The sequence below is a fragment of the Xanthobacter autotrophicus genome, from assembly GCF_005871085.1.
GTDB lineage: Bacteria > Pseudomonadota > Alphaproteobacteria > Rhizobiales > Xanthobacteraceae > Xanthobacter > Xanthobacter autotrophicus.
This window is the reverse complement of record NZ_VAUP01000028.1, coordinates 1-461373: the sequence shown is the minus strand read 5'-3', so window position 1 is coordinate 461373 and position 461373 is coordinate 1. Positions and strand designations below refer to the sequence as shown.

The window sequence follows — 461373 nt, the reverse complement described above, 5'->3', positions numbered from 1 at the left end:
CCGCCTCGTGGTTGCCGCTGATGCACACCGCCTTGCGGCTGGCCTGGCGCTCGATCAGCGCGTCGATGACCGCCGCCGACTTCGGGCCGCGATCCACATAATCACCCAGATAAACCTCGATGCACTCGGCACCCGGATGGGCGCGCACATCCTCGTCGATGGCCGCCTGCAACCGTCGCAGCAGATCCAGATGACCGTGGATGTCCCCGACGGCATAAACCCGCTTGTGTGGAGGAATGCGCGGCGTCGGCGGCTCAATCGAAGGCTCGGTCATGGTCTTGGAGCGGAGCTTCAGCATTACCATGGTTGCGGCTTGACCTCTGCCACTGTGAGACCCCCATGGGGCATGATCACGCCAAAAGTCTAGCACATGCCCTCGCGCACTGCGAAGACTCTTTGTTGCAGCGCGGTAACGAGGGATATTCACACAGTAATCACCCGTGGGAGGGCACCCGGCTGCCGACAGGCCACAGTGGGGCACCTCGACCAGAAAGGGGAATCCGGCTCTATGCTGGCGGCGGCCGGCCGGATGTGCGCTGCGTCCAAGGGGCGGACCCGGGGCGTTGAGGGCATTTCGCTTCGGGGGAGAGCGGTGATGGCATTCGATCTGACGGCGCTCGCCGTGCTCCTGGAAGCCCTGCTCGGCTATCCGGCGGGCGTGGTGCGACGTATCGGCCATCCGGTGATCTGGATCGGCCGGCTGATCGTGCTCCTGGACCACGGCCTCAACCGCCCGGGCCTGACCGCCGCGACGCGCAAGGGCCTCGGCGTGGTGGCGGTGGGAGTGATCCTCGCCGCAGCGGCTGTACCGGCGGCAATTCTTGAGGCGCTGCTGCGCCCCCTGCCGTTCGGCCTGCTGGTACTCGGCCTGATCGGCTCAACGCTGATCGCCCAGCGCTCCCTGCACTGGCACGTGGCGCGGGTGGCCGAGGCGCTGGAAAGCGGCAGCCTGGAAGCGGCGCGCACGGCGGTGAGCCATATCGTCGGCCGCGACCCACAGACCCTGGATGAGGCCGGCGTCGCCCGCGCCGCCATCGAGAGCCTCGCCGAGAACTTCTCCGACGGCGTGGTGGCGCCGACCCTGTGGATGTGCGTGGGCGGGCTGGCGGGGGGCGCCGCCTACAAGGCGCTCAACACCGCCGACAGCATGATCGGCCATCTCACCGAGCGCCACGCCGCCTTCGGCTGGGCCGCCGCCCGCGCCGACGACTATGTGAACCTGCCCGCCTCGCGCCTCGCCGGCATGCTGCTGATCGCGGCCGCCGCCATCACCCCGGGCGCCGATGCCCGCGCCGCCCACGCGGCCATGTTGCGGGACGCGCCGCGCCACCGCTCCCCCAATGCCGGCTGGTCTGAAGCCGCCATGGCCGGCGCGCTGGAGCTGAAGCTGAACGGGCCAAAGGTCTATGCCGGCGTCTTCACCGAGGACGCCTATATGGGCAATGGCCGGCGCGAGGTGACCGCCAAGGACGTGCGTGCCGCGCTGCGGCTCTATCGGCGGGCCGATGCGCTGATGGTGCTGCTGGTGCTCGCGGGCGCAGCGCTCCCCTTCATTTGGCGAGGCTGAGCAGCCTGTCGAGGTCGAGATGAGCGGCAAGGTGGGCGGCGAGGCGGTCCAGCGTCTCCTCCACCCCCTGCTCATAGGCCGCCTGTGACGGCGCCCCGCCCAGCGACGAGAGCAAGCCACTGCGGAAGGCGTCGGACGCGAACAGCCCATGCACATAGGTGCCGCTCACCCGGCCCGACGTAGACCGGGCGCCATCCGGATGCCCGTCGGAGAGCACGGCGAAGGGCCGCTGCGCATCGGTGCCGGCGGTGACGCCCATATGCATCTCGTAACCGGCAAAAGGCTCCCCCTGCGCCACGCCCTCCACCTCCACCAATCGCTTGTCCGGCGACAGCACGGTGTGGACCTTGAGCAGGCCGAGGCCCCGGGCGATCTTCGCATCGCCCTCGATGCCCTCGGGATCGGCGATGGTCTCACCGAGCATCTGGTAGCCGCCGCACAGGCCCATCACATGGCCGCCGCGCCGGGCGAAGGCGAGGATGTCATGATGCAGCCCCTGCGCCCGAAGCGCCGCGAGATCCGCGATGGTGGCCTTCGAGCCGATGAGCAGAACCAGGTCCGTATCCACCGGCAGCGTCTCGTGAGGGCGGATGCGGCGCACCTCCACGGAGGGCTCGGCATCCAGCGGATCGAGGTCGTCGAAATTGGAGATGTGGGGCAGGATGGGCACGCAGATCTTGATCCGCGCCCCCGGCTTGGGCGCGGGCGGGGCTGAGAGCGCCAGCGCGTCCTCGGCCGGCAGGTGGATTGCATCGGCAAAATGCGGCACCAGCCCCAGCGCCGCCCAGCCGGTCTGGCGGGCGATCAGGTCCATGCCGGCGGAAAACAGGCTCGGGTCGCCCCGGAAGCGGTTAACGATGAAGCCGGCGATGAGCGCGGCGTCGGCGGCATCGATCACCGTTTTCGTCCCCACCAGCGAGGCGATGACCCCGCCACGGTCGATGTCACCGATGACCACCACCGGCACGTCGGCGGTGCGGGCAAAGCCCATGTTGGCGATGTCGCCGGCGCGCAAATTGACCTCGGAGGCGCTGCCCGCCCCCTCTACCAGCACCAGGTCGGCCTCGGCCTTCAGCAGGTCGAAGCTTTCCAGTACGAAGGGCAGCAGCGACGGCTTCATGCCCTGGTAGGCCGCTGCCTTGGCGGTGGCGTGGACGCGGCCCTGCACCACCACCTGCGCGCCGGTCTCGCCCTGCGGCTTCAGCAGCACCGGGTTCATGTGGACGCTGAGGGGCACCCGCGCTGCCCGCGCCTGCAGCGCCTGCGCCCGGCCAATCTCGCCGCCGTCGGCGGTGACTGCGGCATTGTTGGACATGTTCTGCGGCTTGAAGGGGCGCACCTTCAGCCCGCGCAGGGTGAAGGCCCGCGCCAGACCTGCGACGAGGAGCGACTTGCCCACGTCCGACCCGGTGCCCTGGAACATCAGCGCGCGCGCCATGGGCTCAGAACTCGATCCCGGCCTGGGCCTTCACCCCGGCCGAAAAATGGTGCTTCACCAGCCCCATCTCGGTGACGAGGTCCGCCGCCGCCACCAGCTCCGGCTTGGCGTTGCGGCCCGTCACCACCACGTGCAGGCCGGGGCGGCGGGCGGCGAGGGTGGACACCACCTCGCCAAGATCGAGATACTCGTAGCGCAAGGCAATGTTCAGCTCGTCGAGAACGAGGAGGGCGATGGTCTCGTCCGCCATCAGCTCGCGCACCTTGGCGAAGGCGCGGGCGGCGGCGGCCCGGTCGCGGGCGAGATCCTGCGTCTCCCAGGTGAAGCCCTCTCCCATGGTGTGCCAAACCACGCGATCGCCGAATGCGGCAAAGGCCTCCTGCTCCCCGGTCTGCCATGCGCCCTTGATGAATTGGACCACGCCCACCCGCCCGCCGCGCCCGAGCATGCGCAGGGCGAGGCCGAAGGCGGCCGTGCTCTTGCCCTTGCCGGGGCCGGTATGGACGATGAGCAGGCCCTTCTCGATGGTCTTTTCCGCCACCTCCCTGTCCTGCACCGCCTTGCGCTTTTCCATCTTGGCGCGATGGCGGGCGGCTTCGGCGTCATCGACGGCGGGGGACGAAACGGGCTCGCTCACGGCATGTCTTCCTTCACGATCAGGGGCAGGCCGGCCACCACCAGCACCACCCGGCCCGCGCGGGCGGCGAGGCGCTGGTTGAGCAGGCCGGCAGCGTCGCGGAAGCGCCGGGCCAGCGCATTGTCCGGCACGATGCCGAAGCCCACCTCATTGGCGACGCAGACGGTGAGGCCGGGGCGCGCAGCCAAAACCTGCTCCAGCGCCGCGCCCTCGGCGTCGAGGTCGTGCTCGGCCAGCAGGTGATTGGTGAGCCAGAGTGTCAGGCAATCCACAAGCACAGGCTGCTCGGGCGGCAGCGCGCGGAGGCATCCTGCCAGGTCGAGGGGCGCCTCATGGGTCTGCCACCCCTCCCCGCGTCGATCGCGGTGCAGGGCGATGCGCGCCTCCATCTCGCCGTCGCGGGCCTCGGCGGTGGCGATATAGGCCCAGGGCGCCGGCTGGCGGCGGACCTCGGCCTCGGCGAAGCGGCTCTTGCCGGAGCGCGCGCCGCCGAGGACCAGGACAAGCCCGCCGCTCAAGCGACCAACCGGGCGAAGCGCAGCCGCGACGGCCCGGCGAGGGCGCAGGGCGGCATCTGGAACGGGATGCGCGAGGCGGTAAAATCGGGACGGTTGACGCAGGCGGGCGCGCAGGCGGAGTCCGGAGGGCGGCTGTGGCGCGTCATGGCGGGTCCTTTCAACCGTCCCTCCGAGGGTCCGTTAGAGATGTCCGACGAGGGCGACCAACGCGGGCGCCGCTCTTCGGGCGATGCGTCTCCGGCAGGCCACCTCACTCGTCTCCTGGCTCGCGGTTCATCGCGAAGCCTGCGCCTTCCCGGATGGCTCCAGTGGCATGTTGCAGGCCCGCTCACCGCCGACGAAGCGGGGGAAGCTGCGGGCTTTGGGAGATGCCTCCTGCACCGCATTCCCTCTTGGTCCGTCCGAAAGCGGACACCGACGACCCAGCGACTATAGGGCGACCGTGCCGCTCCGCAACTGCGGCCCGGCGGAAAATGCCGGCCAGCCGAAAGCACCCTTCTGCTCGCGCGGTGGAGGACACCGCTTGCCAGGATGCCGGGGTAAACAGCGCCCGGCTCTTCCCCCAGCCTCGGCTTCGAAAGACACTCAGGTACCGCTGGGATCGGTCGATGCTCACGCCCCCAAGCGTCGGCCGGTCGCCGATGAATGGTGTCAAAATACCACTTAAAGTGATTTGCGAGAACTTCAGAAACCGCATACATAGTATTGAAACTAAATGGTTATTTTTCAAAACTTCATGTAGCGGATCCGGCAGAGGCGTCCCGCCCCCGCCTTGTCCCCTACCCTTTCGCCTTCGCCACCAGGGCGGAGGTGGAGCGTCCTTCCACCAGCGGGATCAGGGCGACGCGGCCGCCGCGCGCCTTCACCACGTCGCCGCCGACCACCTGGTCCTCGCGGTAATCTGCACCCTTCACCAGCACGTCCGGGCCGAGCGTCGTGATGATCTCCAGCGGGGTGTCCTCCTCGAACAGCACCACCAGATCCACGCAGCGCAGCGCGCCGATGACGCGGGCGCGGGCCGCCTCGTCCTGGACCGGACGGGTCGGTCCCTTCAGGCGCTGCACCGAGGCATCGGTGTTCAGCGCCACCACCAGCCGGTCACCCTCCCGCGCCGCCGCCTCCAGGATGGCGACATGGCCGGGATGGACCAGATCGAAGCAGCCATTGGTGAAGACCACCCGCGCGCCCGCCGCCTGCCAGCCGGCGATGACGGCGGCGGCCCGGGCACGGTCCACCAGCGCGCCGGGTGCCGCGCCCTCGGGCACGCTGGCATCAAGGGCCGCGTTCAGCTCCGCCCGCGTGACCACCGCCGTGCCGATCTTGCCCACCGCCACGGCGGCGGCAGCATTGGCGAAATGTACGCTGGTCTCCAGCGAATGCCCGGAGGCGAGGGAGACCGCCAGCGCCGCCAGCGCCGTGTCCCCGGCGCCCGACACGTCGAACACCTCGCGGGCCTGGGCCGGCACGTGCAGCACCTGCCCGCCCCGCCGCCACAGCGTCATGCCCTTCTCGGCGCGGGTCACCAGCACGTCACCGCCGAACTGGCGCGAGGCCGCCTCGGCCGCCAGCACCGCCTCGGCGTCGGTGGTATCGGGCAGGCCGGTGGCGGCGGCCAGCTCCAGCCGGTTGGGGGTGACCAGGCTCGCGCCGCGATAGGCCTCGAAGGTGCGGCGCTTGGGATCCACGATCACCGGCACGCCTTTGGCCTGGGCCGCCGCGATGGCGGCGCCGATGACCACATCCGAGAGCACGCCCTTGGCATAGTCGGAGAGCACCACCACCGCGCTGCGCCCCACCGCCGCCTCCACCGTGGCCACGAGACGCGCGACGGTGTCCTCGGCCGGCGGGGTGAGGATCTCGGCGTCGATGCGGACGATCTGCTGGCGCCCGCTCATCACCCGCGTCTTGGTGATGGTGGGCCGGCCGGCGTCCGCCACGAGACTCGAGAGGTCGATGTCGCGATAGGCGCAAAGCGCACCCTTAAGCGCCTCGGCTTCCGGGTCGGCGCCCGTGAGCCCCACCAGGATGACCTGCGCGCCCAGCGCTGCCGCATTGGCGGCCACGTTTGCCGCGCCACCCGGAACGATGCGCTCGGCGCCGTGCACCAGCACCGGCACGGGTGCCTCCGGCGAGATGCGCGAAACGGAACCGACGATATAGCGATCCACCATCACGTCGCCGATGACGGCGATAGGACCCACCGCGCCTTTACCCGCCATGATGCTCTGTCCTCACGCCGCGTTGCGCGGCTTCAGATGGCCGTTCACATAGGACGCGACCCCATCCTCCAGCGAGGTGAAAGGACGCGTGAAGCCCGCCGTGCGCAGCTTCGAGACGTCGGCCTGGGTGAAATACTGGTAGGCCTTCTGCAGGCTTTCCGGCATGTCCACGTAGGCGATGCGCGGCTCGTCCCCCAGCGCCGAGAACACCGCCTTCGCCAGATCGGCGAACGAGCGCGCCTCGCCGGTGCCCACATTGAAGATGCCGGACACGTCCGGGCTCTCCAGCAGCCAGCGCACCACCTCCACGCAGTCGCCCACATGGACGAAGTCGCGCAATTGGCCGCCGTCCTCGTAGCGCGGATCGTGGGACTTGAAGAGGGTGACATCCTCCCCGGCCGCTGCGGCGGGGTAGATCTTGTGAACCACCGAGCGCATGTCGCCCTTGTGGCCCTCGCCGGGGCCGTAAACGTTGAAGAATCGCAGGCCGGCAAACTGCGGCGGGCGCGGCCGGCCCTCGGCCACGTCCGCCATGATGCGCCGATCCACGAACAGCTTCGACCAGCCGTAGGGGTTCAGCGGCGCCAGGGCGGAAAGGTCCGCCGCCTCCTCCGAATCCCGGAAGCCGGAGGTGCCGTCGCCGTAGGTCGCGGCGGAGGAGGCATAGACGAGGCCGAGCGCCTTCTGCGCGCACAGCTCCCACAGGTCCAGCGTCGCGCGGATGTTGCGGGCGACGATCTTGTCCGCGTCGCGCTCGGTGGTGGCGGAGATGGCGCCCATGTGCACCACGGCGGCAAGCCGGCCGCCCTCCTTCTCGACGAAGGCATTCACCGTCTCCGGCCGGATCACGTCATGCAGCGCGATGTCGGAGATGTTGCGCCACTTGGGGCCGTCCTCCAGCCAGTCGGCCACCACCACGCGATAGCCATCCTCGGCGGCGGCGCGGGCAATGTTGGAGCCGATGAAGCCCGCCCCGCCCGTGACGAGGAGGAGGTCGCGGCTCAGCGCCACCGATCGGGTCATGTGGAACATCCCATCTTCAGGTCGGGCGCTGGGTGTGCCACGCCAGCTCACCCTTTGTCCATGTTCGGCCCCGCTCAGGCCCTGAGCGCCACCAGCGCCCGCCAGACCGCGGCGGCGGAAATGTCGGCAAGACAAGGCGGCCCCTCGGTCACCTCGGGCGCGATGCGGCAGCGCGCCTTTTCACAGGGGGCGCAGTCGCGGGTCGCCTTCAGCTCCACCGCGCGGGGGCCGTAGAGACCGGTGAGGCGCGGGTCGGTGGGACCGTAGAGGCCGACCGTCGGCACCCCATAGGCCGCCGCCAGATGGCCAAGGCCGGTATCCGCGCTCACCACCCCGGCTGCACCGGCGATCACCGGGGCAAGGGTTTCCAGCGTCTGCGGCGGCAGGAGGTGCACGTTGGACAAGCCCTCCGCTATGGCCTCGGCGCGGTCGCGCTCGGTCGCCCCATGGGCGAACAGGCGGATGTCGAGGCCGGCCGCGCCGGCCTGTTCCGCCAACGCCCTCCAGCCGGCGCGGGTCCAGGTCTTGGTGGGCCAGGTGGTGCCGTGGAGGAAGACCAGATAGGGCGCGCCGGCCTGGCGTGTTGCTTCAAGCCCGCGCGGCGCCTGAGCGAAGCCCTCTCGGCGCAGGTCGAAGACCGGAGCCGTCGGTGAAAGCCCCGCATCCGCCGGCCGGCCGTCAAGGCTGTAGCCCAGCGCTGCGGCGAAGAGCTTGCGGATGCGCACCGCCATATGCTCCACCTCCGGCACATGATGGCGCCGGTGATAGGTGAGCGCGGCAAGCCCTTCCCGCGCGCTGGCGCGATCGAAGCCGTGGCGCTGCCCCCGGGCGAGCGCCGCCACCGCAGCGCTTTTCATCAGACCCTGGGCATCGATGACCATATCGTAGCGCTCGGCACCCAGCGCGGCGCGGATGCGCCCGGCCTCGCCGGAGCGCAGTGCCTTGAGCGGCTTGCGCAGCATGCGCCGGAGCGGGACCACGATGGTGTTCCGCACCGCCGGATGCAGGCGCGCCACCGGGGCGAACGCCTCCTCCACTGCCCAATCAAGCTGAAGGCCGGGGTGCGCGGCCATGGCGTCCGTCAGCGCCGGGAACGTGTGCACCACGTCACCCAGCGACGACAGCTTCACCAGCAGCACCTTCATCGGCGCATCTGCTCGGCGGCGGCAAGAACCTCCTCGGGGGCGATGGATTCGAGGCAGGCCAGGGTTCCCAGCGGGCATTCCCGCTTGTGGCAGGGCCGGCAGGGCAGCTCGCGCGCCATCACACGGGCAAACGGCGAGGCCGGCGGCGTCATCTTCTCGGAGGAAGCACCATAGAGCACCACCAGCCGGCGATCGAAGGCGCCGGCGACGTGCATCAGGCCGGAATCGTTGGAGATCACCACATCCGCGCCGGCGAGAATGGCGGCGGCCTCGACCAAAGTGGTGCGGCCCACCAGATTGTCCACCGGCACACCGGCGCCGGCCGCGATGGCGTCGGCCGCCTCCTGGTCCTTGGGCGAGCCAAGGATGCGTATGCGATAGCCGGCGGCAACGGCCAGCGCAGCGAGGGCGGCGAACTTGGCCGCCGGCCAGCGCTTGGCGGGGCCATATTCGGCGCCGGGGCACAGCACCATCACCGGGCCCTCGCCGGACAGCGGGAATTTGGCGGAGGCCACGTCCACAGCACCGTCGGGCAGCATCAGGCGCGGGCGCGGCGGGCGGGCGGTGGAGCCCGCCGGCAGGCCCAGCGCCACGAAGCGATCGAGGGTACGGGCGGTCTTCCGGTCGGGATCGGGGCGGGCGTCGGTGAGCAGAAGGCTGCGCAGCTCCGCCTTGTAGCCGACGCGCTCGGGAATGCCGGCGGCGAGGGGCACGATGGCGGCCTTGAAGGCGCGAGGGAGGATGATGGCCTTGCCGTAACCCTCGTTGCGCAGCGCGCGCCCAGCGCGCCAGCGGGCCATGAGGCCAAGCTCACCATGGCCGAGGCCGAGGGGAATGGCGCGGCGGACACCGGGGATCATACGGGCGATGGGAACGGCAGCGGGCGGCGCCAGCACGTCGATCGGACGGCCGGGCTCACGCAAGCGCAGCACCTCGACGAGGCTCGCCGCCATGACCATGTCGCCGACCCAGGAGGGGCCGACAACCAGCAGGGGCGAAACGGAACCAAGGGCACGCATACGAACGCTCGCGGGGTGGAACGCCCGCGTCATTGCAAGGCGGACCCGCCGCGTCAAGCGTCAAGCGACGCACGCGGCGGGTAAGCAGGTTTGGAGACAGGCTTGGCGGACGGTCCGGCCGGGCCGGACCGACGCGCGCCTCAGGCGGCCGGACGGAAGGTCTTCTCGACGGAAGACTTCAGCGGCTCGGACGATTCCGAAGCCACCTTCTGGGCGAGGGCGGACAGGTCCTTCGCCTGCGAGGTGAGCACCTCGAACTGCTTGCGGGCGTGGCCGGTGGACAGCTCCACGGCCTCGGCGACGGTCTTGCTGGCGATCAGCGAATTGAAATAGTCGAACGTGGCGTTCACATTCGACTGAAACGCCTCGATCACCTTGGCGTTGTACTGGGCCACGCCCTTGCTGGCGGCGGTGCAGGTGTCTTCCAGCGCCGCATTCACGTGCTCGGCGGTGTCCTTGAGCTTCGCATAATTCTCGCGGCAGGTGGCAAGGCCCTTCTCGGCGATCTCGCGGACCGCGGGCGGCACTTCCAGTGCGGGAGCGGTTTTGCTCGAAAACGCCTTCTGAGCGGCTTCGACCTGGTCCTGATAGGCCTTGATGAAGGTGTCGTTCATGTCATCCTCGGTGATACGGGCAGCTTGGTCCGTGTGCCGAGGTACAATCCCGAGCCTGCGAGGAAGACGCCAGCTAAACGCCAACATCAGACCTTCGAACAAGAGCGGTAATGGCTGAAGAACCCCGACGTTGAGAGTGTATCCTAACAAAGTGTGCAGCGCAAAAAGAAATTTTGCGCCGCACACGTCAAAGTGCAGGATTTTTCAGCCACTTAATAAATCCAAGCGACTGATAAACACCCTCAGTTACCGTCAGTGCGACTGGTTCGGATCAGTCACCGTGGAGGCGGCGTGTTCGGCGGCCGCCTTGGCATCGCGCACCGCCTTCTCGCTGGCGGCCTTGAAGTCCTGCGCCGCTGCCTGGGCGCTTTCGGTGGCGGCGGCGGCCAGCGTCTTCAGGCGCTCGGCGAGGGTGCGGGCGTGCTCGTCGAGGCTGCGGACGGTGGTCTCGCCCAGCGACTTGGCCTCGACGCTGAAGGTCTTGGCCTGTTCGGCCACCGATTTCATCTGGTTGGTAAGGAATTCGGCCTGCAGGCTCATCATTTCCTGCGGGCTCTTGGCGGCCACGAGGCGATGCAGGAAGTCGAAGCTGGCTTCCACATTGGCTTCCATCAGGCCGATCGCCTTCTGGCGCAGGTCCTTGATGCCAGTGCGCACGTCCTCGAAATGCCCCTCGGTGTCGCCGACCTGCTCGCGCGCGTTCTGGAACAGGGTTTCAAACGCCTGGCGAGCCTGGGCCACATTCTTCTCGGCAATCGCCCGCATCTCGGCGGGCAGCTCCAGATCCGGACCGAACTTCGTCGTCATGGCCGTTTCTCCTCCAGGGTTTTCGGGCGGCGCACCTGAACCGCACCGGGTCAATTCTAATATGGCTCAACTGCGCTTCGCCAATATGAATGCCGAAAAAGCGCGCCAATTGCACTCACGTTAATCAATCGTCATGACTATGGGCAGTGCTCCGCCTTGCAGAATCGGCCCGCACACGGCGGAATGGACCTTCGGCAGCCCATGACGCAGATCAGCGCACGTTCATTTCCCGGAGTGGATCTCGCTCTCGCGCCGCTGCGGCGTCGGGATCTGCCGTCATTCCTGGTCGCCGTGCCGTCCGCCCACGTGCTGGAGGCGACAGCGGCCTGCGCCGCCCTTGGACTTACCGCCGGTGCGCCGGCCCCCCGGATGGTCGCAACGGTGGCGCGGGAATTGTCCCGCCTGACGCTGGCCCGCTTCGGCTACGCCCGGCTGCGCCTGCCCGGGAGCTTCGTTCCCCGCCTGTTCCGCTACGCGCCGCTGACCCTTCCCACCGGCCCCGCGGTGCTGTTCGCCGATCCCGCGGCATTCGCCCCCGCGGCCGGCGCGAACGCCGAGCCGCCCTGCGTCCCCGCCATTCCCCTGGCGCTCCAGCCTTTGTTCGCCCAGCCGGTGCGCATTACTTTCGAAACCGACGCCGATGGCCGTATCCGCGCGCTGTCGCCGGTGTTCGCCCAGGCCCTCGGGTCCCGGGCCGACCGTTTCATGGGCACGACCTTCACGGCATTGGAGGACGAGGGCGTCATCCAGTCCGGCGCCGCCGTGGCCGATGCGCTCGCTGGCGGCAGCTTCAGCGATGTAAAGGCCCATGTGCCCGCCGCCTTGCCGGAGGAAACGGCGCTCGACCTGTCCCTCGGCGGCGCGCCGGTGTTCGACGCCGCACGCCGGCGCCAGGGCATCCGTGGCTTCGGCGTGCTGAGCGCCGCCGCCGCCCCACCCGTCGTGGACATCCGACCGGCGCCTCTCGCCCCCGCGCCGTCAGCCTTGCCACCCGCCACAGCGTCGAGTGGTTTCGGGGAGAATGTGGTGCCGCTGCGCTCCGGCACCCTGTCACCGCAGGAGCGCTCGGCCTTCCGCGAGATCGCCCGCACCCTTGCCGCCGCCATCGAGGACTGGCCCAAACCCCGTCCCGACCTGCCCCATCCCGACCTGCCCCGTCCCGACCTGCCCCGTCCCGCGCCGGAAATCCCGGATGAGGGCGCCCCGACCCCGCTCCAGGGCGACGGGCTGGCGCCTGCGACCTTCGACATGGGCGAGGGCGCCGAACCCACGGCCCCGGTCGCGCCGGACCGTGCGGTCGCCGACGACCTCGACCTTCTCGACCACCTGCCCCTGGGGCTGCTGGTGCAGCAGGACGGCGCGGCGGCCTTTGCCAACCGGACCCTTCTGACCCTGACCGGATGGGAAGACCTTGCCAGCATCGCGGCCGCCGGCGGGCTCGATACCCTGCTGGTGCGCGACGGCGCCAGCCTGCATCTCGCCACCGCCGCAGGCACCCGCCTGCCGGTGGAAGTGCGCCTGGTGGCGGCGCCCTTCCTCGGCCGGCCAGCGCTGGTCCATGTCATCCGCCCCCTCAGCGAGGTGGAAGGCCGCGAGGCCCGTGCCATTACCCGCCGCGATGCGCTCGACATGGTGCCGTGGCCGGTCTTCCTGCTGGAGCCGGAAGGCACGATCCGACATGCCAACCGGGCGGCCGCCGAGCGGCTCGGCTTTTCCGCCATGGATCTTGCCGGAGAGCCCTTCGTCGTCGCCGTGGCGCCCGAGGACCGCGCTCAGGTCGTGGCCGCCCTCGACCGGGTGGCGGCGGGCGCGGCCGGCGCGCAGATCACGCTTTTCCTGCGCGACCGGGCCGGAACCCCGGCTCCGGCCCATGCCGGTATCGCCCGCGCCGGCGCCGACGACCAGATGCTGTGCGTGGTGGTTGATCCCGATCCGCCAGCCGTCCCCGCGGCAGCCGCCAAGGCACCAGATCTTCTGCCCCGCTTCGCCGGCCGCCTGCGGCAGTCCCTCGCGGCGCCTTTGGCCCGCTTGACCGGCGCACCGACGCCCACCACCCTGTCCGGGCCGGAGCGCGAGGCGTTCGCCGCCGTCGCCTCGACCCTCGCCGACCTCGAAGCCCTCGACATCCACGACGCCCTTGCAGCCACGGCCCAGGATGCGCCCACCGAACGGTGCGATCTGGCCCAGTTGGTGACCGAGGCTTCGACCGCGCTGGCGCCCGCGGCCCGGCGCCGGGGCATCGCGCTGCGGCTCGACGCGCCGGGCCCGGTGATGGTGGCCACCCGGCGCCCGCAGGTGACCCGGCTGGCGCGGCTGATGCTGGAAGAGGCGCTGGCGGCAACGCCGGCGGGGACCAGCATCGCCATCTCCGTTTTTGATGATGGTCCGGCCGGCGCCTGTCTTCAGGTCAGCGACGGGGGCACGGCGCTGGACGAGGTGGCGCTGGCCACGGCCCTTGATCCGCTCGCGCCCGGTCCCGCCGCAACGGACCGCTTCACCGCAACGGGTCGACCGCTCCGGCTGGCGCGCCTCGCGCGGGAAGCCGAGACCCTCGGCGGGACGTTCGAGGTGACACCAGAACCGGCCCGCGGCATGATCGCCCGTCTGCGTTTTTCGCAGGGGTAAGACGGGCGGGGATCAGACTCGGCTTGGCCCGGAACGCGGACCACCGGTATCATGCCACTGACCGTTGAGGTGGCATGCAACCGTCGGGGCCGGTTTTCAAGAATAGAATTACTCTATTTTGAGCCCCGAAGACTGTCGATACGCGGGTTGGCACACCATGTCGCAATTCTACGGAGTTGACGGGAGCTGCCTTTTGCTGCGAAAAATGTAATAGAAACAAGTTTTTAGAAGCACTCCAATTTCAGCCTTTCCGAGCTTGGCCATGATCGTTTGTTCATGCAACGTCTTTTCAGACCGTCAAGTGCTCGACGCCCTTGCCGGATCGCAGGGATTGCGCACCCCCGGCGAGGTTTATCGCTGTCTTGGCTGCTCTCCCCAGTGCGGGCGCTGCGCCCGCACCATCCGTGCCCTGATGGATCAGGCGCAGGCGCATAATTGCGGGTCCTGCGCGGATGACTGTCCGGTCGCAGCCATCACCGGCATGGTGGCGGCGGAGTAGCGGCTTCCCCTCACAATCTCGAGCTCGGCTGTTTTCCGCTGCGGAATGAACCGCGCGGGTACTCCTTCACCGCTATTGCCTCGAAATTAGAATTGGTCTAACGCTTAATCCAAACAAGATGCCATTCAGGCCTCAGGAGCAAAATATGAAGGGTGATGCAAAGGTTATCGAGTACCTCAATCGGGGACTGCGCTCGGAGCTGACCGCCATCAACCAGTACTGGCTCCACTACCGCATGCTCGACAATTGGGGCTACAAGGCGCTCGCGAAGAAGTGGCGCGCCGAGTCCATCGAGGAAATGGTGCATGCGGACAAGTTCACTGACCGCATCCTGTTCCTCGACGGCTTCCCGAACATGCAGGTGCTCGATCCGCTGCGGATCGGTCAGGACGTGAAGGAAATCCTCGATTGCGACCTCGCCGCCGAACTGGATGCGCGGGCGCTCTATCAGGAAGCCGCCACCTACTGCCATTCGGTGAAAGACTACCCGAGCCGCGACCTCTTCGAGGAACTGATGGCGGACGAGGAAGGCCACATCGATTTCCTCGAGACCCAGCTGGACCTCGTCTCCAAGCTCGGCCTCCAGCTCTATGCCCAGCACCATATCGGTGAACTGGAAGACTGAGTCGCCAGCGCCACGGCGCGCGATAGGAACCAATCGAAAGCCCGGCCACGCGCCGGGCTTTTTCGTTTTGCCCTCGGCTTGCGGCATCGGGCAGCGCTCCTTCTGCTCGGCGAGCGAAGTCGGTGACGCAGGTTTCTGGAGCCATCCCCGATCGCCGACATCGAGATGATTGAAGGCGCAGCGGATCCCACGGCAGGTCGGCGATGCATCAGGTTATAATTGGAATGATTTGAAAGAAGAGTTAGATGCTTTCCAATGTTTTCCTTTCACTTTCTTCTTCGTTGACGGAGCGCAAAGCGAAAGGTTAGCCACAATCCCATCGTGTTCCCGTGGCCTCGCGACGGCCGATGCACAGAGGGATTTCAATGGCCACGTTTCGTCCGTTGCGCCGCATGTTTTCACGCGGTCTCTTCGCGCGCAGTCTTCTGGCTGGCGGCGCGCTTCTTCTGGCAAGCCCGGTCCTGGCACCGAACGCCGCCCGCGCCCAGCAGGTGGTGAACGTCTACACCACCCGCGAGCCCGGCCTCGCCGCGCCCCTGTTCGAGGCCTTCACCAAGGCCACCGGGATCGAGGTGAAGAGCGTCTACATCAAGGATGGCCTCGCCGAGCGCGTGAAGGCGGAGGGCGCCAGCTCGCCGGCCGACGTGCTGATGACCGTGGATGTGGGCAATCTCCTGGACGTGGTGGATGCCGGCGTCACCCAGCCCATCACCTCGCCCGCGCTCAACGCCGCCATTCCCGCCAACCTGCGCGATCCCGACGGCAACTGGTTCGCGCTCTCCCTGCGCGCCCGGCTGGTCTACACCGCGAAGGATGTGGTGAAGCTCACCGCCATCACCTACGAGGATCTGGCCGACCCCAAGTGGAAGGGCAAGATCTGCATCCGCTCGGGCCAGCACCCCTACAATGTCGGTCTGGTCGCGGCCTATCTCGTCCACCACGGCGAGGCGAAGACGGAAGCCTGGCTGCGCGGCGTGAAGGCCAACCTCGCCCGCAAGGCGGCCGGAGGCGACCGTGAAGGCGCCCGCGACATCCTCGGCGGCATCTGCGACCTCGCCGTAGGTAATTCCTATTATGTGGGCCTCATGCGCTCCGGCAAGGGTGGCCCCGACCAGAAGAAGTGGGGCGACGGCATCGGCGTGCTCCTGCCCACCTTCGAGGGCGGCGGCACCCATGTGAACGTGTCCGGCGCCGCCGTGGCCAAGAACGCGCCGCACAAGGCCGAGGCGGTGAAGCTTCTGGAATTCGCGGTCTCGCCCGCCATGCAGGCGGTCTATGCCCAGCAGAATCTGGAATATCCGGTACTTGCCACCGCCACCATCGATCCGGTGATCGCTGACCTCGGCCCGCTGAAGGTGGACACCATCTCGCTGGTGGATATTGCCAAGAACCGCAAGCGCGCCAGCGAGCTCATCGACAAGGTCGGCTTCGACAACTGACGCAACCGGACTGAAAAGCGGGGCTGAAGTGGCCGACGCCGTCCTCACCCCCGAACCGCGCCCGGCCCGCTTCGCCCTGCCGGCGCGGTTCTCCCCGCTGCTTGTGGCGGCGGGGCTGGTCGCCCTGGTGGTCCTCTTGCCGCTCATCGCCCTTGCGGCGATCGCGGCGGAGGGCTCAGGGGACATGTGGCCCCACCTCATCGCCACGGTGCTGCCCTATGCGCTGATGGAGACGGGGCTACTGCTGCTCGGTGTCGGCCTGGTGACGCTCGTGGTGGCGGTGCCGTGCGCGTGGCTGGTGGCCACCTGCGCCTTTCCCGGCCGCAGGCTGTTCGAATGGGCTCTTCTGCTGCCCCTCGCCGTGCCGGGCTATATCGTCGCCTTTTCCTATCTTGATGTGCTGCACCCGCTGGGCCCGGTGCAGGAGGCCCTGCGCGCCGTCCTCGGCATCGCCAACCCGCGCGACCTGCGCCTTCCGGATGTGCGCTCCACCGGCGGCTGCATCCTGGTGCTGTCGGCGGTGCTTTACCCCTATGTCTACCTCTCGGCGCGGGCGAGCTTCGTGCTCCAGTCGGCGGCGGCGCTGGAAGTGGCCCGCACGCTGGGCGCGAGCCGCTGGCGCGCCTTCCTGAAGGTAGGCCTGCCGCTGGCCCGGCCTGCCATCGTCGCCGGCCTCACCCTGGTGCTGCTGGAGACGCTGGGGGACATCGGCGCCTCCGAATTCCTCGGGGTGCGCACGCTCACGGTCTCCATCTACACCACCTGGGTGAACCGCTCGAACCTGCCCGGCGCGGCGCAGATCGCCCTGGTGATGCTCACCCTCGTCCTCGTCCTGATCCTGGTGGAACGGGCGGCACGGCGAGCCAAGCGCTTCGTCGCAACCGGATCGGCCCGTCCGCAGGCCCCGACCCGACTCACCGGCCTTGCCGGCCTTGGCGCGGCGCTGTTCTGCGCGGTTCCGGTGATGCTGGGGTTCGTGGTGCCCTTCGTGCACCTTTCCGTTTCCGCCGTGCGGCGGATGGCCGAGACCGGCTTTCCCGAGCGCATCTTCGGCGAGGCGGCCGCCACAGCGCTCATCGCCCTGGCCGCCACCACCCTCGCCTTGTCACTCGGCCTCGTGGTGACGCTGGCCCAGCGCCTCACCCGCGCGCCGCTAGCCTCCGGCTTTGCCCGCGTGGCAAGCCTGGGCTATGCGGTGCCCGGCACGGTGCTGGCCGTGGGCCTGCTGAGCCCGCTCGCCGGCTTCGACAACGCGCTGGACCACGCCCTGCGCCAGACCTTCGGCATCTCCACGGGGTTGCTGATCTCCGGCTCGGGGGCGGCGCTGGTGCTGGCGCTGGCCATCCGCTTCCTCGCCATCCCCATCGGCGGCATTGAGGCGGGCTACGCCAAATTGTCCCTGCATCTGGACATGGCAGCGCGCAGCCTTGGCTCGTCCAGGCCGCGCACGGTGCGCCGCATCCATCTGCCGCTGCTCCGCCCGGCGCTGGCCACCGCCGCGCTCCTCGTGTTCGTGGACGCCATGAAGGAACTGCCGGCCACCCTGCTGCTGCGCCCCCTCGGGCTGGAGACGCTGGCCACCCACGTCTATGGCGAGGCCGCGCGCGGCACCTATGAGGATGGGGCGCTGGCCGCCCTCGTCATTCTCATCGTCGGGCTGGGCCCGGTGATTCTGCTGGCGCGCATGTCCGCCTCGGCCCTGCGGTCCTCGGCGGGGCGGGCGCGCAGTACCAGCCCCGCCTCGCCCGAGGGAACCTCGCCGTCCGGGGCAGACTGACGCAGCGGCAAAGCCGGCATCAATGGCGGTGCGCGTCGGCCGCGCCCGACCCAGCCGGAGCCATCAAAGCGACACAGAGGGCTTGGATGGTTCGCCCTCGTATCGAGGTCGGAGGTGCCGTATGCGGGCGGCGCCCTTCGCCATCGGAGCCATCAAGATCTTCATGTTGCGCTTTGGACATAATGCCCGCCGTGCCGGCGTGGTGGCGGCGATCGTATTCGGCGCCGTCACGGCTGTGCTGCTGGCGGCCATGGCCGCTCTGCCGCTGGTGGTGCCCAGCGCCGAGCTGCGCCGCATCGCCGTGAGCGCGCTCGCCGGCTCGACCGGACAGAAGGTGGCGATCCTCGGCGAACCCGCCCTGCGCCTCTTCCCCTCCCCACGCCTGGTGCTGGGCAAGGTCTCTTTTCCCCTCCCCTCAGGCCAATCGCTTGACGCCGAAAACGTGGTGACGCGATTCGACATCTGGCACCTCCTCGCCGGCCGGGTGGAGGTGGACGACGTCATCGTTGAGCACCCCACCCTTGTCCTGACCGGAGAAGGGCTGACGCCGGCCCTCGCCGTGGCACCCGTGTTCGCCGCCGCCCATTGGCCGGGGCTGCGGATTGTCGACGGCACCATCGCCTGGCGCTCCGAAGGCGGGCTGACGCGGGAACTGGTCAGCGGCCTGACCGCCGCCCTCGACCGGGTGGCCGATGGGCGCGGCCTCGCGCTCGCCGCTTTCTTCGACTGGCGCGACGAACGTGTCACCGTCACTCTCACGCTGGACGACGCGGCGGGCTTCATCGACGGTACGCCCGCAGCGGCCCGCATGGTGCTTGCCTCCAACGGCTCTGAGGCCCGCTTCCAGGGCCGTGCGGCGCTCGGCTCCAAGCCCGTCGTCACCGGCACCTTGTCGGCGGAAGCGGATTCGCTGCGCGGGCTCCTCGATTGGGCCGGGATCGAGCCGCCCACCCGGGGCGGCCTCGGCCCATTCGACCTGTCCACCCAGCTCACGCTGGAGGACGGCGCCCTTTCCCTGACCGACGCGTCGGTGGAACTGGACGGCAACCGCGGCGACGGCGCCTTCCTGCTGAAGCTGGTCCAGGGTCGTCCGGTGCTTCAGGGCACGGTCGCCGCCGATCGGATCACGCTGACACCCTATGGCGGTATCCACCTGACCGCCGACGATGGCCGGAACTGGGGCCGCACCCCCATCGACCTTTCGGTTCTGGACGGTTTCGATCTCGACCTGCGCCTGTCCGCCGGCCGCGTGGTGGCGGGGGAGACCACCCTGAACACCGTGGCGGCCAGCGCCGTGCTCACCGGCGGCCGGCTGGTGATGGTGCTGGGCGAAGCCACCGGCTGGGGCGGGCTGCTGCGCGCATCCCTGAGCCTTGCGCCGGGCGCGCCGGATCCGGCCCGGTCCTATGGGCGCGCCACCGGGGCCGAGGTGCGGCTGGAGGCGGAGGCCACCGACGTGGACCTCGGGCGGACGCTGGAGGACATCGCCGGCATGCGCCGCATCGAAGGCACCGGCACGCTCCAGGTGGAGGTGTCCGGCGCTGGCGGCAATGTGGTGGAGATCGCCCGCACCCTCACGGGCAACGCTTCCATCTCCGCCGGCAGCGGCTATCTGGCGGGGCTCGACGTGGCTCAGGTGCTCCAGCGCATCGAACGCCGGCCGCTGTCCGCCACCAGCGACGCCCGCGGCGGGCGCACCGCCTTCACCGATTTGTCCGGCCGCATCGCCATCGCCGATGGGGTGGGTACGGTGGAAGAGATGCAGCTTCAGGGCAAGCAGGTGCGCCTGGGTATGGAGGGCAGCATCTCCATTGCTGAGCGATCCCTCGACCTTGCCGGCCACGCCTCGCTGGTCTTGTCAGGGGGGAAGACAGCCGGCGGCAAGCCGACCGGCGGCGTGGACCTGCCCTTCAGCGTGCGCGGCCCCTGGGACACCCCCATGGTGATGGCCGATCCCCTGAGCCTCATCGAGCGCTCGGGCGCCGCTCTGCCGCTGCTTGAGGCGGTGAAGGGTCGCGCCGGCACCGCTGCCGCCGAACCGGCCATGGACGGCGTTACCGGCCGCAAGGCGGCTCCGACACCGCCCGCCAACTGAGCGACAAGCCGACGCGCTGCGATTGAGCCGTCCACAAGCCGAGCACCACAGGTGCCTGGCCCCGCCGAAGCTGTGCCGTCGACGGAAGGCGGCTCACAGGCCACCCGTCGACGCACCAGCCGAGTGGTGTGATTGCCGAAAGCCGCCTCAGCCCTTGAGGCTGGCTTCCATGGCGGCGCCAAGGCCCTTGAAAGACAAGGGCAGCGCGATGGGACGCCGCGAACCGTCCTCGAACACCAGGTCGCCGGTGCCCGAGCTGGCCTTCAGCGCCGCGAGCTGGTCCTTGCCCAGCTCGGTGGAGGCGACGCAGAACTGACCGCAGCGCTTGAAGGTGAGCACCACGTCGGTGACGCCCGCCACCTTCAGGGCGACATTCGTGGGCAGCCACACGCCGGGCGGGGTCAGCACGATAAGGCGGACCGGACCGTCCTTCTCCGCCCGCACGGCGATATGGGCGAGGATGCCCTGGCCGCCGGTGGGCTGAAGGGTCTGCACCGCCTCGCACACGCGCTTCTCCCCCTCGCCCTGGCACCGCACCGTCCAGTCGTCGTGGACCGAGCGGGTCACGGTGGGCGGGGCGTCGGTGGAGGGCGCGGCGGCGGTCTGGGCGGCGGCTGGCGCGGCAATCGCGACGGCCGACACGACCAGCGCGGAAATCCCGGACAGGCGGAAGGCGGGGAGCAGATCGAAAAGCGCCATCTGTTTCGTCCTTTGCGTCGCGTCCTCTCGCCGGCCTGTGGCGCGGGGCGTTGGGGGAGATATCCGACGCAGGGCGCAGGAGGCAACGGGAATCGTGCCTGCCCGTGGGTTATCCGGCCCCGGCATGGCCCCGGCGCACCGCCACCGCCTCCAGCACCCGCTCCGGCGTCGCCGGCGCATCGAGGCGGATGGGCCCTTCCCCGGCAAGGCCCGCGATGGCGTCGCGGATGGCGAGCCAGACCGAGATGGCGAGCATCAGAGGCGGCTCGCCCACCGCCTTGGAGCGCAACACCGTCTCCTCCCGGTTGGGCCGGTCGAGCAGGTGGACGCGGAAATCCGGCGGCACGTCCCGCGAGCCGGGGATCTTGTAGGTGGAGGGGCCACGGGTGGCGAGGCGACCCGCAGCGTCCCATTTCAGCTCCTCGCAGGTGAGCCAGCCGAGGCCCTGCACGAAGGCGCCTTCCACCTGTCCGAGATCGATGGCCGGGTTCAGGGAGCGCCCGCAATCCTGCACGATCTCGGCCCGCAGTACCCGCACATCGCCGGTGAGCGTATCCACCGCCACCTCGGTCGCCGCTGCGCCATAGGTATAATAATAGAAGGGCCGGCCCTGCGCGGTGGCAAGGTCGAAGTGGATCTTCGGCGTCCTGTAGAAGCCGGCGGCGGAGAGCTGCACCCGCTCCTGCCACGCCAGTCTGGCGGCCTCGCTAAAGGAGAGGCTCTGGTTGCCTGCGCTGACCCGCCCGTCGGCGAACACCACCTCCTCCGCCGGCACGCCGAAACGGGCGCCGGCCACCCCGGCCATACGGCCCCGGATCTCCCTCGCCGCGATCAGCGCCGCCATGCCGTTGAGGTCGGAGCCGGAGGAGGCCGCCGTGGGCGAGGTGTTGGGCACCTTGGCGGTGCTGGTGGCGGAGACCCGCACATGATCGAGCGGAATACCGAAGGCATCCGCCACCACCTGCGCCACCTTCACGAACAGGCCCTGCCCCATCTCGGTGCCGCCGTGGTTCAGATGCACCGAGCCGTCGGTATAGACATGCACCAGCGCGCCGGCCTGGTTCAGCGTGGTCAGGTTGAACGACACCCCGAACTTGATGGGCATGGTGGCGAGGCCCTTGCGGATTATGGGGCTCGTCGCGTTGAAGGTCGCGATGTCGCGCCGCCACGCGGCAAGGTCCGCCGCGCCGTCGAGGTGCGCCACCACTTCGGCGATGATGTTGTCCTCCACCTCCTGCCCGTAGGGGGTGAGGTTGCGCGGCGCGTCGCCATAGAAATTCGCCGCCCGCACCTCCTCGATGGGGCGGCCCAGATGGCGGGCGACGGTCTCCATGACCGCCTCGATGGCCAGCATGCCCTGCGGCGCACCGAAGCCGCGGAAGGCGGTGTTGGAGACGGTGTTGGTCTTCACCAGCAGTCCGCGATAACGCGCCGCCGGGATGAAATAGCAATTGTCCGCATGGCACAGGGCGCGCGAGACCACCGCCGGGGAGAGGTCCGCCACATTGCCGCAATCGGCGGCCAGTTCCAGGTCGAGGCCGGCGAGGCGGCCCTCACCGTCGAAGCCAGCGTCCCAGCGGATGCGGAAGGGGTGGCGCTTGCCGGTGGCCTCCATGTCCACGTCGCGGGGCAGGCGCAGCTTCACCGGCTTGCGGGCGTGATGGGCCAAAAGCGCGGCGATGGCGGCGATGATGGTGGCCTGGCTCTCCTTGCCGCCGAACGCCCCGCCCATGCGCCGCACCTCCACGGTCACGGCGGCGAACGGCAGGCCGAGCACATGGGCGACCCCATGCTGGGCCTCCGTGGGGTGCTGGGTGGAGGAATAGACCTGCATGTCGCGGTCCTCCCCCGGCACGGCGATGGCGATCTGGCCTTCCAGATAGAAATGATCCTGCCCGCCGCAGCGCACCTCCCCGGCGATGCGATGGGGCGCGTCGGCGAGCGCCCCATCCACATCTCCCCGGCCCACCATCTGGTCGGGCGCCACGCGCGCGCCGGCGGCGATGGCTTCGTCGAGGTCGAGGAGCGCGGGCAGCTTTTCGTATTCGATCTTCACCAAGGCGGCGGCGGCGCGGGCTTCATCCAGCGTCGGCGCGGCCACCGCCGCCACCGGATGGCCCACATATTCGACCACGCCCTGCGCCAGCGCCGGCTCTCCCGAACGGATGGGGGCGATGTCGTTGACGCCGGGCACGTCCCCCGCCGCCACCGCCACCACGCCCGGCAGCGCACGGGCGGCGGAAAGGTCCATGGAGACGATGCGCGCGTGGGGATGCGGGCTCAGCACCAGCGCGCCGTGGAGCAGGCCGGGGGGCTCCGGCATGTCGTCGAGATAGAGCGCGCGCCCGCTGACATGGGCGCTTGCACTCTCATGCCGAGCGGGGACGTGGACCACGCGGCTCATAAGGCATGGACCTCCAGCACCACGTCCGGCCGCGTGGTGGCAAGATGCAGCCGCCGTACGAGATTGGCCGCCGCCGCCCGGCGATAGGCTGCGCTGGCGCGATGATCGGAGAGCGGGGCGAAATCGGAGGCGAGCGCTGCCTCGATGCCCTCCGGCGCTGCCTCGCCCCAAGGACCGCCGATGAGGGCGGCTTCCAGCGTTCGCGCCCGCTTCGCCCGCTCGGCCATGCCGCCGAAGGCCGCTTGGAGCGACACCAGCGCTCCGTCGGCGATCCGCACCCGGAAGGCGGCGAGCACAGTGGAGATGTCCTGGTCGTGGCGCTTCGAGAGCTTCCAGACGTAGAGCTGCTCGCCCTCGGTGAGATAAGGCAGGCGCAGCGCCGCGATCACCTGGTCCGGCGCCAGCGCTGTGGCACGATAGCCGGTGAGGAAGTCGTCCACCTTCATCCAGCGGGAACCTGCCGGCCCGGCGAGTTCCACCTGCGCATCGAGGGCGAGCAGCACCGGCAGCGTGTCGCCTACCGGCGAGGCGGTGCCGAGATTGCCGCCGAACGTGCCCAGCGCCCGGATCTGCCGCGAGCCGATGCGCCGGATGAGCGCGCCGAAGGCCGGAAAGGCCGCCTCCACTGCCGGAAGGGCGTCCGCATAGGTCACCGCCGCACCAAGCACGAGGGCGTCCGGCGCGTGCGCGATGCGCTTCAACTCGACCACGCGGCGGGTGGAAATGGCGAGGGGAAAGCCCCGCCGCTGCTTGGAGGCAATAAGGCCGAGGTCGGTCGCCCCCGCGATCAGCACCGCCTCGGGATGGGTGGCGCGCAGGGCGACGAGATCGGCCAGATTGTCCGGGAACAGGTGCAGCTCGCCCAAAGCCCCATGGGCCGTGCTCGGGCGCGGCGTGGCCACGGCCGGTTCGCTCGGCCGGGGTGCGGCGCACAAAGCGCGTGCGGCATCGACGATGGGGCGATAGCCGGTGCAGCGGCACAGGTTTCCCGCCAGCGCTTCGTGAATGGCGGCGTCATCCGGCGCGCCGTCCTGCTGGAGCACATAAAGCGACATGACGATGCCCGGCGTGCAGAAGCCGCACTGGGTGCCGTCGCTTTCCGCCAGAACCTGCTGCACCGGGTGCAGCCCATCCCCGGTCGCCAGCCCCTCCACCGTCTTCACCAGCGCACCGTCGAGCTGCGACAGCAGCATGAGACAGGCATTGGCTGCCTGCCAGCGCACGCCCTCCCCTTGCGCGCGGCCGATGGCGATGGTGCAGGCGCCGCAATCGCCCTCGGCGCAGCCTTCCTTGGTGCCGGTGAGGTGGGCGCGGGTGCGCAGATAATCGAGCACGGTCATGGAGGGGGCGGCCGCCGCCTCCCGCACGCTTTCGCCGTTCAGCACGAAGGCGATGGCCACCCGGTCAGCCTCCCGCGCCGGTGGAGGAGCGGAACGCCCAGGCCACCATCCGGCGCTCAAAGGCGGCGAAGATGGCGTACATGAGGATGCCCTCCACGGCGAGCGCCAGCAGGCCGGCGAACACCAGCGGCATCTGGAAGTTGGAGCCCGCCTGCACCATGAGATGGCCCACCCCCGCATTGGCGCCGATGGTCTCCGACACCACCGCGCCGACGAAGGCGAGGGTGATGCCCACCTTCAGCGCCCCGAACAGATAGGGGCCGGTGCGCGGGATGCCCACCTTGCGCATGATGTCGAGCTTGGAGGCGCCCAGCGCCCGCAGCACGTCCTCCAGTTCCGGCTCGGTGGTGGCAAGGCCGGTGGCCACGTTCACCACGATGGGGAAGAAGGAGATGAGGAAGGCGGTGAGGATGGCCGGGATCTCGCCGATGCCGAACCACATGATGAGGATGGGCACCACCGCCACCTTGGGCACCGAGTTGAACCCGATCATCACCGGATAAAGCCCGCGATAGATGGTGCGCGACCAGCCCACCACCATGCCCAGCGCAATGCCGAACACCACGGCGATGGCAAAGCCGGCCATGGTGGTCCACAAGGTGACGAATGAATTTTTCAGCAGCGGCCACCAATATTTGCCCATGGCGGCAAATATATCCGTCGGCGCGGGCAGGATGAAGGTGTCGATCCTGAACAGGCGGCAGGCCGCCTCCCAGATCACGAAAAGGCCCACCGTGAAGGCGACGGGGGCGATATCCTCGGCAGAGAGCTTCATTTTCATCTCACGCCGCCTGCCGGGCTTCGGCGATCTTGCCGCGCAGCTCGTGCACCAGCTGGGTGAAGTCCGACGTGTAGCAGACATCGAGGTCCCGCGGCCTCGGGAAGTCCACGGCGCGGGTCTCGACGATGCGGCCGGGGCGCGCGCTCATCACATGGATGGTGTCGGCCAGAAAGCCGGCCTCCCGCAGATCGTGGGTCACCAGGATCACCGTGAAGCCGAGCTTCTGCCAGAGGTCGCGCAGCACGCACCACAATTCCTCGCGGGTGAAGGCGTCCAGCGCCGCGAACGGCTCGTCCAGCATCAGCAGCGCCGGCTCATGGATGAGCGCGCGGCACAGGGAAGCGCGCTGCTGCATGCCGCCGGACATCTCCCACGGAAACCGGTCCGCGAAGGCGCCGAGGCCCACCACGTTGAGCAGCGCCATGGCCTTGTCCTGGAACGCGGCCTTGTCCCGCGAGAAGCGCTGGCGGTAGGGCGGCACGATCTCCAGCGGCAGCATCACATTGGCGAGCACGGTGCGCCACGGCAGCAGGTTGGCGTTCTGGAACGCCATGCCGGCAAGCTTCACCGGGCCGGTCACCGGCTTGCCCTCCACCGCCACAGTGCCGGAGGTGGGGCGGATGAGGCCCGTCACCAGCTTCATGAGCGTGGACTTGCCGCAGCCGGACGGCCCCACCACGGCGGCGAACTCGCCCCGCCGCACATGGAGCGTGGTGCCGGCCAGCGCCGTCACCGGACCGGTTCGGCCGGGATAGGTGAGGGTCACGTTGTCGAGGGCGATCACGACGGGCCTTTCGGATCTGGAGCGGCCTGTACAGCCGCCATCGTCAACTGGCGCGGGGCAGGATCTCGGCGAGCGGCGGGATGACACTTATGCCCGGCAACGCGGCCACCCGCTCCACCCAGGCGAGCACCGCCGGCCACCGTGCGAGGTCGAAGTCCGCTTCCTCGGCGCGATGGGTGTAGGCGAACAGGGCAAGGTCGGCGATGGTCGCCCCCTCCCCCGCGAGCCATGGCTGGCCCGCAAGGTGCTGCTCCATGACATCGAGCGCGGCGGCGCCGCGGGTGGCGCAGTCGGCCAGCCGCGCCTCGTGAAGATGGGGCTGCCGCAGCCACGATTTCAGATAGCGCGCCACCGCGATATAGGGCTCGTGGCTGTATTGCTCGAAGAACAGCCACTCGTGCACGCGGGTGCGGCGAAGGCCGGACTGCGGCAGCCACGGCGTGCCTTCGGCGAAGTGCAGCAGAATGGCGTTGCTTTCCCGCAGCGCCGTCCCGTCATCGAGCACCACGACGGGAACCTTGCCGATGGGATTGAGAGCGAGGAAGTCCGGCGAGCGGGTGCCGGCGGCGCCGCTCACAGTCTCCACCCACTCGAAGGCGTGCCCGGTGAGGCTGAGAATCTGCGCCGCCTTCCAGCAATTGCCCGACCCGTTCATCCCGTAGATGCGCATCGCCGATCCCGATCGCCCCCCTACAGCTTGAGGCCTACAGCTTGCGGTCCGCCACCGGCGGCAGGTATTCGCCGGTGAAGATGTCCGATGCCGTGGGCTTGGCCTTGAAATCATAGGTGATGGCCACCTGGTCGATGGATTTGGCGAGCCGCGCCGGATCCACGTCGCCCACGCCGTTGGCTTTCACCCAGGCGGTGACGATGTTGTCGCGCAGGGCCATTTCCAGGCGCGCCAGCTCGATGGCCTCGTCCGCCGTCTCGTTGCGCTTCATCACCGAGGCGATGGCGGCCTTGGGATCGCGGGCGGTCTCGATGATGCCCTTGATGGTAGCCCTCACGAAGCCCTTCACCACCTCGGGATGGGCCTTGGCATAGTCGGGGTTCACCATGATGGCGTTGCCGTAGAGCACCAGCCCGTACTTGGACATGAGCAGCACCACGATGTCCTCGGCGGGAACGCCCTTCTGCCGCAGGTTGAAGAACGAGGAGAAGGAGAAGCCGGTGATGGCGTCCACCTGTCCTGCCGCCAGCATGGGCTCGCGCACCGGGAAGCCCACATTCTCGATCTTCACCTTGTCGGCGTCGATGCCATTCTCCTTCACGAAGGCCTTCCACTGGGCGAAGGCGCCGTCGGGCGCGGGGGCGCCCAGGGTCTTGCCTTCCAGGTCCTTGGGCTTGGCGATGCCGGTCTTCTTGAGGGTGACGATGGAGAAGGGCGGCTCGTCATAGACCATGAGCACGGCCTTCACGGCCTTGTCCGGATTCTGGTCGCGGAACTTCATCAGCGAGTTGATATCGAAGAAGCCGATGGGATAGGTGCCCGCCGCCACCCGCGCGATGCCGGCCACCGAGCCCGGCCCCGAATCGATGGTGACGTTGAGGCCCTCAGCCTTGTAGTAGCCCTTGTCCAGCGCCACGAAATAGGGTGCGGACGGCCCCTCGAACTTCCAGTCGAGGGCGAATTTCACGTCGGTCTCGGCCACGGCCGGCGCCACCACCAGAAGGGTGAGCGCGGCGGCCAGAAGAGTACGCAACGGCGTCATGCAAGGCTCCTCCCGGGGATCCCGGTCCTGTGGCGTTGTCGGCACCTTTTCCACCGCGCCCGCCCCGGGCGATGCGGCCTGTCCCGCAAGCCTGCCGCCGGAGCAGCAACCCGCGTGCCAAGAACCCGCCGAACCGCCGCGCGACAGCCCCGCCCCGCACCGGCGGGCTCGCCTCGCGGAAGGTCGGCGGACCGGCCTGCGGGCCAAGGACCCGGCGTGCCCATGCATTGAGCATCCTGTCGCCGTGCTGCGCAATGATCCTGCGCATTGCGGCACGCTGGACAAGTGGCCCCGCCTCCTCCATCCCGGACGGCGGAGATCCGGAAGGAGCGGGCGGGGAGGCCACCGACCATGCGGGCAAAGCGCGTGCTGATGGCGTGGGAGCAGGGCGCCGGCTTCGGCCACACGACGCAGCTTGCGCGCCTCGGCCACCGGCTCATGGCCGCGGGCCACGAAGTGGTGGCGGCGGCGCGCTATCCGCAATTGTCAGCGCCCCTCGTCGAGGCCGGCATCCGGGTGATCCAGTCGCCGATCTGGCCGCCCCCGGTGCAGCGGCCGGAAGACGCCTTGCCGGCTTCCGCCACCTTGTGCGACAGCCTCGGGCGCGCCGGCATGCGCGATGTCGCCAGCGTGCGGACGGCCGTGAAGGGCTGGCGCGTTATCCTCGATGCCGAGCAACCCGACCTGATGGTGTGCGACTACGCCCCCCTCGCCGCCCCGGCCGGGCGGGAGCGCTGCGCCATCATGCAGGCCGGCACCGCCTATTGCCTGCCGCCCTCGGATCTGGAGGCGATGCCGGCGCTCCACGATTTCGCGCCGCCCATGCACCACGACCGCGACCTGCTGGCGAACGTCAACGCCGCCCTCGCCGATGAGGGCATGGCGCCGCTGGACCGGATCGGCGCGCTGTTCGCGGGGGACGACGTGTTCGTGCGCACCTTCCCGCTGATCGATCCCTATGCCGATCTGCGGGAACGGCAGGCGGAAGGGCCGATTCTCGGCGAAACGATCGGGCCGGCACAGCCTGACGCGAGCAGCATCTTCGCCTATCTCCACCCCCAGGTTGCCGCCCGGCCCGATGTGATGGAGGCCCTGCGCGCCCTCGGGCCGCAGTTGGAGATCCATGTTCCCGGCGCGGAGCCGGGCCTGATGGAGCCGCTGCGCACGGCGGGCGTGCGCGTGCACGCGCGGCCGGTGCCCATCGCGGGGGTTCTCGCCCGCAGCCGGCTGGTGCTGCACCAGGGCAGCGCAGGCATCGCCACCGAGGCGCTCCTCGCCGGCGTGCCCCAGGTGACGCTCTGCGTCCACGGCGAGCATTACCTGAACGGCGAGTGCCTCGCCGCCGCCGGCCTCAGCCTCAACCTGCCGCTGTTCGACCCCAGGGTGCGGGTCGCGGTGGAGACCATCCGGTCCATGCACGAGAACGAGGATGCCCTTCTCATGGCCGCAGCCGCGGGGCGCATGCACCGGGCGATGCTGGCGGAAGACCCCCTCGACGTCCTGACCCGGCGTTGCCTCGCGCTGCTCTGAAAGCCGACCGGCGGCGCCTGTCGCCACGGGGCTCGGACGGCGCGCCCAGACGCGGTGCAAGCAACGCGAGGAACGAAGCCGGAGTTCGGGCGGCGGAAGTTTGCGGCGAGCGTTTAAGCGTGTGCGCCCTCGCCCCCTCCCCCGCTTGGGGGAGAGGATTATCGGTCTGGATGATTCCGTCAGGCCGTCGACCCACACCGGACCGAGGAACGGTCGGCGGCGCGGGGCCGCCAGCTCAGAAGTTGCTGCCGGGACGCGGACGGCCAAAGCCGCCCATACCGGCCACACCGCCAGGATTGCCCTGTGGCAGCTGCGGAACCACCGGTGCCACCGCGAAATAACCGCCACCACCGCCACCGCCGCAATTGTAGCTGTAAGGCGGGCACGGCGTCTGCGGAACGAGAGGCACCAGTACGTTCGCCTGGTTCTGCTGCGCCGCCTGCTGGGCGATAAGGTCCGCCTCGCCCTGAAGGTCGGTGTTCACGAAGCGGCAGGAAGCGGCGGCGAGATCCATGGTGGTCTGGCCCTGCACCGGGATGGAGCAGGGATGGCTGGAGCCGCGGTCGAGGCCGGTCACGTCCGGCGTCGGTTCGGGCCGGCCGCCGTTCTGGCCAGTGCGGCTGCGGGTCTGGGCGATGATGCCGTCGATCTGGCCCTGCGGCACCCGGGTCGGCCCGGTAATGCCGGCGCGGTTGACCGTGACCATGAAGCCGGGCCGGCGCACCACCACCGTCTCACCCGAGGGCCCGACGATGGTCAGCGTGCCGAACTGCAGGATGGCCTGGGTCTCGCCATCGCGATGGAGGATCGCTGCGACGCCGCCACGAATGCCGATGGTGGCCACTGGGGTCTTCACCTCCGCCCCGTCCGAATGGCTGGCATTGCCGCCCACGAAGCGCACGGCGCCCTTGGTGAGGGAAATGGCCATGGACCCCTTCTTGGCGTTGGGATCGTAGACGAATTCGTCGATCAGCAGGTTGGAATTGGGGCCGATGTTCAGGGTGGTCTTGTCCACGAACAGGACCTGGACGCTGCCGGTGCTGCTGGTCTCGATGCGCTCGCGATGGACGATGTTGGAGCCAAGCTCCAGCGTGCGCGTTCCCGAGCCGGTGGAGCGCGGGTTGACCGCGGCGGCGGTGCCCACCGACGGGCTCTGGGCGAGCGCCGGGCCGGTGGCGGCGATGAGGGCGAGGGAGGCGACGGACGCCAGAAGCCGCGCAGGGGTGCTGATGGGCATGTGCGGCGCTCCTCAGAACCGGACGTTCGGGCCGACGGTGACGCTGAAATTGTCGAACCCGTAGTTCGGCAGCGTCGACTGCGACCAGCTGTACTGGACCTGCGTCAGCAGGCCCCACTGTTCATGGACCGGCACGTCGAGGGCGAGGCCCACGCGATACTGGTTGTCCACCTGGGTGATGAAGCTGTTGATGAACGGGTTCGGCGCATCATAGCTGTAGCGCGAATAGCCGACGCTCGGGATCGCCACCCACCGCCGCACGCCCCACAGGCCCTGGAACTCCACCGGCGCGGCGAGGTCGAAGGCGAAATTATCGTAGGAATACCAGGGCAGGTCGCCGCTGGCATTGTTGTAGGCAAGGCGCGCGCGCCAGCCGGAGGCGTCCGTAATCCGGCCCGACAGATTGGCGCCGAGCGTCCACATGTCGCCGCTCTGCAGGCTGGCCGTGGGATAGTCCCGCGAGTTCTGGTACTCGCGCTGGCGCACCTCGGCGAACGGCTCGACGGCGAAATACATGCTGAACGGCGCATAGAGCGACACGCCCGCGCCATAGGTGCCCAGATAGCTGTCGCCGCCCAGCGCGATGCCACCGGCAATCACATAGGCGCGGATGGAAGAGCCGGGCAGTTGGTCCGGCAGCAGGGCGAAGCGCGGGCCGGTGTTGAATTCGGCATAGCCGAGATTGAGGTTCTCCAGCTGGAATTGCTGGGAATAATAAAGGTTCGCGTTGCTTTCCCAGACATCGCCGCGCTGGTTGCCGAAGTCATAGACGTGGCGGACGGTGGCGAGTGCGAAGGCGTTGCCGTCCGCCTGCTTGGTGGCGCCGGGCGGCAGCAGGGCGGTGAGGTCCTGCCCGAGCACCAGGCGGCTCGAAGGCCCGTAATTGGCGTTGGACTGGTAGCGCACGCCCACCTGGGCATAGACGGTGATCTGGTTGGGATCGAGCCGCCGGGAAATCTCCACCAGATAGGCGGCGATATTGTCCCGCTCGGCGCTGGTCAGCACCGGGGCCTCAGCGATGGGCTCGAAATAGGCGCGGGCGGATTCGTAGGCGCCGAGCCGGTAATAGAGGCGCGCCAGTTCCAGCTTCACCCGCACCAGATTGGGGTTGTAGAAGAGGATGCGCTCGTAGACGCCGATGGCGGCCTCATAGTCGCCCACCTCGATGGCGCGACGCGCCAGCCGGAAGGCGAGTTCCACGTCCGACGGGCGCTTCAGCGACTGCTGGAACAGGGTGTTGAATTCGGGATCCGCATTGGCGACCGCCGTCTGCTGCGCGAGCGCCTGCTGCACGCCGATGCCCGGTGCATCGCTCAGCGTCACGGTGCCGATGGCCAGGGCGCCCACCGCAAGGGCCCCCATCGCGCGCCTCAGACCCGTCGCCCCCGCGACCGGTCGCTTCCTGATTTCCACATGTGTACGCAATACCAGCATGCCTGATCTCTCCGGCGTTTGCTGGCAAGGCCCCGCCCCTTGCCTTAGGTGCTCCTTAACACTTCACCTCGGGAAAAGGGATTCGCGACCGATCGAAAACGCCCGGAATACTGAACATTTCCTCACAGGAAGAGCATTTTTGTCACAGGCACACGCGCCATGCGTCACCTTGCTACCGCTTTATCTCCGTGCGGTACGGTTCGGCCCGGTTGCAGGCCGAACCGCGCCGACGCCCGCCGCCCCGTGTGAGGCGGCCCGCACAGGCTGCGCTCAGCGCACCACGCAACCGCGAGGATAGCCCGGACGGGTGCAGTAGATCACCCGGCGCGGGGCCACCACGACGGCGCCAGCCGCGGGCGCCGGACGCACCACCACGGCCCCGGTGGGACGCGCGACGCAGCCCTTCGGATAGCCGACGGTCTTGCAGTAGACCACCGCCTCGCTGCTGCCGGCGCTCGCCATGAGCCCGGCGCCTGCCACCGCCCCGAGAAGGGCGAGTCGGACCGCATGTGTCCTGAATGTCGTCATTAAAACCTCCCATCGCCGCCCGGCTTCGAGCCCCCGGAGAGCGGCACATCTTGCCAAGGCTGTTGTGCCAAGGCCGTTTTGCCAGAACAGCCCGGCAACCCGCCACAGCCCTCCCGCTTCGGGGACGGCACCCGGTGGCGGGGCTCGCCGGCATTGGGCATTGCTCCCACAGAAAAGCAATGAGCGACCGCCGGTTCCGTCCCACTGAGACCACGCAAGCCACACCGAACGCGCCAGCCGCGCACTCTACCATTGCATGAATGCAATAAAATCGAACTTCTTATCCGCCGTTCATTGCCTAAATTAGCTCCAACGCCGGACACCACCGGCCAGGAGATCGCCACCATGACCAGCAAGGGCATCCACCACGTCACCGCCATCGCCGGCTCGGCCCGGCGCAACCTCGATTTCTACACCGCCACCCTCGGGCTTCGGCTGGTGAAGAAGACCGTCAATTTCGACGATCCCGGCACCTACCATTTCTACTTCGGCGACGACGCCGGCCGCCCCGGCTCCATCCTCACCTTCTTCCCGTGGGAGCACGCGGACGAGGGCCGCGCCGGCGTCGGCGAGACCCAGGAGACGGCGTTCCGCATCCCGGAGGCCTCCATCGGCTACTGGACCGGACGGCTGATCGCCCGTGGCCTTGCCCCGGAGCTGCCGGAGAAGCGCTTCGGCGCCTCGGTGATCAGCTTCAAGGATCCGGACGGCATGCGCCTCGCCCTTGTCGGGGTGCCCGGCATCGACGCGGAGCCCGCCTGGACCGGCGGCGAGGTACCGGCGGAGCATGCCATTCGTGGCCTGCATTCGGTTACCCTGCTGCTCAAGGAGGCCGGCCCCACCGCCGCCATCCTCACCGACGTGTTCGGCTTCGCCGAGACCGGCCGCGAGGGCACCCGCATCCGCTTCACCGCGGCCGGGGCGGAGGGCGACGGCCAGATCGGCACCATCGTGGACATTCGCGAGGCCGGCGGCTTCCTGTCGGGCCGGCAGGGGCGCGGCAGCGTGCACCACATCGCCTTCCGCGCCGCCGACGATGCCGCCCAGGCCGGAATGGTCGAGCGCCTCACCGCCCACCACGGCGCGCGCGTCACCGGCCAGCGGGACCGCAACTACTTCCGCTCGGTCTATTTCCGCGAGCCGGGCGGCGTGCTGTTCGAGATCGCCACCGACGATCCCGGCTTCGCGGTGGACGAGGCCCCCGAAAGCCTCGGCGAGGCCCTGAAGCTGCCGGCCCAGTACGAGGCCCATCGCGCCGAGATCGAGGCGACCCTGCCCGCCGTCGCCTGACCCAATCCTTCCCCCGGTCGCCCTGCGCGGCCGGGGGCCTGCCCCTTCATGAACGGCGGCTGCCGTGCCGATCGCATCGGACCAGCCGCGAGGATATTCCCATGGCTTCGACCCTTACCCGGGACGCGCCCGCCCTCGCCTTCACCCATCGCTTCGAGCCCGCCACGGATGCGGCGGCAGCGCCGCTGCTGCTGCTCCACGGCACCGGCGGCGATGAAACCGACCTATTGCCCCTCGGCCGCATGATCGCCCCCGGCGCGGCCCTGCTGTCGCCGCGCGGGCAGGTGAGCGAGGGCGGCATGCCGCGCTTCTTCCGCCGCCTTGCCGAAGGCGTGTTCGACGAAGCCGACGTGGTGCGCCGCGCCTATGATCTGGCCGACTTCATTGCCGCCGCCCGCTCTGCCTACGGCCTTGCCGCGCCGGTGGCGGTGGGCTTCTCCAACGGCGCCAACATCGCCGCCGCCGTGATGCTGCTGCGGCCCGAGGCCCTTGCCGGCGCGGTGCTGCTGCGGGCCATGGTGCCGCTGTCCAATCCGCCGGCCGGCGACATGCCCGGAACGCCGGTGCTGCTGCTCTCCGGCGCCATGGACCCCATCGTGCCCGCCGAGAATGCGGCCCGGCTCAAAGCCCTGCTTTCCGCCCACGGCGCGCAGGTGGAGCACCGGACTTTGCCCGCGAGCCACGGCCTCACCTCCGCCGACCTGACCGCCGCCCGGGATTTCATCGCCCGGATCGGCCGGTGAAGCGGGAAAACGCGTCAGCGCGGCCTTCTGGAGCAGATGCCGTGAGCGCTTGCGACCGGAAAACACCCTGAACCGGCTGAAGGCATCAGCCCAAGGCCGGAACAGGCATAAACTACTTCGCGCTCGTTCCCCGGGCCGGCGACGCCTTGGCCTGTGAGGCCGTGGAGGCCAAGCCCTGCGGCGCACCAGCAGGCGCCGCCATGGCCGCCACGATGGCCGGTGCCAGCAGTTCGGCGAGGCAGGCGTAGCCCTTGTCGTTGGAGTGGAAGCGGTCCCAGGCCAGCGTGGCGCGCAGGCCCGCCGGGTCCTGCGCCGCCCATTGCTTCATCATCAGATAGCGCGGCAGCAACGGTACGCCACGCTCGGACGCGGCCGTGCCCACGGCGGCGACAAAGCTCTCGTAGCGGTCGAGATCGAGTATGGCCGGGTAATATTGCTGGTCGATCACCAGCACTGCCGCGCCCGCCGCCGCGACAGCGTCGAGCCCCTTGCCCACCAGTTGCTGCAGCCGCGCCGGATCGCCGCCGAAGATCACGTCATTGGTGCCCACCTGCCACAGCACCAGGTCCGGCGCCGGCGCGGCCTTCAGGAACAGCTCGAGCCGACCCAGCGTGGCGGGCGCGCTCTCGCCGTTGACGCCGGCATTGGTGATCTCGACCTTCCCCTCCCCCAGCGCCGCGCCCAGCCGGAGCGCCAGCTGGCTCGGATAGTTGGCGGCCGTGCTGGAGGCCCCCGCCCCGGCGGTGGTGGACGAGCCAATGGCCAGGATGCGCAGCGGCCGACCCTCGGCACGAATTTTGGCAGCTTGCGCCAGCACCAGCGGCGGTGCGGGCCGCACATCGTCCGGACAGGCGATGGCGGCGGCCGACAGAACGGTGGAGAGCATCAGCAGGCCGAGCAGGAAAGCGCCGCAGCGGCGCACGATGCCCAGCCGAGAAGAACGGAACGAAGGTCTGGGACGGGTCATGGACCGGACAGTGCTGAGAAACAGAACAGCAGAGTGCGTCGGGTCGGCAGCGGAGCGCAAGGTCCGGTCACCGGGATGACATGCGGACCGCAATGCACCGTGGGACCCGACGCTGAAACGCACAGCGGGTCCGGGATTGGTGCAGGAGATCCGGGGAGCATCGTCGCAGAATTGGCGGGAGCGATGGGGGTCGAGCCCGCGACCTCCGGCGTGACAGGCCGGATGATGATGAGCATTCATAAGGCGTTGTGACACTTGTTGGCAGGCCAAGCCGTACCTTAATTGCCAAAAGTGTCACAGATGCGCACCGGCCGGAAGATCTCTCGGCCGGGACGGTGCGCTCCCATGGCAGGGGTGGCGACACACCACCCCGCCCACGGGGCCGGAACCACTCGGCCGCCGCGAGTCGCTTGCCTCTGAATCAGGCCTTCCGGATGCCCGGCGGTTGCCAGGTGCCCTTCCCGGCCGGGAGGATGGAGGGGGGAGCTTCCTTGGGCCAATAGAGTCGCATCACAAGGTAGATCGGGCCGTCCGGCGCGGGCAGCCAGTTGCTTTCCTTGTCCGGACCAGGGGACTTGTTCTGGATGTAGAGGGTGATCGACCCGTCGGCGTTGCGCTTGAGGTTGGGCAACATCGGCGAGTTGACGAGGTAGCGGTCGATCGGGTTCTTGATGAGCAGCTGGTTCACGCCGTCGTACATGGTCACCGACCAGAAAGCGTTGACCGGCGGCAGGCCGTCGGCCGGGAAGGTCAGGGTGTAATTGTGCTTGGAGCCGTCGAGGGTCTGGCCGTCGGCGTCCAGGCGGGTCATCGGGTAGGTGGCCTCCACGGCGTCATTGCCATAGATGCCGGCCTGGGCCCCCACCGCCCGCAGCAGCCAGTCCTGCTTGAAGAAGTCGGCATCGCCGGCGATGGAGCCGACCCGCCAGCCGTTGAAATTCGTGCCGAAGGCCGCCACCGCCTCGGTCACCTTGCGCTGGCCCTCCTTGAGGCCCAGCAGCACCTCGGCCTTGTCTTCCAGCGAGAGCGTCTTGAAATCGAAGCTCTTGCCGGGCCCCACGCCGATGGTGGCCAGTTGCGCGCGGATCTCGCGCTCTTCCGGCAGGGCCGGGGCGAACTGCAGCGCGAAATCGAGGAACTCGAAGAATTCCGTGCGCGCGAGGTCCTTGGTGAACTTGGGGAAGTCCGGCACCGGCGCGGCCGGCGGCGCCGCCTTGCCGAGGAAGGTGGAGAGCGGCCGCAACTGGTAGCCCGCCTGCACCTTCTTCACGTTGTCGATGTCGGCGGCATCGAACAATTGGGTGCGGAAGATGGTCAGGGCGAAATCGGTGGTGGCACGGAAGACCTTGCGGATGCCGGGCGGCGTCTCGCCGGTCCAGCGCGGCCCGACCACCAGGAAGTCGCCGGCGTCGTTGCCGGTGGAGCGGCTGCCGATATAGCCGTAGTTGAAGGTATTCCCGTCCACGAGCTGGACCGAATAATAGCGCTTGGGATCCACCGCCGGTACAGAGATGACCACCGGCTCGGCCCGCAGGTCCAGCCAGGCCAGCGAATAGGGCGTGTCGCTGTTGGGGGTGGGAACCGAGGTGTCCTGATAGGTGAAGACGCGGGCTTCGTTGTAGATCTCGTTGAACGGGGCCTTGAACTGGCCCGAGTTCCGGTCGACCACGTATTCGTACATCACCCCATAGTTCATCACCATGGGCAGGCCGTAGATGAAGGCGGCCTCGGCGATGTCCTTCGCCTTGAAGAAGCCGGGGCGATCGGGGGGCGACGCCGCCCACGACAGGCCGGGAACGAGGGCCGGCGCGGACAGCCCGCCGGCGGCGAGGATCTTCAGGAAATGACGCTTGGAAAGCATGGGTGACCTTCTCTTATTGGGAAGGATGTCGTCACTCTAGGCAACGGCGGGACCTTAGCTTGGCCACAGCCATTCGTCCCGTCCGAATTTGACCTAAAAGTTCCAGACGATCATACCTCTATCCAAAGAGCACTTCCTCATTGGCAGCTCGGCTCCTGGCATTCCGCTACGTCACATGCAGATCGCCCACTCAAGCCGCAGATCAATGGACACGGGCCCTCGAACCAGAGCGTTCGCGCATTGCCTTCATCGCCTCGCGTAGCCGCAAGGCGGCGGGGCATCGCCTTGATGCGCAGAGCAAAGCGGCGGTCATACGGGACGGCCAACTCCGGGCAGCAACCTGAACCTGAAAAAGCCCGCCATGCGACGCCGATGCAAACAACCCCCAAGACCAGCATTATCTGACTTTCCGACCTGCATACGCGTAGCCTCATGGAGTCAGTAGCTACCCGTATACGGCTTGCGTAATTGATAGAAAAGACCGATCCTTTGAATCCAATAACCGCTCCGCACACTGATGCGTATCAATGAAAAACAGAACGCCGCGATTTAAAAATCGCTACCATATAGCCAATTTAGGGAATGGATACTGTCCATGAGACCGATTATTTCGCTCGCGCGCGCCTCGCTGACCGTTGCGCTAGCCGTGTCGCTCTCGAGCACAGGGCATGCCCAGTCTCAGCCCAAACCGGCGACCGAGGCAACCAAGGCCGCGAACCGCGAGATGCAGCAGCGGCTCAATTTCAACGACCGGGACGATTTCGATAACGCCACGCGTGGCCTGATCGCCAAGCCGGATACGCTGACCATCAAGGGAGACAAGGGCAATGTCGTCTGGGATCTGGAAGCGTACAAGGCTTTCATCAGCGTCGACAAGCCAGCGCCGGATACCGTAAATCCGAGTCTTTGGCGCAATGCACTGCTGAACATGCAATACGGACTGTTCAAGGTCCACGACAAGATTTTCCAAGTGCGCGGCTACGACCTGTCTAATATTACCTTTGTGCGCGGCGATACCGGATGGATCGTTTTTGATCCTCTCATCTCCGCCGAAACCGCCAGGGCGGCCTACGACCTCGTTTCAAAAAACCTCGGCGTCTTTCCGATCGTGGCCGTGGTCTACAGCCACTCGCATGTGGACCATTACGGTGGCGTGCGCGGCATCGTCGACGAGAAGGATGTCGAGGCGAACAAGGTGCCGATCCTCGCGCCGGAGCATTTCACCGAACATGCCGTCAGCGAGAACGTGATCGCCGGCAACGCCATGAGCCGGCGCGCGATCTACATGTATGGCGCGCTGCTGCCGCGGAACGCGCAAGGCGGCGTCAATGGCGGCCTGGGACAAACCACCTCAGCCGGCACGACCACGCTCATCGAGCCCACGCGCATGATCAAGAAGACCGGCGAGGAAGCCACCATCGATGGCGTGACGATGGTGTTCCAGATGACACCCGGCACCGAGGCGCCGGCAGAAATGAACACCTACTTCCCGCAGTTCCGCGCCATGTGGATGGCGGAGAACGCGACCAACACGATGCACAACATCCTCACCCTGCGCGGCGCGCAGGTGCGCGATGCACTCAAATGGGCGAACCACCTCAACGAGACGATCGACCTTTATGGAGCCGGCACCGACGTCAAGTTCCAGAGCCACCACTGGCCGATCTGGGGCAACACGAACATTATCGATTATTGGAAGAAGCAGCGTGACATGTACAAGTACATTCACGATCAGTCGGTGAACCTGATGAACAAGGGTTACACCGGCGTGGAAATCTCCAACATGGTCAAGCTGCCGCCGGAGCTGGACAGAGCCTGGTTCAACCGCGGCTATTACGGCACCCTCAAGCACAACACGCGGGCTGTCTATCAGCGCTACATGGGCTTTTATGACGGCAACCCGACCACGCTCGACCAGTTGCCGCCGGAGGAAGCGGCCAAAAAATATGTCGAGTACATGGGGGGCGCGGCGGCCATCCTGCAAAAGGCCAAAGCGGACTTCGACAAGGGTGAGTACCGCTGGGTGGCGGAAGCACTCAAGCAGGTGGTATTTGCCGATCCGAGCAACAGGGACGGCAAGGAATTGCTCGCCGACACCTATGAGCAGATGGGCTATCAGGCCGAGTCCGGTCCATGGCGCTCGGTCTATCTGCAAGGCGCATACGAGCTGCGCAATGGTGTCCCGGATGCCGGCGGCATCAACACCGCAAGCCCCGACACCATCCGGGCCATGCCGCCCGAGATGACGTTCGATTATTTTGCCGTGCGGCTGAACGGCGAAAAGGCCGCGGGCAAGAAGATAATCCTCAACATCGACTTCAGCGATCTCAAGAAGCCGTATTCTCTGGTCATTGAAAATGGCGTGCTCAACTATGCGGCCAGATCGGCCCCGGATGCCGATGCCCAGGTCACCTTGACCAAGGCAACGCTCGACAGCATCCAGCTCGGCGAAATCACTCCCGAGCAGGCCATAACCACCGGCAACATGAAGGTTGAGGGCCGCCGCGAAGCCTTCGTGGAATTCGTCGGGATGCTCGACAAGTTTCCGTTCTGGTTCCACATCGTCACGCCGTAGCATGCAGAAGGCGAAACCCGGACATGCGCTCGATTCTTCACCGCATAACGGCGACGGCGCTGCTTCTCCTGACTGCGGGAATGGCGACGTCGCCGTCCATCGCCTGCGGCTTCGACGGCATCCTGGGTGACGGCTTCAGCGCCGAGCATCCCAGGTCCATCGCGGTGGCCTTTGCGATCAGCGATGCCGTTGCGGCGGGCATCGTCGATAAAACGGCGGTTGCCCCGATCGTTCCCGGCTCGTCAGGCTATTGGCGCGCGGTCGGCCGCATTAGCGCCTTCCACAGGTTGTTCGCCGCGGCGAGTATCGCTGACGGCGATGCCCCAGCCATCTCGCTTCTGTTCATCGATTCGAAGCTTTGGGCGAGATTCAGTCCGGAGCCGCAGGGCTACGCACTTCAGGTACATGCACCGGGAGCTTCTCCCGGTGATGTGGTCATCGTCACGAGCGAAGCCATTCTTGCCGCAGTGCTTGATGGCACCATGGCCGCCAAGAGGGCGCTCGACCTCGGGCTCATCGCTATCGACGGCGAGCCCAACCGGACAGCGGCAACACGCGACCTCCTCGTCAGTGCCGCCGACCGAGTGAAGGGTGTTGCGGTCACGGGTGCGCCGGCGACACTGGTCCGAGCCTTCGGGCCGGCGCATTAGGGCTTCAAACCAGGGTCTGTTTTGGGTCGTACTGGACGTTGAGCGACGCTGCTGGGGGCGTGCGTTAGTGGCGTATTCCACCATCCCCTCCCCTAACACCCCGACGAAGTGGACGGCGCGGCGCCTCCCCTCAACGGCTCCAGCCGGGTGGACACCTGCTTGAGCAGTTCCGCCGTTTCCCGCTCCACAGTCCCCTGCTGCGCCCGGATGTCGTTGCGGATGGGCTATCGTGGCCTTGCCGCCTGCATGGCCGCCATCTGGGGTTCCCAACTCTCTCCGATCGATGCGCGCAGCCTCACCCCCTCCCAGAGGCTGGCGGACGCCTCTGGCAGCTATTTTGAGCTGGGCTGCGCTTGGACCGGCCGCGCGGCCGCCGCGACCGTCAGCAGATGGTCTGAAGCGATTTTGGATACCTGTCTCGGCGGGCGGGGCCTTGAGATCCATAAGGCGGCTCCGATCGTTCGGACGCGCCATGTGCTGCCCACGGACAAGGGCGGGCGGGGCTCCCGCGCCCCGATACCAAGGACAGGTTGGGAAAGGATTTTGCCGCGGTGCGGGAGGCCGTCGCTGGCGGCGCCAGGGCGGAATCCGTGTCGACGAAGATGGCGAACGCCCTGTCGGCTTCGACCCGCCTGCAGAAGGTCTACACCCCCGTCCTCGTCGCAACGGTGCGGCAGGTGGACGAGGCGCGCGGGGCCGGGTGCGCGAAGATCAGGGAACAAAAGGGTGAGAAATGCGTCACTGCACCGGCTGGATAAGTATCACAGCCTGCCAGGAAACCGTCTCAAGATATTGGGATGATTGGCGGGAGTGACGGGGCTCGAACCCGCGACCTCCGGCGTGACAGGCCGGCGCTCTAACCAACTGAGCTACACCCCCCCGAACCGGCGCCGGACGAACCGTGCCGCCGAAGAGAGCGGCGTGGTACGGCAGCCCTCCGCGCAAGTCAAGCAACACGCGCATATTTTGCGGAGCACTTGTCCACAGGCAGCGCGAAGATCCAGTCCCGGCAAAGCTTTGCACCAGCCACGCCATCCGCGCCTTCGCACGCGGAGAGACACAAAATGCCGCCGATGCGAATCTCCCGACGCCCGCCGGAACGCCGACGACGCCCGCGAGCACCCTCGTTCAAGGCGGAGAAGGCGGTCGCAGACTACGGACGTGGGGGAATGAAGGGAAAACGGCGGGCCTGGTGGGCGGTGACGGGCTCGAACCGCCGACCCTCTCGGTGTAAACGAGATGCTCTACCAACTGAGCTAACCGCCCAGGCCGGGACCGTGCAGGCGCTATAATCCCATGCTCCGCAGGCGGCAAGGGCGGCGGCGGAGCATGACAGGGGCAAGCACGAGCAGAATCGGGATGCGAGGGCGCAGGACCGCCACCGCAGGCGAATGGCGGGTGCCGCCAATCGATGGAGCCAGTTCGTGGTTCGCAGGCAATCGGGCTGCGAAACGCGCGGGCGGCCCAGCCGCCCTTGATGCCCACCGGTCCGGCGCGCTCCACTGCCGGCCGCGAAGATGTGTGGCTGCATCACTGATCCGGCCGGCGCACAGAACCGGCAGGACAACGGCTGCCCGACCCTCGAGCCGGAGTGCTGCAACCGGGTGAAGCCCGGCCTCAAATGCTCGGGCGCGCGCGCTGCCTTGCCGGCCCATCGCATGGTCCGCACCCGAGCCGGTGTCGGATTGGCACTGAAAATCCAAAGTCTTCCCGCCCCCATGCCCCGCCGGGGCGGTGCCTGAGGCAACCGACGCGCGGCTCGGGGACGCTCCGCCCGCATGAGACGGGCCGGGAGCGTCCGGGAAGTCTTTGGAGGGGCCCGAAGAGCCCGGGACCCGATCAGCCGTTGACGGCTTCCTTGAGGCCCTTGCCGGGGGTGAACTTCGGAGCCTTGGAAGCGTTGATCTTCACGGGCTTGCCGGTGCGGGGATTGCGGCCTTCGCGAGCGGCGCGCGTCACCACGGAGAAGCTGCCGAAGCCGATCAGCTTGACTTCCTCGCCTTCCTGCAGCGCCTTGGCGATGATGTCGAAGGTGGCGTCCACAGCCGCTGCCGCAGCCGTCTTCGTCAGCTTCGCCTCTTCGGCCACCGCGGCGATCAGTTCGTTCTTGGTGGTCATCTGACCTTTCCTTCCGTTGTCAGAACGCGAATCGTGCAGGCTCAAGCCCTCACGAACGGCGCGAGCATCACGGAAAATAAGGCTTTTGCAAGCGCGATCGGCGTCAAACCCGCACCAATGCACGATTTCCCACTGTGCGCCTGCGAACAACCGGGGGAAAACCAACCGCGTCAGCGGCGCACAAGCGAGCGTTAAGCCTTTGAAAAGGTTGAGGGCGTGCGCCGCTCTCCCGGTTTGACGGGGAGAAGCGGCAACACGCCCTCGCTTTTCGCTGGAAAACGCTTCAATCCGGCTGGTTTGCGGACAATCCGGCCGGGTTTGTCGTCAGTGGGCGACCACGCCTGAGGTCTCTTCGCCCGGCACCGGGGCGTTCACCGGGCGCTCTTCCCAGGTGATCGGCACCAGCGGGCGAACCAGCGCGTTGGCGAGCACCTCGTCCATGCGCGAGACCGGGATGATATCCAGCGCGTTCTTCACGTTGGCCGGGATATCCGCCAGGTCCTTGGCGTTCTCCTCCGGGATCAGCACCGTCTTGATGCCGCCGCGCAGGGCCGCAAGGAGCTTTTCCTTGAGGCCGCCGATGGGCAGCACCCGGCCGCGCAGGGTGATCTCACCGGTCATGGCCAGATCCCGGCGCACCGGAATGCCTGTCATCACCGACACGATCGCCGTCGCCATGCCGACACCGGCGGACGGACCGTCCTTCGGGGTCGCGCCTTCCGGCACGTGCACGTGAATGTCGCGCCGCTCGAACAAAGGCGGCTCGATGCCGAAATCAACCGCCCGCGAGCGCACGTAGGACGCCGCCGCGGAGATGGATTCCTTCATCACGTCGCGCAGGTTGCCGGTGACCGTCATCTTGCCCTTGCCGGGCATCATGAGGCCCTCGATGGTCAGCAGCTCGCCGCCCACCTCGGTCCAGGCAAGGCCGGTGACGACGCCCACCTGATCCTCGGTTTCCACTTCGCCGTACCGGTAGCGCGGCACGCCGAGGAAGTCCTCGAGGTTCTTGGCGGTCACCTTCACCGACTTCTTCTTCGACAGCACCAGCTCCTTGACCGCCTTGCGGGCCAGCGTGGAGATCTCGCGCTCGAGATTACGCACACCCGCCTCCCGCGTGTAGCGGCGGACGAGGGTGAGCAGCGCCTCGTTGTCGATGGCGAACTCCTTCACCGTCAGGCCATGCTTGCCGAGGGAGTTGGGGATCAGGTGCTTGCGCGCGATCTCCACCTTCTCGTCCTCGGTGTAGCCGGCGATGCGGATCACCTCCATGCGGTCCAGAAGGGCCGGCGGGATGTTCAGCGTGTTCGCCGTGGTCACGAACATGACGTTCGAGAGGTCGTAATCCACCTCAAGATAGTGGTCGTTGAAGGTGTGGTTCTGCTCGGGGTCCAGGACCTCCAGCAGGGCCGAGGACGGATCGCCGCGGAAATCGGCGCCCATCTTGTCGATCTCGTCCAGCAGGAAGAGCGGGTTGGACTTCTTCGCCTTGCGCATGGACTGGATGATCTTGCCGGGCATGGACCCGATGTAGGTCCGCCGGTGACCGCGAATCTCCGCTTCGTCCCGCACGCCACCCAGGGCCACGCGCACGAACTCACGGCCCGTCGCCTTGGCGATGGACTTGCCGAGCGAGGTCTTGCCCACGCCGGGAGGGCCGACCAGGCACAGGATGGGCCCGGTGAGCTTGTTGGCGCGGCTCTGCACGGCCAGATACTCGACGATTCGCTCCTTGACCTTGTCGAGGCCGTGGTGGTCGCTGTCGAGGATCTGCTGGGCGAAGGGCAGGTCCTTCTTGACCTTGCTCTTCACGCTCCACGGGATCGAGAGCAGCCAATCCAGGTAGTTGCGCACCACGGTGGCTTCCGCCGACATGGGCGACATCTGGCGCAGCTTCTTCAACTCGTGGGCGGCCTTTTCACGGGCTTCCTTGGTGAGCTTGGTCCGCTTGATGCGGTCTTCCAGCTCCTGCAGGTCGTCCTTGCCGTCCTCGTCGCCGAGCTCCTTCTGGATCGCCTTCATCTGCTCGTTGAGGTAGTACTCGCGCTGGGTCTTCTCCATCTGCCGCTTGACGCGGGTGCGGATGCGCTTTTCAACCTGCAGGACGGAGATTTCGCTCTCCATCAGGCCGAGCACCTTCTCCAAGCGATCGGCCACCTTGAGCATCTCCAGGACGCCCTGCTTCTCCGGGATCTTCACAGCGAGGTGCGAGGCGACGGTGTCGGCGAGCTTGGAATGGTCGTCGATCTGGCTGACGACACCCACCACCTCGGGCGACACCTTCTTGTTGAGCTTCACATAATTCTCGAACTCGGTGACCACCGAGCGCGCGAGCGCCTCGGCTTCCACCTGGTCGCCGGCCTCGTCGTCGAGGGTGATGGCCTCGGCTTCGTAGAGATCGGTGCGCTCGGTGTAGCGGGTCACCTGGGCGCGGCTGACGCCCTCCACCAGCACCTTCACGGTGCCGTCGGGCAGCTTCAGCAGCTGGAGGACGGTCGCGAGCGTGCCCACGGAGAAGATGGCTTCGGCGGCGGGATCGTCGTCCGAGGCGTTCTCCTGGGTGGCGAGGAGGATGTAGGTATCACCGCGCATGACCTCTTCGAGGGCGCGGATAGACTTCTCGCGCCCCACGAAGAGGGGAACAATCATATGGGGAAATACCACGATGTCCCGAAGAGGCAGGACCGGGTAGGTCTGGGACATCCCGGCAACGAGCGGCGGGCGCGGCTTCTGGCTCGTCATGACGCAATCCTTTCAAGAAGTACACGCGCGGGAAAAGCGCACAACTGGGCGCTGCCGCGCGTGCACGCGGCCGGAGACGGGCGTGGATTTTCAATGCTGAAGCGGCGTGAGCCGCAGGAGGCACGAGGTCCGACCCCCGAGACCGGAACTGTCGAAAAGTAGATGGACACGCAACCTGCCCGTTTCAAGGGCACCCCGTTAACCGGGTTCGGGCGAGGGCGGAACCGGGCCTGAGCCTGTTCCGTCATCCCCCCTGTCTGGCCCGGCTTCCGGACCACGCCCCGGCCCGCCCCCGTGCCGTGAGGCCGGGAGCGCGGCATGGGGCGGACGCCGTCACGCACTGGCGCCGGCGTCGCCGACACGGTCCGCGTAAATATAAAGCGGACGCGCACTCTGCTCGACGACCTCCCGCGAGATCACCACTTCTTCCACCCCTTCAAGGCCAGGGAGGTCGAACATGGTGTCGAGGAGGATGCTCTCCATGATGGACCGCAGGCCACGGGCGCCAGTCTTGCGCTCGATCGCCTTGCGGGCGATGGCGCCGAGGGCCTCCTCGTGGATGCTCAGGTCCACATTCTCCATCTCGAACAAGCGCTGGTACTGCTTCACCAACGCGTTCTTCGGCTCGGAGAGGATCTTCTTCAGGGCCTCCTCGTCGAGGTCACCCAGCGTCGCCAGAACCGGCAGACGGCCGATGAACTCGGGGATAAGGCCGTACTTCAGCAGGTCCTCGGGCTCCACCTCGCGGAAGACCTCGCCGGGGCGGCGATCCTCGGGCGGGGCCACCTTGGCCTGGAAGCCGATGGAGGTGGACCCCTTCGAGCGCGAGGAGATGATCTTGTCGAGGCCGGCGAAGGCGCCGCCGCAGATGAACAGAATGTTGGTGGTATCCACCTGCAGGAATTCCTGCTGGGGATGCTTGCGGCCACCCTGGGGGGGAACCGAGGCCACCGTGCCTTCCATGATCTTCAGCAGCGCCTGCTGCACGCCCTCGCCCGACACGTCGCGGGTGATGGAGGGATTGTCGGATTTGCGACTGATCTTGTCGATCTCGTCGATGTAGACGATGCCGCGCTGTGCCCGCTCGACGTTATAGTCGGCTGACTGGAGCAGCTTGAGAATGATGTTCTCCACGTCCTCGCCCACGTAGCCGGCTTCGGTCAGCGTGGTGGCGTCGGCCATGGTGAAGGGCACGTCGAGAATGCGCGCCAGGGTCTGCGCGAGCAGCGTCTTGCCGGAGCCGGTAGGCCCGATCAGCAGGATATTGGACTTCGCGAGTTCCACGTCGCCGTGCTTGGAGGCGTGGTTGAGGCGCTTGTAGTGGTTGTGCACCGCCACCGACAGGACCTTCTTCGCGTGATCCTGGCCGATGACATAGTCATCGAGGACCTTGCGGATCTCCTTCGGGGTGGGGATGCCATCCCGCGACTTCACCAGAGAGGACTTCGACTCTTCCCGGATGATGTCCATGCACAACTCGACGCATTCGTCGCAGATGAACACAGTCGGTCCGGCGATGAGCTTTCTGACCTCGTGCTGGCTCTTGCCGCAGAACGAGCAATAAAGCGTGTTCTTGCTGTCGCTGCCGCCGGTCTTGCTCATCTTCGTCTCCTACCATCTACCGAACCGGACGCGAAACGCACCCGTCTCGTTAGCGTCACATATGGGGATTGGACCAAGCAAAAATCTAGCCAATCCCGAAACGGTGATCGGTTCATGCGAACCAACCACCCCGAGACGACACGATCAAGGCGGGGAAGCGACATTCCCCAGGCGACACAGTGCCGGAAAGCAACCAACCGGACCCGCCGCGCCCTTATCGCGCCGTCGACCGCATCGTGATCCCGGGGGTCCTGCCGAAATGTGAAGACCCCTGAACGCAGCGGCCCCCGCCTTTTGGGCGAGGGCCGGTTACGCGGCATCCGATGCCGGCTTAACGACATGCAAGCGCGATCTTGCACCGCACGCAAGGGGGGCATTTCGAGAACCCCCTGCGTCGGCCCGGATCACGCCGCCTTCGACGTCTCGTCGGTGGGGCGCTGGTCGATCACGGAATCGATGAGGCCGAAGTCCAGCGCCGCCTTGGCGGTCATGAAGTTGTCGCGCTCCAGGGCGTCCTCGATCTTCTCCATCGAGCGCCCGGTGTGCTTCACATAGATTTCATTCAGTCGGCGCTTGAGATTCAGGATCTCCTGCGCGTGAAGCATGATGTCCGTCACCTGGCCCTGGAAGCCGCCCGACGGCTGATGGACCATGATTCGGGCGTTGGGCAGGGCGAAGCGCATGCCCTTCTCGCCGGCGGTCAGCAGCAGCGAGCCCATGGAGGCGGCCTGGCCGATGCAGAGCGTGGACACCGCAGGCTTGATGAACTGCATGGTGTCGTAGATGGCGAGGCCCGATGTCACCACTCCCCCGGGGGAGTTGATGTACATCGAGATTTCCTTCTTCGGATTGTCCGCTTCCAGGAACAGCAGCTGCGCCACCACGAGGGTGGACATGCCGTCCTCGACCGGGCCGGTGAGGAAAATGATGCGCTCCTTCAGGAGGCGGGAAAAGATGTCGTAGGACCGCTCCCCGCGGTTGGTCTGCTCGACCACCATGGGGATGAGATAATTCATATAAGTATCGACAGGATCACGCATCGTCAGTCCTCGGGGCGCGGGCGAAGGCACGCCCCGGAGGGCGTGCCGCGCAATATCGTCGCAGGACGAAGGCGGACTTTGGCCCTCAGGCCGCCTTCTCGTCTTCCTCTTCCTCCTTGTAGAGCTCTTCCTTGGTGACCGTCTTCTCGGTCACGTTGGCGAGCTCCAGGAGGAAATCAACGACCTTTTCCTCGAACAGGGGGGCGCGCACGGAGGCCAGGGCTTCAGGGTTGCGGCGATAATATTCCCACACCTGCTGCTCCTGACCGGGGAACTGGCGAGCCCGCTCCACGACCGCCCGCGTCACCTCGTCCTCGGAGACCTGGATATTGTTGCGCTCACCGATTTCCGCAAGCACCAGGCCGAGGCGCACGCGGCGCTCGGCGATCTTGCGGTAGTCGGCGCGGGCCTCCTCCTCGGTGGTCCCCTCGTCGGCGAAGGTGCGGTTCTGGGCGGCAAGGTCTTCCTGCACCCGGCTCCACACGCCGAAGAATTCCTGCTCCACGAGGCCTTCCGGCACCACGAACTGGTGGGTGGCGTCGAGCGCGTCGAGCAGGGCGCGCTTCACCTTCTGACGGGCGGCGCCGGCGTGCTCGCTGACGATGCGCGCACGCACCATTTCCTTGAGCTTCTCCAGGCTTTCCTGGCCCAGGGTCTTGGCGAACTCGTCGTCAAGGGCGAGGGGGCCGGGGGCGGCCACGGACTTCACCGTCACCTCGAAGGTGGCGGCCTTGCCGGCCAGTTCCTTGGCCGCATAACCTTCCGGGAAGGTCACATTGAGGGTGCGGTTGTCGCCGGCATAGACGCCGAGGAGCTGTTCCTCGAAGCCGGGGATGAAGCTGTTGGAGCCGAGCAGGACGTCGATGTCCTGGCCCTCGCCGCCGGGGAACTTCTCGCCGTCCACATAGCCGGTGAAGTCGATGGTGACGCGGTCGCCGTTCTCGGCATAGCCGCCTTCACGGGTGACGAAGGGGCGGTTGGCGTCGGCGATGCGCTGGATGGTCTCGTCGACCTCCGCGTCGGCCACGTCCACCACGAGCTTCTCCACCGAGATGTCCTTGAAGTTGCCCAGCTCGATCTTGGGCAGGATCTCGATCTCGAGGTCGTAGGCCAGATCCTTGCCGCCATCCAGCAGGCCCTGGGCCTGGGGGTCTTCCTCGGGCAGCTTGACCTTGGGCTGGAGGGCCAGCTTGAAGCCGTGTTCCTCGACGATCTTGCCGTTGGTCTCGTTGACCGTCTGCTCGATCACCTCGGACATGACGGTCTTGCCATAGACCCGCTTGAGGTGCGCCACGGGCACCTTGCCGGGGCGGAAGCCGTTGAGCTTCACCTGGCCCTTGAGCTCGGCCAGCTTGGCATTGGCCTTGGCGTCGAGGTCGGCGGCGGACACCACCACACGGAACGCGCGCTTGAGGCCATCGGCCTGGGTCTCGGTCACCTGCATCGTCTTGCCTTCACATCCTGTCGCGCATGGCGCGGAAAACGTTCAAAACCGGTTTCGGCGCCGCAGATCCCCCGGCATCCCGCCAAAGGCCGCACGGCACGTCCCACACCTCATGGCGCACGAACCTCGCAGCGCCCGGCGAACCGGAAACATGGTGCGGGCGGAGGGTTTCGAACCCCCACGACTTGCGTCACGGGAACCTAAATCCCGCGCGTCTACCAGTTCCGCCACGCCCGCAAGTCCGCTACGTCCGCGAGACCCCACATCCGCAGGGCGCACGCGCCGCCGGATGCGCCCTCGAGAGCACCGGACAGCAGACCCCGAAGCACTCCGCCACGGAAACGCTCCATCACGGAAACGTCCAATCGGAGACGCGCGATCCGGGACGCGCACCATAGAGGTTCGACCGCACGCGCACGGCTGTGCACGTATGGATCGGGTCGCGGCTTATATCATGACGGCGCGCGCATGCAGCAACAAAATGGCACCCTCCTGCCCGTTGCTGCAGCTGCCCGGCGCCGCATCCGCGCGCGCTGGCGACCTGCCCGCAAGCCTTTGGCCCGCATCAGCCGGGCCGGCCAAGGCAGAGATTGCCGCCCCGGGCGCGCAAATGAGCGGTGGAAAGCCGCTTGCCCTTTTTTCGGCCACGTATGAAGGTCCACGCACCCTGCCAGGAGACGCCGCGTGACGACGCCGATTCCCTCCCGACGCACCGTCCTCAAGGGTGCTGCAGCCCTCTCCCTGTCCGGCGCGGCGGGCGCCCTCGTCCCGGCGCTCGCGCAATCGCCGGCCGCCGTGCCGCCGCCGGTTCCCCAGGCGAGCCCGCCGGCAACGCTCACCGCCGCCGAAGGCAGCCTGCCGGAGCTGGCCGGGCCGGGGCCGCTCGCCTTGTTCAACGGCGGCCTCCCCGGCCCGGTGCTGCGGGTGAAGAAGGGTGGCGCGCTGAATGTCTCCCTCGCCAACGGCCTGAAGGAAAGCGTCGCCCTCACATGGCAGGGCGTGCGCCTCCCGGCGGGTTCACCCGCGCTCGCGGCCGTGGCGCCCGGCAAAAGCGCCAGCCTGAGCCTGATCCCCACGGATGCCGGAACCTATTGGTATCATGCCACCTCACCCAGCCTCGCCCGCCGCGCCCTGGCCGGCGCCTTGGTGGTGGAGGAGGCGGGCCCGCCGGCCTATGCGGCGGACCACCTGCTGTTCATCCAGTCCTTCCCGCCGGAAAGCGGGATGCCCATTTTCCCGGTCAACGGCGCCATCTCGCCCACCTTTCAGGGTCCGGCGAGCGGGCGGGCGCGGCTGCGCCTCGTGAACGCGACGCCACTGTTCCTGCGCCTGAAGATCCGCGGGCCGGCGAGCTATGCCATCGCGGTGGACGGCCAGCCGGTATCCGAGCCCTTCGAACTGAAGGACGGTAGCATCCAGATCGCCCCCGGCGGCCGGGTGGATGTGGCCACGACGCTGGACGACGCCGACGCCACCATCATCGAGATCGAGACCACCCAGGACCCCATCCGGCTAGCCGTGGTGACACCGGTGGGCGCCGGTGGCACGCCGCCTGCCGGCCCGCCGGCGCCGTTGCCGCCCAACGACCTGCCGGCCGAGATTCCCCTGAAGGATGCCCTGCGCATCGAGCTGCCCATCGGCGACAAGCCGGGGGCGGGCGCGGCTTCCCTCGGCACGGTGAAGGCGGGCAAGAGCGTGGTGCTGACGCTGGTGAACAGCCTCGACGCGCCGGTGTCGGTCTATATCGCCGGCCATCCCGTGCGCCTGCTGGACAATGTCTATGACGGCTGGCGGCCCTGGTGGCACGACACCGTTCCGGTGCCGTCGAAATCCACGGTGCGGGTGGCGTTCCGCGCCGCCCAGCCGGGCACGTGGTCCATCGTCGGCCAGCGCGGCGGCGACGGCGAGGTCGTCGTTTCCAAGACCTATGAGGTAACGGCCTGAGGCCCAAAAACCTCCAAAGAGCGAGGAGGACGGCCGAAAGCCGTCGGGTTCACCGCACCCCGAACAGCTCGTACAGCCGACGGTAGACCTCGCGTAGCGCCTCCGGCAGGTCGTCGGCCACGAGGCCCGGCCCGGCGGCGCGGGCGGCCTCGCCATGCAGCCACACAGCGGCTGCCGCCGCCTCGAACGGCGGCATGGCCTGCGCCAGAAGCCCTCCCGCCATGCCGGCCAACACGTCTCCGGCACCGGCGGTGGCGAGATAGGCCGGCGCATTCTCGGCGATGGCGGCGCGGCCGTCGGGGGCCGCGACCACCGTATCCGCCCCCTTCAGCACCACCACTGCGCCCAGCCGCGCCGCCGCCGCCCGAGCGCGCGCCAGCTTGGAGGGCGCTTCCAGCACCGCCCGATCCCCGGCGAACAGGCGGGCGAACTCGCCCTCGTGGGGGGTGATGATGAGGCCCGCCGTGCGCGCGGCAACGTCCGCCAGCGCCCAGGGCACGCCGGCGTAGGAGGTGAGCGCGTCCGCATCCAGCACCAGGCGTCGGCCCGGCGCGGCGATGTCGATCTTCGCCCGCGTCGCCGCCCCCAGGCCGAGGCCCGGCCCCAGCACCACCGTACCGAGCCGCCGGTCGGCGAGCAGGGCGGCGAGATCGTCGTCGCAGGCCATGGGACGGGGCATGATGGCGGCATAGGAGGCAGCGTGCAGCGGCAGGGCATCCGGCGGCAGGGCTACCGTCACCAGCCCCGCCCCGGCCCGCAATGCTCCACGCGCGGACAGACGGGCGGCACCGCAGGTCCAGGCGCCGCCACTCACCACCACCGCATGGCCGCGATCATATTTGTGGCCCAGGGCCGACGGCAGCGGGAACACCGGGCGCCACAGATCGGGCATGTTCACGGAGGTGGCAGGCCTGATCACATCCAGCACCGCGTCGGGAATCCCGATGTCGGCCACCCGTACCCGCCCGCACAGGCTGCGCCCCGGCTCCAGCAGGTGGCCGGGCTTGCGGCGGAAGAAGGTGATCGTTTCCTGCGCCTGCGCCGCCGCGCCGCGCACCTTGCCCGTGGCGCCATCAAGGCCGGAGGGCAGGTCCACGGCGACGATCGGACGGCCCGAGGCCGCCATGCGCGTCACCAGCGCCTTGGCCGCCCCGTCGAGATCGCGGGCAAGGCCGGCACCGAACAGGGCGTCGACGATCACCCCAGCCTCGGTGAGGTCGAGGACAGCCGGCTCCTCCACCGTCCCGCGCCAGCGTTCGGCGGCGCGCCTGGCATCTCCGGTCAGGCGGGCGCGTTCGCCCAGCAAGGCGACGCGGACCCGGAAGCCGCGCTGGGTCAGCACCCGCGCCGCGACGAAGCCGTCACCGCCATTGTTGCCGGGCCCGCACAAGACGACGACGCGAGTCGGCAGCGGAAAGCGCGCCACCACATCGGCCACGGCGGTCCCGGCCCGCTCCATCAGCGTGAAGGATGGCGTGCCCATTTCGGCGGCGAGTCGATCCGCCTGGCCCATTTCCTGTGGATCGAGAAGTGCGTGCACGTGCTGCCTTGCCCCTCTTATGCCCAGTTGATACTCAGCAAACGCATGCAATGAAGATTTAGAATGCCTATTTTGAAGTCATAACGCCTATTTCATGAGCAAAACTGCTTTCACCTAAGGTACTGGTCCGCATAGGCACTTGGGCGTATGGATGGCACATATCCTGCTTAAATTCTGCCGGCTCGACCAGCGGCGGTGGACGGGTCAGGGGAGACGGAGCGGATGAAGAAGATTGAGGCAATCATTAAGCCCTTCAAGCTCGATGAAGTGAAAGAGGCCCTCCAGGACGTGGGACTGCAAGGCATCACCGTCACCGAGGCCAAGGGCTTCGGCCGGCAGAAGGGCCATACGGAGCTGTATCGCGGCGCGGAATATGTGGTCGATTTCCTGCCGAAGGTGAAAATCGAGGTCGTGCTCTCCGACGATATGGTAGACCGGGCCGTCGACGCCATTCGCCGCGCGGCCCAGACCGGACGGATCGGAGACGGAAAGATCTTCGTTTCGTCCATCGAGGAGGCGATCCGCATCCGCACCGGCGAATCCGGCCTCGACGCGATTTGACGCGTCCAATAAAAACCTGCGTGCCAGCAGAAAGGTAATACCCCCATGACCACCAAGACGGCCAAGGACGTCCTCGACCTGATCAAGAGCGAGGACGTGAAATACGTCGATCTGCGCTTCACCGATCCGCGCGGCAAGTGGCAGCACGTTACCTTCGACATTTCCATGGTCGACGATGAGTTCCTGACCGAAGGCACCGCCTTCGACGGCTCGTCCATCGCCGGCTGGAAGGCCATCAACGAATCCGACATGCTGCTGATGCCGGATCCGGCCACCACCTGCATCGACCCCTTCTTCGCGGAGACCACGCTCTCCATCGTCTGCGACGTGCTGGAGCCGACCACCAACCAGCCCTACGGCCGCGACCCCCGCTCCATCGCCCGCAAGGCCGAGGCCTATGCCAAGTCCACCGGCATCGGCGACGCCGTCTATTTCGGCCCCGAGGCCGAGTTCTTCATCTTCGACGACGTGCGCTTCAAGGCGGACCCGTACAACACGGGCTTCAAGCTCGACTCGGTCGAGCTGCCCACCAACGGCGACACCGAATATGAGGGCGGCAACCTCGGCCACCGGGTAAAGACCAAGGGCGGCTACTTCCCCGTGCCCCCGATCGATTCAGCGCAGGACATGCGCTCCGAGATGCTCGCCGCCATGGCCAAGATGGGCGCCAAGGTGGAGAAGCACCACCACGAGGTGGCCTCCGCCCAGCATGAGCTCGGCCTCAAGTTCGGCTCGCTCGTGACCATGGCCGACCACCTGCAGGTCTATAAGTACTGCATCCACCAGGTGGCCAACATCTACGGCAAGACCGCGACCTTCATGCCGAAGCCGGTGTTCGGCGACAACGGCTCGGGCATGCACGTCCACCAGTCCATCTGGAAGGACGGCAAGCCGCTCTTCGCCGGCGACAAGTATGCGGACCTGTCCGACTACTGCCTGTGGTACATCGGCGGCATCATCAAGCATGCCAAGTCGCTGAACGCCTTCACCAACCCGCTGACCAACTCCTATAAGCGGCTGGTCCCGGGCTATGAGGCTCCGGTGCTGCTGGCCTATTCGGCCCGCAACCGCTCGGCGTCCTGCCGCATCCCCTACACCAACAACCCGAAGGCCAAGCGCGTCGAGGTCCGCTTCCCCGATCCCGGCGCGAATCCCTACCTCGCCTTCGCGGCCCTGTTCATGGCCGGCATGGACGGCATCCTGAACCGGATCGACCCCGGCCAGGCCATGGACAAGGACCTGTACGACCTGCCCCCCGCCGAGCTGAAGCAGATCCCCACGGTCTGCGGCTCGCTGCGCGAGGCCCTGGATTCGCTCGCCGCCGACCACGAGTATCTGCTCAAGGGCGACGTGTTCCAGAAGGACTTCATCGAGTCCTACATCGAGCTGAAGATGACCGAGGTGATGCGCTTCGAAATGACGCCGCACCCGGTCGAGTTCGAGATGTACTACTCGGTCTGATGATCCCGCCGGTCCGGCCCTGGGTCGGACCGGTCTTTTCCCGGCCGGCTTTTTGGGCCATTTTAACAGGTACGGTCTTCATGACCTTCCTCCAGGGCGCCTCTCGGGGCGCCCTTTCTTTTTCGCGAAGGCCCTGGGCGCCTCTCGGGGCGCCCCTTCTTTTTCGCGAAGGCCCTGGGCGCCTCCCCCCGGGGGGCTTTCGTGTCCGAGGCGTGGGTCCCCCGGATGCGCTCCGGTGCCTCAGTGGGACAGCATGATCCCGGCGATCAGCAGAATTTCGCCCACCAGCACCCCGACGAACACCGAGCGGCGGAAGGCGAGGAAACCGGCGACGCCACCCGCCACCGCCCCCAGCCGAAGCATCAGCGGCACGGCGGCGAGCGCGCCGGCAGGCGCGAACAGCAGCCGCGCCACCACAGCGGCCAGAAGCGCCGTGGCCACCGCCTTCACCCAGTGGAAGACGGGACTGCCCTCCTCCAGCCTCCGCCCGGCGAGAACCGCCAGCGAGCGCCAGATCTCGGTGGGCAGGAAGCCCACCAGCACCACGATCAGCAGTGCTGCACCCTCGCTCATGGCTGCGCCCGTCATGACGGCCTCCGCCGGCGCTCCAGCAGCCGGCCGGCCACATAGGCGAAGGTGCCGCCGCCGATGCCGGCGATCATCAGGTCGAGGCCGCCCTCCAATCGCAGCGTCGCCGGCATGAGAAGGAAGCCCGCCGCCAGCGCCAGCCAGTCGGTCGGCCCTGTGGCGTTGCGCACCATAAGCACGGTGAAGGACAGCGGGGTCAGCAGCAGCAGGCCCGCGGCCAGCGGCGTCGGCAACTCGCCCGCCACGAGGAAGCCGGCGAGCGTGCCCATCATGCTGATGGAAACCAGCATGTTGCCAAGCCCGAGGGTGAAGGGCAGCCGCGCCTCCCCCGGCAGATGGGGCAACATCCGCAGCCCCTCGAGCCACACGGTCATGGCCACGTAATGGGCGCTCACCAACTCCCAGAACAGGCTGCGGCGCGGACCACGGATATAGGGCGCCACCGACACCACCATGGGCAGCAGCCGAATGGAGGAAATAGCCACCGCCAGCGCGACGGCCGGCAGGGCGGTGCCCGCCGCGATTCCGCCGATGAGGATCAGTTGCGCCGGCAGCGCCCACACCAGGAGCGTGGAGACGAGCCCCGCCCCGATGGGAAAGCCCACGCTCTGGAGCACCGCGCCAAAGCCGAGATAGCTCGCGAACAGCACGATGGCAGGCACCGACAGGCCGGCCTTCAGGCCCTTCAGGAACCAGACGGCCGGCGCATGATGCGCGGGATGGAAGTCAGGCGGGGCGGACACGCGGGGCTCGTTCCGGACACGGTTTCTTTGGCCGGACGCAAGCGCGCCGGCCAGTGATTACTGCCATAGCACATGCTTGTGGCGTGGGAAGGCGCCTTCACGCAGGCGAACCTCGGCGGCCATGCAGCCGTGGGGTAGCTGTGCATCACCCAGACCGGAAATGGCGGCGCATGCCAGAGCCGCGACGCCATCCCGACCATCGCGCATTGCCCCCGCGGGCTGGGGGCGCCATCTTGTGCCCAGCGTTTCGAATCGGTCGCCCTGCCGTGCTTATCGTTGACATTCCGTACCGCGACCCGTTCGCCGCCCTCCATGCCTTCGCCGATGCGCCCTATTGCGCTTTCCTCGACAGCGCAGCGGAGGGCGATGCGCGGGCGCGCTGGTCCTATCTGGGGGCCGATCCGTTCCAGGTCATCACCAGCGCGGCCGACGGCGTGCGCGTGGACGGGCGGCTCGTACCTGGAAATCCGTTCGACGTGCTGGCTGTCGCCCTGGCGGCCAATGCGGTGCCGGCCGAACCCTCCCCGGTGCCGTTTCGCGGTGGGGCCATGGGCTATCTGGGCTATGAGCTGGGCCGCCACCTGGAGCGCCTGCCCGCCCCCCGCCCGGCGACCCCGGCAATTCCCGAACTGGTGCTGGGCCTTTACGATACGGTGCTCGCCTTCGACCGGCTGGAGCGCCGCGCCTACATCGTCTCCACCGGCCGGCCGGAGCATGGTGCCGCCGCCAAGGAGCGAGCAAAGGCGCGGGCCGACGCCGTCCGCCGCCGGCTGGACAGCGCCCCCGCCACCGCGCCGGCGCCCGACTTTTCCCTCACCGGCCGCTTCGTGCCGGAACAGCCGCGCACGCAGGTGGAAGCCTCCATCGCGCGGGTGATCGAATACATCCGCGCCGGCGACATCTTCCAGGCCAACCTCACCCAGCAGATGCGCGCGGCGCGGCCGCGGGGCCTCAGCGACCTTGCTCTCTATGCCCGCCTGCGCGCGCTCTCGCCCTCCCCCTTCGCTGCCTTCCTGCGCGCGGGGCCGGACCTTGCCGTTCTCAGTGCCTCTCCGGAGCGCTTCCTGTCCCTCGATCCCGACGGACGGGTGGAGACGCGGCCCATCAAGGGCACCCGCCCCCGCAGCCTGGACCCGCAGGAGGACGCGCGGCTTGCCGCCGCCCTCCTCGCCTCGCCCAAGGACCGGGCGGAAAACCTGATGATCGTGGACCTGCTGCGCAACGATCTCTCGCGGGTCTGCAAGGTGGGCAGCGTGAAGGTGCCGGCCCTGTGCGCTCTGGAGACCTTCGCCAGCGTTCATCACCTGGTGTCGGTGGTGGAGGGCCGGCTGAAGGACGGCCTCGGCCCGGTGGACCTGCTCACCGCCTGCTTTCCCGGCGGCTCCATCACCGGCGCGCCGAAGATCCGGGCCATGGAGATCATCCACGAGCTGGAGCCGGTGCCGCGCGGGGTCTATTGCGGCTCGGTGTGCTGGATCGGCTTCGACGGGGCGATGGATTCCTCCATCGTCATCCGCACCATCACCCGCGCCGACGATACGCTGCTGGCCCAGGCGGGGGGCGGCATCGTGGCCGATTCCGATCCGGTAGACGAATATGAGGAGAGCCTGGTGAAGCTCTCGCCCATGCTGCGGGCCTTGTCGGGGGACGCATCATGAAGCTCTGGCTCGGCACAGGCCTCGTCGCGCAGGAAGATGCGCACCTCTCGCCGTTCGACCGGGGCTTCACCCTCGGTGACGGCCTGTTCGAGACCATGCGGGTGCGCCAAGGCGCCGTGCTGCGGCTTAAGGCCCACCTCGCCCGCCTCGCCACCGGGGCCGGCGTGCTCAGCCTGCCCCTTCCCGCGCTCGATCTTGCCGCCGCCCTTGCCGCGACGGCCGAGGCGAACGCCCTAACGGAAGGCGCGCTGCGCCTCACCCTCAGCCGGGGCACCGGCCCGCGCGGCGTGCTGCCCCCGGCCGAGCCCAACCCGACCCTCGTCATCACCGCCGCTCCCCTGCCCGCTCCGGCGCCGCCCGCGCGCCTCGTGATCGCGCAGGGCACCCGCCGCAATGATCGCTCGCCGCTGGCGCAGGTGAAGTCGCTGAACTATCTCGACAATATCCTCGCCCGCCAGGAGGCGGCGCGGCGCGGCGCGGACGATGCGGTGCTGCTCAATACGCGCGAGCGGGTGGCGGAGACCTCCATCGCCAATCTGTTTGCAGTGATCGGCGGCGATCTCCTCACCCCGCCCCTGTCCGAAGGCGTGCTGCCCGGCATCATGCGCGCGGCGGTGCTGGCCGAGGGCGCGGGCGAACGGCCTCTGACACCGGACGACCTCAGCCGGGCAGAAGAAATCTTCCTCACCTCGGCGCTGGGCATCCGCTCCGTCGCGGCGCTGGAGGGGCACGAGGTGACTGGACGCGCGGTCGCAGAAAAGCTGCGCGCGCGCATTCCGGGGGCCTGAGTGGCGCCGGTCCTGAGCACCGAGCGGCTGGTGCTGCGCCCGTGGCGGCCGGCAGACCGCGACGGCCTGTGGCGCATGCAGTCCAACCCCGCCACCATGGAATTCCTGATGCCGGTGCCCGACCGCGCTGCCAGCGACGCGGTGGCGGACCGGGCGGAAGCGCACTTCGCCCGCCACGGCTTCGGCCTGTGGGTGGTGGAGGCGCCCGGCGTGACGGACTTCGCCGGCTATGCCGGCCTCGTGCACGTGCCCTATGACGAGCACTTCACCCCGGCGGTGGAGATCGGCTGGCGGTTCGATCCCGCATTCTGGGGCCATGGCTACGCCACCGAGGCGGCGCGGGCGGCCCTCGGCTTCGGCTTCCAGACTCTCGGGCTGGAGGAGATCGTCGCCATCACCGTCCCCGCCAACCGGCGCTCGCGTGCTGTGATGGAACGCCTCGGCATGGTGTGGGACGCGGATGGGGATTTCGACCTGCCCACCATTCCCCTGGGCCATCCCCTACGGCGGCAGGTGCTCTACCGGCTCAGAGCCAAATACTTCTCGGCCTAAACCCCCGTTGCGACCGGGCGCGCCGGAAACCCTCCCCCGCACGCGGGAGAGGGGGCCGATAGCACTGAACCTGCCGCCTCAGGCGCCCGCCCCCGCCACTGCCTGCTCGATGAGATCGGCAGCACGCTTCACCCCGCCGCCTTCCGCCATCTCGTCGGCAATGCGCCGGGCGGCAAGGCGATAATCCGGCACGGTGAGCACCGCCCTCAAGGCATTGGCGAGGCGAACGCGGCTGGCGCGGCCGGCCGGCACCACCTCAGCCACGCCGGCATAAGCGAGGCGGGCGGCGGTGGCCGGCTGCTCGAAGGCGATGGGCATGGCCACCAGCGGCACCCCTTCGGCCAGCGCGTCCAGCACCGTGTTCATTCCGCAATGGAGCACGGCGGCGGCGCAGCGCTTCAGTACCTCCTGCTGCGGCACGAAGGAGCGCACCTCGGCGAGGCCCGAGAGCTGGGCCGCCTCCTCGTCCGACAGCATGCCGCCATGGGCGATGAGCAGCCGCGCCCCCACGTCCCGCGCCGCGAACGCCACCTTGTGGAACAGGTCGATCCGCCCACCCTGCAGGGTGCCGAGAGAGCAGAACAGGAGCGGCATGCCCTCCACGTGGGGCAGGGCCAGATCCATGCGCGGCACGACGGCGCCGTCGCGCCAGGGCGAGCCGTAGTGGAAGGTGGCGGGCAGCTCGGAGCGCGGAAAGTCCAGCCCCTTCGGCATCTGCGCCACGGTCAAAAGCGGCGAGAAGCCGCCGTCCGCGAACGGATCGAGCCCAAAGGCCGCGCCGTGGCGCTCCAGCACCCGGCGCATGGGCCGCATCAACAGGTCGGTGATGCGGTAGCCGCCCTTGTTCCACACGAGGCCCTGCTCGCTGGCATCATAGCGCCAGGGCACGAAGGGCGGCGGCACGCCGATCTCCCGGTTCAGCGGCAGCGCGGTGGCGGTGGAGACAACGGGCAGCTTGAGATGGCGGGCCACGAGGGTGCCCGCCGCCTCGGTCTGGTCGGCGATCACCGCGTCCGCGCCGATGGCCTTCAGCACGCCGGGCAGGTCGCGGCACAACATGTCGGTCTGCGCAGCCGTGACCTTCAGGGTACCGAGCAGGCCGAACAGGCCGGTGGGCGCGGCAAGGCGCGCCACATAGGCGTCGAGGGCGCCGGCGGGGTAGTCCTTCTCGCCCACAGGCGCGAACTCGGCGCCCTTGCCGGCTATGAGCCGGGCGGCATCGGCCATGTGTACGAAGGTGACGCGATGGCCCCGCGCGGTAAGCTCCCGGGCGAGCACCAGCAGCGGATTGATATGCCCCGGCAGCGGCGGGGCGACGACGGCGAAATGGGTCATTGAGGACGCGTCCAAAGGTGCGCGGGACGGGGCGGCGGCGCGCCCTTGAACCGCGTGGCGAGGGCCTGCGCGAGGCCACCCGCGAGAAAGCCGGCCTTCTGGGCCGTGGAGGTGGAAACGCGGGAATCCCACGCCTTCGGCCCGCGCCTGCGGACCTCGACGCCGATGGCGCGATAGACGCCGCGTGCCGCGCCCACCGCCGCCGCCGCGCGGAACGGCAGGGCGGCCATGCCGATGAGGGCCTGGTCGTAATAGGGCTCGGCCACGTCGAGCAGCCGCGCCACCGCGCCGGCCACCGCCGCGCGATGCTCCGGCGCGGCGATCCTAGCTTCCGGAACGCCAGCCTCGGCGAGGAAGGAAGCGGGCAGGTAGATGCGGCCGATGGCGGCATCCTCCATCACGTCGCGGGCGATGTTGGTGAGCTGGAAGCCGAGGCCGAGGTCGCTCGCCCGGTCCAGCACCACCTCATCCCGTGCGCCCATGATGAGGGCCATCATGACGCCCACCACGCCGGCCACGTGGTAGCAATAGATCAGCGTGTCATCGAGGCTCTCGTAGCGCCGGCCCTCCACATCCATGCGGAAGCCCTCCAGCAGCTGGAGGGGGTAGCGCTCGGGAATATCGTTGCGCTTCACCACCTCGGCGAAGGCGGCGAAGGCCGGGTGGGTGGAGGGCGCGCCGCGATAGGCGTTGCGGGTCTCCTCATAGAGGCCGTCGAGCCGCTCGGCGGGCGAGGCGGCGCTGGAAACCCGGCCGTGCCCCAGCTCCTGCCCGTCCACCACGTCGTCGCAATGGCGGCACCAGGCATAGAGCATCACCGCGTCTTCCCGCATGCGCGGGCCGAACAGGCGCGCGGCGGCGGCGAAGCTCTTGGACCCCTTCGCGATGGCCTCCTCGCTGGCGCCGAGGACGGCGGGCGCGGGCGCGTTCATCGGGGCGTCACACCGAGGTCCGCGAGGATGAGCCCCGCCGTGGCCTTGGCCGAGCCCACCACCCCCGGCACGCCCGCCCCCGGATGGGTGCCGGCCCCGGCAAAGTACAAGTTCCCGATCTTGGCATCGCGGTTGTGCGGCCGGAACCATGCCGACTGGGTGAGGATGGGTTCCACCGAGAAGGCCGAGCCCTGATGGGCAGACAGCTCATCGCGGAAGCCGAACGGGGTGAGGATGCGCGAGGTGACGAGGCTGTCGCGCAGCCCAGGCAGCAGCCGCTCTTCCAGATGGGCGAGGATGCGGTCGCGATAAAGTGGACCTTCCTTGTCCCAGTCGATGTCCGCCTTGCCCAGGTGCGGTACCGGCGAGAGCACGTAGAAGGCGGTGCAGCCTTCCGGCGCCAGCGACGGGTCGGTCACGGTGGGGGCGTGGAGATAGAGCGAGAAGTCGTCGGGCAGCTTCGGCCCCTTGAAGATCTCGTCCACCAGGCCGCGATAGCGCGGACCGAACAGCACCGTGTGGTGCTGGAGATGGTCCCAGGTGCGCCGCGCCCCGAAATAGACCACGAACAGCGACATGGAATGGCGCGACTTGGCCAGCCGCGCCCCTTCCGAGCGCCCGCGCGCCGCCCCGCGCAACAGGTGGCGATAGGTGTGCACTACATCCGCATTGGAGGCGACGAGATCGAAAGGCAGGGTTTCGCCGCTCTTGAGCTTCACGGCCGTGGCGCGCTGGCCTTCCACCACGATCTCATCCACCGGGCTCGACAGACGGATCTCGCCGCCGAGGTCGGTGAACAGCTTGACCATGCCCCGCACCAACGCGCCGGTTCCCCCGCGCGGAAAGAACACGCCCCATTTGCGCTCCAGCGCATGGATGAGGGCGTAGATGGACGAGGTGGAGAACGGATTGCCCCCCACCAGCAAGGAATGGAACGAGAAGGCCTGCCGCAGGTGATCGTCGCGGATGAAGCGCGAGACCATGGCATAGACCGAGCGCCAGGCTTCCAGCTTCACCAGCTTGGGCGCGGCCTTCATCATGCTGGAGAATTCAAGGAACGGCACCGCGCCGAGCTTGAGATAGCCCTCCTCGAACACCGCCTGCGAATAGGCGAGGAAGCGGCGATAGCCCTCCACGTCCGCCTTGTCGAAGGTGGCGATCTGGGCGTTGAGCGAGGCCTGGTCGTTCACATAGTCGAACTGCCGGCCGTCCGGCCACAGGAGCCGGTAGAAGGGCGAGACCGGCATCAGCTCCACATAGTCGGACAGCTTGCGGCCGGCGGCGGCGAACACCTCTTCAAGGCAGGTGGGATCGGTGATGACGGTGGGGCCGCCATCGAAGGCGAAGCCGTCCTGCTCATAGACATAGGCGCGTCCGCCGGGCTTATCGCGCTGCTCGAACACGGTGGTGCGGATGCCCGCCGCCTGCAGGCGGATGGCGAGGGAGAGCCCGCCGAAGCCGGACCCGATGACGGCGGCACGGCGGATGGTCTTGGTGGCATCGAGCATCATGGGGAACCGGGTGCGGCTTTCGTCTCAACAAGGCAGGAGAGCGCCCTGAACACCGATACGGGCGGGCGGCCCGAAAGGATGCGCGCCTTGTCGGCAAGGGTGAGGCGATCGGCGTAGAAGCGGGCGATCAGGTCTTCCGACAGCCCGTAGAAGCGCTGGAGAATGGCATAGCGCCGCTCCGGATCGGCGGCGCGGAACAGCATGCGATTGAGCAGGCGGAAGAAGCCGCGCCCGTTCCACGCCGCCGCCGCATGGGCGCGCATCGCCGCCGACAAAGCGGGGCCGGAGAGGTCGGCAAGCGCGCTCACGGTGTCGGCGAGCGCCAGCGCGTCGGGCAGGCTATAGCCGGTGGTGGGGTGGAACAGGCCCGCCCGCAGCCCCGCCGGCGCCACGCCCGCAGGTATCTCGCCGAGAAAGGCGTCGATGTCGCCGCCGAGCGCAATCGGCAAGATGCCGTCCTCCTCCCGCACCACATAGTCCACCACCCAGCCCTGCGCCGCGGCATAGGCGGAAATGCGGCCGCGCAACGCATCGGTGGGAAGCTCCGGGCCGTCGGCATAATAGGTGTCTTCCACCAGCAGCGTGTCGTCGTCCAGCGGCAGCACATAGACGAAGCGGTAGCCGCCCAACTGCTCCACCCGCGCATCCATGATGACGGGGCGGGTGAGGCCATGGGGCCGCGACAGGCGCAGTTCCTGCCCCAGGAAGGTCTGGTAGCCGAGGTCGAGATGGCGCGAGGCGCGCGGGCCGCGCCCATCCACCACGGCGCGGGCGTCGATGCGCTCGCCGCCCTCCAGCACCACATGGTCGGCCGCCACATGGGCGACGCGGGCATTGGTGCGGATGGCGGCGCACAGGCGCTCGTTCATCACCTCGGCCATGCGCTCGGAGGAAATGGTGGCGTAGCCGCCTTTGAGCGTGCGGGAAAAGGCGGGAAAATGCACCCCGTGCCCGGCCCAGCGATAGCTCTGGAAGGGGGCCAGAAAGGCGCGCTGGTCGGCGGTGAGATCGCTGTCGTGGCAGGACCAGCTGTGGTTGCCGCCCACGCTTTCGCCGGCTTCCAGCAGCAGCATGTGCAGGCCGGGGCGCTGGGCGGCGAGGCGCGCGGCCATCAGGCAATTGGCAAGTCCGGCGCCGACGAAGACGATGTCCATGCCCTTCGCGCCGCTCCTGCTTTGCCCCCCGCAAGGGCAATAGCCGCCACGCCCGCCCCTGTCACCCCCGGTGCCCGCATGCCGGGCCGGCGTGGTGGTCGCAACGCCGCTCACCGCGGCACGGCGGCCTTGTCGTCGTCGGCGGCGGCATGCAGGCCGGCGGCCTTCTGGGCGAAGAATTGGTTGATGCCCACCACCACCGTCTCGGCGATGCGAACGCGCCCTTCCGGCGAGGTAAGGAGCTTCAGGTCCTCCTTGCTGGACATGTAGCCGATCTCCAGCAGCACGGACGGCACGTCGTGGGCGCGCAGCACCCGGAAGCCGGCGGACTTCAGGGGCGAGCGGTGGAAGCGCACCGTGCTCTTCATGGCGCCCACCAGGGTGCGGGCGAGCAAGGCGGAGAAATTACGCGTCTCGCGCTGGGCAAGGTCCACCAGGATGCCCGCCACCTCGTCGCTTTCGTCGGAGAGGTCCACACCGGCGATAAGGTCGGCCTTGTTCTCCTTTTCCGCCAGATGGGCAGCGTCCGCGTCGCTGGCGGTCTCCGCCAGGGTGTAGACGCTGGCGCCCCGGGCCTGGCCGTCGCCGCGGGCGAGCGCATCGGCGTGGAACGACACGAACAGGTCGGCGCGATGGGCGCGGGCGATGCGCACCCGCTCCCCCAGCGGCACGAAGGTGTCGGTGGAGCGCGTCATGACGACGCGATAGGCCCCGGAGCGCTCCAGCAGATCGCGCACAGCGAGCGCGGTTTCCAGCACCACGTTCTTCTCGGCGAAGGCGGAATAGCCGGTCGTGCCCGAATCGATGCCGCCATGGCCGGGATCGAGCACCACCACGGGCCGCGTGTCCCCGGTCTCCGGCGGCACAATGGGGGTCGCGGGCAAGGCGGTGCGCTGGGCGGCCGAACGCGCCGCCGTGCGGGCGAAGCTGTCGGGATCGGTCTTCACCAGGTCCACCACCAGGCGGGCGGGCTGGTCGTCCACCGGATCGAGCACGAAGGCCTTGTCGATGGCCACCGGCCCGGTCACCTCCAGCACCATGCGCGCCTTGCCCGGCGCGAACACGCCGAACCGGTAGGCGGCCACCAGTCCCCGTTTCAGCTGGTTCGATTCGGGCCGCAGCGCGAAAGCGACCTCCGGCAGATCGAGGATCACCCGGTAGGGCTCGGCAAGGGTGAAGGCGTGAAATTCCACAGCCCGATCGAGATCGATCACGAGGCGCGTGCGCTGGGCGTCGCCCGCAAGGCGGGCATCCCGCGCCGTGGCGGGGCCTCCATCGACCGGTTTTTCCGCCACCGGCTGAGCTTGCGCCGGCGCATCAACCTCCCCGGCGCGCAGCGGCGCGGGGGCCAGAAGAGATGCCGCAAGCATGAGCACGCCCAGAAATGCAGCGGGCAAACCGTTGCGGAGCCTTGTCGCGGCCGGCATCAGGGCACGGCCAGGCCTGCGGTTCGGATCCGGGTGCAGCTCAGGGCGCAGCTCGGGGCGCAGGTCCATGGGCATCCCATCTTGGCTCGATCGCAGGATCGGGACATTGAAGGACGGCAGGCTTAAGGCGGGGTCCGTAAACGCTCCGTTGATGAAGCGTTATAGCCTACGGAAACGAGGAAGAGGACGCATAAACCTTGCCAAGCAGGAAGTTGGGCGGGTAAGAATGGTGGGGTACACAGTTCGCGTTCCGGAACAGGCCCTTCGGCCCCGGCTGCCGCGGCTGCCGCAGGACAGTGTTTCTTCGATCCCGGGCGGGCCGCTGAGCGCGCCGGATGCCCGGAAGTGCGGGAACACTCCCATCGCCGCTGGCGGCTCGACCACTTTCGTGGAGCCCCGTGGTGAGCGCCCGACCGGCGCTCGATGCGACAGCCCCACCGGCCGCCTCAGCCGAAGAGCCGCAAGGGACGATCTGGGGAATCGGGCGAACGTGTGCCGTGGCCGGAACGAGGCGCCCGCCTTTCATCCGGCCTGAACCCTTCATCGAGGAACGGGTAGCCGAGGGCATGGATTTTTCTCCGCACGACAGGCGCGTTCTGCGCGCCCCCGTGTGCCCCGACGTCGAGGGTCGTAGCGACACGCCCCGACGCACCTGTTTCTCCGTTTCATCCTCACGTCATCACATCCGGCGCCCGAGCGGCCCGGCCACCCCGCAATGGGGTGCGCCTGGGCGGCTGTCGCGGACCTTTGCCCGCGGCGCCGTGAAGAGAGAATTCCATGGCCAACAAGATGCTCATCGATGCGACCCACCCGGAGGAAACCCGGGTCGTGGTCGTGCGCGGGAACAGGGTCGAAGAGTTCGACTATGAGTCGGCGTCCCGCAAGCAGTTGCGGGGCAATATCTATCTGGCGAAGGTGACGCGCGTGGAGCCCTCGCTCCAGGCCGCCTTCATCGAATATGGCGGCAACCGCCACGGCTTCCTCGCCTTCAGCGAGATCCACCCTGATTATTACCAGATCCCCGTGGCGGACCGCCTCGCGCTGATCGAGGAGGAGGAACGCGCCGCCCGCCTCGCCGACGACGAGGCCGAGCTGAAGGACCGCCGCCGCGAGCGCGGCCGGGCCCGGCGCTCCAGCTCCGACCGCACCGTGAGCGAGCCCGTCGAGGAAGCCGAGACCATCCCCGCCGAGGGCTCCGGCCAAGACTCTTCCAGCTCCGAACCGTCCAGCTACGAACCTTCCAGCCTCGAGGCACCCTCGGATACCACCCCGTCCAGCGCTTCCGAATTCGGTGAGGCGCACAAGGGTGACACCAGCGAGACCGGCCAGCCCGAGGCTGAAGCCTCCTCCTGGCAGGACGCCCCCGCCTTCGAGAGCGCGCACCCCGAGCACCACGCACCCGAGAGCGTGACCGACCTGCTGTCCGCCGCCGAGGCTGCCGAAGCGTCCTCCGAGGCCCGCGAAACCGAGTCCGAGGCCGCCTATGGCGCGCCCCTGCCCGCCCCGCAGCAGCAGCATGCCGACGCTTACGCCGACCTGCGCCACCAGGAAGCCCCCGAGGGCGAGACCCACCCCGCCCCCATCCTCGACATCGAGGAGACCCCTGCCGAGATCCGTCGCGCCGACCCCCGTCCGGTCGAGGACGACGAGGATGAGGACGAGGACGACGGCGATGTCGACCAGATCGACGAGGAAGAGGAGATCGAGCATCTCGGCGCCGACGACGACGCCATGGAAGAGGTGCCCGAGCGCGCGCCGCAGCGCCGTGCCCGCTCCTACAAGATTCAGGAAGTCATCCGCCGTCGCCAGGTAATGCTGGTGCAGGTGGTGAAGGAAGAGCGCGGCAACAAGGGCGCCGCCCTCACCACCTACCTCTCCCTGGCCGGCCGCTATTCCGTCCTGATGCCCAACACCGCCCGTGGCGGCGGCATCTCCCGCAAGATCACCAATGCCGTGGACCGCAAGCGCCTGAAGGAAGTGGTGCAGGACCTGGAGGTGCCGGAAGGGATGGGCATCATCCTGCGCACCGCCGGCGCCAACCGCACCAAGGTGGAGATCAAGCGCGACTTCGAATACCTCCTGCGGCTGTGGGAGACGGTTCGCGAGCTGACCCTGTCCTCCGCCGCGCCGAACCTGGTCTATGAGGAAGGCTCGCTCATCAAGCGGGCCATCCGCGACCTCTACAACAAGGACATCGACGAAGTTCACGTGGCCGGCGAGGAAGGCTATCGCGAGGCCAAGGACTTCATGCGCATGCTCATGCCGAGCCATGCCAAGTGCGTGCTGCCCTATCGCGAGCCCCAGCCCATCTTCGCCCGCTACGGGGTGGAGCAGCAGCTCGACGCCATGTTCTCCCCCGTGGTGCAGCTGAAGAGCGGCGGCTACATCGTCATCAACCCGACGGAAGCCCTGGTCTCCATCGACGTGAACTCGGGCCGCGCCACCCGCGAGCACCATATCGAGGACACCGCGCTCAAGACCAACGTGGAAGCCGCCGAGGAAATCGCCCGCCAGTTGCGCCTGCGCGATCTCGCCGGCCTCATCGTGGTCGATTTCATCGACATGGAGGAGAAGCGCAACAACCGGGCGGTGGAGCGCAAGCTCAAGGATTGCCTGAAGAACGACCGGGCGCGCATCCAGATCGGCCGCATCTCGCACTTCGGCCTTCTGGAGATGTCGCGTCAGCGCATCCGCACCGGCGTGCTGGAAAGCTCCATCGAGGTGTGCCCGCACTGCGGCGGCACCGGCCACGTCCGCTCGGCGGCCTCCGTGTCGCTCCAGCTGCTGCGCGCGCTGGAAGAGCAGTTGCTGCGCGCCGCCACCCACAACCTCTATGCCCGCACCCGCACCGAGGTGGCGCTCTATGTGCTCAACCAGAAGCGCGCCCACCTGCGCGAGCTGGAAGAGCGCTTCTCCGTCACCCTGGCCATCGTCGCCGACGAGAGCGTGACCGGCCACCAGCCCTTCATCATCGAGAAGGGTGAGCTGGCCGTGCCGCCGGCCCCTGCGCCGCGCCCCAGCTCCGTGGTGCACCCCGATTCCATCCTGCTCGACGAGGATTATGCCGAGGAGGAGGACGAGGAGATCATCGAGGAGACCGCCGAGGCTGAGGCCGAAGCCGGTCCCGAGGCCGAAGGCGAGACCGGCGACCGCGCCGACGACGGCAATCGCAAGCGTCGCCGCCGTCGCCGTCGGCGGCGGGGCGAGAAGGACGAGACCCGCGAGGGCAGCGCCGAGGGCGAGGAGGAGGACGATGCCTCCGCCGAAACCCAGGATGGCGACGAGGGCGAAGGCGAGGAGGACGACCGCTCCGAGGAGGAGCGCGCCGCCGATGCCGAGCGCACTGATGAGGAAAATGCCGAGCGCCGCCGCCGTCGTCGCGGCCGTCGCGGCGGCCGGCGCAACCGCCGGGAACGCGAGGGCGAGGGCGACGCCCCGCTCGCGGCCGGCGAGACTGATGGCGAGGATGGCGACGACACCGATGCCGTCGCCGAAGGTCAGGACAGGGACGGCGATAGCGATGGCGAGGCGGAAGCCGCTCCCGCCTTCGAGGTCCTCATTCCGGTGACCACCGCCGAAGCGTCGGAGGCCCCCGCCGCGGAAATCCCCTCCGTGCCCGTGATTTTCACCCCCGCGCCGGTGCCGGCCGTCGTGGAGAAGTCCGAGCCGGAAGCCGTTGTGCCGGCCAAGCCGCGCCGTCGCTCCACGGTGCGCGAGAAGGCGCCGGTGATCGTCACCGCCGAGACGACGGCGGCGGAACCGGAGGCTAACGCCGCCGGAGTATCCCCTGCCGAGGCCGCGGCCGTTGAAGCGCCTGCGGTCGAAGCGACGTCCCAGGAGGCGCCCGCCGAGCAGGCGCCGGCCCCGGAAGCTGCTGACCAGCAGTCTCCTGCTTTCGAGACCGCCCACCGGGAGACGCCCGCTCCCGAGCCGGCGGCCCCGGCCAGCGAGGAGAGCGCGGCCAGCAAGAAATCCGGCTGGTGGCAGCGCAAGCTGTTCGGCGGCTAAGGCCAATCCTGCTGCTCTGAGGCTTGCTGCCCTAAAGCCTCGTGACCCTTTGAAACGACGCCTCCCGGTCCTCCGGGAGGCGTTTTCGTTTGCCGGCGGTACCGGCCGCGTCGCGAAGCGGCCACGTTTGGCCGCCATAGGCTCTGATCTGCGATTCCTCTCCACGTGCGGTGCCGACTTGCGCATTCCACTCGCGCGGACGTGACAGGGAAGTTGCGCTGCCGGCACCGGCCCCGCACTGTGGGGCCTTCGCACGGGAGTGAAGTCGCGCTATGCGGTGCCGCGCCTGATGGGGCGCCGTGGGAGGGAACCGGCGAAATGCGGTTGATCTTGAGGTTTCTGGGGTTCGTTTTCGCGCTCACCACCGTGGTGCTGCTCGCCGGTGCGGCGGGCGCGACCTATTTCGTGTGGAAGTACTCCCAGGACCTCCCCGACTACTCGCAGCTGCAGAATTACGAGCCGCCGGTGATGACCCGCGTGCACGCAGCCGACGGCGCGCTGGTTGCCGAGTACGCCAAACAGCGCCGGCTCTACATTCCCATCCAGTCCGTGCCCAAGCTGGTGATCGAGGCCTTCCTGTCGGCCGAGGACAAGAATTTCTACGAGCACGGCGGCATCGACCCCACCGGCATTTTCCGCGCCGCGGCCTTCTATTTCCAGAATTACGGCAAGAACGTCCGGCCCCAGGGCGCCTCCACCATCACCCAGCAGGTGGCCAAGAACTTCCTTCTCACCAACGAGGTGTCCATCGACCGCAAGGTCAAGGAAGCGCTGCTCGCCCTGCGCATTGAGCGCACCTATTCCAAGGACCGCATCCTCGAGCTGTATCTCAACGAGATCTATCTCGGCATGGGCGCCTACGGCATCGCCGCAGCGGCGCTGGTGTATTTCGACAAATCGGTGGACGAGCTGAACGTGCAGGAAGTGGCGTATCTGGCCGCCTTGCCCAAGGCCCCCTCCTCCTACAACCCGTTCCGCGACCGCTCCCGCGCCACCGATCGCCGCAACTGGGTGATCGACCGCATGGTGGAGAACGGCTTCATCACCGCGCAGGAAGGCGAGGCGGCCAAGAAGTCGCCGCTGGACGTGACCCCGCGGGCCACCGGTGCGCAGATCTTCGCCGCGGAATATTACGCAGAGGAAGTGCGCCGGCAGATCTATGAGCGCTACGGCGAGCGCAAGCTCTACGAGGGTGGGCTTTCGGTGCGAACGCCGCTCGATCCCAAGCTGCAGGTGCTGGCCAAGAAGACCCTCACCGACGGCCTCGTGCGCTATGACGAGGAGCGCGGCTGGCGCAAGCCCGTCACCCATGTGGACCTCTCCGGCGGGGTGGACTGGGGCGTGAAGCTCGGCGAGGTCAAGGAACTCACCGACATTCCCTGGCGCCTCGCCATCGTGCTGGATGTGGGCAAGGACAATGCGCGCATCGGCCTCCAGCCGCCGCGCACCAAGTCCGGCGCACGCTCCACCGACCGCGAGGTGGGCCTGATCCCGGTGGACGGCGCCAAATGGACCCGCCGCCCCCTGCCGCAGGTGCTGAAGCCCGGCGACGTGATCTATGTGGAGCCGCTGGGCGACCGCACCGGCCAGTGGCGCCTGCGCCAGCTGCCGGGCGTGGAAGGCGCCATGGTGGTCATGGAGCCCACCACCGGCCGCGTGCTCGCCATCTCCGGCGGCTTCTCCTACGACGAAAGCCAGTTCAACCGCGCGACGCAGGCCATGCGCCAGCCCGGCTCCTCGTTCAAGCCGTTCGTCTATTCGGCGGCGCTGGACAACGGCTACACCCCCTCCACCATCGTCATGGACGCGCCGTTCGAGCTGGAGCAGCAGGGCCAGGCCACGTGGCGGCCGGAGAATTATTCCGGCAAGTTCTACGGCCCGCAGACCCTGCGCTTCGGCCTGGAGCAGTCGCGCAACGTGATGACGGTGCGCCTCGCCAACGACGTGGGCATGCCCATCGTCGCCGAATATGCCAAGCGCTTCGGCATCTATGACGACATGCCGCCCTATCTCGCCATGGCGCTCGGCTCGGGCGAGACCACCCTGCTGCGCATGACCGGCGCCTACGCCATGATCGCCAACGGCGGGCGCAAGGTGACGCCCTCGCTCATCGACCGCATCCAGGACCGCTACGGCCACACCATCTTCAAGCACGACGAGCGCGAATGCCGCGGCTGCGAGGCGGACAAATGGGACAACCAGCCTGAGCCCAGCCTCGTGGACCGCCGTCCGGTGGTGCTCGACCCCATGACCGCCTATCAGATCACCTCCATGATGGAGGGCGTGGTCCAGCGCGGCACCGGCACCGCCCTGAAGGAACTGGGCAAGCCCATCGCCGGCAAGACCGGCACCACCAACGAGGAGAAGGACGCCTGGTTCATCGGCTTCACGCCGGAAATCGTGGTTGGCGTCTATCTCGGCTACGACAAGCCCAGGCCCATGGGCAAGGGCTCCACCGGCGGCCTCATCTCGGCGCCCATCGTGCGCGACTTCATGAAGACCGCCATCGCCGACCGCCCGGCCATTCCGTTCCGGGTGCCGGCGGGCATCAAGCTGGTGCGCATCGACCGCAAGAGCGGCCAGCGCGCGGGCGCCGGCGACAGCTCCATCCTGGAGGCCTTCAAGCCCGGCACCGCCCCGCCGGACGGCTATAGCGTGGCCGGCTATTCGGGCACCGATGGCGCTTCGCCCGAGCCCGCCGCCCCCGTGCGCACCGGCGGTGGCCTCTACTGAGACCAATGGCCTCGGTCGCTGGCCGAGGCTGGTGGAACGTGCAGGGATAGGCACGCTTGAGTGTGCCCGCTCAAGCCCCGCGCGGGCTCGAAATGGCCTGGGGTGTCGAGCGCCCGGGCCATTGGCATCCGCCGCGGCCTGCGGCCGGCGCGCCCGTTCGGCCAGACCGGGGCGATTAACCGAGGCACACCGGCTTTCTGTACAACATCTCCGGATTCGATAAGCTGCCCCTGGAGCAGGTCGAGCCGGTGGACCGCGGAGCCGTTTCCAGGACGGCATCCGGTCCCCGGATCGGCCGTCCGGGGCAAGCGGACGTATCGTGCCCCGGGTCGTCCGCCATGCGCCCTGTTGGCGCGGAGCCGCAGCCATGGGCAAGACGATCACCGTTCTTCCGTCGGCCGCCACCAGCCGGGCTGCGGATGCCATGGTGTTCATGGACGAGAACGGCATCGTCACCTTCGTCAATGCGGCGGCCGAGCGGCTCTGGGGCCTGTCCGCCCCGGCCATGATCGGCCGGGATGCCCGCGTGGTCTTTCCGGCGGGGCTCCGCTTCGACCCTGGCCGCCTCTGGATCGTCGAGGACATGGTCGGTACCGACCGGCAGGTGGTGATCGCGCACCCGGACGGCTCGAATGCCTTCGCCCTGGTCCGCGTGGCGCAGGTGCAGCACGCCGGCAAGAGCGGCTATGCAGCGGTGGTGCAGCGCCTGCCCGGACCGGCGGGCGCGGCCGGACATATGGGCATCCTGTCCCTTGTCGCCGAGAAGACCGATCGCGGGGTGGTCGTCACCGATGCCCAGCGCCGAATCGTCTACACCAACCGGGCCTTCCAGGAGATGCTCGGCTATGCCGAAGGCGAAGCCGACGGTCGCCCGCTGTCGGACCTTCTCGCCTCCGGCAAAGGCGCGGCCGAGCTTGCCGCGCGCATCGACCACGGCATCCAGCACCGGGTGCCCTTTCCGGAAGATATCCCGCTGCGTGGCGCATCGGGCAACGAGGTGTGGGTCTCGGCCATCGTCACTCCGGTGCTCAGCCAGGCCACCGGCGCCCTTGAGCACGTGGTCGCCGTGCTGGCCGACATCACCCACACCCGCCTCATGGAGGACCTGCAACGGCAGGTGCTCGCCGCGCTCGCCGCCGACGCGCCGGCCCGCGACATTCTGGAGCTTCTGTGCCGCAAGGTGGAGGGCCTGGCCCCCGGTGTGCTGTGCACGATCCTCGGCGTCACCGCCGACGACCGGCTGACGGTTCTGGCCGCCCCCAGCCTGCCGGCCGCGTTCTCGGACGCGGTGGAGGGCCTGCGCATCGGCCCGAAATGCGGCAGCTGCGGCACCTCGGCGTTCCGTGGCGAGGCGGTGATGGTCGAGGACATCGCCAGCAGCCCCCTGTGGGAGGATTTCCGCCACCTCGTGCTTCCGGCCGGTATCAAGGGCTGCTGGTCGCTTCCTGCGAAGCTGCGCAGCGGCAAGGTGGCCGCCACCTTCGCCTTTTATTTCCCCGGCCCGCCGTTCGCGGCGCCCTGGCTCGAAGGCGTCGTCTCCCTCTGCTCAGACCTGTGCGCGCTGGTTCTGGAGCGCTCGGAAGCGCGCGACCGCATCGCCACCCTCGCCAGCATCGACACGCTGACCGGCCTGTCCAACCGCGGCCGGCTTCTGGAATCCCTGTCCGACCTCATCGCCGAGGCCGGCGAACGGGACGAACCGCTCGCGGTGCTGATGCTCGATGTGGACCATTTCAAGGATGTGAACGACACCCTCGGCCATTCCACCGGCGACGCGCTTCTGGTGGAGATGGCCCGGCGCCTTAAGGCCCAGTTGCGAACCGGCGACGCGGTGGGCCGCACCGGCGGCGACGAATTCGCGGTGCTGGTGCACGATTGCGGAGCGGAAGAGGCCGCACGCATCGCCCGCCGCCTCATCGACTACATGGCTGCCCCCATTCCGGCGCAGAAGCTGCACCTGACCATGTCGGCATCGGTGGGCATCGCCCTTTATCCCCAGCACGGCGCCTCCGCCGAAACGCTGCTCCAGCATGCCGACACCGCCATGCACGAGGCCAAGCGCAAGGACAGGGGCCGATTCCAGTTCTTCACCGAGGACCTGAACAAGAGGGCGGAGGACCGCCTGGTGCTGTCCGTGGCCCTGCGGAAGGCGTTGCAGAACCACGCGCTGCGCCTGGTCTACCAGCCCCAGGTCACGCTTTCCGGCGGCGCGCTGCACGGCGTGGAAGCCCTGGCCCGCTGGTCCGATCCGGTGCATGGCGAGGTTCCCGCGCCGCGCTTCATCGCCCTTGCCGAGGAATACGGCTTCATCGACACCATCGACCGCTGGGCGGTGGAAGAGGTGTGCGCGCAGATGGCCCGCTGGCGTGCCGAGGGGCTCGCGGTGCCCCACGTCTCGGTCAATCTCTCCCCCCTCAGCTTCCGCACCGGCGAGATCGTGGGCGTCATCTCCCAGGCGCTGAAGCAGCACCGGCTGGCCCCCAACGACCTGCGGATCGAGATCACCGAGCGGGTGACCATGGACCAGAATCCGAACTCGTTCGCCATCGCCCGCTCCATCGACGCACTGGGCGTGCGCATCGCCATGGACGATTTCGGCACCGGCTATTCGAGCCTCAGCGCCCTGTCGCACCTGCCCATTGCCGAGTTGAAGATCGACCGCTCCTTCATGCTGAGCATCGAGCAGGACAAGAATGCCCTGGCCCTGGCCACGGCGGTGATCCTCATCGGCCAGAGCCTTGGCATGACGGTGGTGGCGGAAGGCGTGGAAACGGCGGCGCAGGCCGACCTGCTGCGCGGCCTCGGCTGCCACGCCGCGCAAGGCTATCTGTTCGCCCGGCCGTTGGAGGCGGCGGATGTGGCCGGCTGGCTGTCCACCCCGCTCCACCCGGCGGGCCCTGACGGCGCCGGCTCCTGACCGGAGGAGAGCGAGCGCCGCCGGATTTCAAACTGAGACGCCGCCCTACCGCCTCTTCCGTTTACACTCGGGCGCCCCGCCGCTATTTTCCGCGGCCCCCTTCGGTCATGCACCGATCGGCCTCGCGTTGCGGCCGATCGGTGCATGACCTTCCCAGATATGGAGACGGAGTGTCGGCTCGGGCGCTTGGCCCGGCCCCATCCCGATCCCGCCGGAGTATGATGAGCCATGCGCGCGGAACTCGCCGCAAAGGTCGACGAGATCAGAGCTTCCCTGGACCTGTTGCGGTCCCACCTGGACGTGGACCGCTCGCGGCGGCGTCTGGCGGAGCTGAACGCCATCGTCGAGGACCCCAAGCTCTGGGACGACCCCGAGCGGGCGCAGAAGCTCATGCAGGAGCGCACCACGCTGGAGGACGGCCTCGGCGCCATCGACCGCGTGCTGCGCGATCTTGAGGACAACATCGAGCTGATCGAGCTGGGCGAGGCGGAGGGCGACGAAGGCGTCATCACCGAGGCCGCCGCCTCCCTCGACGGCCTGAAGGCGGAGCTGGCCCGGCGCGAGCTGGAAGCCCTGCTCTCCGGCGAGGCCGACGCCAACGACAGCTATCTGGAAGTCCATGCGGGTGCCGGCGGCACCGACAGCCAGGACTGGGCCGAGATGCTGCTGCGCATGTACCGGCGCTGGTGCGAACGGCACGGCTTCAAGGTGGAGCTGATGGACGAGTCCCAGGGCGAGCAGGCCGGGCTGAAGTCCGCCACCATCCAGGTGAAGGGGCACAATGCCTATGGCTGGCTGAAGACCGAGGCCGGCGTACACCGGCTGGTGCGCATCTCCCCGTTCGATTCCAACGCCCGCCGCCAGACCTCGTTCGCCTCGGTGGATGTCTATCCGGTGGTGGACGACCGCATCGTGGTGGACATCAAGGAAGCCGACGTGCGGGTGGACACCATGCGCTCCGGCGGCGCCGGCGGCCAGCACGTGAACAAGACCGAATCGGCGGTGCGCCTCACCCACATTCCCACCGGCGTCGCGGTGGTGAGCGAGGGCGACCGTTCCCAGCACAAGAACCGCGCCACCGCCTGGAACATGCTGCGCGCCAAGCTCTACGACCTGGAGCTGAAGAAGCGCGAGGCCGAGGCCATGGCCGAGCAGGCGGCCAAGACCGACATCGGCTGGGGCCACCAGATCCGCTCCTATGTGCTCCAGCCCTACCAGCTGGTGAAGGACCTGCGCACCGGCGTCACCTCCGGCACCCCGCAGGAGGTGCTGGACGGCGATCTCGACCCGTTCATGCAAGCCGCCCTGGCCCAGCGCGCCTATGGCGGCGGCCCGGACAGCGTGGAGGACGTGGACTGATCCACGCCTGAACCGCCCTCCCCGCTGGCGGCGCGCCTGCCGGCGGCGGCAACGCTTTTGCTGCCGTTTGGGAAGTGCACCGACGCTTCCTGCCCTTGCGACATACGGCCGGCCCCTTGCCGGCACCTTGCCGGCCCCTCGGGCCGTGCGAAAATTCCTTTGAGCTTTCCGCTGCTTGGGTCATCCTGATCGGCTCGTGGAGCCGGATCCGGCCAGATTGGACACTCTGGCCGGCCAATCCGTTTCCCGGCGTCAGGAGAGGACGTGTGCTCTCGTGTCCCGAGCCGGCCGCTCCCGGCCTCGGACAAGGCGGAGCCGTCGCGCATGGCGTATCCGAGGTCGCATCGAACGCCACAACCCACGGTGCCGCGCACCGTGCATCACGCCTTGGGCCTCGCCCTGTGCCTGTCCGCCATCGCGCTCGCGCCGCGCCTCGCCCGCGCCCACGACTGGTATCCGGCCTATTGCTGCTCCGGGCAGGATTGCTACGAGATCGGGCCGGAGGATGTGGAGTTCGTGGGCCAGGGCTATTTCATCAAGGCCACGGGCGAATATTACCCGCGCGACGCGGTGCCCGAGAGCCCGGATGGCAAGTTCCACCGCTGCTCGGTGCAGGGCAAGCGCGAGGGACGCACCCTCTGCCTGTTCGCGCCCACCCCGGCCTTCTAGGGCGTTTTCGAGCGAAGCGGATACCGGTTCGCCTGAAGAAAACGCTCCAGGCGCGCGCCGGTCGGATCACACCGCAAGCGGACAAACGGCCGCCTAGCGATCCGGCGCGGCCTCAAAGGTTGCATCGAGGGTGGCCGTCGTGCCCCGGACATTGATGATCAGCGGCTCTGGACCGATGGCAAAGCCATCCGCCTCGGCGCTCTGCGGGCCGCCGCACAGGCGGCTGGCGCTGGCCTCGGCGCCGGCGGGAAAGGCGATGCGGCCCGTCGCCGGGCCGGCGGTGGTCCAGGCGGCCAGTCGGACCATCCCCGCCTCGCCCGGCGCCCCGCCGAGCTGGACCACGAACATGTCCGGAAACGGCCGCTCCACCCGGAAGCTCGAACTCGCCTTCAGCAGGCGCACCGCCTCCCGCACCGCGCAGGCGGCGGGCTTGGGCTTGTAGTCGTAGGTATAGATGCCGAAATTGTCCTCCAACTCGGCCGGGTGGGTGCCCTGGTCCTTCAACTGGTAGACCCAGGCGCCCTTGACCCAGGGCGTGGCCGCCGCCCAGAACAGGAACTGCGCCAGATTATCCGCCTGCTGCTGGGGCGTGATCACGCAAGGCGTGAGTGGCGCGGTGGGCCAGCCGACCTCCGACACAAAGACGGGAACCGGCGGCGCGCCATCCTGCCCGAGCACGTGTTGCAGCGCCTCCACGCGGTCGATGGCCTCGGTGGCGGTCCGCCTGGAGAGGGTGGGATGGCAATGATTGCTGACGTGGATGGACAACCCCTTCGCGCCACGCATGACGCCGCCGTCGACGACGGCCCTGGTCCACAGCCAGTCCACGTCATAGCCCGACACGCCGACGAGGACCGGCGCGGTGGGAACAACCCTGTTCAGCACCGGGAGCGTCGACCTGACCAGCGCGACATAGTCGCGGGCGGCGCGGGGATCCCCCTCCTTGCCGGCGCCGACGACCCAGGGCGGATTGAACTCCCCGGACAGGTTCCACTCGTTCCAGACCTCGAACATGGGTTCGAAGCGGGCGACGAACTCCGCCGCCTTGGAGCTGAAGCTCGCGAATGCCGCGCGCCCGTCGGCGGTCATGGGCGGAGCGGCCCCTTCGACATGGGGATGGCTGTGGCCAAGGATGAGGAGCGGCCTGACGCCGGCAAGGCCGAGAAAGCGGTATAGCCGCCAGATCTGGGGGGGCGGGCTCGCATTCTGGTGGACGCCGCTGCGCACGAACAGGGGCCAGACCAGATCGTCGCGCACCGAGGTGAAGCCGATGTCGCGCACCAGGTCCGCAGCGCGACGCGGATCATAATTGTAGGCGCCGCCGATGCCGAAATGAACGCCCGCGCCGATGATCATTGGCTCTGGCCGCGGCGTTGCGGCCTGCGCGTCGAAAGTGAGCTGGCGGCGCTCGTTGGCCCCGGCTACGCCGGCGAGGCCCGCCAGCGCCGCGCCCGCAACGGCGGCCGCGCCGAGCGCCCGCCGAACCTTGCCCCACAAGAAGCTGCGCAAAAAGAAGCACCGCCCCTTGCCGCGCCGCCCGGTCGAGGCCCGGTCAACCACGCCGGCAGCCGCCGGCCCTGCCGATGCCCCGGCCACTCCAGGGCGCCCGTCATCTCCTGGGCCGCGTGCCGTGGAACCAGCAGGCACCGCATGCCCCGTTTGGAATTGCATCCCCTTACCCCCAACCGCCGATGACACGGCCCTGGCACCGTGGCCCGCGCGCCCATAACGCAACGGCATGTCACGGCCCCAAGAGCGCCTCATCGCTCCCCCGGCATCATTCTACAGGCCGGGCGTCACGCGTTAAGGACGAATTGCAGTGTTGGGCGGTGGCCCATGCCCTGTCGCGGCAGCGAGGTGTCACTCCGAGCGGCCAGATTCGATGATTTCCAGCTTCAGCGTCTGATCAGCGGAGTAGAAAGCGGACCTGAATTTGGCGAGAGCTGTTCCAAAACAGTCCGTGGAGCTTGCACGCGTGAGGCGGCTGCTTGCCGCCAGCCATCCCGGCCGAGAGACTAATGCCTTTGATTTTGGTGATGAATCTCTTATCTCGCAAATTGCAAAATAATGCCGCAAGCCATTCGCTCCGGCGTCCTCGCACCCTCGCCGCGCCATCAACCGCGCCGCTGCGCGCGGATCAGGCGGCGCGACCATCCCACGCAGCCCCGCCGATGAGGGCATGGATCGCCATGCAGTGCCTCACGAGATTGGGATGGGCGTCGATGAAGGCCTTCAGGGGCGTGGCGATGGGATAGAAATGGATGTTGGCCAGAAAACCGTAGATGGCGGCATCCACGCCGGTGGGCTGCGATCCAAACACGAAGCCTTCGCCGGGCACCAGGTCCGCCAGCACGCCCAGATCGGCGAGCCCGCGCGCATAGGCATCCGGCGGCGCAAAGCGCCCGATGCCCTGGAAATGATAGCGCTGGGCGTTGAACGCCTTGGCCTTTTCCAGCGCCTCCGGCGTGAGGGAGGGATGCTGCTGCATCAGCCCGTCGCGGAACAGGGGCCAGAAGGCCTCGTCCTTCCAGCGGGAATAGGACATGACCCAGTAAAGGTCATCCAGCATGCGGGTGACCAGCAGCGCCATGTTGCGCTCGGCGGGGGTGAGGTGATCGTCGAGGGTCACCCCATATGTGCGCCGCACGTAAGCAAGGATGGTCTCGCTGTCGCCGACGACCATGCCATCATCCTCGATATAGGGCAGCTGGCCGCGCGGCGCCCCCGAGGCGTCGAAGAGGTGGCGATGCTCGAACGGCACGCCCGCCAGCTTCAGCCAGGCGAAAACCTTGAGGCCATAGCCATTGTTGTCCGCGACGCCGAACAGTTCGGGATAGGAATAGAGGGTGAGCATGGGGGTGCCCCGTTTGCCAGATTCCGACGGTTGGCATCCAGTCTGGATTTGGAGGGCTTTACCTCCTCGCCACTTGCTGCGCCAATTCTTTGCGGATCTCTGTTACCCGCTCGCGGCGCGCATGCAAGCTTGCGAGGCGAAGCATCGAGCGATCAGAGGCCGAGTGCTGCCGAACGATGCAGCTGAGGCCCCCCAGCCTTCTCTCCAGATCGCATGCCTGTCGAAACTTTTTCGCAGGATCACGATTTGCGATAAAGCTCATATCTTCTCAGTTCTCTATTTGTTCCTATGGAGGCAACCCATCAAAGATGGGTTGCCAAGTATTTCAGCTGCAGCCGGTGGTGCTGCCGCAGGTGTCGCACTTCAGGCAGGTGCCGTTGCGCACCATGGTGAAGTTCATGCACTCGGGGCAGGCCTCGCCCTCATAGCCCTTGGCGCGCGCCTCGGCGCGGGCCTCGGCCTTGCGGGCGGTGGCCCCCCACGGCAGCGACTTGTCCATCAGGCTTTCCACCGCCGCCTCGATCTCCTGCGCCTGCGGCGCCGGCTCGGGCAGCTCGGCCACGTCGGTCTTCAGCGCGGTGGCGCCGAAGGTCGGGGCACGCAGCACCGTCACATTGTCGGTGCCGGAGCGGGGCTCTGTGGAAACCGGCTGGGCCGCCATGAGGTTCACGGTCTTGCCGCGCACCAAGCCCTTGGAGACGACACGGTTGGCCGGGTTCGGCGCCTTGCCCTCGTCCGCGCCCTTGCCGAGGGCGTCGAAGCTGGTCTCGTGGGGGTCCACGTGGCCGAGGTCGCTGCGGCCGAGATAGGACACCGCCAGCTCGCGGAACACATAGTCCAGCATGGAGGTGGCATACTTGATGGTGTCGTTGCCCTGCACCGGGCCCGCCGGCTCGAAGCGGGTGAAGGTGAAGGCGTCCACATACTCCTCCAGCGGCACGCCGTATTGCAGGCCGAGGGAGATGGCGATGGCGAAGTTGTTGAGGAGCGAGCGAAGCGCCGCGCCCTCCTTGTGCATGTCGATGAAGATCTCGCCGAGGCGGCCGTCATCATATTCGCCGGTGCGCAGGTAGAGCTTGTGGCCGCCCACGATCGCCTTCTGGGTGTAGCCCTTGCGGCGGTCGGGCATCTTCTCCCGCTCGCGCACCCGGTGCTCGACGATGCGCTCCACCACCCGTTCCACGATCTTCTCGGTGACGGTGGCGACCCGCGCCGCGTTGGGCTGGGCCACCAGGGCCTCCACTGCGTCGTCCTCGTCCTCATCGTCCGCCACCAGCTGGGCGTTGAGGGGCTGGGACAGCTTGGAGCCGTCGCGATAGAGCGCGTTGGCCTTCAGCGCGAGACGCCAGGACAGCTGGTAGGCCGCCTTGCAATCCTCGACGCTGGCGTCGTTGGGCATATTGATGGTCTTGGAGATGGCGCCCGAAATGAAGGGCTGCGCCGCCGCCATCATGCGGATGTGGCTCTCCACCGATAGGTAGCGCTTGCCGAGCCGGCCGCACGGCGAGGCGCAGTCGAACACCGGCAGGTGCTGGGCCTTCAGGAAGGGGGCGCCTTCAAGCGTCATGGCGCCGCAGACATGGACGTTGGCCGCGTCGATGTCGAACTTGGAGAACCCGAGGAAGTTCAGGAGGTCGAACTTGGGGTCGGCGAGCTGCGCCGCCGGCACGCCGAGGGCCTGGCTGAGGAATTCCTCGCCGAAGGTCCAGCGGTTGAAGGCGAACTTGATGTCGAACGCGGTCTTCACTGCGGCCTCGGCCTTGGCAATGGCCGCGTCATCGAAGCCCTTGGTGCGCAAGGTGGAATGGTTGATGGCCGGGGCCTGCGCCAGCGAGCCGTGGCCCACCGCATAGGCCTCCATCTCGGCGATCTCGGCTTCCGAGTAGCCAAGGGTGCGCAGCGCCTCGGGCACCGCCCGGTTGATGATCTTGAAGTAGCCGCCGCCAGCCAGCTTCTTGAACTTGACCAAGGCGAAGTCGGGTTCGATTCCGGTGGTGTCGCAGTCCATCACCAGGCCGATGGTGCCGGTGGGGGCGATCACCGAGACCTGGGCATTGCGGAAGCCGTGCTGCTCACCCAGCGCCAGAGCCTTGTCCCAGGCCGCGGTGGCATGGGCGACGAGGCGGGTGTCCGGGCAGGACACCTGGTCGAGGGGCACCGGGGCGATGGACAGGCCCTCATAGCCGTCCTTGAGGCCATGGGCGGCCCGGCGGTGGTTGCGGATCACCCGCAGCATGGACTGGGCGTTGGCGCTGTAGGCCGGGAACGGGCCCAGCTCGGACGCCATCTCGGCCGACGTGGCGTAGCACACGCCGGTCATGATGGCCGACAGGGCGCCGCCGATGGCCCGGCCCTGGGGCGAGTCATAGGGGATGCCGCTCGACATGAGCAGCCCGCCGATATTGGCGTAGCCGAGGCCCAAGGTGCGGTATTCATAGGACAATTCGGCAATGCGGCGGGACGGGAACTGGGCCATCAGCACCGAGATTTCCAGCACCACGGTCCACAGCCGCACCGCGTGCTCGTAGCTCTCCACGTCGAACCGCTTCTCGGCGTCGCGGAACTGCAGGAGGTTCAGCGAGGCGAGGTTGCAGGCGGTGTCGTCGAGGAACATGTATTCCGAGCAGGGGTTGGAGGCCCGGATCTCGCCGCCCGCCGGGCAGGTGTGCCAGTCGTTCACCGTGGTGTGGAACTGGATGCCGGGATCGGCGCAATGCCAAGCGGCGGCACCGATCTTCTCCCACAGCTCGCGAGCCTTGACGGTCTTGGCCACCTTACCGTCGGTGCGGCGGATCAGGTTCCAGTCGGCGTCCGCCTCGACCGCGCGCAGGAAGTCGTCGGTGACGCGCACGGAATTGTTGGAATTCTGGCCGGCCACCGTGATGTAGGCCTCGCCGTCCCAATCGGTGTCGTAGATGGAAACGTCGATGTCCTTGTAGCCCTGGCGGGCATACTGGATCACCCGGCGGATGGCGGCATCCGCCACGCCGGCCTTGCGGGCGGCCTTGATCTCGCGCTTCAGCGCCGGGTTCTTCTCCGGCTCGAAGCAGCTGTCCGCCTCGCCCTCGCAATTCACGCAGGCCTTGAGCACGGCCTTCAGGTGCTTCGCATTGAGCCGCGAGCCGGTGACGAGGGCGGCAACCTTCTGCTCCTCGATCACCTTCCAGTTCACATAGGCTTCGATGTCCGGATGGTCGGCGTCGACCACCACCATCTTGGCGGCGCGGCGGGTGGTGCCGCCGGACTTGATGGCGCCCGCCGCGCGGTCGCCGATCTTGAGGAAGCTCATGAGGCCGGACGAGCGGCCGCCGCCCGACAGCTTCTCACCCTCGCCGCGCAGGGACGAGAAGTTGGAACCGGTGCCGGAGCCATACTTGAACAGGCGCGCCTCGCGCACCCACAGGTCCATGATGCCGCCCTCGTTCACCAGGTCGTCGCTGACCGACTGGATGAAGCAGGCGTGCGGCTGGGGATGCTCATAGGCCGAGGTGGAGGCGAGCAGTTCGCCGCTCACGTGGTCCACATAGAAATGGCCCTGGCCCGGCCCGTCGATGCCATAGGCCCAGAACAGGCCGGTGTTGAACCACTGCGGCGAATTGGGCGCGGCCATCTGCAGGGCGAGCATATAGCGATGCTCGTCATAGAAGGCCTGGGCGTCGGCTTCGGTGTCGAAATAGCCGCCCTTCCAGCCCCAGTAGGTCCAGGTGCCGGCAAGGCGGTCGAACACCTGCTTGGCCGAGGTCTCGCCGATCAGGCGCTCCTTCTCGGGCAGGGCGGCAAGCGCCGCCTCGTCGGGCACCGAGCGCCACAGGAAGGAGGGAACGGTGTTCTCCTCCACGGTCTTGAGGCGCGCGGGCACCCCCGCCTTGCGGAAATACTTCTGCGCGAGGATATCGCTGGCTACCTGGGAGAACTGGGCCGGGACCTCGATGCCCTCCTGGCGGAAGACCACGGAGCCATCGGGGTTCCGGATCTCGCTCACGGTCTCGCGGAACGGGATGTCCGCGTAAGGGGAACGGCCCTCGTGCGTGTAGCGACGTTCAACGCGCATGACCGGTGCTCCTTCGGCTCGGCCCCGTGCGGGCCGACCAGTCTAAAAGATGAATGTGGCAGACGTGACGACATGTCGGGCACGGCGCAGGACGCCGCGCCGTGACGGTTCGCGGAACTGGGGTTCAGCGTGCGCAGCTGGCATCCACGACCGATACATGTGGGACGCCCAGCGCTCAGTGGCCGAACGCTAGTGCGAGTCTGGCCCCTGGGTCAAACCAGATTTTGCCTTGATCTGGGGCCTCGAACCCACCTCCATACTACATATGGTGGCGCCAATCGGGTTATCAAATCCCTAACGAGCCTTTACCCGGCTCGGTTTTAGCGTCTTCGCGACTGGACGACGGACGCGGTGGGGGAAGTAGCGGTCATCACCGTCATCCACAGGCAGGATGCGGGCAGGTGCGGAGCGGCCCGAACGCAACCAAAGCCCACCGCGCCAATGGTGTCATGCGCATCGCACATGCCAACCATGCAGAATGCGGTATCAGCGTGCGTGGCAAAGCGCTGCGCAATAATCTATCAAGCCGCCCAGCCCATTCGCGCGCGGGACACTTTCGCCTCCCCCGCATCGCGATAGATTATTGCCCAACCCTCCGGCGCCGTGGTGCCCGTGAAGACCGGGCACGAAGCGAGGCGATCCGGGACAGTTGGAACAGGTCATGTCATCCACCACCGTCGTCGCGTCCGCCGACGAACACCACGCCGTCAACCCGCGCTCCCGCGTCATCCTGGCGAGCCTCGTCGGCACCACCATCGAGTTCTACGACTTCTACGTCTATGCCACGGCGGCGGTGCTGGTGTTCCCGCACCTGTTCTTCCCGGCGAGCGATCCGACCACGGCGCTGCTGGCCTCGTTCGCGGTGTTCGGCGCGGCCATGGTGGCCCGGCCGCTGGGCGCCATCTTCTTCGGCCACCTCGGCGACAAGAAGGGTCGCAAGATCACGTTGGTGGGCGCCCTTTTGACCATGGGCATCGCCACCTTCCTCATCGGCCTCCTGCCCACCTATGCCACCGCCGGCTGGCTGGCGCCCACCCTGCTGGTGGTGCTGCGCCTCGCCCAGGGCTTTGCCCTCGGCGGCGAATGGAGCGGCGCGGCCCTGGTGGCCACCGAGAACGCCCCCGCCGGCAAGCGCGCGGTCTATGGCACCTTCCCGCAGCTCGGCGCGCCCATCGGCTTCATCATCGCCAACGGCCTGTTCCTCATCATCGCGGCGCTGATGCCGTCTTCCGACCCGTCGCGGCCGTCCGACGCCTTCCTCGCCTGGGGCTGGCGCATTCCGTTCCTGTTCTCGGCGGTGATGGTGATCGTGGGCCTGTGGGTCCGCTTCAGCCTGGTGGAGAGCAAGGCGTTCGAGAACACGGTGAAGCGCGGCGGCATCCAGAAGGTGCCGCTAGTGGCCGCCTTCAAGAGCTACTGGCGCGAGATGATCCTCGGCACCTTCTATATGCTCGCCACCTACGTGCTGTTCTACCTGATGACCACCTTCTCGCTGAGCTATGGCCGCGCCGCCACCACGGCCCCCCTCCCCGGCCTCGGCTACGACTACCGCACCTTCGTGATGATGATGATCTGCGGCGTGGTGTTCTTTGGCATCTTCACCATGGTGTCCGGCCCCTGGGCCGATCGCTGGGGCCGCCGGCGCACCCTCATCTGGATCACCTCGGCCATCGCCCTGTTCGGCCTGCTGTGGGTGCCGCTGCTGTCCGCCGGCACGGTGGGCGTGGTCGCTTGGCTCTTCATCGGCTTCGCGCTGATGGGCCTCACCTTCGGCCCCATGGGCGCGCTGCTGCCGGAGCTGTTCCCGGCCAACGTGCGCTATACCGGCTCGGGCATGGCCTACAATGTGTCGTCCATTCTCGGCGCGGCGGTGGCCCCGTTCATCGCGGTGGCCCTGTGGAGCTATGGCGGCGGCAGCCCATTCTGGGTCGGCGTCTACCTGACCGTGATGGCGCTGTTCACCCTGGTGGCGCTGATTCTCGGCAAGGAAACCCGCGACATCGACATCCACCATTGATGGACAGGGGGCTCAACGCCCCATGTTGATCGGCAGAGGGGGCTCGACGCCCCCTTGCGTCCCCGGCGGAATGGGAGTGAACCTCTTGCGCCCCAAAGGCGTAGGAGGAGCGCCATGAAAACCGCACGGTTGCAAAGCTCCAGATTGCCGGCATCCCCCTCGCTGCTGTGGTTCCGCGACGACCTGCGGCTCTCCGACAACCCGGCGCTCGCTGCCCTGGCCGAAGCCCGCACTCCGCTCGCCGCGCTCTATGTGTTCGACGAGGACAGCCCGGGCATTCGCCCCCTCGGCGGGGCGGCGCGCTGGTGGCTCGCCCAGTCGCTTCGGGCGCTCGCCACCGACCTGAAGGACAGGGGCGTCCCCCTTATCCTGCGCCGGGGTCCGGCCAACCGGGTGGTGCCGGAGGTCGCGGCGCTGCTGGGCGCCGCCACCGTCGCCTTCAATGATCGCGCCGGCGCGGCGGAGACCAAAGTGGACCACGCGGTGGCCGCGCGCCTCCTGTCCGAAGACCGGCGCGTGCTCAGCTTCTGCGCCCATCTGCTGCATCCGCCCGGCAGCGTCGAAGGGGCGTCCGGCGGCATGCCGCGCACCTTCTCGTCGTTCCACCGTGCGGCGCTGAAGGCCCGGCGGCTCGATACCCCCCTGCCCGCGCCGAAGCATCTGGAAGGCGTCGTCCATCCCCCGGAAGGCGAGACGCTGGAGAGCTTCGACCTCGAGCCCACCCGTCCCGACTGGTCCGGCGGCCTGCGCGCCACATGGACCGCCGGCGAAGCGGCGGCCCAGGCGCGACTCGCCGCCTTCATGGACGCGGGACTGACGGGCTATGCCGAGGGCCGCGACCGGCCGGACCAGGACCATGTCTCCCGCCTGTCGCCCCACCTGCGCTTCGGCGAAATCTCGCCCCGCCAGATCCTGAGCGCCGTGCGCCACGCGGCCGATGCCGACGCGGTGCCGCTGGTGGACGCTGACAAGTTCGAGGCTGAACTGTATTGGCGGGAATTCTCCTACCACCTCCTCGCCGAGCGGCCGGACCTGGCCCGAAGCAACATCCAGCGCGGGTTCGACGCCTTCCCCTGGCGCGAATGTCCCGGCGAGCTGAAGGCCTGGCACAGGGGCCTGACTGGCTATCCGCTGGTGGACGCCGGCCTGCGCCAGCTCTGGCAGACCGGATGGATGCACAATCGGGTGCGCATGGTGGTGGCCTCCTTCCTCACCAAGCACCTGCTCATGGATTGGCGCGCAGGCGAGGACTGGTTCTGGGACACGCTGGTGGATGCGGACGGCGCCAACAACGCCGCCTCCTGGCAGTGGGTGGCGGGCTCCGGCATGGATGCAGCCCCCTATTTCCGCATCTTCAATCCGGTGACCCAGGGCGAGAAATTCGACCCCGACGGCACTTATGTGCGCACCTATGTGCCGGAGTTGGCCAAGCTGCCGGCGCCGCTCATCCATAAGCCGTGGACGGCGGACACGGATACGCTGGCCCATGCCGGCATCCGCCTCGGCCAAACCTATCCGCGCCCGCTGGTGGACCACGGCGCCGCAAGGGAGCGAGCGCTGCGCGCGCTTGAATCCACACGAAAATGATGGGGCTTGTCATATTGATACGGCGGGATGCGTTGAGTAACGTGCCACCACATTCATTGAAGGCTTTGATCCGCACATGATCCGTAACGGCCTTGTGGACTCCATCGGCAACACACCCCTCATCCGCCTGAAGCGCGCCTCCGAAGAGACCGGCTGCGAGATCCTCGGCAAGGCTGAGTTCCTCAATCCGGGCCAGTCGGTGAAGGACCGCGCCGCCCTCGGCATCATCAAGGACGCGGTGGCGCGCGGGGCGCTGAAGCCCGGCGGCGTCATCGTGGAAGGCACCGCCGGCAATACCGGCATCGGCCTCGCGCTGGTGGCCGCCCCCCTCGGCTTTCGCACCGTCATCGTCATTCCCGAGACCCAGTCCCAGGAAAAGAAGGACATGCTGAAGCTCGCTGGCGCCACACTGGTGGAAGTGCCGGCCGTGGCCTATGCCAATCCCAATAATTACGTGAAGGTCTCCGGCCGCCTCGCCGAGGCGCTGGCCAAGACCGAGCCGAACGGCGCCATCTGGGCCAACCAGTTCGATAACGTGGCCAACCGGCAGGCCCATATCGAGACCACCGGTCCCGAGATCTGGGAGCAGACCGGCGGCAAGCTGGACGGCTTCATCTGCTCGGTGGGCACGGGCGGCACGCTGGCCGGCATCGCCATCGCGCTGAAGGCACGCAACCCCAACATCCGCATCGGCCTCGCCGATCCCATGGGCGCGGCGCTCTATTCCTACTACACCACCGGCGAGCTGAAGGCCGAGGGCTCCTCCATCACCGAGGGCATCGGCCAGGGGCGGATCACCGCCAACCTCGTGGACGCGCCCATCGACACCGCCTTCCAGATCCCGGACGAGGAAGCCCTGCCCGTGGTGTTCGACCTGCTGGAGCACGAGGGCCTGTGCCTCGGTGGCTCCTCAGGGGTGAACGTGGCGGGCGCCATCCGCCTCGCGAAGGAGATGGGGCCGGGCCACACCATCGTGACCATCCTGTGCGACTACGGCACCCGCTACCAGTCCAAGCTCTTCAACCCCGAGTTCCTGCGCTCCAAGAACCTGCCGGTGCCGGAATGGCTGGAGCGCAAGGTCGAGGTGCCGAACGTGCTGGTCTGATCCGGCTGGCGGGCCTCTTCCGGCGCGCCTTGCGCCGGTCGCTTGACGCGCGCGCCCATCCGCTCAATGAGGGGCCGCGCACCCTTGCCAGTGCGTGAATGGAGCCGAAAGAGACAGCCCATGAGCGAGACCGTCGACACGCCCGCGAGCCCCTTCGTTTCCACGCAATGGCTCGCCGCCAATCTCGGCGCGCCCGACCTCGTGGTGGTGGACGCCTCCTGGCACATGCCCAATTCCGGCCGCAGCGGCGCCAAGGAATATCTGGAGCGGCACATTCCCGGCGCGGTGCATTTCGACATCGACACCATCGCCGACCACTCCACCTCCCTGCCCCACATGCTGCCGGATGCCCACGCCTTCGCGGTGGCGATGGGCGCTCTGGGCATCGGCGACGGGCTGCGCATCGTGATCTATGATTCGGTGGGCCTTTTCTCGGCGCCCCGGGTGTGGTGGACCTTCCGGGCGTTCGGCGCGCAGGACGTGAAGATCCTCGACGGCGGCCTGCCCAAATGGCTCGCCGAGGAGCGCCCGGTGGAAGACGGGGTGGTGCGCCGGTTGCCCGCCATCTTCAATCCGCGCTTCGACCATTCCCTCGTCGCCGACATCGAGCGCGTGGACCAAGCCTTAAAGAGCGGCAGCGCGCAGGTGCTCGACGCCCGCCAGGACACCCGCTTCCGTGGCGAAGCCCCAGAACCGCGCGAAGGCCTGCCCTCCGGCCACATGCCCGGCAGCTTCAACCTGCCCCACGGCCGGCTGGTGAAGGACGGACGGCTGGTGTCGCCGGACGAGATCCGCACGGTGGTGGAGGCCTCCGGCCTCGACCTGTCCCGCCCGGTCATTACCTCGTGCGGCTCCGGCGTGTCGGCGGCCATCCTGTGGGTGGCCCTGGAGTTGATCGGCAAGACCCCGCTCGCGCTCTATGACGGCTCGTGGACCGAGTGGGGCGCCAGCGGCAAGGAAATCGCCGTCGGCTGACGGTGCGGGAAACAGGGAGACGGTCCACATCTTCCCGGCCCGTCTTCCCGGCTCAAGACGAAGAGGGCGTCTGCTGACCGGATTGCGCCCCGATCTGACCGGAGCGCCTCAGCCCATGCTGGCGACGATCGCGACCGGTTCCCGCGGACCGCAATGATAGACCCGCGCCGAAACGACACCTGCTGTCCCGCCCCTGTCCGGTCCGGGGAGCTAAGGGCCGGGTCAGGCCGAAGCAGCGCGGGTACGGGTGAGAACCATGAGCGACCAGCCGCCCACGAGGCGTACGATGGCATCGGGCGCCAGCCCGAAGGCGACCTTGCGCGGGAAGGCGGCGAGCCGCTTCTTCAGCGTCTTGCCGGCCTGGTCGATGGCCCAGGGCGTGTAGAAATGGTCGACCACCTCCAGCCCGCATTCGTCCAGCAGCGAGAGGGCGGTCGCCTTGGTGAAATAATGCAGGTGGCCAATATGGTTGCGGGCATCCTGGATGACCCAGCCACGGGCCACCGCCAACGCATTCATGTCGAGCGGGATGTGCAGCACCTGGTGGGTCGAGATGCGGCCCATGGATCGGGCGAAGGCGAACGGGTCCTCCACGTGCTCGATCACGTCGATGGCCATGCTCACGTCGTAGCGGCGTCCGCCGTCGAACGGGCTGCCCTGGGTGAAGGAGAGGTTGGGCGCCTGCCGCTGCTGGCAAATGGCGAAAGCGTGGGGCGAGATTTCGTAGCCGTCGACCATCGCGTCCGGGTGATGCCGGGCCAGAAGCTCGACGATGCCGCCGGCACCGCATCCGATCTCGCACAGGGAGGTCGGGCGGATGGAATTACGATCCATGATGTTGGAGATATGCGCGAACTTCCACGCACTATCGTCCTGGTGCCAGTCTGAATTGGCAGAAATATAGCGCTCATCCAGGTAACGGCTAAGATTTCCCGCTTCGTTCAGAGTCATGTTCGGCTCTTTCCCACGGTGGCGCCATCATGGCTCGGCTCTCGTCACTCTACCTGCAATTGCAGACGCGGGGGAAGCCCGAAAAGTGGGCGTTTGCCGAGAGTTCCCGCGCTTGCGAGAAGGCTCGAAACTTTCTTTCGCACATGCTAACCTGACCCAGTTGGCACGGTTTCATCCAGGATGGGTCGACGGCCAGCGGCGCAATCCGCAAGGTTGTGTCTTACGATAATACCACTTGAATCCTTAGGCAAGGACTTGACGGGCGCTGTGGCCTGCGCGGGGCCCAGGCGGAAAGCGTCTCCACCCGTCAGTGCAAGGCACGGCGGACCGCAAAAACGGAAGGCGGATGAAACTGACCTATCTCGTCAACGTGCAGATCCTGCGCTTCTTCGCGGCCGCTCTCGTGGTGTTCGCCCATGTGGGCGTGGAAGTCGGCAACGTCGCTGCGCGCACCGGACGCGCATTTGAAGAGATCGGCCTCATCGACTGGGGACTCGGCGTCGACATCTTCTTCGTCATCAGCGGCTTCATCATGTATTACATGATGCACGACCGCTTCGGCGCTCCGGGCGCACCCGCCGATTTCCTGCGCCGGCGTCTCATCCGCATTGTGCCGCTTTACTGGATCTGCACGACGCTGATGCTGGCCTCGCTACTGGCGGCGCCGCAACTCATCAACAACAACGGGCTCGACCTGAAGCACATTGTCGCATCCTACACGTTCATCCCATGGCCGCGCGCCGATGGCGAGCTGTTCCCCATTCTGTCCCTGGGCTGGACGCTGAACTACGAGATGCTGTTCTACGCCCTCTTCGCGGTGGCGCTGCTGCTGCCGCGCCGGGCGGGGCTTGCGGCGCTGGGCGCCATGTTCATCCTCCTCATCGCTGCCGCGCTCCTGGCACCCGACCGATTCTTCCTGCTCAAGTTCTGGGGCAATCCCATCATCGGCGAGTTCCTGCTGGGAACCTGCGTCGCCGCGCTGTTCCTCAATGGCCGGCGGCTATCGGGCGCCGTGGCCCTAGGCCTCGTGGTGGCCGGCATCGCCCTCGCCCTGGCCTTCTTCCAGACTGCAGCCTACGAGCACGTCTGGCGCCTCGTCACCGGCGGCATTCCGGCGGCGCTCATCGTCGCGGCGGCCGTGCTCGGCCCGGCCCTGCGCGAGAACGGGTTGGCGCGGGCGCTGGCGCTCGGGGGCGATGCCTCCTACGCGCTCTATCTGACGCACCCGTTCACCATCAAGCTGTTCGGTGTGGCCGGGGCCAAGGTCGGCCTGCCGCTGGTCGCCATCTATGCCATCGGCTTCGCGCTGACCGTGCTGGTCTCGGTGGGCGTCCACCTGTGGGTGGAAAAGCCCATCGGCCAATGGCTGGTGCGCAAGACCTCGAGCCCCAAGCGCGCCGTCCGAGCCGCCTCCTGACGCCCTCCCCCGGATCGTGGGACTGACGCGGGCGGGATTTCCCGACGGGCGGAGCTTGAGCTAGGCTCCCGGCACAGCCTTCGCCGAGGGGGTCTGGCCGAGGGGGCTTGCTTGCATCGTCGCCGTATCCTTGCCGTCGTTCTCTTCGTCCTGGTCGCGATGCTGCTCGCGCGGCTCGTCGTGGTCACGCGCGATTTGCCCGGGGTCGTGACGGCCGCCCATTTGGAGACTCTGCGCGCCGACCATCCGCGCATGCGCGCCTTCCTCCACCGCATGCCCAAGGGTGGCGATCTGCACACCCATCTCTCGGGTGCGGTCTATGCCGAACGCTTTCTCGCCTGGGCGGTCCACGACGGCCTGTGCTTCCGCCGCGCCGACATGACCCTCGTGCCCCGGCCTGACGGCACCGCCCCCGACCAGCCATGCGGGACAGACCCTGCCGTGGTGCCACTCGCCGACGCCGTGTCCGGCCCGAAGGGGCAGACCACCTACGATCTCATCCTCAATGCGCTGTCCACCCGGTGGTTCCTGCCGACCCTTTCGGTGCCCTCGGGCCACGACCAGTTCTTCGCCACCTTCAGCAAGTTCAACGCCGCCACCGGCGGCTCGGACTGGGACCAGACCGCCCGCCGCATGGCCGAGATGGTGGTGGACCAATTGAAGCAGTACGACGCCTCCAACGTCCAATACGTGGAATTCATGGTCACCTTCTTCGAGGGGGCCGAGCGCGAGCGTATGACGCAGGCCATCGGCGCGGTCGGCGAGCCGGCGGCCATGCTGGCGGCGCTCCAGGGTAGCGGCCTCGACGATGCGGTGACTGCCAAGGCGCGGCAGGTGGCCGCCATCGTCGCCCACATCGAGGCCCTGCGCGACTGCGCGGGTGATGCGACCCGCCCCGGCTGCGGCGTCACCTTCCGCTTCATCGCGCAGGTGAACCGCAACAGCGCACCGGCGTCGGTCTTCGCGCAGACGGCGCTGGCGGCGGCCCTGGTGCGGGCGGCGCCCGACATGGTGGTGGGGCTGAACTATGTGGGGCCGGAAGACTACCGGGTGTCCCTGCGCGATTATCGCACCCACATGAAATGGATCGGCTTCCTCGCCGGCACCGACGTGCCGGTGGCGCTGCATGCGGGCGAGCTGTGGCTGGGGCTGGTGCCGCCCGCGGACCTCGACTTCCACATCCGCGAGGCGGTGGAGATCGCCGGCGCCCGCCGCATCGGCCACGGCACGGCGGTGGGCTTCGAGAACGACATGGACGGCCTGCTCGCCGAGATGCGCCGCCGCGGCGTCACCGTCGAGATCGCCCTGACCTCCAGCGACGTCATCCTCGGGGTGCGCGGCAGAGAGCATCCCGTCGTCACCTACCTCAATGCCGGCGTGCCGGTGACGCTGGCCACCGACGACGCCGGCGTGTCGCGCATCGATCTCACCAACGAGTATTTCCGTGCCGCGCGCGACCATGGGCTGGGCTACGCCCGGCTGAAGGCCATCGCCCACACGGCCCTGACCCACTCCTTCCTCACCGAAGCGGAGAAGGACCGCGAGCGCGCCCGTCTCGACCAGGCGTTCGCCGATTTCGAACAGAGCGTAAGGGAGGAGCAGCCGCCGCTGGCGCAGATCGCGGCGGTGCTGCGCGCGGCCGTTCCCGTGCCCCTGCCGCGCTGAGGCCCACGGATCAGGTGCGGTAGCCTTCCTCGGCCAGCACCTGCCGGACCACTGGCCGTGCCCGCACCCGCTGGTAGTGGGCCAGGACGCGCGGCGGCATCGGGATGCCGGTCTTTTCTGCCCAGAACTCGTTGTAGAATAACGCCGCATCGGCAATGGAGAAGGTCGGGCCAACCGCATAGCCCTCAGCCGGCAGGCGCTTCTCCAGCACGGCGAAAGCCTGCTCGACAATTTCCCGGCCGTGGGAGGTCACGTCGTCCTTCAGCTGCTGTCCGGGCTTCGTGCCGCCCGACGAGATGTAGCGCTCGGAGGTGAAGATGCGGGTGAAGCCCTCGCCATGCAGTTGGATCAGCGCGAATTCCAGCAGATCGACCGCCTGCGCCGCCAGCGCGGGATCCTCGGGCAGGAGCTTTGCGCGCGGGTAGGTTTGCGCCAGCCACAGCGCGATGGATTTGAAGTCGGTCAGGGCGGTGCCATCGTTGAGCACGAGCGTGGGGATCGTCCCTCGCGGATTGATCTTGAGATAGTCCGGCCGCAGGTGATCTCCCGCCGGAATGTTGACGACCCAGACCTCGAACGGCAGTTCCAGCGTTTCGAGCAGGATGTGGATGCCGGTCGAACACGAACCCGGCGTCATGTAGAATTTGAGTGCCATGGCGCGCGCCAAGCAAGAACGCCGCCATGACCGAAACCCGACACCGCGCCGGATCGGTCGGCGGGCCGCAAGCGGCCGGCGCGGCGCGCGCAATCCCTGTTCGGCCATTGATTTCGGTCAAGGCTCATCAGCCGGCTAATCGACAAAATTGAACAAAAGCATCTGCTTCCGGCGCAACGGCGTGACATGCCATTGCAACACGACATTTGGGGGGAGAGAACACGCATGGCGAGCGACGACAAACTCACGCATGAAGCCACCGACGACGCGACCGAACCGGCGCTGATTCCCCTTGCCGTTGAAGCCAGCCTTGCCGACGAACGCCGCGAAGCGGCACAGGAAGCCGAAGTGTCGGCACTGGTGTCCATCGCCGCCGCGCGTCCCGAAGGCACCGGGCTCGATGCCGGGATCGAGGCCATCATCGCGGGCGCGTCCCCCGACGACGCCGTGCGCCTGCGCAAATCGCTAGGATTGCCCAAGCCCGCCGGGCATTCGCGGGTGACCAGCGACGAACTGGCCGATGACTGGCGCCAGGGCGGCTACCCCTTCAAGTACAAGATGCTGCGGAGCGACTACGAACGCGACAAGTTCGTCCTCCAGACCGAGCTTCTGAAGCTCCAGTCCTGGGTGAAGGACGCCCAGCAGCGCGTCATCATCCTGTTCGAGGGGCGCGATGCCGCCGGCAAGGGCGGCGCCATCAAGCGCTTCATGGAGCATCTCAATCCCCGCGGCGCGCGGGTGGTGGCTTTGGAAAAGCCGAGCGATGTGGAGCGCGGCCAGTGGTATTTCCAGCGCTATGTGGAGCATTTGCCCACGCGCGGCGAAATCGTGCTGTTCGACCGCAGCTGGTACAACCGCGCCGGCGTCGAGCGCGTCATGGGCTTCTGCTCGGATGAGGAATATCGCGAGTTCCTGCGCCAGGCACCGGACTTCGAGCGCAACCTGGTGCGCAGCGGCATCCACCTGATCAAGTTCTGGTTCTCCGTGAGCCGCGACGAGCAGAGGCGCCGCTTCAAGGAGCGCAAGGTTCACCCGCTCAAGCAGTGGAAGCTGTCGCCGGTGGACCTCGCCTCCCTCGACAAGTGGGAGGACTACACCCGCGCCAAGGAAGCCATGTTCTTCCACACCGATACGGCGGATTCGCCCTGGACGGTCATCAAGTCCGACGACAAGAAGCGCGCACGCCTGAACGCCATGCGCTACGTGCTGCATTCCCTGCCCTACAAGGACAAGGCCCCGGCGCGGATCGGCACCGTCGACAACCTGCTGGTGGGCCGCGCCAATACCATCCACGAACGGGGCGAATTCAACTTCGCCTCGTCCCGGTAACCGAGCCGGGGGCCGCATGCCATCGGCCTTTTGTCTTCGACCGATGCCGAGAGGGCACGCTCAAGCGTCGCGCGGGCTTGACCAAAGGCCGATGAGTCAAGCTCATCGGCCTTTGGTATCAGCTCCTGCGCCCGCGTAGCGCCCGGCCTACCTTCTGCGCCACCTCGCGCAGCTCGGTGATGCCGAGCGCCCACGCCGCCACCGCATAGACACCGATACCGGCAAGGCACAGCACCGCCCCGCGGACGAGAATGGCGATCACGCCGTTGCCCGGCAGGATCGCCACAAGCCCCATGCGCAGGGCGAGGCCCACCCCGATGGCGACCACCGCCGCAAGGCTGAGCCGCCAGACGCCGGAGAGCATGCCCGGCGCGGCAGAAAGCACCGCCCCCCGCGCCGCCGCCTCCTTCACGAACCGCCGGCGCTGCAGCCAGCCCAGCAGGAAGACATAGGCGAGGATCGCGGTGGAGCTGGCCACCGCCAGACCTTCCGCGCCGAAGCGTTCGCGCAGCACCACATAGAGCGGGATCATGGCGAAGGTCACCGCCGTGCCCACCAGCGTCGGCAGCCATGTGGAGCCGAGCGCGTAAAAGCCGCGGCTGATCACGCTCTGCGCCGCCCAACCGCCGATGCCGAGGGTCAGCAGCGCCAGAATCCGCGAGGTCTCCAGGGCGTCCGCCGCCGTGAAGCGCGACCCGAACATCCCCCAGATCAGATAGACCGCTTCATAGCCGGCTACGATGAGGCACACGCCCGCCGCGAGGATCGCCACCAGCATCAGCCGAATGGCGCGCGAGAGCACGCCATAGGCCTCCACCACATCCCCCGCCGCAACGAGGCGGCTGATGGTGGGATAGGAGGCGACGCCCAGCGCCATGCCGAAGATGCCGATGGGCACCTTCATGAGCGTGCGGCCGTATTGCAGCTGCGCCAGCGCGCCTGCGGCGAGGAAGGAGGCCTGGTTCTTGATGATCCACTCGTCCACCACCACAATCGAGAAGCCGATCATGATCGGCAGCGACAGCAGCAGATAGCGGTGGAGGTCAGGGCTGCGCAGCGACAGCGCCGCGTGCCAGCGCATGTGCGTCTTGAGGCAGCCGAACAATGGCAGGGCGAAGGGGCCGAGGATGGAGCCGGCGAGCACGCCCCAGGCGAAGCCCTCCGCGCCCAGCTCCGGATAATACGCGCCCACGAGGCCGCCGAGGATGATGCAGCCCGAATAGATCAGCGGCGCCAGCGCCGGCAGGGCATGGCGGTCCTGCGCCATCAGCGCCGCCGAGAGCAGGCCGCCGAGGATGTGGAAGAACTGCGCCGGCAGGATGATGCGCATGAGGCGCACCAGTTCGTCCACCTCCGCCGCCTCGGTGAAGCCCGGCGCCACGAGGGTGGCCAGCGGCCGGGCGAAGACCATCATCAGCGCGATGGCGAGCGAGCCGACCACGACAATAAAATTGGCGATGACGCTGAAGGCTTCCCAGCCGCGCCTGGTGTCCCCCGCCTCCAGATATTTGACGAAGATGGGGATGAAGACGATGGACAGCGCGCCAGCCGCCAGCAGGTAATTGAGAAAATCCGGCAGGGTGAAGGAGGCGAAGTAGAGGTCCGCCTGCCGGCTCGCTCCGAGGGTGCGGCCGATGATCTGCTCGCGCACCAGCCCGAGGATGCGGCTGAGGAAGATCGATGCGCCCCAGATCGCCGAGGCGATGCCGATGGTCCGCGCCTGGCTCGAACGCCTGCTGGCTTCCTTGCTCGGCTCTTGGCCCGGTTTCTGGTTCGATCCGTTGGGCGACATCCCGCTCCCGTTCAAGTCCTGCTCCTTATGCGCCGCGACGGACGAACCCTGCCCTTCTCCGCATCCTGGAGCGACTGCGCAAGCCCCGCCTCAGGTGGCGGATGCGGCCGAGCGCCGCCCGATGGCGCCCGGTACCGGCCCAGGTTGCAGGGTGCCGCGCGAACAGCGTGGAGCGGAAACCGCCCGTCACCCCCGCCCGTCCGCCTTCACCCATCCCTCTCGCACGCACCACTTGGCGTGCGAGCGGCGAGTTAGAGGCTCCAACGCCTCACTTCGTCAGTCTGCACGTCATGTCCTTGCCTTCCTCCCAAACGAAAGTGGCCTCGTTTCCCTTGATCCACAGAAGGCGGCCGAAGCTCGCGTCATAGCGCGCGCCGGAGGCGGACAGCGCCAGCGCGCCGGTATCGATGGCGTCACCATATTCGAGCCGGACGCTCGGCTGCTGCGTGTCGAAGAAATAGACCGTCACTTCATTGGCGGGATTGCCTTCGCAGGCAAAGGAGGCGATCGCGGTTGGCTTCTCAAGCATGTAGCGGGCGACGAGATCGCCCTCGCGGCGCAGGTATTCCTGCTTCACGCAGGCTGGCTTGTCCTGCGCTTTCCAGCAGTCGTTACGCCCGGAAATCCAGCCGCGCTGGGTGGCGCGCAGTGTCGCGACGGCCTCCTTGCTGCCGCTGTCCAGCTTTTCCACGATGGCGAGCGCCGCCGCGTAACGGCGCGCGAGCCGTTGGTCGAGCGCCATCAGGGCGGCATCGGCGCAGACGATCTGCTCGGCCTCCGCCGAGGCGGCACGACAGTCGAACGAGGGCTGGTCCTTGGCGGCAGCGGGCGCGCAGGCCAGCAGGAGCAAACCGAGGGCAAAGCCCGGAACGGCCACCGTAGGACACAGGGACTGCATGATCTGTTCTCCCGACTCACCAGGACTTCGACCCCAGACCTGCCTTGCGCTCTGCCTGGGCGCTGCGGCGGATTGGTGACGCCCTAGCGTCACGCCCGATGCGCCGCGAAAGCAAGCCGACCCATGGCGCTCATGCGGGTTCACCTCGGCCCATCGCATGGTATCCAATGGCGCGAGGGGATGAGCCGGCCGGCCCGGCTCTCCGGAGCCGTAGGAGACGCACATGCGAGCGATGGTGACAGCAAAATCTCTCGCCGCAACTCTCGCCGGCGCGCTCCTCGCACTGGGCGCGGCCCATGCCAACGAGGATGTGCAAAAGCGCATCGCCGATCCCTCGGGCCAGGTGCTCCAGACGGTCGATTACGCCAACACGCGCTATTCCCGCCTTGACCAGATCACTGCCGCCAACGTGGGCAAGCTGGCAGTGGCCTGGACCTTCTCCACCGGCGTGCTGCGCGGCCACGAAGGCAGCCCGCTGGTGGTGGACGGGGTGATGTATGTGCACACCCCCTTCCCCAACATCGTCTACGCGCTGGATCTCGATCACGACGGCCGCATCCTGTGGAAGTACGAGCCCAAACAGGACCGCTCCGTCACCGCCATCATGTGCTGCGATCTCATCAATCGCGGCCTCGCCTTTGCCGAGGGCATGGTGTTCCTGCATCAGGCTGACACGACCGTCGTAGCCCTCGACGCCAGGACCGGCGCGGTGCGTTGGAAAGTGGCGAACGGCGATCCGAAGAAGGGCGAATCCAACACCGCCACCGTCATGCCGGTGAAGGACAAGCTGATCGTCGGCATCGCCGGCGCCGAGTTCGGCGCGCGCGGGCACATCAGCGCCTACAACCTCAAGGACGGCACCCTCGCCTGGCGCGCCTACAGCACCGGCCCCGATGCTGACATGCTGCTGGATCCTGAGAAAACCACCGAGTTGGGCAAGCCGGTGGGCGCCGATTCGTCGCTGAAGAGCTGGCAGGGCGACCAATGGAAGATCGGCGGCGGCGCCCCCTGGGGCTGGTTCGCCTACGATCCCGGGCTGAACCTCGTCTATTACGGCAGCGCCAATCCCTCCACCTGGAACCCGTCGCAGCGCCCCGGCGACAACAAATGGTCCGACACCATCTTCGCCCGCGATGCCGACACCGGGGTCGCCCGGTGGGTCTACCAGATGACGCCCCACGACCAGTGGGACTTCGACGGCGTCAACGAGATGATCCTCACCGATCAGCTGGTGGACGGCCGCACGCGCAAGCTGCTCACCCATTTCGACCGAAACGGCTTCGCCTATACCCTCGACCGCACCACCGGCGCGCTTCTGGTGGCGGAAAAGTTTGACCCGACCGTGAACTGGGCCACCGGCATCGACATGGACAAGGTGAGGCCCACCTACGGCCGCCCCATCCTCGACCCAGCCCACGGCACCGAGGCCAAGGGCGAGGACGAGACCTATACCGGCATCTGCCCCGCCGCCCTCGGCGCCAAGAACCAGCAGCCGGCGGCCTATTCCCCGCTGACCGGCCTGTTCTACGTGCCCACCAACCATTTGTGCATGGACTACGAGCCGTTCCATGTGACCTACACGCCGGGCCAGCCCTATGTGGGCGCGACTCTCACCATGTATCCGGCCCCCGGCGGTGACGGGCGGACCGGCAGTTTCATGGCGTGGGACAATGTGAAAGGCCTCGTCGCCTGGTCCGTGCCGGAGCGGTTCTCGGTCTGGTCCGGTGCCCTCGCCACCGCCGGCGGCGTGGTGTTCTACGGGACGCTGGAGGGCTACCTGAAGGCCGTGGACGCGGCCACCGGCAAGGAGCTTTACCGCTTCAAGACGCCGTCCGGCATCGTCGGCAACGTCATGACCTATACCCATCGCGGCCGGCAATATGTGGCGGTGCTATCGGGGATCGGCGGCTGGGCCGGCATCGGCCTCGCCGCGGGCCTCGCCGACCCCGACGCCGGCTCCGGCGCCAAGGACGCCTACGCCGCCCTGAACAGCTACACGGCGTTGGGCGGCCAGCTCACCGTCTTCGCTCTGCCTGACGGGCTGTAAGATCGCGCGCGCCCGCCGGAGCTTGGACCCAGGAAGCGACACCTTCGAACTGCGGCCCTTCTGGCTTGCACTGCCGCGACAGGCAAGCTGAGGCGCGACACGCCGGGGATCGCCATCGACGTGCGGTTCCAGAGGCAAGGCATCGGGAGGCGGCGTCCCGCCATACCACCTTGCGTGTCCATCTGCCGCCGCAGCCATCGGCATCCGGGGCACGGTGATGCGATTTCACAGGACGCCATCGCCCTATCGCGCCCCAGGCTTGCCCCGTCTCCGACCGAGCCCACGACGCCCGTGGTGACACCGGATGAACTGAAAGCGGACTGAGCACCGAAAACATATGGTGCAAATATTCGCGTTGTATGTCATCCCAACAAGCGCGCGCAACTCCATCAATCCCATGGTTGTCTCATGTTCATCGTCCATAGTTGGCGTTAGAGACCACAGACACCAACGGCAGATCAGAGGTAACAATGTACATCTCAGCTTTTGACTGTATCCTGACGCTGCATCAAAGCCCGACGACCCTCTGAGCTGAAGGAAATTTCGGCCGAAATTCAAAAATGAGCGCTTGCCTCCCTTGAGGCTTTCTGCAACATTATATTTCAATAAGAATAATGAAATAATATAAATACTTCAGATAATAACAACTGATCAGATTCAATATAGCGTCCGACTGAACAGCTCCATTGATCGATTATGTTGTGTTTTCGGTGCGCCATGATCGAAATTTCAGCCTATGAGCAATGGATTGCCGAAGGCGGGCCGGGCCGGGCCGGACTTGCGTCGGAATTGTTCGCGAAGTTTTCGGCTCTTCTGCCCATCCTGAAGAACGAACTCCACGAATTGCGGGCAGCGCTTGTTCCGAGCGCGCTCCAGCAATGGAATCTGGTCGACGCGACGCCTTCGCCGGGGGGCAACCTGATACATGTACTACTTGGCGAACTCGCACAAAAGTTGAGCGCCGCGCGCGATGCCGCCAATCGATGTCTGTCGGTCTCATTGCAGGCGTCCAGCGAGGCGACAGACTTAAGCGGGACTGTCCAGCGCGCCATCGACGACGATCTGCGCAGCATTGAGGAAGCGAACCGCCAGATTGAATTGCTTGGCGCCTTGCGGGTCGGACATGAAGCGATGCTTCGCGCCGCCCGGGAACAACTGAAGGGCGGCGAAGGCTTCAAGAACGGGTTTTTGACGGCACTTTCGCTCGGCATCTACAACCCGCTGAAGGCTAACATGGACGCCGCCAACGTGGCGATCGCGCGGATCAATACGGAAGCCGCCATCGCCAACGCGAACGCAATGGCGGCGCGTCTGCATCAGTCGGAAGTCGTTGCATCGCAACACATTCTCCAGCGCATCAACGCACTCCACGGCTTTCTCGTCGACCGCCACAATGATCTCAATGTGGGTGTCGGATTGATCGAAAGCGCGTTACCCCAAATTGTCCGGGCCGACGAAACCACCCGGGAAACCCTTCGCCAAATCTATTGCACACGGGCGCGACCCGCCATGCAGCGCCTCGAGCTCTGGACCACACATCCGCAATGAGGCGACAGACACCGAAAGGCTGAAGGCGATGCCCGACCCATCCGAGGACGTGCCGGCGGACGGCAACGACGGCCATGCCGAACTGGAGGCGCTGGTTTCGCCGAAGGTCGACGAGAAGGGCAACCCGGTGCTCAGCCCGCTGAAGCAGGGCTGGCACTATCTGCAAGTGTATCTGAACTACGGCGTGCGGTTGCCGACTGACGATGCCGACCTGCGTATCGTATTGGCAAACGCCAGTCTCGGTGAGATGCCTTATTACGCCAGCATGAAATCCGGCCTGTCCCTGATCAAGACGGCCTGCAAGGACTTCATGACCGATGGCCTGCCGGACATGCTGGGCGTGGGCAACGACCTGAAGCGCTTCGCGGAGAACGCGGTCAAGGGCGAAGGCGACCTCATGGGTGTCGTCGAGCAGCTGGTGAAGGACGGTGACCTGGACGCCGCCGCAGAGCTGATCAAGGCCATGCGCGATGATGCCCAGGCGGCCGTCGCCCGCACCCTGCGCGTGGAGAAGAGCCTCGGCAAATTCTCCGGCGACCTCGGCGACGCGGCGGGCAAGCTCGAGGTGGCCCAGGGGGAGATCGAGAGCGACCACAGTCTGCAGTCCGCGACCATCGCCGCCCTTCAGGGCGACGAGAAAACGGCTGGCTCGCTGGCCCAGCTGCAAAAGGCGAAAGCAGAACTCGAGGATCAATACGACCACGAGGTGGCTGTGGCCGCGACAACGCCCACTTATGCCTGGGTCGGTCCGCCCATCGGCCTGATCGCTGCGGTTGTCGTGGCCGGCGTCTATGGCGACCGCGCCACCAAGACCCTTCGGGAAGTCGAGCAGCGCAGGAAGGATATCGCCGATAAGAGCTTGGAGCTCGACAAGGCGCTGCGTGTGCGCGACGTGAGCCGCCTCGCCGAACGCACCGTCGCCAATGCCTCCCGCTACACGGCGCTGGCCATCAGCCATGTGCAGGTGGTCAAGACCGCCTGGAACGGGCTCGGATCCGACCTCCAGTCGATTGCCGGCTTTCTCAAGGCATCGGTGCGCACCGGCACGGCTGCAAACAACAGTCCCTTAATTTCCGATCGGGCCCTGACGGCTCTCCTGAACAATGTCGAGAAGAAATGGGCGGCGCTCTACCCCAACTTGGTCATTCTTACCCAGGCGCCCTACATCAAGATCGACCCGAACCCCTCGACCATGGCTGAGCAGGCCAAGGCCATGGACGCAGCAATGACCAAGAAGATCTAGGCGAAGGGGAAGACGGTCATGGCCGAGCAGACGGTCGAGCAGACCGACGCGCAACTATGGACACGCACGGCACGTCCCTGGTCCACGCTCTATGCGGACGCCGCCCTCAAGCGGCTCGGCCTGCCGGCGTTTACGGTGGTCGAGCCCGGTGCCGGCGTCTACCGACACCCGCTGCTGGTCTGGAGCGGGGTTCGCAAGGCCGCCCGAAAGGCGGCGGACGCCCCCTACCTGATGGTCTGCTGCGACGTGCTTGTCCTCGACGAGGACCTGATCGTGGACAGGCCCGCCTTCATCATTGCCCGCCGGATCGAGGTCGGCCCGCGCTCCGGCGTGATCATCGACAGGATCGCGCGGCCCGATCCCAGTCTCCTCCTCCTGACGCAGCAGATCGTCGAGGCGGCAAGCGGCAAGGCATCTGCCCTTTCGATCACCCTCGTCGTCAATGACGCCGAGGGCATGCCCATCGAAATCGGCTATGACCTCACGCCCGCCTCGAACGCAGAATTCTGCATGGCCGTCGTGCTGGAACCGGGAGAAACTGTGTTCAGAGGCCTGCATCCGGGGGATGCGGGCCTTGGCATCATCGGGCTGGGCGAACAGCCGGCGCTGCTGCTGGAAACACAGTTCCAGCTTGCGAGCCTGCGCTTCACCGAGGATCCCGGCCATGCGCGCCAGCTGCTGTTCTGGATCGTCGAACTCCTGTCCGGTAACCAAAGTCTGGCCGAACTCGCGCTGCAGGCCCGCGCGCTCTACGACACGGTGTCGCTTCTTTCCAGTGAGGCAAAGAACGGCGTGCTGGTTCCGGCGCTCGACCATGCGGTCTATGCGGACCAGGCCGACCAGTGCCTCAAGCTGCTGACGGGTCGCGATCAGCGCTTTGCCGACATGAGACAGGCGTCCCGATCGGACAGGCAGTGGCTCGACGACGCGCGGGGGATGCTTGCCGACCGCGCCAACGAGCTCGATCTCAACGACAGGCTCGTGGCACAGGCCCGCCGCACCCGTGATCAGGCCGAGGAAGCCCGCTCCGATATCCTGGGCCAGTTGCTGAATACGCGCCTGACACTGGAGCAGGCGAAAACCACCTTCGACATGGAGATCGAACGCTGGAAGCGTGCGCAGATGCAGGCGGCGGCCGTCGATCTCGTGACCAATTCGCTGTCCCTTCTCTCCAAGGTACCGGCGATCGTGGTCGGTGCCGGCGACGTCGGCGCGATCGGCCAGGTGTTCGTCGGCGACGTCACGCAAATCGCCGGGCAGGCCGGAAAGATGCTCGGTGCCGACCAGAGCGTGACCAAGCTGGTAAAAGGCCAGACGTTCTCGTCCTGGGCCAGCAAGATCGAATCCGCCCGCGGCCCGTTTGCCAAGCTCTCCAAGTCGAACAAGATTGACCAGAACGCCAACCAGTTCGCCTCCTGGGCGCAAGGCAAGGCCGCCCCATCTCTGCCCAAGGGCAACCCGCTGCCGCCGCGCAATCAGGCCGGCGCCAATCCGCCACCGGCCGCGGCGCCCGACCGCGACAAGGCCGATGACATGCGTGACAGGGTCGAAAGCGCGGCCGGCGATGCCAAGGGCATCTTCGACGCCGCCTTGCGCCTGAAGGAAGTCGGCGAGGCCGCGGAGGCCATGGAGCGGAGCAGCGCCGAACTCCTCGACCTCGCCGAAGGCTCGATCGGCGACAGCCTCTCAACCGTCGAGCCTGCCGGCATCGATATTGCGACCGGGGGAGCGCAGCTGTGGCAGAACCTCGCGATCGACGTCGAGAACATGTTCGAGAACCTGGCCGGCGGTGATGTGAAGTCGATCCCCGGCGCGAACGAGTACCGCCTGGCGTTCCGCAAGCTGTTCGTCGCCGGACAGGCCATGAGCGTGGCGCGGCTTGCCCTCGCCAAGGCCAACACCGACCTTGCGGTGGCGCTCCTGCGCAAGCGATCGGCCGCCAAAGCGCTCGATACGATGGAGCAGAGGGTCGGAAAACTCGGCGAGCAGGTGGCCGAGGACGAAACCGTTCAAAACACGCTGTTCGAGCGTGTCGTCGAAGCCAAGCGGGGCGTGTTCCTGGCGATGGAGGCCTATCGCCGGGCGTTCTGCTATTTCTCGCTCATTCCGCTTGAAGCCTTGCCGACGCTACCGAGAATTACCGACAGCGTCGACGATTTCAGCAACAAGGTCCGCCAGATCACAGGCCGGTCCTTTGAACTCGAGGCGGTCGAGCAGATGACCGGAATGCCATCGACGACCACCAATATCGAGATTGTCGTCTCCGATCCCGTTGAACTGAAAGGTGTTGTCGGCAAGCGCAGGGTTGAGGTTACGGTGCCTGACGATTCCCCGGCATTCAAATATTTCGCACGGGTGCGCGTCTCGCGTATCCGTGTCTATGCTGAGGGCGTCACATCGCCCGTTCCGATCCTCGTTCGCATCTCGTCCAACGGCATCTACCGCGACCGCGTGCGGAGTGGCCCCAGTTCCTCGCCCCGCTGGGTCGACTTCTCCGGCAAGAAGTTCAGCCGGGTCTTCGTCTACCGGGATCAGGTTTCACCGCCGCTGGTGGAAGCCGACACGGTCGAGCGTTTCCGCAATGATGTCTTTCGCCCAACGCCCTTCACAACCTGGACTCTTGTTTTCGAGCGCCAGGACGGCGCGGCGATCGATCTGACCGGCCTGACGGCGGTCCGCATGCAGTTTTCGGGCGAATGCTCAGCCTTGTGAAGAGGTTTTCCATGAACGACGCCACCGCAGAGTCACCCGCGGACACGCAGGGCGCAAAAGCCGAGAAATCCAAGGACGATCCCAACAAAATCTCGCAGTGGCGAAGCTTGATGCAGGCCACTTCCTCCCCGATCAAGCTGTTCGCACTAATCGTTCTGGTCTGCAACACCGTTTTCGGAGCAGCGGCTGCAATCTCGTCTCCCGCCAACTTTATGTATACACTGCATGCCTTTCTCGCCGTGGTCGCGTCGTTCGTACTGATGGCCATCTGGAGCCCGCGATCCTTCTACTCCCCCGCAGAACTGAAAACGCTGCTCGAAGTCGAACAGCAGGTGGGTCGATCCGTCTTCCCGGAAAGCAGGCCATGGATGATGACCCTCTCGTTCTTCGTCGGCTTGCTGATCTATGCGATCTACCAGTTCGCGACCCGATAATCTGAACAATAATCGCACTCCAGAACACCATGATCAACCTTGCCTCCAGATCCGATTTCGAGCGCAAATATGTACTCCGCTCGTTCGCTGAGGGGCAGGTCGTCAGGCTTCACGGCAGCCCGTCCTGCAGGCTCAGGTGACGCTTCAGATATTTACGCATCCTGCCCATTATTTACACCGAACATCTTGGTGTAGAGGCCAACGGCATCGGCCGAGACATTGGGCGGCTGCGGGAGAAAGCATAGGAGCGGGGGGAGGTATAGAGCCGGCGGAAAGCTGGTGCCCGTATCGTGCGACCACGCGACCACCATGGGGAACACCAGCACCGGCCCGGCGGCGAGGCACGCATGCAGCGACGCGCGGGAGTTCACCGACCGGCCCTTGAGCGCACACCATGCCGCAGCGACGAGACCCACCCCGATTCACGGCGTCAACACACGGCGATGCCGGCTACCGTCGCCAGGGGCATCAGCGGCTGAAGATACGCGCCCGTGGCCCGGCCGTTCTGAAAGGCGAGGGAGGCAACCAGGTGCTGGACGTTCCAGACGATCACCGGCGTGAACACGATCAGCGCCACCGCCGCGCCGGCATAGGGCCAGGGGTCGCGAGCCAGTGCCGGGGGCTCACGATCAAAAACAGAAGCGTTCCCGCGAACAAGAAGACGCCGTGGTACTTGGACAGCATCGCCAGACCGCAGAGCAGGCCGGCGCGACGCATGCCGGCCGGGCCAGCATACCCCCAAATCTACCCCCGGATTCGCCGGATGCAACCGCACGATCCCGCACCTTGCCGGACGGGTATGTGTCTATAAATCATTGATTTTTCGAAAAAATCAGGACCAAGCCGGATGCAGCTGGACCAAAAAATGGTGCCCAGGGACGGAGTCGAACCGCCGACACTGCGATTTTCAGAAAGCCTTGAATAAAGCTCGGACCGCTTCAGTTCGCCCCGATCCATTTCGCTAACCGGCTAGCACTGTTGGTATTTACGTTCCAGACCTTTTCACGCCTCACCAACGCATTTCGGTCAAGCAACCGCTTTCTCGCACCCATGGCGCACCCCGCACATCCCAATCCGGACAGGAGTGGTCGCACAACAGTTTGTAATGACATTGTCATTGCATCGTGATATATGCAGGGCACTGGAGATATCATCATGACGGCCACCGCCCGCGACACGCTCAATATGCGCATCAAGCCAGAGGACCGCAGCCTGTTCGATTGGGCTGCCAAGGCGCAAGGCAAGACGCGCACGGATTTCATTCTCGAAGCCGCTCGCCGCGCAGCCGAAGATGTACTGCTGGACCGCGCCGTGGTCCATGTCGGGGAGGAAGCCTATGCCGACTTCCTGGCTCGTCTGGATGCGCCGGCCGCCCCCAACGAGCGCCTGAAGCGGACCATGCGGACGAAGGCTCCGTGGGAATGACCCTGGCCGCGCCGGAACCCATCCAACCACATCATGATGTTGCATCCTTTTCCTGCGGCCATCCCAGCCTCGACGAGTGGCTGAAGCGCCGTTCGCTGACCAACCAGAAGGCCGGAGCGTCGCGCACATATGTGGTGACCACGGACAACCGTGTTGTCGCCTACTACGCCCTTGCATCCGGTGCTTTGGCTTGCACAGTCGCGACAGGCAAGCTGAGGCGCAATATGCCCGATCCGATCCCCATGGCGATCCTCGGCCGCCTTGCGATCGACGTGCAGGTCCAGGGACAAGGCCTCGGGCGGGCGCTGTTCCGCGATGCAGCCTTGCGCGTTATTTCCGCCGCCGATGCCATCGGCATCCGAGGGCTCATGGTACATGCGATTTCAGAAGACGCTGCTGCCTTCTACCGCGCCCTCGGGCTTGCCACCTCCCAGTCCGAGCCCACGACGCTCATGGTGACGCTGGATGAGTTGCGGGCTGCCTTGTGAGATATCCGACCGCGTACAGGCACAAGTGGAGGGCTGGATCCTCGGCGTGCACGCGATCTTGCAATTGCAGGCTGCCACCTTCACAGCGCACGATCGGCTGACCCACAACAAGGCGTAGACAATTGATTCAATTACGACAACGCCTATTGCTTGGACTGCTCGTGAACCCGTTCGGCAAGACTGCACGGTCTATTGAGCTGGATGGGCGTGTCCTGCGCATCATTCAGCGTGGCAAGACCGTACAGATGTCTCTGGATAAGATGATTGCACCACCGGTTCTCAAAAAGGAGGCTCTCGGAACGAGTTTGACCATCCCATGCTTCGACTCCTACAACATCGTACTGCGCGGCGCCGGATATGATGATGCGCGTGTTTTTGGGGGTCACATCCGCCAGGCTTGGGTCGCGTTCAACCTGTCCGCGCTGGATCAGGAAGCGAACCGCTTCAACCGCCTTCATACCGTCCTCGCAGGCCTAGCAAGACCCCTCCGCTATCCTGCAGCTTGCAGTCTCGACCACATTCTGCGAGACGCGCGGGCACTCGATGCTTCCCTCCTATCCAAGCTACATCCAGAGGCTATTGGACGAGAGAAAGCGGAGCGAGTCGCGTTAGCTAGAAAGTTCATCGCCGACCCACAGACAGCGAGAGCGAATGCCATCACGATCTTTGTCCCGGCCGAGCTGGACCGTTGGAAGGACCTCTTCGACACCATCGAGAGCAAGCCCCTGACGCCAGAACAGCGCCTTTCGATAGTCGTCGATGAGGACGCAACGCTGGTTCTCGCCGGAGCTGGCTCCGGCAAGACTAGCGTGATCACGGCGAAGGCGGCGTATCTCGTCAAGGCTGGGATCCGTCATCCCGAAGAAATCCTGCTGCTTGCGTTCGCCGATAACGCCGCGGAGGAGATGTCAAAACGGGTTGAAGATCGCTCCGGAGTCCCGATCGCAGCGCGCACATTCCATGCGATTGCTTACCACATCATCGGGATTGTAGAGGGCTCCAAGCCAGCACTGGCCGCTCATGCCAAAGACGATATGGCATTCACCAGAATAATCAAGCAGATCTTGAGTGATCTCGTTCATACGCTCTCGGAAGTGTCCAAAGCAATCATCCAGTGGTTCGCGCATTTCCTGGTCGAGCCGAAGACCGAATGGGACTTCAAGACGAAGCATGCTTTCTACACCCACATGGAGCAGCAGGACCTGCGAACACTGCAGGGCGAAAAGGTCAAAAGCTACGAAGAGTTACAGATTGCCAATTGGCTCTACGAAAACGGCGTCGAATACGAATACGAGCCCGTCTACGAGCACAAAACTCCCAAGACCGGTCGGCGGGACTATCAGCCTGATTTCCGTCTGACCGAAAGTGGTATCTACATCGAGCATTTCGGGGTGCGACGCCAGAAAATGCCCGATGGCAGCGAGCGGCTGTTCACGGCACCATTTGTGGACCGTGAAGAATACCTGGCCAGCATGGCCTGGAAGCGCGAGGTCCACGCCGCGCATGAAACCACGCTGATCGAAACCTATAGCTACGAGCGGCAGGAGGGTCGCCTGCTGGCCGGCCTAGCGGAGAAGCTGGCGCCGCATATCACCTCGGATCCCCGGCCCGCAGGCACAATCTATGACCGTGTCGTCGAGCTGAAGCAGGTTGATACCTTTTCGCAGTTGATGGGGACATTTCTGCGCAAGTTCAAGAGCGGCGGTTACAGCCTTGCCGAATGCGAGTCAAAGTCAGAGCGGATGAAGCTCGGCATGCGTGCCAAGGCCTTCCTCGCCGTATTTACTCCTGTCTTCGAGGAATATCAGAAGCGCCTTGAAGGTAGGATTGATTTCGAGGACATGATCCTCAAGGCCGCGCACTATGCCGAAAATGGCCGCTATATCAGCCCGTTTCGCCACATCTTGATCGATGAGTTCCAGGACATCTCACAGAGCCGTGCCCGGCTAGTCAAAGCACTGAAAGCTCAGCATCCGGACGTGCGGATTTTTGCCGTGGGCGATGACTGGCAATCGATCTTCCGCTTTGCCGGGGCCGACATCCATCTGATGCGTCATTTCGGTGCCGAATTTGGTGGCCGTTTCGATGGTGAGACTGGTGTGCACCGGACGGTCGATCTCGGGCGCACTTTCCGTTCCGTCGATCAGATCGCGTTTGCGGCCAGAGCCTTCATTCTTCGCAATCCGGCCCAGATCCAGAAGCAGATCATTCCGGCGGGAACAGCCACGGAACCGACCATCAAGATCGTGATGGTGCCGAAGGATGAGAATAATGAGAAGCTATGCGAAGTCCTCACCGCGATATCCGGCAAGCTGAACAAGGATACGAAGATCACGAGTGTTTTGTTGCTCGGGCGGTATCGTTTTCTGAGGCCTGACATGCAGGATCTGGAACGGTATTTCCCGAGACTTCACATCAGCTTCAAGACCATCCATGCATCAAAGGGGCTTGAAGCCGATCACGTGATCCTTCTGAACGCCGACAGCGGCCGCACCGGCTTCCCTTCGGAGATCGTCGACGACCCATTGCTTTCCCTAGTTTCGCCGGAGGAAGAGACCTTCCCGAATGCGGAAGAAAGGCGGGTGATGTATGTCGCGATGACCCGGGCCCGCCATACCCTGACCATCCTTGCCTCCAATTCAAGACCGTCAGCCTTCGTCACTGAACTCAAGAAAGATCCTGCCTACGGTATTGCCGCGGCGTCCGGTGCCGAACTGGAAGCCCACGAATGCGGGGAATGCGGGGGACGGCTACTGGACGTGCGATGCCAGGACGATCGCATCCGATACCGCTGTGAGCACGTCCAGCATTGCGGAAATGTGTTGCCTGCTTGCCAATCCTGCGGGACAGCGCTCCCGCGTCGTGTCGACGGCTCAGCCGAGGTCCGGTGCAGCTGCGGTGCCGACTATCCAGGATGTCCCGAATGCAAAGACGGCTGGCTAGTCGAGCGAACCGGACCTTACGGTCGCTTCCTTGGCTGCGTTCAATATCCCACCTGTGTGGGAAAGCGCAGTTCTCCTACACACGTCCCTGAACGGATTGCCGATGCTCTTGAAGGCGACATCGCCGACCTATTCCGTCGCCCCCGAAATGGTGCATAGCGCCACTGCCCGGCAAAGCCCGCCCTCACGAACCCGCCTTTCCACTGGCCTTGGGCGCGGATTCGATCCGTTATGCAGGCTATCAGCGTCGTGGTACGCGGCGCGCGCCGCGTATCACATTTTCAGCACCTCCAGTACCGGATTGGATATTGGTCATGCCGCAGTTCCGGTTGCACGATGCGCTTACCGAAATCTCCGACATAGCGCTCCCATACGTCGGGAGGAGCAGCCCGGCCCCGGAAGCCCCAGCGGTGCGCCTCTGAACCGTCGGCATACTCGATCTCAGGGAAGTTCTCTCGCGTTGCTGGAAGCCATTGATCAGCGACGTACGCGCCAAGAACGACGCCGCGCAACACGGCGAGCACATAATCCGCCTTTTCGGCCCGTGCCTTGTTGATCCGCCAGCAGTACCGAACAAGCTGGAAAATGGCCTTCGCGTCATCGCGCTTGTCGAGCTTCCTGATGTTGATCAGGACCAACCTGTCGGGCGGATCTGTTACAAGCTCAGGCAGGCCGTATTTGATGACGATCTCCCTGGCCGTCATCAGCCCGGTGTCGCCGGAGCCGTGGCCGCTGACGGCATTCGTGAGTTTGGGATAGGCATCGATCAACGCCGCCTCGACCAGGAAGGCCTGATCGTCGTTCAACCCATGCCGGTGAATAACGTGGCGAACCTGAAGGCCCTCGGCTTTGATGGCGCGGATAGTGTCGAGCTTTGGCGGCAGCAGCGCATCGGGCTCGGGCTCGATATCGCCCCGCGCATGTTCGAAGACGCGGTTTCCAGTTCCTTTGCCGACATAGAATGTTTCACCACACCGCGGGTCGATCAACCGGTAAACGTATTTTCCAATTCGATACTGGACGTTTTCGTCGAAGCTGATCGGCTCTTCGATCGGCATTAAACTATTCATTTCTCATTTTGCTCCATTGATCGTCCGCCTTTGAATTCATCTGAATACTCCATCCCCTTTTCAGATGCCTCCAAACCGTACCCTGACAGAGCTACCCCCTGGGTGTCATCGTGCGCGTCATGCGCAAGAAACTCACACCCAAGCTTCTCGATAGCCTCCAGGCCGCGACCACGAAGCGGTACGAAGTGCGTGATGATGTTGTCGTGGGCCTCATGATCCGCGTATCGGTGACGGGCGCCAGGGTCTGGTATCTTGCCACGACCGTGAAGGATCGCGCGCGTCGGATCAAGCTCGGCACCTATCCCATCCTCAGCCTTGCCGACGCCCGCGACAAAGCCCGCGAGGTGCTGCGCCAGATCCAGCTCGGCACCTTCGACGAGGAGCCAGAGATCCGGCTCACCCTTGGCAAGGTTATCCCCCAGTTTATTGAACTCTATGCCAAGCCGCGCAACCGCAGCTGGAAATCCACGCAGAGGGTCCTCGACAAGTTCGCGGCTCTGCACAACGCCCCCATTGACGAGATCAAGCGGGCCGACGTTGTGAGCGTGCTCGACGGGCTCACGACCTCCGGCCTGGGCACTGGAGCGAACCGGGCGCTAGCTGCGATCAAAAAGCTATTCGCCTGGTGCCTCGACCGCGGCACGATCGAAGTGAACCCGGTGGCTGCCCTGAAGGCGCCGGCAAAGGAAGTTGCACGCGACCGCGTCCTGACCGACGATGAAATCGTCGCTTGCTGGCGCGCCGCCGAGGGCGAAGGCTTCCCATTCGAGCCCTTCGCCAAGATGGTCATCCTCACCGGCCAGCGCCGGGGAGAGGTTGCCGGGATGCGCTGGTCCGAACTTGACCTCGACAAGGGCACATGGACCCTCCCGGCGATGCGCACGAAGAATGCCACACAGCATGTCGTGCCCTTGGCCCCTTTGGCCCTCTCGATCCTGAGCGCCCTTCCCCACTTCGCGGGCTCGGACTTCGTGTTCACCACCACGGGGCGCACAGCGATCTCGGGGTTTGGTCGTCTCAAGGCCCGCCTGGAGAAGGCCGCAGGCGCCGACGACTGGCGCATGCACGACATCCGGCGCACCGTCGCCACCAACATGGCCATGATGGGGGTCCAGCCCCATGTCATCGAGGCTGTGCTCAACCATAAAAGCGGCATCGTCTCGGGTGTCGCGGCCGTCTATAATCGCCACGCCTACACGCAGGAGAAGCGTGGAGCACTGATGGGGTGGGCCGAGCATGTCCAAGAGTTGGTCGATTCCGATCGGCGAAATCCAGGAAAAATACTTCCTGTCGCCGCGTGAGGCGATTGCACTTATTGGTCCGGAGACACATGGTAGCGCATGGGAAGACAATCTTCCCTTCGATGACGAGCGAATCAAGATTCCTCTGCGGAATCTTTATAAAGCGTTGGAAAGCGGGAAAGTCGACGCATTTTATCATGCTTTCGACGGTCACGAGCGACAACTCAAGCCCGCCGTAGCCGCAAATGAGTTTTTCAAGATCGATCTCAAACGAAATTGCTGCCTATTTGGACCAATTGAAAGTCACCCATATGAACTTAAAATATCTAAATCCGACCTCGTCGCCTTTCTTTCGAAACATAGACGTCCTTCGATCTCGACAAACGCGAGCGATTTATCAAAATGTTTCGTTTGGCTCTTAAATTTATTCACTAAACATCAAGAAGGGACCATTGGACCGAGCGACAAGCTATTCGAAGCTGCAAGGATAAAATTCCCGAGCCTGTCGCGACGAGCTTTCGATGACGCAAAACGCAGGGCTGTAAACGAATCAAACCGGCCGGATCTTCGACGTGGTGGACGACCGAAGGGGAGCAGGAAAAACCAAACCGGCACGCCAGAATAACCACGGCACCTGTTTTAACAGGAAACTTCCGCCCATCCTCCCCGAAGAGATCGCCGACATTGTGTTGCGATCAAACCACGGGAAGGCGCGATGGACGAACAACCCATATCCAAGGTCTTTCTGACCCGCACCGAGGTAAAAGCCCTCGGAATCCCCGGTAGCAACGTAACCTGGCTGCGCAACGAAGCGCGCGGACGGTTTCCCCGCCGCATTCGCATCGGCGGCACCAGAGTCTGCTGGGACCGCACCGAAATTCTAAACTGGATTGAAGAGCGGCGTGCTGAGCGTGCCCAGCACGTTTACGCAGATTACGCCTGATGGCGCCATAGCGCCTCCTGAAATCCTCCAAATCAAAGGCCCCAACATGCCCACCAGCATGAACGATTGCGCACGCCTTCGCCGGCGGGTCGCACCAGCTGATGCCACAACACCTTCTGTCCAAGGATCCTGATCATGCGAAAGCCGTTTCGACTGATGGAATCTATGCGTTCGCCTGACAGGAAAGCCGCTGCACTAGCATATGCAGAAGCAGGCCACCCCATCATCGCGCTCTACGGCGTGACCGACGGCGTATGCGACTGCGGAGTCCCAGCTTGCTCCCATCCCGGCAAGCATCCGATGACACCCTTTTTCCCGCATGGTTTCAAAGACGCCACGACCGATCCCGATAAGCTCAATCGGATCTTTGACAAGCACCCCAACGTAAATATCGGCCTGGTACCGACCGGCGATGTATTGATCGTCGACATAGACGGTTCAAAAGGCGAGGCCTCCGTTGCGGCTCTGAATCTCCCTGAAACGCTTTCTCAGCGAACAGGCAGGGGGCGCCATTGCGTTTTTACGTGCCAAGGGCTCGATGCCTGGAAAGCGCCAAATCTTGAAGGCGTCGACTTCCGGTACAATGGCAAAGGCTATGTTGTGGTCGCGCCCTCGGGCCACATTTGCGGGAAGCGTTATCGATGGCGGCATGGTCCCGACCTCGCGGCGAAGCTCAATCTACAGGTATTCAAGCCTCGCCGTGCGGTCCAGGTGGATTTCAGCATGTCGAGGAAGAAGGTTGGCGAAGGTGGCCGGAACACGCACCTCGCCAGCATGGCCGGCGTGCTACGCGCCAAGGGCACCCCAGAGAACGCGATCGCCGAGAGTCTCGCGGCAATCAACCAGGAAATGTGCGACCCACCCTTACCCCAGCGCGAGGTAGACAAGATCGCCAAGAGCGTCAGCTCCTACCCGACGCCCTCCGAGAAGGCTTTCGGGGACCTCGCATATGTGAAGGTCGAGGAAGTGCGCTGGCTCTATCGCCCGATCCTGCCGCGTGGCGTGGTGACGGTGCTCGAAGGCGATCCCGGTATCGGGAAGTCCAACTTCACCATGGCCCTCATCGCGGCCCTCACGACGGGGACGAGCGTTCCATGGTCTCCCGACGTCCCGAAGGGCGTTGTGGTGATCCTCAGCGCCGAGGATGATCCCGCACGCGTACTCAAACCACGGCTGATCGCCAACGGGGCAGACGTATCGAAGGGCCGCATCTGGTTCGCGCAGGAGTTGTTCACACTCGACGAGAGTGGTCTCGATCTCCTTCGGCAGAAGATCGCCGAGGCGACACCAGCTCTTGTCGTGATCGATCCGCTCGTCGCCTATATGGGGGCGGGCACGGACGTCCATAAGGCGACCGACATGACGCAATTCTTTGTCGGGCTTGCTCGTATTGCACGTGACAGTGACTGCGCCATCCTCGTCGTGCGCCACCTGCGCAAGAGCCGGCAGGGTGATGCCCTGATGCAGGGACATGGCTCGGTCGCCATCATCGGCAGCGTGCGTTCGGCCCTCGTCATGGCTCGGCATCCGCAAGACGCCGAGGTCCGCGCATTGGGACACTCCAAGTCGAACTACGGCCCGCTCGGCCCGACCATCACCTTCACGCTCACATCGCGTTCGCGAGATGGTGTGCCGGTGGTGAAATGGCTCGGCATCGACAAAAATCTGACCTCGGACCAACTCCTGCAGGCGCCGCCGAACCAAGGACCCGGACGCCCCGCCCGCGAAAGCGAGGATGTTCGGGCATTCCTTGAGGCACTGCTCGCTACAGGTGCGCGCGATTCCCGCGCGGTGCGCTTGGCTGCCGATGCTCGCTCCTTCGCTTGGATCACCGTGCGGCGGGTCGCCAAAGAACTCAATGTTCGCATGGTCCGCAAAGGCACCTCGTCCTTCTGGTCCTTGCCTTCCAAGAAAGGGACCTGACCCGAGTGGTGCTCTAAATTCCTATTTCAGGGGTTTTGAGCACGACCTCGCCCTGTCCGGCCCCCTCCCCCGCATAACCCGCCACAACAAGGCGTAAACCCGTAACCGCGCCCATGTTGCGCAGAAAGATACTCTCTTGTCTCACACCCTCGACACCCAATATCGCGATCGCATCGAGCGTGCCGTTATAGAGGCGATCACGAAGACGTCTTACAATCAAAATGTCGGCGGCGCGGCCCTCCACACCGGAGAAATCATAGACGCCCTCGTGAGCGTGATCGCGCTGGCCATTGCTTTGTCACGCCGCGATGATGCTGAACGCATCATCACTCTCGTAGCCCAGCGCATCGTCGACGACCTAAAGGTTCGGGAGAAGAACTTCCGCCGGCTGCTTGAAAGCGGCAGCGAAGTCCCAGCCGCGTAAGACCTTGATTGATATCCTATGGAGCCGGCGGGACGGTCCCGCCGGCTTTTTCAAATCGAACGCCCTCTGCTAGCGATACCATGTCCAGCGCGAGAAGGACCGGAACGGCAACCTCGGCAGCTTGGCCTACGCCCAAGGAAGCGGGCTCAGAGCCCCAAAAAAGGCATCTGCAGCATTTCGAACCGGCGCCCAACTCACGATCGCGGCGGGTTGAGCCCTTCAACACGACACTGCGACTCAATATCGACCCGTCGAGGTGGCGGGCCCCACTGATTGCCCTGCGATGCCAATGCCTCTCGGCTCGGCCACCTCCCTCCAACGCCGCCTTGGGTGAGCAATGGCCTTCCCACCGTGCCCACAAGGCATCATTTGTCCCGGGAGCGCTCGCTATTCGGACATTTTGTATCCGTCCGCTTGCCGGCTTCAGCTGACGCCCGTGACGTGCCTCCTTCGGCCATCGACTGACATACAAGGTGCTGCGTACGGTCGGCCGAGGTCGGACGCTGCTGGTGCGATTGAATGGTCTTTAACGCTTGGCGGGATGCTCCGCGTCCCCAAGCTGATGGCACCATCCGCCGCGCCTCGGCGGTGATTGTACCCTCCGGGGATGTGCCCTCAATCGCGTACGGCGCTCCCTGACGCCCGAGGTGGCATGCACCGGCGGGGCGGGCACGGCCTGGTGCCCCGGGGCGCCCTACTCGCTGTTGCAGCGCGGCAGCCGGCCGTGCCGCTCGACATGCTCCCAAATGAGCCGACGCTCAACGTACTGGATATAAGGATATAGGACGTCGGAGTCGCGGCGGATAATCACGGGCACGTGGACGCTCACCGACATGGGGGCCGGATCGATGGCGCCAAATTTACCGAAGTAGGTCACCCCACCAGCATGCCCCTTCATGCCTGTGGTGGCAGAGCGATGGAAATCCCCGATTCGACCCCTGAGGCCTTCCCCACCCCACGTCTTGCCGACGTAGATCACCTCACCCTCCTTGGCGATCACGTAAACACCCGGCTCGTTCGGAAGCGCGGCGCGATCGGTCCAGGGGAGGGATGGCGCAAGGAGGATGTTCATAAGAGGCAGACCAAACGTCGTGAATCTCAATTATGACTCATAGTCTATGGTCATGAACAAGCTCTAAAGCTCTCCATCCGCGCATGGACGTGCGGGCGCGGGTCGGCCAAAATGTGCAGAAGGTCAGACGCGACAAAGGCCTGTCGCAGGAGGAACTCGCTCACCGCGCCAATATTCATCAAACCTACCTGAGTGGCGTGGAAGGCGGGAAGCGCAATCCGTCAGTGCTGGTCTTGGCTCGAATTGCCAATGCGCTTGAGATTGATATAATTGATCTATTCCGCACCCATGGTAAGGGTCCGTCGCTCTAGTTTAGGGAACCGGCAACTACCTAAGAGGTATTGAATCTATCCGACCTATTTGCCTGCAAAGTCAGCGAGATACTCGGACGCAGGAATGACGCCGGACAGGAGCAGATGCTCGCGCGCCCGCGTACAGGCAACATAGAGCAATCGACGCTCCGTTTCGTAGATGTCGTCCAGTTCGGCTTCGTCTGCAGCGTCGGTAACACGTTCGTCGAGTGGCAGAACTCCTTCGTCGCATGCCATCACCACAACAGCGCGGAACTCCAACCCCTTGGCCAGGTCCATGGGTGCAGTTGATATTTGCTCGGCACCGTCGAGCCCGGCGATCGCCGCCCGGGCGCGCGCTACAAGCTGGGAGGAGCGGACGAAAAGGCCGATCTCATGGGCCGAAATGCCTTCTCCGAGCCAAGTTGCCACCACCGCGCGAACCGCTTCCGCCTCGGCTTCGATGCTGGACAGGCGTTTGACGTCCGGCAGCGGCCCATCGAAGACGGACACGATCCCGCGCCTCTCGTCCTCCATGCCATCGGTATCGCGCAAGACGGTTGGCAATAGCCTGTCGGCGGCACTGCGGATCTGTTGGGATGTCCGGTAGCAGACCTTGAGCGTGTGCGATCGACCCCTCACCTCGACGCCGAGGCTCGCCCATGAATAGGGATGCTGAAAGATGCGCTGGCCGACGTCGCCGGACAGGAACAGGCCATCCGGCCGGGCTGGCGCAAGCGCGGCGAAAAATCTCAGTTCGGCCGGCGCAAGGTCCTGCGCTTCGTCGATGATGACATGGTCGAACGCCTTGGATGGACGCCGCGCCAGAGCGTCCGCCAGTCCGGTGAAAACGTCCGCCCAGGTCGTATAGCGCTCTGCAGCCAGCGCCTCGCGCGTCGCCGCGAACACGGGCCACAGCCGTGCGCGCTGATTGGGACCAAGCCTGTTCTTGCGTCCCATACGCTGGACGGTGGAATAGGCGTCGAGCGATGTCAGGCCCCAAGCATCGACCACATTGCTCCACTCGGACAGCAGGAAGCGATCCGAAAACCCCTTCAGGTCCGTCGCGGCGGCGGCGGCACGCAGCCGCTCCCGCAGGATGGCGTCGGAGGCGATGCGGGGCCGCACCCCATGTTCAAGCTGATACATCTCCTCGGCGATCCCCCGGAACGACGCGGTGGTGATGCGCGGCACTATGCCTCCCGTCTCGGGTGCAAGCACCAGGAGCTTCTTCGCCAGGGCATCCGCCAGCGGCTGCGAGAAGCTCGTCAGCAGAATACGGGCGCGGGGATTGGCGCGCGCCAGCCGGACTGCACGATGGAGCGCGACGATGGTCTTGCCGGTGCCCGCGGAGCCTGCCACCCGCGCCGGCCCCGAGAAGGTGCGGTCCACCAGTGCGCGCTGCGAGGGATGCAGAAATACGCCCCATTTCTCCCACGGGAAGGCCAGCGCCTGTTCCAGTTCCTCCTGATTGGCGATGAGGCGGATGCGACGCAGCGCATCGGGATGGGCGAATGGAGAGGCAGGTGCCGGCGCGGGCAGCGCCAGGACGCCGGTCGCCGCATATTGCAGCAGCGCCTCGGCAGCCTCGGCCGGCAGGTGCCGGGCGAGGGCGAAGAATCCGTCCTCATTGGCCGCGCGCACGTCCGCCAGCCAATCGGCGGGCACGCCGATGGAGAGCAGTGCCTCGTCGTCGAGCGCGGCGAACAGACGCGGCGCAGCCTGCGGACCCTCGGTCGGTGCAGGAAAGACGAGATCAAGCGTTGCTGGCGCGGCAACGTCCTCCACCCGCTCCCGCACCTCAACGATCTGGATGGCGCCGGTGCGCGGATGCGCCTCGATCCGCCGCCGCTCCGCCCAGGCATAGGCATCGTCGTGATGACCCACATAGGCGAGGAGCAGGCTGTCGCCGGTCTTGTGGATGACGAGGCGGATGTCGCGATTGACGCGGGCGGACCAGAAATTGGCATCCTTGGACTTGTCGATGCGGTGCAGCTTCAGCCCGTTGCCTGCCGGGTCCATCTGCAGGTCGAACACGCTCGCCTTCACCGCCTTCTGGTCCGGGCCGGACAGGCGGGTGAAGGATGAGGTGAAGGTCTCGGCGATGAGGAAGGTCAAAGGCCGATGCTCATTCAAGGTCCGAGGAGGGATGGCCGACAAGAGTGGCCGCGCGCTCGACGACACGCAAGATCAGGCCGGAGTCGAATGCAGACATCAGGGTGCCGTCGCAAAACCGCTCTTGCCGGACGCAAACGGTGATCAGCCGGCCAAGTTGCTCTGGGGTTGCCATCGCGATTGCCGTCTCGTCGTCTTGCAATGCTTTAGCCTCGTCGGACTGTGCCCAGACTGGCCAGTCGAAATCCATCAACACCCAGGAATGCCGATAGGCTGCCTTAACGAAAGCATCGACCACGGGATCGTATTGGATGAATGGCATTTGGAAGACGCCTGGCTCAGTCTGCTCGCCTCCCCTCACTTTGCCAGCGGTGAAACCGGGCTGCCGCAATGGGGGGAGAAAATCGGCCAGTGCCTGAATATCCGCGCGGGTCATGTCGCGAACACCTTCATCACCTCATCCCCGAAGTGGTTGATGACCTTGACCGCGATGCGCCGCCCCGGCGGCCGTGGAAACGGCCGGGACGTATCGGAATAGAGCGTGGCCCAGGCGTCGGCGTCGATCTCGGCCTGCAGGGCCGTCTTCAGGCTCTTGTAGGGATCGTTGTCGCCGAGGAAGTAGGCGTGGCGGACGAAGAAGCTTTCTTCGTTATAGTCGGTGTCGATGAACCAGGCGGCGATGCCGGCGGTGTCGTTGGAGCGGATGGCGCCGGTGTTGGGATCGAACACGTCCACCCCGTTCACCTTCACGCGGATATCCGGCCCGCCGTCGTCGAGGATCTCCACGTCCGGCTCGCCGAACACCACGAACATGTTGCCGCGCCCGGTGTTCTTCAGTTCCTCCGACATGTGCATGTCGGGGTTGATGCGGGCTTTGAGGATCTTCAGGCTGCCCAGGCTAGCGAGTTCCGAGGAATGGGCGTCGAAATTGAAGGCGCAGGCGATCAGCACGTCGAAGCGCGCATCCACCGCCTCGCGGGCGGCGGCGACGATGTCCTGGCGGCCCACCGTGCCGTATTCGGGGCCGATGAGGATCGCGGCGCGGCGCTCGGGGCCGTTCTCGCCCTCGATGAAGGTGCCGCTGGCGCCGATGAAATGGCCCGGCCACGGCGTCAGGCTCTCGAAGGTGATGCGGTCGCCCTTAGCCTGCTGCTTCACCCCCTCGGCCTTCAGATAGTCGATGACGATGGCGGAGAAGTCCTGCCCGCCGAGGTCGGCATCGGCGGGGGCGCGGCGGCCCTCGGCGGCGTCGATCTCGTCGATCAGCTCTTCCTCGCTGGCCGGCAGCACGCGATGGGGCGAGAGGCTTTCCACCGTGAAGGGGCCGGCGACGCGCACGCGGGACGTGTCGGCGTAGGGCTTGTCGTAGAGATATTCCACATCGGCGCGGGCGGCGATGGAGGCGTCGATCTCGCTCTGGCGAGCGATGCGCGCCTCCCACCATTGGGCGTGGGGCGCGGCGGCGGCGGCAGGGGCGCCGGGGGGCAGGTCGCGGGGGATCTGCCATTCCTCGTAAGTCGTGCCGAGCGCGGCATTGAGCGCGGCGCGCAGGGGCTCCAGCACCTGTTGCCACTTCTCCCAGATGTCGTCGATGAGGGGATTGTTGGCGATGGATTTCAGGGTGATGTGCGGCACGCGCTCATAGACGAAGCCCTGGCGGATGTCGTTGTGCGCCGGGGTGTCGGCGGGCGGGCGCTTGGTCAGCGCTGCCTCCTTGGCGCGGCCCTCGCGGCTGTCGGCGAGCAGGTACCAGGGATAGCGCGCCGCCATCAGGCGCGTGCGCGCCAGCGCCAGCGCCACGCGGGAGGTGTCGATGGTGATCCAGCGCCGGCCCCATTGCTCCGCCACATAGGCCGTGGTGCCCGAGCCGCAGGTGGGATCGAGCACGAGGTCGCCGGGATCGGTGGCCATCAGGATGCAGCGTTTTACAACATCTTCGTTGGTCTGAACCACATAGGTTTGCTGCGTCGCGCCCGATGAATCGGCCCAAAGGTTTGTGATTCGACCAACGGGATAGTCGCTATGACGGAGTATATACCTTAAAGTCGAACCACTAGGATGGATCCTATTGGCTCGGAATGCCTTTTGCATCCCGTTTCGATCCGTCTTCCAGCTGTTTGATTTCGGCGGATTCCATGCGCGTCCTTCAAAATCAAACTTAAAATCTTGGTTGCGCCGATACTGCGCTGGTAAAAGCGATATAGACTGATAAACAGAAGCGCCTTTTGGCAGAAGCGAGTGATTGCGGCGCTCTTCGGCCGTTAGCTTGTAACGCTGTCCATCTGGGAGGATGGCATCGCCCCATATACTTTCGCCATCCAAACTTTTCTCGTAAAATAAAGGACGACTCTTTATGTTATTGCGATTTTTTCCGTACCACATGATGTAATCGCTCACGCCTTCGGTGACGTCGGAGCCCATAGGCATCATTTTCTTGCGGAAAGTAATAAGGGAAGCAAAATTTGAATCGCCAAATACCTCATCAAGTATCGCTCTAACACGGTGCATATTCTCATCGCTTATCTGCACGAAAATCGACCCGCTCTCCGTGAGCAAATCCCGCATCACGGTGAGGCGGTCGCGCAGATAGGTGAGGTAGGAGTGGATGCCGTCCTTCCAGGTGTCGCGGAAGGCCTTCACCTGCTCCGGCTCGCGGGAGATGTCGGTCTGCTTGCCGTCCTTCACGTCGCGCGAGAGGGTGGAGACCTGCCAGTTGGAATTGAACTTGATGCCGTAGGGCGGATCGAAATAGATGGCCTGCACCTTGCCGCGCAGGCTCTCGCGCTCCGCAAGGCTCGCCATCACCTGCAGGCTGTCGCCGAGGATCATGCGGTTCGACCAGTGCTGGTCGTGCTGGTAGAATTCCGCCCGCTGGTCCGGCGCGATGCCGTTGAAATCGGAGAACAGGTCGGGCGCGTCGGTGTCCGCCTCCCGCTTTTGGGCCGTGCGGCGCTTGAGGTCGTCGATGATGGCTTTCGGGTGGATCTTCTCCTGGATATAGAGCGGCGGCACGTTCACCACGAGGTCGGACCAGTCCTGCCGGTCCTTGCCCCGCCACACCAGTTGCGCGTCGGCAAGGGTGAGCGTGCCCCTCTCGGCCAGCTCCTGCATCTGCTCCGGCGTGATGGTGATCTTCGCCCCGTTCCAGATCAATTCGGGCTGGCGCGGCTCCTCCTGCGTGCGCGTCTCCCCCTCCCCCAGCGGCCGTGCGCGCGGATAATGCACCGGCGCCATGGGGGCGGAATCCTCCTCCCGCCGGAAAAAGCTCTCCATCTCCGCCGTGGGAATGTTCACCCTCGTGGCCGCCTCATGCTTCAGCGCATCGACGGCCTTGGAGGATTTGGGGGCCTTCGGAGAACGGGCCATCAGGCGGGAACCTTCTTGAGCAGTCGTTCGACCAGCGCGGCGAAGTCTTCGGTCATGGTCGTCCAGTCACGGAATTCGGCGAAGTCCCAGCGGCCGAAGCCGCCGAGGGCGTTGACGCCGGGCACCCACAGGTCGCGCGTCGTCTGCGCCTTGGCCTTGTCGGCCTCGTCGCGCAGGCCCTTCACTTCCAGCACGAGATTGAGCGGCGTGGTGCCGCCATCATCCAGCCGCACGAGGAAATCGGGCACATAGCGCCGCATGGTGCCGCCATCGAGATAGGGGATCTCGAAGCCCAGCGCCTGGTTCTTGGCATAGGCGATCACACGCGGATGGGTCTCCAGCGTGAGGGCCAGTTGTTCCTCCCAGCTGGAATCCAGCACCACATGGCTGATCTGGCACTTGGGCGGCTGCGCGCCGGTCTTCCAGCAGGGCTTCGAGGTGATGAAATTGACGTGGCGGGTGGACCCCTTCGGATTGTAGGGATCAAGCACCGCCATGATCCTCCCCTCGCTGCCGCGGGTGAGGGCGATGTCGATCTTCTCCGCCGCACGGGCCAGTTGGTCCTGATAGAGGATGGCGCCGATGGGCACGCCCTTCGTCACCAGGTAGCCCTCGTCCAGCCAGCGGCGCGCAATGCGCTGGATCTGCGGGAACAGGTGCTGCTTGGGAAAGCCCTCCTCGTCGCGGAAATGCGTGTAGAGCAGGTGCTTGGCGAGGTTGAAGCTGATCTCGGAGGGCCGCAGCCGCTCCAGCACCTGGGGCGTGATGGTGACGCCGGCGCCGACGATGCCCTCCATCACCACCGCCGTCGGGCCGATGTCCAGGATCGTGATCTCCAGCCGGCTGTCCTCGGAAAAGTGCGGCTCCAGCTTTTCCGAGGACAGCTCCCGCCGATAGCCGCTGACGCGGGGAAAGGCGATCTCCAGCCCCGCCCGCTCCTTGATGGCGTGGACACGCGTGACCGGCTTCGGCTTGACCGGCTCGGCCTTTTGCGGAGAGGCGGCAAAATCGAACGGAATGCCCATGATGTCGGCATATTCCACGTCGAACAGGCCGGTCTCGGGGTTCAGGTCGTAGGATTGCCGGCGCAGGGCCCGGCCCACCACCTGCTCGCACAAAAGCTGGGTGCCGAAGGCGCGCACGCCGAGGATGTGGGTGACGGTGTTGGTGTCCCATCCCTCGGTCAGCATGGACACCGAGACCACGCAGCGGATCTGCTCGCCGAGGCGGCCAGGGCGGCCCACCGTGTTCATCACCTCGCGCAGCAGTTCGCCCTCGCTGACGTCGCCGTTGCCCGCGGCGCCGAGGCGGTCGTTCAGCTCGCGCTTGAACTGCTCGATCTCCGGGCCGGCGGCGTCGCGGAACCCCTTGTCCAGCGCCTTGCCGGATTCGATCTCGCGGGAATCGATCAGCAACGTGCGCGGGCGGGGAAGGCGGGCGCCGTGCTCGTCATAATTGCGGAACAGCTCCAGGTGGCCCGCATGAAAGGCCGCGCGCTCGCCCTCGGCGGCATCGCCGCGCTCGAAGCCGGCGATCCATTCGAACACCAGCTTGGAAATGGCCGTGTTCTGGCACACGACGATGAACACCGGCGGCACCCCGATGCCGGCACGCTCCCACCTGTGGTACTCGCCTTCGTAATGGCTGTAGAGCGCGGTCAGCGCAGTCAGCAGCGTCGTCGGCAGATCGAACGGGCTCATCTTGGCGGCGCCGGCGGCGGTCTTCGGCAGGGACTTGCCGATCGACTTCCACAGATCGCGGTAGACCACCGTATCGGTCTGCACGAGATTGTCGGTCACCGGCACGCGGGGCAGCTTGACGATGCCGCTCTCGATGGCATCCATCAGGCTGAAATCGGACACCACCCAGGGGAAGAGATACCCCTCCGGATAGCCCGAGCCGCGCAGGAAGAAAGGCGTGGCGGAGAGGTCGTAAACCGCGCGCACCCCCTTCGACAGCCTGCGATCCAGCGCCTCGATGCCGTTGATCCAGAGCCGCGCCGCCTCTTCGTTCTCGGCCGCCTCCTTCTTGTCCTCCCCCGTGAGCGGACCTTCGGCGTCGCCTCCCACCTTGTGGCGGTAGCAATGGTGCGCCTCGTCGTTGATGACTGTGACGCGGTCGTAATTGAGCAGCTTGCCGCATGCTCTTTCGAGCATCTCGGCGTCGGTCTCGGTGGTTTTCAACGGCTCCGGCGCGTTGCCCTGCAGGAAGCTGCGCGCGACCTTGGGCAAGGCGAGCGTCTCGCGGTGCTGGAACGCGTGGTAGTTGGTGATGACGATTTCCGCACGCCGGATGTCCGGCAGCATCTCCGGCGGCACGATCTCGCGCGTCTCGTAATAATTGTCCGGCTCGCTGGGAAGCAGCACACGCAGGCGGTCGCGGATGGTGATGCCCGGGGCGATGATCAGGAAGGCGCGGGAGAAATCCTTCGAAGCCTTGCGCGCAGCATTGACCGCCTGCCAGGCGATCAGCATGGCCATGACGGTGGTCTTGCCACTGCCGGTCGCCATCTTCATGGCGAGACGAAAAAGCGCGGGATTGGCCTCCTGGTTGTGCTGTTCCAGTTCGTCGCGCAGGCGCCTGGTGGCGGCGCGCTTCGGGGCGACCTCGGTCAGCCAGATGATGGTTTCGGCCGCTTCAATCTGGCAGAAGAAAGGTTGCGGGCCTGAAAACTGCCCATGCCGCCAGTGTTCCAGAAGCCGCTGCGTCGTCCCTGTCACCCCCCAATCGGTAGGGTTGGGCAGCGCGCGCCACGTGTCGACATAACCACGAATCTCGTTGATGAGAGGGTAGTCGCTGTAGGTTTCCAGATCGAGCGAGGCCTGACCGGTCGACGCCTTCTTCCTCGAGGCTGGGACGGGCACGATGTGCCGGGAGGGGCGGCGGCCATGCCTCGGCTCGCCGTCGATCGGCTGGCCATTCTTGTCGAGTGGATGGTGCAATCCCGGCACGCGATATGGCGAGTTAAGAATCGGCCGCTCGTAAAAGCTGGTCAAACTGCGAATCCCCCGCCTGCAACCTGCATCATATCCAAGGCGAGAGCTGCGCCAATGCCTTCAGCGCCGGATCAGAATTTCAATCAAAGGTTGCGTCGACCGATGCCTGCCCGAGTGGCGCACTCAGCCGGAACATGGAGTTACCCCTGACAATCCAGAACCGATCATCTTATTGAACTGATCGTCCAGCGAAGGAGGGACGATCATGTCCACAAAACCGATTGCCGCCACGAAACCGTCAACGAACCCGCCCGAGACGGTGACCTTAAAGGCGATTTGCGCCGAGTTGAAAATTGACCCCCGCCTCGCTCGCGAGAAGCTGCGCATCGCTGCCCGAGAGGCGAAAAAGTTCCCTGAACTCGCCAAAACCCACAAGCCACGATTGGCATGGGAATGGCCGAAGGGCTCGGAGGCGGAGAAGCAGGCGAGAGCTGCGCTCCTCGCGTGACCCGAGCGGTGGTGCTCATAATTCCTACAATAAGGATTTTGACCACCACCACAGGGCGCTACTCATTTGTTGGCGTTCACGATGGCAGGGAAAACGTTGGCACCCTGCCCCGCTGGGTGACACCGCGATTGTTCGTCGCCCTGCATGGGCTTGAAATCCGCGTGACGACAATCGGTCTGGCCTCGCGAACAACATCTTGGGTGTTCAAACCCGCGATCCATGGGCCAAGTCCTACATTCCGGGACATGGTGGTGGTCATAATTCCTAAGTTGACGATTATGATCACCACCAACCTGCGGGTCAGTGGCCCCAGTGTGGTACCTCGCTAGGAGTTTGAGGTGACGAGCTTTCGGCGCTACATCGGGGTCGACTATTCCGGCGCCGAGACGCCCAACGCCAGCATCAAAGGGTTGCGCGTTTATGCAGGCGAAGCCGATTCGGGACCTGTCGAGGTGCTCCCACCCCCGTCACCGCGAAAATATTGGACCCGGCGCGGGGTCGCCGACTGGTTGGTGGAGCAGCTCTCACGCGACATTCCCACCATCGTCGGCATCGATCACGGGTTCTCTTTCCCACTGCGCTATTTCGAGGAGCACCAGCTTCCGACGGACTGGCCCAGCTTTCTCGACGATTTTCACCGGCACTGGCCGACCGACGAGGACAACACCTACGTCGATTTTGTGCGCGACGGCTCGGCCGGCAATGGCGCAGCCCGAAAGGGCAATGCGCGTTGGCGGCGGCTGACAGAGATTCGTGCCGGCAGCGCCAAGTCGGTTTTTCACTTCGACGTCCAGGGCACCGTGGCGAAGTCCACGCATGCCGGGATCCCCTGGCTGCGCTTTATCCGCCAACATATGGGCGACCGCGTGCATTTCTGGCCCTTCGATGGCTGGACCCCGCTTGAAGGCCGATCGGTCATTGCCGAGGTGTACCCGGCCCTCTGGAGCCGAAGTTATGAGCGTGAGGACCGTACCGGTGACCAACACGACGCCTTCAGCATCGCGGCGTGGCTTTCCCGTGCCGATCACGATGGCAGCCTCGGCACATTCCTGAACCCCGAGCTGACACCACCTGACCGGGTACAGGCACAAGTGGAGGGCTGGATCCTCGGCGTGCCCGGCACGATTCGCATCAGCGCCCCGTAGGCGCGGGCACCCGGACCACGAGAGCAAGGTTAGCGGTGCCCGCACCGCTGGGAAGGCGAGAACCTCTGCCGCTATAGACGCGCCCTATCGCGGCCGCTGACGCACCAAACCGGCACATTCCGCATCAGCCCGCTTCGTTCAAGCACGCCGCTCTCGACACCCCGGGGAAACCCAGGCGTCTGATATACTGGTACCGTCCAAGAGAGACGATCTCTAGAGCTTTGATTTCATTGGAAAATGAGTGGTGCCCAGGGACGGAGTCGAACCGCCGACACTGCGATTTTCAGTCGCATGCTCTACCAACTGAGCTACCTGGGCGTCCAACCGGCGGCAGCGCCGTTTGGAGCCGCGAGTGTATAATCAGGAAGTCGGGACCTGTCCAGAGCCGCCGCACCGGACACGCTTGCAGCCGGGCCGACTGTGGAAAACCCACCGGCAGAGTTTCAGAAAGCTGCTGTCCTGCCTCGCTTTGCGCATCGCGCCGCCGAACCGCGTCACTTGTCCGATGAGGCGCGCAAATGTCCGGCCGCGGGTCCGGCAAGCATCACCCGAGCACCAGGCAGGCATCACGCAGCTATCGGATTCGCCGTGTCTTCTCCGCAGGAAGCTGGCACAATGGAAGCTTGAACGGGTGATGTCGCCCCGGATCTGCCGGGTCCTCTGCCCGGGTGCCGGGCGGATGAGCGTACGGGGGAAAGCGTGGCCGAGAGGAAGGTGAAGGGGGCCTTGGAGGTCCAGCTGCCGCACGTTCAGGATCACGAGGACTATGTGACCGGCTCCGGCGCGCCCGCCGCGACGGCCGTGACCCTCGAACAGGCCCTGGGTGTCCAGGTGCGCTCCATCCGGCGGGAACTGGATCTCACGGTGTCGGACCTCGCCGGCGCCGCGGGCATTTCCGTTGGCATGCTCTCCAAGATTGAGAACGGCCAGATCTCGCCTTCCCTCGGCACGCTGCAAGCCATCTCCAAGGCGCTCAACGTGCCTATCACCACCCTGTTCTCGGCCTTCGAGGAGCGGCGCGACTGCTCCTTCGTGCGCGCCCACCAGGGCGTCATCATCGAGCGGCGCGGCACCAAGGTCGGCCACCAATATGAGTTGCTCGGCCATGGGCTCGGCGGTGACATCGTGGTGGAGCCCTATCTCATCACCCTGTCGGAAGAAGCGGCGCCCCATACCGGCTTCCGTCACGCCGGGGTGGAGTTCATCTACATGCTGTCGGGCGAGGTGCTGTATCGCCACGCGGACCGTACCTACCATCTGCGAGCCGGGGACTCGCTGATGTTCGATTCCGGCGCCGCCCACGGCCCGGAAGACCTGATCCAGCGACCCATGACCTACCTGTCCATCATCGTCTACGGCCGCGACCGGCACTGAGAGCCCGCGCGGCGTCGGGCAAAGCGCGAGGTCGGCGGCATGAGGCGCGCCAGAGGCCGCAGCTCCGCCACACCACCCGGTCTGCGCTAAAGTTTCTTCAAGCGAAAATTTTATTCGTTGTCGTTGACGCCCTAGGCCGTTGGGCGTACTTCTTCCACTCAAGGTCGCTCACGCGGCCCGGAATGGAGACAGTGACAGCGCCATGTGCGGCATCGTCGGACTTTTCTTGAAGGACCCCAAGCTCGAAGGCGAGCTCGGGGCCATGCTCGCCTCCATGCTTTGCGTCATGACGGATCGCGGCCCCGACAGCGCGGGCTTCGCCGTCTATGGCAGCGGAGCGAAGGACAAGGTGAAGCTCTCGCTGCGCGCCACGGCGTCCTACGACTTCGAGGCGCTCGCGGCCGGCCTGTCGCTCCCGGCCGCCGGCCTGCCGGGCCTGGTGGTGCGCGGCACCCATGCCATCGTCGAGATTCCCGCCGCGCGGGAAACGGCGGTGCGCGCCTTCCTGGTGGAGCGCCATCCGGAAGTGGCCATCGTCGGCACCGGCGAGCGCATGGAAATCTTCAAGGAGGTGGGCCTGCCCGCGTCCGTGGCCGAGACCTTCGGCCTTCCGAGCATGCGCGGCACCCATGGCATCGGCCACACTCGCATGGCCACCGAGAGCGCGGTGACCACAGCCGGTGCGCACCCCTTCTCCACCGGCGCCGACCAGTGCCTTGTGCACAACGGCTCGCTCTCCAACCACAACGCCCTGCGCCGCGCTCTGAAGCGCGAGGGCATCACCATCGAGACCGACAACGACAGCGAGGTGGCCGCCGGCTATCTCACCTGGCGGATGAAGCAGGGCGCGTCCCTGGGCGAGGCACTGGATGCCGGCCTCAAGGACCTCGACGGCTTCTTCACCTTCGTGGTGGGCACCGAGAACGGCTTCGGCGTGCTGCGTGATCCCATCGCCTGCAAGCCCGCCGTGATGGCCGAGACCGACCAGTATGTGGCCTTCGGCTCGGAATATCGTGCCCTGGTGGACCTGCCGGGCATCGCCAAGGCCCGTGTCTTCGAGCCGGAACCCGCCACCGTCTATTTCTGGGAGCGCGCCCAGTGAACGCCATCTCCCCCGACATCACCTTCGACCTCGCCGATACCGCCCTGCGCGAGCTGAATGCGGCGCTCCACGCCGCCACCGGCGAAAGCAACGCCCGCCGCTGGCGGGTGCTGAACCCCAATGGCCGCCACGCGGTGGCGGTGGGCATCAATGCCCCCCTCACCGTCGAGATCGAGGGCCACGTGGGCTATTACTGCGCCGGCATGAATGCCGAGGCGTCCGTGATCATCCACGGCAATGCCGGCGTGGGCCTTGCCGAGAACATGATGAGCGGCTTCGTCCATGTGCGCGGCGATGCCAGCCAGGCGGCCGGCGCCACCGGCCACGGCGGCCTGCTGGTGATCGACGGCAATGCCTCGGCCCGCTGCGGCATCTCCATGAAGGGCATCGACATCGTGGTGAAGGGCTCGGTGGGCCACATGAGCGCATTCATGGGCCAGTCCGGCAGCCTGGTGGTGCTCGGCGATGCCGGCGAGGCGCTGGGCGACAGCCTCTATGAGGCGAAGCTGTTCGTGCGCGGCTCCGTCAAGTCGCTGGGCGCCGACTGCATCGAGAAGGAGATGCGCGACGAGCACAAGGTGCTTCTGGCGGAGAAGCTGAAGGCCGCCGGCCTTGAAGGCACCGTCGATGTCGCCGCGTTCAAGCGCTACGGCTCGGCCCGGCAGCTCTACAATTTCCACGTCGACAACGCGTCCGCGTACTGAGGGCCGAGACGATGACCGCTCATTCCAACGTGCCCCGCACCCCGCCTCGCTTCTCGGCCACCTTCGATCCGGCGACATTGGCCGAGATCCGCCGCGCGGCGGCCACCGGCATCTATGACATCCGTGGCGGCGGCACCAAGCGCAAGGTGCCCCACTTCGACGACCTGCTCTTCCTCGGCGCCTCCATGTCGCGCTATCCGCTGGAAGGCTATCGCGAGAAGTGCGGCACCGAGGTGGTGCTCGGCACCCGCTTCGCCAAGAAGCCCATCACCCTGAAGACTCCGGTGACCATCGCTGGCATGAGCTTCGGCGCGCTCTCGGCCCAGGCCAAGGAAGCGCTGGGGCGCGGCGCCACCACGGTGGGGACCTCCACCACCACCGGCGACGGCGGCATGACGCCGGAAGAGCGGGGGCAGTCGCAGACCCTGGTCTACCAGTACCTGCCCTCGCGCTATGGCATGAACCCGGTGGATCTGCGCAAGGCCGACGCCATCGAGATCGTCATCGGCCAGGGCGCCAAGCCCGGCGGCGGCGGCATGCTGCTGGGCCAGAAGATCTCCGATCGCGTCGCCGCCATGCGCAACCTGCCCAAGGGCATCGACCAGCGCTCGGCCTGCCGCCATCCCGACTGGACCGGCCCGGACGATCTTGAGATCAAGATCGAGGAACTGCGCGAGCTCACCGACTGGGAAAAGCCCATCTATGTGAAGGTCGGCGCCTCCCGCCCCTATTACGACATCGCGCTGGCGGTGAAGGCGGGTGCCGACGTGGTGGTGCTCGACGGCATGCAGGGCGGCACAGCGGCGACCCAGGACGTGTTCATCGAGAACGTCGGCATCCCCATCCTCGCCGCCATCCGGCCGGCCGTGCAGGCGCTGCAGGACCTCGGCATGCACCGCAAGGTGCAGCTCATCGTCTCCGGCGGCATCCGCTCCGGCGCGGACGTGGCCAAGGCGCTGGCGCTGGGCGCCGACGCGGTGGCCATCGGCACGGCGGCCCTCGTCGCGCTGGGCGACAACGATCCCCAGTATGAGGACGAATACCAGGCACTCGGCACCACCGCCGGGGCCTATGACGACTGGCACGAGGGGCTCGACCCCGCCGGCATCACCACCCAGGACCCGGTGCTCTCAGCCCGGCTCGATCCGGTGAAGGCCGGCCACCGGCTCGCCAATTATCTTTCGGTGATGACGCTGGAGGCGCAGACCATCGCCCGCGCCTGCGGCAAGAGCCACGTGCACAATCTGGAGCCGGAGGACCTCGTCGCCCTCACGGTGGAGGCCGCCGCCATGGCCGGCGTGCCGCTGGCCGGCACCTCATGGATACCGGGACGCACCGGCGGCTACTGAACCGGGCGTTTCCTGACTTCGGCCGCGCCGCTCGACCGGCGCGGCCTTCATAAAAATCCAGAACATCCAGACCTTCCTGCCAGGGATCGAACCCATGACCAGTACAACCGAAATCGCTCGGGAGGCGGAAGGGCGCGCCTCCGTCTCCGCCAAGGCGAGCCTGGACCTTGCCAAGATCGCCAAAGAGCGCGGCATCACCTATTTCCTCATCTCCTACGTGGACCTGTTCGGCGGCCTGCGGGCCAAGCTGGTGCCCGCCTCCGCCATCGGCCCCATGCAGAAGGAAGGTGCCGGTTTCGCCGGCTTCGCCACCTGGCTCGACATGTCGCCGGCCGACCCGGACCTGTTCGCGGTGCCCGACCCCACCAGCCTCATCCAGCTGCCGTGGAAAGAGGAAATCGGCTGGCTCGCCGCCGACCTCTACATGGGCGGCAAGGAAGTGGAGCAGGCGCCCCGCACCGTTCTGAAGCGCCAGCTCGCCGCCGCCGCGGCGCTGGGCTACGAGGTGAAGACCGGTGTGGAGTGCGAGTACTTCCTGATCACGCCGGACGGCAAGGGCATCTCCGATACGTCCGACACGGCGGAAAAGCCCTGCTACGACCAGTCCGCCCTCATGCGCCGCTATGATGTCATCAAGGACATCTGCGATGCCATGATCAAGCTCGGCTGGGGCGCCTACCAGAACGACCACGAGGACGCCAACGGCCAGTTCGAGATGAACTGGAACTATGACAACGCGCTGCTCACCGCCGACCGTCATGTCTTCTTCAAGTACATGGTGAAGTCGATCGCGGAACAGCATGGCCTGCGCGCCACCTTCATGCCCAAGCCCTTCATCAACCTCACCGGCTCGGGCTGCCATGCCCATGTCTCGCTGTGGTCGAAAGGCAAGAATGCCTTCTCCGATCCCAAGGGCGATCTGGGCGTCTCGCAGCTCGGCTATCATTTCATCGGCGGCCTGATCCACAATGCGGACGCGCTGTGCGCCATCACCAATCCCACGGTGAATTCCTACAAGCGCATCAACGCCCCGCGCACCATCTCGGGGGCCACCTGGGCGCCCAACACGGTGACCTACACCGGCAACAACCGCACCCACATGATCCGCATTCCGGACGCGGGCCGCTTCGAGTTCCGCCTCGCTGACGGCGCGGCCAACCCCTACCTGCTGCAGGCGGGCCTCACGGCGGCGGGCCTCGATGGCATCGAGAACCAGCGCGATCCGGGCAAGCGGCTCGACATCAACATGTACACCGACGGGCACAAGGTGAAGGGCGCCAAGCGCCTGCCGCTGAACATGCTCGACGCCCTGCGCGCGCTGGAGAAGTCCCGCGTGCTGGGCGAGCGCCTGGGCCAGCCCTTCGTCACCGGCTATCTCAAGCTGAAGAACGAGGAATGGAACGCCTATTCCCGCCACCTCACCCAGTGGGAACGGGACAACACGCTCGATATCTGATCCGCTCCGTCCGAACGGCTGACAGGAACCCGGCGCGCGCCCCGCGCCGGGTTTTTTGCGTCTCGGGCGCACGGCACCGGACCACCCGGCATCCGTTCACCGGCGTCAGCATAGGCCGGCCCGATCGCCGACAGCGCCGCGCCGCGCACCTCGCGCCGGACAGCTTGAGGCCCGTCGCCCTCCCTTTGGGCATTCCGTAAGGTTTTTCGGTTGCAGAGGCATTCTGAAAAACAAAGGTGAATCCCTTCACCTCCGGAAACACGCCTTTTTTTGCAGCAATATTTGTCTTCCTTTGCGTCATAAAAAGGTCGACATGGTCCTCCCCCCGCCGAGCCACGACGGACAGGCCGCGAGCGCACGCCGGCCGCGCCCTCACCTCCCCCAGGAAAGTCGCATTACATCAGATAGATGCACCGATTTTTGAGACAAAGCCCGCCGGCTGGGCGCCGCCCCGGCCGCATTATGCCTCTCTGGCATAAGAGTTGCTCAGGAGTGAACTCGGGTCTGAAGCGGGCTGCGCCATGCGCCAGCCGCTGGCGGCCTGCCACACGGCAACAGCGTTCGGGGATCTTCATGACGGATCAATTGGCCGCGCTGACGACCATCTTCACGGAATTCTACTATTTCCTGACGGTCGTCCTCATGTTCTTCATCCATGTGGGCTTCTGCATGTACGAAGTGGGTGCCGCACGGGTGAAGAACGTGCAGCACACCCTGCTCAAGAACACCATGGCGATCCCACTGGTGGGCCTGGCCTTCTTCCTGTTCGGCATGTGGATCTACATCGCCTTCCAGGGCTGGCCCATCTCCACCAGTTCGCTCAGCTTCACCACCGGCTTCGAGCCGTGGTCCACCAAGATCGCGCCCAACCTCACCGACCGCATCTCCGGCGTGTTCTGGGCGGCCTTCGCCCTGTTCGGCATGACGGCGGCGTCCATTGTCTCGGGCGCGCTCATCGAGCGCACCAAGACCTCGGGATTCTTCATCCTGGCCATCTACGTGGGCGCCATCGCCTGGGTCATTCCGGCGGCCTGGGCCTGGGCCGGCAACGGCTGGATGGCGCAGTATCTCGGCTTCCACGACCAGTATTGCTCAGCCATCCTGCACTCGGTGGCGGGCTTTGCCACGCTGGGCGTGCTCATCAACCTCGGCCCGCGCATCGGCAAGTTCGCCGCCGACGGCACGCCGCGCGAGATCCCGGCGCACAATCCCTGGCTCGTCACCATCGGCCTCTTCATGATCTATGTGGGCTTCTGGGGCTTCTACGCTGCCTGCCACATCCCGATCGTGGACGTGGGCACCGCCGGCGCGCCCTACTTCACCGCCACCAACATCTATGGTGTTCCGATCACCCTGTCGGGCGTCACCATGAACTTCCTGCTCGCCCTGTTCGGCGGCATGGTCGCGGCCTACATGATCTCCAACGGCAACGCCTACTGGACCTATTCCGGCGGCCTCACCGGCCTCATCTCGGCCAGCGCCGGCAACGACTTCTATCACCCCATCATCGCCCTCGTGATTGCCGTCGCGGGCACGGTGATGGCGTACAAGCTGCACTATTGGGTGGAGCGGAAGTTCAAGATCGACGACGCGGTGGGCGCCGTCGCGGTGCACGGCTATTGCGGCCTGTTCGGCGGCATCATCGCGGGCTTCGCATTGTGGGGGTATCCCGCCGTGCTGCCCTCGGCGGGGGCGGTGATCGTACTGGGCGAAGGCGTGGGCTGGTTCGGCGTCAATGCCGAAGGCCTGCCCATCATCACGCCCGTGGGCAACATCATCGGCTCGCTGGTGTTCGCCATCGGCTTCGGCTTCATCCCCGGCTACGTCATCTCGAAGCTGCTGGCCATGGCCGGTCTGCTGCGTGTGCCGGCCGCCGCCGAAGTCAACGGCCTGGATGGCAAGCACGTGCCTGCCACCTACCCCCACCATTCCGGCATGGAAGAGGCTTTCGAGAGCATCCAGCGCCGGGAAGCCAAATATCCGGCCAAACCCTGATCGCCAGACACGGAGCAAGCCAATGAATACGGGTATCACCTCCCTCGCGAAACTGCCGGAGATGGCGGAAGTGTATCCCTTCGCCGGATACGAGCCGCTGTTCTCCATCATCGCGCTGGTTTTCTTCGTGGCGTTCATCTTCAAGCAGATCGCCATGGACAAGGCGTTCCACGAGGAGATGATCGACCACACGCCGGAGGCCATCGCCACACCGGCGGAATAGGCGTCCGCCATCCTGGCGGTCTCACCGAACGCACCGGAGCCTGCGGCGGAAGCCCTTTCCGCCCAGTTGATCGCACGGTCCTCCCGCAGGGCCGTGCGATTTGCGTTTCACGAGATCACGCCGAGACCGACAGGGGCGGCGCGAGCCAGGGCAGCGCGCTGGCGAGGCCCGGCAGCACCTCGCTCTCCAGCGTCCGCCGGCAGAAGGCGGCCACCTCCCGTGGCACCCGCCCCAGCTCCTGCCGCCGCGCGATCAGGGTGAGGTTGCGGGAGAAGGCCGGCCCCGGCAGAGGCGCGCAGGAGAAGCGGGCGAAATCCACCCCCGCCTCAAAGAGGCAGAGCGGGGTCGACACCGCCATCCCCTCCCCCGCCGCAACCGTGGCGGTGACGCCATAGGGCGTATCGAATTCCAGCCGGCGCGGCAGGTCGAGCTTCAGGCGCCGCAAATGCCGCTCAACCTCGATCCCGGTCTTGGAGCGCGCCGAGAAGCGCACCAGCGACAGCCGGCGGGCGAGCCGCGCCAGATCCTCCACCCGCGCCGGGGCGGCCTCGCCGGCGGGCAGCAGCAGCACATAGGGCTCGGTGAAGAGGGGGAAGCGCTCCAGCCCTTCGATGTCGGCGAGTTCGTCCACGCCCACCAGCAGGTCGAGCTGGCGCGACAGCAGCGCGCTAGCGTGGGAGGCGGTGAGTCCCGCCAGCAGCGACACCTCCTCCGCCACCCCGGAGAGCCGCCCGGCCAGCGGCGCCGACAAGGCGCGGGAGAGGGAATCCACCAGCCCGGCGCGGATCAGCGGCAGGCGGCCGTGCTCGGTCTCCTTCAGGGCCGGCACGATCTGCCGCGCCTCGGAGAGCAGCGCGCTGGCCTTCTGCCGCAGCACGCCGCCCGCCGCCGTGAGCCCCAGCGGCCGCACGCTGCGATCGAACAGGGCGACGCCCATGCGCCCCTCCAGCTCCGCCACCGCCTGCGACACCGCCGGCTGGGTGAGGCCGAGCCGCCGCGCCGCCCCTGCCATGGCGCCGGCCTCGCAGACCGCGAGGAAGATCTCCAGCGTCTTCAGATCGAAGGGAAAAAGCTCGCGCATGATGCCGATCCGGGCGTCAGGGGATACTATAAGCAGGATTTATATTAACCCTCGTTAGCTGCCGAGATATAGAGGCTTACGAGGGGTCCCCCAAGCGAGTGAACGATGTCCCGCTATTCCGTCCTCAGCCTCATCGCCAACGCGCTCACCGGTCAGACCGGGTGGAAGCCCGCCTGGCGGGATGCCACGCCGAAGCCCGCCTATGACGTGATCATCGTGGGTGGCGGCGGCCATGGCCTCGCCACCGCCTATTACCTTGCCAACGAGCATGGCATCCGCAACGTGGCGGTGCTGGAGAAGGCGCACATCGGCTCCGGCAATGCCGGGCGCAACACCACCATCATCCGCTCCAACTACCTGCTGCCGGGCAACGAGCCGTTCTACGAATGGTCCATGAAATTGTGGGAGGGCCTGGAGCAGGACCTCAACTACAACGCCATGGTCTCCCAGCGCGGCATCATCAATCTGTTCCACTCGGACGGCCAGCGCGACGCCTATGCCCGGCGCGGCAACGCCATGCGCCTTGCCGGCGCGGACTGCGAGTTGCTCGACCGGGCGCAGGTGAAGGCGCTGTGTCCCTTCCTCGATTTCGACAATTCGCGCTTCCCCATCAAGGGCGGGCTGATGCAGGCCCGCGCCGGCACCGCGCGCCATGACGCGGTGGTGTGGGGCTATGCCCGCGCCGCCGACCGGCTCGGCGTGGACATCGTGCAGAATTGCGAGGTCACCGGGTTCATCCGCGAGGGCGATGCGGTGGTAGGGGTGGAGACCACGCGCGGCGCCATCCGTGCCGGCAAGGTGGGCCTTGCGGTGGCCGGCTCCACCTCCCGCCTCACCCGCCTGCTGGACCTGCGCCTGCCCATCGAGAGCCATGCGCTGCAGGCCTTCGTCTCGGAGGGGCTGAAGCCGCTGGTGCCGGGGGTGATCACTTTCGGTATGGGGCATTTCTACGTGAGCCAGTCCGACAAGGGCGGCCTGGTCTTCGGCGGCGACATCGAGGGCTACAATTCCTATGCCCAGCGCGGCAATCTGCCGGTGGTGGAGGACGTGGCCGAGGGCGGCATGGCGGTGATGCCGCTCATCGGCCGGCTGCGCATGTTGCGCGCCTGGGGCGGGCTCGTGGACATGTCCATGGACGGCTCGCCCATCATCGACGTGGGGCCGCTGCCCGGCCTCTACCTCAACACGGCGTGGAACTACGGAGGCTTCAAGGCGACGCCGGCCTCCGGCTGGTGCTTCGCCCACACCATCGCAAAGGATGCGGCCCACGCCTTCAACGCCGCCTTCCGCCTCGACCGCTTCCGCTCCGGCCACATCATCGATGAGAAGGGGGTCGGCGCCCAGCCGAACCTGCACTGACCCATGCGCATCACCTGTCCCTATTGCGGCGCGCGCTCCTCACACGAATTCGCCTATCTGGGCGATGCGGCGCCGACCCGTCCCGATCCCTCGGCCCCCGACGCGGCCGAGGCCTTCCACGCCTACGTTTATGAGCGGGATAATCCCGCCGGACCCATGGACGAGCTTTGGTACCATTCCGCCGGCTGCCGGCGCTGGCTGAAGGTGACGCGGGATACCCGCACCCACGCCATCACCGCAGTGGCCTTCGCCGGAACCGGGGAGGCCGCGCGATGACCCGCCTCGCCCATGGCGGCCTCATCGACCGCGGCCGCACCCTGTCCTTTGCCTTCGACGGCAAGACCTTCAAAGGCCATCCGGGGGATACGCTGGCCTCGGCGCTGCTCGCCAACGGCGTGCGGCTCGTGGGCCGCTCGTTCAAGTATCACCGCCCGCGCGGGGTGGTGACGGCGGGCTCCGAGGAGCCAAACGCGCTGGTGGAGCTGCGCACCGGCGCCCGGCGCGAGCCCAATACCCGCGCCACCACGGTGGAGCTTTACGACGGGCTGGAGGCCGCGAGCCAGAACCGCTGGCCCTCGCTGGAGTTCGATGCGCTGAGCGTCAACCGGCTGGTGTCGCCCTTCCTCGGCGCGGGCTTCTACTACAAGACCTTCATGTGGCCCGCCGCATTCTGGGAGAAGGTCTACGAGCCGGTGATCCGCCGCGCCGCGGGCCTCGGCCGCGCAGCGGACACGCCGGACCCGGACCATTATGAGAAGGCCACCGCCTTCTGCGATGTGCTCGTCATCGGCTCCGGCGCGGCCGGCCTTGCGGCGGCTCTGGCGGCGGCGCGCTCCGGCGCGCGGGTGATCCTCGCGGATGAAGACTTCCGCCTCGGCGGCCGGCTGCTCTCCGAGCGCACGGTGATCAATGGCGGTTCCGCCCTCGATTTCGTGGCGAGTGCGCAGGCCGAGCTTTCGAGCCTTCCGAACGTGCGGCTGATGCCGCGCACCACCGTGTTCGGCGCCTATGACGGCAGCGAATATGGCGCCGTGGAGCGGGTGAGCGATCACCTGCCCGCCCCCCTGCCCTTCCAGGTGCGCCAGCGCCTGTGGCGCATCGTGGCCAAGCGCTGCGTGCTGGCGGCGGGCGCCTTCGACCGGCCCATCGTGTTCCCTGGCAACGACCGGCCGGGGGTCATGTCGGCGCTGGCGCTGGCCACCTATGCCACGCGCTACGGCGCCGGCGCCGGGGCCAATGCCGCCGTGTTCTCCACCAACGACCATGCTGTTGCCGCCGCCCTCGATGCGGCGGAAGCGGGCCTGAAGCTCGACGCCGTCATCGACGTGCGGCCGGCCCTGCCGGACGCGCTGGCGGCACGGGCAAAGGCGCTGGGCGTGCGCCTCATCACCGAGGGCGAGGTGGTGGCGACCTCCGGCAAGTGCCTGACATCCATCACCGTGCGCACCCCGCGCGGCAGCGAGACGCTGGCGGTGGAAGCCCTCGGCGTGTCCGGCGGCGCCACGCCCAATCTCAACCTCACCTGCCATCTGGGTGGCAAGCCGGTGTGGCGCGAGGACATTGCCGCCTTCGTCCCCGGCGCGGTGCCCCCAGGTATGGCGGTGGCGGGGGCGGTGGCAGGCACATTCGGCCTCGCCGACATCCTCGCCGAAGGCACCCGGCTCGGCGCGGCGGCGGCTTCTGACACGGGCTTCGCCGCAGCCCCGGCGCCGGCCCCGCAGGCGGAGAGCACGCCCACCGGTTTCAAGGCGTTCTTCCATGTGAAGGGCCAAGGGACGAAGGGCGGTCCGGCCTTCGTGGACCAGCAGAACGACGTGACTGCCAAGGATGTGGCCCTCGCCCACCGCGAAGGCTTCCGCGCAGTGGAGTTGCTGAAGCGCTACACCACGCTCGGCATGGCCACCGACCAGGGCAAGACCTCCAACATGGCGGGTCTCGCCGTGATGGCGGAGCTGACCGGAAAGGGCATTCCGGCCATCGGTACCACCGTGTTCCGCCCGCCTTATACGCCGGTGGCGCTGGGCGTGCTGGCGGGCCACCATCGCGGTGTGGACTTCAAGCCGGCCCGTCCCACCCCGACCCATGCGTGGGCGCAGGCGCAGGGCGCCGTGTTCGTGGAAACCGGCCTGTGGATGCGCGCCGCCTATTTCCCCAAGGCCGACGAAAAAGACTGGCTGGACAGCGTGAACCGCGAGGTGAAGGCCACGCGGGAGAGCGTGGGCGTCATCGACGTGTCCACCTTCGGCAAGATCGACCTTCAGGGCCCGGATGTGGGCGTGCTGCTGGATCGCGTCTACATCAACATGTTCTCGACGCTGGCCGTGGGCAAGGCACGCTACGGCGTGATGCTGCGCGAGGACGGCCTGGTCATGGACGACGGCACCACCGCCCGCCTCGCCGACGACCATTATGTGATGACCACCACCACGGCCAACGCCGCCAAGGTCTACCAGCACCTGGAATTCTGCCTTCAGGTGCTGTGGCCGGAGCTGGACGTGTGCCTCGCCTCGGTCTCCGAGCAATGGGCGCAGATCGCGGTGTCCGGCCCGCGCTCCCGCGAGGTGCTGGCCAAGATCGTGGACGGCATCGACGTGTCCAATGCCGGCCTGCCCTTCATGGGGGTGGCGCAGGGCAGCGTGATGGGCGGCGTTCAGGCGCGCATCTTCCGCCTCTCCTTCTCCGGTGAGCTGGGCTACGAAATCGCGGTGCCGGCCCGCCACGGTGCGGCATTGATGCAGGCGCTGATGGCGGCGGGCGCGCCCTTCGGCATCACGCCCTATGGGGTGGAGGCGCTGGGCGTGCTGCGCATCGAGAAGGGCCATGTCTCCGGCAACGAGCTGACCGGCCAGACCTGCGCGCGCGATCTCGGCCTCGGCAAGATGGCGTCCACCAAGAAGGACTATATCGGCCGGGTGATGGCGGGGCGGCCCGCCTTCACCGACCCGGACCGCCCCAGCTTCGTCGGCTTCAAGCCGGTGGACCGCAGCGCGCGGCTGCGCGCCGGCGCCCATTTCCTCAAAGTCGGCGCCGCCGCGACCACGCAAAACGACGAGGGCTACATGACCTCGACCGCCTTCTCGCCCACCCTCGGCCACTATATCGGCCTCGGCCTTTTGAAGCGCGGGCCGGAGCGCATGGGCGAGAAGGTGCGCGCCTATGACCCGGTGCGGGGCGGTGACATCGAGGTCGAGGTGTGCTCTCCCGCTTTCATTGACCCGCAAGGGGAGAAGCAGCGTGTCTGACCTGCTGGAACACATCGCCCCCACCCATCTGGTGCCGGAGGGGCACTATGGCCCGCAGGGATCGGCGGGCGTCACCGCGCACGCGGTCGAGACCCCTGCCGCCGCCACGCTGGTGGCCCGCAAGGGTGCGACCGCCCGGCTCATCGTCGCCTGCGCGGCGGCGGGGCTTCCGTTGGCCGACGGGCCGCGCGTCAGCGCCGGGGCGGGGCTGGAGGCGGCAGGAACGGCCCCCGGCCGCTGGCTCGTCCTCGCCGAGGGGGTGAGCGGGGCGGATCTTGTCGCACGGCTCGCCGCCATGGCGCCGGGGCTTGCCGCCATCACCGACCAGAGCGACGCCAACCTCATCCTCGACATTTCCGGCGAGAAGGCCCGCGCCGCGCTGGCCAAGGGCGTCACGGTGGATCTCGACCCCACGGCCTTCGCGGCCGGGGACGCGGCCACCACCACCGTGTCGCATGTGGGCGTCACCTTCTGGCGGCGCGATGCCGACACCTACCGCTTTGCCGTGGGGCGCTCGTTCGCGCCCGCCTTCCTGCGCTGGCTGACGGTGAGCGCTGCGGAATACGGCTTCGCCCTTTCCGGCACCGGACGAGGTTGACCGCAGCGCGGCGCGCGCGACAAGCCTTTCACACCCTTCACACTTCCTCACGCGATCGCCCGCCCCCCGGCGCGCGGCGCGCCAGAAAAAGACGTAACCCAATGACCACGCCGAGCGATCATTTCATTCTCACCTTCTCCTGCCCCAACAAGCCGGGCATCGTGGCGGGGGTGTCCACCTTCCTGTTCGAGAAGGGCTGCAACATCCTCGAGGCCCAGCAGTTCGACGACACGGAAACCGGGCGCTTCTTCATGCGCGTGGTGTTCAACGTGGTGGCGAGCGCGGCCAGCCTGTCCGAGATCCGCGAGGGCTTCACCGCCGTGGCCGAGGGCTTCGCGCTGAACTGGACGCTGCGGCCCAAGGCCGAGAAGCGCCGCGTGCTGCTGCTGGCCTCCAAGTTCGACCACTGCCTCGCCGACCTGCTCTATCGCTGGCGCATCGGCGAGATCGCCATGGACATCACCGGCATCATCTCCAACCACCCCATCGAGACCTATGCCCATCTCGATTTCGACGGCATCCCCTTCCATCACCTGCCGGTGACCAAGGCCACGAAGCTGGAGCAGGAAACAAAGATCTGGGAGATCTTCCAGTCCTCCGGCTCGGAACTGGCCGTGCTCGCGCGCTACATGCAGGTGCTGTCCGACGGGCTGTCCGCCAAGCTTTCGGGCAAGTGCATCAACATTCACCACTCGTTCCTGCCCGGCTTCAAGGGGGCCAAGCCCTATCATCAGGCCCACGCCCGCGGCGTGAAGCTGATGGGCGCCACCTCGCATTATGTGACCTCCGACCTCGACGAGGGGCCGATCATCGAGCAGGACGTGGAGCGCATCTCCCACCAGGATTCCCCCGACGATTTGGTGCGCAAGGGCCGCGACATCGAGCGCCGGGTGCTGGCCCGCGCCATCTCCTGGCACCTGCAGGACCGGGTGCTGCTGAACGGCTCGCGCACCGTGGTGTTCCGCGACTGAGGCGGTCCCGCGCGGCCGGCGGGAAACCACCGGCCGCCCGGGGGCGTTGGGTAGGGGACATCCATCACCAGGGAGAACCCCATGCCCCGCAATGGCATCCTTGTCGCCGCAGCATTCGTACTGGTCCTCGCGCTGGTCGCGGCGAATGTCTTTTCCAATCGCGGCACGCCGGAACCCAGCGAAACCGCGCCCGAGAACATCACCGCCCCCTCCGGCAATCCGCCGCCCTTGACCACTGCGCCCGATGCCGCCCCCGGGCGGACCCTGTCGCCGGCCGACGGCGAGCGCTCGGGGGGTGACCCGCCGCGCTGATAATGCCTATTTTAATAGCAATTGATGCTTCGATAGCGGCCCTGAATCCCTTTGAAAGGATGGATTCAGGGCCTTTTCATTCCTATCAAATAAATGATTTATAATCATAAATTGAAAATTGCATACATATGGCGCGTTTCCTGCTAGGCCTCGCCTGCCGCGCGGTGCGGTCGAACACGGGTTAGAGCATGCAGACCGTCGCCAGCCTCCTTTCCGCCCACAGGTCGGGTGCCCGTTCCGTCGCCGATACGGTGCGCGCCGTCTATGCCCGCATCGCGGTGCAGGACGATCCGGCCCTGTTCATCACCCTGCGCGCGGAAGCCGATGTGCTGGCGGAGGCCGCCGCGCTGGCAGCGAAGGGCGACACCGCCCTGCCGCTCTACGGCATCCCGGTGGCAGTGAAGGACAATATCGACGTGGCCGGCCTGCCCACCACCTGCGCCTGCCCCGCCTTCGCCTACACGCCGGAACACGACGCCACCGCCGTGGCGCGGCTGAAGGCGGCGGGCGCGCTCATCATCGGCAAGACCAATCTGGACCAGTTCGCCACCGGCCTCGTGGGCGTGCGCTCGCCCTATGGCATTCCGCGCAACGCCTTCAATCCCGCGCTGGTGCCGGGCGGCTCGTCTTCCGGCTCGGCATCGGCGGTTTCAGCGGGCATCGTGCCGGTGTCGCTGGGCACCGACACCGCCGGCTCCGGCCGGGTGCCGGCCATGCTGCAGAACATCGTCGGGCTGAAGCCGTCCCTGGGCCTGGTGCCCAATACCGGCCTCGTGCCCGCCTGCAAGACGCTGGACTGCATCTCCATCTTCGCCCTCACCGTGGACGATGCCATGGCGGTGCTGGATGTCATCGCCGGCTTCGACCCGCAGGATGCCTGGTCCCGCGACCTACCGGTCGGCCCCCTCGCCGCCGCGCCGCCGTCCTTCGTGCTCGGCGTGTTGCCCGAAGCGCAGCGCGAATTCTTCGGCGATGCCGACGCCGCGGCCACCTATGAGGCGGCCCTCAAGCGCTTCGCAGCCCTCGGCGCGACGCTGAAGGAGATCGACTTCTCCCCCTTCGCCGAGACCGCCCGCCTGCTTTATGAAGGCCCCTGGGTGGCGGAGCGCTGGATCGTGGCGGAAAAGCTCCTCGCCACCACGCCCGAGGCGCTGCATCCCGTCACCCGCGCCATCACCGAGCCCGGCGGCAAGGCGAGCGCGGCCGACGCCTTCCGCGCCACCTACCGGCTGAAGGAATTGCGGGCGAAGGTGGCCCCGGTGCTCGCCGCCATCGACGGCCTGCTGCTGCCCACCGCGCCCACCGCCTACACGGTGGAGGAGGTGCTGGCCGATCCGGTGCGCCTCAACTCGCGCAATGGCACCTACACCAATTTCGTGAACCTCATGGACCTGTGCGGCATCGCGGTGCCGGCCGCCATCGCGCCCACCGGCGTGCCCTATGGCGTCACCCTGCTGGCCCCTGCCGGCAAGGATGCGCAGATGGCGGCGCTGGGCCGCGCCTTCGTGGCGGCCGGCGATTTGCCGCTGGGCGCAAGCCGGGCCCCCGCCCCGCCCCTCGCGCCCCTGCCCGCGGCGGAGGAGCCGGGCCGGCTGGACGTCCTGGTATTCGGCGCCCACCTCTCCGGCATGGCGCTGAACGGCGACCTCAAGGCCATGGGCGGCCGCTTCGTGCGCACCGCGACCACCGCCCCCACCTATCGCATGAAGCGCCTGCCAGGCGCGGTGGCCCGCCCCGGCGTGGTGCGGGTGAATGCGGACGGTGCGGTTCTGGAAGGCGAGATCTGGTCGCTGCCCTACGAGGGCGTGGGCAAGCTGCTCGCCTCCATTCCCGGCCCCCTCGGGCTTGGGCAGGTGGAACTTGCGGACGGCACGCGCGTGACCGGTTTCCTCGCCGAGGCGGCCGCCCTCGATGGGGCGGAGGACATCACCGCGCACGGCGGCTTCCGTGCCTTCATGGCGGCGACGGAGACCGCCTGAGGATCTGCCCCAAGGCCAAGGCACGAACGCGTGAGACCTGCTGGACAGGGCGACTGATACACTATATCAAGAACGCCGTTGAACCACTTTCCGGCAGGTTCCATGGCCCTTTCCTCCGCCGTCGATGCCGCTGTCGCGCCCCCCGCGCCGAACCCGGTGCATGGGCATGACGAGCAGTCCGGCCACGCCCATGCGGATCATGTCCGTGCGGGCCATTCCCATGCGGATCACGCGCGGCCGACCTCACGCCGGCCGGATGTGCGCATCGGCATCTCGGTGCTGCGCCTCTCCCTTCTCGCCCGCCTCGCCATCGCCGGCACGCTGCTGGCGATGTTGTGGACCGTCGTCTCCCTCGTGGTGGGGAGCGAGCCATGACCGCGCAGATCTCCTTCCGCAACCTGACCCTCGGCTATGAGCGCCACCCCGCGGTCCATCACCTGTCGGGCGATGTGCGGGAAGGAGCGTTGCTCGCCGTTTGCGGTTCCAACGGCGCCGGCAAATCCACCCTGCTGAAGGGCATCTGCGGCGCGCTGAAGCCGCTCGGCGGTTCCATCGACCTGCACGGCGTCTCCCCGCGCGACATCGCCTATCTGCCGCAGGGCGCCGAGATCGACCGCAGCTTCCCCATCAATGTCTACGACATGGTGTCCATGGGCCTGTGGCGGCGCGCCGGCCTGTTCGGCGGCATCGGCCGCGCCGATCGCCAACGCATCTCCGATGCCATCGCGGCGGTGGGCCTGGAGGGCTTCGAGGCGCGCCCCATCGGCACGCTGTCCGGCGGGCAGATGCAGCGCACCCTGTTCGCCCGCCTGCTGCTGCAGGACGCCCGCGTGATCCTTCTGGACGAGCCCTTCACCGCTCTCGACGCCAAGACCGTTGCCGATCTTGTGGATCTGGTGCGGCGCTGGCACGGCGAGAAGCGCACGGTGATCGCGGTGCTGCACGATTTCGACCTGGTCCGCGCGACGTTCCCCGAGACCCTGCTTCTGGCCAAGATCCCGGTGGCCTGGGGACCGACATCGGAAGCGCTGGGGTCCGAGAATCTCCTGAAGGCGCGCCGCATGGGCGAAGCCTGGCGGGAAGACGCCCCGGTCTGTTCCGACGCGGCCTGACCGCGCCCGAACCGCACGTTTATCTCCGTCCTTTTGCTTGGCCGGGAGCCGGGAAAAAGGCTGTCCAACCCCCGGTCCGGTTTCAGCCCCCAACCGGACCCTCGGCCTCCCGGCCAAGCAAAGGGACCATGCCCATCGCGATCGCGGCGAGCCATCGCCGCGCGCCTGACACTTCTGCCCTCCCGGCACGCGCGTGCGATGCCCCGCCACCGCCTCGGCCGTGGCCCCGACAGAGACGAGAATGAACCCTTACGACGTGCTCATCGCTCCGTTCTCGGAGTTCGAATTCATGCGGCGGGCCCTGGCCGGCGTGTTCGCGCTGGCGCTGGGGGCCGGGCCTATGGGCGCCTTCCTCATGCTCCGGCGCATGTCGCTGACCGGGGACGCCATGGCCCACGCCATCCTGCCTGGCGCCGCCATCGGCTTCCTGTTCGCCGGCCTGAACCTCTACGCCATGACGGCCGGCGGACTGGCGGCGGGCCTTCTGGTGGCGGTGGGGGCCGGCGTGGTAGCGCGGGCCACCGGCATGAAGGAAGACGCCTCGCTCGCGGCCTTCTACCTGATCTCGCTGGCGCTGGGCGTGCTCATCGTGTCGCTGAAGGGGTCGAACGTGGACCTGCTGCACGTGCTGTTCGGCACCGTGCTTGGCATCGACGACGCAACGCTGATCCTCATCGCCTCCATCACTACGCTGACGCTGGTGACTTTGGCCTTCATCTGGCGGCCGCTGGTGCTGGAATGTGTGGACCCCACCTTCCTCGCCTCGGTGAGCCGCGCAGGCGGGGTGAGCCACATCGCCTTCTTGGCGCTGGTGGTGATGAACCTGGTGGGCGGCTTCCATGCGCTCGGCACCCTGCTCTCGGTGGGGCTGATGATGCTGCCCGCCGCCACCGCGCGCTTCTTCGTGCGCGACCTCACCGCGCTGGTGACGCTCTCCACGATCATCGCCTTCGCCGCCGGGGCCATCGGCCTCCTGGTCTCCTACCACCTCGGCACGCCGTCCGGCCCTTCCATCATCCTGGTGGCCGGGCTCGCTTATGCCGGTGCCGTGGTTTTCGGCCCCATCGGCGGGCTTGCCGCCCGCCTCGTGCCAGGCCGCCATCTCGAAGCCTGAAGGGAAAACCTGATGCTCAACAGACGTCTTGTCCTCGCGGCCGGCCTTGCGGCCAGCCTCGCCAGCGGCTTCGCCATGGTGGCGGGTCCGGCCTTCGCCCAGGGCGCTGCCACCCCCGCCCAGAAGCTGCCGGTGGTGGCGTCCTTCTCCATCCTCGGGGATTTCGTGAAGCAGGTGGGTGGCGACCGCGTGGCCGTCACCACCATCGTCGGCCCCAATGGCGATGCCCACGTCTACCAGCCCACCCCCGCCGACGCGAAGGCGGTCGCCGCCGCCAAGGTGGTGTTCGTGAACGGCCTCGGCTTCGAGGGCTGGCTCGACCGCCTCATCAAGGCGTCCGGCACCAAGGCGCCCATCGTGGTCGCCACCAAGGGCATCACCCCGCGCACCGGCTTCGTCGACCATGACGAGGACGAGAAGCCGAAGGGCAAGGACAAGGACAAGCACGACCACGCCAAGGAAGAGGGCGGCCACGACCACGGCGGCATCGATCCCCACGCCTGGCAGTCCATCGCCAACGCCAAGGTCTATGTGGCCAACGTGCGCGACGGCCTGATCGCCGCCGATCCGGACGGCCGCGACACCTACACCGCCAACGCGGCTGCCTATACCGCCAAGCTCGACGCCCTGGAGACCGAGGTGAAGGCAGCTCTCGCCCGCATCCCGGCGGAGCAGCGCCGCATCATCACCTCCCACGACGCCTTCGGCTATTTCGGCGAGGCCTATGGCGTGGTGCTGGTGGCGCCCGAGGGCGTCTCCACCGAGAGCGAGGCCTCGGCCAAGGACGTGGCGCGCATCATCCGCCAGATCAAGGCGCAGAAGATCCCGGCCGTGTTCGTGGAGAATATCACCGACCCGCGCCTGATGCAGCGCATCGCCAAGGAAACCAGCGCCAAGGTGGGCGGCACGCTCTATTCCGACGCCCTCTCCGATGACAAAGGCCCGGCGAGCACCTACATCGACATGATGCACTCCAACGTGCGCGAGCTTTCCGCCGCCCTGGCAAGCTGAGCGCCGGAGTTAAAGGTATCCAATCGCGGCGGCCGGAGTGCCTTCCGGCCGCCGCCTGACATCAGGTGAATGCCATGGCTGAAACGCAGGCCGAGAAGATCCCCGTCACCGTGCTCACCGGCTATCTGGGTGCCGGCAAGACGACGCTGCTCAACCGCATCCTCTCGCAGCCCCACGGCAAGAAATTCGCTGTCATCGTCAATGAGTTCGGCGAGATCGGCATCGACAACGACCTCGTGGTGGGCGCCGACGAGGAAGTGTTCGAGATGAACAACGGCTGCATCTGCTGCACCGTGCGGGGCGACCTCATCCGCGTCATCGACGGCCTGCTGCGCCGCAAGGGCGGCTTCGACGGCATCATCGTGGAGACCACCGGCCTTGCCGACCCGGCCCCGGTGGCCCAGACCTTCTTCGTGGACGAGGAAGTACAGGCCAAGACCCGCCTCGACGCCGTGGTCACCGTGGCCGACGCCAAGTGGCTGTCCGACCGGCTGAAGGACGCGCCCGAGGCCAAGAACCAGGTGGCCTTCGCCGACGTGATCCTGCTCAACAAGACCGATCTCGTCACCGGCGCGGAGCTGGACGAGGTGGAAGCCCGCATCCGCGGCATCAACCCCTATGCCAAGCTCTACCGCACCACCAAGTCCGAGATCGACATCGCCAAGGTGCTGAACCAGGGCGCCTTCGACCTCGACCGCATCCTGGAGCTGGAGCCCGCCTTCCTCGAGGACGACGATCACCACCATCATGACCATGAGCACGGGCCGGACTGCGGCTGCGACCATGATCACGGCCATGATCATGCGCACGATCACCATCACCACGGCCTGAAGGCGGTGCACGACGAGGAGGTGCAGTCGGTCGCCTTCTCCACCGAGAAAGAGCTGAACCCGGACAAATTCTTCCCCTGGGTGCAGAATCTGGTGGCCACCGAGGGTCCGAACATCCTGCGCTCCAAGGGCATCCTGTCGTTCGCGGGTGACCCGGACCGCTTCGTGTTCCAGGGCGTGCACATGATCCTCGACGGCGATCACCAGCGCCCGTGGAAGGCCGACGAGAAGCGCGTGAGCCGCATCGTCTTCATCGGTCGCAAGCTCGATCGCCAGGCGCTGGAAGACGGCTTCCTCTCCTGCGCGGCGTGATCGGCCGCACGGTTCCAGAACGCAACAAGGCCCGCGGCATCCCCGCGGGCCTTCTTCATTTCAGCGCACCCTCACGCCATCAGGCCGCGCACCAGCAGGTCGTGATATTCCTGCGCCACCTCCTCGGCGGACTTGCCGCCGTCGGGCTTGAACCAGCGCACCATCCAGCTCAGCAGCGACAGCACCGCGCGGCCGGTCATGGCGGCGCTCACCTCCCGGAACGAACCGTCCGCCACGCCGTCCTGGAGGATCCGCCGCAGCAGGCCCTCATGGGCATCGCGCAGGGCCAACGCATCGTCCTTCAACCCGCTGTTGGCCATGCCGGAGAAGCCCACCAGCATGGTGACGAAGCAATCGTAATTGTCGGCCAGGAAACGGGCGTGCGCCATCATGAACTGCCTAAGGCGCTCCACCGGTGGATCGGCCTCGTTCACGGCCTTGGCGGCGGTCTCATACAGGCCGGTCAGGGTGAAGATGATGATGGCGTCGTAAATCTCCTGCTTGGAGGAGAAGTAATTATAGATGGCGCCCTTCGAATAGTTCATGGCGGCGGCCAGCTCGTTGAGCGAGCTTTCCACATAGCCCTTCTGCGCGAAGAGCTGCGCCGCCTGGCGCAGGATTTCCGCGCGCGGGTCCGCCATGAGCGGCGGCCGGCCCAGCCGCGCGGCGCCCCCCCCAGGCGCCGCGACCTTGGGCGGGCGACCGCGACGGCGGGGCGGCAAGGGCGCGGTCTCCGGTGCGGTCTCTGCCACCGGCACTTTTTTCAGTTCATCCTGCAGCGGTCCGCTCCCTTGACTGACGCCGCATAATTATATACCGACTGGATGGAATGTAAATGGAGCCCGCGCCGCCAGGCCGGGTCCACAGCGGGAGACACGCTCCATGGCCGCCCCTTCGTCCGCCGCCACCTCCAAGCCCGTGTTCGACTGGACCGACCCTTTCGACCTCAACGGCCAGCTCACAGAAGACGAGCGGATGGTGCGCGACACGGCGCGCGACTATGCGCAGGAAAAGCTGCTGCCCCGCGTCACTTCCGCCTATCTGGAGGAGCGGTTCGACCGCGAGATCATGAACGAGATGGGTGAGCTGGGCCTGCTCGGCCCCACCATCCCGGCAGAGTATGGCGGTGCCGGTCTCGGCTATGTGTCCTACGGCCTCGCCGCCCGCGAGGTGGAGCGGGTGGACAGCGGCTACCGCTCGGCCATGAGCGTGCAGTCCTCCCTCGTCATGCACCCCATCTATGCTTACGGCACCGAGGTGCAGCGCCAGAAGTATTTGCCCAAGCTCGCCACCGGCGAGTGGATCGGCTGCTTCGGCCTCACCGAGCCGGATGCCGGCTCCGATCCCGCCGGCATGCGCACCCACGCCGAGAAGATCGACGGCGGCTATCGCCTCAACGGCGCCAAGATGTGGATCACCAATTCCCCCATCGCAGATCTCGCGGTGGTGTGGGCGAAGTCGGCGGCGCACGACAACGCCATCCGCGGCTTCGTGGTGGAGCGCGGCATGAAGGGCTTCTCCACCCCCAAGATCGAGGGCAAGCTCTCGCTGCGCGCCTCCATCACCGGCGAGATCGTGCTGGAGGACGTGGAGATCCCGGAAGAGAACCTGCTGCCCAACGCCACGGGCCTTGCCGGCCCGTTCGGCTGCCTCAACCGGGCGCGCTATGGCATCGGCTGGGGCGCCATGGGCGCGGCGGAAGCCTGCTTCGCCCAGGCGCGGCAATACACGCTGGACCGCAAGCAGTTCGGCAAGCCGCTGGCCGCCACCCAGCTGGTGCAGAAGAAGCTGGCGGACATGGCCACCGACATCGCCTTCGGCCTGCAGGCCTGCCTGCGCGTCGGCCGGCTGTTCGAGGAGGGCCGGCTGCCGCCGGAGACCATCTCCTTCATCAAGCGCAACAATTGCGGCAAGGCGCTGGACATCGCCCGCACCGCCCGCGACATGCACGGCGGCAACGGCATCTCCGCCGAATTCCACGTCATCCGCCACGCGGCGAACCTTGAGACCGTGAACACCTATGAGGGCACGCACGACATCCATGCGCTGATCCTCGGCCGCGGCATCACCGGCATCCAGGCGTTCTTCTGAGGAGGGGGAGGTCTCCCCCTCCAGAACCGCCGTCATGCCCGGGCTTGACCCGAAGTTTGAAATGAAGCGCCGTCGGCCCCTCCCCCGCACGCGGGAGAGGGTTCAGCAGCGTGACCGGGCGGAGCAGCAGTCCTTTCAAACTCAGACATAACCCGGAGCAGGCAACAGCCGACCTCCGGATCAACCTCGGCCATGACGATGGCGTTGAAACGCCGGCCGGTAGAAGCGAGCCCCGCCATGTCCCCTCCCCTCGCCGGCCTTCGCGTCCTTGAACTTGCCCGCATCCTCGCAGGCCCCTGGTGCGGGCAGTTGCTCGCCGATCTCGGCGCCGAGGTGATAAAGGTGGAGCGCCCCGGCGGCGGCGACGACACCCGCACCTGGGGCCCGCCCTTCCTGACCGGCGCGGACGGGGCCGATCTCGGCGCCGCCTATTTCCATGCCACCAATCGCGGCAAGCGCTCGGTGGCGGTGGATTTCGAGAGCCCGCAGGGGCAGGAGACCATCCGCGCGCTGGCCCGCCAGAGCGATGTGGTCATTGAGAATTTCAAGGTCGGTGGGCTGAAGAAATACGGCCTCGACTATGCGAGCCTGAGGGCGGAGAACCCGCGCCTCGTCTATTGCTCGGTCACCGGCTTCGGCCAGGACGGCCCCTATGCGCCGCGCGCCGGCTACGACTTCCTGGTGCAGGGCATGGGCGGCATCATGGACCTCACCGGCGCACCGGACGGGGAGCCGCAGAAGGTGGGGGTGGCGTTTGCCGACATCTTCACCGGCCTCTATGCCACCGTGGGCATCCTCGCCGCCCTGCGCCGGCGGGAAGAGACAGGCACCGGTGGCCATGTGGACATGGCGCTGCTCGACACCCAGGTGGGCGTGCTGGCCAACCAGGCCATGAACTACCTCACCTCCGGCAAGGCGCCCAAGCGCATGGGCAACGCCCATCCCAATATCGTGCCCTATCAGGTCTTCCCCTGCGCCGACGGCTATTTCATCGCCGCCGTGGGCAATGACGGCCAGTTCGCCCGCTTCTGCGCCGTGCTCGGCGCGCCGGAGCTGGCGCGGGAGGCCAACTACGGCACCAATCCCGAACGCGTCGCTCACCGCGCCGCGCTGGTGCCGCAGCTCTCGGCGCTGACCGCCGCCTTCAAGCGCGACGACCTGCTCGCAGCGCTTGAGGCGAAGGGCGTGCCCGCCGGCCCCATCAACACGGTGGCGCAGGTGTTTGACGATCCGCAGGTGAAGGCCCGCGGCCTGCGCGTGGACCTGAACGAGGCGGGCGGCGGCACCATCCCGGCGGTGGCAAGCCCCATCGTTCTCGACGGCGAGCGGCAGGTGGCGAAGACCGCCAGCCCGCGCCTCGGGGCGGACACCGAAGCCGTGCTCAAGGCGCTGGCGGCGCTGGCGAAGGGCTGAGCGCCGGCCCTCAGGCCGTCGCGCCTTCCTTCAGCAGCTTCCAGGTGATGGAATCGATCAGCGCCTCGAACGAGGCGTCGATGATGTTGGGGGAGACGCCAACGGTGGTCCAGCGCTCGCCGGTCTCGTCGGCGCTCTCGATGAGCACGCGGGTCACCGCCTCGGTGCCGCCGTTCAGCACCCGCACCCGGTAGTCGGTGAGGTGCAGGCCGGCGATGAAGGGCTGGTACCTGCCGAGGTCCTTGCGCAGCGCCACGTCGAGGGCGTTCACCGGACCATTGCCTTCAGCGGCGGAGATCAGCACTTCCTCCCCCACCTTCACCTTCACGATGGCCTCGGCCACGGTGCTCATCTCGCCCTTGGAATTGAAGCGCCGCTCCACGTTCACGCTGAAGCGCTCCACGTCGAAGAAGTCCGGCACGCTGCCGAGGATGCGCCGCGCCAAAAGGGCGAAGGAGGCGTCCGCCGCCTCGTAGGCGTAGCCGAGCGCCTCGCGGGTCTTCACCTCGTCCAGCAGGCGGGCGATGCGCGGGTCGGTCTTCTCCACCGGGACACCGAGCCGCTCCAGCTCGGCGAGCACGTTGGACTTGCCGGCCTGGTCGGACACCAGCAGCTTGCGCCGGTTGCCCACCGCCTCCGGGGGCACGTGCTCGTAGGTGGCCGGGTCCTTCAGGATGGCTGAGGCATGGATGCCGGCCTTGGTGGCGAACGCGCTCTCGCCCACGTAGGGGGCGTGGCGATCCGGCGCCCGGTTCAGCATCTCATCCAGCGTGCGGGACACGTTGGCGATGTCGGCCAGCGCGGCGCGCGAGACGCCGATGTCGAAGTGTGCCGAATAGTCCGACTTCAACAGCAATGTCGGGATGATGGAGCACAGGTTCGCATTGCCGCAACGCTCGCCGAGCCCGTTGAGCGTGCCCTGGATCTGCCGCGCCCCGGCCCTTACCGCCGCCAGAGAATTGGCCACCGCCTGCTCGGTGTCGTTATGGGCGTGGATGCCCACATGGTCCCCTGGCACCACCTTCACCAGCTCGGAAACGATGGCCTCCACCTCATGGGGCAAGGTGCCGCCATTGGTGTCGCACAGCACCACCCAGCGGGCGCCGGCCTCGTAGGCCGTGCGGGCGCAGGCGAGGGCGAAGTCCTTGTTTTCCTTGAAGCCGTCGAAGAAGTGCTCGCAATCCACCAGCGCCTCGCGCCCCGCCGCCACGGCGGCCTGGACGCTCTCGCGGATGGAGGCGAGGTTCTCCTCCTTCGTCGTCTCCAGCGCCACCCGCACCTGGTAGGCGGAGGCCTTGGCGACGAAGCAGATGGCATCCGCCTTGGCCGCTATCAGCGCGGCGATGCCGGGATCGTTGGCGGCGGAGCGGCCGGGCCGCTTGGTCATGCCGAAGGCGGTGACCCGCGCCCGCGCCGGATGCTCCTGCGAAAACAGCTGCGTGTCCGTGGGGTTGGCGCCGGGATAGCCGGCCTCCACATAGTCCACCCCAAGCTGGTCGAGCAGCGCCAGCACCCTGAGCTTGTCGGCGACGGTGAAGTCCACCCCGTTGGTCTGCGCCCCGTCGCGCAGGGTGGTGTCGAAGAGGTAGAGGCGCTCGCGGGCGCCGGGCTGGGAGGTGGTCATCGCCCTGTCCCCTCGCCGAGGGTCTTGGCCATGGAGGTGTTGCCCAGCCAGGTGTCGGCCAGCGGCACCATGTTGCGGCGGTGGGCCTCATAGCCGCGGTGCTGGAAGAAGCCGAGGGCGGTATCGCTGGCGTCCACCGTCAGCTTCAGGGTGCCGCGACCCTTGGCCAGCGTCTCGGCGGCATCGCACAGGGCGCGGGCAACGCCGGTGCCGGCGGCGTCCGGCGCCACATAAAGCAAATCGATGTGGGCATTGTCCTTCAGCGACACGAAGCCCACCTGCGCCCCGTCGCGCAGGGCCACCAGGGTGAGCGCACCGGCAAGGCGCGCGGCGAAGGCGTCCTCGTCGTCGGCTGCCGCGCTCCAGGCCTCCTGCTGCTCCTCGTCGTAATCCTCGCCGGTCAGCTCGGCGATGGAGGCGCGGAACAGGGCGGTCAGCACCGGCGCATCGGCCGCCAGATAGGGGCGCAGCGATAGCTTGGCGGCGGTCATCGCGAGACCTCCCAGCTGGTGGTTCCGTCCTTGTTGTCCATCAGCACCACACCCTGCGCGGCCAGCTCCTCGCGGATCTGGTCGGCGCGCTTGAAGTCCTTCGCCTTGCGGGCGGCGAGGCGATCGGCGATGAGGCCGGCGATCACCCCCTCATCCAGAGCGATGGCCTCCTTCTGCCGGGCGCGCCACCCGCTTTCGGTATCACCCAGCAGGCCGAGCAGGTTGGCCGCGCCCTTGAAGCGCCGGCGCAGGGCGGAGGAGGTCTCCTCGTGCTCCGCCACTTCGGCGAGATGGTGCAGGTGGGTGATGACGGACGGCGTATTGAGGTCGTCGGCGAGCCGGTCGGCGGTCTCGATCTCGAAGGGGTTGCCCTCACCGGTCTCGGCCTCCACCTCGCCGATGATGCGGTACCACTTGTCCAGGGTCTTGGCGGCGAAGCCGAGGCCCTGGCGGGTCCAGTTGATGGGCTGGCGATAATGGGTGGAGAGCATGGCGAGGCGCAGCACCTCGCCCGGCCATTCGGCCAGCAGCTCGCGGATGGTGACAAAGTTGCCGAGCGACTTCGACATCTTCTCGCCTTCCAGCATCAGGAAGCCGTTGTGCATCCACATTTGCGCCATCACGCCGGTATGGAACGCGCAGCGCGACTGGGCGATCTCGTTCTCATGGTGCGGGAACACGAGGTCGATGCCGCCGCCATGGATGTCGAAGGTCTCGCCCAGGTGCTTCCAACTCATGGCCGAGCATTCGATATGCCAGCCGGGGCGGCCGGGGGTGGCGATGCCGCAGGGCGAGGGCCATCCGGGAACGCCGGGAACGCTCGGCTTCCACAGCACGAAGTCCATGGGGTCGCGCTTGTAGGGCGCCACATCCACGCGGGCGCCGGCCACCATCTCGTCCAGCGGGCGGCGGGAGAGGCGGCCATAGTCCGGCATGGAGGGCACGTGGAACAGCACATGCTCTTCGGCCACATAGGCGTGGCCCGAGGCGACCAGGCTCTCGATGAGGGTGCGCATCTCGGCGATGTGCTCGGTGGCGCGCGGCTCGACGGTGGGCCGCAGGCAGTTGAGCGCGGCGGTATCCTCGCGGAACCAGCGGTAGGTCTCTTCGGTGAGATCGCGGATGGTTACGCCGCGCTCGGCGGCGCGGGCGTTGATCTTGTCGTCCACGTCGGTGATGTTGCGGACGTATTTGACGTGGTCTTCGCCGTAGAGGCGGCGCAGCAGGCGGAACAGCACGTCGAACACGATCACCGGCCGCGCATTGCCGATATGCGCGTGGTCGTAGACGGTGGGCCCGCACACATACATGCGCACGTTGGCGGGATCGAGCGGACGCAGCGTGTCCTTCGAACGGGTCAAGGTATTGTAGAGCCTGAGCTCCATGGATCGTTCCCCCGAATGGCGCACGTGCGCCGTGCCGGTGCACCGGCCGGGGCGTCCAGATCCTTAAGTCTTAAGGGAGCAGCAAGGGACGGCCACGGCCAGCTTTTCGGCTAACCGCAAATAATCGCCGCGATGGCGCAGGTGATGGCAAACCGACCGTTCATGGCGCGGGACAATGGTTCGGGCGGGGGCGGTCGTCAAGAGCTTTCGCGTCGGTGCGGCAGGACAGCTATGCACCGCCGGCGCGCCAGCCCGCGACCCCTTGCGCCGCCTGGGTCTTTCGCCCGCCGCGCGGCCGGCGCTCCGCACTTCGTTATATGGCCACGCTTGACCATGCGGGGGCCGGGGGCCTATCCCCTGCCCCGCGAGAGCGCCCCGGCGGCGCATGGGTGGAGGCATCTCCGCCCCTCCGCGCCCGGCCCCGGCGAGGGGCAAAGGGTCCGGAACACCGCCGCGGCGCTGATCAAAAAGGCCGTTTCCCGCTCATGCAAAGCATCCGTACGCTGGTCGTCGCAGCAGTGGCGACCCTGTCCCTGACCGCTTTGGCCGAGGCCGACACCCGCATCTTCATCATCGACAATTCCGACGGCTACGGCATCGACCGGTGCCTGGCTGCCGGCGCGCCGTGCGGCGAGCGCATGGCGGTCGCCTGGTGCCAGTCTCACGACTACAGCCGCGCCATCGATTTCGGCCGCGTCGCCGAAACCGCCCTCACCCCTGTGCGCGCCGCGCCGGCCGCCGCCTGCACCGGCCCCCTGTGCCCCGAGGCGGTGGCCATCACCTGCTCGCGCTGAGAGGCGCAGCCGCCGTTATCGGCAGGCCCCGGCGGGTCCGGGGCGGCTCACTTCAGGAAGTCGGCGCACTTGAGCACGTCCGCGCCGCCGCCCCACGGCATGATGGGCACGGTGGAGGTCGAATTCTTCGGGCTGCCGTCGATCAACTTGTCCGAATAGACGAGGTAAACCAGCACGTTGCGCTTGGTATCGCAGCCGCGCACGATCTGCATCCGCTTGAAGAAGAAGGAGCGGCCCTCGCGGAACACCACGTCGCCCTGCTCGAACTTACTCTTAAAGGAGATGGGTCCCACCTGCCGGCACGCCAGCGAGATGTCGGACACCTCTTCCGCCACGCCCACCATGCCCTTCAGCCCGCCCTTCTCCGGCGTGGTGTAGTGGCAGGCGACGCCGTCCACCACCGGATCGTCGATGCCGTAGACCGCGAGCTTGTCGTCCGGGGTCAGGAACTTCCAGACGGTGGACTTCTTGAAGATGAGGTTCGGCTCCTGGGCCATCGCCGGCGCCGACAGGGCCGGCACCAGCAGCGCCGCGAACAGCAAGGCGGCGCAGCGGGCGTGGTTCGCAAGGCGGCTCACGCGGCTCGGACGGTTCGCAACGGTCATGAAAGCTCCCGCGGGTTGTCGCTCCTGATATGGGGAAAGTCCCGCTCAGGAAAAGGTGATCGGCGACTGGAGCCCGATAAAAGCGCTACCCGCGCTCCTGCGCCGGCTCGCGATTGACGCGGAGGCGCGGCCATGACACCCCTGTCGCCCCATCGATACCAGCGGCCCCGGTCTGCGTCCGATGCAGAGGGGGCCGCATAAGCGCCGCGCGGTCCGGACCGCGCGCAGGCAAGACACCAAACGGCTGTCGCAATGGCAGCGCCCGACAAGAAAAGGCCCGAGGAGCACCACATGGACATCAAGCGCCGGCACTTCATTGGCGCCTCCGCCACCGCGCTCGCCACCGGCGCGCTCGCAGCTCCGGCCCTTGCCCAGAGCCAGCCCGAGGTGAAGTGGCGCCTGACCTCCTCCTTCCCCCGCTCGCTCGACACCATCTACGGCACCGCACAGACCTTCGCGCGCTACGTGTCCGAGGCCACCGATGGGCGGTTCCAGATCCAGACCTTCCCGGCGGGGGAGCTGGTGCCGGGCCTGCAGGCGCTGGATGCGGTCTCCACCGGCTCGGTGGAATGCGCGCAGACCGCCACCTATTTCTACACCGGCAAGGACCCGGCGTTGGCCTTCGGCACTGGCGTGCCGTTCGGCTTCAACTCGCGCCAGCAGCATTCCTGGTGGTTCTTCGGCGGCGGCGAGCAGATCATCAACGGCGTGCTGGCCAAGTACAATGTCACCTCCATGCCCATGGGCAATTCGGGGTGCCAGATGGGCGGATTCTTCCGCAAGGAGCTGACCGGCGTAGGTGATCTCAAGGGCCTGAAGTTCCGCATCGGCGGCATCGGCGGCCAGGTTCTGGCCAAGCTCGGCGTGGTGCCGCAGCAGATCGTGCCGGGGGACGTTTATGCCGCCCTCGAACGCGGCACCATCGACGCTGCCGAGTTCGTCGGCCCTTATGACGACGAGAAGCTCGGCCTCGTGAAGGTGGCCAAATATTACTACTACCCCGGCTGGTGGGAGGGCGGGGCCATGATGCACCTCGTCATCAACGACAAGCAGTGGGACGCCCTGCCGAAGCACTACCAGGCCATCGTCCGCAACGCCGCGGAAGCCGCCAACAACTGGATGCTGGCGAAGTACGATTCGGTGAACCCGCCTGCCCTGCGCCGGCTGGTGCAGCAGGGCGTGGAGCTGCGGCCCTTCCCGGCCTCCATCATGGAGGCCGGCCACAAGGCGGCGTTCGAGCTCTACAACGAGATCGCCGCCGTCAATCCCGCCTTCAAGCAGGCGCTGGATTCCATGAACGCCATCCGCGCCGACCAGCTGGTGTGGTGGCAGATCGCCGAATACGCCTACGACACCTTCAACATCCGCAACCGCGGCAAGAGCTGAGGCGCGCGAGGGGGCGGCGGGCACCTGACGGACCGTGATGAAGCCATAGTTTCGTCACCATTCACGTCCGGTGTCAGGCTATAGAGGTCCGGTCGCGGATTGGGCGGCGAAGCGAGAGTCGAGAAGGTGAGGATGGGGTCTGAGCGAGGCAAGGGCGTCGGCGGTACGATCCGCCATGTGGCCCGCAAGATCGTGTTCGGGCTCGTCCTGGCCGGAACGGCGGCAGGTGGCGCCTCGCAGGCGCTGGCCCAGGCCGGCAGCCCGGCGTGCATGCAGCTCGAATCCTCGCTAACGTCTCTCGACCGGGGCGCCAACGGCGCCGCCGCCCAGCAGCAGCAGGCGGCGAAGCTGCGGGGCGACCTCGACCGGCTCACCTCCCAGGCCCGCGGCATGGGCTGCGATGCCCCGCGCGGCTTCTTCATCTTCCAGGGCCCGCCGCGCCCGCCCCAGTGCGACCAGATCGACGACCAGGTGTCGCGCATCCGCTCCCAGCTCGCCGGCGTTGAGCGCGGCGGATCGGACCAGAGCGGCCAGCGCCGGGCGCTGATCCTCGCCCTCGCACAGAACAATTGCGGCCCGCAATACACCGCCGCCGTGCAGGCGTCGCGGCGCCCCGCCGAGCCGCAGAAGCCGCGCAACTTCTTCGAGGCCATCTTCGGCACGCCCCAGAGCGCGCAGGAAGAGGAAAGCACGCCGGACCTCGCCACTATCCCGCTGGACCAGCCGAAGCAGTATTCCTCCCGTACCGTGTGCGTGCGCACCTGCGACGGTTATTTCTTCCCCATGGCGAACTCCACCAACTCCAGCCGCTACGCGCAGGACGACCAGCTGTGCAAGCGGCTGTGCCCGGGCTCGGAGGCGCAGCTCTTCACCTACAGCGGTGACATCAAGTCGGCGGTGAGCATTTCCGGGCAGTCCTACATGTCGCTGCCCAACGCGCTGCGCTATCGCAAGGAGCTGGTGTCGTCCTGCACCTGCAAGCCCGCCGGCCAGTCCTGGGCACAGGCCCTCGCCGGGCTCGAGGACGAGACCACCCTGCGCAAGGGCGACATCCTCGTGACCGAGGAGCAGGCCCGCGAGATGTCGCAGCCGAAGTTCAACGACCCGGCCTCTAACGCCAAGGGCAAGAATGCGCAGCGCCAGCCGGTCACCGACCCGGCAGCGGAAGCCGGCGGCCCCGTGGCCGCCACCGCCGCTGCCCCGCTCGCCCCGGCCTCCGAGCAGCCGGGCCAGCGCAAGGTGCGCATCATCCCGCTGCCGCGCTCCCAGAACGCCCAGAACCAGCAGAGCCCGCAGGGCGCGGGACAAGGTACCGCGCAATAGGCGGCACCTCAGATCGACGCTTGCAGCCTTCGAAGACGCACGAGCACCGTCATGGCCGGGCTTGTCCCGCCATCAACGCGGTTGGGCTTGGACCAGTCTTGAGAGGTGTGTGCGAGTTGAACGACGTGGGTGCCCGGGACAAGCCCGGGCATGACGGTGGGTGATTGCGAGTATGCCTTCTTGAATTTCCAACCGGGATCCGAGCCGCTCCACGCCCCTCGGGCTCGCCCCCGTCAGCATGATTGGCCCGAGCGGATCCGGCCTACGCCACCTCGCCGCCCAGCCGTCCCGCCACCCGCGCGCGGCCCATCAACGGCAGCAAAGCGGCAAGCTCCGGCCCCTTCTCCAGCCCAGTCAGGGCGAGCCGTAGCGGGTGGAAAAGCGTCTTGCCCGAACGCCCGCTCGCCGCTTTCACCGCCTTGATCCAGTTCGCGTAGGTCTGCCCATCCCAAGGCTCCGGCGGCAGCAGGGCCGCCGCTTCGCCGAGGAAGGCGCGATCGGCCTCCGCCACGACGCCGGCGGCGGGCTGGGACACCAGCGCCCACCAATCCGCAGCCTCCGGGAACAGCGTGAGATTGCCCCGCACCGCCAGCCAGAACGGTTCGCCGCCGCCGATACCCGCCGCAGCAAGTCGAGGAGCGACCGTGGCGAAGGGCATCATGTGCAGGGTGCGGGCGGTAAGCTGGGCCAGGTCGTCCGGATCGAAGCGGGCCGGGGCGCGGGAGATGTGGCCAAGGTCCACCATGCCTGCCAGCGCGTCGAGGCTCTCCACCGCCTCCACCGCATGGGAGGTGCCCACCAGGACGGCCGCCGCCGCAACCGCCAATGCCTCGTGCCCGGCCTCGCGCAGCGCCGAGAGCGAGAGGTGGCCGAGCCGCTTCGACAGCCCTTCGCCCGACGGCAGGGTGAGCAGGTTGTGGTGGGCGAAGCGCGGCGCCGGTCCGCCCAACGCCTCGAAAATCTCGATCTGGACCGCCGTATTGGTCACATGGTCCTCGCCCCGCACCACATCAGTGACGCCCATGGCGAGGTCGTCCACCACCGAGGGCAGCGTGTAGAGGAAGCTGCCGTCGGCGCGCACCAGGACCGGATCGGACAGGCTCGCCGTATCCACCTGCTGCGGCCCGCGCACGCCGTCATCCCAGGTCACGACGCGATGGTCGAGGCGGAAGCGCCAGTGCGGGCGGTGGCCCTCGGCCTCCAGCCGGGCACGGTCGGCCTCGGTGAGCGCCAGCGCCGCGCGATCATAGACCGGAGGCAGGCCGCGCGCCCGCTGCAGCCTGCGCTTCAGCTCCAGCTCATCCTCGCTCTCGTAGGCGGGATAGAGCCGCCCGGCCGCCTTCAGGCGCTCGGCAGCGGCCTCATAGTCGGCGATGCGGTCCGACTGGCGGAAGGTGCGGTCGGGGGCGATGCCCAGCCACGCGAGGTCCGTCGCGATGGCGTCGGCATATTCCGCGCGGGAGCGGGCGGTGTCGGTGTCGTCGAAGCGCAGGATGAAGGTGCCGCCGGCGCGCCGGGCGAGCAGCGCGTTGATGAGGGCGGTGCGGGCATTGCCCACATGGATGAGACCCGTGGGCGACGGCGCGAAGCGCAGGACGGGACGGGATGGAGCGGAGCGGGACGACGCGGAGCGGGACATGGGGAGCCCATAGCCCGCCGCGGCCCATCCGTCGATGGGCAGGATAGCTTGGAGGGGAGATCGGCCCTCGGCCTGCGCCTGAAAGAAAGAAGCCCGGCCGTGATGGCCGGGCTTCAATTGGTTCAGCGGAGTTGCTGGTTCAGCGCGGCGGCGGGCAGTCCGGCCCGCGGCAGTCCGGCCGTCCGCCGCCCGGGGACCGCTGCGGCTGAGCCTGGGGCTGGCGCTGCGGCTGAGCCTGAGGCTGCCCCTGGGGTTGGCGTTGCGGCTGGCCCTGCTGCTGCGGCGGACGCTGCTGCTGGTACTGCTGCGGCGGACGCTCCTGGCGCTGCTGCTGAGGCGGACGCTGCTGGTACTGCTCCGGCGGACGTTGCTGGCGCTGTTCCTGCTGGCGTTGCATCTGCTGCTGGCGCTGCTGGATCTGCTCCTGCTGGCGCTGTTGCTGTTGCTGACGCTGCTGACCCTGCTCCTGCTGACGCTGTTGCATCTGCTGCTGGCGCTGCTGGATCTGCTCCTGCTGGCGCTGCTGCTGTTGCTGGCGCTGCTGGATCTGCTGTTGCTGACGCTGCTGCAACTGCTGCTGCTGGATCTGCTGGCGCTGTTGCTGCTGCAACTGCTGGCGCTCCTGCGGCGACGGCGGGCGGTTAGGCAAGCCATTCGGCCCGGGACCGCCGGGACGACCGGGACTACCCTGCTGACCGGGCTGGCCCGGAGGCTGGCCGGGCACACCAGGACGGCCGGGACCACCCGGCTGACCGGGCTGACCGGGCCCACCGGGCTGACCGGGACCACCGGGCTGGCCGGGAGTCGTGCCGGGCTGGCCCGGAGGCTGGCCGGGCACACTGGGACGGCCAGGACCACCCGGCTGACCGGGTTGACCGGGACCACCGGGCTGGCCGGGAGGCGTGCCGGGCTGGCCCGGAGGCGTGCCGGGCTGGCCCGGAGGCTGGCCGGGGACACCGGGACGGCCGGGACCACCCGGCTGACCGGGTTGACCGGGACCACCGGGCTGGCCGGGAGGCGTGCCGGGCTGGCCCGGAGGCTGGCCGGGCACACCAGGACGGCCGGGACCACCCGGCTGGCCAGGCTGACCGGGACCACCGGGCTGACCCGGAGGAGTACCGGGCTGGCCCGGAGGCTGGCCGGGCACACCGGGACGGCCAGGACCACCCGGCTGACCGGGTTGACCGGGACCACCGGGCTGGCCGGGAGGCGTGCCGGGCTGGCCCGGAGGCTGGCCGGGCACACCAGGACGGCCGGGACCAACTGGCTGACCGGGACCGCCAGGATAACCGGGCTCACCCGGACGGCCGGGACCGCCAGGATAGCCGGGGCCGCCCGGTCCACCGGGACGGTTCCAGCCGGGCGGGGGCATGGGGGTGACGGACGGGGGCGGCTGCATGCCGGGAGGGGCGATATAATTGTTGCGCCACCAGCCGGGCTGGCGCGGCCCCGGAGGCGGGGCATACCAGCCGGGACGCGGCCGGGGTGCATAGCCTTCCCAACGGTAGCGGTCGGCATACCAAGGCTGGTTCACATAATAGGGCCGGCCCACATAATACTGGTTCCAGTATTGCGAGGCGGCGAAGGCCACAACAGGCACGCCGATGGCCGCCACGCCCCAGTCGGGAAGCACGGCGGTTCGCCCCTGCACTTCGGAGCCAAGATATTCGCTGTAAACCCAGCCGCGGTAATCCTGCCAGATCACGTCGCACCAGGATTCATCCTCCAGGCAGCCCTCGATTTCGAGCGGCGAGCCTTCGGGAATGACACCCAGGCTGGGGAATTCGGTGTCCGGGCCGGTGCGGATATTCACATTCGCGGTGGAAAAGCCCGGCGCCGCCTCGGCCGCCGACACCATCCCTGCCATCGCCAGGCCCGCGACCCAGCCTGCCAGTCTGAGCACCCTCATGGATCACTCCCATTCGACTCGATAGAGAGTCGATGCACTTAGTTTATCTCCGCCCTCATGGCGTTTCATGTCCCAAGGCGCGGTCATTCCTAAGCGGCAGGAAGGCGCAATTGCGTCACGAGATGGTAAACGGAACGATATCCCGCACGTTCTCGTCGATGCGGATCTCCCGGTCCAGCGGCGGAAAGGCACGCAGATCGCAGTCGCGGCGCGGGCAGATGCGGCAGGAGACACCCAGCTTGGCCACCGGCGCGGCCTTCAGGTCCAGCCCGTCCGCATAGACGATGTCATGGCCGAAGGCGACCTCGCACCCCAGGCCGAAGGCATAGGCCCGCGAGGGCTGGCCGTGGCGCAGGGACGGGCTGACCACGGCGCGGGCGAGACAGATGTAGCGCGCGCCGTCGGGCATCTCGCCCACCTGCACCAGCGTGCGCCCCGGCATCTCGAACGCCTCGTGCACATTCCAGGCGGCGCAGGCCCCGCCGTGGCGGGCGAACTGGAAGCGCGTGGCCGAATGGCGCTTGGTGATATTGCCGGCGCGGTCCACCTTGGCGAAATAGAAGGGTACCCCCTTCGCCCCCGGCCGCTGGAGCGTGGACAGGCGATGGCACACCTGCTCCAGGCTGGCGCCGGTCTCCAGCACCAGGCGGTCGAGGTCGTGCCGCTGCCGCCGGGCGAGGTCGAGGAAGTGGCGGTAGGGCAGCATGAGCGCGCCGGCGAAATAATTGTGAAGCGCCAGCCGGCAGATTTCCGCCGCCGTCTGGCTGCGGAAGGCGCCGGAGGCCACCGTATCCTCCACCAAGGCCCCATGCTCCAGCTGGGCGATGGTGGCGGCGATGCGGAACGCCCGCGACGGTGCCGACAATACCCCCGACAGCACGAGGCGCCGCAAGCGCGGATCGAAGCGGGACAGGGGCGCATCCGGGTCCGGCGGCCCGACCTCCACCTGCACGGAGTGGCGGCGGGCGAGATGGGCGGCGAAGGCAGCGGCGGGGTCCGCACCTTCCAGGATGCCGAGGCTGGAGGCGGCGGCCTCCGCGGCGCGGTCGAGGGGGTCCACGTAATTGTCGATATAGTGGAAGAAGTCGCGCACTTCCTCGTAGGGGATCAGCTTCGCCTCGTCCGCCCCCGGCGCCACGCCGGCGGTGAGCATGTCGTCGAGGGAGGCGCGCCATTCCGCTGTGCGCCGCAGCGCCACGTGCATGCGCAGGAAGGCATGGGCGAAGGCGGGGGAAAGATTGGCCACCGCCTTCATGTCCTGCAGGCCGAGGTCGAGATCCTTGAACAGCGGGTCGGCGGCGGTCTCGCGCAGGTCCGCCACCAGCCGGTCGAGGTCCTCGGCGCCGAAGGAGGTGATGTCCACGGCGAAGGTGCGCGAGATGGCGATCAGGATCGAGGCCGTCAGCGGGCGCTGGTTGCTCTCGATCTGGTTGATGTAGGACGGCGAGACGGTGAGGCGCTGGGCCAGCTCGCTCTGCTTGAGCCCCAGCTTTTCCCGTAGCCGCCGCACCGCATGGCCGGCATAGATCTTCTGACGCATGGACGGCCCCGACTTCGGGATTGCAAATTCTTCACAATAAACAACGTGAATTTTTCACATATTCCCAACGCCCGCAACTCCTGTTAGCCGACAGCAGCCTTGGGGAGCAGAGGCAGCGCAAAGCTTGGGCTTTCGCCGCCTTTGAACCCTCGATAGTCTCGATTTCACAAACACGGTTCCAAGCACCGCACTGGGGAGCGCTCGGCATGAAGGACATCCTCGAAGAGCTCGAAAGCCGGCGTTCCGTCGCCCGACTCGGCGGCGGGGCACGGCGCATCGAGGCCCAGCACGCCCGCGGCAAGCTCACCGCCCGCGAGCGCATCGAGCTGCTGCTGGATCGCGGCACGTTCGAGGAATACGACACCTTCGTGCAGCACCGCTGCGTGGACTTCGGCATGGCCGATCAGAAGGTCCCCGGCGACGGCGTCGTCACCGGCTGGGGCACGGTCAACGGCCGCAAGGTTTTCGTCTTCGCCAAGGACTTCACCGTGTTCGGCGGCTCCCTCTCCGAGGAGCACGCCCGCAAGATCACCAAGATCCAGGACATGGCGCTGAAGACCCGCGCCCCCATCATCGGCCTGTTCGATGCCGGCGGCGCGCGCATCCAGGAAGGCGTCGCGGCGCTGGGCGGCTATGGCGAGGTGTTCAAGCGCAACGTCGTCGCCTCCGGCGTCATCCCGCAGATCTCGCTGATCATGGGCCCGTGCGCCGGCGGCGACGTCTATTCCCCGGCCATGACCGACTTCATCTTCATGGTCCGCGACACCTCCTACATGTTCGTGACCGGCCCGGAGGTGGTGAAGACCGTCACCAACGAGACCGTCACCTCCGAGGAGCTGGGCGGCGCCAAGGTGCACACCACCAAGTCCTCGGTGGCCGACGGCTCCTACGAGAACGACGTGGAGATGCTGCTGGAGACCCGGCGGCTCATCGACTTCCTGCCCTCCAACAACCAGGAGGGCGCCCCCGAGTGGCCGTCCTTCGACGATCCGGGCCGCTACGACCAGAGCCTCGACACCCTGGTCCCGGACAATCCCAACAAGCCCTACGACATCAAGGAGCTGATCCTGAAGGTCGTGGACGAGGGCGACTTCTTCGAGATCCAGGCGGCCTATGCCCGCAATATGGTGACCGGCTTCGGCCGGATCGAGGGCCGCACAGTGGGCTTCGTCGCCAACCAGCCCATGGTACTGGCCGGCGTGCTGGACAGTGACGCCTCCCGCAAGGCGGCCCGCTTCGTGCGCTTCTGCGACGCCTTCGAGATCCCCATCGTGACCTTCGTGGACGTGCCCGGCTTCCTGCCCGGCACGGCGCAGGAATACGGCGGCCTCATCAAGCACGGCGCCAAGCTGCTGTTCGCCTATTCGCAGGCCACGGTGCCTTTGGTCACCGTCATCACCCGCAAGGCCTTCGGCGGCGCCTATGACGTGATGGCGTCCAAGCATGTGGGCGCGGACGTGAACTATGCCTGGCCCACCGCCCAGATCGCGGTGATGGGCGCCAAGGGCGCGGTGGAGATCATCTTCCGCGCCGACATGGGCGACCCCGACAAGATCGCCGCCCAGACCAAGAATTACGAGGAGCGCTTCCTGTCGCCCTTCGTGGCGGCGGAGCGCGGCTATGTGGACGAGGTGATCATGCCCCACTCCACCCGCCGGCGCCTCGCCCGCGCGCTCGCCATGCTGCGCACCAAGAAGCTCGAGCAGCCCTCGCGCAAGCACGACAACATGCCGCTTTGAGGGTGGCCCGCTGAGGCCTGCGTCGGCGACGCCGGTCCTGCGCCGCCCAAGGGGCGGCGCCCCCTCCCACCCTCCCCCGCAAGCGGGAGAGGGCTTTCCCTACCAGCACGCCGCCACCCCCTCTCCCGCTTGCGGGGGAGGGTTGGGATGGGGGCAGAGCGGTTGAGGGAGAGGCACAAGGCTTCTCAAGATTTCAGCGCCTCGAGCGCGGGAGACACTTAAATGTTCTCGAAGATCCTGATCGCGAACCGGGGTGAGATCGCCTGCCGCGTCATCAAGACGGCGCGCAAGATGGGCATCAAGACCGTCGCCGTTTACTCGGATGCCGACAAGGACGCCCTCCACGTGGAGATGGCCGACGAGGCGGTGCATATCGGCCCGCCCCAGGCCGCCCAGTCCTACCTCATTGCCGAGAAGATCGTGGAGGCCTGCAAGCTCACGGGCGCCGAAGCGGTGCATCCCGGCTACGGCTTCCTGTCCGAGCGCGCCTCCTTCCCCAAGCTCCTGGCGGAGCACGGCATCGTCTTCATCGGTCCCAATCCCCACGCCATCGACGCCATGGGCGACAAGATCGAGTCCAAGAAGGCGGCGGCGGCGGCGAATGTCTCCACCGTCCCCGGCTATCTGGGCGTGCTGGAGAACGGCACCGAGGCGGCGAAGATCGCCGACGAGATCGGCTATCCGGTGATGATCAAGGCGTCCGCCGGCGGCGGCGGCAAGGGCATGCGCATCGCCTATTCCCGCGACGAGGTGCAGGACGGCTTCGACCGCGCCAAGTCCGAGGCCAAGTCCTCCTTCGGCGATGACCGCGTGTTCGTGGAAAAGTTCATCGTCGACCCGCGGCACATCGAAATCCAGGTGCTGGGCGACAAGCACGGCAACGTCATCTATCTGGGCGAGCGCGAATGCTCCATCCAGCGCCGCAACCAGAAGGTGGTGGAGGAAGCCCCCTCCCCGCTGCTTGACGAGGCCACCCGCAAGAAGATGGGCGAGCAGGCCGTCGCCCTCGCCAAGGCGGTCGGCTACGACAGCGCCGGCACGGTGGAATTCGTCGCCGGCCAGGACAAGAGCTTCTACTTCCTGGAGATGAACACCCGCCTGCAGGTGGAGCATCCGGTCACCGAGCTGATCACCGGCATCGACCTCGTGGAGCAGATGATCCGCGTCGCCGCCGGCGAGCCCCTCTCCATCACCCAGGACGACGTGAAGCTCACCGGCTGGGCGGTGGAAAGCCGCATCTATGCGGAAGACCCCTACCGCAACTTCCTGCCCTCCACCGGCCGCCTGGTGCGCTATCGCCCGCCGGCGGAAGGCAAGGACGGCCCCATCACCGTGCGCAACGACACCGGCGTCTATGAGGGCGGGGAAATCTCCATCTTCTACGATCCCATGATCGCGAAGCTGGTGACCCACGCCCCCACCCGCGCCATCGCCATCGAAGCGCAGGCGGACGCACTGGATGCCTTCGCCATCGACGGCATCGGCCACAACATTCCGTTCCTGTCGGCGCTCATGTCCCACCCGCGCTGGCGGGACGGCCGCCTCTCCACCGGCTTCATCGCCGAGGAATATCCCGACGGCTTCCACGCCCGCGCGCCGGAAGGCGAGCTGGTGCATACGCTCTCGGCCGTGGCGGCGGTGATCGACCACATCCACAACGCTCGCAAGCGGCACATTTCCGGCCAGACCTCCGGCGTGCCGGTGGCCTTCGCCAAGCGCCGCATCGTCCACCTCTCCGCCGCCGAGGAAACCCTCTCCACCCCGTGCGAGGTGGAAGCGGTGGACGGCGGCTACAAGGTGCAGATCTTCGATGCCGACGGCACGGCCGGCCACACCCACCTGCTGCGCTCCACCTGGAAGCCCGGCGACGTGGTGTGGACAGGCACCATCGACGCCGACCAGGTGGCGGTGCAGGTGCGCACCATCCCCAACGGCTACCTTCTGGCCCATCGCGGCATCGCCACCAAGGCGCGGGTCTACACCGAGCTGTCGGCTTCGCTGGCCGCGCTGATGCCGAAGAAGGAAACCGCCGGCGGCGGCAAGGAACTTTTGTGCCCCATGCCGGGCCTCGTGGTCTCCATCGCCGTCACCCCCGGCCAGGAGGTGAAGAACGGCGAGATCCTCGCCATCGTGGAAGCCATGAAGATGGAAAACGTGCTGCGCGCCGAGCGCGACGGCGTCATCAAGGCAGTCCACGCCAAGGCCGGCGACAGCCTCGCCGTGGATGCGGTGATCCTGGAATTCGCGTGATGGGGACGCGGGAGCGGGCTGTCCCCTCTCCCGCTTGCGGGGGAGGGTTAGGGTGGGGGCCTGCTGGCCACACGCCCTGCCGTGTGAAAGTCTCTCGCTCGCCCGCCCCCTCCCCGGCCCTCCCCCGCAAGCGGGAGAGGGAGATCGTTGGAGCCCATTGATGCGCCTCCTCTCCCACCTCCTGAACCGCTTCGTGGAGAAGGGCCGCCTGACGGTGATCACCGCCGACGGGCAGCGCCATGCCTTCGGCTCGGGGCAGGATGGTCCGTCTGTCACAGTGCGCATGCATGACAGGAAGCTGGAGCGCGACCTGTTCTTCAATCCGGAGCTGGTGGCGGCGGAAGCCTATATGGACGGCCGCCTCTCGTTCGAGGACGGGGCCGGCGCGTTCGAGCTGCTGTCCTTGTTCTCGGTGAACCGCAAGGGGCTGGGTAGCCACCCGGTGCAGCAGGCGCTGCGCAAGGCGTGGCGCTCGGTGCGGCGGTTCCAGCAGGCGAACCCGGTGGCCAAGGCGAAGGAGAACGTCTCCTCCCACTACGACCACCCGGCCGCCTTCTACCGGCTGTGGCTGGACGAGACCATGGCCTACAGCTGCGCCTACTTCCGCGATCCGGAAGAGCCGCTGGCGGAGGCGCAGCGCAACAAGTTCCGCCACATCGCCGCCAAGCTGAAGATCTCCGCCGGCATGCGGGTGGCGGAGATCGGCTCCGGCTGGGGCGGGCTGGCCATCTACATGGCGAAGGAATGCGGGGCACAAGTCACCGCCATCAACGTCTCGCCGGAGCAGCTCGCCGAAAGCCGGCGGCTCGCGGAGGCGGCGGGCGTGGCCGGCTCCATCGACTTCCGCGAGGTGGATTATCGCAACCTGAAGGGCAAGTTCGACCGCGTGGTCTCCATCGGCATGATGGAGCATGTGGGCGTCTCGCATTTCGACGATTACTTCACCACCATCCGCAACCTGCTGGATGAGGGCGGCTTCGCGCTGGTGCACGCCATCGGCCGCATGTCGCCCCCCGGCACCACGGCGCCGTTCATCCGCAAGTATATCTTCCCCGGCGGCTATGTGCCGGCGCTGTCGGAGGTGTTCGCCTCCACCGAGCGCACCCACCTGTGGGTGGACGACTGCGAGGTGCTGCGCCTGCACTATTACTGGACCATCCGCGCGTGGCGGCGGAACTTCATGGCCCGCCGCGCGGAAGTGGACGCCATGATGGGCGAACGCTTCGGCCGCATGTGGGAATTCTACCTCGCCGCCGTGGAACTGGGCTTCCTGCACGGCTCCAACATGGTGTTCCAGTTGCTCCTCTCCGAGAAGCGCGACGACGTGCCGGTGCTGCGCGACTACATGTTCGACGCCGAGCGGTCGCTGGCGGCACGGGAGGGGCGGTGATGGACGCCGGCTTCTCCGATCCCCGGCATGACGCTGCTTCGCAGCGCACTGTTTCTCTCCTGTTCCCTCTCCCGGAGGTCCGCTCATGACCGCCCTGCCCTTCGCGACCAACCTTGCCCCCGTCACCCGCGAGGACTGGCTGAAGCTGGTCGAGGGCGTGCTGAAGGGCGCGCCCTACGACAAGCGCCTCGTCACCCGCACCTATGAGGGCCTCGCCCTCGACGCTTTGCCCGAGCGCAAGCCGCAAGCCCCCATCGTGGCGGGACGGCCGGCCGGCGCGCCGTGGGTCATCAGCGCGCGCGTCGACCAGAGCGACCTTGCCGCCGCCCACGAGCAGGCGCTTGAGGACCTGGACGGCGGCGCCTCCGGCCTCGCGCTGGTCTATGCCTCCTCGCCCTCGGCCTATGGCTTCGGCCTGCCGGACGGCGCCGACCTGAAGGTGGTGCTGAAGGACGTGCTGCTCGACCTCATCGAGACGCGCATCGAGAGCGGCGCCTTCCAGGGCCGCGGCGAGGACCTCGCCTTCGCCGATTATGCCGAGGCTGCGGGCTTCGATCCCAAGGGTCTCGCCGTCTCCTTCGGCCTCAACCCGCTGGGGGATTTCGCCGCTGCGGGCACCCTGCCCATGGCGTGGCCGCTTTTGGCCAAGCGCTTCGCCGAGACCTCCGCCATCCTCGCGGCACGCGGCTTTGCCGGCCCGTTCGCACGGGCGGACGGTGGCGTGTTCCATGCCGCCGGCGCGTCCGACGCGCAGGAGCTTGCGGCGGTGCTCGCCACCGCCGTGGCCTATCTCAAGGCCTATGGCGAGGCGGGCATCGCCCTGTCTGAGGCGGCGGCGCGCATCGAGGTCGCCCTGGTGGCCGACCTGAACCAGACCGCTACCATCGCCAAGTTCCGCGCCATCCGCCTGCTGTGGGGCGCGGTGCTGCGCGAATGCGGCCTGCCGGAAACCGCGCTGAAGGTGCACGCCACCACCGCGTGGCGCTCCCTGACCCGGCGCGACCCTTATGTGAACCTGCTGCGCAACACGGTGGCGGCGTTCGCGGCCGGCGTCGGCGGGGCGGACAGCCTCACCGTGCTGCCCTTCACCCAGGCTCTGGGCCTGCCCGACGCCTTCGCCCGGCGCCTCGCCCGCAACACCCAGGTGATGCTGCTGGAGGAGAGCAACGTCCACCGCGTGGCCGACCCCGGCGCCGGCGCCGGCGCGGTGGAGACCTATACGGATGGGCTCGCCGAAAAGGCGTGGGACCTGTTCCGCACCATCGAGAAGCGCGGCGGCATGGCCGACGTGCTGGAAGACCGCTGGTTCAAGGCCGAGATCACCGAGGTGAAGGCCCGCCGCGACAAGGATGTGGCCACCCGCAAGGCGCCCATCACCGGCACCTCGGAATTCCCCATCCTGGTGCAGCAGGCGCCGGAAGTGCTGGCGCCTTTGCCTGCCACCTTCGAGCCCGTGGCCGATGGAGCGCTGACGCCCCACCGCACGTCAGAGCCGTTCGAGGCCCTGCGCGACAAGTCGGAAGCCGCTGCCAAAGCGCCGGCCGTCTTCCTTGCCACGCTCGGCCCCGTCGCCGCCTTCACGGCGCGGGCGGGCTTCGCAAGGAACTTCTTCGAGGCCGGCGGCATTGCCGCTCCAGTACCGGACGGCTTCGCCGACCGCGACGCGCTGGTGTCTGCCTTCAGTGCCGCAGGCACGCCCTTCGCCTGCCTCGTCTCGTCGGACGAGGTCTATGCGGCCGAGGGGGCAGCCACCGCCGAGGCCCTGAAAGCCGCCGGCGCCAGCACCGTCTGGCTCGCCGGCAAGCCGGCCGAGCTGGAAACGGCGCTCAAGGCGGCGGGCGTTTCCGGCTTCATCTTCGCCGGTTGCGACGTGCTGGAGACGCTGGCGCGGGCGCAGAGCGCGGCGGGACTGGACTGAACCGAAGGACGGGAAGCGAGCCATGTTGCACACAATTGCGGGCCTCACCGCCCTCGCGCTCCTCGCGGCGGCGACGGCAGTTACCCCCGCCCGCGCCGACAACGCCAGGCGCTTCGACGGCAGCTGGGTGGTGCGCACCTCCGCCGAGGAGGGCAAATGCAACAAGAATTTCGACTTCAAGCTGGCCGTGAAGAATGGCAAGGTCACCTACGCGGGCTATTGGCCGGTGAAAGCCGCCGGCGGCATCAGCAAGCTAGGCCTGGTGCGGATGACCTTGACCCACGGGCAGCGCAAAGTCACCGCCACCGGGCTCGCCGAAGGCGATCAGGCCTCGGGTGACTGGTCCTCGCCCCAGCCCAAATGCAACGGCTCCTGGCTTGCCCGGCGCGCCTGAGCCAGAACCCGCCAAAGTCACGTCCCGCCAATGCCACCGCGGCCGATTTCGAGGGAACAGAAGATGAGCCGGATCCCCAACTTCGCCGACATCGATTGGCGCGCGCCGGAGCTGGGCGCCCCCTCCGCGGCCGCCGCCCCCTGGACCACGCCCGAGGGCATCCCGGTGAAGCCGCTCTATGGCCCGGCGGACATCGAGGGCCTCGACTACATCGACACCTATCCCGGCATCGCGCCGTTCCTGCGCGGGCCCTATGCCCCCATGTACGCCACCCAGCCCTGGACCATCCGGCAATATGCCGGCTTCTCCACGGCGGAGGATTCCAACGCCTTCTACCGCCGCAACCTCGCGGCCGGGCAGAAGGGCCTGTCGGTGGCCTTCGACCTCGCCACCCATCGCGGCTATGACTCAGACCACCCGCGCGTCGCCGGCGACGTGGGCATGGCCGGCGTCGCCATCGACAGCATCTACGACATGCGCACCCTGTTCTCCGGCATCCCGCTGGACCAGATGAGCGTGTCCATGACCATGAATGGCGCGGTTCTGCCCATTCTGGCGCTCTATGTGGTGGCGGCGGAAGAACAGGGCGTGGCGTCGGCCAAGCTCTCCGGCACCATCCAGAACGACATTCTCAAAGAATTCATGGTGCGGAATACCTATATCTATCCGCCCGCCCCTTCCATGCGCATTATCTCGGACATCTTCGCCTTCACGTCGAAGGAAATGCCTCGCTTCAACTCCATCTCCATCTCCGGCTACCACATGCAGGAAGCCGGCGCGACGCAGGACCTGGAGCTGGCCTACACGCTGGCGGATGGCGTGGAATATGGCCGCGCCGGCGCCGCCGCGGGCCTGCCCATCGACGTGTTCGCGCCGCGCCTGTCGTTCTTCTGGGCCATCGGCATGAACTTCTTCATGGAGGTGGCCAAGCTGCGCGCCGCCCGCCTCCTGTGGACGCGGCTGATGACCGACCTTGGGGCAAAGAACCCCAAGTCCCTGCCCCTGCGCACCCATTCGCAAACCTCGGGCTGGTCGCTGACCGCGCAGGACGTGTTCAACAACGTCATGCGCACCGCCATCGAGGCCATGGCCGCGACTCAGGGCCAGACCCAGTCCCTGCACACCAATGCGCTGGATGAGGCGCTGGCTTTGCCCACGGACTTCTCTGCCCGCATCGCCCGCAACACCCAGATCCTGCTCCAGCAGGAGAGCGGCACCACTCGCCAGATCGACCTGTGGGGCGGGTCCTATTTCGTGGAGAAGCTCACCGCCGACCTCGCCGCCAAGGCGTGGGCGCACATCCAGGAGGTGGAGGCGCTGGGCGGCATGGCCAAGGCCATCGAGGCCGGCATTCCCAAGCTGCGCATCGAGGAGGCGGCCGCCACCACCCAGGCCCGCATCGACGGCGGGGCGCAGACTGTGGTGGGCGTGAACAAGTTCAAGCCCGAGCGCGACCGCATGATCGACGTACTGAAGGTGGAGAACGCCACCGTGCGCGCCGCCCAGATCGACAAGCTCAAGCGCCTGCGCGCCGAGCGAAGCCAGGCCGAGGTGGACGGCAAGCTCGAAGCCCTCACCAACGGCGCGGCGGGCAATGGCAACCTCCTGGCGCTGGCCATTGACGCGGCCCGGGCCAAGGCCACGGTGGGCGAGATTTCCGACGCGCTGGAGAAGGTGTTCGGCCGCCATCGCGCCGAGATCCGCGCCATCTCCGGCGTCTACAAGCGCGAGGCGACCGCCATGACGGACAAGGTGGGCAAGCTGCAGAAGCTGGTGGAAGCGTTCGAGCAGGCGGAAGGCCGCCGGCCACGCATCCTCGTCGCCAAGGTGGGCCAGGACGGCCACGACCGCGGCCAGAAGGTGATCGCCTCCGCCTTCGCCGACCTCGGCTTCGACGTGGACATCGGCCCCCTCTTCGCCACCCCGGAGGAAGCCGCCCGGCAGGCGGTGGAGAACGACGTGCACGTGGTGGGCATCTCCTCGCTGGCCGCCGGCCACCTGACGCTCGTGCCGGCGCTGAAGGCGGCGCTGGAGGCGGAAGGCCGGGGTGACATCATGGTGGTGGTGGGCGGCGTGGTGCCCCCGCAGGACTATGAGGCCCTGAAGGCCGCCGGCGCCGAGGCCATCTTCCCCCCCGGCACGGTCATCGCCGACGCGGCCAAGGAACTGCTCGGCACCCTGTCCCAGCGGCTCGGGCACACGCTCGAAGCGGCGGAGTGAGTTCAGCCACCGGGCTCGCGCCATTGGGCTCCACCCTGCGGGTACTGGAGCCCGCCCCGCACGTGCTCGCCTTCTACGACGGGCGCGTGCCGGGGGTGCGCCTGCACGGCGCCCAGGAGAACTGGCTGGACGATGGCGCCTATGCCCTCGGCATCGCCTCCTATGCGGTGCTGGATGGCGAGGAGGCGCTGGTCTACGACACCCACGTCTCGTTGGCCCATGCCCGCATCATTCGGGAAACGCTGGAGACGCGGGGCGCCCGGCGCATCCGGGTGGTGCTGAGCCATTGGCACGACGACCATGTGGCAGGTAATGAGGTATTCGCCGATTGCGAGATCATCGCCAACCGGGAAACCGCCGCCCTGCTCGCCGTCCACAGGGCGCGGCTGGAGGCGGGCGCCCCACCCATCTGCCCGCTGATCCTGCCGAACCTTCTGTTTGAACAGCGACTTCAGCTGAACATCGGTTCGGTTCCGGTGATGCTTTTCCACATGGATATCCACAGCCGGGACGGCACGGTCGCCCTGCTTCCGAACGGGTTGCTTCTCGCCGGCGACACCCTGGAAGACCCCATCACCTATGTGGACGAGCCCGACCGCCTCGCCATCCACCTCGAAGGGCTGGAGCGGCTCGCGGCACTGGGCGCCACGCGCATCCTGCCCAACCACGGCACGCCGGAGGTGATCGCCGGCGGCGGCTACGGGCCGGCGCTGATAACGGCCACCCGTCTCTATGTGCAGCAGCTGCTGCGGCTGAAGGCCGAGCCGGAGCTGGCCGGGCTGGACCTGCGGACCTTCGCCAAGGCGGCCTTCGCGACGGGGGCGGTGACGTATTTCGAGCCCTATGAGGCGGTGCACCGGCGCAATGTGGTGGCTGTGGTCGCCTCCAACCCCTGACGGCGCCCCCTCACCCCGCCTTGTGCAGGCTCACGCCGGCCTTGGCCTTGCCCAGCAGCCCTTCCGCCTTGGCCACGATGGCGTCGGCGTCGAGGCCGGCGGCGGCCAGCTGGCGGGCTTGGCTCTCCTGGTCGATGTAGATGTCGGGCAGCACCATGGCGCGCACCTTCACCGTGCCACGGTCGAGCAGGCCCTCGTCGGTGACCAGCTGGAGCACGTGGCTGCCGAAGCCGCCCACCGAGCCCTCTTCCACCGTGATCAGTGCGCCATGGCCGGCGGCGAGCTTCAGCACCAGCTCCCGGTCGAGGGGCTTGGCGAAGCGGGCGTCGGCCACGGTGACGGTGAAGCCGGCCGCCTCCAGCCGCTCGGCGGCGTCCAGGCAGGCGGCAAGGCGGGTGCCGAGGGAAAGCAGGGCAACATCACCCTCCCCGGTTCCGTGCACGATGCGGCCCTTGCCGATGGGCAGGACCTCGCCGCGCTCGGGCCGCTCCACGCCGACGCCCTCGCCGCGTGGGAAGCGCACGGCGCTTGGGCCGTCATCGAAGGCCACCATGGTGGCCATCATGTGCACCAGCTCCGCCTCGTCGGCGGGGGCCATCACGGTCATGCCCGGCAGGCAGGCGAGGAAGGCGATGTCGAAGGCGCCCGCATGGGTCGCCCCGTCCGCCCCCACGAGACCGGCGCGGTCGATGACGAAGCGCACGGGCAGGCCCTGCAGCGCCACATCGTGCACCACCTGGTCATAGGCCCGCTGGAGGAAGGTGGAATAGAGCGCGCAGAACGGCTTGAAGCCTTCCGCCGCGAGCCCGGCGGCGAATGTCACCGCATGCTGCTCGGCGATGCCCACGTCGAAGGTACGCTCGGGATGGACTTGGCCGAACAGGTCCAGCCCCGTGCCCGACGGCATGGCGGCGGTGATGGCGACCACCTTGGGGTCGCGCCGCGCTTGCGAAATCAGGCTCTCGGCGAACACGCGGGTATAGGAGGGGGCGTTGGACTTCGCCTTCACCTGGGCGCCGGTGACCACGTCGAACTTGACCACGCCGTGGTACTTGTCGGCGCTGGCCTCGGCGGGGGCGTAGCCCTTGCCCTTCTGGGTCACCACATGGACCAGGATGGGGCCGGTCTTGGCGTCCCGCACGTTCTTCAGCACCGGCAGCAGGTGGTCCAGATTGTGCCCGTCGATGGGCCCCACATAATAAAAGCCTAGCTCCTCGAAGAGGGTGCCGCCGGTCCAGAAGCCGCGGGCGAATTCCTCGGCCCGCGCCGCGCCGCGCTCCACGAACTTGGGCAGGTGGCCGGCGATCTGCTTGCCGATCTCCCGCAGCGAGCGGTAGGTCTGCCCCGAAATCAGTCGCGCCAGATAGGCCGACATGGCCCCCGTGGGCGGGGCGATGGACATGTCGTTGTCGTTGAGGATGACGATGAGGCGCGAATCCATGGCCCCGGCATTGTTCATGGCCTCATAGGCCATGCCCGCCGACATGGCGCCGTCCCCGATCACGCACACCACGTTGCGCTCTTCCCCAGAGAGATCGCGCGCCACTGCCATGCCGAGGCCGGCAGAGATGGAGGTAGAGGAGTGCGCCGCGCCAAAGGGGTCGTATTCGCTCTCCGAGCGGCGGGTGAAGCCCGAGAGGCCGCCGCCCTGGCGCAGCGTGCGGATGCGGTCGCGCCGGCCGGTGAGGATCTTGTGGGGGTAGCACTGGTGGCCGACATCCCAGATCAGGCGATCGTGGGGGGTGTTGAACACGTGGTGCAGGGCCACCGTAAGCTCGACCACGCCCAGGCCCGCGCCCAGATGCCCGCCGGTCACGGAGACGGCATCGATGGTCTCCGCGCGCAGTTCGGCGGCGAGCTGGGCCAGTCTGTCCTGGGGCAGGCGCCGCACGTCGGCGGCATCGTGGATGGTATCGAGCAGCGGGGTCTTCAGCAAAGTCACGGACAACTCCGTCCGGAACGAACCGGGAAAATGAGCCTTACACACGCGCGCGGTGGCATGCAACGGACAAGGCCGATGGGGAGGGTGTCACCAGGCGACCGCCTCCCGTGGCTCTGCGCAAGTCTGCCAGGGAGTCATACGCGCGGGGATGGCGTTTGGAGCACGTCATCAAAACATCCCGCCATTTTTCCGCTCCGGATGGCGAAGCGGTGCAGATCAAGGCACGCCAGCGCCAGCACGCAGCCCCCGGCCAGCTTGGCGATCTGCGGCAAGGTCGGGCGCGAGCAGCCATATTTCTCAAGCACATAGCGCTCAGACTGCATCTTGGCCCGGTTGACCCGGAAGGTCTGGCCGAACGACGGCGCGCTGGAGCGCCCGCCCGCATGGGTCACCCGCGCCCCTGTCACCACGATGATGGGAATGTGCCGGGCGATGGCCCGCAGCGAGAGGTCGTCGTCCTCGTGATAGAGGAAAATGGCCTCGTCGAAGCCGCCCAGCGCAAAGAAGGCCTCCCGCGCCATCATGAAGGCGGCGCCGTGGACGAAGCGGGTGCAGTAATCCCCAGCGATCTCGTCCGGCGACAGGCGCAGGCGGCGGGGAACCTTCTCCAGGATGGAGCCTTCCTTGCGCATCAGCCGGCCGTTCTCCCCCAGGATGGCCGGCATCAGGATGGCCGGATCGCCATAGCGGCCGGTGGCGGCCAGCAGCGCCGGCAGGGTCTCGCCATCCAGCACCGCATCGGGATTGAGGAACAGGACGTAGGGCGTGGCCGCCCGCCGCGCGCCGGCATTGCAGGCGGTACCGAAGCCGGCATTGGCCGGCATGGCCAGAAAATCCACCGATCGCGACAGGCCGGCCCGCCAGGCGGCGCCATCGGGGCTTGCATTGTCTACGATCACCACCGGGCACTCGGCCGGCACGCTCGCCACCGCCCGGCCGATCACCGCCCCGCTGTTGTAGGTGACGAACACCACGGTCACGGCGGACAAAGGCGAAGCGGTGGACGGATCGGCGGACACGAGACCCTCGCTACCAGAGCGGTTTCGAGCGAAGCGGAGACCGGCTCGCGGGACGAAAACGCGTCAACACAGGTTTCTCGAATGATTGCCGTGAGCCACGGCGAACGGCGATCACGCGAACGGGCGGTTCAAGGCCCGCCCGGTCTTCCTGCCTTCAGGAGGCCGCGAACACAAGCTCCGGCTGCAATGCGGCGCGCAGACGCTTCAGCTCGGGATGGACGGCGACGCCGGACATGGCGGAAAGCACCGCTTCGGGGTTGATCACGCTCATGCACCGGCGCTGGTAGGGGCACAGCGTCTCTGACGGCAACGTGCAGGGCGCGCAGCCGGCCCCCCCATGCACGACCACCGTGGCCGGCCCCATGGGCGCCCAGACACGGATGTCGGTAAAGCCGGAGAACAGCGCGACGGTGGGCATGCCGATGGAGGCGGCAAGATGGGTGGTGCCCGTGTCCACGCCGACAAAGGCGGCGGCGGACTGCATCACGCCCGGAAGGTCGGCAAGGTCAACCTGGCCCACGAGATCCCGCAGCCGGTCCGGCGGCAGTACGGCGGCGATCCGCGCCGCCATCTCGGCCTCCTCGCCCCGGCCGATGACGACGACATCAAGGCTCGTGCGCTCGACGATCGCCGCGGCAAGGCCGACCCAGCCCTCCGCCGTCCACCCCTTGATGCCGAGACGCGTTCCCGGCGCGAGGATCACGCAGTCGCTCAGGTCTCCGGCGGGATGGGGACGGCTGGCGAAGCGCGCCGTCTCCCCGCGCATGTCACGGGCATGCACCAGCGCTTCCACCAGCAGCACCATCCGGGTGGAGGAATGGCTCATCGCGGGCCACGGCTTGCGGCGCATGCAGCGCTCCAGCTCCGGTAGCGCGATGTCGAGGGCGTAGAGATTGACCGGATCGGCGAAGCCGACGCGGACCTTGGCGTCCAGGCCCCAGAGCAGGGCGCGCGCCTCGTCTTCCTGCCTCAGGTCGATGATGATGTCGTGGGCCGGCAGCCCCAACGCTTTGAGCTCACTGACGTCGTCCGCATTGGCGAAGCGCGGCTCCTGCATGCGGGCGCCAAAGAAATCAAAGCTGTAGACCGCGGAGAACAGGCCGGTTGAGCGCGCCAGATCCGCCACGAACGGCGCACACAGAAGCGAGACGGCCGAGGTGGGGAACGCCGCCCGCAACCGCTTCACGGCGGGCAGGGCGGTGACGAAATCGCCGATATGGTCGAGCTTCACCACCAGAATGGACGGGGACGAGCCAAGAGCGCGAAGCGTGTTCGAGGGGCTGGTCCACACCTGCGCCACCGGCGCGCCCAGGGGGCCGACTCGAGGCTTCCTGGGTTTGCCTCCGCGAAGAAGATCACGCAGCTTCATGACAGCAGGTCCGACGCGAACATCACGGGATTGCACGAGTAACGCGAAACGGTCTTGGCGCTGAAAGCGCTACTGCCGGCCAGTATGGTATTCTGTGAACGTGTGCAAATGCCATCACGCAACCTTTTGCTCTCGTACTGCCCCGCCTTAGCTTCTGCCGCGCAGCGAGCCACCTGTCTCGATCTCGCCGCTATATACTTAAAATAGCGGTGTTTTCTTGAGATTATCGGCCGCTTTACGGATAGGTTGCTTCAACCCTGGCGCGATCCTTTCCCAAGCCGCCCTCGGGGCAAAATGGGCTCGGCACGGGTTCTAAACCGTCTCGAAAGGGGCGGCGCTGGCCATCCGTGCGGGTTTTCGCTAGAAGGCGCCCCCATGCGGGAGGTGCCAGCAACGCGCGTCGGCCGGCGCCACGTGTTCTTCGTGGCCGGGTACGATCCCATGACGGTGGAAGGCCACCATCGCATCTTCCTGCGCGAGCTGAAGCGTTTCGGCACGGTCTGGCGGGCGGCGACACGCTGCCGCGACGCCGGCCTGGTCCAGATACCCACCGGCGCGCTCTGGCAGTCCGAGGCGGAGGGCCCGGGCTGGCACACCTCAACCACCTTCGAGATCCTGGCCTGGGACGACCTTGCCCGCGCCGACATGGGGCGGCCGGTGCGCTCCCACCTGCGCGGTTCCGTGCGCGCGATCATCGACATGGTGACCAGCGGCACGCTTTTCGCCTATTTCCGCACCAGCCGGCGTTACGGCTTCTTCTTCCTGTTCACCTATCTGCTGCTTTTCGCCTTCTGGGCGGCGGCGGCGGCAGTGGGCTTCGGGGCAGCGCACGGGTTGGCGCCTCATCTCGGCCCCGTGGCGGCGGGGCTGTGCGGGGTGGTGACCACCCTCGCGACCGGCCTGCTACTGATGCGTTGGCCGGGGCGGCGCTTTCGCCTGAGGCAATCCCTCGACCTCGCGGAATTTTCCGTGAATTTCGCCCATGGCCGCCATCCCGATGTGGATGCGCGGGTCGCGGCCTTCGCCGAGCGGCTGCGCGCCGTGGCGGCGGATGCCGCGCGGGACGGCGTGGACGAGATCGTGATCGCCGGGCACAGCCTGGGCGCCATGCATGCGGTGTCGGCGGTGGCCGCAGCGCTCGATCAGGACCCGGAGTTCGGCACAAAGGTTCGCGTGCGCATCCTCACCCTCGGCAGCACCACGGCGAAGTTCGCGCTGCATCCGGCCGGCGCGCGGCTCCGGGCGGCGGCGCGGCGGGTGGCGGATGCCCCTCAGATCGGCTGGGTGGAGGTGCAGTCGCGGGACGACATCGTCTCCTTCTACAAGCTCAATCCGGTGACCCTCGAGCGCGCAACCTTTGCCGAGCCGCAGCTGGCGGTGGGGGATTTCGCGCAGCGCCCGCTGCTGCGGCATGTGCCGGTGCGCGACATGGTCTCGGCGGCCACCTACCGGCGCTTCTTCTTCGATGTCATGCGGCGCCACTGCCAGTGCTTCCTGGCGAGCGACATCCGCGCCCCGCACGATTTCTACGCCTATGTATGCGGCCCGTTCGCATTCGACGTGCTGGCCGCCCACCTCCATGCCCTTTGTGCCTATATGGCGCCCGACGGCACCCCCCTGCCGACCGTCCGCGACGCGAGCGGGCGCCTGATGGCCCTTCCCGACCATGCCCCTTCCTCACCAAGCGAGCCCTGAATGAGCCTCGTCCTCTTCGCCAAGATCGCCTGGGCGGTCGGCGTCGCCTCCTGGTACGTGCTGCGCATCCCCTTCCAGCGCAAGGCGCGACGCCAGCAGGTGGCCGACGCGCGCCACCGCACCGCCCGCGACATGACGCTGCTCACCATCTCGACCCTCGGGCTCGGGGTAATGCCGGCCATCTACGCCCTCACCTCCTTCCCGCGCTTCGCCTCCTACGTGCCGGCGGTGGCGCAGGTGGTGGCGGGGGTGTTGGTGTTCCTCGCGGCGCTATGGCTGTTCTGGCGCACCCATCGCCAGCTCGGGCGCAACTGGTCGGTGACGCTGGAGATCAAGGACAAGCACAAGCTCATCACCTCCGGCGTCTACGAGCGGGTGCGCCACCCCATGTATTCCGCCTTCTTCCTGTGGGCGCTGGCGCAGGCGCTGCTTTTGCCAAACCTGATCGCCGGCCCGGCGGGGCTTGTGGGCTTCGGCACCCTGTTCTTCTTCCGGGTGGGGCGGGAGGAAAAGATGATGCGCGAAGCCTTCGGCGCCGAATACGAGGCTTATGAGAAGCGCACCAAGCGCGTCATCCCCGGCCTCTATTGAGGGCGCGGAACAGAGCGCGAAAATCGCGCCCGCAGCGATTCGGTCCTGCCCTGTTCGCCCTGCGTGCGCGCGGCGGACGAACAGACGTTCCATTTCGGGACAAGGACGCCCCTACCCGTCCGCGTCCAACGGCGCGGTGCCGGAGGGGCGGCCGTCGGCGTCGCGGGTGATGGTCTCGACGCGGGCTTCCGCTGCCTTCAGCAGCGTATCGCAGCGCATCTTCAGCGCCTCGCCCCGCTCATACATGGCGATGGATTCCTCCAGCGGCACGCTGCCCCGCTCAAGGTTGCCGACGATGGCCTCCAGCTCCGCCAAAGCCTGCTCGAAGCTGAGCTTGTCCACCCCCGCCGCCGGTCCGGTGCTCTGGCCCGACTTGGCGCTTGTTGCCTTCGCTGCTTCGGCCATGGCCGCCTCCGCTGATTCCCTCGGCACACCTTATACCGATCCGGAACCGGCCTACCCATGCCCGCCCGAACGCGGATGCCGCCGCGCTTGGTTCCCCGCCGGGGTGGCCCCGGCGCCCGCCCTTTGGTAGAAGCCGGCCAGAAATCTCAGGAAAACACTGCTCATGTTGCCCGCGGCGTCCGCGCCCCTTCCGCCCCGCGATCCCTCAAGCCTCGAAGATGCGCTGATTGCGTGCTTCGAGACGGCCGGCTTCTCGCGCCACGATCCGCCCATCCTCCATCCGGCGGACGCCTTCCTCGACCTGTCGGGGGAATCCATCCGCCGCCGCATGTATCTGACGGCGGACGCGGACGGGCGGGAATTGTGCCTGCGGCCCGACATCACCATCCCGGTGGCCCGCGCCGTCATCGCCGAGCGCATGCCGCTGCCGGCGCGGGTGAGCTATCTTGGCCCCGTGTTCCGCTTCCGCGGAGAGGGATCGGGCGAGTTCCGGCAGGCGGGCGTGGAATCCTTCGGCCGCACCGACATCGAGGCGGCCGACGCGGAGATGGTCGCCCTCGGCCTCAACGCCTGCGCGCTCTATGGCGTCCCGCAGCCGGAGATCCGGCTCGGCGACGTGGGCCTGTTCGCCGCGCTGCTGGAGGCGCTGCCCCTCGCCCCGGCCCTTCGCCGGCGCTTGCTGAAGGATTTCGGCCAGAGCCGGCTCGATGCCGACCTCGGCCGCCAGAAGGAGCGCCCGAAAGAGAGCGCCTCGGCCCATGCTGGCGTGCTGGCGGCCCTCACCGGCGCCGATCCCGAGGCGGCGCGGGCGCTGATCACCGATCTTCTGTCCATCGCCGGCATCTCCACCGTGGGCGGACGCACCGTGTCCGAGATCGCCGAACGCTTCCTGGAGCAGTCCTCGCTGGAGGCCGGAGCGGGCCTCTCCGGCGAGACCGGGGAGATCCTCTCGCGCTACCTCGCCATCGCCGGCACGCCGGACGAGGCCTCCGCCCGCATGCGGGCGCTGGCGGCGGACGCGGGCATCGATCTTTCCGCCGCGCTCGATACCTTCGACCGGCGCACCGGCTTCCTCACCGCCTATGCGGTGAATCTCGCCGACGTGCGCTTCTCCAGCGCCTTCGGGCGGCCGCTCGACTATTACAGCGGCATGGTGTTCGAGCTGCACGACACCTTGGGGCGCACCGATGGGCCGCTGGTGGCCGGCGGGCGCTACGACAAGCTGCTGTCGCGCCTCGGCGCCGAGACCAGCGTGCCCGGCGTCGGCCTCGCGGTATGGGTGGAACGCCTCGCCGCCCTCGCCCTCCCCCTCGACTCCGCCCCCTTCCCTGCTGCCGTGGAGGGCGCCCGATGACCAGCCCGCTCATTCTCGCCGTACCCTCCAAGGGCCGGCTCCAGGAGAATGTCCACGCCTTCTTCTCCCGCGCCGGCATGCCGCTTACGCAAGCGCGCGGCGCCCGCGACTATCGCGGCACCCTCGGCGGCGTGGACAATGTGGAGGTGGCCTATCTCTCCGCCTCCGAGATTGCGGCGGCCCTGGCCTCCGGCTCGGCCCATATCGGGGTGACCGGCGAGGACCTGGTACGCGAGAACATTCTGGAGGCGGACAGCCGCGTCGCGCTGCTGGAAAAGCTCGGCTTCGGCCACGCCAACGTGGTGGTGGCGGTGCCACAGGCCTGGATCGACGTGCGCACCATGGACGATCTCGACGACGTGGCGAGCCACTTCCATGGCCGCACCGGCCGCCGCATCCGCGTCGCCACCAAATATGTCAACCTGACCCGCGGCTTCTTCGCCCGCTACGGCATTGTGGATTACCGCATCGTCGAAAGCGCGGGCGCGACCGAAGGCACGCCCGCCTCCGGTTCGGCCGAGCTGATCGTGGACATCACCACCACCGGCGCGACGCTGGCCGCCAACGCCCTGAAGGTGGTGGACGACGGGATCATCCTGAAGTCGGAAGCCAATCTCGTGGCCTCGCTCACCGCCAACTGGAGCGGCAGCGCGCTTTCGGCGGCGCAGGCGATGTTCGACCGGCTGGGAGCCGAAAAGCGCGCGCGGACCATGCGCGAGGTGCGCACCCGCTTCGCCAGCTGCGACGCCTCCCTGGTGGAACAGGCGGTGGCCCGCTATCGCTGCGTCGCCCCGTTCGGTGGCCCCACGTCCTCGGGCATGCTGACCCTGCATTGTCCGCCGGACACACTGCACCGGCTCGCCACCTTCCTGCGCGAGCAGGGGGCGAGCATGGTGACGGTCGGTCCCATTGAATATGTGTTCGCCGCGGACAATCCCCTTTTCGAGGCCCTGGAAGCACGGCTTGGCTGAAACCGTGACACCGCCGGCACCCCGCTGCGCCGACGGTGCGGACCGCTATTCGTTGCCGAGGCCGCGATCGCCCTGGTCGATGAATTGCTGATCGATCCGCCGGGGGGCAGGCTCGACCACGATCACCTGCATCGGGGTGAACGGATCCTCGCGCAGTTCGACACCCCGGGCATAGCCGAGTTCCCGGTACCGCATGGCGGGCAGGGTGTAATAGGTGCCGGCATCGGCTTCCGCGTCCGCCTGTGCGCGGGAGGGCTCGTCGGCCCCCATGGCAACGCCTGCGGAGAGGGCGATGGCGGCGGCGACGGTGGTGGCGAGAGCGATGGCTCCAGTGGTGTGATGGCGCATCTTGATCTCCATCGGTTCACAACGGGCGGGGTCCCGTTGCGATAGTCCGTCAACTGGGATGCAACTCCCTCTGAATAAGAGGCTTTTCGCGCAACAGTGTGGGTCGGATTCCGGGTCAATCAGGGCCCCTGCCCGACCGGTGCGGATGACGGTACGGCGGGCCGGGAGCCGGGTGCCGCCGCCCGGTATCAAGGGGCTCGCACTATGTTCGCATCGGTATTCAGGGCCGCCGCCGCTTCACCGCCTTCCCTCGCGGGTCCGGGGGCTTTACTCTCCCCCGCCGATTGAATGCGCCCCTGCGCCGCGTGATCGAGCCGGCTCTGCCTGGACTGAAGAGTCCGGACGGGAAGGGCCGTCTCTGTCGAGGTCGCGTACGCTCCGCCTGAACGGAGCGTGCGTCAGGCCGCAGCGCCCGCGGCGTCGCCCGAGGAGTCCTCCATGCGTGATGCCGAGCCCAAAGCCATCCACCTCGCCGACTACCGCCCGCCGGACTGGCTGGTGGACAAGGTGGAGCTGGACTTCGCGCTCCATCCCTCCCAGAGCCGCGTCACCGCCCGCCTCGCGCTGCGCCGCAACCCGGAAGGAACCACGGGCGCGCCAGTGGTTCTGGAGGGGGACGGCCTGACCCTGGTGCGCCTCGCCATCGACGGCAAGCCGCTGGCCGGCTCCAGCTTCGAGGCGAGCCCCGCGCGCCTCACCCTTGCCCATCCGCCGGCCGACGCCTTCGTGCTGGAGGTGGAGACGCTGGTGGACCCCACCGCCAACACCCAGCTCATGGGCCTCTACCGCACCTCCGGCAATTACTGCACCCAGTGCGAGCCCGAGGGCTTCCGCCGCATCACCTATTATCCCGACCGGCCGGACGTGCTCTCGGTTTTCACCACCCGCATCGAGGCGGACAAGGCGGAGGCGCCGATCCTGCTCGGCAACGGCAATCTGGTGGACAGCGGCGACATCCCCGGCACCGCCCGCCATTTCGCCATCTGGCATGATCCGTGGCCGAAGCCGTCCTATCTGTTCGCTCTGGTGGGCGGCAAGCTCGCCAAGGTGGCCGACAGCTTCACCACCGCCTCGGGCCGCAAGGTGGAGCTGGGCATCTATGTGGAAGAGGGCAAGGAGGCCCGCGCCGGCTACGCCATGGACGCGCTGAAGCGCTCCATGCGCTGGGACGAGGAGGCCTTCGGCCGCGAGTACGACCTCGACGTATTCAACATCGTGGCCGTCTCCGACTTCAACATGGGGGCCATGGAGAACAAGGGCCTCAACGTCTTCAACGACAAATACGTCCTCGCCACCCCCGAGACCGCCACCGACGCCGATTATTCCGGCATCGAGGGAGTCATCGCCCACGAATATTTCCACAACTGGACCGGCAACCGCATCACCTGCCGCGACTGGTTCCAGCTGTGCCTGAAGGAAGGCCTCACCGTCTTCCGCGACCAGGAATTCTCCTCCGACCAGCGCTCGCGCCCGGTGAAGCGCATCGCCGACGTGCGCATGCTCAAGGCGGCCCAGTTCACCGAGGATTCCGGCCCCCTCGCCCACCCGGTCCGGCCGGAAACCTATCGCGAGATCAATAACTTCTACACCGCGACCGTCTATGAGAAGGGCGCGGAGGTGGTGCGCATGCTCAAAACCCTCCTGGGCGAGGAGGGATTTCGAAAGGGCATGGACCTCTATTTCGAGCGCCATGACGGGGACGCGGCCACCATCGAGGATTTCGTCGCGTCCTTCGCCGACGCCACCGGCCGCGACCTCACCCAGTTCGCCCTATGGTATGCCCAGTCGGGCACGCCGCTGCTGAACGTGAGCGGCAGCTATGACAAGGAAGCCGGCACCTTCCGCCTCGATGTGAAGCAGTCGGTGCCGCCCACGCCGGGCCAGGCCGAGAAGAAGCCCATGCTGATCCCGCTGGCCCTCGGCCTCGTGGGGCCGGACGGGCGCGACCTGCCGCTGACGCTCGGCAACACGCCGGTGGAGCACGGCGTGATCGAGGTGAAGGAGGCCGCCCAGAGCTTCCTCTTCACCGGCCTTGAGGCGCGGCCCGTGCCCTCCCTCAACCGGGGCTTTTCCGCCCCCGTGAACCTTGTCAGCGACCTCACCGAGGCGGACCGGGTGTTTCTTGCCGCCCATGACGGCGACCCGTTCAACCGCTTCGATTCGCTCCAGCGCATCGCCCTTGAGCTGCTGAAGACCGGCGCCCGCACCGGCACCCTGCCGGCGCCCGACGCTCTCATCACCGCTGCCGGTGCGGTGGTGGCCGATACGGCGCTTGATGCCGCCTTCAAGGCGCAGGCCCTCGCCCTTCCCGGCGAGAGCGAGGTGGCGCGCGAGCTGGGCAGCGATGTCAATCCCGACGCCGTCTATGCCGCCCGCAAGGCGCTGCGGATCGCGGTGGGCACCGCCCTCGCCGCCGACTTCGCCCGCGTTTACGAGAGCACTGCGTCCGCAGGTGCCTTCTCACCGGATGCAGGCTCGGCCGGGCTGCGGGCGCTGCGCAACCTTGCCCTCGACTATCTGGCGGTCACCGGCGCGCCCGAAGGCATCGCCCGCGCCAAGGCCCAGTTCGAGGCGGCGGACAACATGACCGACCGCTCCTCCGCCCTCGCCGTGCTGGCCCAGCACGACGTGCCGGAGCGCGAAGCCGCCCTCGACGCCTTCTATCGCCGCTTCGAGAGCGATGCCCTCGTCATCGACAAGTGGTTCGTGCTGCAGGCGCAGATCCCGTCCGAGGGGACGCTGGACCGGGTGAAGGGCCTGATGCTGCATCCGGCCTTCTCGCTTTCCAACCCCAACCGGGTACGCTCCCTTATCGGTGCCTTCGCCGCCGCCAACCCCACCCAGTTCAACCGGGCGGACGGGGCGGGGCACGCCTTCGTCGCCGACACGGTGCTCAGCCTCGACGGCAAGAACCCGCAGGTGGCGGCGCGGCTGCTGGCGTCGTTCAAGACGTTTCGCCAGCTGGAGCCGGTGCGGCGCGCCAGCGCCGAGGCCGCCCTGCGCCGCGTGGCGCAGACCCCCGGCCTATCGGCGGATGTCGCCGACATCGCCACCCGCTCGCTGGGCTGAGTTGGGATCGTGAACAGGAGCCGGGACCATAACCCCGGCTCCCTAAACCGTCCTCACTCGGCCGCCAGCTCCAGCATGCGCTCGAAGATGGCGCGGACCTTGGCCTGGGTGTCAGCAAGGTCGGCATCCAGAGTGGCGAAGTCCGGCATCTCGCCGGCGCGGGCCAGAAGCGCCCGGAGCGCCGGGCTCGCATCCGTCGGCACGATATGGGCGTCCACCGCCAGCCGCAGCACCTGTGTGAGGTTCTGGTAGAGCCGGCAGGCGCGCTGCAACACATGCGCATCTTCGGGCTCCAGCAGCCCAAGCCGCGCGGCGGTGGCGAGCACGCGGGCGGTAGCCGTATCCACGATTTCGGGATGCGCATGGGCGTGGGCGAGCACCAGGTACTGGGCGAGGAACTCCACATCCACCTGGCCGCCGGCGGCGTGCTTCAGGTTCCACTTGTCATCCTCGCCCTTCTCGGCAGCGATGGCGCGGCGCATGTCGAGAATGTCGCCCGCGAGCCGGCGTGGATCGCGTGGATGTCCCATGACAGCGCAAATCACCTCCCGCACCTTCGCTCCGAACGCGGACTCGGCCGCAATCACGCGGGCGCGGGTCAGCGCCATGTGCTCCCAGGTCCAGGCCTCCTCCCGCTGGTAGGTGGCGAAGGAGGCAAGGCGCGTCGCCACCGGGCCGGAGCGGCCTGAGGGGCGCAGCCGCAGGTCCACGTCGTAGAGCTTGCCGGCATTGGTGAGGGAGGTCAGCGCGGTGACGAGGCGCTGGGTGAAGCGGGCGAAATATTGCGCGCCGGTGAGCGGGCGCGGGCCGTCGGAGGTGGGATCGGCGTCAGGGTCGAAATCATAGAGCACGATGAGGTCGAGATCGGACCCCGCCGTCATCTCCCGCCCGCCCAGCTTGCCCATGGCGAGCACCGCCGTCTGCGCGCCGCCGATGGTGCCGTGGGCCTCATTGAAGCGGGTCCAGACCCGGCGGTGCAGGGCGCGAATGATCACCTCGGCCAGCGTCGCATAGGCTTCGCCCGCCCGCGCCGCCTCCAGCGTGCCGGAGGCGATGCGTACGCCGATGAGCACATGCTGTTCCTGCCGGAACCGGCGGGCGCGGTCGAACTGCTCCTCGTCGGTGTCCGCGGTGTCGAGCAGGTGATCCAGATGGGCGGACAGGCTCGCCTCGTCCGGCAGCACGTCGAAGAAGGCGGGATCGAGCAGCGCATCGGTGAGGGAGGGCCGGCGCGCCAGCGTCTCGCCCAGGCGCGGCGCGGCGGTGAGGATGGTGGCCAGAAGCCGCACGAGATCCGGATGCCGGTCGAGGGCGGTCAGGAGTTGCGGGCCGGGCAGGTCGCTCAGGAATCGGTCGGCGGCGGCCAGCGCCCCGTCGGGATCGCCGCCCCGGGCCAGCGCCTCCAGCATCAGCGGGACAATGCGGGCAAGATGTGCCCGCGCGGTCTCGCCCCGCAGCGCGCGCGGCCCGCCGGACAGCCAGCGCCGGACCATGCCGCTGGCCGCCGCCGGATCGCGAAAGCCGAGGCGGGAGAGGGCCGCCAACGTCTTCCGGTCGTTCTCGTCCGGCGGGAAGACGAGGTCCGCGTCAAGCACGGCGGGGGGCGCCACGTCCTCGAACAGATTGGCATAATGGGTCTGCACCGCCTGGAGGCGCGTCACCAGCGCCGCTGCGAAGGCGTCGCGGTCGGCATAACCCATGAAGCGTGCGAAGCCCTCCATGGCGGCGCGGCTCTCGGGTAGGGAATGGGTCTGGGCGTCCGCCACCATCTGGATGCGGTGCTCCACCCGGCGCAGGAACACATAGGCCTCTGCCAGCACGTCGCGGACATCCGGCTCGATCCAGCGGTGCGCGGTCAGGGCATCGAGCGCTTCGAGCGTCCGGGAGTTGCGCAGCAGCGGGTCGCGCCCCCCGGCGATGAGCTGCTGGGTCTGGACGAAGAATTCCACCTCGCGAATGCCGCCACGCCCGAGTTTCACATTGTGCCCTTCCACTGCCACCACGTCGTGGCCCCGGAAGGCGTGGATCTCCCGCTTCATGGCGTGCACGTCGGCGATGGCCTGGAAATCCAGCCCGCGCCGCCAGACGAAGGGGGACAGGTCGCCAAGGAAAATCCGCCCCACCACCATGTCGCCGGCCACCGGGCGGGCCTTGATATAGGCGGCGCGCTCCCAGGTGGCGCCCTCGCGCTCGTAATAGTCGAGGGCCGCGGTCGTGGAGAGGGCCACCGCGGTGGAGCCCGGATCGGGCCGCAGGCGCAGGTCCACCCGCAGCACGTAGCCGTCCGCCGTGCGCTCCTGAAGCAGGCGCACGAGGCCCTGCGTGATCTTCACAAAGACGGGGGCGGCGGACACCTCCTCGCCCAGCGGCGCCTTCTCTCGGTCGAACACCACCACGAGATCGACATCGCTGGAATAATTGAGTTCGCGCGCGCCATGCTTGCCCATGGCGATCACCGCGAGGCCGCAGCCGAAGGCCGGATCGGCGGGATCGGGCGGATTGAGGCGGCCGGCGCGCGCCGCTTCGCCCAGCAGGAAGTCGAGGGCCGTGCGCACCGCCGCGTCCGCCACATCGGTCAACGCAGCCGTCACCGTGATCAGGTCGAAGGCGCCGCCCATGTCCGCGAGGGCGATCAGCAGCGCCGCCTCGCTGCGCATGCGACGCAGCGCGCGCATCACTTCAGCCTCGCTGCCGGTGGCAGCGACGGCCGCGCAACCGGCAATAAGGGTGGCAAGGTGGGCGCGGGGATCCCCCGACAGCACCCGCAGCAGCCGGGCCGGCTCCGCGCGCACCAGATCGAGCAGGAAGGGCGAGCCCTCGGCCATGCCGAGGCACACGTCGCGCGCCATGGGGGCGCGTGAAAACAGCCCGTCGAGCACTGCCCGATCCGCTGCGGGCAAACTCTCCGTGGCCTGGGAAAGCTTAATCTTTGCCGTCTCCCGATCGCCGAGGACGGGAGCTTCCCGCATCAGGACGGCAAGAGATGGCCGGTCGGCCGAATCCGGTTCGAGGGGCCCGCGCATGATTTCATCAAAAGCATTAGGACCTTGCGTTAGGCAAGCCCTCTTCGACAATTGCAACGCTCGGGAGCGGTCGAAAGCTGCATGGTAAACAGCAAATTATCGCACCTGCGAACGCCTTAAGGCCGGTAGCGCCCCGGCGTGCTGTGGCGCGCTGTCATTTCGCCGGCAAACGGAGCGTTGCGACCAGCCCCGGCGCACCATCGGTGAAGCTCAGGTTGCCACCATGCAGGCGCGCCACAGCCCCCACCAGCGCGAGGCCGAGTCCGGAGCCGGGACGTGTGCGGCTTGCCTCCAGCCGCACGAAGCGCTCCACCACCCGCTCGCGGTCCACCTCCGGAATGCCGGGCCCGGTGTCGGCGACGGTGAGCACCGCCTCCCCGCCCGCCCGCGCGAGGGTGACGGCGATGCGCCCCCTGCTCCCGTCCAGTGGACGGCCATATTTGATGGCGTTGTCGATGAGGTTGGACACCGCCTGCGCCAAAAGTTCCTTCACCCCATGGATCGGAACCGGCATCACCGAGACCACGAGGTCGAGGCCCTGCTCGTCGGCCAGCGGCTCGTAAAGCTCGGAGACACTCTCGGCGATCTCGCCAAGGTCGAGGTCGCTCATGATGGCTCGAGCTTGGCCGGCCTCGGCGCGGGCGATCATGAGCAAGGCGTCGAAGGTGCGGATGAGGCCATCGCTCTCCTCGATGGTGTCTTCCAGAGCCGCGCGCCAGTCATCTTCCGTCCGGGCACTGCGCAGCGCCTCCTCCGAACGGTTGCGCAGGCGGGTGAGCGGGGTCTTCAGATCATGGGCAATGTTGTCGGAGACCTCCTTGAGGCCCTGCATCAGGCCCTCGATGCGGTCCAGCATGGCGTTCAGCGAATGGGCCAGCCGGTCGAACTCGTCCTGCGTGCCGGTCATGGCGAGGCGGCCGGAGAGGTTGCCGGCCATGATCGTCTCGGCGGTGGCGGTCATGGAATCGATGCGCTTCAAAACCCGCCGCGTCACGAACACGCCGCCGGCCAGGCCCAGCACCACGATGAGCAGCACCGCCCATTGCGCCGGGCGGGCCACGAGGTCGCGCAGGGTGTCGCGCTCCTCGATGTCGCGGCCGACGAGCAGGCGGTAGCCGCCAGGCAGAATCAGCGCCTGCACGAAGGCCACATGGCTCTTCAGGCCGGCATCGTCGGGGCGGTTGTAGGTGGTGAAACGGGTGCCCTCCTTGTCGAGGAGGCCGATGGGCAGGTCAGAGACGTTGGTGGCCAGCACCTCGCCCTGGAAATTGGTGATCATGTAGATGGAGGAGCCTGGCCGGCGCGTCCTGCGGTCGATGACGTAGACGACCCGCTGGATACCGCCGATACGATATTGCTCGGCAAGGAAACGCACCTCCCGGTCGAGGTCTTCCGCCACCTGCCCCTGGATCAACTCGCGCGTGTGCCACGCGGTGTAGACGATGACCGACACCGCGAACACCGCGAACACCAGCAGATAGGCGGCCAAAAGCTTGAACGCCGTGGTGCGCACCAGCCGCGCGAGGTGGGCGAGGAATGTCATGGGAACACGCCAGATCACGCGGCCAACGGCGAGCGGCCCTCGCCACCACACATCACGCGGCACCGGCCCGCACCATGTAGCCGGCGCCCCGCACGGTGTGAATCAGCGGCACGTCGAAGCCCTTGTCGATCTTGGAGCGCAGGCGGGAGACGTGCACGTCGATGACGTTGGTCTGCGGGTCGAAATGATAGTCCCACACGTTTTCCAGCAGCATGGTGCGGGTCACCACCTGGCCTGCGTGGCGCAGCAGATATTCCAGCAGCCGGAACTCCCGCGGCTGGAGCGGAATTTCCTTGCCGCCGCGCGCCACCCGGTGGGCGAGGCGATCCAGCTCCAGGTCGGCCACTTTGTAGACCGTCTCCGCGCCTTGGGTGACGCCGCGTCGGGACAGGGCTTCCACCCGCGCCAGAAGCTCGGTGAAGGCGTAGGGCTTCGGCAGATAATCGTCGCCGCCGGCGCGCAGGCCCTGCACCCGGTCGTCCACCTGGCCGAGGGCCGAGAGGATGAGCACCGGCGTGGTGTGCCCGCGCCCGCGCAGCTCAGTGACGAGGGAGAGTCCGTCGCGCACGGGCAGCATGCGGTCCACCACCATCACGTCGTACTTGCCGTCGAGGGCAAGGGCGAGCCCCACCTCGCCGTCGGCAGCAAGGTCCACCACGTGGCCGGCCTCGCGGAAGGCCTTGCGCAGATATTCGGCGGCGTCGCGGTCGTCCTCGACAAGGAGGAGGCGCATGGCAGTGAGGGGATCCGGATCGAGATTCGCTGTCATCACTCTAGCTCACCTTGCCGGCAGGTCCATGCGGGGGGCCGCCGCGCGCCCCGTCCTTTCGGCCGGGGAAAGGGGGAAGCCTCCAGCCTCACAAAAAAACTCGGCGCGGGAAGCCCTTGCGAGCGTCCCGCGCCATCGGAACCGAAGCGTCATCAGGGGGGCGATGGCGAACCCGCCTCGGGTCCGGAGGACATGCTCCGGCGCCATCCCGCCGCCGGAGCATCAGCTTTCGGCTGAGGATCAGCCCCTGCCGGAGATCAGCCCTTGGCCTTGGCGTCGAGGGTGATGGCGACGAAGCGCACGCCCTCGCCGCTCTTCACCTGGATGAGCACCGCCTTGCGGTTCTCGGCCTTGGCGGCGGCGAGGCCATCGCGCACATCCTTCGGGGTGGAGACGGCCTTGTCGCCCACCTTCAGGATCACGTCGCCGGTCTTGAAGCCGCGCTGGGCTGCAGCGCCGTTGGGATCGACACCGGTCACCACCACGCCCTCGCCGCCAGCGCCCTGCACGCTCTTGGACGGAGCGAGCTGGAGGCCGAGACGCGGCAGGTCTTTGTTGCCACCGGTCGCGTCATCCTCGCTCTGCGGTGCGCCGGAACGCGCGGCCATCTGCTGCTCGGTGGGCAGCTGGTCAAGGGTCAGCGACAGGGTCATGGGCTTGGTCTCGCGGATGAGCGAGAGCTTGATCTCGGTGCCCGGCTTCATCAGACCCACCTTGCGGGTGAGGTCGCGGGCGTCCTTGATGGCGTCTTCGTTCACCTTCACGATCACGTCGCCGGCCTTGAGGCCCGCCTTGGCGCCGGGGGTGTTCGGCTGCACCTGCGCCACCAGGGCGCCCTCGGCGTCCTTGATGCCAAGGCCGGAGGCGAGGTCCTCGGTCACCGGCTGGATCTGCACGCCGATGTAGCCGCGGGCCACCGAGCCCTTGTCGCGCAGCTGGGCCACCACCGTCTTTACGGTCTCGGAGGGAATGGCGAAGGCGATGCCCACGTTGCCGCCCGAGGGGGAGACGATGGCGGTGTTCATGCCGATCACCTCGCCGTTCAGCGAGAAGGTCGGGCCGCCCGAATTGCCCCGGTTGATGGGGGCGTCGATCTGGATGAAGTCGTCATAGGGACCCGAGCCGATGTCGCGGCCACGGGCCGACACGATGCCGGCGGTCACGGTGCCGCCAAGGCCGAAGGGATTGCCCACCGCGATCACCCAGTCACCGACGCGCGGGGCGCCGTCCGCCAGCTTCACCCACGGCAGGTTGTTCGCGTTCTCGATCTTCAGCAGGGCCACGTCGGTGCGCGGATCGGTGCCGATCACCTTGGCGACGTATTCCTTGCCGTCGGTGGTGGTCACGTCCACCTCATCGGCGCCGTCCACCACGTGGTTGTTGGTCACCACGTAGCCGTCAGCCGAGATGATGAAGCCGGAGCCCTGGCCCACGACGGGACGCTCGCCACGGAACTCACCCTTGGGGCCATGGCCGCCGCGCGGGCCCATGCCGGGGCCGCCGGGACCCATCGGGCCCTGGCCGTCGCCGAAGCCGAAGCGCTTCAGGAACTGCTCGATCTGGGGAGGAACATTACCGCCGAGATCGCCACCCATGGCCATCTGCTCGTTGCCGGCATCCTTCTTCACCTTCACCGAGACGACGGCGGGCGAGACCTTCTCGACGATGTCGGCGAAGGAGAAGGTGCCAGCCGGCTGGCTGGTGGTGATCTGGGCCGCGACGGGACCGTTCAGCGGCGGCACGAACTGGCCGGCCACGACGCCGGCGAGCGCGAGACCGACGACGCCGGCCAGGAGAGCCTTGCGGTGGCGCTTCGTCACGGAGGGGGTGTTGTCGGAGCGGGTCATGGGCGAGCGGGTCATGGGCGGTCGCATCTCTCTGTTGTCTGCCTTGTCAGCAGGTTCGAGAGGCAAGCTAGTGCGCCGACCGTTACGGCAGTCTGGCTGCGGAATTAAGGATCCGTAATGTGGCTCACGCGTGCGTGACGCCGGCCCCCGCGCCGCGGGGCACCTCCGCCCCAAACAAAAGGGCGGCCCGGAGGCCGCCCCTGTCGTCTGCGTTCGGCCCGCTCACTCCGCCGCGGCGGGGGGTGGCTCGGCCACCTCGGGCGCCGGGGTGTAGATGAGGCCGCCGCCGTCGCGGAACTTCTGCGCCATCTCCGCCATGCCGGCCGAGGCGAGGTTGTCGGCCTGGGCGCGGGCGATGTCGCCGGCTTCCAGCTTCAGCTCCTGCGAGATCTTCATGGAGCAGAATTTCGGCCCGCACATGGAGCAGAAATGCGCCACCTTGGCGCCCTCGGCGGGGAGTGTCTCGTCGTGGAAGCGCTCCGCCGTCTCCGGGTCCAGCGACAGCGCGAACTGGTCGCGCCAGCGGAACGAGAAACGCGCCCGGGACAGCGCATCGTCGCGGATGCGCGCCGCCGGATGGCCCTTGGCAAGATCGGCCGCATGCGCGGCGATCTTGTAGGAGATGACGCCGGTCTTCACGTCGTCGCGGTCGGGCAGTCCGAGGTGCTCCTTCGGGGTCACGTAGCAGAGCATCGCCGTGCCGAACCAGCCGATCATCGCCGCGCCGATGGCGGAGGAGATGTGGTCGTAGCCGGGGGAGATGTCGGTCACGAGCGGGCCGAGGGTGTAGAACGGCGCCTCGTGGCAGACCTTGAGCTGCTTCTCCACATTCTCGCGAATGAGGTGGAGCGGCACGTGGCCGGGGCCCTCGATCATCACCTGGCAGTCGTACTTCCAGGCAATCTCGGTCAATTCGCCCAGGGTCTCCAGCTCGGCGAACTGGGCGGCGTCGTTGGCGTCGGCGATCGAGCCGGGGCGCAGGCCGTCGCCCAGCGAGAAGGCCACGTCATACTGGGCGAGGATCTCGCAGAGTTCCTCGAAATTCTCGTAGAGGAAGCTCTCCTTGTGATGCGCCAGGCACCACTTGGCCATGATGGAGCCGCCGCGCGAGACGATGCCGGTGACGCGGTTGGCGGTGAGCGGCACATAGGGCAGGCGCACGCCGGCATGGACCGTCATGTAGTCCACGCCCTGCTCGGCCTGCTCGATCACCGTGTCGCGGAAGATCTCCCAGGTCAGGTCCTCGGCGACGCCGTTCACCTTCTCCAGCGCCTGATACATGGGCACGGTGCCGATAGGCACCGGTGAGTTGCGCATGATCCATTCGCGGATGGTGTGAATGTTCTTGCCAGTCGACAGGTCCATCACCGTGTCGGCACCCCAGCGGGTGGCCCACACCAGCTTGTCCACCTCCTCGGCGACGCCCGAGGTGACGGCGGAATTGCCGATGTTCGCGTTGATCTTCACCAGGAAGTTCCGGCCGATGGCCATCGGCTCGGTTTCGGGGTGGTTGATGTTGTTGGGGATGATGGCGCGGCCGCGCGCCACTTCCTGCCGCACGAATTCCGGCGTGATGTCGGTGGGGATTGCCGCGCCGAGGCCCATGGCCTGATGGTGCGGATGGACGCCGCCATTGGCGCGGGCGAGATTCTCGCGCGCCGCCACATATTCCATCTCGGCGGTGATGATGCCGGCCCGCGCATAGGCCATCTGGGTCGGGCGCTTGCCCGCCTTGGCGCGTAGCGGCCGCCGGCCGGTGAGGTCGAACTGGGGCAGGGTCGAGGACTGGCCGTCCTTGAGGCCGTTGTCCTCGGGCTTGACCTGCCGGCCCTCCACCTCCTCCACGTCGCCGCGCTCGCGGATCCACTGGGCGCGCAGCAGCGGCAGGCCCTTGGTGAGGTCGATGACGGCTTGCGGATCGGTATAGGGGCCAGAGGTGTCGTAGACCCGGACCGGCCGTTCCTCCGGCGTGGACAGGGTGATCTCGCGCATGGCAACGCGCACGTCCGGCCGTGTGGCGGAAACGAACACCTTGTGCGAGTGCGGCAGGGCGCCGGTGGTGACCTTGAGGGAGGACGTCGAGGCTTCGTCCAGCATGCGGTTCTCCTTTAAGCTTGCGCTTTCAACGAGAGCCGGGAATCGAGCTAGGAGACGGGTACGATACGGCCGTAACGTGCCGTGCGCACAGGTTCCGATCCCTTCGCCGGTATGACCCGGATCAGGTTCGAAGGGTCAACGCGGCTCCGACAACCCATGTTCTGATGAACACCAAGCCAGCGGACTTGCGAAATCTCAGCCCCTTCCGGGACCCCCCTTGGAACGTTCCGAGTGTGTGTATACGAAAGCCCAATGTCAACGCTGCACCGCAGCATGGGGTGGGCAGCCGGGCAATCAAAGCTCTGGACGAGGGTCCGCAAGCCATTTGCGTGCTGGCTGGCATGTCCTACATCTATGGTTCCAGACCCCGGACGGCGGAGGCGCGCATGCATCAGTATCACGACCTGCTCCGCCGCATCCTGAACGAGGGCGTGCGCAAGGATGACCGCACCGGCACCGGCACCCTCTCGGTTTTCGGGCACCAGATGCGGTTCGACCTGGGCGAGGGCTTTCCTCTCGTCACCACCAAGAAGCTGCACCTGAAATCCATCATTCACGAGCTTCTGTGGTTCCTCGCCGGCGATACCAATGTCCGCTACCTGAAGGACAATGGCGTCTCCATCTGGGACGAGTGGGCCGACGCGAAGGGCGACCTCGGCCCGGTCTACGGCCATCAGTGGCGCTCCTGGCCCACGCCTGAGGGCGGCGTCATCGACCAGATCGCGCAGGTGGTCTCGGACATCCGCCGCAATCCCGATTCGCGCCGCCTCATCGTCACCGCCTGGAACCCAGCGGACGTGTCGAAGATGGCGCTGCCGCCCTGCCACTGCCTGTTCCAGTTCTATGTGCTGGAGGGCAAGCTCTCCTGCCAGCTCTACCAGCGTTCGGCGGACGTGTTCCTGGGCGTGCCGTTCAATATCGCCTCCTACGCGCTGCTCACCCATATGGTGGCGCAGGTGACCGGGCTGGGCGTGGGCGACTTCGTCCATACGCTGGGCGACGCGCACCTTTACGTGAACCATCTGGAGCAGGCCCGCGCGCAGTTGGAGCGCACGCCCCGCGCGCTGCCGCGCCTCGCCTTGAATCCAGCGGTCACCGACCTGTTCGCCTTCCGTTACGAGGATGTGGAAATTGTGAGCTATGATCCCCACCCGGCCATCAAGGCGCCGGTGGCGGTCTGAACCTGGGCGCGGGGGCGCAGGTTCGCCCCTGTTCGCACTCACCGATCCATTTTCGCCGCTCCTTTTTTGGCTCGTGCTTACCGCTCGCTCCATTCCATCCGGTCCAGCCGGGGCAGGCTGATCGGGACAAGCGTCTCCAAACTCGAGAAAGGCCTGTTCGTTCGCTTGCGACGCAACTGGATCGCAGCAGGCTTCAGGGAGGGTCACATGGCGGATGCAGGTAGTCTTCTGGGGCAGCTCATCGGAGCTGCGCTCGGCAACGGCAGCGTACGCGGGGGTGGGGCTGGCGGCGGTAGCGGCCTCGACCAGATCCTCAAGAGCGTGCTCGAAGGCGCGGGACAGGGCGGCCAAGGCGCGCCCGCCGGCCAGAGCGGCGGCCTGCCCGGCGGCCTTGGCGATATTCTTGGACAGGTGCTCGGCGGTGGCATGTCGGGCGGCCGGACCCAGGGCGGAGCCTCCGGCCTGCCGGGTGGTCTCGGCGACATTCTCGGACAGGTGCTTGGCGGTGGCGGGCAGCGCCCCGGCGGAACCGGCGACGGCGGCGGCGCGACGGCCGGCCTTCCCGGCGGGCTGGGAGACATCCTCGGCCAGATCCTCGGTGGCGGCAGCGCTCCGGCAGGCGGCGGAATGTCCGGCGGCAGCACCGGCGGCTCGCTCGGCGATCTCGCCCAGGCCTCCCTCGGCGGCCCGGCCACCACCTCGGCTCCGACCCCTTACCCCACGCCAGCGCCCGCACCCGCCCCCTCCCCTGCTCCGCAGTCGGGTAGCGGCGACCTGGTGAAATATGGCGGCATGGCCGTCATCGGCATGCTGGCCTGGAATGCCTTCCGCAAGTGGCAGTCCCAGTCCGGCGGCGGACGCTCTGCCTTCACTTCCGGCGCGCCAGAGGCCGCAGGCTTCGCCCCGGCCGCAGCGCCCGGCGGGGCGGATGCCTTCTCCGGTGTCCTGCTTTCGGCCATGGCTGCGGCGGCGCAGGCCGACGGGCAGATCGACCAGGAAGAGCTGGAGCGCATCACCGGCGGCCTTTCCCGCTTCGGAACGGCGGCGCCTGAGCGCGAGGCGCTCATCTCCTTCCTCACCACCCCGGTGGATCCGCAGCAGGTGGTGGATGCGGCCACCAGCCCCGAAGCTGCGTTGCAGATCTACGCCGCCTCGGCCATGGCGATCCGTCCCGACAGCGCGGCCGAGAAGCAGTATCTCGCCAGCCTCGCCTTGGCGCTCGGCATCGATCCCGGCCTCAAGGCGCAGGTGGACGCCGACCTGAACGCCTGAGGGCAGAGGTCGCGCTCACGCCATCGTGCACGGCGGGGCCGTAACCGAGCCCCGTTGTCGGTCGTAATGGGAAGCGGGGCGGCCGGCACGGCCGTTCCCTTCGAGGCGGCATCCCCGCCCCATGCGCAGCGAAGGACTCGGCGACCGCCCCATGCCCCTCTTCCACGAACGCTCCGGCACGTTCAGTCCCGAGAAGACGCTGTTCCTCGTCGCCTCCATGCTACCGGCGGTCTGGCTCGCCGGTCTTGCCGCCAACGGCATGCTCGGCGCCCGGCCGTGGACGGAGGCCATCCACTTCACCGGGCTGTGGGCCATCCGCTTCCTCGCCGTGACCCTCGCCATCACACCGCTGCGCAAGCTCCTGTCCTATCCGAAGCTGTATTTCGGGCGCCGTATTTTCGGGCTCGCGGCTCTGTTCTACGCCGCCTTCCATTTGCTGCTGTTCGTCGTGGACCAGGGCGCCGGCCGGGCTCTGAGCGAAATCGTGCTGCGCATCTATCTCACCATCGGCGCGGTGGCGCTGGCTCTGCTCATCGCTCTGGGGGCTACCTCGTTCGACGGCGCCATCCGCCGGCTCGGGACGGAGCGGTGGAACCGGCTGCACATGGCGGTCTATGGCATCGCCGTATTAGGGGCGGTCCATTTCTTCCTGCAATCGAAGCTGGACGTGACCGAGCCGGTGCTGATGGCCGGCCTGTTCGTGTTCCTGTTCGCCTATCGCATCGCGGTGCGCCTCACCGGCGACGTGACGCCCTTGGGCGTCGCCGGCCTTGCGGTGCTGTCCGCGCTGCTGACGGCGGGGGTGGAAATGCTGTGGTATGGCCTCGCAACGCGGGTGGACCCGTGGCTGGTGGCGGAGGCGAACCTCTCCTTCGATCTTGGCCCGCGCCCCGCCTGGTGGGTGCTGGGGGCTGGACTCGCCCTGGCCCTGTTCGCCGCCCAGCGCCGCAATGCGGCGCCTGCCCGCGGGCGGCGGCGCGCAGCTTCGGCGACACAGACGAAGATCGAGGCGTCGTAACCGGGGCTGCCCCGCGAAAAAGGGGGCGGTAGCCCGCCCCCGTCTTCACTTTGATCAGATCGGATCAGGCGTCGGCCCGCTCCGGCACCGGCAAGCCGAGCCACTCTTGGTAGAAGCCCTCGATATCCGGCGAGAAATCGTGGATCACCGGATACCAGGGGGTGGGCGCCTCCACATCATGAAGGGTGCCGCACTCGGGGCAGAAATACTCGCGGATCACCTGCCAGGACGGCGTCGGCGCCATGAGGCGGGGATAGATCTCCTCCATCTTCTGCGGCGTGTCGCGCACGTGGACGCGGGCGTGAAGCTTCCAATTGTCCTTCCAGTCGCAGAAGTCGTGGCCGCATTCGCAGCGCACGGTCCATTTCCTGGAGACCTTCTGCTGCACAATGAAGAGCTTGGGACCGAGCGGCAGGATGATCTTGTCATCCCACGGCATGCGCTCCTGCAGGATCTCCACATAGGTCACGAACCGCTCCGGGTCCTTGGGGGTGGAGAGCATCTGGTGCAGCGTATCGGGATCGATCTTGCCATCCACGAGATCGACGATCTTCGAGCGGGTATAGGCCATGGTGTTTCCTCCACTTGATGTTTGATTTCCAAGGAAAAAATGGGCGGCAGCGACGGCTGTCGCCGCCGCCCAGTGGAGGGATCATTCCTCCACGAACTGCACGGTGTGCACGTCGGGCAGTTCGGAGATGTCCATGGAATAGCGCGAGCCGTAGGTGGGCACGCCGATCTCTTCCTCCGGCAGCGTCCAGCTGTCGGGCAGGTTCCAGAAGGTGCGGAACTCCTTCTCGAAGCGCGGGCCGAGCTTGAAGGAGGCGGCAAACATCTGCCGCACCTGCGTGCCCGCATCCTTGGCGAGGATCTTCTCGCGCTCGCCCTTCATCCATTCGGCGACCGGAACAGACTTGGCGAGGCGATCCTTGCGGATCTGCGCGCGGGCGGCGGCGGTGGCGACCTCGTCCACCCCATACTGGCCATCCGCGCCCTTCCGCACCACGACGCCATAGACCTCGCCGGCGAAGCGCTCCAGCACGTAGCCGCCATTGATGTCGTCGGCCACCGCCTGCGGCTCGCGATCCAGCGGATCGCCGAAGCCGGGGCCGCCGCGCATATAGTTGAGGTAGAGGTCGTAGTCGGAGAACATCTCCTCGGTGGTGATGGCCTGCTTGTCGCGCTTGATCTGGGCGTCAGGCAGCATGGCGTCCCAGGTGGGGTTCTCCGGATCGGTATCGCCGCCCAGCGGGATCTCGGCGCCGGACGCGATCAGTTCCTTCAGGTTGGTCTTGTGGGCGGCGAAGCGATAGCCGGAGGCCGCCGGATAACCGCCCATCAGCCCCCAGTCGGAGGAAATGTGGCCGTTGCCCATGAAGAACATGGTCCAGTCCTTGGCGTTCCAGACCATGCGCAGGCTCTCGAAGCCGCAGCCGCCGCGATACTTGCCAGAGCCGCCCGAGGACGCCTTGATCTGCCGGCCGAGATAGACCAGCGGCTCGGCCAATTCCCAGATCTCCATGTCGCCCATGTCGCCTTCCGGGTTCCAGATGGCGGCGGCGTGGGAGAGGCCGTCCTGCACCGCGGTGGCCCCGGTGCCGTTGGCGGCGCACTCGAACGAGTTCACGGCGTGGATCTCGTCATACTGGTTGAAGCCGCCGCCCTGCAGCCAGTTGGAGGTGTTGGCGTTGCCGGCATTCACCTCCTCCAGATAGCCGCGCCCGAAATAGGAGCGCGACAGGCCGCGCCACAGCGCCGTCCAGGCCGACACCAGGAAGTGCCAGCTGTAGGAGAAGGCGACGCGGCGGTCGTCCGGGTTCATCCAGGTGCCCTTGGGCAGGCGGAACTCGGTGCCGTAGGCGGCGCCGTCGTTGATCATCTCGGAGGGGATGAGGGTCTGGGTCATCATCACCCAGATGCCCGAGGTGAAGCTCACCTGGTGGGCGTTGTAGGTGTGCCAGCCCCAGCGGCTCGATCCCTCGAAATCGAGGCGCCAGGTGCCGTCGCGGCGGATGGTCATCTCGCACGGGGCGTGCATGATGGTGTCGAGCTTGGCGAAGTCGGAGGGTACCCGCACGTCCTCATGGGCGTAGGGCACGTCGACAAAGCCCACCTGCCGGTAGGTGCCGGGGATGGTCATGGCCTTGATGCGGGCCTGGAGGCCCAGCCGGCCGTGCTCCACCGCCTCGTAGGCGAACTTCCAGTAGGCCTCGATGCCCTCTTCCGCCACCACCTCTTCCACCAGCTTGCGGATCATGTGGCACCCGGCGATGCGGGTGCGCTCGTCCAGCATCCAGTAGCGGGTGGTGCGCACCATGCGCTGGCTCTCGTGCAGCCAGTCACGGAACAGGGTGTCGTTGGCGCCCACCTTGCGGCAGGTGATGGAATAGCCGTCGCCGAAGCGCTGCACCTGCCCGGTGGCCATGGAGCCCGGCCCCACCGCGCCGGTGTCGATGACGTGGGTGACGCCGCCCACCCAGCCGATCAGCTCACCTTCCCAGAAGATGGGAACGATGGTGTGGATGTCGCACGGATGGACGTTTCCGATCAGGCTGTCGTTGTTGCAGAAGATATCCTTGTCATGGACGCCCGGATTGGCCTCCCAATTGTTCTCGATCATGTATTTGATGGCGGCACCCATGGTTCCCACATGGATGATGATGCCGGTGGAGGTGAGCAGGCTGTCGCCCGCCGCGTTATAGAGGGTGAAGCACAGTTCGCCCTCCTGCTCCACGATGGGAGAGGCGGCGATCTTCTTGGCAGTCTCGCGGGCATCCACCACGCCGGCCCGCAGGCGCGAGAACAGCTTGTTGTAGAGGATGGGCTCGCGTTCGCGCAGCTCCAGCGTCTTCAGGCCGGCATAGCGGCCGGTGGCCTTGGTGGCGGCCATGAGGCGGTCGCGATGCTCCTTCAGCGTCTCGCCGCCGCGCACGATGCCGCGCGTCGCACCTTCAAGGGTGCTCTGGTCAACAGTCACGTTCATGGGGTCGTTTCCTTTGAGTTCGTTGACTCGGATTGCGTGTTCCGCCCGCCGTCATGCCCGGGCCTGTCCCGGGCATCCACGCCGAGCCGCTCGCGCAATGCTTGGCGCATCGCACCCGGGGGCGAGGCGTGGATGGCCGGGACAAGCCCGGCCATGACGGGCGGAGGGGTCGGGAACGTCGCCCTCACACCTCGCGCAGGTGGAACAGGCGGTGGCCGTCGAGCCAGGTCTCGAAGCCGTCGGGCACCACGAAGGTGGTGGCGTCGGATTCGATCACGGCAGGACCCATCACCCGGTTGCCGGGGCGCAGCGATTCCATGTGGTAGAGCTGCGCATCCACCCACCGCTTCTTGCGATAGAACTTGCGGGTGCCGATCTTGGCGCTCTCGGGCGGGGTCTCGCCCTCCTCCGGCTCCTTGGGGATCTTGGGCTTGGGGATCGGCACCATGCCGCGCATGATGGCGCCGGTGACCGAATAGCCCAGCTCCGGCGAGCGCGCGGATGCGGCATAGACCCGGCCATAGGTGGCGTTGAAGGCGTCCGTCAGTTGGTCCCAGTCGGCGGCGGTGTGGGCCTGCGCCAGCGGGCTCTCGATCTCCAGGTCGTTCAGCTGCCCACGATACTGCATGCGGTAGCCGGGCTGGAGCGTCACCTGATCGGCCGAATAGCCGTTCAGCTTGAATTCTTCGAGCACGTTCTTGGTGAGCTCCTCCCACGCCGCCTGGAGAGTGGCGGCGGCCTTCTCCTTGTCGGCATTAGGGGTTTCCGTCGGCATGTTGATGTCGAGGGACTTGTCGTAGCGATACTCGAAATCCGCCGCCGCGCAGCCGAAGGCGGAGAAGCCCGCCGCCCAGGCCGGCACGATCACGTCCTCGAAGCCCAGACCCTCGGTGTAGCCGTAGGTATGGACCGGGCCGGCGCCGCCATAGGAGAAGCACACGAAGCTTGCCGGCGAATAGCCCTTGCCGGAGATCATGGAGCGCAGGTAGTCGCGCAGGTCGCTGTCCAGCAGTTCGATGACGCCGGCGGCGGCATCCTCCACCGACAGGCCGAGCGGATCGGCGATCTGCGCCTTGATGGCATCCACCGAGCGCTGCCGGTCGAGCTTCACCGCGCCGCCGAGGAAGTTGTCGGGGTTCAGATAGCCGAGCACCATGTGGCAGTCGGAGATGGTGACGGTCTCGATGCCGCTCTCCTTCCAGCACACGCCCACCCGGTAACCGGCCGAATCCGGCCCCAGCTTGATGGCGCGGGTATAGGGATCGAGCCGGATGAATGAGCCGGCGCCGGCGCCCACCGAATCCATCGCCACCAGCGGCAGCGACAGGACGAGGCGCGCCATGTCCGGATCGTTCTTGATGGTCATCTCGCCTTGCGTGATCAGCGCCACGTCGAACGAGGTGCCGCCGATGTCCGAGCAGGCGATGTTCTTGTAGCCCAGCACCTCGCCGAGATACTTCGCGCCGATCACCCCGCCGATGGGGCCTGACACGATGGTGCGCGCCAGCTCCTTGGCCTTCCAGGAGATGGTGCCGCCATGGGTCGCCATCACGCGGAAGTCGAACTTGGTGCCGCGCTCCTTGAAGGCGTTGGAGATCTTCGACAGGGTCTGCCGCGAGGGTTCGGCGGCGTAGCCTTCGAGGATGGTGGTATTGGTGCGGTGAGTCTCCTTGCGCACCGGATAGTAATCGGCGGAGGCGAACACCGGGATCTTCTTGCCGCTCTTCTCCACTTCCTCCAGCACGATATCGCGGACGCGGCGCTCGTTGACCGGGTTCTTGTAGGAATGCAGCAGCGAGATGACGATGCCTTCCGCATCGGCGGCGATCAGGTCGCGGGCGGCTTCCCGCGCCGTGTCCTCGCGCAGGGGGATCACCTGCGTGCCCATCATGTCGGTGCGCTCCACCACACCACGGGTCAGGTGGCGCGGAACGAGCGGGGGATCGTAGCGGTGGGTATTGAGGTGGATGCGGTCCTCATAGGCGTAGCCGAGGTGGCTCTGCACCGCGCGGCCCATGCGGTGGAAATCCTCCATGCCGCGATTGACGATGAGGCCGCATTTCAGCCCCTTGCGCTGGACCACGCGATTGAGCATCGCGGTGCCGGAATAGACGCCGGTCTGAAGCTGGGCCAGCGCCTCGTGGAGCGACATGCCCCAGTTGGCAAGCCCATCTTCAGAAGAGGCGATGAGGCCGAGGGCCTCGTTCTGCGGCGTGGACTGGGCCTTGCCGACGACGAAATCGCCGTCCTGGTCCACGAAGAAAGTGTCCGTCATGGTGCCGCCGGCATCGATGCCGAGCACCTGGACGTTGCGCAGGTGTCCCACAGGAACGTTCACGCCGTTGTCCTCCCATTAATGCCGGCCTCACTTTTCGGTGCCAGCTCGCCATGGGAGTGGCAGGATGCGTGCCAGAGAGGCTCAACTGTAGAAAATCACGGATTTATCTGAATATTGTGCAACGCATCATGTAATATGGAAGAATTAGACTGTCCGGTTTCCGGACACTTGTTGTCCGGGCCCCGCGCGACAGCCGCGAACGACTGGCAGGGCGACCCGCGCGGGCCTTGCTCCTGGCGCGAACTTGCGCTTATCTTGCCGGCCAAGCCGCCGCCGACGGTGAAAACCGGCGGATAGAATGCGGCATTCAGGGAGTGAACCCGCCATCGGGCGCGGCGCCGGCTCATCAGCCGGGCGGACGCGCACGCTGGCCAACGGCTTAGGCGGCGCCTTTCGGGAACGCCGCGCCGCCCGGCCCGGAGGGCAGAGCTGGTGCCATATCGCGAGATTGCCCGTGCCTGGGAGGCGTTTCACCAGGACGGCATCGCCTCATCCGTCGTCCGTCCCGCGGTGCTGGCCTCCTGGCAGCGCTCGCGACAGCACGCCATCACGGCGAACAGGTCCGAAGCCCCCCTCGTGAGCGAGGCGGAGCTGCATCGCCGCCGCCAGCAGAATACCCGCCTCATCGCCGCCGCCCGCCCGGCCATGGACGAGGCGCGGCACCTGCTCTCCGACGCGCGCTCCATGCTGATCCTCACCGACACCGAGGGCACCATCCTCGAAACCGAGGGCGACGCGCGGGCGGTGGATACGGGGCAGGAGGTGAAGCTCCAGCGCGGCGGCCTGTGGTGCGAAGCGCAGATCGGCACCAATGCCATCGGCACCGCGCTCGCCTGCGGCCGGCCGGTGCAGATCCACGCCGCCGAGCATTTCTGCGCCAGCGTGCAGCGCTGGACCTGCGCCGCCGCCCCCGTGCGCCATCCCGGCCATGGCGCGGTGATTGGCGCGGTGGATGTCTCCGGCTCCACCGATACCTTCAACCCGCAGAACCTCGCCCATGCGGTGGCCCTCGCCCAGCAGATCGAGGCGGTGCTGGGCCGGCGCATGGAGATGGAGCACGAGCAAGTGCTACGGCACTTTCTCTCCAAGCGCTCGCTTTGGCTGTCGGAGGAAATCCTCGCCTTCGGTCGCTCCGGCGCCCTCATCTATTCCACCGATCGTGCGCTGAAGGAGGTGGCTCGCCGCAACGGGCGCTTCATTGCCGATGGCCGCCTCGCCGCGCTCAACGACGTGGCACCGGCGGCCTGGGCCGAGCGTGTCGCCGCGCTGCTGCCGGGCGCGAGCGTGGAGATCGTGCGCGAGGACGGCGAGGAGATCGGCGGCGTGGTGGTGCTCCACGCCCCGCGCAAGCCCCGGCCGGTGATGCGCGAGGTGGCGCGGGAGCCTGAAGTGCTGCCGTTCGAGGCCATCATCGGCGACAGCCCGGCCATGCGCGAGGTGCGGGAGAAGGCCCGACGCATGGCCGAGAGCGGCCTTCCCATCCTGCTCGAAGGCGAGACCGGGGTGGGCAAGGAGGTGTTCGCCCGCGCCATCCATGGCGGGCGGGCGCCCTGCGGCCCGTTCGTGCCGCTCAATTGCGGCGGTCTGCCGCGCGATCTCATCGCCAGCGAACTGTTCGGCTACGAGAAGGGCGCCTTCACCGGGGCCGACGCCGCCGGCAAGCAGGGCAAGGTGGAGGCGGCCGACGGCGGCCTGCTCTGCCTCGACGAGATCGGCGAGATGCCGCTGGAGCTTCAATCCTATTTGCTGCGCGTGCTGGAAGACGGCGTGGTCTACCGCGTCGGTGGACATAACGGGCGGCGGGTCAATCTGCGCCTCGTGTCCATGACCAATCGCGACCTTTCCGGCGAGGTGGCGGCCGGGCGCTTCCGCAAGGACCTGTTCTATCGCATCGCCGCGCTGCGCCTGCGCATTCCGCCGCTGCGCGAGCGCGGTGAGGACGTGGCCTTGCTGCTGGACCATTTCGGCCGCAGCGCCGCCGCCCGCGCCGGGCTTGCACCGCCCCGCTTCTCGCCGGCCGCCCACGCGGCGCTCATGGCCTATGGGTGGCCCGGCAATGTGCGCGAGCTGCGCAATGTGGTGGACATGCTGGTGGCCATGGGCGGCACGGGTGGCGAAGAGGGCGCTCTGATCGATATCGCCGACCTGCCCCAGGAGATCCGCGAGGAAACGACAGAGACCGCGCGGGCCACCGACCTCAAGGCGGTGGAGGAAGCCGCCATCCGCGCCGCCGTGGAGGCCTGCGGCGGCAACCTCTCCCGCGCCGCCCGCCGCCTCGGCATCGCCCGCTCCACCCTCTACATGCGCCTGTCGGCGCTGGAGCGCTGAGCCTGACCACCTCACGGGCGCACGGTCTCGGCAGGTACCGGAGGGCGTGCTAGCCTGCGCGCCGACGCAGCTCATCCCGGCAGGATATTATGTCCCAGGCTCTGTTCGACATCCCTCTGAAACGCATCGACGGCACCCCGGCGACGCTCGGTGACTTCGGAGGCAAGGTTCTCCTCGTGGTCAATGTCGCCTCCAAGTGCGGGCTCACCCCGCAATATGCGGCGCTTGAAAAGCTGTATGAGGCGCGCCACGGCGACGGGCTCGAAATCCTCGGCTTCCCGGCCAATGATTTTGGCGCCCAGGAGCCCGGCACCGAGAGCGAGATCGCCAGCTTCTGCAGCCTGACCTATGGCGTCACCTTCCCCCTATTCGAGAAGATCTCGGTGGTCGGCGCCACCCGCCATCCGCTCTATGACGCGCTGGTGGCGGCCCGGCCGGAGACCTCCGACGAGGAAGGCCGGCGCCCCTCCGGCCGGAGCGCGTCTCCTTCCGATGTCTCGTGGAACTTCGAGAAATTCGTGGTGGGGCGCGATGGGCGCGTCATCGCCCGGTTCTCGCCGCGGGTGACGCCCGACGACCCCCGGCTCGTCCAGGCGCTCGACGCAGCGCTGGACGAGCAGGCCTGAGATCGTGACCCGGCGCCCCCTGCGGGCGTCGGGCGCCCCTTCAGCCCGCCACCAGTTCCGCCGCCACCAGATCCTCCAACGCCGCGCCCACGGACTTGAAGAGCGTCACGCTCCCGCTTTCCGTGCGCCCCTCCTTCAGTCCGGCGCACAATTCGTGCAGGTCCGCCCGCACGAGGTCCTTCGACCAGCGGCCCGAGGCCACCGGCTGGAGCAGGTCGCCGGCTTCCGCCAGCGCGCCACCATAGGTGTCCACATAGACGGCGCTTTTTGCCACCAGGTCGTCGTCGCTCTCGCGCATGGCCGGGGTGAAGGCGCCCACCAGGTCCACATGGGTGCCGGGCCTCACATCCCGCCCCAGCACCAGCGGATCCACCGAGGTGGTGGCGCAGGTGACGATGTCCGCCGCCCACACTGCCGCCGACAGGTCCTCCGCCGGCTCGGCCGGAAGCCCCAGCGCCGTGAGCCGCGCCGCCATGTCCTGCGCCCGCGCCAGTGACCGCCCCCACACCAGCACCCGGCCGATGGGCCGCACGAAGCAATGGCCCTGCGCCAGATGGAAGGCGAGATGGCCGGTGCCCACCACGGTCAGCGTCTCGCTGTTCATGCGCGACAGGAAGCTGGAAGCAAGCGCGGAAGTGGCCGCGGTGCGCCGGTTGGTGAGGGCCTCGGCGTCGAGGATCGCCCTCGGCACGCCGGTTGAGCCATCGAACAGCACATAGAGGCCATGCACCGAGCCCATGTTCCGCGCCGCATTGGCGGGGAAGATGTTGACGATCTTCACCCCCAGCGCCGCGCCGCGTCGCCAGGCCGGCATGGCGAGGAGATGGGCCGGTGTGCCTGCCTGTCCCACCTCGTAGGACTGGCGCACGGGTGCCTCCACCTGCGCCTCCGCGAAGGCGGCGCCAAGGGCGGGAACGAGCCGCTCATAGCCCAGCGCGGCCTCCACCTCTTCGGCCTCGTATACCCGAACCATGGCTTCCTCCGGCCTCGCCCTTTGCCCGACCGTAGAGCACGCGGCGCCTTTGCCCGCAACGGCGCGGGAACCAAACAGGGCTCCGGCCACTTGGATCTGCAACAGGAGATCCACCATGCAATACGATTCATTGACGCTGCAAAGCGTGAGACGATTCCTTCCCCGCTTCTTGCCCCATGAAGGTGAAGTCTTTCATGCGCCCCCGCATGACGGCCCATTGCTCGAATGGAGCAGCACCGAAGACGGTGCCGAGCTGCTGGAGTGCAACGGAAAACCTCTCGTCCGCATCGGGTACCGTGACCGGCGCTGGTTCTTCAGCCTGATGGACTCGAACGCGGCGCCCATCCGCTCTGGCTCGCGGGCCGAGGCCCGGCTCCTTGCCGAATGCTATGCGCGTCGGGTTGTCCGCGTGTGATGGATGTCGGTGCGGGACGCGCCTGGCAGGAAGGCCTTTGGTAAAAAATCCTTGCCTGCCGCGCCGCGCGGGTATGCCATCGGCGGGCAGCGCCGGCACCGGGGCGTCAACAAGGATGACAACAACGAGGGTGACAATGGCGCCGCGTGCGAGCTGGAAAGGCTTCCTGACCGTTGGCGCCGTGAGCTGCGGCGTCGCGCTCTATGCGGCGGCGTCGACCTCAGAGCGCATCTCGCTGCACATGGTCAGCCGCAAGAGTGGCCACCGCCTGCGCCGCCAGTTCGTGGACGAGGCGACCGGGCGCCCGGTGGCGCCCGAAGACCAGGTGAAGGGCTATGAGGTAGCCAAGGGCGAATACGTCACCCTGGAAGCAGACGAAGTGGCCGCCGTGGTTCCCGAGAGCGACAAGACCCTCGCCATCACTGCCTTCGTATCCTGCGCCGATATCGACACCGTCTATCTCGACCGCCCCTATTTCCTCGCGCCGGTGGACAAGGCGAGCGCCGAGGCCTTCGCCCTCATCACAGCCGGAATGGCCGCCGCCAAGGTCGCGGCCCTCGGCGAAGCGGTGCTGTTCCGCCGCGTGCGCAAGCTCCTGATCCGGCCGAACGCGGAAGGGGGCGCGCTCATCGCCGACACCCTGAGCTTCGATTACGAGGTGCGCCCCGCGCAGGAGGCCTTCGCCGACGTTCCCGACGTGACCGTGACGGGCGAAATGCTGGACCTCGCCACCCACATTCTTAAGTCCAAGGCCGGCGTCTTCGATCCGGCCGCCTTCGACGACCGTTACGAGAGCGCCCTCGAAGAGCTGGTCCGGGCGAAGATGGAGGGCAAGCCCCTGCCCCGCCCCGTGCCGCGTCGGGAAGAGAAGGTGGTTGACCTGCTAGAAGCCCTGCGCGCCAGCGCGGGCGCGCAGGCCAAGAACAGCAAGGCGAAGCCCACCGGTCGCAAGGCTGCTGCGAAAAAGCCGGCCAAGACAGCAACAGGGCCCACGACAAGGGCCCCGGCAAAGCCGGCCACCCCGCGCAAGGCGGGCTGAAGGGGGGAGCCATGGCCGATCTCGACCTTTATCGCGCCAAGCGGAACTTCAAGACCACGCCCGAGCCAGAAGGACGCAAGGACGGCGCGGCACAGGGGCCGGAAGGCGTGTTCGTGATCCAGAAGCACGCGGCGCGGCGGCTGCATTACGATTTCCGGCTGGAAATGGACGGTGTCCTGAAAAGCTGGGCCGTTACACGGGGCCCAAGCCTCGTCGCCGGTGAAAAGCGGCTCGCGGTCCATGTGGAGGACCATCCCCTCGACTATGGATCCTTTGAGGGCACCATCCCGAAAGGTCAGTATGGCGGCGGCAACGTCATCATCTGGGATCACGGCACCTGGACGCCCGTGGGTGATCCCCACACCTCCTATGCCAAGGGCCATCTGGAATTCACCCTCGACGGGGAAAAACTGACCGGCCGCTGGCATCTGGTACGCATGGCATCCCGCACGGGCGAGATGAAAGACAACTGGCTGCTCATCAAGGCGGACGATGCCGCCGCCCGGCCCGAAGGCGCGCCGGACATCCTCGTAGAACAACCCAATTCCGTCGTTTCAGGTCGCGCCGTGGGCGACCTCTCCCCGGATGACCCACCCCGGCGCAAGGCGGCCGCGGCGCGCGGCGGCGCCACGCGGAAGACCGCGCCCGCCCCAGGCCCCGCCCCCTCCCCTGCCCCCTCCCCTTCCCTCGACCTTGCCTTGCCCAGGGGCGCGAAGGTGGCGCCGCTGCCGGATTTCGTCCCCCCCTCCCTCGCGACCCTCGCACGGCGTGCGCCGGCGGGGCGGCGCTATATCCACGAGATCAAGTTCGACGGCTACCGCATCGAGGCGCGCATCGAGGGCGGCAAGGTGCGCCTGCTCACCCGCACCGGCCTGAACTGGACCGACCGCTTCGGCCCGGACCTCGTCGCGGCGCTGTCCCGGCTTCCCGTGTCCGACGCGCTCATCGACGGCGAGATCGTGGTGGAGGGGGGCAATGGCGCGTCGGATTTCTCCGCCCTCCAGGCCGATCTCAGCGAAGGCCGGGCCGACCGCTTCACCTATTTCGCCTTTGATCTTCTCCATTTGAACGGCAACGATCTGCGCGGCGTCCCCCTCCTCGCCCGCAAGGAACTGCTGGAGCAGTTCATTCCCAAGGGCAACGCACGCCTGCGCTTCAGCGCCCATTTCGAGGACGAGGGCGGGCTGGTTCTGGAGCATGCCTGCCGCCTCAGCCTGGAAGGCGTCGTCTCCAAGCTCAGGGACGCGCCCTACCGCTCCGGCCGCTCGCGCGACTGGATCAAGTCCAAGTGCTCGGAGCGACAGGAATTCGTCATCGGCGGCTTCGTGCCCTCCACCACCGCGCGCAAAGCCATCGGCTCGTTGGTGCTGGGCGTGTTTGAGAAGGGCGGGCTGGTTCATGTGGGGCGCGTCGGCACCGGCTTCACCCACAAGACGGCGGCTGAGCTTCACGCGCTGCTCGCGCCCGACACGGTGGACAAGAGCCCCTTCTCCGGCCGGCTGGAAGCGGAGGCGGCGCACGGCGTCGTCTTCGTCAAGCCGCTCCATGTGGCGGAGGTGGAATTCCGCGCCTGGACTGGCGATGGCCATCTGCGGCACGCAGCCTTTCGCGGCCTGCGCGACGACAAGCCGGCCACCGACGTGGGGCGCGAAGTCGTCGCCACGACCGCCGATCCGGAGCCGCCCCCCGCGCGGCGTGTCCGCCTGACCCATCCCGACCGCGTCTACTGGCCGGATGTAGGCCTGACCAAGGAGGGGCTGGCGGACTATTACGCCGAGGTCTGGCAGCACATGGCCCCCTTCGTGGCCGGCCGCCCGCTGGCGCTGCTGCGCTGTCCCGAAGGCGTCGAGGGGCCGCACTTCTTCCAGAAGCACCCGTGGAAGGGGCTCGACAGGAACATCCTCCAGGTCCCGGACCCGAAGGAAAAGGGCGGGGCCCCCTATCTCGCCATCCGCGACCTCGACGGGCTCACCGCCCTGGTGCAGGGCGCGGCCCTGGAAATCCATCCCTTTGGTTCGACGGTGGCCGACTGGGAGCGGCCCGACACGCTGATCATGGATCTCGACCCCGGCGAGGGCGTCGCCTGGCCCGATGTGATCGCGGGGGCGCAGGAGGTGCGCTCGCGGCTCGAAGCCAAGGGCCTTGCTGCATTTGTGAAGACGTCCGGCGGCAAAGGGCTTCACATCTGCACCCCGCTCAGGCCGAAGGCGGACTGGGCGACGCTGAAGGCCTTCACCAAGAAAATGGCGCAGGCCATGGCCGCAGACAGTCCGGCGCTTTATGTGGCGACCATCGCCAAGGCGAAGCGCAAGGGGCGCATCCTCGTCGATTACTTGCGCAACCAGCGCGGCGCCACCGCCGTGGCGCCCTATTCCACGCGGGCGCGGCCGGGGGCGGCCGTCTCCATGCCCCTGTCATGGGACGAGCTGACGCCGCAGATCGGCCCGCAGCATTTCACCACGCTGAATGCGCCAGCCCGGCTCGCGCATCTGGCGCGCGACCCGTGGGGCGACTTCCGCAAGGCCGCCGTGCCGCTGCCCAAGGTGTGAGCCGCGCGTCGAGAAATCACCCGACGTCGAACGTTACGCCCTGGGCCAGCGGCAGGGTCGAGCCATAATTGATGGTGTTGGTGGCGCGCCGCATATAGGCCTTCCAGCTGTCGGACCCGGCCTCGCGCCCGCCGCCGGTCTCCTTCTCTCCGCCGAAGGCACCGCCGATCTCCGCGCCCGAGGGGCCGATATTCACGTTGGCGATGCCGCAATCCGAGCCGGTGGCGGACAGGAAGCGCTCCGCCTCGCGCAGGTCCGTGGTGAAGATGGAAGAGGCGAGGCCCTGCGGCACGGCATTCTGGAGCCCGATGGCCTCGTCGAGGCTTGAATAGCGTATCACATAGAGGATGGGCGCGAAGGTCTCGGCGGCCACGCAATCGGCCTGGAACGGCATCTCCACCAAGGCGGGGCGCACATAATAGGCGTCAAGCGCATCTTCCGCGCCGAGCCGCTCGCCGCCGGTGACGACACCACCGGCCGCGCGGGCACTGTCCAGCGCCGCCTGCATGGCGGTGTAGGCGCCCTCATCAATGAGCGGCCCCACCAGCGTGCCGGCTTCCCGCGGATCGCCTACCTGCACCGAGCCGTAGGCCTGTTGCAGCCGTGGCACCAGCGCGTCATGGATGCTGTCATGCACGAACAGGCGGCGCAGGCTGGTGCAGCGCTGCCCGGCGGTGCCCATGGCGGCGAAGGCCACCGCCCGTAGGGTCAGGTCGAGATCTGCGGAGGGGCAGACGATGGCGGCATTGTTGCCGCCCAGTTCCAGGATGGCCCGCCCGAAGCGCCGCGCGATGCGGGGCGCCACCGCCCGCCCCATGGCGGTGGAACCGGTGGCCGAGACCACGCTCACGCGCGGGTCGTCCACCAGCGCCTCCCCCGCCTCGCGCCCGCCGAGCAGGAGGGTGGAGAGCCCTTCCGGCACGCCGCCGAAGCGGGCGGCGGCGCGGGCGAAGATGGCGTCCACCGCGAGCGCGGTCAGGGGGGTCTTCTCCGATGGCTTCCACACCACCGCATTGCCACACACCAGGGCCAGAGCCGCGTTCCACGACCACACCGCCACCGGGAAGTTGAAGGCGGAGATGACGCCCACCACCCCCATGGGGTGCCAGGTCTCCATCATGCGGTGGTCGGGCCGCTCGGTGGCGATGGTGAGGCCGTGGAGCTGGCGCGACAGGCCCGTCGCGAAATCGCAGATGTCGATCATCTCCTGCACCTCGCCGGCGCCCTCGGAGGTGATCTTGCCCGCCTCCAGCGTCACCAGCGCGGCAAGGTCGGCCTTGGCGGCGCGCAATTCCTCGCCGAGCAGACGCACCAGCTCGCCCCGGCGCGGCGCCGGCACGCTGCGCCACTGAAGGAAGGCGGCGTGTGCCCGGCCGATGGCGGCCTCCAATGGGTCGGCGCCCGGGGCCTCGGCAAGGTCGGGCGCGGCTCCGGAGCGTGCGCCCCAATGGGCCACCAGCTCGCCAGTGAGGGGGGAATACGCGGCATTGGGGCCCGCGAGGCGATCCTGACAGACACCCAGCCGCTCCAGGACCGCCTTGACCTGCGCCGCGATCTCGCCGGTGCGGGGGAAGCTCGCCATCGCCGTCTCCTCTTTGTGATTCATTCCCTTGTAGCCGCCACGGCGGCGAGCGGGAACCGGGGGCGATGCGCGTCGTTGGTTTGTCCGGAGGGCGCGTCGCCGCGCGCCCGTAACCAGCCCGTGGAGGAGCACATGCCCCACACCAGTCACTCCCAGACGCCAGACGCCCCCGACGCCGCAGCGCAGGGCCTGACGACCACCGAGCGCGAGCAGATCAGCCGCCGCGCCCGTGCCCTTTGGCAGGAGGAAGGCTGTCCCCAGGGCCGCGATCGCGAGCTGTGGGCACAAGCCGAGCTTCAGGTGCTGAAGGGCCGCACGGCGTTTCGTGATGGCCGGTGAGCCGTCAACGTGCAAACGCATCCAGGTTTGAGCCAGTCCGCCGGCATGGGCCACGCGCCGACGCGGCGGTGACGAGGAGACGATGATGCCTGCGAAATCCAAGGCCCAGCAGATGGCTGCGGGCGCAGCCCTCGCGGCCAAGCGTGGCGAACGCAAGACGAGCGAATTGAAGGGCGCCTCCCGGCAGATGGTGAAGACCATGACCGAAACGGAACTGGCCGAGCTTGCCTCCGCAAAGCGCAAGGGCAAGCCCGCGCACGTCTCCCGCGATTGAGGAGCCAGTTTAGGAGCCAAGTCGCAGCCATGGCACAGCGCGCCTTCTGGAAGGGCTGGCTGAAGCTCTCCCTCGTCACCTGCCGCGTGGCCATGACCCCGGCTACGACGGAGCGGGAGAAGGTGCGCTTTCACACCCTGGATCGGGAGACCGGCAGTCGGGTGGTGGCGCGCTATGTGGATGAGGCCACCGGAAAGGCGGTGGATGAGGCCGACGAAGCGCGGGGCTACCAGACCGGGGACGACAGCTACCTGCTCATCGAGGACGAGGACCTCGAACAGATCGCCCTGGAAAGCGCCCGCACTATCGACATCGAGCGCTTTGTACCGCGCGACGGCATCGGTTGGGCCTATCTCGACAAGCCCCATTATCTGGTCCCGGACGATGCGGTGGGGGCGGAAGCCTTTGCCGTCATCCGCTCCGCCATGGCGCAGAGCGGCATGGCGGCGCTCGCCCGCCTAGTGCTCTACCGGCGTGAACGCGGGGTGATGATCGAGCCGCGCGAGCGCGGCCTGGTCCTCTGGACCCTGCGTTACGGCGACGAGGTCCGCGCGTTCGATGGCGCGCCACCGGACGCCCCGAAGCCGGACAAGGCGGCGCTCGCCCTGGTCAAGAAACTGATCGCGGAGCGCACGCAGGTCTGGTCCCCCGACATGGTGGAGGACCCGGTGCAACAGGGCCTGCTCGACCTGATCGCCGCCAAGGCTCGCAGCAAGACCCGCAAGCGCCCTGCCCGCAAGCCCGACGCGGCGCCCTCCGAGGCCGCGCCGGGGAACGTCATCGACATCATGGACGCATTGAAGCGGAGCCTCGCGACCGGAAAAGGACGCAAGAAATAAGGCGCCCGAAGGCGCCTTATTTTACCTGACCGAGGAGTGCCCCAGCCTCAGCCGGCCTTCTTGCCCTCGCCCTCGGCGAGGAAATGCTCCAGCCAGTGGATGTCATATTTGCCTTCTGCGATGTCGCGGGTGCGCACCAGGGTGCGAAACAGCGGCAGCGTGGTGTCGATGCCGTCCACCACGAACTCGTCCAGCGCGCGGCGCAGGCGGCGCAGGCACTCGTCCCGCGTCTTGCCGTGCACGATCAGCTTGCCCACCAGGCTGTCATAGGTGGGCGGGATCACGTAGCCCTGATAGGCGTTGGAATCCACGCGGATACCGAGGCCGCCGGGCACGTGATAATGGGTGATCTTGCCCGGAGAGGGCCGGAAGGTGGTGGGATGCTCCGCATTCACCCGGCACTCGATGGCGTGGCCCTCGATCACCACGTCCTTCTGGGTGAGGGTCAGCGGCTCGCCGGCGGCCACCCGGATCTGCTCATTGATCAGGTCGATGCCGGTGACCATCTCCGTCACCGGATGCTCCACCTGGATGCGGGTGTTCATCTCGATGAAATAAAATTCGCCGTTTTCGTACAGGAACTCGATGGTTCCCACGCCGAGATAGCCCAGGTCGCGCATGGCCTTGGCGCAGGTCTCGCCGATCTGCGCCCGCTGGGCGGCGGTGATCACCGGGGACGGCGCTTCTTCCCACACCTTCTGGTGGCGGCGCTGGAGCGAGCAGTCGCGCTCGCCCAGATGGATGGCGTGGCCCTTGCCGTCGCCCAGCACCTGCACCTCGATGTGGCGCGGGGTGGAGAGATATTTCTCCAGATAGACCGCGTCGTCGCCGAAGGCGGCCTTGGCCTCGGTGCGGGCGGTGGAGAGGGCCTGGGAGAGGTCCTCACTGGTCATCGCCACCTTCATGCCGCGCCCGCCGCCGCCGGCAGCCGCCTTCACGAGCACGGGAAAGCCGATCTCGGCGGCGACGCGCTGGGCCTCCTCATCCGAATGGATGCCGCCATCGGAGCCCGGCACCACGGGGATGCCGAGGGACTGGGCAGTTTTCTTGGCCTCGATCTTGTCGCCCATGATGCGGATGTGCTCCGCCTTGGGGCCGATGAAATAGATGTTGTGATCGGCGAGGATCTCGGCGAACCGGGCATTCTCGGCCAGAAAGCCGTAGCCGGGATGCACCGCGTCCGCCCCCGTGATCTCGCAGGCGGCGAGCAGGGAGGGGATGTTGAGATAGCTCTCGCGGGCGGCCGGCGGGCCAATGCACACGCTCTCGTCGGCGAGGCGCACATGCATGGCGTCGGCATCGGCGGTGGAATGGACCGCGACCGTCGCAATGCCCAGCTCCTTGCAGGCGCGCAGGATGCGCAGCGCGATCTCGCCGCGGTTGGCGATGAGGATTTTTCTGAACATCAGCAGTGCCCGCCTCTAAAGCAGTTGCGCGTTTCGATGAACCGCGGCCCTGCTCCAAGTTTCTGCGTTAACGCGTTTTCGTCATGCGAACCGGAACCCGCCCCGCTCAAAAACGCTTCGGTCTGCGCTGACATGTTTTCGGGAAGCGAACCGGTATCCGCTTCGCTCGAAAGCACGTTTGTCGTTGGCGCGTTTTCTTGACGCGAACCGGGTTCCACTTCGCGTGAAAACGCTTTGGCGCACCAGCTCATTCGATGATGAGCAGCGGCTCGCCATATTCCACCGGCTGGGCATTGCCCACCAGAATGCGCGTCACCGTGCCCGAGCGCGGGGCCGGAATGGCGTTCATGGTCTTCATGGCCTCGACGATCAGCACCGTCTGGCCTTCCTTCACGCTGGCGCCCACCTCGATGAAAGCGGCGGCGCCGGGCTCCGGGGACAGATAGGCGGTGCCCACCATGGGCGAGGGAACCACGCCCGGGTGCTTGGAGAAATCGGCCGGGCCGGCATCGGCGGCGACGGGGGCAGCCACTGCGACGGGGGCAGCCGCGAACGGCGCGGCGGGGGCCTGGGCGTAGGTGACGGGCGCGGGGGCGCGCACCACGCGGATGCGCAGGCCCTCGTGCTCCACCTCGATCTCGGTCAGGTCGCTGCCCGAGAGGAGATCGGCGATCTCCTTGACGATGGCGGTGTCGATGGGGGGGTGATTAGGCTTCATCTTGTTCCTGCTCTTGCCGGCCGGATCTGCAGTCCGGATCGGGCCGCACGAGTATGGGAGTGACTTGGGCGCATGGTACGAAGGCCCGTTTTACGTGGGCGCGTGTGAATGATGCGTCACGGCGCGCGCGGCAGACTGGCGAGGGCGCGAAGCCCCAGCACATAGCTTTGCGGCCCGAAACCGCAGATCACGCCGCGCACCACGGGCGACAGATAGGAGTGGTGCCGGAATTCCTCCCGCGCGAACACGTTGGAAAGGTGCACCTCTATGGTGGGCACCCCCACGGCCGCCACGGCGTCCCGCAACGCCACGGAGGTGTGGGTATAGGCCGCCGCGTTCAGCACGATGCCGCGCGCCCCGCGCGCCTCCTGGATGAAATCCACCAGCGCGCCTTCCGAATTGGTCTGGCGGAAGTGGATTTCCAAGCCGAGCGCTGCGCCTTCGGCACGGCAAAGCGCCTCCACGTCGGCAAGCGTCGCCGCGCCGTAGATGCCGGGCTCGCGGGTGCCGAGGAGGTTCAGGTTAGGTCCGTTCAGGACGTGGACAGTATCGGACATCCGTGACTGATCTGTCGCCGGCTCCATACGGCCGGGTCGCTGCCTTATAGGGGCGCGCGGCCCGCAAGGAAAGAGCAGGCCGCGCGGCGGGCACACGCTCTTGTGAATGCGTGCCCTCTCATAACCTAAGGGAATGCTGGAGCCGACGGCCCCAGCGTGTCTACCCCTGCGTCTCGGGTCTAAACCCTACTTGGCGACCGGCGGGTGCTTGCGCGCCTCGGCGATGGCGGCCTTCAGCTTGTCAAAGCCCACCGCGCCGATCACCACCTGATCGCCGATCACGTAGGACGGCGTGCCGTTCAGCGCCAACGCCTCGGCCATCTTCATGCTCTCGTCGAGGGTCGCGTTCAGCTCGGGCGAGGTGGCCTGCTTCTGGATCAAAGCGGGGTCGATGCCCACCTCCTTCGCCGCCGCCAGCGCCTTGGCCCGGTCGGCCTGGCCGCGGCCGTTCAGCAGGGCCTGGTGGAAGGCCATGTACTTCTCCGGCGCCACCATCCGCACCGCCACCGCCACCTGGGCGGCCTCCACGGAGCCCTGGCCGAGCACCGGGAACTCCTTCAGCACCACGCGCAGGTTGGGATCCTGCTTGATGAGGTCCTGGAGGTCCGAGAGCGCCTTTTTGCAATAGCCGCAATTATAGTCGAAGAATTCCACCAGGGTGACGTCACCCTTGGGATTGCCTGCCACGATGCCGCGCGGGCTGTTCACGAGAAGCTGACGGACCTCGCCCACGGCCTTGCTGCGCTGGCTGGCCTCCTGAACCATCTGGCGGGACTCGAGGACCGAGATGGCTTCCTGCAGCACTTCCGGATTCTGGATCAGATACTCGCGGATGATGCCGCCAAGTTCCTTCTTCTCGGTGTCGGTGAACGCAGCCGCCGGGCGCGCGACCAGGACGACAGCCGAGACGGCGGCCAGCGCCAGCGTGAAAAGCCGGGGGGCGAGGCGCCGGAGGCTGGTGGTGGGCGAGCCCAGATGGGGGGGCATTCAGATCTCCATGGGGTGAAAAGGTATCACTGCTGGTTGGCGGCGCTTTTGGGCGGTTTGAAGTTCACCAGGTCGTCGGCCTGCAACCAGCCGGGCGATCCCTGCGGAAAACGTTGGCGGGCGCGGGCGGCAAGCTCGCGACCGGTCTTGAAATCGCCCTGGGCGAAACTGCTCTGGGCCGCGGCGAGGTCTGCGTTGGCGAGATCGCCGGAGCGGCCGTAGGCCAGGGAGAGGGATCGCCAGGCCGAGGCGGAATTGGGATCGCGCTGGGTGGCCTGCACCAGCTCGCGAATCGCCTCCTGGGTGTAGGAGGGATTACCCGCCTCCACCAGCGCCTGCCCGAGCATGGAGCGGATGAGCGGAGCGCCGTTGGTCATGGCCACCGCCTTGCGCAGCGGGGCAACCGATTCGGCGGCCCGTCCGGCCTCCAGCAGAGCCTGGCCCTTCAGCTCGTAGAAATAAGGGTTGGACGGATCGCGAGCGATGAGCGCGTCGATCTGGGCATTGGCGCCATTCACATTGCCGAAGCGGTAGGCCGAGATCGCCCGCGCATATTGGGCCGCCATGGAGGTGTCGGAGGCTGGATAGCGACGCGCCACCGTCTCCGGCCGCTCCATGAAGCCGATCAGCTTGGCCCGCATCATGTCGTGGCGGGCCTGAAGCGCGGGCGGATCCTTGGTCTCGTAATAGGGGCTGGCCTTGGCCAGTTGCTCCAGCGCGGCGATGCGCTCGCGCGCCATGGGATGGCTCAGGGAATAGGGATCCACCCGCTGGCTGATGAAGAGCTGGTCGTTCTGGAAGCGCTGGAAGGTCTCCAGCATGCCCTTCGCCGACTGGCGGGTGGCATCCAGATACTTTACCGCCGAACGGTCGGCCGCCGCCTCCTCGCCCCGCTGGTAGTTGAGGAGCGAGCGCCGGATCAGTTCCTGGGGCGCCGACATGGCCGCGCCGCCCACATTGCCGAGGTCGCGCCCGTTCATGCCGCCCGCCGCGCCGGCCGCCATGCCGCCCGCCGCCAGCAGCATGGCAACGATGGCCATGGTCTGGGCGCCGGCCAGCTGTTCGCGCATGCGGGCGAGGTGACCGCCGGCGATATGGCCGGTCTCGTGGGCGAGGACGCCGATGATCTGGTTCGGCGTGGTCGAATCCACCAACGCGCCGGTATTGACGAAGATACGCTTGCCGTCGGCCACGAAGGCATTGAACGACCGCTCGGAAATGAGCACCACCTCGACATTCTGCTGGCCGAGGCCCGCCGTCTTGAGGATGGGGCGGGTGTAATCCCTCAGCAGCGCCTCGATCTCCGTGTCGCGGATGGTGGCTGGCCCCTTGCGGGCCTGCTCCTGCGCCACCGCCATCTCGATCGGCAACGCCACGGCGGCCGCAAGGCACAGGCCACGGGCAAGAGCCCGGCCCGATGCGCGAAGGGCCGTCAGCAAAGACAGGGATGAAGAAGGCATGGGCATAATCGCTCGGCTTCGATCCGTTTCCTCGATCCCTCTGGTCCGCTCCACCCCATGCCGGCGGCGACGCGTGCATTCGGGGTGCGGCGACATCGACGTTGCCAGTTCGCCCCCATCCTCGCCCGCCCCTCGCCCCCTAGGCGCCCTCTAGGCACCCCCTTGGCGCCCGCGATGGCGCAGGTTACGAGACAGCCGGACACTGGTGCCCGCCGGACCCATGGTCAATGCGCCGGTCTTCACGTTGAGGCGAACCCGTCTCAGGGACAGTCAGATTAAGGCGGCAGCACGGCAGCGCGGAACTTCCGCTGCGTCGAGGCCCGCCAATGCACGAAAACAAGCTGGAAATCGCAGTATGTCCACGGCGCCCCATCCCCGTTCCATCGTCCTCTCCAGCCGTAGCGCGGTGGAGCCGTTCATCGTCATGGACGTGATGCAGCACGCCGCCCGCATCGAAGCCGGCGGCGGCCACGTCATCCATCTGGAGGTGGGCCAGCCGGCCGCTCCCGCCCCCACCGTGGCGCGGCGCGCGGCAGCGGCGGCGCTGGAGGCCGGGCAGGTGGGCTATACCGCCGCCCTCGGCATCCCGGCCCTGCGCGCCCGCATCGCCCGGCATTACGGAGAAATCCATGGCGTGGCGGTGGATCCCGAGCGCATCGTGGTGACCCATGGGTCGTCCGGCGGCTTCGTGCTCGCCTTCTTGGCGCTGTTCGAGCCCGGCGACCGGGTGGCCATCGCCGCGCCGGGCTATCCGCCCTACCGGCATGTGCTCCACGCGCTGGGCTGCGAGCCGGTGCTGATCGAGACCCGCGCGGAAGACCGCCACGCTTTGACCCCCGAGCGGCTGCTGGAGGCCCATCGCAAGGCGCCGCTCAAGGGTGTGCTGGTGGCAAGCCCCGCCAACCCCACCGGCACCATGATGGACCGCGCCGCCCTCACCGCGCTCCATGCCTGCGCCCGCGACCTGAACCTCGCCTTCATCTCCGACGAGATCTATCACGGGCTCGACTACGCCTTCCCGGCGGTGAGCGCGGTGGAGATCGGCGAGGACGTCACCGTCATCAATTCCTTCTCCAAATATTTCTGCATGACCGGATGGCGCGTGGGCTGGATGGTGGTGCCGCCCGGCGTCTCGCGCACCATGGAGCGGCTTCAGCAGAACCTCTCCATCTCCGTGCCGACCCTGTCCCAGATCGCCGCCGACGCTGCCTTCGAGGGCCGGGCCGAGATGGACCTCGTCAAGGCGACCTATGTGGAAAACCGCCGCATCCTCACGCAAGGACTGCCGGAGGCCGGGCTCAAGCGCTTCCTGCCAGCGGACGGCGCCTTCTATCTCTATGCGGACGTATCCGACTTCACCAACGACAGCGCCGCTTTCGCCCGCCGCATGCTCGACGCGGCCCATGTGGCGACCACGCCGGGGGTGGATTTCGACCCCTTCCACGGCCACCAGTTCCTGCGCATCTCCTATGCGGGTTCGGCGTCCGACATGGCGGAGGCGATGGCGCGGATCGGCGACTTCCTGAAGCGGGGGTGAGACGGCTGCCACACGGTCGCGCCAATTCCTGCTATCATTATGTCCCATGAGCCGGCTGAACGACCAGATCGTCGAGATCACCCCCGATGTGCTGCTGAAGGCCTATGCCTGCGGCATCTTTCCCATGGCGGAAAGCGCCGAGGATCCCGGCCTCTACTGGATCGAGCCGGAGCGGCGCGGCATCATCCCGCTGGATGGCTTCCAGATGTCCTCCCGCCTCGCCCGCACGGTGCGATCCAACAAGTTCGAAGTGCGCGTCGACCACGACTTCGATGGCGTCATTGACGGCTGCTCGGAGCCGCAGGAGGGCCGAGAGAAGACCTGGATCAACGAGCGGATCCGCAAGCTCTACGGCGAATTGTTCCTGCGCGGGCGCTGCCACACGGTGGAAGCCTGGCGCGACGGCAAGCTGGTGGGCGGGCTCTACGGGGTGCGGCTCGGCGGCGCCTTCTTCGGCGAGAGCATGTTCCACCGCGAGACCGACGCCTCGAAGGTCGCCCTCGTCCATCTGGTGGGTCGGCTGATCGCCGGCGGCTTCCGGCTGCTGGATACCCAGTTCGTCACCAGCCACCTGAAGACCTTCGGCGCTATCGAGGTGTCGCGGCGGCATTATCACCGCCTGCTCGATCACGCCCTCCAGGGCGAGGCGGACTTCTACTGCTGGCCGCGCGCCGTGACCGGGGCGGAGGCTTTGCAGCCGATCAGCCACACGTCGTAGATGGGGTGCTCCACCGCGTGGAGGCCGGGGCTGGAGGCGAACATCCATCCAGTGAAGATGCGCTTGGCTTGTCCGGCCAGCGTCACCTCGTTCACCTCGGTGAAGGAGGTCGTGTTCTGCGTCTCGGTGGCCGGCCGGGTGTAGCAGGCGCGCGGCGTCACCTGCAGCGCGCCGAACTGCGCAGTCTCGCCGATGGCCACGTCGAACGAGGTGATGCGGCCGGTGATCTTGTCGAGGCCGGCATAGACCGCAAAGGCGTTGGCGATCTTCTGCGTCGGCGGCTGCACCACCATCACGTCGCCATTCTCGTCCGAGCCCGGAGCGGCCGGCACGACGGCGGTGCCGGGAACCGGGCCGGGCACCGGCTGGACGCCAGGTGGCAAGGCCGGCGCCGGGCCACGCTGGACCGTGCCGGGCGTCACCGGCCGGGGGGCCGGGGCGGCGGACGGCGCGGGCTGACGGGGGGCGGGAATGGTGCCGGGAGGCGCAAGAGGCGTGGATTCGATCTGACCCGGGCGCTGATATTGCACCTGCGCCAGCGCCCCGGATGCCGTGCCGACGAGAATCGCCGCGGCGAGGAGCGGCACGGTCCGGTAAAGGCGCATCAGGACATCAACCCGTAACAAAATCTGAAGGCAGCAGGCATCGGCCGTGCTGCCCTTCTGAAGCGCCGGATTCAGGCGACGGCAAGGCGGTCGGGCAAAGAAGACGACCACGCGAGGACATCTGCCCCGCGATGGCGGCCCTCACTCGCCCGGGGTCCAGGCCTTGTAGTCGCCGGTGACGCGGGGGCGAAGGCCGCCGGCCAGCACCGAACCCTTGGGCCGGTAGGCGCCGGGCGACCCGGTCATGTTACGGCGGTGCGGCTTCTGCCAGGAGTGGGGCGTATAGGCCTCATCCACCGGCGGGGTATCGACGCGATGGTGCATCCAGCCCCACCAGCCGGGCGGGATGGTGGAGGCTTCCGCATAGCCGGGATAGATGACCCAGCGGCGCTCGAAGCCCAGGGTCGGGTCGATCTTGCCGCCCTTGGTGCGGAAATAGCGGTTGCCGAACTCGTCCTCGCCCACGAACTCGCCGAACCGCTTCGTCCACCACATGGTGCCGACGGTCTGCTTGTTCCACCAGGTGAAGATATAAAGCAGGAAGTTCTTCACGGCCCGCGCCTCGTTCGGAATTCGGGCGGAACATGCCATCTGGCCCGCCGCCTGTCCACCTGTCGCCGCCCTGTCTTATGGCATGAACAGCAGCATCACATAGACGCAGAAGACGATGAGATGCACAACGCCGTTCAGCGCGTTGGTCCGCCCGGTGCCGAACGACAGGATGGACAGCACGAAGGTGACCAGCAGCATGGTGCGGTCCTCGGTGTCGAGGCCGAGGACCATCGAGTGGCCGATGAGCACCGATATGAAGGCCATGGCCGGGATGGTGAGCGCCACCGTGGCCAGCGCCGAGCCCAGCGCGATGTTCAAGGAATGCTGGAGGTGGTTGCGGGAGGCGGCCCGCACCGCGGCGATGCCTTCCGGCAGCAGGATCAGGAGCGCGATGAGGGCGCCGGTCACGGCGTCGGGATCGGCCAGCGCGAAATTGCCGAGGAAGTCCTCGAAAGCCGCCGCCACGTGCTTCGACAAGACGACCACCGCCGCAAGGCTCGCGATCAGCATGACCAGTCCGAGCGCAAACGCGTTCGGCGTAGGCGGCGCTTCGCTGTGTCCCTCCGGCTGGTTCTCGAAGTGCTCGCGATAGCGCACCGTCTGCATGTAGAGGAACGCGCCATAGAGCGAGATCGCGACGAAGCTCATGAAGATGAGCTGACGCGGGGAGAAGGTGCCGGTCTCGCCCTCATGGGTCTCGGCAGGCAGAACCAGCAGCATGACTCCCAGCGCGATCATCACCGAGAGGTAGCCGGAGACGCCCTGCTGCTGGATGGTCTGTTCCCGGTGCCTGAGGCTGCCCAGCAGCAGGCACAGGCCGACGATGCCGGTATTGACGATCATCAGCACGGAAAACACCGATTCCCGCGCCAGGGTCGGGTTGTTCTCGCCGTGGAGCATCATCGAGGCCATCACCGAGACCTCGATGATGGTGACGGACATGGTGAGCAGCAGGACACCGTAGGGCTGGCCGAGCCGGCGTGCCACCACGTCCGCATGGGCGACCGACGAGATCGCCGAACCGCACAGCAGCGCGATGGCGAGGACCGCGGCGATGCCCGGCACCAGGCCTTCCGCGCCCGGCGCGAGGTCCGGCCACGCCTTCAGGAACAGCGCGAGCGCGAGGCCCGACCCCGGCACGAGGTAGTTGAGCGCCGTCGGGCCGCTTCCCTTCACGCTGTATTCCTTTCCGCTACGACCGGTCCCGCTGTCCCACATCCGCTACGGCCCCGCAAGGTTTCGCCCCCTGCCGGGCCGTCCGGCGCACCTCAGAGCGCGACCGGCCGCCCGGTCGCCTTGCGCTCGGCAAGGAGGCACAGGTAGACCGAGGCCAGGGTCGCCCCTGCGAGCGCGGTGATCTCCGCATGGTCATAGGGCGGGGAAACCTCCACCACGTCGAAGCCCTTGAGGTTGAGCCCGCCGAGGCGTCGCAGGCACGAGATGGCCTCCCGGGTGGAAAGGCCGCCGCACACCGGCGTGCCGGTGCCCGGCGCGAAGGCCGGGTCCAGTGCGTCGATGTCGAACGTCACATAAACCGGCGCATCGCCCACCCGATCGACGATGTGGTCCGCCAGCGCGATGGGGCCCATTTCGGCGGCGGTCAGCCCGTGGACGATCTCGATGCCGCAGGTCTGGGGCGCATACGTGCGGATGCCCACCTGGATCGAGCGATCCACCCGGATCAGCCCGTCCTTCACGGCGCGGGTGATCATGGTACCGTGATCTACCCGCTCGCCGCCGTCTTCCCAGGTGTCCTGGTGCGCATCGAACTGCACCAGCGCCACCGGCTCGCCGAGATGGGCGGTCAGCGCCCGCAGCATGGGATAGGTGAGGAAATGGTCGCCCCCGAGGGTCACCATGTGGGTGCCCCGGGCATAGTGCGCGCGGGCCTGCGCGGCGATGGCGGCCGGAATCCCGGCGGGCAGGCCATAGTCGAACACGCAATCCCCCCCGTCCGCCACGTCGAGCAGCTCGAACGGGTCGATGCCGAAGGGATAGAACGGATCGCCATCCAGGATGGTGGAAGCGGCGCGGATGGCGCGCGGCCCGAATCGCGTTCCCGGGCGGTTGGAGACCGCCACATCGAGCGGCACGCCCCACACCACCACCTCTGCGCCGCCGCCGTCGCGCGCATAGCGCCGGCGCAGGAAGGAGGTGACGCCGGAATAATTGGGCTCGGTGGACTGGCCGTGGCGAAAGCCCGGGTCCAGCGCCCGATCCACGGGGCGGGGATGTAGCGGATCGGTCGGGGGGGTGGTCGACATGACGTTCCTCGAATGGACGGCGGCCGAATGTACCCGGCGCCAAATCTAGAAAATCATAAGCACTTTCGCTGATCGGATTGCTGCAATCCAATCGGATCCGGCTCCCGGCGTTCACTCCGGCGCGAGGCGTCCGCGATAGACCACCTTGCCCGGAGGGTCACCCTCAGCGGCAGCGGCAGCCCCCAGCTTCGGTTCCTGCGTCACCACCACTTCGGCCGACCCGAGCCGGCTCCTGCCAAGCCCTGCCAGTGCCGGCGCGCGACCGGAGACACCGGCGGTGAACGCGCCGAGCAGCAGCGCCGGCCTTCCAGGCACCAGCAGCCACAGCCGATAGATCTCGCCTTCCGGAGGGGCCGGCGCAAAGCTGCGGACGAAGATCACGCCGCTGTCCGGATCGAGACGGATGGCGATGGCAGGTAAGGGCTCGCTCTGCAGCACGCCCACCCATTGGCCATCCCTTGGCCAGAACCATTCGCGATAGGCGGCGAAGGCCGCGACGCTCGCAAGGAGCGCCAACAGCGTCAGTGTCGCCGCGCGCCATGGAAAGACGCCGCGCCGCCGTTTCAGCAGCCCGACATCGGCCCCGACAGGGTCGTCGCCGCCTGCGGCGGGGTCTGGCAGGGCCGAAACCACGCCGGAAGCGACCACCGCCGCCCAGCCTGGCAGGGGCGGCGCCTCCTCCCCCTTGGCGCCGGCCGCCGGATCGGCGGAGGGCGGCTCGGCGGAGACCGGCTCGACCGGCGTGGGCTGGAGGGTCGCAAGCCCGGCCGGGGACGGCGCAGCCGGAGCGGCATCCGCCCCCGCTGCTGGAGCGTCCGCTGCCGGGACCGGGCCGGATCGCGCATCGGACGACGGGGCGGGCGAAGCAGCCGCCTCCGGACCAACGGCGTGGGGCACGGCTTGGGAGATGATTTCTGAGACGGCCTCGGACGCGAATTGGGAGACGACCTGGAGCTGGGGCACCGCAGCCACCGTCGCATCTGCCATCTCGGCCGGCGCGGGCGGGGTTGGAAGGCTGGCGGGGTCTTGGAGACGATCGGATGCAACGGCCGATGGCACGTCCACGGAAACCTGCACGGAAACCTGCGGATCGGCACCACCCTCGGCAGCGATGGCAGGGGCTTCCTCCGCCAGGTCCTGCGGCCGCCCCGTCATGGCCGGCGCAGCGGCATCCGGAACCGGCTCAGCCGGTTCGGGCGAAGGATGGGACACACCCTGGGCATCGGCGCCCGGCGCGGGGAATCCTGTGCCGCTGGACGGCGCGAACGCGGGCAGCACCTCGTTTGGTGGTGATGCGGGCGCGTCCTGCCCTGCCTCGGCGGGCGGCGCGGGTGCATCACCGGCGGGCGGCGCCTCTGCTTCGATGAAGGCGAAGGTGGGGGGCGGCACCGACAGCGCAGGCGCAGACGGATCCGCGCCGGCCGTGGTCGCGGCGGTTGCTGGGACGTCGACGGCAGGATCGAGGAACGTGAAGGTCGGCGGTGCCGGCACGTCCGTCGATGGTGGCGCCGGCATGGCAAGTTCCGCCCCGCCCGTGGTCTGGGGATCTTCGGCGACGGGTGGCGGATCGGGTTCCAGGAAGATGAAGGCCGGGGGCGGCGTCAGGGGCTCGGGAACCGGGCGCGGGCGCGGCGGCGCGGGGGGCTCCGGTGGCGCCAGCTTGAGTGGGGGCGGCAACCGTTCGACCCGTTCCGGCGTGGCCGTCTGGGGCGACGGCTCCGGCAAGGGGGGGGCCGGCAAGGGAGGCGCCGGCGGCAGGAGGCCGGCTGCGACCGCATCCTGAATGGCGCCGCCGAGGGTCCGCCCCCCAGGCAGCCGAAGCGCGACCGGCACCGGTGGCGCGGCCGGAGGAAGCGGCGGGGCGGGCCGCTTCGGACGCCAGATCCCCTGCCCCGTCGCGCGTCCCGGAAAAGCCAGGCCGAGCATCCGGCGGACGGCAGCCACCGGCCCTTGGGCGCGGGGCGCGGGGGTACGGCCGGGGCGGGCCTCTCCCGCCATCGGCCGCGGCGCGGGCTCGGACGAAGGTGGAACCTTGCGGAGCGCCTTGGGCGACGCGGCTGCCGGCGCAGCCTTGATATCGGCCACGATGACCCGCCAGATCGAGGGGGGCGGCGTCACCGGAACGGCGAGTTCATGCAAGGGCGACAGGCGACGCTCCCACAGCCGCACCAGCCCCGCGAAATGTGGATCGGCAGCGATCCGCGCGCGCACGCTGCGCCGCTCCTCCGCATCGAGGGTGCCGAGCACATATTCCGCCGCCAGGGTGCGGTCGGCCTCGGTCAGGTGCGCCGCGGGGACCGGCGCCGTCATGAGCGTCGCCCCATGCACTCGCCGATCTGGGCCACGCTGCGCGCCATCCAGGCCCCGATGGCGGCCACCGGCGCGTCGAAATAGATGGACAGGGCCTCGCGATTCCAGCCGTCGTAGAAGGCGAGCAACAGCATGCGCCGACGCTCCTCCGGCAGCTTGCCGAGACAGGAGAGCAGCCGAATCAGCGCCGGGCTCCGGCGTTCGGAGGCCAGCGGGTCCTCGCCCCTCTGGGCGGCGTCGAACGGCTCGAAGGCATCGCCCACCGGCCGCTTCCAAGCCATGTCGAGGGCGCAGGAGCGGGCCACGGCCGCCATCCAGCAGACCGGATCTTCCTGCGGGCGCAGGGTGTGGGCCTCGGCCCGGATGCGCCTGTAGGCCTGCCGCAATGCTTCGCCGGCCAGCTCCGGTCGCCGGAGCAGGCGGAGTACGAGCCCGTACAGCTTCGGGCTCGTCAGGCGGTAGAGCTCCTCGAAGGCGTGGAGGTCGCCGGCGGCGACGCGATCGACGAGGGCATGGACCTTGCGGTGGGAGGTCACGGAACACTCGTGCTCGGTGGGGGACCGCGCAGAAGCTACCGGAGCGGCACTGCGGAATGGAAGCCTTGAATGGCACAGCACACGCATACCGCGCGCAAAAAAGCGCGCTGCACCGCAGCATCAGCTACCAGTCTACCTTCTGCCCGCCCTTTTGTCCCTCCCGCCCCGCTCAAGGCGGCGGGCGTCAATGACGGGCGGTCTCGCCGGGGCGCAGTGGCGGACGCCGGCCCGGCACCTCGACGCGCCCTGCGCGGTCCATCTCGCCGGCCGCCTCCACCAGGGCAAGATCGGCCTCCGCATCGGCGAGGGTCGCCCTGGCCGCCTCCTGCTGGACTTTCAGATCCTGCGCCGACCGCTGGAGGTTGTCGCGCCGGTTGCGCGCGGCAAGCGCCAGCGGCGGATAGGCGAAATGCCTGGGATCAGAGATGCCGGAGCGCTCCTCCTCCGCGGTGATGTCGCGATCGAGATCATGGGCCATGCGCTCGAACTCGGCGATCATGGTGTCGATCTGGCCGAGGCGGCGGCGTGCATCGTCGATCTGGAATCGCTTTGCACGGATCAGGGGGTCACGCGACTTCATCGCCACTACTCCGGTACGCATACGGTGACGCGCCCCGCACGCCCGTGTGCGCTCGGAGCTTCCGGGTTCAGAGAATGTCGCGTGCTGGTTGCCCATTCCTTACCTCGAACGCGGCAATGGGATGAAAATCGCGTTCGCGGACGCCACGGCAACCAATCGTTTACCGCCTTCATTAATGATGACGCTACGGTTCGGGTGAAGCGCCTTTGCGTGCGTCACCCGGGCACCGCCCAAGGCTCGGGCGGAAGGGATGGCCGCGCACGTGACCGGGGGCTTGTGGAAAAGACCTTAAGTGCTTGATGAAGAGTCAGTCTTGACTCTCGTGCACAAAGTTTTTTCGACAGACTCTTGTGGAAGAGAATCGAGATCTGTTAACGATTCTACACACGTAACGCGAATCACCCCGATGGCCGAGCAACAGAAGTCGGCAGCCCTGACTTCTGGGTAGTTGCGAGGAAAGGGATAGCCATGCGCGTCTTGCTCATCGAGGACGACAGTGCTACGGCCCGAGGCATCGAATTGATGCTGAAGACCGAGAGCTTCAACGTCTATACGACCAACCTCGGTGAGGAAGGCGTAGATCTCGGTAAGGTCTACGAATACGATATCATCCTTCTCGACTTGAACCTGCCCGACATGTCAGGCTTCGAAGTCCTGCGCGCCCTGCGCGTCGCGAAGGTGAAGACCCCAATTCTCATTCTGTCCGGCCTCGCCAATACGGAAGACAAGGTGAAGGGCTTCGGCTTCGGCGCCGACGACTACCTCACCAAGCCCTTCCACAAGGACGAGATGGTGGCGCGCATCCACGCCATCGTGCGCCGCTCCAAGGGCCACGCCCAGTCGGTGATCCAGACCGGCGACCTGGTGGTGAACCTCGATACCAAGACCGTCGAGGTGGAGAACAACCGGGTCCACCTCACCGGCAAGGAATACCAGATGCTGGAGCTGCTGTCGCTCCGCAAGGGCACGACCCTCACCAAGGAGATGTTCCTCAACCATCTCTACGGCGGCATGGACGAGCCGGAACTCAAGATCATCGACGTGTTCATCTGCAAGCTGCGCAAGAAGCTCGCCAACGCGTCCGCCGGCAAGAACTACATCGAGACCGTGTGGGGCCGCGGCTATGTGCTGCGCGAGCCCATGCTGGGCGCCGAGCGTATCGCGGTCTGACCCCTTTTCCTCGCCGCCAATAAAGAAGCCCCGCATCGCGGGGCTTTTTCTTTTGTGGGCCCGTGCCGCGAGCGGGAAAAAACCTCCCGCCTCGCAGAACAAGGCCTGACGTCCACAGCGCCCCGGTCAGCCGGGCGTGGAGATGGTCACCGTGTCGCCCTCCTGGACGAAGCGGATGGCGATGGCGCAATCGCGGGCCAGCATGCCGGCATAAAAGGGCTGCACCGAATGGGCATCGAGCCCGCCCTCGGGGGCGGTGCCGTCCACCAGAGCCTGGAGCCCCTCCGGAATACGCGCCTTCTCGCCGGTGGAGGCCAGCACGAAGCCGGTGGCATCGCCCTCCCCCGCCGCCGAGATGCGGATGACGCCGCCGCGCGGAATGGTGGTACCGGCCAGCAGCACCAGATTGAGCAACAGCTTGACGCGATTCTTGGGCAGCAGCTCCCGCGGCAGGGACCATTCCACCCGGGTGCGGCCGTCCTCGATCACGGGACGCACCACCTGCTCCGCGTCGCCGAGATCAAGCCGCGCCCCGGCGGAACCGGCCGCTCCGAAGGCAAGGCGGGTGAACTGGAGCCGGGCGGACGCCTGCCGCGCGCTCTTGGCAATGAGGTCGAGGGCGACATCGCGCATGTCCGCGGCATCCTCATCCTCCAGCACCTCGAGGCCGTTGACGATGGCGCCCACCGGGCTGATCACGTCGTGGCACACCCGCGAGCACAACAGCGCCCCGAGATCGAGCGCGGAAACGGCCAGCGTCACGGCGGGGGCGGCGGGCTTTTCGGTTGCGGGCTTTTCGGTGGACATGGCGTCTCCCGGACGGCGACGGCGGGCGGCTCAATGCGGCTCCGCCGGACCGCGCCCGAATCCGTCTGGATCAAAGTCGGTCCAGTTACACCGCCGGCACACGGCGCCACAAGCGCCGCCGACCTGCCCGCCGACCTGCCGCCAGCTTGCCGCCAGCTTGCCGCACCGCACCAACAATGATTCAAGCCTTTCATCGACACGGACAGCGCGCAGGGCTAGAGACTGCGTCCTCGAATCTCGAAAAAGCCCCCCGCCATGATCTTGCCCGTGCCCCGCGCGCCCGCCCCCACTGATGCCGCCATGCTGGCGTGCCTTGCGGAGGTGGCGCTGGCGGCCGGTGTCGTCATCCGCCGCATCGAGGCCGAAGGCATCACCCATCGGCAGAAATCCGACCGGAGCCCGGTCACGGAGGCGGATCACGCGGCTGAAGCCATCATCTTCGCTGCCCTTACCCGCCTCATGCCCGGCGTGCCGGTGGTGGCGGAGGAGGCCACAGCGGCCGGCGCCGAGGTCATCTGCGGCAACCGCTTCGTGCTGGTCGATCCCCTCGACGGCACCCGCGAGTTCATCTCCGGCAATGGCGAGTACACCGTGAATATCGCGGTGGTGGAGGACGGCGCCCCGGTGCTCGGCGTGGTCTATGCGCCGGCCCGCGCCTTGCTGTTCGCCGGGCGGCCGGGCTCTGCGTTCCGGGCCATCCGCGCACCTGGCGACCGCGTCAACGCGCAGGACTGGACCCCCATCGCCTGCCGGAAAGTGCCGGACGGCCCCCTCGTGGTCGCCGAAAGCCGCTCCCACGGTGATCCCGCCACCGACGCCCTCATCGCCCGCCACCAGGTGGCCGAGCGCATTCCGGCGGGATCGGCTCTGAAGTTCGGCCTCATTGCCGAGGGCAAGGCGGATTTCTATCCCCGCCTCGGGCCGGTGATGGAATGGGACAGCGCGGCCGGACACGCCCTCGTCACAGCGGCGGGCGGCAGCGTCACCCGGCCGGACGGTCGCCCCCTGACCTATGGTCACTCCGAGATCGGCTACACGGTCAACGGCTTCGTCGCCTGGGGCGCCGGCGGACCGCAAGACACGGGATCGGCGGATTAACCCACCGATAATTCCGGATCCCGCATGGTGATTTTCAGGTAACGCCCGACTGTCGACGCGCGACCGACGTTCCCGCGTCATACTCCTCGCCATAATTTGAGCGATTCGGGCGGTCGCCATAGACACTCAAGGTGACACCGAGCCGGTTGACGTTGCCCCAGTTGAAGCGGCCCCCATCATCGAAGCCCACTGCGAGATCCCCCATGCGCTTCTCTTCGAGCTTCCTCACGACCGCCCGCGCCCTGCCGCAGACGCTGCGGCGCCAGATGGGGCGTCAGGTCACGCGCCATCTCGGCGGCCTCGTGGTCGCCCTCGCCGCGCTCGGAGCCGCGGTGCCCGCGAGCGCCCAGGGCCAGGGGCCGACGCCGCAGACCTATTCCACCAACGAACTGGTCAGCAAGGGCCACTCCTTCTTCGGCAGCGTCTCGCGCGGGCTGGCGCTCAGCATCGAGAAGGCGGTGGGTCAGTGGGGCCAGCCCAACGGCTACATCCTCGGCCAGGAAGGCTCCGGCGCCTTCGTCGGCGGCCTGCGCTATGGCGAGGGCGTGCTCTATACCCGCAATGCCGGTGATCTGAAGGTCTACTGGCAGGGTCCCTCGGTGGGCTGGGACTTCGGCGGCGACGGCGCCCGCACCATGGTGCTTGTCTATAACCTGCGGAGCGTGGACGACATCTTCCGCCGCTTCGGGGGCATCTCCGGCTCGGCCTATGTGGTGGCGGGCTTCGGCATGACCGCACTGGGGGCCGACGGCATCGTGGTGGTTCCGATCCGCTCAGGCGTGGGCGTGCGCCTCGGCGCCAACCTCGGCTACCTGAAGTTCACCCCCAACCCCACCTGGAACCCCTTCTGAGGGCTTCCGGTTCGGAGCGGCGAGCGCACGCCGTCGACGTTCCGGAATGAAAGGGGTGCGTCGCCGCTGGCACGCTGCGGCGCGTCGTGGCATGAATGAACACAGGTTCCAGGACGGCGCGCTGTGGACGCATTCCACTACCGCCCGCCCGACGGAACGGCAGACGAGGCGTGTGACGGCCCCTCCCACTCGCGACAGCGAAACGGGTTCGCCGGGCCGGCTCCAGGGGAAGGGCGAGTGCGCGCGTGATCGAGCAGATCATGTATTTCACCTTGGGCGTGCTGATTGCGACGCTCATAGCTCTGCTCGTGCTGCCGGCGGTCTGGCACCGGGCGGTCCGGCTCACCACCAAGCGAGTGGAAGCCGCCGTGCCCATCTCGATCTTCGAGGTGCAGGCCGACAAGGACCAGCAGCGCGCCTTCTTCGCCCTCAACCAACGCCGGCTGGAACTCCAGACCGATGCCATGCGCGAAACCATCACCGCGCATGCCGCCACCCTCGAGACCCAGCGCCAGCGTACTTTCGCGCTTGAGACCGAGCTGAAGGCGCTTCAAGCCCAGTACCATCTCGCCACGGCCACCGGCGCCGAACGCGACGTGCTGCTGGGCGAGATCCAGGACCAGCTGGCCGACCGCACCGCGACGGTCGCCCGGCTGGAGGAGGAGCTTGCCGCGCGGACCTCGGCGCTCGCGGCCCTGGAGGCGACCCACCGGACCCTTGAGAGCGACGCGCAGGCCCTGGCCGCGACCCTGGCGACCCGCGAGGCCACGCTGGTGACTGAGCGCGAGCGCATCACCGTGCTGGAGCAGGAGACGACCGACCTGCGCAGCCGCCTCGCCGACACCACGCGCCGGCTGGAAGAGACCGCCGTGGCGCTGGAAGCCGAACGCACGGCCGCCATCGGGGCCAAGTCTGTGGCGGCGGAAGCCGCGACCAGCCTCTCCACCGACCTGGCGGAGGTCCAGGCGGCACTCGCCCTCAAGGCTACAGAAAGCGACGCCCGGCGCGAGGCCGTCGCCACGCTGGAGGCGGAGCGCGACCGGCTGGCTGGGCTGCTCGCCATCGCCGAGCGCGACCTCGACGCCAACCGCGCCGTCGTCCACGCCTTCGAGCAGCGCCGCGCCAGCGAATTTGTCGCCGCCGAGGTGGAAAACCGCCGCCTCGCCGACACGTTGCACATGCTCAAGGCCGACCATGCGCTGATGGAAGAGGCGATCCAGCGCACATCCCGCGATGCCGGCATCCAAACGGAAGTCGAAGCCGCGCCGACGCTCTCGCCCGAGGGGCTCAATGCCCTGCGCGATGGCGTCACGGAGGTGGCGGCCAAGCTCGCGGCCCTGACTGCCAAGCTGGAAGGGTCCGGCTCGTCAGTGCGCAAGCTGGTGGCCGAAGACGCGACGGGGGAACTGGCCGCGCGAATCCGCACCCTGCTGGATCAGGAAACGCTCCCGGACGACGACGCCTCGCACGACGCCGAGTTGGCGCCCGACACTTCCGCCACCGAAGTCGCGGCGGCCAAGCGCAGCGCCTCGAAGCGAGGCCGCGCCGTCGCCGGCTGACCGCCCGCACTGTTCCAACCAAGGTTGAAGACGGCCAGCCTCGGAAGAGCGGCCCGCGTGAGAGTCCACCTCGCCGCAAAGGCGGAGCATGGCTGCGAAGCCGGCGCATGGCGCTCTATCGCGACGCCATCTCCAGCTCGGACAGGCGCGCCCGCATGTCGCGGGACAGATCGGGGAAGCGCGCAGGCTCGACGAAATCGGCCTCACGATAGGGCGGCCCCTTGCGGCCGCCAGTGAAGACCCGGCTGCCTTCCTCGGTCATCACCACGTCGCCGCGCCGGAGCGTCGGGTCGTTCATCACGTCGATCCGGTTCAGACCGCCAATGCGGCTTCCCTCCGTGCAGGTGCAGCCCTCCACCAGGCGCTGGCGATAGACGAAGGCGTTGGGCAGTTCCGAATAGGCCTTCCCGGCACGGGAAACGGCCGCGTCGATACCCTTGGTGCTGTCGGACGAAGTATAGATGGCCATCGTCGCCGCCGGGCAGAAGGCGTTGCACTGGGCGAGCGCGCCACCCTCCTCCCCCGCCTTGCCCTGGAGCGGGAAGTAACGGCCGTCACAAGTGCGCACGCAATAGGCCACGCCCGCCCCCCAGCTTGCACCGGAGGACCCCGAGCCGCGCACACGCGGCGTTATGACGATACGCGGCCGTTCCGGCGTTTCGTGCACATGGGGGCGCAGGCCGCCGAACAGCAACGAGAAGAAGTTTCCAGGAGACGCCCGGGGAGCCCCCTGCGGCGCGAACGGAAAAAGTCCACCCCGGGATTGCGCGCGCGCCTCACCGCCCGAGGTCACGGCCAGAAGCAGAGCTGATGCGAGGAGAAGGGCACACCCTACCGCCCGACGCCCCATTAGGGCCGCGCCATTCCCATGTCGTCCCAAGATCAGCCTCCCACGTCCGCTGCCCCGCTCAACACGGACATCGTCAGCTCCAAGATCCGGCCAAACCATACCGATCCCGCGTCCGTGAAGCGGGCGCGGTCACGGGTCCGGAAAAATGGATCATATGCAGGCAAGGTGTCAGGCGAACGCGGAAACCGTATGCAACGGTCGCGGCACCACTGTGGGATGCTCCTGCGGATGAGTCAGGAACGCCAGCGTCGGTGTCGCCAGCAAAACTGCGGCGAACAGCATAGCCACGAGAGAAATCAGAACTGAACCATGAGCCAAGCCAGGCATGGCAGGACTCCCCTTCTTCCCCAGATCCTCGGCCTTCGGTCCGCCGCGCCGTTGCCGATCTTTAAGATAACGTTAAAAGCTTGCCTGTGGCTCCAGTGTCACAGTTCACGTTCTCGCGAGTATGGTTGCAATGCAGAAAATCTGCACTCTGATACCATCTGAGAGCTACCGACACACCTGCTGCCAGTGTGACTGGCCCTGAGGGCCGATTCGGCGAGTCCAGAAGCAGTTCGGGCGCGGCGGCGGACCCCAGCTTTGGGCATAGACCGGCACGCGCACGTTTGACCGGGGCCGCCACACGCACCGACCATAGGTACACACCCAGCGCACCTGCTGGGGCGCCGCTTCGGGCGGCTGGGCGGCGAGCGCCGGTCCAGGATTCAGAAGGGACGTCGCGTGAGCGCCGCCTGCTGCGAGAAGGACGGCACCGGCGCCCAGGGACAGCGCAATCAGCATGCTCTTCATGGATCACCCCTCATGCCGGCACCCCGGCCCCGATGGATATGGCGTAACTGGAAATACCACGTGGCTCCCGCCGTGCGACCGCCGCGTCCCAACAGGACGCGCCTCAGACAGCCCGGTCGAAAATGCCATCGGCACCGTCTGTGCCCGTCTACCGCTGTCGGCCCGAAACGCAAGAACCGCCGCGCGTCGCTCAGGGCGCACTGAGAGCCGGCGCTGCGCTGCGGCACTGCGGCAACACAGCCGCCTTGCGCGGCGGCGCCCATCCCCCTGATATGGCCCCATGATCGACAAACTCGAATATCTGATCGCTCTTGCCCGGGAACGCCACTTCGGCCGCGCCGCCGAAGCCTGCGGGGTGACACAGCCCACCCTTTCCGCCGGAATCAAGCAACTGGAGGAAACGCTGGGCGTGCTGCTGGTGCAGCGCGGCTCGCGCTTCATGGGCTTCACACCTGAGGGCGAGCGGACGCTGGAATGGGCGCGACGGATCGTGGCCGATTCGCGGGCCATGCGGCAGGACATCGATGCGCTCAAGCGCGGCCTTGCCGGCCCGCTGCGCATCGCCGCCATCCCCACCGCTTTGCCCATGGTGGCGGCGCTGACCACCCCGTTCCGCGCCCGACACCCGGACGTGCGCTTCACGGTGATTTCCCGCACCTCCATCGAGATTTTGAACCATCTCGAAAACCTGGAGATCGACGCCGGCCTCACCTATCTGGACAACGAGCCGCTGGGCCGGGTGAACACCGTGCCGCTCTATCGCGAGCGCTACCGGCTCGTCACCTCGCCCCAATCCCGTTATGGGGAGCGCGATGCCGTGACCTGGGCGGAGGTGGCCGAGCTTCAGCTCGCCCTGCTCACCCCCGACATGCAGAACCGGCGCATTGTGGACAATCTCCTGGCCGCCGCCGGCGCCAGCCACAAGCCGACGCTCGAATCCAATTCCATGATCGTGCTGTTCACCCACGTGCGCACCGGCCTGTGGGCGAGCGTGATGCCGGCCATGCTGGCGGATTCGCTGGGGCTCACCTCGGTGGTGCGGTCCATTCCCATCGTGGAGCCGGACATCTCCCACTCCATCGGCCTGGTGGTGCCCCACCGCGAGCCGACCACGCCCATCACCGCCGCCCTGGTGGCGGAAGCGCGGCGCATCGCGCCCAAGCTGGAGCAGAGTGGCATCGCCGATCCGGCCATTGCTGCAATGCAATAAAACCAACGGGGCCGACCGCGACGGCGCGGCCCCATGCATAGAAAAACACGATCAATATACCAAGAACCATCCCAGACAGACGCGATTGACGCACCGCGGACCGTTTCATTTAGACGAAGCGCCACATCTTACCTCCGACTTTCATAGAGATGTTCTATCGCAACATCCCACAGCTGGCTTGATAAGAGGGCCGGCTGTGACACACTTTCCCATAAGCAAGACGAAGCGGCGGCAATGCGCCCTCACGGCTTTTGGGAAAGCGAGACGTCCATGGCGGTCTATGAGGATTGGAGCACCGAGCGCGCAGCGCAGGTGATCTCGGAGAACCGACATCTCGAAGGGGCCACCATGCCCATCCTGCACGCCCTGCAGGAGACGTTCGGCTTCGTGCCGGACCCGGCGGTGCCCATGATTGCCGAGAGCCTCAACCTCTCGCGCGCCGAGGTCTATGGCGTCCTCACCTTCTATCATGACTTCCGGCGCGAGGCGCCGGGACGCCACGTGGTGAAGCTGTGCGCCGCCGAGGCTTGCCAGTCCGTGGGCGGCAAGGCGCTCGCCCAGTATGCCGAGGAAAAGCTCGGCGTGGACATGGGCTCGACCTCCCCCGACGGCCGGGTGACCCTGGAGCCTATCTATTGCCTGGGCCTGTGCGCCTGCGCCCCGTCCGCTCTGGTGGACGGCCAGTTGGTCGGCCGCCTCGACCGCGATGCCATCGACGAGATCGCCGACTGCTTCGCCAACGGCAAGAGCTTCGGAGACGCCTGATGAAATCCCCCCGCATCTTCGTCCCGAACGACGCCACCGCGGTGGCCTGCGGCGCCGACCGCGTCGCCCGCAAGCTGGAAGCTGGGCTGCTGGCCCGCGGCATCACCGCCGACATCACCCGCAACGGCTCGCGTGGTCTGTTCTGGCTGGAACCCCTTATCGAAGTGGAGACCGAGCGCGGCCGCGTCGGCTACGGCCCGGTGAAGCCCTCCGACGTGGAAGACCTGCTCCACGCCGGCATCCTCCACGGCGCCGACCACCCCCTGTGCGTGGGCGTGGTGGAGGAAATCCCGTACCTGAAGAAGCAGACGCGGCTCACCTTCGCCCGCATCGGCATCATCGATCCGCTCTCACTCACCGACTACAAGGCCCATGGCGGCTATCGCGGCCTGGAGCGGGCCATTACGCTCGGCCCGGCGGCCACGGTGGAAGAGGTCGTGGAAAGCGGACTGCGCGGGCGTGGCGGCGCGGGTTTTCCCACCGGCATCAAGTGGCGCACGGTCGCCGCCACCCCGGCCGACCAGCGCTACATCGTCTGCAATGCGGACGAGGGCGACAGCGGCACTTTCGCCGACCGCCTGATCATGGAGGCAGACCCCTTCTGCCTCATCGAGGGCATGACCATCGCCGGCCTCGCGGTGGGGGCTACCAAGGGCTACGTCTACTCGCGCTCGGAATATCCGCTCGCCTTCGTGGTGATGGAAAAGGCCATCGAGAAAGCACGCGAGGCCGGCCTTCTGGGCGACAACATCCTCGGCTCGGGCCTCACCTTCGACATGGAAATGCGCATGGGCGCCGGCGCCTATGTGTGCGGCGAGGAAACCGCGCTGCTGGAAAGCCTGGAGGGCAAGCGCGGCCTGGTGCGTGCCAAGCCGCCGCTGCCGGCCCACAAGGGCCTGTTCCAGAAGCCCACCGTCATCAACAATCTGGTGTCGCTCGCCACCGTGCCGGGGATCCTGGACAAGGGTGGCAAGTATTACCGCGACTTCGGCATGGGCCGCTCGCGCGGCACCATGCCCATCCAGATCGCCGGCAACATCAAGTTCGGCGGCCTGTTCGAGACCGCCTTCGGCATTCCGCTGGGCGAGCTGGTCTATGACATCGGCGGCGGCACGGCGTCCGGCCGTCCGGTCAAGGCGGTGCAGGCCGGCGGTCCGCTGGGCGCCTATCTGCCCACCCACCAGTTCGACACCCCGTTCGACTACGAGGCCTTCACCGCCAAGGACGCGCTCATCGGCCACGGCGGCCTGGTGGTGTTCGACGACACGGCGGACCTCGCCGACATGGCGAAGTTCGCCATGGAATTCTGCGCCCACGAAAGCTGCGGCAAGTGCACGCCCTGCCGCATCGGCTCCACACGGGGCGTCGAGACCATCGACAAGGTGATCGCCGGCGAGAAGCGCGAGCAGAATCTCGCCCTGCTCACGGACCTTTGCCACACCATGAAGCTTGGTTCCCTGTGCGCGCTGGGTGGCTTCACGCCCTACCCGGTGCTGAGCGCGCTCAATCATTTCCCGGAAGACTTCGGCGTCGCGCCGAAGCTGCCGGCCGCCGCAGAATAATTGGAGGAACACCATGTCCCTCGTTCACGAAATCGACTACGGCACGCCGGCTTCCAAGTCCGAGAAGCTTGTTTCCCTCACCATCGACGGCATGAGCGTCACGGTGCCAGAGGGCACCTCCATCATGCGCGCCGCCATGGAACTGGGAAACCAGATCCCCAAGCTCTGCGCCACCGACATGCTTGAGAGCTTCGGTTCGTGCCGGCTCTGCCTCATCGAGATCGAAGGCCGCAACGGCACTCCAGCCTCGTGCACCACGCCGGTGGCTGAAGGCATCGTGGTGAAGACCCAGACCGAGCGGCTGAAGCAGATCCGCAAGGGGGTGATGGAGCTCTACATCTCCGACCACCCGCTGGACTGCCTCACCTGCTCCGCCAACGGCGACTGCGAATTGCAGGACATGGCCGGCGTGGTGGGCCTGCGCGACGTGCGCTACGGCTATGAGGGCGAGAACCACACCAAGCTCGGCAAGGACGAATCCAACCCGTACTTCACCTACGAGCAGTCGAAGTGCATCGTCTGCAATCGCTGCGTTCGCGCCTGCGAGGAAGTGCAGGGCACGTTTGCGCTCACCATCTCCGGCCGCGGCTTCGGCTCGCGGGTGTCGCCGGGCATGGACGAGCCCTTCCTCACCTCGGAATGCGTCTCCTGCGGCGCCTGCGTGCAGGCCTGCCCCACGGCGACGCTGAACGAGAAGGCCATGTACGACATCGGCACCCCCGAGCATTCGGTGGTGACCACCTGCGCCTATTGCGGCGTGGGCTGCACCTTCAAGGCCGAGATGCGCGGCGACGAGTTGGTGCGCATGGTGCCCTACAAGGACGGCAAGGCGAACCGCGGCCATTCCTGCGTCAAGGGCCGCTTCGCCTATGGCTACGCCGCCCATCAGGACCGCATCCTCAAGCCCATGATCCGCTCTTCCATCCACGAGCCGTGGAAGGAAGTGACCTATGAGGAGGCCATCGCCTACGCTGCCTCCGAGTTCAAGCGGATCCAGGAGAAGTACGGCAAGCGCGCCGTCGGCGGCATCACCTCCTCGCGCTGCACCAACGAAGAGACCTACCTCGTCCAGAAGCTGATCCGTGGCGGCTTCGGCAACAACAACGTGGACACCTGCGCCCGCGTCTGCCACTCGCCCACCGGCTACGGCCTCTCCCAGACCTACGGCACCTCCGCCGGCACCCAGGACTTCGACAGCGTCGAGGAGACGGATGTCGTCCTGATCATCGGCGCCAATCCCACCGACGGCCACCCGGTGTTCGGCTCGCGCCTCAAGAAGCGCTTGCGCGAGGGCGCCAAGCTGATCGTGGTGGACCCGCGCCGCACCGACATCGTGCGCTCGCCCCATATCGAGGCCTCCTACCACCTGCCGCTCAAGCCCGGCACCAACGTGGCCATCGTGACGGCGCTGGCCCATGTAGTCGTCACCGAGGGGCTGGTGAACGAGCAGTTCGTGCGCGAACGCTGCGACTGGGACGAGTTCCAGGACTGGGCCGCCTTCGTCGCCGACGAGCGCCACTCGCCGGAAGCAGTCGAGAAGTACACCGGCGTTGATCCGGCCCTGGTGCGCGGCGCGGCCCGGCTCTATGCCACCGGCGGCAACGGGTCGATCTATTACGGCCTCGGCGTCACCGAGCATTCGCAGGGCTCCACCACGGTGATGGCCATCGCCAACCTCGCCATGGCTACCGGCAACGTGGGCCGCAACGGCGTGGGCGTGAACCCGCTGCGCGGACAGAACAACGTGCAGGGCTCGTGCGACATGGGCTCGTTCCCGCACGAGCTGCCGGGCTACCGTCACGTCTCCGACGACGCCACCCGCTCGACCTTCGAGGCGCTGTGGGGCGTGCCGCTGGACGACGAGCCGGGTCTGCGCATTCCCAACATGTTCGACGCGGCGGTGGACGGCACGTTCAAGGGCCTCTACGTGCAGGGCGAGGACATCCTCCAGTCCGACCCCGACACCAAGCACGTCTCGGCCGGCCTTGCGGGCCTCGAATGCCTGATCGTGCAGGACCTGTTCCTGAACGAGACGGCCAACTACGCCCACATCTTCCTGCCCGGCTGCTCCTTCCTGGAGAAGGACGGCACCTTCACCAATGCCGAGCGCCGCATCCAGCGCATCCGCAAGGTGATGGCGCCCAAGAACGGCTATGCGGACTGGGAGGTCACCCAGCTCCTCGCCAATGCGCTGGGCTTCCCCATGACTTACACCCACCCCTCCCAGATCATGGACGAGATCGCGGCGCTCACCCCCACCTTCACGGGCGTGAACTATGCCAAGCTCGACGAGCTGGGTTCGGTGCAGTGGCCGTGCAACGACGAGGCGCCGGAAGGCACGCCCATCATGCACATCGGCGGCTTCGTGCGCGGCAAGGGCAAGTTCGTCCTCACCGAATACGTGCCCACCGACGAGAAGACCGGGCCGCGCTTCCCGCTGCTGCTCACCACCGGGCGCATCCTCAGCCAGTACAATGTGGGCGCCCAGACCAGGCGCACCGCGAACGTGGCCTGGCATCCGGAGGACGTGCTGGAAATCCACGCCCATGACGCCGAGAACCGCGGCATCCGGGACGGGGATTTCGTGAAGCTGGACAGCCGTGCGGGCTCCACCTCGCTCAAGGCGGTGATCTCGGACCGGGTGGCGCCGGGGGTGGTCTACACCACCTTCCACCATCCGGTGACGCAGGCCAACGTGGTGACCACCGACTATTCCGACTGGGCCACCAACTGCCCGGAATACAAGGTGACCGCCGTGCAGGTCTCGCCCTCCAATGGCCCGACCCAGTGGCAGGAGGATTACGAGAACCTCTCGCGCACCTCCCGCCGCATCGCCGCCGAAGCGGCGGAGTAAGGCAAGCACCAACACTCCCCCTCTCCCGCTTGCGGGGGAGGGATGGGGTGGGGCAAGGTGCACAAGCACTTCAAACCGTCATGGCCGGGTTTGACCCGGCCATGTGGTCAGGCCTGGAACATCTTCCGCGCGGTGTCGCTAACGGATCTGCATGACTACGGCAGAAGCTGACGCCCCTTTCCCGATCGGGAAGAGCACCCCTTCCGGAACCAGCTCTCGGCTCCCATGTGAAATCCTAACATGACCGATACGCCCTCCACCTGCCCGCTGCCTCAGGACAGCACCCTCCCCGCTCCGCCTCCGGCGCGGCGAGTGGAGCGCGTTCAGGTGCGGGACGGCGTGGTGTCCTCCGGCGAACGCGCAGTGCCAGAGGAAGTGCCGGTCGCCCTCACCTTCAACGGCACCACCCATGCGGTGATGATGGCGAGCCCCACGGACATCGCCGACTTCGCCTTGGGTTTCGCCCTCACCGAGGGCATCGTCGCGTCCGCCGCCGAGATCCTCTCCCGCGAGGTGATCGTGGTGGACGAAGGCATCGAGGCCCGCATGTGGATCGCCGAGGAGAAGATGAAGCATCTCTCCGCCCGGCGCCGGGCGCTGGCCGGGCCCACCGGCTGCGGCCTGTGCGGGGTGGAAAGCCTTGCCGAGGCGGTGAAGCCGGCAGCGCTGGTTAAGGCGGACACCCCCTTCTCCCCGGCGACGCTGCTCGACGCCATGGCCACCCTCGGCCCGCTCCAGAGCCTCAACCATGAAACCCGCGCCGTGCACGCGGCTGCCTATTTCGAGCCCGATCGCGGCATCCTCGCTCTCGCCGAGGATGTGGGCCGGCACAATGCCCTCGACAAGCTGGTGGGCAAGGCGGCGGAAGCCGGCTTCGACACCGCGCGCGGCCTTCTGCTGCTGACCAGCCGCGTCTCCATCGAGATGGTGCAGAAGGCGGCCGTGCTGGGCGTTGGCGTCATCGCCGCCGTCTCGGCGCCCACCTCGCTCGCCATCCGCACGGCGGAGGCGGCGGGCATCACCCTGTGTGCCATCGTGCGGCAGGACGGCTTCGAGGTCTTCACCCATCCCGGGCGCATCGCCCTCCCCTCACCGGAACGGCAGAACCATGTCGCATAGCACTGCTGAAAAGCTCGTCTACATGGCGAACCAGATCGCCACCGCCTTCTCGGCGCAGAAGCACGCGGAGGCCGTGGAGGCCACGCGCATCCACATCCAGAAGTTCTGGGACCCGCGCATGCGCTCCAAGATCGCCGAGCACATCGCCCATGGCGGCGAGGGTCTCTCGCCCATCGCCAAGGAGGCGCTGGAAGGCCTTCAGGCGGCCAAGGCCGCCTGAGCCTTGCTTCAGGACGGTCTCTAAACCACGTCCCGAGGGGCCAGGGCGCAGGCCATGCGCCCCTCCTCCACCTGCAGCACCGGATGGGCGATGCCGAAGCGCGCCTTCAGTCCGGCGCAGGTCTCGCTCAGGAAATCATCGTCGAGCGCAGCGCCCGGCCGGACCAGATGAGCGGAGAGGGCAACCGAGGTGGTGGAAAGCCCCCAGATGTGCAGGTCGTGCACCTCACTCACCCCGGGACGGGCGGCAAGGAACGCTTCCACCTGCTCGGGATCGACGCCGGTGGGCACCATGTCCATGGCGAGGTTGACGCTGTCGCGCAGCAGGCCCCAGGTGCCGGCGATGATGGCCACCGCGATCACCAGCGACACCACCGGGTCGAGCCACAGCCAGCCCGAGAGCGCGATCACCCCGGCCGCGGCCACCACCCCCAGCGAGATGGCGCCATCCGCCACCATGTGGATGAAGGCGCCGCGCACGTTGAGATCGCCCTTGCGGCCGGCCATGAACATCAGCGCCGTGCCCATGTTCACCGCGACGCCCACCAGGGCCACCACCATCACGATCCCGGTCTGCACCGGCTCGGGCTGGGACAGGCGCGAGATGGCCTCCAGGATGATGCCGCCGGTGCCCAGCAGCAGGATCATGGCATTGGCCAGAGCGGCGAGGATGGACGAGCGGCCGTAGCCATAGGTGCGCAGCCGCGTCGGCGCCCGCCGCGACAGCCACGCCGCGCCCCAGGCCAGCACCAGGCCGAGCACGTCGGACAGATTGTGCCCGGCATCGGCCAGCAGCGCGAGGGAGCCGGCATAGAGGCCGAAGATCACCTCGACGATGACGAAGCCAAAATTCAGCCCGGCGCCGATGGCGAAGGCACGCAGGGAATCGGGAACGGCATGGCTGTGGCCTGAATGACCATGCGCGCCATGATCGTGGTCGGCATGATCGTGGTCGTGATGCTCCCCGGTCTCCGGCGTCGCCATCCTGTCCTCCCGGTCCATCCGCCGCGCATGTTCCACGCCCGCGCGCGAATGTCACCGGCTGAGATGTCGGCCGGATGTCAGCCCAGGAAGCCGTCCACCGTGCGCACGAACGCCTCGGGCTGCTCGATGGCGGAGAGGTGGCCGCCCGGCAGCCGCGCCAGCCTGGCGCCGGGAATGGCGGCGGCGATGGCCTCGCCCCAGGCCGGCGGCGTGGAGCGGTCGCCATCCGAGACGATCACCAGCGTTTCCACGCGCACGGCCTTCAGCTCGTGGCGGAAATCCATGTCGCGCATGGCGGCGCTGGTGCCCATGTAGCCGGCGGGGCTGGTGCCCGTCACCATGGCCCGGACGGCGGCCACCCGCGCCGGCGCCTTTGCGCGGAAATCCGGGGTGAACCAGCTGTCGATGACGGAATCCGCGATGGGTTCCACGCCGTCGCGACGCACCGCTTTGATGCGCTGGTCCCAGAAGCGGGGCGGGCCGGCATGGGCGGTGGTATTGGACAGCACCAGCCGCGTCAGGCGCTGGGGCGCGTTCAGAGCCAGCCACTGGCCCACCATGCCGCCCAGCGACAGGCCGCAGAAATCAGCCTGCGCAAGGCCCAGCCGGTCGAGGATGGCCAGCACGTCGCGGCCGAGGTCGCCCATGGCATAAACCTGATCTGGCGCCACGCTCGCCCCATGGCCACGGGCGTCGTAGCGGATGACCCGGCGGGTGCGGGCGAACAGCGGTGTCACCTCGTCCCACATACCCAGCGTGCAGCCCAGGGAATGGGACAGGACAAGGGGCGGCGCCCCCTCCGGCCCCGAAACCTCCACCTGGAAACGCTCCCCGGACAGATCGATGAGCGGCACCGCGCACCTCTTCTGGATTCATTATGCCAGAGAAGGTGTAACGCCTTCGCGGGCTGGCGCAAGGGGCGGGACGGTTGGAATCAGCGTCCGAAACAAAAGGGGCGGCACCCTCGCGCCGCCCCCTGTTGCCTCTTCTGTCGCTCACCCGGTCGTCACGCCGCCAGACCGCGTGCCAGCTCCATGGCCTGCCGCTCGAACAGGCGGCGATAGAGGCCGCCCTCGCGCTGCACGAGGGCATCGTGGTCGCCCTCCTCCACGATCCGCCCCCGGTCGAACACCAGCAGGCGATCAAGGGAGCGCACCGTGGACAGCCGGTGGGCGATGACCAGCGTCGTGCGCCCCACCATCAGCCGCTCCATGGCCTCCTGGATCGCGGCTTCCGATTCCGAATCGAGGCTGGAGGTGGCCTCGTCCAGGATCAGGATGCGCGCATCCGCGAGGAAGGCGCGGGCGATGGCTATGCGCTGGCGCTCGCCTCCGGAGAGCTTCACCCCCCGCTCGCCCACCAGCGTGCCGTAGCCACGCGGCATGCGCTCGATGAAGCCCGAGGCATTGGCCAGCTCCGCCGCTCGCCGGATCTCCGCGAAGGAGGCGTCGGGACGGCCATAGGCGATGTTCTCCATCAGCGAGCGGTGGAACAGGACCGGCTCCTGCTGCACTACCGCGATGGCCCGCCGGAGTGAGCCCTGCGTCACCGCGCGCACATCCTGCCCGTCCACGGTCACCCGGCCCGAGGTCACGTCGTGCATGCGCTGGATCAGCTTCACGAACGTGGTCTTGCCGGAGCCGGAATGGCCCACGAGGCCCACCCGCTCGCCGCCATCGATGGTGACGTTCAGGTCCTCGAACAGCGGCGTGTCATGGCCGCGATAGTGGAAGGTGACGTGCTCGAAGGCGATGCGCCCGTCCTCCACGTTGATGGGCACGGCCCCCTTGGCATCGGCGATGGCCACCGGCTGCTGGTGGATCTCCACCAGTTCCTCCAGCTCGTTGAGGGAGCGCTGGAGATTGTGCACATGCATGCCGATGTCGCGCAGGTAAGAGTGCACGACAAGGTAGGTGGTGAGCACATAGGCGATGTCGCCCGCGCTCGCCGCCCCCTGCCGCCACAGCATCAGCGCCGTGCCGATGATGGCGGCCTGGAGCGCCACCAGCGCCATCAGTTGCGCCGTTCCGGCCCAGGTGCCCGCCATCCAGGTGCGACGGGTGCGCCCGTTCCACTTGGCGAGCACGCGGGCAAGCCGCGCCTCCTCCCGCTCTTCGGCGCCGAAGCCCTTCACCACCGCGTTGCAGCCCACGGCATCGGCCAGCACGCCGCCGACGCGGGTATCCCACGCGTTGGAGAGGCGGGCGGCGGGCGCCACGACGTTCAGCGACAGCACCAGCGTCAGCGTCACAAAGGCCACCGCGCCCACCGCCACCACGAGGCCCATCACCGGCCAGTGCAGGCCGAGCAGGATCGCCGAGCCGGCCAGCGCCACCACGGACGGGAACAGCGCCACCAGCAACGTGTCGTGCAGCACATCGAGGGACCACATGCCGCGCGAGATCTTGCGCACGGTGGAGCCGGCGAACGTGCTCGCATGCCAGTCCGCCGAGAAGCGCTGGACCCGGGCGAAGGCGTCCGCCGCCAGGTCCGACATCATGCGCAGGGTGAGTTTGACGATGATGACGTAGGTGAAATGCCGGGCGGTGACCATCACCGCGCCGAGCGCCACGATGGCGAGGAAGGCCGCGCTCGCCGCCTGCCACGCCGCCTCCCGGTCCGCGCCCGCGAGCGCGCCGATCAGCCGGCCGGCGAACAGCGGCACGAACACTTCCGCGAGCGTCGCGATGAGCACGGCGGCGGCGGTGGCGGCGATCACTCCCTTCCGGCGCCGCCAATGGCCGAGGAGGAAGGCGAAGACGGCGCGGAAGGGCACCCCGCGCTTGTGGGTCTGAAAGAGCGACATGACACGTTCCCGGCCGCGCAAGGTCATGCGCAAAGGGCCGGTCCCTGGTTCGGACAAGGAGAGGCGGCGCAAGGCGCGCCGCGTCGGGTGAAGCGGAGGAAGGGCGGGCGTCACTGTCCCCGCCGGCCGGGAGGCCGGCGCGGGGCGGACCACGCGCGCTGGAAGGAGGACCGAGCTAGCGGCGTGGACGCCTGGGAATGACGTCGGTGTGGTGGGTGCGCCGGAAAACGCCGCGCGCAAGCCCCGCGCCGATAACGGCTCCCGACGGAACGCGGGCAAACGGGGAACTGGCAAACGGGGCGCGCGGAAGCCTGCCGTGGGCAAGCCTTGCGTGGGCAAGCCTTGCGTGGGATGGCGCGTCGGACATGAAATGCTGCATGGACACGACCCTCCCCTCTTTACCTGCCGCAACGATAACCCGGACCAAACCGTTCGTCGAGACGGCGCCGGTTCCCCCACACACAGCCATGGCCGATCTGCCGCGGCACGGGGTCTTTCACCGGCGCGCATCAAAGGCTAAGGTCGCGGCGCTTTTTTGAACGCACACGGGCGGAACCATGGCGGACACCGGCATTCCCCACTTCTGCAACGACCTCGGCGTCACCCTGATCGAGGTGGGCAGCAAGGAATTCATGTGCGTGGGCGCCAAGCCGCCGTTCGACCACCCGCACATCTTCATCGACCTCGGCGGCGATACCGAGGCGGTCTGCCCTTATTGCTCCACCCTCTACCGCTACAACCCGGCCCTTGCCGCCGGCGCGGCCAAGCCGGAAGAGTGCGAGTGGCACGACACCCCGGCGGCCACCGCCGCCTGACCGAAAGCTGATCCGCCGGCTCCCCGCGCGGAGCCGGATGCCGCCATGGCCGAGCCTCTAGCCTTGCCTATTCCCTTTCGGCCAAAGCCGGTCCGCGCGGCGCGCAGCGCCGTGGTGGTGGGCGCGGGGATCGGCGGGCTGGCCACCGCCATTGCCCTCGCCCGCGCCGGCCTTGCGGTGCAGGTGGTGGAACAGGCGAAGAAGCTGAAGGAGGTCGGCGCCGGCCTCCAGCTCACCCCCAACGCCACCCGCGTCCTGCGGGAGTTCGGCCTTTTGAAGCGCCTCGAGCAGGTGGCGGTGGCCCCGCGTTCCCTGGACGTGCGCGACGGGCGCAGCGGCGCCACCATCACCCGCGCCCATTACGGACCGGCAGCGACGCGCTACGGCGCGCCCTTCCTCGTGGTGCATCGGGCGGACCTGCAGAACCTGCTGGCCGATGCCGCCCGGGAGGAAGGCGCCATCCTGAGCCTCGGCTCCGACCTGACGGCGGTGGAACCCTCCTTCGGCGGCGTGCGCGCGGTGGTGAAGCAGGGGGACACCCTGCTGGCCCATGGCGCCGACATCCTCGTCGGCGCGGATGGCGTGCGCTCTGCGGTGCGCGCCCATCTCGGCGTCAAGGACCCGCCGGTCTTCGCCCGACGCCTGGCCTTTCGCGCCACCGTGCCGGTGCCGGAGCGCCATCCCCCGGACGTGCGGCTCTATCTCGGCCGCGACGCGCATCTGGTGGTCTATCCGGTGAAGGGCGGCGAGGTGCTCAACCTCGTCGCCATCGTCAAGCAGACCGAGCCGGTGGCCCGCTGGAGCGCGCCCGGCGACAGCGCCGCCGTCCACGCCGCCTTCGCCTCCTGGACCGGCGAGGTGCGCAAGCTCTTGGAAAGCGCCTCCCATTTCCTGTGCTGGGGGCTCTACGACATCGATCCCCTGCCCCGCTGGGGTTCCGGCCGCGTCACGCTCCTGGGCGATGCCGCCCATGCCATGCTGCCCTTCCTCGCCCAGGGCGCGGCGCAGGCCATCGAGGATGCGGCGAGCCTTGCCGGCGCGCTGGCCCGCGAGAATGATGCCGCCACCGCCCTGCGCGCCTATGAAAGCGAGCGGCGCGGCCGCACCGCCCGCATCCAGGGCGAGGCGCGGCGCAACGGCATGATCTACCACCTCTCCGGCGCGCCTCGGATCGCCCGCGACCTGGTGCTGCGCCGCCAGGGCCCGGCCCTGCTGGACCGCTACGGCTGGATCTACGGCGCCTGAAGGCCCGTGGTGTCTCAGTTTGAAAAGAATCGCCAGCGAACCCTGCTCTCCACCCCCGCGCCGGCCGGCTCCCTCTCCCGCTTGCGGGGGAGGGTTGGGGAGGGGGCAGCGCTTTGTGGGGGCAATGCTTTCAGGCCCCCACACCCCGTCGCCGTCCGGCTTGACCGGTCGGCCCATGGTGCGGCCGGGATACAGCGGCGGGATGGGCCCTCCGGTCAAGCCGGAGGGCGACGAGGGTGAGATGGTGAGAAGGGCGGGGAAGTGCCAGCCGCCCCCCACCCTCTGGACCTTCCCCCACCGCCGTGGTATCGGCCCGCCTCTCTCCTGAGGAAGATGTTCTCGTGCAGGACGTGATGGTCACCCGCCTTCAGCGACGACGACAGGACACGGCGCGCCAGACCGCCCGTGCCTTGCTGCCCGCCTGACGACCCGGTCGGTGATCCTTCCGGCTGTCTCGCGGGCCTTTCGTCCTGCCCGCGAAACGAGCCTTCCATGACCGAGCTTCCCCTGTCCATCGCCGTCGAGACGGCGGCCGACGACCACGACATCGACAAGCTGCACGAACGCACCTTCGGCCCCGGGCGGTTCGCCCGCACTGCCTTCCGCATCCGCGAGCAGACGCCCCACGAGCGCGCCCTCTCCTTCACCGCGCGGGTGGGCAACATGCTGGTGGGCTCGGTGCGGCTGACGCGCGTGCGCGTCGGCTCAACGCCGGCGCTGCTGCTCGGCCCGCTCACGGTGGAGCCGCCGTTCCAGTCGGTGGGCATCGGCGCCCGGCTGATGGAGGTGGCGTTGAAGGCAGCGCAGGAAGGCGGCCATCGCCTGGTGGTGCTGGTGGGGGACGAGCCCTATTACGCCCGCTTCGGCTTCAAACGGGTGCCCGTCGGCCGGGTGACGCTTCCCGGTCCGGTTGATCCGGCCCGCCTGCTGGTGGCGGAGCTCGCGGAGGGGGCATTTGCGGATGTGGCCGGCATGGTCACTGCGCGCAGCTAAAGTCGCCTAAAATTAAGTAGATCAACAGACAGGCGTGGTCTGGAGCCACGTGTTGAAAGACGCATGGACCTTCGCGCCTGCGGCACCTGCCACCGCATCCCTGGAAACGAAAACGGCGGGCCTGAGCCCGCCGTTTCCTGAAATCACACAATCCGCGTCAATGAGCGGCAATCACTCCGCCGCCACCACCTCCGGGCGGCCGCGGGCGAGGCGCTCGCGCTTCAGCAGCTCGGCCACCAGGAAGGCGGTCTCGATGGCCTGCTCGGCGTTGAGGCGCGGATCGCAATAGGTGTGGTAGCGATCGCGCAGGTCCTCGTCCGAGATGGCGCGGGCGCCGCCGGTGCATTCGGTGACGTTCTTGCCCGTCATCTCCAGATGCACGCCGCCGGCAAAGGTGCCCTCGGCCGCATGGATGTCGAAGAACGAGCGGATCTCCGACTGGATGCGCTCGAACGGCCGGGTCTTGTAGCCCGACGCCGCCTTGATGGTGTTGCCGTGCATGGGATCGCACGACCACGCCACCACGCGCCCCTCTTTCTCCACCGCGCGGATCAGGCCCGGCAGGTAGTCGCCCACCTTGTCGGCGCCGAAGCGGCAGATGAGGGTGATGCGGCCCGCCTCATTGTCGGGCTGCAGGATGTCCAAGAGGCGGATGAGGCCGTCCCCGGTGATGGAAGGGCCGCACTTGATGCCGATCGGATTGCGGATGCCTCGGAAATACTCGACATGCGCATGGTCCGGCTGGCGGGTGCGGTCGCCGATCCACAGCAGGTGGCCGGAGGTGGCGTACCAGTCGCCGGAGGTGGAATCCACCCGCGTCAGCGCCTGCTCGTAGCCCAGCAGCAGCGCCTCGTGGCTGGTGAAGAAATCCGTGGTCCGCATTTCCGGGTGGCTCTGCGGATTGATCCCGCAGGCGCGCATGAAGTCGAGCGCCTCGGTGATGCGGTTCGCGAGTTCCTGGTAGCGCGAGGACTGCGGTGAGTCCTTCACGAAGCCCAGCATCCACTGGTGGGCGTTCTCGAGATTGGCATAGCCGCCGTTGGCGAAGGCGCGCAGCAGGTTGAGCGTCGCCGCCGACTGGCGGTACGCCTCGATCTGCCGGCGCGGGTCCGGAACGCGCGCCTCGGGGGTGAAGGCGATGTCGTTGACGATGTCTCCACGGTAGCTGGGCAGCGTCACGCCGTTCTCGGTCTCGGTATCCGAGGACCGGGGCTTGGCGAACTGGCCGGCGATGCGGCCCACCTTCACCACCGGCGTGCCGCCGGAGAACGAGAGCACCACCGCCATCTGCAGGAAGACGCGGAAGAAATCGCGGATGTTGTCGGCCGAGTGCTCGTCGAAGCTCTCGGCGCAGTCGCCGCCCTGCAGCAGGAAGGCTTCGCCGCGGGCGACCTTGGCGATCTCCGCCTTCAGGCGGCGCGCCTCGCCGGCGAAAACGAGGGGCGGGTAGGAGGCAAGCTTGGCTTCCACATCGGCGAGTTCTGCCTTGTCCGGATAATTGGGCATCTGCACGCCGGGATAAAATCGCCAGCTATCCGGACGCCAGCCTTCGGCGCGGCGAGACATCTCGGCGCCAGGGACAGGTGCGGATTGCGGGCGGGTCACCATTTCACTCTCCATGTTCTCAAAAACCGGGCCGGCTCGTCCGACACCGGGTCCAACCCTTGCGTTCCTCTTGTGTTCGCGGGGCCGGAAGGCGGGCTTATACACGAACCCGCGCCGCGCCGAAAGGACGCGGCGCAAACACGGTTCGGTGTCCACGGACGGCGCCCCTTCTCCTTCCCGGCGCCATCGCCTATGTGTCCTCCACCCATCCGCCCCCTTGCCGGTTGCCCCTCCCCGCGCACCGCGCCTCACAGCCGTGTCTGTTGCGGGACACGCCCAACGCCAGAGCGTTTCATGTCCCATCCCGAGCGCGCCCCCGCGCCCCGCAACGCGTCCATTCCGGCGAAGGCGACGGCGCCCACCCGGCCGCCCTTCCTCGAATTCGTCGCCCTCATCGCCCTGCTCATCGGCATGACGGCCTTCTCCATCGACAACCTGCTGCCCGCCTTCGGCGCCATCCGGGAAGACTTCGGCCTCGCCAACGCCAATGACGTGCAGGTGATGGTCTATGCCTACCTGCTCGGCATCGGCGCCGCGCAATTCCTCTACGGTCCCATCTCCGACGTGGTGGGGCGCCGGCCGATCCTGTTCGCGGGCCTCGCCATCTATGCGGTGGGCACGCTGCTCGCCCTGTTCACACGGGATTTCAACGTGCTGATCGCCGCCCGCGTCATCCAGGGCGTGGGCGCGGCCTCGGGCCGGGTGCTCGCCATCGCCATCGTGCGCGACCGGTTCGAGGGGCGCGAGATGGCGCGCATCATGTCGCTCGCCATGATGGTGTTCCTCACCGTGCCCATCCTGGCGCCGGCGCTGGGCAGCCTCATCCTGGCCTTCGGCTCCTGGCACCTCATCTTCATCGCCATGCTCACGCTGGCCGTGGCGCTGCTGGTCTGGTTCGGCCTGCGCATGCCGGAGACGCTGCATCCGGAATACCGCATTCCCTTCTCGCTGCGGGCCATCGGCAAGGCGGTGGTGCTCACCCTCACCACCCGCCGCGCGGCGGGCTATGCGGTGGCCATCGGCCTGATGATGGGATCGCTGATGGCCTATGTGGGCTCCGCCTCCCAGGTGTTCCAGACCGATGTCTACAAGCTGGGCAACCTGTTCCCGGTGGCGTTCGCCGCCGTGGCGGGCATCATGGCGGTGGCCTCCTTCACCAACGCGGCCCTGGTGCGGCGGATCGGCATGCGGCGGCTGTCCCACGGCGGCATCTGCGGCTTCATCACCGTGGGCGTCCTGATGGTGGCCGCCAGCCTCGCCTATGGGGGAAAGCCGCCCTTGCTGCTGTTCTGCGGCCTCGTCGGGGCGGGGCAGTTCCTGTTCGCGCTCACGGTGCCGAACTTCAACTCCATGGCCATGGAGCCGCTTGGCGCGGTGGCCGGAACCGCCTCCTCCTTCATCGGCGGCTTCACCACCCTCATGGCGTCCGTGCTCGGCTACTTCGTGGGCCGCGCCTTCGATGGCACGGTGCTGCCGCTGAGCCTGGGCTACATGGTGCTGGGCGCCATCGCGCTGGTGTTCGTGCTGTGGGCCGAGAAGGGCCGGCTGTTCGGACACAATCCATAGACGGCTAATCAGATGGGCGGAAGACTCCCGCCCCGTGCTGGCCGCATGGGTGCTCCGCCCGCCGCAGCGGAATCTGTCGGCGAACTGTCCGCAAGCCGTGGTAGAAGAAACGCTTGCGCCTACACGCTTGCGCGATCTTGCGCCCGCAGTTCGAACGACAACAGGAGCCTCATGCCTCAACTTTCGCCCGAAGGCCAGGCGGCCATCAACGCCATCTCCCAGCGCACCGGCTTCAGCCCGGATGCCGTCACATCCATGCTGTTCTCGGTGATCGCCGGCAACGGCTCGATGGCCCAGTTCAGCCATCCCGAGTTCGGCGGATCCGGCCAGTGGATGCGCGGCGGGATGACCATGGTCTCGGACATGTTCAACAATTACCTGAAGGGCCGCGTGGACGGCCTGTGCAGCGAATTGTCGAACCTCGTCGCCAGCCAGCCCGGCCTCACCCAGAGCGGAAGCTTCCAGTCGCAGAACCAGGGCGGCGGGAATTTCGGCAGCGGCAATTTCGGCAGCGGGCAGTGGCAGTCGAGCGGCGGCGGGATGGGGGGCAACCAGTCCAGCCTGTTCGTGCCGGACGCCTCGGGCAATTTCAACTGGTGGCCGGCCGATCTTGGCCAGCCGGCCAGCACCGGCGCGCAGAACTCGGTGCGCTACGCCTATTTCCCGGGATCGCACCGCCTCGCCATCGACCTCAACGGCCAGGTGACGGTCTATGACAGCCTCGACCACCAGATCGGCGGCTTCTCCCAGCAGCAGGGAGGCTCGGGCTCCCTCACCTTCACCAGCCAGTACGGCACGGTGTTCGTCTCTAACCTGCCCATCGTGAGCGGCGCACCCCAGGCCCAGGCTCAGGCCTACGCCCCGCCGCCGCCGGTCTACGATCCGCCGCCGCAGCAGCAGACCTATGCGCCGCAGCCCCAGACCTTCGGCAATCCCCTGCCGCCGCTGGGCCAGAACGAGGTGATCTCCGCCATTGAGAAGCTGGCCGATCTCCACGCCAAGGGCATCCTGAGCGACCAGGAGTTCAGCACCAAGAAGGCCGAGCTGCTCAGCCGGCTCTGAGCGCCCGCTTGGACATTCAAGAGGGCATAGATGCAATCACAGTCGTCATGGCCGGGCGTGTCCCGGCCATCCCCGCGGATAGGCTGGGAAGAGCTTTCGCAAGCGGTTCCAAGCGGCTCGGCGTGGATGCCCGGGACAAGCCCGGGCATGACGATGGTAAAGCGCTGCGAGGGCCGCACGCGCCCATCGGCGTGAATTTCAACCGGATCTGAGCCCGCGGGTCAGACGCTGCGTGTGGGCGTGCGCAGGGTCACCAGCTCCTCGGCGGAGGTGGGGTGCACGGCGACGGTGCGGTCGAAATCCGCCTTCTTCGCCTTCAGCCCCAGCGCCACGCCGGCGAGCTGGATCATCTCGGAGGCCGCATCGCCCATGATGTGGCAGCCGAGCACCACGTCGCTCTCCTTGTCTACCACCAGCTTCATGAAGGTGCGGGTCTCGCGGCCCGAGAGCGTCGCCTTCAGCGGGCGGAACGAGGTGCTGTAGATGTCGATGGGCCGCCCAAGAGCGCGGGCCGCCTCTTCCGAAAGGCCCACGGTGCCGATCTCCGGCTCGGAGAAGACGGCGGTGGCTACCAGGGAATGATCCACCGTCCAGGGCTTGTTGCCGAACACCGTGTCGGCGAAGGCATGGCCCTCACGGATGGCGACGGGGGTCAGGTTGATGCGGTTGGTCACGTCGCCCACCGCATAGATGGACGGCACGTTGGTGCAGCCGATCTCGTCCACCACCACCGCGCCCACCTCGTCGAGCTTCACCCCGACCGTGTCGAGGCCCAGATGGGCCGTGTTGGGAATGCGGCCGAGGGCCAGCATCACATCATCCACCTCCACCACCGCGCCATCCGAAAGCGTGACGCGCTTGCCGCCGTTGATCACCTCGATGGCGGTGATCGTGCGCCCCGGCGTCAGGTGGATGCCGGCGCGGGTCATCTCGGCTTCCAGATGGTCGCGGATCTCCCCGTCGAAGCCGCGCAGGACCTTGTCGGCGCGATAGACCAGGGTCACGTCGGACCCCAGCGCCCGGAACAGGCCGGCGAACTCCACGGCGATATAGCCGGCGCCCTGCACCAGGATGCGGTCGGGGAAATGGGTGAGGTTGAACGCCTCGTTGGAGGTGATGGCCAGCTCGCAGCCCGGAATCGCCGGGCCCAGCGCCGGGCGGGCGCCGGTGGCGAGAAGGATGTAGCGGGCGTCGATCTCCTCGCCGGTGGACAGGATGCGCACCGTGTTCGGCCCCGCCACCACGGCGCGGGAGGCGACCACCTCCACCCCGGCATTCTCCGCATTGCGGCGGTAGATGGCTTCGAGGCGGGCGATTTCCTTGTCCTTGTTGGCGACGAGGGTCAGCCAGTCGAACTCCGCCTCGCCCACGCGCCAGCCGAAGCCGGCCATGTCCTCAAGATCGTGGGCGAACCGACCGGCATGGACGAACAGCTTCTTGGGCACGCAGCCGCGGATGACACAGGTGCCGCCGACGCGGTATTCCTCCGCCATCATCACCCGGGCGCCGTGCTGGGCCGCGATGCGCGCCGCGCGCACTCCGCCCGAGCCCGCGCCGATGACAAACAGGTCGACTTCTCGCCGTGACATTCCAATCCGTCCTTCGCGCCGCGCAATGGCCGCCACAAAACGGCCGGCGCTCCCATCCGTCAAGGGAAAGCCACGGTCATGCCCCATGCGCCGGGGCCAAGGCCGGGCGGATCGCCCTGCGGCCTGAGCCGGAACAAGCCGCGAAGGGGCGGGACCACATCCCATGCTGAACGACGTGATCCCGCCGCGGCCCCTGCGCGCCGTCACCTCCGAGCCGGGCACGGCGGCCTTTCTCCCGCCCCTTATCCTGCACCTGCCGGGCGCCGGGGGGGCGGTGGTGGTGCTGGTCGCCACCGGCGTCCCCGGCCCGCTGGTGGTGCGCATGGAGGACGGGCGCGGGACGCCCCTCGCCGCCTTCCCGGCGGAGGCGGACACGCCGGTGGCGGCGGATCTACCGGCCGGCACGGCGCGGATCGTCGTTACCGGAACGGGCGTGTCGGAAGGCGCGGTGGGACTCGGCTATTACCCCGTGCGCGGGCAGTTTCCTGCCGGGCGGCTGCTGCTGAAGCTCCACGCCTTCCGAAACGGATCCTTCGTCACCCCCAAAGGCGGCCTCAAGGGCCTTCAGAGCCGCTGGCGGCAGGCGGAGGGCGCGGCGCGCCATCTGGGCTTGAGCCTCATCGCCCTGAGCCAGACCGCGCAGGCCCGCCTGTCCCTGAAGCGGGCGCAGTACCAGCGTTTCCGCGACGCCTTCGTGGAGGACTTCACCGAGGTTCCCGCCGAGGGAGCGGCGCCGGCTGTCGTCTTCCTGTCGGCGGCGGGAGACGGGCGCTCCCCCGAAGAGATCGCCGCCTGCGCGCAGGCCCTGAAGGCGCAGACCGACCGCAGCTTCAGCTGGATCATCGCCGCAAGCGCGGATCGCCTCGCCCGCGAGGGCAATGCGCTGGCGGAGGCGGTGGGCGATACGGCGCAAATCGTGCCCGCACCAGCGGCGAACCACGCCAGCCTCCTCGCCGCAGCCCTCACCGCGAGCGCGGCGCCGGACGACGGCCTCATCTGCGTGCTGGATGTGGAAGGCCGCCCCACGAAGGACGCCGTGGCGCTGATCCGCGCGGCGTTTGCCGCCCATCCCGACTGCCAGCTGCTCTATACGGACGAGGAGCGCTGCGACGCGTCCGGCACGCCGCTCGCGGGCGTGTTCAAGCCGGCCTTCAATCGCCATCTGCTGGAAGCCTCGCCCTATATGGGCTCGCTCATCGTGCTGCGGGCGGGGTTGAGCCGGACGCTGGGGATCGATCCCCGCTTCGCCGCCGCCGCCCCCTATCACCTTGTCGTGCGTACGGTGGCGCAGGCCGGCGCCGGCGCGGTGCGGCACCTGCCGCGCATCGCCTATTCCGGTCCCGAGCACCCGCCGGGATTCGTCGAGCCCGAAACCGCCCGGCTGGCCGCCCAGGCGCTGGAAGGCGTGCTCGGCGTACCTGTGAGCGTGGTGCCGGAGGCCGGCACCCACTTCCTGCGGCCGGATTTCCCACTGCCGGCGGTGCCGCCCAAGGTGTCCATCGTCATCCCCACCCGCGACCGCGCCGGCCTTCTGGGCATGGCGCTCGATTCGCTGATCGGGAAGACGGCCTATCGCAATTTCGAGATCATCATCGTGGACAACGGCTCGGTGGAGCCGGAGACCTTCGCCCTGTTCGCGGAGATGAAGGCCACCTGGCCCGACACGACCATCGTGCGGGACGACGGCGACTTCAATTATCCGCGCATCTGCAACAACGGGGTCGCGGTCGCCACCGGCGAGTTGATCTTGTTCCTCAACAACGACATCGAGGTGGTCGAGGCCGGCTGGCTGGACGAAATGGTGGCGCTTGCGCTTCGGCCCGGCGTCGGCATCGTGGGGGCGAAGCTCCTCTACCCCGACCGCACCATCCAGCATGCGGGGGTGATGGTCGGCCTGTTCGGCTATGCCTCCCACTGGTTCGCCCATGCCCTGCCGGACACGCCCGGCCCCGAAGGCCGGCTGCTGGCGCGGCAGGACGTGTCGGCGGTCACCGGCGCCTGCCAGCTCATCCGCAGGGACGTATGGGAGGCCATCGGCCCGCTGGACGCGGAGCGGTTCCAGGAGGATTGCAACGACATCGACCTGTGCCTGCGCGCCCGCCGCGCCGGCTATGAGGTGGTGACCACGCCTTACGCGCTGCTCATCCACCACGAATCGGCCTCGCGCGGGAAGTCCCGCAACAAGCTCCACCGCGAGCGGCTGAAGGCCCAGCACGAGCGCTTCGATGCCCTGTGGCATGCCCGCACGCTGGTGGACCCCCACTCCAACCCCAACCTCGACCGCAAGAACCTGTTCGCGGCGCTGGCCGACGCGCCGCAGGGCCCGCGCGACGCCCGCACCGACGCGATCTGAGGTTGGGCCTCAAACAAAAAAGGCTCCCGGCCAATGCCGGGAGCCTTTTTTGTTGAGCCCGAACCGGCCCGAAGGCAGGCGTCCGCGCGAGGCCTACAGGTCGACGCCGCGCTTGCGCATTTCCGCGCGCACTCGCTCGATCGCCTGCGCGTTCACCTGCGCGCCCCACGCCTGGATGCCCTGCACCGCCTCCTGGACGATGACCGGACGGTCCTGCACCAGCTTGGCGCCGGTGGGCGAGCGATAGAAGGTGATGGCCTCCTTCAGCTCAGCCTCGGTGAAGTGGCGGGTATAGGAGGTCGCCAGGATGTCGATGATTTCCGCCTGCCGCGCCTCGAACTCCGGCCGCACGATGATGGCGACTTCCCGCAGTTGCTTGGCAAGGTCGGGATTGGTCTGGAGGAAAGACAGCGCCGCACCGTCGACGATGTTGGGAATGATCCCTTCAAAAGCGCGGGCCTCGCCGTTCACCGCCACGAGATCGCGGGCCAACTGGAGATGCGCCGGGCTCACCTTCGCCGCCGGGGCGGGCTGCGCCTGCTGGGCCAGGGCGAAGGGAACCGGGAGGGCCGGCACGGCAAGGGCAGCGGCGAGAACAAGCCGCACGCCGAAGCGGCTGCTGTGGGACATGAACATGGGTCTCTCTCCGGGAAGAGGAATCAGAAGCTGCCGGGCTCCAGCACGGTGATGCCGTCCGCGCCGGCAAGCACGACCCGGCGGGCGAGGCCGAGGAACAGCCCGTGCTCGACCACACCGGCGACTTCCTCCACCGCGCGGGCAAGCGCGGCCGGGTCCGGGATGCGGCCGAGATGGGCGTCGAGGATGAGGTGGCCCTGATCGGTGACGAAAGGATGACCGTCGCCGTCGCGGCGCAGCTTCACCGGGCCTTCGCAGCCGGCCTTGCGCACCGCCTCGGCCACATGGCGCTCGATGGAGGCGACGCCGAAATCCACCACCTCGATGGGGAGCGGGAAGCGGCCGAGCACCGCCACCTTCTTGCTCGAGTCGGCGATCACCACCATCTCGCGCGCGGCGCTGGCGACGATCTTCTCCCGCAGCAGCGCGCCGCCGCCGCCCTTGATCAGGGCAAGGCCGGGGCCGACCTCGTCCGCCCCGTCGATGCACAGGTCGAGCGGCCCGGCCTCGTCGAGCGTCGCGATCGGAACGCCGAGGGAGACCGCCTGCGACAGCGTCTGCTCGGAGGTGGGCACGCCGAGGATGTTAAGGCCGGCATGGACCTTCTCGGCCAGCAGCTCCACGAAATGGCGGGCGGTGGAGCCGGTGCCGAGGCCGAGGCGCATGCCGTCGGTCACGTAGGTCAGGGCGTGAGCGGCCGCGCGGCGCTTCGGGTCTTCGGCATGCACCATGGGAGTTTCCGTTCCGGTACCCCCGCGCGCGGCCAACCGGCGCGGCGTGAGGCATTGGCGTTTCGTTGCTGCGGGACGGGTCGCCCCGCCGCGTTCCGGCTCTAGCCCTGATCCGGCCCGCCGACAAGCGGCGCGGCGCCTCAGCTGGCCGCAAGCGTCCCTGCGGGCACCCTCACCTGGCGGCGGGCGTGCACACCAGGCTCGAATCGGTGCCGCCCTGGGGACGCGCTGTTTCGCGCACATAGCAGATGCTCATCTCCCCGGTGTCGCGATTGACCCGGAAGATGCCGGTCTCGCCCTCGTACCGGGTGGGGGCCAGGGCGTAGCTGCCGGCCTTCTGGGGGCCTGCCCCCTCCCCTTGCGCGAAGCAATGGGTGATGCCCACCGCGCTGCCCTCGGGCCGCTCGAACTGGCACACGTTCATTTCGCCGGTCTGGCGGTTGAGGCCATAGACGCGGTTCGCCTGGGCCGAGGGCGGAGCGGCGAATTCATAAGCCCCCTGCCCCGGCTGGGCTGCCTGCGCCAGCGCCCCGCCGGCACCGGCGAGGGTGCCAAGGCCCGCCAAGGCCAGTGCCGTCAGCGCGCCGCGCGCCAGCGGATTCAGGGTCCGCAGGTGGGTTCGCGATCCTGACGCGGAAACAACAATCGCCTGCATTCAAGCCTCCTTGGGTTTCGGGCCCGCCCAGCTCACGTCCGGTCCCGACCTATTCCGCGCAAGGCTGCGCCATGCCGCCGCAGCCTTGCGATCGACGCGGACGCTCGCGCGAAAAAGCGGCAGGATTTAAGGCAGGGAGTGGGGTCGGCGCCCCCCATCCCTGTCTGTCCCCGAGGAAGAGGCCCGAACATGACTGCCCCATCCGTTTCCATCCGCCCTGTGGTCGCCTTCGACCTGGACGGAACGCTTGTCGATACCGCGCCCGATCTTCTGGACGCCCTCGACATGGTCCTCGCCCCGCACAAGATCCCGCCGGTGAACCGCGACGAGGCGCGCAACATGATCGGCGGCGGCGCGCGCCTACTCATCGTCCGCGCCCTGAAGAGCGAGGGCGTCGCCCTGCCGGACGCGGAAGTGGAGGCGATGACGCAGCGCTTCATCGCCCATTACGCCGACAACATCGCCGTGGGCTCGCGCCCCTTCCCCGGCCTGCTCGACGCCCTCGACCGCCTCTCCGCCAAGGGCGTGAGCCTTGCGGTGTGCACCAACAAGCTGGAGCACCTCGCCCGCCTGCTCCTGGACGCGCTGGACCTCACCGGGCGTTTTTCCGTGATCACTGGCGCCGACACCTATCCCCGCTCCAAGCCCGATCCGCTGCCGCTCCTATCCACCATCACGGCGGCCGGCGGCTCGGCGGCGCGCTCGATCATGGTGGGCGACAGCATCACCGACGTGCTCACCGCCCGCGCCACCGGCGTACCGGTGGTCGCGGTGTCCTTCGGCTATACGGAAACCCCGGCCGCAGAACTCGGCGCGGATGCGTTGATCCATCACTTCGACGAGCTGGAGCGGGCCGTGGATGCCCTTCTGGCGCGCCCGTTGGGATGAGGTCATCCACAGGCTGGAGCGGCCGGCACTTGACAGGGAGGGGTGCGCCGGCCTAAACGGCGCTCCTCGCAAATGGCGCGGGCGATTAGCTCAGCGGGAGAGCACTCCCTTCACACGGGAGGGGTCGCAGGTTCAATCCCTGCATCGCCCACCATTCCTTTTTCCGCACCATTCCAGATACTTGGCCAGAGTGTTGGCTGCGCGCGCTGCGCGTCGGTGCGCCCCGTGCCGCCCCCTCAACGCAAAAAATGCCCCCGCCGCGGGTGCGACGGGGGCAAGTGGGTTTCTCCCCGCGGGAGGGAGAGATGCGGCGCCTGCCATTCGGAAGGCGCCAGCGGCGGTCTTGTCAGGCGGCGCGCATATTGACCTGGGCGTCGGCGAGGCCGGTGAGCTTGGCGTCGGCCGCCTTCTCCTCGTCGAGGGTGCGCTGGAGCACGGTGGCGCAGTCATTGCGGCCGAGCCGCTTGGCCCAGGCAATGAGGGTGCCGTAGCGGGTGATCTCGTAATGCTCCACCGCCTGCGCGGCCGCGGCGAGGGCGGCATCCAGCACCTCGGGATCGGCCACCTCGGACGCCACCTCCTCCGCCTCGGCGATGATGCCGTCGATGGCCGGGCACTTCACCGTCTTGGCCTCAACGCCGTGCAGGCGGAACACCTCCTCCAGGCGCTTCACATGCTCCTCGGTCTCGCCGAGGTGGGACTGGAAGGCCTGGCGCAGGGTCGCGCTCGAGGCCTTCTCCACCATGGTGGGCAGCGCCTTCAGGATGCGCTTTTCCGCATAATAGATGTCGCGCAGCGTGTGCACGAAGAGATCGTCGAGCGAATGGATGTCTTTGGAAAAGAAGCCCATGTCTGTCTCCTGATGTCTCTGGACAGTCGCGGATTTCAGCCGGCGCGGGCCGGCTGAAATCTCAGCGCCGGAAGGCGTCAGCGCGCGCCCGGCTTGCGGCCGGCCTCATTGTTCTGGTCGCGATCCTGCGTGGGGGAGCGCTTTTCCTCCGCCTGGCCGCCCTTGCGGCCGGCTTCGGAGGCCCGATCAGGGTCCCGGTCGAACCCGCCGCCCTGCTGGCCACGGCCATGATCCTGCTGATGCTGCTGGCGGCTTTCCGCAGCCTTGCGGGCCACCTCCTTGGCCTGATCCGTCTCGGGAGTGTTGGAACCGCCCTGCTGACGATTGGTCATGGGAATGTATCCTCTTGTTCAGCCCCTGGTCATGCAACGGAGGGGAGAGAGGATGGTTCCTTCGATTTTTGGGAGCTTACAGCCACGCTCTACTCAAAATGAAAACGCGACCGCCACCGCATTTTTCAATCAAATACGGCGGCGGTCGCGCTTCTAATCACTCGCAAGAGACCGGTATGCCTCAAAAATTCTAGAACGATCTCGGCCGCGCCGGCATCATCCTCAATTGTCGTCGGGGTGGCTCACATCATCGAGCGCGATGTTGGTGCAGGAGATGGCACCGTCGGGCTCGTCGAAGCCGGTCTGGGTGAGGAAGGCGCAGCGGGTGCCCTCGGCCGTGGCGATGAAGGAAACGATGCGCTGGGCGATGCCAGCGACCTGGCTGGAATCGTCCGCCGGACGGAAGGCGGCGTCGGCGGGTGGCTGCGGGCCGGCCTTCTTGGCGCTCTTCAGGTCGGTGACGGTGGGTATGAGCGAGAGGGTGTCGGCAGCATCGTCCGGCGTCACCACCGGCTCAAGAGTCAGGGTGAACTGGTCGAAGCTGCCCTTGCCGAGGCGCGTCGCCTCCGCCTCTCCGGTCACGGTCGCCCTGAAGGCGGGGCCGGACGTGCCGGGCACCACCGCGCCGGCGATCCTGAACTTGCGCGGCCCGGCGGCCGACGCATCGGGCGCCGCGCCGGACAAAAGGCGTGACAACATGGCTTCCGCATAGGATTTCAGCTTCGCCTCAGACACCGTGTTCCCCTCGGCCACCCGGGCACGGGGAATGGTGGCGAGCGCCATCTCGCCGCACAAAGCCGGCAGCATCACGGAAGCCACTTGCGGCACGCGGCGCAGGTCCTCGGCGTGCTTCGCCTCGCTGCCCACGGGCACGGCGATGTCCACGGACACGTCGTCGCCGCCCCGCGCGGCGAGCCGCAGGCGGCTCCAGGCGTCCTTCAGCTTCTGCGTTGCCGTGCCACCCTGCTGCGGCACCACCATCAGGTCGAGGTCCGCCACGGCGGCCGGCGCCTCGGCGGTCGCCGCCAGGTCCTTGGCGCGGAACTGGACGGAGAGCCCGCCATAGACGCGCCCGCACCAGTCTTCCGGATCATGCTGCAGCGCCAGCGCCGGCTCCGAGAAGCCCGCCGGCGGGCGAAACAAGGTGACGGAATCGATGCCGGGGATGCTGGTCGTCTCCTCGAAGATGCGGTGGAGCCCCCGCTCGTTCTCGCTGAAGACGAACCGGTAGGCCTCCGCGCCCTGCCCCACGGTGAGGGTGAGAACCCCGTTGGCCAACGTGCCGGAGAGCGGCAGCGCCGGGCGCGGATCGCCTGCGGGCGCGGCGAGGGTGCCCGTCACCTTGCCGTCGGCCACGTCGATGCTGGCGATGGCCACATGGTAGGGATCGAAGAAGGGCAGCCCCGTCGCCATGTAGCGATCGGCGGCCCGCGCGGTGACGGGCGCAAGCAGCCCGAGGGTGGCGACGAGGGCGAGACGCCCGGCTCGGGACATAAGAAGGTTGCGCATGATTCGCCGCCTCTGTGGCACTGCCGCGTTCGGCCCGCTCTATATCATCGGCAAAGCGGCGGACCCAAGGTGGCGGTTTCCAGGCGGCGGAACCGGCCACGCCCGCGCTTAAAGCCTGTCGCCGGGCATGCTAGGCAGAAGGCCATGAGCGTTCTTAAGCCCCCCGCCCGCCGCACCGCCCGCGTCACCACTCCCGACGGCATCGGCATCGCCGCCGAGGCCTTCGGCGCCGAGCCCTTTGGCACCGGGACTCGGCCGGGCATCGTCTTCATCCACGGCTTTTCCCAGTCGAGCCTGTGCTGGTCGCGGCAGACGGCAAGCCCGTTCCTCTCCGACTTCCAAATGGTCACCTACGATTTCCGCGGCCATGGCGCCTCGGACAAGCCGGAAGACCCCGCCCGCTACAAGGCGGCGGAACTCTGGGCCGGCGAGGTGGACGCGGTGATCCGGGCGTTCGGACTGGAAAGGCCGGTGCTGGTGGGCTGGTCCTATGCCGGGCGCATCATCGGCGATTATGTGGCCACCTACGGCACAAAGGGCATTTCCGGCATCGTGTTCGTGGATGCGGTGACCGCCAACGAACGGCGCTTCTACGGCAGCTGCAACCGCCTCATGCGGCTCATGTGCAGCCCGGACGTGGCGGAGAACATCACCGCCAGCCGCGCCTTCCTGCGCCGCTGCTTCGCCAATCCCATCCCGCAGCCCCTGTTCGAGTTGCTGTTCGGCGTGAACATGCTGGTGCCGCACCACATCCGCGCCGCCCTGTTCGACCGGGTGGCGGATTATGACGCCCTCAACCGCACCCTCGACGTGCCGGCCCTGGTGGTCCAGGGCGCCCTCGACGAGGTGGTGGCCCCGGCCATGGCGGAACATATTACCGAAATCGTGCCGAACGCCCGGCTCGACCTCTATGAGGGCGTCGGCCATGCGCCATTCCTGGAGGCGCCCGAGCGCTTCAACGCGGCGCTGGCCGCCTTCGTGCGGGAGGTAGCCGGCAAGGCTTGAGCGTTGCGGCAAGGCCCCACGGGCGGAAAATCCGCATCACACTCCCGTGCGGCCGGAACCGCCATGCCACAAAGCGGTTGCAGTCATGTCCATTTTACGGCGACAAAATGGACGTCGGAGCACGATCCGCTCCCCGTGTGTCCCCTTCGTTCCTCAGCCGAGACGTAAGACCCATGACGCACTTCAGATCCCTCGCCCTGGCCGCCGTCGCGGCCGCGATCGTGGCGGCGGGGCCGGCGCGAGCCGACGACCGCTACGACATCTTCAACTTCAACAAGCTGTTCAGCGGCGCCAACAGCAATGCCGGCTACGTCGGCACCTCCTCGCCCATCGGCCGGCAGGTGGTGTCCATCGACCCGCGATATGCGCCCGGCACCATCGTCATCCGCACCTCGGAGCGTCGGCTTTATTATGTCACCTCCCGTGGCGAGGCCCTGCGCTACGGCGTCGGCGTCGGCCGCGAGGGCTTCCAGTGGTCGGGCGTGAAGACCGTGAGCGCCAAGAAGGAATGGCCGGGCTGGACGCCGCCCGCGCAGATGCTGCGGCGCCGGCCCGACCTGCCGCGCTACATGCCGGGGGGCATCGAAAATCCGCTGGGCGCGCGGGCCATGTATCTCGGCTCCAGCCTCTATCGCATCCACGGCTCCAACGAGCCGGAGACCATCGGCCAAGCGGTCTCCTCCGGCTGCTTCCGCATGACCAACGATGATGTGGTGGACCTCTACAACCGCGTCCGCGTGGGAACCACGGTGTACGTGCTGCGCTGAGTGGGGCGGCTGGGAGCGAGTATTAATACCATCGGCCTCGGTCGTTGACCGATGCCAAGTGGGTCCGCACGACAACTCGGGTGTTCCCGAGTTGTGAATCTTAAAGCCGGTTCCGGCAACAGCCGGAACCGGGCGCCGAGCGGGCTTGACCAATGGTCCATGAGCCAATCTCATGGACCATTGCTACAAGCTGCTCCAAACGCAAAAAACCCCGGCCACCTTGCGGTGACCGGGGTTTCTTAAATCAGAGCGTCAGCTCACAGAGCGGCGAGGTTCGACGCCTTGCTCTTACCGCGGTTGTCCGCGACGATGTCGAAGGACACCTTCTGCCCGTCGTTCAGGCTGTAGAGGCCGGAGCGCTCCACGTCCGAGATGTGCACGAAGACGTCGGGGCCGCCCTCATCCTGCTGGATGAAGCCGAAACCCTTCTGGGAATTGAAAAACTTAACGGTACCTGTGGCCATGGTGGCCTCCTGTGCGCGCAGGTCGCTCTTCAGCTGTGCCTGCGCCAGTCACCCCCGCGCACGACCAACGTCGCGGCGCAGCGGGGCGTAGTTCTAGACGAGTTCGAATTGGAAGGCTTTTGTGTCGCGGCCCGAAGGAAACGATGAAGCAGGCCGATGACGAACTGTCCGCTCAGCTCGCCCCTCCGCACATCCATGATCATGGAAAGCGGAGGAACGAACACCCAGTGCCGCGGCGGGATCGGAGTACATCCGTCCGTCTCCCGAATGCGTTCGCGCTTTGGAGCGCGCCGCGTCCGGCGGCTTGGGTTGAGTGAGAGATAGGGACCAATAACGGCCTTTCAAGGGCAGCCCTCGAAATAATACGCACCGCCTGCGCTTATTTTCCGCCCGCCGCCGCCCTCACGACAAAACGATCGTCGAAGGTCTTCGCCAGGTCGATGGTCGTGCCCCTTAGATCCGGATCAAACTCAACCCGCATGGCGTGCGCGCTTTTTCATACCACGGACGGGAGTGACACCGGCATGCGAAGAGATCGGCTAAGAACTCTTCACCACTGAGAGATAAGGTGCACGTTCCTCCGGAAACTATTCTTCCGGTACCACGGCGACCGCATCCTTGGAGGCCTCCGTCTTCAGCCACATCAAGGTACGGCAGACGGCGTTCACCCACTTAATGATTCAGTTCGCCGCGACGACATCGCGCGTCATATCGAGCGCGGCGGCGGGGGCAGCGTGTCTGTCCGAACGGGGGGACGATGAACGCGGGAAGAGGCCCGGCCGCGCACCTCTTCACCTTCGCCATGATGGGATGCGAGAATGCCCTTCAGGAAACACCATGGCCCGCATTCTCGCCGCCCTCGCCCTGTTCGCAACGCTCCTCGCCGGCACGCCATGGCTGCTGCCGGTGGCGAAGGAGAGCCTCAAGCTCGTCGCCGCGCGGGACGATCCGGCCACCCTTGCTGACCTGGGCCTTGCCGGCTTCACAGCGGAAGACGCGCGCCGCTCCATCGCGGCGGCGCTGGCCGAGGACGATGCCGCGCTCGCCGCCTCCTTCCTCGCGCTGGCTGATGCGCGCAGCCTCCCCATCTCGCCGGAATTGCGCGCGCAGGTGACGGAGGCCACCGGAGCCCTGTCCGAGGCCCTGCGGTCGGCCAAGGCGTTCGGCCTCGGCTTCGTCACCGGCGAGCCGAGCGATCTGGCGGGCCTCGCCGGCGCGGCCACCAGCGATCTCATGGTGTGGGGCGACATCCGCGATGCCGGCCGCGAGGGCCTGAAGCTGGCGCGCGGCGAGGAGGCGGACGAGCTGATCCTCGGCCTGTCCGCCGTGGGCATCGCCGTCACCGCCGGGACCTATGCCACCGTGGGCGCGAGCCTGCCGGTGCGCATCGGCATCTCGCTGGTGAAGGTGGCCAAGCGCACCGGCCGCCTCTCCGCGGCGCTCGCCCGCAGCCTCACCCGCGCGGTGCGCGAGAGCGTGGACTTTGCCGCCCTGCGCCGGCTCGCGGCGGCGCCCGCAAGCGTGGATGCCGCAGCGGTGAAGGGGGTGGTGCGTACGCAGCGCCTCACCGACCTCACCCGCATGCTGGATGACGCCGCCCGCATCGAGGCCAAGGCCGGCACCCGCGCAGCGCTGGAAGGCCTGAAGGTGGCCGACAGCGGGCGGGATCTCTCCCGCGTCGCCCGCCTCGCCGAGGCCAAGAGGTCACAGACGCTGGCCATCCTCAAGACATTGGGGCGCGGGGCCATCGCCATCACCAGCGCGCTGTTCCACTTGATCTGGTGGGCCTTCGCGACGGCGCTCTACGCCTTCGCCCTCATCTGGTCCTTCAACTCCTTCTGCGTCGCCTGCGCCCGGCGGTGCTGGCGCGGCAAGCGCCCCAGGGCCGTCCGGCATCGGCATGGGACACCCGCCCCGGCACAGGCGGCGGCCCTGCCATCGGTGCCCGTTGCCAACATGGAGGTTGCGGCCGCCCGCGTGCTGGCGGCCATCGAGGCCGCGCGGAACCTCTCCCGCCTCCCGTCGCCGGCGGACCATCTGCCTCAAGACAAGTCACCGGCGGACTTGGCACAACGGGAGCGAGCTTCTAGTTTCCCGCCCCGTCATCCGCCGAGATCCGAGGCGCCCGCCGTGGCGGTGGCCCGCGAAGGTTCCCCATGCCCCATTTCTCTTCCGCAGGCGTCGATATCGCCTATTTCGACATCGGCGCCGGCGATCCGGTCCTCCTGATCCACGGCTTCGCCTCCTCCAAGGAGATCAACTGGGTCGGCCCCTCCTGGACGAAGACCCTCACCGAGGCCGGCTACCGGGCCATCGGCTTCGACCATCGCGGCCATGGGGAGTCGGAAAAGCTGTACGACCCCGCCCTCTACGATACCCGCATCATGGCGGAGGATGCCCAGCGCCTCCTCGCCCATCTCGGGTTGGAGCGGGCAGATGTGGTCGGCTATTCCATGGGCGCGCGCGTGGGAGCGCAGATGGCGCTGCATTTCCCGCAGGCGGTGCGCTCGCTGATCCTGGGCGGGCTCGGCATTCATCTGGTGGACGGGGTGGGCCTGCCCCAGACCGTCGCCGACGCGCTGGAGGCACCGAGCCTGGACGATGTCGGCGATCCCATGGGCCGCATGTTCCGCGCCTTCGCCGACGCCAACAAGGCCGACCTGAAGGCGCTGGCCGCCTGCATCCGCGGCTCGCGGCAGGTGCTAACCCGCGAGGAAGTGGGGCGCATCTTCCAGCCGGTGCTGGTGGCCATCGGCACCCGCGACCTAGTCTCGGGTCCCGGCCAGCCCCTGGTGGATCTCCTGCCGGACGGTACCATGCTGGATATCCCCAACCGCGACCACAACCCTGCCGTGGGCGACAAGGTGTTCAAGGCAGGTGCTCTCGAATTCCTGAAACGCCGGCCCTGAAGCGACCACGGGGAACCTCTCCCCTTCGCGCCGCTTGTGCTAGAACAGGCGCCAAGTTGCATCGTCGAGGAGGCAGGAATGCCCCAATCTCCCATGCCTGCCCCCATTCCCGCGCCCGTCGCGGACGCGTTCGCCCCGAAGCTCACCAAGGCGGGTACGGAACGCTGGCACGACGTGGTCGATCCGGTCTGGGCGCGCCTGCGCAACGAGGCGGAAGAGGCCGCCGAACGCGAGCCGCTGCTCGCCGCGTTCCTCATCGGCGCGGTGCTGGGCCAGCCGAGCTTAGAGGCGGTGATCGGCGAGCGCATCGCCGCCCGCCTCGACCATGCGGACGTGCCGGCCAGCGCCATCCGCGCCGCCTGGCTGGAGGCCGTCGCCCGCGACAAGTCCATCTCCCAGGCCCTGCGCGCTGACATCATGGCGGTGGTAGACCGCGACCCTGCGGCCACCCGGACGCTTGAGCCGGTGCTTTATTTCAAGGGCTTCCACGCCATCCAGACCCACCGCCTGTCCCATTTCCTGTGGGCCAACGGCCAGCGCGACCTCGCCCTCTATCTCCAGAGCCAGGCCTCCTCCGTGTTCGCCGTGGACATCCACCCCCAGGTGCCCATGGGCCGGGGCATCTTCCTCGACCATGCCACCGGCGTCGTCATCGGCGCCACCGCGGTGATCGAGGACGACGTGTCGATCCTGCAGGGGGTGACGCTGGGCGGCACCGGCAAGGAGACCGGCGACCGCCATCCCAAGATCCGCCGCGGCGTGCTGATCGGCGCCGGCGCCAAGGTGCTGGGCAATATCGAGGTGGGCCGCTGCGCCCGCATCGCCGCCGGCTCGGTGGTGCTTAAGCCGGTACCGCGCAACACCACGGTGGCGGGCATTCCGGCCAAGGTGGTGGGCGAAGCCGGCTGCGCCGAACCCTCGCGCTCCATGGACCAGATGTTCGAGGACAATATCTGGTCCGGCGCGGATATCTGAGGGCTGTTGCCCGCCGCGACTTGAACGCGCGCGCCTTGGCCGCCATAACGCGGCCATCCGTTCGCAAGGAGAACACCGTTGGAAAAAACCGAGCTCGAGCGCGTGCAGCGCTATTTGCGGACCCTGTTCGGCAACCCGCAGATCAAGGTGACTGCCCGCACGAAGAAGAAGGACTCGGCCGAGGTCTATCTGGGCGAGGAGTTCATCGGCGTCCTCTACCGGGACGACGAGGACGACGACCTCTCTTACAATTTCCAGATGGCGATCCTGGATTCCGACCTGGAGTGAGATTGAACCGGCGCGGGGCCTGATTGGGGCCTCTCGCCGCTGGAAGGGGCGGAGTGGCCTGCGCTCCCGCCCCTCAGGACCAGCCTGATGGCTCAGCGCGGCTGCGTCGGGGGCTCGGTGTCCGCGATCTCGCGCTCCGGCAGCGCCACCAGGATCAGCACGCCGAGGACGGTCATGGAGAAGCGGAAGGCCGCGGCCTGGCCGTTCCAGTCCTTGGACTGCCACATGGCGAAATACTCGCCGGCGACCACCATGAAGCCGAAGAACCAGACCAGGAAGGCCAGCGCGCCGCCCAGATAGACGAAGCGCTTGGCGCGCTCGAAGCGGGCGGCGGGCGCAGCAAGGCGCGCCAGCATGGCGACGGCGCCGAGGGCGAGGAACAGCCCGCTCACCGCCTCGCCTGCGATTATGGCGGCATAGGCCATGCGCCACCCCCGCTCGTCGGTGATGGCGCGATGCATCAGGGCATTGCCGGGAAAGGTCGTGTCCATGCTCAGCACATGGCGCACGAACGCATAATTGGTCTCGTAATCCACGAGATTGTCGTAGGCGACCAGCAGGCAAAAGGCCGCCAGGGCGGCCGTCATCATCGCCTTCGCCAGACGCAGCTCCATCTCGCCCTCCGCTTCTGCCCGACGCAGTCTTAAAGCGTCAGCAGGCGAAGTGGATACCAGCTCGCTTCAAGAAAACGCGTCAACACCGCGAATCCGAAGCGATTGCCGTAAGCCGCTACGAACTTGGAGCCAATCCGAACGTCGAGCGCCCTGCCCCCGCGCGGCAGCCCACGCCGACAGGGTCGGACGGACGCGCGCGGCGGGACAAGAGCGCAGCCGGCCGAAATCAGCGGCGGCGGAAATTCTGCTGGCGGCGGGCGCCGGGCGGCGGGGCGTTGCCCTCGGCCTTGTGGCGGAAGTTGATGCGGCCGCGATCGAGGTCGTAAGGGGACATCTCCACCACCACGCGGTCACCCTCGATGGTGCGGATACGGTTCTTCTTCATCTTGCCGGCCGCATAGGCCAGAATCTGATGATCGTTATCGAGCCGCACACGGAAGTTGCCATCCGGGAGCACCTCGGTCACCGTTCCTTCGAACTCCAGCAGTTCTTCCTTCGCCATATAGTCGTCTCCAGAGGCCCCGACGAGGGGGCAGAATTACCGGGCTTATCTCACGAAATCACCCGTACGCCCATAGCCGAGGTGCGCGCGGCGACGCATTTTCGCCATCCGCGCGCACCCGTGATCAATTCAATGCGTCTCAGCCGACCGGACGCTTGGCGCCGCCCGGACGGGAGTCCGAGCGCTGGCCGCGGTTCGGAACCGACTGCATGAAGCCGAGGCCGCCGATGTCACCGGCGGGGCGCTGGCCCCGCTCGGTCCTCTGGCCGCGACCCTCGGCCCGGGCCGGCTGGCCCGCGCGATGACCCGCACCCTGTGCGCCGCTGGCATCGGGGCGCCCTTCCGGACGACCGCCGGACGGACGGCCCTCGCCGCGCGGCTGGTGGGCACGCGCCGCCTGGGGCCGGCCTTCTTCCGAACGCGGCGCCCGCGACCGGCCTTCGCCGGACCGCTCGTCACCGTGGCGGGGCCGCTGGCCGCGCGGGTTCTGCCGGCCAGACCGGCCGATATAGTCCGAACGCTCGGAGGTCTCGTCCCGCTCGTCGAGGATGATGGGCTCAAGCTCCGGCACCGCGAAGCGGGTGCCCGCGCCGCGACGGTCGCTGGCGGGAAGCTGCATCTTGATGAGCTTCTCGATGGACCGCAGGAACGCGCGCTCCTCGTGATCGCAGAAGGAGATGGCGATGCCTTCACGGCCGGCGCGCGCGGTGCGGCCGATGCGATGGACGTAGCTCTCCGGCACGTTGGGCAGGTCGAAGTTGATGACGTGGCTCACCCCGGTCACGTCGATGCCGCGGGCGGCGATGTCGGTGGCGATGAGGGTGCGGATCTTGCCTTCGCGGAAGGCAGCGAGCACGCGGTCGCGCTGGTTCTGCGACTTGTTGCCGTGGATCGCCTCGGCGGCGATGCCGGCCTTGGCGAGCACGCGCACCACCTTGTCCGCGCCATGCTTGGTGCGGGAGAAGACGAGGGCGCGGTCGATCTCCTCGGTGGAGAGCACCTCGGCGAGGAGCTGGCCCTTGTTGGCCTTGTCCACCAGGATCACCCGCTGCTCGACCCGGTCGGCGGTCTTGGCGACCGGGGTCACCGCGACGCGCACGGGATCGCGCAGCATGGAGCCCGCGAGCTCGGCGATGGCGTGGGGCATGGTGGCGGAGAAGAACAGGGAATGCCGCTTGTGCGGCAGCCGGCGCACAATGGCGCGGATGGCATGCACGAAGCCCATGTCCAGCATCTGGTCGGCTTCGTCGAGGACGAGAACTTCGACCTGGTCGAGCTTCACCGCGTTGTTCTCGACGAGATCAATGAGGCGGCCGGGGGTCGCGACCAGTACATCCACGCCGCGAGAGAGCGCGCGGATCTGCCGGCCCATGGGCACGCCGCCGATGGCGAGCGACACCGAGATGTTGGCGTGACGGCCGAACCGCTCGAAGTTCTCGACGATCTGGCCGGACAGCTCACGGGTGGGGGAGAGCACCAGCGCCCGCACCGACTTGGGCTCGGGGCGGTGGGGATGGCGGACCAGGCGGTCAAGGATGGGGAGGGCGAAAGCGGCGGTCTTGCCGGTGCCGGTCTGGGCGATGCCGATCAGATCGCGACCCGCGAGAATCTGCGGGATGGCTTCGGCCTGGATGGGGGTGGGAGTGACGTGCTGCGCTTCAGTAAGGGCGCGAACGATAGGCTCGGCGAGGCCGAGGTTCGAAAAAGAGGTCAAGCTCTGACTTTCATATGCGAACGACACCGGCGCACGCATGGGCGCAGCGCGGTTCGCGGGGATATTCGACATCCCGCGTGGCCTGGGGTGTCCAAAGGCAATCGTTGAAGTCGGGCAAAGCCGCTCGCGACGCTTCAAAAGGGGAAGCTCCGGCGGTCTCCGCTACGCGGCCCGAGCGCGCTGCAAGGGGGATTGGGAATCCCTCCGGGGCGCTACGGCAGGGTGTATGACCCATCCCCATGACAATTTCAAGGCGCGAGCAGCTTTTTCGCCCAAGTCCTGCGGCATGACAGGTGCGCCGCGGGGTGACACCGGGACCGCCTCTTGCGCGGGAGGACCGGCCTTCCGATCTCTGCAGCTGGAGGAGACATGATCGACGTTCAGGCCATCATCGCTGCGACCACCGTGTTTGTTCAGAATAACCACGCCCTCGCCGCGCCGATCGTGTTCGGCCTCGCCTTTGGCGAATCGCTCGCTCTCGTGTCGTTCTTCATTCCCGCGACGGTCCTGCTGCTGGCCATCGGCGCGCTGATCGAGGCGAGCGGGCTGCATTTCTTCCCCATCTGGCTTGCCGCCGCCACAGGCGCAGCTCTGGGCGACGCCATCTCCTACTGGCTCGGCTTCCATTACAAGGAACGGGCGAAGACCTTCTGGCCCCTGTCGAAACGGCCGGATCTGGTGGCCCGCGCAGAAGATTTCTTCCATCGCTTCGGCGTCTGGGGCGTGGCCATCGGCCGCTTCTTCGGGCCCGTGCGCGCGGTGGTGCCGCTGGTGGCCGGAGTGCTGGCCATGAGACAGACCCATTTCCAGGTGGCAAACGTCGCGAGCGCGGCGCTCTGGGCGTTCGCCATGCTCGCTCCGGGCGCCGCCGCCTTCAAGCTGTTCGGCTTCTGAAGATCCGTGCGTGCCGCGCGCGGGCCTCACACCTGCGTGCCCGCGCCGAACGCTCGAAGAGCCAGGACGCAGCCCCTCGGGGCGCCGCGGCCACATGCCGCAATGCAGCATAAACCGCAGCTTTCCTGTCGCCCCACCGGCTTACCCCTTTAGCCCCGGACGCATCGCCTCTTGTTTCCCTACGGCATGCTGTATATGAACGGACATATCAAAGGGGACCATTGCCATGTCCAGCTTCATTCTGCGTCGCGGCCTCATAGTCGGCCTTCTGCTTGCCACCGCCAGCCTTGCTCCCGTGCGGGCCGAGGAACCGGCCAAGGCATCGGCTGCCGGCGCTGAGACCACGGTCACCGCCTTCGCCGCCGCCAGCCTCACCAACGCCTTCGAGGACGTGGCCAAGGCCTATGCCGCCAAGGGCGAGAAGACGCAGGTGAAGTTCTCCTTCGCCGCCTCCTCGGCGCTGGCCAAGCAGTTGGAGGCCGGCGCGCCGGCCAATATCTTCGCCTCCGCCGACCTCAAGTGGATGGACTATACCGACGGCAAGGGCCTCACCCTGCCCGCCACCCGCGCGACCGTCCTCGGCAATGCCCTCGTGCTGGTCGCTCCGGCCGACAAGGCCAAGCCAGTGACCATCACCAAGGGCATGGACATCGACGCCCTGCTCGGCGCCAACGGCCGCATCGCCACCGGCCTTGTGGACAGCGTCCCCGTGGGCGTCTACGCCAAGACTGCCTTCACCAATCTCGGCGTGTGGGACAAGGTCGCCCCACGCATCGTCGGCTCCGAGAGTGTGCGCGCGGCCCTTGCCTTGGTGGAACGCGGCGAGGTGCCTTTCGGCGTCGTCTATGCGACTGACGCGGCCGTGGCCAAGAATGTGAAGGTCGTCGCCGTCTTCCCGGCCGACAGCCATCCCCCGGTGGAATATCCCTTCGCCCTCGTGAAGGGTCAGGACACCCCCGCCGCCAAGTCCTTCTTCGCCTTCCTCCAGGGGCCCGAAGCGAAGGAGATCTATAAGAAGTACGGCTTCACGGTGAAGTGAGCCCACTCAGGTCCCCGTTCCCGCCGCGGCCCGTGGCCCAGTGGGAACGGGACTTGCTTCGCGACTTCCGTGGCTTCGGCTTAAGCTCAAGACGCGCCAAGCCCAGAACCGCCATCACTCGGAAGACTGCCCCATGCTCACCCCTGAAGAATGGACGGCCGTCAGGCTCAGCCTGCAGGTCGCCTTCTGGGCCACCATCTGGAGCCTGCCCCCCGCAATCCTTATCGGCTGGGTGCTCGCGCGCTTCAATTTTCCCGGCAAGGGGATCTTCGACGGCATCGTCCATCTGCCCCTGGTGCTGCCCAAGGTGGTGGTCGGCTATCTGCTGCTGATCACCCTTGGCAACCGGGGCTATATCGGCCAATACCTCCACGAGTGGTTCGGCATATCGCTGATCTTCTCCACCGCCGGCGCCACGGTGGCGGCAGCGGTGGTGAGCTTCCCTCTCACCGTCAACGCCATCCGCCTCGCCATCGGCGGCATCGACCAGGGCATCGAGACCGCGGCGCGCACGCTGGGCGCGACCAAGATGGATGCCTTTTTCACAGTCACCCTTCCCTTGATGATGCCCGGCGTGCTGTCCGGCTGCCTGATCTCGCTGGCCTCGGCGCTGGGCGAGTTCGGCGCCACCATCACCTTCGTCTCCAACGTCGAGGGGCAGACGCGGACCATCCCGCTGGCCATCTACAGCGCCACCCACATGCCGGACGGCGACGCCATGGCGTTGCGCCTCACGGTGGTGTCGGTGATTTTGGCGCTGGGCGCGCTCATCCTGGCCGAGATGGCGGACCGGCGCATCAAGATCGCGCTGGGGCAGATATGATCGAGATCGACGTTTCCCTGGCGCGCAACACGGGGTTCTGCCTCGAGGCCCATTTCGCTGCTCCGGACATGGGCATCACCGCTCTCTTCGGAAGGTCGGGATCGGGCAAGACCACCATCATCCAGGCGGTCGCGGGCTCGGTCCGGCCGGATCGCGGGCGCATCGTGGTGGGCGACGAGGTGTTCTTCGACAGCGACAAGGGCATCGACCTGCCCATGGAACGGCGCGGCGCCGGCTACGTATTCCAGGACGCGCGCCTGTTTCCGCACATGACCGTGGACAACAACTTGCGCTATGGCGAGCGCCGGGCCAGACGGGAACGCACCATCGGCTTCGACGCGGTGGTGGAGATGCTTGGCGTTCGCCACCTGTTGAAGCGTCGACCCCACACCTTGTCCGGCGGCGAGAAGCAGCGCGTCGCCATCGGCCGCGCCCTGCTGTCCCAGCCGCGCCTGCTGCTCATGGACGAGCCGCTCGCCTCCCTCGACGAGATGCGCAAGGGGGAGATCCTGCCCTATCTCGAACGCCTGCGGGACGAGCTTCGGTTGCCGATCCTCTATGTGAGCCATTCGGTGGAGGAGGTGCTGCGCCTGTCGGACGCAGTGGCGGCCGTGGCCGACGGCAAGGTTATCGCCTGCGGCCCCCTCGCGGACGTTCTGTCCCAACCCGAACTTTTGCCCGTGCTCGGCCGCTTCGATCTCGGTACGATCTTCGACTGCACCATCACTGCCCATAACGAGGAGTTCGGCCTGTCCACCGTCTCCTTTCCCGACGGCGAGCTTCGGGTGCCGTTGGTGGGCCGGCCGGTGGGCGCGCCGGCGCGTGCACGCGTGCGCTCGCGCGATGTTTCGCTGTCGCTATCGCGGCCCATCGACGTGTCGGTGACAAACCGCCTGTCCGGCACCATCGCCAGAATCACCCGGGCGGAAGGTCCGTTCTCGGATGTGGAGGTAGCGCTGGCCCACGGCAAGCTTCATTCACTGGTGACGCAGGAGAGCGTGCAGCGCCTCGCGCTGGAGCCGGGCATGACGGTATGGGCCATGATCAAGGCCGTCACCGTGGAAAGCCGGCCGGCCGGCTTCAACTCGCCGGGGGCGGAAATCAGATCGCCTTCGCCTGTTTCCCCGCCGCGCCAGCCGTCTGCGGCTCCTCCGGCTCTGCGTGTGATTGCGGGCGGAACTCCGCCGAAAGCGCCTTCGTGAGTTCGTCCACGGCGGCGTTGGTCGCCTTCGCAGCCTGACGCTCCATGGCGCGGTAGAGGGCGATGATGCGCTCGCCGAAGGCGGTCACTTCCGTACCGGCGCCGCGACGGCCGGGAAAGGTCACGATCACCCGCTGCTCGAACATGCGATCGAGCTCATCCACCAGAAGCCAGGCCCGGCGGTAGCTCATGCCGATGGCCTTGGCAGCGGAGAGGATGGAGCGGTGCTCGCGGATCGCCTCCAGCAGCATGATCTTGCCGGGACCGAGGCGGCGACCATCCGGAAAATCCACGCGCAGAAACAGGCGGGTACCGATATTTTTCGTCACTACGTCCCCTCCTCGCGCGCCCGGCGCGGAATGGCGGAGGGTCATTATACCGGAAGCACCCCCGGCCGGGAACGCTTTCCCGAAGGAAAGTTCCACGTCCGGGATCGGTGCCGAGTTTCTGTGCTCCAGCGCCAGGACGACCGGCCGCTCCCCCTGAACCATCGGTTGCGCCTGGTCAGGCTCGCGATCAGGCTCGCACCTGGCGGGGGGCGCCCGCAGCGGGAGACCTGCGGCCGTTTACCATCGACGACAGCACGACGATGGTGGCCACGGTCCCCAGATAGGCGATCAGTTGCATGCCTGTGGGCTCGGCACGATAGCCGACGAGGGTGCGCAGCACCCGTCCCAGGGCGCTGTCGTCGGCGAGCAGCCAGTTGGTGTTCCACAGCGGATCCGACAAGGACTGGATGAAACCCGAATCCTGGAGAATCCCCACCGCCTGCGCGGCAAGGCCGGCGGCAAGCAGGGTGATGATAATGGTTGTGACCTTGAACAAGTGCCTGAGGGGAATGGCGACAAGCCCGCGATAAAGCGCAAGCGAAACCACAGCACCGCAAGCCAGCCCGGCGAGACCGCCAAGCACCACGGCGCCTACGGTCTCGTCACCGGTGGTGGCAATGCCGTAGAGGAACAGCACGATCTCGACACCCTCGCGCAGCACGGCCATGCCCACCACGATGGCGAGCGCCGCGAGCGGCCGGCGCCCTTCCTTCACATCGCTCCCCACATCCTTCATTTCGGCCACCATCTGCCGGCCGTGGCTGGCCATCCACACCACTGTCCACACCAGCATGACAACGGCGATGGAGAGGATCGCGGCGTTGAGGATGTCCTGGCCGGAACCCTCGAAGGTGGAGGCGATTTCGTTGGCAAACAGGGCCAGCAGCGCCGAACCGGACAGGCCACCCAGAATGCCGAGCCCGATCCACAGGCCGCGATGGCGGATGCCCTCGGACGCGGCCAGAACGACCCCGATGACGATGCCCGCCTCCAGCACCTCGCGGAAGACGATCAGCAGCGCGGCAATCATGGCAACCGTTCCTTCCTGGCGAGCGCGCGCTCCGCTTCCGAATTGCGGGCCCTGATGCACGCTAGGACACGACGAAAGACGAAGGGCATCGACGCTTTCAACATTTCTAAAACCGACAGAAGCCGACGTAACGTAAGGAGAAATTCTGCAAATGACTGGAGGCAACCTAGCACTTCTGTCGCCGCACTGTCATCGGGGCCACCATTGTTTTGAATTATTCAAATGCCAAGAACCGAACGCCGCCGGACCTGCACGCAACGTTATCCGCGACAGACGAAACGCCCGGCGCCCCATCATTCCAGATCTTGTAGCGACGCGGGGCGCGAACCTGGAGCATTGAACAGGCGCATGGATTGGCGTAGCGTAAATTAACTACCGTGTGCGGCGTTTTGACTTGCCACCTGCAAGTCTTCGTGACCGATCCCGACAATGGAACAATTCCATTGTCTCGCCGGGCACTTGCCGCGCCTTGGCCGGATCCCTAAGGTCCGGTCCGGAGGGAGCCCGCCCCCCATTTCGAACATTCATTTTCAAGGAGAGAAGGTCGATGCGCGCGCATGTTCTAGGCGCAGTCGTCGCCGCTTTTGCAGCCTTCGTGAGCCCGGCCGTTGCCGAAGCTCCCAAGGATGCCCCCAAGCCGCGCGATGTGATCGTCCATTATGCCGACCTGGCACAGTCCATGTACGGGTCTTCCGCCGCCACGGCCCGGGACATGCAGAAGGTCATTCTCTCCTTCCTCGATGCCCCGAGCGCCGAAACGCTGGCCAAGGCCCGCGACGCCTGGAAGGCCGCCCGTGTCTTCTACATGCAGACCGAAGCCTTCCGCTTCGGCAACAAGGCGGTGGACAAGATCGAAGGTGACGTGAACGCCTGGCCGCTGGATGAAGGCCTCATCGATTACGTGGACAAGAAGAGCTATGGCGAGAAGTCGGATGAAAACCCGCTCTACACCGCCAACGTGATTGGCTCGAAATCCATCCGTATCGGCAAGAAGACCATCGACACCACGAAGATCACGCCGGAGTTGCTGCACAGCCTCAACACCGCAGGCGGCGTGGAAGCGAATGTGGGCTCGGGCTGGCACGCCATCGAATTCCTGCTCTGGGGCCAGAACCTGCATGATCCCAAGATCAACGCCGGCAATCGCCCCTATACGGATTTCGACCTGAAGAATTGCACCAACGCCAATTGCGACCGCCGTGCCGAATTTCTGAGGGTCGCCACGGCAACGCTGGTGGCGGACCTTGATGAGATGACCAACGTGTGGGGACCGAAGGGTATCGCCCGCACCACCCTTCTCAAGAAAAAGGACAAGCCGGCACTCGGCGTCATCTTCACCGGCCTCGGCTCCCTGTCCTACGGCGAACTCGCCGGCGAGCGCATGAAGCTCGGCCTCATCCTGCACGACCCGGAAGAAGCGCACGACTGCTTCTCCAACAACACCCACAACGCGCATTATTACGACGAGGTGGGCATCCGCGACGTCTATTACGGCCGCTACACCAAGCCCGACGGCACCGTCTTTTCCGGTCCCTCGGTGGCCGACCTGATCCGCGCCGCGGACCCCAAGATCGCCGACGAGATCGACCAGAAGTCGGACGCCGCCCTCGCCGCCTTGAAGAAGATCAAGGACACGGCCGATGCCGGCGAGATCTACTACGACGCGATGCTCGCCGAAGGAAACGAGAAGGGCGCGAAGCTGATCCAGGACGGCGTGGATGCCCTCGTCGCCCAGGCCCATGCCATCGAGCGCGGGGTCTCGGTCCTGAAGCTGCAGATCAAGGTGGAAGGCTCGGCCAGCCTCGACGACCCCAAGGCCGTGAAGAAGAAATGAGGCTGAGGTGATGATCTCGCGACGGGCAGTCCTGCTTGGCGCCACGGCGGCGGGGGCGGCGGGTTTCGCCCCCTCCGCCCTCGGGCACATGGCCGTCTCGCGCGACACGCTTCCCCCGAATGCGCCGGTGCGCCACCTTGCCCTCTCCGCTGCGGAGATGGAGGTGGCGCTCCTCGGCCCGGACAAGCCGAAGACGCAGGGCTTCTGCGCCTATAACGGCACGCCCTTCCTCACCTGGCGCGTGCCGCTCGGCACCCGGCTGATGGTGGATTTCGAAAACCGTATGCCGACGCCCACCACCGTGCACTGGCATGGCATCCGCGTACCCAACCTCTCCGACGGCGTCGCCCCCCTCACCCAGGAACCGATCCCCGCCGGCGGTCGCTTCACCTACAACGTACCCCTGCCCGATCCGGGCTTCTATTTCTTCCATCCCCATTGCGATGAGACCGGCCAGGTGGGGCGCGGCCTCGTGGCCCTGCTGCTGGTGGAAGACCCGGCCGAGGCCAGGCTCGGCTTCGACCTGGAACACATCATCGCGGTCAAGGACTGGCGGCTCGACGCGGATGGCCGCTGGATGCCCATGTTCACCGACGAAGGCGCCTCCACCGCCGGCAGTTTCGGCACGGTGCGCGCCACCAACGGCTCGGTGATCCCGCCGCGGATCGAGGCGCCGGCCTATGGCGACGTGCGCCTGCGCACGATCGTGGCCGATTCCACCCGCACCATCGAATTCGGCTGCGACACCAACAACGCCGCCATCATCGCCGTGGATGGGCAGGCCCTCGTCCCGCTCCCCCTCTCCAAGCTGCCGGACGAGGTGTGGCGCATGGGGCCGGCCATGCGGCTCGACGTGCATGTGCGCATGCCCGGTCCCGGCGAAGAGGTGAAGGTCTTCGACTATCGCACCGCCGAGCCCTATCTGCTCACCACCCTGGTGGCGGTGGACAAGGGAAAGAAGAAGACGCCCTTCAAGCCCATCGCGCTGCCCGCCGCCAAGGTGCCGTTGCCGGACGTCAGCCGCGCGAAAAAGCGGGATTTCATCGTGCAGACCGCCGCCGGTGCCACCGCCATCGCGCCGCCCCTGCCGGCGGACGATCCGCTGGCGAAGGCCCTGATCGATTCCTTCTGCGTGGGCGACAAGACCTTCTGGGCCATCAACCGCACGTCCTGGGGCGCGGGTGCCGACCTGCGGCTGCCGCCGCCGCTCGATATCCTGAAAGATGGCGACAGCTACCGGCTCACCATCACCAACGTAACCAAGCACGTCCATCCCATGCACCTGCACGGACACGTCTTTCGCGTCCTGTCCTCGACACGGAAGACGACCATCCCGCCTTATCTCGCCGACACTGTGATGACCGAGCCCAACGAGACGGTGGAAATCGCCTTTCGCGCCAAGAGCGGCGACTGGGTGTTCCATTGCCACATCCTGGAGCACATGGATGCGGGCCTCATGGGCTGGTTCCGGGTGGCATGATGGGACGGTTCGGCCTTGGCGCGGCCCTTGCTTTCGCCCTGTTGGCGACACCTGCGGCGGCGGGCGAGCAGACGCTGGACAAGCTCGACCTCGCCATTGGCAAGGCCCTGTTCAAGCGGCCATGGGTGCCAGCCCCCGCCTCCACCCGCGGCGACGACGGGCTCGGCCCTCTCTTCGACGCCCGCTCCTGCACCACCTGCCACCCGCGCGACGGCCGGGCACCGGCGAAGATCGAGGACGGCACGGCCGGGCGCGGCTTCGTGCTCATGATCGCCCGGCCGGACGGCTCCGGCGATCCGGTCTATGGCCGGCGCTTCCAGATCGACGCCGTGCCGGGCATCCCCCCGGAGGGGATGATTGGCGTGAGCGACACGCCGCTTTCCGACGGCCGTATCGCCCGCGCGCCCCATCCCTTGGAGCTGGGCTACGGCCGGCTTGATCCGGCCAGCGGCCTGTCTCTGCGCGTGGCGCCGGACCTGAAGGGGCGCGGGGCACTGGCGCAGGTCCCCGATGCGGCGATCCTCGCCATCGAAAAGGAGCAGGCGTCAGGCAAGGACGGCGTTTCGGGCCGTGCCCGCCGCGTCACCCGCCCAGACGGCACCACCGCCATCGGCCGGTTCGGCTGGAAGGCGGCCCAGCCCGACCTTGCCAGCCAATCGGCGGAAGCCTTCTTCCTCGATCTGGGCCTGTCCAATCCCTACCATCCGGAGCCGTGGGGCGATTGTACGCCCACGCAGACCGCGTGCCGCAACGCTCCCCACGGCAATGCCAACCGCACCGAGGGCACGGCGGACGACGCCTTGGAGATTGGTCGGCCGCTGCTCGGCCGGGTTGTGGCTTATGTGGCCTCCCTGCCCGCCCCGGCCCCCGAGCCCCTGCCCGAGGCGGAGCGCCGCTCGGGCGCACGCCTGTTCGCCGCCACCGGCTGCGCCGCCTGCCATCGCCCGGCGCTGCCAACCCGCGACGGCGGGCAGGCCCCCATGTTCACCGACCTTCTGCTGCACGAGATGGGCCCTGGCCTCGCCGACACCATGCCGGAGCCCGGCGCCGGCGCGTCCCAATGGCGCACCGCGCCGCTGGCCGGCCTGTCGGAAGCGCTCGCGGACGAGACGGGCTTGCTGCATGACGGGCGGGCGCGCACCATTCAGGAGGCCATCGCCTGGCACGGTGGGGAAGCGGCGGAGGCAGCGCGACGCTTCGGCGCCCTTCCCATGCCGGACAAGGCGGCTTTGGTGCGCTACGTGTCTTCGCTTTAAGGCGTTTTCGAGCGAGACGGATACCGGCTCGCGTAAAGAAAGCGCGTCAACACAAGACGTTGGAGCGATTGCCGTGAGCCATGGCGAACGCAGGACGCTCCAGGTGATGAGAGACGGTCGGATGTTTTACCGCTTTTCAGCCCCCAGCCGCCGCGCCGTTCTCGGCCTCGTGCGTGGCTTGGCGCTCGGCCTTGCACTTGCCCCAGTCGCTGCGCCGGCCCGGGCCGCCAGCCCCGCGCTCGATCCCGTGCCGCTCATCGAGACCTGGCTGTTGCCGCGCTACGATGCCCTCGTCGGCGCCACCAGGGCGCAGGCCAGCGCCTGGGTGACCTTCTGCGCCAAGCCCGAGGCCGCCGGCCTGCCGGCGCTGAAGGAGGCCTATGGCAAGGCGGCGGACGCCTGGAACGCGGTGGAATTCGTCACCTTCGGCCCCATCAGCCTGTCTCTGCGGGCCGATCGCATCTCGTTCTTCCCGGACCGGCGCAATGCCATCACCCGTGGCCTTGCCGAGATCATCGGCGATCCCGATGCCGGCCGGCTGGAGCCCACCCGCTTCGCCCAGTCCAGCGCTGCGGTGCAGGGCCTGCCAGCGCTGGAGCGCCTGCTGTTTGAGGAGGGCGCCGCCGATGCCCTCCTGACCGGCCCGGAAGTCGCGCGGCGCTGCGCCCTCGGTACCGCTATCGCCACCAATCTCGCCGCCATCGCCGGCGAGATCCGCACCGCCTGGGGCGACAAGACCTCGGGCGTGCTCGGCGCCATCGTCTCCGGCAAGGGCGACCCTGCCCTGTTTCCGGATGTGGGTGCCCTGCCCGGCATGATCCTCACCGACCTCTCGGGTGCCTACCAGCGGGTGACCGACACCAAGATCCTGCCCGTGCTCGGCACTGGCCCCAGTGAAGCCAAGCCTAACCTCGCCGACAACTGGCGCTCGGGCCGTTCCGGGCGGGTGGCTGCGAACATGATCAAGAGCGCCGACGCCCTGCTGGTGGCGGTGGGCACGCAGATGCCGAGCCGGCCGCAATATGTGGTCAACAAGGCCGCCACCGGCGCGGACGCCGCCGCCGACAGGCTGCCCACCGACATCGGAGCCGCCGCCGCAACGGCCCAGGGCGCCAGCGCGCTGCAGGCGGCCATCAAGACCTTCAAGGTGGCGCAGGCGAGCGTCTACAAGCCCGTCGCCTCCTATTTCGGCATCTCGCTGGGCTTCAACGCCCTGGACGGGGACTGAGCATGCGTCTGCGTCTCGACCCCGCCGGGCGATTGGACCACGCCGGGCTATTGGACCGGCGCGGCTTCCTCATGGGCGCGGCGGCGCTGGTTGCGGCCGGTCCGCTGGGCGCCTCCAACCTGCGCGCTGATCCTCTTGCCGAGGGATGGCTGGCAACGGCCGGCATGGGCGAGGGCTTCGCCGCCGTGGGCCTCGACGGCGCCTTCGCTGCCACCACGGCAGCGGAAACCGCCACGCGCCTGCACGGCATCGAGGCGAGCCCCACCGGCCCGCTGGCCGTGGCGGTGGGGCGGCGCCCGGGGCAGATCGCCCTCGTCTTCGACCGGCGGAAGGGCGGCGTCGTCGCCACCCTTGCCCCCGGCGCGGGCCGGGCGTTCTCCGGCCACGGCCGCTTCACGGCGGACGGCAGGCTCTTCCTCACCAACGAGATCGAGCGCCCCGGCGAAGGCACCCATGTCATGGGACGGGGCGTGGTGGCCGTGCGCGTCGTGGATGGCGGGTTCGCCATCGTCTCGGAATGGCCGAGCGGCGGCGATGGCCCGCACGATTTGATGCAGTCCGGCGCCGCGCTGGTGGTCGCCAATGGCGGCATCGAGCCCAACACCCCGGAGGCCCGGGACGCGGAAGTCACCGGCTCGGGCATCACCCTTCTTGACCCCGCCTCGGGCGGGGTGCGCGGCGCGGGCCGGCTGCCGCAGGACCTCGCCAGCCTGTCCCTGCGCCACCTCGCCCGCGACGGGAGCGGCGGCACGGTGGTGGCGGCGCAGGACCTGCTGAAGGATGGCGAGGCGCGCCCGCTGCTGTTCCGCATCGCGAGCGACGGGGCGCTTTCGGCCTTCGATGCGCCGGATGCGGAATGGCGGGCTCTCAGGGGTTATGTGGGCTCCGTGGCCTATGATCCCTCCGGCCGCTACGTGGCCTGCGCCTCTCCGCGCGGCAATCGCGTGGCAGTGTGGCAGGCGGACGGGCGCTTCGTGGGGGCCGTCCCCCTCACCGATGGCTGCGGCCTCGCGGCGGGACGGGAAGCCGGCACCTTCGTCGCCGCCTCCGGCTATGGCGAAGTCATCCTCGTTTCGGCAGGTCCCGAGGGCGTCGGCATCGCGGCACGGCGCACCGGCGGACCGCGCTTCGATAATCACATGGTGCGGATCGGCTGAAACCAAAGCCTGCGCGGCAATTGGGCAACCGTCTCGGCGCCAATCGAAGACCGGGGCCGCTGATACGAGTCTTCTGCCCGGCTTGTGAAACCCAAACGCGGGCTTCACCGTTGTCTCTGTGATTCTGCCGCGGGCGGACAAGAGAAGAAGAGGCAAGCCATGAACTGGGTGGTCCTGGTGGGCAGCGTGCGCAAAGGCTCCCTCAACGCGGCGCTCGCCCGCGCCCTCCCCGAACTCGCCCCCGACGGGGTGAAGATCGATCTTTTGCCCTCGGTGGCGGACATGCCCATCTATGACGGCGACATCGAGACCGCGGGCTTCCCCGGCCAGGTCAGCGCCGTGGGCGACCGGGTGAAGGCGGCGGATGCCCTCGTCATCGTGACCCCGGAATATAATTACTCGGTTCCCGGCGGGCTGAAGAACGCGCTGGACTGGCTGTCACGCCTGAAGACCCAGCCGCTGAAGACCAAGCCCACCCTCATCATGTCCGCGTCGCCCAGCACCATGGGCGGCGCGCGGGCTCAGTATCACCTCCGCCAGGTGCTGGTGGCGGTGGATGCCCACGTGATGAACGTGCCCGAGGTGATGGTCGCGCAGGCCCACACCAAGATTACCGACGGCGTGCTCACCGACCAGGGCACGCGCGACTTCGTCGGCAAGCAGCTCGTCGCCTTCCAGGGCTTCGTGAAGAAGGCGCAGGCGGCAACCTGAATCTTTTCAGTTGCCGTCGAATTCCGCGAAGGAGAACGGCGTCTCATAGACCCGCACGGACGACAGCAGCGGCAGCACCGGCTTCACCCGGTCCCAGATCCAGGCGGCGATGATCTCGGCGGTGGGGTTTTCCAGCCCCTCCACATCGTTGAGGCAGTAGTGGTCGAGCTGTTTCAGCAACGGGCCGAAGGCGGCTTCCACGTCGAAGAAATCCACCACGAAGCCCGTCACCGCATCCACCGGCCCTTCCAGCGTGAGGTCCACGCGATAGGAATGGCCGTGCATGCGCCGGCAGCGGTGGGTTTCCGGCACGTTGGGCAGGAAATGGGCGGCCTCGAAGGTGAAGCCCTGGGTGATGCGCGCGCGCCGCGGCACCGGGGTGGCGCTCGAACTCATGGAATACCAATCATCTTGTGGGTCTGGAGGGACAGCCGCCAGCGCGGATGCGAGAGGCAATAGGCCACCGCCGCCTCGGTATTGCGCAGGCGGTCCGGTCCGTCCATGGGCTGAAGGAAGAAATGGGCGAAATCGAGCCCCGCCACGGCCTCGGGGGCAAGCCCCGCCTGCGGGAAGACCAGCTTCAACTCGTGGCCGCGCTGGAGCTTGAGGTCGGTGCCGGCCTTGGGGCTCATGCAGATCCAGTCGATGCCGTCCGGCGCCGCCACGGTGCCGTTGGTCTCCACCGCGATCTCGAAGCCAAGGGCGTGGACCGCGTCCACCAACGCGGCATCAAGCTGGAGCAGCGGCTCGCCGCCGGTGAAGACCACGAAACGGCGCTCGGGCGCGCCGGCACCCCAGGTCGCGCCGATGGCGGCGGCCAGCGTGGCGGCGTCAGCGAAGCGGCCGCCGCCTTCTCCATCCATGCCGACGAAGTCGGTGTCGCAGAAACGGCACTGGGCGTCGGCGCGGTCGTCCTCCCGGCCGGACCACAGATTGCAGCCCGCAAACCGGCAGAACACCGCAGCGCGCCCCGCCTGGGCGCCCTCGCCCTGGAGGGTGAGGAACATTTCTTTGACAGCATAGGCCATGGGCCGAAGCCTTTAGCCCGAAGGCGCGCGGGGGGGAAGCCGCCGCGGCGCCCGGCAGGTCCGCGGTTATTGCGCGGCGGGAGCCGGCGCGGCCGCAACCTCGTCAACCGCGACTGCCGCCTGCTGCGTGGGCTGCTGACGCAGCCGGTCGAGGCCGCTGATACGCACGCCCTCCATGGACATGGTCGAGGGCGCCGGCTTGCCGGCGGAGGCGGCCCCGGTCAAAAGCGAGCCGCGCAGTTGCGGCGCCATTTCCGCGAGCTGGGCGAACTTGCCGTGGTTGAAGCTGTCGAGGGCCTTCACGTCGGTCATGTCGACCACCACCGCGCCGAGGTCCACCAGCTCCGCGTCGTTGGAATATTCGCCGAGCCGCTGCTTCTTGCCAGCGAGGAATTCGGAGATGCCCAGCGCCTTGTCATCGCGCGAGACGATGACGACGAAGGGTTTCGCCGGCTTGCCGAAGCGCTTGAGCTGGCTCTTGAACACGTCCACGTCGATATCGGGAGCGGCGAGGATGATGTTGCCGATCTTGTTCGCCGGCACGGGCTTGCCGGAAATGCGGATCTGCCGCAGTGCCTCAACCGTCACCCAGTTGCCCATGGAGTGGGCCATAATGCTCACCTCGTCCGCGCCGCTGCCGAAAGCGAGGCGGATGGTGTCTTCCAGGTTGTCGCGGGCGGCGGTGGCGCTGTTGTTGTCGTAGACATACGCCTCGGTGGTCGCCCGGGACGCCCAGGTGAACAGCACCGGCACCGCCGGCGCGTCGGCGTCATCCGCCATCTGGGCGAGGCGATAGAGCGCCTCGGAAAACTGCGTGTTGTAGCCGTGGACGAAGATGAACACCTTCTTCTGGCCCGCGGGGCGGCGCGCCAGCTCGCTCTTCATGTCGCGCAGGAAGTCCTGCTGGGTGTCGCGATAGATGGCCTCGTGCACCACCATGTCGGTGGCAGGGTCGCCGGTGCCCTTTTTCGGCCACTCGATCTCGCCCGGCTTGTGGGCGGGGGGAACGGAGAGGTCCACCTTCGCGAAATTGAGGGCGGTCGAGCGCTCGCCGTTGAAGATGACGCCGGGGCGCGGGTCCCGTTCACGGGTCGAGGCGACGAGGATCACATGCTCGCGGGCGCCGGGCGCCTTGGCGGCGGTGGGCGTCAGCGCCTCGGGGCCGGGGCGGTCGGAGCAGCCGGCGAGCAAAGTGAGGCACAAAGCCGTGGCGGCAAGGCGCACCCCAGCGCGCCGCATGCCCACCAGTCCCGGCAGTCCCACGCCGGACACCGGCCCCACCCGCTCGAAAATCCGCACGTCGTCCCCTCCACGCGCACTTGTAGCTGAGTCTTCATGGCACATCAGACCGGAGGATGCGCGGTAATTTGGGGCCAATGCTGAACGCCAGCTTGGCGAGAGGTATCAAGCTGGGGCGTGACGCTAAGTCAGATAGGGCCGCCCGTGAAGACATCGTGCGCAGCAGCACACTCGGTACCCCATTTTCAGCCACGTTACTTGCACTTCGGCAAACTAGCTTTGCGGCTTCGAGTCTCGCTTAAAGGCCGCTGCGGTCCTATCTCCGACCCAACATCACGAACGGAGGCCCGCCCTCCCCGGAGACACCGCCATGGAACTCACCGGTCTTCACCACGTCACCGCCGTCTCGGCGGACGCGCCGTACAACCATCGCTTCTATACCCAGACGCTGGGCATGCGCCTCGTGAAGAAGACGGTGAATCAGGACGATACCTCGGCCTATCACCTGTTCTATGCCGACGGCGAAGCCAGCCCCGGCACGGACCTCACCTTCTTCGACTGGCCGGTACCCCGCGAGCAGCGCGGCAACCACGCGGCGGTGCGCACCTTCCTGCGGGTGCGCGACGACACGGCGCTCGACTATTGGGCCGGCCGCCTCGCCGATTCCGGCGTCGCCCACACCGGCATCGAGACCCGTGACGGCCGCGACATGCTGCCCTTCGAGGACCGGGAGGGCCAGCGCCTGGGCCTGATCGTGGATGGCGGGCGCGGCCCCGGCGTGCCGTGGGCCAAGAGCCCGGTGCCGACCGAGCACCAGATCCGCGGCCTCGGCCCCATCGTGCTGTCGGTGCCGGACCTTGCCCCCACCGCCGTGGTGCTGACTGAGGTGATGGGGATGCGGGAGGTGCGCACCTATGCCAGCGAGGAGGGCCGCGCCATCCATGTGTTCGAGATGGGCGCAGGCGGCCCCGCCGCCGAGGTCCATGTGAAGGTGGAGCCCGGCCTTGCCCCCGCCGTGCAGGGCGCGGGCGCGGTGCATCACGTGGCGTTCCGCGTCACCACCTTCGACGAATACGACGAATGGGCGCGGCGGCTGAAGGACCTGCGCATTCCCAACAGCGGCAAGGTGGACCGTTTCTATTTCCGCTCGCTCTATTTCCGCGAGCCCAACGGTATCCTGTTCGAGCTGGCCACCGACGGTCCGGGCTTCGCCGCGGACGAGGACGCCGCCCACCTGGGCGAGAAGCTGGCCCTGCCGCCGTTCCTGGAAGGCCGGCGTGCCGCCATTGAGGCCGGCCTCAAGCCGCTCTGAACCGACGATCCAAAAGGAAGGGGCCGGTCCTGCCGGCCCCTTCCTGATTCAGCCCCGCTCGTCCAGCGGATGGGTGCGCAGGCGCATGGGATCGTAGAAGGGCGTGCGGACCACATTGGCCTCGAAGCTCTCCTCGCCATCCACCACGCTCACGGCCGTACCGAGGGCGGTCACGTCCGGCCGCAGCGAGACGAGGGCCAGCGACTTCATGAGGTGCCGGCTGTAGGTGGTGGAATTCACTACGCCCACCTCGGCCCCATCCTTGAAGATCTTCGCGCCGGGGGCGATGGCCTTGGCCGCGAGCACTTCCAGCCCGGCCTGGTGGGTGCGCTCGGTGCCCTTGCGGGCGACGAGGGCCGCCTTGCCGCGGAAGTCCGGCTTGGAGAGGTCCACCGACCAGTCCATCAGCACTTCGAACGGGGTGGTGTCCTTGTGGGGCATGTCGAAGGGGAAGAACAGCAGCGCGCCTTCCACCCGCACGATATCCAGGCAATCCCACGACACCGGCATGGCGCCGAACGGCTTGCCCGCCTCAAGGATCTTGTCCCACAGGGCGATGGCATCCTTGGCGGCGCAGAACACCTCATAGCCCCGCTCGGCCGAATAGCCGCCCCGCGCCAGCGACACCGGCACGCCGAAGAGGGTGGTTTTGCCGTGCCCGAAATAGGGCAGGCCCTTCAGGTCAAAGGGGGTGTGGGGCGCGAGGATATCGAGGGCCTTGGGGCCCTGCAGCGACAGGATGTGCACGTCGTTGTCGCGCGAGAAGGTGACGTCGAAGCCTTCGGCGACGAGAGGCAGCGCCTCTTCCAGCGCGCCGCCGCCGTGGGAGAGGCGGAAGGCGCCGTCGCCGTCCACATAGATCAGCACGTCGTCGATGAGCCCGCCGTCATCGCCCACGATGGAGGCGATCGCGGAGCGGCCGGCCGGCACCTTGGTGATGTCGGCGGTGACCAGCTGGTTCAGGAAGGCCAGAGCGTCCTTGCCGCCCACATTGATGATCTTGAGGGCGGACACGTCGAACAGCCCCGCGCGCGTGCGCACCGCCTCCGTCTCCTCATAGGGATCGGTGGCGTAGTGCTGCGGGATCGCCATGTCGTTCCACGATTCCTCGAGCTTCGACCCCAGTTCCCGGTGACGCTCGTTGAGGATCGATTGGCGCCAGATGGGTGCGCTCGTCATCCTGTCCCCCTCTCTCTTTTCAGCTGTCGGACAGCATTGAATGGGAAGGCGACGGGGGTGCGATGCGCCGCACGCCCGCCGCGACGGGGCGCATCCTGTGCGGCGCGACGCTTCAGTGTCAATTGATTTTCCTGGCAAGAAATTATTTGTGCCGGATGTGCAAGATCCAGGCAGGGAAAAGGCCCATAACTGCTTGCTATGGCCAATTTCGACTGAAAATTAAGCAGACCAACGCCCAACGAATGGGCTTGCACAAGCCGCAATCATCGGCACAGTGTTTCTACGGCGTCAAAAAAGTTCACTGAGGGGAACAGACTGCCGCCTTCGCGAGGATCGCAACTGCGGGACGGCCCGGTCCGGGTGCCGGCCCAGGCGGAGCTTGAAATCATGTCCGATGTCAAAATGTGGGGCAAGGAAGAGTTTTGGGGTCTCGGCTTCGAGTGGGACCCCCAATGGCTGCTCACGCCGGCGCAGAAGGAGCTGCAGAAGAAGCTCATTGCCCTGTGCGAGACCACGTTGCGCGCCAATGCCGTGGAAAGCGACGCCAACTACGTCTACCCCCGCAAGAATTTCGAAGCCCTCGCCTCCCTCGGCCTGCTGTCGCTGAACGTTCCGAAGGATCTGGGCGGACTGGGCGAGAATCACCTCTGCGCCGCCATGGTGGTGGAGACCATCGCACGCTACGGCTGCCCCTCCACCGCCATGTGCTACACCATGCATCTGGGCGCCACGGCGGCCGCGCTGCTGCGCCACCACGACAACCCCATCCTCACCGACATCCTCAAGCGGCTGGATAAGGACGTGCTGATCGGCACCCTGTCCTATTCCGACCCCGAGACTGGCTCCCACTTCTGGTATCCCATCTCCTCCAAGGCGGAAGCCTTCGGCGACGGTTGGAAGGTGACCAAGAAGGCGTCCTGGACCACCTCCGGCGGCTTTGCCGACTGGTACATCGTGCAGACCACCAGCCCCGGCTTTGCCGGCGACTATTCGGACCTGTCCTGCTTCCTCGTCACCAAGGACGAGGTGAAGGCCAACCCCTCCGAATGGGATGGCCTGGGCCTGCGCGGCAATCAGTCCGGCCCCATCGTGGTGGAGAACGCCATCCTGCCGAAGGACGCTCTGGTCGGCCCCATCGGCGACGGCGCCAAGTCCAACGACGAGGTGGTGGACCCGTTCTTCCTCACCTGCTCGTCGGCCTGCTGGAACGGCATTTCGCTGGCGGTCATCGACATCGCAAAGCGCCATACCACCCGCAAGACCCACAATGACGTGGGCATGCGCGTCGCCGACTACCCCACCATCCAGGACTATGTGGGCGAAGCGATCATGGACACCAACGCCTGCCGGGCGCTGGACTTCCAGATGGCGCAGGCGCTCGACAGCGTGACCAACAATTGCGACTGGTCCATCCACGCAGACGTGGACGCCCTGCCCCGTTCTGCCCTGCTGCACTGGCTGTGGCAGGTGAAGTTCGAGGCGGCCAAGAACGTCGCCCATGTGGTGGACAAGATGCTCCACGCCACCGGCGGCACCGGCTTCCGCCCTGCGCTCCAGATCGAGCGCTACCTGCGCGACGGCAAGGCCGGCTGGGTGATGGGCCCCACCAACGAGGTGCTGCGCCAATTCGTGGGCAAGGCTTCGCTGCTCGGCTTCGGCTCGCTGGACTACTGGAACAAGTCCATCAACGAGCGGGTGCTCAACAACGAGATCAAGAAGATGGACGACGCCGAGAAGCGGGCCCTGGCCGAAAAGCTCCTCGCCGAGCTCCAGCCCGCCAAGGTGGCGTGACAGAGGTGGCCTGAAAAAAGCGGGAGGGCGGCGCATGCATGCTCCTCCCGCACCCGTCCTGCGGCTTTGCGCCGTCCCTCCGAGCGCCCGCCATCAAGAGGGATTATCATGGATGCAGTGACCCATTTCAGAGAGTTCCGTTCGATGACTGCCATTGATCTCGACGCCCGTCTCGATCCGCGTGAATTGCGCAACGCCCTCGGACGCTTCGCCACCGGCATCGCGGTGGTGATGGCGAAGGATTCCGAAGGGCCCATGGGCGTCACGGTGAATTCCTTTTCCGCCGTGTCGCTGGATCCGCCGCTGATCCTGTTCTGCATGGCCCGCTCGCTCCATTCCCTGGAGCGGCTGGAGAAGGCAAAGGCCTATTCGGTCAACATCCTGCTGGAGCACCAGAAGGAGATTTCCAACCGCTTCGCCCGCGCCGGCGAGGACAAGTTCGCGGACACGCCCTGCGCGGACGGGCGGCTCGGCGAGCCGCGGCTCGAATCCGCCCACGCGGTCTTCGAATGCGTGCCCTACGCCCATTATGACGGCGGCGACCATGTGATCTTCGTCGGCCGCGTGGTGCACATGCACACCGACGGCGAAGGCGATCCCCTGCTCTATTATCGCGGCAGCTACCGGCTGCTCGCGAGCCTCATGCAAGACAGCTGAACCAGAGGGCTGAATGGACGCCTCCCTCCTCCCGCCCGGCCCCTCGCGTGCCGCCGTCGCCGCCCGCCCCCGCGAATGCGTGGTGGTGCGCGGCGGCGACGTGGCCGTGGTCACACTCGGTGCCGGCGACGCCATCGCCATCCGCGACATGGAAGGGCTCCAGCCGGCGCTGGTCTTCGCCATCGATGGCGCGGGGCGGGCGGACGGCAGCGCGCTCGGCCTCGAAGGCCCGGCCGAGGCGCGCCTCGCGGACGTGCTGGATCTGGGGGGAGAGGGGCGCGCGCAGGTTTTTCACGCGCTGGCGGCGCGGGGGATCGCTCCGGAGGCCGTGAGCGGGCACATGGTGCTTGCCGGCGATCATCCGGCGCAAACTCAGGTCGCGCTCACCGCGCGGCGCGATGTTCTGGTGGTGGTGGCAGCGCCCGGCGGCCCCATGGCGCCCGACGGGCAGGACGCGCCCACCGACATCGAAATCACGCTCACCCGTGCGCCCGGCAACGAGCACCCCCTGCCGGAGCCGCTCGCCGAGCCGAAGCTGGATCTGCGGGTGCCAGCTGCGCAGGCCCGCGCCTTCCGGGTGAAGGCGGGCGACTATATCCAGATCATCGACGTGGACGGGCGCCAGTGCTCCGACTTCCTCGCCTTCGACGCGGTGGCGCTGGAGACGGGCGCGGAATTCGGCCTCGACGCCACCACCACCCGCACCCTCATGGGCGCGGCCTATCCGGGGCCAGGGCTGCATTCGAAATATTATGACGAGCGCCAGATCCCGCTGGTGGAGGTGATCCGCGACACGGTGGGCCGGCACGATACCTTCGCGCTGGCCTGCTCCGCCAAATATTACGAGGACATGGGCTATCCGGGCCACGCCAATTGCTCGGACAATTTCAACGCGGTGCTCGCACCCTACGGCATCCGCACGCGCGCCGGCTGGCCGGCCATCAACTTCTTCTACAATACGGCGGTGGACCACACCAACGCGCTCACCATGGATGAGCCCTGGTCGCGGCCCGGCGACTATGTGCTGATGAAGGCGCTCACCGACCTCGTCTGCGCCACCTCGTCCTGCGCCGACGACATCGACCCGGCCAATGGCTGGGTGCCCACCGACATCCATGTGCGCGTCTATGACGGCGCCGAGAGCTTCTCCAAGGGGACCGCATTCCGCATGAATGCCGCAGCCGAGCCGCGCCTGACGCGCGAGAGCGCCTTTCATCCGCGCATGGCGCAGATGACCCGCAGCTTCGTGGAATATCGCGGCTTCTGGCTGCCCACCTGCTTCACCGGCGAGGGACCCATCGCCGAATACTGGGCCTGCCGCGAGACCGCGGCGGTGATGGACCTCTCCCCCCTGCGCAAGTTCGAGGTGACCGGGCCGGACGCCGAGTTGCTGCTCCAGCGCACAGTGACGCGCGACATGCGCAAGCTGGCGGTGGGACAGGTGGTCTACACGGCGCTGACCTACGACCATGGCGGCATGATCGACGACGCCACCATCTTCCGCCTCGCGCCGTCCAACTTCCGGGTGGTGTGCGGGGAAGAATTCACCGGCGCCTGGCTGCGCGATAAGGCGCACGAATGGGGGCTGAACGCCTTCGTGCGATCCTCCACCGACCAGTTGCACAATATCGCGGTGCAGGGGCCGCTCTCCCGGGAGATCCTCGCCGAGGTGATCTGGACCGGCCCGACGCAACCCGCCATCGCCGAGCTGAAATGGTTCCGCTTCGCCGTGGCCCGGCTCGGCGGACCCATGGGGCCGGCACTGGTGGTTTCGCGCACCGGCTACACCGGGGAACTCGGCTACGAGATCTGGTGCCACCCGAAGGATGCGGGCGCCGTGTTCGACGCCGTGTGGGCGGCCGGTGCGCCGAAAGGCATGAAGCCGCTGGGCCTTGCCGCCCTCGACATGCTGCGCATCGAGGCGGGGCTGGTGTTCGCGGGCTATGATTTCTGCGACCAGACCGACCCGTTCGAGGCCGGCATCGGCTTCGCGGTGGCGGAGAAGGAGGAGGATTTCGTGGGCAAGGCAGCGCTCGCCCGGCGCAAGGCCAATCCGGCCCGCAAGATGGTGGGGCTGAGGATTGAAGGCAACGACGCGGTCGGCCACGGCGACCCGCTCTACATGGGCCGCGCGCAGGTGGGCGTCGTCACCAGCGCCACGCATTCGCCCATCCTGAAAAGCCAGATCGCGCTGGCGCGGATCGATGTGGCCCATGCGGCCGTCGGCACGCAGGTGGAAATCGGCAAGCTGGACGGCCTGAAAAAGCGCATCGCGGCCGAGATCGTGCCCTTCCCGCATTTCGACCCACAGAAAACCCGCGTCCGCGCCTGAGCGGAACGGGCCACCGGCAGCGCTTTCGAGCGCTGGATTCATGTATTTGTGGAAAGCACTCCAGACGAATGATCGCCTGGAGCTTCCTGTGTTGGCTCTTCAGGCATGTGATTAACAATTAATCACGTAAATGACTAAAATATCATCTCGATCTAACCTTGGGTCAGATCTATATCTTAATTGACAAAAATTTTTCTTCTCTGGAAACTCCCTCGCATAAAAATGAGGGGAACCACATGAGCATCGCAGCAACCAACGAGGCCGTTGCCGCCCCAGAGGCCGGCACGCTTCAACGCAAGATCAGCTGGACCGGCGCGTTCTGGATCGCGAGCGGAGTGCCCGCGCTCGTGCTCTTCTCCATCGGCGCCATCGGCGCCACGGTGGGCGCGCCGGCCTGGTTCGTCTGGATCCTGTCCATCATCTTCGGCTTCATCCAGGCCTTCTCCTATGCGGAGATCGCCGGCCTGTTCCCGCACAAGTCGGGCGGCGCCTCGGTCTATGGCGCCATCGCATGGGTGCGCTACGGCAAGCTGCTCGCGCCCTTCTCGGTATGGTGCAACTGGCTGGCCTGGTCGCCGGTGCTGTCCATCGGTTCCGGCCTCGCGGCGGGCTATGTGCTCTCCATCCTGTTCCCGGCGGATGCCGCCATCAACACCTGGCAGCTGACCCTCGTGGATCTCGGCTGGCTGAAGACCGGCCTCGCCCTGCGCCTCAACGCCACCTTCTTCCTCGGCGCCGCGCTGCTGCTCGTCGCCTTCGCCATCCAGCATCGCGGCATCAGCCAGACCGCGCGGGTGCAGGTGATCCTCGGTGTGGTGGCGCTGCTGCCGCTGGTGCTCATCGGCCTCGTGCCTCTGATCACCGGCGACGTGCTGGCAGCCCATCTCGGCCCGTTCGCGCCGCTGGCCAAGGACGAGGCCGGCAAGGTCATCGCCGGGTCATGGGACATGGCCGGCATCACCCTGATGGCCGGCGGCCTGTTCATCGCCGCCTGGTCCACCTACGGCTTCGAGACCGCCGTGTGCTACACGCGCGAGTTCAAGGACCCGAAGACCGATACCTTCAAGGCCATCCTTTATTCGGGCCTGCTGTGCATCTTCGTCTTCACCATCGTGCCGATCTCGTTCCAGGGCGTGCTCGGCCTCGGCCAGTTGGTGACGCCGGCGGTAGTGGACGCCTCCGGCACCGTGACGACGCCGGCGGTCTATGACGGCATCCTGTCCGCCGACATCTATTCCGGCATGGGCGTCGCCAGCGCCATGGCGGACATGATCAAGGGCGGTCCCATCGTCCACCACGTGATCGTCGTGATGCTGATCCTCGCCCTGATGCTCGCCATCATCACCTCCATGGCGGGCTCCTCGCGCACTCTCTACCAGGCGTCCGTGGACGGCTGGCTGCCCAAGTACCTCAGCCACGTGAACGAGAACGGCGCGCCCACCAAGGCCATGTGGACCGACCTCGGCTTCAACCTCATCCTGTTGATGATGTCGGACTACGTGTTCATCCTCGCCATCTCCAACGTCTGCTACATCCTGTTCAACTTCCTCAACCTCAACGCCGCCTGGATGCACCGCATCGACCGCCCCAACTGGGATCGCCCCTTCAAGGCGCCCACCTGGCTGATCGGCATGGGCACGGTGCTGGCCTTCGTGAACCTGTTCCTGCTCGGCATGGGTGCGGACATCTGGGGCGCGGGCACGCTGGTGACGGGGCTCGTGGTCTCGGCCGCCATCATCCCGGTCTTCCTGTTCCGTCATTATGTGACGGACAAAGGCCGGTTCCCGGCGGCGATGATGGAAGACATGCACCTGAAGGCGGAAACGGGTGCCGGCACCCGGGCGGGCCTCTTGCCCTATTTCGCCCTCGCCCTGGGGGCCGTGGTGGTCATCGTGGCGCGCATGCTTGCGGTCTACTGAGCGGAGACAAGATGAGCGATCAAGGCATCAAGAGCCGCCCCAGGTACCATCCGATCGCGCCGGACCCGCAGGGGCGGCACCATCTGCTGGTCGTGGACGGACCCGACGTCCCGGTCGAGGCTTTGGCGGAGGGGGTCACCCCCTCCGCCTTCGAGGTGTGGACGGTGGCGCGCAAGAGCGCCGTACCCGCCAGCCCCGCCATGGACGAGCAAGCCGGCGCGGTGCGCGTCTTCCGCGCCGTGCCGCACCTGTTCTCGGCGCTTGAGGAGCGGCTGGCCCGCGAGACCATGGGCCTTCGCCTCTACGCCGCAGGGACGGAGCCGTTCCTGTGGGACGCCTACGGCATCGGCGCGCGCGCCGGCCTCAGCCCGCAGGAAATGGCGTTCGCCCATGTGGGCACACAGGCACGGCGCATCTTCTGCGTCCATTGCCGCACGGTGATGGAAGGCGTCACCACCTCCATCACCACCTGCGCGGGCTGCGGGGCGCCGCTGTTCGTGCGCGATCATTTCTCGCGGCGGCTCGCCGCCTTCATGGCCGTGCAGATCGACGCGGAAGTGCCAGGCGAGGTGCCGCAGGCCGAGGAGCTGTATTCATGACCGCCGGGGCCCCCCTGCAAGTGCGCGTACGCGACATCGTCGAGCTGGCGCCGAGCCTCAAGCGCTTCTCGTTCGAGCCGGCCCATGGCGGACTGTTCCCCACACCGCCCGCCGGAGGGCATGTGATGCTCACCCTGCGCGACGGCGCCCGGGTGATGAAGAACGCCTATTCCCTGGTCTCGCCGCCCATGGAGCGGGCGCGCTACGACATCATCGTGCGCCTCGTCGCCCAGTCGCGTGGCGGCTCGGACTTCCTCCACCGCAAGGTTGCGCCCGGCGATGTGCTGGAGATGGCGCGCCCGGTGAGCCTGTTCCCGCTGGCCTCGAGCGCAAAGAAGCACCTGCTCATCGGCGGCGGCATCGGCATCACGCCGCTCCTGTCCTTCCTTCCGGAGATGAAGGCGCGGGGCGCCCGCTTCGAGCTGCACCAGCTCGCAACCGGGGAGGAGGTCCCCGTGTTCGAGCGCCTGCTCGCGCCTTACGCCACGGGCGAGGAAATCCGCGTCCATGGCGGCGGCCGTGCCGCCTTCGACCTCGCCGGCCTGCTGTCGCGTCAGCCTCTGGGCACCCATGTCTATGTCTGCGGCCCGCACGCCCTGATGGATGCGGTGACGGGCACCGCCGCCGCTTTGGGCTGGCCCAGGGGCAAGATCCACAAGGAGAGCTTCGGCGGCGCCACGGGCGGCCTGCCGTTCCGCGCCGTCCTCAGGCGCTCGGGCATCGAGGTGGAGGTGGGCGAGACCCAGACCCTGCTGGAAGCCATCGAGGCGGCGGGCGTTGCCGCGCCCTGCCTGTGCCGGGGGGGCGCCTGCGGCGAATGCGTCACCCCCGTCATCGAAGGTGAGGTGGACCACCGCGACGACTTCCTCTCCGCAGAGGAGAAGGCCGGCGGCAAAGTGGTGATGACCTGCGTCTCCCGCGCGCGCGGTCCGCGCCTCGTGCTCGATCTGTAGAATCCCGGAGGGAAACGACATGACCGTCCAGTTCAAGCCCGCAGAAACCTTCCGCGATACCTTCACCTACCGGAAGTCGCCGGAGGACATCCTGCGCTTTCCCTTCCCGTTCCCCGAGGACGAATACATGTACTCGGTGAACATCGAGCCCCATGTGCGCGGCGGCCCAACGGCGGCGTTCCAGGCGGCGTTCGACATCGACGAGCACTACATCGCCGAGTGCCGCGAGCGCGAGCGGGTGCTGAAGGAAGACCCCAAGCGCTGCCAGGTGCTGCCGCACATGATGGCGGCGGAGTGGGACAGCCTGGAACTCATCATGGAGAGCCTGGCGCAGGACTATCCCGAGCATTTCTCCCTGACCAAGGCCGGCGACCTGTGGACCTGGGTGAACCGGCCGCTCAACATCCACCAGAGCTTCACCTTCGGCAAGGCCGAGACCCTGCCCTGCGGGCCGTTCGAATACATCACGAGGCAGGCGCAGGGCGACTTCACCCTCCAGGACCAGCGCGACGACAACCTCTTCGTGGATGGTGGCATGGTGACCACCCAGGCCGACTGGTCGCTGGAATTCGACATCGGCATGAGCTTCCACGAATGGCACGGCCCGGTGCCGCTGGCCCACGAGAAAGGCGTGTTCGACCGGGCGTTGAAATACCTGCTGCGCCTGCAATGCGGCCAGCCGGTGCGGCGGCTCAACTGGACCATGACCGTCAATCCGCGCCTCGACACCTCGCCGGAGAATTATCCGGTGTGGGGACCCGACAAGGCGAGCGTCACGCCGGACAACGTCGCCGAAAAAGTGCACCTGCGGGTGGAGCTGCAAACGCTTTATCGCCTGCCGCGCTCCAACGCGATCCTGTTCGGCATCCGCTGCTACCTCACCAGCGTGGCCGATATCGCCCGAGTGCCGAAATGGCGGCGGCGCCTGCACCGGGTGCTGCGGGACCTTCACCCCGACATCGCCGCCTACAAGGGCCTGCCCCGCTTCCGCCAGACCGTTTTGGATTACCTCGCGCCCCTGGACGACGGCGAACCGACCTCCAAGGGCATCGCTCCGGACACGGACGTTCTGGCGGGATGAGAACGGGGGGTCGGCAGGCCTCGGCCCGCCGATCCGTTCCGCAGCCCTCTTCCGATCAGCGCTGAAGCTTTTGCATGGATTGACCTCACGCAACGACACCTTAACCGTGCTAGGTAATGTGCCGTGTCTGTGGAGGAAAAGCCAAAATGCTTCAGAACATGAAGAGCGTTCTCATCGGCATGACGGAAGAAGGCATCGACGAGCCTTCGTCGGCCCTCGCCTATGGACTGTCCCTGGCGCAGAAGGCCGGTGCCCATGCCACTATCCAGGCCGCCTCGCTGAAGGTGGTCATGGGCAACACCTTCGTGAGCAACGTGGCCTCCGGCCTCGTGGCCGCGCATAACCGGCGCCTGCGCCACCTCGCCGATGCAGTGGCGGAAAAGGCGCGGGGCGACGCGGCGGCGGCCGGTGTTGCCGCCTCGGTGGACACGCCGCAGCTGTCCTATCCCCAGTTGGTGGAAACCTTCATCGCCCAGGCCCGCGTCCACGACATTTCCGTGCTGGACGCGGAGACGGCGACGGTGAATGCCGACCGCGGGCTCATCGAGGGCCTGCTGTTCGAGAGCGGGCGCCCCGTGCTTGTCGTACCTCCCGGTTTCGACAGCTTCCGGCACCATCGCGTGCTGGTGGCGTGGGATGCCAGCGCCCGCGCGGTGCGGGCGGTGAACGACGCCATGGACATCCTCAGGGCCGCCGAGGCGGTGGAGGTGCTTGCCATCGGCACGGAAAAGGAGCTGGCGCACGAAGTGCCCGGCGCCGAGCTTGCCCCCCACCTTGTCCGCCATGGCGTGAACGTGAGCGTGAAGAATCTCGTCGCGGGTCCGCAGGGCATCGCCGGCACCCTGCGCGAGCAGGCTGCGCTCATCGGCGCGGACCTCATCGTCATGGGCGCCTTCAACCATTCCCGCGTGCGCGAATGGGTGCTGGGCGGTGTCACCCAGTCGCTGCTGGAGGACTGCAAGGTCCCCCTGTTCCTGTCCTATTGATCGTCCCGCGCCGCTGAAAAGGAGCGCCCGCAGCGCCTCAGGCGACGGGCGCGTTTCAGCCTTGCGATCAAAACGCTTTTTTCTCCAGAAACGCGCGCAGGACGAAGCCGCGCAGGACGTTCCCACGGAGACCTCAGCTCACCGGCTGCCAGCGCCCGTCCGCCGCGCGGCAGGCGGCCCCGCGGGCGATCTGCGGGCGGTTGTCGATGTAGATGGTGTGGGAATAGTCGCGGCAGCTCTGGAAGCCCGACCGATTATAGGGCGGGCCAGCCACCACCGTGCCGTGGGTGCCGTTCTCGCCCTTCCAGCCGATGGGATAGCCGGGCCCGCCGGTTTCCAGCGCGGAGAATTCCGCATCCAGCGCGCGGCGACGGTCCGCCTCGTCGAGGCCATTGCCAATGCCGCCGCTGATGAGGCCCCCGGAGACCGCCCCGCTCATGACCGGCGCCGACGGCAGCGCCGCCTGGGCGGCGATGGACCGGCCCGCCCCGGTCTCCGTCGCACAGCCGCCCAGGGCCGAAGCGAGGGCGGCGATGGAACAGAAGCGGACGCAAACCATACGGGCAGGCATCGGATGGGGTCTCACGCAGGGGACAATGGGGCGACACCAAGGCTCCCCTTTCTCATAAGGGGTCGCGGGCCGGCTGAAAACAGCCTTCGCGGCGCGGCCGCCTCTGGCGCGTCACTGGAGCGCAGCCCCGAGCTGTGGCAGGGCCGTGCCATTCAAGAGGCGGCGGCGGGGGGCGGCGGCGCGGCAGCGGGCAGCACCAGCTCGGTGCGCAGGCCGCCGATGGGCGCGGAACTCAGCTCGAAGCGGCCGCCATAAAGCAGCGCCAGCTCATGCACGATGGACAGGCCGAGGCCCGAGCCGGGCTTTGATTCGTCGAGCCGCCGCCCACGCCGACCCACATCCACCCGCCGCGCCGGGTCCAGGCCCGGCCCGTCGTCGTCGATGATCACGTGGAAGAATACCCGGTCGCCGGGGGATTTCGGCTGGCCGATGCACACCTCCACCTCGACGCGGGACGAGGCCCACTTGCAGGCATTGTCCACGAGATTGCCCACCATCTCCTCCAGGTCCTGCTGCTCCCCGCGGAAATGGACGTCGTCGCGGATGTGAACCTCGATGGCGAGATCCTTGGTGCGGTAGATCTTCTCCATGGTGCGGGCCAGCGCGGTGATGATGGGGGTCACCTCGCACACGCTCGCCACCACGGAGACGCGGGCCGCCATGCGCGCGCGCTCCAGGTGATGGGCCACCTGGTCGCGCATGACCCCGGCCTGGTCGCGCACCCGCACGGCAAGGGGATCGTCCCTGGTGCCGGCCTCGTTCATGAGCACGGAGAGCGGTGTCTTCAGGGCGTGGGCGAGGTTGCCCACATGGGTGCGGGCGCGCTCCACGATCTCCTTGTTGGCGTCGATGAGGGCGTTGACCTCCCGCACCAGCGGCACGATCTCGTCCGGATAGGAGCCGTCCAGCCGGTCCGCCTTGCCGGAGCGCACGTCGGCGAGCACCTTGGAGATGCGCGTCAGCGGCATCAGCCCGAAGCGCACCTGAACCATCACCACCAGAAGGAAGGCGCAGGCGAGCACCACCAGCGTTCCCGCGAGCGCCATGTTGAAAGCGGAAATCTCTTCATCCAGCTCGGATGCCACCGCTGCCACCGAGACCACATAGCGCTCGTTGGCGCCCAGATCCACGTCGCGCTCGGCAAGGCGCAGGGCTTCGCCGCGCGGGCCGCTCACATAGCCCTCGCGCATGAGACCGGGCCTGCCTTTCACCCCCTGCGTGGCGAGCAGCGGCAGCGTGCCCTTCACCAGCGAGCGCGAGGTGCGCCATCGGGGCTCCCCATTGGAGAGAAGGGTGATCTGCCAGTACCAGCCGGAGTTGGGGAAGGCGAACAGGGGATCGCCCAGGGCCACCGGTTCGGGGAGCGCCTCGTCGGTGGCGTTGGCGACCTCGGCCACGATGGTCTTGAGATACACGTCGAGCCGCCGGTCGAAGGCGCGCTCGGCGGCGGTGCGGTAGAGCGAGGACAGCACGAACCCCACCACCAGCAGCACCACCACGGTGATGCCCATCGCCGAAAGCACGAGGCGGAAGGCGAGCGAGCCGGGGGCATATTCGGAAGGCCGCGACGCTTTTTCCATCATCATCGCGCGCGTCAGCGCTGCCCTTCCGGCGCCGCCAGCAGATAGCCGAGGCCGCGCACGGTCTGGATCACGTCGCAATCGAGCTTCTTGCGCAGGCGTCCGACGAACACTTCGATGGTATTGGAATCGCGGTCGAAATCCTGGTCGTAAAGGTGCTCCACCAGCTCCCCGCGGGACACCACGCGCCCGGCATGGTGCATGAGATAGCTGAGCAACCGGTATTCGTGGGAGGTGAGCTTGACCGCATTGCCCTCCACCGTGACCCGGCCGGAGCGGGTGTCGAGCCGCACCGGCCCGCAGGTCATCTCGGCGGAGGCGTGGCCGGAGGCGCGCCGCAGGAGGGCGCGCAGGCGGGCCAGCACCTCCTCCATGTGGAAGGGCTTGGCCACATAATCGTCGGCGCCGGCGTCGAAGCCCTGCACCTTGTCGCTCCAGCGGTCGCGGGCGGTGAGGATGAGCACTGGCGTGACCTTGCCGGCGCGCCGCCAGCTCTCCAGAACCGAGATGCCGTCCAGCTTGGGCAGGCCGATGTCGAGGACGATGGCGTCATAGGGCTCGGTCTCGCCCAGATACTGCCCTTCCTCGCCGTCATAGGCGCGATCCACGGCATAGCCCGCGTCGGACAGGGCCTCGACCAGCTGTCGGTTCAGCTCCGGATCGTCCTCGACCACCAAAAGACGCACAGGTTTCCTCCGGCTTCGGCATCCACCTCTCATACCGTCGGCCTCGGTCGTTGACCGATGCCGAGTAGGTACGCTCAGGCGCCGCGCTGGCTTGTCCAAGGTCCCGTGAGCCAAGCTCAAGGGTCCTTGGTATTAGAGCACGCGCCAGCCGGCCGGCATCCCCCTTTTGGAGGGATAACGTTTTCACCCTCGCCGCCCGGCCGGTCGAGAATGACAGAGGCGCGCGGCGGAGCAAGCGTGAACGGCGCCGCAGGGCCGCGCGCCACCGACATTGAGCCGGCTCAGCGCCAGCCGCACAGGCGACGGCCCACCGCATTGTGAGCCTTGGCCTGGCGGATGGTCTCGTCGCTGTCGGCCGCCGACCAGCGGATGGGCTGGGCGGCGCCGCAATAGACCTTACTTGCGCCGGAACCCGTCGTCGTCACGCAGCCGGCGAGCATCGCCATCGCGCAGATCAGCGCCAGAGCGCGCAGCGCGGGCCGTATCGAGGATGCGCTCGGCATCGCGTTCTCCTTCCTTCATGGCCTGGGAATAGCCCTGCTGCGCGCCCTTGCGGTGGGCGAGGACGAACGCGAGCACGGCCGTCGCAGCGAGCGCCGCGCGTAGTCCCGCCACCCGCGCCAGCGCCGCGACGGCGAGAAGGCCGGCGATGCCCCAGAGCCACCAGGGCACGCCATAGGCGAGGAGGTGGGCAAGGCCGCTCACGACGCCGGCCCCGCCGGCAGGAGATCCAGCGTCGCCGCCCGGCGCGCACCGGCACGGGCGCTCCACCACACATAGGCGAGACCGCCGAGGGTGAGACCGAGGCCCAGCAGCGTCAGACCCGTGAAGACCAGGGCGAGGGTCGCGGACGCCTGCGCATGGGGCGCGATCTGGCGGGCCGCCTCGGACACGGCGGACGCCGCAAGTCCCCCCGCCGCCGCCCCGGCGCCCGCCTGGGGCTTGGGACCGGGACGGGCACTGGCGACGGGCGCCTTGCCGGACGTGGTGGTGCTTCCCGGCGGATCGGCGCGATGCCCCTCCAGTACCGGAATGCCGCTTGCCCGGCCGGCGCCGGTACCCGTCCAAGCACCTGAGGCCCAGGCCTTGCCGGCCTTGCGCACATCCTCCACCCGCCGCCCCCAGCCGCGACCAAACACCGGCCAGGTGCGCAGCGCCTTCAGCATGGCGAGGCGGCGGTCACAGATGTCGTCCACGAGCCGAGCCGGCGCCGTCTCCGCCGCGGTACGGGCGGTGGCCAGCGTCACCGCGCCCATCTCCCCGTCCGCTGGCAGGCCGAGCGCCCGCTGGAGCCATTTGACCGACTGGGCGGGGCCGGAATTCACGGCGCCATCGAACACCACATAATCGATGCCCTCGGGCAATTCGTCGGCGCGGATGGCGTCCCAATACTGGCGGCGGTAGATCTCCTGGAGTTCTCTTTCCTCGATCTCGCGCACCGGGCGCACGACAAGCCCCTTGCCGCGCCGGTAGCCGTCATAGACCCGCTGGATGACGCCCCTCATGGTCGGTCCGCCGGGATCATCGGGATGGTTGGAATAGCCGCCCTCGTGGCGGAGCACGGCATTGAGCGCCGGCGCGAAGCTCGTCCTGGCCATGAAGCACCTCGGGTTGAAAACAAAAAGTGGCCGCCCCCCGCAGGGGACGGCCGGCCGGTTCGGACGCCGAAGCATCGGCGTGGTCAGAACCAAGTAGAGACGTTGCCGAAGATGCGACCGCCAAGAGTGGGCATGTTGCGCACAGAAACCGCGCCGCCCGTCCCCACGTTGATGCCGTAGGCGGTCGGGCCGGACGGGTTGACCACGCACTCCGACAGCCAGATCTGCGCGGTGTTGAGGGTGCCCACCTCGGTCGGCGGCACGAGCCCGCCGGAGAGATAGAGGTCGCCGCGATCGCTCGAGAAAGTCGAGCCGTGCGCCAGCATCTTGGACGTGTTGATGTTCCGCAGCGTGCCGCCCTGATTATACTCGTAGCGGCCGGCCACATCGATGCCGATGACGTTCTCGTGCAGGGTCAGGCCATTGTTGGACCCCGACCCGAACACGCCCGTATCCACGCCCCGGCAATTGAGCGTGACCGCATAGAGCGGCTGTGCGTTCAGCGTGTTGTGGAAGTTGAAGCAGTCCGCGCTGGCGCGGCCGGCGTAGCAGCCTTCCAGCCAGATAAGGCCCCACCAATTGTCGAAGCCGAAGCCGTTCCAGGCGTCCGCCGAGACCGAACTTGCATAGCGCGCCGACACCCGGCGCATGGCGAGGATCTTCGGGCTCGCACCATAGGCCGAGGCGAAGATCTTGACGCGGCTTCCCATGAGATCCCAAGCCGAAGCCTCGTCATTGGAATCCATGAAGAAGTGCTGGGGTGCAGCCCCCCAGTTGATCGCGAACGTATCGGAGGTCAGGTACACCGAAGCCGTGGCGTCGGTCACAGCGGCCCCGTCGAACGGATTGACATAGACGCTCGTGCCGTCCGTGTACCACGATCCCGGACGGGCATTGCAGGCCGCCGCGCTCGCCGCCTTGGTGTACATCACCGCATTGCCGAAGCGGTCGCGCAACGCTTGATTGTAGACCGCACCGGCGGACGACCGGGTGATCTTGTAGGTGTTGGTATAAGTGGCGTCGGCGGCCCAGGTATAATTGTCGATGCAGCCGTATTTGACGATGCCGCCATAGGCCATGAGGCAGACGGGAACCGTGGGCAGCGTGGTCGCCCCCGGCGCGTTGATATAGCCGCCGCTGGCATTGCGATAATAGGTGCCGGCGGACAGCCAGATGGTGGCCGGCTGACCGGCCGCGTTGGCGATCTGGATCGCTTTGTTCACCGTCAGATAGGGCGATCCGATGGTGCCGGCACCGGAGCTGTCGGAGCCGGTGGCGGAAACGTAGATCTGCGTGCCGGCGCGGCAGGACAGATACTCGGTGGACGAAAACGGGCTGTAGCCCGAGATGTAGCCCTGGCGGGTGCCGGCGCCGAGGTCGCAATAGCCCACCTTGGTGATGGGATAGAGACCCGTGCCCCAGCCCAGCACGGAAGGCAGAGCCAGTTCGGACGCCCGCGCGTAGCGGGTGGCTTCCTGGACCGCGATGAAATCGGGATCGTCGGTCAACAACATCATGAAATCCTTCCGTAAAGAGCCCGGCCATTGCCGGAGGTGAGGAAGCCGCCAACGCGGCTTCGCAATCGCCCATAGGCGACACCGCCCACCACCTTTCGGACTGGCGAGCCGGTGCGTCGCCGGAGCGAAGCGAGGGAAGCGAGGGAGAGGGAAAACGAAAGCATGGGGACCTCGCGGTTCGGTGCCCCGTGCGCACAGCCCGGCACGCGCCCGCGCGTGGCCAAGCGCGCGCAGTCGCGGGCAGATCAGCGGTCGGTGAGTGCGTAGATGGACAGGCCGGCGCTGGTGCCCGTGGCCCACACGCGACGCACCTGGCAAGGCGGCAGCGGCTGGAGGCCGGGGAGCGCGAGTACATCCACCGTGTCGGCATCGCCGCCGGCCACGGGGGTGATGCGAATGGAGGCCACGCCGCCGGCCACATCCTCGGGCACGAACACCCACAGGGCCTTGGCATAGGTGGCAAGGTCGGCGCCGTCGGCGGGGGTGATGCGCGCGAGCTGGCGCGCCGGCGACGACAGGGACGACGCAAGCCCCTTCAGGGGATCGCGGGCGGGATCGTAGGGCATGGGGATCTCCGATGGAGGGGAAAGGCAGGCGCGGGCTCAGGCCTCGGGCGCGGAGCACAGCAGCAGGTGGAGGGCGACCCGCACGGTGCCGCCGGTAAAGCTGCCGCCATTGGCGGTGAGGCGTACCGGCGTGGCGGCGTAGAAGGCGGTGGGGCCGATGACCCCCACATTGGCCGACCCCACCGCCGCCCCGAGGCTGCCGCCGAACTTGGAGACTTCGCCGGAAATGCCGCAATCGTAAGAACTTGCGCCAGTCACGGCGGTGAGCGTGCGGGTGGAGACGGCGAGCACGATGGCGCGGTCCGGAATGGCCATGGTGGTGGCGACGAAGGCACCGCTGAGCGCCACGTCCTCCTCCATCACCCGGCCCGCGATGGCGGCGCGATGGGTGCTGGCGGCAAACGGCGAGACGAAGGCGGCGCCGTCGAACAGCGCGAGCCGGCCCTCGTCGCGGATGAAGGCGAGGAAGCCCTGCGCCACCGGCAGGAAGTCGAACGCGCCCTGCTCATAGGCGGCGATGGTGCCGGCGTGCCCCGCGAAGGCGCCGCTCGCGCCGGCCGGCACGAACCAGCGCGCCCCCTCGGCGGGGGTGGCCGGCGGGGCGACGGCGGTGGCGCTTTCCAGCACCAGCTGGACGAAGGCATCGAGGCGGCGGATAGCCTCGTTATGGGTGACATGCTTCTGCGCCTGCGCCGCCGCGATATAGGGCAGCGCCAGGTTCGCCGACTGGTCGGTCATGGGGACCTCGGGGAGGGTTTGGGCAGGAGGCGGGGGCGCCGAGGCGGCTTGAAAAGTCGCCCGCATGGGTCATTGCAACCCTGGCAGGCCACGATCATCGTCATGGCCGGGCTTGTCCCGGCCATCCACGCGGCGAGGCTGGGACTGATTTTCGTAAGCTTGCCCCAGCGGCCCGGCGTGGATGCCCGGGACAAGCCCGGGCATGACGAGGGTGTTTGGCGGTTGTGCCCTTTTGATTTCCAAACGGCCGGCTACGGCACCACCACCGCCGTCACCGCCGCGCCCAGGCCGACGCTGGCGGAGCGCTGGGCGACACGCACGGTGAGGGTGGCCTGCGGCGTGCCGAAATCGGCCAGCTCATCCGCCGCCCCATAGAGCAACTGTGGCGCGCTCACCTCGAAGGCGCGCACCACGCCGGCGCCGGAGAGGATTTCCACCCGGTAGGCCTCGCTCGCCTCGCCCAGGGGCACCTCCAGCGCGTCCCAGCCATCGCCGGCGATGCGGGTGCGGCGGATGAAGGAGAGCACCACGCCCTCCGCCGTGCGCCGCCCGCGCACATGCACCGGCGACAGGGGACGCAGGGCGAGGCCGGAGGCGGTGGCGGTCACCTCCGTGACATCCTCCGATCCCTGGTCGTCCCGCGCCGCGCCCACCCGGTAGATGGAGCTGCGCCCCAGCGCCGAGAGGCCGCTCGCCACGCTCACCAGCGTGCCGTCGATACGGACGAGGCGCGTGCCCGCCGGCCAGATCGAAGCGCCCGCCGCCTCGGTACCGGCGAGGCCGCGCAGCAGGCCGGAGAGGCGGTAGGTGTCGGTGTCGATCAGCTCGGCGCCGGTGAAGGCGATGAGTTCCAGCGCCCGCCCCTCCGCCACCAGAGCCGCGAGATTGGCGCCGGTCAGAACCTCGCTCTCGCGCGCCGGAATGAGGAGGGAGGATTGCAGCAGCACGTCGACGCTGCCGGAGCGGTCGAAGCGCCAGAGCGGCCCCGGCGACAGGTCCGAAATCAGCGTGCCGAAGGTGGCGGAGGCGGTGACCGGAGCCACTACCTCGAAGCTCTCGCCATCCCCCGAGCGCCAGATGGCCAGCGTCCCCGGCCAGGGCGTGGCGGCAGCGGCAAGATGTTGCAGTGGAACGGGTTCCGCCTCCGACAGGGCGGGCAGGTCCAGCACCATCACCTCCGGTGGGCCGGACACGGCGGGCAGCGCCACGCTGCCGCCGGAGGCCGGCGCCAGCGCCGCGTCGAACACCTCCGGCTCGATGCTGCGGGCGGTAACGGCCAGCGCCTCGCCCTCCTCCACCCGGGTGATTTCCAAGAGCCGCGCCCGCCCGTCGAGGGTGAGGCGCACGAGGTCGCCGGGCCCCAGCGCGCGAAGCGAGGGCGGCAGCGAAAAGGTGAACGTCTCGCGCCCCGCCCACAGGTCCTGCAGCCAGATGTCGGCGGCCCGCACCATGGCCGCGTCGGAGGCCACCACGGCGAGGTCCGCATGGCTCACGTGGCGGCTGCCCCCCTTAAGGCGGCGGGAGGACACGGTGGCGCGGCGATAGTCCTTCAGGCTGTCCACGAAGCCGATGGAGACCTGCAAGGGCAGTTCGCTCTCCTGCGCACGGGTGGAGGCGACGAGCGGATCGTCCTCGCTCCGCGCCAGATCGTCGGCGCCGATCTCGCGCACCGTCCCGACGCCATGGGGACGGAAGGCGATGCGGCCCTCCGCCTCGCCGGCCTCGAAGGCGAAGGCGCGGGCCAGAGGCTCCAGAGCATCGCGGCCGGCCATGGGCTGGTCCACCACATAGCCGTCCACCCCACCGGAGAGGGACGCGGCGTCCACATCGTTCACGCCGAAATCGGCGCAGAGCGTCGCCACCAGCCCATCCAGCGGCGCGCCGCCGAGGCGGCCGGTGAGCCAGTGGCCGGTGGCCCAGTTGGCGCCATCCGCCCAGACGCTCTCGGCGAGGGGGAATTGCGGGAAGGGCCGCGCATCCCAGGTCCAGGCGAAGGCCTCCTCCACCATGCGCCCGCCATAGAGCGGCGCCGGCGGATTGTCGGCCGTGTCAGCGTCGGGGGCGAAGGTGCCGAGCACCACCTCCAGAAGGCGGCGCTGGATGAGATCATCCCGCGCGCCGGTGGAGAAGGGCGGCAGGGCGTTCTCCGACGACTTGGCGTCGGGGAAGACGCTCGGCCGGTTGGCGCCCTTGTCCACGGCGGGGCAGCCGGTCTCCATCAGGCGGATGGGCTTGGCGCCGGGCGCGAACGCGGTGGGCGTGGCGAGACGGGTACCGGCGATGCGCTCGTGATGGGCATTCGCCCACCAGGACTTGAGGTCCTTCTGGCGATAGAGCCAGGGCTCGCCATAAGCGCCGTCGGTGATGGGCGTGCGCACCTGCGCGGCGCGGGCGGCCTCATCCGCATAGAACCAGTCGAACCCCTCGCCGGCCGTGAGGTTGGCCTTCAGATAGGCGCGGTCGTGGATGTCGGCGGCGATCGCCGCGTCGAGATGGCCGGCGCCGTCGCGCCAGTCGGCGAGCGGCGGGTAGAAATCGATGCCGATGAAGTCCACCGCCGGCGCGCTCCACACCGCATCCAGCGGAAAGCGCACGTCGCCGTTGGCCCTCACCTGCGCGCCATATTCGGTCCAGTCGGCGGCGTAGGAGACGCGGGTGCCGGAGCCCACCACCGCCTTCACGTCGGCGGCGAGGGAAGCCAGCGCCTCGGCGGCGGGTGAGGCGCCGGTGTCGTCGGTGAGGCGGGTGAGCGCCACCATCTCCGAGCCGATGAGGATGGCCTCCACGCCCCCCGCCACCACCGCCAGATGCGCGTAGTGGAGCACCATGCGCCGCAGGCTCCATTCGGCCGGCCCGTGATAGAGCACGCTGGTGCCATAGCGGGTGAAATCCCCCGGCCCGGCATTGCCGAACAGGGCGGCCACCTGCGTCCGGCACGCGGCGGTTCCGTCCGCCGAACTCGGCCGGCCGGGCGCCGGATCGCACACGATGCGCCCGCGCCAGGGATAGGCCGGCTGGGCGGCAGCGCCGGTCCAGGGATCGGGGCGGGTGTTGGCGGCAGGGATGTCCATCATCAGGAAGGGGTTCAGCGTCACCTTCAGGCCGGCCTCGTTCAGCCGGGCGATGGCCCGCACCACGCTGTCGTCGGAGGGCGTGCCGCCATAGGCCGAGCGCCCCTCAAACTGGGAGACGGCCAGCGCGCTGAACCGCGTCTCGCCGCCCACCGTCCAGTCGATGGAGGTGGACTTGTCGGTGCGTTCGGTGCGCGGGCGCACGGTGCAGGCCCCGGCCCTCAGGTCGTCGCCGAACCAGGCCACCACGAGGGACACCCGCTCCACGTTCGGGCAGGTGCCGGTGAGCTGATCGAGGGCCACCTCGAAATCACTCGCCGCCGTGCTCACATGGCGGTTCTCCCGGCCATAGCGCGACCGCCCATGCAGGTGGCGGACGGTGCGCGTGTCATAGGCGAACTCGCTGGCGCCGGGGATGAGGGTCACCGCCCGCACCTGCCGCTCCAGCGCGCCCACCGCGCGCTCCACTTCCACGGTGATCTGGGGCAGGCGATTGCCGTAGTCGGTCAACTCCAGATTCTCGAACACCACATAGGCGACGCCGCGATAGGACGGCGTCGCGCCCGCCCCCTGCCGCGCCTCGATGAGGGGATCGGGCACCTGCGCCTCGTCGCCGAGATGGAGGCGCACGGTGAGGCGGCGGGTATCCAGCAGCTTGCCGTCGGCCCAGATGCGGCCGATGCGCGAGAGCGGCCCCTCGCACACCGCCACGGCGAAATTGCCGTAATAGGTGTAGGTCGTGGTGGTGGGCTGGGATGAGCCAAGGCTCCCGCCCTTGCCGCCGGTGGACTGGGTGGCGGTGGTGGCCACCTCCTTGAGCCTGGTCGCCCAGATCACCTGCCCGGCCAGGCGCGCGCGGCCATAGACGCGGGGCAGCGGCGTGCCCTCGGTGGAGCCCATCACGTCGAGGTCGGTGAGACGCGGACCTTGCGTGTTGCGGGAGCGGTTGCCGCCGAACAGCGCGCCATCGATCGCCGCGCCGCCGAGGGCGCCCAGCGCCCGCCCGGCGATGGCGCCGACAGGGCCGAACAGCGCGCCGCCGACAAGGCTGCCGGCTGCGCCGAGAAGCAGGGTCGCCATGGGATGTCCTCAGGATCTGGAAGGGGGCGCTAGGCGACTCCCGGAAAGGCGAAGGCGAAGGCGAGGCGGCGGCGCCACCACGGCGCCAGATGCCCCTCGCACACCCGGGCCCCGTCATAGGCATGGATCATGCGCGCGCCGTCCGAGAGGATCGCCGCGTGCTTGGCCGGAAGATGTGCGCGGAAGCGAAACAGCAGCACGTCGCCGGGCTGCGCCGCTTCCACCGGCACGGCGACGAGGCAACGCCCGGCCGCCTGCGCCAGGGTCTCGCGGAGGCCGGCCTCGGCCCAGTCCGGCGCGTAAGGCGGCATGGCCTCCGGCTCGGGGCCGACCAGTTCCCGCCACACCCCGCGCACGAGGCCGAGGCAATCGGCCCCCTGCCCCTTCAGCGAGGCGCGATGGAGGTAGGGCGTGCCGATCCACGATCGCGCCTCTTTGAGGATGGCGGCGCGGGTGAGGGGCGCGGTCATTCCAGCAGGCTCCCGTCGTATCCGCCCTCGCCGGGAATGGCGACGGAGATGACGAAATCGTTGCCGGGCATGTGGGGGAAGCCGCGGAAATTGAGCGCGTTTGCGAAGCGGTCGCGACAGGTCGAAAACTGCTTGTCGCAGCCGGCGGTGAGGGCCATCTCATCGCCCTCCGCCACCGCGAAGGGTGGGCGCTGCCACAGGCGCAGCAGCACCCCTTCGGCGTCCACGAGATGCGCCTTCACCTCGGTGACGAAACCCGCGTTGGCGCCGCTGGAAAACCGTGCGCGACCCCGCGCGAAAGCCGCCGCCGCAAAGGCCGAAAGACCGCTGACGCGCAGGCTCAGCGCGCCTTCGACCGTCTCCACCGTGGCGCTTGCCGCATGGGCCGGGAGGGTGAGATCCACCCCGCAGCGGCCGTCGCCGAGATCGGCATCGCAACTGCTCGAGAGAAGCCGCCCGCGGGTCTGGTTGAGGCCATCGGACAGGCTGCGGATCTCGGCGGTGAAGACGCCGTCCTGGGCCCGCACCTCGCCGATGGTGCCGCGCCTCAAGAGCAGGCACTGGGCGGGGTCCTGCCAGTTCACCAGCAGCAGGTCGATGGTGGCGCCGTCATAGAGGCCGGCGGCGAGATCGTCCTGCGACAGCGCATCGTGGGACAGCGCGCCGGACACCTCGGCGCCGGTCACAGCAAGGCCGGCTGAGTGGGTGCTCTGCGAGCCGGAAATGCCCGACGCCGCCTTGCAGGTGATGCCAGCGACCACGAGGTCGCGGTCATGGTCGGTGAAGCCGGTGACGAGGCCGTCGCGCCGTGTCACGCGCCAGGCATGGCACAGGGTGGTGGCGCCCGACGCGAGATGGTCCGAGAGGGCGGAAGGAAGGGTGCGCATTTCGCCTCACACGCGGATCTCGATGACGGGGATGCGCGGGATGTCGCCCGCGGCGAAGGCGGAGAGATTCACCTCGAGGAAATCGGTGTCGAAACGCACCGGGACATCGAAGGAAAATCCCGCCGACACCACCGCCGACACGGCCGGGGCGAAGGCCGTATAAAAGGTGATTTCGCCGCGTGTCGCATCGATCGAAAAATGCGTTCCTTCAATGCGTTCTACCCCATTCACGGCGACGCGCACGCTGCCCGCGACCGGCTTGGTGATGGCCCGCACATAAGGCGCGTGGAGACCGCCGTAGGTCTTCGTCAGCGCGAAGGTTGCGCGCGCGCCGTCGCCGGTTCCGATCACCTGGTCGACGGGCGTCGCGGCGTGTCCCGGCGGCGCGGAGGAATGGTCGAGACGGTCGCGCCAGCGGAAGCCGTAGAGACGCCCGCGACGCTCCTCGAAAAAGCTCACCACATCGGCCAGCGCGGCGAGGCTCTTCACCCCGTATCCGGCGTCCCAGTGACGACGCGAATCAGCCTGTCGCGTGTTGCGCTCCTCGCGTCCGGATGCGGTGGTCACCACCTCGGTGACGCGCTCTGGACCGCCCGAAGCGCCCAGCGCAACCTCCAGCGGGAACAAAATCTCATGGAAGGCGGCCATATGATGCCCCTATTCCCCAATTCTTAGGCGAAAACAGTAGAGATGGCCTTGACATAGTTGAACGTGACGCCTTGACTTTGCTCTGCCCCGTTGAGCATGGAGCGAAAGCATGGCCACCAAGCCCGCAAAAAAACCGGCCGTCGCCGCCGAGAAGCCCGCCGAAAAGGCACCTGCCCCGAAGGCTGCGGTGAAGGCCGCTCCCAAGGCGGCGGTTGCCAAAAGCACAGCACCCAAGACTGCAGCTGCACCCAAGGCCGCAGCACCGAAGGCCCCCGCGAAAGCCGCGGCGCCCAAGGCCGCCGCCGCCAAGCCCGCTGCCGCCAAGGCCGCTGCGAAGCCCGCCGCTCCCAAGGTTGCCGCTCCCAAGGCTGCTGCCCCGAAGGCCGCTGCGAAGCCCGCCGCCGCCAAGAAGGCCGCAGCGCCCAAGGCCGCGGCTCCCAAGCCGGCGGCTGAGAAGCCTGCCGCCGAGAAGCCCGCGCCGAAGGCCGTCGCGGCCAAGTCGCCGGCGCCCAAGGCTGCATCCGCCAAGACTGCCAAGCCCGCCGCCGAGAAGCCTGCGAAGGCCCCGGCCAAGGCTGCCGCCAAGCCCGCCGCCAAGCCCGCAGAGGTGAAAGCCCCCGCGAAGGCCGCCGCTCCCAAGCCCGCCGCCAAGAAGGCTGCGGCTCCCAAGGCTGCAGCTCCCAAGGCCGAGCCCGCGCCGGCGCCCGCGCCGGAAGCCAAGGCGGCTCCCAAGGCTGCCGCTCCCAAGGCTGCTGCGAAGCCCGCCGCCAAGAAGGCTGCTGCCCCCAAGGCCGCTGCTCCGAAAGCCGCTGCGAAGGCCCCCAAGGCCGCCGCCAAGAAGTGAGCTTCGCTGCCCCGATGGCTGGCACTCGGCGCACTGCCGGAGTGCCCCATCGGAGCGAGACAGGCCTGTCGCCCACGGGCGGCGGATGAACAGGGCCCGCATCCGGTTCGGCAGGACGGATGCGGCTCGTGTTTGCATTTCAAAAGGCGGGCTGGCCTGTCGTCATGGTTCGCCGTCATGACCCGCCTTCATGACGCGCAATCCAGATCGCGCGGTGCCCCAGATCGCGCGGGTTCGAGGCACCGGTTGTTGGCCCGCCTGATGGTGTCGGCCCGCACCGGCGTCGCGATGTTCCGAGCCGGAAGCGCCACGCCCGCCCCCGAGCGATCTGATTGCTTGCTCCCGATCACCGGGCCCCATCACTGGGTCCTCTGATCACTGGACCGGGGCGCGTCGTCCATCCTTACCCCCGTGCCGAGGCGCACCCGTGCAGATGATCGCGCACGTGGCGCAGACCAGGCTCCGCGCACCATCGTGCGCCCTCACGCGCGTCACTCCGCGCCGGCGCTTCCCTGAATTCGCGGGCGATCCAGCAATCGGATCAATGCCGTCTGTTCGGCCGGCATCGCAGCGACAGCCATGGGGCTTTTTTTCAATGCGGACTTGACGTTAAGGCATTGACGCACCTGCGCGCCGGGGATTTTCGCGGCGCCCCGGGCGCGCTATGCTGTCCCTGTCCCGCCTGCAAGCGGCAGGCTCACCTTGGACCCGCACCATGCCCGACGCCGCTTTCTTCCCGCCCTGCCCCACGCCGCGCGTCCTGCGTCCCGCGCCCATCGGCGGACGCGCCGTGCGGGCGATGGGCGCGACAGGCGCTGCCCTCGCCGCGCTCCTGCTGGCGGGGAGCGCGCAGGCCCAGTCGGCGGCCGCGAAGAAGGACGATAGCAGCTGCGCCCAATACGGCGCCGGCTTCCAGAAGGTGCCGGGCGGCACATCCTGCGTGCGCACCGGCGCCACCGTGCGGGTGGAAGGCTTCAGCGGTTCCGCCATCACCAGCGCGCCAAGCCAGTTCGGCGGCACCCCTTCCGGCAGCGGCACCACCGCCACCGAGACCAGCGACCCCTGGAAGAGCGCGCGCTAAAGCCCAACCTCACGCCCCGCGCTGGCCGCGCGCCACCGCCCGCGCCACCAGGCCGGACAGATAGGCCTCGGAGCGGCGGAAGCCGGCCATGTCCGGCGTGGACACATTCACCGTCACCGCCGCGCGTCCCGCCCCTTCCGCCGAGCGCACGCCGAGCCTGCCGTCGGTGCCGCGCGCCAAAGGCAGGATGGCCTCCGCCCCCTTCTCGCCCATCAGGCCGAGGCTGGCGCCGCCGAGGGGAAAATAGGTGGGCGCCGCCACCACGCCGCCGCGCGCGAACGGCATCACCCGCCCCTCCGAGATCACCCCGCCATGGGCGAAGCCGAGCCCGCCGGCCGCCCCTGAAAGCAGGGAGGACAGCCCGCTCTCCAGCGGCTTCAGGGCCGCCGTGAGGGCGAGGTTGGAAAGCCGCGCGGCCAGCTGCTCCAGCACGCTGCCGAGGTCCTTGCCCTGCACGGCGATGCCGGTGAAGGCGGAGGCCAGTGCCGAGGCGAAGCCCTTCGCCGACACCTCCACCTCCCCCAGCGCCGCCTTGGCGGTGCGGGTGTCCACCTCGATGGCGATATCGACGGTTTCGGTCATGACGGAGCCTCAGGAGGGATCGGGGAAGCGCTTCATCAGCGCGGACAGGTCGGGTCGCGACAGGCGGTCCAGCGCGGGCGGCAGCAGGGCCGAGACGGCGGCGGCCAGCTCCCGCGGCGTCATGCGCCAGAAGGCATCGGGGGCAAGCCGCAGCAGGCCGAAGCCGGCGCCCATGGCCGCCGCCCAGGGAAAGGGACGGGCGGCGTCGGGCCCCGGCCTCAGGCCTGCTGCGGCGGCGGAGGGGAAGCCGGCGCCTCCCCGACCGCATCGGCGGCGAAGGTGATGGCGAGCAAGTCGGCGACGATGCGCGCGAAGCCCGCCGCGCCGCCATCGGCGCGCATGCGCTCTACCTCGGCGAGGGTCACGCTCTCGCCCGCCCCGTTGAGGCCGGCTTTGATGATGCACGCCGCATCGCGGGCCGACAGGCGGCCGGTCTCGAACCGCGCGGCCAGCGCCATCAGGTCGTCGGCGCCGAACGCGCTCTCCAGCTCCGCGAGGGCGCCGAGGGTGAGCACGAGGACGCGCACGCGTCCATCCAGCACGGCCGCGATCTCGCCGCGTCGGGCATTGGGCATGGGATGTCCTTTCGGGGAGGGGCCGGCGCCTTGCGGCGCGGTTGGAAACGAAGGGCGGGCATGTCCGCGATCGCCCCGTCATGCCTGGGTCAAGCCCGGGCATGACGGAATGTTGGCAATGCTCGTTTACAGCGCCGCGAACGCCAGTTCCCCGGCGCTTTCCAGCGTCAGGTCGAAGGTGACCTCGCGGTCGTGCTCGGCGGCAATCTCCAGCGCGGTGATCTGGAACGGCCCGGTGATCGTGCCGAAATCCGGGATCACCACCTGGCAGGAGGCCAGCGCGCCGGAGAAGAAGGTCTGCCGCACCAGCGCGTCGGAGGCGGCATCCTTGAACACGCCGGAGCCGGAGACCGACGCCCGCTTCACCCCCGCCCCGTCCAGCAGCTCGCGCCAGCGCCCGGCGCTTTCGGAGTGGGTCACGTCCACGCTCTGGGCGTTGAAGGCGAGCGTGCGCGAGCGCAGGCCCGCCACGGTGGTGAACTGGGTGCCGTCATGTATCTTCAAAAGCAGGTCCTTGCCCTTCTGCGCGGCCATCGTCATCTCCGAAAATCAAAGGGGCTCGAAATCAAAGGGGCTCTGTGACGGCGCGAAACCGCACCAGAGCATGGAAGGTGCGCCCGTCGCTCTCGCGGCGGACTTCGGCGGTGGTGGCGCGCAGGTTGGCGAGCCGGTGGCCGGCGAGGGCCAGCGGCGCGTCATGCAGCGCCTGGGCGACGGCTTCCGCCACCGCATAAGCCTCCGCGCGGCCGCCGGAGCGGGAGAAGACGTGGAGCGTCAGCGCATGCTCGGTGCCCGCTTCGGTGGCGGTGGACCAATCGGCCACCACCGCCTCGCCCAGCGCCACGAAGGGAAAGTCCGCCTCAGCCGGCGGCACGTCATGGATGCGCGGCCCGCCCAAGAGCGCGGTAAGCGCCGCATCGGCAACCAGCGCCGCATGGAGCGCCGCGCGCAGGGCCAGCGCCGGGCTGTCGAAGGGGAGGCTCATGAGCGCCTCCGGGCAAAGGCGAGGCGGATGCGGTCCAGCACCGGATCCCCCGGCCGCCCGAGACCGCCGCGGATGCGCGCCAAAAGCGCCGCATCGGTAACCCGCACCAACGGCCGCTGGGGCGATCCGGCTATGGTGGCGGGCGCGCCGGTCTCGGCGGTGATCTCAGCGGCCAGCTCCCGCGCCGCGCGGCCGGCAGCGTCCGCCTGGGCGGCGGGCAGATGGCGGGCGGCGAGGCGCTGGGCGAGGCCCTGCAAGCCGCTGGTGCCGATGGTCGCCTTCATGTCTCTTCCTCCCGGCAGCGGATGTGGTGGAAGCGGCCGCGCCCGTCCGCGTCCACCACCGCCTCCACATGGAATCTACGGCCGGCATGGAGCAGGCGATCGCCCGCCGCGACGGTGTTGGGCGCGCGCACGGTGAGGCGCAGGAGGCGGCTCGCGCGCGGGCGCTCCTCGGCAAGGCCGTAATCGGTGGCGAGCGGTTCGATGGCGCCCCACAGCACGTCCACGGTGAGGAAGGTGCGCGCGATGCCGCCGGCGCCATCGGGCAGGTCCACGGCGGTCTGGTGCGTCAGGCGGTGACGCAGCGCCCCGACGCTCACAGCCGCACCACGCGATAGGGCGCCAGCAGCGCCCGCGCGGCGGCGGGCAGCGCGGAGGTGTCTCCCGGCCCGTCGCGATGCTCGTAGAAATGGGCCGCCAGCAGGCGCACCGCCTGCACCAGGTCGGCGGGCACGTCGGCGGCGGCGGGGCCATAGCCGGCGGTGAAGGTGATGACGATGCCGCCATGGCGCACCAGCGGCGCGCTCACCCGAGCGGGCTCCACGCGGAACAGGGCGGGGGCGCGATCGACCACCAGCGTCAAAGCGCCGGCGGGCAGCGCCACCGGCGTGCCGTCCGCCGCCGCCACGGTGGCGCTGACGATCTGGCGCACCGGCGACAGCGGCGCCGGGATGATGCCGCGCAGGGGCCAGGCATCGAGGCTGAATCGCCAGGTCTGCTCCATGAGCGCGCGGCCGGTCTCCACCTCCACCCGGCGCCGGGCGGCGGTGACGAGGGCATCGAGGAGGGCGTCCTCGTCTGTATGGTCGATGCGTAGATAGGCCTTCGCCTCGGCGCGCGTGAGCGGCTCGGCGGCGGGGCCGGCGACAAGGTCTGCCATGGGAGGCTCCGGTGGTGCAAATGGGGGCGACGGCGGAAACAGCGATCTCCGCCAGCGCGATACGCTCCCTCTCCCGCCTGCGGGGGTGGGGTGGGGTGGGGGCAGCAGGGCGGGGCCGGGACCCGGCGGCGGGATAACGAGGAAACCGTGCGGAACAGCCCTGCCGTCGCGCATGCGGAGGCGGTCTGCCCCCTCCCTGCCCTCCCCCGCACGCGGGAGAGGGTTCTGCGGCGCGCGGGGACCTATCGCCCCGCGAAAAGCCGCGCGGCCAAGCCCAAGACGCCCCGTCCGACGCGCTGTGACACAAGCGCATCGCCCCGCGCGGAAAGGAAATTCCCGGCCCTGCCCGCCATTGACGCACCGGACGGCGGGCGGCAGAAACGGGAGATGATCGCCGCACGCCTTCCTGTCCTCGCGCTGGTCGCGACCCTCCTTGCGCCAGGCGCGGCACAGGCCATCATGGGCGGCGGGCCGGCGGCGGCAGAGGTGGCGGCGCAGACGGTGCTCATCGTCTCCACCCGCGGCGCCTCCTGCACCGGCGCGGTGCTGGCGCCCGATCTCGTGCTCACCGCCGCCCATTGCGTGGCGCCGGCGGCGGACTATGCGGTGGCCATCATCGGCGACGGACCGCCGAAGCTGGTGCCGGCGAAGCGCATCGCGGTGCATCCGCGCTTCGATGCCGGCCAGTTCCAGACCCGCCGACCGACCCCCGACCTCGCCCTGGTGAAGCTCGCCGAGCCCCTGCCCGGCCGCTTTCGCACCGCCCGGCTCGCCAGCGCCGACGGCCTGCCCGAGAAGGGCACCGCCTTCCTGCTCGCCGGCTACGGCGTCGTCGCCGATGGCCAGAGCAAGAGCGCCGGTACGCTCCGCACGGTGGCGCTGCCCTCCATCGGCACCACCGGCGGCATCATGGTGCGCCTCTCGGCGCCGGAGGGCGCGGCCGGCGCCTGCACCGGCGACAGTGGTGGCCCCGCCTTTCGTGACGGTGCGGTGGCGGGCGTCACCGGCTGGGCCACCGGGCCGGGCGGCAGCCGCGGCTGCGGCGGCGTCACCGGCGTGACTTTGGTGTCGCTCCATCGCGACTGGATCGAGGCCACCGCGAAGAGCCTCGGCAGCCCGCTCGGCAGCGGGAGATAGGGATGGCCCCGGCCGCATCGCCCCGTTTCAGGCGCGCCGGCCGGATCATCGCTGCTGCCCTCGCCTTTAAAGTCGTCGCCGTTCTCGGCGCCGGGCCGGCCTTCAGCCAGACCTCGGGCGAGGCCGCCCCGGACAGGCCGGCATCGACAGCGCCCGCTCCCCCCGATCCCGCAGTTGCCAACCCTGCGCCCGCCGGTCCCGCGCGGGGCGAAACGGTGGACCAGGCCATCTGCCGCCTCATCGATGCGGCGGCAGCGAAGGAGGGCCTGCCGGCCGCCTTCCTCACCCGCCTCATCTGGCGCGAAAGCTCGTTCCGGCCGCATGTGGTGAGCAACAAGGGCGCGCAGGGCATCGCCCAGTTCATGCCCGGCACGGCCAGGGAGCGCGGGCTCGAAAATCCGTTCGATCCGGAGGCGGCGATCCCGGCGTCCGCGGCGCTGCTGGCCGACCTCAACCGCCGCTTCGGCAATCTGGGGCTGGCGGCGGCGGCCTACAATGCCGGTCCCGGGCGCGTCTCCGGCTTCCTCAATGGCGGCGGACTGCCGGAGGAGACGCGCGCCTATGTGCGCATCATCACCGGCCGCCCGGCTGAGGATTGGGCCGCGCTGCGGCGGCAGGGCATCGATAAGGGCGCGGACAAAGCTGCGGACAAGGGCGGCGACAAGGGAAGCGAGGCCCCGGCCCTCCCGCAGGAGGCCTGCCTTGCCACCGTCGCCGCCCTCCGCAAGGGCGCGCCGGCGCCGCTGGCGGGCGAACCGGCCAATCCGCTGTTCGCCCCATGGGGGGTGCAGATCTCCGGCAATTATGTGCGCGACATCGCCCTCGCCTCGTTCCGCCGGGAGGCGACCCGGCATCCCGCCGAGTTCGGAGACCTGACCCCGGTGATCGTGGCGACGCGGGTGGGCGGGCGCGGCCCGCGCACCTTCTATCGCGTGCGCCTGCCGGCCCAGACCAAGGCCGAGGGCATGAAAATCTGCGACCGCCTGCGCAAAGCTGGCGGCGCCTGCCTGGTGCTGCCGAACTGAAGGGGCGGGCGGGGATATCCCTCGTCCGGTCGCAATGCGGCTCCCACCCGACCCTCTCCCGAACCGGGAGGGATCACCGCCGCCATCGCCCCTCCCACCGTCGCCGTCCGGCTTGACCGGACGGCCCATGGCCTCGCCTGGGAAGGCGCAGACGTGACACCGCGGAGGCTGGGACACGCGGAGAGATGGGCCCTCCGGTCAAGCCGGAGGGCGACGGGGGTGAGAAGCGGACCCCACCAGGCACCGCAAGCCAGAGAGGGGCTTTGGCGCCCTGGGACGAAGACCCCTCCCCTCAGCTCGCCGCGAACTTCAGCAGCTTGGCGGCGTCGAAATCCTGCACGCCGCCGCCCACGCGCTTTGTGGTGTAGAACAGCACGTATGGCTTGGCCGAATAGGGATCGCGCAGCACCCGCACCCCGGCGCGGTCCACCACCAGATAGAAGCGGCGGAAGTCGCCGAAGGCGATGGCGTAGGCGTCGGCCGCCACGTCCGGCATGGCTTCGCTTTCGACCACCGGGAAGCCCATCAGGCTCGCGGTCTGGCCCACCCCGGCGGGCGGCGCCCACAGGTAATTGCCGTTCTCGTCCTTGAGCTTGCGCACCGCGCCTTGGGTCTGGCGGTTCATGACGAAGGTGGCGTTCTGCCGGTAGCCGGCCTTCAGCGCATAGACCAGATCCAGCAGCGGATCGGCCGGGGTCGCGGCCGGAAAGGCGCCCGCCGCGCCGGTGGCCACATAGCCCACCTTGTCCCAGGCCCACGCGCTCTCGGCCACCTTGGCGTAGGCGAGGAAGCCCTTGGGCTTGGCCACGCCATCGCCGGTGACGAAGGCCACCCCCTCCTGGCCGGCGAAGGCGGTGTCCACCTCGGTGGCGAGCCACTCCTCCACATTCACCTGCGCGTCGTCCAGCAGCGACTGGGTGGCGGCGGGCATGGCGTAAAGCTCCATGGCCGGGAAGGTCAGCTCCGCCAGCACCGGGCTGTCGGTCTGCGGCCGCGCCGCCGTCTCCGCCGCCCAGCCGGAAACCGGGCCGGAGGTCATGAACGGCTTGCGATAGGTGCCGCCGCCGATGGTCCGCACCGAGGCCAGAGCGCGGATGGGCGAGAGCACCGCAAGGCGCCGCCCGATCTCGGTCTCGGTTTCCGAGGGCACGAGATAGCCGCCGGCATCGCCGGAGTCGGAAGACAGCGCCTTCGCCTCCAGCGCCTTCAGGCCGCCGGCCTCGCCGTGGCGCACATAGGCGGCGAAGGCATCGGTGTGCTCGCGGGTGGCGGCGGGCGCCTCGGTCCGCTCCGGCGCGGCGCCGAGCGCGGGCCGGAGCGCCTTGGTGGCGAGGGCATCGAGCCGCGCCTTGTGGGTGTCGAGGGCGGCATCGATGCGGCCCAGCTGCTCGGTGGTGAGCACGTCGGCGCTGCGCCGCTCCATCTCGGCGAGGCGAGTGTCGTTGACCTGCTTGTAGCTCTCGAAGGCGGCGAGGAAATCGGCCACGGCGGAGCTGGCCTCGGCGCCGGCCACCTTGGTCTCGGGCGCGCCGGCTGCGGTGCGGGCGGTGTCGGCAAAGGCAGTGTCGGCAAAGGCCGTGTGGGGACGGGACATGAAAACCTCTTCTGCGATGAACGAAAAATCAGATGCGGGAGCCCGCGCGCAGGCGGGCCGCGGCGGCGGAAAGCAGCGCCGCGGGGGCGGCGGGCGGGCGGGCGATGCGCGCCCCCGGCTGCATGGGGAAGGTGACGATGGACACCTCCCACAGATCGATGCGCGACAGCCGGCGCAGGCGGGTGCGCGGATCGGTGCGCGCCTCCACCGCCTTGAAGCCGATGGAAAGGCCGTCCAGCGCACCCTCGCCGATCAGCGCCGCGCACTCGCGGGCGCGGACCACGTCGGACGAGAGGCGGCCGCGTACATAGAGGCCGCGCGTGTCTTCGAACGCCTCGGTCCACACCCCGATGGGCTCGGCCGGATCGTGCTGGTAGAGCAGCCGCACGCCGCCCGCGCCCTGCCGGGCAAGGCTCGCGGCAAAGGCGCCGGGCAGCACCAGGTCGCGGCCAAGATCGGCCACGTCGAACAGGCAGGCATAGCCCTCGATGGGAAAGCCGTCCGCCATGGGTCAGCTCCGCTCGGTGGGGGCGGCGGGAGCCTTTTTGCGGCGGCGGCTCTTCTCCAGCCGCTCCAGGGTGGCAACGAACTCGCGGAACACGGCGCCGGCGGCGGGCGGCGGCGGGGCCTTGCCCTGGGTGCCGGTCTTTGCCGGCGCGCCGGTGAGGGCGCGGATGCGCGGCGACGACGCCGTCTCCGGCGCCTTGCGGAAGGGTGAGCGCATGGGGGTCTCCGGGATGGGAGGGGGGAGCGTTTTCGAGCGAAGTGGGTACCGGTTCGCGTGAAGAAAACGCGTCAATGCAATACTTTAGGTCAGGACAGGTCGTCGGCGCGGGCGTTGAAGCGCGCCAGCTCGCGGACGAAATCGTCGATGCGCCGGGTGGCGCGGGAAAGCTCGCCCAGCGCCCGCCACAGCCCGGCGGAGGCGGCGAGCGCCCACAGCAAAAGCGCGAGATGCGCGAGATCCCCCCGCTCGGCGAAGGCGCGGATGAGGGCGTCCATGGGGGTGTCCGGATTGGGGGGATGGATGCGGGGAGGCGTTCCCGTGTAACCGCTGTCATGGCCGGGCTCGTCCCGGCCATCCACGCCCAGCGGCCGGGAACGATCTTAAAGACCGCTCCAAGCGGCACCGCGTGGATGCCCGGGACAAGCCCGGGCATGACGGGGGTTAGGCGATGATATCTTCGTACAGATCACGCCATTCCGGATTCAGATCCAGAATAAGCCGCGCCTTCCAGGCACGCGACCAATGCTTGATCGCCTTCTCCCGCTGAATGGCCAGCAATATTTCACCATGCTCCTCGAAATATACCAATTGGGTCAGGCCATAGCGTTTCGTAAAGCCATCTGCGGTGCCTTGCCGGTGCTCCCATATCCTGCGAACGAGATCGTTCGTCACGCCTACATAAAGCGTGCCGTTCGGCCTGTTCGTCAGAAGGTAGACCCAGCCGCCGCGCATTCGACGAGAATGGGCCAAGGCTCCCAGGCTTCACAAGGCCTTCGCCCCTCACACTCGTCATGGCCCTCCCCCTCACCGCAACCTCCGTCCCCCCTCGCCATAGCCCGTCGCGGCGCGCTTCTCTTCATCGGTGAGGAAGTCGGCGGCGCCGATGCGGGCCCACAATTCGGTACGCTCGGCGGCCAGCGCTTCGGCCTGGTCGAGGTCGGGGACCAGAGACAGGCCGCCGCCATAGGCGGGGCCTAGCCACAGGGAGAGGGCGTCGCACACCCGGCGCACCAGCGGCACCACGCTCTGGCGCCACAGGGCGCGGTTGGCCTCGGCGTAGTTGGCGTAGGTGTTGTCGCCGGGAATGCCCAAAAGCAGCGGCGGCACGCCGATGGCCAGCGCAATCTCGCGGGCGGCGGAATTGCGCGCGGCCTCGAAATCCATGTCCTTGGGCGAGAGCGACAAAGGCCGCCAGTCGAGCCCGCCTTCCAGCAGCAGCGGGCGGCCGGCATTCACCGCGCCCTGGAACGAGGCTTCCAATTCGCCCTTCAGCCGCTCGAACTGCTCGTCGGAGAGCGCGCCGGAGCCGCTATAGACCAGCGCGCCGGAGGGGCGGGCGGCATTGTCGATGAGCGCCTTGTTCCAGGCGCTGGCGGCATTGTGCAGATCGAGGGCCTGGGCCGCCGCCTCCAGCGGGGCGAAGCCATAATGGTCGTCCAGCGGGTTGAAGGCGGTGAGGTGCAGGATGGCCGGCACGTCCTCGCCCGCCACCAGCGTGTCCTGCGAGATGCGCACGGTGCGCGCGCCGAGGGTGTAGTCGTAGGCCTCGGGCCAGCCGTCAGGGCCGGGCACCACCTTCACCCGGTCGGGGCGCAGCAGGTGCAGCTCGCGGATCTCGCCCTCCACCGCCACCGCCTCCACATAGGCGTTGCCGGCCACCATGAGGTAGCTACAGATCGCTTCCATGAGGGAGGACCCGGTGAGGCGCGGGTTGGGCCGGCGCATGAGGTCCAGCAGCGGATGGGCCTCCAGTTCCTCCCGCCCGGCCATGAGCACCAGCGGCAGGGCCGAGGCGGATTCGCCGATGAGCCGCACCGCGCGATAGGCGATGGCATTCTTGGAAAAGCCCTCGCGGGCCAGCGATGCGTAATCGCGCGGGGTCCAGCGCGGCCGTCCGGCGGAGAACAAAGCGATGAGGGGGGCGGCGCGGCTCGCCTTCTCCTCGGGCGGGCGGCGGCGGAAGGGGGCGAGTAGCTCGGCCAGCATGACGGGCTCCGGAAACGAAAAAGGCCGCCCGAAGGGGCGGCCTTGATGCGGGTGGCGGGGGCCTGCGGCGGCGCAATCAGGCGATCCGGCGCGGATAATCGTGGCGCGGCGGCAGCCGGTGATAAAGGCTCGCGATCAGCACCAAGGCGATGGAGCCGGCGAAGACGATGCCGCCCAGCTCGAACGGATCGATGACGGCCACCACCATGAGGATGGGTACCGCCCCCGCCGGCGGATGGGACAGGCGCAGCATCAGCATGGCGAGGATGGCGAGGCCCACGCCGAGGGCCGCGGCCCACCACGCGCCGGGGAACACCACCGCCACCAAAAGGCCGATGGTCGCTGAAACCGCATAGCCGCCGATGACATTGGCCGGCTGGGCGAGCGGCGTCGCCGGATGGCCGAACAGCAGCACCGCGCTGGCGCCGAACGGCGCGATGAGCAGCGGCAGCTGGGTGAAGGCGGCGGCACCGCCCACGAGACCCATGCCGAGCATGCCCCCAGCGCCGGACTTCAGGCCGACGAGGACAGATCCGCAATGGGGCTCATGACGTGCGAAGAAATCTTTCAGATGCTGTCTCATGGCTCCAGATGGGGCAGTAGGGGCCAATGGCATGCAAATGTCTGCACACGTCGTTGTCATGCAGCCTCATTTGTAGGCATGATCATGCATGTATTTTGGATATGCGCAATGGGTGCGGCCGGATGGTCACCGCCGCCATCCGAAGCGCGGGCGGTGAAGAGGGCCAGACGCGCGGGCCGAAAACCACCGTCGCCGTCCGGCTTGACCGGACGGCCCATGCCGAAGCCGGGACACCGGCGCCGAAGGATGACGCCGAAGGGACAAGCGGAGAGATGGACCCTCCGGTCAAGCCGGAGGGCGACGGGGTACGTGAAGCGCACGACGCTCTGGAACACGTAAATCGAGGGCGAAAGCACCGGCGCCATCCGAAGCGCGGTCGCGATTTCGTTCCGCCGGTGGCCGCGTCGGCGTATGATGGCAGAGCGTGATGGCTCCGAAACCCGGGGTCTGGGGGACGCGAAGGGAGGGCGCCATGCTCTATGCCCTGGTTCTCATTGTCACCACCACCTCGTTCCAACCCGCCGTTTCCGGCGCCTATGGCTATGCGCCCGACCCCTACGGCGCCGGGCCGGGGGTGGTCGCCACCACCTCGCAGAAGCTGGTGGGCTATTATCGCACCGAGCGCGGGTGCCTCAGTGCTAGCATCAAGCGCAACCAGAACTGGCCGGATTTCGCGCCGGGCCAGAGCGTCACCGGCCTGTGCGTGCAGGTGGAGATCCCGGTGGGCGCGGAGATCGTCGGCGGCAGTTGAGCCCGCTTACAGCCCCCTAACCCGCGGCGCGCCGGCCTTGGGGCCGAGCGCCAGGGCCGTCACCGCCCACACCAGCGCGTCGAGCCGGTCGGGCGAGCGGCCGGAGGAGAGGCCGTCCGTGCCGAAGTCGCACATCTCATCCTCAAGGGCCGGGAAGGCGCCGGCATGGCGCACCCGGCTCTGCTCGTAGAGCGCGGCCACGGGCTCGGCGCGCAGGAACTTGCCGCGCGTGGCCCGCACCTGCTCCACCGGCACGCCGTCGTCCACCTCGGCGATGACGGCGCGCACCATCTCGCCGCCCTGGTTCACCTCGGCGACGATAAGATCAGCCTCGAAGCGGCGGAACAGGGCCACCGCCTTCGCCGCCCATTGAGCAGGGCGCAAGCCGGCGGCGCTGTCGTCCGCCAGCACATGCACCACGCCCGAGGCGTCGATGCCGGCGCAGACGATGCCGCAGGCATCCGCCCCGGCCCGCGAGGAGGCCGGCGGATCCACCGCCACCACGATGCGCACCAGCGGCGGCGCCTCCGCCTCCCGCAGCGCTTCCAGCGCCGGGCGGGAGAACAGGGCGTCGGCGCGATCCTCGATCAATTCGCCATCCAGTTCCTGCCGGCCGAGGCGCGTGCCGCCATAGCGGGTCAGCACCTGGCCGAGGAAGCTCGGGGCGAGGTGGAAGGCATTGTCGGCGGTGCGCGCCCGCGTCACGGCGGTGGACGGATCGGCCAGAAGCCGCCGCAGCAGAGCGGTGGGGCGCGGCGTGGTGGTCACCATCTGGCGCGGCTGGGCGCCGAGCCGCAGTCCGAATTGCAGCATGTCGAAGGTGGCCTCGGCCCGCTTCCACTTGGCCAGCTCGTCGAGCCAGGCGGCGGCGAATTGCGGGCCCCGCAGGCTTTCGGGGTCCTCCGCCGAAAACCCCTGCGCCACCGCGCCATTGGCCCATTCGAGGCGCCGCCGGGTGGGCTCCCAGCGCGGCCGCTCGGCGCGGGGGTGGACCGCGAGGAGGCCGGAGACCCCCTCCACCATCACCTCGCGCACATCGGCCATGGTCTCGGCCACCAGTGCGATGCGCCCCACCGGGCGCCCGGCGAACGGCGGGCGGCCGAGGGCAAGGCCCCGCACCCATTCGGCGCCGGCCCGCGTCTTGCCGGCGCCGCGCCCGCCCAGCACCAGCCAGGTGGTCCAGGGATCGCCGGAAGGGGCGGTGACGGGCGGCAGTTGATCAGGACGCGCCCAGAGGGCCCAGTCGGCGAGGAGCATTTCGGCCTCGGCCTCGGGCAGTTCATTCAGCAGGCTCTGCGCCTGCCCCGTCCGCGCGCAGGCGATCAAGGCGGCGCGCAAGCTCGCGGCGGAAGGTGTCGAGATCGCGGACGGCGTCATCTTCGGCTTTCACCTTGCGGCTTTTCTGCGCCTCCGCCTCCAGAGCGGAAAGTTCGCGCAGGGTGCGGGCGAGCACGGCGAGGGCGCGGGCGTCCTTCTCCGCATCGGCGGCGGGGCGGGGCGGACCGGCAGGCGCATCGGCCTCGGGCGGGACGGCGGCGGCGAGGCGCTGTTCGATCTCGTCGAGCTGGCGCTCGGCCGCGCGCCACAGCCGGGAGAGGAGATGGCCCCGCACCGGCGCCGCGCTGCGGGTGCCGGGCGCCAGCGTCACCCGCCGGGCCGCCGGCTTCAGGGTGACGGTGCCGTCGGACGCCACTTCCCGGTCGATCCAGTAATAGACCTGCGAGGGCGTCAGGCCGGTGCGGCGGGCGATCTCTTTGAGCGGCGCGCCATCCAGATAGAGCTGGCGCGCAAGCTGTGCCATGGCTGGCACCCGGCGGGGCGGCAACGCTTTGCGCATGGGCATGTCCGAAAAATGGGGGCTGGAAGGCGGCAAAGGCCGGAAGCCGGAAGCCGGAAGCCGGAAGGCGGCAAAGGCCGGAAGCCAAAAGCCGGAAGGGCAGGAACGGCCAGCGGAGGAAGCGGCGACCGGCAACCGCTGTCAGAACGAGGCGGGGGGGCGAAAGCCCGTCAGGCACACGTCTGGAATATGACCAAAACCTACCGGGGCAGCGTGACGCTGTCAAGGACTAAAATCCGTAAAACGGAAAAAAAGCCTCTCACCCCAAGATGGCGATGGACGGCGGCGGCATGTCCTTTTCCAGGTGGATGCGGCTGCGGCCTGCCATCTTGGCGGCGTAGAGCGCGCGGTCGGCCCGGCTGTAGAGGTCGGTGAAGGTGTCTCCCGGGCGGCTTTGGGCGATCCCGGCGGAGAAGGAATAGGAGAAGTCCGGCCGCTCCGGCAGCGGGCGGGCCAGCTGCACCACGGCCAGAATGCGCTCCACGATGAGCCGCGCCGCGTCGGCGGAGGTGGCCGGCAGCGTAAGCACGAATTCCTCCCCGCCGACGCGGGCGAAGCAGTCGGCGCGGCGGATCTGCTGCACCATGCGCAGGGCGAAGTCGCGCAGGATGGTGTCACCGGCCTGATGGCCGAACCGGTCGTTGATGGTCTTGAAATTGTCGAGGTCGATCAGGCAGAAGGCACCGCCCGGCCCGTCCTGCGCCTGCATGTCGGCAACCCGGGCGGTGACGAAGCGGCGGTTGGCCAGGCCCGTCAGCTCATCGGTATAGGAGGCGTAGACGGCGCGGTCCCGGGCCAGCCGCATCTCCCGCTCGTCGGGGCGGAAGGCGGTGACGTCGATAGCATGGGCCAGCATCCAGCCATCGTCGGATACGGTCTGCGTCACCAGCAGCCAGCGGCCGTCGTGAAAGTCGACCTCGAACACCTTCTGGCGCTGCTTGCCGCGCCGCGACCGGTGGGCGACGATCCATTCGTCGATGTCCGAGGTGTTGATGATGGTGCCGCGCCCGGCGTGGTAATTGCGCCGCACCATCTCTTCCCAGGAGATCTCCTCGCCCTCGGCGATGAACATGGCGGCGCGGAAGGCGGCATTGGCATAGCGAAGGCGATCGGACGCATCAAAGAGCGCCACCAAAACCGGTGTGCTCTGCTCCACCCGTCGCAACTGTTCAAGAACGTCGCTCATCGCATCTCATTCTATAGCGCAAGCGATGCGGCGGGGCGCGCGCTTTTCAAGCTTCACCAGCGCATGGACGGCATGTCGCGGTGGGGAAGGCCGCGCCCGCCCCCCGGCGCCATGGCAAGCACCGCCCGCCTGCGCTATGGATGAGCGGCCGGAGCACCGGCGCTGCTGTGGGCCTGATGCCACCATGTTTCCGCCGCCGGCCGTGCTGCCGCTCATCGTTCTTGCCTGTCTCCTCGCGCCGGCCCGCGCGCTGGAGACCGGCCCATCTCACACCGGCATGCCGCAGCCCGGCACACTGCCCGAAATGCCTTCCCCTGCGATGACTTCCCCCGCGATGCCGTCTCCCGCGACGCCCTGGCCCGACACTCCCGCCACGCGCCGCGCCGCGCAGGATTTCATCGACGACCTGAACCGCGCGCTGCTCGCCCAGCCCAGCGCAACCCTGACGCTGGAGCGCTGGTGCGGCGCCCACGGCATCGGCGATCCCGCTTTGGTACGGGCCGAGCGCGAGCGCGCCGGGGAAGGCGCCCCCCCGCAGGAGGTGCGCGACCTGCTCGGCGCCGACGCCCAGACGCCCGTGCGCCATCGCCGGGTGCGGCTCACCTGCGGCGCCATCGTGCTGTCGGAGGCGGACAATTATTACCGGCCGGACCGGCTGACGGCCGAGATGAACGCGGTGCTCGATGCCACCGACATGCCCTTCGGCAAAGTGGTGCGCCCGCTCGACTTCCGCCGCCGCACGCTGGAGGCGCGCCCGCTGTGGCGTCCGGCGGAAGACGCCTCGGGGCCGGGCTCCGCCGGCCCGCTGGTGGTGCCCCGCTTCGTGCTGGCCCATCGCGCCGTGCTGACCCTGCCCGACGGCACCCCCTTCAGCGCGCTCATCGAGCGCTACACCTCCGGCGTGCTGGCGTTTCCCGCGCCGAAGTGAGGGGGGAACGCACCCCATCCCCCCGTCGCCGTCCGGCTTGACCGGACGGCCCATGGCCCGGCCGGGACAACACGGCGGGCGCTTGGAAAGCGGCGAGATGGGCCCTCCGGTCAAGCCGGAGGGCGACGATGGTTAGAATCGGCCCGCCCCCTCCCCCGTACCGAAGCCGGATGTTTCCGGCCCCGCAGGCGGGAGAAGGTTCAGCGCCGGCCCGTCGCCCTCGCCGGCGACAGCAGCGGGGAGGCGCAGGACGCTTCGGAAGGCTCACCTTCAACAGCGCGAAGAAGCCGGCGTCTCAGGCTTCGGTCTGGGCCTCGGCCACCGCGACGGCGGTCATGTTGACGATGCCGCGGGCGGTGATGGATGGGCCGAGGATGTGGGCCGGCTTGGCCGTGCCCATCAGGATCGGACCCACCGGCAGCGCATCGCCCAGCACCTTCAGCATGTTGAAGGCGATGTCGGCGGCGTCGAGGTCGGGCATCACCAGCACGTTGGCGGCGCCCGTGAGGGTCGAGTTGGGGAGCACGCGCTTGCGGATGTCCTCCAGCAGGGCCGAATCGGCCTGCATCTCGCCATCCACCTGCAGGTTCGGTTCGCGCTCGCGGATGATGGAGAGCGCCGCGCGCACCCGCTTGGCCGACAGCGTCTCATGGCTGCCGAAATTGGAGTGCGACAGCAGCGCCACCCGCGGCTCCAGGCCGAAGCGGCGGACATGGGCGGCGGCCAGCACCGTCATCTCCGCGAGGTCGGCAGCGGTGGGCTCGGTCTGGATCTGGGTGTCGCAGATGAAGAAGTTGCCGTGGGAGGTGATGAGCAGCGACAGCGCCGCCAACTCCTTCACCCCCGGCGCGAGGCCGATGATGTCGCGCACCTGCCGCAGGTGGCGGGTGAAGCGGCCCTCGATGCCGCACAGCATGGCATCCGCCTCGCCGCGCTTCACGGCCAGCGCCGCGATCACGGTGGGATGGGTGCGCACGAGGGTGCGGGCGGCATCCGGCGTCACGCCGCGACGTCCGGCGATCTCCACATAGTCGCGCACATAGTCGCGATAGCGCGGATCATCTTCCGGGTTGATGAGATCGAAGTCGTGGCCCGGCCGCACCGAAAGGCCGAAGCGCTTCAGCCGGGTCTCCAGCACGTTGGGACGGGCGACGATGATGGGACGGGCGATGCCCTCCTCCACCACGGCCTGCACGGCGCGCAGCACCCGCTCGTCCTCGCCCTCGGCATAGACCACGCGCTTGATGTTGCGCTTCGCCTGGGCGAACAGCGGCCGCATGATGAAGCCCGAGCGGAACACGAAATGGTCCAGCCGCTCGATATAGGCGTCCATGTCGGCGATGGGTCGGGTGGCGATGCCGGTGTCCATGGCCGCCTTCGCCACCGCCGGCGCGATGCGCAGGATGAGGCGCGGGTCGAACGGCGAGGGAATGAGCGAATCGGCGCCGAAGGCGCGGGTCTCGCCGCCATAGGCGCGGGCGACCACGTCGGACGGGGTCTCGCGGGCCAGCGCCGCGATGGCCTCCACCGCCGCCATCTTCATCTCGGCGTTGATGTCGGTGGCCCCCACGTCCAGCGCCCCGCGGAAGATGTAGGGGAAGCACAGGACGTTGTTGACCTGGTTGGGGAAGTCCGAGCGGCCGGTGCAGATCATGGCATCGGGGCGCGCCTCGCGGGCGAGCTCCGGCATGATCTCGGGAGTGGGGTTGGCCAGCGCGAGGATGAGCGGGTGGTCCGCCATCTTCTTCACCATCTCCGGCTTCAGCACGCCGCCGGCGGAGAGGCCGAGGAAGATGTGCGCGCCCTCGATCACCTCGTCCAGGGTCCGCTTGTCGGTCTTCTGGGCGAACTTCTCCTTGTAGGGGTCCATGAGGGTGTTGCGGCCATCATAGACCACACCCTCGATGTCGCAGACCCAGATGTTCTCCTTCTTGGCGCCCAGGGTGAGGAGCAGGTTGAGGGAGGCCAGAGCCGCCGCGCCGGCGCCCGAGGCGACGATCTTCAGCTCCTCGATCTTGCGGTTGCCCACCTCCATGGCGTTGCGCACAGCGGCGCCGACGATGATGGCGGTGCCGTGCTGGTCGTCATGGAAGACCGGGATCTTCATGCGCTCGCGCAGCTGGGCTTCCACCTCGAAGCACTCGGGGGCCTTGATGTCTTCCAGGTTGATGCCGCCGAAGGTGGGTTCCAGCGCGCTGATGACCTCGACCATGCGGTCGACGGTCTTGGCGTCGATTTCGATGTCGAACACGTCGATGCCGGAGAACTTCTTGAACAGGACGGCCTTGCCCTCCATCACCGGCTTGCCGGCGAGCGGGCCGATGTCGCCGAGGCCGAGCACGGCGGTGCCGTTGGAGATGACGGCGACGAGATTGGCGCGGATGGTCAGTTCGGCCGCCAGAAGCGGATCGGCGGCGATGGCCTCGCAGGCGGCGGCGACGCCGGGGGAATAAGCGAGCGCGAGGTCGCGCTGGTTGCCGAGCGGCTTGGTGGCCTGGATTTCGAGCTTACCGGGCTTCGGCAGGCGATGATAGACGAGCGCCCCGGAACGCAGATCCTCGGAAATGTTGGACGCCATATCCCCTCCCCCTCCTCGAGCCCGCCGGCTCGGCAAAACGGGCTGCAACCTAGCCGCCGCGCACTGCTATGTCACGGGCCGGGATGAAAATTGAGTTATGTTGCGCAGGCATGACGCGACTCGGCCCGACGGCGGAGGGAAGGACGGAACATGAGCAGAAAACTGGTCCTCCGGATCGCAGGCGCCATCGGCCTTCTGGCACTGCTCGCCATCGGCGGCTGGTACGGCTTCCTCGAGTGGTCCCGCACCAAGGTCCGCGCGGAAGTGGACGCTGTGTTCGCCGGCATCCGGGACACCGGGGCGAAGGCCACCTTCACCACCGCCACCTTTGACCCCAAGGAAATGGGTGTCACCGTCACCGGCATTTCCATCACCTCCCCGGACGGGTCCGCGCGGGTGAAGGTGGACCGCATCTCCGCCCGCGGCGGCGAGCGGCCCAACGACCGGCGCGTGGCGGTGGATGCCCTCGACCTCGACGGCGTGGAGATCGCCCTTACCGGCGAGGCCGCCGCCGGCGGCACCATCACCTACACCCTGCCGCAGGTGATGATCGACCGCTACAACGGCCCCATGACCCTGATCGCCGCCGGCGAGGGCAATGGCCCCTTCGGCGCGCTGCGGGTGGCGCTGCGGCAGCTCGCCGCCACCACCGCCGCCAAGGTCACCATCCCCGAGGCCCGCGGCCGCGTCGCCCCGGCCGGCTCCGCGCCCACAGAGGTCACCTATCGCAACCTCGCCGCGGAAGGCGTGAACGCCGGTGCCATCCGCAGCCTGGTGGTGGACACCATCACCGTGGCCTTCACGCCGCCGCCGCTCGCCCAGAGCGCTCAGGACAAGACCGCGCAGGATAAGACCACGCAGGATAAGTCCTCCGCCGACAAGGCCTCGCCCGGCCGCGTCACCGCGCAGGTGGATGGCTTCGTGGCGGCGCAGATCGACACCGCCCCGCTTCTTCTCATGACCCAGCCCGGAGGCCCCTCAGGCAAGGCGGCGGAGGCCTATGGCCAGATCTACGGCAAGGTGGTGACCGGCCCCTACAAGGTAAAGCAGGAGAACGGCCCCACCCACGGCGCCCAATCCGTGCTCATGGAGAACGTGGCCATCCGGCCTGCCGCCTTCGATGCGCAGCGCGTTGCCGCCATGGAGGCCCTGAGCCGCAAGGCGCCCAACCTGTCGCGGGAAGACAGCCGGCGTCTCGCCGAGCTGTCGCGCGATCTCGTCGGCGGCATGGCCTTCACCACGCTGGCCATCACCAACGCCACCACCGAGCAGGAGGGCGAGAAGGGCAAGGTCGCCACCATGCGCCTGGAAGGCCTGACCAACGGCGTCCTGGACGGCGCCACCTTCGAGGGGGTGGAGGGTGTCACCTCCGCAGGCGGCGCGGCGAAGATGGCCCGCTTCGCCGTGCGCCAGCTCGATTTCAACCAGCTCGCCAAGCTCTCCGCAGAGGCGGACGCGCCCTCGCCCTTGTCGGCGCTGGTGTTGTTCAAGGTCTTCTCCGGCGTGGAAATGATGGGCCTCGAAGTGCCCTACGGTGAGGGACCGCAAAGCAAGGAGCCGGTAAAGATCGGCACCTTCGCCCTGTCCTGGGGCGGCTCGCTGGGGGCCCTGCCCTCCTATCTCGACTTCACCCTCGCCGACGTGTCCGGGCCCATCACCGCCGACGACGGCGAGCCCTTCACCTATCTGGTGCAGGCCGGCATCACCCGGGCCACAATCTCCATGGGGCTGAAGGCGGCCTACGACATCAACGACCGCACCCTCACCATCGCCCCGGTGACCACCGAGGTGAAGGACGCCTTCCGGCTGAACCTGGAATCAGCGCTGGTGGATGTGCCCGACGCCGCTTTCACCGACGCCGCCGGCTTCATCTCCGCGCTGCCGGTGGTGACGGCCGGGCCGGTGAAGGTGACGCTGACGGATCTCGGCCTCGCCAAGCTCATCTTCGCTCAGCTCGCCGCAGCCGCCGGCGTGAGCGAGGACGAGTATCGCAACGAGGTGGTGTCCCTGGCGGAAGGCTTTGCCGCAGAACTTGGGACCGTCTCGCCCGATGCCGCCTCGGTGGGAGCGGCGGTGGCGGCCTTCCTGCGCAAGCCTGGCACCCTGACGGTAACCGCGACCCCGAAGGGCCGCGTGCCGCTGCTGGCGCTGATGGGCTCGGACGACCCCTCGGTGGTGTTGGAAGCGTTCAGCTTCTCCGCCACCGCGTCGGCGCCCTGAGGGGAACAAGGGGCGCAGCCCCCTCCCCGAAAGCAAGACCTCTACGAAAGGTCCTTGAGCGGCCGTACTCCCTCTCCCCTCGCGGGAGAGGGGAGAGGGAGCAGGATCCCGACACCGACCTTGGGTGGTTTCGCAGATGTCTCAAAAGCGGGAGAGGGAGGGCACGCCCATCACCTGCCATGGAGACCGACCGGCGTTTCATTTCCCCGTCGGCGGGGTATTGAGGAGCACCACCAGCTTCATGATCTGCTGCTGGATGGCGGCGTTCACCTCCGACGGCTTCTGCTCCTCCACGCGCACCATCTTGAGGCCGAGCGGGCTCTGGTAGAAGGCCACAAGGTCTTTCAGTTCTGCAGGCGTGAAGACCTTCGCATAATAGGCCGCGAAGGTGGCCATGAGGTCCTCGCGGATGCTTGCGGACGCCTTCAGGAGATCGGCGCGGGCCTGCGCCTGGGCAGCGGCTGGCTGCTTCTCCACCGCCTGAGCGATCATGCGATCGATCCGGCTTTCCATTCCGGGGGCGACCGCAAGGTTCACCACCTGGCGTGCCAGTGCGGCCGCACCATCGTCCGCGACCGCCGCGACCGGCGACACTAGGGCCGCGACCGCAAGCCATGACACCACAAGCCCCGAAAACACACACCGCATCGGCGTTCCTCCCCGGGAACCGCCGATGCGTCTTGCGCGCGCCGGTCCTGCGTTCCCGCAGGAAAGGCTACACTTATTTCGCCTGCGGCGCCGGGCGGATGTGCAGCTCGCGCAGTTGCTTGGGCGCCGCCTCGGCGGGGGCGCCCATGAGCAGGTCGATGGCCTGCTGGTTCATGGGGAAGAGCGAGATTTCGCGCAGGTTGGTCACGCCGCACAGCAGCATGACGATGCGGTCCACGCCCGCCGCCATTCCGCCATGGGGCGGCGCGCCATACTGGAACGCGCGGTACATGCCGCCGAAGCGCTCCTCCACCGTCTGCGCGTCATAGCCGGCGATCTCGAACGCCTTCACCATGGCCTCAGGGCGATGGTTGCGGATGCCGCCGGAGGCGATCTCGTAGCCGTTGCAGGCGATGTCGTACTGGAACGCCTTGATGGCCAGCGGGTCCTGGGTGTTCAGCGCGTCCAGGCCGCCCTGGGGCATGGAGAAAGGATTGTGGGAGAAGTCGATCTTCTTCTCCTCCTCCGAATATTCGTAGAAGGGGAAATCGACGATCCAGGCCAGCTCGAAGCGATCCTTGTCGACGAGGTTCAGCTCCTCGCCCACCCGGGTGCGGGCCAGGCCGGCGAACTTCACGAACTTGTCCGGGTCGCCGGCGACGAAGAAGGCGGCATCGCCCGCCTTGAGGCCAAGCTGCGCACGGATGGCCTCGGTGCGCTCGGGGCCGATGTTGTTGGCCAGAGGGCCGGCGCCCTCACCGCCCTCGCGCCACATGATGTAGCCGAGCCCCGGCTGGCCCTCGCCCTGCGCCCAGGAATTCATGCGGTCGCAGAAGGCGCGGGAGCCGCCGCCGGGGGCGGGGATGGCCCACACCTGGTTCTTTTCCACTTCCAGCATGCGGGCGAACACCTTGAAGCCCGACCCGCGGAAATGGTCCGACACGTTCTGCATCACCAGCGGATTGCGCAGGTCCGGCTTGTCGGTGCCGTACTTGCGCAGGGACTCCGCATAGGGAATGCGCGGCCACTTCTGCGTCACCGGCTTGCCCTCGGCGAACTGCTCGAACACGCCGGTGATCACCGGCTCCACCGCCGCGAAGATGTCCTCCTGCTCGACGAAGCTCATCTCCAGGTCGAGCTGGTAGAACTCGCCGGGCAGGCGGTCGGCGCGGGGGTCCTCGTCGCGGAAGCAGGGGGCGATCTGGAAGTAGCGGTCGAACCCGCTCATCATGATCAGCTGTTTGTACTGTTGGGGGGCCTGGGGCAGCGCATAGAACTTGCCGGGGTGCAAGCGGCTCGGCACCAGGAAGTCCCGCGCGCCCTCCGGCGAGGAGGCGGTGAGGATGGGGGTCTGGAACTCGAAGAAGCCCTGCCCCTTCATGCGCGCCCGCATGGCATCAATGATCGCGCCCCGCGTCATGATGTTGCGGTGGAGCTTTTCCCGGCGCAGGTCGAGGAAGCGATAACGAAGGCGCGTCTCCTCCGGATATTCCACATCGCCGAACACCGGCAGGGGCAGCTCGGCCGAGGGGCCCAGCACTTCCAGCTCGGTGGCGTAGACCTCCACCGCGCCGGTGGCGAGGTCGGGGTTCTCGGTGCCCTCGGGGCGCAGGCGCACCTTGCCGTCGATGCGGATCACCCATTCGGCGCGCACCTTCTCAGCGTCCTTGAAGGCGGCGCTGTCGGGGTCCACCACCACCTGGGTCAGGCCGTAATGGTCGCGCAGGTCGATGAAGAGCACGCCGCCGTGGTCGCGGATGCGATGGCACCAGCCGGACAGGCGCACGATCTCGCCCACCTGAGCGGTCGAAAGCGCGCCGCAAGTATGGGAGCGGTAACGGTGCATGGGTCGCCCTTTCAAGGCTGAACAGAGAGGCGCGGGGGCCCGTGGGCCCGGTGTCCGGACGTCCCGCGCGCAGCCAGATGGGCGCGCGCCGGACGCCTGAGGCCCCGTCCGTCCCGGGCGCGGCGTCTCCGCGCGCCACGGCACGCACGTCCGCGTCTGAGGCGGGGCGAAGGTGCATGCGCCCCGCCCCTTGTCAAGCGTGCTGTCCGTTCGGGCAGGTTTCAGACCGTGTTGAAAAACGCTGGGATCGTGCGTTAATGCTGCGGTGCAGCGCATGGCGAGCGGGGGCGAAGCCGGCATGGACACGCCAGCAGGCGGTGAACAAGGACCAGACAAGGCGCGCCGACAGGACCGGAGAAGCTTGGTGCCGCTGGTGGTCTTTGCGGCACTGATGATCCTCTGCATCCTCGTCGCCACCGCCTGGTTCGTCCGGACCGCGCGGCGTGATGGCATCGACGACCGCCGCCGCGAGTTGGCCAATCTCGCCCTGACTCTGGCTGAACAGACCGCGCGGGTGTTCCAAGGCCTGGAGTTTGTCCAGGACGACCTGATCGGTCACATGCGCGAGCAGGAGGTGGAAAGCCGCAGCCAGCTCCACAAGATGATGGGCACCAAGGCCGTCCACATCCTGCTGCGGGCGCGGATATCCGCGTTGCCCCAGGTGGACTGGTTTTCGATCGTCGATGACACCGGGCAGCTCGTAAACGCCTCCCGCACCTGGCCGGTGCCGGACGTCAACATTTCAGAACGTGACGTCTTCCAGGTGCTCTCCGACCCGCAAGGGCCGCGCCTTTTCGTCGGGGAACCGGTCACCAGCCCCAGGACAAGACGCATCGTCATTCCCATCGCCACCCGCTTCACCACCCAGGCCGGCGGCTTTCTGGGCCTTGTGCAGGGCGCGCTGGAGCAGTCGTATCTGGAGCGCTTCTATGGCGCCATACAGCTCGGACCCGACGGCATGATCGCGCTCGTCCGGACCGACGGAGCGCTGCTCGCGCGGCACCCTGGCAGCGCCGGCCTCGCCGATCACAATCCGGCGCTGCGGGCCCGGACCATCGGCGCCGTCTACGCGGCCGTCGCGGACGGTCACCTGCCGGCCGGCGCCCTCGACAAAAAGGGACGCATTGCTGCCTTCCAACCCCTCGCCGGCCTTCCGCTGGCCGTCGTGGTGAGCGACAGCAGGTCGGCGGTAGACGGGGTGCTGTGGCAGCGCGCGCTACCACTCGTCCTCGCCTCGGGGCTCTTGTGCTGCGCCATTGCCCTCATCACCCATGGCGCGGCCCGCCTCATCAGGCGCGAGCGCGCCTTTGCCGCTGTCGAGCACGCCCTGGCGCGGATCGACCCGCTGACCGGCCTCGCCAACCGGCTCGCTTTCACCGAACGCCTTGAAGCGCTGCTTGCGGCCCCCGGGACCCCGGCTTTCTCGCTGCACTGCGTGGATCTCGACGACTTCAAGGCCGTGAACGACACCCTCGGCCATGAGGCCGGCGACCGTCTCCTCAGAGCATTCGCCGCGCGCATCGGCAGCCGGCTGGCTCCGGAAGACATGGCCGCCCGGCTCGGCGGCGACGAATTCGGCATCCTGCGCCTCGGCACCACCAGCGAGCAGGAGGCGATGGCGTTCGCCGATGCGCTCGTCGATGCCGTTGAGGAACCGTTCGTTATCGGCCACCACCGGGTCACCGGTGGATGCAGCGTCGGGCTCGCCCTGTGCCCGGTGAACGGGACCACGGCGGCTCAGCTGCTGCACAATGGCGACCTCGCGCTCTACCGCGCCAAGAGCGATGGGCGGGGAGTCGCGCGGGCCTTCGCCGAGGAGATGGAGACGAGCGCCAGCGTGCGCCGCACGCTGGAGGCGGACCTGCACGCCGCCTGGCGGGAACGCCGCTTCGTCCTTGCCTTTCAGCCCATCTTCGAGGCCCCGACCGGCCGGCTCGCCGGCTTCGAGGCTCTCGCGCGGTGGCCGCATCCCGAGCACGGCCTGGTGCCGCCGGAAGTCTTCATCGCCGTCGCGGAAGAGACCGGCCTCATCCGGCCACTCGGCGCATGGGTGCTGCGGGAGGCCTGTCACACCGCCACGACATGGCCGGCGCACCTGTTCGTGTCGGTGAACCTATCGCCCCACCAGTTCCGCGGCGCCCAGACCGATCAACTGGTGCGGACCGCGCTCGAGGGCTCCGGCCTGTCGCCGCGACGCCTCGAACTGGAAATAACCGAATCAACCCTGCTCAAGCAGGGCCCCATGGTGCGGACCATCCTAGAGCAGTTCGCCGCCGAGGGAATCACCGTCGCCCTCGACGATTTCGGCACCGGCTATTCCTCACTCGCCTATCTGCGCACCCTCAACATCGGCCGCATCAAGGTGGATCGTTCGTTTGTGGACGACGTGGAGCGCTCCCCCCAGAGCCTCGCCATCGTCCGCGCCATCGTCGGCCTCGCGCGCACCCTGTCCCTGCGCTGCACGGCGGAAGGCATTGAAACCGAAGCCCAGCGCCGCATCCTGGCGGAGGAGGGCTGCACCCATCTCCAGGGCTTCTTCCTGGGCCGCCCGGCGACAGCCGAGGACGCCCTCTCCCTGGCCCGCTCGGCAGCCGCCTGACAAAATCGCGCCACATTCCCTTTTCGGGACGGCCCGGCATGGGTATGGTCTGCGGATGGATCCGATCTCCTCGACCGAGGCGCTGGCAGCGGCCTGCGAACGCCTCGCCCGCCACCCTTTCGTCACCGTCGACACGGAATTCCTAAGGGAAACCACGTTCTGGCCGAAGCTCTGCGTGGTGCAGGTCGCCTCGCCGGAGGAGGCCGTTCTCATCGACGCGCTGGCGGACGGGCTCGATCTCGCCCCCTTCTACCGACTCATGGCCAATGAGCGGGTCATGAAGGTGTTCCACGCCGGCCGGCAGGACATCGAGATCATCTGGCACCAGGCCCGACTCATCCCGCACCCGGTGTTCGACACCCAGGTGGCGGCAATGGTGCTGGGATATGGTGACAGCATCTCCTATGACCAGTTGGTGCAGCGCGTCACGGGCCATGCCCTCGACAAGTCGTCGCGCTTCACCGACTGGTCGCGTCGGCCGCTGAGCCAGGCGCAGATCGTCTATGCCGTCGCCGACGTGACCCATCTGCGCGACATCTACATCAAGCTGACCACGGACCTGGAGGCGCGCGGCCGGGCGGAGTGGGTGGGCGAGGAGATGCACGTCCTCACCTCTCCCGCCACCTACGAGCAGCACCCGGACAGCGCCTGGGAACGACTGAAGTCCCGCGTGCGCAAGCCGCGCGAGTTGGCCGTGCTGGTGGAGGTGGCCGCCTGGCGTGAGCGCGAGGCCCAGACCCGCGACCTGCCCCGCGGCCGCGTCATCAAGGACGAGGTGATCGGCGAGATCGCTGTGCAGCAGCCGCAGACGCCGGAAAAGCTGTCCGAGCTGCGCTCCCTGCCCAAGGGCTTCGAGCGTTCGCGCTATGGCGAGGCGGTGCTGGAAGCGGTGCGGCGGGGTGTCGCCCGCGACCCCAAGACCCTGCCCCGCATCGAACGCGACAAGCCCTTGCCCAACGGCGCCAGCGCCACGGTGGAGCTGCTGAAGGTGCTGCTGCGCATGACGGCGGAGCAGAACGCGGTGGCCGCCAAGGTGATCGCCACCACGGAGGACCTGGAGCGCATCGCGGTCAGCGACGAAGCCGACGTGCAGGCGCTGAAGGGCTGGCGTCGCGAGTTGTTCGGCGAGCGCGCGCTGGCGCTGAAGGCTGGCCGACTGGCTCTGGCCGTGGACCACGGCCGGGTGATCGCGGTGGAGAAATAGCTCCTGCACCTCCCCTCACCCGGGACCAGGGTCGTCTGAGTTTAAAGAGTGAGCCGTCAGTCCCCTCGCCCGCTTGCGGGGGAGAGGTGGGGGCGAGGCCGCGTGTCCGTAACGACGGCTCGAAGGAAAAGGCACCGCAGCCCCCTCCCCGCCCTCCCCCGCACGGGGGAGAGGGTTCCCAGTGGGTCCCGCCGGAGCCGCCGACGTTCAACCGGCCTTGTGTCACCCCGGCCGGGAGAAGGTCAGGATCTCGCGCTTGCCGGCATGGTTGGCCGGGCCGACGATGCCTTCCGTCTCCATGCGCTCCATGAGGCTCGCGGCCTTGTTGTAGCCCACCTGAAGCCGCCGCTGGATGTAAGACGTGGACGCCTTGCGGTCGCGCATGACGATGGCAACGGCCTGATCGTAGAGATCGCCCCCCGCCTCGCCGAGGCTGGAGCGGTCGAACACCGCGTCATCCTCGTCGTCCACCTCGGCGTCCTCGTCCAGGATCACGGCATCCAGATAGTCCGGTCCGCCCTGGGCCTTGAGAAAGCCCACCACCTTCTCCACCTCGCCGTCGGACACGAACGGCCCGTGGACGCGGGTGATGCGCCCGCCGCCGGCCATGAACAGCATGTCGCCCTGCCCCAACAGCGTCTCCGCGCCCATCTCGCCGAGGATGGTGCGGCTGTCGATCTTGCTCGTGACCTGGAACGAGATGCGGGTGGGGAAATTGGCCTTGATGGTGCCGGTGATCACATCCACCGAGGGGCGCTGCGTCGCCATCACCAGATGGATGCCCGCCGCGCGGGCCATCTGGGCGAGGCGCTGGATGGCGCCCTCGATCTCCTTGCCCGCCACCATCATCAGGTCGGCCATCTCGTCCACGATGACGACGATGTAGGGCAAGGGGGTGAGGTCCATGTCCTGTTCCTCGAACAGGCTTTCCCCGGTCTCCTTGTCGAAGCCCACCTGCACGCTGCGGGTGATGACCTCGCCCTTCTCCGCCGCCTCCTTCACGCGGGCGTTGAAGCCGTCGATGTTGCGCACCGCGAGGCGGCTCATCTTCTTGTAGCGCTCCTCCATCTCCTTCACCGCCCATTTGAGGGCGATGATCGCCTTCTTGGGGTCGGTGACGACGGGGGTGAGCAGGTGCGGGATGCCCTCGTAGACGGAGAGTTCCAGCATCTTGGGGTCGATCATGATGAGCCGGCAGGCATCCGGCGTGTGCCGGTAGAGCAGGCTCAGGATCATGGTGTTGATGGCCACCGACTTGCCCGAGCCGGTGGTGCCGGCCACCAGCAGGTGGGGCATGCGGGCAAGGTCGGCGATCACCGGCACGCCGCCGATGGTCTTGCCGAGGCACAGGCCGAGCTTGGGATGGGTCTCCACGAATTCGTGGCTGGAGAGAAGCTCGCGCAGCCACACGGTATCACGCCGCCGGTTGGGCAGCTCGATGCCGATGACGTTGCGTCCCTCCACCACCGCCACGCGGGCCGACACGGCGCTCATGGAGCGGGCGATATCCGGCGACAGGCCGATGACGCGGGAGGACTTCACCCCCGGCGCCGGCTCGAACTCGTAGAGGGTGACCACGGGGCCGGGATTGGCGTCGATGACCTCGCCGCGCACACCAAAATCGCGCAGCACCTGCTGGAGCATGGTCGAGGACTGGTCGAGGAATTCCTCGGACATCTCATAGTCCGGCTCCACCACCGGCGGCTCGCGCAGCAGGTCGAGGGGCGGCAGGTCGTAGAAACCGGCGCGGTCGGGCACGTCCTCGTCCGGCGCGATGGCCGGGGCGGCGACAACGGGGGCCGGAAGGGTGGCGTGCGCTTCCGGCGCGGCGATTACAGGGGCCGAGGCTAACGGCGCGAAGCCGAGCGGCGTCACCGCGCCGAGGAAATGGGCGGTGATGCTCTGCTGGTAAGGCCGCCAGAGCGCGGGCCCCGGCTCCGTCAAGATCGGCAGGCCGGAGAGAGTTGAAGCCGCGGCGAGGGGTTCGCCGGCGTCGGCTTCATCAGCGACCTCTGCGTCGTCGGCGAGGAGCAGGTCCTCGTCCTCGTCTTCGTCCTCGTAAGCGTCCCCATCTTCATCGCTGTCGCAGGCGTCGGCCTCTTCGTCCTCGGCCTTGTCTTCAGCAGCGTCGGCGTCCGAGACGAGAAGGAGTTCGCCGACCTCGGCGTCGATGGCGACCTCTTCATCGGCCGCATCGTCTTCGGCCCCGAGGTCGGCGGCCCCGGCATCGTCCTCGACCTCTTCGCCATCAGCGGCGAGGTTCTCCTCGCCCTCCGCCTCCGCAATGAGGTCGGTCGCGTCGATCAACTCGTCGTCGGCGCACCCGTCCCCGGCGTCCGAATCGGCATCTGCCTCGCTCTCGACCAGCGTGTCGGTAAGGGCCACGTCCTCAACGACAGTCGCATCCAGTGCCTCCGCCCGAATCCCGCCTTCGGACGGTGCGAGATCCTGCTCGTCGGCAGGAGCGGGGGGCACGGCGGCGCGGCCGAGGACGAGAAGGCGTGCCAGAGCCTCGAAATGGGGCGGCAGATCAGCGTCGGGCTCCGCGATCCCGATCTCCGGCTCTTCGCCCGACAGGTCGGGCGACGCGTTCCGATCCTGGAACAGCGCCGCGATGGCCTCGTCACCAGCGAGCGTGCCTTGCTCGAACATGTCTTGGTCGGACCTGTTTTGGTCGGAGCTGTCTTGAACCTCGAGCGCATCCTGCATGGGGAAGCATGGCGGCTCTGGCTGAGACGCCTGTATCGCGCATTCCTCCATGGGCGCAGCCGGGGCGCCGTCCCAGGCCCAGCTCACAGCATCATCGGGGGCGATGGGCGTCCCCTCCTCCATAGGCTGCTCCGCCTCGAAGGCTTCGGGCGCAAAGCCAAAGGCTTCGTCCACAGGCTCATGCGGCAGTTCAGCCACGATGGCCGGCGGCGGAGCGCGCGACGGCGCGACCTCCGCAGCTACCGGTGCGGCCATCAAGTCATCGGCCGGGTCCAGCACGAAACGCCAGTTACGGCTCGAAATCTCCGGCGCGGGGGCGGTCTGCGACTCGCCCAGCAGCGAAACATGGTCCGCGACGCCGGCAATACCCGACGGCTCATGCAAGGCCTCCGCCTCGCGCGGACGCAGGAAATGGTCCGGCGTGCGGGTGAAGCGGGTGTTTGCATCGAGGGTGAAGGGCCGCAGCCAGCTCGGAATCAGCTCCAGGTCGATCCAGCTGTGCGTGAGCGAAGCGGCAGGCGTTTCGACCGGCGGATGATACTCCGGCGCGAAGGCACCGAGGGATGGCGTGACGTTGCGGCCGCCCGGGTAGGCGGACGGCGGAGCATCGTCCGCCTCCTCGTAATAGGAAGGAAACTCAAGGGGTCTGGGAGGACGGTTGAAAGAAGACATGCTGATCCGTAGCCCGCAGCACCGGCGCCGTTCCCAAGGCTTAGAGCCCCCGCGTTAAGGGGACGTTTGCACCCCCGCTAAGCGGTTTTATATTACCTTAGCCTGTGGATGGCCGGAATAGTCCTGCGCGAAGGGGAAAGCCCTCGGGACGGCATGCTCCGACGTGCCGGGCACGGCGCCATGACCCATCAGGATGGTGCGGGTTTCGCTCGGGTGCGGCTGCCTGTCGCGGATGACGACGGCGTCACACGATGCGCGCCTCACAGGGCGTCGCGCAGGCCCTTCACGAAGCTCGACAGGCCGGTCAGGCGCCGCCGCTTCAGCCGCTCCGCCTGCAGGATGGCGGTGAGCTTGACGAGGCTGTCGTCCACCTCGTGGTTGATGATGATGTAGTCGTATTCGGTGTAGTGGCTGATCTCGTCGGAGGCCTTGGCCATGCGCTGGTGCACCACCTCTTCCGAATCCTGCGCGCGGGAGCGCAGGCGCTGCTCCAGGTCGGCGGCGGTGGGCGGCAGCAGGAACACCTTCACCAGGTCCTGCTGGGCGGTCTCGCCCAGTTGCTGGGTACCCTGCCAGTCGATGTCGAACAGCACGTCCCGGCCGGCGGACAGAGCGAGTTCCACGGCCGGTCGCGGCGTCCCGTAGAGATTGTCGAACACCACGGCGTGTTCCAGCAGCTCGCCCTCATCCCGCATGCGGTGGAAGGTGGGCACGTCGACGAAATAATAGTCCTTGCCGTCCACCTCGCCCGGCCGGGGCGGGCGCGTGGTGACGGAGACGGACATGGTGATTCGATCGTCGCTCGCCAGCAGCTTGCGCGACAGGGTGGTCTTGCCCGCCCCCGAGGGCGAGGACAGCACCAGCATCAGCCCACGCCGCGCCAGTATGCCTGCGCCCGGTTTCCAGCCCGGCAGCGCGAAGTGCGACGACACGGAAGAGGCGGATTGCGGCATGGGTTGGGGCTTCACTCGAGGTTCTGGATCTGCTCGCGGAACTGGTCCACCAGCAGCTTGAGGTCAAGCCCGATCTGCGTCAGCGCCACGGAATTGGACTTGGAGCACAGGGTGTTTGCCTCGCGGTTGAACTCCTGGGCGAGGAAATCGAGCCGCCGGCCGGCCGGACCGCCGGTGTGCAGCAGATCGCGCGCAGCGGCGATATGGGCACCGAGCCGGTCCAGTTCCTCGCGCACGTCCGCCTTGGTGACGGCGAGCACCGCCTCCTGGTGCAGGCGGTCGGGATCGAGAGTAGCGGCCTCCATCAGCACCCGCACCTGCTCGGCGATGCGGGCCTTGATCGCCTCGACGCCACGCTCCGGCAGGCGCTCGGCACGCACCAGCAAGGCGGCGATGGCATCGAGCCGCTCGGACAGGATGGAGTTGAGCGCCTCGCCCTCGCGAGCACGCATGGTGCCCAGCTCGGCGAGCGCCCTGTCAAAGGCGGAGAGCACGGCGGACATGAGCGCGCGGCGTTCCTCTTCGCTTTCGTCGGCCTCGGCGATCTCCACCATGCCCTTCACTGCCACAAGGGCGTCGAGGGTCGGCGCTGGTGCGCCGAGGCGACGGGCGCTCTCGGACACCGTCCGATACAGCGCCTCCAGCGCCCCCTGGTTGACCCGGACCGTGCCGGTCTCCCCCTCGCGGCTGGCGGCGAGGCTGGCGGATACCGAGCCGCGGGTCAGCACCTGGCCGGTGCGGGTGCGTACGTCCGCCTCCAGCACTTCGAAGCCGGGCGGCAGACGCAGCCGAAGGTCGAGGCCCTTGCCGTTGACCGAGCGCACCTCCCAGCCGAACCGCCACGACCCGTGGGAGCCGGCGACGCGGGCAAAGCCTGTCATGCTGGCGAGGGGGGCCCGGGCCGAAGCCGGAACGCGGTTGGTGGTCACGGCGGCACGCTTCATGTTCGATCCTGCGGCGACGCCGCGCTCAAAGGGTTAAGGCCGTTTCGGCAGACGGGCCCACCGGTCCTGCGTCCCGAAACCGCTTAACACAATAACCTGAGGCCGGGGCAATGTGATCCGGCTTCAGGCCTGCCTTGAAGACATATCCGACCACGATCCCCATGCGATCGGATCAGAGCATGCCCTAGTTGCCCGTGTTCGGCGCCGCCACGGGGGCGGGTACACCCGCAGCCGGAGTGGCAGGCGCGCTGCCCTGCTCGATGGCGCGCCAACGGGCGACATTCTTGTTGTGGTCGGCCAACGTCTCGGCGAAGGCGTGGCCGCCTGTTCCGTCCGCGACGAAGAACAGGTCCTTCGTCCTGGGCGGATTGGCTACCGCCGCCAGCGCGTCGCGCCCCGGATTGCAGATGGGGCCGGGCGGCAGGCCATCGATGGCGTAGGTATTATATGCCGTCGCAGTGGCGATGTCGGTGCGGCTGATCGGCCGGCCCAGCGCGCCGCGCCCGCCGACGATCCCGTAGATGATGGTCGGATCCGACTGGAGCCGCATCTTCTTGTTGATCCGGTTGACGAACACGGCGGCCACCTTGGGCCGCTCGGCGGCAAGGCCGGTTTCCTTCTCCACGATGGAGGCAAGGGTGACCAGTTCCTGAGGGCTCTTGACCGGGATATCGGGCGCGCGCTTGGCCCAGAGGGTAGCCAAGAGCTTGCGTTGCTCGTCAGCCATCTTCTTCAGAACCTCCTCGCGGCTCTGGCCACGGGTGATCTGATAGGTCTCAGGCAGCAACGTCCCCTCGGCCGGCACCGCCGGGGTGCCGGTGAGCAGGTCATTGTCCATCAGGCGCTTGACCACCTGCTGGCTGGTGAGGCCTTCGGGAATGGTGATCTGGTGCACCACCATCTTGCCGGAGGCCAGCGTGTCGATGACGCTCGCCAGCGACTGCCCGGGCTTGAAGACGAATTCACCGGCCTTGAAGCTGGCATCTGGCCGGGCGATGCGCTGTCCGGCCAGGAACAGCAGCGCGTTGCTGATCACGCCCTCGCGCTCAAGGATCTCACCCATGTCACGCACGCCCGATCCGCGCGGGATGTTCACCACTTTCTCGGCGGCGAGCGGCCCGGGGGCATAGAACGCACGCTCGGCATACCAGGCTCCGATCCCGCCGCCCACGGCGAGGAAGAGGAGGAAGGTGAAGATGCCGCTGAGGATGGTCACCGCCGGATGGCGCGCGGCACGCGACGGCTTGCCCTGCCCCCCCTTGCTCTGCACCCCTTTGGCCGGATTGCCCCGGCGGGCGGATCGAGCGGATGCCTTAGGTGCGGGCGCGGCGATGGTGGGCGCGGCGGCATCTGAGGACGGGGCAGCGTTCGCGCCACGATTCCCGGCCGGGAGCAAGGGCGAGGCGGCGGGGTCCGGTACTCCGGCCTTTGCTGATCCGTCGTTGGATTCGGCCATCCAAGGGCTCCCCTGTCGTCGGCGAAGGCGCGCGGTCAAACGTTCGGGCCGGAACGCCGCCGCATGGGAGGCTTGCTAAAGGCACATTCGGGCGCAACGGCGGCATATTGCCGTGCATCTTCCGGTGCGTCGCCAGGGCTGCGCGCCACTGCCCACCGATTGGCCTGATCCATGCTGACCGAGTGTGGAATACGACTGGACGGGTCACAGACTCGGCGAACCAGGCGCCGGCCGGGGCGTAATGCTCCGGCCGGCGGGGCGTCAGGCGTCGAAGCGCTGGAAGATCAGGGAGGCGTTGGTCCCGCCGAACCCGAAGGAATTGGAGAGCACAGCGTCGATCTTGCGGTGCTTCGCCTTGAGCGGCACCAGATCGATGGGGGGCTCCACCGACGGATTGTCGAGATTGAGCGTCGCCGGGGCGATCTGATCACGGATGGCAAGGACCGAGAAGATCGCCTCCACCGCGCCAGCGGCCCCGAGCAGGTGGCCGATGGACGACTTGGTGGACGACATGGAGGTGGTCGCCGCGGCATTGCCGAGCAGCCGCTCCACCGCCTTCAGCTCGATCTCGTCGGCCATGGTGGAGGTGCCATGGGCGTTGATATAATCGATGTCGCCCGCCGTCAGGCCCGCCCGCTTCAGCGCCGCCTGCATGCAGCGGAAGGCGCCGTCGCCGTCCGGCGAGGGGGCGGTGATGTGGAAGGCGTCGCCGGACAGGCCGTAGCCCACCAGCTCGGCATAGATGTGCGCGCCGCGCGCCTTGGCGTGCTCAAGCTCCTCGAGCACCACCACGCCGGCGCCCTCGCCCATCACGAAGCCGTCGCGGTCCTTGTCATAGGGACGCGAAGCACGGGTGGGGTCGTCGTTGAAGGCGGTGCAGAGCGCCTTGCAGGCGGCAAAGCCGGCGAGCGCCAGGCGATTGACGGTTGATTCGGTGCCGCCGGCTACCATCACGTCAGCATCGCCGAGGGCGATGAGCCGCCCGGCATCGCCGATGGCATGGGCGCCGGTGGAGCAGGCCGTGACCACGGCATGGTTCGGCCCCTTCAGCCCGTGGGTGATGGAGACGTAGCCGCCGGCCAGATTGATGAGGCGACCCGGAATGAAGAAGGGCGAAATCCGTCGCGGCCCGCGCTCCTTAAGCAGCAGGGACGATTCGGCGATGCCCTCGATGCCGCCGATGCCCGAGCCGATGAGCACGCCGGTGTTGATCTGGTCCTCATAGGAGGAGGGATGCCATCCGGCGTCATCCAGCGCCTGGGTGGCGGCAGCCATGGCATAGACGATGAACTCGTCCACCTTGCGCTGCTCTTTCGGTTCCATCCACTGGTCGGGATTATAGGTTCCATCGGAACCATCGCCGCGCGGAACATTGGCGGCGATTTTGCAGGCGAGGTCGGCCACTTCGAAATGGCTGACCGCCTTCACGCCGCTCTCGCCGGCGATGAGCCGCCGCCAGGTCGGCTCGACGCCGCAGCCGAGCGGCGTCACCATGCCGAGGCCGGTGACGACAACACGTCTCATGGGAAAAACTCCGGCAGGCGGGCCGACAGCGCGGCTTGCGCGCGACCCGGTGCGACAACGGCCGCGGGCGCCCAGCGCCACGCGACCGTCGAATGAACAGGCGTGAGAATCAAGCCGCGTTCTTTTCCAGGAACTTGATCGCGTCACCCACGGTCAGGATGGTCTCGGCGGCATCGTCCGGGATCTCGCAGTTGAAAGCCTCCTCGAAGGCCATCACGAGTTCCACGGTGTCGAGGCTGTCGGCGCCGAGATCGTCGATGAAGGAGGCGCTCTCCGTGACCTTCTCGGGTTCCACCCCCAGATGCTCCGCGACAATCTTCTTCACCCGCTCGGCGATGTCACTCATAGATGCAACCCTCGTTGTTCGGATAATCCCGTTGCCGTTCGGCGGCTGGTGGAGGGCATAATGCCTTTTTTCCGCCGTGCCCAGCCCCCTCCGCCGCGAGGAACCTACCTCGCGGGCGGCACGTGGATTGCGCCGGACAGCCCCCACCGCCGCGCGCGGATGAGAAGAGCCTCTTGGAGGCGCCTTTTCCCGGCCCAGCAATGCGGCTCGTTAGCACACTCCCCGCAGCAAGGCCAGCCAAGCTCCGCAAAGGCTGGCATGTCGATGACGCGCGGGGCGCCATCGCACATTCTTGCGCCATCCGGGCGAGCCGGTTACTCACCATCCATGTCCGGGACCAACGACCGATCGGAACGCCTCGCCATCGCCCTGCGCGCGAACCTGTCGCGGCGCAAGGCCCAGGCCCGCGCACGCCGCGCGGGCGAAGCGGCACCCGAATCCACCGCGCGCCGTGCGGACAAATCCGAGAGTGCCTCCGCCGCAAGCCATTCGGGCAAGGTGGAGGATACGGGCGCCCTCGATCAGCCGACGGACGGCCAAGACCAAGGTCCGGCGGCCGAAACGCCCCAGAGCGACGCGAATAGCGGTGAAAACCCTGCGCGCGGCGGTAGCACGGCGCTGGCGGCGCGTGCCGCCAAGATTGTGCCGGACGGCGAGCCGGGCTAGAGCTTTTCACTTAAATTCCGCGGTCGGCCGGCTTGGGGGGGCCAGCCGGTAGGAGGCACAGGTAGCGCATGGACAAGATTCGCATCGTCGGCGGAAACGAGCTCAAGGGCACCATTCCTATTTCCGGTGCGAAAAACGCCGCCCTGCCGCTGATGATCGCCAGCCTCCTGACCGAGGAGAAACTGATTCTCGAGAACGTGCCGCGCCTCGCGGACGTGGCTCTGCTGCAGCGCATCCTCGGCAATCACGGCGTGGACATCACCACCAACGGCAAGCGCAACGGCGACGATCCCTATGCCGGCCAGACCCTGGAGATCGACGCCCGGGTGATCGTGGACACCACCGCGCCCTATGACCTGGTCTCGCGCATGCGCGCATCGTTCTGGGTGCTGGGGCCGCTGCTCGCCCGCATCGGCGTGGCCAAGGTGTCTCTGCCCGGCGGCTGCGCCATCGGCACCCGGCCGGTTGATTTCCACCTCGATGCCCTGCGCGCCCTCGGCGCCGAGATCGAGATCGACGCCGGCTATGTGGTGGCGAAGGCACCCCATGGGCTCAAGGGCGCCCGCATCGTGTTCCCCAAGGTGTCCGTGGGCGCGACCCACACCGCCTTGATGGCTGCCACCCTCGCCCGTGGCGACAGCATCATCGAGAATGCCGCCCGTGAGCCGGAGGTGGTGGATCTCGCCGACTGCCTCATCAAGATGGGCGCCCGCATCTCCGGCGCCGGCAGCTCCACCATCCATGTGGAGGGCGTGGCCCGCCTGAAGGCCGCCCGCCACGCTGTGCTGCCCGACCGCATCGAGACCGGCACCTACGCCATGGCCACCGCCATGACCGGCGGCGACGTGATGCTCGCCGGCGCCCGGCCGGACCTGCTGGAAAGCGCGCTGGACGCCCTGCGCCAGGCCGGCGCCGAGATCGACGCCACCAACGAGGGCATCCGGGTGCGTCGCAATGGCGCCGGCATCCTGCCGGTGGATGTGACCACCGCGCCCTATCCCGGCTTCCCGACCGACCTTCAGGCCCAGTTCATGGCGCTCATGACCAAGGCCAAGGGCAATTCCCGCATCACCGAGACCATTTTCGAGAACCGCTTCATGCACGTGCAGGAGCTGGCCCGGCTTGGCGCCCGCATCCACCTCGAAGGCGACAGCGCCGTGGTGGAGGGGGTGGAGCGCCTGACCGGCGCGCCGGTGATGGCCACCGACCTTCGCGCCTCGGTCTCCCTGGTCATCGCCGGCCTGGCGGCTGAGGGCGAAACCATGGTCCAGCGCGTCTACCACCTCGACCGCGGCTTCGAGAAGCTGGAAGAGAAGCTGTCGCGGTGCGGCGCGCAGATCGAGCGCATCAGCGGCTGATCCCCGGCGTGAACGGCCCCTACCTTCAAGGCAGAGAACGCGATATCCGACCAATTTGCGACGCAGGCGGTCGGCGCGTCCTCCAGGCGGCGCGGAGGCCGAGGTGAGCCTGCCGAACATCATCACGCTCATACGCATCCTGCTGGTGCCCGCCGTGGTCTGGTCGATCGCCTCCAGCGAATATGCGCTGGCGTTCTGGCTGTTCCTGGCGGCCGGTATATCCGACGCGCTCGACGGCTTCATCGCCAAGCGCTTCCACATGCAGACCGAGCTGGGCTCCTATCTCGATCCAGTGGCCGACAAGGCGCTGCTCATCTCCATCTATGTGGCGCTCGCTGTCTGCGGCCTCATCCCGCGCTGGGTAGCCATCGCCGTGGTGTCGCGGGACGTGATGATCATCGGAGCGGTGGTGCTGTCTCTGGTCATGGCCAAGCCCGTAGCCATCAGCCCGCTGCTTATCTCCAAGGTGAATACGGCGGTGCAGATCGTGTTCGCCGCCTTCGTGCTCGCCGCCTCCGGCTTCGGTCTCGACCTGCCGGGGCCGTTCCAGGTGGGGCTTGTGATGGTCGGGCTCTTGACGGGCCTTTCCGCCGCTGCCTATCTCGCCGCATGGACGCGCCACGTTGCGAACTGACCCTTGGGCAGTCGAAAGATGGCGAACCGGCGACTGGTGCGCTCACCAACGGCGAGCTGATGGATCGTGAGTTGATCGGCGAACGCGACCCGCGAAACACCGCAGCAGCCGTCAGCCCGGCGGCCGGCGGCCGGGTCCGCGCGCCCGGAGTGCAGCACGATCCCACGCCAAGCCGTCCTCCCGTGGACGCAGAACCGGCGGAAAGCACGCTCCCGGTCCGGTTCCAGATGCGCTTCTGGGTGACCGCGCTCGTCCTCACCGCCATCGCCCTGTGGTTGCTCAGCGGCATCCTGCTGCCGTTCGTCGCGGGCATCGTGCTCGCCTATTTCCTCAATCCCGTGGTGGCGCGCCTGGAGCGCATTGGCGTCGCCCGCACCCTCTCCGCCCTGGTGGTGGTGGGGATCATGCTGCTGCTGGTGGTGCTGTTCTTCCTGCTCGCCCTGCCGCTGCTGTCCTCGCAGATGTTCGAGTTCATCCAGCGGCTGCCCGCCTATGTGGCGCGGCTGCAGGGGCTTTTGACCGAGGAAAACCGCGAGTGGCTGAGCGGCATCGTCGGCGACCGGCTGCCGGACATGCAGCGCTCCATCTCCGATCTCATGACGCAGGGGGTCAGCCACCTGGTGGGCCTGCTCTCCTCCGTGTGGTCCGGGGGGCAGGCGCTGATCGCGCTGTTCGCGCTGCTGGTGGTGACGCCGGTGGTCGTCTTCTACATCCTGTGCGACTGGAACAACATGGTCGCCTATGTGGACCGGCTGGTGCCGCTGCCCCATCGCACGGAAGTGCGGGGCCTCGCCCGTGCCATGGACATGGCAGTGGCCGGCTTCGTGCGCGGGCAGGCCACGGTGTGCCTGCTGCTCGGCACCTTCTATGCGGTGGCGCTGACCATGGCGGGGCTGAACTTCGGCCTGCTCATCGGCATTGTCTCCGGCGTCATCACCTTCATTCCCTATGTGGGCTCGCTCACCGGCTTCGTGCTGGCCATGGGCGTGGCTATCGTCCAGTTTTTTCCCGACTGGGGCATGATCGGCACGGTGCTGGCCATCTTCATCATCGGCCAGACCATCGAGGGCTATGTGCTCTCGCCCAAGCTCGTCGGCGACAGCATCGGGGTCCATCCGGTCTGGCTCATGTTCGCGCTGTTCGCCTTCGGCTACCTGTTCGGCTTCGTTGGCCTGCTGCTCGCGGTGCCGCTCACCGCGGTGACCGGGGTGCTGGTGCGCTTCGCCATCAACCGTTACATGCAGTCAGAGCTCTACCAGGGCACCGCCGACGACGCCCTGCCCCCGCCGGAGACACCCTGAGCATGGCGGAGCGCGACGGACGTCCGCGCCAGCTACCCCTCGACCTGCCGGCTTCCCCCGCGCTGCGGCGCGAGGATTTCCTGGCGGCGCCAGGCAATGCGGCTGCCCTCACCCTCATCGACGCCTTTCCCGAATGGCCGGCCCGGGTGGTGTGCATCGTTGGGCCGGAGGGCGCCGGCAAGAGCCACCTGTCGGCGATCTTCGCCGAGCGCTCCGGCGCACGGATCCTCGACGCCCGCGCCCTGACCCGCGAAGGCGTGCCGGAGGCCCTCGCCACCGGCGCGCTGGTGCTGGAGGACCTGGAGGCCGGCACCTTCAGCGAGGCCGCCCTGTTCCACCTGCTCAACCTTGCCCGCGAGCAGCAGGCCTACCTGCTGATGACGGCGCGCACGCCGCCCTCCAGCTTCAGCCTTGCCACCGCGGACCTCGCCTCGCGGCTGCGCGCCGTACCGGTGTTCGAGATCGCGCCCGCAGACGACGCCCTGTTGGCGGCGGTGCTGGTGAAGCTGTTCGCCGACCGCCAGCTTTCAGTGGATGAAGCCACCGTCCAATACCTGCTCATGCGCATGCAGCGGACCGTGGCTGGGGCGAAACGCATTGTCGACGCGCTGGACACCGCTGCGCTCGCCGCCCGGCGCCCGGTCACCCGCACCCTCGCCGCGCAGGTGTTGAAGGAGCTCGGCGAAGACCCTGGCGAAGCCCCCTCCTTCCCCGACGTCCACGGGGAAGAAGACTGACGCCCGCCAAGCGTCATAGAGTAGTCATCTAACGCGGCCATGGTCCGGCCGAAATGCGAGGGACCGAGCATGGGTATAAACGAGGCTGCAGCACTCGCGGACATGGAGATCCCGGCAAGCACCGCCGAGGTGCTGGAACTGGCGCGGTCTCCGCAGCGCTTCATCAACCGCGAGATTTCCTGGCTGCACTTCAACCGGCGCGTGCTTGAGGAGGCGGAAAACCGCAACCACCCCCTGCTGGAGCAGCTGCGTTTCCTCTCCATCTCCGCCAACAACCTCGACGAGTTCTTCATGGTCCGCGTGGCGGGCCTGAAGGAGCAGGTGCGCGAGGGCGTGCAGACCCGCAGCCCCGACGGCCTTACCCCCTCCGAGCAGCTCACAACCATCCTTGCCAGCGCCGCCCAGCTCATCTCCGACCAGCAGGGCCGCTGGCTGGAACTGCGGCGCGACCTCGCCGGCGTCGGCATCGTGCTGGTGGACGGCTCCGAGGTCACCGCCGACGACCTCGAGGTCCTGGACCGCCACTTCCTCAACCACGTCTTCCCGGTGCTGACCCCGCTGGCCATCGATCCGGCGCACCCGTTCCCGTTCATCCCCAATCTCGGCTTCTCTCTCGCGCTCCAGCTGGTGCGGCAGTCGGACGGGCGGGGCATGAATGCCCTCATCCGAATCCCCGCCAAGGTGGAGCGCTTCATCCGCCTGCCGGATTTCGGCACCGGCGCCCTGCGCTTCATCACCCTTGAGCAGATGATCGGCCTGTTCATCTCCCGCCTGTTCCCCGGCTATGCGGTGAAGGGCCAGGGCGTGTTCCGGGTGGTCCGCGACAGCGACCTTGAAATCGAGGAGGAGGCCGAGGACCTCGTCCGCCTGTTCGAGACCGCGCTGAAGCAGCGCCGCTACGGCGAGGTGATCCGCATGGAAGCGGATGCCGCCATGCCGGCGGAGCTGCGCAATTTTGTCGCCCGCGAGCTTGGGGTGAATGACGACGAGATCTTCGTGGTGGGCGGCGTGCTCGCCCTCAACGAGTTCTCCCAGCTGGTGTCAGTGGACCGGCCGGACCTGAAGTTCCAAGCCTACAACGCCCGATTTCCCGAGCGCATCCGAGACCACGGCGGAGACTGCTTTCTCGCTATTCGCGAGAAGGACATTCTGGTTCACCACCCTTATGAATCCTTTGACGTGGTGGTTCAGTTTCTCCGCCAGGCCGCCCGCGACCCCAATGTCGTCGCCATCAAGCAGACCCTCTACCGCACCTCCTCCGACAGCCCCATCGTGAAGGCGCTGGCCGAGGCGGCGGAGGCCGGCAAGTCGGTGACTGCCCTGGTGGAGCTGAAGGCCCGCTTCGACGAGGAAGCCAACATCCGCTGGGCGCGCGACCTGGAACGCGCTGGCGTGCAGGTGGTATTCGGCTTCATCGAGCTGAAGACCCACGGCAAGCTGTCCATGGCAGTACGCCGTGAGGGTGCCTCGCTTGCCACCTACGTGCATGTGGGCACCGGCAACTATCATCCCATTACCGCGCGCATCTACACGGATCTCAGCTTCTTCACCGCCGATCCGGTGATCGCGCAGGACGTGGCCCGCATCTTCAACTTCATCACCGGCTACGCCACCCCCGGCGAGCTGGATGCCATGGCGGTTTCGCCCACCGGCCTCAAGCCCCGGCTGCTCAACCACATTGCCGACGAGATCGAGTTCGCCAAGGCTGGCCGCCCGGCCGCCATCTGGCTGAAGTGCAACTCGCTGGTGGATCCCGAAATCATCGACGCGTTGTATGAGGCCAGCGCCGCCGGCGTGCAGGTGGATTGCATCATCCGCGGCATCTGCTGCCTGCGTCCCGGCATTCCCGGGCTCTCGGAGAACATCCGGGTGAAGTCCATCGTCGGCCGCTTCCTGGAGCACTCGCGCGTCTATTGCTTCGGCGCCGGCCACGGCCTGCCGAGCCCCAGCGCGGTGGTCTACATCTCCTCGGCGGACCTGATGCCGCGCAACCTCGACCGCCGGGTCGAGACCCTGTGCCCCATCACCAATCCGACGGTGCACGAGCAGGTGCTCGACCAGATCATGGTCGCCAACCTTATCGACAACCAGCAGAGCTGGGACGTCTTGCCCGACGGCTCCTCCGAACGCATAGTCCCGGCGCCGGGCGAGGAGCCGTTCAACGCCCATCAATATTTCATGACAAACCCGAGCTTGTCTGGACGTGGAAAGTCTCTCAAAGATTCTTCGCCGCGTAGCCTCTTCGTCCGTCGCTAACGGCGAGGAGGTGACCCGTGCGCCCGGCCGGCTCTTCACCGGGGCGCCGGTCGCGGTCATCGATATCGGCTCCAATTCGGTCCGGCTCGTGGTTTACGAGGGGCTGAGCCGCGCGCTCACGCCCATCTTCAACGAGAAGGCGCTGTGCGGGCTCGGCCGCGAGGTTCTCTCCACCGGACGCCTGCCGCAGGATGCGGTGGATCGCGCCTTCGCGGCCCTGAAGCGGTTCCGCGCCCTGTGCGATGCCATGGAGGTGGGCGAGGTCCACGCCCTCGCCACCGCCGCCGCGCGCGACGCGGAAAACGGCCCGGCCTTCATCGCCGAGTGCGAGGCCATCTGCGGCCAGAAGATCGAGCTGCTCACCGGCAAGCGCGAAGCGGAACTCGCAGCAGCCGGCGTGGTGGCCGGCGTCTATGCGCCGGACGGCATCGTCGGCGATCTCGGCGGCGGCTCGCTCGAGCTTGTGGACGTGAAGGGCCGCGCCGTCGGTACCGGCGTCACCCTGCCGCTCGGCGGCCTCGCCCTCCAGGATCGCTCGTCCCGCTCGCCGCGCAAGGCGGAGAAGATCGTCCGCGAGACCATTCCAGAGGCCGAGGTCCTGGGGGCGTTAGCCGGCCGCACCTTCTATGCGGTGGGTGGCACGTGGCGGGCGCTGGCGCGCCTTCACATGTACACCAAGGGCTATCCGCTCCACGTGATGCATGGCTACGTCATTCCCGCCCGCGAGGCACTGGACTTCACCCGCATCGTGCATCGGGCCGACGCCGAGGCCCTCGCCCATATCGACGTGGTCTCCGACGCCCGCCGCCCCCTGCTCGCCTATGGCGCGCTGGTGCTGGAAAACATCGTGCGGCAGGGCCGGCCGTCCGAGGTGGTCATCTCCGCCCTCGGCGTGCGCGAGGGCCTGCTGCATTCCCTGATGCCGGAAGAGGAGCGCGTCCGCGACCCGCTCCTGATCGCGGCGGCCGAAATGAATGTGCTGCGCTCCCGCTCGCCCCGCCACGGGGAGGAGTTGGTGGCCTGGACCGACGGCTTCTTCGCTTCGGCGCCGGTGCTGGAAGAGGCGGAGGACGAGAAGCGCCTGCGCCGCGCCGCCTGCCTGCTGGCCGACGTGAGTTGGCGCGCGCACCCGGACTATCGCGGCGAGCAGAGCCTGAACATGATCGCCCATGCGGCGTTCGCCGGCATCGATCATCCTGGCCGGGCCTACATCGCCCTCTCGGTCTATTTCCGGCACATGGGCCTCAATACCGACGAATCCGACACCCGCATCCTGGAACTGCTCACCACCGGCATGCTGGACCGCGCGCGAATCCTCGGCGCGGTTATGCGGGTCGCCTACGTGCTCTCGGCCGCCATGCCCGGGATCCTGCCGCAGATGCCGCTTCAGGTGCGCGGCGACCAGCTGGTGCTGTCGGTGCCGCGCAAGGTGGTCTCGCTGGTAAACGACCGGGTCTATAACCGCCTGCGCCAGCTGGCCCGGCTCATCGGCCGCGAGCCGCTGCTCGAACAGGGCGACTGACCAGCCCCGCCACGGCGCGCCGGCCTGTCGCCTGGAAAAGGGAAACCGGCGTAGCCGGAGCCTCCCCTCCTACAAGCGCTGATCCATCCGTGATCGGTATCACGCCGGCGGCACGGGGCTGTCGCAAGTCCGCCCTAATCCACCTTCACGCTGGAGCCATGAAACAGCTTCTGAATCTGTTTGGCGGAGTTGCCGGCCTCGTGGTCGCGGGCCTCGTGGGCCTTGCGCTGTTCACGCTCGTGGGTGGGCTCATCGTCGTGGCCGGCATCGTGATCACGGCCCTCGTGCTCGGCGGGGGCGTCTATGCCCTCGTCACCGGCCGGGCGCCGGGCATGCGCCGGGGCGGCTTTTCGTCCAGCTTCGGCTCGGTACGGGTGTTCGACCTGCGCACCGGCCGGCCCTTCGGCGCGTCCGATGGCGCCCCAGACGAGAACGGCATGATCGATGTGACCCCGCCCAAGCCTGCCGCACGCTCGCACCGCGACAGCGGCGTCTGAGGACACGCGATTTTCCTTACCGCCGGAAGCAGCTAGGTTGCCGCCCCGCGCGACACCGCGCTGATGGGGGCGGCGCCGGACATGGACGTGGAAATCGGAACAGGCGTTTATCTGGCCCTACTTGTGGTTTGCGTCGCTCTGGCGATGCTGACGGTGGTATCCCACGCCATCGCGCTGGCGATTATCCGCCGGCGCCTCAGCTGGCGCATCCGGGGCAAGAATTATTCCGATCACCTGTTCCGTGAGGCTGTGATCATCAGCTCTACCGTGCTGAGCCTCAGCGCCGCGCACATGTTCGAGATCTGCATCTGGGCCACGGCCTACGTCGCGCTCGGCGCCATACCGAACCCACACGACGCCCTGTATTATTCCATATCGACCTATACGACGGTGGGCGCGGACGGCGTGTCCATCGCCAAGTCCTTCCGCGCCATCGCCGGGTTCGAATCCCTCATCGGCCCGATGATGGTGGCCTGGTCCACCGCATTCCTTGTGGAGTTCGTCGTGCGCATGCGCGGCCCGAACGCCACCTGAACCGGCTCCCCGGCACCGGTATTGGACCGGAGCCGGGAGAGGTGGATGGAAGATGGACCAGTTCATCACCCGTTGGCGTCACACGCTGGTAGGATAGTTCGGGCTCTCGCGGGTGATGGTCACGTCGTGCACGTGGCTTTCGCGCAGGCCGGCAGACGAAATCCGCACGAACCGGGCCTTCTCGCGGAATTCCTTCAGCGTGCTGCCGCCCACATAGCCCATGGCCGCCCGCAGGCCACCGGCCAGCTGGTGCAACACCGCACCCACCGGGCCCTTGTAGGCCACCTGCCCCTCGATGCCTTCCGGCACCAGCTTGAGCGTGTCACGCACTTCCGCCTGGAAATAGCGGTCGGCCGAGCCGCGCGCCATGGCGCCCACCGAGCCCATGCCGCGATACGACTTGTAGGAGCGGCCCTGATAGAGAAACACCTCGCCCGGGCTCTCGTCGGTGCCGGCGAGCAGCGAGCCCACCATGGCCGCGGACGCGCCGGCCGCCAGCGCCTTGGCGAGGTCGCCGGAATATTTGATGCCGCCGTCGGCGATCACCGGGGTGCCGGTGGCATAGGCGGCTTCCACCGCATCCATCACCGCGGTGAGCTGTGGTACGCCAACGCCCGCCACGATGCGGGTGGTGCAGATCGAGCCGGGGCCGATACCCACCTTCACCGCATCCGCACCGGCGTCGATGAGCGCGCGGGCGCCCTCGGCGGTGGCGATGTTGCCGGCGAGGATCTGGGTGCGGTTGGAGAGCTTCTTGATGCGCTCCACCTGGTCCAGCACCTTGCGGGAATGGCCATGGGCGGTATCCACCACCACGAGGTCGACGCCGGCGTCGATCAGGCGTTCGGTGCGCTCGAAGCCGTCGGGGCCGACGGTGGTGGCAGCGGCGACCCGAAGGCGGCCCTGCTCGTCCTTGGCAGCGTGGGGATAGGCCACCGCCTTCTCGATGTCCTTGACGGTGATGAGGCCGACGCAGCGCTCGTCGTTGTCCACCACCAGCAGCTTCTCGATGCGGTACTGGTGCAGGAGGCTCTTGGCCTCCTCCTGATTCACCTGACCCTCACGCACGGTGATGAGCCGGTCCTTGGTCATCAGCTCGGCCACGCGCTGCTCGGGATTGTGGGCAAAGCGCACGTCGCGGTTGGTGAGGATGCCGACCAGCCGCCCGGCGATGGCGCCGGTGCCCCGCTCCACCACCGGAATGCCGGAGATGGAGTAGCGCTTCATCAGGGTGAGAGCGTGGGCGAGGGTCTCGTCGGGATGGATGGTGACCGGGTTCACCACCATGCCCGATTCGTATTTCTTCACCTGCCGCACATGCTCGGCCTGCAGCTCGGGCGAGAGGTTGCGGTGGATGACACCGATGCCGCCGGCCTGCGCCATGGCGATGGCGAGGCGCGATTCGGTCACCGTATCCATGGCCGCGGAGATGATGGGCAGGTTGAGGCTGATGGTCTTGGTGAGCTGGGTGGCAACATCCACCTGGCCCGGCATCACCTCGGAAGCGCCCGGCGTCAGCAGCACGTCGTCGAACGTCAACGCCTCGCGGAACGGCGCGCGGCCGATGGAGTTGGCCGCAGAGGAGGGGACGTTCGAAATCGGGGTGGTCATGGCCAACTCCTTAAGGCGGCGCGGAAGCCGAGCCGCTGGATCGGGGCCGGAACGGGTTGCTGTCACGCACCCCGCTACGAGTTGGCAGTGGCCGATACCATGAGTGCACGACGAATAGAAGACCCGTTGCGAGGCATTCGCTGCAACGCTCCCATGCGTGCAGCGGCGGACGGCCATCCGCGCCCAGCGGCAGGACCGCACGGAAGGCGCGGCAAGCCACCTTCCAGCGCCCCTGCGCCCTGCTTACTGTCCCCTGCCCGGCTTATTCGCCAGCGAGGCGCAGCGGCGAGCGGGCTGCGGCCTCCGCGCGCCTCAGGCGATCCTCTGCGGCCGACACGTAGTCCCGGGTCAGCGGAACCGTCTCCTGCCGGCGAGCGAGCTGGATCTGGAACACGTTCAGGCCCTGGTGGCGGAACGCCATCTCGCTGGACGCCAGATAGAACTCCCACATGCGGCAGAACCGTTCGTCGGTGAGGCGCACGGCCTCCTCCCGGCGGGCGAGGAAGCGCTGGCGCCAGGCCTTCAGCGTTTCGGCATAGTGCAGGCGCAGCAGCTCGACATCGGTGACCACGAGGCCCGCCCGCTCGATATGCGGCAGCACCTCCGACAGGGCCGGGATGTAGCCGCCGGGGAAAATATACTTGGCGATAAAGGGGTTGGTGACGCTCGGCGGATCGGAACGGCCGATGGCGTGCAGCAGCATCACGCCGTCGTCCTTCAAGAGGCTCTTCACCTTGCGGAAGAAGGCCCCGAAATGGTCCACGCCCACGTGCTCGAACATGCCCACCGACACGATGCGGTCGAATGGCCCTTCCACGTCGCGATAATCGCGCAGGGTAAAGTTCACCCGGTCGGCGAGGGCACGCTCGGTCGCGCGGTTGCGCGACAGCGCGAGTTGCTCGTTCGAGAGCGTGACACCCTGAACCTTCGCCCCCGCCATCTCCGCGAGATAAAGCCCGAGCCCTCCCCAGCCGGAGCCGATGTCCAGCACCTCCAGGCCGGCGCGGTTGAGCACGAGCTTGGCCGCGATGTGGCGCTTCTTGGCCAGCTGGGCGTCGTCGAGGCTTTGCCCCTCATGCTCGAAATAGGCGCAGCTGTACTGCCGGTCATGGTCGAGGAAGAGCGAATAAAGCCGCCCGTCGATATCGTAATGGTGAGCCACGTTGCGCTGCGACCGGCCGGGCGGATTGAACTGCCAGATGCGGCGCGACACCCGCCGCAGCAGGTAGAGCAGTTGCGCCGGCACAGTGGGATTGACCGCGAACGGCTGGGCCATGACGAGGTTGAGGAAGTCGGCGATGCTGCCGTTCTCCATCACCAAAGTGCCGTTCATGTAGGCTTCGCCGAGCCTTAGCTCCGGGTCGAGGCAGATGCCGCGCTGGGCCGCAGGGCAGGTGATCCGCACCGCGATGGGCCTCTGCCCCGGCGGCGACTTCCCTAGGGTCATTATCCGACCAGATGCGGTCGTAACCCTCAGGGCGCCATGAACCACAACCCGCCGCAAGACCTTTTCCAGCAACCGCTCCATCGGCCGCCTCCATCACGCTGGTTCCCGAAACCCTTTCTCCCGCTCCAGGCTGAGGGCGCACATGCGCGGGCGGGCGCCTTCAGGCGCGCCGAGACCCGGCATTGGTGAAAACGCTTCGCAGCGGATTTCGATCGTCTGATGTCTCAAGCTGACCGCAAGACCACTGCTGCACGCCGCAAGCTTCCCTTACTGCACATCTGGAGGACCGCAACAGGTTTAATGAAACCACCAAGACTGCGGCGTCGCAATATGGCGATTAGGTTACAAAACACCTCCCACCGTCACGTACGCGCGATCGGGCGGCAGCAACCGTGCGAATGCAAAACGGCGCCCCGGCTGATGCCGGGACGCCGTTGGTCCTGCGTGGAAAGCAGATTGCCCTGCGGACGAGGGCCGGGGACTCAGTCCTCGGTGCCTTCCTCGGCCGCCAGCTCGGCAGCGACTTCGGCGCGCTCGATGGCGAGCTCGGCCTCGATCTCGGCATCCTCGTCGCGGGCGGTACGCACGTCCTCGCCACGGGCCTGGCGCTCGGCCTCTTCGGCGTTGCGGGCGACGTTGACCTTCACGGTCACCTCGACCTCCGGGTGCAGGGTCACCGGCACCACATGCACGCCCAGGGTCTTGATGGGGTGATTGAGGATGACCTGCTGGCGGTCCACCGTGAAGCCGGCGGCGGTGAGGCCATCGGCGATGTCGCGTGTGGAGACCGAGCCGTAGAGCTGGCCGCTCTCGCCGGCCTGGCGGATCATCGCCACGCTCTGGCCGTTGAGCTTTTCGGCCACCGCCTCGGCGTCCTTGCGGCGCTCGAGGTTGCGGGCCTCAAGCTCGATCTTCATGGTGTCGAAGCGGGTCTTGTTCGCCTTGGTGGCGCGCAGGGCCTTGCCGTTCGGCAGCAGGAAGTTACGGGCGTAGCCGTCGCGCACCTTCACCACTTCGCCCATCTGGCCGAGCTTGGCGACGCGCTCAAGAAGAATGACATCCATTTTCGTTTCTCCTGTCTCGTATCGAGTTTGAATCGTGTGAAAATCAGCGATCGTTCGCAGCCGGCGGTCCCTTGCCGGTGGCCATACGGGCGCGAAAATCGAGCATGCCGTCGACGAAGCCGAGCACGGCCATGGCCAGCAACGGCCAGCCCAGCACGGCGGACGTCACCCACAGGGCGCCGAGGATCAGGGTTCGCGCCGGATGACCTTCGGTCACGGCGTGGACCACGGCGAAACCCGCCAGCGCATAAGCACCGGCGAGGGTCACGGCGCCGGCCGAAGCCGAAAGGCCGGCAAGCCCCCCCGCCATGGACAGGGCCAGCACCACGGCGAGCACCAGCGACGTCACCGGTGGCAGCCGGAAGGCCGCCAGGTTGGGCCACGGCCGAGCGAGCGTGCCGGACACACGCGCTGCGCGGGCAGCGAGGTAGAGGCAGACGAGTTGCGAGACCATCGCCATCGCCGCCGCCATGCCGGGCAGGACATGGGCGATCAGCGTGGCCATAGCGAGGGGGTCGTGTCCGTCCACCCCGGCGGGCAGGCCCTGGCTCACCACCAGGACCTGGAAGGCGGCCGTCACAGCCGCGCGATACGTCTCATAATCCGGCGCCATGCCAAACAAGGCGATGGTGACGGAGACGGTGGCAAAGCCAGCCGCCAGCAGCACCAGCCCCCCCACGGGAAACCAGACCAGCCCGCCGCGACCCGCCGGGTCCGCCCGCGCGAGCAGCGCCGCGTAGGACAGGCCAACAGCCGGGCCACCAAGGCCCACCAGATAGGTGATGAGGAAAGTGCCGCCAAAGGCGATCCAGAGCCCGACGCCCCCGGTGATCGCGGCAAGGGCCGCAGCCAGCGGGCTGAAGGCGATGCCGGCGATCATCACCGGCAGGGGCGAAAGATAGAAGAGGGGCACGGCCAGAAGCGCACCCGCCGCGACGCCGGCGGCGAGCAATGCGGACGCCAATCCGGCGGCCAGGCCGATGAGGATAAGAAAAACCATCCGACAAGCTGTCCCGCTGACGCGGTTAGAGGCGGACCTTGGGTCCACCCCAGCAGACGCCCCGGAGACTTCCCCGCGACGCGTCGCCAAAACCAGAGGAAAACGCCCTCCCCGGCGGGGAGGGCGAATGGATCAGCGGATCACGAAGGGCAGAAGGCCCAGGAACCGCGAGCGCTTGATGGCGGTCGAAAGCTCACGCTGCTTCTTGGCGGAGACCGCCGTGATGCGCGAGGGCACGATCTTGCCACGCTCGGAGATGTAGCGCTGCAGGAGCCGCACATCCTTGTAGTCGATCTTCGGCGCGTTGGGACCGGAGAACGGGCAGGTCTTGCGACGACGGAAGAAGGGACGACGCTGGCCACCGCCACCGCCGGCGCCACCGGACTGAGCGAACGCCATCAGACTTCCTCCTCGCCGCCATGGGACTCTTCAGTGGGACGCGGACGGCGCGGACGGTCCTCGCGACCACCGAAGCCGCGGTCGCCACGATCACCGCGATCGCCACGGTCCCCACGCTCGCCGCGATCATCGCGGTCGCGCTTCTGGAGCATGGCGGACTGGCCTTCCTCATGCTCCTCGACGCGGAGGGTGAGGATGCGCAGGACGTCTTCGTCGATGCGCTGCTGGCGCTCCAGTTCCTGGATCGCAGCCGCGGGGGCATCGATGTTCAGGAGCGTGAAGTGCGCCTTGCGGTTCTTGTTGATGCGATAGGTCAGGGACTTCACGCCCCAGTACTCGGTCTTGCCGACCGAGCCGCCATTCGCCTCGATGACACCCTTGAATCGGGTGGTGAGTTCCTCGACCTGCTGCGCCGTAACGTCCTGGCGCGCGAGGAACACGTGCTCGTAAAGCGGCATGTGTTCGTGTGCCTTTCGTTTCACTTCCGTCCACCGGCGCCAAGCCCTTCTTGCCGGAAAGGCGCGAAGCTCGGAAGGCGGGGACACGGGACGACGGGCAGATGCCCTGTTTTTCGACGCCGGGGCAGATAAGCCGAGGCAAAGAAAAACCGTCCGTTCAGCCCCCGGCCGGGTGCGACGGAAGCGGCGCGTATAGCAGATTCTGCGTCGAAGGCAAGTTTCGAGCGCGCCTCTCAGCCGCCAACACGCAGTCCCGGCTCAGAACAGGCCCATGCTGGTGCTGGAATTGCGGGCCGGCGTCACCGGCTTCGCGGACGCGGGCTTGGCAGAGACCGGCTTGGCAGCGGTGCCGCTGGCGCCGGTCGCGGAAGCGGAGGCCGGATTGGCCGGCTTCGGCTTCTTCTTCGGCGCGGGGGTGGCGGAGGCCACCTTCGGCTCCGGCACGCCCTTGTTCATGGCGATCAGCTCGGAGACGGTGACGAACTTGTAGCCCTTGGCCTTGAGGTCATCGAACACCTTGGGCATCGCGTCCACCGTAGTGGGGTGGATGTCGTGGGCAAGCACGATGGCGCCAGGATGGGCATGGGCGACGATCCGGTCATGGATGACCTGCGCGTTGCGGTCCTTCCAGTCCAGCGGATCCACCGACCAGTAGATGAAGGTCGAGCCGAACTTCTCGCGCAGATGGGCGCGTAGCGCGGGGGTCATGGCGCCGTAAGGCGGGCGGACATAGAGCGGCGACTTGCCGGTGATCTGCTCGATGGCGGCGTTGGTATCGCCGATCTGCTTGTCGGCGGCCGCCACCGAAATCTTGGGCAGCTGCGGGTGATCCCAGGAGTGGTTTGCCACCTCGTGGCCCTGCGCGATCATCTGCTTGATGATGGCGGGCGAGGCGGTCGCCCGGCTTCCGAGCACGAAGAAGGTGGCCTTGATGCCGCGCTGCTCCAGCATCTTCAGCAGCCGGGGCGTCGTCTCGGGGTTCGGGCCATCGTCGAAGGTCATGGCGATGTAAGGGCCGTCCACCACCGCGGAAGAATAGGCCACCAGCTTCTGCGGCGAGGTGCCGGTCGGGGCGGGCGTCGCGGCCGGCGCCGACATGCCCGCAGCGGGGGCCGGCGGCTCGGCGGCGGTCTGCGAGGCGGCGAAGGTACCGGTCGGCGTCATCGTGGCGAGCGGCTTGGCGGCGGAAGGCACCGGCTGGAAGGTCTGACCAAGGGCGGAGCCCAGGCCCATCAGGCCCGCGGCGGCAAAAGCGAGAAATCCCAGGGAAGCCTTCACGATGGACCACTTTCCATGTCTGTGCCGGGCGACCATAGCCCGGTTTCGTTCACGCCCTACGCACAAGTTCGCCTAGCCCCTATGCATAAAATGTGAAGCGGAAGAGGCAAACGCCCCTCATTCCGCAAAGTCAAGTTCGGTCGTCTTTCAGTTTGAAATGAAGCGCAGTCGGCCCCCTCTCCCGCTTACGAGGGTGCTGGGGAGGGGGAGGGACTGCGCATCGGCGCCAAGGAAAACCACCCGTTGCCCCTTCCTAACCTCCCCGGCAAGCGGGAGAGGGTTCCATGGTGCCCGGTCCGTCAAGTTCCCTCGCCTTGACTCGCCCACAATCCGGGTGTCTCTGCCCTCCCCAAATTTCATAACCGGAGGGCCACGCATGTCGGATGGGCCGCGTACAGGATCTCAGACCGCCTTTATCTTCCCCGGCCAGGGCAGCCAGGCTGTGGGAATGGGCAAGGCGCTGGCGGACAATTTCCCGGCCGCGAAGGCCGTGTTCGATGAAGTGGACGCCGCCCTCAACGAGAGCCTGACGCAGGTGATGTGGGACGGCCCCATCGACGCGCTGACCCTCACCGCCAATGCCCAGCCAGCGCTCATGGCGGTCTCCCTTGCCGCGCTGCGCGTACTGGAGACCGAGGCGGGGCTCGACCTTGCCCGCGAGGCGGCCTTCGTGGCCGGCCATTCGCTGGGCGAATATTCGGCCCTCGCCGCCGCTGGCGCCCTCACCATCACGGAAGCCGCCCGGCTGCTGCGCATCCGCGGCCGCGCCATGCAGGAGGCGGTGCCGGTGGGCGAAGGCGCCATGGCCGCCCTGCTGGGTCTTGACTACGACCAGGCGGTGGCAGTGGCCGCAGAAGCCGCCGGCGACGACGTGTGCGAGGCCGCCAACGACAACGCACCGGGCCAGGTGGTGGTCTCCGGCACCAAGGCGGCGGTGGAGCGTGCCATCGTCATCGCCAAGGAGAAGGGCGCCATGAAGGCCCTGCTCCTTCCGGTGTCCGCCCCCTTCCATTGCCGCCTCATGGGCCCCGCCGCCGAGGCCATGGAAGTGGCCCTTTCCGGCTCCACCGTCATGACCCCGCGCGTGCCGCTTGTGGCCAATGTGCGCGCCTCCCCAGTGACCGACCCGGCCGAGATCGTCCGCCTGCTGGTGGAGCAGGTGACCGGCACCGTGCGCTGGCGCGAAAGCGTCATCTACATGGCGGGCGCGGGCGTGACGCGCATGGTCGAGATCGGCGCCGGCAAGGTGCTGTGTGGCCTCGTCAAGCGTATCGACAAGTCGGTGTCCACGAGCGCTGTCGGCACGGCGGAAGACGTGGCGGCCTTCATCGCCGCCCGCAATGCTGCCGCCTCGGCGGCCTGAGGCGCGATTTTCCAGACCTGAAGCCCTCTTCCACTCATAAGCCGGATATATCCGGCGTCCGCCCTTGCGAACCGAATGCGGCACCAGCCGTGTTCGGGCCGTGAAGGGTTGGGAGGGCGGAAGGCCTTGACCTAAGGAAACGCGCCGGCCAGTTCTGGCGCTTCCCCCTCCCCGGCCCTCCCCCGCAAGCGGGAGAGGGAGTGGCCGCAACACGCGCTCCCGCCCATCGAAGAACACACCGGCCCTGACGCCGGAGACCCGACAAAGGACTGGGGGCTTACATGTTTGATCTTTCCGGCAAGACCGCGCTCGTCACCGGCGCCACCGGCGGCATCGGCGGCGCGATCGCCAAGGCGCTGCACGCCCAGGGCGCCATCGTCGCCATCTCCGGCACTCGCAAGGAGGCCCTGGACGCCCTCGCCGGCGAGCTGGGCGGCGACCGCGTCCACGTGCTGCCCTGCAATCTCGGCAGCACCGAAGAGGTGGAGAAGCTGGTTCCGGACGCCGAGGCGGCGCTGGGCGGGCACATCGACATTCTCGTCAACAATGCCGGCATCACCCGCGACAACATCTTCATGCGCCTCTCCGACGAAGCATGGGACCAGGTGATCGCGGTGAACCTCACCGCCGCCTTCCGCCTGTCGCGCGCGGCCGTGCGCACCATGATGCGCCGCCGCTCGGGCCGCATCATCTCCATCACCTCCATCGTCGGCGTCACCGGCAATGCGGGCCAGGGCAATTATGCAGCCGCCAAGGCGGGCATGATCGGCATGTCCAAGTCGCTGGCCCAGGAAGTGGCCTCGCGCGGAGTGACGGTGAACTGCGTCGCCCCCGGCTTCATCGCCACCCCCATGACCGACGCCCTCAACGACAAGCAGCGCGAGAGCATCCTGAAGGCCGTGCCGGCCGCCAAGCTCGGCACCCCCGAGGACATCGCCGCCGCCTGCGTCTACCTCGCCTCCAACGAGGCCGCCTACGTCACCGGCCAGACCCTGCACGTGAACGGCGGCATGGCCATGATCTGATCCAGACTACGGCCGGCCGCCGCAGCGCGGGCCGGCCGTTGTCTGTGCCTGTCAAAGGTTGTAAAGTCTTCATGCGTGCGGGGACTGGAGGCACGCATGAAGATCGAGCCTGTGATCCCTGAAATGGGGCTCAAGGGACGTAGTCCGGCAAAGCCGGATGCATCCAACCTGCTCGGACGCATCTGGGGTCGCGTTCTCGATTTCGGACTGATCCTTTGGGTGGTGAGGGTGCCGCTGGCCAGCGTCGTCCTCGGCCTCCTCCTCATGTCCGCCGTGACGCAGGCCCAGGATGTGACGCTGGACGTCGCCATGGCGGGTGCACCCGTAGGCGCGGCCGCCGGCCTGTCCCGCACCATGATCGCCCTGCTCGCCGCCGTGTTCCTATTGTGGGCCATGCCGGTGCACTACGCCGCCCGCCTCCTGATGGAGACGGACCAGGGCATCGCCGACATCAGCACCCGACGCAATGCCGCCGCCGCGGCGCGGGGGGGCAAGCACGACCTGATCTTCTGCCTGATGCTGCGCCTTGTGCCGCGCATTCTCGGCGCGCTCACCTTCGTCGCCTTCGCCATCGGCGCGCGCAACGCCATCGGCAACCTGCCCACCCTCGCCGACCGGCCCGCCATGGCGGCCGCCCATGACCAGCTGGCGCTTCTGTCCTGGGTCATGCTGGCCGGTGCGCCGCTGTTCTATGCCTATACCCTCATGCGCGGGCTGTTCACCGACGTGGGCCCCCTCAAGGCCTTCGATGCGGCACTGGCGCGGCGGCTCGCCGGCGTGTTCGCCGCGCTCGGCATCGAGGCGCGACCGGACGATCCCGAGGCGGAGCTGCACGCCACGGGCCGGCTGATCCTGCTCGCCTATGCGGTGCTGGTGATCGTGGTGCTGGCCGCGAGCCCCCACTGGCTGGCGCGACACCTGCCCCTCGCCTTCGCCGTGCCGCTCATATTCGGCGGCTGGGTGCCTATCCTCGGCTACCTGTCATCGGTGGGGCGGCGCTTCCACGTGCCGATCCTCACCGCCCTCTTCCTGCTCGGCGCCATTGGCGTCTATGTGTTCGGCGACAACCACGCCGTACGCACGCTGACGGCCGTGGAACCGGCATACCGACGCACCGCCATGGAGCCGGCGGTCCAGCTGTGGATGCGCGCCAACGGCTGCGCGGAGGCCCCGGCCACCTGTCCGCGCCCGATCATCGTGGCGGCGGCGGGCGGGGCGAGCCGGGCCGGCTTCTTCACCGCAAGCGTCATCGGCCATTTCCTCGACTTCGAGCGCCACAAGCAGGGCTTCTCCTTCACCCGGGCCGACGGCTCGAAGATCAACCGGGCCGCCCGCGACGATGGCCGCTTCACCCCCGCCATCGAGCAGGCCCTGAACGGCAAGGACATCGCGAGCCACATCTTCGCCATTTCCGGCGTCTCCGGCGGGTCCTACGGGGCTGCCGTGGTGGCGGCGGCGCTGGCGGCCCGCACCGGCTCGGCCGCCCCCTGCCCCGGCAAGGCGCCGGACGGCTGGTTCGGCGGCACGCTCGCCGGCTGGCGCGACTGCCTGGAGAGCATGACGGCGGGCGATTATCTCACCGCCACCTTCTTCGGCCTCGCCTTCCACGACCAGGTTCAGCTGTTCCTGTCCGATCGCGCGGCGCTGCTGGAGCAGTCCTGGGAGGACAATTTCGCCCGGCACATTCTGGCCGCGGGCGCCAAGGCGACCCCCGATTCGGCGGACAGGCTGGCGAAGCATTTCCTCGGTGCGCCGCCTGATCCGGATCGCTGGGTGCCCTTCCTGGTGCTTAACGGCACCTCGGTGGAGACCGGCCAGCGCATCGTCACTACCGACTTAGCGCCCACCTATGCCGCTACCAGCCGTTGCCCCTCGGGAGGCGCCAACGCGGAATGTCCCCTCTTCACCCACGCCATCGATTTCCACGGCATGGTGCGGTCCGATCTCGACGTACGGCTCTCCACCGCCGCCACAAATTCCGCCCGCTTCCCGGTGATCTCGCCGCCGGGCTCCATCTACCAGATGGACAGGGATGTGGTGGATCGCATCGTGGACGGTGGCTATTTCGAGAATTTCGGGGTGGAGAGCGCGCTCGAGCTGGCCGAGGCCATGGTGGAGATCGAGCCGAGGCTCGCCCCCTTCATCCTGGTGATCGCCAATGATCCCGGCAGCGTGCTGACCGAGGAGCGCACTGCCCGCACCAGCAGCGGAGTGGTAGTGCCCGACGCCCCGGACCAGGCCGCCTTTACGGAGGTCACCGGGCCGGTGGGCGCCATCGGAGCAGTGCGAAGCGGCCGGGGACGGCTGGCGGTGGCAACAGCAACCCACTGGCTTGATGCCCGTTTCGGCGATCGCTGCCCCACCAATCTCGTGCAGATCAAGGTGTGGCCCGAGGCGGTGAAGGACGGTCATTGCCCGGTGGGCGAAGCCACGCCGGAGAAGATCCGCGACGTGTCCATGAGCTGGTGGCTCTCCAAGCCGGTGCAGATGAACTTGCACGAGCAGTTGGAAGCCACCGCCGACCGCTGCAACAACGGCACGGCGGTGGAAGCCGTGTGGGCGGCGCTGGCGACACCGTCGCGGGCCTGCATCGGCGACAGCCCGTCGCGCTGATCCCGATGGCCTCGGCCGGCGGCCGGGGCCGGGTTTCCCTCGCCCCAGCACCCCGCAGGAGGCTCGCGGCCGCTGGCGGCGCAGACGGGCGCGGATCTTTCCCGCGCCGCCGATCCCCTTTAGGATTTTCCCGTTTCAGCCTGCTGCCGGCCCGTCCGGCGGCCTTTTTTCAACGACCCGATTTTGGAAGGAGCCGCCATGGCGCGCGCCCAGACCGCCTATCTGTCCCGCAGCGATGTGCCGGCCCGCCCGGCCCTGCAGCAGGCCCTCAACGCCCTCAAGCTGAAGCTGGTCCTGGATGACGGCTACGTGCCGTTCGAATCGTCCGGCTACCTGCCCTGCACCCTCGACGGCGAGGACGCCGGCTTCACCCTGCGCTTCAGCGACGTGGACGCCGGTGCCCCCCGCTCCCCCGTGCTGGCCGAGGCCCTCGGCGGGCGGGACGTGGCCCTGGACTTCAAATGGAGCGGTGACGTGCGCGAGCAGGTGAGCGCCATGGGCGTGTGCGCCGCGCTCGCCGGCAGCTTCGGTGCCCTCGTTCACGATCCGGACAAGGATGTGATTCTCGATGCCGCCAAGCTCCTCGCCCGCGCCAAAGCGGGGCTGGAGGAACTCTGAGCCGCTGCCGGACACGCTCGCGGCCCGCAGCCGACATGAAAAAGGGGCGCCGAAGCACCCCTTTCAAAACCGGCTCGTACCCGCGATCACTTCTTGGCGGGATCGGCCGCAGGCGCAGCGGGCGCAGGCGCAGCCGGAGAAGCCGCGGGAGCGGGCGCGGCCGCGGTCTTCTCGATCTTTGCGTCGGTGCGCAGCTTGGTGACCAGATCCGCCTGGGACTTGCGCACGAGGTACTGTTCCACCTGGTCCGACACCTGCTCATAGGTGGGAACCGGCTTCTGGCGCTTGTCCTCCACCTTGATGACGTGCCAGCCGAACTGGCTCTTCACCGGGTCGGAGACCTGGCCCTTCTCCAGCTTGAAGGCGGCATCGGCGAACTCGGGGACCATCTGGTCCTTGGTGAAATAGCCCAGATCCCCGCCGTCCTCGGCGCTGTCCTTGGAATATTCCTTGGCAAGCTTGGAAAAATCCTCGCCGGCCTTGGCCTTCTTGGCGATTTCCTTGGCCTTGGCCTCGTCGTCCACCAGGATGTGGCGGGCACGAACCTCGCCCTCGGCCGGCGCGGACTTGACGAATTCGTCATAGGTCTTGCGCTTGGCCTCTTCGGAAACCGCCTTCTTGGCCTCCTGGGTCATCAGCGTTTCCATGAGCGCCTTGGTGCGGGCATAGGCGAGGCGCTGCTGGAAATCGGGAGTCTGGTCCAGCTTCTGGGCCTCGGCGGCCTTGGCCAGCAGGGTCATGTCGGTGAGGAAGGACAGGACATATTCCTCCCGCTGCGGGCCCTGGAGCTGGGGCGGCAGGCCGGCGCCGATGTCCTCGAGGGCGATGTTCACTTCGCTCTGGCGGATGGGCGTTCCATTGACGGTCGCGACCACGGTGTCGGGGCCCGGTGCCGCCTGTGCCGCGGCGGGAGGCGCGGCCGGGGCGGTCCCCTGCGCGAGCGCCGCCGAGACGGACGCGACGGAGACGGTCGCGGCGAGCGCGGCGGCGAAAAGACGGGTCTTGGCGGAACGCATCATGGGTCCGGTTTCCTCGGGATGTCTTCGGGCGGGCCGAAGCGGGGCGCAACCTCGCTTAGCTCTCCTCGGCTGACAAGAGGGCATTGTTGGGGCATAGAGCGACGGGAAAAGCGCGTTGCAGGGCTTTCGCTCCCCCGCGCGAGCCTGTATAAGGCGCGCCTTCCATCGGGAATGCTGGCCGTTCAGCGCGCCCCGGGCGAACCGCTCCAAGCGGCTCGCGTCTGGGCTCACCTTCGGCGCGTTCGCGATCACAAGTTCGCCAATTCACAAGTTGGCCAAGTCGGCAGCGCGCCTTGTTCCAGCGACCACGCCGCGCTTGCCACGTTATGTCGTTCAGGAGTTTGGACAATGGCTGTCCCGAAGAGAAAGACCTCGCCGTCCCGCCGTGGCATGCGCCGCTCGGCCGACGCTCTGAAGCAGCCCACCTATGTGGAAGACAAGGATTCGGGCGAGCTGCGCCGTCCCCATCACGTGGACCTGAAGACCGGCATGTATCGCGGTCGCCAGATCCTGAAGCCCAAGGTCGAAGCCTGAGGCTGAACCTTCGGGTGCAACCGTGACCCTGGATCCGGGCCGGTTTTCCGGCCTCGGTGAGGCGAACGGTTCGCACCTGGCGCCGCTTCATGCCGAGGCGGCCCGCGATTCGGGCCCCTCTTGGGCATGCCCGATCCCCTCGTGGATAAGCCCGACACTTGGCCGCCTCGATATTTGGCCGTCGAGTGCCGGGCTTATCCACCTGATCGATGAATTTTGGCCAGCCTACTCGCCATTAGCGACTCACTCGGCGTGATCAGGCCAGCCGGGAAGGTGCGCCTGGGACCGGTTTTCCCGAAATCGGCTCCGTTCCAGCCCTCCGCGGTGCCAACGCGTACCGCGCAATTCGGCTGATGCAGGCGCGCAACGTGTCTCGTTGCATCATGCCGTATTAAGCAACACGCTGGTGTGCAGTATCCGGGCATGCAACATCCCGGTGTGCAAAGCCCTTGTGCAGGCCGTGACTTTCCGTCCCCGATGTGGCACCCATCCGCTGTGCCGCAGCAAGGCTTTCGAGGAGCCGCGCACCCGCGGCATCGCGGCCCGAGGAGCACATATGCTGACGCCCGTTCCGTTGCTGATCGTCCCCCTCGCGATCTACAACATCATCACCTTCCTGATGCCCGGCATTGCGTGGTCCACTGTGCTGACTACGATTTCCATGCTTTCGGGAGCGGAATGGGCCATCAGCATGGCAGAGGCGTTTATCGCGCTCAGCCTGTTCTTCCTATTCTTCGAGATCCTCAAGGCGACTCGGATCACCCACCGGTCCATCATCGATCACATGCTGTCCATGCTGGTGTTCGTGATTGCAATCACGGAGTTTCTGCTGGTGAGGCAAGCGGGAAATTCTGTGTTCGCCATCCTGCTGTGCATCATGCTGCTCGACGTGATCGCCGGCTTCTCAGTCTCAGTCCGGGTCGCCCAGCGCGATTTCTCCGTCGAGCCCCGCGAATAGGCTGCGGCCACACCCGTCACGTCACAAAACGGGCACGACGCAAAAACAGGCATGCCGCGCCTGCAAACACGCGGCACCGCCAGCATAGGCTTAGGGAAATGGCCCTGGCGGCTTCATGAGCCAGCTGTGATGGGCCAGATGTAACGGGCTGCGCCCATGCGCCTGTGACACCGGCAGAGCGGCCCGCTCGGCGGGACGGCCACCGTCCAGCGACCACAGCCCTACAACGGCGCGCGCATGCCGCCGACATGGGGTGCGCTCCTTGGCGCCTTCAGCGGGAGCGCGAAGCAGCCTTGCTTTCGAAATTAATAAAAAAAACAACAAGCCAAGGCCCATCCCGCGAATGAGAACCCGCGGAATGGGCCTTGGTCCTGGCAGACTTACCCTGGGCCGGCGCGGCGGCCGGCCCGAGGATCAGCTTTCGCCTTCCGGCTTGGGATCGCTTTTCGGTTCGCTCTTGGGCACCAGCTGTTCAAGCTTGGCCTGCATGTCCGCCATCTGGCGCTTGAGCGCGTCGAGATCGTCGCTCCGCTCGACGGCGGGGACCGCAGGGGCAGGCGTCGTCTGGGCCGGGGTCGGCGAAGTCGTTCCGGCAGGCTCCTCCCCCTTGGGAAAGGGAAGGAAGATGTGGAAAGCGCGCTCGAACATTTCCATATTTCGGCGCACATGATCATCGAGCCCGATGAAGCTGGTTCCGGTCATCGTCTTGGCGACGTGCTCACGAAACTTTCCCTGATCTTTGGTGAAGCTGTCGATGGACGCTTCCAGGTAACGCGGCACCAGCATCTGCATGCTGTCGCCGTAAAAGCGGATAATCTGGCGCAGAAACGCGATGGGCAGAAGATTCTGGCCCTTGTTTTCCTGCTCGAATATAATTTGCGTCAGCACCGAGTGGGTAATGTCGTCGCCATTCTTGGCGTCGTACACTACAAAATCCTCACCTTCCTTCACCATATTGGCGAGGTCTTCGAGGGTCACGTAGGTGCTCGTCCCCGTGTTGTAGAGACGGCGATTGGCGTATTTCTTGATGGTGACTGGCTCTTGCGACTTTGCCATTGTCCGGTCATCCGTTTTCCTTGGGGTCCGCGGCAGGTTAAGGTGTTTCCTAGAGCAGAGCTACCACTTTGTGTGCGCCGCGCACCGGCCATTTCGCAATGCGCGCCAGTGTCATCGGGCCGTCGCCCAGACGAAGGTTCAATTTGCGTGGGGGGCCTTCCCTTGCAATGAGGTGGGTCATTGACACATGGTCGGCCCCGGCCACGATAGGGGCTGGTATTCCACACGTCACTGGCAGCACCGCACTGGCAACGAGGCGCAAAGCCACCCGCCCGATCTTCCCCCAGGAGAGACACCCATGAAGGACGAGGTCGTCATCGTCAGCGCCGCGCGCACCCCGGTCGGGTCATTCAATGGCGCTCTCGCGCCATTGCCCGCCCATGAGCTCGGCGCCATCGCCATCAAGGCGGCGCTGGAGCGCGCCGGACTTCCCGCCGACACCGTCAGCGAAGTGATTCTCGGCCAGGTGCTCACCGCCGCCCAGGGTCAGAACCCCGCCCGCCAGGCCTCGCTGAAGGCCGGCCTGCCCATCTCCGTCCCGGCCTGGGAAGTGCAGATGGTGTGCGGCTCCGGCCTGCGCTCCGTGGCGCTGGGCGCCCAGGCCATCGTCAACGGCGACAGCGAGATCGTCGTGGCCGGCGGCCAGGAATCCATGAGCCAGTCCACCCACGCGGCCCACGTGCGCAACGGCACCCGCATGGGCGGCCTCGAGTTCGTGGACACCATGATCAAGGACGGCCTGTGGGATGCCTTCAACGGCTACCACATGGGCAACACCGCCGAGAACGTGGCGCGGCAGTTCCAGATCACCCGCCAGGAGCAGGACGAGTTCGCCGTCGCCTCCCAGAACAAGGCTGAGGCGGCCCAGAAGGGCGGCAAGTTCAAGGAGGAGATCGTCCCCGTCACCATCTCCACCCGCAAGGGCGACGTGGTGGTGGACCAGGACGAGTACATCCGCCACGGCTCCACCATCGAAGCCATGGCCAAGCTGAAGCCCGCCTTCGCCAAGGACGGCACCGTGACCGCCGGCAACGCGTCCGGCATCAATGACGGCGCCGCCGCCGTGGTGCTCATGAGCGCTGCCAAGGCCAAGGCCGAAGGCCGCACGCCGCTCGCCCGCATCGTGTCGTGGGCGCAGGCCGGCGTCGATCCGTCGGTCATGGGCACCGGCCCCATCCCCGCCTCCCGCCTCGCGCTGGAGAAGGCCGGCTGGAGCGCCTCCGACCTCGACCTGGTGGAAGCCAACGAGGCCTTCGCCGCGCAGGCCATCGCCGTGAACAAGGACCTCGGCTGGGATACCAGCAAGGTGAACGTGAACGGCGGCGCCATCGCCATCGGCCACCCCATCGGCGCCTCGGGCACCCGCATCCTGGTGACCCTGCTGCACGAGATGCAGAAGCGCGATGCCAAGAAGGGCCTCGCCACCCTGTGCATCGGCGGCGGCATGGGCATCGCCATGTGCCTCGCAAGGGACTGAGAGCCTCGCGCGGGACTGACCTGCCCTGCGGCGCAGCGGAAATAACCCGCCGTCCGGCTCGCCGGACGGCATGGGTTCCGCAACCGGAGCGCGCACAACCGGGCCGCGACCTTCCATCGCGGCCCACTGTTTCCCGACGGAAATACAGACTTGCTAAACCGCCGGAGCGTGGCTCGACCCGCTTCGGATCACGGGTGAAGTGTCGTCAGGTCGAGCCAATAGAGTGAGGAGGGAACCATGGGACGCGTCGCGTTGGTCACGGGCGGCACGCGTGGAATCGGCGAGGCGATCTCGGTGGCGCTGAAAGCCGCCGGCTACAAGGTCGCTGCGAACTTTGCCGGTAACGACGAGGCAGCCAAGGCGTTCACCGAGAAGACCGGCATTCCGGCTTTCAAGTGGGACGTGTCCGATTTCGAATCCTGCAAGGCAGGCATCGCCAAGGTCGAGGCCGAGGTCGGTCCGGTCGAAGTGCTGGTGAACAATGCCGGCATCACCCGCGACGGCCAGTTCCACAAGATGTCGCTGGAGCAGTGGAGCGCGGTGATCAACACCAACCTCAACTCCGCCTTCAACATGACCCGCCCGGTCATCGAGGGCATGCGCGAGCGCAAGTTCGGCCGTATCATCTGCATTTCGTCCATCAACGGGCAGAAGGGCCAGTTCGGCCAGACTAACTATTCCGCCGCCAAGGCCGGCGAAATCGGCTTCGTCAAGGCGCTCGCCCAGGAGAGCGCCCGCGCCGGCATCACCGTGAACGCGATCGCCCCCGGCTATATCGGCACCGAGATGGTGCGCGCCGTGCCAGCCGAGGCGCTGGCCAAGATCGTGGCGACCATCCCGGTGGGCCGTCTCGGCGAGCCGGAGGACATCGCCCGCGCCGTGGTGTTCCTCGCCTCCGACGATGCCGGCTTCATCACCGGCTCGACCATGACGGTGAACGGCGCCCAGTACATCACCTGAGCCCGACGCCGGTTCGAATCACAGCAACAGCGCCATGCCCCGGCTTGTCCGGGGCATGTGCGTTTTCGGGGGTCGTCGCGCGCCCTCACACCACCAGTGTCTGGAGCAGCGCCCGGACCGGATCAGGGATCGGCACCGGCTTCTGGGTGGCGCGGTCCACATAGACGTGGACGAAATGGCCCTGCGCCGCCGCGCGCGGGTCCTCGCCCTGAAACAGGGCAATCTCGTAGCGCACCGACGAGGAGCCTAGCTTCGCCACCCGCATGCCGGCCCGGACCGGGGCTGGATAGGTGAGGCTGCGGAAATAGGTGCAGCGCGTCTCCACCACCAGGCCGATGATGGGGCTGGTCTGCGGGTCCAGCAGGCCGGCGGAGACCAGTTGCTCGTTCACCACCGTGTCGAAGTAGGAATAATAGACCACGTTGTTCACGTGGCCGTAGACATCCACGTCCGCCCAGCGCGTGGTGATGGGCAGCACATGGGTAAAGCCGTCGATCAGAACCGGCTCTTCCCGCCCCCCGCCTTGGCCCGCCTGTCCGCTCATCCGCTCCCCCCTCGCTTGAGCCGCCCCGGCGGCCCGCAGTTCTACCGTCTGAATACGCTCTGCTCAGCCCTCGTCCGTGCCCACCGGCGGCAGCGGCACTTCGCGCGCGCCGAGGGCGTCGGCGAGGCGCATCTTGGCGGAGCCGGGACGCAGCGGCTTCTGCTGGCTCTCGTGGGGCGCCCAGCCGGACAGGAACACGATTTCGAAGGTCGCCCGCACACGCCCGTCGGGATCGGCGAATCGCTCCCCATAGATTTCCGCCGCCCGCAGCAGGGTGGCACGACGCAGGGGCACCCGGCGACGCTCCAGCAGCGCGTTCGCCGCGCCCATGCGGCGCAGGTCCGAAAACAGGGAAAAGGGCGAGCCGTAGCGCACCACAACGCGGTCCACGTCGGTCACCGGCAGGGCAAAGCCCGCACGCTGGAGCAGGGCGCCGAGGTCGCGCACATCCGCAAATGGCGCGACCCGGGGGGACAGGCCGCCGGTGGTCTCGCTTTCGGCGATGGCGAAGGCCTGTCGCAGTTCGGAAAGGCTGCCGCCGCCAAAGAGCGCCGCCATGAAGAGCCCGTCCGGCTTCAGCGTCCGGCGCACCTGGGCAAGAACTCCCGGCAGGTCATTCACGCTCTGCAGCGACAAGACGGACACTACGAGATCAAGCGATCCGGCGGCGAACGGCAAGGCCTCCTCATCCGCCACTACGCCGGGCGCTACGAGGCCCGTCGCCAGCGGCGCGGCGCGGAACAGGCGCCCCACCGCCGCGTGACCGTCGAGCGCGTGGGCCAGCGCATCGGTAGGGGTGCCGAGATCCACCGCCGTCTCGAACTGCCGCTTCACCGCAGCGAGCCGGTCCGCCATGTCCTCCGCCGCCCGCTCCAGCAGGAAGGGCTCGGGACCGAGGCGGGCCGCCCGCTCCAGGCGGCGGCGCAGCAGGGGCCGGTCGAAGACGAGAGGGGGCGCATCGCGCGTGGCATCACTCATGGTCGCCATATAGGACCTCGGGTGGCGCGATGCGAGCGGGTGTGCCGCACGGTGTGCTTCCCGCGGCGAACCTTGCCTTCCGGATTAAAGCTGCCTTTCGCTTTCCCGCCATTGATCGCCCGGGATGGCGCCGCTAAAGCCGAGCCTGAAACGAATGAAGTACCCGCCGTTCGAAGGCGGGCTGCGGGAGAACGCCATGACCTCTGCGACCCAGTCCGACCGGGACATCCTCCTCGCCTTGTTCGATGCGGGACTCGCGGCGGCGCTGCCGGACGGCAAGTTCAAGGATCGCCTGCCCGCCCCGCCGAAGGGCCGCACCATCGTTATCGGCGCCGGCAAGGCCTCGGCCCGCATGGCCCGCGCCTTCGAGGAGGAATGGGGCCGCCCGTGCGAGGGGCTCATCGTCACCCGCTACGGCCATGGCTGCGAGACGCGCCATATCGAGATCGTGGAAGCCTCCCACCCGGTGCCGGACCAGGCCGGGCTCGACGCCGCACGCCGCATCCTGGAGCTGGCGAAGGGCGCGGGGCCGGACGATCTCGTGGTCTGCCTCATGTCAGGGGGCGCCTCCTCGCTCCTCACCATGCCGGCGGAGGGGCTGACCTTGGCCGACAAGCAGGCGCTGAACAGCGCGCTCCTGAAATCCGGCGCGCCCATCGGCGTGATGAACCAGGTGCGCAAGTCCCTCTCCGCCATCAAGGGCGGCCGCCTTGCCGCCGCCATCGCCCCGGCGCGGGCGGTGACCTACCTCATCTCCGACGTGCCGGGCGATGACCCCGGCACCATCGGCTCCGGCCCCACCATTCCCGAGGCCTCCGACCCCCAGCAGGTGCTGGGCCTGATGCGCCAATGGGGCATCGAGGTGACGGACAAGCTGGAGCAGGTCATCCGCGCCAACACCGTCCCCGGCGATGCCATCCCCGGACAGGAAGTGCACATGATCGCCACCCCGCTGATGGCGCTGAAGGCGGCGGAAGCGAAGGCGCGCGAACTGGGCATCACCCCCCTCATCCTCGGCGACGCCATCGAGGGCGAGGCGCGGGAAGCCGCCATCGTCTTCGCCGGCATCGCCAATTGCGCGGCCTCGCACGGGCTGCCGGCGGCGGCCCCCTGCGTGCTGCTGTCCGGCGGCGAGACCACCGTGACCGTGCGCGGCAAGGGCCGGGGCGGACGCAGCGTGGAATTCCTGCTCGCCCTCGCCGTCGCGCTGAAGGGACGGGCCGGCATCTCCGCCGTCTCCTGCGATACGGACGGGGTGGACGGCACCGAGGACAATGCCGGCGCCTGGTTCGATGCCGCCATCCTGGAAGAGGCCGCTGCGCGCGGGCTGAAGCCCGCCGACTTCCTCGCCAACAATGACGGCTATAGCTTCTTCTCCGCCCTCGACCGGCTGGTGATCACCGGGCCGACCTTGACGAACGTCAATGATTTCAGGGCGATCCTCGTGCGATAAACACTGCCCCAGTTTTATTGCGGCAGGGCTGTGGCGAAGGCCTGTCCCTGCGGCGCAGCCGCGCTGCGCTGCGCGCATGGCCTCTATTTTCATAGCAATATCATATACTTATATGATAGATACCGCCTTTCAGGCAGCAGCTTAACCTAATGGTCAAGGTCAACCCCATTGACCTTTGCTGCAGCGCACCTAAATTGCGTTGCGGAGGAACCGGGGGGCTTTCCAAGACGCCAAGTCTGGAGACCACAATGACCGTTGAGGTCACACCGGGGATCATCCGCAAGCTGTGGACCGGAGAGGCCGGAGTTTTCCGGGACCATCTCCTCAGGCTCGATACCGAGAGCCGCCGGTCCAGGTTCGGCTCTGCGGTGTCTGCCGAATTCGTCGAGCGCTACGCGTCGCGGGTGTTCCGCACGGGTGCGATCGTGCATGGCTGCTTTGTGGACGGAGAACTGCGCGCAGCAGCCGAGCTATATCCCATGGGCGATGTTTTGCCCGGAGAGGCGGAAGCCGCCTTCAGCGTGGAGAAGGAATTCCAGAACCACGGCCTCGGCAGCCAACTGCTGGAGCGCGTGATTTTGAGCGCCCGCAACCGCGGGATCCGCACCTTGTGCATGAACTGCCTCGCTCACAACCGGCGGATGCAGCAGATCGCGCGCAAGTTCGACGCAGAATTGAGCTTCGACACCGACGAAGTGGTCGCCGAACTCACCGCCCCCTTCCCCACCGCGCTTTCCCTGGCGCAGGAAGCCGCGGCGGATGCCCAGGGCATGGCCGGCGCCGTGCTGCAGGCCCAGCGCATGGCCACCGGGCGGTTGTTCGACTGGCTGCTGCCGGAACCCGCCCAGGTTGAACCCGAGCTGGAACCGAGCTGATACGAACCCGTCTGCCCCGACTGGACGGAAAAGGCGGCGCCCCCACGGGTGCCGCCTTTTTCAATGGGCGACGCTCTTCGAGAGCAGGTTGATCACCATCACCCCGGCGATGATCAAGCCGAGGCCAATCAGGGCCGGCAGATCGAGCCTCTGGCCATACCAGAGCCAGGCGATGGCGGTCACCAGCACGATCCCCACCCCCGACCAGATGGCATAGGCGATGCCCACGGGCATGGTCTTCAGCGTCAGCGACAGGCAGAAGAAGGCCACCGCATAGCCCACGATCACCAGCACCGAAGGACCGGGCCGGGTGAAGCTCTCCGTAGCCTTGAGGGCGGAGGTGGCGATGACCTCGGCGACGATGGCGATGATGAGATAAAGATAGCCCATGGCAACAGGGTCCCGGCACGGCCGGTGCGCCGCTCCTGAAAGAAGAGGCGGTGGCGGGCGCTCCTGTCAATGCGGCGCTGACGCTCGCCGGCGGACTGGAAAAGGAAGTGCGGGGCCCCGCCGATCGGCTATGGTCGCAGAGCCCCGCGACATTCCAGGTCGCAGCCCGCCAGTTCCCCTGCCCGCCAGACGCACCCTGCCATGACCGCCAGCCCACCCCCTGCCTTCACCCCGCCGGATCCCGCCTTCGAGACCAAGGTCCGCGAGAGCTTCGCGCGCCAGCCCTTCATGGCGACCCTCGGCGCCGCGCTCGGCGCGGTGGTGCCGGGACGGGTGGAAGTGGTGCTGCCTTTTGATGAGGGCGTGACCCAGCAGCACGGCTTCTTCCATGGCGGCGCCATCGGGGCCATCGCCGACACGGCGGGGGGATATGCTGCCTTCACCCTGTTCCCGCCCAACTCCACCGTGCTCACGGTGGAATACAAGATCAACATCATGGCTCCCGGCAAAGGTGAGCGCCTGATCGCGGTGGGCGAGGTGACGCGCTCCGGCCGCACCCTCACCATCGTGCGGGTGGATGTCTACGTGCAGGCCGGAGAGGCGCGCACCCATTGTGCTACCGCCACCCAGACCCTCATCTGCCTTCATGGCAAAAGCGATGCGCGTTCCGAGGGCTGATGCGCTTTCCCACCCCGCTCATTCCGGGCCGCCTCATTCGCCGCTACAAGCGCTTCCTCGCCGACGTGGTGCTGACCGACGGCAGCGAGACCACCGTTCACGTGGCCAATTCCGGGGCCATGCTGGGGCTGGATGCCCCCGGCAGCCGAGTTTGGCTGTCGCGTGCCACCAACCTCGCCCGCAAGCTGCCGCTGAGCTGGGAGCTGGTGGAGGCCGATTTCGGCTCCGGCCCCGAGCTGGTGGGGGTCAACACCATGCACCCCAACCTGCTGGTGGCCGAGGCCATCGCCGCCGGGGCGGTGCCGGCGCTTGCCGGCTACGGACGCCTGCGGCGCGAGGTGAAATACGGGCTTTCAAGCCGCATCGACATTCAGCTGGAGGACGAGGCCAGGCCGCTCTGCCTCGTCGAGGTGAAGAACGTTCACCTCATGCGGACCCCAGGCTACGCCGAATTCCCCGATTGCGTGACCGCGCGCGGCGCCAAGCACCTCGAAGAGCTGGGCGCTGAGGCGGACAAGGGCAACCGCCCCGTCATGGTCTATCTGAGCCAGATCGCCTCGGCGCGCACCATCGGCCTCGCCCGCGACCTTGATCCCGGCTATGGCCGCGCCTTCGACCGGGCACGGGCGCGCGGCGTCGAGGCCATCGGCCTTGTGTGCCGGATCGATCCCGAAGGCATCGAGGTGGCCGGCATCATCCCCATGACCGGCTGACAGCCGCCGACCCTCGCGCCAGGGTGCGCCGCGCATGGACAGGTCCGGCGCGGCGCGGCACACATAGGGGAAAGGCGATTCGCACCTTGGGGGGCCTTAAGATGCCGTTCACCCTTCACCTCTCCCGACGCGGTGTGCTCCGGCTGGGCGCGGCCTTTGCCGGCGCCCTCGTCGCCGATGCGCTGATGCCGGCCCGGGCCGAGAATGACCCGGACGTCACCGCCATCGAGGGGCTCAAGCCGGGCCAGTGGGTGTGGTATCCCGAGCGGGCGCCGGAGGGGTTCGTCGCCATCGTGGTCAATCTCACCGACCAGCGCTGCTTCGTCTATCGCAATGGCGTGCGCATCGGCGTCGCCACCGTCTCCACCGGCAAGGAGGGGCACGAGACGCCCACCGGGGTCTTCACCATCCTGGGCAAGGACGTGGATCACCATTCCTCCATCTACAACGACGCCTCCATGCCCTACACCGAGCGCCTGACCTGGTCGGGGGTGGCGCTGCATGCGGGCGGGCTGCCGGGCTATCCGTCCTCCCACGGCTGCGTTCACCTGCCGCTGGCCTTTTCCAAGCTGGTGTTCGGCGTGACCCATGTGGGCACGCCGGTGATCATCGCCGATGCCCATTCGGCGCCACAGGATGTGCTCCATCCCGGCCTGCTCATGAGCGAAGGGCTGGAGCAGCAGCTTGCGGTCTCCGCCACCGGCCAGGGAGCGCCGCCCGAGGACCAGGCGCAGGTTGCGGCTGCAGCGGGGTCCTCGGTGCCCATTGCGCCCGCCCCGCCGGAACCGGTCTCCATGGTGGTGAGCCGGGCGGACAGCACCATCACCGTGCTGCGCGGTGCCCAGACCACTGTTGAGGGCGCCGTCACCATCCGCGATCCGGCAACGCCGCTGGGCAACGTGGTCTATGTGCTGATGGCCACCGACGGCGCGGCTCCGCGCTGGAGCGCCATTTCCTATGAGGGCGGCAAGCAGCCGCCGGGCGAGGCGCAGCAGGCGCTGGCGCGCATCACCGTGGACCCCGCAATCAACAAGCAGGTGGCCGCGATGGTGACGCCGGGGGCGACCCTCTTTGTCACCGACCTGCCGGCCCATCCGGGCACCCGCAACGGCGGCGGCTTCGTGGTGATAACCCATAAGGCGGAAAGCTGATGATCCGCGCCGTCGCCACCCTTCTCGGCCTACTGGTCGCGGGCGCGCCGGTGCTGGCACAACAGGTGGCGCCTCCGGCGGCGGTTCCCGGCAAACCGGCGGCGCGGCCCGCCGCAGCAGGCCCGCTTCCCGCCAAGGAGTTGTTCGGACGGGTGGCGGGTCCCGCCCCCCTCGCCGCAAGGTCCATCGGCTTTTATTCCAAGGGTTGCCTCGCGGGCGCGCAGGCGCTGGCGGTGAACGGCCCGAACTGGCAGGTCATGCGCCTGTCGCGCAACCGCAATTTCGGCCACCCCGACCTCGTCGCCTTCCTGGAGCGGTTCTCTGCGCAGGTGCCGAAGGTGTCGTCCTGGCAGGGCATCCTGGTGGGCGACATGTCCCAGCCGCGCGGCGGCCCCATGCTCACCGGCCATGCCTCCCACCAGATCGGCCTCGACGCCGACATCTGGCTGACCCCGAGCCCCGGCCGGGAACTCACCCGTGAGGAGCGCGAAAAGCTCTCCGCCTCCATGATGGTGCGCGCCGACCGGCGCGACATCGATCCCGCCAACTGGCGGCCCGACCACTGGAAGGTCGTCCGCGCCGCGGCGCTGGACCCGCGAGTGGAACGCATCTTCGTGAACGCGGCCATCAAGAAGGCCCTGTGCCGGGAGGCGAGCGGCGACCGCTCCTTCCTCGCCAAGGTGCGTCCATATTGGGGCCACGACTACCACATGCACGTCCGCCTCACCTGCCCGCCCGGCAACGCGGAATGCCGCCCACAGGAGGCCCCGCCTACCGGCGAGGGCTGCGGATCGGAGCTGGACTGGTGGTTCACCGACGAGGTGCTGCATCCCAAGCCCGAGCCGGAACCGGCGAAGCCCAAGCCGCCTTTAACCCTTGCCGACCTGCCGGATGCGTGCGCCGCGGTGCTGGGGGCCAAGTGAAGCGACGCGTGAACCCGCCCAGCGTGGGGAAGCAACGATAACGGAGGACGCCATGACCGATCTCACCGACCTCTTCCCCGGCTTCGACTCCCACTATGTGGACACTAAGGCCGGCCGCATTTTCCTGCGGCAGGGCGGCAGCGGATCGCCGCTGCTTTTGCTCCACGGTTTCCCGCAGAGCCATGTGATGTGGCACAAGGTGGCGCCAAAGCTCGCCGAGCAGCACACCCTGATCATCCCCGACCTGCCGGGCTACGGCTGGAGCGCGGCGCCGGAAGAAGGCACGGACCACGCGCCCTATTCCAAGCGCGCCATGGCCTCCGCCATGGTGGAGGTGATGGAGCACCTGGGCTTCGCCCATTTCGCGCTCATGGGCCACGATCGGGGGGCGCGGGCCGGCTACCGGCTCGGCCTCGACCATCCCGGCCGGCTGGATCGGCTGGTGGTGCTCGACATCGTCCCGACCTACGTCATGTGGCACAAGATGGACCGGGCGCGCGCGCTGCAGGTCTATCACTGGTCCATGCTGGCCCAGCCCAAGCCCTTGCCGGAGAAGCTCATCGGCTCGCATCCCGCCTGGTTCCTCGACTGGACCATGGCGAGCTGGACCGGATCCAAGGATCTCTCCCCCTTCGATCCCCGCGCCATGGCCCAGTACCGCGCCGCCATCTCGTCGCCCGACCGGCTCCATGCCATGTGCGAGGACTACCGGGCCGGCGCCACCATCGACCTCGCCCATGACGAGGCGGATCTGGCCGCCGGGCGCACCCTCTCCTGCCCCACCTTCGCCCTGTGGGGCGCGGCGGGCATTCCCACCCGGGGCGTCAGCCCGCTGGACGCCTGGAAGGTCTTCGCGCCCAAGCTGGAGGGCGCGGCGGTGGACTGCGGCCACTTCGTCGCCGAGGAGGCACCGGGGGCGATGCTCGCCGCCGTGCTACCGTTCCTGACGGGGGACTGATACCGGCGGCTAGCGTGCCGCCTGAGTTCCCCACTGCAGTGGCTGGAAATCCCGGTAGCGAAAGCAGGAATTCGCGCGCCCAACGGACCCGCGAATTCTTCCATCCCTCAAACAGTGGATGTGCCGGGAAGACGGTTTTCTATGCTTAACGCAATGACAACGCGTCATCGCATGCGTCAGGACAGCTCCTGAACGCACGACAGCATGGAGAAAGCCGATGATACCGTCTTTGCTGCCGCTGGCGACGTGCGCCGCGGCCCTCGCCACCCTCGCCACCTTCACGACCACCGAGGCCCAGGCGGCCACGCGCTACGGCGTCACTTGCATCCACAACCGGACGCAGCACACCATCAATTTCGACATCAAGATCGGAAAAGACGGGAGTTGGGGCACCTACCGCCTCCAGCCCGGCTGGAACCGGAGCTTTTCGCACAAATACGACAAGCAGAATGAAAACCAGTCGCCCCCGATCTACATCCGGTTCGACTCCGACCTGCGCGGGAAGACCTTCTGGACGCAATACAAGCTCGAGCGACGGGCCGCCACCGGTGAAGCCTGCGCGGAAGGCAAGCCCTACAATTTCAGATATGAGCAGAACAACCGGGACTTCATCGACCTGAAGGCGTCCAGCTGAAGGCCCCTGCTGTTCCGAAATGCCGGCTACCGCCGATCCTGGAAGAAGGTGCGCAGCACCTCGGCGGCCTGGCGCTCGGCGATGCCGCCGTAGACTTCGGGCACGTGGTGGCAGGTGGGCTGGGAGAAAAAGTGCGGTCCGTGCTCCACCCCGCCGCCCTTGGGATCGGACGCGCCATAATAAAGTCGGCGGATACGCGCGAACGACAGGGCCGCCGCGCACATGGCGCAGGGCTCCAGCGTCACATAGAGATCGCAGTTGAGCAGGCGCTCGGATTTCAGCCGCGCGCCGGCCGCGCGCAGCACCAGAATTTCCGCGTGGGCGGTGGGATCATTGAGTTCCCGGGTGCGGTTGCCGTCGCGAGCAATCACCTCGGCGCCACGCACCAGGACGGCACCCACCGGCACCTCGCCGCGCTCTGCGGCGGCCCTCGCCTCGTTCAGCGCCATCTGCATATAGGTTCCGGACATGGTGCCTCTGTCATCGCCGCGCTCGCCGCGCCGCCTCGCCTGTGCTAACTGCCCCTCATGCCGCGCACATCACCGCCCCGCAAGGACAAGAACCGCGTTCCGCGCATCAAGCGCGAACTCACCCCCGCCGCGCCCAAGGAGGCCGAGCGGATCGCCAAGGTCGTCGCCCGCGCCGGCCTCGGCTCGCGCCGCGAGATCGAGGAATGGATCGAGGCCGGCCGCGTGGCCGTCAACGGCGAGGTGCTCACCACCCCCGCCGTCACCGTCACGGCGGAGGACGCCATCACGGTCGATGGCGCGCCCCTGCCCGAGCGCGAACGCACCCGCCTCTTCATTTACCACAAGCCCAAGGGCGTGGTGACCACCAATCGCGACCCGGAAGGCCGCACCACCCTGTTCGAGATCCTGCCCCAGGGCCTGCCGCGCCTCGTGAGTGTCGGGCGTCTCGACCTGAATTCCGAAGGCCTGCTGCTGCTGACCAACGACGGCGGGCTTGCCCGCGTGCTGGAGTTGCCAGAGACCGGCTGGCTGCGCCGTTACCGCGTGCGCGCCAATGGCGAGGTCAACCAGGCCCAGCTCGACAGCCTGCTGAAGGGCATCACCGTCGATGGGGTGGAGTACGGCCCCATTGAGGCCGAGCTTGACCGGGTGCAGGGCGCCAATGCCTGGATCACCGTGTCCCTGCGCGAGGGCAAGAACCGGGAAATCCGCAACGTCTTCGGTGCCCTGGGCCTGCAGGTGAACCGGCTCATCCGCGTCTCCTACGGCCCGTTCCAGCTGGGCGATGTCCCGGAAGGCGGCATCGAGGAGGTGCGCACACGCGTGCTGCGCGACCAGATCGGCAACGACCTCGCCGCCGCCGCGGGAGCCGATTTCACCGGCCTGCTGGTGGAGCGCGAGCTGGAAGAGGCCCCGCCCCGCGTGGCACTGCGCCCCGCCGGCAAGCGCCAGGCAGCGGCCGAGAGCGGCGGCACCCTGAAGGCTCCGGCCCGCCGCGCACGGCAGGACGAGGATTTTGACGCGCCGGAGCAGGATGTCATCCGCCCGGCCGGCCCCCGCACGCGTCGGCGCATGAGCGATGAAAACGCCGTGGAGAGCCGTGGCTCGGTGGCCGATCGCAAGGGCCGCACGGTGAAGGTGGAGCGCGTGGTGGCGCCCAAGGGCGACGCCCCGGAGCGTGGTGGCCGAACCGGCGCCCGGCCCGGTGCCCGCAAGGGCGACCGGGACGAAGCGGGCGCCCGCCCGTTCCGCCGTGGCCCCGCCGAGGGCAAGGAGCGCTTTGCCGAGCGCGGCCCGCCCCGCCCCGGCTTCCGCGACGATGCCCGCGGCCCCCGCCGCGAGCGTGATGATCGCGAGGATTTCCGCCGCCGTCCCACCCGGGAGGGGGAAGATCGCCCCCGCCGCCCGCGTCCGGAGAGCGCCGATGGCGCTCCCCGGCGTAGCCGCGACGAGCGCCCGCAGCAGGGCGAGCGGCCCTTCCGCGCCCGCAGCGAACGGCCGGAAGGTCGTTTCGGCGGCGAGCAGGAGGGCCGGCCCGCCCGCAGCGGCAGCCGCCCCTATGGCGATAAGCCGGCGGGTCGTGCCCGTACGGCTGGTGACAGGCCGGCAGGTGCTGGTCGCGCTTACGGCGAACGCTCATCCGAGGGCGCAGGCCGTGCGTATGGCGACAAGCCGGCCGGGCGTCCTCGTCCTTCCGGTGACAGGCCCACGGGTGGTGCGGGTCGTTCCTACAGCGAACGCTCCTCCGAGGGCGCGGGCCGCGCCTACGGCGACAAGCCGGCGCGGGGCCGTCCTTCCGGCGACCGGCCCACAGGTGGTGCTGGTCGTTCCTACAGCGAACGCTCTTCCGAGGGCGCGGGCCGTGCCTATGGCGACAAGCCGGCGCGGGGCCGTCCTTCCGGCGACCGGCCCGCGGGTGGTGCGGGTCGCTCCTACGGCGAACGCTCGTCCGAGGGCGCGGGCCGTGCCTATGGTGACAAGCCGACGCGGGGCCGTCCCACCGGGGACAGGCCGGCGGGTGGCCCCGGCCGCGCTTACGGCGACAAGCCGGGCGGCGCGCGCAGCTTCGGCGGCAAGCCGGGGGGCAAACCCGGCGCCGGTCGTGGCGGCTTCGGTGGCAAGCCGGGCGGGAAGCCCGGCGGGCGACCGGCGGGCGGTGGCAAGGCCGGCGGCGGCAAGCCGGCGGGTCCGCGCGGCAAGCGCTGATCCAAGGGCGACACCTCCATGCGTATCGTCGGCGGCAGGTTGAAGGGGCGCGCGCTGAAGGGCCCCTCCTCCAGCGCCACCCGGCCCACTTCGGACCGGCTGCGCGAGAGCCTCTTCAACATGCTTGCCCACGCCTATGGCGACCCGTGCGACGGCGCGCGGGTGCTGGACCTGTTCGCTGGCACGGGGGCGCTGGGCATCGAGGCACTCTCGCGCGGCGCCCGCTTCGCCCTGTTCGTGGAAGAGGCGGCGGAGGCGCGCGGGCTCATCCGCGACAATGTGGAGGCGCTGGGCCTCACCGGCGTCACCAAAATATTCCGCCGCGACGCCACCCGCCTCGGCGACATGGGGCCGGGCGAGGCCCATGGCCTCGTCTTCTGCGATCCGCCCTATGGCAAGGGACTCGCCGAACAGGCGCTGGCGAGCGCCGTTGCCGGCGGATGGCTTACCCCCGACGCGCTGGTGGTGGTGGAGGAGCGCACTGGCCTCTTCACCGGGCGGGACGGCTTCCGCGAGATCGAGCGCCGCGCCTATGACGAGAGTGAGCTGATCTTCCTGGAACGGGACTGATCGGCCGCCTTATACCTACCGGCCCCGGTCTTCGACCGGCGCCGAGAGGGTCGCGCTCAGGCGCCGCGCGGGCTTGACCTAAACCCCATGAACCAAGCTAACGGGCTTTTGGCATTACCGCTCGGCGCGGACGATCACGTCCATCAGTTCCTTGACCTTTTGCCGCTGGTCCTCCGCATCGCCGGAGCGGATGGCGTGCTCCACGCAATGGGCCACATGATCCCGCAGCACCTCCTCCTCCACCCGCTTCAGGGCGGCGCGGACGGCGGACACCTGTGTGAGTACATCGATGCAGTAGCGGTCCTCCTCCACCATGCGGGAGACGCCGCGCACCTGGCCTTCGATACGGCTGAGGCGCTTGAGGACTTGCTCTTTCGTCGGACTGCGCATGGCTTGTCATATACCCCCTCAGGGTATATTTAACAAGGCGAGATACCCCCAGGGGGTTATGACACTGCCCTGAACATGAGCCAGCGCAAGGCCGCCTCGCGGAAAATGGCCTTCATCTGGCCCCGACCCTTCCGGAGCCGCCGCCCCATGGCCCAAGATCCCTCGGCCCAAGATCCCTCGGCCCAAGACCACTCGGCACACGATCATTCCCACCCCGCGGACGGCGGCCACGACTGCTGCGGCGGCAAGGCCCCTCCGCCCCTCGACCTCAATGCCCCGCCCAGCGCCGCCCCGATGGCCGCGCTGCCGGAGACGGTGAAGGACCCGGTCTGCGGCATGGACGTGAAGACCGACCCGGAGGCCGCAAAGCCCACCTCGGTCTACAAGGACCAGACGTATTTCTTCTGCTGCAACGGCTGCAAGACCAAGTTCGAGGCCGAGCCGGAGAAGTACCTCGCCCCGGTGAAGGACCCGGTCTGCGGCATGACCGTGGAGCCCGGCCGCGCCAGATATTCGGCGCGCCACGACAAGAAGCCCTATTTCTTCTGCTCCTCCTCCTGCGAGACCAAGTTCAAGGCCGACCCGGGCCGCTATGTTGAAGGCGGCTCCACGGGCTCCGCCCCGCCGCCGCCGCCGGAGAAGGTGCCGGAAGGCACCATCTACACCTGCCCCATGGATCCGGAGATTCGCCAGATCGGTCCCGGCATCTGCCCCATCTGCGGCATGGCGCTGGAGCCGGAGATCGTCACCCTCGACGAGGGGCCGAACGCGGAACTCGCCGACATGACGCGGCGGTTCTGGATCGGCCTCGCGTTGACGCTGCCCGTGTTCGTGCTGGAGATGGGCCAGCACCTGCTCGGCCTGCACCTGCTGCCGCAGCAAACGTCCAACTATGTGCAGTTCCTGCTGGCGACGCCGGTGGTGCTGTGGGTGGGCAAGCCCTTCTTCGAGCGCGGCTGGCTCTCGCTCAAGTCGCGCCATTTCAACATGTTCACCCTCATCGCCCTAGGCACCGGGGTGGCCTATCTCTATTCGCTGCTGGGCACCTTCGCCCCCGGCCTGTTCCCGCATGATTTCCACGCCCATGAAGGCGGCGTGCCGGTCTATTTCGAGGCGGCCGCCGTCATCACCGTGCTGGTGGCGCTGGGCCAGGTGCTGGAGCTCAACGCCCGCGAACAGACCTCCGGCGCCATCAAGGCGCTGCTGTCACTGGCGCCGAAGACCGCCCTGCGCGTCAGGGCCGATGGTACCGACGAAACCATAGACCTCGGCCTCGTCGTCCCCGGCGATGTGCTGCGGGTGCGCCCCGGCGAGAAGGTGCCGGTGGATGGCGTGGTCGCCGAGGGCCGCGCCGTGCTGGACGAAAGCCTCGTCACCGGCGAGAGCCTGCCCGTGAGCAAGGAGGCCGGCGAGAAGGTCATCGGCGGCACGCTGAATTCGTCCGGCGCCTTCACCATGCGCGCCGACAAGGTGGGCCGCGACACCCTGCTCGCCCAGATCGTGCAGATGGTGGCGCAGGCCCAGCGTTCCCGCGCGCCCATCCAGCGGCTCGCGGATCAGGTTTCCGGCTGGTTCGTGCCGCTGGTGCTGGCGGCGGCGGTGGTCGCCTTCGCGGTGTGGATGGTGGTGGGCCCCGAGCCGCGCCTCACCTTCGCGCTCATGGCGGCGGTGTCCGTGCTCATCATCGCCTGCCCGTGCGCGCTCGGCCTTGCTACACCCATGTCGGTGATGGTGGGCGTGGGCCGCGGCGCCCAGCTCGGCGTGCTCGTGAAAAATGCCGAGGCGCTGGAGCGCATGGAGAAGGTTGACGTGGTGGTGGTCGATAAGACCGGTACCCTCACCGTCGGCAAGCCCAAGGTGGTGGCCGTGGATGCCCTCGGCACCCTCGACGATGTGGAGCTGCTGCGCCTGGCCGCCAGCCTTGAGCGGGCGAGCGAGCATCCCCTCGCCGCCGCCATGGTGCAGGAAGCGAACGCGCACAAACTCCAGCTGTCCGAGCCATCGGGCGTGGAAAGCCCGGCCGGCAAGGGCATCACAGGCACGGTGGACGGGCGCTCCGTTGCGGTGGGCCATGCCGCCTTCATGAACGAGAAGGGCATCGCCACCGACAAGCACACCGCTGCCGCCGAAACCTATCGCCGCGAAGGCGCCACCGCCGTGTTCGTCGCCGTGGACGGCAAGGCCGCCGGCCTCATCGCCATCGCCGATCCGGTGAAGGACTCCACCGAGGCAGCCCTGAAATCGCTGACCCGGGATGGGGTGCGGGTGGTCATGCTCACCGGCGACAACCGCACCACCGCGCTCGCCGTGGCCAAGCGCCTCGGCATCACCGAGGTGGAGGCCGAGGTTCTGCCCGGCCACAAGGCCGAGGTGGTCCAGCGCCTGCGCGCCGAGGGCCATGTGGTGGCCATGGCCGGCGACGGGGTGAACGACGCCCCCGCCCTCGCGGTGGCCGACGTGGGCATCGCCATGGGCACCGGCACCGACATCGCCATGGAGAGCGCCGGCATCACCCTGCTGAAGGGCGACCTCTCCGGCATCGCCCATGCGCGCGGCCTGTCGCGGGCGACCATGGCCAATATCCGCCGCAACCTGCTGTTCGCCTTCCTCTACAATGCGGCGGGCGTACCCATCGCGGCGGGCGTGCTCTATCCCAGCCTCGGGCTACTGCTCTCGCCCATGGTGGCGGCGGCGGCCATGGCGCTCTCCTCGGTGAGCGTCATCACCAACGCTTTGCTGCTGCGCGGCTGGCGCCCGCGCTGAGGGGTCGCGCAAGAAGCTCAGGCCGGTTCGGAGGTTTCGGGCCGTCAGCCACCACCTTTACACCCACGCCGAACCCCCCGATCATGGCGGGGGGATCGCACATGGCTGACATTTCCTCCCAGTTCGCACAGGCGCGCGGCGCGCTGCGGGCCTTCCGCTCGGGGCTGTTGGGGCTTGCCCTGCCGCCCACCTGCATCGCCTGCGGCGCGATCACCGGCATGGCCGGGGGCTTGTGCGGCCCCTGCTGGGGCAAGCTCGCCTTCATCAGCCGCCCGTTCTGCGAGCGCACCGGCGCGCCCTTCAGCCATGATCCTGGCGGCGCGCGAATCTCGGCTCAGGCGCTCGATGATCCCCCCGCTTTCGACCGCGCCCGCGCCGCCGTGACCTTCAACGATGTGGCCCGCGACCTCGTCCACAAGCTGAAATATGCCGACCGGCTGGATGTCGCCACACCTCTGGCCCGGCTGATGGTCCAGGCTGGCGCGGATGTGATCGCCTCCGCCGATATTATCGTGCCGGTGCCGCTGCATCCGTTTCGCCTGTGGCGCCGCCGTTTCAACCAGGCGGCGCTGCTCGGCCGGCATCTGGCGGCGACCACCTCCATCCCCCAGCGCACCGACCTCCTCGCCCGGCGCCGATCGACCCCCTCACAGACGGCGCTGGGCCGCGCGGAACGCCGCGCCAACGTGGCGGGCGCCTTCGTCGCATGCGGCACCGCAGCATCCCATCTTGTGGGGCAGCGCGTGTTGCTGGTGGATGACGTGTTCACCACCGGCGCCACGCTGGATTCCTGCGCTCAAGCCCTGCGCCGGGCGGGGGCAATGCACGTGGATGCCCTGACATTTGCGCGGGTTGTCGATTTCGCCTGAAATCCCTAACTATGGTACGACGCTTTCGTGACGGTGCCCCGCCGTCCCGCAACCCATTTGTGACAGCATGAAACCCATCGAGATCTACACCAAGAGCTGGTGCCCCTATTGCCATTCCGCCAAGGAATTGCTGCGCCGCAAAGGCTTGACCTTCACCGAGATCGACGTGACCACCGACAGGGACGGTCAGGACGAGATGACGCGCCGTGCCGGCGGGCGCACCAGCGTGCCGCAGATCTTCATCGGCGAGACCCATGTGGGCGGTTGCGACGACCTCTACGCCCTTGAGGACGCCGGTCGGCTGGACCAGCTGGCGGCCTGAGCTTTTCTTTCCGTGGTGCGCGGACCCGTGCAAGACTAGAAAAAGACCCCATCTGTCTGGGGAGACGCCAACATCGGGCGCGCGCCACGTGCGCATGACGGATCAGGGCGGGTTCAGCATCCAGGAAAGAGCGGGCGTCATGACCTCGGCCGACACATCCGACACCCTCCGCATCGCGCTGGTTCAGCTGCGCAGCGGCCGGGATCCGGCAGCAAATCTCGACGCCACCTCCGCCCTGGTGCGCGAGGCCGCGCGGGACGGTGCACGCTACGTGCAGACGCCCGAGGTCACCAACCTCATGGAACTGGACCGCGACGTCCTGTTCGAGAACCTGCGGGAGGAAGCGGACGACGCCACCCTCAAAGCCCTGCGCCAGCTGGCGAAGGAACTCGGCATTTTCCTCCACATCGGCTCGCTGGCCCTGAAAATCTCCGACAAGAAGGCCGTCAACCGCGCCTTCATGATCGGGCCCGATGGCGAGATCATCGCCCGCTACGACAAGATCCACATGTTCGACGTGGATCTGGGCAATGGCGAAAGCTATCGCGAATCCTCCGCCTATCGCCCAGGCGAGCGGGCGATCCTGGCCAATGTGGGCGCGTTCCGCTTCGGCCTCACCATCTGCTACGACCTGCGCTTTCCGTCCCTCTACCGGGCCCTGGCCGAGGGCGGCGCGAAGGTGCTGACCGTGCCGTCCGCCTTCACCCGGCCTACCGGCGAGGCGCACTGGCACGTGCTGCTGCGGGCACGCGCCATCGAGAACGGCGCCTATGTGCTGGCCGCCGCCCAGGGCGGCAAGCACGAGAATGGGCGAGAGACCTTCGGCCATTCGCTCGTGGTGGACCCCTGGGGCCGGGTGATCGCCGAAGGCGGCGCCGACCCGGGCGTGATCCTCGCCGAGATCGACCTGAAGGAAGTCGCCGCCGCCCGGGCGCGCATCCCCTCCCTCTCCAACGGGCGTCGGTTCGAGATCGCCGAGCCGGGCCAGACCATCGGCCACCTCAGCGTGGTGCGGGCCTCGTCATGATCCGCTACACCCTCAATTGCGCGGCGGGCCACCAGTTCGAGAGCTGGTTTCCCTCCTCCGCGAGCTTTGATGCCCAGCAGGCGCGCGGGCTGGTCACCTGCCCCACCTGCGGCTCGGCGCAGGTTGAGAAGGCGGTGATGGCGCCGTCCGTCGCCCGCACCGACCGCACCCCGCCCCCCGTGACGGAGGACGCCCCGCCGGCGGTCGGCGTCCCGGCGCCCGCTCCCGCGGAAGCTCCGGTGCCAGTGATGAGCCACCCCGACGGCGAGCTACGCGCCCTGCTGCGCGAATTGCGGGAGCAGATCGTGAAGTCGTCCGATTATGTGGGCGACGAGTTCGCCGATCTCGCCCGCAAAATGCACGATGGCGAGATCGAGCACCGCTCCATCTACGGCGAAGCGACGATGGAGGAGGTCAAGGCCCTGCGCGAGGACGACGTGGAGGTGCTGCCCCTGCCCGTACTGCCGGAAGACCGCAACTGAGGCGCGGTCTCGTTCCGAAAATTCGGCCTAGCCGACCCGCTCCGCCACCATGAAATAGTTCACCGACAGATCCTCGATCAGGTGAAAATCCCCGCTGAACGGCTCATAGGCGAGACCCACTTTCTCCCGCGCGGTGAAGCCCGCGGCGGCAAGGGTCGCCTCCAGTTCCTCGGGGGTGATGAATTTTTCCCAGCGATGGGTACCCGGCGGCAGCCAGCGCAGCACATATTCCGCCCCCACGATGGCGAGGGCGAAGCTCTTGGCGGTGCGGTTGAGGGTGGAGAGCACCAGCACGCCGCCGTCCGCCACCAGTTGCCCGGCGGTGCGCACGAACAGGCTCACATCCGCCACATGCTCCACCACCTCCAGCGCCACCACCACGTCGAAGCGGTCGCCGCGGGAGGCCAGTTCCTCGGCCGTGACCGCCTCGTAATCGACGGCAAGTCCGGAGGCCGCCGCATGGGTGCGGGCGATGTCCACATTGCCGGGGGCGGGATCGATGCCGCGCACCTGCCCGCCCATGCGCGCCAAAGGCTCGCTGAGCAGGCCGCCGCCGCAGCCGATGTCGAGGATGGAAAGACCCTTCAGGGGCCGCAGCGCGCGGGCATCCCGGCTGAAATGGCGCACCAGCGCATCGCGCAGGAAGGCGAGCCGCGCCGGGTTCATGGCGTGGAGCGGCGCCATCTTGCCCTTCTCGTCCCACCATTGCGCGCCCAGCGCATCGAAGCGGGCGACCTCGGCCGGATCGACGGTGGCGTTCATCTCGGACATGGGGCCTCCTCGGCAGACGCCGTTTCGCCCCCAGCATTAGGCGGGAGGCGTGGAGGGAGCAAGGCGGCTGTGCGCCGCCCCAGCTCAGCCGCGCACCAGGCCGACGATGTCCTTCACCTCGGCGATGGTCTGGTCGGCGATGACGCGGGCGCGGTCAGCGCCGTCGATCAGGATGGCGTCGATGGCGGCGGGCTCCGCCATCAGCCGCTGCATCTCGGCACCGATGGGGCCGAGCTTCTCCACCGCCAGATCGACCAGCGCCGCCTTGAAGGCGGAGAACTGGGCGGTGCCGTGGTCCTTCAGCACGTCGGCCTTGGTGCGGTCGGAGAGCGCGGCGAAGATGCCCACGAGGTTGTCCGCCTCGGGACGGCCCTTGAGGCCCTCTTCCTCGGTAGGCAGAGGCTCGGGATCGGTCTTCGCCTTGCGCACCTTGCCAGCAATGGTGTCGCGGTCGTCAGTCAGGTTGATGCGGGAGAAGTCGGAAGGGTCCGACTTGGACATCTTCTTGGCCCCGTCGCGCAGGCTCATCACCCGCGTGGCGGGCCCGGCGATCAGCGGCTCGGTAAGGGGGAAGTAGCCGTCGGCGTGGCCGTGCTCGGCGATGGAGGCCGCGAAGTCCGTGTTGAACTTCTGCGCGATGTCGCGCGTCAGTTCCAGGTGCTGCTTCTGGTCCTCGCCCACCGGCACGTGGGTCGCGCGATAGAGCAGGATGTCGGCCGCCATGAGGTCGGGATAGGCGAACAGGCCCACCGAGACGTTCTCGCGGTCCTTGCCGGCCTTCTCCTTGAACTGGGTCATGCGGTTGAGCCAACCCATGCGGGCGACGCAATTGAAGATCCAGGCCAGTTCCGCGTGGCCGGACACCTGGCTCTGGTTGAACACGATGTGCGCCTTGGGATCGATGCCGCAGGCAATGAAAGCGGCGGTGACCTCACGGATGTGGCGCTTCAGCTCGACCGGGTCCTGCCAGACGGTGATGGCGTGGAGGTCCACCACGCAATAGATGCACTCGTGGCTCTCCTGCAGTGCCACGAAGCGCTTGATGGCGCCCAGATAATTGCCGAGATGCAGATTGCCCGTGGGCTGCACACCGGAAAACACGCGATCCGCGACCGCCGCCATGGCGACCTCCAAAAGAGCGGCGCACCGCTCGTAAAAGCCTTGCGGGGGCGGGACGCGGCGGGGGCTTTCGCCCGGCGCAGCCTTGGCCTTCCCGACCCGCTTGGATGAACCCCGGCGGCCGAAAGCGCGGCCATGTGCGGGGAGACGATGGGCCGCGTCATGCCACCTGGTGCCCCGCCGCGCAAGGGGCGTCGGGACGGGGCGCCTCAGGGCTGCGGCGCCAGCTTCGGCACCAGTGCCTTGAGCAGCAGGGCGGCGGCGCCATAGACCATGCCGCCGCTGCCGATCAGCCCGCCCAGCCGAACGGCCGCCGCCATCTGCCCCTCCGGCTCCGGCCACAGCGTCGCGAGCAGTGCGACGCTGCCGCCCATAAGCAGGCTGGCCGCCGCGAGACCCAGTCCGGAGAGCAGCACCGCACGGGAGACCGCGATCGCCCCAGCGCGCACCAGCAGCCCGCCCAGGACCGCGATGGAGGCGAAGGCCGACAGCGCCGCCGCCGCCGCCGCCACGCGCGGACCTGCGACCTGCCCCAGTCCGAAGGCCGCGAGCAGGCAGACGGCGAGGGAGCCGAGGGCGACCCGCTCCGCCGTCTTCACGTGGCCGCAGGTGGAGGCGGTGGCGGACAGGATGCGCTCTAGCCCCTGCGCCGGCAGCGACAGCGCGAGAACCGCCAGAAGCGCACCGGTGAGACGGGCATCCTGCGCATCGAAGCTGCCGCGCTGGAACAGGGTGACGACGATGGGCTCCGCCAGCACGGCAAGCCCGGTGGCCGCCGGCAAAGCGAAGGCGAGGGCGGCCAGCATGGCGCGGCCCGAGGCCTCCGGAGCGTCGCTCGCCCCTCCAGAGAGCGCGCTCTTGCGTAGCAGTGCCGGCACCAGAACCGCGCCGGCGCTCGCGCCCACAAGGCCCAGGGGCAGGTCCATGAGGCGCTGGGCATAGTTCAGCGCCGCCACCGCGCCGGGGCTCGCCGAGACGGCCGCGGCGATGATGATGAGCCGGAACTGGCTGAGGCCCGCGAACAGCAACGCCGGCGCCGCGGCGCGGATAACCCCCAGCGCCTTCCGCCACGGCCAGCCTCCCTGCGCGTGCGCGCGCCCGGGCGCCGCCGCGCAACCGCGCGCGGCCACCATCATGAGACCGAGCTGGGAGACCCCCGCTGCCACGGTGGCGGCGGCGATGGCCACGGCGGCGGTGTCGCTCTCCATCAGCCCGCGCAGCAGCAGCACCGCGATGACGGCGAGCACGGTGAGGTTCGCTACCACCGGGGCCAGCGCCGGCAACAGCACCCGATAGGCGCCGTTGGCAACGCCCCCATAGATGGCGGCCAGCCCCGCGAACGGCAGATAGAGCACTGCCACCCGCCCGCACAGCACCGCCACATCCGCCCGCGCGCCGCCCGGCTCGAAGCCCGGCGCCAGAAGGCGAATGACCTGCGGCATGAACAGCGCGGCAAGGAGCGCAAACGCGAGCAGGGTGCCGAACAAAAGCGCCAGAGTCGCCCCCGCGAGCCGGCGCGGGGCGCCCTCCTCCTCGCCCTCGGCATGGGCGAGGGCCGGGATGAAGGCGAGGTTGAACGCGCCTTCGGACAGCAACCGCCGCGCCAGCAGCGGCAGCGCAAGGGCCGCCACCAGCGCATCGGCGGTCGGCCCGGCGCCGAGCACTGCGGCGGTCGCCGCATCCCGCACGAAGCCGAGGACGCGGGAGGACAGCGTCGCTGCCGAGACGATGGAGGTGCGGGCGAGGAGGGACATGGTGGGTGGGGCTCCACCGCGTCTTATGTCAACGCCTCGCCGACATGTCGATGGCGCCGGCGCTGGCCGTCACGCGCGGTGGGAGGGCTGACAGCGGGAGACACGCCCTTGTTGCCGAGGGCCTTTGGCCCTAGGCAACAAGGGCAGGGACGAGGCAACAGGGGGACACTCTCCCCCCTCTCTTATTCGACGGTCCAGAGGCTGGCGAACTGCAAGGCCGTCTTCCACCGGGACAGGCTGGCCGCTTCATCGCACCCAAAGACCCGGGGCTCGCGCACCATCTGAAACTCGCTGTCGGCCAATCGGGAAAAAACGAAGCAGAAGCTCCGGTATTCGCCAAGCACTTGATTGCGCAGACGGATATCCAGCTTGACCAGACCCGCCTCAAGCGAGCGCCCTTTCCAGTTGGCCGTGCCGTACTCGAATATCTCGGTGTTGATGGAGAAGACCTCCCAGCGATCCTTTCTGCGTTCGGCCAGCCAATCGAAGAACGGCACGAACTGTAGGCCGGGGGAGTCCAGCTTCCCATCGATCCCCAGCTTGACGTCGTTGGCGATCAGGGTGGTTGCAGCCTGGGCCTGGCGGCCATGCTTGGCGCGCAGAGCCGCCTGCATGCCCGCCTTCGTCTTCGCTTCGTCGGCCTCCCGCAACGCGGCGACTGACGCATTTTCCGCCAGCGCGCGGCGCAGCTCGTAGGCCTGCCGGTCGGCGGCCGCCTGCTCGGCGGTCAGACGCTGGCTGGCATCGGCCAGAACGCCCGGATCGACCCACAAGGCGGAGACCTGGAACGGCGTGCCGTCCCGCTTCAGCGCGGCGGCAAGGCCCTTGAGGCCGGCCGCGTCGGCATAGATGGCGGCGCACTGGGCACGCTTGACGCCGGCAAACGCCGTGTCGAGCGAGACGAAATTCAGCTTCGGAGGAGCGCTGATTTCGGCGGCGACCTGAGGCTGCCAATCCCGAAGCACCTTCTGGTGCGCCTCCCGCTGCTCCTCCACGACGACGCAGACGGTGCCCGAAATATTGTTCACGACCAGCAGTCCGAAGCCCTCGCGGGATTGCTGCTCTATTGCCTCCAGGCGACGGCCGGCATCGCCGCTTTGCGCGGCCATGTCGGTACCCGACAAAGTCATCAACGGCGCGTAGGCGCCGATCTCGACCTGCTTGAGCAAGGCAAACACATAGACCTGATCTTCACGGAACAGGGCCGCGCGGCGGATCATGATCACGTCATAAGTTTGCAGGCGATCGGCGACGCACGGCGTCGGTTCGATCAGGATGGCCTCGAGCGCCATGGGCGAGAGGGCGCGCCGGGCGAGGGTCACATCCGGCACATCCACGCTCTTCTGAAACAGGCAGACGGAGGCCGTCTTTTTCTCAAAGACGATATCACCCTTGAGGTTTTTCAGAACGTGAGGCGCGGTGCTTGAAGCGTTATAGGCAAAGATGACGTCGTCCACGCTGCCTTCCAGCAGGAAACGGTTCTTCTCCGTAAGGGCGTTCGCGAGCGCCGCGCCATCCTTCCCGTTGGTCGTGATGCCCGTCGCCGTGCCGCCGGACCCAACGGGCAGCGAGCCCTGAGCCGCGGCGACCGAAGGCGCCGCGAGAAAGGCGTTCCGCAGTCCCGCCTGCCGGATGGCCAGATCGACCTGTGCGCTCAAAGGCTTCAGCTGATCAAGATTGGGCCGGGTCGCCTGTTCGTCGAGCCCCTTCACGAGATCAAGGAAGCGTTCCGTCGTGGACGCGGTCGGGTTCTGGGCGATCTCGGCCAAAAGGAAGCGCTTCTGCCGATCGGCAAGCTCGATGGCATCCACCAGATTGCGCGCGTTCTCCACCCGGCGTACTTCCGCCCGCTGCGCGGCGAAATCCGAAAAGGCACTGTCCTTCTGAACCAGCTGGCTCAGGCTCAGCGTCTGCTTCTCTATGGCGGCCGGGTCGCCATCCCTCACCACACGCCCCAGACCGCTCAAGGCCTCGACATATTTGAGCATGTTGGGGTGCGAGGGATTTGCCTTGAGGAAGTCGGACACCTCGGTGATGAGCTGCTCGGCTGGCGGTGAGACCCGGGCGAGCGCGGCTTCCCGCTGCCGCGCTGCGGCTTCCGCAGCCTGCCGCTTGTCCTCCGCCTTCTTTTCAGCCGCCTGACGCCCCTGCTCGGCCTTGCGTTCCCGTTCGGCGGCGGCGGCGCGGTTCTGCTGGGCGCGCGCTGCGGCGCGATCCTCCTGATCGCGATACTGCTGGTGACGCTGCATCTGGATGGCGTGATCGAGCACCTGATTCATGATGCCGAGCTGCGCCCGCGCGGTTGAAACCGACGCCAGAACAAACATCGCCACGACCACGCACCCGCCCGCCAAGGCCCTGCGACCCGTCATCCCCGCCTCCGCCCAAACCCCGCTCGAGTATTAGGGTTCAAGCTTAAGCTATACAACAGATGCACGGTATGGGGCGGCACTACAACCTATGTCGCAGCGGACCGGCAGCCCCAACGACGGGAGCCTCATCACACTCATCACATGGCTCCTCATCACAAGGCCTCCCGGAACCAGGTCCCCGCCTTCACAAACAAAAATGCCCGCCGAAGCGGGCATTCCTGAATGAAGCGGCATCCTAGCCAACAGAGGCCAAGCGAGCCTTGAGAAGTTCACGCCTTGACGGAACCAGCCTTCAGGCCTGGGGCTGAGGCTCGATGGAGCCGCCCGCACCGCCCTGGCGCGGACGCTTGGTGGTGGGAATGGCCGAGCCACGCGGGTTCGAAGGTTCGATCACGCTTTCCCGGTTCGGCGTCTTGCCGTCCAGAAGGTCGATGATCTCGTCGCCCGAGAGCGTCTCGTATTCCAGCAGACCGCGCGCCAGGGTCTCAAGGTCCTGCTGGTGCTCGGTGAGGATGCGCTTGGCCTCCGCATGGCCCTCGTCCACAAGGCGGCGCACCTCGCGGTCGATGGTCTGGGCGGTGGCCTCGGACACGTTCTGCTGGCGCGACACCGACATGCCGAGGAAGACCTCGTCCTGGTTGTCGCCATAGGCCACTGCACCCAGATCCGCCGAGAAGCCCCAGCGCGTCACCATCATCTTCGCGAGGCGGGTGGCCTGCTCGATGTCGGAGGCTGCGCCGGACGTGACCTTGTCATGGCCGAAGATCAGCTCTTCCGCCACGCGCCCACCCATCATGATGGCAAGGCGAGAGGTCATCTGCTCGTAGGACATGGACAGCTTGTCCCGCTCGGGCAACTGCATGACCATGCCCAGCGCGCGGCCGCGGGGAATGATGGTGGCCTTGTGCACCGGATCGGTGGCCGGCACGTTCAGGGCCACGATGGCATGGCCGCCCTCGTGATAGGCGGTCAGCATCTTCTCTTCCTCGGTCATGACGAGCGAGCGGCGTTCCGCGCCCATCATCACCTTGTCCTTGGAGTCCTCGAACTCGGCCATGGTGACCATGCGCTTGTTGCGCCGGGCCGCCATCAGCGCCGCCTCGTTGCAGAGGTTGGCGAGGTCCGCGCCAGAAAAGCCGGGGGTGCCACGGGCGATGGTCTTGAGGTTCACGTCCGGGGCGACCGGGATCTTGCGGGCGTGCACCTTCAGGATCTGCTCGCGGCCCACCACGTCCGGGTTGGGCACGATGACCTGGCGGTCGAAACGGCCGGGACGCAGCAGCGCAGGGTCGAGCACGTCGGGACGGTTAGTGGCGGCGATGAGGATGATGCCCTCGTTCGCCTCGAAGCCGTCCATCTCCACCAGCAGTTGGTTGAGGGTCTGCTCGCGCTCGTCATTACCACCACCGAGGCCGGCGCCGCGGTGGCGACCCACCGCGTCGATCTCGTCGATGAAGATGATGCAGGGGGCGTTCTTCTTTGCCTGCTCGAACATGTCGCGCACGCGGCTGGCGCCGACACCCACGAACATCTCCACGAAGTCGGAGCCCGAGATGGTAAAGAACGGCACGTTGGCTTCACCGGCGATGGCGCGGGCGAGCAGCGTCTTGCCGGTGCCGGGAGGGCCAACCAGCAGCACGCCACGCGGGATGCGGCCACCGAGGCGCTGGAACTTCTGCGGATCGCGCAGGAAGTCCACGATCTCGGTAAGGTCGCTCTTGGCCTCGTCGATGCCGGCCACGTCGTCGAAGGTGACGCGGCCGTGCGCCTCGGTGAGCAGCTTGGCGCGGCTCTTGCCGAAGCCCATGGCCTTGCCGCCCGCACCCTGCATCTGGCGCGACAGGAAGATCCACACGCCGATCAGGGCCAGGAACGGCAGCCAGGACACGAGCAGGCTCACGAACCACGGCACGTTGTCCGACGGCGGACGCGCGGTGATCTGCACGCCCTTGCCGTAGAGGCGCTGGATCAGCGAGGGGTCGTTGGGCGCATAGGTCTGGAAGCTGCCGGACCGGTCGGAGAAGGTGCCGGTGATGTTGGGCCCCTCAATCACGACCTCGCGCACCTTGCCGGCGTCGACGTCGCTGAGGAGCTGCGAAAAGGAGATCTCGTTCGCGTTGGTGCGCTGCCCCGGGCTGTTGAACAGCGAGAACAGGGCGAGAAGCAGCAGGACGATGATCACCCGAAGGGCGAAATTGCGTAGATTGGCGTTCATAGAACCCTCGTGGGGACAGACAGGGCCAGCCGTTTCGACGCCTTACCGTACGGAAGGAATGCCTCCGAACTGGACCGCCGTCAGTGGGGCCTCCCGCACCGTCCACTGCCTAATCTAGGAGCGAGGCCCCTTTTTGCCAAGGACGACAGGCCCAACGACTGGTGAATTCGGTGCGATGGGGCCGCTTTCTCGTCGAGGCGGCGCGGCCGAGACGTGCAGCGCCTCTCTTCCCAGGCTCACCAGGGCTCCCGCGAGGGTGCGGCGAAATGGTGCAGACGGCGCCGGCGCGGCAGCTTTCAGCGCCTCGAACAGGGCTTCCAGTTTGGCCAGCTCCACCGGGCCTTCCGTCCCCACCTGATGGATGGCGCGGCCCAGCAGGCGCAAAGCGATCTCATCCGGCAGGGCGGCGAAGGCGCGGGCGTCGAGGCAGACGGTATCAGGGCGCCCTTCCGCTCCGAGGCGGCGGATGGCGGCCTCGGCCGCGTCGGTGGCTGCCTCAAGCGCCTGGTCCGCACGCGCGATTCGCCGCGCCAGCACGGCGAGGCGGCGGGCATCGAGCCCCTCCCCCGCCAGAGCCTGCGCCATGGCGCGCAGGCGCGGCCGGGCAAAGCGCAGATCGTTGTTGCTGGGATCACGCACGAACGCAACGCCGGCTGCCTCCAGCGTCGCCACCAGGCGGGCCTTAGGCGTGTCGAGAAAGGGGCGCAGCAGCGCAAGGCCATGGCGCGCCGCATCGCCGCGCATGCCCGAAAGGCCGGAGAAGCCCGAGCCGCGCGCCAGACGGAACAGCACCGTCTCCGCCTGGTCATCGCGGGTGTGGGCGAGGGCGAGGGCGGTGGCTCCGGCCTTGCGCGCGGCATCCGCCAACAGGCCGTAGCGCGCCTCCCGCGCCGCCTCCTGGATGCCGTGGGCGGGCTTCGAGCCACGCCAGACCAGGATGTGGTGGGGCACGCCAATCTTGGAGGCGAAGGCGCCGACGGCCTCGGCCTCCCGTGCGGCTTCCGCCCGCAGGCCGTGGTCCACCGTGGCAGCGATGAGCTGCGGTCCGTCTACACGCCCGGCGCGCCAACGCGCGGCCAAATGAAGCAAAGCGATGGAATCAGGCCCGCCGGAGACGGCGATCAGGATGCGATGATGACGTGGGAAGGCGGCGAACAGGGTGTCGAGCGCACCGTCCTCGAGGGGGCCGCCGGGGCCGGCCGCCTGGGGATCAAACGCCCCGTCGGGCATCGCCGCTCCGCCGCCGCTGCTCATTCGGCCTCAGCAGCCGACGCGCTTTTGTTCCCGCTCCACCGCCTGCCGGATGGAGGACGTGGCGCGCGGATACTTGCGGTCCACCTCCTGCAGGGTGGCGCAGGCGGTTTCCTTCTCGCCGAGGCCGGCGAGGGACTGGCCGAGCCGCAGCAACGCCTCCGGAGCGCGGGGGGAATTGGGATATTTGGTCGAGACCTCCAGGAAGGAGGCCGCCGCGTCCCCGTAATTCTGGCGCAGGAACAGGCTCTCCCCGAGCATGAAGGTGGCGTCGGGAATGATGCGATCGCCGGACGCGGACTGGATGATCTGGCGGAAGGTCTGCTCGGCGCCGGAATAATCCTGGCGCTGGAGCTGGGCCTGGCCGGCGTCGTACAGCTCGCGCACGGAGGCGCCGGGCCCCGGCAGCGCCGCGACCTGCGTCCCGCCGGCCGGACGCCCGCCGGGAATGGCTTCGGCCGGGCGCGGCAGGGCCGTGGCGGCGCTGGCCGGCGAGCCCAAGGGCTGTGGCGCGCCGGGGGCGGCAGGATCTGCGTTGGGATCGAAGGCGTCGGACCGTTTGCCGGGGCCGCCGGGCACGCTTGCCGGACGGCCGGAGGGCGGCGTTGCCGCCGGTGCGAGGGCGGGCGCGGAAGCGGCGGCCGGACCGCGAGCGCCGCCGGCGCCTTCCTCCAGCCGGCGCACCTGGGCTTCAAGCTGCTGGTTGCGATATTGCAGCTGCTCCACCTGCCCGGTGAGCTGGCGCAGGGACGATTCGAGCCGCTCCATGCGGCCCACCAGCTCGGTTTCGTCGCCGCCCGGAAGTGGCTGTGGCGTCGCGGCGGGGGGCTTGAAGATATTGCCGAATAATCCACCGTCCTGCTGGGCGGCGGCGGGCAGCGCGACGGCGCTCAGGGCGAGGGCGAGAACACCGACCAGCGGCAGGCGCATCATCATGGGTCCAAGGGCTTGTGGCGGGAAAAATCGGCCGGGATCAGCCTCCCGGGCGGGCAAGAATAGGGGATGGATCACGTCCAAAGTGTGACTCGGCAAAGGCTTGGCAAGGGCTTTGGCACAGGCTTGGCAAAGGTTTGCGGCGACGCCATCGGGATGTCCCGCACCGTGTCTTGCCGCCGCCCGCCACCGGACGCAAGACACTGCCGCTTCCCCTGCCGGCGCAAAGCGAAAGGGCCGGCGGCCGCAGGCGGCGCCGGCCCTTTTCGATGATACCGCTGCCGCGCTCAGGCGCCGCCGGCGTTCAGCACGGTGACGGCGCGACGGTTCTGCGACCAGCAGGAAATGTCGTTGCAGACCGCCACCGGGCGTTCCTTGCCGTAGGAGATGGTCCGCATGCGGGCCGGGTCGATGCCGCGGGCGGCGAGATAGTCACGCACGCTCTGGGCCCGCTTGGCGCCAAGGGCGATGTTGTATTCCCGGGTGCCGCGCTCGTCCGCATGGCCTTCGATGGTGAAGGTGTAGCGGTTCCACTGCTGCAGCCACTGGGCCTGACGATCCAAAGTGGCCCTCGCCTGGGGCGTGAGGTCGGTCTGGTCGCTTTCGAAGAACACGCGATCGCCCACCGCCACCACGAATTCCTGTGGCGAACCGGGCGGGCCACCCGCACCACCGGCACCGGCGGCGTTCTGGTTGGGATTATTGGCACACGCGGCAAGGGCCAGCGCGAAGCCGAAAAGCGCCGCGAACCGGAACCCGCGAGCTAGCCTGAGGAAACGCATTCCGGTATCTCCCTTCTCAACGCTGGACCGGAGGCTTTCGTCTATCAGCCGGCCGGTTAAGCGAACGTTCCGTGCACGGCCTGAAGCCGCATGTCCTGCCGGAAACCGTGCGACGCGCCGCACTTCCCGCGCGCCATGGTTTCCAAGCCGTTATCCTTGACGCCTCCTCCCGGCGCGCGGCGGCACGCCCGCTCTAGGCGGACGATGCGCATGCGACGGTTCCGAAGAGGGCCGCAGGGCAAGCACCGCTGGCCCGTCGACGGCGTCTTCACTGATGCTGTCTCGTGGCGTCATCATGGCGAGCGCGTGCAGGGCTCAGGGCAGACCGATTGCGTCGGCGGGCGTTGCACAAGTGCCACACGCGCCGCGTCGCTCGCGCCGCCTCAGGCGCGGCCGGCTTCCCAGCGGGCTGCCTGGGCCTCGGCCTTCTTGCGATCGGCGGCGGGCAGTTGGGCGATCACGTCGTCCAGCATGGGATCGCCGAGCCCCCGATGCTTGGCGAGCAGGTGCCAGGCGGCAGCCTGGGCCTTGTCCTGCGTCACGCCACGGCCCACCGCGAGCAGCCGCGCATACCGATTCTGGGCAATGGCGTTGCCGCCCAGGGCAGCCTTGCGGAACATGGCGGCTGCGGCCGCCTCATCCTTCGGCACGCCAATACCGTTGAACTGCATGATGGCAAATTCCACCTGCGCCGTGATGTGGCCGAGCCGAGCCGCCGAGGCCATCATCTTCGCCGATTGGGCGAGATCCTTCTCCACGCCGTTACCCTCCTTGAGGAGCACAGCGAGGGCATATTGGGCGTCCTCGATATCCTTGCCCGCCGCCACCTCGAACCAGCGCGCGGCCTCCGCCGGCTCCTTGGGGATCTGGCGGCCCTGCAGATAAAGCAGGCCGAGATTGTAGGCCGCAGGGCCATTACCCTTTTCCGCCGCCTCGCGGAACAGCTTGGCGGCCTCCAGCTCGTCCTTCTTGAGGCCCTGCCCGGCCAGCGTCAGATTGCCGAGGGACAAAAGCGCCCCCGGCGAGCCGGCGGCAGCAGCCTTGCGATACCATTCGATGGCCTTGTTGAAATCCAGCGGCACGCCATAGCCCGAGCCGTAGAGGTCGCCGAGCAGTGTCATGGCGGCCGGGTCGGTTCCAGCGCGGGCGCGCTTCAGCGCCTCGTTGAAGGCGGAGAGGTAATAGCCGCGCTGGTAGGCCCCATAGGCGAGGTCGCCGCTGCCGCCCGGCGTGTCGAGGCTGGGATAGGCGATCTGCAACCCGAGCAGCGGCGGCCCGCCGCCGGCATCGCGGGCCGGCGCCCCCGGCTTGTTTGCGGGCTTCTCGGCGGGCTTGGCCGCAGGCTTGGCCTGAGGCTTCGCCGGCTTTGCCGCAGGCTTGTCGGACGCGGGCTTGTCGGCAGGCTTGGGCTGCGCCACGGTCTGGGCAAGCACGGGGGCGCCCGCAAGCGCGAGGACCAGCGCGAGACCCACCGCGCAGGGGCGCGCGCTGCCACGCGCCAGCTGCACCAGGCCGCGCCAGACCAGTCCCATCCTCATGGCTGCGCATCCATGCTGGTCAGCCGATCCATGGCCGCCGTCACGGTCGCTGGGCCACCTTCCGCCACAAGCACCTCGGCCAGCGCGACGAAATCGGCGCCGGCGCCAGCCAGAGCCTCGGCCTCGTCGAGGGTGGCGGCGAGGCCCACGCACGGCACTTCGAACACCTCGGCCCACCAGTTCACCAGATCAAGGGTCTCCGCCGATGCCGCAGCCGGCGGCTCCAGCGCGCCGAAGAAGACGTAGTCCGCCCCGCCTTCCCCGGCCTCCATGGCATCGTGACGGGTGGTAATGCCGCCCGCCCCGACGATGGCCTGCGGCTTCAGCGCGCGCAGCGCGGCGTCGAGGCCGCGCAGATCGCTCACATGAACACCGTCGAGGCCGGCGGCGGCGGCGAGAGTGGCCGGCCCGTCCACCAGCACCGCCGCATCGTGGGTCTGGATAGCCTCGGCCACCGCCCGCAGATGGGCGATGTCAGGCGCGCCTTCGGGCATGCGCAGCACCACCGCCGCCACGTCGCCGGCGCGCACGGCCGCCGCCGCTGCATCCGGCCGCAGCGCGGGCGTGAGGGTGAAAACCAGCATGAGTCGGGCGCCGGGCGGCGGCAAGGGAGAAGACATGGATGATCGGTCGGCCAAGAAATCGGCAAATTGGGGGCACGGCTCGCGCGAGCGCGCGCCGATCAGGCTGCGGCGCAATCTGATTGCTACCTGCTCTATCGCAAGTTCGCGGGCGGATCACGCATGGCCTTTGCGGCGGCGACTGGCGAAGGGTGACCCGGCAGGCACAAAAAAGGGCCGGCGTGAGCCGGCCCTTTCTCATCTCATGAGGCAAGGTGCGCTCAGGCGGCCTTGCGCTCTTCCTCCGACGACCACTGGCCGAGCGCGGCGAGCGAGTTCATGTGGGCGCGATGGGTGAACGCGGCCTGGGCCTTCGCCACATTCTCGGCCTTGCCGGCCCACGCCTTCTGCGGCGCGGCCTGGAGGGCGCGGCCGTAGGAATAGGTGAGCTTCCAGGGCAGACCGCCCAGCTTCACCATGGCGTCGAGATGAGCGGTGGCGTCCTCATCCGACTGACCGCCGGACAGGAAGGCGATGCCCGGCACCACGGACGGCACGCAGCTCTTGAGCACGCGCACGGTCTTCTCGGCCACCTCGGCCACGGACGCCTGCTTCGCGGCCTTCTTGCCGGGCACGATCATGTTGGGCTTCAGCACCATGCCCTCGAGGCGGACGCGCTGGTAGTACAGCTCCTCGAAGGTGGTCTTCAGCACCCACTCGGTCACCTGATAGCAGGTGTCGATGTCGTGGCTGCCGTCCATAAGCACTTCCGGCTCCACGATCGGGACGATGCCGGCTTCCTGGCACAGGGCCGCATAGCGGGCCAGCGCATGGGCGTTGGCGCGGATGGAGCCGTAGGAGGGGATCCCCTTGGCGGTGTCGATGTCGATCACCGCGCGCCACTTCGCGAAGCGGGCGCCGAGATCGTAAAATTCCTTGAGGCGGCCAGCGAGGCCGTCGAGGCCCTCGGTGATGGTCTCACCCGGGAAGGCCGGCTGGGGCTTGGCACCCGCGTCCACCTTGATGCCGGGGATGGAGCCGGCCTGCTGGATGAGGCTGACGAGCGGCGTGCCGTCCTTGGCCTTCTGCCGGATGGTCTCCTCGTAGAGGATGACGCCGGAGATATACTTGGTCATGGCTTCCGAACGGAACATCAGCTCACGATAGTCGCGGCGGTTCTCTTCGGTGGATTCGACACCGATGGCGTCGAATCTCTTCTTGATGGTGCCGCTGCTCTCGTCTGCCGCCAGAATGCCCTTGCCGTCGGCCACCATTTTCTGCGCGATCGCGTCGAGCTCAGCCGTCATGTGCCTTCACCTGCCTTATTGCCGCCCCTCGGCGGGCGTGGAGACCAGGGCGCGCCGGCCCCGATCATGAAGGACCCACGCGCACCCCGACCGGCGGGGCGGGCATGGGCCAGCGAGACATCATAGCATTGCAGCGCAGCAAATGAACCCATTGCACCGCAACAAACAAACGCCCGGATGACTTTTTGCCATCCGGGCGTTCCTTTTTCAGCGCCGGAGGGCCTCGACGCCCGGCAAGGCTTTGCCTTCCAGCCATTCCAGGAAGGCGCCGCCGGCCGTGGAGACGTAGGAGAAGTCTCCCGCGACCCCCGCATGGTTGAGCGCGGCCACCGTGTCGCCGCCGCCGGCCACCGACAGCAGCGTGCCGGCGCGGGTGCGCTTGCCCACGTCGCGGGCAACCGCCACGGTCGCGGCGTCGAACGGCGTCATCTCGAAGGCGCCGAACGGCCCGTTCCAGACCACGGTCTTGGCGCCGTCGAGCTTCTGGGCCACCACCGCCACGGTTTCGGGACCGGCGTCGAGGATCATCTCGTCGTCGCCCACCTCGTCCACGCTGACGACGCGGTTCGCGGCATTGGCCTTGAACTCCTTGGCCACCACCGCGTCCACCGGCAGCACGATCTCGCAGCCGGCCGCCTTGGCCTTCTCCAGGATCTCGCGGGCGGTGTCGGCCAGGTCGTGCTCGCACAGCGACTTGCCCACCTTCTTGCCGAGGGCGGCAAGGAAGGTGTTGGCCATGCCGCCGGCGATCACCAGGATGTCCACCTTCCTCACGAGGTTCCCGAGAAGCTCGAGCTTGGAGGACACCTTGGAGCCGCCGACCACGGCGAGCACCGGACGCACCGGGGCCTCAAGGGCCTTGGTGAGCGCGGCAAGCTCGCTTTCCATGGAGCGGCCGGCATAGGCCGGCAGCTTGCGGGCCAGCCCCTCGGTGGAGGCATGGGCACGATGGGCGGCGGAGAAGGCGTCGTTCACATAGATGTCGCCGAGGCTGGCGAGAGCATCCACGAAATCGGCCGCGTTCTTCTCCTCACCCGCGTGGAAGCGGGTGTTCTCCAGCACCAGCACCTCGCCGGCGGCGAGCCGGGAGATGGCGCTGGAGGCTTCCTCGCCCACGCAGTCGGAGGCGAACGCCACCTTGCGGCCGAGCTGGCCTTCCAGCGCCTTCGCCACGGGGGCGAGGGACTGGCTCTCGTCGCGGCCCTTGGGCCGCCCGAAATGCGCCAGCAGCACCACCTTGCCGCCCTTGTCCGTGATGGTGCGGATGGTGGGCAGGATGGCCTTGAGGCGGGTCTCGTCGGTGACCCGGCCGGCTTCCATGGGCACGTTGAGATCAACGCGCACGAGGACCCGCTTGTCGGCGAGGTCCGCGTCGTCGAGGGTTCGGAAGGCGGTCATCTTGGCGCCCCCTTCCCCGCTCAACCGAGCTTGCCCATGGCGACTGCGGTGTCGGCCATGCGGTTGGAGAAGCCCCACTCGTTGTCATACCAGGACAGCACCCGCACCAGCGTGCCTTCCAGGACCTTGGTCTGATCCAGGTGGAGGGTCGAGGAGTGCGGGTCGTGGTTGAAGTCGATGGAGACGTTGGGCTGGTCGGTGGTGCCGAGGATGCCCTTCAGCGGACCGGACGCGGCCGCGGCGAGGACGGCGGCGTTGATCTCTTCCTTGGTGGTGGCACGCTTGGCGATGAACTTGAAGTCCACCACCGAGACGTTGGGGGTCGGCACGCGGATGGAGGTGCCGTCCAGCTTGCCGTTCAGCTCGGGCAGGACGAGGCCCACCGCCTTGGCGGCGCCCGTGGACGTGGGGATCATGGACATGGCCGCCGCGCGGGCGCGGTAGAGGTCCTTGTGCATGGTGTCCAGCGTCGGCTGGTCGCCGGTGTAGGAGTGGATCGTGGTCATGAAGCCCTTCTCGATGCCGACGGCATCATTCAGGACCTTCGCGACGGGGGCGAGACAGTTGGTGGTGCAGGAGGCGTTGGAGACCACGAGGTGCTCGGAGGTGAGCTTGTCGTGGTTCACGCCGTAGACCACGGTCAGGTCGGCGCCCTCGGCCGGGGCGGAGACCAGCACGCGCCGGGCGCCGGCCGCGAGGTGAGCGGCCGCCTTGTCGCGGGCGGTGAAGATGCCGGTGCACTCGAGCGCGATGTCCACGCCCAGATCCTTGTGGGGCAGCTGGGCGGGATCGCGCACTGCGGTCACCTTGATGGGGCCGCGGCCCACGTCGATGGTATCGCCGGCAACCTTGACCTCGCCGGAGAAGCGGCCGTGCACGCTGTCGAAGCGGAAGAGGTGGGCGTTCGTCTCCACCGGGCCGAGGTCGTTGATCGCCACCACCTCGATGTCGGTCCGACCCGATTCGATGATGGCGCGCAGAACGTTACGCCCGATGCGACCGAAACCGTTGATGGCCACCTTGACGCTCATAATGGGTCCTCCTTGAGCCGGCTTGAAGCCCGGCCTCTGCGAAACTGCGTTGCGCACCTGCGGAAGAGCCCGCGGTGCGGCCTGGTCGCGCCCGCCGTGCGCCGATGATCACACCTGCCGGAGCTGGTCGAGGGCCTTGGCCGCGACCTTGTCCGGGGTCAGTCCGAAATGGGCGAATAGGTCCTTTCCAGGCGCCGAGGCGCCGAACGAGGTCATTCCCACAAAGGCGGCATCCGAACCGACGATGGCGTCCCACCCCATGCGGATGGCGGCTTCCACCGCCACCTTGGCCGGAGCGTCCCCGATCACCTTGGCCCGCTCTGCGGCAGGCCTTTCGAGGAAGAGTTCGAACGAAGGGATGGAGACGACGCGGGTGGGCACACCCTGCGCCTCCAGAAGCTTGGCGGCTTCCACCGCAAGCGAAACCTCGGAGCCCGTAGCGAACAGGCTGGCCTGCGCCTTGGCCGAGGCCGCGACGATCTCATAGGCCCCGCCCGCCGAGCGGTTCTCAGGCGTGGCGTCGGTGCGCAGGATCGGCAGGTTCTGCCGCGACAGGATCAGGGCGGAGGGCCGCCCTTCCGCCTCAAGCGCGATCTGCCAGCACTCGGCCGTCTCCACCGTATCGGCGGGGCGCATCACCAGAAGGTTCGGGATGGCGCGCAGGGCGGCGAGGTGCTCCACCGGCTGGTGGGTCGGGCCGTCCTCGCCGAGGCCGATGGAATCGTGGGTCAGCACATGGATGACCCGCTCGCCCATGAGCGCGGCAAGGCGGATGGAGGGGCGGCAATAGTCCGAGAACACCAGGAAGCCGCCGGAGAAGGGAATGAGGCCCTTGTGCAGGGTGATCCCGTTCATGGCCGCGGCCATGCCGTGCTCGCGCACGCCCCAGTGCACGAAGGAGCCGGAGAAATCGTCCGGCGTGATGGCCTTCGCGCCCTTGGCCTTGGTATTGTTGGAGCCGGTAAGGTCGGCCGAGCCGCCCAGCATCTCCGGCACCACGGGGGTGATGAAATCCAGCACCAGCTCGGACGACTTGCGGGTGGCCACCGCGCCGCCGTCCGCCACCGCCTTCTGCTTGACGGCGACGATGGCACCTTCCAGCGCCTTGGGCAGCGTGCCGGCGATGCGGCGCTCGAACTCGGCCCGGTCGGCTTCGGGGGCGGCGGCAAGGCGCGCCTCCCAGGCCGCGCGGGCGGCGGATCCGGCGGCACCGGCGGCGCGCCAGCCGGCGAGCACGTCGGCGGGGATCTCGAAGGGCGCAGCCTCCCAGCCGAGGGCTGCGCGGGTGGCGGCGATCTCGTCGGCGCCCAGCGGCGAGCCGTGCACCTTCTCCGAGCCTGCCTTCTTAGGCGCGCCGAAGCCGATGACGGTGCGGCAGGCGATCAGGGTCGGGCGGTCGGAGGCCTTGGCGGCGGTGAGCGCGGCGAGGATGGCCTCGGGATCGTGGCCATCGATGCGCGTGGTCGCCCAGCCCGACGCGGCGAAGCGCGCCAGTTGGTCGGTGGAGCCGGAGATGGAGGTGGCGCCGTCGATGGAGATGCCGTTGTCATCCCACATGACGATGAGCTTGGAGAGCTTCAGGTGGCCGGCGAGGTCCGCCGCCTCCTGGCTGATGCCCTCCATGAGGTCGCCGTCGGAGCAGAGCACGAAGGTGTGGTGGTCCACTACATCCTTGCCGAAGCGGGCGGCGAGCGCGCGCTCCGCCATGGCCATGCCCACGGCTGTGGCAATGCCCTGGCCCAGCGGGCCGGTGGTGGTCTCAATGCCTTCGGTGACGAAGTTCTCGGGATGGCCGGGGGTGAGCGAACCCAGCTTGCGGAAGCGCTTGATCTCCTCGATCGTCACCTTCTCGTAGCCGGCCAGATGCAGCACCGAATAGAGCAGCATGGAGCCGTGGCCGGCGGACAGCACGAAGCGGTCGCGATCGGGCCAGAAGGGGCGCGTGGGATCGTACTTCAGGACCTTGGTGAACAGGACGGTGGCGATGTCCGCAGCACCCATGGGCAGGCCGGGATGACCGCTATTGGCAGCTTCCACCGCGTCCATGGCAAGGAAGCGGATGGCGTTGGCCATGCGGTCGTGACTCGTGCGGCTCAGCATGAATTCCGTTTCTCCCGCGCCGGGGTCCGGACGCGCCGCCCTGCCAGAGACAACCTCAAGCTGTGGCAGACCCATCAGGGTCATCCGGCCAGTGTTGGCCGCCTTGTACCAAGGCTCGCATGGCTGTCAAACCTGCCCGGTCCTCGAACGTCAAGCGAGGTGGTTCGCAGAGCCCCGCGCTGCATCGTCGCGCCCGCAGCAAAGCTTCCGCATTGCAGCATTCGCAATTACGGAAAGTTGGAGGGGCCGGAGGCTCTCCTTTGACCCATTCATGTTGACAGGTGGGGAAAGTCTGGCGCCAAGCCGTGCGACTCGGCTACACTTTGCCAATGTATGCGCTGAAGCATCGCCCGCCGTTGCAGGATGCCCCCATCGAGGCCGCGACCCGGCGCCTCCATGCGGCCCTCGACGCCCTGAACGACGCGCTGGATCGCCGCCGCGAGGCCGACCGCCATCAGGAGGCGCTGGCGGCCCAGCTGCACGCCATGGGCAACGACCGGGCGCGCCTTGCCGCTGAACTCGATCTGGCCAAGGCCGACGCCGGCCAGGTGGAGGAAGTGGGCCGGGAGATCATCCGCCGCCTGGACGTGGCCATGGGCACGATCCGCGACGTGCTCGCGACCCACGGCGGCTGACGGCATGCCTCATGTCTCGGTCACCATCGCCGGTCGCCAGTACAGGATGGCCTGCGACGAGGGGCAGGAAGAGCACCTCATCCGGCTCGCCCACGACATCGACGGCCGCATCTCCCAGCTGCGCACGGCCTTCGGCGAGATCGGCGACCAGCGCCTCGTGGTTATGGCCGCCATCACCATCGCCGACGAACTGGCGGAGTCGCGCCGGCGCGTAGCTGCGCTGGAAAGCGACATCGAGAGCCAGCGCGACGCCCGCGCCTCCGCCATCGCCCGCATCGAGGCGAGCGAGGAAGAGGTGGCCCGCACCATCGATCAGGTGGCCGAGCGCATCGAGCAGCTTGTGTCCCAGCTCGCGCCCAAGGAGCGCGGCTCGGTGGGCATGGGTTGAGGATCGGAATAGGCTGAAGGGGCGCCTCAGCGCTCGGTTTCTCCGATGGCCTCGGTCGCTCGCGCATCCTGAAGCGTCGCCTGCCGCAACGCGTCGGGGATGCGCTTTGCCCGCCCCTCGGAGACGAAGGCGACGCGCACGGTGGCGGACACCAGTACCTCGCCATCCCGCTTCACCTGCTGCAACAGGGTGATGGAGGCGCCGGCCACCTCCTTGGAGAGGGTCACCACCTCCAGGACATCATCGATGCGGGCGGGCTTGCGGAAGTCGATCTGCATGGAGCGGACGACGAAGTGGAAGCCCGGCGCCTCTGCGGCCGCCTGCTCGAACAGCTCGCCCTGGAACACGCCCAGGAGCCGCATGTAGTCCGAGCGGCCGCGCTCCATGAATCTCAGGTAATTGGCGTGGTAGACGATGCCGGAGAAATCCGTGTCCTCATAATACACGCGCACATGCAGCGCGTGGCCGCCGGGGATGAGCCGGCCGGCAAGGGTGAGGTGCGGATCGGACGGGGAGAAGTTGGGGCGCTCGACCATGTCGCCCTCATAAACGAGACCGCGCCCCTTGTGAACAAAGGGCGCGGCTCAAGATGGTCTGGAACCGTCCCGCGGCGGCAACGCGCCGCAGGATTTTTGATCACTGGCCGGACGGAGCGTCCGGGCCCGGCTCAGCGGGGCGGCTGCGGCGGTCGGCCATGAACTGGTCGAACTCCGACTTGTCCTTGGCCTGACGCAGGCGCTCAAGGAAATCGCGGAAGTCCTTCTGCTCGTCCTCGAGGCGCCGCAGCGTCTCCTGCCGATATTCGTCGAAGGCGCGGTTGCCGCTGGACGGCATGGTCCGGCTCCAGCGCCCGAAGGCGCCGCGTAGGGCGTCGCCGCCCTCTTCCTGCCAGCGGCTGAAGCCGCGCTTGGCACCACATCCCATCCGTCCGCTCCCGATGGTGAAGGCCAGGATCGCGAGGCCCAGCGGCCACCAGGCCATGAAGCCCAGCACCGTCAGCGCGATCCACGCCGGTTTGCCGTAACTGTCGAGCTTGTAAGCGAGCTCCATAGCCGCGTTCCCGGTTAATGTTAATAACATTTACATAGATAGGCAAAGGCCCCCGTTTTGTCAATGGCCCGGCACTTGGGGGGGCGCGGAGCTTAGGGACCGGAGGGGGCGCCGAGACCTTTCAGATAGATGAGGAATGCGGCCTCAAGAAGCTCATCCGGGCCCATGGGCAGTTTGCGCCGGGCGCTGTCGGCCCGGCCGAACAGGGACGCCACCCCGTGGGCCAGCGACCATGTATGGAGCGCCACCATCAAAGCCGGCGGGCGCACCGGGCCGGGAATGTGAGAGACCAAAACTTCCGCCGCCTCGCGCAGCACGCCGAAGGCGCGATTGCCGGCCTGCTGCAGGCCCTCATGGCCTTCCGCCGGCAGGCCAGATTCGAACATGGCCACATATTCCGCCGGTGCCCGGCGGGCGAAGTCGAGATAGGCCCGCCCCACCCGCTCATATGCGACGGCGGGCGAGGGCCGGCCGCTCTGCCACGCGGTGGTGAGGGCATCGGCCAGCCGCTCGAAACCGACGGCGGCCACCGCCGCCAGCAATTCGTCCCGGTCGCGGAAATGGCGGTAGGGTGCGGCGGCGCTCACCCCGGCGCGGCGGGCCGCCTCGGCGAAGGTGACGCCCGCAACGCCCTTCTCCCCGATCAGGTCGAGGGTCGCCTGCATCAGGGCCTCCCGCAGGTTGCCGTGATGGTAGGACCGCGTTTCTCCGTTTCGGGACCAGCTCATGTGAATGTGATGTACATTGACGGCAGGGCCGCGTCGATGGGCATGGCGCTCGCCTACTCGCCCTCGTCGAACAGGGGCATGGGCTTGGCCACCACCGGCTCAGGCAGGCCGAGATGGCGGAAGGCGGTGGCGGTCAGCATCCGCCCGCGCGGCGTGCGCTGGATGAAGCCCTGCTGCACCAGGAACGGCTCCACGATCTCCTCGATGGCATCGCGCGGCTCGGACAGGGCGGCAGCGAGCGTATCCACCCCCACCGGGCCGCCGCCGTAATAATCGGCGATGACGGTGAGATAGCGCCGGTCCATGGCATCGAGGCCGGCGGCGTCCACCTCCAGCGCCAGCAGCGCCCGGTCAGCCACCTTGCGGTCGATGCGCTCGGCTTCGGCCACCAGGGCGAAATCGCGCACCCGCCGCAGCAGCCGGCCGGCGATGCGCGGCGTCCCCCGCGCGCGCCGGGCGATCTCGGTGGCGCCGTCCGGAGCGATGGCGATGCCCAGCACCCGCGCCCCGCGCACCACGATCTTCTCCAGTTCCTCCACCGTGTAGAACTGGAGCCGCACCGGAATGCCGAAGCGATCCCGCAGCGGCGTGGTGAGCAGGCCCGAGCGCGTGGTGGCGCCCACCAGCGTGAACTTGGGCAGGGCGATCTTCACCGAGCGCGCTGCCGGACCCTCGCCGATGACGAGGTCCAGCTCGTAATCCTCCATGGCGGGATAGAGGATTTCCTCCACCGCCGGCGCGAGCCGGTGAATCTCGTCGATGAAGAGCACGTCGCGCTCTTCCAGATTGGTGAGGATGGCGGCGAGGTCCCCCGCCTTGGCGATCACCGGGCCGGAGGTGGAGCGGAAGCCCACCCCCATCTCGCGCGACATGATCTGGGCCAGCGTGGTCTTACCGAGGCCGGGCGGCCCCACGAACAGCACATGGTCCAGCGCCTCGCCGCGGGCGCGGGCCGCCTTGATGAACACTTCCAGATTGGCGCGCGCCTGCGCCTGGCCCACGAACTCCTTCAGGAGCTGGGGGCGCAGCGTCGAATCGGCGGCGTCTTCGCCGCGCTTCTCGCCCGAGACGAGGCGGGTGTTCATGGAAGAGGTCTTGCTCCCCTGGGGGCCAGCGACTCGCGCGACTGTAGTGCGCGCCGGCCGGGACCGGAAGGGGAACGCAGGTTCGGCAGGGGGGGCGCCAACTCTGGCAGCGCAGTCACACATGACACGCCGCAACGCCGGCGCGCCGCGATGAGCTTATCATAGTGAAACGTGCTGGCGCTCCGTGCGGGGGCAACTCCCGACCCAGCCATAAAAAGCCCGTGACCGGACTGCAACGGGATCGGGCTTCGCTCCAGGAGGAGCGGCCATGAAGGATCTTCCCCTCGCCGAGGTCTACCAGCTCATCGAGCCCGGGCCGGTGGTGCTGCTCACTACCAGCCATCGCGGGCACCCCAACGTCATGACCATGTCGTGGCACATGATGGTGGAGTTCACGCCGCCCCTCATCGCCTGCATCGTCTCCCAGGGCGACTTCAGCTTCACCGCCCTGCGCGCCACCAAGGAATGCGTCATCGCCATTCCCGCCGTGGAGCTGGCCGACAAGGTGGTGAAGGTGGGCAATTGCTCCGGCCGCGACGTGGACAAGTTTGCCGCCATCGGCCTCACACCCCGGCCCGCCGCCTTGGTTGCGGCGCCGCTCATCAAGGAGTGCTTCGCCAATCTGGAATGCCGGGTGGTGGAGACCCGCCTCGTCAACCGCTTCAACCTGTTCGTGCTGGAAGTGGTGAAGGCGTGGCGCGACCCGGCCCAGACGGCGCCGCGCACCATTCACCACCAGGGCTACGGCACCTTCGCGGTGGACGGGGACACCCTGAAGCTCCCCTCCCGGATGCCGTGAGGGGCCCGAAGGCGCTCTCCCCTACTTCGCCAGTTCCTTCAGCCCCAGCCGGATCAGAACTTCGGTCTTGGCGCCCTCCCCCGCCCCGCGCAGGGCGGCGGCGATGGCGGCGTTGGCCTGCGGCACGCCATAGCCGAGGTTGACGAGGGCGGACACCGCATCCGCCGCCGCGCCCCCCTGCTCCGGCGCTATGGCGCCGCCGAGCTGGGCCACCAGCGGTTCGGAGGCGGAAAAGCCGGGCATCTTGTCCTTCAGCTCGGTGATGATGCGCGTCGCCACCCGCGGCCCCACCCCCGGCGCTCGCGCCACCGTGGTCTTGTCGCCCAGCGCGATGGCCTGCGTCAGCTCCGATGCGCTCAGGGTGGAGAGCACGGCCAGCGCCGTCTTGGTGCCGATGCCCTGGATGCCCTGCAGCAGGCGGAACCAGTCGCGCTCCGCCGCCGAGGTGAAGCCGAACAGGCGGATCTGGTCCTCGCGCACATGGGTCTCGATGAACAGCGCCGCCGCCTCGCCCGCCCGCGGCAGGGCCGAGAGCGTGCGGCCGGAACAGTGCACGAGATAGCCCACGCCATGGACATCGAGGATCACATGGTCCTCCTCCAGCGTGTCCACGACGCCCTTCAGCTTTCCGATCATCACAGGCCTTTCAGGGCTGAAACGGCATCAGGTCACCGCCGCCCACAGGAAGACGAAGGTGGCCAGCGCCCCGAGGCCGGTGCGCACCATGTGCAACTGGCCCCAATTGGTGATGAGGCGCCGCGTCTCGGCGTCGGCCTCATCCGTCGCCAGCAGGCGCCGGTTGGTGGGCATGATGCCGATGAGGGTATAGGGCCAGTTGGCCAGCATCAGCACCCCGCCGGCGAGCCAGTGCCAGTCCCCGTCGCGGCTGAAGGCGACCGCGCCCAGCACCGCGCCGATCAGGGCGAGAGTCGCCTGCATGGCGAAGCCCCGCTTGTAGGAAGGCTTCCATTGCCTGAGCGCCGCCCCGTCGTCGAGCGCCAGCCGCGCCGGCTGCTCCACGGCATTGATGTAAAAGGCGGCGCCGGTAAACAGCGCGGCCACCACCAGCGCCAGATGTCCGTAGATCATGCCCGCCCCCCGCGGTGTGGAGACACCGGCATTTTCAAGCGAAGTGGATCCGGTTCGCGTGAAGAAAATGCGGTGAACGCAATGAACCGGGACCTTACAGCGCCGCGCGGGCGCGCGCAGCAGCGCCGCGATGATGGGCGTGGGTGACGGCCACAGCCAGCGCGTCGGAGGCGTCCTCGGTCTCGGGTGTGGCCTTGGGCAGAAGGATGCCGATCATCATGCGCACTTGCGCCTTTTCGGCGCGGCCGGCGCCCACCACGCTCTTCTTCACCAGCAGCGCGGCGTATTCGGCCACCGGCAGCCCCATCTGGGCCGGCGCCAGCAGCACCACCCCCCGGGCCTGCCCCAGCTTCAGAGTAGACGAGGGGTTCATGTTGACGAACGTCTCCTCCACCGCCGCCTCCTGGGGGGAAAAGCGCTCGATCACGCCAAGCAGTTCGCGGTGCAGATGGGCGAGCCGTTCGCCCATGGGCGCCTGCTCGGGCGGCAGGATGGTGCCACAGGCGACAAAGGCGAGGCGGGAGCCGGTGACGTCGATCACCCCCCAGCCGGTACGCCTCAGGCCCGGGTCGAGGCCGAGGATTCGAATCGTGTTCAGGTCCATGGCCGCACGGTGGGGGAGGCGCGCCGGCAAGGAAAGGGCAATGCAAGGGGTGTTTCCAGGTGGCGCAACATGAGACGGCAGCCGAAGGGGCGGCGGCTCACTTCACCGCCGCCGCGCTGCTGGCGAGGCGGGTCGGGCTCTTGGAGCGGCCCGCGCCCGACGCGACGGGAGCCCCCACGCTGTCTTCCTGCCATTCGGGACGGATCTCGACCAGATTCGCCGCCGCGTTCTGCGGGGCGGGAACAAAGCCGGCCACCGCCTGCTGCGCCTTGGTGAGGGTTGCGCCATCGGCCTCGCGGGCGAGGATGTCGCGCTTGCGGCCGCTGTCGGCATCGCCCTGGGCGGCAGCAAGGCTCAGCCACTTGAAGGCCTCGCCCGCATCCGCCACCACCCCGAGACCGCGGGCATAGACCACGCCCAGATTGTACTGGCTGTCGCGGAAGCCAAGCTCGGCGGCGGCGCGGAACCAGCGCACGGCGTTTTCCCAATCCGGTGTCTGGCCGTTGCCGGAGCACAGCAGCATGGCGAGGGCGTGCATAGCCCGCACATTGCCCTGGTCCGCCGCCCATTCATAAAACCGCCGGGCTTCGCCCAGGTCGCGGCCGGCGGATTCGTAGAGCGCGCCGAGGCGGTGCGCGGCCGGGGCGGAGCCGCGCTGCATGGCGAAGGCCAGCCACTTCACCGCCGCGTCGGGATCGGCCTCCACGCCCCGGCCCTCCGCATAGCGGCCGGCGACAAGGAAGGCGGCGGCCGGATCGCCGGCGCGTGCGGCGGCCTGAAGCGCAGTCGGACCGATGGCGGCGGGAAGGTCGCCCGCCGTCACGCCGGCCACGGCCGGAGCGGACAGGCGGCGCAGGACCTGGGTCACGCCGGAAAGCAGCTCCGGCCCATTGCGCCAGGCAAGGCCCGCGGCGGTTCCGGCGAAGACAGTGGTGGCGCCGGCAAGGAGCGCGACCATCGCAACCTGTCGCTTGCGAACGAGCAATCCGGCGATGAAGCCCTTCGCGGCACGCTTGTCGCGTGTCCGGTCCCGGCGGGCGCGGCGATCCACGCGTGGACGCGAATCGCCAGCGTCAGTCGCCGATGGGACCGGACGCTCGGCGCGGCGGGGCTCGCGGGGCCAAGACGAGCCGGCAATGGCATCCGCCGCCTCGGCAGATACTGACGCGGCGTCAAAGAAGGACTCCGCCACCTCGGCCTCGGGCGCGGCCGCTGCGTGCTCCGCCGTCCGGCGGGCGGGGCGGGGCGCAAAGGTGCCCTCCCCGTCCCGGTCCAGGGCGACGGAGATATCGCGCAATTCATATTCCAGCTCGGCGGCCAGCATCTCGCCGGCGCGGCGCTCGATCTCGTCCTGCCGCGCCTCAAGCGCGGCAAGGCCCCGCTTCAGCCCCACCACAGCGGCGCCGTCGGGATCCTCGGAGACCTTGGCCGTCACCGCAGCCACCGCCTCGGCAGTCGCCACATGGGTGGTCTCGCGCACCTGTCGCATCTCGGCGACCATGTGCTGGAGCTGGAGTTCGATGTCATCCAGCCGGTCGAGGCGCGCGTGGGTGTCCCGGAACTGGGCGCTGAGGTCGGCAAGGGTGCGCTCCACCGCGTCGGCAAGGGGAGCGATCGCGGCCTTTCCCGCCGCCTCGGCCGCGACCACGCGCTCGGCCAAGGCGGACAGGCGCTGCGTCATCTCGGCGCCGATGGTGGGCGAGAGGCTGGTGACCTGGCCGGAAATGGCGCTCGACATGGCATCGAGCCGGCGGTGGACGCCTTCGAGGGCGCCCAGCAGCGAGCCTTGCAGGTCCTGCGCGGCCGCCGAATCACCGGCGCGGGCGCGGGCTTCCACCTCGATCACGCGGCTGAGCAGGGCCTCGGCCTTGCGCTCGAAGGCGCCGGTGGCTGCGGCGACGCGCCGGGCGGTCTCTTCACCGGCACCGGCGACAGCCTCGGCGCAGGCCTGAAGACGCTGGGTCAGGGCGTGAAGGGCGGTATTGTCGTCATGACGCTCGGCGGCGCGGAGCACCAGATGGTGGATCTCCTCCATCTGCCCCGTCAGCCGGGCCACCTCCACCGGGTCCACCGCGCGGGCGGCCATGAGGTCGATCCGGCGCGAGAGGGCATCGAGGCCCTCCTGAAGGGCGCGCACATGGGGCGGCTCCCGCAAGGCTGCGACCCCGGCCCGGATGGCGGCGAGTTCCTCGGCGAAGGCCTGGTCCGCGTCCTCGCGTACCGCCCCGGCGGCGCGGATGTCATCCACGCGCCGGCACAGGAGGGTGATGGCCTTGTCCATCTCCTGCACGGCGCGCTTGGGCGCGGCGTTGGCGAGGCGATCGCGCAGGGCGCTCACCTCCCCGCGCAGGGATTCGATGGTCGAGGACTGGATGTCAAACATGTCCCAGGCCGGGACATCGGGCACCAGACTGCGGGTGTCCGCCCAGATCGGGGCTGCCGCTGCCTGGTCATACCCCGTCTGGGCAGGTCCTGCCGCCGTCCGCATCCGGGCCGTGCGCTCCGTCCGCTCCATTGGGGCCTCCCCCCTGAGGCACGGATTGGGAGGTCTCCCACTACCATGCCCAGCTGCGATGATTCACTGAACAGAGGGTTTCAATTCTTGGTAAATCCACGGTTAACGACGCGGCGATTTGCCCCTTCCGCCGAGTGAAGCAGCTCGTGCCGCGCGGCGCGCGAGGCGCCTGAGATGCCGCAACGTCAAGGATTAGCTCAAAGGCGGACATCTTTAAGTCATTGTTTTTATTATTTTGTAACTGTTACTTTCCCCAACGGTAGCCCGCAAACCCTCCCCTCCGAGCCGGCTGGAGGTTAAGCCTTGTTTGCGTTGCGGCAGGCTGCGACGACGCAATCACGACGCACACCGATCCAAATTCCCGTGCCGCGCGCCCTGCGGCGGCCGGGCGTGCCAGGGGATAAGACGTATGGACGCCAAAACGTTCGAGCAGGGGTTCGCGACCCCGGCGTTTCAAACCGGCCCGGCGGTCGCGGAGGGCTCTCGCGAAAGCGCGCTCTTCACCATCGGTGATCTCGCCCGTGAGTTCGGCATCACGCTGCGGGCGCTGCGCTTCTACGAAGACAAGGGCCTGCTGGCGCCGCGTCGCGACGGCATGACCCGCCTGTATTCGGAAACTGATCGCCGCCGCCTCACGGTCATCCTGAAGGGCAAACACCTCGGCTTCACCCTGGCCGAGATCCGCGCCCTGGTCGCGGCCCATGACGGAGAGGAAGCCGGCCTGTCGCTGACCCGCGACCGCTGCCTGGCCCAGCTGGCCCAGCTTGAGCGCCAGCGCACCGAGATCGACGATGCCATCGCCGAGCTGAAAAACATGGCGACGTCCCTCGCCGCCTGAACACCATCCGGATCCGGTCAGGCCAAAGCCCGCCTGACCGTTTCGACCCGACCAAACAAAAAGGCACGGACTGATCGGTCCGTGCCTTTTTGTTTGGGATCACGGCGGGAGCGCACCGCCACCGACCAGCCCGTCCTCCATGCGGAGAACGCTCCGGCCTCACTCCGCGTTCAATTTGGCAAGCAACGCCTCGGACAGCTCGAAATTGGCGGTGACGTTCTGCACGTCGTCGTTGTCCTCGAGGTTTTCCACGAGGCGCAGCAGCTTTTCGCCGGTCTCGTCGTCCACTGCGACGGTGTTCTGCGGCCGCCAGACCAAAGCCGCCTTCTTCGGCTCGCCGAACTTGGCTTCCAGCACCCGCTGCACTTCCGCAAGGTTATCGGCGGCGCAGATCACCTCGTGGCCATGCTCGGAGGAGGTCACGTCGTCGGCGCCGGCGTCGATGGCGGCTTCCATCATGGCGTCCGCGTCGGCCTTCTCGGGGGCGAACTCGATGGCGCCCACCCGGTCGAACATGAAGGACACCGCGCCCGTCTCGGCGAGGTTGCCGCCGGACTTGGTGAAGAAGGAGCGCACTTCCGAGGCGGTGCGGTTGCGGTTGTCGGTCAGCGCCTCGACGATGACGGCGACGCCGCCGGGGCCATAACCCTCGTAGCGGATCTCGTCGTAATTCTCGCCGTCGGCGCCCGCAGCCTTCTTGATGGCGCGCTCGATATTGTCCTTGGGCATGTTCTCGGCGCGGGCCGCAAGGATGGCGGCGCGCAGGCGCGCGTTCATGTTGGGATCGGGCAGGCCCATCTTGGCCGAGACGGTGATTTCGCGCGCCAGCTTGGAGAACAGCTTGGAGCGCATCGCATCCTGCCGCCCCTTGCGGTGCATGATGTTCTTGAATTGCGAATGCCCGGCCATGCCGCCACCATTCCTTGAGTTTCGATCCCGCGCCCCGCCACTGCAGCGCTGCCCGGACCGATCGTGTTGACTGGAGCCGGCCTTATAGGTCCGTGGCGGCCAAAAGCGCAAGAAAGCGGGTGCAGCATGACGCCGGCCGAAAGCGCCGGCGCCGCCTCCCCCTTTGTCAGGCCCAGAAGGCCGGCCGCGACTCCTCAAGCCCGGCGCCGAGTCGCACGGCGGCGACGCGCACCGCAAGTCCGGTGCGGTCGTCGGTCTCCACCGCCACGCCCGAGAGGGTGCCCGGCCCCGTCGCCGGCTCGAAACGGCCGGAGGCGAGCTTGCGGGTAAAGCGGCGCAGAGGCTCTTCCTTGTCCATTCCGATGACGCCGTCATAGGCGCCGCACATGCCCGCGTCGGTCATATAGGCGGTGCCGCCGGAGAGAATGCGGTAATCGGCGGTGGGCACATGGGTATGGGTGCCCACCACCAGGGAGGCGCGCCCGTCGCAATGATGGCCGATGGCCTGCTTCTCGCTGGTGGTCTCGGCGTGCACGTCCACCACCACCGCGTCCACCATCTCGCCCAATGCGGCGCCATCCAGCGCCCGATCGAGGGCCGCGAAGGGATCGTCCAGCGGATCCATGAACACCCGGCCCATGACATTCATCACCAGCACCCGGGCGCCGTTCTTGGCTTCCACGAGGGCAGCGCCGCGCCCGGGAGTGCCGGGGGGATAGTTCATGGGCCGCACCAGCGCCGGCGCCCGCTCGATGAAGACGAGGGCCTCGCGCTGGTCGAAGGCGTGGTTGCCGAGGGTAATAGCATCGGCCCCGGCGGCGATGATCTCGCCGTAGATGGCCTCCGTGATGCCGAAGCCGCCGGCGGCATTCTCCCCGTTCACCACCACGAGGTCGAGCTTCCAGTCGCTCACGAGGCCCGGCAGGCGGGAGACGACGCATTCCCGGCCGGGACGGCCGACCACATCACCAAGAAACAGGATACGCATTCAGACGGTCCAATGAGCAGCGGGGGCCGCTGGCGGGGGCCGGGGCCGGGTCAGGCGCGCGGGCCGACGGCCCAAGCTTCAATCTCCGTTACCATCATGTCCACCGGCTCGTCATGGGTCTCGACGGGCACCTGATCCACTTCCTGGCACGCAAAGGCAAAACCGATGGCGCGCACCGGCCGTTGTGCCCGCAGCAGGGCGAGGGTGCGGTCGTAGAAGCCGGCGCCATAGCCGATGCGGAAGCCGCGCCGGTCGAAGGCGGCCAGCGGCACCAGCAACACGTCGGGAATGATCTCCGGCTCGTCCGGCCCCGGCTCGGGAATGCGGAACGCGCCCGAGGGGACGAGTGGGGTGTCCTTGTCCCAGCGGCGAAACAGGAGCGGCTGGTCGCGGGCGATGATGACGGGAAGGGCGAGGACCGCTCCGGCCTCGCGCAGGGCGTCGGCCAGCGGCGCGGTGTCGATCTCGTCGCGGAACGGGGCGAACAGGGCGACGGTGCGTCCCTCGACAGCGCCTGCGGCGGCGAGGGCATGGCATGCGGCGAGGCGCGAAGCCGCGGCGCGGCCCGCCTCGCCCATGGCCGCGCGACGACCGAGCGCGAGGGCACGCAGGCGTTTCTTTTCGGCGGCGATGTCCATGAGGGAAGAAGTCGGCTTTGTCAGAAAACGTGCGGAGCCACAGAAGCCGTCGGAGTTCGATCCCGGGAACCTACAACGTAGGTGGGCGCCGTGTGTCCAAGTCCAGGGACGAGGTCAGGGACAGCTCCCTTAAGGATCGATAAGGCCCCGGGGAAATGTCTCCTAACGTGCCCCGCAGCCCCGCATCACCAATGTAGGCACCCGGCCGCCCGAGCGCCAGCCCCAACAGCGTGATAGGCCCTCGCAGAGCTTCGAGAGGCGTGGAAAGGCCCCCATCGGAGGAAACCGAAGGGATCCATCACGTTCAGTCCCTCGTGCTAACCCGCCATTAAGCCTGTTCGTGCACAGCTTCCTGCGTGCCGCGAAACTTTCGCACCGCAGCACGAACCGGCTGGCCCGTCAAAGTTTGGACAGACTCGCTCGCTCAAAGAGCCTGCGAACTTCAAACGGGTGTCCGGCCGAGATGTTTCCGGGCGGCCGCGCGCCGTCCCCGGGAGCCGGAGGCTTTGGGCCAGGCGGATGCCCGCCACCCAAGCGCAGAAGCACCTCTTCCGAACGGGAGGGGCAGCGGAGCCGAGAATGACTGATTTGACACGCCGTCCCGGCATCGTGTCCCGCCTCCTGTCCGCGCCGCTGGCTGCGGCGGGCCTTGCTGCGGTCTTCACGCTCGCCCTGTGGCTGCCCACGGCGAGCTTCGCGCAGGACCTCACCCAGGCCCCGCTGGCGGCGCCCTCCACCGACATTTCCTTCCTCGGCCTGTTCCTGCAGGCCCATTTCGTCGTGAAGCTGGTGATGATCGGCCTGATCGTCTCCTCCATCTGGGTGTGGGCCATCATCATCGACAAATGGCTGCTGTTCTCCCGCAACAAGCGCGAGATGGACCGTTTCGAGCAGGTGTTCTGGTCCGGCCAGAGCCTGGAAGACCTCTACCGCACCCTGGCCGGCCGCTCGAACCAGGGCATGGCCGCCATCTTCGTCGCCGCCATGCGGGAGTGGAAGCGCACCTATGAAGGCAGCGCCCGCTCGTTCGCCGGCCTCAACCAGCGCCTCGACAAGGTGATGAACGTGACCATCGCCCGCGAGGTGGAGCGGCTCGAATCGCGCCTGCTGGTGCTGGCCACCGTGGGCTCGGCGGGGCCGTTCATCGGCCTGTTCGGCACGGTTTGGGGTATCATGACCTCGTTCCAGTCCATCGCCGCCTCCAAGAACACCTCGCTGGCGGTTGTGGCGCCGGGCATCGCCGAAGCCCTGTTCGCGACTGCGATGGGCCTCATTGCGGCCATCCCCGCGACGATTTTCTACAACAAGTTCATTTCCCAGACCGGGCGTCAGGCCCAGCGGCTGGAGGGATTCGCGGACGAGTTCTCCGCGATCCTCTCGCGCCAGATCGACGAGCGGGGCTGATCCATGGGCATGGCGGGAGGCGGAGCGGGAGGATGGCAGAGCCGGCGTTCGCGCCGTCGCGCGCCACCCGTGATGGCCGAGATCAACGTGACGCCCATGGTGGACGTCATGCTGGTGCTGCTCATCATCTTCATGGTGGCGGCGCCGCTGCTGACCGTGGGCGTGCCCATCGACCTGCCGCAGACGCAGGCCAATGCGGTGAACCAGGACAACAAGGAACCCATCACTCTCTCGGTGAAGGAAAACGGCCAGATCTTCCTCGGCGACAGCGAGATCAAGTACGAGGATCTGGTCTCGAAGTTGCAGGCGGTGACCCAGGCGCGCGGCGGCTTTGACGAGCGCGTCTTCGTGCGCGGCGACAAGAAGGCCAATTACGGGGCGATCATGCGGGTCATGGGGCGCCTGTCCGGCGCGGGCTTCAAGAAGGTGGCTCTCGTCACCGAAGTGGAACAGGGAGGCTGACGGGCCGATGCGCGCGGGGATTGCGGCATCGACGCTCCTGCATGCGGGCGTCCTCGTTCTGACCCTGGTGTCCTTCACCGGGGCGAAGCCGTTTGAGCCCATGCCGGAATCGCTGCCGGTGGATGTGGTCTCCATCTCCGAATACACCAAGCTCACCAAGGGCGCCCGCAACGCGCCCAAGCTGGACAAGCCCAAGCAGATTGCCGAGAAGGTGGGCGATCCCACGCCCGTCGAGGACGCCAAGCTGAAGGCGAGCGAGAAGGCGCCGGTGGAAGCCACCGCCCCGCCCCCTCCCCCGCCGCCGCCTCCCCCCAAGGTGGAGCCGCTGCCGAAGGATGCTGCGCCGGCGAAGGTAGAGCCCACGCCGCCCAAGGAACAGGCGGAGCTGGCGCCAAAACCCGAGCAGAAGAAGCAGGAGCAGCCCAAGGACGAGGCGAAGACCGAGGCCGCCGCCGCGCCTTTGCCCCCGCGCAAGCCGGCGCCGCCGAAGGAACAGCCCAAGCCCGTGGAAGCCAACGCCACGCCGAGCGAGTTCAACACCGACCAGATCAAGCAACTGCTGGACAAGCGCGCGCCCTCCCGCCAGGTGGCGAGCGCCGAGCAGGTGTCCACCACCTCTTCGCTGGGCTCGCCGCGCGGTGAGGGCCAGCAGTTGACCGCCAGCGAGATCGACGCCTTCCGTCGCCGGGTGATGGAGTGCTGGTCCACGGACGGCGGCAATCTCGACCGCAACATCCGGGTGGACGTGAACATCTACCTCAACAAGGACGGCACGGTCGCCGGCGCGCCCCAGATCGAGCCGGGCCAGCCGGGCTCCGGCCAGCCGGCCTTCCAAGCCTACGCCATGAACGGCATCCGCGCGATCATGGCCTGCCAGCCCTACAAGATGTTCCGGCCGGAAACCTACGCCAACTGGAAGACGCTTCCAATCACGCTCAACGACAAGCTGTTCAGCCGCTGATGCCGCGTCCGGACGGAGCTCTCCGGCTCCTGATCGAGATGGCGGCGCGCGGCGCAGCGCATGGAAAACGAGGGATATAAATGAACGGGTTCGGACGGCCGGCCATGCTCGGGATGGGACGCCGGGCATTCATCAAGACCGGACTTGCCGCCGCGAGCCTCGCCGGCCTCGGCTCCGCACTGGGCGCGGGCACGGCAGGTGCCGCGCAGCCGCGCATCGACCTCACCCCCGGCGCCTTCAAGCCCATTCCCATCGCCATCACCGACCTGCTCGGCGAGCCGGAGATCGGCCGCAACATTTCCGGCGTCATCACCGCGGACCTGCGGCGCTCCGGCCTGTTCGCGCCTATCGACCCCAAGGCGTTCGTGGAGCAGATCACCAATCCCGATACGCCGCGCTTCCAGGACTGGCGCGTCATCAACGCCCAGGCGCTGCTCACCGGCCGGGTCACAAGGCAGGCCGACGGGCGCTTCCAGGTGGTGTTCCGCCTGTGGGACGTGTTCGCCGGCCAGCAGCTCGCCGCCCAGCAGTTCGTGGCCCAGCCCGACAACTGGCGCCGCATCGCCCACATCATCGCCGACGCCATCTATGAGAAGATGACCGGCGAAAAGGGCTATTTCGACACCCGCATCGTGTTCGTGGACGAGAGCGGGCCAAAGGAGCGGCGGGTGAAGCGCCTCGCCATCATGGACCAGGACGGCGCCAACGTGAGCTACCTCTCGCGCGGCGACGGCCTCGTGCTCACCCCGCGCTTCTCGCCCACCAGCCAGGAAATCACCTACATGTCCTATGGGCAGGGTGACCCCAAGGTGTTCCTACTGAACATCGAGACCGGCCAGCGGGAGATCGTCGGCAACTTCCCAGGCATGAGCTTCTCGCCGCGCTTCGCCCCGGACGGGCAGCGGGTGATCATGAGCCTGCAGCAGGGCGGCAATTCCAACATCTTCGTCATGGACCTGCGTTCGCGCGCCACCACCCGCCTCACCGACACCGCCGCCATCGATACCGCCCCCTGCTATTCGCCGGACGGCCGGCAGATCTGCTTCGAGAGCGACCGCGGCGGCACCTCGCAGATCTATGTGATGAATGCGGACGGCTCCGGCGCGCGCCGCATCTCCTTCGGCAATGCGCGCTATTCGACCCCGGTGTGGTCGCCCAAGGGCGACTGGATCGCCTTCACCCGCCAGGGCGACGGGCGCTTCGCCATCGGCGTCATGCGCACCGACGGCTCGGGCGAGCGCGTGCTCACCGAGGGCTACCACAACGAGGGGCCGACGTTCGCGCCCAACGGCCGCGTCATCATGTTCTTCCGCGATCCGGGCGGCGCCTCCGGGCCGTCGCTCTATTCGGTGGACGTGACCGGCTACAACGAGCAGCGCGTCCCCACCCCGAGCTACGCCTCCGACCCTGCCTGGTCACCGCTGCGCTCCTGAGGACGGCCTGCGCCCTTCTGCTGCCTCTCCCGCCTCGGGGAGTGGAGGGCATTGGGGACGAACGCCCGGCAGTGGGGATGGCGGAACCTCCCGCCCCCTCCCCGCCCTCCCCCGCACCGAAGCCGGACGTTTCCAGCTTCGGCTCTGGGAGAACCGAACTCGGCAGCAGCCGAGTTCGGGCGGGAGAGGGTTCACCGGCGGCACTCAATCGGAAACCGCGCCTCATCCCCGCGCCGGCCGGCCCCCTCTCCCGCGTGCGGGGGAGGGTTGGGGAGGGGGCCAGACGCACGGGCAGGCCAGACGGCGGGAATGGCCCGAGCGATCCCGCCCCGTCGCGAGCGCGCAAGGCAGCCCAGCACCCCCGCCGCTTGACGGCCACGCCGCAGGCGGGCACACGCTCACCCAACCCTTTCCTTGGCCGCAGGCCCCGGCGACACGCGCGCCGGCCGCGGCCCGACTTTCAGGTCTCCTCATGATCCGCACGCCGCTCATCACCGTCATGGTCCAGGCCGTCCGCAAGGCGGGCCGGGCGCTCGCCCGCGACTTCGGCGAGGTGGAGCAGCTTCAGGTTTCCATGAAGGGGCCGGGCGACTTCGTCTCCGCCGCCGACCGCAAGTCGGAGGAGACGCTCCACGCCGAGCTGCTGCGGGTGCGGCCCACCTACAGCTTCCTCATGGAGGAAAGCGGCGCGGTGGAAGGCGCCGACACCTCCAACGTGTGGGTGGTGGACCCCCTCGACGGCACCACCAACTTCCTGCACGGCATCCCCATCTTCTCCATCTCGCTGGCGCTGGTGCGCAACGGGGTGCCGGTGGCGGGAGTCATCTTCAATCCGGTGATGGACGAGCTTTACGTGGCCGAGACCGGCCAGGGCGCCTATCTCAACGACCGCCGCCTGCGGGTCGCCGGCCGCAAGAAGCTCGCCGACAGCGTGGTGTGCTGCGGCCTGCCGCATATGGGCCGGGGCGACCACGCCAAGTTCAACCGCGAGCTGGAAAAGGTGCAGGGCCAGGTTTCGGGCCTGCGCCGCACCGGCTCCGCCGCCATCGACCTCGCCTGGGTAGCCTCGGGCCGCTTCGACGCCTTCTGGGAGCGCGATCTCTCGGCGTGGGACATGGCGGCGGGCATCGTGCTGGTGCGCGAGGCCGGCGGCATCGTCACTGACCTGTCGGACGGCGACAAGATGCTCGACAAGGGCTCCGTCATCGCCGGCAACGAGATCATCCGCTCCGACCTCATGCGCCTGCTCAAGAGCGCCTGAGCGCCGGAACGTCCCCTTCGATCTGCTACGTCATGCCCGGCCCCGCGCCGGGCATTGTCGTTTGATGGCACCCTCAGCGCCGGGCGAACAGTTTTTCCACGTCCTTCAGCGACAGGGTGACGAAGGTCGGCCGGCCGTGGTTGCACTCGCCGGCGTTTGGGGTCTCCTCCATCTCACGCAGCAAAGCGTTCATCTCCTCCACCTTCAGGCGCCGCCCCGCCCGCACCGAGCCATGGCAGGCCATGGTGGCGGCCACATGGAGCAGGCGCCTCTCCAGCGGCAGAGCATCGTCCCATTCGGCGGCATGCTCGGCGAGGTCGGTGACGAGGCGGGTCACGTCCGCGTCCCTTAGCAGGGCCGGCACCTCGCGCACCAGCACCGCGCCGGGACCGAAGCTCTCCAGCACCAGCCCCAGCGCCGCGAGATCGGCGGCGCGCTCGGTGAGGCGGTCGGCATCGGCGGGGTCGAGGTCCACCACCACCGGGATCAGCAGGCCCTGCCGGCCGACGCCGTCGCGGGCCAGCGCCGACTTGAGCTTCTCGTAGACCAGGCGCTCGTGGGCCGCATGCTGGTCCACGAGGACGAGTCCCTCGCGTGTCTGGGCAACGATATAGGTTTCGTGCAGTTGCGCCCGCGCCGCCCCCAACGGCCGGTCGAGATCAACGGCGGAGAGAGGCGCGGCATCGGCGCGCGCATCCGCCGAGGGCTCGGCGATGTCGAGCCGCGCCTGCTCCTCCTCCCCCAGCCCTGAAATCGCAGGCCGCGCAGGCGACTGGCGCCAGTCATAATCCAGCGCCGGCGCCGGCCGGAAGCCGGCGAAGGCCCCGCCGCCGGGGCCTGAGAACGGCACGGCGGGCGCGAATGCGGGCCGTGCGCCCAGCTCCGGCGTGCGGGCCAGCGCCACCAGCCGGTCGGCCATGGTGCCGGAGGTGGAGGGGATGCGCGCGCCCAGCGCATCGGACAGCGTGCGCACGATGAGCGCGCGCACATTGCCGCCGTCGCGGAACCGTACCTCGGTCTTGGCCGGGTGCACGTTCACGTCCACGTCGCGCGGATCGAGGCTGATGAACAGCGCCAGCACCGGATAGCGGTCCGACGGCAAGAGGTCCGCATAGGCGGCGCGCACGGCGCCCATCAGCAGCTTGTCGCGTACCGGGCGGCCGTTCACGAACAGATATTGGCTGAGCGAATTGGCCTTGGAGAAGGTGGGCAGGCCGGCGAGGCCCTCCAGCATCACGTCGTCGCGGATGCCGTGGACCGCCACCACATTGCGCCCCGCCTCCGCCCCCAGCACGTCGGCAAGGCGCATGGCGCGGCCCTCGGCATCATCCGCGCGCACCGGGAAGGTCACCGCGGCGCGCTCGTCGGTGACGAGGGTGAAGGCCACGTCGGGCCGCGCCAGCGCGAGGCGCCGCACCACGTCCGCCGCCGCCGCGCCCTCGGCCCGGTCGGATTTCAGAAATTTCAGGCGGGCCGGCGTCGCATAGAACAGGTCCCGCACCTCGACACGCGTCCCACCACCCAGCGCAGCGGGCCGCGGCGGCGTGACCACCCCGCCATCCACCCGCACCTCGAAGGCGTGGGCCGCGTCCCTCGGGCGGCTGGCAATGGAAAGATGCGCCACCGATCCGATGGAGGGCAGCGCCTCCCCCCGGAAGCCGAGGGTGGAGATGGACAAGAGGTCTTCCCCGGCGAGCTTGGAGGTGGCGTGGCGCTCCACGCACAGGGCAAGATCATCCGGCCCCATGCCGCTGCCGTCGTCGGTGACCCGCACCAGGCGCCGGCCGCCGCCCTGGATCACCACCTCGACGGACCGCGCGCCGGCATCCAGCGCGTTCTCGACCAGTTCCTTCACCACGGCAGCCGGCCGCTCCACCACCTCGCCGGCGGCGATACGGTCAATAAGCACGGGAGGCAGGCGACGGATGAACATGGCGGCTTGGGTTACGATTCGCGATCGACGATCTTAAGGCCGCGCGGCGCCCGCGGCACCCCCGCGCAAACCGCTGGCCGGGCATGCCCTACTGGGATCCGCCCCCGGGAAACAGAGCGAAGCTTGCTTTGCCGGCCGCTTGGCCTAAATCTGTGGGAAGAGAAATTTCGTGAGCGGCGGCGCGAAAGGCGCAGCCTTGAAGGCGTGATCCATGACTTATGTTGAAGCGGCCAACGCGCCGCTGCGCAAGACCGGCCATATCAAGCTCTACGGGCCGGAAGGCTTCGAGGGCATGCGCAAGGCCGGGCAACTCACCGCGCAGGCGCTCGACGCCGTGGCCGAGATGGTGGCGCCCGGTGTCACCACCGACGCCATCGACCGGCTGATCTACGAATTCGCCATGGATCACGGCGCCTATCCGGCGACCCTGATGTATCGCGGCTACCGCTTCAGCGTGTGCACCTCGGTGAACCACGTGGTGTGCCACGGCATGCCCAATGCCCGCCCCCTGCGCGAGGGCGACATCGTCAATGTGGACGTGACGCTGGTCCTCGACGGCTGGTACGGCGACTCGAGCCGCATGTATCCCGTGGGCGCCATCCCGCGCCGGGCCGAGCGGTTGCTGGAAGTGACCTATGACGCCATGATGCTCGGCATCGCGGCCATCCGCCCCGGCGGCCATGTGGGCGACATCGGCGCCGCCATCCAGGACTTCGTGGAGCCGCAGCACATGAGCGTGGTGCGCGACTTCTGCGGCCACGGTGTCGGCCAGGTGTTCCACGACGAGCCCAACATCGTGCATGTGGGTCGTCGCGGCGAGGGGCCGAAGCTGATGCCGGGCATGATCTTCACCGTGGAGCCCATGATCAATCTGGGCCGTCCCCACGTGAAGGTGCTGTCCGACGGCTGGACCGCCGTCACCCGCGACCGCTCCCTCTCGGCCCAGTTCGAGCACGCCGTGGGCGTGACCGAGACCGGCGTCGAGATCTTCACCCTGAGCCCCAAGGGCTACCACAAGCCGCCCTACGTCCCCGCCTGAGGAAGAGCCGGACACGCTGATGGCCGAGGCGCCGGAAGACGGCCTGAACGAAGCACCCCATTTTCATGGGCACCGGGACCGTCTCCGCGCGCGTTTCCGCGAGGCGGGCTCGCTGGCCTTGGCCGACTATGAGCTGCTCGAGCTGGTGCTGTTCCGCGCCGTGCCGCGGCGGGACGTGAAGCCCTTGGCCAAGGCGCTGGTGGACCGCTTCGGCTCCTTCGCCGAGGTGGTGGCCGCGCCCCCCGGCCTTCTGGCCGAGGTTCCGGGGGTGAAGGATGCCATCATCACCGAGCTGAAGGTGGTGGAGGCGGCGGCCCAGCGGCTCGCCAAGGGGCAGGTCAAGCGCCGGCCGGTACTGTCATCCTGGAGCGCGGTGATCGACTATTGCCGCACTGCCATGGCCTATGCGGACCGCGAGCAGGTGCGCGTTCTGTTCCTCGACAAACGCAACCAGCTCATCGCCGACGAGGTGCTGCAGACCGGCACCGTGGACCATGCCCCGGTCTATCCGCGCGAGGTGGTGAAGCGGGCGCTGGAGGTCTCCGCCTCCGCCGTCATCCTCTGCCACAACCACCCGTCGGGGGACCCGACCCCGTCCCGCGCCGACATCGACATGACACGGCGGATCATCGACGTAGCCAAGCCGCTGGGTATCGAGGTGCATGACCACATCATCGTCGGCAAGGATGGCCACGCCAGCCTGAAGGGGCTGCGGCTGATCTGACGCGGTCAGAACACACCACTTGCGGGATGCCGTGAAGCCGCTTCAGAGCGCGGGAGAGTTCCAGCGTGGAAACACCAGGCGCGTGCCATTGACAGGCCCATATTTCGTGTTACTCAATGTAACACGAAATGGAGTTGATCATGGCGGCGAGGCCCTATCGGCAGGTGGCGCGGGAGAGCGCGGTGCGCGGCACCGAGCAGCAGATCGTCGAGGCGTTCGCGACGCTGATGGAGACGCGCTGGTTCGACGAGGTCACTCTGGACGAGATCGCCGCAGCAGCCGGTACCACGCGCCAGACGGTGATCCGCCGCTTCGGCAGCAAGGCCGGTGTATTGAGCGCGCTCGCGGCGCAGCAGGACAGCACGATCCGGACGCATCGCTGGCAGGACGCGCCAGCTGAGGTCGCCGGCATCATCGGCGTCCTCATCGCCGACTACGAGCGCAGCGGCGATCTGGTGGTGCGCACGTTGAACCAGGAGGATCGCATTCCCGAGTTCGGCGCAGTTCTGGACCAGGGCCGCCGCGGCCACCGGGAATGGATCACGGACATGTTCCGCCCGTGGCTCGACAAGCGCGAAGGCGCGCGGCGGGACGACCTGCTCGCCGAGCTTCTGGCGGTGACGGACGTCTGGGTGTGGCACCTCATGCGCCGTCGGCAGGGCCACGATGCCGAGCGGACGCAGCGCCTGATGACGCAGATCGTGGAGCGGCTGCTCCGCGAGGAGTGAAGGGCGCCGGCGCCCGAACGCCGGCATATAAGGAGGATGGAGATGGAACCCACACTGGCCCCCGCGGGCCGGCTGCGCATCGTCGTGGCCGGATGGGAGGGCGGCGGCAACGTGCCGCCGACACTTGCCGCTGTCGAGGCGCTCTGCGCCCGCGGCCACGACGTGACCCTTGTCGCCGACGATTCCATGGTCAGCGACGCACGGGCGGCGGGTGCGCATTTCGTGGGCTGGAAGCGGGCGCCGAACCGGCCCGACCGCTCCGCTGCGAGTGCTCCGGTGCGTGACGACGAGTGGCCCGATCCGTTCGCCGTCATGGCGGCCTGGTCCGAGCGGATCTTCCTCGGCCCCTCCGATGCCTATGCGCGCGATCTCATCGACGTGATGACGGTGCGCCCGGCCGACGTGCTGGTCGCCAGCGACCTGCTGTTCGGAAGCGTGCTGGCGGGAGAGGTGGCGCAGATCCCCACCGCGGTCCTTGCGCCCAACGTCTCGCTCTCCCCGCTGCCGGGGCATCCCCCGTTCGGTCCCGGCTTCCTTCCGGCCGCGAGCGACGCGGACCATGAGCGTGACCGTGCAGTCGCCGGGGCGGTGGAGGCGTTGTGGAACGGTTTCCTTCCGCACCTCAACGCCGCGCGCACGTCGCTGGGGCTGAAGCCGCTCGCCCGCGTGCTCGACCAGATGCGCGCGGCCGACCTCCAGCTGCTGGCGACGAGCGCGGCCTTCGATTTTCCCGTCGCCGGGCTTCCCGAGGAGGTCCGCTACATTGGGCCGCTGCTGCGCGAGCCGAGCTGGGCCGCGGGGAGCAGGGAAGGCTTCGAGGGGGCGGAGGGGCCGCGCGTGCTGGTCTCCTTCAGCACCACGGAACAGGGGCAGCGCGCCGTGCTCGCCCGCCTCGTGGAGGTGCTCGGCGCCCTGCCGGTGGAGGCGATCGTCACGCTCGGCGACATGCTCGAAGCCTCCGACCTTCCGGCCCGTCCCAATGTGCGGATCGTAGCGTCCGCCTCGCATGAGGCGATCCTGCCGCGGGCGACCCTGGCCATCACCCATGGCGGGCATGGCACCACCCTGCGCGCGCTCCGGCACGGCGTGCCGCTGCTGGTCCTGCCCATGGGCCGCGACCAGAACGAGAATGCCGCGCGTGTCGAATATCACGGCGCGGGCCTGAGGCTCGACCCGGCGAGCGACGCCGGCGCCATCGCCGCAGCCATCTGCCGGCTGATCGATCAGCCCGCCTTCGTGCAGAATGCGCGCAGGATCGCAGACGCCCTGCGTGCCGAGGCGCCGGCGCGGGAGCGCTTCGTTGCGGAGATCGAAGGTCTCGCGGCCCGGCGTCGGGCCCGTCCGACCTGCGCGGCCTGACGCCCCGCCTCCTACGTTTCACATCTCTTGTGGTCGTGACCTCCGCATTCCCCCGCGGCGGAGGAACGAGAAGCCGTGTCCCGGCGTAGGTGTAATCCGCGCCGGGACACGCTCATCAGCCGCGGTTCCATTCCGGCTGGGGGAAGAGTTGGCGATGGAGAGCGTTCTCGCTGCAAAGGAGGCCACCGGAGGGGGCTCGGTCATCGACCCTTGGCAATCGCTGCCTCTGCCCCCTGCTACAAAAGAGAACGCGTTGTCCGATCAGCTTGCGATGCAAGCAGATCGACGCGTGCTCTGGCGGGCTGATAAGGCTAAATCCTACCGCCACAGAGACCTATGCCCGACATAATCACGATCAACGTCGGTCGTTCAGAACGGTTTTCCCAAAGCGGAGCCTTCACAATGTGCGCCGATCATGGGAAGCAATTGGATCGAAAGTCGTTTTGCTTTTCGGCCCGTGGCGCTTCCTCTGGAGACTATAATGATCGGCGAAATCGGGAGCTTCGGCGTGCGGCGAGGCGGCCACCGCCGTTATCTTTTGGCATTTTGCGCGATCATCGCGGTTTCCGCTGCGCAGTGCCTGCCTTCCAGGGCCCAGGTGCCGGATCGCGCCAGCGTCGGCGACTTTGACGCCAGCAAGCTGCCGCGGGTTCCCGGTGCCAAGGACGTTTTCGCCAGCCCATCTACGACGATCTTCGTCTCACCCCAGGCGATCGGCCCGACGACTGACGCGGTCGAAAAGGCGCTCACAGCCCTCGGCTGGCAACAATATACCGCGCCAAACGCGGCCTCTGCTGAAAACCCGACGATGAAGACCATGACGTTAAAGAAGGGATCGCAGGCCCTCAACGTCTTCATCACAGTCGCGCCAGCCCAGAATAACGCCATCAGCGTACAATATTCCGCTGTTCCACTGAAGGTGGACCTGCCTTTCACGGCCGATGCCGCCAGTATCGAATATTCGCCGGACAGGCCGTCGTTGAGCCTGACAAGCGGCGAGCCGGTCGAAAAGCTCCTCGATTTCTACCGCCGGGAACTCGCCGGCCGAGGCTGGTTTCTGTGGTCGGCAAAGGCCAATGGAAAGCAGGCGCCGGGAGGTCCTTCGGGAACGCTCCATGACGGCGGGGGCTACGCCTATTTTGTCAGCGACCAGAGCCCGAAAACGGCCTTGGCGCTCGTGCTGCAAAAGGCCGACGCCGGAAAAGTCAGGGTTGAGATCACGCCGCAGCCGATCAGCATTCTTGAGAACGCCCGCCAAGTCTATCTCAACCGCGACAATGTCGCGCCTCTGGTCGTCGTCTCCGATCTGCCGCGCCTCCCGGGCGCACGTGACACAGGAAAGTCAACCGCCGAGCGCGTATCTTACTCAGTTCCCGGTCATGTTCCCGCCACGACCGCGGCGATCAAGGCGCTGCTGGCCGCCCAGGGCTGGAGCTTTTGTGTGGTTCCGTTGGATGACCGGCATTCGACCTGGCTGACCTTCATCAAGGGGCAGCAGGGCCTTTCGGTTCGGTTCACCATTTCGCCCGGCAGGAACGAGGACACCACGGATCAGACCACGGTGGAGTATGTGGCCGATCGGTTGCAATTCGCTCCGCCGGTTCCGGACGACGCCCTCGACGTGGTGTTCGACGAGCATCGGCCTTATCTCAGCCTGACCTCGGGCGGCACGCCGCAGAGCCTGCGTGAATTCTATGCCCGCAAGCTCGCCGAAAGCGATTGGGAGCTGCTCCCGGATGCGGACATCGCGGCGAAATGGCCGAATGCGAAGCTTGATCCCAAACCCGCGAATGGCGACATCGCCTATTTCATGCGCGGCAATACCCGGCCGCTCACGCTCGTCTTGCGGACGAACGATCTCGGCAGGACGCTGGTGGAGCTGAAAACACCCTTCTTCGCCGAACTGCAGTCGGTCGAGGCCGATGGCGATATCTTCGGCCTGCCGGTCCCCAAGCCGCGCAGGAATGCGGGTGGCACGAATGGCGGGACCGGGCGGGAGATCCACGTCCAGGTCCAGGCAAGCCTCGAAGCGGTGCTGTCGTTCTACAGGGGTGCGCTTTCGGCGCGCGGGTGGAAAGAGGATGCGCCGCGCAGTACGATCGGTCCGGACGAGGCGGTGGTGAATTTCAACTTTCCCGAAGGCACGGCGACTCTGAAGCTCGCTCGCCAGTACGGGCTGACGACCGTTAGCCTCATTGAGAAAATCACCAAGCCCAAGACCAATGGCGTGACGGGCGGCGGCTCGGTCAATGACCTGCTGCAGCAGGCTCAGCAGATGATGCGCGCGGCCGAATCGATGCCCGGCGGTGCCGCGATGCCGCAGGCCCCCGCGCACGGGGCCGGCGATTCCGTCGAGCCGCTGCGGCCGCTCGCGGGCGGCAGCGCGCCTATCCCGCTCCCGGAGACCGCGCAGGACGTCGATTTCGACGGCGAGGACGGAACGCTCCAATTCACGAGCAAGTCCAACGTCAAGTCGATCGCCGAGTTTTTCCGGTCGGCCCTGAAGCAGTCCGGATGGCGCGCGAAGCCAGGCGTGATCAACAACGCCAACATGGCGCAGCTCCAATTCGCCAAGGGGAACAAGGATCTCTCCATCACGGTCATGAAGATGGGCCCCAGCACCAATGTGAATGCGCGGGGCTCGGGCCTGCAGATTGCGGGCGCGAAGCCCGATGAGCCCGCCCAGAAGAACGAAAGTCGTACGGGCGGTGCGCCAGCGCCGTCGGCAGATGATCTCATCGTCGAGGAGAGCGCGGGGCTGCCGGTTCCCAAGCGCCACACGATGTCGGAAGGAACCCAGACACCGTTCCGGCGCGAGCTCAACGCCAATGTGCCGCTCGACCTCGCCGCGGTCCTGGAATTCTACCGGCGCGAGCTTGGCAATCGAAACTGGAAAGAGGAGGCCAAAGGCCAGGTGGTCGCGGCCGACCGTGCGACGGTCCGCTTCACGTCCCCTGACGGGCCCGCCGTGTTGAAGCTCGGTCGAAAGGGCAATGAAACAACGGTCAACCTGAGCCTGAAAAATCCGGAGGCGGCCCGGAAAGCGGGCATTTTGCCGGAAGCCGGAAAGGCCCGCGTGATGTTCGGCAATATCATGCCAGACGAATTATCACTCACCTTCAATAATCGGGCGATCAAGGTCGCAGGAAATGCTGGAACCAAGGCGCCTGACGGGCCAACCTTGGATCTAGCGCCCGGGAAGTACAAATATTCGATCAAAACAGGCGGAAGGGTTCAGGCCGACGAAGTGGAGGTTCGCTCCGACGAAACCTGGGGACTGATGATCGGCCCCGGGGGGGTGCTGGCGCTGCAGGCCTATTGATCGGCATGGAGTCCGGTTTCATACGGGCTCACATTGGTGACGATTCAGACGGCGGCGAGGGTGTTGGCTGCGTCCTCACGGTGCCGACCGTCGATTCGTTGGCGACATGAGAGACGCCGCCTTGTGTCGGCCTCGTCGATGAGGGCGCCGATCAGCTGGATGCTGCAGAACCGGCGTGCAAAGGCGAGCGAACGGTCTTTACGCCATGCGCGTCTGCGGCCTGATATCGCGCCTTCCAACACCGCGCCGTTTAGCCTATCGCCTTTTGAAAGGTCCCGTGGTGTTAGTCGACAGAGCGAGGATTCTGCGTTTGATGCGGCGCGGATGAAGGCTGGGATCGCGAGTGCCCGTGAACATCGAAGCCATACACCTCCTTTGGGACGAATTGTCCGACTTCGAGGCCGGTCAATCACCGATGGCGGCCGCCCATCTCATGACGGCGCTCTGCGAAGCGACGGGGGCCTGGAACGCCACTTGGGCCGGTGCCATCCGTCTTGGCGATGTGGCCCCCGCCGATCCCCTTCAGGGCTGGCGCGTCGCGGCCATGCAAGCCTTGCATCCGGTCCAGCCCCATCCCGATGAACAGCATTTCAAGGAGATCATGCAGGTCTGGGACCGACGCGAGATCGATCCCTCCTTCCTTCTGCCCATGCAGAATGTCGGCACGTTCCGCACCTATTCCTTCCGCCGGGAACTGCCCGAGGACTGGTTCGAGACGCCCTTCTACCGGCGGCACTACGGTTCGGTGAGCACGCACGATGCGATCTTCGTCGCCTTTCCCCTGAATGCCGATTGCGAATCCCATTTCGGCTTTTATTCGGGCAAGACCTTCACCGATGAGGAGATCGCGCAACTCGTCCACGCGCTGCGCGGCATCAAATGGTTTCACCGCCATCTGATGTTGGGGCACGGCCTCATCATGGCCTCTTCGCCTCTGACGCCGGCGGAGCGGCGGGTGCTGCACATGCTGCTCACCAAGGCCACGGAAAAGGCGATCGGTCGCGAGCTGGAAATCGCCACCTCCACGGCCCACCAGCACGTCACGCGCATCTTCCGCAAATTCGGCGTGAGCAGCCGCGCGGAACTCATGAGCCTATGGCTCAATGGCGCCGGCTAACCGCTATCAGGCTCGGATCGGCGGCGGATCGGATGGGTTCTTCCCGGCTACACCTCGGGGGCTGACGAAGCCTCCAAGGGAACCGATGAGCCATTCCTAAGATAAGCCTTACCTCAGAACTTCCAGGCGAATTCCGCCGAGAACGCGCTCTGTGAGGCGCCGGAGGCGATCTGCCCGTTATATTTGACCGAGAGGGTGGCAAGCTCCGAGGCGGCATAGCCGAGCCCCGCGCCCACCAGCAAGGCATCCTGCGCGATGGGGGCGCCCGCCACCTGGAAGGGCGTCGTCCCGCCGGCAAAGAGCATGCTCGCATAAGGCGTCGTGTCGCCGAAGGCGTGCTGCCAGGCGAGGGTCACGCTCGGGGTCAAAGGCCGCCCGAACACACCGATGGAAGTGGCGAGCCGCATGCCCAGCGTCGAATAGGTCGTCTCGAACGATGCGGTACTGACGCCGAGCGCCGCCGCCCCGCCGGTCTCGGTGAGGGAGGCGCCATCGAGGTTGAGATAGGCCAGCCCTGCGAACGGCTCCACATCGAAGGCGCCGAAGGTGAGGCCATAGGCCAATTCGCCGAAGGACTGGAAAGAGCCTGAACTATAGCCGCCGGAAATCGCTTCATAGAAGCCGGGGAAGGCGACGGTGCGGTCCATGGAGACTTCATGCCAGCCATAGGTCAAAGCCCCGCGCGCGGCGAGGCGGCCGAACTGGGCCGCGCCGTAAAGGCCCATGTCGTACGTGTCGATGGAGCCGGAGGAGGCCCGGTCCGCCACATCGAAATTGGACCGGCCATAGCCGCCGAAGAGGCCGGCGCGTGCGGTCTCGCTCACCGCCACGTCGGCACCGATGAGGAAGCCGCCAATGGTGTTGGAGACGCTGGCCGCATTGCTGTTGCCGTTGGTGTCACCCCAGCCGCCATAGCCCAGCGCCCACAAAGTGGGGGTGAGGCCGGCCCCGAGGCGGGCGGTGGCCGGAGCCTTCACCGGCATGGCGTAGCCGAGCGGCGCGGCGCCTTCCGGCGTGAGCGCCTGGATCAGGCGCGCGCCCACCGCATCGCGGACATAGCTCGATTGCTGCACGATCACCGTGCTCGCCGACGCATAAGCCTCGCCAGAGAGCGCGGCGAACGCGGCCCCCGGCGTTGTGCCCTTGGGCAGAGCGAGAATGGCGTCATAGATGGGATTGCCGTCGCCGAGGGGCTGGGCGGCGTTGGCGGCACCGGCCTCGTTCGGCGTGCGGGCGAAGGTGGTGAACGCAACGTCGTTATAGATCAGCCCCAGATACACATTGTGGGTGTCGTAGGAGAGGCCCGGATCGAGGAAGATGTAAGTGCTGGAGGGCAAGTCGCCAGTGAGCGAACCGAACGTGCCGGTGACCGTGCCGGAGGTGGTGATGATGGCGTAGGCCGTTCCCGGCAGGAACACCGCCGCGCCGGCATTCACGGCGACGGATGCGCCGGAAGACAGGGTGACGGCACCCGTGGCCTCGATGAGGTCGTGGGCGCCGCCGGCGGTCACGTCCACCCGGTAGACCGAGCCGGAATTGAAGGCGACATCGCCATTCACGGTGAGGGTGCCCGGCGAATTGCCCGGTGCCGCGATGCCCCCTGAATTGACCACGAGCCCGCCGATTGTGCCCTGGCCGGCCAGAACGCCGCCGGTCTGCACAGTGAAGACGGAGGCGCCGAGGGCCGCATTGGCGAGGGTGACGGTGCCGTCCTCAACGAATGTGCCGCCGCTGAAGGTGCCGGACGATCCGAGCTGCACCGTGCCGCCGCCGCGGAAGGTCATGGTGCCCGCGCCCGAAAGGCCGCCGCTGAAGCCATAGGCATCGGAGCGGTCGAAGACCAAGGTGGCATTGTTCAGCACATCGCCGGTGAGGGAGCCCGCAGTGCCGCCATCGCCGATCTGCAGCGTGCCGGCGGAAATGGTCGTGCCGCCCGCATAGATGTTGGCGCCGGTGAGGATGAGGGTGGACGCCCCCTCCTTGGTCAGGGCGCCATCGCCGGAGATGACGCCAGCGAACGTTGCGTCGGCGCCCTGGTTGACGGTGAGCGCCTTCGTGCCGAGCGCGATCCCCCCCTCGTTGCTGCCGGACAGGGTCTTGATGGTGGTGCCGGCGCCGTCGAGGCCGGAGATGTCAAACGCGGCATTCACCGCGACGGCGCTTGAGCTGGCGATGGAGCCTGCGCCCGCCAAGGCCAGCGTGCCGGCGTCGATCTCCGTCTTGCCGGTGAAGCCGGCATGGGCATTGGTGAGGGTGAGGGTGGACGCCCCCTCCTTGGTGAAGGCGCCGCTGCCGGAGAGGGCGCCGGCGAATGTGGCGTCGGCGCCCTGGTTGACGGTGAGCACCTTCGTGCCGAGCGCGATCGCTCCGTCGCCGCTGCCGGAGAGGGTCTTGATGGTGGTGCCGGCGCCGTCGAGACCGGAGATGTCAAACGTGGCATTCACCGCGACGGCGCTTGAGCTGGCGATGGAGCCTGCGCCCGCCAAGGCCAGCGTGCCGGCGTCGATCACCGTCTGGCCGGTGAAGCCGGTGTTGGCGCCGGTGAGGGTGAGGGCGGACGCCCCCTCCTTGGTGAAGGCGCCGCTGCCGGAGAGGGCGCCGGCGAATGTGGCGTCGGCGCCCTGGTTGACGGTGAGCGCCTTCGTGCCGAGCGCGATCGCTCCGTCGCCGCTGCCGGAGAGGGTCTTGATGGTGGTGCCGGCGCCGTCGAGGCCGGAGATGTCGAGCGTGGCATTCACCGCGACGGCGGTCGAGTTGGCGATGGAGCCCGCGCCCGCCAAGGCCAGCGTGCCGGCGTCGATCACCGTCTGGCCGGTGAAGCCGGCATTGGCGCCGGTGAGGGTGAGTATGGACGCCCCCTCCTTGGTGAACGCACCGCTACCGGAGATGTCGCCGGCGAATGTGGCGTCTGCGCCCTGGTTGACGGTGAGCGCCTTCGTGCCGAGCGCGATCACCCCATCGGTGCTGCCGGACAGGGTCTTGATGGTGGTGCCGGCGCCGTCGAGGCCGGAGATGTCAAACGCGGCATTCACCGCGACGGAGTTCGAATTGGTAATCGAGCCTACGCCCGACAAAGCCAGCGTGCCGGCGTCGATCACCGTCTTGCCGGTGAAGCCGGCACTGGCGCCGGTGAGGGTGAGTATGGACGCCCCCTCCTTGGTGAACGCACCGCTGCCGGAGATGTCGCCGGCGAATGTGGCGTCTGCGCCCTGGTTGACGGTGAGCGCCTTCGTGCCGAGCGCGATCACCCCATCGGTGCTGCCGGACAGGGTGTTGATGGTAGTGCCGGCGCCGTCGATGCCGGAGATGTCGAGCGTGGCATTCACCGCGACGGCGGTCGAGTTGGCGATGGAGCCCGCGCCCGACAAAGCCAGCGTGCCGGCGTCGATCACCGTCTTGCCGGTGAAGCCGGCATTGGCGTTGGTGAGGGTGAGGGTGGACGCCCCCTCCTTGATGAAGCCGCCGCTGCCGGAGAGGGCGCCGGCGAATGTGGCGTCTGCGCCCTGGTTGACGGTGAGCGCCTTCGTGCCGAGCGCGATCACCCCATCGGTGCTGCCGGACAGGGTCTTGATGGTGGTGCCGGCGCCGTCGATGCCGGAGATGTCGAGCGTGGCATTCACCGCGACGGCGCTCGAATTGGCAATCGAGCCAGCGCCCGACAAAGCCAGCGTGCCGGCGGAAATGGTCGTCCCGCCGGCATAGGTGTTGGCGCCGGTGAGGGTGAGGGCGGACGCCCCCTCCTTGGTCAGGGTGCCATCGCCGGAGATGACGCCGGCGAACGTTGCGTCTGCGCCCTGGTTGACGGTGAGCGCCTTCGTGCCGAGCGCGATCACCCCATCGGTGCTGCCGGAGAGGGTCTTGATGGTGGTGCCGGCACCGTCGATGCCGGAGATGTCGAACGTGGCATTCACCGCGACGGCGGTCGAATTGGCAATCGAGCCCGCGCCCGACAAAGCCAGCGTGCCGGCGTCGATCACCGTCTTGCCGGTGAAGCCGATGTTGGCGTTGGTGAGGGTCGCCGTGCCGTCGCCGGCCTTGGTGAAGGCACCGCTGCCCGAAAGGGCACCGTCCACCGTTGCCGTGGTACCGCTCGCGGTCTCCAGGGTGCCCCCGTTCGCCAGCAGGACGAGGTCGCCGGAGAGCGTGAGGCTGGCAGTCGTGCGCAGGGTGCCGCCGTCGAACGTGGTGGTGAGGAAGGACGGGCCGGCCCCTTCCAAGGTCTTCGCATCGGCGATGGCGAGCACGCCGCCCGTGAGGGTCCAGCTCAGGCCGCTCGCATTGGTGCCGGTGCCGGTCCACTCCCCGTCCACCACCGACAAGGCGTTGAAGCCCACATATTGGGTGCCGGAGAGCGAGCCCGAGAGGGTCGGCACCACGTGGCCCACGTCGAACGCGGCCGCGCCCGTGCCGCCGAGCTTCAGGGCATCGCCGCCATTGGTGGCGCCGCTGGTGGAGAGCACATTGCCGGTGAAGGAATAGCCCGCCTGAAGCTCCAGCGCGTTGCCGCCGCCGGACAGCTCCACCGCATTGGCGCGCGTCACCCCATCGCCGGAAAGCCCGCCGACGATGGAGCCGGCGTTCTTGATGGTGGAACCGCCGGTGGAGACGACGCCAACCGCGCCGAGACCGCCCACGCCGTCTACTCCAGGGTCTCCGGCACGGGCAAAAAGGCCGTTTCCGCCCTCCACGCGAGCCCCTCCCAGGCCCCCCATTCCGGCCATTCCGCCGTCGCCGCCGCTGATCGTGCCTGTATTGGTGAGGGTGAAGCTGGAGCCGCTCACACCGACACCGCCATTGCCCCCGTTCCCGCCGTTTCCGCCCGTCCCGCCTTTGGCGGGGATGGCACCGCTGCCGCCGTTCCCGCCCGCGCCGCCATCACCGCCCTTGCCGCCGCTGATCGTGCCGGAACTGGTGATGGAAAAATCCGTGCCGGTGACGCCGGCACCACCCGCGCCGCCGTCACCGCCGCGCCCACCATTGCCGCCACCTTGGGCGGCACCTGAGACGTTCACAGAATTTTGGAAGTCGCCGCTGCCGCCAGGCTGGAAGGAACCGGCCGACCCGCCAGAGCCGCCTGCGCCGCCTTCACCCCCGGTGCCGCCTTCGGCTCCTGCGCCACCCGCGATCGATCCTGCATTCGTCACGGTGAAGGAACTGCCGCTGACGCCTGCGCCGCCGGCACCACCCGTGCCGCCGGCGCCACCGGCTCCCCCCACATTGCCGTCGCCGCCCTTGCCGCTTACGCCCCTGCCGGCGGCATCACCCACAGCGGGACCGACGTCAACTCGTACGTTGCCGCCCACGCCGCCTTGGCCTCCGACGCCCGCGGCGCCCCCGCTGCCGCCTTTGGCTCCCGCGCCGCCTGTGAGCGTTCCGCGGTTCGTCAGATCGAAGAGCGCGCCGGTGACGCCGACGCCCCCGGCTCCCCCGGTCCCGCCTTCACCCCCGTTGCCGCCCGCACCGCCCGCGCCGCCGGTTCCGGCCGTGCTGGAGAGCACCACACCTGGGACGCTGATCGTCGATTCCAAAGAGATCCCGGGTCCCCCGGTTCCGCCCGCGCCGCCGCGTCCGCCATCGCCGCCGAGACCGCCCGAGCCTCCGTAAAGCGTCGTCTCGTTGATCACGGTGAAGGAGGTGCCGCTGATGCCCGCCCCTCCCAGACCGCCGAGGCCGCCGGCTCCGCCATTGCCGCCGTCATCGCCCGGCTCCCCCTTGCCGGCGAGGGTGGCGTATGATCCCGGAACGGTAAAGTGTTGGGAGAGGGTTACGCCCACAGGCACCACCGGTGCGAATTGGCTATCGCTGCCGGCTCCGCCCGCGCCGCCCGCGCCGCCACCGATCACGCTTGTGTTGTGGATGGTGAAATTGGATCCGCCTGCGCCGACCCCGCCCTGCGCGCCCGCGCCTCCTGCGCCAGGCTCGTTGGACTTGGGGCCGATGAACATCGATCCACCCTGGCCGCCGATCCCACCGATGACGCTGCCGGTGTTGGTCAGATCGTAGCCATACCCCGTGATGCCGGCCCCGCCCGCGCCGGCCACGCCGACGACCATGGGTCCCTCTCCCGGGCGGTTGGCCCGGGAGATGCCTCCTCCCTCGCCACCATCGCCGCCTAGGATGGAGCCACCATTGGTGATGGTGAGGCTTCCGATCTGCGATCCGGAGACGGCAACGCCCGTGCCGCCGCTGCCGGCATATCCGCCATACGACGGGCTGCCGCCGCCATCGCCGCCATCTCCACCGGAGATGATCGCGCTATTGGTGAGGATGCCGCCCGGCGTGAAATAAATGCCATACCCGCCATCGCCGCCCGCGCCGCCGCCGGCGGCATATGTTGTGCCAGCGACGTAGGCGGATCCCCCCCCGCCGCCGCCACCCGCCCCGCCCGTCACATTGGCGGAAACGTCGAGGGTAAGAGGCGCCGTCGTGACGATACCGAAGCCACCGGCGCCGCCCCCGCCGCCGCTGCCATTGATGTCAGCCGATCCATTGTTTTCTACATTGAGGCGGCTCGACCCCCCGCGGCCACCCTGGCCACCCGTCGCGGCGGTCGTCACCTGCTGGTCGGTACCCGTGGTCAGGAAGGTGCCGCCGCCGCCGCCGCCGCCGCCGGAGCCGCCATAGCCGTAGGGAAGGCTTGTCCCAGCCCCGCCATCGCCGCCGCCGTCTGCGCCGGCCGCGCCGCCACTAAGAAGTCCTGTGCCGCCTGCGGCGCCCACGCCGCCGCCGCCGCCGCCGCTTTTGCCGTCTTCGGCGTCGGCCCCTGCCACGCCATAGGCACCGCCGGCGCCGCCGGGCACAAGGTCTTCGCCGGCCCCGCCGTTTCCGCCGAAGGTCTGGGCTTGCACGCGATCGATCGGAACAGCCCCTGCGACGGCGAGAAGGCAAAGCAGCGACGCCCCGGCCAGCCAAATGCGACGGGATGAAATCCCCGCGCGGGGCTTGTTGTCCTTCAGGACGATGCAGCAGCCGCGCCGCCGCTTATCGGCAGCGGTTTCCCGACGCGCAGACATGACCCCACCCCCCAAGGCTTGCCCATCGCGACGAACACGATTTGCAAGATGCCGGCAGGGTAGGCGATTACGGGCATCACTTCATGTCCTCTAAATAGAGGATACACCCGCACGAAGAACCACTTAGAGCACCTAACAAAACCTGCTGATCGCCCTGAAGCAGATGATTGCGGCGGCGAGGACGAGGAAGGCGCGGTAGAGGTCGGTGTGGCGTTCGTAGCGGATGGCGAGGCGGCGGAACTGGTTGATACAGGCGAAGGTGCACTCGACCACCCAGCGGTGCTTGCCGAGACGGTCGGAGCTATCCGTGCCGCGGCGAGCGATGCGCGGGGTGATGGCGCGCCTGCGCAGGTCCTTCCGGCAATGCTCGAAGTCAAATCCTTTATCGGCATGGAGCTTGTCGGGCCGCTTGCGGGGCCGTCCACGCCGTTGGCGAAGCTGGCGGACCGCATCGACCACCTCGGTCAGCGCCATGCTGTCGTGTCGGTTGGCTCCGGTCAGGACGACGGCGAGAGGCAGGCCCTTTCGGTCGACCACGATGTGCCGCTTGGTGCCCGGCTTACCGCGGTCGGTCGGGTTCGGGCCGCAAATGGTTTTGTTAGGTGCTCTAGACCGCTGCCGCGGCGACCATCCGGCATCACCGCCAAGATGGCCCGCGTGGTGCACGCCGTCATCAAAAGCGGTGACGATTACCGGCCCTTTGTCGAGGGGCCGGTGCCAGGTGGGAGAACCCCTCTCAGCAGTGCCGTGAGGGCGCAGCCTGCGACCCTGTAGATAATGCTCGGGTCTCCTGCCTGGATCGGCATCTCGTCTTAAGGACAGTGAGGGCCACAGCGCGCCGATGGACCCTGTGTTTGCTATGGCCGAGAACTCTTTCCTTCCCAGCAGGGCCCGCCTGGTTCGCGTATTGACGACCATCACCCCACGAGCGCAATCTTGTGGACAGAGCCATGCTGCCCAATCAGCCGCGTTCCTTCCCAACATCGGACGTAGCACGGCGCCGACCTCAACCGTCGCGCACGTCAGACCGCGGTTTCCTCCCCTGGAGGCTTTCCGACGCCGGCCCGCGCGCTCGTCACCACCATCGTGATCGGGCCGGCATCCGAAACCCTCATCGTAGCCGATCTGTCATTGCATCGTCTGCTCGACAAGCTTCATGGCGCCGATCTCCTCGGCTGGCGCGATGTGCTCGGCTGCCCGGCCGGCCATGCCGGGAAAGGCACGGTGGCCTTCCGTTCAGATGATTTCGAGGCCCTGCGTGCGGCGGCCGAGGCGGGCCTGGGGATCGCGTTCCTGTCGAGCTGGGTGGTCGGCCCGGACGTAAAGGCCGGGACGTTGGTCCGGTTGAGGCCTGGCGGCGAGCCCTGGAACGATGGACCGTCGGGCATCTACCTCCTGCGCGCCCTGCCGCAGCCGAGCGCGAAGGTAAGAGCCTTCACCCAGGCACTGCGGAAATCGATCGGAAGCCCCCCAGTCTGGGAGCGTTGATTGATGGACGGCTGATGGGCCTACTGCGTCGGGAGCGGGCTCTGGCCTCTCCGCACATTGCTGACATTCGCGGGAAGGAGCTGGCCCTCTCATCCGGATGCGCGGTCCTCCACTGGCATCCCGTTTCAAGTGGGTCTGATCAGCACCACCAAACGCCGCCCAGTTGTCGGGCCTTGGCGAGGGACGAGCGTCACAGCGGACCGGCGCGTTTCATCCAGAACCCCGCCATATAAGCGACGAGACGCCTCTGGCCTCATGCGGCGGGTCTCGCGGCCAGCCATTTCGGCAAATAGCTCCGCGCCGTGAGCGTCGGGTCGCCGGCGGGCTGAACGCCGGCCTTGCCGAGAAGCGTCACCAGCTCTCCGCGGTCGTGAAGGTCAAGGATGTCGACCGCGCCACCGATATGTGCTCCGCCGATGAATATCTGCGGAATGGTGCGCTGGCCGGTCAGGGCCTGTAGCACTTTGCGGATATCGCCGCCGAGTCCGTCGGCCTGCATCGCCACCGAATCGAGATCAACCGACCGGAACCGAACGCCTAGATCCCGGAGGAACCGGCGCACCGCCCAGCAGAACTCGCACCATTCCAGCGCAAACATCACGACGGGCTGTTCGGTGTCGTTGATCGCCTGTCTGACGAAGTCGCGAGCCCCATCCGGAGCCGGTTCGATCGCGACCGCCGCTGCCGCCGCGGGTTGCGATGCGGGAGCGCCGAAGCGGCACGACGGCGTCGAGTTCGAAATTTCCTTCTCGATGGCGTTCATCTCCTGTTCGATCGCATCGAAGAGCGGTGTCGACAGGTAGCGCTCGCCCGTATCGGGCACCATGAACAGGATTCGGGAGCCCTTTCGCGCCGTCTTCGCGACGTCGAGCGCTGCTGCCAGCGTCGCGCCCCCGGTGACACCACAGAAGATGCCTTCCTGCCGCGCAAGCTCGCGGGCGAGGCGCAGGGATTCTGCGCCGCCAACGGGCTGGATGGCATCGATCAGGCCCGTGTCGATGGCATCCGCGGTGAGTTGCGGGATGAAGTCGGGCGCCCATCCCTGCATGGGATGGGGACGGAACAGCGGATGGCTCTCGGCCGGGGTGCCATCAGCCCTGCAGCGCTGCCGAATTCCGCTTGCCAGCATCGGCGTATTTTCGGGCTCCGATACGACGATCCGCGTGGCCGGACTCTCGGCCCGCAGAACCCGCGCAATGCCCTTGAGCGTGCCTCCAGTGCCCGCGCCGGTGACGAAATAGTCGGGCCCCGTCCCCCCGAAAGCCTCCAGGATTTCGCGTGCGGTCGTGCGACTGTGAATGTCGGCGTTGGCCTCGTTTTCGAACTGACGGGTCCAGAACCACCCGTGCGTCGCCGCGAGTTCGCGCGCCTTCTCGACCATGCCGGTGCCCTTTTCGGCAGCGGGCGTCAACACAACCCGCGCGCCGAGGAACCGCATCAGCTTCCGGCGCTCGACCGAGAAGCTCTCCGCCATCACAATGACCAGAGGATAGCCCTTGCGCGCACAGACCATCGCAAGCCCGATCCCGGTGTTGCCGCTCGTCGCCTCGATCACGGTCTGGCCGGGCTTCAATCTGCCGTCGCGTTCGGCGGCCTCGATAACGCCAAGGGCCAGCCGATCCTTGACCGAACCCAATGGATTGAACGCCTCGAGCTTGGCATAGAGCTCTACGTCAGGCGGCGAGAGACGCGCCAGGCGCACGACGGGAGTGTTGCCGATCGTATCGAGGATGGAGGTGTAGATATTGGACATTGCATGATCCTTTCTTGCTTGCTGCAAGGGATGAAGATGTCGTCCGACTGGCGAGAGGCTGGCCTCAGCGCCGGTCCGGCAAACGCCAAGACGCGACGAATGCGCCAGTAGCCAGCAGCGCGGCGCCGCACAGCTCGAGCGGGCTCGGGCTTTCGTGCAGAACGACCGCGGCGATGATGACCGAGAACAACGGCACGATCGCCGCGAAGACAGAGGCACGCGTGGCGCCAAGCCGCCCGATCGCCCGGCCATAACAGTAGAGTGCGCCAATGGCCGAAAGCAGCGACTGATAAAAAACCTGCAGCAGCAGCTCGCCCGGCGCGATGGCGAGCAGCCGGGCCGGGGCGGACAAGGCCAGCCAGAGCGGTGTGTAGAGCGCGAGGGACGTGACGCAGATGACGGCGGTCGCGGTCAGAGACCGTTTGAGAATGGGTTGAAGTGCCGGCTGCGGCGTGATTCAAGCTCGGGATGTGGACCCGAGAGAGCCGTGGCCGGATGGCTGGATTTGAGCGACGAGCGAAGCGCTACCCGACCGATTTG

Annotated in this window: 388 protein-coding genes, 5 tRNA genes, 1 other RNA gene, 2 pseudogenes and 2 riboswitches (1 of these 398 only partly in view); of the genes and pseudogenes, 196 read left to right on the top strand and 200 right to left on the bottom strand. The window is 67.8% G+C overall.

Annotated elements, in window-relative coordinates; all coding sequences use genetic code 11:
- On the bottom strand, positions 1-298 hold the 5' end (the start) of the coding sequence (locus FBQ73_RS13835; RefSeq protein WP_246089701.1) for a metallophosphoesterase family protein. Its footprint begins 452 nt before the window's first position; only the first 298 of its 750 coding nucleotides appear in the window; its start codon is at positions 296-298; its stop codon lies beyond the left edge, outside the window.
- Positions 299-595: 297 nt separating this feature from the next.
- Between FBQ73_RS13835 and cbiB the strand changes: the two genes are divergently transcribed.
- The gene (gene cbiB, locus FBQ73_RS13830; RefSeq protein WP_138400060.1) at positions 596-1567 is read left to right on the top strand and encodes an adenosylcobinamide-phosphate synthase CbiB; all 972 of its coding nucleotides are present in this window, start codon (positions 596-598) and stop codon (positions 1565-1567) included.
- Here the strand turns inward: cbiB and FBQ73_RS13825 are convergent.
- From FBQ73_RS13825 to FBQ73_RS13785, 9 genes are all read right to left on the bottom strand, one after another.
- A complete protein-coding gene (locus FBQ73_RS13825) occupies positions 1551-3005 on the bottom strand; it encodes a cobyric acid synthase (RefSeq protein ID WP_138400059.1) in 1455 nt (484 codons plus the stop codon). The genes cbiB and FBQ73_RS13825 overlap by 17 nt on opposite strands.
- Before the next feature lie 4 nt (positions 3006-3009).
- Positions 3010-3642, bottom strand: a complete 633-nt coding sequence (cobO, locus tag FBQ73_RS13820) for a cob(I)yrinic acid a,c-diamide adenosyltransferase (protein WP_138400058.1) — start codon at positions 3640-3642, stop codon at positions 3010-3012.
- A complete protein-coding gene (gene cobU, locus FBQ73_RS13815) occupies positions 3639-4160 on the bottom strand; it encodes a bifunctional adenosylcobinamide kinase/adenosylcobinamide-phosphate guanylyltransferase (protein WP_138400057.1) in 522 nt (173 codons plus the stop codon). Before cobU ends, cobO begins: the two co-directional genes overlap by 4 nt.
- A gap of 222 nt (positions 4161-4382) precedes the next feature.
- Positions 4383-4594, bottom strand: a riboswitch (cobalamin riboswitch).
- Positions 4595-4939: 345 nt separating this feature from the next.
- The gene (rfaE1, locus tag FBQ73_RS13810; RefSeq protein WP_138400056.1) at positions 4940-6379 is read right to left on the bottom strand and encodes a D-glycero-beta-D-manno-heptose-7-phosphate kinase; all 1440 of its coding nucleotides are present in this window, start codon (positions 6377-6379) and stop codon (positions 4940-4942) included.
- A 12-nt stretch (positions 6380-6391) separates the two neighbouring features.
- Positions 6392-7402 carry an ADP-glyceromanno-heptose 6-epimerase gene (gene rfaD, locus FBQ73_RS13805; protein WP_138400055.1) on the bottom strand — a complete coding sequence of 337 codons (1011 nt, stop codon included), beginning with the start codon at positions 7400-7402 and terminating at the stop codon, positions 6392-6394.
- A 74-nt stretch (positions 7403-7476) separates the two neighbouring features.
- The gene (gene waaC, locus FBQ73_RS13800; protein ID WP_138400054.1) at positions 7477-8547 is read right to left on the bottom strand and encodes a lipopolysaccharide heptosyltransferase I; all 1071 of its coding nucleotides are present in this window, start codon (positions 8545-8547) and stop codon (positions 7477-7479) included.
- Entirely contained in the window at positions 8544-9566 is a 1023-nt protein-coding gene (waaF, locus tag FBQ73_RS13795; protein ID WP_246089700.1) for a lipopolysaccharide heptosyltransferase II, read from the bottom strand. The genes waaC and waaF overlap by 4 nt, the downstream gene beginning before the upstream one ends.
- Positions 9567-9706: 140 nt before the next feature.
- Positions 9707-10180 carry a phasin gene (locus tag FBQ73_RS13790; RefSeq protein WP_138400052.1) on the bottom strand — a complete coding sequence of 158 codons (474 nt, stop codon included), beginning with the start codon at positions 10178-10180 and terminating at the stop codon, positions 9707-9709.
- Positions 10181-10432: 252 nt separating this feature from the next.
- Positions 10433-10987: a phasin family protein gene (locus FBQ73_RS13785; protein ID WP_138400051.1), complete on the bottom strand. Its 555-nt coding sequence runs from the start codon at positions 10985-10987 to the stop codon at positions 10433-10435.
- A 705-nt stretch (positions 10988-11692) separates the two neighbouring features.
- Here FBQ73_RS13785 and FBQ73_RS13780 point away from each other — a divergent pair.
- From FBQ73_RS13780 to FBQ73_RS13755, 6 genes are all read left to right on the top strand, one after another.
- Positions 11693-13612 carry a sensor histidine kinase gene (locus tag FBQ73_RS13780; RefSeq protein ID WP_392567235.1) on the top strand — a complete coding sequence of 640 codons (1920 nt, stop codon included), beginning with the start codon at positions 11693-11695 and terminating at the stop codon, positions 13610-13612.
- A gap of 262 nt (positions 13613-13874) precedes the next feature.
- Positions 13875-14111 carry a (2Fe-2S)-binding protein gene (locus FBQ73_RS13775; protein WP_170218888.1) on the top strand — a complete coding sequence of 79 codons (237 nt, stop codon included), beginning with the start codon at positions 13875-13877 and terminating at the stop codon, positions 14109-14111.
- A gap of 145 nt (positions 14112-14256) precedes the next feature.
- Positions 14257-14736: a bacterioferritin gene (gene bfr / locus FBQ73_RS13770; RefSeq protein ID WP_138400048.1), complete on the top strand. Its 480-nt coding sequence runs from the start codon at positions 14257-14259 to the stop codon at positions 14734-14736.
- Between the two features lie 365 nt (positions 14737-15101).
- The gene (locus tag FBQ73_RS13765) at positions 15102-16175 is read left to right on the top strand and encodes a Fe(3+) ABC transporter substrate-binding protein (protein WP_246089699.1); all 1074 of its coding nucleotides are present in this window, start codon (positions 15102-15104) and stop codon (positions 16173-16175) included.
- A gap of 28 nt (positions 16176-16203) precedes the next feature.
- On the top strand, positions 16204-17952 hold the full coding sequence (locus tag FBQ73_RS13760) for an ABC transporter permease (protein ID WP_138400047.1): 1749 nt from the start codon (positions 16204-16206) through the stop codon (positions 17950-17952).
- 121 nt (positions 17953-18073) lie between these two features.
- Positions 18074-20047 carry an AsmA family protein gene (locus FBQ73_RS13755; protein WP_170218887.1) on the top strand — a complete coding sequence of 658 codons (1974 nt, stop codon included), beginning with the start codon at positions 18074-18076 and terminating at the stop codon, positions 20045-20047.
- Between the two features lie 147 nt (positions 20048-20194).
- On the opposite strand, the gene FBQ73_RS13750 is transcribed toward FBQ73_RS13755, so the two are convergent.
- The 7 genes from FBQ73_RS13750 to FBQ73_RS13720 all read right to left on the bottom strand — a co-directional run bounded on the left by FBQ73_RS13750 (position 20195) and on the right by FBQ73_RS13720 (position 27827).
- Complete coding sequence (locus tag FBQ73_RS13750; protein WP_170218886.1) at positions 20195-20746, bottom strand: invasion associated locus B family protein; 552 nt, start codon at positions 20744-20746, stop codon at positions 20195-20197.
- A gap of 109 nt (positions 20747-20855) precedes the next feature.
- Positions 20856-23150: a xanthine dehydrogenase molybdopterin binding subunit gene (xdhB, locus tag FBQ73_RS13745; protein ID WP_138400044.1), complete on the bottom strand. Its 2295-nt coding sequence runs from the start codon at positions 23148-23150 to the stop codon at positions 20856-20858.
- Positions 23147-24550, bottom strand: a complete 1404-nt coding sequence (gene xdhA, locus FBQ73_RS13740; protein WP_138400043.1) for a xanthine dehydrogenase small subunit — start codon at positions 24548-24550, stop codon at positions 23147-23149. The genes xdhB and xdhA overlap by 4 nt, the downstream gene beginning before the upstream one ends.
- A 4-nt stretch (positions 24551-24554) precedes the next feature.
- A complete protein-coding gene (locus FBQ73_RS13735) occupies positions 24555-25325 on the bottom strand; it encodes an ABC transporter permease (RefSeq protein WP_012115730.1) in 771 nt (256 codons plus the stop codon).
- Between the two features lie 7 nt (positions 25326-25332).
- The gene (locus FBQ73_RS13730; RefSeq protein WP_138400042.1) at positions 25333-26115 is read right to left on the bottom strand and encodes an ABC transporter ATP-binding protein; all 783 of its coding nucleotides are present in this window, start codon (positions 26113-26115) and stop codon (positions 25333-25335) included.
- Between the two features lie 43 nt (positions 26116-26158).
- Positions 26159-26785, bottom strand: coding sequence for a glutathione S-transferase family protein (locus FBQ73_RS13725; RefSeq protein WP_138400041.1), 627 nt, complete (start codon positions 26783-26785; stop codon positions 26159-26161).
- 34 nt (positions 26786-26819) lie between these two features.
- Positions 26820-27827, bottom strand: a complete 1008-nt coding sequence (locus FBQ73_RS13720; protein ID WP_138400040.1) for an ABC transporter substrate-binding protein — start codon at positions 27825-27827, stop codon at positions 26820-26822.
- Between the two features lie 351 nt (positions 27828-28178).
- Between FBQ73_RS13720 and FBQ73_RS13715 the strand changes: the two genes are divergently transcribed.
- The gene (locus FBQ73_RS13715) at positions 28179-29357 is read left to right on the top strand and encodes a glycosyltransferase (protein ID WP_138400039.1); all 1179 of its coding nucleotides are present in this window, start codon (positions 28179-28181) and stop codon (positions 29355-29357) included.
- Between the two features lie 235 nt (positions 29358-29592).
- On the opposite strand, the gene FBQ73_RS13710 is transcribed toward FBQ73_RS13715, so the two are convergent.
- The 3 genes from FBQ73_RS13710 to FBQ73_RS23210 all read right to left on the bottom strand — a co-directional run bounded on the left by FBQ73_RS13710 (position 29593) and on the right by FBQ73_RS23210 (position 32556).
- A complete protein-coding gene (locus FBQ73_RS13710) occupies positions 29593-30594 on the bottom strand; it encodes a FecR family protein (RefSeq protein WP_138400038.1) in 1002 nt (333 codons plus the stop codon).
- 12 nt (positions 30595-30606) lie between these two features.
- Positions 30607-31956 (bottom strand): tetratricopeptide repeat protein, encoded by a 1350-nt coding sequence (locus FBQ73_RS13705; protein ID WP_138400037.1) that lies wholly within the window; start codon positions 31954-31956, stop codon positions 30607-30609.
- 342 nt (positions 31957-32298) lie between these two features.
- Complete coding sequence (locus FBQ73_RS23210; protein WP_392567234.1) at positions 32299-32556, bottom strand: hypothetical protein; 258 nt, start codon at positions 32554-32556, stop codon at positions 32299-32301.
- A gap of 345 nt (positions 32557-32901) precedes the next feature.
- Here FBQ73_RS23210 and FBQ73_RS13695 point away from each other — a divergent pair, with 345 nt between their 5' ends.
- Together FBQ73_RS13695 and FBQ73_RS13690 are read left to right on the top strand one after the other, a co-directional pair.
- On the top strand, positions 32902-33846 hold the full coding sequence (locus FBQ73_RS13695; RefSeq protein WP_138400036.1) for a ring-cleaving dioxygenase: 945 nt from the start codon (positions 32902-32904) through the stop codon (positions 33844-33846).
- A 101-nt stretch (positions 33847-33947) separates the two neighbouring features.
- Positions 33948-34589, top strand: a complete 642-nt coding sequence (locus FBQ73_RS13690; protein ID WP_138400035.1) for an alpha/beta hydrolase — start codon at positions 33948-33950, stop codon at positions 34587-34589.
- 112 nt (positions 34590-34701) lie between these two features.
- Here FBQ73_RS13690 and FBQ73_RS13685 read toward each other — a convergent pair whose 3' ends face one another.
- On the bottom strand, positions 34702-35556 hold the full coding sequence (locus FBQ73_RS13685; RefSeq protein WP_170218885.1) for an SGNH/GDSL hydrolase family protein: 855 nt from the start codon (positions 35554-35556) through the stop codon (positions 34702-34704).
- Between the two features lie 421 nt (positions 35557-35977).
- On the bottom strand, positions 35978-37417 hold the full coding sequence (locus FBQ73_RS13680; RefSeq protein ID WP_138400033.1) for a DUF1254 domain-containing protein: 1440 nt from the start codon (positions 37415-37417) through the stop codon (positions 35978-35980).
- Between the two features lie 595 nt (positions 37418-38012).
- Here FBQ73_RS13680 and FBQ73_RS13675 point away from each other — a divergent pair.
- Positions 38013-39992 (top strand): alkyl/aryl-sulfatase, encoded by a 1980-nt coding sequence (locus FBQ73_RS13675; protein ID WP_138400032.1) that lies wholly within the window; start codon positions 38013-38015, stop codon positions 39990-39992.
- 23 nt (positions 39993-40015) lie between these two features.
- Entirely contained in the window at positions 40016-40642 is a 627-nt protein-coding gene (locus FBQ73_RS13670) for a hypothetical protein (RefSeq protein ID WP_138400031.1), read from the top strand.
- Positions 40643-41444: 802 nt separating this feature from the next.
- On the opposite strand, the gene FBQ73_RS13665 is transcribed toward FBQ73_RS13670, so the two are convergent.
- From FBQ73_RS13665 to FBQ73_RS13630, 8 genes are all read right to left on the bottom strand, one after another.
- A tRNA-Asp gene (locus FBQ73_RS13665) sits at positions 41445-41521 on the bottom strand.
- 311 nt (positions 41522-41832) lie between these two features.
- Positions 41833-41908 (bottom strand) — tRNA-Val (locus FBQ73_RS13660).
- A gap of 573 nt (positions 41909-42481) precedes the next feature.
- Positions 42482-42760 (bottom strand): HU family DNA-binding protein, encoded by a 279-nt coding sequence (locus FBQ73_RS13655; protein WP_138400030.1) that lies wholly within the window; start codon positions 42758-42760, stop codon positions 42482-42484.
- A 324-nt stretch (positions 42761-43084) separates the two neighbouring features.
- Positions 43085-45502, bottom strand: a complete 2418-nt coding sequence (gene lon, locus FBQ73_RS13650) for an endopeptidase La (RefSeq protein ID WP_138400029.1) — start codon at positions 45500-45502, stop codon at positions 43085-43087.
- Between the two features lie 333 nt (positions 45503-45835).
- The gene (clpX, locus tag FBQ73_RS13645; RefSeq protein ID WP_138400028.1) at positions 45836-47104 is read right to left on the bottom strand and encodes an ATP-dependent Clp protease ATP-binding subunit ClpX; all 1269 of its coding nucleotides are present in this window, start codon (positions 47102-47104) and stop codon (positions 45836-45838) included.
- A gap of 404 nt (positions 47105-47508) precedes the next feature.
- Positions 47509-48144, bottom strand: a complete 636-nt coding sequence (gene clpP / locus FBQ73_RS13640) for an ATP-dependent Clp endopeptidase proteolytic subunit ClpP (protein ID WP_138400027.1) — start codon at positions 48142-48144, stop codon at positions 47509-47511.
- A gap of 85 nt (positions 48145-48229) precedes the next feature.
- A complete protein-coding gene (gene tig, locus FBQ73_RS13635) occupies positions 48230-49588 on the bottom strand; it encodes a trigger factor (protein WP_138400026.1) in 1359 nt (452 codons plus the stop codon).
- A gap of 152 nt (positions 49589-49740) precedes the next feature.
- A tRNA-Leu gene (locus tag FBQ73_RS13630) sits at positions 49741-49825 on the bottom strand.
- A 447-nt stretch (positions 49826-50272) separates the two neighbouring features.
- Between FBQ73_RS13630 and FBQ73_RS13625 the strand changes: the two genes are divergently transcribed.
- Positions 50273-51532: a multicopper oxidase family protein gene (locus tag FBQ73_RS13625; RefSeq protein ID WP_138400025.1), complete on the top strand. Its 1260-nt coding sequence runs from the start codon at positions 50273-50275 to the stop codon at positions 51530-51532.
- Positions 51533-51581: 49 nt separating this feature from the next.
- Here the strand turns inward: FBQ73_RS13625 and FBQ73_RS13620 are convergent, their stop codons facing one another.
- Positions 51582-53072: an NAD(P)H-hydrate dehydratase gene (locus tag FBQ73_RS13620; RefSeq protein ID WP_281278810.1), complete on the bottom strand. Its 1491-nt coding sequence runs from the start codon at positions 53070-53072 to the stop codon at positions 51582-51584.
- A 222-nt stretch (positions 53073-53294) separates the two neighbouring features.
- On the opposite strand from FBQ73_RS13620, the gene FBQ73_RS13615 reads away from it, so the two are divergent.
- Together FBQ73_RS13615 and glnA are read left to right on the top strand one after the other, a co-directional pair.
- On the top strand, positions 53295-53633 hold the full coding sequence (locus FBQ73_RS13615; protein ID WP_012115561.1) for a P-II family nitrogen regulator: 339 nt from the start codon (positions 53295-53297) through the stop codon (positions 53631-53633).
- A gap of 45 nt (positions 53634-53678) precedes the next feature.
- Positions 53679-55094 (top strand): type I glutamate--ammonia ligase, encoded by a 1416-nt coding sequence (gene glnA, locus FBQ73_RS13610; RefSeq protein WP_138400024.1) that lies wholly within the window; start codon positions 53679-53681, stop codon positions 55092-55094.
- 240 nt (positions 55095-55334) lie between these two features.
- On the opposite strand, the gene FBQ73_RS13605 is transcribed toward glnA, so the two are convergent.
- Together FBQ73_RS13605 and FBQ73_RS13600 are read right to left on the bottom strand one after the other, a co-directional pair.
- Complete coding sequence (locus FBQ73_RS13605) at positions 55335-55682, bottom strand: AzlD domain-containing protein (RefSeq protein ID WP_138400023.1); 348 nt, start codon at positions 55680-55682, stop codon at positions 55335-55337.
- The gene (locus tag FBQ73_RS13600; RefSeq protein ID WP_246089698.1) at positions 55679-56425 is read right to left on the bottom strand and encodes an AzlC family ABC transporter permease; all 747 of its coding nucleotides are present in this window, start codon (positions 56423-56425) and stop codon (positions 55679-55681) included. The genes FBQ73_RS13605 and FBQ73_RS13600 overlap by 4 nt, the downstream gene beginning before the upstream one ends.
- 266 nt (positions 56426-56691) lie before the next feature.
- Between FBQ73_RS13600 and pabB the strand changes: the two genes are divergently transcribed.
- The 3 genes from pabB to FBQ73_RS13585 are packed head-to-tail and all read left to right on the top strand — an operon-like array spanning position 56692 to position 59423.
- The gene (gene pabB / locus FBQ73_RS13595) at positions 56692-58083 is read left to right on the top strand and encodes an aminodeoxychorismate synthase component I (protein ID WP_246089697.1); all 1392 of its coding nucleotides are present in this window, start codon (positions 56692-56694) and stop codon (positions 58081-58083) included.
- Positions 58080-58871 (top strand): aminotransferase class IV, encoded by a 792-nt coding sequence (locus FBQ73_RS13590; protein ID WP_138400021.1) that lies wholly within the window; start codon positions 58080-58082, stop codon positions 58869-58871. Before pabB ends, FBQ73_RS13590 begins: the two co-directional genes overlap by 4 nt.
- The gene (locus FBQ73_RS13585; RefSeq protein WP_138400020.1) at positions 58872-59423 is read left to right on the top strand and encodes a GNAT family N-acetyltransferase; all 552 of its coding nucleotides are present in this window, start codon (positions 58872-58874) and stop codon (positions 59421-59423) included.
- A 78-nt stretch (positions 59424-59501) separates the two neighbouring features.
- Here FBQ73_RS13585 and FBQ73_RS13580 read toward each other — a convergent pair whose 3' ends face one another.
- The 5 genes from FBQ73_RS13580 to FBQ73_RS13560 form a co-directional block, all read right to left on the bottom strand.
- On the bottom strand, positions 59502-60758 hold the full coding sequence (locus tag FBQ73_RS13580; protein ID WP_138400019.1) for a glycosyltransferase: 1257 nt from the start codon (positions 60756-60758) through the stop codon (positions 59502-59504).
- The gene (locus FBQ73_RS13575; protein ID WP_138400018.1) at positions 60755-61690 is read right to left on the bottom strand and encodes a phytoene/squalene synthase family protein; all 936 of its coding nucleotides are present in this window, start codon (positions 61688-61690) and stop codon (positions 60755-60757) included. Before FBQ73_RS13575 ends, FBQ73_RS13580 begins: the two co-directional genes overlap by 4 nt.
- Positions 61687-63201: a phytoene desaturase gene (locus FBQ73_RS13570; RefSeq protein ID WP_138400017.1), complete on the bottom strand. Its 1515-nt coding sequence runs from the start codon at positions 63199-63201 to the stop codon at positions 61687-61689. Before FBQ73_RS13570 ends, FBQ73_RS13575 begins: the two co-directional genes overlap by 4 nt.
- Positions 63198-64355 (bottom strand): lycopene beta-cyclase CrtY, encoded by a 1158-nt coding sequence (gene crtY / locus FBQ73_RS13565; RefSeq protein WP_138400016.1) that lies wholly within the window; start codon positions 64353-64355, stop codon positions 63198-63200. The genes FBQ73_RS13570 and crtY overlap by 4 nt, the downstream gene beginning before the upstream one ends.
- Positions 64356-64465: 110 nt before the next feature.
- Positions 64466-65725, bottom strand: coding sequence for an N-acetylmuramoyl-L-alanine amidase (locus FBQ73_RS13560; RefSeq protein WP_138400115.1), 1260 nt, complete (start codon positions 65723-65725; stop codon positions 64466-64468).
- An 834-nt stretch (positions 65726-66559) separates the two neighbouring features.
- On the opposite strand from FBQ73_RS13560, the gene FBQ73_RS13555 reads away from it, so the two are divergent.
- The 5 genes from FBQ73_RS13555 to FBQ73_RS13535 all read left to right on the top strand — a co-directional run bounded on the left by FBQ73_RS13555 (position 66560) and on the right by FBQ73_RS13535 (position 77468).
- Positions 66560-69790, top strand: coding sequence for an Rne/Rng family ribonuclease (locus FBQ73_RS13555; RefSeq protein WP_138400015.1), 3231 nt, complete (start codon positions 66560-66562; stop codon positions 69788-69790).
- 318 nt (positions 69791-70108) lie between these two features.
- Positions 70109-72523 carry a penicillin-binding protein 1A gene (locus tag FBQ73_RS13550; RefSeq protein WP_138400014.1) on the top strand — a complete coding sequence of 805 codons (2415 nt, stop codon included), beginning with the start codon at positions 70109-70111 and terminating at the stop codon, positions 72521-72523.
- Between the two features lie 367 nt (positions 72524-72890).
- Positions 72891-75440, top strand: coding sequence for an EAL domain-containing protein (locus FBQ73_RS13545; RefSeq protein WP_138400013.1), 2550 nt, complete (start codon positions 72891-72893; stop codon positions 75438-75440).
- Positions 75441-75668: 228 nt separating this feature from the next.
- Positions 75669-76799, top strand: a complete 1131-nt coding sequence (gene prfB, locus FBQ73_RS13540; RefSeq protein WP_138400012.1) for a peptide chain release factor 2 — start codon at positions 75669-75671, stop codon at positions 76797-76799.
- Between the two features lie 324 nt (positions 76800-77123).
- The gene (locus tag FBQ73_RS13535) at positions 77124-77468 is read left to right on the top strand and encodes a hypothetical protein (RefSeq protein ID WP_170218884.1); all 345 of its coding nucleotides are present in this window, start codon (positions 77124-77126) and stop codon (positions 77466-77468) included.
- Positions 77469-77561: 93 nt separating this feature from the next.
- On the opposite strand, the gene FBQ73_RS13530 is transcribed toward FBQ73_RS13535, so the two are convergent.
- The 3 genes from FBQ73_RS13530 to FBQ73_RS13520 form a co-directional block, all read right to left on the bottom strand.
- Positions 77562-78977 carry a glycoside hydrolase 5 family protein gene (locus tag FBQ73_RS13530; RefSeq protein WP_138400010.1) on the bottom strand — a complete coding sequence of 472 codons (1416 nt, stop codon included), beginning with the start codon at positions 78975-78977 and terminating at the stop codon, positions 77562-77564.
- Between the two features lie 628 nt (positions 78978-79605).
- On the bottom strand, positions 79606-80322 hold the full coding sequence (locus tag FBQ73_RS13525; protein ID WP_138400009.1) for a glutathione S-transferase family protein: 717 nt from the start codon (positions 80320-80322) through the stop codon (positions 79606-79608).
- A gap of 325 nt (positions 80323-80647) precedes the next feature.
- On the bottom strand, positions 80648-84373 hold the full coding sequence (locus tag FBQ73_RS13520; RefSeq protein ID WP_138400008.1) for a vitamin B12-dependent ribonucleotide reductase: 3726 nt from the start codon (positions 84371-84373) through the stop codon (positions 80648-80650).
- Positions 84374-85034: 661 nt separating this feature from the next.
- Between FBQ73_RS13520 and FBQ73_RS13515 the strand changes: the two genes are divergently transcribed.
- The 4 genes from FBQ73_RS13515 (at position 85035) to sseA (ending at position 90057) form a co-directional block, all read left to right on the top strand.
- Positions 85035-86390, top strand: coding sequence for an MFS transporter (locus FBQ73_RS13515; protein WP_138400007.1), 1356 nt, complete (start codon positions 85035-85037; stop codon positions 86388-86390).
- A gap of 114 nt (positions 86391-86504) precedes the next feature.
- Entirely contained in the window at positions 86505-87977 is a 1473-nt protein-coding gene (locus FBQ73_RS13510) for a cryptochrome/photolyase family protein (protein ID WP_138400006.1), read from the top strand.
- 76 nt (positions 87978-88053) lie between these two features.
- Complete coding sequence (locus tag FBQ73_RS13505) at positions 88054-89082, top strand: cysteine synthase A (RefSeq protein WP_138400005.1); 1029 nt, start codon at positions 88054-88056, stop codon at positions 89080-89082.
- 120 nt (positions 89083-89202) lie between these two features.
- On the top strand, positions 89203-90057 hold the full coding sequence (gene sseA / locus FBQ73_RS13500) for a 3-mercaptopyruvate sulfurtransferase (protein ID WP_138400004.1): 855 nt from the start codon (positions 89203-89205) through the stop codon (positions 90055-90057).
- Between the two features lie 222 nt (positions 90058-90279).
- Here the strand turns inward: sseA and FBQ73_RS13495 are convergent, their stop codons facing one another.
- Positions 90280-91008: a class I SAM-dependent methyltransferase gene (locus FBQ73_RS13495; RefSeq protein WP_138400003.1), complete on the bottom strand. Its 729-nt coding sequence runs from the start codon at positions 91006-91008 to the stop codon at positions 90280-90282.
- Between the two features lie 346 nt (positions 91009-91354).
- Between FBQ73_RS13495 and FBQ73_RS13490 the strand changes: the two genes are divergently transcribed.
- Positions 91355-92425 (top strand): acyltransferase family protein, encoded by a 1071-nt coding sequence (locus FBQ73_RS13490; protein ID WP_138400002.1) that lies wholly within the window; start codon positions 91355-91357, stop codon positions 92423-92425.
- A gap of 111 nt (positions 92426-92536) precedes the next feature.
- The gene (locus FBQ73_RS13485) at positions 92537-94090 is read left to right on the top strand and encodes an amidohydrolase family protein (protein WP_138400001.1); all 1554 of its coding nucleotides are present in this window, start codon (positions 92537-92539) and stop codon (positions 94088-94090) included.
- Between the two features lie 10 nt (positions 94091-94100).
- On the opposite strand, the gene FBQ73_RS13480 is transcribed toward FBQ73_RS13485, so the two are convergent.
- Entirely contained in the window at positions 94101-94745 is a 645-nt protein-coding gene (locus tag FBQ73_RS13480; protein ID WP_138400114.1) for a glutathione S-transferase family protein, read from the bottom strand.
- 225 nt (positions 94746-94970) lie between these two features.
- Between FBQ73_RS13480 and ppk2 the strand changes: the two genes are divergently transcribed.
- The gene (gene ppk2 / locus FBQ73_RS13475) at positions 94971-96074 is read left to right on the top strand and encodes a polyphosphate kinase 2 (RefSeq protein ID WP_210236772.1); all 1104 of its coding nucleotides are present in this window, start codon (positions 94971-94973) and stop codon (positions 96072-96074) included.
- A gap of 118 nt (positions 96075-96192) precedes the next feature.
- Here ppk2 and murJ (FBQ73_RS13470) read toward each other — a convergent pair whose 3' ends face one another.
- Together murJ (FBQ73_RS13470) and FBQ73_RS22790 are read right to left on the bottom strand one after the other, a co-directional pair.
- Positions 96193-97881, bottom strand: a complete 1689-nt coding sequence (gene murJ, locus FBQ73_RS13470) for a murein biosynthesis integral membrane protein MurJ (RefSeq protein WP_246089696.1) — start codon at positions 97879-97881, stop codon at positions 96193-96195.
- A 253-nt stretch (positions 97882-98134) separates the two neighbouring features.
- The gene (locus tag FBQ73_RS22790) at positions 98135-98743 is read right to left on the bottom strand and encodes an MliC family protein (RefSeq protein ID WP_170218883.1); all 609 of its coding nucleotides are present in this window, start codon (positions 98741-98743) and stop codon (positions 98135-98137) included.
- Between the two features lie 244 nt (positions 98744-98987).
- On the opposite strand from FBQ73_RS22790, the gene FBQ73_RS13460 reads away from it, so the two are divergent.
- From FBQ73_RS13460 to FBQ73_RS13440, 5 genes are all read left to right on the top strand, one after another.
- Positions 98988-100811 (top strand): methanol/ethanol family PQQ-dependent dehydrogenase, encoded by a 1824-nt coding sequence (locus tag FBQ73_RS13460; protein ID WP_210236771.1) that lies wholly within the window; start codon positions 98988-98990, stop codon positions 100809-100811.
- A 717-nt stretch (positions 100812-101528) separates the two neighbouring features.
- Positions 101529-102359 (top strand): hypothetical protein, encoded by an 831-nt coding sequence (locus FBQ73_RS13455; protein WP_138399998.1) that lies wholly within the window; start codon positions 101529-101531, stop codon positions 102357-102359.
- 49 nt (positions 102360-102408) lie between these two features.
- Positions 102409-103602: a hypothetical protein gene (locus FBQ73_RS13450; protein WP_138399997.1), complete on the top strand. Its 1194-nt coding sequence runs from the start codon at positions 102409-102411 to the stop codon at positions 103600-103602.
- An 18-nt stretch (positions 103603-103620) separates the two neighbouring features.
- A complete protein-coding gene (locus FBQ73_RS13445; RefSeq protein ID WP_138399996.1) occupies positions 103621-106314 on the top strand; it encodes a hypothetical protein in 2694 nt (897 codons plus the stop codon).
- An 11-nt stretch (positions 106315-106325) separates the two neighbouring features.
- On the top strand, positions 106326-106748 hold the full coding sequence (locus FBQ73_RS13440) for a hypothetical protein (protein WP_138399995.1): 423 nt from the start codon (positions 106326-106328) through the stop codon (positions 106746-106748).
- 430 nt (positions 106749-107178) lie between these two features.
- On the opposite strand, the gene FBQ73_RS22785 is transcribed toward FBQ73_RS13440, so the two are convergent.
- On the bottom strand, positions 107179-107325 hold the full coding sequence (locus FBQ73_RS22785; RefSeq protein ID WP_170218882.1) for a hypothetical protein: 147 nt from the start codon (positions 107323-107325) through the stop codon (positions 107179-107181).
- Complete coding sequence (locus tag FBQ73_RS23530) at positions 107316-107465, bottom strand: glycosyltransferase family 39 protein (protein WP_138399994.1); 150 nt, start codon at positions 107463-107465, stop codon at positions 107316-107318. Before FBQ73_RS23530 ends, FBQ73_RS22785 begins: the two co-directional genes overlap by 10 nt.
- A gap of 438 nt (positions 107466-107903) precedes the next feature.
- Between FBQ73_RS23530 and FBQ73_RS13430 the strand changes: the two genes are divergently transcribed.
- The 3 genes from FBQ73_RS13430 (at position 107904) to FBQ73_RS13420 (ending at position 111762) form a co-directional block, all read left to right on the top strand.
- The gene (locus tag FBQ73_RS13430) at positions 107904-108173 is read left to right on the top strand and encodes a type II toxin-antitoxin system TacA family antitoxin (protein WP_138399993.1); all 270 of its coding nucleotides are present in this window, start codon (positions 107904-107906) and stop codon (positions 108171-108173) included.
- Positions 108170-108661, top strand: a complete 492-nt coding sequence (locus FBQ73_RS13425; protein WP_138399992.1) for a GNAT family N-acetyltransferase — start codon at positions 108170-108172, stop codon at positions 108659-108661. Before FBQ73_RS13430 ends, FBQ73_RS13425 begins: the two co-directional genes overlap by 4 nt.
- 161 nt (positions 108662-108822) lie before the next feature.
- Entirely contained in the window at positions 108823-111762 is a 2940-nt protein-coding gene (locus FBQ73_RS13420) for a UvrD-helicase domain-containing protein (protein WP_246089695.1), read from the top strand.
- A 122-nt stretch (positions 111763-111884) separates the two neighbouring features.
- Here FBQ73_RS13420 and FBQ73_RS13415 read toward each other — a convergent pair whose 3' ends face one another.
- Positions 111885-112661 carry an LEM-3-like GIY-YIG domain-containing protein gene (locus FBQ73_RS13415; RefSeq protein ID WP_138399991.1) on the bottom strand — a complete coding sequence of 259 codons (777 nt, stop codon included), beginning with the start codon at positions 112659-112661 and terminating at the stop codon, positions 111885-111887.
- Between the two features lie 131 nt (positions 112662-112792).
- Here FBQ73_RS13415 and FBQ73_RS13410 point away from each other — a divergent pair, with 131 nt between their 5' ends.
- From FBQ73_RS13410 to FBQ73_RS13390, 5 genes are all read left to right on the top strand, one after another.
- Entirely contained in the window at positions 112793-113974 is a 1182-nt protein-coding gene (locus FBQ73_RS13410; protein WP_138399990.1) for a tyrosine-type recombinase/integrase, read from the top strand.
- Positions 113910-114539: a hypothetical protein gene (locus tag FBQ73_RS13405; RefSeq protein ID WP_138399989.1), complete on the top strand. Its 630-nt coding sequence runs from the start codon at positions 113910-113912 to the stop codon at positions 114537-114539. The genes FBQ73_RS13410 and FBQ73_RS13405 overlap by 65 nt, the downstream gene beginning before the upstream one ends.
- Positions 114540-114629: 90 nt before the next feature.
- Positions 114630-114857 carry a helix-turn-helix transcriptional regulator gene (locus FBQ73_RS13400; protein WP_138399988.1) on the top strand — a complete coding sequence of 76 codons (228 nt, stop codon included), beginning with the start codon at positions 114630-114632 and terminating at the stop codon, positions 114855-114857.
- A 135-nt stretch (positions 114858-114992) separates the two neighbouring features.
- Positions 114993-116780 carry an AAA family ATPase gene (locus FBQ73_RS13395; RefSeq protein ID WP_138399987.1) on the top strand — a complete coding sequence of 596 codons (1788 nt, stop codon included), beginning with the start codon at positions 114993-114995 and terminating at the stop codon, positions 116778-116780.
- 136 nt (positions 116781-116916) lie between these two features.
- Entirely contained in the window at positions 116917-117204 is a 288-nt protein-coding gene (locus FBQ73_RS13390) for a hypothetical protein (RefSeq protein WP_138399986.1), read from the top strand.
- Between the two features lie 694 nt (positions 117205-117898).
- On the opposite strand, the gene FBQ73_RS13385 is transcribed toward FBQ73_RS13390, so the two are convergent.
- Positions 117899-118276, bottom strand: a complete 378-nt coding sequence (locus tag FBQ73_RS13385; RefSeq protein ID WP_138399985.1) for a hypothetical protein — start codon at positions 118274-118276, stop codon at positions 117899-117901.
- An 83-nt stretch (positions 118277-118359) separates the two neighbouring features.
- Here FBQ73_RS13385 and FBQ73_RS13380 point away from each other — a divergent pair, with 83 nt between their 5' ends.
- Positions 118360-118587, top strand: coding sequence for a helix-turn-helix domain-containing protein (locus FBQ73_RS13380; RefSeq protein ID WP_138399984.1), 228 nt, complete (start codon positions 118360-118362; stop codon positions 118585-118587).
- Between the two features lie 45 nt (positions 118588-118632).
- On the opposite strand, the gene FBQ73_RS13375 is transcribed toward FBQ73_RS13380, so the two are convergent.
- The 4 genes from FBQ73_RS13375 to FBQ73_RS13360 form a co-directional block, all read right to left on the bottom strand.
- Positions 118633-120603 carry a UvrD-helicase domain-containing protein gene (locus FBQ73_RS13375; protein ID WP_246089694.1) on the bottom strand — a complete coding sequence of 657 codons (1971 nt, stop codon included), beginning with the start codon at positions 120601-120603 and terminating at the stop codon, positions 118633-118635.
- Positions 120604-120694: 91 nt separating this feature from the next.
- On the bottom strand, positions 120695-121117 hold the full coding sequence (locus tag FBQ73_RS13370; RefSeq protein ID WP_138399982.1) for a DUF6508 domain-containing protein: 423 nt from the start codon (positions 121115-121117) through the stop codon (positions 120695-120697).
- A complete protein-coding gene (locus FBQ73_RS13365; protein WP_138399981.1) occupies positions 121114-124047 on the bottom strand; it encodes a site-specific DNA-methyltransferase in 2934 nt (977 codons plus the stop codon). The genes FBQ73_RS13370 and FBQ73_RS13365 overlap by 4 nt, the downstream gene beginning before the upstream one ends.
- Positions 124047-127043, bottom strand: a complete 2997-nt coding sequence (locus tag FBQ73_RS13360; RefSeq protein ID WP_138399980.1) for a BPTD_3080 family restriction endonuclease — start codon at positions 127041-127043, stop codon at positions 124047-124049. Before FBQ73_RS13360 ends, FBQ73_RS13365 begins: the two co-directional genes overlap by 1 nt.
- 205 nt (positions 127044-127248) lie before the next feature.
- On the opposite strand from FBQ73_RS13360, the gene FBQ73_RS13355 reads away from it, so the two are divergent.
- Both FBQ73_RS13355 and FBQ73_RS13350 read left to right on the top strand, forming a co-directional pair.
- Positions 127249-127491, top strand: coding sequence for a hypothetical protein (locus tag FBQ73_RS13355; RefSeq protein ID WP_138399979.1), 243 nt, complete (start codon positions 127249-127251; stop codon positions 127489-127491).
- Positions 127492-127829: 338 nt separating this feature from the next.
- Entirely contained in the window at positions 127830-128636 is an 807-nt protein-coding gene (locus FBQ73_RS13350; RefSeq protein WP_138399978.1) for a hypothetical protein, read from the top strand.
- 242 nt (positions 128637-128878) lie between these two features.
- Here the strand turns inward: FBQ73_RS13350 and FBQ73_RS13345 are convergent.
- Positions 128879-128954 (bottom strand) — tRNA-Phe (locus tag FBQ73_RS13345).
- A gap of 381 nt (positions 128955-129335) precedes the next feature.
- Here FBQ73_RS13345 and FBQ73_RS13340 point away from each other — a divergent pair.
- The 7 genes from FBQ73_RS13340 to FBQ73_RS13310 all read left to right on the top strand — a co-directional run bounded on the left by FBQ73_RS13340 (position 129336) and on the right by FBQ73_RS13310 (position 136839).
- Entirely contained in the window at positions 129336-130010 is a 675-nt protein-coding gene (locus FBQ73_RS13340; RefSeq protein WP_210236769.1) for a helix-turn-helix domain-containing protein, read from the top strand.
- Positions 130011-130212: 202 nt separating this feature from the next.
- Positions 130213-131112 (top strand): class II glutamine amidotransferase, encoded by a 900-nt coding sequence (locus FBQ73_RS13335; protein ID WP_138399977.1) that lies wholly within the window; start codon positions 130213-130215, stop codon positions 131110-131112.
- Positions 131109-131816, top strand: coding sequence for a protein glxC (locus tag FBQ73_RS13330; protein WP_138399976.1), 708 nt, complete (start codon positions 131109-131111; stop codon positions 131814-131816). Before FBQ73_RS13335 ends, FBQ73_RS13330 begins: the two co-directional genes overlap by 4 nt.
- 11 nt (positions 131817-131827) lie before the next feature.
- Positions 131828-133165 (top strand): FMN-binding glutamate synthase family protein, encoded by a 1338-nt coding sequence (locus FBQ73_RS13325; protein ID WP_138399975.1) that lies wholly within the window; start codon positions 131828-131830, stop codon positions 133163-133165.
- Positions 133166-133259: 94 nt separating this feature from the next.
- Entirely contained in the window at positions 133260-134621 is a 1362-nt protein-coding gene (gene glnT, locus FBQ73_RS13320; protein ID WP_246089692.1) for a type III glutamate--ammonia ligase, read from the top strand.
- A 573-nt stretch (positions 134622-135194) separates the two neighbouring features.
- On the top strand, positions 135195-136616 hold the full coding sequence (locus tag FBQ73_RS13315; protein ID WP_138399974.1) for an ammonium transporter: 1422 nt from the start codon (positions 135195-135197) through the stop codon (positions 136614-136616).
- A 22-nt stretch (positions 136617-136638) separates the two neighbouring features.
- Complete coding sequence (locus tag FBQ73_RS13310) at positions 136639-136839, top strand: hypothetical protein (protein ID WP_138399973.1); 201 nt, start codon at positions 136639-136641, stop codon at positions 136837-136839.
- A 115-nt stretch (positions 136840-136954) separates the two neighbouring features.
- On the opposite strand, the gene FBQ73_RS13305 is transcribed toward FBQ73_RS13310, so the two are convergent.
- Positions 136955-137920, bottom strand: a complete 966-nt coding sequence (locus FBQ73_RS13305; protein ID WP_138399972.1) for a LysR family transcriptional regulator — start codon at positions 137918-137920, stop codon at positions 136955-136957.
- A 105-nt stretch (positions 137921-138025) separates the two neighbouring features.
- Between FBQ73_RS13305 and FBQ73_RS13300 the strand changes: the two genes are divergently transcribed.
- The 12 genes from FBQ73_RS13300 (at position 138026) to FBQ73_RS13245 (ending at position 150760) form a co-directional block, all read left to right on the top strand.
- Positions 138026-139279, top strand: coding sequence for a sarcosine oxidase subunit beta family protein (locus FBQ73_RS13300; protein ID WP_138399971.1), 1254 nt, complete (start codon positions 138026-138028; stop codon positions 139277-139279).
- A gap of 3 nt (positions 139280-139282) precedes the next feature.
- On the top strand, positions 139283-139555 hold the full coding sequence (locus tag FBQ73_RS13295) for a sarcosine oxidase subunit delta (protein ID WP_138399970.1): 273 nt from the start codon (positions 139283-139285) through the stop codon (positions 139553-139555).
- Complete coding sequence (locus FBQ73_RS13290) at positions 139552-142521, top strand: sarcosine oxidase subunit alpha family protein (protein ID WP_138399969.1); 2970 nt, start codon at positions 139552-139554, stop codon at positions 142519-142521. Before FBQ73_RS13295 ends, FBQ73_RS13290 begins: the two co-directional genes overlap by 4 nt.
- Positions 142514-143119: a sarcosine oxidase subunit gamma gene (locus FBQ73_RS13285; protein WP_170218881.1), complete on the top strand. Its 606-nt coding sequence runs from the start codon at positions 142514-142516 to the stop codon at positions 143117-143119. Before FBQ73_RS13290 ends, FBQ73_RS13285 begins: the two co-directional genes overlap by 8 nt.
- Before the next feature lie 101 nt (positions 143120-143220).
- The gene (gene purU, locus FBQ73_RS13280; RefSeq protein ID WP_138399967.1) at positions 143221-144090 is read left to right on the top strand and encodes a formyltetrahydrofolate deformylase; all 870 of its coding nucleotides are present in this window, start codon (positions 143221-143223) and stop codon (positions 144088-144090) included.
- Between the two features lie 81 nt (positions 144091-144171).
- Positions 144172-144402, top strand: a complete 231-nt coding sequence (locus FBQ73_RS13275) for a hypothetical protein (protein WP_138399966.1) — start codon at positions 144172-144174, stop codon at positions 144400-144402.
- Between the two features lie 188 nt (positions 144403-144590).
- Positions 144591-146381 carry an allophanate hydrolase gene (gene atzF, locus FBQ73_RS13270; protein ID WP_138399965.1) on the top strand — a complete coding sequence of 597 codons (1791 nt, stop codon included), beginning with the start codon at positions 144591-144593 and terminating at the stop codon, positions 146379-146381.
- Positions 146382-146483: 102 nt separating this feature from the next.
- Entirely contained in the window at positions 146484-146756 is a 273-nt protein-coding gene (locus FBQ73_RS13265) for a hypothetical protein (protein WP_138399964.1), read from the top strand.
- Entirely contained in the window at positions 146753-147493 is a 741-nt protein-coding gene (aztA, locus tag FBQ73_RS13260; RefSeq protein ID WP_138399963.1) for a zinc ABC transporter ATP-binding protein AztA, read from the top strand. Before FBQ73_RS13265 ends, aztA begins: the two co-directional genes overlap by 4 nt.
- A 241-nt stretch (positions 147494-147734) precedes the next feature.
- Positions 147735-148607, top strand: coding sequence for a metal ABC transporter permease (locus tag FBQ73_RS13255; RefSeq protein WP_138399962.1), 873 nt, complete (start codon positions 147735-147737; stop codon positions 148605-148607).
- Positions 148608-148619: 12 nt separating this feature from the next.
- On the top strand, positions 148620-149618 hold the full coding sequence (locus FBQ73_RS13250; RefSeq protein WP_138399961.1) for a metal ABC transporter substrate-binding protein: 999 nt from the start codon (positions 148620-148622) through the stop codon (positions 149616-149618).
- A 74-nt stretch (positions 149619-149692) separates the two neighbouring features.
- Entirely contained in the window at positions 149693-150760 is a 1068-nt protein-coding gene (locus FBQ73_RS13245; protein ID WP_138399960.1) for a CobW family GTP-binding protein, read from the top strand.
- A gap of 71 nt (positions 150761-150831) precedes the next feature.
- Here FBQ73_RS13245 and FBQ73_RS13240 read toward each other — a convergent pair whose 3' ends face one another.
- Positions 150832-151512, bottom strand: coding sequence for a TetR/AcrR family transcriptional regulator (locus FBQ73_RS13240; RefSeq protein ID WP_246089691.1), 681 nt, complete (start codon positions 151510-151512; stop codon positions 150832-150834).
- A gap of 130 nt (positions 151513-151642) precedes the next feature.
- On the opposite strand from FBQ73_RS13240, the gene FBQ73_RS13235 reads away from it, so the two are divergent.
- Together FBQ73_RS13235 and FBQ73_RS13230 are read left to right on the top strand one after the other, a co-directional pair.
- Positions 151643-152851 (top strand): acyl-CoA dehydrogenase, encoded by a 1209-nt coding sequence (locus FBQ73_RS13235; RefSeq protein WP_138399958.1) that lies wholly within the window; start codon positions 151643-151645, stop codon positions 152849-152851.
- A gap of 237 nt (positions 152852-153088) precedes the next feature.
- Positions 153089-154264, top strand: coding sequence for a CaiB/BaiF CoA transferase family protein (locus tag FBQ73_RS13230; RefSeq protein WP_138399957.1), 1176 nt, complete (start codon positions 153089-153091; stop codon positions 154262-154264).
- A gap of 10 nt (positions 154265-154274) precedes the next feature.
- On the opposite strand, the gene cimA is transcribed toward FBQ73_RS13230, so the two are convergent.
- Genes cimA through cysS form a run of 3 tightly spaced genes read right to left on the bottom strand, consistent with a single transcriptional unit; the run spans position 154275 to position 157764 of the window.
- Positions 154275-155888, bottom strand: a complete 1614-nt coding sequence (gene cimA / locus FBQ73_RS13225; RefSeq protein ID WP_138399956.1) for a citramalate synthase — start codon at positions 155886-155888, stop codon at positions 154275-154277.
- Complete coding sequence (locus tag FBQ73_RS13220; RefSeq protein ID WP_138399955.1) at positions 155885-156379, bottom strand: GNAT family N-acetyltransferase; 495 nt, start codon at positions 156377-156379, stop codon at positions 155885-155887. Before FBQ73_RS13220 ends, cimA begins: the two co-directional genes overlap by 4 nt.
- Positions 156376-157764 carry a cysteine--tRNA ligase gene (gene cysS, locus FBQ73_RS13215; RefSeq protein WP_138399954.1) on the bottom strand — a complete coding sequence of 463 codons (1389 nt, stop codon included), beginning with the start codon at positions 157762-157764 and terminating at the stop codon, positions 156376-156378. Before cysS ends, FBQ73_RS13220 begins: the two co-directional genes overlap by 4 nt.
- Before the next feature lie 485 nt (positions 157765-158249).
- Here cysS and FBQ73_RS13210 point away from each other — a divergent pair, with 485 nt between their 5' ends.
- Entirely contained in the window at positions 158250-158558 is a 309-nt protein-coding gene (locus tag FBQ73_RS13210) for a hypothetical protein (protein WP_138399953.1), read from the top strand.
- Positions 158559-158605: 47 nt separating this feature from the next.
- On the opposite strand, the gene FBQ73_RS13205 is transcribed toward FBQ73_RS13210, so the two are convergent.
- Positions 158606-159163 (bottom strand): CreA family protein, encoded by a 558-nt coding sequence (locus tag FBQ73_RS13205; RefSeq protein WP_138399952.1) that lies wholly within the window; start codon positions 159161-159163, stop codon positions 158606-158608.
- Between the two features lie 297 nt (positions 159164-159460).
- On the opposite strand from FBQ73_RS13205, the gene FBQ73_RS13200 reads away from it, so the two are divergent.
- Together FBQ73_RS13200 and FBQ73_RS13195 are read left to right on the top strand one after the other, a co-directional pair.
- Positions 159461-160549, top strand: coding sequence for a TRAP transporter substrate-binding protein (locus FBQ73_RS13200; protein WP_170218897.1), 1089 nt, complete (start codon positions 159461-159463; stop codon positions 160547-160549).
- 132 nt (positions 160550-160681) lie between these two features.
- Entirely contained in the window at positions 160682-161872 is a 1191-nt protein-coding gene (locus FBQ73_RS13195; RefSeq protein ID WP_138399950.1) for a DUF2865 domain-containing protein, read from the top strand.
- Positions 161873-162134: 262 nt separating this feature from the next.
- Here FBQ73_RS13195 and FBQ73_RS13190 read toward each other — a convergent pair whose 3' ends face one another.
- The 4 genes and pseudogenes from FBQ73_RS13190 to FBQ73_RS13180 all read right to left on the bottom strand — a co-directional run bounded on the left by FBQ73_RS13190 (position 162135) and on the right by FBQ73_RS13180 (position 166960).
- Positions 162135-163511 carry a glutamate--tRNA ligase gene (locus FBQ73_RS13190; protein WP_138399949.1) on the bottom strand — a complete coding sequence of 459 codons (1377 nt, stop codon included), beginning with the start codon at positions 163509-163511 and terminating at the stop codon, positions 162135-162137.
- Between the two features lie 139 nt (positions 163512-163650).
- Positions 163651-164121, bottom strand: coding sequence for a hypothetical protein (locus FBQ73_RS23205; protein WP_246089690.1), 471 nt, complete (start codon positions 164119-164121; stop codon positions 163651-163653).
- Between the two features lie 1062 nt (positions 164122-165183).
- Positions 165184-165369, bottom strand: a pseudogene (locus FBQ73_RS23525) (SH3 domain-containing protein); the annotation flags it as partial.
- A 166-nt stretch (positions 165370-165535) separates the two neighbouring features.
- Positions 165536-166960 carry a helix-turn-helix domain-containing protein gene (locus FBQ73_RS13180; protein WP_138399948.1) on the bottom strand — a complete coding sequence of 475 codons (1425 nt, stop codon included), beginning with the start codon at positions 166958-166960 and terminating at the stop codon, positions 165536-165538.
- A gap of 206 nt (positions 166961-167166) precedes the next feature.
- Between FBQ73_RS13180 and FBQ73_RS13175 the strand changes: the two genes are divergently transcribed.
- From FBQ73_RS13175 to FBQ73_RS13145, 7 genes are all read left to right on the top strand, one after another.
- On the top strand, positions 167167-168699 hold the full coding sequence (locus FBQ73_RS13175; RefSeq protein WP_138399947.1) for an acyl-CoA carboxylase subunit beta: 1533 nt from the start codon (positions 167167-167169) through the stop codon (positions 168697-168699).
- Positions 168700-168921: 222 nt separating this feature from the next.
- Complete coding sequence (locus FBQ73_RS13170; RefSeq protein ID WP_138399946.1) at positions 168922-170949, top strand: acetyl-CoA carboxylase biotin carboxylase subunit; 2028 nt, start codon at positions 168922-168924, stop codon at positions 170947-170949.
- Between the two features lie 160 nt (positions 170950-171109).
- Positions 171110-172339, top strand: coding sequence for an SAM-dependent methyltransferase (locus FBQ73_RS13165; RefSeq protein ID WP_138399945.1), 1230 nt, complete (start codon positions 171110-171112; stop codon positions 172337-172339).
- 85 nt (positions 172340-172424) lie between these two features.
- Positions 172425-174257, top strand: coding sequence for a methylmalonyl-CoA mutase subunit beta (locus FBQ73_RS13160; protein WP_138399944.1), 1833 nt, complete (start codon positions 172425-172427; stop codon positions 174255-174257).
- A 22-nt stretch (positions 174258-174279) separates the two neighbouring features.
- Entirely contained in the window at positions 174280-174651 is a 372-nt protein-coding gene (locus FBQ73_RS13155) for a hypothetical protein (protein WP_138399943.1), read from the top strand.
- Between the two features lie 63 nt (positions 174652-174714).
- Complete coding sequence (gene scpA, locus FBQ73_RS13150) at positions 174715-176871, top strand: methylmalonyl-CoA mutase (RefSeq protein WP_138399942.1); 2157 nt, start codon at positions 174715-174717, stop codon at positions 176869-176871.
- A complete protein-coding gene (locus tag FBQ73_RS13145; protein WP_138399941.1) occupies positions 176868-177767 on the top strand; it encodes an MBL fold metallo-hydrolase in 900 nt (299 codons plus the stop codon). The genes scpA and FBQ73_RS13145 overlap by 4 nt, the downstream gene beginning before the upstream one ends.
- Positions 177768-177777: 10 nt before the next feature.
- On the opposite strand, the gene dxs is transcribed toward FBQ73_RS13145, so the two are convergent.
- The 3 genes from dxs to FBQ73_RS13130 form a co-directional block, all read right to left on the bottom strand.
- Positions 177778-179709 carry a 1-deoxy-D-xylulose-5-phosphate synthase gene (gene dxs / locus FBQ73_RS13140; RefSeq protein WP_138399940.1) on the bottom strand — a complete coding sequence of 644 codons (1932 nt, stop codon included), beginning with the start codon at positions 179707-179709 and terminating at the stop codon, positions 177778-177780.
- A 134-nt stretch (positions 179710-179843) separates the two neighbouring features.
- Positions 179844-180728, bottom strand: a complete 885-nt coding sequence (locus tag FBQ73_RS13135) for a glycosyltransferase family 2 protein (RefSeq protein WP_138399939.1) — start codon at positions 180726-180728, stop codon at positions 179844-179846.
- A gap of 154 nt (positions 180729-180882) precedes the next feature.
- Positions 180883-182019, bottom strand: coding sequence for a glycosyltransferase family 9 protein (locus tag FBQ73_RS13130; RefSeq protein ID WP_170218880.1), 1137 nt, complete (start codon positions 182017-182019; stop codon positions 180883-180885).
- Between the two features lie 453 nt (positions 182020-182472).
- Here FBQ73_RS13130 and FBQ73_RS13125 point away from each other — a divergent pair, with 453 nt between their 5' ends.
- Positions 182473-183792: a hypothetical protein gene (locus FBQ73_RS13125; protein WP_138399937.1), complete on the top strand. Its 1320-nt coding sequence runs from the start codon at positions 182473-182475 to the stop codon at positions 183790-183792.
- A complete protein-coding gene (locus tag FBQ73_RS13120; protein ID WP_138399936.1) occupies positions 183793-184383 on the top strand; it encodes a protein-S-isoprenylcysteine O-methyltransferase in 591 nt (196 codons plus the stop codon).
- 111 nt (positions 184384-184494) lie between these two features.
- Here the strand turns inward: FBQ73_RS13120 and FBQ73_RS13115 are convergent, their stop codons facing one another.
- On the bottom strand, positions 184495-184788 hold the full coding sequence (locus tag FBQ73_RS13115) for an exodeoxyribonuclease VII small subunit (protein WP_138399935.1): 294 nt from the start codon (positions 184786-184788) through the stop codon (positions 184495-184497).
- 163 nt (positions 184789-184951) lie between these two features.
- Here FBQ73_RS13115 and FBQ73_RS13110 point away from each other — a divergent pair, with 163 nt between their 5' ends.
- Together FBQ73_RS13110 and hisG are read left to right on the top strand one after the other, a co-directional pair.
- Entirely contained in the window at positions 184952-186142 is a 1191-nt protein-coding gene (locus tag FBQ73_RS13110) for an ATP phosphoribosyltransferase regulatory subunit (protein ID WP_138399934.1), read from the top strand.
- Positions 186139-187113 carry an ATP phosphoribosyltransferase gene (gene hisG / locus FBQ73_RS13105; RefSeq protein WP_138399933.1) on the top strand — a complete coding sequence of 325 codons (975 nt, stop codon included), beginning with the start codon at positions 186139-186141 and terminating at the stop codon, positions 187111-187113. The genes FBQ73_RS13110 and hisG overlap by 4 nt, the downstream gene beginning before the upstream one ends.
- 45 nt (positions 187114-187158) lie before the next feature.
- On the opposite strand, the gene FBQ73_RS13100 is transcribed toward hisG, so the two are convergent.
- Entirely contained in the window at positions 187159-187461 is a 303-nt protein-coding gene (locus FBQ73_RS13100) for a hypothetical protein (RefSeq protein WP_138399932.1), read from the bottom strand.
- A gap of 438 nt (positions 187462-187899) precedes the next feature.
- On the opposite strand from FBQ73_RS13100, the gene pepN reads away from it, so the two are divergent.
- Complete coding sequence (pepN, locus tag FBQ73_RS13095) at positions 187900-190530, top strand: aminopeptidase N (RefSeq protein ID WP_138399931.1); 2631 nt, start codon at positions 187900-187902, stop codon at positions 190528-190530.
- 53 nt (positions 190531-190583) lie between these two features.
- On the opposite strand, the gene FBQ73_RS13090 is transcribed toward pepN, so the two are convergent.
- The 5 genes from FBQ73_RS13090 to thiC form a co-directional block, all read right to left on the bottom strand.
- Positions 190584-193553 (bottom strand): bifunctional [glutamine synthetase] adenylyltransferase/[glutamine synthetase]-adenylyl-L-tyrosine phosphorylase, encoded by a 2970-nt coding sequence (locus tag FBQ73_RS13090; RefSeq protein ID WP_138399930.1) that lies wholly within the window; start codon positions 193551-193553, stop codon positions 190584-190586.
- 154 nt (positions 193554-193707) lie between these two features.
- Positions 193708-195096, bottom strand: a complete 1389-nt coding sequence (locus FBQ73_RS13085; protein ID WP_138399929.1) for an ATP-binding protein — start codon at positions 195094-195096, stop codon at positions 193708-193710.
- A 52-nt stretch (positions 195097-195148) separates the two neighbouring features.
- Complete coding sequence (locus tag FBQ73_RS13080) at positions 195149-195865, bottom strand: winged helix-turn-helix domain-containing protein (protein WP_138399928.1); 717 nt, start codon at positions 195863-195865, stop codon at positions 195149-195151.
- A 257-nt stretch (positions 195866-196122) separates the two neighbouring features.
- Positions 196123-197727 (bottom strand): Do family serine endopeptidase, encoded by a 1605-nt coding sequence (locus FBQ73_RS13075; protein ID WP_170218879.1) that lies wholly within the window; start codon positions 197725-197727, stop codon positions 196123-196125.
- A 207-nt stretch (positions 197728-197934) separates the two neighbouring features.
- The gene (thiC, locus tag FBQ73_RS13070; protein WP_138399926.1) at positions 197935-199809 is read right to left on the bottom strand and encodes a phosphomethylpyrimidine synthase ThiC; all 1875 of its coding nucleotides are present in this window, start codon (positions 199807-199809) and stop codon (positions 197935-197937) included.
- An 80-nt stretch (positions 199810-199889) separates the two neighbouring features.
- A riboswitch (TPP riboswitch) is annotated at positions 199890-200037 on the bottom strand.
- Between the two features lie 158 nt (positions 200038-200195).
- Here thiC and FBQ73_RS13065 point away from each other — a divergent pair.
- The 3 genes from FBQ73_RS13065 (at position 200196) to FBQ73_RS13055 (ending at position 203280) form a co-directional block, all read left to right on the top strand.
- Complete coding sequence (locus FBQ73_RS13065) at positions 200196-200990, top strand: thymidylate synthase (protein WP_138399925.1); 795 nt, start codon at positions 200196-200198, stop codon at positions 200988-200990.
- A 207-nt stretch (positions 200991-201197) separates the two neighbouring features.
- A complete protein-coding gene (locus FBQ73_RS23405; protein ID WP_138399924.1) occupies positions 201198-202262 on the top strand; it encodes a tellurite resistance TerB family protein in 1065 nt (354 codons plus the stop codon).
- A 151-nt stretch (positions 202263-202413) separates the two neighbouring features.
- Positions 202414-203280 (top strand): protein-methionine-sulfoxide reductase heme-binding subunit MsrQ, encoded by an 867-nt coding sequence (locus tag FBQ73_RS13055; protein ID WP_138399923.1) that lies wholly within the window; start codon positions 202414-202416, stop codon positions 203278-203280.
- A gap of 64 nt (positions 203281-203344) precedes the next feature.
- Here the strand turns inward: FBQ73_RS13055 and FBQ73_RS13050 are convergent, their stop codons facing one another.
- The 3 genes from FBQ73_RS13050 to FBQ73_RS13040 all read right to left on the bottom strand — a co-directional run bounded on the left by FBQ73_RS13050 (position 203345) and on the right by FBQ73_RS13040 (position 208601).
- The gene (locus FBQ73_RS13050) at positions 203345-203851 is read right to left on the bottom strand and encodes an acetone carboxylase subunit gamma (protein WP_138399922.1); all 507 of its coding nucleotides are present in this window, start codon (positions 203849-203851) and stop codon (positions 203345-203347) included.
- A gap of 81 nt (positions 203852-203932) precedes the next feature.
- The gene (locus FBQ73_RS13045; protein ID WP_138399921.1) at positions 203933-206263 is read right to left on the bottom strand and encodes a hydantoinase B/oxoprolinase family protein; all 2331 of its coding nucleotides are present in this window, start codon (positions 206261-206263) and stop codon (positions 203933-203935) included.
- A gap of 184 nt (positions 206264-206447) precedes the next feature.
- Positions 206448-208601, bottom strand: coding sequence for a hydantoinase/oxoprolinase family protein (locus FBQ73_RS13040; protein WP_138399920.1), 2154 nt, complete (start codon positions 208599-208601; stop codon positions 206448-206450).
- Between the two features lie 432 nt (positions 208602-209033).
- Between FBQ73_RS13040 and FBQ73_RS13035 the strand changes: the two genes are divergently transcribed.
- Both FBQ73_RS13035 and FBQ73_RS13030 read left to right on the top strand, forming a co-directional pair.
- Entirely contained in the window at positions 209034-210929 is a 1896-nt protein-coding gene (locus FBQ73_RS13035) for a sigma-54-dependent Fis family transcriptional regulator (RefSeq protein WP_138399919.1), read from the top strand.
- An 89-nt stretch (positions 210930-211018) separates the two neighbouring features.
- Positions 211019-211555 (top strand): glutathione peroxidase, encoded by a 537-nt coding sequence (locus FBQ73_RS13030; RefSeq protein ID WP_138399918.1) that lies wholly within the window; start codon positions 211019-211021, stop codon positions 211553-211555.
- Between the two features lie 40 nt (positions 211556-211595).
- Here FBQ73_RS13030 and FBQ73_RS13025 read toward each other — a convergent pair whose 3' ends face one another.
- Positions 211596-212528 (bottom strand): ornithine cyclodeaminase family protein, encoded by a 933-nt coding sequence (locus tag FBQ73_RS13025; RefSeq protein WP_138399917.1) that lies wholly within the window; start codon positions 212526-212528, stop codon positions 211596-211598.
- Positions 212529-212643: 115 nt separating this feature from the next.
- Here FBQ73_RS13025 and FBQ73_RS13020 point away from each other — a divergent pair, with 115 nt between their 5' ends.
- The 3 genes from FBQ73_RS13020 (at position 212644) to ligD (ending at position 216531) form a co-directional block, all read left to right on the top strand.
- A complete protein-coding gene (locus tag FBQ73_RS13020) occupies positions 212644-212943 on the top strand; it encodes a hypothetical protein (RefSeq protein WP_138399916.1) in 300 nt (99 codons plus the stop codon).
- Between the two features lie 136 nt (positions 212944-213079).
- The gene (gene ku / locus FBQ73_RS13015) at positions 213080-213982 is read left to right on the top strand and encodes a non-homologous end joining protein Ku (protein ID WP_138399915.1); all 903 of its coding nucleotides are present in this window, start codon (positions 213080-213082) and stop codon (positions 213980-213982) included.
- 11 nt (positions 213983-213993) lie between these two features.
- The gene (gene ligD / locus FBQ73_RS13010) at positions 213994-216531 is read left to right on the top strand and encodes a DNA ligase D (protein WP_138399914.1); all 2538 of its coding nucleotides are present in this window, start codon (positions 213994-213996) and stop codon (positions 216529-216531) included.
- A 16-nt stretch (positions 216532-216547) separates the two neighbouring features.
- Here ligD and amaB read toward each other — a convergent pair whose 3' ends face one another.
- Positions 216548-218113 carry an L-piperidine-6-carboxylate dehydrogenase gene (amaB, locus tag FBQ73_RS13005; RefSeq protein ID WP_138399913.1) on the bottom strand — a complete coding sequence of 522 codons (1566 nt, stop codon included), beginning with the start codon at positions 218111-218113 and terminating at the stop codon, positions 216548-216550.
- A gap of 132 nt (positions 218114-218245) precedes the next feature.
- Here amaB and FBQ73_RS13000 point away from each other — a divergent pair, with 132 nt between their 5' ends.
- The 3 genes from FBQ73_RS13000 to ku (FBQ73_RS12990) all read left to right on the top strand — a co-directional run bounded on the left by FBQ73_RS13000 (position 218246) and on the right by ku (FBQ73_RS12990) (position 219565).
- On the top strand, positions 218246-218452 hold the full coding sequence (locus FBQ73_RS13000) for a DUF2934 domain-containing protein (RefSeq protein ID WP_246089689.1): 207 nt from the start codon (positions 218246-218248) through the stop codon (positions 218450-218452).
- 85 nt (positions 218453-218537) lie between these two features.
- Positions 218538-218726, top strand: a complete 189-nt coding sequence (locus tag FBQ73_RS12995; RefSeq protein WP_138400107.1) for a DUF3008 family protein — start codon at positions 218538-218540, stop codon at positions 218724-218726.
- 29 nt (positions 218727-218755) lie between these two features.
- Positions 218756-219565, top strand: a complete 810-nt coding sequence (gene ku / locus FBQ73_RS12990; RefSeq protein ID WP_138399912.1) for a non-homologous end joining protein Ku — start codon at positions 218756-218758, stop codon at positions 219563-219565.
- A 47-nt stretch (positions 219566-219612) separates the two neighbouring features.
- On the opposite strand, the gene accC is transcribed toward ku (FBQ73_RS12990), so the two are convergent.
- From accC to FBQ73_RS12965, 5 genes are all read right to left on the bottom strand, one after another.
- On the bottom strand, positions 219613-220971 hold the full coding sequence (accC, locus tag FBQ73_RS12985; protein ID WP_138399911.1) for an acetyl-CoA carboxylase biotin carboxylase subunit: 1359 nt from the start codon (positions 220969-220971) through the stop codon (positions 219613-219615).
- Between the two features lie 247 nt (positions 220972-221218).
- Complete coding sequence (gene accB, locus FBQ73_RS12980; RefSeq protein WP_138399910.1) at positions 221219-221689, bottom strand: acetyl-CoA carboxylase biotin carboxyl carrier protein; 471 nt, start codon at positions 221687-221689, stop codon at positions 221219-221221.
- 116 nt (positions 221690-221805) lie between these two features.
- Entirely contained in the window at positions 221806-222246 is a 441-nt protein-coding gene (aroQ, locus tag FBQ73_RS12975; RefSeq protein WP_138399909.1) for a type II 3-dehydroquinate dehydratase, read from the bottom strand.
- Positions 222247-222432: 186 nt separating this feature from the next.
- The gene (locus FBQ73_RS12970; RefSeq protein WP_138399908.1) at positions 222433-223233 is read right to left on the bottom strand and encodes a DsbA family protein; all 801 of its coding nucleotides are present in this window, start codon (positions 223231-223233) and stop codon (positions 222433-222435) included.
- A 26-nt stretch (positions 223234-223259) separates the two neighbouring features.
- A complete protein-coding gene (locus FBQ73_RS12965) occupies positions 223260-224699 on the bottom strand; it encodes a M48 family metalloprotease (RefSeq protein ID WP_138399907.1) in 1440 nt (479 codons plus the stop codon).
- A gap of 349 nt (positions 224700-225048) precedes the next feature.
- Between FBQ73_RS12965 and FBQ73_RS12960 the strand changes: the two genes are divergently transcribed.
- Positions 225049-226230, top strand: coding sequence for a pyridoxal phosphate-dependent aminotransferase (locus FBQ73_RS12960; RefSeq protein WP_138399906.1), 1182 nt, complete (start codon positions 225049-225051; stop codon positions 226228-226230).
- 46 nt (positions 226231-226276) lie between these two features.
- The gene (gene aat / locus FBQ73_RS12955) at positions 226277-226948 is read left to right on the top strand and encodes a leucyl/phenylalanyl-tRNA--protein transferase (RefSeq protein ID WP_138399905.1); all 672 of its coding nucleotides are present in this window, start codon (positions 226277-226279) and stop codon (positions 226946-226948) included.
- Here aat and FBQ73_RS12950 read toward each other — a convergent pair.
- The 7 genes from FBQ73_RS12950 to FBQ73_RS12920 form a co-directional block, all read right to left on the bottom strand.
- On the bottom strand, positions 226885-227553 hold the full coding sequence (locus tag FBQ73_RS12950; protein ID WP_138399904.1) for a DUF2155 domain-containing protein: 669 nt from the start codon (positions 227551-227553) through the stop codon (positions 226885-226887). The two genes, aat and FBQ73_RS12950, sit on opposite strands and share 64 nt — an antisense overlap.
- 141 nt (positions 227554-227694) lie before the next feature.
- On the bottom strand, positions 227695-228105 hold the full coding sequence (locus tag FBQ73_RS12945; protein WP_170218895.1) for an NADH:ubiquinone oxidoreductase subunit NDUFA12: 411 nt from the start codon (positions 228103-228105) through the stop codon (positions 227695-227697).
- Positions 228106-228180: 75 nt separating this feature from the next.
- Positions 228181-229281, bottom strand: coding sequence for a calcium:proton antiporter (locus tag FBQ73_RS12940; RefSeq protein ID WP_170218878.1), 1101 nt, complete (start codon positions 229279-229281; stop codon positions 228181-228183).
- Positions 229282-229373: 92 nt separating this feature from the next.
- Positions 229374-230369: an agmatinase gene (gene speB, locus FBQ73_RS12935; protein WP_138399901.1), complete on the bottom strand. Its 996-nt coding sequence runs from the start codon at positions 230367-230369 to the stop codon at positions 229374-229376.
- Positions 230370-230480: 111 nt separating this feature from the next.
- Positions 230481-232679, bottom strand: coding sequence for a hypothetical protein (locus FBQ73_RS12930; RefSeq protein ID WP_138399900.1), 2199 nt, complete (start codon positions 232677-232679; stop codon positions 230481-230483).
- Positions 232676-233215, bottom strand: coding sequence for a sigma factor-like helix-turn-helix DNA-binding protein (locus tag FBQ73_RS12925; protein ID WP_138399899.1), 540 nt, complete (start codon positions 233213-233215; stop codon positions 232676-232678). Before FBQ73_RS12925 ends, FBQ73_RS12930 begins: the two co-directional genes overlap by 4 nt.
- A gap of 184 nt (positions 233216-233399) precedes the next feature.
- Positions 233400-233795 (bottom strand): flagellar export protein FliJ, encoded by a 396-nt coding sequence (locus FBQ73_RS12920; RefSeq protein WP_138399898.1) that lies wholly within the window; start codon positions 233793-233795, stop codon positions 233400-233402.
- Positions 233796-234263: 468 nt separating this feature from the next.
- Between FBQ73_RS12920 and ctrA the strand changes: the two genes are divergently transcribed.
- Entirely contained in the window at positions 234264-234965 is a 702-nt protein-coding gene (ctrA, locus tag FBQ73_RS12915) for a response regulator transcription factor CtrA (RefSeq protein ID WP_012115463.1), read from the top strand.
- Positions 234966-235091: 126 nt separating this feature from the next.
- Here ctrA and chpT read toward each other — a convergent pair whose 3' ends face one another.
- Positions 235092-235772 (bottom strand): histidine phosphotransferase ChpT, encoded by a 681-nt coding sequence (gene chpT, locus FBQ73_RS12910; RefSeq protein WP_138399897.1) that lies wholly within the window; start codon positions 235770-235772, stop codon positions 235092-235094.
- A gap of 255 nt (positions 235773-236027) precedes the next feature.
- Here chpT and cysQ point away from each other — a divergent pair, with 255 nt between their 5' ends.
- Positions 236028-236870, top strand: coding sequence for a 3'(2'),5'-bisphosphate nucleotidase CysQ (gene cysQ, locus FBQ73_RS12905; protein WP_138399896.1), 843 nt, complete (start codon positions 236028-236030; stop codon positions 236868-236870).
- Between the two features lie 34 nt (positions 236871-236904).
- Here cysQ and FBQ73_RS22780 read toward each other — a convergent pair whose 3' ends face one another.
- Positions 236905-237075: a hypothetical protein gene (locus FBQ73_RS22780; RefSeq protein WP_170218877.1), complete on the bottom strand. Its 171-nt coding sequence runs from the start codon at positions 237073-237075 to the stop codon at positions 236905-236907.
- A 61-nt stretch (positions 237076-237136) separates the two neighbouring features.
- Here FBQ73_RS22780 and FBQ73_RS12900 point away from each other — a divergent pair, with 61 nt between their 5' ends.
- Together FBQ73_RS12900 and FBQ73_RS12895 are read left to right on the top strand one after the other, a co-directional pair.
- A complete protein-coding gene (locus FBQ73_RS12900; RefSeq protein ID WP_138400106.1) occupies positions 237137-237721 on the top strand; it encodes a DUF1134 domain-containing protein in 585 nt (194 codons plus the stop codon).
- Positions 237722-237966: 245 nt separating this feature from the next.
- Positions 237967-239280 carry a coiled-coil domain-containing protein gene (locus FBQ73_RS12895; protein WP_138399895.1) on the top strand — a complete coding sequence of 438 codons (1314 nt, stop codon included), beginning with the start codon at positions 237967-237969 and terminating at the stop codon, positions 239278-239280.
- A gap of 115 nt (positions 239281-239395) precedes the next feature.
- Here FBQ73_RS12895 and FBQ73_RS12890 read toward each other — a convergent pair whose 3' ends face one another.
- On the bottom strand, positions 239396-239974 hold the full coding sequence (locus tag FBQ73_RS12890; protein ID WP_170218876.1) for a DUF2865 domain-containing protein: 579 nt from the start codon (positions 239972-239974) through the stop codon (positions 239396-239398).
- Between the two features lie 1228 nt (positions 239975-241202).
- On the opposite strand from FBQ73_RS12890, the gene FBQ73_RS12885 reads away from it, so the two are divergent.
- The 6 genes from FBQ73_RS12885 (at position 241203) to FBQ73_RS12860 (ending at position 248652) form a co-directional block, all read left to right on the top strand.
- On the top strand, positions 241203-242132 hold the full coding sequence (locus FBQ73_RS12885) for a LysR family transcriptional regulator (protein WP_138399893.1): 930 nt from the start codon (positions 241203-241205) through the stop codon (positions 242130-242132).
- Positions 242133-242402: 270 nt separating this feature from the next.
- Positions 242403-242897, top strand: a complete 495-nt coding sequence (locus tag FBQ73_RS12880; protein WP_138399892.1) for a formate dehydrogenase subunit gamma — start codon at positions 242403-242405, stop codon at positions 242895-242897.
- A complete protein-coding gene (locus FBQ73_RS12875; RefSeq protein ID WP_138399891.1) occupies positions 242897-244459 on the top strand; it encodes a formate dehydrogenase beta subunit in 1563 nt (520 codons plus the stop codon). Before FBQ73_RS12880 ends, FBQ73_RS12875 begins: the two co-directional genes overlap by 1 nt.
- Positions 244460-244472: 13 nt before the next feature.
- Positions 244473-247313, top strand: coding sequence for a formate dehydrogenase subunit alpha (gene fdhF / locus FBQ73_RS12870; protein WP_138399890.1), 2841 nt, complete (start codon positions 244473-244475; stop codon positions 247311-247313).
- 240 nt (positions 247314-247553) lie between these two features.
- Complete coding sequence (gene fdhD, locus FBQ73_RS12865) at positions 247554-248432, top strand: formate dehydrogenase accessory sulfurtransferase FdhD (protein WP_246089688.1); 879 nt, start codon at positions 247554-247556, stop codon at positions 248430-248432.
- Positions 248422-248652: a formate dehydrogenase subunit delta gene (locus FBQ73_RS12860; RefSeq protein ID WP_138399889.1), complete on the top strand. Its 231-nt coding sequence runs from the start codon at positions 248422-248424 to the stop codon at positions 248650-248652. The genes fdhD and FBQ73_RS12860 overlap by 11 nt, the downstream gene beginning before the upstream one ends.
- A gap of 20 nt (positions 248653-248672) precedes the next feature.
- Here FBQ73_RS12860 and FBQ73_RS12855 read toward each other — a convergent pair whose 3' ends face one another.
- The 3 genes from FBQ73_RS12855 to FBQ73_RS12845 form a co-directional block, all read right to left on the bottom strand.
- On the bottom strand, positions 248673-249635 hold the full coding sequence (locus tag FBQ73_RS12855) for a cation diffusion facilitator family transporter (RefSeq protein ID WP_138399888.1): 963 nt from the start codon (positions 249633-249635) through the stop codon (positions 248673-248675).
- A 77-nt stretch (positions 249636-249712) separates the two neighbouring features.
- A complete protein-coding gene (gene pcaD, locus FBQ73_RS12850) occupies positions 249713-250489 on the bottom strand; it encodes a 3-oxoadipate enol-lactonase (protein WP_138399887.1) in 777 nt (258 codons plus the stop codon).
- A gap of 152 nt (positions 250490-250641) precedes the next feature.
- The gene (locus tag FBQ73_RS12845; RefSeq protein ID WP_138399886.1) at positions 250642-252441 is read right to left on the bottom strand and encodes an ABC transporter ATP-binding protein; all 1800 of its coding nucleotides are present in this window, start codon (positions 252439-252441) and stop codon (positions 250642-250644) included.
- Between the two features lie 557 nt (positions 252442-252998).
- On the opposite strand from FBQ73_RS12845, the gene FBQ73_RS12840 reads away from it, so the two are divergent.
- The 3 genes from FBQ73_RS12840 (at position 252999) to FBQ73_RS12830 (ending at position 255494) form a co-directional block, all read left to right on the top strand.
- Entirely contained in the window at positions 252999-253256 is a 258-nt protein-coding gene (locus FBQ73_RS12840) for a zinc-finger domain-containing protein (protein ID WP_012115208.1), read from the top strand.
- Positions 253257-253301: 45 nt separating this feature from the next.
- Positions 253302-254501, top strand: a complete 1200-nt coding sequence (locus FBQ73_RS12835) for an FAD-dependent monooxygenase (protein ID WP_138399885.1) — start codon at positions 253302-253304, stop codon at positions 254499-254501.
- 492 nt (positions 254502-254993) lie between these two features.
- Complete coding sequence (locus FBQ73_RS12830) at positions 254994-255494, top strand: GNAT family N-acetyltransferase (protein ID WP_138399884.1); 501 nt, start codon at positions 254994-254996, stop codon at positions 255492-255494.
- Positions 255495-255665: 171 nt separating this feature from the next.
- Here FBQ73_RS12830 and FBQ73_RS12825 read toward each other — a convergent pair whose 3' ends face one another.
- A complete protein-coding gene (locus FBQ73_RS12825) occupies positions 255666-257060 on the bottom strand; it encodes a class II 3-deoxy-7-phosphoheptulonate synthase (RefSeq protein WP_138399883.1) in 1395 nt (464 codons plus the stop codon).
- A gap of 333 nt (positions 257061-257393) precedes the next feature.
- On the opposite strand from FBQ73_RS12825, the gene FBQ73_RS12820 reads away from it, so the two are divergent.
- The gene (locus FBQ73_RS12820) at positions 257394-258665 is read left to right on the top strand and encodes a multidrug effflux MFS transporter (RefSeq protein WP_138399882.1); all 1272 of its coding nucleotides are present in this window, start codon (positions 257394-257396) and stop codon (positions 258663-258665) included.
- 171 nt (positions 258666-258836) lie between these two features.
- On the top strand, positions 258837-259727 hold the full coding sequence (locus FBQ73_RS12815; protein WP_138399881.1) for an SHOCT domain-containing protein: 891 nt from the start codon (positions 258837-258839) through the stop codon (positions 259725-259727).
- A gap of 221 nt (positions 259728-259948) precedes the next feature.
- On the opposite strand, the gene gor is transcribed toward FBQ73_RS12815, so the two are convergent.
- The gene (gene gor / locus FBQ73_RS12810) at positions 259949-261316 is read right to left on the bottom strand and encodes a glutathione-disulfide reductase (RefSeq protein WP_138399880.1); all 1368 of its coding nucleotides are present in this window, start codon (positions 261314-261316) and stop codon (positions 259949-259951) included.
- 163 nt (positions 261317-261479) lie between these two features.
- On the opposite strand from gor, the gene FBQ73_RS12805 reads away from it, so the two are divergent.
- Positions 261480-263669, top strand: a complete 2190-nt coding sequence (locus FBQ73_RS12805; RefSeq protein WP_138399879.1) for a glycosyltransferase family 2 protein — start codon at positions 261480-261482, stop codon at positions 263667-263669.
- Between the two features lie 93 nt (positions 263670-263762).
- On the opposite strand, the gene FBQ73_RS12800 is transcribed toward FBQ73_RS12805, so the two are convergent.
- The 3 genes from FBQ73_RS12800 to FBQ73_RS12790 all read right to left on the bottom strand — a co-directional run bounded on the left by FBQ73_RS12800 (position 263763) and on the right by FBQ73_RS12790 (position 265691).
- Complete coding sequence (locus FBQ73_RS12800) at positions 263763-264305, bottom strand: DUF2059 domain-containing protein (RefSeq protein ID WP_138399878.1); 543 nt, start codon at positions 264303-264305, stop codon at positions 263763-263765.
- Positions 264306-264328: 23 nt separating this feature from the next.
- Positions 264329-265036 (bottom strand): ribose-5-phosphate isomerase RpiA, encoded by a 708-nt coding sequence (gene rpiA / locus FBQ73_RS12795; RefSeq protein WP_138399877.1) that lies wholly within the window; start codon positions 265034-265036, stop codon positions 264329-264331.
- Positions 265037-265208: 172 nt separating this feature from the next.
- A complete protein-coding gene (locus tag FBQ73_RS12790) occupies positions 265209-265691 on the bottom strand; it encodes a hypothetical protein (protein WP_246089687.1) in 483 nt (160 codons plus the stop codon).
- A gap of 189 nt (positions 265692-265880) precedes the next feature.
- Here FBQ73_RS12790 and gph point away from each other — a divergent pair, with 189 nt between their 5' ends.
- Positions 265881-266579, top strand: coding sequence for a phosphoglycolate phosphatase (gene gph / locus FBQ73_RS12785; protein WP_138399876.1), 699 nt, complete (start codon positions 265881-265883; stop codon positions 266577-266579).
- A 79-nt stretch (positions 266580-266658) separates the two neighbouring features.
- A tRNA-Val gene (locus tag FBQ73_RS12780) sits at positions 266659-266733 on the top strand.
- A gap of 192 nt (positions 266734-266925) precedes the next feature.
- Here the strand turns inward: FBQ73_RS12780 and FBQ73_RS12775 are convergent.
- From FBQ73_RS12775 to FBQ73_RS12765, 3 genes are all read right to left on the bottom strand, one after another.
- Positions 266926-267429 (bottom strand): YciE/YciF ferroxidase family protein, encoded by a 504-nt coding sequence (locus tag FBQ73_RS12775; RefSeq protein WP_138399875.1) that lies wholly within the window; start codon positions 267427-267429, stop codon positions 266926-266928.
- A 77-nt stretch (positions 267430-267506) separates the two neighbouring features.
- On the bottom strand, positions 267507-267761 hold the full coding sequence (locus FBQ73_RS12770) for a KGG domain-containing protein (protein WP_138399874.1): 255 nt from the start codon (positions 267759-267761) through the stop codon (positions 267507-267509).
- 222 nt (positions 267762-267983) lie between these two features.
- A complete protein-coding gene (locus FBQ73_RS12765; protein ID WP_170218875.1) occupies positions 267984-269270 on the bottom strand; it encodes a hypothetical protein in 1287 nt (428 codons plus the stop codon).
- A gap of 144 nt (positions 269271-269414) precedes the next feature.
- Here FBQ73_RS12765 and FBQ73_RS12760 point away from each other — a divergent pair, with 144 nt between their 5' ends.
- Complete coding sequence (locus FBQ73_RS12760; RefSeq protein ID WP_170218874.1) at positions 269415-270275, top strand: alpha/beta fold hydrolase; 861 nt, start codon at positions 269415-269417, stop codon at positions 270273-270275.
- Positions 270276-270448: 173 nt separating this feature from the next.
- The gene (locus FBQ73_RS12755; protein ID WP_138399871.1) at positions 270449-271042 is read left to right on the top strand and encodes a L,D-transpeptidase; all 594 of its coding nucleotides are present in this window, start codon (positions 270449-270451) and stop codon (positions 271040-271042) included.
- A gap of 257 nt (positions 271043-271299) precedes the next feature.
- Here the strand turns inward: FBQ73_RS12755 and FBQ73_RS12750 are convergent, their stop codons facing one another.
- Positions 271300-271506, bottom strand: a complete 207-nt coding sequence (locus tag FBQ73_RS12750) for a cold-shock protein (RefSeq protein ID WP_138399870.1) — start codon at positions 271504-271506, stop codon at positions 271300-271302.
- 837 nt (positions 271507-272343) lie between these two features.
- Between FBQ73_RS12750 and FBQ73_RS12745 the strand changes: the two genes are divergently transcribed.
- From FBQ73_RS12745 to FBQ73_RS12730, 4 genes are all read left to right on the top strand, one after another.
- Positions 272344-273735 (top strand): hypothetical protein, encoded by a 1392-nt coding sequence (locus tag FBQ73_RS12745; protein ID WP_138399869.1) that lies wholly within the window; start codon positions 272344-272346, stop codon positions 273733-273735.
- Entirely contained in the window at positions 273663-274415 is a 753-nt protein-coding gene (locus FBQ73_RS12740) for an alpha/beta fold hydrolase (RefSeq protein WP_138399868.1), read from the top strand. Before FBQ73_RS12745 ends, FBQ73_RS12740 begins: the two co-directional genes overlap by 73 nt.
- Positions 274416-274493: 78 nt before the next feature.
- Positions 274494-275390: a serine O-acetyltransferase gene (gene cysE, locus FBQ73_RS12735; RefSeq protein WP_246089686.1), complete on the top strand. Its 897-nt coding sequence runs from the start codon at positions 274494-274496 to the stop codon at positions 275388-275390.
- A gap of 78 nt (positions 275391-275468) precedes the next feature.
- Positions 275469-275678, top strand: coding sequence for a DUF3126 family protein (locus FBQ73_RS12730; protein WP_012115183.1), 210 nt, complete (start codon positions 275469-275471; stop codon positions 275676-275678).
- Between the two features lie 92 nt (positions 275679-275770).
- Here the strand turns inward: FBQ73_RS12730 and FBQ73_RS12725 are convergent, their stop codons facing one another.
- The 3 genes from FBQ73_RS12725 to FBQ73_RS12715 all read right to left on the bottom strand — a co-directional run bounded on the left by FBQ73_RS12725 (position 275771) and on the right by FBQ73_RS12715 (position 278547).
- Positions 275771-276292 carry a DUF2165 family protein gene (locus FBQ73_RS12725; RefSeq protein ID WP_138399867.1) on the bottom strand — a complete coding sequence of 174 codons (522 nt, stop codon included), beginning with the start codon at positions 276290-276292 and terminating at the stop codon, positions 275771-275773.
- Between the two features lie 226 nt (positions 276293-276518).
- Positions 276519-276794: a translation initiation factor IF-1 gene (infA, locus tag FBQ73_RS12720; RefSeq protein ID WP_012115181.1), complete on the bottom strand. Its 276-nt coding sequence runs from the start codon at positions 276792-276794 to the stop codon at positions 276519-276521.
- A 139-nt stretch (positions 276795-276933) separates the two neighbouring features.
- Entirely contained in the window at positions 276934-278547 is a 1614-nt protein-coding gene (locus FBQ73_RS12715; RefSeq protein ID WP_138400102.1) for a DEAD/DEAH box helicase, read from the bottom strand.
- A 330-nt stretch (positions 278548-278877) separates the two neighbouring features.
- On the opposite strand from FBQ73_RS12715, the gene FBQ73_RS12710 reads away from it, so the two are divergent.
- The 4 genes from FBQ73_RS12710 to modC all read left to right on the top strand — a co-directional run bounded on the left by FBQ73_RS12710 (position 278878) and on the right by modC (position 282466).
- Positions 278878-279402: a DedA family protein gene (locus FBQ73_RS12710; RefSeq protein ID WP_210236767.1), complete on the top strand. Its 525-nt coding sequence runs from the start codon at positions 278878-278880 to the stop codon at positions 279400-279402.
- Between the two features lie 226 nt (positions 279403-279628).
- A complete protein-coding gene (modA, locus tag FBQ73_RS12705) occupies positions 279629-280441 on the top strand; it encodes a molybdate ABC transporter substrate-binding protein (RefSeq protein ID WP_138399866.1) in 813 nt (270 codons plus the stop codon).
- 133 nt (positions 280442-280574) lie between these two features.
- Positions 280575-281264 (top strand): molybdate ABC transporter permease subunit, encoded by a 690-nt coding sequence (gene modB / locus FBQ73_RS12700; protein WP_138399865.1) that lies wholly within the window; start codon positions 280575-280577, stop codon positions 281262-281264.
- The gene (gene modC / locus FBQ73_RS12695; protein WP_138399864.1) at positions 281261-282466 is read left to right on the top strand and encodes a molybdenum ABC transporter ATP-binding protein; all 1206 of its coding nucleotides are present in this window, start codon (positions 281261-281263) and stop codon (positions 282464-282466) included. The genes modB and modC overlap by 4 nt, the downstream gene beginning before the upstream one ends.
- Here modC and FBQ73_RS12690 read toward each other — a convergent pair.
- A complete protein-coding gene (locus FBQ73_RS12690) occupies positions 282366-282794 on the bottom strand; it encodes a winged helix-turn-helix domain-containing protein (protein ID WP_246089685.1) in 429 nt (142 codons plus the stop codon). The genes modC and FBQ73_RS12690 overlap by 101 nt on opposite strands.
- 187 nt (positions 282795-282981) lie before the next feature.
- Positions 282982-283824 (bottom strand): FTR1 family iron permease, encoded by an 843-nt coding sequence (locus FBQ73_RS12685; protein WP_138399862.1) that lies wholly within the window; start codon positions 283822-283824, stop codon positions 282982-282984.
- 547 nt (positions 283825-284371) lie between these two features.
- Here FBQ73_RS12685 and FBQ73_RS12680 point away from each other — a divergent pair.
- From FBQ73_RS12680 to FBQ73_RS12655, 6 genes are all read left to right on the top strand, one after another.
- Entirely contained in the window at positions 284372-285658 is a 1287-nt protein-coding gene (locus FBQ73_RS12680) for an imelysin family protein (RefSeq protein ID WP_138399861.1), read from the top strand.
- Between the two features lie 10 nt (positions 285659-285668).
- Positions 285669-287138 carry a multicopper oxidase family protein gene (locus FBQ73_RS12675; RefSeq protein ID WP_138399860.1) on the top strand — a complete coding sequence of 490 codons (1470 nt, stop codon included), beginning with the start codon at positions 285669-285671 and terminating at the stop codon, positions 287136-287138.
- A complete protein-coding gene (locus FBQ73_RS12670) occupies positions 287135-288394 on the top strand; it encodes a di-heme oxidoredictase family protein (RefSeq protein ID WP_246089684.1) in 1260 nt (419 codons plus the stop codon). The genes FBQ73_RS12675 and FBQ73_RS12670 overlap by 4 nt, the downstream gene beginning before the upstream one ends.
- 121 nt (positions 288395-288515) lie before the next feature.
- The gene (locus FBQ73_RS12665) at positions 288516-289622 is read left to right on the top strand and encodes an imelysin family protein (protein WP_170218873.1); all 1107 of its coding nucleotides are present in this window, start codon (positions 288516-288518) and stop codon (positions 289620-289622) included.
- A 2-nt stretch (positions 289623-289624) separates the two neighbouring features.
- Entirely contained in the window at positions 289625-290779 is a 1155-nt protein-coding gene (locus tag FBQ73_RS12660; RefSeq protein WP_138399858.1) for a DUF1513 domain-containing protein, read from the top strand.
- Between the two features lie 159 nt (positions 290780-290938).
- On the top strand, positions 290939-291490 hold the full coding sequence (locus FBQ73_RS12655; protein WP_138399857.1) for an NADPH-dependent FMN reductase: 552 nt from the start codon (positions 290939-290941) through the stop codon (positions 291488-291490).
- A gap of 6 nt (positions 291491-291496) precedes the next feature.
- Here FBQ73_RS12655 and queD read toward each other — a convergent pair whose 3' ends face one another.
- The 3 genes from queD to FBQ73_RS12640 form a co-directional block, all read right to left on the bottom strand.
- The gene (gene queD, locus FBQ73_RS12650) at positions 291497-291886 is read right to left on the bottom strand and encodes a 6-carboxytetrahydropterin synthase QueD (protein ID WP_138399856.1); all 390 of its coding nucleotides are present in this window, start codon (positions 291884-291886) and stop codon (positions 291497-291499) included.
- Complete coding sequence (queE, locus tag FBQ73_RS12645) at positions 291883-292518, bottom strand: 7-carboxy-7-deazaguanine synthase (RefSeq protein WP_138399855.1); 636 nt, start codon at positions 292516-292518, stop codon at positions 291883-291885. Before queE ends, queD begins: the two co-directional genes overlap by 4 nt.
- Before the next feature lie 66 nt (positions 292519-292584).
- On the bottom strand, positions 292585-293817 hold the full coding sequence (locus tag FBQ73_RS12640; protein ID WP_246089683.1) for an alpha/beta hydrolase: 1233 nt from the start codon (positions 293815-293817) through the stop codon (positions 292585-292587).
- Between the two features lie 310 nt (positions 293818-294127).
- Between FBQ73_RS12640 and FBQ73_RS12635 the strand changes: the two genes are divergently transcribed.
- Positions 294128-295069 carry a ring-cleaving dioxygenase gene (locus tag FBQ73_RS12635; RefSeq protein WP_138399853.1) on the top strand — a complete coding sequence of 314 codons (942 nt, stop codon included), beginning with the start codon at positions 294128-294130 and terminating at the stop codon, positions 295067-295069.
- Between the two features lie 48 nt (positions 295070-295117).
- Here the strand turns inward: FBQ73_RS12635 and FBQ73_RS12630 are convergent, their stop codons facing one another.
- Positions 295118-296248, bottom strand: coding sequence for an aminomethyltransferase family protein (locus FBQ73_RS12630; RefSeq protein ID WP_138399852.1), 1131 nt, complete (start codon positions 296246-296248; stop codon positions 295118-295120).
- A 387-nt stretch (positions 296249-296635) separates the two neighbouring features.
- Between FBQ73_RS12630 and FBQ73_RS12625 the strand changes: the two genes are divergently transcribed.
- The 8 genes from FBQ73_RS12625 to FBQ73_RS12590 all read left to right on the top strand — a co-directional run bounded on the left by FBQ73_RS12625 (position 296636) and on the right by FBQ73_RS12590 (position 306566).
- The gene (locus FBQ73_RS12625; protein WP_138399851.1) at positions 296636-298039 is read left to right on the top strand and encodes an acyl-CoA dehydrogenase family protein; all 1404 of its coding nucleotides are present in this window, start codon (positions 296636-296638) and stop codon (positions 298037-298039) included.
- A gap of 144 nt (positions 298040-298183) precedes the next feature.
- On the top strand, positions 298184-298696 hold the full coding sequence (locus FBQ73_RS12620) for a flavin reductase family protein (RefSeq protein WP_041575695.1): 513 nt from the start codon (positions 298184-298186) through the stop codon (positions 298694-298696).
- 13 nt (positions 298697-298709) lie between these two features.
- Positions 298710-301028 carry a DUF1989 domain-containing protein gene (locus FBQ73_RS12615; RefSeq protein WP_138399850.1) on the top strand — a complete coding sequence of 773 codons (2319 nt, stop codon included), beginning with the start codon at positions 298710-298712 and terminating at the stop codon, positions 301026-301028.
- A 236-nt stretch (positions 301029-301264) separates the two neighbouring features.
- Positions 301265-302947, top strand: coding sequence for an APC family permease (locus FBQ73_RS12610; protein ID WP_138399849.1), 1683 nt, complete (start codon positions 301265-301267; stop codon positions 302945-302947).
- An 11-nt stretch (positions 302948-302958) separates the two neighbouring features.
- Complete coding sequence (locus FBQ73_RS12605; protein ID WP_138399848.1) at positions 302959-303546, top strand: dimethylamine monooxygenase subunit DmmA family protein; 588 nt, start codon at positions 302959-302961, stop codon at positions 303544-303546.
- Positions 303543-304499: a PDR/VanB family oxidoreductase gene (locus FBQ73_RS12600; protein ID WP_138399847.1), complete on the top strand. Its 957-nt coding sequence runs from the start codon at positions 303543-303545 to the stop codon at positions 304497-304499. The genes FBQ73_RS12605 and FBQ73_RS12600 overlap by 4 nt, the downstream gene beginning before the upstream one ends.
- 19 nt (positions 304500-304518) lie before the next feature.
- On the top strand, positions 304519-305580 hold the full coding sequence (locus tag FBQ73_RS12595) for a heme-dependent oxidative N-demethylase family protein (protein WP_138399846.1): 1062 nt from the start codon (positions 304519-304521) through the stop codon (positions 305578-305580).
- A 146-nt stretch (positions 305581-305726) separates the two neighbouring features.
- A complete protein-coding gene (locus FBQ73_RS12590) occupies positions 305727-306566 on the top strand; it encodes a universal stress protein (RefSeq protein WP_138399845.1) in 840 nt (279 codons plus the stop codon).
- Positions 306567-306699: 133 nt separating this feature from the next.
- Here the strand turns inward: FBQ73_RS12590 and FBQ73_RS12585 are convergent, their stop codons facing one another.
- The 13 genes from FBQ73_RS12585 to FBQ73_RS12530 all read right to left on the bottom strand — a co-directional run bounded on the left by FBQ73_RS12585 (position 306700) and on the right by FBQ73_RS12530 (position 319978).
- Positions 306700-307137: a hypothetical protein gene (locus tag FBQ73_RS12585; RefSeq protein ID WP_246089682.1), complete on the bottom strand. Its 438-nt coding sequence runs from the start codon at positions 307135-307137 to the stop codon at positions 306700-306702.
- A gap of 152 nt (positions 307138-307289) precedes the next feature.
- Positions 307290-308717 (bottom strand): ATP-binding protein, encoded by a 1428-nt coding sequence (locus FBQ73_RS12580; protein WP_138400098.1) that lies wholly within the window; start codon positions 308715-308717, stop codon positions 307290-307292.
- Between the two features lie 14 nt (positions 308718-308731).
- Complete coding sequence (locus FBQ73_RS12575) at positions 308732-309403, bottom strand: response regulator transcription factor (protein WP_138399844.1); 672 nt, start codon at positions 309401-309403, stop codon at positions 308732-308734.
- Positions 309404-309684: 281 nt separating this feature from the next.
- On the bottom strand, positions 309685-309828 hold the full coding sequence (locus FBQ73_RS22775; RefSeq protein ID WP_170218865.1) for a hypothetical protein: 144 nt from the start codon (positions 309826-309828) through the stop codon (positions 309685-309687).
- Positions 309800-310108, bottom strand: coding sequence for a hypothetical protein (locus FBQ73_RS12570; protein ID WP_138399843.1), 309 nt, complete (start codon positions 310106-310108; stop codon positions 309800-309802). The genes FBQ73_RS22775 and FBQ73_RS12570 overlap by 29 nt, the downstream gene beginning before the upstream one ends.
- Positions 310105-311001, bottom strand: a complete 897-nt coding sequence (locus FBQ73_RS12565) for a glycoside hydrolase family 108 protein (RefSeq protein ID WP_138399842.1) — start codon at positions 310999-311001, stop codon at positions 310105-310107. Before FBQ73_RS12565 ends, FBQ73_RS12570 begins: the two co-directional genes overlap by 4 nt.
- A gap of 83 nt (positions 311002-311084) precedes the next feature.
- The gene (locus tag FBQ73_RS12560; protein ID WP_138399841.1) at positions 311085-312518 is read right to left on the bottom strand and encodes a hypothetical protein; all 1434 of its coding nucleotides are present in this window, start codon (positions 312516-312518) and stop codon (positions 311085-311087) included.
- Between the two features lie 245 nt (positions 312519-312763).
- Positions 312764-313084 carry a spike base protein, RCAP_Rcc01079 family gene (locus tag FBQ73_RS12555; protein WP_138399840.1) on the bottom strand — a complete coding sequence of 107 codons (321 nt, stop codon included), beginning with the start codon at positions 313082-313084 and terminating at the stop codon, positions 312764-312766.
- 36 nt (positions 313085-313120) lie between these two features.
- Positions 313121-313822 (bottom strand): DUF2793 domain-containing protein, encoded by a 702-nt coding sequence (locus tag FBQ73_RS12550; protein WP_138399839.1) that lies wholly within the window; start codon positions 313820-313822, stop codon positions 313121-313123.
- Between the two features lie 251 nt (positions 313823-314073).
- Positions 314074-317973, bottom strand: coding sequence for a baseplate multidomain protein megatron (locus FBQ73_RS12545; RefSeq protein WP_138399838.1), 3900 nt, complete (start codon positions 317971-317973; stop codon positions 314074-314076).
- A gap of 29 nt (positions 317974-318002) precedes the next feature.
- Positions 318003-318443, bottom strand: a complete 441-nt coding sequence (locus tag FBQ73_RS12540; protein WP_138399837.1) for an NlpC/P60 family protein — start codon at positions 318441-318443, stop codon at positions 318003-318005.
- Positions 318440-319330 (bottom strand): DUF2163 domain-containing protein, encoded by an 891-nt coding sequence (locus tag FBQ73_RS12535; protein WP_138399836.1) that lies wholly within the window; start codon positions 319328-319330, stop codon positions 318440-318442. Before FBQ73_RS12535 ends, FBQ73_RS12540 begins: the two co-directional genes overlap by 4 nt.
- Positions 319331-319336: 6 nt before the next feature.
- Positions 319337-319978, bottom strand: coding sequence for a DUF2460 domain-containing protein (locus FBQ73_RS12530; RefSeq protein ID WP_138399835.1), 642 nt, complete (start codon positions 319976-319978; stop codon positions 319337-319339).
- A gap of 109 nt (positions 319979-320087) precedes the next feature.
- Between FBQ73_RS12530 and FBQ73_RS12525 the strand changes: the two genes are divergently transcribed.
- Positions 320088-320822, top strand: coding sequence for a hypothetical protein (locus FBQ73_RS12525; RefSeq protein ID WP_138399834.1), 735 nt, complete (start codon positions 320088-320090; stop codon positions 320820-320822).
- Between the two features lie 715 nt (positions 320823-321537).
- Entirely contained in the window at positions 321538-321903 is a 366-nt protein-coding gene (locus FBQ73_RS12520) for a hypothetical protein (RefSeq protein WP_138399833.1), read from the top strand.
- Between the two features lie 9 nt (positions 321904-321912).
- Here FBQ73_RS12520 and FBQ73_RS12515 read toward each other — a convergent pair whose 3' ends face one another.
- The 8 genes from FBQ73_RS12515 to FBQ73_RS12480 form a co-directional block, all read right to left on the bottom strand.
- Complete coding sequence (locus FBQ73_RS12515; protein WP_138399832.1) at positions 321913-322485, bottom strand: phage tail tape measure protein; 573 nt, start codon at positions 322483-322485, stop codon at positions 321913-321915.
- Between the two features lie 9 nt (positions 322486-322494).
- Positions 322495-322707, bottom strand: coding sequence for a rcc01693 family protein (locus FBQ73_RS12510; protein ID WP_281278813.1), 213 nt, complete (start codon positions 322705-322707; stop codon positions 322495-322497).
- Entirely contained in the window at positions 322704-323060 is a 357-nt protein-coding gene (locus FBQ73_RS12505) for a gene transfer agent family protein (RefSeq protein WP_138399830.1), read from the bottom strand. The genes FBQ73_RS12510 and FBQ73_RS12505 overlap by 4 nt, the downstream gene beginning before the upstream one ends.
- 126 nt (positions 323061-323186) lie before the next feature.
- Positions 323187-323594 carry a phage major tail protein, TP901-1 family gene (locus FBQ73_RS12500; RefSeq protein ID WP_138399829.1) on the bottom strand — a complete coding sequence of 136 codons (408 nt, stop codon included), beginning with the start codon at positions 323592-323594 and terminating at the stop codon, positions 323187-323189.
- Between the two features lie 31 nt (positions 323595-323625).
- Positions 323626-324045: a DUF3168 domain-containing protein gene (locus tag FBQ73_RS12495; protein WP_138399828.1), complete on the bottom strand. Its 420-nt coding sequence runs from the start codon at positions 324043-324045 to the stop codon at positions 323626-323628.
- Positions 324042-324329 carry a hypothetical protein gene (locus tag FBQ73_RS12490; protein WP_138399827.1) on the bottom strand — a complete coding sequence of 96 codons (288 nt, stop codon included), beginning with the start codon at positions 324327-324329 and terminating at the stop codon, positions 324042-324044. The genes FBQ73_RS12495 and FBQ73_RS12490 overlap by 4 nt, the downstream gene beginning before the upstream one ends.
- Positions 324326-324646, bottom strand: coding sequence for a head-tail adaptor protein (locus FBQ73_RS12485; RefSeq protein WP_138399826.1), 321 nt, complete (start codon positions 324644-324646; stop codon positions 324326-324328). The genes FBQ73_RS12490 and FBQ73_RS12485 overlap by 4 nt, the downstream gene beginning before the upstream one ends.
- Positions 324643-325206 carry a head-tail connector protein gene (locus tag FBQ73_RS12480; RefSeq protein WP_138399825.1) on the bottom strand — a complete coding sequence of 188 codons (564 nt, stop codon included), beginning with the start codon at positions 325204-325206 and terminating at the stop codon, positions 324643-324645. The genes FBQ73_RS12485 and FBQ73_RS12480 overlap by 4 nt, the downstream gene beginning before the upstream one ends.
- Before the next feature lie 387 nt (positions 325207-325593).
- Between FBQ73_RS12480 and FBQ73_RS12475 the strand changes: the two genes are divergently transcribed.
- Positions 325594-326343 (top strand): S1 family peptidase, encoded by a 750-nt coding sequence (locus tag FBQ73_RS12475; protein ID WP_210236766.1) that lies wholly within the window; start codon positions 325594-325596, stop codon positions 326341-326343.
- 2 nt (positions 326344-326345) lie between these two features.
- Positions 326346-327368 (top strand): lytic transglycosylase domain-containing protein, encoded by a 1023-nt coding sequence (locus FBQ73_RS12470; protein ID WP_138399824.1) that lies wholly within the window; start codon positions 326346-326348, stop codon positions 327366-327368.
- A gap of 292 nt (positions 327369-327660) precedes the next feature.
- On the opposite strand, the gene FBQ73_RS12465 is transcribed toward FBQ73_RS12470, so the two are convergent.
- From FBQ73_RS12465 to FBQ73_RS12435, 7 genes are all read right to left on the bottom strand, one after another.
- On the bottom strand, positions 327661-328962 hold the full coding sequence (locus FBQ73_RS12465) for a phage major capsid protein (RefSeq protein ID WP_246089681.1): 1302 nt from the start codon (positions 328960-328962) through the stop codon (positions 327661-327663).
- 28 nt (positions 328963-328990) lie between these two features.
- Positions 328991-329470 (bottom strand): HK97 family phage prohead protease, encoded by a 480-nt coding sequence (locus FBQ73_RS12460; protein ID WP_138399823.1) that lies wholly within the window; start codon positions 329468-329470, stop codon positions 328991-328993.
- Positions 329471-329473: 3 nt separating this feature from the next.
- On the bottom strand, positions 329474-329686 hold the full coding sequence (locus FBQ73_RS12455; protein ID WP_138399822.1) for a hypothetical protein: 213 nt from the start codon (positions 329684-329686) through the stop codon (positions 329474-329476).
- Positions 329687-329775: 89 nt separating this feature from the next.
- A complete protein-coding gene (locus FBQ73_RS12450) occupies positions 329776-329964 on the bottom strand; it encodes a hypothetical protein (RefSeq protein WP_138399821.1) in 189 nt (62 codons plus the stop codon).
- 166 nt (positions 329965-330130) lie between these two features.
- The gene (locus tag FBQ73_RS12445) at positions 330131-330421 is read right to left on the bottom strand and encodes a GIY-YIG nuclease family protein (protein WP_138400095.1); all 291 of its coding nucleotides are present in this window, start codon (positions 330419-330421) and stop codon (positions 330131-330133) included.
- A 72-nt stretch (positions 330422-330493) separates the two neighbouring features.
- A complete protein-coding gene (locus FBQ73_RS12440) occupies positions 330494-331675 on the bottom strand; it encodes a phage portal protein (protein ID WP_138399820.1) in 1182 nt (393 codons plus the stop codon).
- 76 nt (positions 331676-331751) lie between these two features.
- Positions 331752-332258, bottom strand: coding sequence for an HPP family protein (locus FBQ73_RS12435; protein ID WP_138399819.1), 507 nt, complete (start codon positions 332256-332258; stop codon positions 331752-331754).
- A gap of 122 nt (positions 332259-332380) precedes the next feature.
- On the opposite strand from FBQ73_RS12435, the gene FBQ73_RS12430 reads away from it, so the two are divergent.
- Complete coding sequence (locus FBQ73_RS12430) at positions 332381-332686, top strand: hypothetical protein (protein WP_138399818.1); 306 nt, start codon at positions 332381-332383, stop codon at positions 332684-332686.
- 44 nt (positions 332687-332730) lie between these two features.
- Positions 332731-333009: a hypothetical protein gene (locus FBQ73_RS12425; RefSeq protein WP_138399817.1), complete on the top strand. Its 279-nt coding sequence runs from the start codon at positions 332731-332733 to the stop codon at positions 333007-333009.
- A 6-nt stretch (positions 333010-333015) separates the two neighbouring features.
- On the opposite strand, the gene FBQ73_RS12420 is transcribed toward FBQ73_RS12425, so the two are convergent.
- The 3 genes from FBQ73_RS12420 to FBQ73_RS12410 form a co-directional block, all read right to left on the bottom strand.
- Positions 333016-334386 carry a DNA-packaging protein gene (locus FBQ73_RS12420; protein ID WP_449353876.1) on the bottom strand — a complete coding sequence of 457 codons (1371 nt, stop codon included), beginning with the start codon at positions 334384-334386 and terminating at the stop codon, positions 333016-333018.
- The gene (locus FBQ73_RS12415; protein WP_170218872.1) at positions 334289-334810 is read right to left on the bottom strand and encodes a helix-turn-helix domain-containing protein; all 522 of its coding nucleotides are present in this window, start codon (positions 334808-334810) and stop codon (positions 334289-334291) included. Before FBQ73_RS12415 ends, FBQ73_RS12420 begins: the two co-directional genes overlap by 98 nt.
- A gap of 295 nt (positions 334811-335105) precedes the next feature.
- The gene (locus FBQ73_RS12410) at positions 335106-336032 is read right to left on the bottom strand and encodes a sensor domain-containing diguanylate cyclase (RefSeq protein ID WP_138399815.1); all 927 of its coding nucleotides are present in this window, start codon (positions 336030-336032) and stop codon (positions 335106-335108) included.
- Between the two features lie 184 nt (positions 336033-336216).
- Here FBQ73_RS12410 and FBQ73_RS12405 point away from each other — a divergent pair, with 184 nt between their 5' ends.
- On the top strand, positions 336217-336960 hold the full coding sequence (locus FBQ73_RS12405; RefSeq protein ID WP_210236765.1) for a hypothetical protein: 744 nt from the start codon (positions 336217-336219) through the stop codon (positions 336958-336960).
- 295 nt (positions 336961-337255) lie between these two features.
- On the opposite strand, the gene FBQ73_RS12400 is transcribed toward FBQ73_RS12405, so the two are convergent.
- Entirely contained in the window at positions 337256-339538 is a 2283-nt protein-coding gene (locus tag FBQ73_RS12400; protein ID WP_138399814.1) for an NADP-dependent malic enzyme, read from the bottom strand.
- 150 nt (positions 339539-339688) lie between these two features.
- On the opposite strand from FBQ73_RS12400, the gene FBQ73_RS12395 reads away from it, so the two are divergent.
- Positions 339689-341758, top strand: a complete 2070-nt coding sequence (locus tag FBQ73_RS12395) for a hypothetical protein (RefSeq protein WP_138399813.1) — start codon at positions 339689-339691, stop codon at positions 341756-341758.
- A 198-nt stretch (positions 341759-341956) separates the two neighbouring features.
- On the opposite strand, the gene FBQ73_RS12390 is transcribed toward FBQ73_RS12395, so the two are convergent.
- A complete protein-coding gene (locus tag FBQ73_RS12390) occupies positions 341957-342406 on the bottom strand; it encodes a DUF2059 domain-containing protein (RefSeq protein WP_138399812.1) in 450 nt (149 codons plus the stop codon).
- 73 nt (positions 342407-342479) lie between these two features.
- Positions 342480-344252, bottom strand: a complete 1773-nt coding sequence (gene aspS / locus FBQ73_RS12385; protein ID WP_138399811.1) for an aspartate--tRNA ligase — start codon at positions 344250-344252, stop codon at positions 342480-342482.
- A gap of 364 nt (positions 344253-344616) precedes the next feature.
- Between aspS and FBQ73_RS12380 the strand changes: the two genes are divergently transcribed.
- Together FBQ73_RS12380 and rnd are read left to right on the top strand one after the other, a co-directional pair.
- Positions 344617-346851: a putative bifunctional diguanylate cyclase/phosphodiesterase gene (locus FBQ73_RS12380; RefSeq protein ID WP_170218871.1), complete on the top strand. Its 2235-nt coding sequence runs from the start codon at positions 344617-344619 to the stop codon at positions 346849-346851.
- A 55-nt stretch (positions 346852-346906) separates the two neighbouring features.
- The gene (gene rnd / locus FBQ73_RS12375; RefSeq protein ID WP_138399809.1) at positions 346907-348055 is read left to right on the top strand and encodes a ribonuclease D; all 1149 of its coding nucleotides are present in this window, start codon (positions 346907-346909) and stop codon (positions 348053-348055) included.
- A gap of 222 nt (positions 348056-348277) precedes the next feature.
- Here the strand turns inward: rnd and FBQ73_RS23195 are convergent, their stop codons facing one another.
- From FBQ73_RS23195 to FBQ73_RS12345, 6 genes are all read right to left on the bottom strand, one after another.
- Positions 348278-351436 carry a DNA translocase FtsK gene (locus FBQ73_RS23195; RefSeq protein WP_246089680.1) on the bottom strand — a complete coding sequence of 1053 codons (3159 nt, stop codon included), beginning with the start codon at positions 351434-351436 and terminating at the stop codon, positions 348278-348280.
- Positions 351437-351696: 260 nt separating this feature from the next.
- The gene (gene gmk, locus FBQ73_RS12365; RefSeq protein WP_392567233.1) at positions 351697-352389 is read right to left on the bottom strand and encodes a guanylate kinase; all 693 of its coding nucleotides are present in this window, start codon (positions 352387-352389) and stop codon (positions 351697-351699) included.
- An 11-nt stretch (positions 352390-352400) separates the two neighbouring features.
- Complete coding sequence (locus FBQ73_RS12360; protein WP_138399808.1) at positions 352401-353333, bottom strand: YicC/YloC family endoribonuclease; 933 nt, start codon at positions 353331-353333, stop codon at positions 352401-352403.
- Between the two features lie 184 nt (positions 353334-353517).
- Entirely contained in the window at positions 353518-354603 is a 1086-nt protein-coding gene (gene mltG, locus FBQ73_RS12355; RefSeq protein WP_246089679.1) for an endolytic transglycosylase MltG, read from the bottom strand.
- A gap of 447 nt (positions 354604-355050) precedes the next feature.
- A complete protein-coding gene (fabF, locus tag FBQ73_RS12350) occupies positions 355051-356313 on the bottom strand; it encodes a beta-ketoacyl-ACP synthase II (RefSeq protein ID WP_138399806.1) in 1263 nt (420 codons plus the stop codon).
- Positions 356314-356422: 109 nt separating this feature from the next.
- Complete coding sequence (locus FBQ73_RS12345) at positions 356423-356659, bottom strand: acyl carrier protein (RefSeq protein ID WP_012115109.1); 237 nt, start codon at positions 356657-356659, stop codon at positions 356423-356425.
- Between the two features lie 327 nt (positions 356660-356986).
- Between FBQ73_RS12345 and FBQ73_RS12340 the strand changes: the two genes are divergently transcribed.
- The 9 genes from FBQ73_RS12340 (at position 356987) to FBQ73_RS12300 (ending at position 366164) form a co-directional block, all read left to right on the top strand.
- A complete protein-coding gene (locus FBQ73_RS12340; protein WP_138399805.1) occupies positions 356987-357325 on the top strand; it encodes a hypothetical protein in 339 nt (112 codons plus the stop codon).
- Between the two features lie 68 nt (positions 357326-357393).
- Positions 357394-358683: a UDP-N-acetylglucosamine 1-carboxyvinyltransferase gene (gene murA, locus FBQ73_RS12335; RefSeq protein ID WP_138399804.1), complete on the top strand. Its 1290-nt coding sequence runs from the start codon at positions 357394-357396 to the stop codon at positions 358681-358683.
- Positions 358684-358786: 103 nt separating this feature from the next.
- Entirely contained in the window at positions 358787-359317 is a 531-nt protein-coding gene (locus FBQ73_RS12330) for a CDP-alcohol phosphatidyltransferase family protein (protein ID WP_138399803.1), read from the top strand.
- 239 nt (positions 359318-359556) lie between these two features.
- Positions 359557-360618, top strand: a complete 1062-nt coding sequence (locus FBQ73_RS12325; RefSeq protein ID WP_342780536.1) for an AI-2E family transporter — start codon at positions 359557-359559, stop codon at positions 360616-360618.
- A 2-nt stretch (positions 360619-360620) separates the two neighbouring features.
- Complete coding sequence (locus FBQ73_RS12320; RefSeq protein ID WP_138399801.1) at positions 360621-361355, top strand: HdaA/DnaA family protein; 735 nt, start codon at positions 360621-360623, stop codon at positions 361353-361355.
- Between the two features lie 102 nt (positions 361356-361457).
- Positions 361458-363611, top strand: a complete 2154-nt coding sequence (locus FBQ73_RS12315; protein ID WP_246089705.1) for an RNA degradosome polyphosphate kinase — start codon at positions 361458-361460, stop codon at positions 363609-363611.
- Between the two features lie 10 nt (positions 363612-363621).
- Positions 363622-365133 (top strand): exopolyphosphatase, encoded by a 1512-nt coding sequence (gene ppx / locus FBQ73_RS12310; RefSeq protein ID WP_138399800.1) that lies wholly within the window; start codon positions 363622-363624, stop codon positions 365131-365133.
- A gap of 158 nt (positions 365134-365291) precedes the next feature.
- Positions 365292-365630 carry a hypothetical protein gene (locus FBQ73_RS12305; protein ID WP_138399799.1) on the top strand — a complete coding sequence of 113 codons (339 nt, stop codon included), beginning with the start codon at positions 365292-365294 and terminating at the stop codon, positions 365628-365630.
- An 81-nt stretch (positions 365631-365711) separates the two neighbouring features.
- On the top strand, positions 365712-366164 hold the full coding sequence (locus tag FBQ73_RS12300; RefSeq protein ID WP_170218870.1) for an ion channel: 453 nt from the start codon (positions 365712-365714) through the stop codon (positions 366162-366164).
- A gap of 78 nt (positions 366165-366242) precedes the next feature.
- Here FBQ73_RS12300 and guaB read toward each other — a convergent pair whose 3' ends face one another.
- From guaB to FBQ73_RS12265, 7 genes are all read right to left on the bottom strand, one after another.
- Complete coding sequence (gene guaB / locus FBQ73_RS12295; RefSeq protein WP_281278809.1) at positions 366243-367775, bottom strand: IMP dehydrogenase; 1533 nt, start codon at positions 367773-367775, stop codon at positions 366243-366245.
- A 262-nt stretch (positions 367776-368037) separates the two neighbouring features.
- Positions 368038-369303 carry an SAM-dependent methyltransferase gene (locus FBQ73_RS12290; RefSeq protein WP_138399797.1) on the bottom strand — a complete coding sequence of 422 codons (1266 nt, stop codon included), beginning with the start codon at positions 369301-369303 and terminating at the stop codon, positions 368038-368040.
- 401 nt (positions 369304-369704) lie between these two features.
- On the bottom strand, positions 369705-370286 hold the full coding sequence (rplI, locus tag FBQ73_RS12285; RefSeq protein WP_138399796.1) for a 50S ribosomal protein L9: 582 nt from the start codon (positions 370284-370286) through the stop codon (positions 369705-369707).
- A gap of 43 nt (positions 370287-370329) precedes the next feature.
- Positions 370330-371286: a YybS family protein gene (locus FBQ73_RS12280; protein WP_138399795.1), complete on the bottom strand. Its 957-nt coding sequence runs from the start codon at positions 371284-371286 to the stop codon at positions 370330-370332.
- Between the two features lie 132 nt (positions 371287-371418).
- Positions 371419-371685: a 30S ribosomal protein S18 gene (gene rpsR, locus FBQ73_RS12275; RefSeq protein ID WP_138399794.1), complete on the bottom strand. Its 267-nt coding sequence runs from the start codon at positions 371683-371685 to the stop codon at positions 371419-371421.
- Positions 371685-372143, bottom strand: coding sequence for a 30S ribosomal protein S6 (gene rpsF / locus FBQ73_RS12270; RefSeq protein ID WP_138399793.1), 459 nt, complete (start codon positions 372141-372143; stop codon positions 371685-371687). Before rpsF ends, rpsR begins: the two co-directional genes overlap by 1 nt.
- Positions 372144-372401: 258 nt before the next feature.
- Complete coding sequence (locus FBQ73_RS12265; protein WP_138399792.1) at positions 372402-373421, bottom strand: polysaccharide deacetylase family protein; 1020 nt, start codon at positions 373419-373421, stop codon at positions 372402-372404.
- A gap of 376 nt (positions 373422-373797) precedes the next feature.
- Between FBQ73_RS12265 and fabD the strand changes: the two genes are divergently transcribed.
- The 4 genes from fabD (at position 373798) to FBQ73_RS12245 (ending at position 379040) form a co-directional block, all read left to right on the top strand.
- Positions 373798-374784 (top strand): ACP S-malonyltransferase, encoded by a 987-nt coding sequence (gene fabD / locus FBQ73_RS12260; RefSeq protein ID WP_138399791.1) that lies wholly within the window; start codon positions 373798-373800, stop codon positions 374782-374784.
- Between the two features lie 281 nt (positions 374785-375065).
- Positions 375066-375809: a 3-oxoacyl-[acyl-carrier-protein] reductase gene (fabG, locus tag FBQ73_RS12255; RefSeq protein WP_138399790.1), complete on the top strand. Its 744-nt coding sequence runs from the start codon at positions 375066-375068 to the stop codon at positions 375807-375809.
- Positions 375810-375905: 96 nt separating this feature from the next.
- A complete protein-coding gene (locus tag FBQ73_RS12250; protein ID WP_138399789.1) occupies positions 375906-378422 on the top strand; it encodes a hypothetical protein in 2517 nt (838 codons plus the stop codon).
- A gap of 198 nt (positions 378423-378620) precedes the next feature.
- Positions 378621-379040, top strand: a complete 420-nt coding sequence (locus FBQ73_RS12245; RefSeq protein WP_138399788.1) for a hypothetical protein — start codon at positions 378621-378623, stop codon at positions 379038-379040.
- Between the two features lie 86 nt (positions 379041-379126).
- On the opposite strand, the gene FBQ73_RS12240 is transcribed toward FBQ73_RS12245, so the two are convergent.
- Positions 379127-380059: a peptidylprolyl isomerase gene (locus tag FBQ73_RS12240; protein WP_246089678.1), complete on the bottom strand. Its 933-nt coding sequence runs from the start codon at positions 380057-380059 to the stop codon at positions 379127-379129.
- A gap of 348 nt (positions 380060-380407) precedes the next feature.
- Between FBQ73_RS12240 and rpmF the strand changes: the two genes are divergently transcribed.
- Together rpmF and FBQ73_RS12230 are read left to right on the top strand one after the other, a co-directional pair.
- The gene (gene rpmF / locus FBQ73_RS12235; protein ID WP_138399786.1) at positions 380408-380593 is read left to right on the top strand and encodes a 50S ribosomal protein L32; all 186 of its coding nucleotides are present in this window, start codon (positions 380408-380410) and stop codon (positions 380591-380593) included.
- Between the two features lie 556 nt (positions 380594-381149).
- Entirely contained in the window at positions 381150-381551 is a 402-nt protein-coding gene (locus tag FBQ73_RS12230) for a hypothetical protein (RefSeq protein WP_138399785.1), read from the top strand.
- Between the two features lie 414 nt (positions 381552-381965).
- Here FBQ73_RS12230 and phaR read toward each other — a convergent pair whose 3' ends face one another.
- Positions 381966-382607, bottom strand: a complete 642-nt coding sequence (gene phaR, locus FBQ73_RS12225) for a polyhydroxyalkanoate synthesis repressor PhaR (protein WP_138399784.1) — start codon at positions 382605-382607, stop codon at positions 381966-381968.
- A gap of 298 nt (positions 382608-382905) precedes the next feature.
- Here phaR and FBQ73_RS12220 point away from each other — a divergent pair, with 298 nt between their 5' ends.
- Together FBQ73_RS12220 and phbB are read left to right on the top strand one after the other, a co-directional pair.
- Entirely contained in the window at positions 382906-384084 is a 1179-nt protein-coding gene (locus FBQ73_RS12220; RefSeq protein WP_138399783.1) for an acetyl-CoA C-acetyltransferase, read from the top strand.
- Positions 384085-384321: 237 nt separating this feature from the next.
- Positions 384322-385044: an acetoacetyl-CoA reductase gene (phbB, locus tag FBQ73_RS12215; RefSeq protein ID WP_138399782.1), complete on the top strand. Its 723-nt coding sequence runs from the start codon at positions 384322-384324 to the stop codon at positions 385042-385044.
- Between the two features lie 85 nt (positions 385045-385129).
- Here phbB and FBQ73_RS12210 read toward each other — a convergent pair whose 3' ends face one another.
- On the bottom strand, positions 385130-385588 hold the full coding sequence (locus FBQ73_RS12210; RefSeq protein WP_138399781.1) for an acyl-CoA thioesterase: 459 nt from the start codon (positions 385586-385588) through the stop codon (positions 385130-385132).
- Between the two features lie 63 nt (positions 385589-385651).
- On the bottom strand, positions 385652-386575 hold the full coding sequence (locus tag FBQ73_RS12205; RefSeq protein ID WP_138399780.1) for a methyltransferase domain-containing protein: 924 nt from the start codon (positions 386573-386575) through the stop codon (positions 385652-385654).
- Positions 386576-386762: 187 nt separating this feature from the next.
- On the opposite strand from FBQ73_RS12205, the gene FBQ73_RS12200 reads away from it, so the two are divergent.
- Positions 386763-388019 (top strand): glycerate kinase type-2 family protein, encoded by a 1257-nt coding sequence (locus tag FBQ73_RS12200; protein ID WP_138399779.1) that lies wholly within the window; start codon positions 386763-386765, stop codon positions 388017-388019.
- Between the two features lie 248 nt (positions 388020-388267).
- Positions 388268-388894 (top strand): GNAT family N-acetyltransferase, encoded by a 627-nt coding sequence (locus tag FBQ73_RS12195; protein WP_170218869.1) that lies wholly within the window; start codon positions 388268-388270, stop codon positions 388892-388894.
- Between the two features lie 60 nt (positions 388895-388954).
- On the opposite strand, the gene FBQ73_RS12190 is transcribed toward FBQ73_RS12195, so the two are convergent.
- On the bottom strand, positions 388955-389284 hold the full coding sequence (locus tag FBQ73_RS12190) for a DMT family transporter (RefSeq protein ID WP_138399777.1): 330 nt from the start codon (positions 389282-389284) through the stop codon (positions 388955-388957).
- Between the two features lie 201 nt (positions 389285-389485).
- On the opposite strand from FBQ73_RS12190, the gene FBQ73_RS12185 reads away from it, so the two are divergent.
- The 6 genes from FBQ73_RS12185 to FBQ73_RS12160 all read left to right on the top strand — a co-directional run bounded on the left by FBQ73_RS12185 (position 389486) and on the right by FBQ73_RS12160 (position 394341).
- Complete coding sequence (locus FBQ73_RS12185) at positions 389486-389962, top strand: PaaI family thioesterase (protein WP_138399776.1); 477 nt, start codon at positions 389486-389488, stop codon at positions 389960-389962.
- A complete protein-coding gene (gene sfsA / locus FBQ73_RS12180; protein WP_138399775.1) occupies positions 389962-390675 on the top strand; it encodes a DNA/RNA nuclease SfsA in 714 nt (237 codons plus the stop codon). The genes FBQ73_RS12185 and sfsA overlap by 1 nt, the downstream gene beginning before the upstream one ends.
- 101 nt (positions 390676-390776) lie before the next feature.
- Positions 390777-391826, top strand: coding sequence for a L,D-transpeptidase (locus FBQ73_RS12175; protein WP_138399774.1), 1050 nt, complete (start codon positions 390777-390779; stop codon positions 391824-391826).
- Complete coding sequence (gene mepA / locus FBQ73_RS12170; protein ID WP_138399773.1) at positions 391826-392749, top strand: penicillin-insensitive murein endopeptidase; 924 nt, start codon at positions 391826-391828, stop codon at positions 392747-392749. The genes FBQ73_RS12175 and mepA overlap by 1 nt, the downstream gene beginning before the upstream one ends.
- A gap of 52 nt (positions 392750-392801) precedes the next feature.
- Positions 392802-393707, top strand: a complete 906-nt coding sequence (locus tag FBQ73_RS12165; RefSeq protein WP_138399772.1) for an alpha/beta fold hydrolase — start codon at positions 392802-392804, stop codon at positions 393705-393707.
- A gap of 217 nt (positions 393708-393924) precedes the next feature.
- Complete coding sequence (locus FBQ73_RS12160; protein ID WP_138399771.1) at positions 393925-394341, top strand: hypothetical protein; 417 nt, start codon at positions 393925-393927, stop codon at positions 394339-394341.
- Between the two features lie 26 nt (positions 394342-394367).
- On the opposite strand, the gene FBQ73_RS12155 is transcribed toward FBQ73_RS12160, so the two are convergent.
- Positions 394368-394811 carry a nucleoside deaminase gene (locus FBQ73_RS12155; RefSeq protein ID WP_138399770.1) on the bottom strand — a complete coding sequence of 148 codons (444 nt, stop codon included), beginning with the start codon at positions 394809-394811 and terminating at the stop codon, positions 394368-394370.
- 57 nt (positions 394812-394868) lie between these two features.
- Here FBQ73_RS12155 and FBQ73_RS12150 point away from each other — a divergent pair, with 57 nt between their 5' ends.
- Positions 394869-397016 (top strand): pseudouridine synthase, encoded by a 2148-nt coding sequence (locus FBQ73_RS12150; RefSeq protein ID WP_138399769.1) that lies wholly within the window; start codon positions 394869-394871, stop codon positions 397014-397016.
- 18 nt (positions 397017-397034) lie between these two features.
- Complete coding sequence (gene rsmD / locus FBQ73_RS12145; protein ID WP_138399768.1) at positions 397035-397586, top strand: 16S rRNA (guanine(966)-N(2))-methyltransferase RsmD; 552 nt, start codon at positions 397035-397037, stop codon at positions 397584-397586.
- A 114-nt stretch (positions 397587-397700) separates the two neighbouring features.
- Here rsmD and FBQ73_RS12140 read toward each other — a convergent pair whose 3' ends face one another.
- A complete protein-coding gene (locus tag FBQ73_RS12140; protein ID WP_138399767.1) occupies positions 397701-397976 on the bottom strand; it encodes a metal-sensitive transcriptional regulator in 276 nt (91 codons plus the stop codon).
- A gap of 147 nt (positions 397977-398123) precedes the next feature.
- On the opposite strand from FBQ73_RS12140, the gene FBQ73_RS12135 reads away from it, so the two are divergent.
- The 5 genes from FBQ73_RS12135 to FBQ73_RS12115 all read left to right on the top strand — a co-directional run bounded on the left by FBQ73_RS12135 (position 398124) and on the right by FBQ73_RS12115 (position 403439).
- Positions 398124-400739, top strand: coding sequence for a heavy metal translocating P-type ATPase (locus FBQ73_RS12135; RefSeq protein WP_210236764.1), 2616 nt, complete (start codon positions 398124-398126; stop codon positions 400737-400739).
- A gap of 101 nt (positions 400740-400840) precedes the next feature.
- Complete coding sequence (locus tag FBQ73_RS12130) at positions 400841-401608, top strand: ComF family protein (protein ID WP_138399766.1); 768 nt, start codon at positions 400841-400843, stop codon at positions 401606-401608.
- A 67-nt stretch (positions 401609-401675) separates the two neighbouring features.
- Positions 401676-401930, top strand: a complete 255-nt coding sequence (gene grxC / locus FBQ73_RS12125; protein WP_138399765.1) for a glutaredoxin 3 — start codon at positions 401676-401678, stop codon at positions 401928-401930.
- Positions 401931-402069: 139 nt separating this feature from the next.
- A complete protein-coding gene (locus tag FBQ73_RS12120) occupies positions 402070-402957 on the top strand; it encodes a carbon-nitrogen hydrolase family protein (protein ID WP_138399764.1) in 888 nt (295 codons plus the stop codon).
- On the top strand, positions 402954-403439 hold the full coding sequence (locus FBQ73_RS12115) for a DUF1178 family protein (RefSeq protein ID WP_138399763.1): 486 nt from the start codon (positions 402954-402956) through the stop codon (positions 403437-403439). The genes FBQ73_RS12120 and FBQ73_RS12115 overlap by 4 nt, the downstream gene beginning before the upstream one ends.
- 27 nt (positions 403440-403466) lie before the next feature.
- Here FBQ73_RS12115 and ubiG read toward each other — a convergent pair whose 3' ends face one another.
- From ubiG to tkt, 14 genes are all read right to left on the bottom strand, one after another.
- The gene (ubiG, locus tag FBQ73_RS12110; protein ID WP_138399762.1) at positions 403467-404210 is read right to left on the bottom strand and encodes a bifunctional 2-polyprenyl-6-hydroxyphenol methylase/3-demethylubiquinol 3-O-methyltransferase UbiG; all 744 of its coding nucleotides are present in this window, start codon (positions 404208-404210) and stop codon (positions 403467-403469) included.
- An 84-nt stretch (positions 404211-404294) separates the two neighbouring features.
- Positions 404295-405332, bottom strand: a complete 1038-nt coding sequence (trpS, locus tag FBQ73_RS12105; RefSeq protein WP_138399761.1) for a tryptophan--tRNA ligase — start codon at positions 405330-405332, stop codon at positions 404295-404297.
- A gap of 206 nt (positions 405333-405538) precedes the next feature.
- Positions 405539-407083, bottom strand: coding sequence for a murein biosynthesis integral membrane protein MurJ (murJ, locus tag FBQ73_RS12100; protein ID WP_138399760.1), 1545 nt, complete (start codon positions 407081-407083; stop codon positions 405539-405541).
- 182 nt (positions 407084-407265) lie between these two features.
- The gene (locus FBQ73_RS12095) at positions 407266-409455 is read right to left on the bottom strand and encodes a hypothetical protein (protein ID WP_138399759.1); all 2190 of its coding nucleotides are present in this window, start codon (positions 409453-409455) and stop codon (positions 407266-407268) included.
- Between the two features lie 292 nt (positions 409456-409747).
- A complete protein-coding gene (ftsH, locus tag FBQ73_RS12090) occupies positions 409748-411670 on the bottom strand; it encodes an ATP-dependent zinc metalloprotease FtsH (protein WP_138399758.1) in 1923 nt (640 codons plus the stop codon).
- Positions 411671-411784: 114 nt separating this feature from the next.
- Positions 411785-412924: a tRNA lysidine(34) synthetase TilS gene (tilS, locus tag FBQ73_RS12085; protein WP_246089677.1), complete on the bottom strand. Its 1140-nt coding sequence runs from the start codon at positions 412922-412924 to the stop codon at positions 411785-411787.
- A 6-nt stretch (positions 412925-412930) separates the two neighbouring features.
- Positions 412931-413857: a tol-pal system protein YbgF gene (ybgF, locus tag FBQ73_RS12080; RefSeq protein ID WP_138399756.1), complete on the bottom strand. Its 927-nt coding sequence runs from the start codon at positions 413855-413857 to the stop codon at positions 412931-412933.
- 284 nt (positions 413858-414141) lie between these two features.
- Positions 414142-414636, bottom strand: coding sequence for a peptidoglycan-associated lipoprotein Pal (pal, locus tag FBQ73_RS12075; RefSeq protein ID WP_012115056.1), 495 nt, complete (start codon positions 414634-414636; stop codon positions 414142-414144).
- Positions 414637-415019: 383 nt separating this feature from the next.
- Positions 415020-416174, bottom strand: a complete 1155-nt coding sequence (locus FBQ73_RS12070) for a tetratricopeptide repeat protein (protein WP_138399755.1) — start codon at positions 416172-416174, stop codon at positions 415020-415022.
- The gene (locus FBQ73_RS12065) at positions 416171-416758 is read right to left on the bottom strand and encodes a thiamine phosphate synthase (protein ID WP_170218868.1); all 588 of its coding nucleotides are present in this window, start codon (positions 416756-416758) and stop codon (positions 416171-416173) included. Before FBQ73_RS12065 ends, FBQ73_RS12070 begins: the two co-directional genes overlap by 4 nt.
- A gap of 257 nt (positions 416759-417015) precedes the next feature.
- Complete coding sequence (locus FBQ73_RS12060; RefSeq protein WP_138399753.1) at positions 417016-418041, bottom strand: class I fructose-bisphosphate aldolase; 1026 nt, start codon at positions 418039-418041, stop codon at positions 417016-417018.
- A gap of 207 nt (positions 418042-418248) precedes the next feature.
- A complete protein-coding gene (locus FBQ73_RS12055; RefSeq protein ID WP_138399752.1) occupies positions 418249-419439 on the bottom strand; it encodes a phosphoglycerate kinase in 1191 nt (396 codons plus the stop codon).
- A 20-nt stretch (positions 419440-419459) separates the two neighbouring features.
- Positions 419460-420470, bottom strand: coding sequence for a type I glyceraldehyde-3-phosphate dehydrogenase (gene gap / locus FBQ73_RS12050; RefSeq protein ID WP_138399751.1), 1011 nt, complete (start codon positions 420468-420470; stop codon positions 419460-419462).
- Positions 420471-420578: 108 nt separating this feature from the next.
- Positions 420579-422570 (bottom strand): transketolase, encoded by a 1992-nt coding sequence (gene tkt, locus FBQ73_RS12045; protein WP_138399750.1) that lies wholly within the window; start codon positions 422568-422570, stop codon positions 420579-420581.
- 329 nt (positions 422571-422899) lie between these two features.
- Here tkt and FBQ73_RS12040 point away from each other — a divergent pair, with 329 nt between their 5' ends.
- On the top strand, positions 422900-423205 hold the full coding sequence (locus FBQ73_RS12040; RefSeq protein ID WP_138400088.1) for a DUF4164 domain-containing protein: 306 nt from the start codon (positions 422900-422902) through the stop codon (positions 423203-423205).
- A gap of 4 nt (positions 423206-423209) precedes the next feature.
- Complete coding sequence (locus tag FBQ73_RS12035; protein ID WP_012115049.1) at positions 423210-423593, top strand: cell division protein ZapA; 384 nt, start codon at positions 423210-423212, stop codon at positions 423591-423593.
- A gap of 26 nt (positions 423594-423619) precedes the next feature.
- Here FBQ73_RS12035 and ybgC read toward each other — a convergent pair whose 3' ends face one another.
- The 4 genes from ybgC to ruvB all read right to left on the bottom strand — a co-directional run bounded on the left by ybgC (position 423620) and on the right by ruvB (position 426456).
- Positions 423620-424129 (bottom strand): tol-pal system-associated acyl-CoA thioesterase, encoded by a 510-nt coding sequence (gene ybgC / locus FBQ73_RS12030; protein ID WP_138399749.1) that lies wholly within the window; start codon positions 424127-424129, stop codon positions 423620-423622.
- Between the two features lie 100 nt (positions 424130-424229).
- The gene (locus FBQ73_RS12025; RefSeq protein WP_138399748.1) at positions 424230-424643 is read right to left on the bottom strand and encodes a DUF2852 domain-containing protein; all 414 of its coding nucleotides are present in this window, start codon (positions 424641-424643) and stop codon (positions 424230-424232) included.
- 92 nt (positions 424644-424735) lie between these two features.
- Entirely contained in the window at positions 424736-425371 is a 636-nt protein-coding gene (locus tag FBQ73_RS12020) for a TetR/AcrR family transcriptional regulator (RefSeq protein WP_138399747.1), read from the bottom strand.
- Between the two features lie 53 nt (positions 425372-425424).
- A complete protein-coding gene (ruvB, locus tag FBQ73_RS12015) occupies positions 425425-426456 on the bottom strand; it encodes a Holliday junction branch migration DNA helicase RuvB (RefSeq protein ID WP_138399746.1) in 1032 nt (343 codons plus the stop codon).
- Positions 426457-426724: 268 nt separating this feature from the next.
- On the opposite strand from ruvB, the gene FBQ73_RS12010 reads away from it, so the two are divergent.
- Positions 426725-427255 carry a flavin reductase family protein gene (locus FBQ73_RS12010; protein WP_138399745.1) on the top strand — a complete coding sequence of 177 codons (531 nt, stop codon included), beginning with the start codon at positions 426725-426727 and terminating at the stop codon, positions 427253-427255.
- 21 nt (positions 427256-427276) lie between these two features.
- Here FBQ73_RS12010 and ruvA read toward each other — a convergent pair whose 3' ends face one another.
- The 4 genes from ruvA to FBQ73_RS11990 form a co-directional block, all read right to left on the bottom strand.
- Entirely contained in the window at positions 427277-427891 is a 615-nt protein-coding gene (gene ruvA, locus FBQ73_RS12005; RefSeq protein WP_138399744.1) for a Holliday junction branch migration protein RuvA, read from the bottom strand.
- Positions 427892-427918: 27 nt separating this feature from the next.
- Positions 427919-428341: a DUF1772 domain-containing protein gene (locus FBQ73_RS12000; RefSeq protein ID WP_170218893.1), complete on the bottom strand. Its 423-nt coding sequence runs from the start codon at positions 428339-428341 to the stop codon at positions 427919-427921.
- A gap of 97 nt (positions 428342-428438) precedes the next feature.
- Entirely contained in the window at positions 428439-428948 is a 510-nt protein-coding gene (gene ruvC / locus FBQ73_RS11995) for a crossover junction endodeoxyribonuclease RuvC (protein ID WP_138399742.1), read from the bottom strand.
- A gap of 97 nt (positions 428949-429045) precedes the next feature.
- The gene (locus FBQ73_RS11990) at positions 429046-431331 is read right to left on the bottom strand and encodes a tetratricopeptide repeat protein (RefSeq protein ID WP_138399741.1); all 2286 of its coding nucleotides are present in this window, start codon (positions 431329-431331) and stop codon (positions 429046-429048) included.
- Between the two features lie 541 nt (positions 431332-431872).
- On the opposite strand from FBQ73_RS11990, the gene FBQ73_RS11985 reads away from it, so the two are divergent.
- The gene (locus FBQ73_RS11985) at positions 431873-432301 is read left to right on the top strand and encodes a MerR family transcriptional regulator (protein WP_138399740.1); all 429 of its coding nucleotides are present in this window, start codon (positions 431873-431875) and stop codon (positions 432299-432301) included.
- Between the two features lie 159 nt (positions 432302-432460).
- On the opposite strand, the gene FBQ73_RS11980 is transcribed toward FBQ73_RS11985, so the two are convergent.
- From FBQ73_RS11980 to ssrS, 4 genes are all read right to left on the bottom strand, one after another.
- Positions 432461-433210: a YebC/PmpR family DNA-binding transcriptional regulator gene (locus tag FBQ73_RS11980; protein ID WP_138399739.1), complete on the bottom strand. Its 750-nt coding sequence runs from the start codon at positions 433208-433210 to the stop codon at positions 432461-432463.
- 166 nt (positions 433211-433376) lie between these two features.
- The gene (locus FBQ73_RS11975; protein ID WP_138399738.1) at positions 433377-434198 is read right to left on the bottom strand and encodes a TIGR00282 family metallophosphoesterase; all 822 of its coding nucleotides are present in this window, start codon (positions 434196-434198) and stop codon (positions 433377-433379) included.
- A gap of 50 nt (positions 434199-434248) precedes the next feature.
- Positions 434249-434836 (bottom strand): 5-formyltetrahydrofolate cyclo-ligase, encoded by a 588-nt coding sequence (locus FBQ73_RS11970; RefSeq protein ID WP_138399737.1) that lies wholly within the window; start codon positions 434834-434836, stop codon positions 434249-434251.
- Positions 434837-434866: 30 nt separating this feature from the next.
- Positions 434867-435020, bottom strand: a non-coding RNA gene (gene ssrS, locus FBQ73_RS11965) — 6S RNA.
- A 395-nt stretch (positions 435021-435415) separates the two neighbouring features.
- On the opposite strand from ssrS, the gene tolQ reads away from it, so the two are divergent.
- The 5 genes from tolQ to FBQ73_RS11940 all read left to right on the top strand — a co-directional run bounded on the left by tolQ (position 435416) and on the right by FBQ73_RS11940 (position 440357).
- Positions 435416-436240 carry a protein TolQ gene (gene tolQ / locus FBQ73_RS11960; RefSeq protein ID WP_246089676.1) on the top strand — a complete coding sequence of 275 codons (825 nt, stop codon included), beginning with the start codon at positions 435416-435418 and terminating at the stop codon, positions 436238-436240.
- Positions 436241-436243: 3 nt separating this feature from the next.
- Complete coding sequence (gene tolR / locus FBQ73_RS11955; RefSeq protein WP_138399736.1) at positions 436244-436702, top strand: protein TolR; 459 nt, start codon at positions 436244-436246, stop codon at positions 436700-436702.
- A 7-nt stretch (positions 436703-436709) separates the two neighbouring features.
- On the top strand, positions 436710-437663 hold the full coding sequence (locus FBQ73_RS11950) for a cell envelope biogenesis protein TolA (protein ID WP_138399735.1): 954 nt from the start codon (positions 436710-436712) through the stop codon (positions 437661-437663).
- Between the two features lie 80 nt (positions 437664-437743).
- Positions 437744-439096 carry a Tol-Pal system beta propeller repeat protein TolB gene (gene tolB, locus FBQ73_RS11945; RefSeq protein WP_138399734.1) on the top strand — a complete coding sequence of 451 codons (1353 nt, stop codon included), beginning with the start codon at positions 437744-437746 and terminating at the stop codon, positions 439094-439096.
- Between the two features lie 472 nt (positions 439097-439568).
- Complete coding sequence (locus tag FBQ73_RS11940; protein ID WP_138399733.1) at positions 439569-440357, top strand: inositol monophosphatase family protein; 789 nt, start codon at positions 439569-439571, stop codon at positions 440355-440357.
- A 73-nt stretch (positions 440358-440430) separates the two neighbouring features.
- On the opposite strand, the gene mutL is transcribed toward FBQ73_RS11940, so the two are convergent.
- Positions 440431-442290, bottom strand: a complete 1860-nt coding sequence (mutL, locus tag FBQ73_RS11935; protein ID WP_138399732.1) for a DNA mismatch repair endonuclease MutL — start codon at positions 442288-442290, stop codon at positions 440431-440433.
- Between the two features lie 211 nt (positions 442291-442501).
- On the opposite strand from mutL, the gene map reads away from it, so the two are divergent.
- The 6 genes from map (at position 442502) to FBQ73_RS11905 (ending at position 450579) form a co-directional block, all read left to right on the top strand.
- Complete coding sequence (gene map, locus FBQ73_RS11930; RefSeq protein ID WP_138399731.1) at positions 442502-443329, top strand: type I methionyl aminopeptidase; 828 nt, start codon at positions 442502-442504, stop codon at positions 443327-443329.
- Positions 443330-443348: 19 nt separating this feature from the next.
- Entirely contained in the window at positions 443349-444053 is a 705-nt protein-coding gene (radC, locus tag FBQ73_RS11925; RefSeq protein WP_138399730.1) for a RadC family protein, read from the top strand.
- Between the two features lie 140 nt (positions 444054-444193).
- Entirely contained in the window at positions 444194-444781 is a 588-nt protein-coding gene (locus tag FBQ73_RS11920; protein ID WP_138399729.1) for a TetR/AcrR family transcriptional regulator, read from the top strand.
- Between the two features lie 42 nt (positions 444782-444823).
- Positions 444824-446140, top strand: a complete 1317-nt coding sequence (locus tag FBQ73_RS11915) for a glycosyltransferase (RefSeq protein ID WP_138399728.1) — start codon at positions 444824-444826, stop codon at positions 446138-446140.
- 481 nt (positions 446141-446621) lie between these two features.
- Complete coding sequence (locus tag FBQ73_RS11910) at positions 446622-449462, top strand: hypothetical protein (RefSeq protein ID WP_138399727.1); 2841 nt, start codon at positions 446622-446624, stop codon at positions 449460-449462.
- 349 nt (positions 449463-449811) lie between these two features.
- Positions 449812-450579 carry a helix-turn-helix transcriptional regulator gene (locus tag FBQ73_RS11905; RefSeq protein WP_138399726.1) on the top strand — a complete coding sequence of 256 codons (768 nt, stop codon included), beginning with the start codon at positions 449812-449814 and terminating at the stop codon, positions 450577-450579.
- Between the two features lie 113 nt (positions 450580-450692).
- On the opposite strand, the gene FBQ73_RS11900 is transcribed toward FBQ73_RS11905, so the two are convergent.
- Both FBQ73_RS11900 and FBQ73_RS11890 read right to left on the bottom strand, forming a co-directional pair.
- Positions 450693-457427, bottom strand: coding sequence for an autotransporter-associated beta strand repeat-containing protein (locus FBQ73_RS11900; protein ID WP_170218867.1), 6735 nt, complete (start codon positions 457425-457427; stop codon positions 450693-450695).
- 297 nt (positions 457428-457724) lie between these two features.
- Positions 457725-458177, bottom strand: a pseudogene (locus FBQ73_RS11890) (IS5 family transposase); the annotation flags it as partial.
- Positions 458178-458678: 501 nt separating this feature from the next.
- Here FBQ73_RS11890 and FBQ73_RS11885 point away from each other — a divergent pair.
- Positions 458679-459080 (top strand): LysR substrate-binding domain-containing protein, encoded by a 402-nt coding sequence (locus tag FBQ73_RS11885; RefSeq protein ID WP_246089674.1) that lies wholly within the window; start codon positions 458679-458681, stop codon positions 459078-459080.
- Positions 459081-459333: 253 nt separating this feature from the next.
- Here FBQ73_RS11885 and FBQ73_RS11880 read toward each other — a convergent pair whose 3' ends face one another.
- Positions 459334-460833, bottom strand: coding sequence for a pyridoxal-phosphate dependent enzyme (locus FBQ73_RS11880; protein WP_138399723.1), 1500 nt, complete (start codon positions 460831-460833; stop codon positions 459334-459336).
- A gap of 64 nt (positions 460834-460897) precedes the next feature.
- Positions 460898-461248: an EamA family transporter gene (locus tag FBQ73_RS11875; RefSeq protein WP_281278811.1), complete on the bottom strand. Its 351-nt coding sequence runs from the start codon at positions 461246-461248 to the stop codon at positions 460898-460900.
- Between the last annotated feature and the right edge of the window lie 125 nt (positions 461249-461373).

What these genes read in the sequence shown, in the direction of transcription:
- cbiB (WP_138400060.1), top strand. Translation starts at nt 596, where the DNA reads ATGGCATTCGATCTGACGGCGCTCGCCGTGCTCCTGGAAGCCCTGCTC.
- FBQ73_RS13825 (WP_138400059.1), bottom strand. Translation starts at nt 3,005, where the DNA reads ATGGCGCGCGCGCTGATGTTCCAGGGCACCGGGTCGGACGTGGGCAAG.
- rfaE1 (WP_138400056.1), bottom strand. Translation starts at nt 6,379, where the DNA reads ATGGCGGGTAAAGGCGCGGTGGGTCCTATCGCCGTCATCGGCGACGTG.
- rfaD (WP_138400055.1), bottom strand. Translation starts at nt 7,402, where the DNA reads ATGACCCGATCGGTGGCGCTGAGCCGCGACCTCCTCCTCGTCACGGGC.
- waaC (WP_138400054.1), bottom strand. Translation starts at nt 8,547, where the DNA reads ATGAAGGTGCTGCTGGTGAAGCTGTCGTCGCTGGGTGACGTGGTGCAC.
- waaF (WP_246089700.1), bottom strand. Translation starts at nt 9,566, where the DNA reads ATGCGTGCCCTTGGTTCCGTTTCGCCCCTGCTGGTTGTCGGCCCCTCC.
- FBQ73_RS13790 (WP_138400052.1), bottom strand. Translation starts at nt 10,180, where the DNA reads ATGAACGACACCTTCATCAAGGCCTATCAGGACCAGGTCGAAGCCGCT.
- FBQ73_RS13785 (WP_138400051.1), bottom strand. Translation starts at nt 10,987, where the DNA reads ATGACGACGAAGTTCGGTCCGGATCTGGAGCTGCCCGCCGAGATGCGG.
- FBQ73_RS13780 (WP_392567235.1), top strand. Translation starts at nt 11,693, where the DNA reads ATGGGCACGACCTTCACGGCATTGGAGGACGAGGGCGTCATCCAGTCC.
- FBQ73_RS13775 (WP_170218888.1), top strand. Translation starts at nt 13,875, where the DNA reads ATGATCGTTTGTTCATGCAACGTCTTTTCAGACCGTCAAGTGCTCGAC.
- bfr (WP_138400048.1), top strand. Translation starts at nt 14,257, where the DNA reads ATGAAGGGTGATGCAAAGGTTATCGAGTACCTCAATCGGGGACTGCGC.
- FBQ73_RS13765 (WP_246089699.1), top strand. Translation starts at nt 15,102, where the DNA reads ATGGCCACGTTTCGTCCGTTGCGCCGCATGTTTTCACGCGGTCTCTTC.
- FBQ73_RS13755 (WP_170218887.1), top strand. Translation starts at nt 18,074, where the DNA reads ATGCGGGCGGCGCCCTTCGCCATCGGAGCCATCAAGATCTTCATGTTG.
- FBQ73_RS13750 (WP_170218886.1), bottom strand. Translation starts at nt 20,746, where the DNA reads ATGGCGCTTTTCGATCTGCTCCCCGCCTTCCGCCTGTCCGGGATTTCC.
- xdhB (WP_138400044.1), bottom strand. Translation starts at nt 23,150, where the DNA reads ATGAGCCGCGTGGTCCACGTCCCCGCTCGGCATGAGAGTGCAAGCGCC.
- FBQ73_RS13735 (WP_012115730.1), bottom strand. Translation starts at nt 25,325, where the DNA reads ATGAAGCTCTCTGCCGAGGATATCGCCCCCGTCGCCTTCACGGTGGGC.
- FBQ73_RS13725 (WP_138400041.1), bottom strand. Translation starts at nt 26,785, where the DNA reads ATGCGCATCTACGGGATGAACGGGTCGGGCAATTGCTGGAAGGCGGCG.
- FBQ73_RS13720 (WP_138400040.1), bottom strand. Translation starts at nt 27,827, where the DNA reads ATGACGCCGTTGCGTACTCTTCTGGCCGCCGCGCTCACCCTTCTGGTG.
- FBQ73_RS13715 (WP_138400039.1), top strand. Translation starts at nt 28,179, where the DNA reads ATGCGGGCAAAGCGCGTGCTGATGGCGTGGGAGCAGGGCGCCGGCTTC.
- FBQ73_RS13710 (WP_138400038.1), bottom strand. Translation starts at nt 30,594, where the DNA reads ATGCCCATCAGCACCCCTGCGCGGCTTCTGGCGTCCGTCGCCTCCCTC.
- FBQ73_RS13705 (WP_138400037.1), bottom strand. Translation starts at nt 31,956, where the DNA reads ATGGGGGCCCTTGCGGTGGGCGCCCTGGCCATCGGCACCGTGACGCTG.
- FBQ73_RS23210 (WP_392567234.1), bottom strand. Translation starts at nt 32,556, where the DNA reads ATGACGACATTCAGGACACATGCGGTCCGACTCGCCCTTCTCGGGGCG.
- FBQ73_RS13695 (WP_138400036.1), top strand. Translation starts at nt 32,902, where the DNA reads ATGACCAGCAAGGGCATCCACCACGTCACCGCCATCGCCGGCTCGGCC.
- FBQ73_RS13690 (WP_138400035.1), top strand. Translation starts at nt 33,948, where the DNA reads ATGGCTTCGACCCTTACCCGGGACGCGCCCGCCCTCGCCTTCACCCAT.
- FBQ73_RS13685 (WP_170218885.1), bottom strand. Translation starts at nt 35,556, where the DNA reads ATGACCCGTCCCAGACCTTCGTTCCGTTCTTCTCGGCTGGGCATCGTG.
- FBQ73_RS13680 (WP_138400033.1), bottom strand. Translation starts at nt 37,417, where the DNA reads ATGCTTTCCAAGCGTCATTTCCTGAAGATCCTCGCCGCCGGCGGGCTG.
- FBQ73_RS13675 (WP_138400032.1), top strand. Translation starts at nt 38,013, where the DNA reads ATGAGACCGATTATTTCGCTCGCGCGCGCCTCGCTGACCGTTGCGCTA.
- FBQ73_RS13670 (WP_138400031.1), top strand. Translation starts at nt 40,016, where the DNA reads ATGCGCTCGATTCTTCACCGCATAACGGCGACGGCGCTGCTTCTCCTG.
- FBQ73_RS13655 (WP_138400030.1), bottom strand. Translation starts at nt 42,760, where the DNA reads ATGACCACCAAGAACGAACTGATCGCCGCGGTGGCCGAAGAGGCGAAG.
- lon (WP_138400029.1), bottom strand. Translation starts at nt 45,502, where the DNA reads ATGACGAGCCAGAAGCCGCGCCCGCCGCTCGTTGCCGGGATGTCCCAG.
- clpX (WP_138400028.1), bottom strand. Translation starts at nt 47,104, where the DNA reads ATGAGCAAGACCGGCGGCAGCGACAGCAAGAACACGCTTTATTGCTCG.
- clpP (WP_138400027.1), bottom strand. Translation starts at nt 48,144, where the DNA reads ATGCGTGATCCTGTCGATACTTATATGAATTATCTCATCCCCATGGTG.
- tig (WP_138400026.1), bottom strand. Translation starts at nt 49,588, where the DNA reads ATGCAGGTGACCGAGACCCAGGCCGATGGCCTCAAGCGCGCGTTCCGT.
- FBQ73_RS13615 (WP_012115561.1), top strand. Translation starts at nt 53,295, where the DNA reads ATGAAGAAGATTGAGGCAATCATTAAGCCCTTCAAGCTCGATGAAGTG.
- glnA (WP_138400024.1), top strand. Translation starts at nt 53,679, where the DNA reads ATGACCACCAAGACGGCCAAGGACGTCCTCGACCTGATCAAGAGCGAG.
- FBQ73_RS13605 (WP_138400023.1), bottom strand. Translation starts at nt 55,682, where the DNA reads ATGACGGGCGCAGCCATGAGCGAGGGTGCAGCACTGCTGATCGTGGTG.
- FBQ73_RS13590 (WP_138400021.1), top strand. Translation starts at nt 58,080, where the DNA reads ATGAAGCTCTGGCTCGGCACAGGCCTCGTCGCGCAGGAAGATGCGCAC.
- FBQ73_RS13580 (WP_138400019.1), bottom strand. Translation starts at nt 60,758, where the DNA reads ATGACCCATTTCGCCGTCGTCGCCCCGCCGCTGCCGGGGCATATCAAT.
- FBQ73_RS13575 (WP_138400018.1), bottom strand. Translation starts at nt 61,690, where the DNA reads ATGAACGCGCCCGCGCCCGCCGTCCTCGGCGCCAGCGAGGAGGCCATC.
- FBQ73_RS13570 (WP_138400017.1), bottom strand. Translation starts at nt 63,201, where the DNA reads ATGATGCTCGATGCCACCAAGACCATCCGCCGTGCCGCCGTCATCGGG.
- crtY (WP_138400016.1), bottom strand. Translation starts at nt 64,355, where the DNA reads ATGGACATCGTCTTCGTCGGCGCCGGACTTGCCAATTGCCTGATGGCC.
- FBQ73_RS13560 (WP_138400115.1), bottom strand. Translation starts at nt 65,725, where the DNA reads ATGCTTGCGGCATCTCTTCTGGCCCCCGCGCCGCTGCGCGCCGGGGAG.
- FBQ73_RS13555 (WP_138400015.1), top strand. Translation starts at nt 66,560, where the DNA reads ATGGCCAACAAGATGCTCATCGATGCGACCCACCCGGAGGAAACCCGG.
- FBQ73_RS13550 (WP_138400014.1), top strand. Translation starts at nt 70,109, where the DNA reads ATGCGGTTGATCTTGAGGTTTCTGGGGTTCGTTTTCGCGCTCACCACC.
- FBQ73_RS13545 (WP_138400013.1), top strand. Translation starts at nt 72,891, where the DNA reads ATGGGCAAGACGATCACCGTTCTTCCGTCGGCCGCCACCAGCCGGGCT.
- prfB (WP_138400012.1), top strand. Translation starts at nt 75,669, where the DNA reads ATGCGCGCGGAACTCGCCGCAAAGGTCGACGAGATCAGAGCTTCCCTG.
- FBQ73_RS13535 (WP_170218884.1), top strand. Translation starts at nt 77,124, where the DNA reads ATGGCGTATCCGAGGTCGCATCGAACGCCACAACCCACGGTGCCGCGC.
- FBQ73_RS13525 (WP_138400009.1), bottom strand. Translation starts at nt 80,322, where the DNA reads ATGCTCACCCTCTATTCCTATCCCGAACTGTTCGGCGTCGCGGACAAC.
- FBQ73_RS13520 (WP_138400008.1), bottom strand. Translation starts at nt 84,373, where the DNA reads ATGCGCGTTGAACGTCGCTACACGCACGAGGGCCGTTCCCCTTACGCG.
- FBQ73_RS13515 (WP_138400007.1), top strand. Translation starts at nt 85,035, where the DNA reads ATGTCATCCACCACCGTCGTCGCGTCCGCCGACGAACACCACGCCGTC.
- FBQ73_RS13510 (WP_138400006.1), top strand. Translation starts at nt 86,505, where the DNA reads ATGAAAACCGCACGGTTGCAAAGCTCCAGATTGCCGGCATCCCCCTCG.
- FBQ73_RS13505 (WP_138400005.1), top strand. Translation starts at nt 88,054, where the DNA reads ATGATCCGTAACGGCCTTGTGGACTCCATCGGCAACACACCCCTCATC.
- sseA (WP_138400004.1), top strand. Translation starts at nt 89,203, where the DNA reads ATGAGCGAGACCGTCGACACGCCCGCGAGCCCCTTCGTTTCCACGCAA.
- FBQ73_RS13495 (WP_138400003.1), bottom strand. Translation starts at nt 91,008, where the DNA reads ATGACTCTGAACGAAGCGGGAAATCTTAGCCGTTACCTGGATGAGCGC.
- FBQ73_RS13490 (WP_138400002.1), top strand. Translation starts at nt 91,355, where the DNA reads ATGAAACTGACCTATCTCGTCAACGTGCAGATCCTGCGCTTCTTCGCG.
- FBQ73_RS13480 (WP_138400114.1), bottom strand. Translation starts at nt 94,745, where the DNA reads ATGGCACTCAAATTCTACATGACGCCGGGTTCGTGTTCGACCGGCATC.
- ppk2 (WP_210236772.1), top strand. Translation starts at nt 94,971, where the DNA reads ATGGCGAGCGACGACAAACTCACGCATGAAGCCACCGACGACGCGACC.
- FBQ73_RS13460 (WP_210236771.1), top strand. Translation starts at nt 98,988, where the DNA reads ATGCGAGCGATGGTGACAGCAAAATCTCTCGCCGCAACTCTCGCCGGC.
- FBQ73_RS13455 (WP_138399998.1), top strand. Translation starts at nt 101,529, where the DNA reads ATGATCGAAATTTCAGCCTATGAGCAATGGATTGCCGAAGGCGGGCCG.
- FBQ73_RS13445 (WP_138399996.1), top strand. Translation starts at nt 103,621, where the DNA reads ATGGCCGAGCAGACGGTCGAGCAGACCGACGCGCAACTATGGACACGC.
- FBQ73_RS13440 (WP_138399995.1), top strand. Translation starts at nt 106,326, where the DNA reads ATGAACGACGCCACCGCAGAGTCACCCGCGGACACGCAGGGCGCAAAA.
- FBQ73_RS23530 (WP_138399994.1), bottom strand. Translation starts at nt 107,465, where the DNA reads ATGCGTCGCGCCGGCCTGCTCTGCGGTCTGGCGATGCTGTCCAAGTAC.
- FBQ73_RS13430 (WP_138399993.1), top strand. Translation starts at nt 107,904, where the DNA reads ATGACGGCCACCGCCCGCGACACGCTCAATATGCGCATCAAGCCAGAG.
- FBQ73_RS13425 (WP_138399992.1), top strand. Translation starts at nt 108,170, where the DNA reads ATGACCCTGGCCGCGCCGGAACCCATCCAACCACATCATGATGTTGCA.
- FBQ73_RS13415 (WP_138399991.1), bottom strand. Translation starts at nt 112,661, where the DNA reads ATGCCGATCGAAGAGCCGATCAGCTTCGACGAAAACGTCCAGTATCGA.
- FBQ73_RS13410 (WP_138399990.1), top strand. Translation starts at nt 112,793, where the DNA reads ATGCGCAAGAAACTCACACCCAAGCTTCTCGATAGCCTCCAGGCCGCG.
- FBQ73_RS13405 (WP_138399989.1), top strand. Translation starts at nt 113,910, where the DNA reads ATGTCCAAGAGTTGGTCGATTCCGATCGGCGAAATCCAGGAAAAATAC.
- FBQ73_RS13400 (WP_138399988.1), top strand. Translation starts at nt 114,630, where the DNA reads ATGGACGAACAACCCATATCCAAGGTCTTTCTGACCCGCACCGAGGTA.
- FBQ73_RS13395 (WP_138399987.1), top strand. Translation starts at nt 114,993, where the DNA reads ATGCGAAAGCCGTTTCGACTGATGGAATCTATGCGTTCGCCTGACAGG.
- FBQ73_RS13385 (WP_138399985.1), bottom strand. Translation starts at nt 118,276, where the DNA reads ATGAACATCCTCCTTGCGCCATCCCTCCCCTGGACCGATCGCGCCGCG.
- FBQ73_RS13380 (WP_138399984.1), top strand. Translation starts at nt 118,360, where the DNA reads ATGGACGTGCGGGCGCGGGTCGGCCAAAATGTGCAGAAGGTCAGACGC.
- FBQ73_RS13370 (WP_138399982.1), bottom strand. Translation starts at nt 121,117, where the DNA reads ATGACCCGCGCGGATATTCAGGCACTGGCCGATTTTCTCCCCCCATTG.
- FBQ73_RS13365 (WP_138399981.1), bottom strand. Translation starts at nt 124,047, where the DNA reads ATGGCCCGTTCTCCGAAGGCCCCCAAATCCTCCAAGGCCGTCGATGCG.
- FBQ73_RS13355 (WP_138399979.1), top strand. Translation starts at nt 127,249, where the DNA reads ATGTCCACAAAACCGATTGCCGCCACGAAACCGTCAACGAACCCGCCC.
- FBQ73_RS13335 (WP_138399977.1), top strand. Translation starts at nt 130,213, where the DNA reads ATGTGCGGCATCGTCGGACTTTTCTTGAAGGACCCCAAGCTCGAAGGC.
- FBQ73_RS13325 (WP_138399975.1), top strand. Translation starts at nt 131,828, where the DNA reads ATGACCGCTCATTCCAACGTGCCCCGCACCCCGCCTCGCTTCTCGGCC.
- glnT (WP_246089692.1), top strand. Translation starts at nt 133,260, where the DNA reads ATGACCAGTACAACCGAAATCGCTCGGGAGGCGGAAGGGCGCGCCTCC.
- FBQ73_RS13315 (WP_138399974.1), top strand. Translation starts at nt 135,195, where the DNA reads ATGACGGATCAATTGGCCGCGCTGACGACCATCTTCACGGAATTCTAC.
- FBQ73_RS13310 (WP_138399973.1), top strand. Translation starts at nt 136,639, where the DNA reads ATGAATACGGGTATCACCTCCCTCGCGAAACTGCCGGAGATGGCGGAA.
- FBQ73_RS13305 (WP_138399972.1), bottom strand. Translation starts at nt 137,920, where the DNA reads ATGCGCGAGCTTTTTCCCTTCGATCTGAAGACGCTGGAGATCTTCCTC.
- FBQ73_RS13300 (WP_138399971.1), top strand. Translation starts at nt 138,026, where the DNA reads ATGTCCCGCTATTCCGTCCTCAGCCTCATCGCCAACGCGCTCACCGGT.
- FBQ73_RS13295 (WP_138399970.1), top strand. Translation starts at nt 139,283, where the DNA reads ATGCGCATCACCTGTCCCTATTGCGGCGCGCGCTCCTCACACGAATTC.
- FBQ73_RS13290 (WP_138399969.1), top strand. Translation starts at nt 139,552, where the DNA reads ATGACCCGCCTCGCCCATGGCGGCCTCATCGACCGCGGCCGCACCCTG.
- purU (WP_138399967.1), top strand. Translation starts at nt 143,221, where the DNA reads ATGACCACGCCGAGCGATCATTTCATTCTCACCTTCTCCTGCCCCAAC.
- FBQ73_RS13275 (WP_138399966.1), top strand. Translation starts at nt 144,172, where the DNA reads ATGCCCCGCAATGGCATCCTTGTCGCCGCAGCATTCGTACTGGTCCTC.
- atzF (WP_138399965.1), top strand. Translation starts at nt 144,591, where the DNA reads ATGCAGACCGTCGCCAGCCTCCTTTCCGCCCACAGGTCGGGTGCCCGT.
- FBQ73_RS13265 (WP_138399964.1), top strand. Translation starts at nt 146,484, where the DNA reads ATGGCCCTTTCCTCCGCCGTCGATGCCGCTGTCGCGCCCCCCGCGCCG.
- aztA (WP_138399963.1), top strand. Translation starts at nt 146,753, where the DNA reads ATGACCGCGCAGATCTCCTTCCGCAACCTGACCCTCGGCTATGAGCGC.
- FBQ73_RS13255 (WP_138399962.1), top strand. Translation starts at nt 147,735, where the DNA reads ATGAACCCTTACGACGTGCTCATCGCTCCGTTCTCGGAGTTCGAATTC.
- FBQ73_RS13250 (WP_138399961.1), top strand. Translation starts at nt 148,620, where the DNA reads ATGCTCAACAGACGTCTTGTCCTCGCGGCCGGCCTTGCGGCCAGCCTC.
- FBQ73_RS13245 (WP_138399960.1), top strand. Translation starts at nt 149,693, where the DNA reads ATGGCTGAAACGCAGGCCGAGAAGATCCCCGTCACCGTGCTCACCGGC.
- FBQ73_RS13235 (WP_138399958.1), top strand. Translation starts at nt 151,643, where the DNA reads ATGGCCGCCCCTTCGTCCGCCGCCACCTCCAAGCCCGTGTTCGACTGG.
- FBQ73_RS13230 (WP_138399957.1), top strand. Translation starts at nt 153,089, where the DNA reads ATGTCCCCTCCCCTCGCCGGCCTTCGCGTCCTTGAACTTGCCCGCATC.
- cimA (WP_138399956.1), bottom strand. Translation starts at nt 155,888, where the DNA reads ATGACCACCTCCCAGCCCGGCGCCCGCGAGCGCCTCTACCTCTTCGAC.
- FBQ73_RS13220 (WP_138399955.1), bottom strand. Translation starts at nt 156,379, where the DNA reads ATGACCGCCGCCAAGCTATCGCTGCGCCCCTATCTGGCGGCCGATGCG.
- cysS (WP_138399954.1), bottom strand. Translation starts at nt 157,764, where the DNA reads ATGGAGCTCAGGCTCTACAATACCTTGACCCGTTCGAAGGACACGCTG.
- FBQ73_RS13210 (WP_138399953.1), top strand. Translation starts at nt 158,250, where the DNA reads ATGCAAAGCATCCGTACGCTGGTCGTCGCAGCAGTGGCGACCCTGTCC.
- FBQ73_RS13205 (WP_138399952.1), bottom strand. Translation starts at nt 159,163, where the DNA reads ATGACCGTTGCGAACCGTCCGAGCCGCGTGAGCCGCCTTGCGAACCAC.
- FBQ73_RS13195 (WP_138399950.1), top strand. Translation starts at nt 160,682, where the DNA reads ATGGGGTCTGAGCGAGGCAAGGGCGTCGGCGGTACGATCCGCCATGTG.
- FBQ73_RS13190 (WP_138399949.1), bottom strand. Translation starts at nt 163,511, where the DNA reads ATGTCCCGCTCCGCGTCGTCCCGCTCCGCTCCATCCCGTCCCGTCCTG.
- FBQ73_RS13180 (WP_138399948.1), bottom strand. Translation starts at nt 166,960, where the DNA reads ATGCGTCAGAAGATCTATGCCGGCCATGCGGTGCGGCGGCTACGGGAA.
- FBQ73_RS13175 (WP_138399947.1), top strand. Translation starts at nt 167,167, where the DNA reads ATGAAGGACATCCTCGAAGAGCTCGAAAGCCGGCGTTCCGTCGCCCGA.
- FBQ73_RS13170 (WP_138399946.1), top strand. Translation starts at nt 168,922, where the DNA reads ATGTTCTCGAAGATCCTGATCGCGAACCGGGGTGAGATCGCCTGCCGC.
- FBQ73_RS13165 (WP_138399945.1), top strand. Translation starts at nt 171,110, where the DNA reads ATGCGCCTCCTCTCCCACCTCCTGAACCGCTTCGTGGAGAAGGGCCGC.
- FBQ73_RS13160 (WP_138399944.1), top strand. Translation starts at nt 172,425, where the DNA reads ATGACCGCCCTGCCCTTCGCGACCAACCTTGCCCCCGTCACCCGCGAG.
- FBQ73_RS13155 (WP_138399943.1), top strand. Translation starts at nt 174,280, where the DNA reads ATGTTGCACACAATTGCGGGCCTCACCGCCCTCGCGCTCCTCGCGGCG.
- scpA (WP_138399942.1), top strand. Translation starts at nt 174,715, where the DNA reads ATGAGCCGGATCCCCAACTTCGCCGACATCGATTGGCGCGCGCCGGAG.
- FBQ73_RS13125 (WP_138399937.1), top strand. Translation starts at nt 182,473, where the DNA reads ATGCGGGAGGTGCCAGCAACGCGCGTCGGCCGGCGCCACGTGTTCTTC.
- FBQ73_RS13120 (WP_138399936.1), top strand. Translation starts at nt 183,793, where the DNA reads ATGAGCCTCGTCCTCTTCGCCAAGATCGCCTGGGCGGTCGGCGTCGCC.
- FBQ73_RS13115 (WP_138399935.1), bottom strand. Translation starts at nt 184,788, where the DNA reads ATGGCCGAAGCAGCGAAGGCAACAAGCGCCAAGTCGGGCCAGAGCACC.
- FBQ73_RS13110 (WP_138399934.1), top strand. Translation starts at nt 184,952, where the DNA reads ATGTTGCCCGCGGCGTCCGCGCCCCTTCCGCCCCGCGATCCCTCAAGC.
- hisG (WP_138399933.1), top strand. Translation starts at nt 186,139, where the DNA reads ATGACCAGCCCGCTCATTCTCGCCGTACCCTCCAAGGGCCGGCTCCAG.
- FBQ73_RS13100 (WP_138399932.1), bottom strand. Translation starts at nt 187,461, where the DNA reads ATGCGCCATCACACCACTGGAGCCATCGCTCTCGCCACCACCGTCGCC.
- pepN (WP_138399931.1), top strand. Translation starts at nt 187,900, where the DNA reads ATGCGTGATGCCGAGCCCAAAGCCATCCACCTCGCCGACTACCGCCCG.
- FBQ73_RS13090 (WP_138399930.1), bottom strand. Translation starts at nt 193,553, where the DNA reads ATGCGCGGGCCCCTCGAACCGGATTCGGCCGACCGGCCATCTCTTGCC.
- FBQ73_RS13085 (WP_138399929.1), bottom strand. Translation starts at nt 195,096, where the DNA reads ATGACATTCCTCGCCCACCTCGCGCGGCTGGTGCGCACCACGGCGTTC.
- FBQ73_RS13080 (WP_138399928.1), bottom strand. Translation starts at nt 195,865, where the DNA reads ATGACAGCGAATCTCGATCCGGATCCCCTCACTGCCATGCGCCTCCTC.
- FBQ73_RS13075 (WP_170218879.1), bottom strand. Translation starts at nt 197,727, where the DNA reads ATGACCCGCTCGCCCATGACCCGCTCCGACAACACCCCCTCCGTGACG.
- thiC (WP_138399926.1), bottom strand. Translation starts at nt 199,809, where the DNA reads ATGCTGGACGAAGCCTCGACGTCCTCCCTCAAGGTCACCACCGGCGCC.
- FBQ73_RS13065 (WP_138399925.1), top strand. Translation starts at nt 200,196, where the DNA reads ATGCATCAGTATCACGACCTGCTCCGCCGCATCCTGAACGAGGGCGTG.
- FBQ73_RS23405 (WP_138399924.1), top strand. Translation starts at nt 201,198, where the DNA reads ATGGCGGATGCAGGTAGTCTTCTGGGGCAGCTCATCGGAGCTGCGCTC.
- FBQ73_RS13055 (WP_138399923.1), top strand. Translation starts at nt 202,414, where the DNA reads ATGCCCCTCTTCCACGAACGCTCCGGCACGTTCAGTCCCGAGAAGACG.
- FBQ73_RS13050 (WP_138399922.1), bottom strand. Translation starts at nt 203,851, where the DNA reads ATGGCCTATACCCGCTCGAAGATCGTCGATCTCGTGGATGGCAAGATC.
- FBQ73_RS13045 (WP_138399921.1), bottom strand. Translation starts at nt 206,263, where the DNA reads ATGAACGTGACTGTTGACCAGAGCACCCTTGAAGGTGCGACGCGCGGC.
- FBQ73_RS13030 (WP_138399918.1), top strand. Translation starts at nt 211,019, where the DNA reads ATGTCCCAGGCTCTGTTCGACATCCCTCTGAAACGCATCGACGGCACC.
- FBQ73_RS13025 (WP_138399917.1), bottom strand. Translation starts at nt 212,528, where the DNA reads ATGGTTCGGGTATACGAGGCCGAAGAGGTGGAGGCCGCGCTGGGCTAT.
- FBQ73_RS13020 (WP_138399916.1), top strand. Translation starts at nt 212,644, where the DNA reads ATGCAATACGATTCATTGACGCTGCAAAGCGTGAGACGATTCCTTCCC.
- ku (WP_138399915.1), top strand. Translation starts at nt 213,080, where the DNA reads ATGGCGCCGCGTGCGAGCTGGAAAGGCTTCCTGACCGTTGGCGCCGTG.
- ligD (WP_138399914.1), top strand. Translation starts at nt 213,994, where the DNA reads ATGGCCGATCTCGACCTTTATCGCGCCAAGCGGAACTTCAAGACCACG.
- amaB (WP_138399913.1), bottom strand. Translation starts at nt 218,113, where the DNA reads ATGGCGAGCTTCCCCCGCACCGGCGAGATCGCGGCGCAGGTCAAGGCG.
- FBQ73_RS13000 (WP_246089689.1), top strand. Translation starts at nt 218,246, where the DNA reads ATGCCCCACACCAGTCACTCCCAGACGCCAGACGCCCCCGACGCCGCA.
- FBQ73_RS12995 (WP_138400107.1), top strand. Translation starts at nt 218,538, where the DNA reads ATGCCTGCGAAATCCAAGGCCCAGCAGATGGCTGCGGGCGCAGCCCTC.
- ku (WP_138399912.1), top strand. Translation starts at nt 218,756, where the DNA reads ATGGCACAGCGCGCCTTCTGGAAGGGCTGGCTGAAGCTCTCCCTCGTC.
- accC (WP_138399911.1), bottom strand. Translation starts at nt 220,971, where the DNA reads ATGTTCAGAAAAATCCTCATCGCCAACCGCGGCGAGATCGCGCTGCGC.
- accB (WP_138399910.1), bottom strand. Translation starts at nt 221,689, where the DNA reads ATGAAGCCTAATCACCCCCCCATCGACACCGCCATCGTCAAGGAGATC.
- aroQ (WP_138399909.1), bottom strand. Translation starts at nt 222,246, where the DNA reads ATGTCCGATACTGTCCACGTCCTGAACGGACCTAACCTGAACCTCCTC.
- FBQ73_RS12970 (WP_138399908.1), bottom strand. Translation starts at nt 223,233, where the DNA reads ATGCCCCCCCATCTGGGCTCGCCCACCACCAGCCTCCGGCGCCTCGCC.
- FBQ73_RS12965 (WP_138399907.1), bottom strand. Translation starts at nt 224,699, where the DNA reads ATGCCCATGCCTTCTTCATCCCTGTCTTTGCTGACGGCCCTTCGCGCA.
- FBQ73_RS12960 (WP_138399906.1), top strand. Translation starts at nt 225,049, where the DNA reads ATGTCCACGGCGCCCCATCCCCGTTCCATCGTCCTCTCCAGCCGTAGC.
- aat (WP_138399905.1), top strand. Translation starts at nt 226,277, where the DNA reads ATGAGCCGGCTGAACGACCAGATCGTCGAGATCACCCCCGATGTGCTG.
- FBQ73_RS12950 (WP_138399904.1), bottom strand. Translation starts at nt 227,553, where the DNA reads ATGCGCCTTTACCGGACCGTGCCGCTCCTCGCCGCGGCGATTCTCGTC.
- speB (WP_138399901.1), bottom strand. Translation starts at nt 230,369, where the DNA reads ATGTCGACCACCCCCCCGACCGATCCGCTACATCCCCGCCCCGTGGAT.
- FBQ73_RS12930 (WP_138399900.1), bottom strand. Translation starts at nt 232,679, where the DNA reads ATGACGGCGCCGGTCCCCGCGGCGCACCTGACCGAGGCCGACCGCACC.
- FBQ73_RS12920 (WP_138399898.1), bottom strand. Translation starts at nt 233,795, where the DNA reads ATGAAGTCGCGTGACCCCCTGATCCGTGCAAAGCGATTCCAGATCGAC.
- ctrA (WP_012115463.1), top strand. Translation starts at nt 234,264, where the DNA reads ATGCGCGTCTTGCTCATCGAGGACGACAGTGCTACGGCCCGAGGCATC.
- chpT (WP_138399897.1), bottom strand. Translation starts at nt 235,772, where the DNA reads ATGTCCACCGAAAAGCCCGCAACCGAAAAGCCCGCCGCCCCCGCCGTG.
- cysQ (WP_138399896.1), top strand. Translation starts at nt 236,028, where the DNA reads ATGATCTTGCCCGTGCCCCGCGCGCCCGCCCCCACTGATGCCGCCATG.
- FBQ73_RS22780 (WP_170218877.1), bottom strand. Translation starts at nt 237,075, where the DNA reads ATGGGGGATCTCGCAGTGGGCTTCGATGATGGGGGCCGCTTCAACTGG.
- FBQ73_RS12900 (WP_138400106.1), top strand. Translation starts at nt 237,137, where the DNA reads ATGGGGCGTCAGGTCACGCGCCATCTCGGCGGCCTCGTGGTCGCCCTC.
- FBQ73_RS12885 (WP_138399893.1), top strand. Translation starts at nt 241,203, where the DNA reads ATGATCGACAAACTCGAATATCTGATCGCTCTTGCCCGGGAACGCCAC.
- FBQ73_RS12880 (WP_138399892.1), top strand. Translation starts at nt 242,403, where the DNA reads ATGGCGGTCTATGAGGATTGGAGCACCGAGCGCGCAGCGCAGGTGATC.
- FBQ73_RS12875 (WP_138399891.1), top strand. Translation starts at nt 242,897, where the DNA reads ATGAAATCCCCCCGCATCTTCGTCCCGAACGACGCCACCGCGGTGGCC.
- fdhF (WP_138399890.1), top strand. Translation starts at nt 244,473, where the DNA reads ATGTCCCTCGTTCACGAAATCGACTACGGCACGCCGGCTTCCAAGTCC.
- fdhD (WP_246089688.1), top strand. Translation starts at nt 247,554, where the DNA reads ATGACCGATACGCCCTCCACCTGCCCGCTGCCTCAGGACAGCACCCTC.
- FBQ73_RS12860 (WP_138399889.1), top strand. Translation starts at nt 248,422, where the DNA reads ATGTCGCATAGCACTGCTGAAAAGCTCGTCTACATGGCGAACCAGATC.
- FBQ73_RS12855 (WP_138399888.1), bottom strand. Translation starts at nt 249,635, where the DNA reads ATGGCGACGCCGGAGACCGGGGAGCATCACGACCACGATCATGCCGAC.
- FBQ73_RS12845 (WP_138399886.1), bottom strand. Translation starts at nt 252,441, where the DNA reads ATGTCGCTCTTTCAGACCCACAAGCGCGGGGTGCCCTTCCGCGCCGTC.
- FBQ73_RS12840 (WP_012115208.1), top strand. Translation starts at nt 252,999, where the DNA reads ATGGCGGACACCGGCATTCCCCACTTCTGCAACGACCTCGGCGTCACC.
- FBQ73_RS12835 (WP_138399885.1), top strand. Translation starts at nt 253,302, where the DNA reads ATGGCCGAGCCTCTAGCCTTGCCTATTCCCTTTCGGCCAAAGCCGGTC.
- FBQ73_RS12830 (WP_138399884.1), top strand. Translation starts at nt 254,994, where the DNA reads ATGACCGAGCTTCCCCTGTCCATCGCCGTCGAGACGGCGGCCGACGAC.
- FBQ73_RS12825 (WP_138399883.1), bottom strand. Translation starts at nt 257,060, where the DNA reads ATGTCTCGCCGCGCCGAAGGCTGGCGTCCGGATAGCTGGCGATTTTAT.
- FBQ73_RS12820 (WP_138399882.1), top strand. Translation starts at nt 257,394, where the DNA reads ATGTCCCATCCCGAGCGCGCCCCCGCGCCCCGCAACGCGTCCATTCCG.
- FBQ73_RS12815 (WP_138399881.1), top strand. Translation starts at nt 258,837, where the DNA reads ATGCCTCAACTTTCGCCCGAAGGCCAGGCGGCCATCAACGCCATCTCC.
- gor (WP_138399880.1), bottom strand. Translation starts at nt 261,316, where the DNA reads ATGTCACGGCGAGAAGTCGACCTGTTTGTCATCGGCGCGGGCTCGGGC.
- FBQ73_RS12805 (WP_138399879.1), top strand. Translation starts at nt 261,480, where the DNA reads ATGCTGAACGACGTGATCCCGCCGCGGCCCCTGCGCGCCGTCACCTCC.
- FBQ73_RS12800 (WP_138399878.1), bottom strand. Translation starts at nt 264,305, where the DNA reads ATGTTCATGTCCCACAGCAGCCGCTTCGGCGTGCGGCTTGTTCTCGCC.
- rpiA (WP_138399877.1), bottom strand. Translation starts at nt 265,036, where the DNA reads ATGGTGCATGCCGAAGACCCGAAGCGCCGCGCGGCCGCTCACGCCCTG.
- FBQ73_RS12790 (WP_246089687.1), bottom strand. Translation starts at nt 265,691, where the DNA reads ATGCAGGCGATTGTTGTTTCCGCGTCAGGATCGCGAACCCACCTGCGG.
- gph (WP_138399876.1), top strand. Translation starts at nt 265,881, where the DNA reads ATGACTGCCCCATCCGTTTCCATCCGCCCTGTGGTCGCCTTCGACCTG.
- FBQ73_RS12775 (WP_138399875.1), bottom strand. Translation starts at nt 267,429, where the DNA reads ATGGGCTTCTTTTCCAAAGACATCCATTCGCTCGACGATCTCTTCGTG.
- FBQ73_RS12770 (WP_138399874.1), bottom strand. Translation starts at nt 267,761, where the DNA reads ATGACCAATCGTCAGCAGGGCGGTTCCAACACTCCCGAGACGGATCAG.
- FBQ73_RS12765 (WP_170218875.1), bottom strand. Translation starts at nt 269,270, where the DNA reads ATGCGCAACCTTCTTATGTCCCGAGCCGGGCGTCTCGCCCTCGTCGCC.
- FBQ73_RS12760 (WP_170218874.1), top strand. Translation starts at nt 269,415, where the DNA reads ATGAGCGTTCTTAAGCCCCCCGCCCGCCGCACCGCCCGCGTCACCACT.
- FBQ73_RS12755 (WP_138399871.1), top strand. Translation starts at nt 270,449, where the DNA reads ATGACGCACTTCAGATCCCTCGCCCTGGCCGCCGTCGCGGCCGCGATC.
- FBQ73_RS12750 (WP_138399870.1), bottom strand. Translation starts at nt 271,506, where the DNA reads ATGGCCACAGGTACCGTTAAGTTTTTCAATTCCCAGAAGGGTTTCGGC.
- FBQ73_RS12745 (WP_138399869.1), top strand. Translation starts at nt 272,344, where the DNA reads ATGGCCCGCATTCTCGCCGCCCTCGCCCTGTTCGCAACGCTCCTCGCC.
- FBQ73_RS12740 (WP_138399868.1), top strand. Translation starts at nt 273,663, where the DNA reads ATGCCCCATTTCTCTTCCGCAGGCGTCGATATCGCCTATTTCGACATC.
- cysE (WP_246089686.1), top strand. Translation starts at nt 274,494, where the DNA reads ATGCCCCAATCTCCCATGCCTGCCCCCATTCCCGCGCCCGTCGCGGAC.
- FBQ73_RS12725 (WP_138399867.1), bottom strand. Translation starts at nt 276,292, where the DNA reads ATGGAGCTGCGTCTGGCGAAGGCGATGATGACGGCCGCCCTGGCGGCC.
- infA (WP_012115181.1), bottom strand. Translation starts at nt 276,794, where the DNA reads ATGGCGAAGGAAGAACTGCTGGAGTTCGAAGGAACGGTGACCGAGGTG.
- FBQ73_RS12715 (WP_138400102.1), bottom strand. Translation starts at nt 278,547, where the DNA reads ATGCGTGCGCCGGTGTCGTTCGCATATGAAAGTCAGAGCTTGACCTCT.
- FBQ73_RS12710 (WP_210236767.1), top strand. Translation starts at nt 278,878, where the DNA reads ATGATCGACGTTCAGGCCATCATCGCTGCGACCACCGTGTTTGTTCAG.
- modA (WP_138399866.1), top strand. Translation starts at nt 279,629, where the DNA reads ATGTCCAGCTTCATTCTGCGTCGCGGCCTCATAGTCGGCCTTCTGCTT.
- modB (WP_138399865.1), top strand. Translation starts at nt 280,575, where the DNA reads ATGCTCACCCCTGAAGAATGGACGGCCGTCAGGCTCAGCCTGCAGGTC.
- modC (WP_138399864.1), top strand. Translation starts at nt 281,261, where the DNA reads ATGATCGAGATCGACGTTTCCCTGGCGCGCAACACGGGGTTCTGCCTC.
- FBQ73_RS12685 (WP_138399862.1), bottom strand. Translation starts at nt 283,824, where the DNA reads ATGATTGCCGCGCTGCTGATCGTCTTCCGCGAGGTGCTGGAGGCGGGC.
- FBQ73_RS12680 (WP_138399861.1), top strand. Translation starts at nt 284,372, where the DNA reads ATGCGCGCGCATGTTCTAGGCGCAGTCGTCGCCGCTTTTGCAGCCTTC.
- FBQ73_RS12675 (WP_138399860.1), top strand. Translation starts at nt 285,669, where the DNA reads ATGATCTCGCGACGGGCAGTCCTGCTTGGCGCCACGGCGGCGGGGGCG.
- FBQ73_RS12670 (WP_246089684.1), top strand. Translation starts at nt 287,135, where the DNA reads ATGATGGGACGGTTCGGCCTTGGCGCGGCCCTTGCTTTCGCCCTGTTG.
- FBQ73_RS12665 (WP_170218873.1), top strand. Translation starts at nt 288,516, where the DNA reads ATGTTTTACCGCTTTTCAGCCCCCAGCCGCCGCGCCGTTCTCGGCCTC.
- FBQ73_RS12660 (WP_138399858.1), top strand. Translation starts at nt 289,625, where the DNA reads ATGCGTCTGCGTCTCGACCCCGCCGGGCGATTGGACCACGCCGGGCTA.
- FBQ73_RS12655 (WP_138399857.1), top strand. Translation starts at nt 290,939, where the DNA reads ATGAACTGGGTGGTCCTGGTGGGCAGCGTGCGCAAAGGCTCCCTCAAC.
- queD (WP_138399856.1), bottom strand. Translation starts at nt 291,886, where the DNA reads ATGAGTTCGAGCGCCACCCCGGTGCCGCGGCGCGCGCGCATCACCCAG.
- queE (WP_138399855.1), bottom strand. Translation starts at nt 292,518, where the DNA reads ATGGCCTATGCTGTCAAAGAAATGTTCCTCACCCTCCAGGGCGAGGGC.
- FBQ73_RS12635 (WP_138399853.1), top strand. Translation starts at nt 294,128, where the DNA reads ATGGAACTCACCGGTCTTCACCACGTCACCGCCGTCTCGGCGGACGCG.
- FBQ73_RS12630 (WP_138399852.1), bottom strand. Translation starts at nt 296,248, where the DNA reads ATGACGAGCGCACCCATCTGGCGCCAATCGATCCTCAACGAGCGTCAC.
- FBQ73_RS12625 (WP_138399851.1), top strand. Translation starts at nt 296,636, where the DNA reads ATGTCCGATGTCAAAATGTGGGGCAAGGAAGAGTTTTGGGGTCTCGGC.
- FBQ73_RS12620 (WP_041575695.1), top strand. Translation starts at nt 298,184, where the DNA reads ATGACTGCCATTGATCTCGACGCCCGTCTCGATCCGCGTGAATTGCGC.
- FBQ73_RS12615 (WP_138399850.1), top strand. Translation starts at nt 298,710, where the DNA reads ATGGACGCCTCCCTCCTCCCGCCCGGCCCCTCGCGTGCCGCCGTCGCC.
- FBQ73_RS12610 (WP_138399849.1), top strand. Translation starts at nt 301,265, where the DNA reads ATGAGCATCGCAGCAACCAACGAGGCCGTTGCCGCCCCAGAGGCCGGC.
- FBQ73_RS12605 (WP_138399848.1), top strand. Translation starts at nt 302,959, where the DNA reads ATGAGCGATCAAGGCATCAAGAGCCGCCCCAGGTACCATCCGATCGCG.
- FBQ73_RS12600 (WP_138399847.1), top strand. Translation starts at nt 303,543, where the DNA reads ATGACCGCCGGGGCCCCCCTGCAAGTGCGCGTACGCGACATCGTCGAG.
- FBQ73_RS12595 (WP_138399846.1), top strand. Translation starts at nt 304,519, where the DNA reads ATGACCGTCCAGTTCAAGCCCGCAGAAACCTTCCGCGATACCTTCACC.
- FBQ73_RS12590 (WP_138399845.1), top strand. Translation starts at nt 305,727, where the DNA reads ATGCTTCAGAACATGAAGAGCGTTCTCATCGGCATGACGGAAGAAGGC.
- FBQ73_RS12585 (WP_246089682.1), bottom strand. Translation starts at nt 307,137, where the DNA reads ATGCCTGCCCGTATGGTTTGCGTCCGCTTCTGTTCCATCGCCGCCCTC.
- FBQ73_RS12580 (WP_138400098.1), bottom strand. Translation starts at nt 308,717, where the DNA reads ATGGAAAAAGCGTCGCGGCCTTCCGAATATGCCCCCGGCTCGCTCGCC.
- FBQ73_RS12565 (WP_138399842.1), bottom strand. Translation starts at nt 311,001, where the DNA reads ATGGCCAGGACGAGCTTCGCGCCGGCGCTCAATGCCGTGCTCCGCCAC.
- FBQ73_RS12560 (WP_138399841.1), bottom strand. Translation starts at nt 312,518, where the DNA reads ATGATGTTGTTGACCGACGATCCCGATTTCATCGCGGTCCAGGAAGCC.
- FBQ73_RS12555 (WP_138399840.1), bottom strand. Translation starts at nt 313,084, where the DNA reads ATGCCCTACGATCCCGCCCGCGATCCCCTGAAGGGGCTTGCGTCGTCC.
- FBQ73_RS12550 (WP_138399839.1), bottom strand. Translation starts at nt 313,822, where the DNA reads ATGACCGACCAGTCGGCGAACCTGGCGCTGCCCTATATCGCGGCGGCG.
- FBQ73_RS12545 (WP_138399838.1), bottom strand. Translation starts at nt 317,973, where the DNA reads ATGGCGACCCTGCTTCTCGGCGCAGCCGGCAGCCTTGTCGGCGGCGCG.
- FBQ73_RS12540 (WP_138399837.1), bottom strand. Translation starts at nt 318,443, where the DNA reads ATGACCGCGCCCCTCACCCGCGCCGCCATCCTCAAAGAGGCGCGATCG.
- FBQ73_RS12535 (WP_138399836.1), bottom strand. Translation starts at nt 319,330, where the DNA reads ATGCGCACCCTTCCTTCCGCCCTCTCGGACCATCTCGCGTCGGGCGCC.
- FBQ73_RS12530 (WP_138399835.1), bottom strand. Translation starts at nt 319,978, where the DNA reads ATGGCCGCCTTCCATGAGATTTTGTTCCCGCTGGAGGTTGCGCTGGGC.
- FBQ73_RS12525 (WP_138399834.1), top strand. Translation starts at nt 320,088, where the DNA reads ATGGCCACCAAGCCCGCAAAAAAACCGGCCGTCGCCGCCGAGAAGCCC.
- FBQ73_RS12520 (WP_138399833.1), top strand. Translation starts at nt 321,538, where the DNA reads ATGCCCGACGCCGCTTTCTTCCCGCCCTGCCCCACGCCGCGCGTCCTG.
- FBQ73_RS12515 (WP_138399832.1), bottom strand. Translation starts at nt 322,485, where the DNA reads ATGACCGAAACCGTCGATATCGCCATCGAGGTGGACACCCGCACCGCC.
- FBQ73_RS12505 (WP_138399830.1), bottom strand. Translation starts at nt 323,060, where the DNA reads ATGCCCAATGCCCGACGCGGCGAGATCGCGGCCGTGCTGGATGGACGC.
- FBQ73_RS12500 (WP_138399829.1), bottom strand. Translation starts at nt 323,594, where the DNA reads ATGGCCGCGCAGAAGGGCAAGGACCTGCTTTTGAAGATACATGACGGC.
- FBQ73_RS12495 (WP_138399828.1), bottom strand. Translation starts at nt 324,045, where the DNA reads ATGAGCCTCCCCTTCGACAGCCCGGCGCTGGCCCTGCGCGCGGCGCTC.
- FBQ73_RS12490 (WP_138399827.1), bottom strand. Translation starts at nt 324,329, where the DNA reads ATGAAGGCGACCATCGGCACCAGCGGCTTGCAGGGCCTCGCCCAGCGC.
- FBQ73_RS12480 (WP_138399825.1), bottom strand. Translation starts at nt 325,206, where the DNA reads ATGGCAGACCTTGTCGCCGGCCCCGCCGCCGAGCCGCTCACGCGCGCC.
- FBQ73_RS12475 (WP_210236766.1), top strand. Translation starts at nt 325,594, where the DNA reads ATGATCGCCGCACGCCTTCCTGTCCTCGCGCTGGTCGCGACCCTCCTT.
- FBQ73_RS12470 (WP_138399824.1), top strand. Translation starts at nt 326,346, where the DNA reads ATGGCCCCGGCCGCATCGCCCCGTTTCAGGCGCGCCGGCCGGATCATC.
- FBQ73_RS12465 (WP_246089681.1), bottom strand. Translation starts at nt 328,962, where the DNA reads ATGTCCCGTCCCCACACGGCCTTTGCCGACACTGCCTTTGCCGACACC.
- FBQ73_RS12460 (WP_138399823.1), bottom strand. Translation starts at nt 329,470, where the DNA reads ATGGCGGACGGCTTTCCCATCGAGGGCTATGCCTGCCTGTTCGACGTG.
- FBQ73_RS12455 (WP_138399822.1), bottom strand. Translation starts at nt 329,686, where the DNA reads ATGCGCTCACCCTTCCGCAAGGCGCCGGAGACGGCGTCGTCGCCGCGC.
- FBQ73_RS12450 (WP_138399821.1), bottom strand. Translation starts at nt 329,964, where the DNA reads ATGGACGCCCTCATCCGCGCCTTCGCCGAGCGGGGGGATCTCGCGCAT.
- FBQ73_RS12445 (WP_138400095.1), bottom strand. Translation starts at nt 330,421, where the DNA reads ATGCGCGGCGGCTGGGTCTACCTTCTGACGAACAGGCCGAACGGCACG.
- FBQ73_RS12440 (WP_138399820.1), bottom strand. Translation starts at nt 331,675, where the DNA reads ATGCTGGCCGAGCTACTCGCCCCCTTCCGCCGCCGCCCGCCCGAGGAG.
- FBQ73_RS12435 (WP_138399819.1), bottom strand. Translation starts at nt 332,258, where the DNA reads ATGAGACAGCATCTGAAAGATTTCTTCGCACGTCATGAGCCCCATTGC.
- FBQ73_RS12430 (WP_138399818.1), top strand. Translation starts at nt 332,381, where the DNA reads ATGGTCACCGCCGCCATCCGAAGCGCGGGCGGTGAAGAGGGCCAGACG.
- FBQ73_RS12425 (WP_138399817.1), top strand. Translation starts at nt 332,731, where the DNA reads ATGCTCTATGCCCTGGTTCTCATTGTCACCACCACCTCGTTCCAACCC.
- FBQ73_RS12420 (WP_449353876.1), bottom strand. Translation starts at nt 334,386, where the DNA reads ATGACGCCGTCCGCGATCTCGACACCTTCCGCCGCGAGCTTGCGCGCC.
- FBQ73_RS12415 (WP_170218872.1), bottom strand. Translation starts at nt 334,810, where the DNA reads ATGGCACAGCTTGCGCGCCAGCTCTATCTGGATGGCGCGCCGCTCAAA.
- FBQ73_RS12410 (WP_138399815.1), bottom strand. Translation starts at nt 336,032, where the DNA reads ATGAGCGACGTTCTTGAACAGTTGCGACGGGTGGAGCAGAGCACACCG.
- FBQ73_RS12405 (WP_210236765.1), top strand. Translation starts at nt 336,217, where the DNA reads ATGTTTCCGCCGCCGGCCGTGCTGCCGCTCATCGTTCTTGCCTGTCTC.
- FBQ73_RS12400 (WP_138399814.1), bottom strand. Translation starts at nt 339,538, where the DNA reads ATGGCGTCCAACATTTCCGAGGATCTGCGTTCCGGGGCGCTCGTCTAT.
- FBQ73_RS12395 (WP_138399813.1), top strand. Translation starts at nt 339,689, where the DNA reads ATGAGCAGAAAACTGGTCCTCCGGATCGCAGGCGCCATCGGCCTTCTG.
- FBQ73_RS12390 (WP_138399812.1), bottom strand. Translation starts at nt 342,406, where the DNA reads ATGCGGTGTGTGTTTTCGGGGCTTGTGGTGTCATGGCTTGCGGTCGCG.
- aspS (WP_138399811.1), bottom strand. Translation starts at nt 344,252, where the DNA reads ATGCACCGTTACCGCTCCCATACTTGCGGCGCGCTTTCGACCGCTCAG.
- rnd (WP_138399809.1), top strand. Translation starts at nt 346,907, where the DNA reads ATGGATCCGATCTCCTCGACCGAGGCGCTGGCAGCGGCCTGCGAACGC.
- FBQ73_RS23195 (WP_246089680.1), bottom strand. Translation starts at nt 351,436, where the DNA reads ATGTCTTCTTTCAACCGTCCTCCCAGACCCCTTGAGTTTCCTTCCTAT.
- gmk (WP_392567233.1), bottom strand. Translation starts at nt 352,389, where the DNA reads ATGCCGCAATCCGCCTCTTCCGTGTCGTCGCACTTCGCGCTGCCGGGC.
- FBQ73_RS12360 (WP_138399808.1), bottom strand. Translation starts at nt 353,333, where the DNA reads ATGAAGCGTGCCGCCGTGACCACCAACCGCGTTCCGGCTTCGGCCCGG.
- fabF (WP_138399806.1), bottom strand. Translation starts at nt 356,313, where the DNA reads ATGAGACGTGTTGTCGTCACCGGCCTCGGCATGGTGACGCCGCTCGGC.
- FBQ73_RS12345 (WP_012115109.1), bottom strand. Translation starts at nt 356,659, where the DNA reads ATGAGTGACATCGCCGAGCGGGTGAAGAAGATTGTCGCGGAGCATCTG.
- FBQ73_RS12340 (WP_138399805.1), top strand. Translation starts at nt 356,987, where the DNA reads ATGTCCGGGACCAACGACCGATCGGAACGCCTCGCCATCGCCCTGCGC.
- murA (WP_138399804.1), top strand. Translation starts at nt 357,394, where the DNA reads ATGGACAAGATTCGCATCGTCGGCGGAAACGAGCTCAAGGGCACCATT.
- FBQ73_RS12320 (WP_138399801.1), top strand. Translation starts at nt 360,621, where the DNA reads ATGGCGGAGCGCGACGGACGTCCGCGCCAGCTACCCCTCGACCTGCCG.
- FBQ73_RS12315 (WP_246089705.1), top strand. Translation starts at nt 361,458, where the DNA reads ATGGAGATCCCGGCAAGCACCGCCGAGGTGCTGGAACTGGCGCGGTCT.
- FBQ73_RS12305 (WP_138399799.1), top strand. Translation starts at nt 365,292, where the DNA reads ATGAAACAGCTTCTGAATCTGTTTGGCGGAGTTGCCGGCCTCGTGGTC.
- FBQ73_RS12300 (WP_170218870.1), top strand. Translation starts at nt 365,712, where the DNA reads ATGGACGTGGAAATCGGAACAGGCGTTTATCTGGCCCTACTTGTGGTT.
- guaB (WP_281278809.1), bottom strand. Translation starts at nt 367,775, where the DNA reads ATGACCACCCCGATTTCGAACGTCCCCTCCTCTGCGGCCAACTCCATC.
- FBQ73_RS12290 (WP_138399797.1), bottom strand. Translation starts at nt 369,303, where the DNA reads ATGGAGCGGTTGCTGGAAAAGGTCTTGCGGCGGGTTGTGGTTCATGGC.
- rplI (WP_138399796.1), bottom strand. Translation starts at nt 370,286, where the DNA reads ATGGATGTCATTCTTCTTGAGCGCGTCGCCAAGCTCGGCCAGATGGGC.
- FBQ73_RS12280 (WP_138399795.1), bottom strand. Translation starts at nt 371,286, where the DNA reads ATGGTTTTTCTTATCCTCATCGGCCTGGCCGCCGGATTGGCGTCCGCA.
- rpsR (WP_138399794.1), bottom strand. Translation starts at nt 371,685, where the DNA reads ATGGCGTTCGCTCAGTCCGGTGGCGCCGGCGGTGGCGGTGGCCAGCGT.
- rpsF (WP_138399793.1), bottom strand. Translation starts at nt 372,143, where the DNA reads ATGCCGCTTTACGAGCACGTGTTCCTCGCGCGCCAGGACGTTACGGCG.
- fabD (WP_138399791.1), top strand. Translation starts at nt 373,798, where the DNA reads ATGTCGGATGGGCCGCGTACAGGATCTCAGACCGCCTTTATCTTCCCC.
- fabG (WP_138399790.1), top strand. Translation starts at nt 375,066, where the DNA reads ATGTTTGATCTTTCCGGCAAGACCGCGCTCGTCACCGGCGCCACCGGC.
- FBQ73_RS12250 (WP_138399789.1), top strand. Translation starts at nt 375,906, where the DNA reads ATGAAGATCGAGCCTGTGATCCCTGAAATGGGGCTCAAGGGACGTAGT.
- FBQ73_RS12245 (WP_138399788.1), top strand. Translation starts at nt 378,621, where the DNA reads ATGGCGCGCGCCCAGACCGCCTATCTGTCCCGCAGCGATGTGCCGGCC.
- FBQ73_RS12240 (WP_246089678.1), bottom strand. Translation starts at nt 380,059, where the DNA reads ATGATGCGTTCCGCCAAGACCCGTCTTTTCGCCGCCGCGCTCGCCGCG.
- rpmF (WP_138399786.1), top strand. Translation starts at nt 380,408, where the DNA reads ATGGCTGTCCCGAAGAGAAAGACCTCGCCGTCCCGCCGTGGCATGCGC.
- FBQ73_RS12230 (WP_138399785.1), top strand. Translation starts at nt 381,150, where the DNA reads ATGCTGACGCCCGTTCCGTTGCTGATCGTCCCCCTCGCGATCTACAAC.
- phaR (WP_138399784.1), bottom strand. Translation starts at nt 382,607, where the DNA reads ATGGCAAAGTCGCAAGAGCCAGTCACCATCAAGAAATACGCCAATCGC.
- FBQ73_RS12220 (WP_138399783.1), top strand. Translation starts at nt 382,906, where the DNA reads ATGAAGGACGAGGTCGTCATCGTCAGCGCCGCGCGCACCCCGGTCGGG.
- phbB (WP_138399782.1), top strand. Translation starts at nt 384,322, where the DNA reads ATGGGACGCGTCGCGTTGGTCACGGGCGGCACGCGTGGAATCGGCGAG.
- FBQ73_RS12210 (WP_138399781.1), bottom strand. Translation starts at nt 385,588, where the DNA reads ATGAGCGGACAGGCGGGCCAAGGCGGGGGGCGGGAAGAGCCGGTTCTG.
- FBQ73_RS12205 (WP_138399780.1), bottom strand. Translation starts at nt 386,575, where the DNA reads ATGGCGACCATGAGTGATGCCACGCGCGATGCGCCCCCTCTCGTCTTC.
- FBQ73_RS12200 (WP_138399779.1), top strand. Translation starts at nt 386,763, where the DNA reads ATGACCTCTGCGACCCAGTCCGACCGGGACATCCTCCTCGCCTTGTTC.
- FBQ73_RS12195 (WP_170218869.1), top strand. Translation starts at nt 388,268, where the DNA reads ATGACCGTTGAGGTCACACCGGGGATCATCCGCAAGCTGTGGACCGGA.
- FBQ73_RS12190 (WP_138399777.1), bottom strand. Translation starts at nt 389,284, where the DNA reads ATGGGCTATCTTTATCTCATCATCGCCATCGTCGCCGAGGTCATCGCC.
- FBQ73_RS12185 (WP_138399776.1), top strand. Translation starts at nt 389,486, where the DNA reads ATGACCGCCAGCCCACCCCCTGCCTTCACCCCGCCGGATCCCGCCTTC.
- sfsA (WP_138399775.1), top strand. Translation starts at nt 389,962, where the DNA reads ATGCGCTTTCCCACCCCGCTCATTCCGGGCCGCCTCATTCGCCGCTAC.
- FBQ73_RS12175 (WP_138399774.1), top strand. Translation starts at nt 390,777, where the DNA reads ATGCCGTTCACCCTTCACCTCTCCCGACGCGGTGTGCTCCGGCTGGGC.
- mepA (WP_138399773.1), top strand. Translation starts at nt 391,826, where the DNA reads ATGATCCGCGCCGTCGCCACCCTTCTCGGCCTACTGGTCGCGGGCGCG.
- FBQ73_RS12165 (WP_138399772.1), top strand. Translation starts at nt 392,802, where the DNA reads ATGACCGATCTCACCGACCTCTTCCCCGGCTTCGACTCCCACTATGTG.
- FBQ73_RS12160 (WP_138399771.1), top strand. Translation starts at nt 393,925, where the DNA reads ATGATACCGTCTTTGCTGCCGCTGGCGACGTGCGCCGCGGCCCTCGCC.
- FBQ73_RS12155 (WP_138399770.1), bottom strand. Translation starts at nt 394,811, where the DNA reads ATGTCCGGAACCTATATGCAGATGGCGCTGAACGAGGCGAGGGCCGCC.
- FBQ73_RS12150 (WP_138399769.1), top strand. Translation starts at nt 394,869, where the DNA reads ATGCCGCGCACATCACCGCCCCGCAAGGACAAGAACCGCGTTCCGCGC.
- rsmD (WP_138399768.1), top strand. Translation starts at nt 397,035, where the DNA reads ATGCGTATCGTCGGCGGCAGGTTGAAGGGGCGCGCGCTGAAGGGCCCC.
- FBQ73_RS12140 (WP_138399767.1), bottom strand. Translation starts at nt 397,976, where the DNA reads ATGCGCAGTCCGACGAAAGAGCAAGTCCTCAAGCGCCTCAGCCGTATC.
- FBQ73_RS12135 (WP_210236764.1), top strand. Translation starts at nt 398,124, where the DNA reads ATGGCCCAAGATCCCTCGGCCCAAGATCCCTCGGCCCAAGACCACTCG.
- FBQ73_RS12130 (WP_138399766.1), top strand. Translation starts at nt 400,841, where the DNA reads ATGGCTGACATTTCCTCCCAGTTCGCACAGGCGCGCGGCGCGCTGCGG.
- grxC (WP_138399765.1), top strand. Translation starts at nt 401,676, where the DNA reads ATGAAACCCATCGAGATCTACACCAAGAGCTGGTGCCCCTATTGCCAT.
- FBQ73_RS12120 (WP_138399764.1), top strand. Translation starts at nt 402,070, where the DNA reads ATGACCTCGGCCGACACATCCGACACCCTCCGCATCGCGCTGGTTCAG.
- FBQ73_RS12115 (WP_138399763.1), top strand. Translation starts at nt 402,954, where the DNA reads ATGATCCGCTACACCCTCAATTGCGCGGCGGGCCACCAGTTCGAGAGC.
- ubiG (WP_138399762.1), bottom strand. Translation starts at nt 404,210, where the DNA reads ATGTCCGAGATGAACGCCACCGTCGATCCGGCCGAGGTCGCCCGCTTC.
- trpS (WP_138399761.1), bottom strand. Translation starts at nt 405,332, where the DNA reads ATGGCGGCGGTCGCGGATCGCGTGTTTTCCGGTGTGCAGCCCACGGGC.
- murJ (WP_138399760.1), bottom strand. Translation starts at nt 407,083, where the DNA reads ATGTCCCTCCTCGCCCGCACCTCCATCGTCTCGGCAGCGACGCTGTCC.
- FBQ73_RS12095 (WP_138399759.1), bottom strand. Translation starts at nt 409,455, where the DNA reads ATGACGGGTCGCAGGGCCTTGGCGGGCGGGTGCGTGGTCGTGGCGATG.
- ftsH (WP_138399758.1), bottom strand. Translation starts at nt 411,670, where the DNA reads ATGAACGCCAATCTACGCAATTTCGCCCTTCGGGTGATCATCGTCCTG.
- tilS (WP_246089677.1), bottom strand. Translation starts at nt 412,924, where the DNA reads ATGAGCAGCGGCGGCGGAGCGGCGATGCCCGACGGGGCGTTTGATCCC.
- ybgF (WP_138399756.1), bottom strand. Translation starts at nt 413,857, where the DNA reads ATGATGATGCGCCTGCCGCTGGTCGGTGTTCTCGCCCTCGCCCTGAGC.
- pal (WP_012115056.1), bottom strand. Translation starts at nt 414,636, where the DNA reads ATGCGTTTCCTCAGGCTAGCTCGCGGGTTCCGGTTCGCGGCGCTTTTC.
- FBQ73_RS12070 (WP_138399755.1), bottom strand. Translation starts at nt 416,174, where the DNA reads ATGAGGATGGGACTGGTCTGGCGCGGCCTGGTGCAGCTGGCGCGTGGC.
- FBQ73_RS12065 (WP_170218868.1), bottom strand. Translation starts at nt 416,758, where the DNA reads ATGCTGGTTTTCACCCTCACGCCCGCGCTGCGGCCGGATGCAGCGGCG.
- FBQ73_RS12060 (WP_138399753.1), bottom strand. Translation starts at nt 418,041, where the DNA reads ATGACGGCTGAGCTCGACGCGATCGCGCAGAAAATGGTGGCCGACGGC.
- FBQ73_RS12055 (WP_138399752.1), bottom strand. Translation starts at nt 419,439, where the DNA reads ATGACCGCCTTCCGAACCCTCGACGACGCGGACCTCGCCGACAAGCGG.
- gap (WP_138399751.1), bottom strand. Translation starts at nt 420,470, where the DNA reads ATGAGCGTCAAGGTGGCCATCAACGGTTTCGGTCGCATCGGGCGTAAC.
- tkt (WP_138399750.1), bottom strand. Translation starts at nt 422,570, where the DNA reads ATGCTGAGCCGCACGAGTCACGACCGCATGGCCAACGCCATCCGCTTC.
- FBQ73_RS12040 (WP_138400088.1), top strand. Translation starts at nt 422,900, where the DNA reads ATGTATGCGCTGAAGCATCGCCCGCCGTTGCAGGATGCCCCCATCGAG.
- FBQ73_RS12035 (WP_012115049.1), top strand. Translation starts at nt 423,210, where the DNA reads ATGCCTCATGTCTCGGTCACCATCGCCGGTCGCCAGTACAGGATGGCC.
- ybgC (WP_138399749.1), bottom strand. Translation starts at nt 424,129, where the DNA reads ATGGTCGAGCGCCCCAACTTCTCCCCGTCCGATCCGCACCTCACCCTT.
- FBQ73_RS12025 (WP_138399748.1), bottom strand. Translation starts at nt 424,643, where the DNA reads ATGGAGCTCGCTTACAAGCTCGACAGTTACGGCAAACCGGCGTGGATC.
- FBQ73_RS12020 (WP_138399747.1), bottom strand. Translation starts at nt 425,371, where the DNA reads ATGAGCTGGTCCCGAAACGGAGAAACGCGGTCCTACCATCACGGCAAC.
- ruvB (WP_138399746.1), bottom strand. Translation starts at nt 426,456, where the DNA reads ATGAACACCCGCCTCGTCTCGGGCGAGAAGCGCGGCGAAGACGCCGCC.
- FBQ73_RS12010 (WP_138399745.1), top strand. Translation starts at nt 426,725, where the DNA reads ATGAAGGATCTTCCCCTCGCCGAGGTCTACCAGCTCATCGAGCCCGGG.
- ruvA (WP_138399744.1), bottom strand. Translation starts at nt 427,891, where the DNA reads ATGATCGGAAAGCTGAAGGGCGTCGTGGACACGCTGGAGGAGGACCAT.
- ruvC (WP_138399742.1), bottom strand. Translation starts at nt 428,948, where the DNA reads ATGGACCTGAACACGATTCGAATCCTCGGCCTCGACCCGGGCCTGAGG.
- FBQ73_RS11990 (WP_138399741.1), bottom strand. Translation starts at nt 431,331, where the DNA reads ATGTTTGACATCCAGTCCTCGACCATCGAATCCCTGCGCGGGGAGGTG.
- FBQ73_RS11985 (WP_138399740.1), top strand. Translation starts at nt 431,873, where the DNA reads ATGGACGCCAAAACGTTCGAGCAGGGGTTCGCGACCCCGGCGTTTCAA.
- FBQ73_RS11980 (WP_138399739.1), bottom strand. Translation starts at nt 433,210, where the DNA reads ATGGCCGGGCATTCGCAATTCAAGAACATCATGCACCGCAAGGGGCGG.
- FBQ73_RS11975 (WP_138399738.1), bottom strand. Translation starts at nt 434,198, where the DNA reads ATGCGTATCCTGTTTCTTGGTGATGTGGTCGGCCGTCCCGGCCGGGAA.
- FBQ73_RS11970 (WP_138399737.1), bottom strand. Translation starts at nt 434,836, where the DNA reads ATGGACATCGCCGCCGAAAAGAAACGCCTGCGTGCCCTCGCGCTCGGT.
- tolQ (WP_246089676.1), top strand. Translation starts at nt 435,416, where the DNA reads ATGACTGATTTGACACGCCGTCCCGGCATCGTGTCCCGCCTCCTGTCC.
- tolR (WP_138399736.1), top strand. Translation starts at nt 436,244, where the DNA reads ATGGGCATGGCGGGAGGCGGAGCGGGAGGATGGCAGAGCCGGCGTTCG.
- FBQ73_RS11950 (WP_138399735.1), top strand. Translation starts at nt 436,710, where the DNA reads ATGCGCGCGGGGATTGCGGCATCGACGCTCCTGCATGCGGGCGTCCTC.
- tolB (WP_138399734.1), top strand. Translation starts at nt 437,744, where the DNA reads ATGAACGGGTTCGGACGGCCGGCCATGCTCGGGATGGGACGCCGGGCA.
- FBQ73_RS11940 (WP_138399733.1), top strand. Translation starts at nt 439,569, where the DNA reads ATGATCCGCACGCCGCTCATCACCGTCATGGTCCAGGCCGTCCGCAAG.
- mutL (WP_138399732.1), bottom strand. Translation starts at nt 442,290, where the DNA reads ATGTTCATCCGTCGCCTGCCTCCCGTGCTTATTGACCGTATCGCCGCC.
- map (WP_138399731.1), top strand. Translation starts at nt 442,502, where the DNA reads ATGACTTATGTTGAAGCGGCCAACGCGCCGCTGCGCAAGACCGGCCAT.
- radC (WP_138399730.1), top strand. Translation starts at nt 443,349, where the DNA reads ATGGCCGAGGCGCCGGAAGACGGCCTGAACGAAGCACCCCATTTTCAT.
- FBQ73_RS11920 (WP_138399729.1), top strand. Translation starts at nt 444,194, where the DNA reads ATGGCGGCGAGGCCCTATCGGCAGGTGGCGCGGGAGAGCGCGGTGCGC.
- FBQ73_RS11915 (WP_138399728.1), top strand. Translation starts at nt 444,824, where the DNA reads ATGGAACCCACACTGGCCCCCGCGGGCCGGCTGCGCATCGTCGTGGCC.
- FBQ73_RS11910 (WP_138399727.1), top strand. Translation starts at nt 446,622, where the DNA reads ATGATCGGCGAAATCGGGAGCTTCGGCGTGCGGCGAGGCGGCCACCGC.
- FBQ73_RS11880 (WP_138399723.1), bottom strand. Translation starts at nt 460,833, where the DNA reads ATGTCCAATATCTACACCTCCATCCTCGATACGATCGGCAACACTCCC.